The sequence below is a fragment of the Enterobacter cloacae complex sp. 277I4 genome, assembly GCF_050031465.1.
GTDB classification, from domain to species: domain Bacteria; phylum Pseudomonadota; class Gammaproteobacteria; order Enterobacterales; family Enterobacteriaceae; genus Enterobacter; species Enterobacter cloacae.
This window is the reverse complement of sequence record NZ_JBLGWC010000001.1, coordinates 4,454,883-4,912,017: the sequence shown is the minus strand read 5'-3', so window position 1 is coordinate 4,912,017 and position 457,135 is coordinate 4,454,883. Positions and strand designations below refer to the sequence as shown.

436 protein-coding genes, 5 tRNA genes, 6 rRNA genes, 1 other RNA gene and 1 pseudogene (2 of these 449 only partly in view) are annotated in these 457,135 nt (G+C 55.4%); 265 read left to right on the top strand and 184 right to left on the bottom strand.

The genetic code is table 11. The annotated features are described in order from the left end of the window. The 3 genes from uvrD to corA all read left to right on the top strand — a co-directional run. A protein-coding gene (gene uvrD / locus ACQG19_RS23905; RefSeq protein ID WP_013099255.1) for a DNA helicase II crosses the window boundary here: on the top strand, positions 1-918 show its 3' end. 1,245 nt of this gene lie to the left of the window's left edge; the window shows 918 of its 2,163 coding nt (coding positions 1,246-2,163); its start codon lies off the left edge, out of view; the stop codon is at positions 916-918. Between the two features lie 149 nt (positions 919-1,067). Beyond that, on the top strand, positions 1,068-1,124 hold the full coding sequence (ysgD, locus tag ACQG19_RS23900) for a YsgD/CorL family protein (protein ID WP_212743980.1): 57 nt from the start codon (positions 1,068-1,070) through the stop codon (positions 1,122-1,124). Positions 1,125-1,275: 151 nt separating this feature from the next. Then, positions 1,276-2,226 (top strand): magnesium/cobalt transporter CorA, encoded by a 951-nt coding sequence (gene corA / locus ACQG19_RS23895; RefSeq protein WP_008501540.1) that lies wholly within the window; start codon positions 1,276-1,278, stop codon positions 2,224-2,226. A 62-nt stretch (positions 2,227-2,288) separates the two neighbouring features. Here the strand turns inward: corA and rarD are convergent, their stop codons facing one another. Continuing rightward, positions 2,289-3,185 carry an EamA family transporter RarD gene (rarD, locus tag ACQG19_RS23890; protein ID WP_246932786.1) on the bottom strand — a complete coding sequence of 299 codons (897 nt, stop codon included), beginning with the start codon at positions 3,183-3,185 and terminating at the stop codon, positions 2,289-2,291. A 51-nt stretch (positions 3,186-3,236) separates the two neighbouring features. Further along, positions 3,237-3,704 (bottom strand): acyl-CoA thioesterase YigI, encoded by a 468-nt coding sequence (yigI, locus tag ACQG19_RS23885; protein ID WP_013099253.1) that lies wholly within the window; start codon positions 3,702-3,704, stop codon positions 3,237-3,239. A gap of 162 nt (positions 3,705-3,866) precedes the next feature. Here yigI and pldA point away from each other — a divergent pair, with 162 nt between their 5' ends. The 3 genes from pldA (at position 3,867) to rhtC (ending at position 7,338) form a co-directional block, all read left to right on the top strand. After that, positions 3,867-4,736 (top strand): phospholipase A, encoded by an 870-nt coding sequence (pldA, locus tag ACQG19_RS23880; RefSeq protein WP_013099252.1) that lies wholly within the window; start codon positions 3,867-3,869, stop codon positions 4,734-4,736. A 90-nt stretch (positions 4,737-4,826) separates the two neighbouring features. Then, positions 4,827-6,656 carry an ATP-dependent DNA helicase RecQ gene (recQ, locus tag ACQG19_RS23875; protein ID WP_029883130.1) on the top strand — a complete coding sequence of 610 codons (1,830 nt, stop codon included), beginning with the start codon at positions 4,827-4,829 and terminating at the stop codon, positions 6,654-6,656. Positions 6,657-6,717: 61 nt separating this feature from the next. Beyond that, positions 6,718-7,338, top strand: coding sequence for a threonine export protein RhtC (gene rhtC / locus ACQG19_RS23870; RefSeq protein WP_014833703.1), 621 nt, complete (start codon positions 6,718-6,720; stop codon positions 7,336-7,338). Here the strand turns inward: rhtC and rhtB are convergent. Next, positions 7,335-7,955: a homoserine/homoserine lactone efflux protein gene (gene rhtB, locus ACQG19_RS23865; protein ID WP_013099249.1), complete on the bottom strand. Its 621-nt coding sequence runs from the start codon at positions 7,953-7,955 to the stop codon at positions 7,335-7,337. The two genes, rhtC and rhtB, sit on opposite strands and share 4 nt — an antisense overlap. A 111-nt stretch (positions 7,956-8,066) precedes the next feature. Between rhtB and pldB the strand changes: the two genes are divergently transcribed. The 3 genes from pldB (at position 8,067) to ACQG19_RS23850 (ending at position 10,867) form a co-directional block, all read left to right on the top strand. Continuing rightward, positions 8,067-9,059 (top strand): lysophospholipase L2, encoded by a 993-nt coding sequence (gene pldB, locus ACQG19_RS23860; protein ID WP_013099248.1) that lies wholly within the window; start codon positions 8,067-8,069, stop codon positions 9,057-9,059. A 25-nt stretch (positions 9,060-9,084) separates the two neighbouring features. Then, positions 9,085-9,885, top strand: a complete 801-nt coding sequence (yigL, locus tag ACQG19_RS23855; RefSeq protein ID WP_013099247.1) for a sugar/pyridoxal phosphate phosphatase YigL — start codon at positions 9,085-9,087, stop codon at positions 9,883-9,885. A gap of 82 nt (positions 9,886-9,967) precedes the next feature. Next, positions 9,968-10,867, top strand: a complete 900-nt coding sequence (locus ACQG19_RS23850) for a carboxylate/amino acid/amine transporter (RefSeq protein ID WP_023621553.1) — start codon at positions 9,968-9,970, stop codon at positions 10,865-10,867. Here the strand turns inward: ACQG19_RS23850 and metR are convergent. Continuing rightward, positions 10,755-11,708 (bottom strand): HTH-type transcriptional regulator MetR, encoded by a 954-nt coding sequence (gene metR, locus ACQG19_RS23845; RefSeq protein WP_013099245.1) that lies wholly within the window; start codon positions 11,706-11,708, stop codon positions 10,755-10,757. The genes ACQG19_RS23850 and metR overlap by 113 nt on opposite strands. A gap of 115 nt (positions 11,709-11,823) precedes the next feature. On the opposite strand from metR, the gene metE reads away from it, so the two are divergent. Beyond that, a complete protein-coding gene (metE, locus tag ACQG19_RS23840) occupies positions 11,824-14,085 on the top strand; it encodes a 5-methyltetrahydropteroyltriglutamate--homocysteine S-methyltransferase (protein WP_246932784.1) in 2,262 nt (753 codons plus the stop codon). Between the two features lie 59 nt (positions 14,086-14,144). Here the strand turns inward: metE and ACQG19_RS23835 are convergent, their stop codons facing one another. Further along, complete coding sequence (locus ACQG19_RS23835) at positions 14,145-14,951, bottom strand: dienelactone hydrolase family protein (protein ID WP_013099243.1); 807 nt, start codon at positions 14,949-14,951, stop codon at positions 14,145-14,147. 255 nt (positions 14,952-15,206) lie between these two features. Here ACQG19_RS23835 and udp point away from each other — a divergent pair, with 255 nt between their 5' ends. From udp to tatD, 9 genes are all read left to right on the top strand, one after another. Then, a complete protein-coding gene (gene udp / locus ACQG19_RS23830; RefSeq protein ID WP_003860792.1) occupies positions 15,207-15,968 on the top strand; it encodes a uridine phosphorylase in 762 nt (253 codons plus the stop codon). Between the two features lie 138 nt (positions 15,969-16,106). Next, a complete protein-coding gene (gene rmuC, locus ACQG19_RS23825; protein ID WP_246932782.1) occupies positions 16,107-17,564 on the top strand; it encodes a DNA recombination protein RmuC in 1,458 nt (485 codons plus the stop codon). Positions 17,565-17,630: 66 nt separating this feature from the next. Then, positions 17,631-18,386, top strand: coding sequence for a bifunctional demethylmenaquinone methyltransferase/2-methoxy-6-polyprenyl-1,4-benzoquinol methylase UbiE (gene ubiE, locus ACQG19_RS23820; RefSeq protein WP_013099241.1), 756 nt, complete (start codon positions 17,631-17,633; stop codon positions 18,384-18,386). 13 nt (positions 18,387-18,399) lie between these two features. Next, on the top strand, positions 18,400-19,005 hold the full coding sequence (gene ubiJ, locus ACQG19_RS23815) for a ubiquinone biosynthesis protein UbiJ (RefSeq protein WP_013099240.1): 606 nt from the start codon (positions 18,400-18,402) through the stop codon (positions 19,003-19,005). Next, on the top strand, positions 19,002-20,642 hold the full coding sequence (ubiB, locus tag ACQG19_RS23810) for a ubiquinone biosynthesis regulatory protein kinase UbiB (protein WP_013099239.1): 1,641 nt from the start codon (positions 19,002-19,004) through the stop codon (positions 20,640-20,642). Before ubiJ ends, ubiB begins: the two co-directional genes overlap by 4 nt. Before the next feature lie 76 nt (positions 20,643-20,718). Beyond that, a complete protein-coding gene (gene tatA / locus ACQG19_RS23805; RefSeq protein ID WP_013099238.1) occupies positions 20,719-20,973 on the top strand; it encodes a Sec-independent protein translocase subunit TatA in 255 nt (84 codons plus the stop codon). Positions 20,974-20,976: 3 nt separating this feature from the next. Further along, positions 20,977-21,519, top strand: a complete 543-nt coding sequence (tatB, locus tag ACQG19_RS23800) for a Sec-independent protein translocase protein TatB (RefSeq protein WP_023621768.1) — start codon at positions 20,977-20,979, stop codon at positions 21,517-21,519. 2 nt (positions 21,520-21,521) lie between these two features. After that, positions 21,522-22,292, top strand: coding sequence for a Sec-independent protein translocase subunit TatC (gene tatC, locus ACQG19_RS23795; protein WP_013099236.1), 771 nt, complete (start codon positions 21,522-21,524; stop codon positions 22,290-22,292). Between the two features lie 41 nt (positions 22,293-22,333). Then, complete coding sequence (tatD, locus tag ACQG19_RS23790; protein WP_246932780.1) at positions 22,334-23,116, top strand: 3'-5' ssDNA/RNA exonuclease TatD; 783 nt, start codon at positions 22,334-22,336, stop codon at positions 23,114-23,116. On the opposite strand, the gene rfaH is transcribed toward tatD, so the two are convergent. Next, a complete protein-coding gene (gene rfaH / locus ACQG19_RS23785; protein WP_013099234.1) occupies positions 23,113-23,604 on the bottom strand; it encodes a transcription/translation regulatory transformer protein RfaH in 492 nt (163 codons plus the stop codon). The two genes, tatD and rfaH, sit on opposite strands and share 4 nt — an antisense overlap. 173 nt (positions 23,605-23,777) lie before the next feature. Between rfaH and ubiD the strand changes: the two genes are divergently transcribed. Further along, a complete protein-coding gene (ubiD, locus tag ACQG19_RS23780; protein ID WP_246932789.1) occupies positions 23,778-25,280 on the top strand; it encodes a 4-hydroxy-3-polyprenylbenzoate decarboxylase in 1,503 nt (500 codons plus the stop codon). Between the two features lie 30 nt (positions 25,281-25,310). Next, complete coding sequence (gene fre / locus ACQG19_RS23775) at positions 25,311-26,012, top strand: NAD(P)H-flavin reductase (RefSeq protein WP_013099232.1); 702 nt, start codon at positions 25,311-25,313, stop codon at positions 26,010-26,012. A gap of 161 nt (positions 26,013-26,173) precedes the next feature. On the opposite strand, the gene fadA is transcribed toward fre, so the two are convergent. Then, a complete protein-coding gene (gene fadA / locus ACQG19_RS23770; protein ID WP_020688730.1) occupies positions 26,174-27,337 on the bottom strand; it encodes an acetyl-CoA C-acyltransferase FadA in 1,164 nt (387 codons plus the stop codon). A 9-nt stretch (positions 27,338-27,346) separates the two neighbouring features. Beyond that, positions 27,347-29,536 carry a fatty acid oxidation complex subunit alpha FadB gene (gene fadB, locus ACQG19_RS23765; protein WP_013099230.1) on the bottom strand — a complete coding sequence of 730 codons (2,190 nt, stop codon included), beginning with the start codon at positions 29,534-29,536 and terminating at the stop codon, positions 27,347-27,349. A 190-nt stretch (positions 29,537-29,726) separates the two neighbouring features. Between fadB and pepQ the strand changes: the two genes are divergently transcribed. From pepQ to birA, 11 genes are all read left to right on the top strand, one after another. Further along, positions 29,727-31,058 (top strand): Xaa-Pro dipeptidase, encoded by a 1,332-nt coding sequence (pepQ, locus tag ACQG19_RS23760; RefSeq protein WP_013099229.1) that lies wholly within the window; start codon positions 29,727-29,729, stop codon positions 31,056-31,058. Next, on the top strand, positions 31,058-31,672 hold the full coding sequence (locus ACQG19_RS23755; RefSeq protein ID WP_013099228.1) for an IMPACT family protein: 615 nt from the start codon (positions 31,058-31,060) through the stop codon (positions 31,670-31,672). The genes pepQ and ACQG19_RS23755 overlap by 1 nt, the downstream gene beginning before the upstream one ends. 40 nt (positions 31,673-31,712) lie before the next feature. Further along, entirely contained in the window at positions 31,713-33,164 is a 1,452-nt protein-coding gene (gene trkH / locus ACQG19_RS23750; RefSeq protein WP_013099227.1) for a Trk system potassium transporter TrkH, read from the top strand. Positions 33,165-33,174: 10 nt separating this feature from the next. Further along, complete coding sequence (gene hemG, locus ACQG19_RS23745) at positions 33,175-33,720, top strand: menaquinone-dependent protoporphyrinogen IX dehydrogenase (RefSeq protein ID WP_013099226.1); 546 nt, start codon at positions 33,175-33,177, stop codon at positions 33,718-33,720. Positions 33,721-34,075: 355 nt separating this feature from the next. Next, positions 34,076-35,615: ribosomal RNA gene (locus tag ACQG19_RS23740) — 16S ribosomal RNA — on the top strand. A gap of 69 nt (positions 35,616-35,684) precedes the next feature. After that, positions 35,685-35,761 (top strand) — tRNA-Ile (locus tag ACQG19_RS23735). Between the two features lie 107 nt (positions 35,762-35,868). Continuing rightward, positions 35,869-35,944: transfer RNA gene (locus tag ACQG19_RS23730), tRNA-Ala, on the top strand. A gap of 171 nt (positions 35,945-36,115) precedes the next feature. Continuing rightward, positions 36,116-39,018, top strand: a 23S ribosomal RNA gene (locus ACQG19_RS23725). A gap of 187 nt (positions 39,019-39,205) precedes the next feature. Continuing rightward, positions 39,206-39,321: ribosomal RNA gene (gene rrf, locus ACQG19_RS23720) — 5S ribosomal RNA — on the top strand. Together the 16S, 23S and 5S rRNA genes with 2 tRNA genes alongside form the textbook arrangement of a ribosomal RNA operon. Positions 39,322-39,447: 126 nt before the next feature. Further along, positions 39,448-40,476, top strand: a complete 1,029-nt coding sequence (murB, locus tag ACQG19_RS23715) for a UDP-N-acetylmuramate dehydrogenase (protein ID WP_108453731.1) — start codon at positions 39,448-39,450, stop codon at positions 40,474-40,476. Further along, a complete protein-coding gene (birA, locus tag ACQG19_RS23710) occupies positions 40,473-41,435 on the top strand; it encodes a bifunctional biotin--[acetyl-CoA-carboxylase] ligase/biotin operon repressor BirA (RefSeq protein ID WP_013099224.1) in 963 nt (320 codons plus the stop codon). The genes murB and birA overlap by 4 nt, the downstream gene beginning before the upstream one ends. 101 nt (positions 41,436-41,536) lie before the next feature. Here the strand turns inward: birA and bcsG are convergent, their stop codons facing one another. Genes bcsG through bcsE form a run of 3 tightly spaced genes read right to left on the bottom strand, consistent with a single transcriptional unit; the run spans position 41,537 to position 44,962 of the window. Continuing rightward, positions 41,537-43,216 carry a cellulose biosynthesis protein BcsG gene (bcsG, locus tag ACQG19_RS23705; RefSeq protein WP_013099223.1) on the bottom strand — a complete coding sequence of 560 codons (1,680 nt, stop codon included), beginning with the start codon at positions 43,214-43,216 and terminating at the stop codon, positions 41,537-41,539. After that, entirely contained in the window at positions 43,209-43,406 is a 198-nt protein-coding gene (gene bcsF, locus ACQG19_RS23700; protein ID WP_028027931.1) for a cellulose biosynthesis protein BcsF, read from the bottom strand. The genes bcsG and bcsF overlap by 8 nt, the downstream gene beginning before the upstream one ends. Beyond that, the gene (gene bcsE, locus ACQG19_RS23695) at positions 43,400-44,962 is read right to left on the bottom strand and encodes a cellulose biosynthesis c-di-GMP-binding protein BcsE (protein ID WP_038983944.1); all 1,563 of its coding nucleotides are present in this window, start codon (positions 44,960-44,962) and stop codon (positions 43,400-43,402) included. Before bcsE ends, bcsF begins: the two co-directional genes overlap by 7 nt. Before the next feature lie 173 nt (positions 44,963-45,135). Between bcsE and bcsR the strand changes: the two genes are divergently transcribed. The 9 genes from bcsR (at position 45,136) to ACQG19_RS23650 (ending at position 61,000) form a co-directional block, all read left to right on the top strand. Further along, entirely contained in the window at positions 45,136-45,324 is a 189-nt protein-coding gene (gene bcsR, locus ACQG19_RS23690) for a cellulose biosynthesis protein BcsR (RefSeq protein WP_013099220.1), read from the top strand. Positions 45,325-45,335: 11 nt separating this feature from the next. After that, positions 45,336-46,088: a cellulose biosynthesis protein BcsQ gene (bcsQ, locus tag ACQG19_RS23685; RefSeq protein ID WP_013099219.1), complete on the top strand. Its 753-nt coding sequence runs from the start codon at positions 45,336-45,338 to the stop codon at positions 46,086-46,088. Further along, positions 46,085-48,700 carry a UDP-forming cellulose synthase catalytic subunit gene (bcsA, locus tag ACQG19_RS23680; RefSeq protein ID WP_029883686.1) on the top strand — a complete coding sequence of 872 codons (2,616 nt, stop codon included), beginning with the start codon at positions 46,085-46,087 and terminating at the stop codon, positions 48,698-48,700. Before bcsQ ends, bcsA begins: the two co-directional genes overlap by 4 nt. A 10-nt stretch (positions 48,701-48,710) precedes the next feature. Then, on the top strand, positions 48,711-51,134 hold the full coding sequence (gene bcsB, locus ACQG19_RS23675) for a cellulose biosynthesis cyclic di-GMP-binding regulatory protein BcsB (protein WP_048972551.1): 2,424 nt from the start codon (positions 48,711-48,713) through the stop codon (positions 51,132-51,134). 6 nt (positions 51,135-51,140) lie between these two features. Further along, positions 51,141-52,244, top strand: a complete 1,104-nt coding sequence (gene bcsZ, locus ACQG19_RS23670; RefSeq protein ID WP_038420784.1) for a cellulose synthase complex periplasmic endoglucanase BcsZ — start codon at positions 51,141-51,143, stop codon at positions 52,242-52,244. Beyond that, positions 52,226-55,708, top strand: coding sequence for a cellulose synthase complex outer membrane protein BcsC (gene bcsC / locus ACQG19_RS23665; protein WP_246932308.1), 3,483 nt, complete (start codon positions 52,226-52,228; stop codon positions 55,706-55,708). Before bcsZ ends, bcsC begins: the two co-directional genes overlap by 19 nt. A 119-nt stretch (positions 55,709-55,827) precedes the next feature. Continuing rightward, positions 55,828-57,834 (top strand): biofilm formation regulator HmsP, encoded by a 2,007-nt coding sequence (gene hmsP, locus ACQG19_RS23660; protein WP_048972547.1) that lies wholly within the window; start codon positions 55,828-55,830, stop codon positions 57,832-57,834. Between the two features lie 159 nt (positions 57,835-57,993). Beyond that, entirely contained in the window at positions 57,994-59,280 is a 1,287-nt protein-coding gene (locus ACQG19_RS23655) for a dicarboxylate/amino acid:cation symporter (RefSeq protein ID WP_013099213.1), read from the top strand. Positions 59,281-59,506: 226 nt separating this feature from the next. Further along, complete coding sequence (locus ACQG19_RS23650; protein WP_013099212.1) at positions 59,507-61,000, top strand: M16 family metallopeptidase; 1,494 nt, start codon at positions 59,507-59,509, stop codon at positions 60,998-61,000. 62 nt (positions 61,001-61,062) lie between these two features. Here the strand turns inward: ACQG19_RS23650 and ACQG19_RS23645 are convergent, their stop codons facing one another. Next, positions 61,063-61,992 (bottom strand): sugar kinase, encoded by a 930-nt coding sequence (locus tag ACQG19_RS23645; protein WP_013099211.1) that lies wholly within the window; start codon positions 61,990-61,992, stop codon positions 61,063-61,065. A gap of 229 nt (positions 61,993-62,221) precedes the next feature. On the opposite strand from ACQG19_RS23645, the gene pdeH reads away from it, so the two are divergent. Continuing rightward, positions 62,222-62,995, top strand: coding sequence for a cyclic-guanylate-specific phosphodiesterase (gene pdeH / locus ACQG19_RS23640; RefSeq protein ID WP_194500948.1), 774 nt, complete (start codon positions 62,222-62,224; stop codon positions 62,993-62,995). Positions 62,996-63,061: 66 nt separating this feature from the next. Further along, positions 63,062-65,104 (top strand): AsmA family protein, encoded by a 2,043-nt coding sequence (locus ACQG19_RS23635; protein ID WP_058679116.1) that lies wholly within the window; start codon positions 63,062-63,064, stop codon positions 65,102-65,104. Between the two features lie 93 nt (positions 65,105-65,197). Here the strand turns inward: ACQG19_RS23635 and ACQG19_RS23630 are convergent, their stop codons facing one another. The 3 genes from ACQG19_RS23630 to ACQG19_RS23620 form a co-directional block, all read right to left on the bottom strand. Further along, entirely contained in the window at positions 65,198-66,520 is a 1,323-nt protein-coding gene (locus tag ACQG19_RS23630; protein ID WP_013099207.1) for an MFS transporter, read from the bottom strand. Between the two features lie 263 nt (positions 66,521-66,783). Continuing rightward, positions 66,784-67,809 (bottom strand): inner membrane protein YhjD, encoded by a 1,026-nt coding sequence (gene yhjD, locus ACQG19_RS23625; RefSeq protein ID WP_013099206.1) that lies wholly within the window; start codon positions 67,807-67,809, stop codon positions 66,784-66,786. A gap of 50 nt (positions 67,810-67,859) precedes the next feature. After that, complete coding sequence (locus tag ACQG19_RS23620; RefSeq protein WP_020686106.1) at positions 67,860-68,759, bottom strand: LysR family transcriptional regulator; 900 nt, start codon at positions 68,757-68,759, stop codon at positions 67,860-67,862. A 119-nt stretch (positions 68,760-68,878) separates the two neighbouring features. Here ACQG19_RS23620 and ACQG19_RS23615 point away from each other — a divergent pair, with 119 nt between their 5' ends. Both ACQG19_RS23615 and ACQG19_RS23610 read left to right on the top strand, forming a co-directional pair. Next, positions 68,879-69,637 carry an SDR family NAD(P)-dependent oxidoreductase gene (locus ACQG19_RS23615; RefSeq protein ID WP_020686105.1) on the top strand — a complete coding sequence of 253 codons (759 nt, stop codon included), beginning with the start codon at positions 68,879-68,881 and terminating at the stop codon, positions 69,635-69,637. A gap of 173 nt (positions 69,638-69,810) precedes the next feature. Then, a complete protein-coding gene (locus tag ACQG19_RS23610; RefSeq protein ID WP_038420781.1) occupies positions 69,811-70,413 on the top strand; it encodes a helix-turn-helix transcriptional regulator in 603 nt (200 codons plus the stop codon). On the opposite strand, the gene ACQG19_RS23605 is transcribed toward ACQG19_RS23610, so the two are convergent. Both ACQG19_RS23605 and ACQG19_RS23600 read right to left on the bottom strand, forming a co-directional pair. After that, on the bottom strand, positions 70,392-70,718 hold the full coding sequence (locus tag ACQG19_RS23605; RefSeq protein WP_013099202.1) for a lysozyme: 327 nt from the start codon (positions 70,716-70,718) through the stop codon (positions 70,392-70,394). The genes ACQG19_RS23610 and ACQG19_RS23605 overlap by 22 nt on opposite strands. A 71-nt stretch (positions 70,719-70,789) precedes the next feature. Continuing rightward, entirely contained in the window at positions 70,790-71,329 is a 540-nt protein-coding gene (locus ACQG19_RS23600) for a GNAT family N-acetyltransferase (protein WP_062935255.1), read from the bottom strand. 148 nt (positions 71,330-71,477) lie between these two features. Between ACQG19_RS23600 and ACQG19_RS23595 the strand changes: the two genes are divergently transcribed. Beyond that, positions 71,478-73,067: an STY4199 family HEPN domain-containing protein gene (locus ACQG19_RS23595; RefSeq protein ID WP_130626989.1), complete on the top strand. Its 1,590-nt coding sequence runs from the start codon at positions 71,478-71,480 to the stop codon at positions 73,065-73,067. 58 nt (positions 73,068-73,125) lie between these two features. On the opposite strand, the gene ACQG19_RS23590 is transcribed toward ACQG19_RS23595, so the two are convergent. The 3 genes from ACQG19_RS23590 to ACQG19_RS23580 form a co-directional block, all read right to left on the bottom strand. After that, a complete protein-coding gene (locus ACQG19_RS23590) occupies positions 73,126-74,775 on the bottom strand; it encodes an alpha,alpha-trehalase (RefSeq protein WP_013099199.1) in 1,650 nt (549 codons plus the stop codon). 183 nt (positions 74,776-74,958) lie between these two features. Next, positions 74,959-76,311: a glutathione-disulfide reductase gene (gene gorA, locus ACQG19_RS23585; protein ID WP_020687710.1), complete on the bottom strand. Its 1,353-nt coding sequence runs from the start codon at positions 76,309-76,311 to the stop codon at positions 74,959-74,961. Positions 76,312-76,382: 71 nt separating this feature from the next. Beyond that, positions 76,383-77,225, bottom strand: coding sequence for a 23S rRNA (adenine(2030)-N(6))-methyltransferase RlmJ (locus ACQG19_RS23580; protein WP_029883697.1), 843 nt, complete (start codon positions 77,223-77,225; stop codon positions 76,383-76,385). 213 nt (positions 77,226-77,438) lie between these two features. Here ACQG19_RS23580 and prlC point away from each other — a divergent pair, with 213 nt between their 5' ends. Both prlC and rsmJ read left to right on the top strand, forming a co-directional pair. Next, entirely contained in the window at positions 77,439-79,481 is a 2,043-nt protein-coding gene (prlC, locus tag ACQG19_RS23575) for an oligopeptidase A (protein WP_013099196.1), read from the top strand. 7 nt (positions 79,482-79,488) lie between these two features. Beyond that, positions 79,489-80,241, top strand: coding sequence for a 16S rRNA (guanine(1516)-N(2))-methyltransferase RsmJ (gene rsmJ / locus ACQG19_RS23570; protein ID WP_032644932.1), 753 nt, complete (start codon positions 79,489-79,491; stop codon positions 80,239-80,241). A 91-nt stretch (positions 80,242-80,332) separates the two neighbouring features. On the opposite strand, the gene uspA is transcribed toward rsmJ, so the two are convergent. Further along, positions 80,333-80,770, bottom strand: coding sequence for a universal stress protein UspA (gene uspA, locus ACQG19_RS23565; protein ID WP_003861223.1), 438 nt, complete (start codon positions 80,768-80,770; stop codon positions 80,333-80,335). A 282-nt stretch (positions 80,771-81,052) separates the two neighbouring features. Here uspA and uspB point away from each other — a divergent pair, with 282 nt between their 5' ends. Next, entirely contained in the window at positions 81,053-81,388 is a 336-nt protein-coding gene (uspB, locus tag ACQG19_RS23560) for a universal stress protein UspB (RefSeq protein WP_003861224.1), read from the top strand. A 54-nt stretch (positions 81,389-81,442) separates the two neighbouring features. On the opposite strand, the gene pitA is transcribed toward uspB, so the two are convergent. Next, entirely contained in the window at positions 81,443-82,942 is a 1,500-nt protein-coding gene (gene pitA / locus ACQG19_RS23555) for an inorganic phosphate transporter PitA (protein WP_013099193.1), read from the bottom strand. 228 nt (positions 82,943-83,170) lie between these two features. On the opposite strand from pitA, the gene ACQG19_RS23550 reads away from it, so the two are divergent. Continuing rightward, a complete protein-coding gene (locus tag ACQG19_RS23550) occupies positions 83,171-84,367 on the top strand; it encodes an NAD(P)/FAD-dependent oxidoreductase (RefSeq protein ID WP_246932310.1) in 1,197 nt (398 codons plus the stop codon). Positions 84,368-84,383: 16 nt separating this feature from the next. Here ACQG19_RS23550 and ACQG19_RS23545 read toward each other — a convergent pair whose 3' ends face one another. Both ACQG19_RS23545 and ACQG19_RS23540 read right to left on the bottom strand, forming a co-directional pair. Beyond that, positions 84,384-85,337, bottom strand: a complete 954-nt coding sequence (locus tag ACQG19_RS23545; RefSeq protein WP_246932313.1) for an NAD(P)-dependent oxidoreductase — start codon at positions 85,335-85,337, stop codon at positions 84,384-84,386. Then, the gene (locus tag ACQG19_RS23540) at positions 85,337-86,029 is read right to left on the bottom strand and encodes an RraA family protein (protein ID WP_013099185.1); all 693 of its coding nucleotides are present in this window, start codon (positions 86,027-86,029) and stop codon (positions 85,337-85,339) included. The genes ACQG19_RS23545 and ACQG19_RS23540 overlap by 1 nt, the downstream gene beginning before the upstream one ends. A 169-nt stretch (positions 86,030-86,198) precedes the next feature. On the opposite strand from ACQG19_RS23540, the gene ACQG19_RS23535 reads away from it, so the two are divergent. Continuing rightward, positions 86,199-86,936, top strand: coding sequence for an IclR family transcriptional regulator (locus ACQG19_RS23535; RefSeq protein WP_246932341.1), 738 nt, complete (start codon positions 86,199-86,201; stop codon positions 86,934-86,936). A gap of 35 nt (positions 86,937-86,971) precedes the next feature. Here ACQG19_RS23535 and ACQG19_RS23530 read toward each other — a convergent pair whose 3' ends face one another. After that, positions 86,972-88,306, bottom strand: a complete 1,335-nt coding sequence (locus ACQG19_RS23530; protein WP_044157757.1) for an MFS transporter — start codon at positions 88,304-88,306, stop codon at positions 86,972-86,974. 330 nt (positions 88,307-88,636) lie between these two features. Here ACQG19_RS23530 and ACQG19_RS23525 point away from each other — a divergent pair, with 330 nt between their 5' ends. Further along, positions 88,637-89,662, top strand: coding sequence for a TerC/Alx family metal homeostasis membrane protein (locus ACQG19_RS23525; protein WP_014833633.1), 1,026 nt, complete (start codon positions 88,637-88,639; stop codon positions 89,660-89,662). 60 nt (positions 89,663-89,722) lie between these two features. Here the strand turns inward: ACQG19_RS23525 and ACQG19_RS23520 are convergent, their stop codons facing one another. From ACQG19_RS23520 to ACQG19_RS23510, 3 genes are all read right to left on the bottom strand, one after another. Continuing rightward, positions 89,723-90,385: an HAD family hydrolase gene (locus ACQG19_RS23520; protein ID WP_013099181.1), complete on the bottom strand. Its 663-nt coding sequence runs from the start codon at positions 90,383-90,385 to the stop codon at positions 89,723-89,725. A 106-nt stretch (positions 90,386-90,491) separates the two neighbouring features. Further along, positions 90,492-91,286 carry an SDR family NAD(P)-dependent oxidoreductase gene (locus ACQG19_RS23515; protein ID WP_020687718.1) on the bottom strand — a complete coding sequence of 265 codons (795 nt, stop codon included), beginning with the start codon at positions 91,284-91,286 and terminating at the stop codon, positions 90,492-90,494. A gap of 32 nt (positions 91,287-91,318) precedes the next feature. Next, positions 91,319-92,200 (bottom strand): LysR family transcriptional regulator, encoded by an 882-nt coding sequence (locus ACQG19_RS23510; protein WP_045294878.1) that lies wholly within the window; start codon positions 92,198-92,200, stop codon positions 91,319-91,321. Positions 92,201-92,299: 99 nt separating this feature from the next. On the opposite strand from ACQG19_RS23510, the gene ACQG19_RS23505 reads away from it, so the two are divergent. The 8 genes from ACQG19_RS23505 to arnF all read left to right on the top strand — a co-directional run bounded on the left by ACQG19_RS23505 (position 92,300) and on the right by arnF (position 100,521). Next, positions 92,300-92,806 carry a phenolic acid decarboxylase gene (locus tag ACQG19_RS23505; protein WP_029883623.1) on the top strand — a complete coding sequence of 169 codons (507 nt, stop codon included), beginning with the start codon at positions 92,300-92,302 and terminating at the stop codon, positions 92,804-92,806. Positions 92,807-93,130: 324 nt separating this feature from the next. Next, positions 93,131-94,270 carry a UDP-4-amino-4-deoxy-L-arabinose aminotransferase gene (arnB, locus tag ACQG19_RS23500; protein ID WP_058650531.1) on the top strand — a complete coding sequence of 380 codons (1,140 nt, stop codon included), beginning with the start codon at positions 93,131-93,133 and terminating at the stop codon, positions 94,268-94,270. 1 nt (position 94,271) lies between these two features. Further along, a complete protein-coding gene (gene arnC, locus ACQG19_RS23495; protein ID WP_013099176.1) occupies positions 94,272-95,255 on the top strand; it encodes an undecaprenyl-phosphate 4-deoxy-4-formamido-L-arabinose transferase in 984 nt (327 codons plus the stop codon). Continuing rightward, on the top strand, positions 95,252-97,234 hold the full coding sequence (gene arnA, locus ACQG19_RS23490) for a bifunctional UDP-4-amino-4-deoxy-L-arabinose formyltransferase/UDP-glucuronic acid oxidase ArnA (protein WP_038420771.1): 1,983 nt from the start codon (positions 95,252-95,254) through the stop codon (positions 97,232-97,234). Before arnC ends, arnA begins: the two co-directional genes overlap by 4 nt. Beyond that, positions 97,231-98,133 (top strand): 4-deoxy-4-formamido-L-arabinose-phosphoundecaprenol deformylase, encoded by a 903-nt coding sequence (gene arnD / locus ACQG19_RS23485; protein ID WP_038420770.1) that lies wholly within the window; start codon positions 97,231-97,233, stop codon positions 98,131-98,133. The genes arnA and arnD overlap by 4 nt, the downstream gene beginning before the upstream one ends. Continuing rightward, positions 98,130-99,785, top strand: coding sequence for a lipid IV(A) 4-amino-4-deoxy-L-arabinosyltransferase (arnT, locus tag ACQG19_RS23480; protein WP_047351928.1), 1,656 nt, complete (start codon positions 98,130-98,132; stop codon positions 99,783-99,785). Before arnD ends, arnT begins: the two co-directional genes overlap by 4 nt. After that, a complete protein-coding gene (gene arnE, locus ACQG19_RS23475) occupies positions 99,782-100,120 on the top strand; it encodes a 4-amino-4-deoxy-L-arabinose-phosphoundecaprenol flippase subunit ArnE (protein ID WP_013099172.1) in 339 nt (112 codons plus the stop codon). The genes arnT and arnE overlap by 4 nt, the downstream gene beginning before the upstream one ends. After that, a complete protein-coding gene (gene arnF, locus ACQG19_RS23470; protein ID WP_013099171.1) occupies positions 100,117-100,521 on the top strand; it encodes a 4-amino-4-deoxy-L-arabinose-phosphoundecaprenol flippase subunit ArnF in 405 nt (134 codons plus the stop codon). Before arnE ends, arnF begins: the two co-directional genes overlap by 4 nt. Here the strand turns inward: arnF and acpT are convergent. From acpT to ACQG19_RS23380, 18 genes are all read right to left on the bottom strand, one after another. Then, positions 100,454-101,071 carry a 4'-phosphopantetheinyl transferase AcpT gene (gene acpT, locus ACQG19_RS23465; RefSeq protein WP_029883618.1) on the bottom strand — a complete coding sequence of 206 codons (618 nt, stop codon included), beginning with the start codon at positions 101,069-101,071 and terminating at the stop codon, positions 100,454-100,456. The genes arnF and acpT overlap by 68 nt on opposite strands. Positions 101,072-101,073: 2 nt before the next feature. Further along, positions 101,074-102,303, bottom strand: a complete 1,230-nt coding sequence (locus ACQG19_RS23460) for a beta-ketoacyl-ACP synthase (protein WP_020687725.1) — start codon at positions 102,301-102,303, stop codon at positions 101,074-101,076. Further along, a complete protein-coding gene (locus ACQG19_RS23455; protein ID WP_246932315.1) occupies positions 102,300-103,031 on the bottom strand; it encodes a 3-ketoacyl-ACP reductase FabG2 in 732 nt (243 codons plus the stop codon). The genes ACQG19_RS23460 and ACQG19_RS23455 overlap by 4 nt, the downstream gene beginning before the upstream one ends. Continuing rightward, on the bottom strand, positions 103,028-103,501 hold the full coding sequence (locus tag ACQG19_RS23450; protein ID WP_023620062.1) for a 3-hydroxy-fatty acyl-ACP dehydratase: 474 nt from the start codon (positions 103,499-103,501) through the stop codon (positions 103,028-103,030). The genes ACQG19_RS23455 and ACQG19_RS23450 overlap by 4 nt, the downstream gene beginning before the upstream one ends. Then, positions 103,498-104,667, bottom strand: a complete 1,170-nt coding sequence (locus ACQG19_RS23445; protein ID WP_047351931.1) for a beta-ketoacyl-[acyl-carrier-protein] synthase family protein — start codon at positions 104,665-104,667, stop codon at positions 103,498-103,500. Before ACQG19_RS23445 ends, ACQG19_RS23450 begins: the two co-directional genes overlap by 4 nt. A 1-nt stretch (position 104,668) precedes the next feature. After that, complete coding sequence (locus ACQG19_RS23440; protein ID WP_028027933.1) at positions 104,669-105,247, bottom strand: DUF3261 domain-containing protein; 579 nt, start codon at positions 105,245-105,247, stop codon at positions 104,669-104,671. Next, positions 105,247-107,568 (bottom strand): MMPL family transporter, encoded by a 2,322-nt coding sequence (locus ACQG19_RS23435; RefSeq protein WP_246932316.1) that lies wholly within the window; start codon positions 107,566-107,568, stop codon positions 105,247-105,249. Before ACQG19_RS23435 ends, ACQG19_RS23440 begins: the two co-directional genes overlap by 1 nt. After that, positions 107,537-108,142 (bottom strand): LolA family protein, encoded by a 606-nt coding sequence (locus ACQG19_RS23430; RefSeq protein ID WP_062935246.1) that lies wholly within the window; start codon positions 108,140-108,142, stop codon positions 107,537-107,539. Before ACQG19_RS23430 ends, ACQG19_RS23435 begins: the two co-directional genes overlap by 32 nt. After that, positions 108,139-108,561 (bottom strand): acyl-CoA thioesterase, encoded by a 423-nt coding sequence (locus tag ACQG19_RS23425; RefSeq protein ID WP_023620066.1) that lies wholly within the window; start codon positions 108,559-108,561, stop codon positions 108,139-108,141. The genes ACQG19_RS23430 and ACQG19_RS23425 overlap by 4 nt, the downstream gene beginning before the upstream one ends. Positions 108,562-108,564: 3 nt before the next feature. Then, positions 108,565-110,256 (bottom strand): glycosyltransferase family 2 protein, encoded by a 1,692-nt coding sequence (locus ACQG19_RS23420; RefSeq protein ID WP_246932318.1) that lies wholly within the window; start codon positions 110,254-110,256, stop codon positions 108,565-108,567. Then, positions 110,247-110,600, bottom strand: coding sequence for a hydroxymyristoyl-ACP dehydratase (locus ACQG19_RS23415; RefSeq protein WP_148790524.1), 354 nt, complete (start codon positions 110,598-110,600; stop codon positions 110,247-110,249). Before ACQG19_RS23415 ends, ACQG19_RS23420 begins: the two co-directional genes overlap by 10 nt. Then, positions 110,587-111,936, bottom strand: a complete 1,350-nt coding sequence (locus tag ACQG19_RS23410; protein ID WP_058678232.1) for an AMP-binding protein — start codon at positions 111,934-111,936, stop codon at positions 110,587-110,589. The genes ACQG19_RS23415 and ACQG19_RS23410 overlap by 14 nt, the downstream gene beginning before the upstream one ends. After that, positions 111,929-112,525, bottom strand: coding sequence for a hypothetical protein (locus ACQG19_RS23405; RefSeq protein WP_246932320.1), 597 nt, complete (start codon positions 112,523-112,525; stop codon positions 111,929-111,931). Before ACQG19_RS23405 ends, ACQG19_RS23410 begins: the two co-directional genes overlap by 8 nt. Then, entirely contained in the window at positions 112,497-112,748 is a 252-nt protein-coding gene (locus ACQG19_RS23400) for an acyl carrier protein (protein WP_020687737.1), read from the bottom strand. The genes ACQG19_RS23405 and ACQG19_RS23400 overlap by 29 nt, the downstream gene beginning before the upstream one ends. 12 nt (positions 112,749-112,760) lie before the next feature. Beyond that, positions 112,761-113,018 (bottom strand): phosphopantetheine-binding protein, encoded by a 258-nt coding sequence (locus ACQG19_RS23395; protein WP_010436544.1) that lies wholly within the window; start codon positions 113,016-113,018, stop codon positions 112,761-112,763. Continuing rightward, positions 112,999-113,814 carry a lysophospholipid acyltransferase family protein gene (locus ACQG19_RS23390; protein WP_013099156.1) on the bottom strand — a complete coding sequence of 272 codons (816 nt, stop codon included), beginning with the start codon at positions 113,812-113,814 and terminating at the stop codon, positions 112,999-113,001. Before ACQG19_RS23390 ends, ACQG19_RS23395 begins: the two co-directional genes overlap by 20 nt. After that, the gene (locus tag ACQG19_RS23385; RefSeq protein WP_047351937.1) at positions 113,811-114,533 is read right to left on the bottom strand and encodes a beta-ketoacyl synthase chain length factor; all 723 of its coding nucleotides are present in this window, start codon (positions 114,531-114,533) and stop codon (positions 113,811-113,813) included. The genes ACQG19_RS23390 and ACQG19_RS23385 overlap by 4 nt, the downstream gene beginning before the upstream one ends. 150 nt (positions 114,534-114,683) lie before the next feature. Beyond that, positions 114,684-115,733, bottom strand: a complete 1,050-nt coding sequence (locus tag ACQG19_RS23380) for an AI-2E family transporter (RefSeq protein ID WP_013099154.1) — start codon at positions 115,731-115,733, stop codon at positions 114,684-114,686. A gap of 109 nt (positions 115,734-115,842) precedes the next feature. Between ACQG19_RS23380 and ACQG19_RS23375 the strand changes: the two are divergent. After that, positions 115,843-117,095: pseudogene (locus ACQG19_RS23375) on the top strand (MFS transporter). Between the two features lie 4 nt (positions 117,096-117,099). On the opposite strand, the gene ACQG19_RS23370 reads toward ACQG19_RS23375, so the two are convergent. Beyond that, the gene (locus tag ACQG19_RS23370) at positions 117,100-117,657 is read right to left on the bottom strand and encodes a DcrB family lipoprotein (RefSeq protein WP_013099152.1); all 558 of its coding nucleotides are present in this window, start codon (positions 117,655-117,657) and stop codon (positions 117,100-117,102) included. Between the two features lie 72 nt (positions 117,658-117,729). Further along, positions 117,730-118,395 carry a 7-cyano-7-deazaguanine/7-aminomethyl-7-deazaguanine transporter gene (locus ACQG19_RS23365; RefSeq protein ID WP_013099151.1) on the bottom strand — a complete coding sequence of 222 codons (666 nt, stop codon included), beginning with the start codon at positions 118,393-118,395 and terminating at the stop codon, positions 117,730-117,732. A 167-nt stretch (positions 118,396-118,562) separates the two neighbouring features. On the opposite strand from ACQG19_RS23365, the gene tusA reads away from it, so the two are divergent. Next, a complete protein-coding gene (gene tusA, locus ACQG19_RS23360) occupies positions 118,563-118,805 on the top strand; it encodes a sulfurtransferase TusA (protein WP_014833603.1) in 243 nt (80 codons plus the stop codon). Positions 118,806-118,809: 4 nt separating this feature from the next. Here tusA and ACQG19_RS23355 read toward each other — a convergent pair whose 3' ends face one another. The 5 genes from ACQG19_RS23355 to ACQG19_RS23335 form a co-directional block, all read right to left on the bottom strand. Then, positions 118,810-120,096, bottom strand: coding sequence for a TRAP transporter large permease (locus ACQG19_RS23355; RefSeq protein WP_023621483.1), 1,287 nt, complete (start codon positions 120,094-120,096; stop codon positions 118,810-118,812). Between the two features lie 10 nt (positions 120,097-120,106). Next, positions 120,107-120,616, bottom strand: a complete 510-nt coding sequence (locus tag ACQG19_RS23350; protein ID WP_023621484.1) for a TRAP transporter small permease — start codon at positions 120,614-120,616, stop codon at positions 120,107-120,109. 11 nt (positions 120,617-120,627) lie between these two features. Beyond that, positions 120,628-121,599, bottom strand: coding sequence for a TRAP transporter substrate-binding protein (locus ACQG19_RS23345; RefSeq protein WP_246932323.1), 972 nt, complete (start codon positions 121,597-121,599; stop codon positions 120,628-120,630). Positions 121,600-121,795: 196 nt separating this feature from the next. Next, positions 121,796-123,970, bottom strand: a complete 2,175-nt coding sequence (zntA, locus tag ACQG19_RS23340; RefSeq protein ID WP_246932324.1) for a Zn(II)/Cd(II)/Pb(II) translocating P-type ATPase ZntA — start codon at positions 123,968-123,970, stop codon at positions 121,796-121,798. Between the two features lie 76 nt (positions 123,971-124,046). Continuing rightward, the gene (locus ACQG19_RS23335; protein WP_013099145.1) at positions 124,047-124,673 is read right to left on the bottom strand and encodes a lysoplasmalogenase; all 627 of its coding nucleotides are present in this window, start codon (positions 124,671-124,673) and stop codon (positions 124,047-124,049) included. Between the two features lie 129 nt (positions 124,674-124,802). Here ACQG19_RS23335 and ACQG19_RS23330 point away from each other — a divergent pair, with 129 nt between their 5' ends. Next, on the top strand, positions 124,803-125,159 hold the full coding sequence (locus ACQG19_RS23330; protein WP_029883607.1) for a DUF2500 domain-containing protein: 357 nt from the start codon (positions 124,803-124,805) through the stop codon (positions 125,157-125,159). A 54-nt stretch (positions 125,160-125,213) separates the two neighbouring features. On the opposite strand, the gene ACQG19_RS23325 is transcribed toward ACQG19_RS23330, so the two are convergent. Beyond that, entirely contained in the window at positions 125,214-125,495 is a 282-nt protein-coding gene (locus ACQG19_RS23325) for a DUF1145 family protein (RefSeq protein WP_013099143.1), read from the bottom strand. Continuing rightward, complete coding sequence (rsmD, locus tag ACQG19_RS23320; protein ID WP_029883606.1) at positions 125,479-126,081, bottom strand: 16S rRNA (guanine(966)-N(2))-methyltransferase; 603 nt, start codon at positions 126,079-126,081, stop codon at positions 125,479-125,481. The genes ACQG19_RS23325 and rsmD overlap by 17 nt, the downstream gene beginning before the upstream one ends. A 127-nt stretch (positions 126,082-126,208) precedes the next feature. Here rsmD and ftsY point away from each other — a divergent pair, with 127 nt between their 5' ends. From ftsY to livJ, 6 genes are all read left to right on the top strand, one after another. Beyond that, on the top strand, positions 126,209-127,666 hold the full coding sequence (gene ftsY / locus ACQG19_RS23315) for a signal recognition particle-docking protein FtsY (RefSeq protein ID WP_038985055.1): 1,458 nt from the start codon (positions 126,209-126,211) through the stop codon (positions 127,664-127,666). A 2-nt stretch (positions 127,667-127,668) separates the two neighbouring features. Beyond that, entirely contained in the window at positions 127,669-128,340 is a 672-nt protein-coding gene (gene ftsE, locus ACQG19_RS23310; RefSeq protein WP_013099140.1) for a cell division ATP-binding protein FtsE, read from the top strand. Beyond that, the gene (gene ftsX / locus ACQG19_RS23305; RefSeq protein WP_013099139.1) at positions 128,327-129,382 is read left to right on the top strand and encodes a permease-like cell division protein FtsX; all 1,056 of its coding nucleotides are present in this window, start codon (positions 128,327-128,329) and stop codon (positions 129,380-129,382) included. The genes ftsE and ftsX overlap by 14 nt, the downstream gene beginning before the upstream one ends. A 251-nt stretch (positions 129,383-129,633) precedes the next feature. Then, positions 129,634-130,491, top strand: coding sequence for an RNA polymerase sigma factor RpoH (gene rpoH / locus ACQG19_RS23300; RefSeq protein WP_008500093.1), 858 nt, complete (start codon positions 129,634-129,636; stop codon positions 130,489-130,491). A gap of 136 nt (positions 130,492-130,627) precedes the next feature. After that, positions 130,628-131,893, top strand: a complete 1,266-nt coding sequence (locus ACQG19_RS23295; RefSeq protein WP_128311233.1) for a 4-aminobutyrate--2-oxoglutarate transaminase — start codon at positions 130,628-130,630, stop codon at positions 131,891-131,893. Positions 131,894-132,089: 196 nt separating this feature from the next. Continuing rightward, a complete protein-coding gene (gene livJ / locus ACQG19_RS23290; RefSeq protein ID WP_246932326.1) occupies positions 132,090-133,190 on the top strand; it encodes a branched chain amino acid ABC transporter substrate-binding protein LivJ in 1,101 nt (366 codons plus the stop codon). A 91-nt stretch (positions 133,191-133,281) separates the two neighbouring features. Here the strand turns inward: livJ and panM are convergent, their stop codons facing one another. Beyond that, on the bottom strand, positions 133,282-133,665 hold the full coding sequence (gene panM, locus ACQG19_RS23285) for an aspartate 1-decarboxylase autocleavage activator PanM (protein WP_023621800.1): 384 nt from the start codon (positions 133,663-133,665) through the stop codon (positions 133,282-133,284). Positions 133,666-134,089: 424 nt separating this feature from the next. On the opposite strand from panM, the gene livK reads away from it, so the two are divergent. The 10 genes from livK (at position 134,090) to ugpQ (ending at position 144,133) form a co-directional block, all read left to right on the top strand. Then, positions 134,090-135,199 carry a high-affinity branched-chain amino acid ABC transporter substrate-binding protein LivK gene (gene livK, locus ACQG19_RS23280; protein ID WP_028028112.1) on the top strand — a complete coding sequence of 370 codons (1,110 nt, stop codon included), beginning with the start codon at positions 134,090-134,092 and terminating at the stop codon, positions 135,197-135,199. A gap of 46 nt (positions 135,200-135,245) precedes the next feature. Continuing rightward, positions 135,246-136,172 (top strand): high-affinity branched-chain amino acid ABC transporter permease LivH, encoded by a 927-nt coding sequence (livH, locus tag ACQG19_RS23275; RefSeq protein ID WP_013099131.1) that lies wholly within the window; start codon positions 135,246-135,248, stop codon positions 136,170-136,172. Then, positions 136,169-137,446, top strand: coding sequence for a branched chain amino acid ABC transporter permease LivM (gene livM / locus ACQG19_RS23270; RefSeq protein ID WP_014833590.1), 1,278 nt, complete (start codon positions 136,169-136,171; stop codon positions 137,444-137,446). The genes livH and livM overlap by 4 nt, the downstream gene beginning before the upstream one ends. Beyond that, positions 137,443-138,210 carry a high-affinity branched-chain amino acid ABC transporter ATP-binding protein LivG gene (livG, locus tag ACQG19_RS23265; protein WP_013099129.1) on the top strand — a complete coding sequence of 256 codons (768 nt, stop codon included), beginning with the start codon at positions 137,443-137,445 and terminating at the stop codon, positions 138,208-138,210. Before livM ends, livG begins: the two co-directional genes overlap by 4 nt. Position 138,211: 1 nt before the next feature. Continuing rightward, complete coding sequence (gene livF / locus ACQG19_RS23260; protein WP_013099128.1) at positions 138,212-138,925, top strand: high-affinity branched-chain amino acid ABC transporter ATP-binding protein LivF; 714 nt, start codon at positions 138,212-138,214, stop codon at positions 138,923-138,925. A 244-nt stretch (positions 138,926-139,169) separates the two neighbouring features. After that, complete coding sequence (ugpB, locus tag ACQG19_RS23255; RefSeq protein ID WP_048972511.1) at positions 139,170-140,486, top strand: sn-glycerol-3-phosphate ABC transporter substrate-binding protein UgpB; 1,317 nt, start codon at positions 139,170-139,172, stop codon at positions 140,484-140,486. Positions 140,487-140,588: 102 nt separating this feature from the next. Beyond that, positions 140,589-141,476, top strand: a complete 888-nt coding sequence (gene ugpA / locus ACQG19_RS23250) for a sn-glycerol-3-phosphate ABC transporter permease UgpA (RefSeq protein ID WP_013099126.1) — start codon at positions 140,589-140,591, stop codon at positions 141,474-141,476. After that, positions 141,473-142,318 (top strand): sn-glycerol-3-phosphate ABC transporter permease UgpE, encoded by an 846-nt coding sequence (gene ugpE / locus ACQG19_RS23245; protein ID WP_013099125.1) that lies wholly within the window; start codon positions 141,473-141,475, stop codon positions 142,316-142,318. The genes ugpA and ugpE overlap by 4 nt, the downstream gene beginning before the upstream one ends. A 1-nt stretch (position 142,319) precedes the next feature. Further along, entirely contained in the window at positions 142,320-143,390 is a 1,071-nt protein-coding gene (locus tag ACQG19_RS23240) for a sn-glycerol-3-phosphate import ATP-binding protein UgpC (protein WP_045900945.1), read from the top strand. Next, positions 143,387-144,133 (top strand): glycerophosphodiester phosphodiesterase, encoded by a 747-nt coding sequence (gene ugpQ, locus ACQG19_RS23235; protein ID WP_013099123.1) that lies wholly within the window; start codon positions 143,387-143,389, stop codon positions 144,131-144,133. The genes ACQG19_RS23240 and ugpQ overlap by 4 nt, the downstream gene beginning before the upstream one ends. Here ugpQ and ACQG19_RS23230 read toward each other — a convergent pair. Next, a complete protein-coding gene (locus ACQG19_RS23230; protein ID WP_013099122.1) occupies positions 144,117-144,494 on the bottom strand; it encodes a DUF2756 family protein in 378 nt (125 codons plus the stop codon). The genes ugpQ and ACQG19_RS23230 overlap by 17 nt on opposite strands. 122 nt (positions 144,495-144,616) lie before the next feature. Between ACQG19_RS23230 and ggt the strand changes: the two genes are divergently transcribed. After that, entirely contained in the window at positions 144,617-146,362 is a 1,746-nt protein-coding gene (gene ggt, locus ACQG19_RS23225) for a gamma-glutamyltransferase (protein ID WP_195759705.1), read from the top strand. A 54-nt stretch (positions 146,363-146,416) separates the two neighbouring features. On the opposite strand, the gene yhhY is transcribed toward ggt, so the two are convergent. Next, entirely contained in the window at positions 146,417-146,905 is a 489-nt protein-coding gene (gene yhhY / locus ACQG19_RS23220; protein WP_045900943.1) for an N-acetyltransferase, read from the bottom strand. A 310-nt stretch (positions 146,906-147,215) separates the two neighbouring features. On the opposite strand from yhhY, the gene ACQG19_RS23215 reads away from it, so the two are divergent. The 5 genes from ACQG19_RS23215 (at position 147,216) to gntU (ending at position 152,167) form a co-directional block, all read left to right on the top strand. Next, the gene (locus tag ACQG19_RS23215) at positions 147,216-148,253 is read left to right on the top strand and encodes an oxidoreductase (protein WP_246932328.1); all 1,038 of its coding nucleotides are present in this window, start codon (positions 147,216-147,218) and stop codon (positions 148,251-148,253) included. A 123-nt stretch (positions 148,254-148,376) separates the two neighbouring features. Continuing rightward, positions 148,377-149,072, top strand: a complete 696-nt coding sequence (locus ACQG19_RS23210; RefSeq protein WP_000639796.1) for a pirin family protein — start codon at positions 148,377-148,379, stop codon at positions 149,070-149,072. Positions 149,073-149,173: 101 nt separating this feature from the next. Continuing rightward, positions 149,174-150,169 carry a gluconate operon transcriptional repressor GntR gene (gene gntR, locus ACQG19_RS23205; RefSeq protein WP_014833579.1) on the top strand — a complete coding sequence of 332 codons (996 nt, stop codon included), beginning with the start codon at positions 149,174-149,176 and terminating at the stop codon, positions 150,167-150,169. Between the two features lie 126 nt (positions 150,170-150,295). Then, positions 150,296-150,823 carry a gluconokinase gene (gntK, locus tag ACQG19_RS23200; RefSeq protein ID WP_038420757.1) on the top strand — a complete coding sequence of 176 codons (528 nt, stop codon included), beginning with the start codon at positions 150,296-150,298 and terminating at the stop codon, positions 150,821-150,823. A gap of 3 nt (positions 150,824-150,826) precedes the next feature. Next, entirely contained in the window at positions 150,827-152,167 is a 1,341-nt protein-coding gene (gntU, locus tag ACQG19_RS23195) for a gluconate transporter (RefSeq protein WP_014833577.1), read from the top strand. Positions 152,168-152,320: 153 nt separating this feature from the next. Here gntU and ACQG19_RS23190 read toward each other — a convergent pair whose 3' ends face one another. Continuing rightward, positions 152,321-152,767, bottom strand: a complete 447-nt coding sequence (locus ACQG19_RS23190; protein ID WP_029883906.1) for a hypothetical protein — start codon at positions 152,765-152,767, stop codon at positions 152,321-152,323. A gap of 251 nt (positions 152,768-153,018) precedes the next feature. After that, complete coding sequence (gene yhgN / locus ACQG19_RS23185) at positions 153,019-153,612, bottom strand: NAAT family transporter YhgN (RefSeq protein WP_003861574.1); 594 nt, start codon at positions 153,610-153,612, stop codon at positions 153,019-153,021. 177 nt (positions 153,613-153,789) lie between these two features. On the opposite strand from yhgN, the gene asd reads away from it, so the two are divergent. From asd to glgP, 6 genes are all read left to right on the top strand, one after another. Further along, positions 153,790-154,893, top strand: coding sequence for an aspartate-semialdehyde dehydrogenase (gene asd, locus ACQG19_RS23180; RefSeq protein ID WP_029883894.1), 1,104 nt, complete (start codon positions 153,790-153,792; stop codon positions 154,891-154,893). Positions 154,894-155,132: 239 nt separating this feature from the next. Further along, complete coding sequence (glgB, locus tag ACQG19_RS23175; protein ID WP_222169116.1) at positions 155,133-157,319, top strand: 1,4-alpha-glucan branching enzyme; 2,187 nt, start codon at positions 155,133-155,135, stop codon at positions 157,317-157,319. Further along, positions 157,316-159,313, top strand: coding sequence for a glycogen debranching protein GlgX (gene glgX, locus ACQG19_RS23170; RefSeq protein WP_129252547.1), 1,998 nt, complete (start codon positions 157,316-157,318; stop codon positions 159,311-159,313). The genes glgB and glgX overlap by 4 nt, the downstream gene beginning before the upstream one ends. Next, a complete protein-coding gene (gene glgC / locus ACQG19_RS23165; RefSeq protein WP_013099110.1) occupies positions 159,306-160,601 on the top strand; it encodes a glucose-1-phosphate adenylyltransferase in 1,296 nt (431 codons plus the stop codon). The genes glgX and glgC overlap by 8 nt, the downstream gene beginning before the upstream one ends. Beyond that, the gene (glgA, locus tag ACQG19_RS23160) at positions 160,601-162,034 is read left to right on the top strand and encodes a glycogen synthase GlgA (protein WP_013099109.1); all 1,434 of its coding nucleotides are present in this window, start codon (positions 160,601-160,603) and stop codon (positions 162,032-162,034) included. The genes glgC and glgA overlap by 1 nt, the downstream gene beginning before the upstream one ends. An 18-nt stretch (positions 162,035-162,052) precedes the next feature. Continuing rightward, the gene (gene glgP / locus ACQG19_RS23155; protein WP_222169117.1) at positions 162,053-164,500 is read left to right on the top strand and encodes a glycogen phosphorylase; all 2,448 of its coding nucleotides are present in this window, start codon (positions 162,053-162,055) and stop codon (positions 164,498-164,500) included. Positions 164,501-164,586: 86 nt separating this feature from the next. On the opposite strand, the gene glpD is transcribed toward glgP, so the two are convergent. Then, positions 164,587-166,095, bottom strand: coding sequence for a glycerol-3-phosphate dehydrogenase (glpD, locus tag ACQG19_RS23150; protein ID WP_222169118.1), 1,509 nt, complete (start codon positions 166,093-166,095; stop codon positions 164,587-164,589). Between the two features lie 306 nt (positions 166,096-166,401). Here glpD and glpE point away from each other — a divergent pair, with 306 nt between their 5' ends. Genes glpE through ACQG19_RS23135 form a run of 3 tightly spaced genes read left to right on the top strand, consistent with a single transcriptional unit; the run spans position 166,402 to position 168,387 of the window. Continuing rightward, a complete protein-coding gene (glpE, locus tag ACQG19_RS23145; protein ID WP_014833569.1) occupies positions 166,402-166,734 on the top strand; it encodes a thiosulfate sulfurtransferase GlpE in 333 nt (110 codons plus the stop codon). A 47-nt stretch (positions 166,735-166,781) separates the two neighbouring features. Beyond that, entirely contained in the window at positions 166,782-167,612 is an 831-nt protein-coding gene (gene glpG, locus ACQG19_RS23140) for a rhomboid family intramembrane serine protease GlpG (RefSeq protein ID WP_246932330.1), read from the top strand. Between the two features lie 16 nt (positions 167,613-167,628). Next, positions 167,629-168,387: a DeoR/GlpR family transcriptional regulator gene (locus ACQG19_RS23135; RefSeq protein ID WP_013099103.1), complete on the top strand. Its 759-nt coding sequence runs from the start codon at positions 167,629-167,631 to the stop codon at positions 168,385-168,387. Between the two features lie 61 nt (positions 168,388-168,448). Here ACQG19_RS23135 and malT read toward each other — a convergent pair whose 3' ends face one another. Continuing rightward, positions 168,449-171,154, bottom strand: a complete 2,706-nt coding sequence (gene malT / locus ACQG19_RS23130; protein ID WP_222169119.1) for an HTH-type transcriptional regulator MalT — start codon at positions 171,152-171,154, stop codon at positions 168,449-168,451. Between the two features lie 584 nt (positions 171,155-171,738). On the opposite strand from malT, the gene malP reads away from it, so the two are divergent. Together malP and malQ are read left to right on the top strand one after the other, a co-directional pair. Continuing rightward, positions 171,739-174,132, top strand: a complete 2,394-nt coding sequence (malP, locus tag ACQG19_RS23125; protein WP_023619866.1) for a maltodextrin phosphorylase — start codon at positions 171,739-171,741, stop codon at positions 174,130-174,132. Between the two features lie 9 nt (positions 174,133-174,141). Continuing rightward, entirely contained in the window at positions 174,142-176,220 is a 2,079-nt protein-coding gene (gene malQ, locus ACQG19_RS23120) for a 4-alpha-glucanotransferase (RefSeq protein WP_023619865.1), read from the top strand. Positions 176,221-176,331: 111 nt separating this feature from the next. Here the strand turns inward: malQ and gntT are convergent, their stop codons facing one another. The 3 genes from gntT to gntX form a co-directional block, all read right to left on the bottom strand. After that, positions 176,332-177,648 (bottom strand): gluconate transporter, encoded by a 1,317-nt coding sequence (gene gntT / locus ACQG19_RS23115; protein WP_013099097.1) that lies wholly within the window; start codon positions 177,646-177,648, stop codon positions 176,332-176,334. Positions 177,649-178,037: 389 nt separating this feature from the next. Beyond that, a complete protein-coding gene (nfuA, locus tag ACQG19_RS23110) occupies positions 178,038-178,613 on the bottom strand; it encodes a Fe-S biogenesis protein NfuA (protein ID WP_013099096.1) in 576 nt (191 codons plus the stop codon). 61 nt (positions 178,614-178,674) lie between these two features. After that, complete coding sequence (gntX, locus tag ACQG19_RS23105; protein ID WP_058661001.1) at positions 178,675-179,358, bottom strand: DNA utilization protein GntX; 684 nt, start codon at positions 179,356-179,358, stop codon at positions 178,675-178,677. A 35-nt stretch (positions 179,359-179,393) separates the two neighbouring features. Between gntX and bioH the strand changes: the two genes are divergently transcribed. Then, positions 179,394-180,176: a pimeloyl-ACP methyl ester esterase BioH gene (gene bioH / locus ACQG19_RS23100; RefSeq protein ID WP_038420750.1), complete on the top strand. Its 783-nt coding sequence runs from the start codon at positions 179,394-179,396 to the stop codon at positions 180,174-180,176. Here the strand turns inward: bioH and feoC are convergent. The 5 genes from feoC to greB all read right to left on the bottom strand — a co-directional run bounded on the left by feoC (position 180,148) and on the right by greB (position 186,197). Further along, entirely contained in the window at positions 180,148-180,387 is a 240-nt protein-coding gene (gene feoC / locus ACQG19_RS23095) for a [Fe-S]-dependent transcriptional repressor FeoC (RefSeq protein ID WP_013099093.1), read from the bottom strand. The genes bioH and feoC overlap by 29 nt on opposite strands. A gap of 8 nt (positions 180,388-180,395) precedes the next feature. After that, positions 180,396-182,714: a Fe(2+) transporter permease subunit FeoB gene (gene feoB, locus ACQG19_RS23090; protein ID WP_013099092.1), complete on the bottom strand. Its 2,319-nt coding sequence runs from the start codon at positions 182,712-182,714 to the stop codon at positions 180,396-180,398. 30 nt (positions 182,715-182,744) lie between these two features. Then, a complete protein-coding gene (feoA, locus tag ACQG19_RS23085; protein ID WP_010436417.1) occupies positions 182,745-182,972 on the bottom strand; it encodes a ferrous iron transporter A in 228 nt (75 codons plus the stop codon). Positions 182,973-183,306: 334 nt separating this feature from the next. Next, complete coding sequence (locus ACQG19_RS23080; RefSeq protein ID WP_062856735.1) at positions 183,307-185,637, bottom strand: Tex family protein; 2,331 nt, start codon at positions 185,635-185,637, stop codon at positions 183,307-183,309. 86 nt (positions 185,638-185,723) lie between these two features. Beyond that, positions 185,724-186,197 (bottom strand): transcription elongation factor GreB, encoded by a 474-nt coding sequence (gene greB / locus ACQG19_RS23075; RefSeq protein ID WP_013099090.1) that lies wholly within the window; start codon positions 186,195-186,197, stop codon positions 185,724-185,726. A 232-nt stretch (positions 186,198-186,429) separates the two neighbouring features. Between greB and ompR the strand changes: the two genes are divergently transcribed. Both ompR and envZ read left to right on the top strand, forming a co-directional pair. Beyond that, positions 186,430-187,149, top strand: coding sequence for a two-component system response regulator OmpR (gene ompR / locus ACQG19_RS23070; protein ID WP_006177890.1), 720 nt, complete (start codon positions 186,430-186,432; stop codon positions 187,147-187,149). Beyond that, positions 187,146-188,492, top strand: a complete 1,347-nt coding sequence (gene envZ / locus ACQG19_RS23065; protein ID WP_029882169.1) for a two-component system sensor histidine kinase EnvZ — start codon at positions 187,146-187,148, stop codon at positions 188,490-188,492. The genes ompR and envZ overlap by 4 nt, the downstream gene beginning before the upstream one ends. A gap of 96 nt (positions 188,493-188,588) precedes the next feature. Here envZ and pckA read toward each other — a convergent pair whose 3' ends face one another. Then, positions 188,589-190,208: a phosphoenolpyruvate carboxykinase (ATP) gene (gene pckA / locus ACQG19_RS23060; protein WP_013099086.1), complete on the bottom strand. Its 1,620-nt coding sequence runs from the start codon at positions 190,206-190,208 to the stop codon at positions 188,589-188,591. A 335-nt stretch (positions 190,209-190,543) separates the two neighbouring features. Between pckA and ACQG19_RS23055 the strand changes: the two genes are divergently transcribed. Further along, positions 190,544-192,292, top strand: a complete 1,749-nt coding sequence (locus ACQG19_RS23055; RefSeq protein WP_222169121.1) for a DUF4153 domain-containing protein — start codon at positions 190,544-190,546, stop codon at positions 192,290-192,292. Positions 192,293-192,326: 34 nt separating this feature from the next. Here the strand turns inward: ACQG19_RS23055 and hslO are convergent, their stop codons facing one another. The 4 genes from hslO to ACQG19_RS23035 form a co-directional block, all read right to left on the bottom strand. Continuing rightward, a complete protein-coding gene (gene hslO, locus ACQG19_RS23050) occupies positions 192,327-193,205 on the bottom strand; it encodes an Hsp33 family molecular chaperone HslO (protein ID WP_013099084.1) in 879 nt (292 codons plus the stop codon). A gap of 24 nt (positions 193,206-193,229) precedes the next feature. Beyond that, on the bottom strand, positions 193,230-193,631 hold the full coding sequence (hslR, locus tag ACQG19_RS23045; RefSeq protein ID WP_013099083.1) for a ribosome-associated heat shock protein Hsp15: 402 nt from the start codon (positions 193,629-193,631) through the stop codon (positions 193,230-193,232). Continuing rightward, positions 193,628-194,311 carry a GMP/IMP nucleotidase gene (gene yrfG / locus ACQG19_RS23040; protein WP_013099082.1) on the bottom strand — a complete coding sequence of 228 codons (684 nt, stop codon included), beginning with the start codon at positions 194,309-194,311 and terminating at the stop codon, positions 193,628-193,630. The genes hslR and yrfG overlap by 4 nt, the downstream gene beginning before the upstream one ends. A gap of 62 nt (positions 194,312-194,373) precedes the next feature. Next, positions 194,374-196,512: an intracellular growth attenuator family protein gene (locus tag ACQG19_RS23035; RefSeq protein WP_013099081.1), complete on the bottom strand. Its 2,139-nt coding sequence runs from the start codon at positions 196,510-196,512 to the stop codon at positions 194,374-194,376. A gap of 325 nt (positions 196,513-196,837) precedes the next feature. Between ACQG19_RS23035 and nudE the strand changes: the two genes are divergently transcribed. Then, positions 196,838-197,398: an ADP compounds hydrolase NudE gene (nudE, locus tag ACQG19_RS23030; protein WP_029882167.1), complete on the top strand. Its 561-nt coding sequence runs from the start codon at positions 196,838-196,840 to the stop codon at positions 197,396-197,398. Positions 197,399-197,480: 82 nt separating this feature from the next. Here the strand turns inward: nudE and mrcA are convergent, their stop codons facing one another. Beyond that, positions 197,481-200,033 (bottom strand): peptidoglycan glycosyltransferase/peptidoglycan DD-transpeptidase MrcA, encoded by a 2,553-nt coding sequence (gene mrcA, locus ACQG19_RS23025; protein WP_013099079.1) that lies wholly within the window; start codon positions 200,031-200,033, stop codon positions 197,481-197,483. A gap of 120 nt (positions 200,034-200,153) precedes the next feature. On the opposite strand from mrcA, the gene ACQG19_RS23020 reads away from it, so the two are divergent. From ACQG19_RS23020 to trpS, 12 genes are all read left to right on the top strand, one after another. Beyond that, positions 200,154-200,930, top strand: a complete 777-nt coding sequence (locus ACQG19_RS23020) for a DNA utilization protein HofM (protein ID WP_246932332.1) — start codon at positions 200,154-200,156, stop codon at positions 200,928-200,930. Beyond that, complete coding sequence (locus ACQG19_RS23015) at positions 200,927-201,415, top strand: PilN domain-containing protein (RefSeq protein ID WP_222169124.1); 489 nt, start codon at positions 200,927-200,929, stop codon at positions 201,413-201,415. Before ACQG19_RS23020 ends, ACQG19_RS23015 begins: the two co-directional genes overlap by 4 nt. 3 nt (positions 201,416-201,418) lie before the next feature. After that, on the top strand, positions 201,419-201,880 hold the full coding sequence (locus tag ACQG19_RS23010; protein WP_114519300.1) for a HofO: 462 nt from the start codon (positions 201,419-201,421) through the stop codon (positions 201,878-201,880). After that, positions 201,870-202,262, top strand: a complete 393-nt coding sequence (locus ACQG19_RS23005) for a HofP DNA utilization family protein (RefSeq protein WP_246932334.1) — start codon at positions 201,870-201,872, stop codon at positions 202,260-202,262. The genes ACQG19_RS23010 and ACQG19_RS23005 overlap by 11 nt, the downstream gene beginning before the upstream one ends. Further along, positions 202,177-203,412, top strand: coding sequence for a DNA uptake porin HofQ (gene hofQ / locus ACQG19_RS23000; protein WP_246932336.1), 1,236 nt, complete (start codon positions 202,177-202,179; stop codon positions 203,410-203,412). The genes ACQG19_RS23005 and hofQ overlap by 86 nt, the downstream gene beginning before the upstream one ends. 286 nt (positions 203,413-203,698) lie before the next feature. Further along, on the top strand, positions 203,699-204,220 hold the full coding sequence (aroK, locus tag ACQG19_RS22995) for a shikimate kinase AroK (protein WP_003861630.1): 522 nt from the start codon (positions 203,699-203,701) through the stop codon (positions 204,218-204,220). 57 nt (positions 204,221-204,277) lie between these two features. Beyond that, positions 204,278-205,366, top strand: coding sequence for a 3-dehydroquinate synthase (gene aroB, locus ACQG19_RS22990; protein WP_029882162.1), 1,089 nt, complete (start codon positions 204,278-204,280; stop codon positions 205,364-205,366). A 92-nt stretch (positions 205,367-205,458) separates the two neighbouring features. After that, on the top strand, positions 205,459-206,760 hold the full coding sequence (gene damX, locus ACQG19_RS22985) for a cell division protein DamX (protein WP_058684106.1): 1,302 nt from the start codon (positions 205,459-205,461) through the stop codon (positions 206,758-206,760). A 67-nt stretch (positions 206,761-206,827) separates the two neighbouring features. Then, on the top strand, positions 206,828-207,640 hold the full coding sequence (gene dam, locus ACQG19_RS22980) for an adenine-specific DNA-methyltransferase (protein WP_013099069.1): 813 nt from the start codon (positions 206,828-206,830) through the stop codon (positions 207,638-207,640). A gap of 41 nt (positions 207,641-207,681) precedes the next feature. Continuing rightward, entirely contained in the window at positions 207,682-208,359 is a 678-nt protein-coding gene (gene rpe / locus ACQG19_RS22975; protein ID WP_008503032.1) for a ribulose-phosphate 3-epimerase, read from the top strand. Beyond that, the gene (gene gph / locus ACQG19_RS22970; protein ID WP_029882160.1) at positions 208,352-209,113 is read left to right on the top strand and encodes a phosphoglycolate phosphatase; all 762 of its coding nucleotides are present in this window, start codon (positions 208,352-208,354) and stop codon (positions 209,111-209,113) included. Before rpe ends, gph begins: the two co-directional genes overlap by 8 nt. Continuing rightward, positions 209,106-210,110, top strand: a complete 1,005-nt coding sequence (gene trpS, locus ACQG19_RS22965; protein ID WP_020687783.1) for a tryptophan--tRNA ligase — start codon at positions 209,106-209,108, stop codon at positions 210,108-210,110. The genes gph and trpS overlap by 8 nt, the downstream gene beginning before the upstream one ends. Before the next feature lie 145 nt (positions 210,111-210,255). On the opposite strand, the gene ACQG19_RS22960 is transcribed toward trpS, so the two are convergent. The 4 genes from ACQG19_RS22960 to nirB form a co-directional block, all read right to left on the bottom strand. Further along, positions 210,256-210,426 (bottom strand): YhfL family protein, encoded by a 171-nt coding sequence (locus tag ACQG19_RS22960; RefSeq protein ID WP_008503029.1) that lies wholly within the window; start codon positions 210,424-210,426, stop codon positions 210,256-210,258. Positions 210,427-210,571: 145 nt separating this feature from the next. Then, on the bottom strand, positions 210,572-211,945 hold the full coding sequence (gene cysG / locus ACQG19_RS22955; protein ID WP_013099066.1) for a siroheme synthase CysG: 1,374 nt from the start codon (positions 211,943-211,945) through the stop codon (positions 210,572-210,574). A gap of 135 nt (positions 211,946-212,080) precedes the next feature. Continuing rightward, positions 212,081-212,407 carry a nitrite reductase small subunit NirD gene (nirD, locus tag ACQG19_RS22950; RefSeq protein ID WP_013099065.1) on the bottom strand — a complete coding sequence of 109 codons (327 nt, stop codon included), beginning with the start codon at positions 212,405-212,407 and terminating at the stop codon, positions 212,081-212,083. Next, complete coding sequence (gene nirB, locus ACQG19_RS22945) at positions 212,404-214,947, bottom strand: nitrite reductase large subunit NirB (RefSeq protein WP_102752325.1); 2,544 nt, start codon at positions 214,945-214,947, stop codon at positions 212,404-212,406. Before nirB ends, nirD begins: the two co-directional genes overlap by 4 nt. A 241-nt stretch (positions 214,948-215,188) precedes the next feature. On the opposite strand from nirB, the gene ACQG19_RS22940 reads away from it, so the two are divergent. Next, positions 215,189-216,511, top strand: a complete 1,323-nt coding sequence (locus ACQG19_RS22940) for a cytosine deaminase (protein ID WP_246932338.1) — start codon at positions 215,189-215,191, stop codon at positions 216,509-216,511. On the opposite strand, the gene tsgA is transcribed toward ACQG19_RS22940, so the two are convergent. Then, positions 216,508-217,692: an MFS transporter TsgA gene (gene tsgA, locus ACQG19_RS22935; RefSeq protein ID WP_013099062.1), complete on the bottom strand. Its 1,185-nt coding sequence runs from the start codon at positions 217,690-217,692 to the stop codon at positions 216,508-216,510. The two genes, ACQG19_RS22940 and tsgA, sit on opposite strands and share 4 nt — an antisense overlap. Before the next feature lie 278 nt (positions 217,693-217,970). Here tsgA and ppiA point away from each other — a divergent pair, with 278 nt between their 5' ends. The 4 genes from ppiA to argD all read left to right on the top strand — a co-directional run bounded on the left by ppiA (position 217,971) and on the right by argD (position 221,134). Beyond that, positions 217,971-218,543, top strand: coding sequence for a peptidylprolyl isomerase A (ppiA, locus tag ACQG19_RS22930; RefSeq protein ID WP_013099061.1), 573 nt, complete (start codon positions 217,971-217,973; stop codon positions 218,541-218,543). A gap of 105 nt (positions 218,544-218,648) precedes the next feature. Then, positions 218,649-219,233 (top strand): putative adenosine monophosphate-protein transferase Fic, encoded by a 585-nt coding sequence (locus tag ACQG19_RS22925; RefSeq protein WP_013099060.1) that lies wholly within the window; start codon positions 218,649-218,651, stop codon positions 219,231-219,233. Between the two features lie 30 nt (positions 219,234-219,263). Continuing rightward, positions 219,264-219,827: an aminodeoxychorismate synthase component 2 gene (gene pabA / locus ACQG19_RS22920; RefSeq protein WP_038981460.1), complete on the top strand. Its 564-nt coding sequence runs from the start codon at positions 219,264-219,266 to the stop codon at positions 219,825-219,827. A gap of 86 nt (positions 219,828-219,913) precedes the next feature. Continuing rightward, a complete protein-coding gene (argD, locus tag ACQG19_RS22915) occupies positions 219,914-221,134 on the top strand; it encodes a bifunctional acetylornithine/succinyldiaminopimelate transaminase (protein ID WP_014833535.1) in 1,221 nt (406 codons plus the stop codon). Here the strand turns inward: argD and ACQG19_RS22910 are convergent. Both ACQG19_RS22910 and crp read right to left on the bottom strand, forming a co-directional pair. Next, entirely contained in the window at positions 221,131-223,218 is a 2,088-nt protein-coding gene (locus ACQG19_RS22910; protein WP_246932343.1) for a YccS/YhfK family putative transporter, read from the bottom strand. The two genes, argD and ACQG19_RS22910, sit on opposite strands and share 4 nt — an antisense overlap. A gap of 57 nt (positions 223,219-223,275) precedes the next feature. Then, positions 223,276-223,908 (bottom strand): cAMP-activated global transcriptional regulator CRP, encoded by a 633-nt coding sequence (crp, locus tag ACQG19_RS22905; RefSeq protein ID WP_000242758.1) that lies wholly within the window; start codon positions 223,906-223,908, stop codon positions 223,276-223,278. A 310-nt stretch (positions 223,909-224,218) separates the two neighbouring features. On the opposite strand from crp, the gene ACQG19_RS22900 reads away from it, so the two are divergent. Beyond that, complete coding sequence (locus tag ACQG19_RS22900; protein ID WP_028027906.1) at positions 224,219-224,623, top strand: OsmC family protein; 405 nt, start codon at positions 224,219-224,221, stop codon at positions 224,621-224,623. A 66-nt stretch (positions 224,624-224,689) separates the two neighbouring features. Here the strand turns inward: ACQG19_RS22900 and ACQG19_RS22895 are convergent, their stop codons facing one another. Genes ACQG19_RS22895 through ACQG19_RS22885 form a run of 3 tightly spaced genes read right to left on the bottom strand, consistent with a single transcriptional unit; the run spans position 224,690 to position 226,827 of the window. Next, positions 224,690-225,559 carry a phosphoribulokinase gene (locus ACQG19_RS22895; protein ID WP_013099054.1) on the bottom strand — a complete coding sequence of 290 codons (870 nt, stop codon included), beginning with the start codon at positions 225,557-225,559 and terminating at the stop codon, positions 224,690-224,692. Between the two features lie 30 nt (positions 225,560-225,589). After that, the gene (locus ACQG19_RS22890) at positions 225,590-225,808 is read right to left on the bottom strand and encodes a YheU family protein (protein ID WP_013099053.1); all 219 of its coding nucleotides are present in this window, start codon (positions 225,806-225,808) and stop codon (positions 225,590-225,592) included. Further along, a complete protein-coding gene (locus tag ACQG19_RS22885) occupies positions 225,805-226,827 on the bottom strand; it encodes a hydrolase (protein ID WP_013099052.1) in 1,023 nt (340 codons plus the stop codon). Before ACQG19_RS22885 ends, ACQG19_RS22890 begins: the two co-directional genes overlap by 4 nt. A gap of 228 nt (positions 226,828-227,055) precedes the next feature. Between ACQG19_RS22885 and mdcA the strand changes: the two genes are divergently transcribed. From mdcA to mdcH, 8 genes are all read left to right on the top strand, one after another. Further along, positions 227,056-228,711: a malonate decarboxylase subunit alpha gene (mdcA, locus tag ACQG19_RS22880; protein ID WP_013099050.1), complete on the top strand. Its 1,656-nt coding sequence runs from the start codon at positions 227,056-227,058 to the stop codon at positions 228,709-228,711. Next, entirely contained in the window at positions 228,711-229,568 is an 858-nt protein-coding gene (locus ACQG19_RS22875) for a triphosphoribosyl-dephospho-CoA synthase (RefSeq protein WP_013099049.1), read from the top strand. Before mdcA ends, ACQG19_RS22875 begins: the two co-directional genes overlap by 1 nt. A gap of 9 nt (positions 229,569-229,577) precedes the next feature. Beyond that, on the top strand, positions 229,578-229,877 hold the full coding sequence (mdcC, locus tag ACQG19_RS22870; protein WP_029882152.1) for a malonate decarboxylase acyl carrier protein: 300 nt from the start codon (positions 229,578-229,580) through the stop codon (positions 229,875-229,877). Further along, a complete protein-coding gene (locus ACQG19_RS22865; protein ID WP_023619828.1) occupies positions 229,870-230,703 on the top strand; it encodes a biotin-independent malonate decarboxylase subunit beta in 834 nt (277 codons plus the stop codon). Before mdcC ends, ACQG19_RS22865 begins: the two co-directional genes overlap by 8 nt. Continuing rightward, on the top strand, positions 230,703-231,503 hold the full coding sequence (mdcE, locus tag ACQG19_RS22860; protein ID WP_029882150.1) for a biotin-independent malonate decarboxylase subunit gamma: 801 nt from the start codon (positions 230,703-230,705) through the stop codon (positions 231,501-231,503). The genes ACQG19_RS22865 and mdcE overlap by 1 nt, the downstream gene beginning before the upstream one ends. A 123-nt stretch (positions 231,504-231,626) precedes the next feature. Further along, the gene (locus ACQG19_RS22855) at positions 231,627-232,586 is read left to right on the top strand and encodes an AEC family transporter (protein ID WP_029882149.1); all 960 of its coding nucleotides are present in this window, start codon (positions 231,627-231,629) and stop codon (positions 232,584-232,586) included. A gap of 2 nt (positions 232,587-232,588) precedes the next feature. Then, positions 232,589-233,206: a malonate decarboxylase holo-ACP synthase gene (locus ACQG19_RS22850; protein WP_222169129.1), complete on the top strand. Its 618-nt coding sequence runs from the start codon at positions 232,589-232,591 to the stop codon at positions 233,204-233,206. Further along, entirely contained in the window at positions 233,206-234,102 is an 897-nt protein-coding gene (gene mdcH / locus ACQG19_RS22845) for a malonate decarboxylase subunit epsilon (RefSeq protein WP_426725986.1), read from the top strand. The genes ACQG19_RS22850 and mdcH overlap by 1 nt, the downstream gene beginning before the upstream one ends. Positions 234,103-234,164: 62 nt before the next feature. On the opposite strand, the gene ACQG19_RS22840 is transcribed toward mdcH, so the two are convergent. Together ACQG19_RS22840 and ACQG19_RS22835 are read right to left on the bottom strand one after the other, a co-directional pair. Further along, the gene (locus ACQG19_RS22840) at positions 234,165-235,097 is read right to left on the bottom strand and encodes a LysR family transcriptional regulator (protein ID WP_013099042.1); all 933 of its coding nucleotides are present in this window, start codon (positions 235,095-235,097) and stop codon (positions 234,165-234,167) included. 15 nt (positions 235,098-235,112) lie between these two features. After that, positions 235,113-237,017 (bottom strand): ABC transporter ATP-binding protein, encoded by a 1,905-nt coding sequence (locus ACQG19_RS22835; RefSeq protein ID WP_013099041.1) that lies wholly within the window; start codon positions 237,015-237,017, stop codon positions 235,113-235,115. A gap of 138 nt (positions 237,018-237,155) precedes the next feature. Between ACQG19_RS22835 and kefG the strand changes: the two genes are divergently transcribed. The 4 genes from kefG (at position 237,156) to slyD (ending at position 240,405) form a co-directional block, all read left to right on the top strand. Further along, positions 237,156-237,707, top strand: a complete 552-nt coding sequence (gene kefG / locus ACQG19_RS22830; protein ID WP_013099040.1) for a glutathione-regulated potassium-efflux system ancillary protein KefG — start codon at positions 237,156-237,158, stop codon at positions 237,705-237,707. Then, on the top strand, positions 237,707-239,512 hold the full coding sequence (gene kefB, locus ACQG19_RS22825) for a glutathione-regulated potassium-efflux system protein KefB (RefSeq protein WP_020690480.1): 1,806 nt from the start codon (positions 237,707-237,709) through the stop codon (positions 239,510-239,512). Before kefG ends, kefB begins: the two co-directional genes overlap by 1 nt. A 13-nt stretch (positions 239,513-239,525) precedes the next feature. Then, a complete protein-coding gene (locus ACQG19_RS22820; protein WP_246932340.1) occupies positions 239,526-239,726 on the top strand; it encodes a YheV family putative zinc ribbon protein in 201 nt (66 codons plus the stop codon). Between the two features lie 94 nt (positions 239,727-239,820). Next, a complete protein-coding gene (slyD, locus tag ACQG19_RS22815; protein WP_013099037.1) occupies positions 239,821-240,405 on the top strand; it encodes a peptidylprolyl isomerase in 585 nt (194 codons plus the stop codon). A gap of 51 nt (positions 240,406-240,456) precedes the next feature. On the opposite strand, the gene ACQG19_RS22810 is transcribed toward slyD, so the two are convergent. Beyond that, positions 240,457-240,675, bottom strand: coding sequence for a protein SlyX (locus tag ACQG19_RS22810; protein ID WP_003861693.1), 219 nt, complete (start codon positions 240,673-240,675; stop codon positions 240,457-240,459). Positions 240,676-240,913: 238 nt separating this feature from the next. Here ACQG19_RS22810 and fkpA point away from each other — a divergent pair, with 238 nt between their 5' ends. The 11 genes from fkpA (at position 240,914) to bfr (ending at position 249,118) form a co-directional block, all read left to right on the top strand. Continuing rightward, positions 240,914-241,735 (top strand): FKBP-type peptidyl-prolyl cis-trans isomerase, encoded by an 822-nt coding sequence (gene fkpA, locus ACQG19_RS22805; RefSeq protein ID WP_013099036.1) that lies wholly within the window; start codon positions 240,914-240,916, stop codon positions 241,733-241,735. Between the two features lie 166 nt (positions 241,736-241,901). Continuing rightward, the gene (locus tag ACQG19_RS22800; RefSeq protein WP_003861697.1) at positions 241,902-242,624 is read left to right on the top strand and encodes a helix-turn-helix transcriptional regulator; all 723 of its coding nucleotides are present in this window, start codon (positions 241,902-241,904) and stop codon (positions 242,622-242,624) included. After that, the gene (tusD, locus tag ACQG19_RS22795; protein ID WP_048972832.1) at positions 242,624-243,010 is read left to right on the top strand and encodes a sulfurtransferase complex subunit TusD; all 387 of its coding nucleotides are present in this window, start codon (positions 242,624-242,626) and stop codon (positions 243,008-243,010) included. The genes ACQG19_RS22800 and tusD overlap by 1 nt, the downstream gene beginning before the upstream one ends. Beyond that, complete coding sequence (gene tusC / locus ACQG19_RS22790; protein ID WP_222169131.1) at positions 243,010-243,369, top strand: sulfurtransferase complex subunit TusC; 360 nt, start codon at positions 243,010-243,012, stop codon at positions 243,367-243,369. The genes tusD and tusC overlap by 1 nt, the downstream gene beginning before the upstream one ends. A 7-nt stretch (positions 243,370-243,376) precedes the next feature. Then, complete coding sequence (gene tusB / locus ACQG19_RS22785; RefSeq protein WP_013099033.1) at positions 243,377-243,664, top strand: sulfurtransferase complex subunit TusB; 288 nt, start codon at positions 243,377-243,379, stop codon at positions 243,662-243,664. A 124-nt stretch (positions 243,665-243,788) separates the two neighbouring features. After that, complete coding sequence (gene rpsL / locus ACQG19_RS22780; protein WP_000246815.1) at positions 243,789-244,163, top strand: 30S ribosomal protein S12; 375 nt, start codon at positions 243,789-243,791, stop codon at positions 244,161-244,163. A 96-nt stretch (positions 244,164-244,259) separates the two neighbouring features. After that, positions 244,260-244,730, top strand: coding sequence for a 30S ribosomal protein S7 (gene rpsG / locus ACQG19_RS22775; RefSeq protein WP_003861706.1), 471 nt, complete (start codon positions 244,260-244,262; stop codon positions 244,728-244,730). Positions 244,731-244,826: 96 nt separating this feature from the next. Continuing rightward, on the top strand, positions 244,827-246,941 hold the full coding sequence (gene fusA / locus ACQG19_RS22770; RefSeq protein WP_029882142.1) for an elongation factor G: 2,115 nt from the start codon (positions 244,827-244,829) through the stop codon (positions 246,939-246,941). 69 nt (positions 246,942-247,010) lie between these two features. Then, entirely contained in the window at positions 247,011-248,195 is a 1,185-nt protein-coding gene (tuf, locus tag ACQG19_RS22765; RefSeq protein ID WP_023620081.1) for an elongation factor Tu, read from the top strand. A 179-nt stretch (positions 248,196-248,374) separates the two neighbouring features. Beyond that, positions 248,375-248,569, top strand: coding sequence for a bacterioferritin-associated ferredoxin (gene bfd / locus ACQG19_RS22760; RefSeq protein ID WP_008503493.1), 195 nt, complete (start codon positions 248,375-248,377; stop codon positions 248,567-248,569). A gap of 72 nt (positions 248,570-248,641) precedes the next feature. Beyond that, positions 248,642-249,118, top strand: a complete 477-nt coding sequence (gene bfr, locus ACQG19_RS22755; RefSeq protein ID WP_013099029.1) for a bacterioferritin — start codon at positions 248,642-248,644, stop codon at positions 249,116-249,118. Here the strand turns inward: bfr and ACQG19_RS22750 are convergent. Beyond that, positions 249,102-249,575 (bottom strand): prepilin peptidase, encoded by a 474-nt coding sequence (locus tag ACQG19_RS22750; RefSeq protein ID WP_057072483.1) that lies wholly within the window; start codon positions 249,573-249,575, stop codon positions 249,102-249,104. The genes bfr and ACQG19_RS22750 overlap by 17 nt on opposite strands. A gap of 381 nt (positions 249,576-249,956) precedes the next feature. On the opposite strand from ACQG19_RS22750, the gene rpsJ reads away from it, so the two are divergent. The 31 genes from rpsJ to ACQG19_RS22595 all read left to right on the top strand — a co-directional run bounded on the left by rpsJ (position 249,957) and on the right by ACQG19_RS22595 (position 264,792). Then, entirely contained in the window at positions 249,957-250,268 is a 312-nt protein-coding gene (gene rpsJ, locus ACQG19_RS22745) for a 30S ribosomal protein S10 (RefSeq protein ID WP_001181005.1), read from the top strand. 32 nt (positions 250,269-250,300) lie between these two features. Next, positions 250,301-250,930 carry a 50S ribosomal protein L3 gene (gene rplC, locus ACQG19_RS22740; RefSeq protein ID WP_003863274.1) on the top strand — a complete coding sequence of 210 codons (630 nt, stop codon included), beginning with the start codon at positions 250,301-250,303 and terminating at the stop codon, positions 250,928-250,930. Positions 250,931-250,940: 10 nt separating this feature from the next. Next, positions 250,941-251,546 carry a 50S ribosomal protein L4 gene (gene rplD, locus ACQG19_RS22735; protein WP_000424395.1) on the top strand — a complete coding sequence of 202 codons (606 nt, stop codon included), beginning with the start codon at positions 250,941-250,943 and terminating at the stop codon, positions 251,544-251,546. Then, positions 251,543-251,845, top strand: coding sequence for a 50S ribosomal protein L23 (gene rplW, locus ACQG19_RS22730; protein WP_000617546.1), 303 nt, complete (start codon positions 251,543-251,545; stop codon positions 251,843-251,845). The genes rplD and rplW overlap by 4 nt, the downstream gene beginning before the upstream one ends. Positions 251,846-251,862: 17 nt before the next feature. Further along, positions 251,863-252,684 carry a 50S ribosomal protein L2 gene (rplB, locus tag ACQG19_RS22725; RefSeq protein ID WP_000301859.1) on the top strand — a complete coding sequence of 274 codons (822 nt, stop codon included), beginning with the start codon at positions 251,863-251,865 and terminating at the stop codon, positions 252,682-252,684. Positions 252,685-252,700: 16 nt separating this feature from the next. Next, positions 252,701-252,979, top strand: a complete 279-nt coding sequence (gene rpsS / locus ACQG19_RS22720) for a 30S ribosomal protein S19 (RefSeq protein ID WP_001138117.1) — start codon at positions 252,701-252,703, stop codon at positions 252,977-252,979. A gap of 14 nt (positions 252,980-252,993) precedes the next feature. After that, positions 252,994-253,326 (top strand): 50S ribosomal protein L22, encoded by a 333-nt coding sequence (gene rplV, locus ACQG19_RS22715; RefSeq protein ID WP_002919773.1) that lies wholly within the window; start codon positions 252,994-252,996, stop codon positions 253,324-253,326. Between the two features lie 17 nt (positions 253,327-253,343). After that, a complete protein-coding gene (gene rpsC, locus ACQG19_RS22710) occupies positions 253,344-254,045 on the top strand; it encodes a 30S ribosomal protein S3 (protein WP_000529945.1) in 702 nt (233 codons plus the stop codon). A 12-nt stretch (positions 254,046-254,057) separates the two neighbouring features. Next, positions 254,058-254,468: a 50S ribosomal protein L16 gene (gene rplP, locus ACQG19_RS22705; RefSeq protein WP_002919759.1), complete on the top strand. Its 411-nt coding sequence runs from the start codon at positions 254,058-254,060 to the stop codon at positions 254,466-254,468. Then, a complete protein-coding gene (gene rpmC / locus ACQG19_RS22700) occupies positions 254,468-254,659 on the top strand; it encodes a 50S ribosomal protein L29 (protein WP_013099027.1) in 192 nt (63 codons plus the stop codon). Before rplP ends, rpmC begins: the two co-directional genes overlap by 1 nt. Further along, complete coding sequence (gene rpsQ / locus ACQG19_RS22695) at positions 254,659-254,913, top strand: 30S ribosomal protein S17 (RefSeq protein WP_008503489.1); 255 nt, start codon at positions 254,659-254,661, stop codon at positions 254,911-254,913. Before rpmC ends, rpsQ begins: the two co-directional genes overlap by 1 nt. 166 nt (positions 254,914-255,079) lie before the next feature. Continuing rightward, on the top strand, positions 255,080-255,451 hold the full coding sequence (gene rplN / locus ACQG19_RS22690) for a 50S ribosomal protein L14 (RefSeq protein ID WP_002919748.1): 372 nt from the start codon (positions 255,080-255,082) through the stop codon (positions 255,449-255,451). A gap of 10 nt (positions 255,452-255,461) precedes the next feature. Beyond that, on the top strand, positions 255,462-255,776 hold the full coding sequence (rplX, locus tag ACQG19_RS22685; protein ID WP_000729185.1) for a 50S ribosomal protein L24: 315 nt from the start codon (positions 255,462-255,464) through the stop codon (positions 255,774-255,776). Between the two features lie 14 nt (positions 255,777-255,790). Beyond that, entirely contained in the window at positions 255,791-256,330 is a 540-nt protein-coding gene (rplE, locus tag ACQG19_RS22680; RefSeq protein WP_001096202.1) for a 50S ribosomal protein L5, read from the top strand. Positions 256,331-256,344: 14 nt separating this feature from the next. After that, complete coding sequence (gene rpsN / locus ACQG19_RS22675) at positions 256,345-256,650, top strand: 30S ribosomal protein S14 (RefSeq protein WP_013099026.1); 306 nt, start codon at positions 256,345-256,347, stop codon at positions 256,648-256,650. A 33-nt stretch (positions 256,651-256,683) separates the two neighbouring features. Further along, the gene (gene rpsH / locus ACQG19_RS22670; RefSeq protein WP_013099025.1) at positions 256,684-257,076 is read left to right on the top strand and encodes a 30S ribosomal protein S8; all 393 of its coding nucleotides are present in this window, start codon (positions 256,684-256,686) and stop codon (positions 257,074-257,076) included. Positions 257,077-257,088: 12 nt separating this feature from the next. Further along, complete coding sequence (gene rplF, locus ACQG19_RS22665; RefSeq protein WP_013099024.1) at positions 257,089-257,622, top strand: 50S ribosomal protein L6; 534 nt, start codon at positions 257,089-257,091, stop codon at positions 257,620-257,622. Between the two features lie 9 nt (positions 257,623-257,631). Then, positions 257,632-257,985 (top strand): 50S ribosomal protein L18, encoded by a 354-nt coding sequence (gene rplR, locus ACQG19_RS22660; protein ID WP_013099023.1) that lies wholly within the window; start codon positions 257,632-257,634, stop codon positions 257,983-257,985. A gap of 14 nt (positions 257,986-257,999) precedes the next feature. Continuing rightward, the gene (gene rpsE, locus ACQG19_RS22655; RefSeq protein ID WP_003863299.1) at positions 258,000-258,500 is read left to right on the top strand and encodes a 30S ribosomal protein S5; all 501 of its coding nucleotides are present in this window, start codon (positions 258,000-258,002) and stop codon (positions 258,498-258,500) included. Between the two features lie 6 nt (positions 258,501-258,506). After that, positions 258,507-258,686 (top strand): 50S ribosomal protein L30, encoded by a 180-nt coding sequence (gene rpmD / locus ACQG19_RS22650; RefSeq protein ID WP_003863301.1) that lies wholly within the window; start codon positions 258,507-258,509, stop codon positions 258,684-258,686. A gap of 3 nt (positions 258,687-258,689) precedes the next feature. Further along, positions 258,690-259,124 carry a 50S ribosomal protein L15 gene (rplO, locus tag ACQG19_RS22645; RefSeq protein ID WP_013099022.1) on the top strand — a complete coding sequence of 145 codons (435 nt, stop codon included), beginning with the start codon at positions 258,690-258,692 and terminating at the stop codon, positions 259,122-259,124. Positions 259,125-259,131: 7 nt separating this feature from the next. Further along, positions 259,132-260,463, top strand: a complete 1,332-nt coding sequence (gene secY / locus ACQG19_RS22640; RefSeq protein ID WP_003863305.1) for a preprotein translocase subunit SecY — start codon at positions 259,132-259,134, stop codon at positions 260,461-260,463. 31 nt (positions 260,464-260,494) lie between these two features. After that, a complete protein-coding gene (gene rpmJ / locus ACQG19_RS22635; protein WP_000868187.1) occupies positions 260,495-260,611 on the top strand; it encodes a 50S ribosomal protein L36 in 117 nt (38 codons plus the stop codon). A 146-nt stretch (positions 260,612-260,757) separates the two neighbouring features. After that, entirely contained in the window at positions 260,758-261,114 is a 357-nt protein-coding gene (gene rpsM / locus ACQG19_RS22630) for a 30S ribosomal protein S13 (RefSeq protein WP_013099021.1), read from the top strand. Between the two features lie 16 nt (positions 261,115-261,130). After that, a complete protein-coding gene (gene rpsK, locus ACQG19_RS22625; protein WP_003031137.1) occupies positions 261,131-261,520 on the top strand; it encodes a 30S ribosomal protein S11 in 390 nt (129 codons plus the stop codon). Positions 261,521-261,552: 32 nt separating this feature from the next. After that, on the top strand, positions 261,553-262,173 hold the full coding sequence (gene rpsD, locus ACQG19_RS22620) for a 30S ribosomal protein S4 (RefSeq protein ID WP_003863314.1): 621 nt from the start codon (positions 261,553-261,555) through the stop codon (positions 262,171-262,173). Between the two features lie 25 nt (positions 262,174-262,198). After that, positions 262,199-263,188: a DNA-directed RNA polymerase subunit alpha gene (locus ACQG19_RS22615; RefSeq protein WP_002919219.1), complete on the top strand. Its 990-nt coding sequence runs from the start codon at positions 262,199-262,201 to the stop codon at positions 263,186-263,188. A 40-nt stretch (positions 263,189-263,228) separates the two neighbouring features. Next, on the top strand, positions 263,229-263,615 hold the full coding sequence (rplQ, locus tag ACQG19_RS22610; RefSeq protein ID WP_001216372.1) for a 50S ribosomal protein L17: 387 nt from the start codon (positions 263,229-263,231) through the stop codon (positions 263,613-263,615). A gap of 107 nt (positions 263,616-263,722) precedes the next feature. Beyond that, on the top strand, positions 263,723-264,091 hold the full coding sequence (locus ACQG19_RS22605; protein WP_038420729.1) for a DUF1992 domain-containing protein: 369 nt from the start codon (positions 263,723-263,725) through the stop codon (positions 264,089-264,091). Between the two features lie 2 nt (positions 264,092-264,093). After that, positions 264,094-264,519, top strand: coding sequence for a Zn(2+)-responsive transcriptional regulator (gene zntR, locus ACQG19_RS22600; RefSeq protein ID WP_013099019.1), 426 nt, complete (start codon positions 264,094-264,096; stop codon positions 264,517-264,519). Positions 264,520-264,576: 57 nt separating this feature from the next. Beyond that, entirely contained in the window at positions 264,577-264,792 is a 216-nt protein-coding gene (locus ACQG19_RS22595; RefSeq protein ID WP_013099018.1) for an alternative ribosome-rescue factor A, read from the top strand. Here the strand turns inward: ACQG19_RS22595 and mscL are convergent. The 5 genes from mscL to def all read right to left on the bottom strand — a co-directional run bounded on the left by mscL (position 264,789) and on the right by def (position 269,565). Beyond that, positions 264,789-265,199 carry a large-conductance mechanosensitive channel protein MscL gene (gene mscL, locus ACQG19_RS22590; protein ID WP_013099017.1) on the bottom strand — a complete coding sequence of 137 codons (411 nt, stop codon included), beginning with the start codon at positions 265,197-265,199 and terminating at the stop codon, positions 264,789-264,791. The genes ACQG19_RS22595 and mscL overlap by 4 nt on opposite strands. Before the next feature lie 145 nt (positions 265,200-265,344). Further along, on the bottom strand, positions 265,345-266,721 hold the full coding sequence (gene trkA, locus ACQG19_RS22585) for a Trk system potassium transporter TrkA (RefSeq protein WP_013099016.1): 1,377 nt from the start codon (positions 266,719-266,721) through the stop codon (positions 265,345-265,347). A 22-nt stretch (positions 266,722-266,743) separates the two neighbouring features. Continuing rightward, positions 266,744-268,030 (bottom strand): 16S rRNA (cytosine(967)-C(5))-methyltransferase RsmB, encoded by a 1,287-nt coding sequence (rsmB, locus tag ACQG19_RS22580; RefSeq protein WP_246932976.1) that lies wholly within the window; start codon positions 268,028-268,030, stop codon positions 266,744-266,746. A 52-nt stretch (positions 268,031-268,082) separates the two neighbouring features. Beyond that, on the bottom strand, positions 268,083-269,030 hold the full coding sequence (fmt, locus tag ACQG19_RS22575) for a methionyl-tRNA formyltransferase (protein WP_246932974.1): 948 nt from the start codon (positions 269,028-269,030) through the stop codon (positions 268,083-268,085). Positions 269,031-269,055: 25 nt separating this feature from the next. Further along, on the bottom strand, positions 269,056-269,565 hold the full coding sequence (gene def, locus ACQG19_RS22570) for a peptide deformylase (RefSeq protein WP_222169279.1): 510 nt from the start codon (positions 269,563-269,565) through the stop codon (positions 269,056-269,058). A gap of 128 nt (positions 269,566-269,693) precedes the next feature. On the opposite strand from def, the gene dprA reads away from it, so the two are divergent. Genes dprA through ACQG19_RS22540 form a run of 6 tightly spaced genes read left to right on the top strand, consistent with a single transcriptional unit; the run spans position 269,694 to position 273,477 of the window. Beyond that, the gene (gene dprA / locus ACQG19_RS22565; RefSeq protein WP_038986040.1) at positions 269,694-270,818 is read left to right on the top strand and encodes a DNA-protecting protein DprA; all 1,125 of its coding nucleotides are present in this window, start codon (positions 269,694-269,696) and stop codon (positions 270,816-270,818) included. Beyond that, complete coding sequence (gene smg / locus ACQG19_RS22560; RefSeq protein ID WP_013099011.1) at positions 270,790-271,263, top strand: DUF494 family protein Smg; 474 nt, start codon at positions 270,790-270,792, stop codon at positions 271,261-271,263. Before dprA ends, smg begins: the two co-directional genes overlap by 29 nt. Before the next feature lie 26 nt (positions 271,264-271,289). Further along, positions 271,290-271,844 carry a DNA topoisomerase family protein gene (locus tag ACQG19_RS22555; RefSeq protein ID WP_222169280.1) on the top strand — a complete coding sequence of 185 codons (555 nt, stop codon included), beginning with the start codon at positions 271,290-271,292 and terminating at the stop codon, positions 271,842-271,844. Next, on the top strand, positions 271,837-272,409 hold the full coding sequence (gene tsaC, locus ACQG19_RS22550; RefSeq protein WP_097536356.1) for an L-threonylcarbamoyladenylate synthase type 1 TsaC: 573 nt from the start codon (positions 271,837-271,839) through the stop codon (positions 272,407-272,409). The genes ACQG19_RS22555 and tsaC overlap by 8 nt, the downstream gene beginning before the upstream one ends. Before the next feature lie 4 nt (positions 272,410-272,413). Continuing rightward, on the top strand, positions 272,414-273,232 hold the full coding sequence (gene aroE, locus ACQG19_RS22545; RefSeq protein WP_222169281.1) for a shikimate dehydrogenase: 819 nt from the start codon (positions 272,414-272,416) through the stop codon (positions 273,230-273,232). Continuing rightward, the gene (locus tag ACQG19_RS22540; RefSeq protein ID WP_038420723.1) at positions 273,229-273,477 is read left to right on the top strand and encodes a DUF1488 domain-containing protein; all 249 of its coding nucleotides are present in this window, start codon (positions 273,229-273,231) and stop codon (positions 273,475-273,477) included. Before aroE ends, ACQG19_RS22540 begins: the two co-directional genes overlap by 4 nt. Here the strand turns inward: ACQG19_RS22540 and ACQG19_RS22535 are convergent. Then, positions 273,453-274,007: a gamma carbonic anhydrase family protein gene (locus tag ACQG19_RS22535; RefSeq protein ID WP_061772527.1), complete on the bottom strand. Its 555-nt coding sequence runs from the start codon at positions 274,005-274,007 to the stop codon at positions 273,453-273,455. The two genes, ACQG19_RS22540 and ACQG19_RS22535, sit on opposite strands and share 25 nt — an antisense overlap. A 474-nt stretch (positions 274,008-274,481) precedes the next feature. Between ACQG19_RS22535 and ACQG19_RS22530 the strand changes: the two genes are divergently transcribed. The 4 genes from ACQG19_RS22530 (at position 274,482) to rrf (ACQG19_RS22515) (ending at position 279,571) form a co-directional block, all read left to right on the top strand. After that, positions 274,482-276,021: ribosomal RNA gene (locus tag ACQG19_RS22530) — 16S ribosomal RNA — on the top strand. 84 nt (positions 276,022-276,105) lie between these two features. Continuing rightward, a tRNA-Glu gene (locus ACQG19_RS22525) sits at positions 276,106-276,181 on the top strand. Positions 276,182-276,364: 183 nt separating this feature from the next. Then, positions 276,365-279,268: ribosomal RNA gene (locus ACQG19_RS22520) — 23S ribosomal RNA — on the top strand. Between the two features lie 187 nt (positions 279,269-279,455). Next, a 5S ribosomal RNA gene (gene rrf / locus ACQG19_RS22515) occupies positions 279,456-279,571 on the top strand. Positions 279,572-279,677: 106 nt separating this feature from the next. Here rrf (ACQG19_RS22515) and ACQG19_RS22510 read toward each other — a convergent pair. From ACQG19_RS22510 to ACQG19_RS22480, 7 genes are all read right to left on the bottom strand, one after another. Continuing rightward, positions 279,678-280,436: an amino acid ABC transporter ATP-binding protein gene (locus ACQG19_RS22510; protein WP_013099005.1), complete on the bottom strand. Its 759-nt coding sequence runs from the start codon at positions 280,434-280,436 to the stop codon at positions 279,678-279,680. A 7-nt stretch (positions 280,437-280,443) separates the two neighbouring features. After that, positions 280,444-281,547, bottom strand: a complete 1,104-nt coding sequence (locus ACQG19_RS22505) for an amino acid ABC transporter permease (RefSeq protein ID WP_155023023.1) — start codon at positions 281,545-281,547, stop codon at positions 280,444-280,446. A 9-nt stretch (positions 281,548-281,556) separates the two neighbouring features. Continuing rightward, the gene (locus tag ACQG19_RS22500; RefSeq protein WP_013099003.1) at positions 281,557-282,738 is read right to left on the bottom strand and encodes an amino acid ABC transporter permease; all 1,182 of its coding nucleotides are present in this window, start codon (positions 282,736-282,738) and stop codon (positions 281,557-281,559) included. Between the two features lie 67 nt (positions 282,739-282,805). Further along, the gene (locus ACQG19_RS22495; protein WP_013099002.1) at positions 282,806-283,831 is read right to left on the bottom strand and encodes an amino acid ABC transporter substrate-binding protein; all 1,026 of its coding nucleotides are present in this window, start codon (positions 283,829-283,831) and stop codon (positions 282,806-282,808) included. Between the two features lie 471 nt (positions 283,832-284,302). Then, positions 284,303-284,524, bottom strand: coding sequence for a lipoprotein (locus ACQG19_RS22490; protein WP_013099001.1), 222 nt, complete (start codon positions 284,522-284,524; stop codon positions 284,303-284,305). Positions 284,525-284,817: 293 nt separating this feature from the next. After that, positions 284,818-287,931, bottom strand: coding sequence for an efflux RND transporter permease subunit (locus ACQG19_RS22485; protein WP_045293528.1), 3,114 nt, complete (start codon positions 287,929-287,931; stop codon positions 284,818-284,820). A gap of 11 nt (positions 287,932-287,942) precedes the next feature. Then, entirely contained in the window at positions 287,943-289,082 is a 1,140-nt protein-coding gene (locus ACQG19_RS22480) for an efflux RND transporter periplasmic adaptor subunit (RefSeq protein ID WP_129327544.1), read from the bottom strand. Positions 289,083-289,468: 386 nt separating this feature from the next. Here ACQG19_RS22480 and envR point away from each other — a divergent pair, with 386 nt between their 5' ends. Next, on the top strand, positions 289,469-290,188 hold the full coding sequence (gene envR, locus ACQG19_RS22475) for an acrEF/envCD operon transcriptional regulator (RefSeq protein ID WP_129327543.1): 720 nt from the start codon (positions 289,469-289,471) through the stop codon (positions 290,186-290,188). Here the strand turns inward: envR and ACQG19_RS22470 are convergent. The 13 genes from ACQG19_RS22470 to ACQG19_RS22410 form a co-directional block, all read right to left on the bottom strand. Then, positions 290,104-292,185 carry a putative bifunctional diguanylate cyclase/phosphodiesterase gene (locus ACQG19_RS22470; RefSeq protein WP_047023144.1) on the bottom strand — a complete coding sequence of 694 codons (2,082 nt, stop codon included), beginning with the start codon at positions 292,183-292,185 and terminating at the stop codon, positions 290,104-290,106. The genes envR and ACQG19_RS22470 overlap by 85 nt on opposite strands. Positions 292,186-292,324: 139 nt before the next feature. After that, a complete protein-coding gene (locus ACQG19_RS22465; protein WP_013098997.1) occupies positions 292,325-292,489 on the bottom strand; it encodes a DUF2556 family protein in 165 nt (54 codons plus the stop codon). A 180-nt stretch (positions 292,490-292,669) separates the two neighbouring features. Continuing rightward, a complete protein-coding gene (fis, locus tag ACQG19_RS22460; RefSeq protein WP_000462905.1) occupies positions 292,670-292,966 on the bottom strand; it encodes a DNA-binding transcriptional regulator Fis in 297 nt (98 codons plus the stop codon). A gap of 23 nt (positions 292,967-292,989) precedes the next feature. Further along, complete coding sequence (gene dusB / locus ACQG19_RS22455; RefSeq protein ID WP_013098996.1) at positions 292,990-293,955, bottom strand: tRNA dihydrouridine synthase DusB; 966 nt, start codon at positions 293,953-293,955, stop codon at positions 292,990-292,992. Between the two features lie 329 nt (positions 293,956-294,284). Beyond that, positions 294,285-295,166 carry a 50S ribosomal protein L11 methyltransferase gene (gene prmA, locus ACQG19_RS22450; RefSeq protein WP_014833498.1) on the bottom strand — a complete coding sequence of 294 codons (882 nt, stop codon included), beginning with the start codon at positions 295,164-295,166 and terminating at the stop codon, positions 294,285-294,287. An 11-nt stretch (positions 295,167-295,177) separates the two neighbouring features. Further along, a complete protein-coding gene (gene panF / locus ACQG19_RS22445) occupies positions 295,178-296,629 on the bottom strand; it encodes a sodium/pantothenate symporter (RefSeq protein WP_020687390.1) in 1,452 nt (483 codons plus the stop codon). Further along, a complete protein-coding gene (locus ACQG19_RS22440) occupies positions 296,619-296,861 on the bottom strand; it encodes a YhdT family protein (RefSeq protein WP_013098993.1) in 243 nt (80 codons plus the stop codon). The genes panF and ACQG19_RS22440 overlap by 11 nt, the downstream gene beginning before the upstream one ends. 108 nt (positions 296,862-296,969) lie before the next feature. Further along, positions 296,970-298,319, bottom strand: coding sequence for an acetyl-CoA carboxylase biotin carboxylase subunit (gene accC / locus ACQG19_RS22435; RefSeq protein WP_003860388.1), 1,350 nt, complete (start codon positions 298,317-298,319; stop codon positions 296,970-296,972). Between the two features lie 10 nt (positions 298,320-298,329). Beyond that, a complete protein-coding gene (gene accB / locus ACQG19_RS22430; RefSeq protein WP_013098992.1) occupies positions 298,330-298,794 on the bottom strand; it encodes an acetyl-CoA carboxylase biotin carboxyl carrier protein in 465 nt (154 codons plus the stop codon). A 21-nt stretch (positions 298,795-298,815) separates the two neighbouring features. Continuing rightward, positions 298,816-299,268, bottom strand: coding sequence for a type II 3-dehydroquinate dehydratase (gene aroQ / locus ACQG19_RS22425; protein WP_013098991.1), 453 nt, complete (start codon positions 299,266-299,268; stop codon positions 298,816-298,818). 233 nt (positions 299,269-299,501) lie between these two features. Further along, complete coding sequence (msrQ, locus tag ACQG19_RS22420) at positions 299,502-300,101, bottom strand: protein-methionine-sulfoxide reductase heme-binding subunit MsrQ (RefSeq protein ID WP_246932432.1); 600 nt, start codon at positions 300,099-300,101, stop codon at positions 299,502-299,504. Continuing rightward, positions 300,102-301,103, bottom strand: coding sequence for a protein-methionine-sulfoxide reductase catalytic subunit MsrP (gene msrP / locus ACQG19_RS22415; RefSeq protein ID WP_040021899.1), 1,002 nt, complete (start codon positions 301,101-301,103; stop codon positions 300,102-300,104). It lies immediately after the preceding gene. Between the two features lie 77 nt (positions 301,104-301,180). Continuing rightward, on the bottom strand, positions 301,181-302,155 hold the full coding sequence (locus tag ACQG19_RS22410; protein WP_062729657.1) for an MDR family oxidoreductase: 975 nt from the start codon (positions 302,153-302,155) through the stop codon (positions 301,181-301,183). Positions 302,156-302,336: 181 nt separating this feature from the next. On the opposite strand from ACQG19_RS22410, the gene csrD reads away from it, so the two are divergent. From csrD to tldD, 8 genes are all read left to right on the top strand, one after another. Continuing rightward, a complete protein-coding gene (csrD, locus tag ACQG19_RS22405; protein WP_013098987.1) occupies positions 302,337-304,277 on the top strand; it encodes an RNase E specificity factor CsrD in 1,941 nt (646 codons plus the stop codon). A gap of 282 nt (positions 304,278-304,559) precedes the next feature. After that, a complete protein-coding gene (gene mreB / locus ACQG19_RS22400) occupies positions 304,560-305,603 on the top strand; it encodes a rod shape-determining protein MreB (protein ID WP_000913396.1) in 1,044 nt (347 codons plus the stop codon). A gap of 61 nt (positions 305,604-305,664) precedes the next feature. Then, complete coding sequence (mreC, locus tag ACQG19_RS22395) at positions 305,665-306,669, top strand: rod shape-determining protein MreC (RefSeq protein ID WP_013098986.1); 1,005 nt, start codon at positions 305,665-305,667, stop codon at positions 306,667-306,669. Beyond that, complete coding sequence (gene mreD, locus ACQG19_RS22390; RefSeq protein ID WP_013098985.1) at positions 306,669-307,157, top strand: rod shape-determining protein MreD; 489 nt, start codon at positions 306,669-306,671, stop codon at positions 307,155-307,157. The genes mreC and mreD overlap by 1 nt, the downstream gene beginning before the upstream one ends. Positions 307,158-307,166: 9 nt before the next feature. Further along, complete coding sequence (locus ACQG19_RS22385; protein ID WP_222169058.1) at positions 307,167-307,760, top strand: Maf family protein; 594 nt, start codon at positions 307,167-307,169, stop codon at positions 307,758-307,760. Beyond that, complete coding sequence (gene rng, locus ACQG19_RS22380; protein WP_014833490.1) at positions 307,750-309,219, top strand: ribonuclease G; 1,470 nt, start codon at positions 307,750-307,752, stop codon at positions 309,217-309,219. The genes ACQG19_RS22385 and rng overlap by 11 nt, the downstream gene beginning before the upstream one ends. A 41-nt stretch (positions 309,220-309,260) precedes the next feature. Beyond that, a complete protein-coding gene (gene yhdP, locus ACQG19_RS22375; protein ID WP_161657234.1) occupies positions 309,261-313,061 on the top strand; it encodes an AsmA2 domain-containing protein YhdP in 3,801 nt (1,266 codons plus the stop codon). Between the two features lie 84 nt (positions 313,062-313,145). After that, positions 313,146-314,591 carry a metalloprotease TldD gene (gene tldD / locus ACQG19_RS22370; RefSeq protein ID WP_040021906.1) on the top strand — a complete coding sequence of 482 codons (1,446 nt, stop codon included), beginning with the start codon at positions 313,146-313,148 and terminating at the stop codon, positions 314,589-314,591. A 49-nt stretch (positions 314,592-314,640) separates the two neighbouring features. Here tldD and aaeR read toward each other — a convergent pair whose 3' ends face one another. After that, complete coding sequence (aaeR, locus tag ACQG19_RS22365) at positions 314,641-315,567, bottom strand: HTH-type transcriptional activator AaeR (RefSeq protein ID WP_013098979.1); 927 nt, start codon at positions 315,565-315,567, stop codon at positions 314,641-314,643. A 178-nt stretch (positions 315,568-315,745) separates the two neighbouring features. On the opposite strand from aaeR, the gene aaeX reads away from it, so the two are divergent. The 5 genes from aaeX (at position 315,746) to ACQG19_RS22340 (ending at position 320,723) form a co-directional block, all read left to right on the top strand. Beyond that, positions 315,746-315,949, top strand: a complete 204-nt coding sequence (gene aaeX / locus ACQG19_RS22360) for a p-hydroxybenzoic acid efflux pump operon protein AaeX (protein WP_003860416.1) — start codon at positions 315,746-315,748, stop codon at positions 315,947-315,949. A 7-nt stretch (positions 315,950-315,956) separates the two neighbouring features. Further along, positions 315,957-316,889: a p-hydroxybenzoic acid efflux pump subunit AaeA gene (aaeA, locus tag ACQG19_RS22355; protein WP_013098978.1), complete on the top strand. Its 933-nt coding sequence runs from the start codon at positions 315,957-315,959 to the stop codon at positions 316,887-316,889. Positions 316,890-316,894: 5 nt separating this feature from the next. Beyond that, positions 316,895-318,862, top strand: coding sequence for a p-hydroxybenzoic acid efflux pump subunit AaeB (gene aaeB / locus ACQG19_RS22350; RefSeq protein ID WP_013098977.1), 1,968 nt, complete (start codon positions 316,895-316,897; stop codon positions 318,860-318,862). 88 nt (positions 318,863-318,950) lie between these two features. Then, positions 318,951-320,405: an NAD-dependent succinate-semialdehyde dehydrogenase gene (locus tag ACQG19_RS22345; protein ID WP_023620890.1), complete on the top strand. Its 1,455-nt coding sequence runs from the start codon at positions 318,951-318,953 to the stop codon at positions 320,403-320,405. Positions 320,406-320,450: 45 nt separating this feature from the next. After that, the gene (locus tag ACQG19_RS22340) at positions 320,451-320,723 is read left to right on the top strand and encodes a barstar family protein (protein WP_013098975.1); all 273 of its coding nucleotides are present in this window, start codon (positions 320,451-320,453) and stop codon (positions 320,721-320,723) included. Between the two features lie 67 nt (positions 320,724-320,790). Here the strand turns inward: ACQG19_RS22340 and yhcN (ACQG19_RS22335) are convergent, their stop codons facing one another. From yhcN (ACQG19_RS22335) to argR, 3 genes are all read right to left on the bottom strand, one after another. Next, the gene (gene yhcN, locus ACQG19_RS22335) at positions 320,791-321,057 is read right to left on the bottom strand and encodes a peroxide/acid stress response protein YhcN (protein ID WP_013098974.1); all 267 of its coding nucleotides are present in this window, start codon (positions 321,055-321,057) and stop codon (positions 320,791-320,793) included. Positions 321,058-321,166: 109 nt separating this feature from the next. Continuing rightward, positions 321,167-321,430 (bottom strand): peroxide/acid stress response protein YhcN, encoded by a 264-nt coding sequence (yhcN, locus tag ACQG19_RS22330; RefSeq protein ID WP_013098973.1) that lies wholly within the window; start codon positions 321,428-321,430, stop codon positions 321,167-321,169. Between the two features lie 375 nt (positions 321,431-321,805). Further along, on the bottom strand, positions 321,806-322,276 hold the full coding sequence (gene argR / locus ACQG19_RS22325; protein WP_013098972.1) for a transcriptional regulator ArgR: 471 nt from the start codon (positions 322,274-322,276) through the stop codon (positions 321,806-321,808). 397 nt (positions 322,277-322,673) lie between these two features. Between argR and mdh the strand changes: the two genes are divergently transcribed. After that, a complete protein-coding gene (gene mdh, locus ACQG19_RS22320) occupies positions 322,674-323,612 on the top strand; it encodes a malate dehydrogenase (protein ID WP_013098971.1) in 939 nt (312 codons plus the stop codon). 50 nt (positions 323,613-323,662) lie between these two features. On the opposite strand, the gene degS is transcribed toward mdh, so the two are convergent. The 3 genes from degS to zapG form a co-directional block, all read right to left on the bottom strand. Further along, on the bottom strand, positions 323,663-324,730 hold the full coding sequence (gene degS / locus ACQG19_RS22315; protein ID WP_013098970.1) for an outer membrane-stress sensor serine endopeptidase DegS: 1,068 nt from the start codon (positions 324,728-324,730) through the stop codon (positions 323,663-323,665). 93 nt (positions 324,731-324,823) lie between these two features. Beyond that, positions 324,824-326,191 carry a serine endoprotease DegQ gene (degQ, locus tag ACQG19_RS22310; RefSeq protein ID WP_013098969.1) on the bottom strand — a complete coding sequence of 456 codons (1,368 nt, stop codon included), beginning with the start codon at positions 326,189-326,191 and terminating at the stop codon, positions 324,824-324,826. 172 nt (positions 326,192-326,363) lie between these two features. Further along, complete coding sequence (zapG, locus tag ACQG19_RS22305) at positions 326,364-326,762, bottom strand: Z-ring associated protein ZapG (protein WP_008502832.1); 399 nt, start codon at positions 326,760-326,762, stop codon at positions 326,364-326,366. Positions 326,763-326,951: 189 nt separating this feature from the next. On the opposite strand from zapG, the gene zapE reads away from it, so the two are divergent. The 9 genes from zapE (at position 326,952) to ACQG19_RS22260 (ending at position 335,544) form a co-directional block, all read left to right on the top strand. Next, complete coding sequence (gene zapE / locus ACQG19_RS22300) at positions 326,952-328,076, top strand: cell division protein ZapE (RefSeq protein ID WP_095908339.1); 1,125 nt, start codon at positions 326,952-326,954, stop codon at positions 328,074-328,076. A gap of 289 nt (positions 328,077-328,365) precedes the next feature. After that, positions 328,366-328,794 carry a 50S ribosomal protein L13 gene (gene rplM, locus ACQG19_RS22295; protein WP_013098967.1) on the top strand — a complete coding sequence of 143 codons (429 nt, stop codon included), beginning with the start codon at positions 328,366-328,368 and terminating at the stop codon, positions 328,792-328,794. Between the two features lie 15 nt (positions 328,795-328,809). Further along, positions 328,810-329,202 carry a 30S ribosomal protein S9 gene (gene rpsI, locus ACQG19_RS22290; protein ID WP_000829818.1) on the top strand — a complete coding sequence of 131 codons (393 nt, stop codon included), beginning with the start codon at positions 328,810-328,812 and terminating at the stop codon, positions 329,200-329,202. Between the two features lie 308 nt (positions 329,203-329,510). Then, a complete protein-coding gene (gene sspA, locus ACQG19_RS22285) occupies positions 329,511-330,149 on the top strand; it encodes a stringent starvation protein SspA (protein ID WP_013098965.1) in 639 nt (212 codons plus the stop codon). Positions 330,150-330,154: 5 nt separating this feature from the next. After that, the gene (sspB, locus tag ACQG19_RS22280; protein WP_013098964.1) at positions 330,155-330,652 is read left to right on the top strand and encodes a ClpXP protease specificity-enhancing factor; all 498 of its coding nucleotides are present in this window, start codon (positions 330,155-330,157) and stop codon (positions 330,650-330,652) included. A 421-nt stretch (positions 330,653-331,073) separates the two neighbouring features. Further along, positions 331,074-331,745: a DUF1120 domain-containing protein gene (locus ACQG19_RS22275; protein WP_038983653.1), complete on the top strand. Its 672-nt coding sequence runs from the start codon at positions 331,074-331,076 to the stop codon at positions 331,743-331,745. Positions 331,746-331,855: 110 nt separating this feature from the next. Beyond that, on the top strand, positions 331,856-332,563 hold the full coding sequence (locus ACQG19_RS22270) for a fimbria/pilus chaperone family protein (protein WP_038420707.1): 708 nt from the start codon (positions 331,856-331,858) through the stop codon (positions 332,561-332,563). Positions 332,564-332,569: 6 nt separating this feature from the next. Continuing rightward, positions 332,570-334,996 (top strand): fimbrial biogenesis outer membrane usher protein, encoded by a 2,427-nt coding sequence (locus ACQG19_RS22265; RefSeq protein ID WP_058679449.1) that lies wholly within the window; start codon positions 332,570-332,572, stop codon positions 334,994-334,996. Continuing rightward, positions 334,993-335,544, top strand: coding sequence for a membrane protein (locus tag ACQG19_RS22260; protein WP_013098960.1), 552 nt, complete (start codon positions 334,993-334,995; stop codon positions 335,542-335,544). Before ACQG19_RS22265 ends, ACQG19_RS22260 begins: the two co-directional genes overlap by 4 nt. A 30-nt stretch (positions 335,545-335,574) precedes the next feature. Here the strand turns inward: ACQG19_RS22260 and gltD are convergent, their stop codons facing one another. Further along, on the bottom strand, positions 335,575-336,993 hold the full coding sequence (gene gltD, locus ACQG19_RS22255) for a glutamate synthase subunit GltD (protein WP_045293557.1): 1,419 nt from the start codon (positions 336,991-336,993) through the stop codon (positions 335,575-335,577). 9 nt (positions 336,994-337,002) lie between these two features. Then, positions 337,003-341,463, bottom strand: coding sequence for a glutamate synthase large subunit (gltB, locus tag ACQG19_RS22250; protein ID WP_013098958.1), 4,461 nt, complete (start codon positions 341,461-341,463; stop codon positions 337,003-337,005). A gap of 681 nt (positions 341,464-342,144) precedes the next feature. Here gltB and ACQG19_RS22245 point away from each other — a divergent pair. Next, the gene (locus ACQG19_RS22245; protein ID WP_095908469.1) at positions 342,145-343,086 is read left to right on the top strand and encodes a TIGR01212 family radical SAM protein; all 942 of its coding nucleotides are present in this window, start codon (positions 342,145-342,147) and stop codon (positions 343,084-343,086) included. On the opposite strand, the gene ACQG19_RS22240 is transcribed toward ACQG19_RS22245, so the two are convergent. After that, on the bottom strand, positions 343,066-344,568 hold the full coding sequence (locus ACQG19_RS22240) for a helicase HerA-like C-terminal domain-containing protein (protein WP_013098956.1): 1,503 nt from the start codon (positions 344,566-344,568) through the stop codon (positions 343,066-343,068). The two genes, ACQG19_RS22245 and ACQG19_RS22240, sit on opposite strands and share 21 nt — an antisense overlap. Before the next feature lie 137 nt (positions 344,569-344,705). Here ACQG19_RS22240 and ACQG19_RS22235 point away from each other — a divergent pair, with 137 nt between their 5' ends. Continuing rightward, positions 344,706-346,352, top strand: a complete 1,647-nt coding sequence (locus ACQG19_RS22235; RefSeq protein WP_246932434.1) for a dihydroxyacetone kinase subunit DhaK — start codon at positions 344,706-344,708, stop codon at positions 346,350-346,352. Positions 346,353-346,410: 58 nt separating this feature from the next. On the opposite strand, the gene ahr is transcribed toward ACQG19_RS22235, so the two are convergent. The 5 genes from ahr to pepA form a co-directional block, all read right to left on the bottom strand. After that, a complete protein-coding gene (ahr, locus tag ACQG19_RS22230) occupies positions 346,411-347,430 on the bottom strand; it encodes an NADPH-dependent aldehyde reductase Ahr (protein WP_013098954.1) in 1,020 nt (339 codons plus the stop codon). An 83-nt stretch (positions 347,431-347,513) separates the two neighbouring features. Further along, on the bottom strand, positions 347,514-348,017 hold the full coding sequence (locus ACQG19_RS22225) for a GNAT family N-acetyltransferase (RefSeq protein WP_023619941.1): 504 nt from the start codon (positions 348,015-348,017) through the stop codon (positions 347,514-347,516). Between the two features lie 123 nt (positions 348,018-348,140). Continuing rightward, the gene (locus ACQG19_RS22220) at positions 348,141-350,996 is read right to left on the bottom strand and encodes a valine--tRNA ligase (protein ID WP_246932435.1); all 2,856 of its coding nucleotides are present in this window, start codon (positions 350,994-350,996) and stop codon (positions 348,141-348,143) included. Then, positions 350,996-351,439: a DNA polymerase III subunit chi gene (gene holC, locus ACQG19_RS22215; RefSeq protein WP_246932437.1), complete on the bottom strand. Its 444-nt coding sequence runs from the start codon at positions 351,437-351,439 to the stop codon at positions 350,996-350,998. The genes ACQG19_RS22220 and holC overlap by 1 nt, the downstream gene beginning before the upstream one ends. An 86-nt stretch (positions 351,440-351,525) precedes the next feature. Then, positions 351,526-353,037: a leucyl aminopeptidase gene (gene pepA / locus ACQG19_RS22210; RefSeq protein ID WP_013098951.1), complete on the bottom strand. Its 1,512-nt coding sequence runs from the start codon at positions 353,035-353,037 to the stop codon at positions 351,526-351,528. Positions 353,038-353,303: 266 nt separating this feature from the next. Between pepA and lptF the strand changes: the two genes are divergently transcribed. From lptF to mtgA, 5 genes are all read left to right on the top strand, one after another. Further along, positions 353,304-354,404 carry an LPS export ABC transporter permease LptF gene (gene lptF, locus ACQG19_RS22205; RefSeq protein ID WP_029883394.1) on the top strand — a complete coding sequence of 367 codons (1,101 nt, stop codon included), beginning with the start codon at positions 353,304-353,306 and terminating at the stop codon, positions 354,402-354,404. Beyond that, the gene (lptG, locus tag ACQG19_RS22200; protein ID WP_013098949.1) at positions 354,404-355,486 is read left to right on the top strand and encodes an LPS export ABC transporter permease LptG; all 1,083 of its coding nucleotides are present in this window, start codon (positions 354,404-354,406) and stop codon (positions 355,484-355,486) included. Before lptF ends, lptG begins: the two co-directional genes overlap by 1 nt. 135 nt (positions 355,487-355,621) lie before the next feature. After that, positions 355,622-357,955: an aerobic respiration two-component sensor histidine kinase ArcB gene (arcB, locus tag ACQG19_RS22195; RefSeq protein WP_013098948.1), complete on the top strand. Its 2,334-nt coding sequence runs from the start codon at positions 355,622-355,624 to the stop codon at positions 357,953-357,955. Positions 357,956-358,186: 231 nt separating this feature from the next. Next, positions 358,187-358,840, top strand: coding sequence for an isoprenoid biosynthesis glyoxalase ElbB (gene elbB / locus ACQG19_RS22190; RefSeq protein ID WP_013098947.1), 654 nt, complete (start codon positions 358,187-358,189; stop codon positions 358,838-358,840). Further along, on the top strand, positions 358,837-359,562 hold the full coding sequence (mtgA, locus tag ACQG19_RS22185) for a monofunctional biosynthetic peptidoglycan transglycosylase (protein WP_020687356.1): 726 nt from the start codon (positions 358,837-358,839) through the stop codon (positions 359,560-359,562). The genes elbB and mtgA overlap by 4 nt, the downstream gene beginning before the upstream one ends. Before the next feature lie 39 nt (positions 359,563-359,601). Here mtgA and npr read toward each other — a convergent pair whose 3' ends face one another. The 11 genes from npr to ACQG19_RS22130 all read right to left on the bottom strand — a co-directional run bounded on the left by npr (position 359,602) and on the right by ACQG19_RS22130 (position 367,521). Beyond that, positions 359,602-359,874, bottom strand: a complete 273-nt coding sequence (gene npr / locus ACQG19_RS22180) for a PTS phosphocarrier protein NPr (protein ID WP_003861872.1) — start codon at positions 359,872-359,874, stop codon at positions 359,602-359,604. Continuing rightward, the gene (gene rapZ, locus ACQG19_RS22175; protein WP_013098945.1) at positions 359,871-360,725 is read right to left on the bottom strand and encodes an RNase adapter RapZ; all 855 of its coding nucleotides are present in this window, start codon (positions 360,723-360,725) and stop codon (positions 359,871-359,873) included. Before rapZ ends, npr begins: the two co-directional genes overlap by 4 nt. Before the next feature lie 45 nt (positions 360,726-360,770). Beyond that, positions 360,771-361,262 carry a PTS IIA-like nitrogen regulatory protein PtsN gene (gene ptsN, locus ACQG19_RS22170; protein ID WP_013098944.1) on the bottom strand — a complete coding sequence of 164 codons (492 nt, stop codon included), beginning with the start codon at positions 361,260-361,262 and terminating at the stop codon, positions 360,771-360,773. A gap of 82 nt (positions 361,263-361,344) precedes the next feature. Further along, the gene (gene hpf / locus ACQG19_RS22165; RefSeq protein ID WP_013098943.1) at positions 361,345-361,632 is read right to left on the bottom strand and encodes a ribosome hibernation promoting factor; all 288 of its coding nucleotides are present in this window, start codon (positions 361,630-361,632) and stop codon (positions 361,345-361,347) included. Positions 361,633-361,654: 22 nt separating this feature from the next. Beyond that, positions 361,655-363,088 carry an RNA polymerase factor sigma-54 gene (gene rpoN / locus ACQG19_RS22160; protein ID WP_013098942.1) on the bottom strand — a complete coding sequence of 478 codons (1,434 nt, stop codon included), beginning with the start codon at positions 363,086-363,088 and terminating at the stop codon, positions 361,655-361,657. Positions 363,089-363,135: 47 nt separating this feature from the next. Continuing rightward, a complete protein-coding gene (gene lptB / locus ACQG19_RS22155; RefSeq protein ID WP_013098941.1) occupies positions 363,136-363,861 on the bottom strand; it encodes an LPS export ABC transporter ATP-binding protein in 726 nt (241 codons plus the stop codon). Positions 363,862-363,867: 6 nt separating this feature from the next. Continuing rightward, complete coding sequence (gene lptA / locus ACQG19_RS22150; protein WP_013098940.1) at positions 363,868-364,422, bottom strand: lipopolysaccharide ABC transporter substrate-binding protein LptA; 555 nt, start codon at positions 364,420-364,422, stop codon at positions 363,868-363,870. Beyond that, positions 364,391-364,966: an LPS export ABC transporter periplasmic protein LptC gene (gene lptC, locus ACQG19_RS22145; protein WP_013098939.1), complete on the bottom strand. Its 576-nt coding sequence runs from the start codon at positions 364,964-364,966 to the stop codon at positions 364,391-364,393. The genes lptA and lptC overlap by 32 nt, the downstream gene beginning before the upstream one ends. Then, on the bottom strand, positions 364,963-365,529 hold the full coding sequence (kdsC, locus tag ACQG19_RS22140) for a 3-deoxy-manno-octulosonate-8-phosphatase KdsC (RefSeq protein ID WP_029883391.1): 567 nt from the start codon (positions 365,527-365,529) through the stop codon (positions 364,963-364,965). The genes lptC and kdsC overlap by 4 nt, the downstream gene beginning before the upstream one ends. A gap of 14 nt (positions 365,530-365,543) precedes the next feature. Continuing rightward, positions 365,544-366,530 (bottom strand): arabinose-5-phosphate isomerase KdsD, encoded by a 987-nt coding sequence (gene kdsD, locus ACQG19_RS22135; RefSeq protein ID WP_029883390.1) that lies wholly within the window; start codon positions 366,528-366,530, stop codon positions 365,544-365,546. A gap of 13 nt (positions 366,531-366,543) precedes the next feature. Beyond that, the gene (locus tag ACQG19_RS22130; protein WP_102752146.1) at positions 366,544-367,521 is read right to left on the bottom strand and encodes a calcium/sodium antiporter; all 978 of its coding nucleotides are present in this window, start codon (positions 367,519-367,521) and stop codon (positions 366,544-366,546) included. Positions 367,522-367,749: 228 nt separating this feature from the next. Between ACQG19_RS22130 and mlaF the strand changes: the two genes are divergently transcribed. The 7 genes from mlaF (at position 367,750) to murA (ending at position 372,543) form a co-directional block, all read left to right on the top strand. Continuing rightward, complete coding sequence (gene mlaF, locus ACQG19_RS22125) at positions 367,750-368,562, top strand: phospholipid ABC transporter ATP-binding protein MlaF (protein ID WP_020687352.1); 813 nt, start codon at positions 367,750-367,752, stop codon at positions 368,560-368,562. A gap of 7 nt (positions 368,563-368,569) precedes the next feature. Then, positions 368,570-369,352 (top strand): lipid asymmetry maintenance ABC transporter permease subunit MlaE, encoded by a 783-nt coding sequence (gene mlaE, locus ACQG19_RS22120; RefSeq protein ID WP_010436044.1) that lies wholly within the window; start codon positions 368,570-368,572, stop codon positions 369,350-369,352. Between the two features lie 4 nt (positions 369,353-369,356). Beyond that, positions 369,357-369,905: an outer membrane lipid asymmetry maintenance protein MlaD gene (gene mlaD, locus ACQG19_RS22115; protein WP_102752167.1), complete on the top strand. Its 549-nt coding sequence runs from the start codon at positions 369,357-369,359 to the stop codon at positions 369,903-369,905. Positions 369,906-369,923: 18 nt separating this feature from the next. Then, positions 369,924-370,559 (top strand): phospholipid-binding protein MlaC, encoded by a 636-nt coding sequence (mlaC, locus tag ACQG19_RS22110; RefSeq protein WP_013098933.1) that lies wholly within the window; start codon positions 369,924-369,926, stop codon positions 370,557-370,559. Further along, complete coding sequence (mlaB, locus tag ACQG19_RS22105) at positions 370,559-370,852, top strand: lipid asymmetry maintenance protein MlaB (RefSeq protein ID WP_246932439.1); 294 nt, start codon at positions 370,559-370,561, stop codon at positions 370,850-370,852. The genes mlaC and mlaB overlap by 1 nt, the downstream gene beginning before the upstream one ends. 126 nt (positions 370,853-370,978) lie before the next feature. Beyond that, the gene (ibaG, locus tag ACQG19_RS22100) at positions 370,979-371,233 is read left to right on the top strand and encodes a BolA family iron metabolism protein IbaG (protein WP_008501458.1); all 255 of its coding nucleotides are present in this window, start codon (positions 370,979-370,981) and stop codon (positions 371,231-371,233) included. A 50-nt stretch (positions 371,234-371,283) separates the two neighbouring features. Further along, positions 371,284-372,543 carry a UDP-N-acetylglucosamine 1-carboxyvinyltransferase gene (gene murA, locus ACQG19_RS22095; protein WP_013098931.1) on the top strand — a complete coding sequence of 420 codons (1,260 nt, stop codon included), beginning with the start codon at positions 371,284-371,286 and terminating at the stop codon, positions 372,541-372,543. 63 nt (positions 372,544-372,606) lie between these two features. Here murA and sfsB read toward each other — a convergent pair whose 3' ends face one another. Beyond that, positions 372,607-372,894, bottom strand: coding sequence for a DNA-binding transcriptional regulator SfsB (gene sfsB / locus ACQG19_RS22090; protein WP_038983629.1), 288 nt, complete (start codon positions 372,892-372,894; stop codon positions 372,607-372,609). 228 nt (positions 372,895-373,122) lie between these two features. Then, positions 373,123-374,094: an octaprenyl diphosphate synthase gene (ispB, locus tag ACQG19_RS22085; RefSeq protein WP_102752148.1), complete on the bottom strand. Its 972-nt coding sequence runs from the start codon at positions 374,092-374,094 to the stop codon at positions 373,123-373,125. Positions 374,095-374,351: 257 nt separating this feature from the next. Between ispB and rplU the strand changes: the two genes are divergently transcribed. The 4 genes from rplU to cgtA all read left to right on the top strand — a co-directional run bounded on the left by rplU (position 374,352) and on the right by cgtA (position 377,180). Next, positions 374,352-374,663 carry a 50S ribosomal protein L21 gene (gene rplU / locus ACQG19_RS22080; RefSeq protein ID WP_003025032.1) on the top strand — a complete coding sequence of 104 codons (312 nt, stop codon included), beginning with the start codon at positions 374,352-374,354 and terminating at the stop codon, positions 374,661-374,663. 19 nt (positions 374,664-374,682) lie between these two features. Next, complete coding sequence (gene rpmA, locus ACQG19_RS22075; RefSeq protein ID WP_004385076.1) at positions 374,683-374,940, top strand: 50S ribosomal protein L27; 258 nt, start codon at positions 374,683-374,685, stop codon at positions 374,938-374,940. Between the two features lie 96 nt (positions 374,941-375,036). After that, complete coding sequence (locus tag ACQG19_RS22070) at positions 375,037-376,011, top strand: DMT family transporter (protein ID WP_013098928.1); 975 nt, start codon at positions 375,037-375,039, stop codon at positions 376,009-376,011. Next, complete coding sequence (gene cgtA / locus ACQG19_RS22065; protein ID WP_013098927.1) at positions 376,008-377,180, top strand: Obg family GTPase CgtA; 1,173 nt, start codon at positions 376,008-376,010, stop codon at positions 377,178-377,180. The genes ACQG19_RS22070 and cgtA overlap by 4 nt, the downstream gene beginning before the upstream one ends. Before the next feature lie 39 nt (positions 377,181-377,219). Here the strand turns inward: cgtA and pmrB are convergent, their stop codons facing one another. The 3 genes from pmrB to dacB are packed head-to-tail and all read right to left on the bottom strand — an operon-like array spanning position 377,220 to position 380,358. Next, entirely contained in the window at positions 377,220-378,263 is a 1,044-nt protein-coding gene (gene pmrB, locus ACQG19_RS22060) for a two-component system sensor histidine kinase PmrB (RefSeq protein WP_102752149.1), read from the bottom strand. Beyond that, positions 378,260-378,922, bottom strand: a complete 663-nt coding sequence (gene pmrA, locus ACQG19_RS22055) for a two-component system response regulator PmrA (RefSeq protein WP_013098925.1) — start codon at positions 378,920-378,922, stop codon at positions 378,260-378,262. Before pmrA ends, pmrB begins: the two co-directional genes overlap by 4 nt. 2 nt (positions 378,923-378,924) lie before the next feature. After that, positions 378,925-380,358, bottom strand: coding sequence for a serine-type D-Ala-D-Ala carboxypeptidase (dacB, locus tag ACQG19_RS22050; RefSeq protein WP_023622305.1), 1,434 nt, complete (start codon positions 380,356-380,358; stop codon positions 378,925-378,927). Positions 380,359-380,585: 227 nt separating this feature from the next. Here dacB and greA point away from each other — a divergent pair, with 227 nt between their 5' ends. Beyond that, complete coding sequence (gene greA / locus ACQG19_RS22045; protein ID WP_013098923.1) at positions 380,586-381,062, top strand: transcription elongation factor GreA; 477 nt, start codon at positions 380,586-380,588, stop codon at positions 381,060-381,062. A 151-nt stretch (positions 381,063-381,213) separates the two neighbouring features. Here the strand turns inward: greA and yhbY are convergent, their stop codons facing one another. Beyond that, on the bottom strand, positions 381,214-381,507 hold the full coding sequence (yhbY, locus tag ACQG19_RS22040; protein WP_014833438.1) for a ribosome assembly RNA-binding protein YhbY: 294 nt from the start codon (positions 381,505-381,507) through the stop codon (positions 381,214-381,216). Between the two features lie 127 nt (positions 381,508-381,634). Here yhbY and rlmE point away from each other — a divergent pair, with 127 nt between their 5' ends. The 6 genes from rlmE (at position 381,635) to ACQG19_RS22010 (ending at position 387,227) form a co-directional block, all read left to right on the top strand. Continuing rightward, a complete protein-coding gene (gene rlmE / locus ACQG19_RS22035) occupies positions 381,635-382,261 on the top strand; it encodes a 23S rRNA (uridine(2552)-2'-O)-methyltransferase RlmE (protein WP_003861812.1) in 627 nt (208 codons plus the stop codon). Positions 382,262-382,363: 102 nt separating this feature from the next. Continuing rightward, complete coding sequence (ftsH, locus tag ACQG19_RS22030; protein WP_013098921.1) at positions 382,364-384,298, top strand: ATP-dependent zinc metalloprotease FtsH; 1,935 nt, start codon at positions 382,364-382,366, stop codon at positions 384,296-384,298. Positions 384,299-384,396: 98 nt separating this feature from the next. After that, a complete protein-coding gene (gene folP, locus ACQG19_RS22025; protein WP_020687345.1) occupies positions 384,397-385,245 on the top strand; it encodes a dihydropteroate synthase in 849 nt (282 codons plus the stop codon). After that, a complete protein-coding gene (glmM, locus tag ACQG19_RS22020) occupies positions 385,238-386,575 on the top strand; it encodes a phosphoglucosamine mutase (RefSeq protein WP_013098919.1) in 1,338 nt (445 codons plus the stop codon). Before folP ends, glmM begins: the two co-directional genes overlap by 8 nt. 223 nt (positions 386,576-386,798) lie before the next feature. Then, complete coding sequence (secG, locus tag ACQG19_RS22015) at positions 386,799-387,131, top strand: preprotein translocase subunit SecG (RefSeq protein ID WP_003861803.1); 333 nt, start codon at positions 386,799-386,801, stop codon at positions 387,129-387,131. 9 nt (positions 387,132-387,140) lie between these two features. Continuing rightward, positions 387,141-387,227, top strand: a tRNA-Leu gene (locus ACQG19_RS22010). A gap of 182 nt (positions 387,228-387,409) precedes the next feature. On the opposite strand, the gene argG is transcribed toward ACQG19_RS22010, so the two are convergent. Next, complete coding sequence (gene argG / locus ACQG19_RS22005; protein ID WP_102752150.1) at positions 387,410-388,756, bottom strand: argininosuccinate synthase; 1,347 nt, start codon at positions 388,754-388,756, stop codon at positions 387,410-387,412. Between the two features lie 286 nt (positions 388,757-389,042). Between argG and ACQG19_RS22000 the strand changes: the two genes are divergently transcribed. The 12 genes from ACQG19_RS22000 to mtr all read left to right on the top strand — a co-directional run bounded on the left by ACQG19_RS22000 (position 389,043) and on the right by mtr (position 402,745). After that, positions 389,043-389,119, top strand: a tRNA-Met gene (locus tag ACQG19_RS22000). Positions 389,120-389,326: 207 nt separating this feature from the next. Then, on the top strand, positions 389,327-389,779 hold the full coding sequence (gene rimP, locus ACQG19_RS21995) for a ribosome maturation factor RimP (RefSeq protein ID WP_014833432.1): 453 nt from the start codon (positions 389,327-389,329) through the stop codon (positions 389,777-389,779). Between the two features lie 28 nt (positions 389,780-389,807). Next, positions 389,808-391,310 (top strand): transcription termination factor NusA, encoded by a 1,503-nt coding sequence (gene nusA, locus ACQG19_RS21990; protein ID WP_013098917.1) that lies wholly within the window; start codon positions 389,808-389,810, stop codon positions 391,308-391,310. Between the two features lie 24 nt (positions 391,311-391,334). After that, positions 391,335-394,025 carry a translation initiation factor IF-2 gene (gene infB / locus ACQG19_RS21985; protein ID WP_013098916.1) on the top strand — a complete coding sequence of 897 codons (2,691 nt, stop codon included), beginning with the start codon at positions 391,335-391,337 and terminating at the stop codon, positions 394,023-394,025. A gap of 102 nt (positions 394,026-394,127) precedes the next feature. After that, the gene (rbfA, locus tag ACQG19_RS21980) at positions 394,128-394,532 is read left to right on the top strand and encodes a 30S ribosome-binding factor RbfA (protein ID WP_003024988.1); all 405 of its coding nucleotides are present in this window, start codon (positions 394,128-394,130) and stop codon (positions 394,530-394,532) included. Continuing rightward, positions 394,532-395,482 (top strand): tRNA pseudouridine(55) synthase TruB, encoded by a 951-nt coding sequence (gene truB / locus ACQG19_RS21975; protein ID WP_013098915.1) that lies wholly within the window; start codon positions 394,532-394,534, stop codon positions 395,480-395,482. The genes rbfA and truB overlap by 1 nt, the downstream gene beginning before the upstream one ends. A 156-nt stretch (positions 395,483-395,638) precedes the next feature. Further along, positions 395,639-395,908 (top strand): 30S ribosomal protein S15, encoded by a 270-nt coding sequence (rpsO, locus tag ACQG19_RS21970; protein ID WP_013098914.1) that lies wholly within the window; start codon positions 395,639-395,641, stop codon positions 395,906-395,908. Positions 395,909-396,150: 242 nt separating this feature from the next. Then, positions 396,151-398,289 (top strand): polyribonucleotide nucleotidyltransferase, encoded by a 2,139-nt coding sequence (pnp, locus tag ACQG19_RS21965; RefSeq protein ID WP_013098913.1) that lies wholly within the window; start codon positions 396,151-396,153, stop codon positions 398,287-398,289. Between the two features lie 108 nt (positions 398,290-398,397). Next, the gene (nlpI, locus tag ACQG19_RS21960; RefSeq protein ID WP_013098912.1) at positions 398,398-399,282 is read left to right on the top strand and encodes a lipoprotein NlpI; all 885 of its coding nucleotides are present in this window, start codon (positions 398,398-398,400) and stop codon (positions 399,280-399,282) included. Positions 399,283-399,390: 108 nt separating this feature from the next. Beyond that, on the top strand, positions 399,391-399,471 hold the full coding sequence (gene yrbN, locus ACQG19_RS21955; RefSeq protein WP_097533792.1) for a protein YrbN: 81 nt from the start codon (positions 399,391-399,393) through the stop codon (positions 399,469-399,471). Beyond that, complete coding sequence (locus ACQG19_RS21950; RefSeq protein WP_013098911.1) at positions 399,464-401,359, top strand: DEAD/DEAH family ATP-dependent RNA helicase; 1,896 nt, start codon at positions 399,464-399,466, stop codon at positions 401,357-401,359. The genes yrbN and ACQG19_RS21950 overlap by 8 nt, the downstream gene beginning before the upstream one ends. Positions 401,360-401,500: 141 nt before the next feature. Then, entirely contained in the window at positions 401,501-402,745 is a 1,245-nt protein-coding gene (mtr, locus tag ACQG19_RS21945; protein WP_013098910.1) for a tryptophan permease, read from the top strand. Between the two features lie 85 nt (positions 402,746-402,830). Here mtr and ACQG19_RS21940 read toward each other — a convergent pair whose 3' ends face one another. The 3 genes from ACQG19_RS21940 to ubiU form a co-directional block, all read right to left on the bottom strand. Then, the gene (locus tag ACQG19_RS21940) at positions 402,831-403,838 is read right to left on the bottom strand and encodes a luciferase-like monooxygenase (protein WP_058661935.1); all 1,008 of its coding nucleotides are present in this window, start codon (positions 403,836-403,838) and stop codon (positions 402,831-402,833) included. Positions 403,839-403,915: 77 nt separating this feature from the next. Further along, positions 403,916-404,794 carry a U32 family peptidase gene (locus ACQG19_RS21935; RefSeq protein WP_038983605.1) on the bottom strand — a complete coding sequence of 293 codons (879 nt, stop codon included), beginning with the start codon at positions 404,792-404,794 and terminating at the stop codon, positions 403,916-403,918. Positions 404,795-404,801: 7 nt separating this feature from the next. Continuing rightward, complete coding sequence (gene ubiU, locus ACQG19_RS21930; protein WP_020687338.1) at positions 404,802-405,797, bottom strand: ubiquinone anaerobic biosynthesis protein UbiU; 996 nt, start codon at positions 405,795-405,797, stop codon at positions 404,802-404,804. 211 nt (positions 405,798-406,008) lie between these two features. Here ubiU and ubiT point away from each other — a divergent pair, with 211 nt between their 5' ends. Both ubiT and ACQG19_RS21920 read left to right on the top strand, forming a co-directional pair. Then, positions 406,009-406,533 (top strand): ubiquinone anaerobic biosynthesis accessory factor UbiT, encoded by a 525-nt coding sequence (gene ubiT, locus ACQG19_RS21925; RefSeq protein WP_102752168.1) that lies wholly within the window; start codon positions 406,009-406,011, stop codon positions 406,531-406,533. Continuing rightward, positions 406,527-407,030 carry a GNAT family N-acetyltransferase gene (locus ACQG19_RS21920; protein WP_020687336.1) on the top strand — a complete coding sequence of 168 codons (504 nt, stop codon included), beginning with the start codon at positions 406,527-406,529 and terminating at the stop codon, positions 407,028-407,030. The genes ubiT and ACQG19_RS21920 overlap by 7 nt, the downstream gene beginning before the upstream one ends. Here the strand turns inward: ACQG19_RS21920 and ACQG19_RS21915 are convergent. Then, positions 407,017-407,346: a GIY-YIG nuclease family protein gene (locus ACQG19_RS21915; RefSeq protein WP_020687335.1), complete on the bottom strand. Its 330-nt coding sequence runs from the start codon at positions 407,344-407,346 to the stop codon at positions 407,017-407,019. The genes ACQG19_RS21920 and ACQG19_RS21915 overlap by 14 nt on opposite strands. Before the next feature lie 14 nt (positions 407,347-407,360). Between ACQG19_RS21915 and ACQG19_RS21910 the strand changes: the two genes are divergently transcribed. Beyond that, positions 407,361-407,795 (top strand): YhbP family protein, encoded by a 435-nt coding sequence (locus ACQG19_RS21910; RefSeq protein WP_013098903.1) that lies wholly within the window; start codon positions 407,361-407,363, stop codon positions 407,793-407,795. Here the strand turns inward: ACQG19_RS21910 and ACQG19_RS21905 are convergent. After that, positions 407,775-408,293 carry a type 1 glutamine amidotransferase domain-containing protein gene (locus ACQG19_RS21905; protein WP_013098902.1) on the bottom strand — a complete coding sequence of 173 codons (519 nt, stop codon included), beginning with the start codon at positions 408,291-408,293 and terminating at the stop codon, positions 407,775-407,777. The two genes, ACQG19_RS21910 and ACQG19_RS21905, sit on opposite strands and share 21 nt — an antisense overlap. Positions 408,294-408,421: 128 nt before the next feature. Between ACQG19_RS21905 and ACQG19_RS21900 the strand changes: the two genes are divergently transcribed. Both ACQG19_RS21900 and ACQG19_RS21895 read left to right on the top strand, forming a co-directional pair. Continuing rightward, a complete protein-coding gene (locus ACQG19_RS21900) occupies positions 408,422-409,066 on the top strand; it encodes an NAD(P)H-binding protein (protein ID WP_013098901.1) in 645 nt (214 codons plus the stop codon). Positions 409,067-409,106: 40 nt separating this feature from the next. After that, complete coding sequence (locus tag ACQG19_RS21895; protein ID WP_102752152.1) at positions 409,107-410,144, top strand: permease; 1,038 nt, start codon at positions 409,107-409,109, stop codon at positions 410,142-410,144. Between the two features lie 49 nt (positions 410,145-410,193). Here ACQG19_RS21895 and dolP read toward each other — a convergent pair whose 3' ends face one another. From dolP to ACQG19_RS21875, 4 genes are read right to left on the bottom strand one after another with little or no spacing between them, the layout of a single operon-like run. Beyond that, a complete protein-coding gene (gene dolP, locus ACQG19_RS21890; protein ID WP_038420691.1) occupies positions 410,194-410,769 on the bottom strand; it encodes a division/outer membrane stress-associated lipid-binding lipoprotein in 576 nt (191 codons plus the stop codon). Between the two features lie 9 nt (positions 410,770-410,778). Next, positions 410,779-411,369, bottom strand: a complete 591-nt coding sequence (diaA, locus tag ACQG19_RS21885; protein ID WP_003861754.1) for a DnaA initiator-associating protein DiaA — start codon at positions 411,367-411,369, stop codon at positions 410,779-410,781. 21 nt (positions 411,370-411,390) lie between these two features. After that, complete coding sequence (locus tag ACQG19_RS21880) at positions 411,391-411,786, bottom strand: YraN family protein (protein WP_013098898.1); 396 nt, start codon at positions 411,784-411,786, stop codon at positions 411,391-411,393. Beyond that, complete coding sequence (locus ACQG19_RS21875) at positions 411,744-413,891, bottom strand: penicillin-binding protein activator (RefSeq protein ID WP_038420689.1); 2,148 nt, start codon at positions 413,889-413,891, stop codon at positions 411,744-411,746. The genes ACQG19_RS21880 and ACQG19_RS21875 overlap by 43 nt, the downstream gene beginning before the upstream one ends. 62 nt (positions 413,892-413,953) lie before the next feature. On the opposite strand from ACQG19_RS21875, the gene rsmI reads away from it, so the two are divergent. Then, positions 413,954-414,817: a 16S rRNA (cytidine(1402)-2'-O)-methyltransferase gene (gene rsmI / locus ACQG19_RS21870; RefSeq protein WP_013098896.1), complete on the top strand. Its 864-nt coding sequence runs from the start codon at positions 413,954-413,956 to the stop codon at positions 414,815-414,817. Positions 414,818-414,870: 53 nt separating this feature from the next. On the opposite strand, the gene ACQG19_RS21865 is transcribed toward rsmI, so the two are convergent. From ACQG19_RS21865 to kbaZ, 9 genes are all read right to left on the bottom strand, one after another. Further along, a complete protein-coding gene (locus ACQG19_RS21865) occupies positions 414,871-416,760 on the bottom strand; it encodes an enterotoxin (RefSeq protein WP_246932446.1) in 1,890 nt (629 codons plus the stop codon). 20 nt (positions 416,761-416,780) lie between these two features. After that, positions 416,781-417,653 (bottom strand): tagatose-bisphosphate aldolase subunit KbaY, encoded by an 873-nt coding sequence (kbaY, locus tag ACQG19_RS21860; RefSeq protein ID WP_214453204.1) that lies wholly within the window; start codon positions 417,651-417,653, stop codon positions 416,781-416,783. Positions 417,654-417,665: 12 nt separating this feature from the next. Next, positions 417,666-418,814, bottom strand: coding sequence for an SIS domain-containing protein (locus tag ACQG19_RS21855; RefSeq protein ID WP_045293584.1), 1,149 nt, complete (start codon positions 418,812-418,814; stop codon positions 417,666-417,668). Between the two features lie 246 nt (positions 418,815-419,060). Next, positions 419,061-420,194, bottom strand: coding sequence for an N-acetylglucosamine-6-phosphate deacetylase (nagA, locus tag ACQG19_RS21850; protein WP_222169054.1), 1,134 nt, complete (start codon positions 420,192-420,194; stop codon positions 419,061-419,063). Continuing rightward, positions 420,191-420,625, bottom strand: a complete 435-nt coding sequence (gene agaF / locus ACQG19_RS21845) for a PTS galactosamine/N-acetylgalactosamine transporter subunit IIA (RefSeq protein WP_029883376.1) — start codon at positions 420,623-420,625, stop codon at positions 420,191-420,193. The genes nagA and agaF overlap by 4 nt, the downstream gene beginning before the upstream one ends. A 16-nt stretch (positions 420,626-420,641) precedes the next feature. After that, entirely contained in the window at positions 420,642-421,520 is an 879-nt protein-coding gene (gene agaE / locus ACQG19_RS21840; RefSeq protein ID WP_058680262.1) for a PTS N-acetylgalactosamine transporter subunit IID, read from the bottom strand. Beyond that, positions 421,510-422,289, bottom strand: coding sequence for a PTS N-acetylgalactosamine transporter subunit IIC (agaW, locus tag ACQG19_RS21835; RefSeq protein WP_038983591.1), 780 nt, complete (start codon positions 422,287-422,289; stop codon positions 421,510-421,512). The genes agaE and agaW overlap by 11 nt, the downstream gene beginning before the upstream one ends. 10 nt (positions 422,290-422,299) lie before the next feature. Next, positions 422,300-422,773 carry a PTS N-acetylgalactosamine transporter subunit IIB gene (gene agaV / locus ACQG19_RS21830; protein ID WP_013098888.1) on the bottom strand — a complete coding sequence of 158 codons (474 nt, stop codon included), beginning with the start codon at positions 422,771-422,773 and terminating at the stop codon, positions 422,300-422,302. A gap of 19 nt (positions 422,774-422,792) precedes the next feature. Next, positions 422,793-424,100, bottom strand: coding sequence for a tagatose-bisphosphate aldolase subunit KbaZ (kbaZ, locus tag ACQG19_RS21825; protein WP_246932448.1), 1,308 nt, complete (start codon positions 424,098-424,100; stop codon positions 422,793-422,795). A 239-nt stretch (positions 424,101-424,339) separates the two neighbouring features. Here kbaZ and ACQG19_RS21820 point away from each other — a divergent pair, with 239 nt between their 5' ends. Next, the gene (locus ACQG19_RS21820) at positions 424,340-425,149 is read left to right on the top strand and encodes a DeoR family transcriptional regulator (protein ID WP_013098886.1); all 810 of its coding nucleotides are present in this window, start codon (positions 424,340-424,342) and stop codon (positions 425,147-425,149) included. 54 nt (positions 425,150-425,203) lie between these two features. Here the strand turns inward: ACQG19_RS21820 and garD are convergent, their stop codons facing one another. Next, positions 425,204-426,775 (bottom strand): galactarate dehydratase, encoded by a 1,572-nt coding sequence (gene garD / locus ACQG19_RS21815; protein ID WP_095440076.1) that lies wholly within the window; start codon positions 426,773-426,775, stop codon positions 425,204-425,206. 352 nt (positions 426,776-427,127) lie between these two features. Here garD and garL point away from each other — a divergent pair, with 352 nt between their 5' ends. The 10 genes from garL (at position 427,128) to ACQG19_RS21765 (ending at position 439,891) form a co-directional block, all read left to right on the top strand. Then, positions 427,128-427,898: a 2-dehydro-3-deoxyglucarate aldolase gene (gene garL, locus ACQG19_RS21810; protein ID WP_013098883.1), complete on the top strand. Its 771-nt coding sequence runs from the start codon at positions 427,128-427,130 to the stop codon at positions 427,896-427,898. A 21-nt stretch (positions 427,899-427,919) separates the two neighbouring features. Then, positions 427,920-428,810, top strand: a complete 891-nt coding sequence (garR, locus tag ACQG19_RS21805; RefSeq protein ID WP_013098882.1) for a 2-hydroxy-3-oxopropionate reductase — start codon at positions 427,920-427,922, stop codon at positions 428,808-428,810. A gap of 59 nt (positions 428,811-428,869) precedes the next feature. Beyond that, positions 428,870-429,248, top strand: an RNA gene (gene rnpB, locus ACQG19_RS21800) — RNase P RNA component class A. A 797-nt stretch (positions 429,249-430,045) separates the two neighbouring features. Then, positions 430,046-430,966, top strand: coding sequence for a transcriptional regulator TdcA (gene tdcA / locus ACQG19_RS21795; RefSeq protein ID WP_038983586.1), 921 nt, complete (start codon positions 430,046-430,048; stop codon positions 430,964-430,966). A 119-nt stretch (positions 430,967-431,085) separates the two neighbouring features. Next, a complete protein-coding gene (gene tdcB / locus ACQG19_RS21790) occupies positions 431,086-432,075 on the top strand; it encodes a bifunctional threonine ammonia-lyase/L-serine ammonia-lyase TdcB (protein WP_038983796.1) in 990 nt (329 codons plus the stop codon). A 9-nt stretch (positions 432,076-432,084) separates the two neighbouring features. Next, positions 432,085-433,416, top strand: a complete 1,332-nt coding sequence (gene tdcC, locus ACQG19_RS21785) for a threonine/serine transporter TdcC (protein ID WP_013098878.1) — start codon at positions 432,085-432,087, stop codon at positions 433,414-433,416. Positions 433,417-433,446: 30 nt separating this feature from the next. Beyond that, complete coding sequence (gene tdcD / locus ACQG19_RS21780) at positions 433,447-434,655, top strand: propionate kinase (protein ID WP_102752156.1); 1,209 nt, start codon at positions 433,447-433,449, stop codon at positions 434,653-434,655. Positions 434,656-434,670: 15 nt separating this feature from the next. Then, positions 434,671-436,965 carry a formate C-acetyltransferase gene (gene pflB, locus ACQG19_RS21775; protein ID WP_058661943.1) on the top strand — a complete coding sequence of 765 codons (2,295 nt, stop codon included), beginning with the start codon at positions 434,671-434,673 and terminating at the stop codon, positions 436,963-436,965. 271 nt (positions 436,966-437,236) lie between these two features. Then, the gene (locus tag ACQG19_RS21770) at positions 437,237-438,568 is read left to right on the top strand and encodes an amino acid permease (RefSeq protein WP_246932441.1); all 1,332 of its coding nucleotides are present in this window, start codon (positions 437,237-437,239) and stop codon (positions 438,566-438,568) included. Between the two features lie 21 nt (positions 438,569-438,589). Next, positions 438,590-439,891, top strand: coding sequence for a serine dehydratase subunit alpha family protein (locus tag ACQG19_RS21765; RefSeq protein ID WP_013098874.1), 1,302 nt, complete (start codon positions 438,590-438,592; stop codon positions 439,889-439,891). A gap of 62 nt (positions 439,892-439,953) precedes the next feature. Here the strand turns inward: ACQG19_RS21765 and ACQG19_RS21760 are convergent, their stop codons facing one another. Beyond that, entirely contained in the window at positions 439,954-440,655 is a 702-nt protein-coding gene (locus ACQG19_RS21760; protein WP_013098873.1) for a pirin family protein, read from the bottom strand. A 104-nt stretch (positions 440,656-440,759) separates the two neighbouring features. On the opposite strand from ACQG19_RS21760, the gene ACQG19_RS21755 reads away from it, so the two are divergent. Next, complete coding sequence (locus tag ACQG19_RS21755) at positions 440,760-441,662, top strand: LysR family transcriptional regulator (RefSeq protein ID WP_014885334.1); 903 nt, start codon at positions 440,760-440,762, stop codon at positions 441,660-441,662. A 41-nt stretch (positions 441,663-441,703) separates the two neighbouring features. Here the strand turns inward: ACQG19_RS21755 and ACQG19_RS21750 are convergent, their stop codons facing one another. From ACQG19_RS21750 to ACQG19_RS21700, 11 genes are all read right to left on the bottom strand, one after another. Next, positions 441,704-442,069, bottom strand: a complete 366-nt coding sequence (locus tag ACQG19_RS21750; protein ID WP_013098871.1) for a DUF805 domain-containing protein — start codon at positions 442,067-442,069, stop codon at positions 441,704-441,706. A gap of 105 nt (positions 442,070-442,174) precedes the next feature. Continuing rightward, the gene (locus ACQG19_RS21745) at positions 442,175-443,161 is read right to left on the bottom strand and encodes a glutathione S-transferase family protein (protein WP_040021974.1); all 987 of its coding nucleotides are present in this window, start codon (positions 443,159-443,161) and stop codon (positions 442,175-442,177) included. Positions 443,162-443,233: 72 nt separating this feature from the next. Continuing rightward, entirely contained in the window at positions 443,234-443,626 is a 393-nt protein-coding gene (locus tag ACQG19_RS21740) for a DoxX family protein (RefSeq protein ID WP_013098869.1), read from the bottom strand. A gap of 253 nt (positions 443,627-443,879) precedes the next feature. Continuing rightward, the gene (locus tag ACQG19_RS21735; protein ID WP_246932442.1) at positions 443,880-444,176 is read right to left on the bottom strand and encodes a YqjK-like family protein; all 297 of its coding nucleotides are present in this window, start codon (positions 444,174-444,176) and stop codon (positions 443,880-443,882) included. Continuing rightward, complete coding sequence (locus ACQG19_RS21730; protein ID WP_013098867.1) at positions 444,173-444,571, bottom strand: phage holin family protein; 399 nt, start codon at positions 444,569-444,571, stop codon at positions 444,173-444,175. The genes ACQG19_RS21735 and ACQG19_RS21730 overlap by 4 nt, the downstream gene beginning before the upstream one ends. Position 444,572: 1 nt before the next feature. Further along, positions 444,573-444,878, bottom strand: coding sequence for a DUF883 family protein (locus ACQG19_RS21725; protein ID WP_013098866.1), 306 nt, complete (start codon positions 444,876-444,878; stop codon positions 444,573-444,575). Positions 444,879-444,907: 29 nt separating this feature from the next. After that, the gene (locus ACQG19_RS21720; RefSeq protein ID WP_020689388.1) at positions 444,908-445,276 is read right to left on the bottom strand and encodes a DUF1090 domain-containing protein; all 369 of its coding nucleotides are present in this window, start codon (positions 445,274-445,276) and stop codon (positions 444,908-444,910) included. Positions 445,277-445,418: 142 nt separating this feature from the next. Further along, a complete protein-coding gene (gene mzrA / locus ACQG19_RS21715; protein WP_020689389.1) occupies positions 445,419-445,802 on the bottom strand; it encodes an EnvZ/OmpR regulon moderator MzrA in 384 nt (127 codons plus the stop codon). Positions 445,803-445,804: 2 nt separating this feature from the next. Further along, on the bottom strand, positions 445,805-446,467 hold the full coding sequence (gene yqjA / locus ACQG19_RS21710; protein WP_013098863.1) for a DedA family general envelope maintenance protein YqjA: 663 nt from the start codon (positions 446,465-446,467) through the stop codon (positions 445,805-445,807). Positions 446,468-446,810: 343 nt separating this feature from the next. Beyond that, entirely contained in the window at positions 446,811-447,587 is a 777-nt protein-coding gene (exuR, locus tag ACQG19_RS21705; RefSeq protein WP_013098862.1) for a transcriptional regulator ExuR, read from the bottom strand. Between the two features lie 141 nt (positions 447,588-447,728). Continuing rightward, entirely contained in the window at positions 447,729-449,027 is a 1,299-nt protein-coding gene (locus tag ACQG19_RS21700; protein ID WP_013098861.1) for an MFS transporter, read from the bottom strand. Between the two features lie 473 nt (positions 449,028-449,500). Between ACQG19_RS21700 and uxaC the strand changes: the two genes are divergently transcribed. Next, entirely contained in the window at positions 449,501-450,913 is a 1,413-nt protein-coding gene (uxaC, locus tag ACQG19_RS21695) for a glucuronate isomerase (protein ID WP_013098860.1), read from the top strand. A gap of 17 nt (positions 450,914-450,930) precedes the next feature. Continuing rightward, positions 450,931-452,418, top strand: coding sequence for a UxaA family hydrolase (locus tag ACQG19_RS21690; RefSeq protein WP_013098859.1), 1,488 nt, complete (start codon positions 450,931-450,933; stop codon positions 452,416-452,418). Positions 452,419-452,511: 93 nt separating this feature from the next. On the opposite strand, the gene sstT is transcribed toward ACQG19_RS21690, so the two are convergent. From sstT to ACQG19_RS21670, 4 genes are all read right to left on the bottom strand, one after another. Next, entirely contained in the window at positions 452,512-453,753 is a 1,242-nt protein-coding gene (gene sstT, locus ACQG19_RS21685) for a serine/threonine transporter SstT (RefSeq protein WP_013098858.1), read from the bottom strand. Between the two features lie 210 nt (positions 453,754-453,963). Further along, positions 453,964-454,929: a TerC family protein gene (locus ACQG19_RS21680; RefSeq protein ID WP_013098857.1), complete on the bottom strand. Its 966-nt coding sequence runs from the start codon at positions 454,927-454,929 to the stop codon at positions 453,964-453,966. Between the two features lie 251 nt (positions 454,930-455,180). After that, positions 455,181-456,179: a Gfo/Idh/MocA family protein gene (locus tag ACQG19_RS21675; RefSeq protein ID WP_013098856.1), complete on the bottom strand. Its 999-nt coding sequence runs from the start codon at positions 456,177-456,179 to the stop codon at positions 455,181-455,183. Positions 456,180-456,249: 70 nt separating this feature from the next. Continuing rightward, the gene (locus ACQG19_RS21670; protein ID WP_013098855.1) at positions 456,250-456,753 is read right to left on the bottom strand and encodes a YgjP-like metallopeptidase domain-containing protein; all 504 of its coding nucleotides are present in this window, start codon (positions 456,751-456,753) and stop codon (positions 456,250-456,252) included. 85 nt (positions 456,754-456,838) lie between these two features. Here ACQG19_RS21670 and rlmG point away from each other — a divergent pair, with 85 nt between their 5' ends. Next, positions 456,839-457,135, top strand: the start of a protein-coding gene (gene rlmG / locus ACQG19_RS21665) for a 23S rRNA (guanine(1835)-N(2))-methyltransferase RlmG (RefSeq protein ID WP_013098854.1). Its footprint extends 840 nt past the window's final position; 297 of the gene's 1,137 nt are visible here — the first part of the coding sequence; it begins with the start codon at positions 456,839-456,841; its stop codon lies beyond the right edge, outside the window.

Sequence of the window (457,135 nt, the reverse complement as noted above, 5' to 3'; positions counted from 1 at the left end):
CGCGGCATTGGTGACCGAACGCTGGACGTGGTGCGTCAGGCCTCGCGCGATCGTCAGCTTACGCTCTGGCAGGCGTGCCGCGAGCTGTTGCAGGAAAAAGCCCTCGCCGGGCGCGCCGCCAGCGCGCTGCAGCGCTTCCTGGAATTAATTGACGCGCTGGCGCAGGAAACCGCCGACATGCCGCTACACGTGCAGACTGACCGGGTGATCAAAGACTCGGGCCTGCGCACCATGTACGAGCAGGAAAAAGGCGAGAAGGGCCAGACCCGTATTGAGAACTTAGAGGAACTGGTGACGGCAACGCGCCAGTTCAGCTACAACGAAGAAGACGAAGACCTGATGCCGCTGCAGGCGTTCCTTTCTCACGCCGCGCTGGAAGCGGGCGAAGGGCAGGCGGATACCTGGCAGGATGCGGTTCAACTGATGACCCTGCACTCTGCCAAAGGCCTCGAATTCCCGCAGGTGTTTATCGTCGGCATGGAAGAGGGCATGTTCCCGAGCCAGATGTCGCTGGATGAAGGCGGGCGTCTGGAAGAGGAACGCCGTCTGGCTTACGTAGGCGTGACGCGAGCGATGCAGAAGCTGACGCTGACCTACGCTGAAACCCGCCGTTTGTACGGTAAAGAGGTCTATCACCGTCCGTCGCGCTTTATCGGCGAATTGCCGGAAGAGTGTGTCGAAGAAGTTCGTCTGCGTGCCAGTATCAGCCGCCCGGTCAGCCATCAGCGGATGGGCTCGCCGATTGCGGAAACCGACACTGGCTACAAGCTGGGCCAGCGCGTGCGCCATTCGAAGTTTGGCGAAGGCACCATCGTCAATCTGGAAGGCAGCGGCGAGCACAGTCGCCTGCAGGTGGCGTTCCAGGGGCAGGGGATCAAATGGCTGGTGGCCGCGTATGCCAAGCTGGAAGCAGTGTAACTTTCAGAAAAATATCATTATTTTGTAATAATCTGCTAGCCTTATACGTTGAAGGTCAATTAATGCCCTTCAGCGTTTCGTTGCGTGTTGACGCCACAGTTGCTGCTGGCGTAACATGCGCGCACGATTACGCTAAGAGGACATTCGCCTTGGACACACCCAGTAGATACTGGCTCAATTCCCTGTCATCCAGGAACAACTCCTAAGGCTATCTCCTCTTGCTGATGGCCTTAGTGGTTGTCAGCGACCTGCATTATTCCCGTCGCGCTGAGTCAGGCTGTTTAATGGTCTGAAACCCAATTTGTTTCTGTGTGCCCACCGAACTGTCCGATATTTTTTGCATTGGGAGTCCCGGTCATGTTGAGCGCATTTCAACTCGAAAATAACCGACTGACTCGGCTTGAAGCCGAAGAGTCACAGCCCCTCATTGATGCCGTATGGGTGGATCTGGTCGAGCCGGACGACGATGAACGCCTGCGCGTACAATCTGAGTTGGGGCAGAGTCTGGCCACTCGCCCGGAACTGGAAGACATCGAAGCATCCGCACGTTTTTTTGAAGACGAAGACGGCCTGCACATTCACTCCTTCTTCTTCTTTGAAGATGCCGAAGACCACGCGGGGAACTCCACCGTGGCATTTACCATTCGCGACGGTCGCCTGTTTACCCTGCGCGAGCGCGAACTGCCGGCGTTTCGTCTCTATCGCATGCGCGCCCGCAGCCAGGCGATGGTGGACGGCAATGCTTACGAATTGCTGCTCGATCTGTTCGAAACCAAAATTGAGCAACTGGCGGATGAGATTGAAAACATCTACAGCGATCTGGAAAAACTGAGCCGCGTCATCATGGAAGGCCATCAGGGCGATGAATACGACGAAGCGCTCTCCACGCTGGCGGAGCTGGAAGATATCGGCTGGAAGGTGCGTCTGTGTCTGATGGATACCCAGCGCGCGCTGAACTTCCTGGTGCGCAAGGCGCGTCTGCCGGGCGGCCAGCTGGAACAGGCGCGTGAGATCCTGCGCGATATCGAATCCCTGCTGCCGCACAACGAATCACTGTTCCAGAAGGTCAACTTCCTGATGCAGGCGGCGATGGGCTTTATCAACATCGAGCAGAACCGCATTATCAAGATCTTCTCGGTGGTATCCGTGGTGTTCCTGCCGCCGACGCTGGTGGCATCCAGCTATGGGATGAACTTTGAGTTTATGCCAGAGCTGAAGTGGAGCTTCGGCTATCCGGGGGCGATTATCTTTATGATCCTCGCCGGGCTGGCGCCGTATCTCTATTTCAAGCGTCGCAACTGGCTGTAAAAATCTGGCGGGTGGTACCCGCCCTACGATCGAATTCCCTCTCCCAAAGGGAGAGGGGAAAATCACAGCCCTTTACGCACCCGGCGCTGGGTATAAATCGCATCAGCGACAAAAATCGCCAGCGCCACCCAGATAAACGCGAACGTCACCATCTTATCCGCACCCGGCACTTCGCCGTAAAACACCACCGCCAGCAGGAACATCAGCGTCGGGCCGATGTACTGGAAAAAGCCCAGCGTGGACAGACGCAGGCGCGTTGCCGCACCGGTAAAGCAGAGCAGTGGGATAGTCGTCACCACGCCTGCGGCCATCAGCATTACATTCAGGGACCACGGGTTGCTGCCCATGTGGCTGGTCGGGCTGTCGGCAATGCCGAAGAGATAGATAGCGGCCACCGGCAACAGCCACAGGGTTTCAAACAGCATGCCGGTTTGCGCTTCCACGGCAATCTTCTTACGCACCAGCCCGTAGAACGCGAAGCTGAATGCCAGCCCCAGTGCAATAACAGGCAGTGAACCAAAGGTCCATAGCTGAACCAGCACGCCGCATAAGGCGAGGATCACCGCCAGCCACTGCATCCGGCGGAAGCGTTCGCCGAGGAAAATCATCCCCAGCACAATATTCACCAGCGGGTTAATAAAGTAGCCCAGACTCGCTTCGAGCATGTGATGGTTATTAACCGCCCAGATAAACAGCAGCCAGTTTCCGCCAATCAGTACTGCCGAGAGTGCCAGCAGGAAGATCTTCTTCGGGGTTTGTAGCAGCGTTTTGACGCCAGACCACTGACGGCTAACGCTCATCAGCGCGATCATGAAGAAGAAGGACCAGATGACGCGGTGAGTGAGGATCTCATCAGCCGGTACGTAAGCGATAAATTTAAAGTAGGCGGGTGCGACACCCCAAATAAAATAAGCGGCAAGGGCGAGTAACACGCCCTGCCGCGTCTGTTTAGCATCCATCGGGAAAATCCGTGACAAAAAAGTGAATTAACTTTACCCGATTTTTCAGCTTCAACCCACCATATAAGTGGCGGTTGCGCTGGCGATATAAAGTTGTTCTTCGTTATGCAGTTCAACACGCGCCACGGCAACCTTATTACCCGCACGGAGCAGGCTGCTGCTGCAGGTGAAGCGGTTTCCGCGCCCGGGACGCAGATAATCGACGCGTAAATCGATGGTACCCATGCGGGATAAGCGCTGACGCAGCTCGTCTTCGTTGATGGTGTCATGGCGGGTCAGGGTGCTGCCAACACATACCAGCCCTGCAGCCACGTCCAGCGCGGAGGCAATCACTCCGCCATGTAAAATGCTCTGTGCCCAGTTGCCTACCATCATCGGCTGGTTGTTAAAACTGAGCTGGGCAAAGTCTTTTTCGTAACGCTCCAGTTCCAGTCCCAGCGCGCGGTTAAACGGCATATGGTAAACAAAAATCTCGCCCACGAGTTTTAACGCTTCTTCGGCGGTTAGCATGGCTGACATGAGACATCACATCCTTAATGTTAATAAAATGTTGATTTTATGCCCGGACAGGCAAGAATGCCACTTTCAGAAACGAGGATGCAGCAGTTGCTGCAGAAGTCTGTAGAATGTGCGCCATATAACGATTCAGATCATTTAACATTTTGCAGGAGAACACCACCGATGCGGACGTATCTGGCAGGGTTACTGGCAGCGGTTGCGCTGCCCCTCACAGCCTATGCGCAGGAAGCGACAGTCAAAGAGGTGCATGATACGCCAGCAGTTCGCGGTAGCATTATCGCTAACCTGCTGCAGGAGCATGATAATCCCTTCACGCTCTACCCGTACGACACCAACTATGTGCTCTATACCTGGACCAGCGATCTCAACAAAGAGGCGATTCGCTCCTATGACTGGGCTGAGAATGCGCGCAAAGATGAGGTGAAATATCAGCTCAGCCTCGCATTTCCGTTCTGGCGCGGCATTCTGGGGCCGAATTCGGTTCTCGGTGCGTCTTATACCCAGAAATCCTGGTGGCAGCTTTCCAACAGCGGTGAATCTTCACCGTTCCGTGAAACCAACTATGAGCCACAGCTGTTCCTGGGGTTCGCCACGGATTATGAGTTTGCAGGCTGGACATTGCGTGACGTTGAAGTGGGCTTCAACCATGACTCCAACGGCCGTTCCGATCCAACCTCACGTAGCTGGAACCGCGCCTATACGCGCCTGATGGCGCAAAACGGTAATATGATGGTGGAAGTGAAGCCGTGGTACGTGGTGGGCAGCACCGATGACAACCCGGATATCACCAAATATATGGGCTACTATCAGCTCAGGATTGGCTATCAGCTGGGTGATGCGGTGCTGAGCGCCAGGGGCCAGTACAACTGGAACACCGGTTACGGCGGCGCAGAAGTGGGCTTAAGCTACCCGATGACCAAACACGTGCGTATTTATACGCAGGTCTACAGCGGTTACGGCGAGTCGCTCATCGATTACAACTTCAATCAGACCCGCGTGGGTGTCGGCGTGATGCTGAACGATATTTTCTAAGACGCTCGAATGTTTTTGCGTTAAACGTTGAAGTTTCTCTCTCAGGCGCTGAAAATAGCGCCTGTTTCATTTCTGGCATATGGGGTTAACGTGGCGCAGGCGGAAGTATTGAATCAGGAGTCGCTGGCTAAACAGGTTTTGCATGAAACCTTTGGCTACCAGCAGTTCCGTCCTGGCCAGGAAACCATCATTGAAACCGTGCTGGAAGGCCGTGATTGCCTGGTGGTAATGCCGACCGGTGGCGGTAAATCGCTCTGCTATCAGGTGCCCGCGCTGGTACTTAATGGCCTGACGGTCGTGGTATCGCCGCTGATTTCTCTGATGAAAGACCAGGTTGACCAGCTGCTCGCCAACGGCGTGGCGGCGGCCTGTCTTAACTCCACGCAAACCCGCGAGCAGCAGCAAGAGGTGATGGCCGGTTGCCGTACCGGACAGGTTCGCTTGCTGTATATCGCACCAGAACGATTGATGCTGGATAACTTCCTCGACCATCTGGCGCACTGGAATCCCGTTCTGCTGGCCGTTGATGAAGCGCACTGTATCTCGCAGTGGGGTCACGATTTCCGCCCGGAATATGCGGCACTTGGTCAGCTGCGTCAGCGCTTCCCTGAACTGCCGTTTATGGCGCTGACCGCCACGGCAGATGACACCACGCGGCTGGATATCGTCCGCCTGCTGGGGCTGAACGACCCGCTGATCCAGGTCAGCAGCTTCGACCGCCCGAACATCCGCTATATGCTGATGGAAAAATTCAAGCCGCTGGATCAGCTTCTGCGCTATGTGCAGGAGCAGCGCGGCAAGTCAGGCATCATCTACTGCAACAGCCGCGCGAAGGTGGAAGACACCGCTGCGCGTCTGCAAAACCGCGGCTTTAGCGCGGCGGCCTATCATGCCGGGTTAGAAAACCACATCCGCGCCGACGTGCAGGAAAAATTCCAGCGTGATGACCTGCAGATTGTGGTGGCGACGGTGGCGTTCGGCATGGGCATTAACAAGCCCAACGTCCGCTTTGTGGTGCACTTCGACATTCCGCGAAATATCGAATCCTACTACCAGGAAACCGGCCGCGCCGGCCGTGATGGTCTGCCTGCGGAAGCGATGCTGTTTTACGATCCGGCCGATATGGCGTGGCTGCGCCGCTGCCTTGAAGAGAAACCTCAGGGACAGCTGCAGGATATCGAGCGTCACAAACTCAACGCCATGGGCGCGTTTGCGGAAGCGCAGACCTGCCGTCGTCTGGTGCTGCTCAACTACTTTGGTGAAGGGCGTCAGGAGCCGTGCGGCAACTGCGATATCTGTCTCGACCCGCCAAAGCAGTACGATGGCCTGATGGACGCGCGTAAGGCGCTTTCGACCATATACCGTGTTAATCAGCGCTTCGGGATGGGCTACGTGGTGGAAGTGCTGCGCGGCGCCAATAACCAGCGTATCCGCGACATGGGCCACGATAAGCTGCCTGTCTACGGTATTGGCAAAGACCAGAGCCACGAGCATTGGGTCAGCATTATTCGTCAGTTGATTCACCTCGGTTTTGCCACACAGAACATCGCCCAGCACTCCGCGCTTCAGCTCACCGAAGCCGCGCGCCCGGTGCTGCGTGGGGATGTTGAACTCAAGCTTGCCGTGCCGCGCGTAGTGGCCCTGAAACCGCGGGTGATGCAGAAATCCTACGGCGGCAACTACGACCGCAAGCTGTTTGCCAAACTGCGCAAGCTGCGTAAAGCGATTGCCGATGAAGAGAACATTCCGCCATATGTGGTCTTCAACGACGCGACGCTGATCGAGATGGCCGAGCAGATGCCGCTCAGCGCCAGCGAAATGCTGAGCGTCAACGGCGTGGGCACGCGCAAGCTGGAGCGCTTTGGTAAAGAATTCATGGCGCTCATCCGTTCACATGTCGATGGTGATGATGAGGAGTAGTCAGCCGCGCAAAAAAGTGCCAGGATGATGACTCACTGAATTATTTCCCCGCGAGCGAATTATGTTAATGCTATTTCTTACCGTGGCGTTGGTGCACATTGTTGCGCTGATGAGCCCGGGCCCTGACTTTTTCTTCGTGTCACAAACCGCCGTCAGCCGCTCCCGCAAAGAAGCAATGATGGGCGTGTTGGGTATTACTATGGGGGTTATGGTCTGGGCGGCCGTGGCGCTGCTTGGCCTGAACCTGATCCTGGCGAAGATGGCGTGGCTGCATAACATCATCATGGTTGGTGGCGGTCTGTACCTGTGCTGGATGGGCTACCAGATGCTGCGCGGAGCGCTGAAGAAAGAAGAGAAAAAACCGCAAGAGCCAAAAGTTGAGCTGGCAACGGGCGGCCGTAGCTTTGTGAAAGGGCTGCTGACCAACCTGGCGAACCCGAAAGCGATTATCTATTTCGGTTCCGTCTTCTCTCTGTTCGTGGGCGACAGCGTGGGGGCGGGTGCACGCTGGGGCATCTTCCTGCTGATTGTGGTTGAGACGTTTGCGTGGTTCACCGTTGTTGCCAGCCTGTTTGCCTTACCGGCGATGCGCCGTGGCTATCAGCGCATCGCGAAGTGGATTGACGGCTTCGCCGGCGCTCTGTTCGCCGGCTTTGGTATTCACCTTATTATCTCTCGCTAAGCATGACGCGCTGACGCAAGCAGCGCGCCAACCAGCATAAACAGCGAACCAAACACTTTGTTCAGGGCCTTCATTTGCTTAGGCCCTTTAATCCATGCTGCAATTCGCTGCGCCAGCGTCGCGTAGCCAATCATCACAATAATATCGACAACAATGGTGGTCACGCCCAGGACTACGTACTGCATGACCTGCGGCTGATGCGGGACGATAAACTGTGGGAACAGGGCAGCCAGAAAAACGATGCTTTTTGGGTTGGTCAGATTCACAAACACCGCCCGCTTAAACAGGCGACCGCGCGTTTGCGTCCGGGCAAGAGTGTTGAGGTCAATTGAGCCTGCTGCGCGCCATTGCTGAATGCCGAGCCAAATCAGATACGCCGCACCGGCCCATTTCAGCACTTCAAAGGCCAGCACCGAGCGGGAGAAGAGCGTCCCTAAACCCACGCCCACCAGCACAATGTGAATCCCCAGTCCGGTTTGCAAACCGGCAATGGATGCTGCCGCCCCGCGATAACCGTGGTTAATGGAGGTTGTCATGGTATTAATTGCCCCCGAACCCGGTGACAGGCTGAGGATGATGGATGTCAGCAGGTAAGCGAACCACCACTCGAAGGTCATTTGAAACTCCCGAATCGTCTGTTTTTATGCCACAATACGCTATTGTTGAGTCATTTTGTGACCAGTTACGAAAAAAACGATATTCCCTGAATGACGGGGGGTGGAAACCCGATGTTGCAGCAGAAAAAGGACTGGGAAACACGAGAAAACGCATTTGCTGCTTTCTCCATGGGGCCGCTGACCGATTTCTGGCGTCAGCGTGAGGAAGATGAGTTTACGGGCGTCGGGAATATCCCGGTACGCTTTGTTCGTTTCCGTGATGAAAAAAATGACCGGGTGATTGTGGTCTGCCCCGGGCGTATCGAAAGCTACATCAAATATGCCGAGCTGGCGTACGACCTGTTCCATCTGGGTTTTGACGTGTTAATTATCGATCATCGCGGGCAGGGGCTTTCTGGTCGAATGTTGCCGGATACCCATCGTGGCCACGTAGATAACTTCAGCGATTATGTCGACGATCTTGCCGCCTTCTGGCAGCAGGAAGTGCAGCCTGGCCCGTGGCGTAAGCGCTATATTCTTGCGCACTCCATGGGCGGCGCGATCTCTACGCTCTTTTTGCAGCGCTACGATCACCAGTGCGATGCCATTGCGCTGACCGCGCCGATGTATGGCATTGTGATACGTTTTCCGGACTGGATGGTGCGCCATCTTCTCGACTGGGCTGAGGGCCATCAGCGCATTCGTGAAGGCTACGCCATCGGAACAGGGCGCTGGCGGGCTTTGCCGTTTGCCCTCAACGTCTTAACCCATAGCCGTCAGCGTTATCGCCGCAACCTGCGCTTCTATGCCGATGAGCCTCGCTTGCGCGTTGGCGGCCCCACCTGGCACTGGGTGCGGGAGGGGATACATGCCGGGGAGCAGGTTCTGGCGGGCGTTGGTGATGATGACACGCCGACACTCCTGATTCAGGCTGAAGAAGAGCGTGTGGTGGATAACCGCATGCATGACCGTTTCTGTGAACTGCGCGCTGCCGCCGGTCACCCTTGTGAAGGGGGTAAACCGCTGGTCATCAACGGCGCGTACCATGAGATCCTTTTTGAAAAGGACGCTATGCGCTCAGTCGCGCTTAACGCCATCGTCGAGTTTTTCGACCGGCATAACTGATTTTCTATTGAGGTTAAATTTTCCTATGTACCAGGTTGTTGCATCTGATTTAGATGGCACGCTGCTTTCCCCCGACCACACCCTGTCGCCGTACGCGAAAGAGACCTTAAAGCTGCTGACTGCCCGTGGCGTGCACTTTGTGTTTGCCACCGGGCGCCACCACGTGGATGTGGGGCAGATCCGCGATAATCTTGAGATTAAATCGTACATGATCACCTCCAACGGTGCGCGTGTTCACGACACCGATGGCAATCTGATCTTTACCCACAACCTGGATCGCGATATTGCCGCCGATCTGTTCGGTGTGGTGCACAATAATCCGGCTATCGTCACGAACGTTTACCGCGACGATGACTGGTTCATGAACCGCCACCGTCCGGAAGAGATGCGCTTCTTCAAAGAAGCGGTGTTTAACTACTCCCTGTATGAGCCAGGTCTGCTCGAGCCGGAAGGGATCAGCAAAGTTTTCTTTACCTGCGAAAGTCACGAAGAACTGCTGCCGCTGGAGCAGGCGATCAACGCCCGCTGGGGCGATCGCGTCAACGTAAGCTTCTCAACGCTGACCTGCCTGGAAGTGATGGCGGGTGGCGTTTCCAAGGGGCACGCTCTGGAAGCGGTGGCCAAACGCATGGGCTTTGAGCTGAAAGACTGTATCGCCTTTGGTGATGGCATGAACGATGCTGAGATGCTCTCGATGGCGGGTAAAGGCTGCATCATGCAGAACGCGCACCAGCGCCTGAAAGACCTGCACCCGGAGCTGGAAGTGATCGGCACCAACGCAGACAATGCGGTACCAAAATATCTGCGCAAGCTGTTCCTTGAATAATCTTCATTTGGTTGTTTATTGCTCAGTTGTCAACTAAAGAGTTCGCTACAATGCCTCTCCTTCTTTCTGAGAGACAAGCATTGTGGCGCTACTCATTATCACCACTATCCTGTGGGCCTTCTCCTTTAGCCTGATTGGCGAATACCTTGCCGGATCGGTCGACAGCTATTTCTCGGTGCTGATGCGCGTGGGGCTGGCGGCGCTGGTGTTCCTGCCCTTTTTGCGTACGCGCGGACAATCCCTGCAAACCGTTTTGCTGTATATGCTGGTGGGGGCGATGCAGCTCGGCATCATGTATCTGTTTAGCTTTCGGGCGTATATCTACTTGTCCGTCTCGGAGTTCCTGCTCTTTACGGTGCTGACGCCGCTCTATATCACGCTGATTTACGACCTGCTCAGCAGGCGTCGTCTGCGTTGGGGCTATCTGTTGAGCGCAGCGCTGGCGGTGATTGGCGCGGCGATTATTCGCTACGATAAAGTGAGCGATCACTTCTGGACCGGCCTGATGTTCGTGCAGTTAGCAAACATCAGCTTCGCTATTGGTATGGTGGGCTACAAGCGCCTGATGGAAACCCGCCCGATGCCGCAGCACAACGCGTTTGCCTGGTTCTATATGGGGGCGGCGGTGGTCGCGGTCGCAGCCTGGTTTATGCTGGGTAACCCGCAAAAATTACCTACCACTACCGTGCAGTGGGGCATTCTGGTCTGGCTGGGCGTGGTGGCCTCGGGGCTGGGGTACTTCATGTGGAACTATGGCGCAACTCAGGTAGACGCCGGTACGCTGGGCATCATGAACAACGTGCACGTGCCCGCGGGGCTACTGGTAAACCTTGCTATCTGGCAGCAACAGCCCCACTGGCCGAGTTTCCTTATTGGGGGAGCGGTGATCCTGGCTTCGCTGTGGGTACATCGCCGTTGGGTCGCTCCGCGCTCCGCACAAACGGAAGATGGTCGCACGCGTGGTTCCGCGTTGAGCGAATAAACGCTTCCGTGATCGGCTGACGCTGCTCGCCATCGCGCACGGCGGCGTACAGCCGGCTCCACAGTCCTTCTCCCAGGGTTTTGGTGACCACCAGGCCCTGGCGTTCAAAACTCTCTACCACCCAGTGCGGCAGCGCCGCGATGCCCATTCTGGCGGCAACCATCTGAATCAACAGCAACGTATTATCCACGCTTTTCAGTTGTGGGCTGATGCCAGCCGGCTGCAGGAAATGGCGCCAGATATCCAGGCGACTGCGCTGCACCGGGTATATCAGCAGCGTTTCAGTCGCCAGGTCTTCCGGGGTGATACGCGTCTTGCTGGCCAGCGGATGATCCGGTGCCAGCACCAGACGCACCTCATAATCGAACATTGGCGAATAATGCAGGCCGCTACGCGGCAGAATGTCTGACGTCATCACCAGATCCAGCTCGCCCTGCTGGAGTGACGGCTGCGGGTCAAACGTCACGCCGGAGGTAAAGTCCATTTCTACCTGCGGCCACTTCTGGCGGAAGTTCTCAAGCGCGGGGGTCAGCCACTGAATACAGCTGTGGCACTCAATGGCGATACGCAATTTAGTTTGCTGCGGCTCATTGCAGGACTGAAGCGCGCTGGCAATTTGCGGCAGCACCTGATTTGCCAGCTGCAGGAGGATCTCGCCCTGGGGGGTAAAGCGCAGCGGCTGGCTCTTACGCACAAAAAGACGAAAGCCGAGACGTTGTTCCAGATCGCTGAACTGGTGAGAAAGGGCGGACTGAGTCTGGTGCAGTGAGGCCGCCGCCGCCGCGAGAGAACCGCAGTTTCGCAACGCTTGTAGCGTTTTCAGGTGTTTTATCTCGATCATGAAAGTCCTTCACTTCGCCATGAACATTTTGCGCTTGAGGAATATACAGTACCTGCCAATTATAGATGTGTAAACATCTGGACGTCTAAATAACGAATTTCACAAGGGGCATGACATGACAATCCGCAATCACACTCTCGGTTTCCCTCGCGTTGGCCTTCGTCGCGAGCTAAAAAAAGCACAAGAAAGCTACTGGGCAGGAAACACCACGCGTGAAGAGCTGCTGGCAGTGGGCCGCGAACTGCGTGCCCGCCACTGGGAGCAGCAAAAACTGGCGGGCGTAGACCTGCTGCCGGTGGGCGATTTCGCCTGGTACGACCATGTTCTGACGACCAGCCTGCTGCTTGGCAATGTCCCGGCTCGTCATCAGAACAACGATGGATCGGTAGATATCGACACGCTGTTCCGCATCGGCCGTGGCCGTGCGCCAACCGGTGAGCCAGCGGCAGCGGCGGAAATGACCAAGTGGTTTAACACCAACTATCACTATATGGTGCCGGAGTTTGTTAAAGGTCAGCAGTTCAAACTGACCTGGACCCAGTTGCTGGATGAAGTGGACGAAGCGCTGGCACTGGGGCACCAGGTGAAACCGGTGCTGCTGGGGCCAGTGACCTACCTGTGGTTAGGGAAAGTCAAAGGCGAGCCGTTCGATCGTCTGAGCCTGCTGAAGGATATCCTGCCGGTCTACAAACAGGTGCTGATTGAGCTGGGCAAACGCGGTATTCAGTGGGTGCAAATCGACGAACCGGCGCTGGTGCTCGAGCTGCCGCAAGCGTGGCTCGATGCCTTCAAACCGGCTTACGATGCACTGACCGGGCAGGTAAAGCTGCTGCTTACCACCTACTTTGAAGGTGTGACGCCGAACCTCGGCACCATCACCAAATTGCCAGTGCAGGGCCTGCACGTTGACCTGGTGCATGGAAAAGATGATGTTGCAGAACTGCACAAGCGCCTGCCAGCGGAGTGGCTGCTCTCTGCCGGGCTGGTAAACGGTCGTAACGTCTGGCGCGCCGATTTGACAGAAAAATATGCTCAGATTAAAGACATCGTCGGCAAACGTGAGCTATGGGTGGCCTCTTCGTGTTCACTGCTGCACAGCCCTATCGATCTCAGCGTTGAAACCCGCCTGGATGCGGAAGTGAAAAGCTGGTTTGCCTTTGCCTTGCAGAAATGTGAAGAGCTGACTCTGCTGCGTGACGCCCTGAACAGCGGCCACACGGCGGCGATTACCGAATGGAGCGCTCCGATTCAGGCCCGTCGTCATTCGTCTCGCGTTCACAACCCGGCGGTGGAAAAACGTCTGGCGGCTATCACCGCGCAGGACAGCCAGCGTCAAAGCCCGTATGAAGTGCGTGCAGAAGCCCAGCGCGCCCGTTTCAACTTGCCTGCGTGGCCAACCACCACCATCGGTTCCTTCCCGCAAACTACCGAGATCCGCGGCCTGCGCCTGGACTTCAAAAAGGGCAACCTTGATGCGGCCAACTACCGCACCGGCATCGCGGAACATATCAAACAGGCGATTGTGGAGCAGGAGCGCTTAGGCCTGGACGTGCTGGTTCACGGGGAGGCAGAGCGTAACGACATGGTGGAGTACTTCGGTGAACATCTGGACGGTTTCGTCTTTACCCAAAACGGCTGGGTACAGAGCTATGGTTCCCGCTGTGTAAAACCACCGGTGGTGATCGGTGACGTCAGCCGTCCGCACCCGATCACCGTCGAATGGGCTAAATATGCCCAGTCCCTGACCGACAAGCCGGTAAAAGGCATGTTGACCGGTCCGGTGACCATTCTTTGCTGGTCCTTCCCGCGTGAGGACGTGACCCGTGAAACCATCGCGAAGCAAATTGCGCTGGCGCTGCGCGATGAAGTGGCGGATCTGGAAGCGGCGGGGATTGGCATCATCCAGATTGACGAACCGGCCCTGCGCGAGGGATTACCGCTGCGTCGCAGCGACTGGGACGCCTACCTGCAGTGGGGTGTGGAAGCGTTCCGCATCAATGCCGCAGTGGCGAAGGACGACACGCAGATCCACACCCACATGTGTTACTGCGAATTTAACGACATCATGGATTCCATCGCCGCACTGGATGCCGACGTGATCACCATCGAGACCTCGCGTTCAGATATGGAACTGCTGGAGTCATTCGAAGAGTTCGATTATCCGAACGAAATTGGGCCGGGCGTATATGACATTCACTCCCCGAACGTGCCGAGCGTGGAGTGGATCGAAGCCCTGCTGAAGAAAGCCGCCCAGCGCATTCCGGCAGAGCGCCTGTGGGTGAACCCGGACTGCGGTCTGAAAACCCGCGGCTGGCCGGAAACCCGCGCGGCGCTGGCGAATATGGTGAAAGCGGCGCAGAATTTGCGTCAGGGTTAAGACAGAGTTGATCCCATTATGTAGCCCGGTAAGGCATCGCCGCCACCGGGCTTTTATGTTTACGCTTTCTTGCCGCCGTACTGGCTAAACCACGCCAGCATCCGCTGCCAGCCATCTTTGGCTGATTCCGCGTGATAGCTCGGGCGATAATCGGCATTAAACGCGTGTCCGGCATCCGGGTACACGACAATGTCGGCCTTCGCATTCGCCGCGCGTAGCGCATGGCGCATGGTCTCTACCGTATCGAGTGGAATACCCGTGTCCTGACCACCGTACAGTCCCAGCACCGGGGCATTTAAGTCTGTGGCGATATCAACCGGATGTTTTGGCGAGTTCAGCGTTTTTTCGCCCACCAGTTTACCGTACCAGGCCACAGCAGCTTTCAGCTGCGGATTGTGCGCGGCATACAGCCAGCTAATGCGTCCGCCCCAGCAGAACCCCGTTATCATCAGTCGATGCGCATCACCGCCGTTACGCGCCGCCCAGTTGGCAACATGATCCAGATCGGCCAGCACCTGTGCATCCGGCACTTTACTGACCAGGTTGCTCAAAAGCGTTGGGATATCGCTGTAGTCGTTCGGATCGCCCTGACGGAAATAGAGCTCTGGCGCAACGGCCAGGTAACCTTCCAGCGCCAGTCGGCGGCAGAGGTCGCGAATATGTTCATGAACGCCGAAAATTTCCTGAACCACAATCACGATCGGCAGCGGACCGTCTGCCGATGCTGGTCGCGCGTGGTAAGCAGGCATATTTTCCCCCTGCGAGGGAATGGAGGTCTCTCCCGCCGTAATGGCGTCTTCAGGCGTTGAGACGATGGTTGAGGCATGCGGAGCCGCAGCAGGTGCAAAACCGGTTTTTTCAGTCATGGCATTCTCCGTACCAATGAGTTAGCGCAAAGGTAAATATAGACACCAGGTTAACAACCCACAGTGCCTTAAACGGTCTATCTTTTGTGCAGCACACCACGATATAACTTGTTAATGTGATGTAAATCACTTTTTTATGGAAATCTACTGCAATCATTTTCATTCATGGTGAGATGTGTCACGAAATTATGCGTATCGCTTCTGTAAAGTACCGTTTTACTTCTTCTGACTAACCGACCCACAGAGGAGTCACCTATGTCTAAGTCTGATGTTTTTCATCTCGGCCTCACCAAAAACGATTTACAAGGGGCTACGCTTGCGATCGTCCCGGGCGATCCTGAGCGTGTGGAAAAGATCGCCGCGCTGATGGATAAGCCGGTTAAGCTGGCAGCCCATCGTGAATTCACCACCTGGCGTGCAGAGCTGGATGGTAAGGCCGTGATTGTGTGCTCTACCGGTATCGGTGGCCCATCTACCTCCATTGCCGTTGAAGAACTGGCGCAGCTGGGCATCCGGACGTTCCTGCGTATCGGGACGACTGGTGCGATCCAGCCGCATATCAACGTGGGTGATGTATTGGTGACTACCGCGTCCGTGCGTCTGGACGGGGCGAGTCTGCACTTTGCACCAATGGAATTCCCGGCGGTTGCCGATTTTGAATGTACGACGGCGCTGGTTGAAGCAGCGAAATCCGTTGGCGCAACCACGCACGTGGGCGTAACCGCCTCGTCGGATACCTTCTACCCGGGTCAGGAGCGTTACGACACCTTCTCTGGCCGTGTGGTGAGCCGTTTTAAAGGCTCTATGGAAGAGTGGCAGTCTATGGGCGTGATGAACTATGAAATGGAATCCGCAACGCTGCTGACCATGTGCGCAAGCCAGGGTCTGCGTGCCGGTATGGTGGCGGGGGTAATCGTCAACCGTACCCAGCAGGAAATCCCGAACGCCGAAACCATGAAACAAACCGAAAGTCATGCGGTAAAAATCGTGGTTGAAGCGGCCCGTCGTCTGATCTAATCCTCTCTTCTGACATCAAAGGCCGACACGTTCGGCCTTTATTTTTTGCGTAGCGCCTAGCAGGAAAACCCTTTCAAACTGGACGTTTATACAGCACAATCTTATTTTGTGCGGTAATACGTTGATGCAGGGGGCATTGTGGATCTCTCAATCCTGATTTACGCGGTGATTGCGCTCGCGGGCGTGGCGATAGGCTGGCTGATTTCCAGCTATCAGCACGCGCAGCAAAAGGCCGATCAGCTGGCAGAGCGTGAAGAGATAGTCGCCGAGTTAAGCGCGACAAAACAGCAACTTGCGCTGAGTGAACACTGGCGAGACGAGTGCGAGTTACTCAACAACGAACTGCGCAATCTGCGTGATATCAACACCTCACTGGAAGCCGATCTCCGTGAAGTCACGACCCGCCTGGAATCCACTCAACTGCATGCGGAAGACAAAATCCGCCAGATGATGAACAGCGAGCAGCGCCTCAGCGAACAGTTTGAGAATCTCGCGAACCGCATTTTTGAGCACAGCAACCGCCGCGTTGACGAACAAAACCGCCAGAGTCTGAACAGTCTCCTGACGCCTCTGCGTGAGCAACTGGACGGTTTCCGTCGTCAGGTGCAGGACAGCTTTGGTCAGGAGGCCCGCGAGCGGTACACCCTGGCACACGAAATTCGTAATCTGCAGCAGTTGAATGCACAAATGGCGCAGGAAGCGGTCAACCTAACCCGCGCCCTGAAAGGGGATAACAAAACGCAGGGTAACTGGGGTGAAGTCGTCCTCACGCGGGTGCTGGAAGCCTCTGGACTGCGCGAAGGGTATGAATACGAAACCCAGGTCAGCATAGAAAACGATGCCCGCTCGCGAATGCAGCCAGATGTCATCGTGCGTCTGCCGCAGGGTAAAGATGTGGTGATTGATGCCAAAATGACGCTGGTGGCCTATGAGCGTTACTTCAACGCGGAGGATGACTACACCCGCGAATCGGCGTTGCAGGAGCACATTGCCTCCGTGCGGAACCATATTCGTCTGCTGGGCAGAAAAGACTATCAGCAGTTGCCGGGTTTGCGCTCGCTTGACTATGTTCTGATGTTTATCCCGGTAGAGCCTGCTTTTCTGCTGGCACTCGACAGACAGCCGGAACTGATAACTGAAGCGCTGAAAAACAACATTATGCTGGTCAGCCCCACCACGCTGCTGGTGGCGTTACGCACCATTGCCAACCTGTGGCGCTATGAACATCAGAGCCGCAACGCGCAGCAGATTGCCGATCGCGCCAGCAAGCTGTACGACAAAATGCGCCTATTTGTGGATGATATGTCCTCGGTCGGGCAAAGCCTGGACCGCGCGCAGGACAACTACCGCCAGGCGATGAAAAAACTCGCCTCCGGGCGGGGTAATCTGCTGGCGCAAGCCGAAGCCTTCCGCGGCCTGGGGGTGGAGGTTAAACGCGAGATTAATCCGGAACTGGTTGAGCAAGCCACGGCACAGGACGAAGAGTTTCGCCTGCGCGAAGGCGCTGATGGACAAAAGAGAGACAGTGAAGACAACGAGTTAGCGGCAGAGTTATCGCCAGACCCGCATCTGGCGCGTTTCTTACGTGGTGGTTGAAACGTAGGGCAAACGCGCCCAATCTGTTACACTTCACGAACATTTTACTGATAAGCAGGCTCTGAGATGGTTGACGATTCACAAGACACAACGCACTTTGGCTTTCAGACTGTCGCCAAAGCGCAGAAAGCTGACATGGTGGCCCACGTATTTCATTCCGTGGCGGCGAAGTACGATGTGATGAATGACTTGATGTCATTCGGCATTCATCGCTTGTGGAAGCGCTTCACCATCGACTGTAGCGGTGTGCGTCGTGGACAAACGGTACTGGACCTTGCCGGCGGCACGGGCGATTTGACCGCGAAATTCTCCCGTCTGGTGGGTGAAACCGGGCGTGTTGTTCTGGCTGATATTAACGACTCCATGCTGAAAATGGGGCGTGAGAAGCTGCGTAACATCGGCGTGGTGGGGAATGTGGAATATGTGCAGGCAAACGCCGAGGCGCTGCCGTTCCCGGACAATACCTTTGACTGCATCACTATCTCTTTTGGCCTGCGTAACGTCACCGATAAAGAAAAAGCGCTGCGCTCAATGTATCGCGTGCTGAAGCCGGGCGGACGTCTGCTGGTGCTTGAGTTCTCCAAACCGATTATCGAGCCACTGAGCAAAGCCTACGACGCCTATTCATTCCATGTTCTGCCGCGTATTGGCGAACTGGTGGCAAACGACGCAGAAAGCTACCGCTATCTGGCGGAATCCATTCGCATGCACCCGGATCAGGACACCCTGAAGGCCATGATGCAGGATGCGGCGTTTGAAAACGTTGAGTATTTCAACATGACGGCGGGTGTCGTCGCACTGCATCGCGGTTATAAGTTCTGAGTGGAGGTGTCCTGTGCCCTTTAAACCCTTAGTCACCGCAGGCATCGAGAATGTACTGAATGCCTTTCTCTATCGTGCGCCAGCGCTAAAAGCCGCGCGGCAGCGACTTAACGGGAAGGTATTGCGGATCGTTTTAAAAGAGTTCTCGACGCCGCTTGTGCTGGTCTTCAGCGAACGCCAGCTTGATGTTCTGGGGGAGTGGGAAGGAGACGCCGACTGCTCTGTCATCACGCGCATGAGCGTGCTGCCAAAACTGCGTGACCGCCAGCAACTGACGGCGCTGATCCGAAGCGGTGAGCTGGAAGTGGAAGGCGACATTCAGGTTGTACAAAATTTCGTTGCGCTCAGCGATCTGGCCGAGTTCGACCCGGCGGAACTGCTTGCCCCATTTATTGGCGACATTGCAGCGGAAGGGATCGGCAAAGCCCTGCATGGTGGTACCGCCTTCCTGCGTAAAAGCCTGCAACGTCAGCAGCGTTATGCGGCAGAGGTGCTGACCGAAGAGTGGCGTATGGCCCCCGGACAGCTGGAAGTAGCCTGGTTCGCGGAAGAGACTGCGGCTGTTGAACGTGCGGTTGATGCGTTAACCAAACGGCTGGAAAAACTGGAGGGCAAATGACGCCTGGTGAAATTCGGCGCCTCTATTTTATCGTCCACACCTTTTTGAGTTACGGGCTCGACGAGCTTATCCCCAAAATGCGTATCACGCTGCCGCTTCGTATCTGGCGGCGGATGTTGTTCTGGATGCCTAATCGCCACAAAGGACAGCCACTGGGTGAACGCCTGCGTCTGGCGCTACAGGAGCTGGGCCCGGTATGGATTAAGTTCGGCCAAATGCTCTCGACCCGTCGCGATCTTTTCCCGCCCCAGATTGCCGATCAGCTGGCACTGCTGCAGGATCGCGTGGCCCCGTTTGACGGCGTGCGCGCGAAAAAACAGATCGAAGAGGCGATGGGCAATATTCCTGTTGAGACCTGGTTCGACGATTTCGACATTCAGCCGCTGGCTTCTGCCTCCATTGCCCAGGTGCATACCGCGCGTCTGAAAGAGAATGGCAAAGAAGTCGTTATCAAAGTTATCCGCCCGGATATTCTGCCGATCATCAAAGCGGACATGAAGCTTATCTATCGTCTGGCGCGCTGGGTTCCGCGTCTGCTCCCTGACGGACGCCGCCTGCGCCCGCTGGAAGTGGTACGGGAATATGAAAAAACGCTGATCGATGAACTAAACCTGCTGCGCGAATCGGCAAACGCCATTCAGCTACGGCGCAATTTTGAAAACAGCCCGATGCTGTATGTTCCTGAAGTCTATTCTGACTACTGCAGCCAGAACATGATGGTCATGGAACGTATTTACGGTATTCCCGTCTCGGATGTCGTGGCCCTGGAGAAACAGGGAACGAACATGAAGCTGCTGGCCGAACGTGGCGTACAGGTCTTCTTTACTCAGGTCTTCCGCGACAGCTTTTTCCACGCAGACATGCATCCGGGCAATATCTTTGTGAGCTATGAGCATCCGGACGACCCGCAATATATCGGCATTGATTGCGGTATTGTCGGCTCGCTCAATAAAGAAGATAAGCGTTATCTGGCGGAGAATTTTATCGCCTTCTTTAATCGTGACTACCGTAAAGTGGCTGAACTGCACGTTGACTCAGGTTGGGTTCCGCCGGACACCAATGTCGAAGAGTTTGAGTTTGCCATCCGTACCGTCTGTGAACCGATTTTTGAAAAACCGCTAGCAGAAATCTCGTTCGGTCACGTGTTGCTGAATCTGTTTAACACCGCTCGCCGCTTCAATATGGAAGTGCAGCCACAGCTTGTTTTACTTCAGAAAACATTACTTTACGTTGAAGGTGTAGGTCGACAGCTCTATCCTCAGTTAGACTTGTGGAAGACCGCGAAACCGTTCCTGGAATCCTGGATTAAGGATCAGGTTGGCATTCCGGCTCTGGTGCGGGCTTTCAAAGAGAAAGCCCCGTTCTGGGTTGAAAAAATGCCGGAACTTCCTGAACTGGTGTATGACAGTTTGCGTCAGAGCAAGAACCTTCAGCTCAGCATGGATAAAATCGCCCACGAGCTTCAGTCGAACCGCGTACGCCAGGGCCAGTCTCGCTATCTGTTTGGCATTGGCGCAACCCTGCTGCTCAGTGGTACGTTGTTGTTAATCAACCGTCCGGACTGGCAGATGATGCCCGCCTGGCTAATGGTTGCCGGAATAGTGGTCTGGTTCGTTGGCTGGAGAAAGACGCGCTGAAGAGGCATCGCTATCACCAGGTCGCATACGTATAATGCGGTCTGACTAATTAATCATCTATCTCTGAGGAATATGTATGGGTGGTATCAGTATCTGGCAATTAGTCATTATTGCCGTCATCGTCGTGCTGCTGTTTGGCACCAAAAAGCTCGGTTCTATCGGTTCCGATCTGGGCGCGTCTATCAAAGGCTTCAAGAAAGCAATGAGCGATGATGAGAGCAAGCAGGATAAAACCAGCCAGGACGCTGACTTTACTGCTAAATCCATCTCCGACAAGCAAGAAGATGCCAAAAAGGAAGACGCTAAACGCCACGATAAAGAGCAGGTGTAAGTCGTGTTCGACATTGGTTTTAGTGAGCTGCTGCTGGTCTTTGTGATTGGCCTCATCGTGCTGGGGCCACAGCGTTTACCCGTTGCAGTAAAAACGGTTGTGGGGTGGGTGCGTGCGCTTCGTTCGCTGGCATCCACCGTACAGAACGAGCTGGCGCAGGAACTTAAGCTGCAGGAGTTTCAGGAAAGCCTGAAAAAGGTTGAGAAGGCGAGCATGGATAACCTGACGCCGGAACTGAAAGCCTCCATGGATGAACTGCGCGAAGCGGCAGAATCCATGAAGCGCTCGTACAGCGTTAACGATCCTGAAAAAGCTAGCGATGAAGCGAACACCATCCATAACCCGGTGGTGAAAAATAGTGAAGCGCAGCGCGAGGGCGTAACGCCTGCCAGCGCGGAGCATCAGGCCACCGCGCCTGAACATACGCCGCAGGAACCTGAACTGAAAAAACAGGCGCAGCCGGAAGACCCTGTGGTCAACGCGGCTGAAGCAAAGCCCGCCGCGCCTGTTACCGAATCATCCCCCTCGTCGAGTGATAAAGCGTAAACATGGCAGTAGATGATACTCAACCGCTCATTACGCACCTCATTGAGCTGCGTAAGCGCCTGTTAAACTGCATTATTGCGGTTTTCGTTATTTTCTTATGCCTGGTTTATTTCGCCAACGACATCTACCAGGTTGTCTCCGCGCCGCTGATAAAGCAGATGCCGCTGGGCGCAACGATGATCGCGACGGACGTTGCTTCGCCGTTCTTTACGCCCATTAAGCTCACGTTCTGGGTATCGTTGATCGCTTCTGCACCCATCCTGCTGTATCAGATCTGGGCGTTTGTGGCGCCCGCTCTGTATAAGCATGAACGCAAACTGGTGATCCCACTGCTGGTCTCCAGCTCGCTGTTGTTCTATATCGGCATGGCGTTTGCCTATTTCGTGGTCTTCCCGCTGGCCTTTGGCTTCCTGACGCATACCGCGCCGGAAGGGGTACAGGTGTCGACCGATATTGCCAGCTACCTCAGCTTTGTGATGGCGCTGTTTATGGCATTCGGCGTGGCGTTCGAAGTGCCGGTTGCGATTGTGCTGCTTTGCTGGGTGGGTGTAACCACACCAGAAGACCTGCGTAAAAAGCGTCCGTATATTCTGGTCGGCGCATTTGTGGTCGGCATGCTGCTGACGCCGCCCGATGTCTTCTCGCAAACGCTGCTGGCCATACCGATGTACTGTCTGTTTGAGGTAGGCGTCTTCTTCTCACGTTTCTATGTGGGGAAAGGGCGTCGATCAGAGGACGAAGACGACGTCTCTGAAAAGAGCACTGAAGAGTAAAACCAGTCGCCCGTCAGGGCGGTTGTCATATGGGGAATTGCATGTTTGATATTGGACTTAACCTGACCAGTTCACAGTTTGCCAAAGATCGCGACGACGTCGTGGCGCGCGCGTTTGCCGCTGGCGTAAAAGGATTGTTGCTGACAGGCACCAACCTGCATGAAAGCGAGCAGGCGCAACAGCTGTCCCAACGCTACGACCGTTGCTGGTCTACCGCGGGCGTGCATCCTCATGACAGCAGCCAGTGGACGTCGGAGAGCGCTCAAATCATTCACAGGCTGGCGAAAAACCCCGAAGTGGTGGCTATCGGGGAATGTGGGCTCGATTTCAACCGCAATTTTTCCACCCCTGCCGAGCAGGAAAAAGCGTTTACGGCGCAACTTGCCCTGGCGGCCGAACTTGAAATGCCGGTGTTTATGCACTGTCGCGACGCGCATGAGCGCTTCCTCGCGCTGCTGGATCCCTGGCTGGATAAACTGCCAGGCGCGGTGCTGCACTGTTTTACCGGTTCACGTCAGGAGGCGCTGGACTGTCTGGATCGTGGGCTTTATTTGGGGATTACCGGCTGGGTGTGCGATGAGCGCCGCGGGCTGGAGCTTCGCGAACTGTTGCCGGTGATCCCGGCCGACCGGTTGCTCCTCGAAACCGACGCGCCTTATTTATTGCCGCGTGATATCAAACCAAAACCGGCATCGCGACGTAACGAACCGGCATGGCTGGGGCATATTGTCACGAGCGTGGCGCAGTGGCGCGGAGAGGATCCGCACGGGTTATCTGCGCAGACGGATGACAACGTGCGTCGCCTGTTTGGCATTGATTTTTAAACTTTGCGGAAGTCGGTGTTTTTCACGCTTTGTAGCACCTGCTTATTAAGCAGATTGAGCAATAACATGGAGCGTGCTTCACCGTCCGGCTCGGCGAAAATCGCCTGCAGGCCTTCGAAGGCACCTTCGGTGATGACGACACTGTCTCCCGCGTACGGGGTTTCCGGGTCGGTAATATCTTCAGGTTGTTGATAAACCGAAAGCTGATGGATCACCGTCGACGGCACCGTTGCCGGGTGCGCACCAAAACGAACAAAATGGCTGACGCCGCGCGTGGCGCTGATGGTGGTGGTGTGGATCACTTCCGGGTCGAATTCCACGAACAAATAGTTCGGAAATAGCGGCTCACTGACGGTTGTGCGCTTCCCGCGCTGCATTTTTTCAAGCGTGATCACGGGTGTCAGGCAATTTACAGACTGACGTTCTAAATGTTCCTGCGCGCGCTGAAGTTGCCCGCGTTTGCAATACAGTAAATACCAGGCCTGCATAATCACTCTTTCCCTTAGTTTCGGGCGCAAGCATATCAAAACCCTGGCGGGATCGCTAAGTTGATTATAATGGCCGAAAAGGGAACAGGATGCAGAAGTTCACGCTAATTTAACAAAATTACAGCATCACGCAGGCTTACGCCGTATAATGAAGCGCTTACAGAGAGGCCATGATTAACTGCATGAAATACCACGATCTCCGCGACTTCCTGACGCTGCTGGAAAAGCAGGGCGAACTCAAACGCATTACGCTTCCTGTCGATCCTTATCTGGAAATGACAGAAATCGCTGACCGCACCCTGCGTGCCGGTGGCCCGGCGCTTCTGTTTGAAAAACCGAAGGGTTATTCAATGCCGGTGCTGTGCAACCTGTTTGGAACTCCTCGCCGTGTGGCGTTGGGCATGGGCCAGGAGGACGTCACGGCGTTACGTGAAGTGGGTAAACTGCTGGCGTTTCTGAAAGAGCCGGAGCCACCGAAAGGCTTCCGCGATCTGTTCGATAAGCTGCCGCAGTTTAAGCAGGTGTTGAACATGCCAACCAAACGTCTGCGTGGCGCGCCGTGCCAGCAGAAAGTGCTGGAAGGGGATGCGGTAGATCTGACCAACATCCCGATCATGCAGTGCTGGCCTGAAGATGCCGCGCCACTCATTACGTGGGGGCTCACCGTCACACGCGGGCCGCATAAAGAGCGTCAAAATCTGGGTATTTACCGCCAGCAGCTGATTGGCAAGAATAAGCTCATCATGCGCTGGCTGTCGCATCGCGGCGGCGCGCTGGATTTCCAGGAGTGGTGCGCTGCACACCCGGGCGAGCGTTTTCCGGTCTCAGTTGCGTTAGGGGCCGACCCCGCCACCATTCTGGGCGCGGTAACGCCAGTGCCGGATACACTCTCTGAATATGCCTTTGCAGGACTGCTGCGTGGCACCAAAACGGAAGTCGTGAAGTGTATCTCTAACGACCTCGAAGTGCCCGCGAGTGCAGAGATTGTCCTGGAAGGTTACATTGAACAGGGCGAGCTGGCACCCGAAGGCCCGTACGGTGACCACACGGGCTATTATAACGAAGTGGATAACTTCCCGGTGTTTACCGTCACGCACATTACCCAGCGTGAAGATGCGATTTATCACTCCACCTATACCGGACGTCCACCGGATGAACCTGCAGTACTGGGCGTGGCGCTGAATGAGGTGTTTGTGCCGATCCTGCAAAAGCAGTTCCCGGAAATTGTTGATTTCTATCTGCCGCCGGAAGGATGCTCGTATCGCCTGGCGGTGGTCACAATGAAGAAGCAGTATCCTGGTCACGCTAAACGCGTGATGATGGGCGTATGGTCTTTCCTGCGCCAGTTTATGTATACCAAATTTGTGATTGTCTGCGATGATGACGTTAACGCCCGCGACTGGAATGATGTTATCTGGGCCATTACCACGCGAATGGATCCGGCGCGCGATACGGTGTTAGTGGAAAACACGCCGATAGATTATCTGGATTTTGCCTCGCCGGTCTCCGGTCTTGGCTCAAAAATGGGACTGGATGCCACAAATAAATGGCCTGGCGAAACCGACCGTGAATGGGGTCGCCCGATCAAGAAAGATCCTGCTGTGACCGCGCGAATTGACGCGATCTGGGACGAACTGGCCATAATGAATAACGGTAAACCGCAGGCTGACCGTTAAGCCCTATAGACTTCCCGACAGAGAGAGCGAATGACAACCTTAAGCTGTAAAGTGACCTCGGTAGATGCTATCACCGACACCGTATATCGCGTCCGTTTAGTGCCTGAAGCGGCATTCTCTTTCCGTGCTGGTCAGTACCTGATGGTCGTGATGGATGAACGTGATAAGCGTCCTTTCTCTATGGCCTCAACGCCAGCGGAGCAGGAATTTATTGAGCTTCATATTGGTGCGTCAGAGCTTAACCTGTATGCAATGGCCGTCATGGACCGCATTCTTAAAGAGCGCGAGATCGTGGTGGATATTCCCCACGGTGATGCATGGCTGCGTGACGATGAAGACCGTCCGCTGATCCTGATTGCAGGTGGTACAGGCTTCTCCTACGTGCGCTCTATTCTGTTGACGGCCCTGGCGCGTAACCCGAACCGTGATATCACTATCTACTGGGGTGGCCGCGAAGAGAAACATCTCTACGATCTCTCTGAGCTTGAAGCGCTGAGCGTTAACCATCCCAACCTGCGTGTTGAACCGGTGGTTGAGCAGCCGGAAGAGGGCTGGCGTGGGCGTAGCGGCACAGTGTTGACGGCGGTACTGCAGGATCATGGCACGCTGGCAGGGCACGATATCTATATCGCTGGCCGCTTTGAGATGGCGAAAATTGCCCGTGACCTGTTCTGTAACGAACGTGATGCGCGTGAAGATCGTCTGTTTGGCGATGCTTTTGCGTTTATCTAAATAAAAAACCCGCCCCTGACAGGCGGGAAGAACGGCAACTAAACTGTCTCTCTTCGCAAATGGCGTCACTTGCGGCGAGGTACCTCTCGTAGGCCGGGAAAGCGCAGCGCCTCCCGGCAAAAGCCCGATGGCGCGATGCTTATCGGGCCTACGTTATAGCCTTACACTCTCTCAAACACCGTCGCGATACCCTGACCCAGGCCAATACACATCGTTGCCAGACCAAACTGCGCGTCTTTGCGTTCCATCAGGTTAATCAGCGTTGTGCTGATACGCGCCCCGGAGCAGCCCAGCGGGTGACCGAGGGCGATCGCGCCGCCGTTGAGGTTAATTTTCTCGTCGATCTGCTCCATCAGCCCCAGATCTTTAATGCACGGCAGGATCTGCGCGGCGAAGGCTTCGTTCATTTCGAACACGTCGATATCACTGGTGGTCAATCCCGCTTTCTTCAGCGCCAGCTTCGAGGCCGGAACCGGGCCGTAACCCATGATAGAAGGATCGCAGCCTACCACCGCCATTGAGCGCACCCGGGCGCGAGGCGTTAACCCCAGCTCGCGGGCGCGGCTTTCGCTCATTACCAGCATCGCGGCCGCTCCGTCAGACAGCGCCGACGAGGTACCTGCCGTGACCGTACCGGTGACCGGGTCAAACGCCGGGCGCAGGGTGGATAGCGCTTCAACGGTGGTTTCCGGGCGGATCACTTCGTCGTAGCTGAACTGCTTCAGAACGCCATCTGCATCATGGCCGCCGGTCGGGATGATCTCATTCTTAAACGCGCCGGATTGCGTGGCGGCCCATGCACGAGCATGAGAACGCGCGGCGAAGGTATCCTGCATTTCACGGCTAATTCCGTGCAGGCGGGACAGCATTTCAGCGGTCAGGCCCATCATTCCTGCGGCTTTCGCCACGTTACGGCTCATGCCCGGGTGGAAATCGACCCCGTGGCTCATTGGCACATGGCCCATGTGCTCCACGCCGCCGACCAGGCAGGCCTGCGCGTCACCGGTCATGATCATACGCGCCGCATCATGCAGTGCCTGCATTGAGGAGCCGCACAGACGGTTGACGGTAACTGCCGGCACCGAATGTGGGATCTCCGCCAGCAGCGAAGCATTGCGGGCGATGTTGAAGCCCTGCTCAAGCGTCTGTTGCACACAGCCCCAGTAGATATCGTCGAGCGCAGCCGGGTCCAGCGCCGGATTACGCGCCAGCAGGCTACGCATCAGGTGCGCTGAGAGATCCTCTGCACGCACGTTACGGAATGCGCCGCCTTTTGAACGGCCCATCGGGGTGCGAATCGCATCAACAATGACAACCTTTTCCATTGTGACTCCTTAAGCCGTTTTCAGCTCGCCAACCGGACGGGCTGGCTCAACTGCTGGGTAATAGGATTCGTTATGGCGCGCTTTATTACGCAGCCCTTCCGGCACGTCATACAGCGGGCCGAGGTGCTGATACTGCTGCACCATATCGAGATAGCGGGCGCTGCCGAGCGTATCCAGCCAGCGGAACGCGCCGCCGTGGAACGGAGGGAAGCCCAGGCCATAGACCAGCGCCATATCGGCTTCTGCCGGACTGGCGATAATGCCTTCTTCCAGGCAACGCACCACTTCGTTGATCATCGGAATCATCATCCGGGCGATGATTTCATCGTCCGTGAAGTCACGTTTTGGCTGGCTAACCCCGGCCAGCAGGCTATCCACCGCCGGATCTTCTTCTTTCTTCGGTTTGCCTTTGCTGTCTTCTTTATAGCGCCAGAAGCCCAGACCGTTTTTCTGCCCAAAGCGGTTGGCGTCAAACAGGGCGTCAATCGCATCGCGATAATCTTTCTGCATGCGCTGTGGGAAGCCTGCCGCCATAACCGCTTGCGCGTGATGCGCGGTATCAATGCCAACCACATCCAGCAGATACGCCGGCCCCATCGGCCAGCCGAACTGTTTTTCCATCACTTTGTCGACTTTGCGGAAGTCCGCGCCGTCGCGCAGCAGCTGGCTGAAACCAGCGAAGTAAGGGAACAGTACGCGGTTGACGAAGAAGCCCGGGCAGTCGTTGACCACAATCGGGGTTTTGCCCATCTTACTGGCCCACGCCACCACTTTTGCGATAGTGTCGTCAGAGGTTTTTTCGCCGCGGATCACTTCGACCAGTGGCATGCGATGCACCGGGTTGAAGAAATGCATTCCGCAGAAGTTTTCCGGGCGCTTCAGGACGCTTGCCAGCTCGCTAATCGGAATCGTCGAGGTGTTAGAGGCCAGTACGGTCTCCGGACGCACTTTCTCTTCCGTTTCGGCCAGCACCGCTTTCTTCACTTTCGGGTTCTCTACCACGGCCTCAACCACCACATCGACGCGGTCAAAACCGGTGTATTCCAGTACGGGCTGGATAGTAGAGATCACGCCTGAGAGTTTCAGACCGTCAATTTTGCCGCGTTCCAGCTGTTTATTGAGCAGCTTGGCCGCTTCGGTCATCCCCAGCGTCAGGGATTTCTCGCTGATGTCTTTCATCACCACCGGCACGCCCTTCCAGGCGGACTGGTAAGCGATGCCGCCGCCCATAATGCCAGCGCCAAGTACCGCCGCATGTTTTGGCGTCTCAACGTTTTTCGTCAGCTGTTTTGCTTTGCCTTTCACGAACTGATCGTTGAGGAAGATACCCACCAGCGCGCGGGCTTCATTGGTATGTGCCAGCGGGACAAAGCTCTGGTTTTCGAGTTTCAGGGCTTCGTCACGGCCAAAGCGGGCTGCGGCTTCGATAGTTTTCACCGCCGTGATCGGCGCCGGGTAGTGTTTACCCGCTGTCTGCATCACCATGCCCTTGGCGATGGTGAAACTCATGGCTGCTTCAATCTTGCTGAGCTTTAACGGCTCCAGTTTCGGCTGGCGTTTGGCCTTCCAGTCGAGATCGCCGTTAATGGCCTGACGCAGAATGGCGAGGGAGCCTTCAATCAGTTTTTCTGGCTTCACGACGCCATCAACCAGGCCGATTTTTTGCGCCTGCTCTGCGCCAACATCTTTACCTGCGGCAATAATTTCCAGCGCGCTGTCGGCACCCAGCATGCGCGGCATACGTACGGAGCCGCCAAAGCCCGGCATAATGCCCAGTTTGGTTTCCGGCAGGCCGATGCGCAGATCCGGCGTGGCGAGGCGGTAGTCGGTGGCCAGCACGCATTCACAGCCGCCGCCCAGCGCGTAGCCGTTAACGGCGGAAAGGGTCGGGACAGGCAGATCTTCCAGACGATTAAAGACGCTGTTGGCAAAGTGCAGCCACTGGCTCAGCTGTTCTTCAGGCACCAGGAACAGTGAAAGAAATTCGGTGATATCGGCACCAACAATAAAGGCCGCTTTGTTCGAGCGCAGCAGCAGCCCCTTTAAATCAGTTTGTTTTTCAAGTACATCCAGCGCCTGGCCAAGACTGGCCACCGTCGCGGTATCAAGCTTGTTGACTGAGCCGGGGGCATCGAACACCAGTTCGGCAATGCCATCTTCCAGCCAGTTGAGGTACAGGGTGTCGCCTTTGTAGAGCATGTCAGTCTCCTGAATCCAGCAAGTGGATCTGGTCATACCAGATGAGTCGGAGTGTGGGATTTATGTTAATAAAATGCAAATTACTCATTAAGAAATTGCTGCATTGATCACGGTCGGTGGAAATCACGCAGCCGGAGACAGGTGTGCTAAGATGCGAGGACTTGAGGTCAAAAAAACGAAAGGAAGAATGATGGACTCACTGGCTTCGCTTTATAAAAATCATATCGTTACCCTACAGGAACGTACCCGTGATGTACTTGCCCGCTTTAAGCTGGATGCGCTGTTAATCCACTCCGGCGAGCTGATGAATACCTTCCTGGATGACCATGCGTATCCGTTTAAGGTTAACCCGCAGTTTAAAGCCTGGGTGCCGGTAACACAGGTGCCAAATTGCTGGTTGCTGGTGGATGGCGTGAACAAGCCGAAACTGTGGTTCTATCTGCCTGTGGATTACTGGCACAACGTTGAGCCGCTGCCGACCAGCTTCTGGACAGAAGAAGTGGACGTCATGGCTTTACCAAAAGCCGACGGTATTGGCAGCCAGTTGCCTGCCGCGCGTGGCAATATTGCCTACATTGGCCCGGTCCCGGAGCGTGCGCTGGGTCTGGATATCCCGGCAGACAAACTCAACCCGAAAGGGGTGCTGGATTTCCTGCACTATTACCGCGCGTATAAAACCGACTACGAACTTTACTGCATGCGTGAAGCGCAAAAAACGGCGGTGAATGGTCACCGTGCAGCGCATGAAGCCTTCCAGTCCGGTATGAGCGAGTTCGATATCAATCAGGCGTACCTCACCGCGACCGGTCACCGTGACACCGATGTGCCTTACAGCAACATCGTCGCTCTGAATGAGCATGCCTCTGTGCTGCATTACACCAAACTGGATCACCATGTGCCGTCTGAGATGCGCAGCTTCCTGCTGGACGCAGGCGCAGAGTACAACGGCTACGCGGCTGACCTGACCCGTACCTGGGCGGCCAATGCGGATACCGATTTTGCGCATCTGATTAAAGACGTTAACGATGAGCAACTGGCGCTTATCAGCACCATGAAAGCCGGAACCAGCTATGTGGATTACCATATCCAGTTCCATCAGCGCATTGCTAAACTGCTGCGTAAACACCAGATCGTGAAAGACATGAGCGAAGAGGCGATGGTCGAAAACGATCTGACCGGACCCTTTATGCCGCACGGTATCGGCCACCCGCTGGGTCTGCAGGTTCATGATGTTGCGGGCTTTATGCAGGATGATACCGGCACGCACCTCGCCGCGCCGTCTAAATATCCTTACCTGCGCTGCACGCGTATCCTTGAGCCGCGCATGGTGCTGACCATCGAGCCGGGTATCTACTTTATCGAATCGCTGTTAGCGCCATGGCGCGAAGGTCAGTTCAGCAAGCACTTCAACTGGGAAAAAATTGACGCGCTGAAGCCGTTTGGCGGTATTCGTATCGAAGATAACGTCGTGATTCATGAGAACGGTATCGAGAATATGACGCGAGACCTGAAGCTGGCCTGATGGAAAGCTGGCTGATACCGGCTGAGCCGGTCACCTTTGTTGAAGAAATCAAGAAAAGCCGCTTTATTACGCTGCTGGCACATACCGATGGCGTAGAGGCGGCAAAGGCGTTTGTTGAGTCTGTCCGCGCTGCGCATCCCGACGCCCGTCACCACTGCGTGGCGTGGGTCGCCGGGCCGCCAGACGATTCGCAGCAGCTGGGTTTTTCTGATGACGGTGAACCGGCGGGTACTGCCGGTAAACCTATGCTTTCCCAGCTCATGGGCAGTGGCGTGGGTGAAATCACCGCCGTGGTTGTTCGCTACTACGGCGGCATTTTATTAGGTACCGGTGGGCTGGTGAAAGCGTATGGCGGGGGCGTACAGCAGGCGCTTAATATGTTGGTCACCACCCGCAAAACGCCACTCACCGAATATACTTTGTTGTGCGACTACGCCCAGCTATCGGGTGTCGAAGCGCTGCTTAAACAGTTTAACGGTGTGATTGCACACAGTGATTACCAGGCAATGGTGCAATTGCGCGTGGCGCTTCCTCAGGCTGAACAGGCTGCTTTTTCGGCAAAACTGGCGGATTTTAGTCGCGGTTCGTTGCAATTGCTGCCGATTGAAGAATAATCCCCACCTCACTTTTTGAATACCAAAGGAAGCGGCAGAGATGCATTTTCGTGCCATAACCCGAATCGTTGGACTGCTGGTCATACTTTTTTCCGGGACAATGATTCTCCCAGGACTGGTGGCGCTTATCTACCGGGACGGCGCGGGGCGGGCATTTACCCAGACCTTCTTTGTTGCGCTGGCGATTGGCTCGCTGCTGTGGTGGCCAAACCGTCGTCAGAAAGGTGAGCTGAAATCACGTGAAGGGTTTCTGATTGTGGTGCTGTTCTGGACGGTGCTGGGAAGCGTCGGTTCGCTGCCCTTTATCTTCTCTGAACAGCCCAATCTGAGCATCACGGATGCCTTTTTTGAATCCTTCTCCGGCTTAACGACTACCGGCGCGACTACGCTGGTTGGGCTGGATTCGTTACCCCACGCCATTCTCTTTTATCGCCAGATGCTGCAATGGTTCGGTGGTATGGGGATCATTGTTCTGGCGGTGGCCATCCTTCCTATCCTGGGCGTCGGGGGCATGCAGCTATACAGGGCAGAAATGCCAGGGCCACTGAAAGATAACAAGATGCGCCCGCGTATTGCCGAGACGGCGAAGACCCTGTGGCTGATTTATGTTTTACTGACTGTTGCCTGTGCGCTGGCGCTGTGGTTTGCCGGTATGCCCGCGTTCGATGCCATCGGGCACAGCTTCGCGACAATCGCCATCGGCGGATTCTCTACCCACGATGCCAGTGTGGGCTACTTTGATAGTCCAACGATCAACACCATTATTGCTATTTTCCTGCTGATCTCCGGCTGTAACTACGGTCTACACTTCTCATTACTCAGCGGACGTAGCCTGAAGGTGTACTGGCGCGACCCGGAGTTCCGTATGTTTATTGGCGTCCAGCTCACGCTGGTGGTCATCTGTACGCTGGTGCTCTGGTTCCATGATGTCTATAACTCGGCATTGACCACGCTAAACCAGGCGTTCTTCCAGGTGGTGTCGATGGCGACAACCGCAGGTTTTACCACGGACAGCATTGCGCGCTGGCCGCTGTTCCTGCCTGTGCTGCTGCTGTGCTCGGCATTTATTGGTGGTTGCGCAGGGTCGACGGGCGGTGGCCTGAAGGTGATTCGTATTCTGCTGCTCTTCAAGCAGGGGAACCGTGAATTAAAACGCCTGGTTCACCCGAATGCAGTCTATAGCATCAAGCTGGGCAACCGTGCCCTGCCGGAACGTATTCTCGAAGCGGTGTGGGGATTCTTCTCGGCGTATGCCCTGGTCTTTATCGTCAGTATGCTGGCAATCATCGCGACGGGGGTGGATGATTTCTCTGCCTTTGCGTCCGTTGTGGCAACACTTAATAACCTCGGACCTGGCCTGGGGGTCGTGGCGGATAACTTTGCCAGTATGAACCCGGTCGCGAAATGGATCCTAATCGCCAATATGCTGTTTGGGCGACTTGAGGTCTTTACGCTGCTGGTGCTGTTCACCCCAACATTCTGGCGCGAGTAAGGAGTCGTCGGTGAAAACACTTATTCTATTCTCTACGCGAGACGGGCAAACGCGCGAGATTGCCTCTTATCTGGCTTCTGAACTACAAGAGCTGGGCATTTACTCTGATGTGGTGAACCTGAACCGTACGGAGCAAATCGCCTGGCAGGATTACGACCGCGTAGTGATTGGGGCGTCTATCCGTTACGGGCATTTCCATCCTGCGCTGGATCGCTTTGTGAAAAAGCATACGGCAGCGCTCAATAAGCTGCCCGGGGCGTTCTACTCGGTCAATCTGGTGGCCCGCAAACCTGAAAAGCGTACACCGCAGACCAACAGCTACACGCGCAAGTTTTTGCTGAATTCGCCGTGGCAGCCAGACCTGTGTGCCGTCTTTGCAGGGGCGCTGCGTTATCCCCGCTATCGCTGGTATGACCGCTTTATGATTCGGCTGATTATGAAAATGACCGGCGGTGAAACCGATACGCGTAAAGAAGTGGTTTATACCGACTGGACGCAGGTGAGCAGTTTTGCCCGGGAAATCGCGCATTTATCACCCGAATCGCGGCGTATCTAAGCGTGGAGTTTGAAAAGTGAGCGAACGAAAAGTTTTTTGTATTTTGTGCTTGTCACTTCAGAATAACTCCCTATAATGCGCCTCCACTGACACGGAACAACGGCACACACGCCGCCGGGTCAGCAGAGAAAAGCAAATTAAACGCTTGACTCTGAAGCGGGAAAGCGTAATATGCACACCCCGCGCCGCAGCGAAAACGAAGCGGCACTGCTCTTTAACAATTTATCAGACAATCTGTGTGGGCACTCAAAGTGACATGGATTCTTAACGTCGCAAGACGAAAAATGAATACCAAGTCTCAACGAGTGAACACGTAATTCATTACGAAGTTTAATTCATTGAGCATCAAACTTTTAAATTGAAGAGTTTGATCATGGCTCAGATTGAACGCTGGCGGCAGGCCTAACACATGCAAGTCGAACGGTAGCACAGAGAGCTTGCTCTCGGGTGACGAGTGGCGGACGGGTGAGTAATGTCTGGGAAACTGCCTGATGGAGGGGGATAACTACTGGAAACGGTAGCTAATACCGCATAACGTCGCAAGACCAAAGAGGGGGACCTTCGGGCCTCTTGCCATCAGATGTGCCCAGATGGGATTAGCTAGTAGGTGGGGTAACGGCTCACCTAGGCGACGATCCCTAGCTGGTCTGAGAGGATGACCAGCCACACTGGAACTGAGACACGGTCCAGACTCCTACGGGAGGCAGCAGTGGGGAATATTGCACAATGGGCGCAAGCCTGATGCAGCCATGCCGCGTGTATGAAGAAGGCCTTCGGGTTGTAAAGTACTTTCAGCGGGGAGGAAGGTGTTGTGGTTAATAACCACAGCAATTGACGTTACCCGCAGAAGAAGCACCGGCTAACTCCGTGCCAGCAGCCGCGGTAATACGGAGGGTGCAAGCGTTAATCGGAATTACTGGGCGTAAAGCGCACGCAGGCGGTCTGTCAAGTCGGATGTGAAATCCCCGGGCTCAACCTGGGAACTGCATTCGAAACTGGCAGGCTGGAGTCTTGTAGAGGGGGGTAGAATTCCAGGTGTAGCGGTGAAATGCGTAGAGATCTGGAGGAATACCGGTGGCGAAGGCGGCCCCCTGGACAAAGACTGACGCTCAGGTGCGAAAGCGTGGGGAGCAAACAGGATTAGATACCCTGGTAGTCCACGCCGTAAACGATGTCGATTTGGAGGTTGTGCCCTTGAGGCGTGGCTTCCGGAGCTAACGCGTTAAATCGACCGCCTGGGGAGTACGGCCGCAAGGTTAAAACTCAAATGAATTGACGGGGGCCCGCACAAGCGGTGGAGCATGTGGTTTAATTCGATGCAACGCGAAGAACCTTACCTGGTCTTGACATCCACAGAACTTTCCAGAGATGGATTGGTGCCTTCGGGAACTGTGAGACAGGTGCTGCATGGCTGTCGTCAGCTCGTGTTGTGAAATGTTGGGTTAAGTCCCGCAACGAGCGCAACCCTTATCCTTTGTTGCCAGCGGTTAGGCCGGGAACTCAAAGGAGACTGCCAGTGATAAACTGGAGGAAGGTGGGGATGACGTCAAGTCATCATGGCCCTTACGACCAGGGCTACACACGTGCTACAATGGCGCATACAAAGAGAAGCGACCTCGCGAGAGCAAGCGGACCTCATAAAGTGCGTCGTAGTCCGGATTGGAGTCTGCAACTCGACTCCATGAAGTCGGAATCGCTAGTAATCGTAGATCAGAATGCTACGGTGAATACGTTCCCGGGCCTTGTACACACCGCCCGTCACACCATGGGAGTGGGTTGCAAAAGAAGTAGGTAGCTTAACCTTCGGGAGGGCGCTTACCACTTTGTGATTCATGACTGGGGTGAAGTCGTAACAAGGTAACCGTAGGGGAACCTGCGGTTGGATCACCTCCTTACCTTAAAGAACCTGCCTTTGCAGTGCTCACACAGATTGTCTGATGAAAAACAGCAGTAAAAACCTCTACAGGCTTGTAGCTCAGGTGGTTAGAGCGCACCCCTGATAAGGGTGAGGTCGGTGGTTCAAGTCCACTCAGGCCTACCAAATTTTCCCTGATACTGCGTTGCGGCAACGCTCACATACTGATGTATGCGTCGCGTTACCACGCCTTGTCTCAGGAAAAATTACCGGTACAGAGGTTTGCAAACGATGGGGCTATAGCTCAGCTGGGAGAGCGCCTGCTTTGCACGCAGGAGGTCTGCGGTTCGATCCCGCATAGCTCCACCATCTTTTACTGCGAACACAAGAAAACTTCAGAGTGAACCTGAAAAGGTGCACTGCGAAGTTTTGCTCTTTAAAAATCTGGATCAAGCTGAAAATTGAAACGACACATCTTTAATGGTGTGTTCGAGTCTCTCAAATTTTCGCAATCAGAAGTGAAACATCTTCGGGTTGTGAGGTTAAGCGACTAAGCGTACACGGTGGATGCCCTGGCAGTCAGAGGCGATGAAGGACGTGCTAATCTGCGAAAAGCGCCGGCGAGGTGATATGAACCCTTGACCCGGCGATGTCCGAATGGGGAAACCCAGTGTGATTCGTCACACTATCGTTAACTGAATACATAGGTTAACGAGGCGAACCGGGGGAACTGAAACATCTAAGTACCCCGAGGAAAAGAAATCAACCGAGATTCCCCCAGTAGCGGCGAGCGAACGGGGAGCAGCCCAGAGTCTGAATCAGCTTGTGTGTTAGTGGAAGCGTCTGGAAAGTCGCACGGTACAGGGTGAAAGTCCCGTACACGAAAACACACAGGCTGTGAACTCGAAGAGTAGGGCGGGACACGTGGTATCCTGTCTGAATATGGGGGGACCATCCTCCAAGGCTAAATACTCCTGACTGACCGATAGTGAACCAGTACCGTGAGGGAAAGGCGAAAAGAACCCCGGCGAGGGGAGTGAAAAAGAACCTGAAACCGTGTACGTACAAGCAGTGGGAGCACCTTCGGGTGTGACTGCGTACCTTTTGTATAATGGGTCAGCGACTTATATTCTGTAGCAAGGTTAACCGTATAGGGGAGCCGAAGGGAAACCGAGTCTTAACTGGGCGTTAAGTTGCAGGGTATAGACCCGAAACCCGGTGATCTAGCCATGGGCAGGTTGAAGGTTGGGTAACACTAACTGGAGGACCGAACCGACTAATGTTGAAAAATTAGCGGATGACCTGTGGCTGGGGGTGAAAGGCCAATCAAACCGGGAGATAGCTGGTTCTCCCCGAAAGCTATTTAGGTAGCGCCTCGTGAACTCATCTTCGGGGGTAGAGCACTGTTTCGGCTAGGGGGCCATCCCGGCTTACCAACCCGATGCAAACTACGAATACCGAAGAATGTTATCACGGGAGACACACGGCGGGTGCTAACGTCCGTCGTGAAGAGGGAAACAACCCAGACCGCCAGCTAAGGTCCCAAAGTCATGGTTAAGTGGGAAACGATGTGGGAAGGCCCAGACAGCCAGGATGTTGGCTTAGAAGCAGCCATCATTTAAAGAAAGCGTAATAGCTCACTGGTCGAGTCGGCCTGCGCGGAAGATGTAACGGGGCTAAACCATGCACCGAAGCTGCGGCAGCGACACTCTGTGTTGTTGGGTAGGGGAGCGTTCTGTAAGCCGTTGAAGGTGGCCTGTGAGGGCTGCTGGAGGTATCAGAAGTGCGAATGCTGACATAAGTAACGATAAAGCGGGTGAAAAGCCCGCTCGCCGGAAGACCAAGGGTTCCTGTCCAACGTTAATCGGGGCAGGGTGAGTCGACCCCTAAGGCGAGGCCGAAAGGCGTAGTCGATGGGAAACAGGTTAATATTCCTGTACTTGGTGTTACTGCGAAGGGGGGACGGAGAAGGCTATGTTAGCCGGGCGACGGTTGTCCCGGTTTAAGCATGTAGGCGGAGGTTCCAGGTAAATCCGGTACCTTTTAACGCTGAGGTGTGATGACGAGGCACTACGGTGCTGAAGTAACAAATGCCCTGCTTCCAGGAAAAGCCTCTAAGCATCAGGTAACACGAAATCGTACCCCAAACCGACACAGGTGGTCAGGTAGAGAATACCAAGGCGCTTGAGAGAACTCGGGTGAAGGAACTAGGCAAAATGGTGCCGTAACTTCGGGAGAAGGCACGCTGATATGTAGGTGAAGCCCCTGCGGGTGGAGCTGAAATCAGTCGAAGATACCAGCTGGCTGCAACTGTTTATTAAAAACACAGCACTGTGCAAACACGAAAGTGGACGTATACGGTGTGACGCCTGCCCGGTGCCGGAAGGTTAATTGATGGGGTTAGCGGTAACGCGAAGCTCTTGATCGAAGCCCCGGTAAACGGCGGCCGTAACTATAACGGTCCTAAGGTAGCGAAATTCCTTGTCGGGTAAGTTCCGACCTGCACGAATGGCGTAATGATGGCCAGGCTGTCTCCACCCGAGACTCAGTGAAATTGAACTCGCTGTGAAGATGCAGTGTACCCGCGGCAAGACGGAAAGACCCCGTGAACCTTTACTATAGCTTGACACTGAACACTGGTCCTTGATGTGTAGGATAGGTGGGAGGCTTTGAAGCGTGGACGCCAGTCTGCGTGGAGCCATCCTTGAAATACCACCCTTTAATGGCTGGTGTTCTAACGTAGACCCGTTACCCGGGTTGCGGACAGTGTCTGGTGGGTAGTTTGACTGGGGCGGTCTCCTCCCAAAGAGTAACGGAGGAGCACGAAGGTTAGCTAATCCTGGTCGGACATCAGGAGGTTAGTGCAATGGCATAAGCTAGCTTGACTGCGAGAGTGACGGCTCGAGCAGGTGCGAAAGCAGGTCATAGTGATCCGGTGGTTCTGAATGGAAGGGCCATCGCTCAACGGATAAAAGGTACTCCGGGGATAACAGGCTGATACCGCCCAAGAGTTCATATCGACGGCGGTGTTTGGCACCTCGATGTCGGCTCATCACATCCTGGGGCTGAAGTAGGTCCCAAGGGTATGGCTGTTCGCCATTTAAAGTGGTACGCGAGCTGGGTTTAGAACGTCGTGAGACAGTTCGGTCCCTATCTGCCGTGGGCGCTGGAGAATTGAGGGGGGCTGCTCCTAGTACGAGAGGACCGGAGTGGACGCATCACTGGTGTTCGGGTTGTCATGCCAATGGCACTGCCCGGTAGCTAAATGCGGAAGAGATAAGTGCTGAAAGCATCTAAGCACGAAACTTGCCCCGAGATGAGTTCTCCCTGAGACTTAAAGTCTCCTGAAGGAACGTTGAAGACGACGACGTTGATAGGTCGGGTGTGTAAGCGCAGCGATGCGTTGAGCTAACCGATACTAATGAACCGTGAGGCTTAACCTTACAACGCCGAAGGTGTTTTGGCGAAGAGACAGAATTTCAGCTTTGATTCAGAGTCCGAAGGATTTTGCGCTGAGACAAGGCGGCAAGCGAAGGAAAGGAAGGAGCATACTGAGGTATGTGACTGACTTTACGAGAGCAGCCAACGCAGTATCAGCCCAAAAGACACAGGACAGAGCACAGGAATTTGCCTGGCGGCTTTAGCGCGGTGGTCCCACCTGACCCCATGCCGAACTCAGAAGTGAAACGCCGTAGCGCCGATGGTAGTGTGGGGTCTCCCCATGTGAGAGTAGGGAACTGCCAGGCATCAAACAAGTGAAGAGGCCATCCGAAAGGATGGCCTTTTTGCGTTTCTGCGTTGCACAAACTAATCCCCCACAACGTACTGCTTATACGGTAAACTACCTGCGTTTTTGCATCAGGATAGCGCCTATGAACCACTCCCTTAAGCCCTGGAATACCTTTGGTATTCAACGGAATGCTAATCACATTGTACGCGCCGATACGGCCCAGCAACTGCTGGATGCATGGCAACGCGCGACAGAAAACAACGAACCCGTACTGATTCTGGGCGAAGGCAGCAATGTCCTGTTTCTCGATGATTTTGCCGGGACGGTCATTATTAACCGCATCATGGGAATTGAGGTCGAAGAGTGCGCCGATAGCTGGCGTTTGCGCGTAGGTGCCGGCGAAAACTGGCATCAACTGGTGCAATATACCCTCGAAAAAGGGATGCCGGGACTGGAAAACCTGGCTCTCATCCCGGGCTGTGCGGGATCATCGCCCATTCAAAATATCGGTGCGTATGGCATCGAACTCAAACACGTGTGCGACTATGTCGACTGCATTGAGCTGGCGACCGGTACGGCTCAGCGTTTAACGGCAGAGCAGTGCCGTTTTGGCTACCGTGACAGCATCTTCAAACATGAATATCAGGATCGCTACGTCATTGTCGCTGTGGGCCTGCGTCTGTCCAAAACCTGGCAGCCGGTGCTGACCTATGGTGATTTAACGCGCCTCGATCCGGCAACCGTCACCCCTCGCGATGTGTTTGACTCGGTTTGCCATATGCGCATGACCAAACTGCCCGATCCCAAAGTAAACGGAAATGCCGGCAGTTTCTTCAAAAACCCGGTCATAAGCAGCGAAAACGCGAAAGTATTGCTGGCTAAATGGCCTACTGCCCCGCATTACCCGCAGGCGGATGGCAGCGTGAAGCTGGCCGCAGGGTGGCTTATCGATCAGTGCCAGTTAAAAGGTACTGCCGTGGGCGGCGCAGCGGTTCACCGTCAGCAGGCACTGGTGCTGATCAATCAACACGATGCGACCAGCGACGACGTAGTGCAACTGGCGCACCATGTGCGTCAGCAAGTGGGTGAGAAATTTAACGTCTGGCTGGAGCCGGAAGTCCGCTTCATTGGTCGTACGGGTGAAGTGAATGCTGTGGAGGCTATCGCGTGAAGGACAATACCATCCCGTTAACCCTGATTGGCATCCTTGCCGACGGTGAGTTTCATTCTGGCGAGCAATTAGGCGAGCAACTGGGCATGAGCCGTGCTGCCATTAATAAACATATTCAGACCCTCCGCGACTGGGGGGTTGATGTCTTCACCGTGCCCGGAAAAGGCTACAGCCTGCCGGAGCCTATTCAGCTCCTGAATGAAGAACTCATCCGCAGCCAGATAGGGCAGGGTAACGTGGCCGTATTGCCGGTCATCGATTCGACAAACCAGTACCTGCTGGAGCGGATAGGCGAGCTGGAATCAGGGGATGCCTGCGTTGCAGAGTACCAGCAGGCCGGGCGCGGCCGTCGCGGGCGTAAGTGGTTCTCGCCGTTTGGCGCAAACCTCTATCTTTCCATGTACTGGCGTCTTGAGCAGGGGCCTGCCGCCGCAGTGGGTCTGAGTCTGGTGATTGGTATCGTTATGGCGGAAGTTCTGCATGAACTTGGCGCGGATAAAGTACGGGTAAAATGGCCAAACGACCTTTACCTGAACGATCGTAAGCTTGCCGGCATCCTGGTCGAACTGACGGGAAAAACTGGCGATGCGGCGCAAATTGTCATTGGTGCCGGTCTCAATATGGTAATGCGAAATGTGCAAAGCGATGTGGTGAATCAGGCGTGGACCAACCTGCAGGAAGCGGGGATCACCATCGATCGCAACACGCTTGCCGTGCGTATGATTAAAGAGCTGCGTACCTCCTTGTCTCTCTTTGAACAGGAAGGGCTGGCATCGTTCCTGTCTCGCTGGGAAAAACTCGATAACTTTATCAACCGACCGGTGAAACTGCTGATTGGTGATAAGGAGATCTACGGTATCTCTCGCGGCATTGATGCACAGGGTGCCCTGCTCCTGGAGCAGGATGGCGTCATCAAGCCCTGGGTGGGCGGTGAGATCTCCCTGCGCAGCGCTGAATAAATGAGTATGCGCCCTACAGGATATTCCGCGAGCCTGAAAATGCTCGTCTGGCTCGCGGAACAATCATTCCCTCTCCCCGAGGGGAAGAGGGTCTGGAGAACTTACTGCGGATAAGGTACCCAGTCTCCGCCGTTCAGACGAACGTACGGTTTGTTCTGGTACTGAATGACAACCGCATTCGCATTCTCTGACACTTCCGCGGTTTGCGGCAGATTGCTGGTGAGCTGATCCCAGTTCACGCTATCTTCCACAAACAGCTTACCATCGACCGCGCGGGCCACGAGCTCAGAGATGGCCAGATAGCTGACTGGCTGAGTGATCTCAATCGGTGCGCCCTGATGCGGTGCCTTCATACCAAAGAATTTAATCCCGGCAGGCACGTTGGTAATGGACGGGCTGGGGATATCGCGCAGGCCGGACACCTGCATTCTGTCGCCTTTCAGCGCCCCACCGTGCTCCGGAACGACAACCACCATCACTTTACGGCCAGATTTTTCCAGCTCAGTGAAGAACGCATCCAGCTCATCAAAGAACTTCTGCGCACGCACTTTGTAATCCGCCGTTTTGCTCACGCCCGGGAAATGGTTACCGTCGTGAAGGGGCAGGGTGTTATAGAACGTGGCGCTGCGCGGATTGCTGTCTTTTTCAATGGTCTGCAGCCAGCGCTGTAGCACGGCGGTATCGTCATAGACTGGCGAGCCGTCGAAGCCCAGCAGCGTGACCGGCAGCCCGGTTTGATCCATCAGCGGTGCCTGCATACCCCCTTCTTCACGTACCTCTTTCAGGAAGTTACCAAACTGACCGTTATGCCCCAGCATCAGATGCTGCGTAAAGCCCAGTTTCGCCAGGTTATCGAACAGATAACACTGGTTGCCAGCGGGCTGATACAAATTCTTGTGCGATGGCTGGCCGCAGCTTGCTCGCAGCAGGCGGATGGCCGCCGGGCCGCTGTACGAGGTGGCAGAGTTAAAGTCTTTAAACTGGATATCGAAATGCGACCACAGCGGGTGCGACATTAAACCAGCCGCATCAACGTCAGCCCAGGAGAGGGAGCAGATGTTAATTACCAGCAGTTCAAACGGCTGAGCATCTGCCGGGAGTGCATCCGGGAATTTAGTCTGACGCTTATCTTCCGCGGTGTAGAAGCTGGAAAGCCAGGCATTCAGGTTGGTTGAGGTCGGCGGTGCGGTCTGCGCTGGAATATCGCCCACCACCGGCGTGTCGCCAGCCGTGGCAACGGTTGCTGCCGCGCTTCCTCCGGTGGTGGTCACCGTGCTGGTCGGTTGACCGGCAGGCCACAGGGAAAAACTTGGCCCAGCCAGCGTCAGAACGTTCAGCCAAATCATAATGGCAACGACAAACACCGTGACGCGGATCCACTGTGACAGAAACAGCCAGGCAACCAGCAGCACAAAGACCGCGCCAATCATCTGCCAGTTAATAAAGCGCTCGGTCAGGTCGAGGATATAGCTAGCGCTAAACCCGGCGACCTGCGAACCCTGACTCATGATGCTGTCCGGCCCCGGCAGCCAGGTATCATGCCAGAACAGCGCAAAACCCAGCGGGATGGCAACCCAGTGACGCAAGCGATGCAGCCTGATATTGGGCAGCGGCATCAGCAGGAAGGCCATAAACACCAGGTTCAGCAGAGGATGGAAGTTCAGATAGCCAGCCCACAGCAGACCAAACTTCACCAGAAAGTAGAAGTTCCAGCCGGAAAGGCCGCGCCAGTATTGCCACAGAGGCGATGGTGACGAAGCGGTATAAGTTGAGTTAGTCATGTTTTCGGTCTGCCTTGACGTGTGTTGCCCGTGTCAGTGTTCCGGCTGGTTTGACATAGCGAGGTTTGCCAAACGCCATTCTGGCCGTATCGCGAATACGGCGCAGTGAATGGCGTGCATAATAACCAAGCGGGAAAAAGATCAGCGCACAGAATACAACCAGTTGAATGATATCGCTGATATTCATGATGGTGCGTTCTCCCCATTCTCAGTTAATAAGCGAAGGGGTTCCGGAACCCGACGCCAGACATGGCCGTCATGCCGTGCATTGAGGATCGGTTTGACATCGCTCGTGACAGGTAGCGGTTTCACCCAGTTTTCAGGCGCGAGGGCACGCATCTGCACCAGCTCAGCGCTGATCAGATTGTCTTCGAACCAAATCATACGGTTTGAGAAAATATCCCCGGTAGGCAGCGGGAAGATATGGTTCAGTGCGGTATCGAGATCGTTCACCCGACAAAAAGACAAAAACAGTACCAGGCGGTTGTCGCCAATCGTCATGATGTCCCCGGTACGGTTCGGGCGGCATAAGGTGAGCGCCTGTTCCACGCGGATCCCCGGTACAGGTCGCAGGGCAACCATTACCCCTTTCCCGTCTGCAGGAAGCAGCGTGTTGTTCATCATGTTGCCAACGGCATCGCAGAAGGTATCCCATTTCTGATAACCACGCAGTTTCATCGGCTGCGTCATGGAAAGCAGCGTGGAAATATCTTCCGGTACGTGGCGGTTGAACTGCTGCCCCTGGACACTTTCGATAAGCGTCAGGCAGCGTGACAGAGGGGCATTCCACGGGATAACCATGTTTGCGCCACAGCCCAAAAGCAGACGCTCGTCCGTGGCACGCAGGCTGGTATTGTTTTCGCGTACCACAATTTTTAACGCGCTGCCGCGTTGACGACGTAAGGTATGAATTTGTCGTGCCAGCGTTTCAATCTGATTGTTCTGCATCAGCGAGAAAACAAGGGTTGCCGCCTGCGTCGTGCGGGCTTCATGAAAAAGCGCTTCATTGGACTCAAACAGGGACCAGTTTTCAGACAGCGCGGGCGCCCCCTCCAGTACCGCAATATGGCTCAGGATCCGTTTTTCATCGCTGCGCGGTTGCACCACGGTTTCTTCTTGCTGGGCAAGGTGCCACTCGCCGTCAATATGTTTAAGCGTAAGCTGCTGTCTGGCGCTCACGCCTTTTTCATTACACCAGAATGCAATATCGTAGAGATAGCTGCCCGCCTGGTCGCGCAGACTCGCCAGGCCGAATAGCGAGCGATACTCCGCCATTAAAAGTGAGAACAGCTTGTCGTTATTACTGCCGGGATTGATTATCAATAGCGTGCAATTTTGAAATTTTGCCCATTTATTGATTTTTTCCAGCCACTGCAGCAGTTTCTCCGTCGGGATATTTTGCAGGGCGTTATGTGAACATTTAAGAATCAATAAAAAGCGGTCTGGATTGATGGAACACTGAATGTCGCGGGACAAATAGTATAGACTATCTGCTTCCGACGGCATGGAAAACAAGCGTACAGTCTGTGGACCGCGGTCTCGCTCAAGCGTAATAATTTGCTTCGGGTCTTCGCCCATACTAATGACAGCGACCCGGGAGTCCTTACCCTGCGCGGCAATTGTCTGGTTTACCAGACTGATAGCATCTTCATTACGATCCGAATTAACCCACCAGACTCCTCCGACTGGCATGTGGCGCAATTCGTCCCATAATGACTGGATGCCAATAGAAAATATGGAGTCCACGGTGTCCCTCTTTTCGTCTAATTTATCTGTATATCAGTTTACTAGCGAAAGCGTAGAAATAAACCTAACATTGAAATTAAAGAGCATCAGATTTAGCATGTAAATGAAATTTCACAGGGCAGGAAGCCTCGCGACTTCAGAGAGTAAAATGATACTCAAAGGGATGGAAAAAAATGGATAATAACGAACCCGGAACCCCAGTCGATTCGACCTTGGGTTACACATTCCAAAACGATTTTCTGGCGCTGACGCAGGCCTTTTCTTTACCTGAAATAGATTACACCGATATTTCCCAGCGGGAACAGTTGGCTGCGGCTATTAAACGTTGGCCGTTATTAGCTGAATTTACCCAACAACAATAAGGGAGCCATTGATGGCCATACTCGGATTACAGGGCGTCCGTGGTGGAGTGGGTACAACATCCGTTACCGCGGCGCTGGCGTGGTCATTACAGCTTTTAGGTGAATCGGTGCTGGTGATTGATGCCTGCGCCGATAATTTGCTGCGTATGTCATTTAACGTCGACTTTACCCGTACAGAGGGTTGGGCCCGCGCGTTGCTTGATGATAAAGACTGGCGTGATGCGGGTCTGCGTTACACCTCTCAGCTCGATCTCCTGCCGTTTGGTCAACTGACCACGACAGAGCGTGAGAATGAAGCCGCCTACCAGCGTTTATTTTCGCAATTCACACTCGCGCTGCAGAGCCTCAAAGAAAAAGGCCATTATCAGTGGATCCTGCTGGATCTGCCGCACGGTGCCGGCACGCTGACCCGACAGCTGATTGCCCAGTGCGACCACGTGCTCTCCATTGTGAACGTCGATGCTAATTGCCATATCCGTCTACATCAGCAGGGATTGCCCCAGAATAGCCATATCCTGATTAACGATTTACGCATTGGCAGCCAGATCCAGGACGATCTGTATCAGGTCTGGCTGCAAAGCCAGCGTCGTCTGCTGCCGATTGTGATCCATCGTGATGAGGGGATGGCGGAATGCCTCGCCTCCAAACAGCCACTTGGCGAGTATCGTAGCGATTCGCTGGCGGCAGAAGAGATCCTGACGCTGGCGAACTGGTGTCTGCTGCACTTCGCCCAAGAGGCGGATCCTGCCAGGGGTACGGTATGAGTCGACTCGCCAGCTGGTTACTCATCCCGCCGGTTAGTTCGCGTTTAAGCGACCATTACCGGCATTATCGCCGGCATGGTGCCTCGGCATTTAGCGCCGCGTTCGGCTGTTTCTGGATGATTCTGGCCTGGATGTTCATCCCCCTCGAGCACCCCCGCTGGCAGCGCATTCGTGCGCGACACAGTGAATTGTATCCGCACATTAATCCTGACCGTCCACGGCCGTTAGATCCGGCGCGGTACATCATTCAGGCCATCTGGCTGGTGGTTACGTCGCCGCGGCAGGAGAAAAAGACGCCGCACTGGCGCAGCTTCAGCCGGGTCCAGCTTTTACGCGAACGCTATCATCAGTGGCTGGACAGGCTGCCTGACCGCGTGGGCGATAAGACCAGCCATCTGGATAACCATAAAGAACTCGGGCATCTGCATCCGGGTTTACGGCGTTTTATTCTGGGCGTGATTGTTGTCTTCTCGCTCATTCTGGCGCTGGTCTGTATCACGCAACCCTTTAACCCGCTGGCGCAGTTCACTTTCCTGATCCTGCTGTGGGGCGTGGCGCTGCTGGTGCGGCGTATACCGGGGCGCTTCTCCGCCCTGATGCTGATTGTGTTATCACTGACCGTCTCCTGCCGCTATATCTGGTGGCGTTATACCTCAACGCTGAACTGGGATGACCCGGTCAGTCTGGTATGCGGTCTGGTGCTGCTGTTTGCTGAAACGTACGCCTGGATTGTGCTGGTGTTGGGCTATTTCCAGGTGATCTGGCCGCTCAACCGCCAGCCGGTTCCGCTGCCAAAAGATACGTCGCAGTGGCCGACTGTCGATCTCTTTGTGCCGACCTATAACGAAGATCTGAGCGTGGTGAAAAATACCATTTACGCCGCGCTGGGTATCGACTGGCCCAAAGATAAGCTCAAAATCTGGATCCTGGATGACGGCGGTCGGGCCGCGTTCCGTGAGTTCGCGCAAGAGGTGGGCGTTGAGTATATCGCCCGCACCTCTCACGAACATGCCAAAGCCGGGAACATCAACAACGCGCTGAAGTATGCGACAGGGGAGTTTGTCTCCATCTTTGACTGCGACCACGTGCCGACGCGCTCGTTCCTGCAGATGACGATGGGCTGGTTCCTGAAAGAGAAAGCGCTGGCGATGATGCAGACGCCGCACCATTTCTTCTCGCCGGATCCGTTTGAACGTAACCTCGGCCGTTTCCGTAAGACCCCGAACGAAGGCACGCTGTTCTATGGCCTGGTGCAGGACGGCAACGACATGTGGGATGCGACCTTCTTCTGCGGTTCCTGTGCGGTTATCCGCCGTAAACCACTGGATGAAATTGGCGGCATCGCGGTTGAAACGGTTACCGAAGATGCCCATACCTCGCTACGCCTGCACCGTCGCGGCTATACCTCGGCCTATATGCGTATCCCTCAGGCGGCCGGTCTGGCGACGGAATCCCTGTCGGCGCATATCGGCCAGCGTATTCGCTGGGCGCGCGGGATGGTACAGATTTTCCGTCTTGATAACCCGCTGTTGGGTAAAGGCCTCAAGCTGGCGCAACGTCTGTGCTACGTCAACGCCATGTTCCACTTCTTATCCGGTATTCCGCGGCTGATCTTCCTGACTGCGCCGCTGGCGTTCCTGCTTCTTCACGCCTATATCATCTACGCGCCCGCGCTGATGATTGCGCTGTTTGTTCTGCCGCACATGATCCACGCGAGCCTGACCAACTCGAAGATTCAGGGCAAGTATCGCCACTCATTCTGGAGTGAAATCTACGAAACGGTGCTGGCCTGGTACATCGCGCCGCCAACGATGGTGGCGCTGATTAACCCGCATAAAGGCAAGTTTAACGTCACCGCGAAGGGTGGCCTGGTGGAAGAGGAGTATGTCGACTGGGTGATCTCCCGTCCGTACATCTTCCTGGTGCTGCTGAACATTGTGGGGGTAATTGCCGGTATCTGGCGCTACTTCTACGGTCCGGAAAACGAAATCCTGACGGTGTTCGTCAGTATGGCATGGGTATTTTACAACCTGATTATCCTTGGCGGCGCAGTGGCGGTGTCAGTGGAAAGCAAGCAGGTACGTCGCGCGCATCGTGTTGAAATCAGCATGCCTGCGGCGATAGCCCGTGAAGATGGTCATCTCTTCTCCTGTACCGTTCATGACTTCTCCGACGGTGGTCTGGGTATCAAAATCAACGGACAGGCGAAGGTGCTGGAAGGGCAGAAGGTTAACCTGTTGCTTAAGCGTGGCCAGCAGGAGTATGTCTTCCCGACACAGGTTGTGCGTGTGGCAGGCAATGAAGTGGGTCTGCAGCTGATGCCGCTGACCAGGAAGCAACATATTGATTTTGTGCAGTGTACGTTTGCCCGCGCGGATACGTGGGCTCTCTGGCAGGACAGCTTCCCGGAAGATAAACCTCTGGAAAGCCTGCTGGATATTCTGAAGCTGGGGTTCCGTGGCTATCGTCACCTTGCAGAATTTGCCCCGTCGTCGGTGAAAATAATTTTCCGGTCACTTACTTCGCTGGTTTCCTGGGTCGTGTCGTTCATTCCTCGTCGTCCTGAGCGGGATGAGGCGAAGCAGGCGGACCCGGTTATGGCTCAACAATGATGATAACGCGATGAAAACAAAACTTTCCTGGTTATGTGCAGTGGCAATGGGGATGAGTACGCTCCCCGCAACAATGGCTAACGCAGCGCCTGATAACGCCGCGGCCACGCCTGCTCCAACGGTGCCTGTGGTGTCGCAAGCGACCGAACCGGTTGTCACCGCGGCGCCCGGTCAAACAGAAAATCTCGTTCCCAACCAGCCGACAGCGGGAAATACCCTGCCGGCCGACGCGCAGGTTGTGGGGCAGGTGATGCCGGGCGTTCCGGGGGCTAATGCGCCTGTTGTCACGGAGAATGCCCCGTCGCGGGACGTGAAGCTCACCTTTGCGCAGATTGCGCCGCCTCCGGGCAGCATGGTGCTGCGCGGCGTCAATCCTAAAGGCGGCGTTGAGTTTGGTATGCGCAGCGATGAGGTTGTGTCGAAGGCGGTGCTGAACCTGGAATATACCCCTTCTCCTTCGCTGCTGCCGACCCAGTCTCAGCTGAAGGTCTATCTGAATGACGAGCTGATGGACGTGCTGCCGGTCACCAAAGAGCAGTTGGGTAAGAAAACCCTGGCTCAGGTGCCGATCAACCCGCTGTTTATCACCGACTTTAACCGTATCCGTCTGGAATTCGTGGGCCATTACCGTGACGTGTGCGAAAACCCGGCCAGCAACACGCTGTGGATGGATGTCGGGCGTAACTCATCGCTGCAGATGACCTACCAGTCGCTGGCGCTGAAAAACGATCTCTCCGCGTTCCCGGTGCCGTTCTTCGATCCGCGTGATAATCGCCCGTTAAACCTGCCGATGGTCTTTGCGTCCTCACCGGACGTCACGGAGCAACTGGCAGCGACCATCGTGGCCTCCTGGTTCGGCTCCCGTTCCGGCTGGCGCGGGCAGAATTTCCCGGTTATGTATGACAAGATCCCTGACAGAAATGCCATCATCTTTGCGACCAACGCGAAGCGTCCTGCTTTCCTGCGTGAGCACCCGGACGTAAAAGCGCCGACCATTGAGATGATAAGCCACCCGGATAACCCGTATGTGAAACTGCTGGTGGTTTTCGGGCGTGATGAGAAAGACCTGGTGCAGGCGGCAAAAGCGATTGCACAGGGGAATATCCTGTTCCGCGGCAGTAGCGTGGTTGTCGATGAGGTCAAGCCGCTGTTGGCACGTAAACCTTATGACGCGCCAAACTGGGTACGTACCGACCGCGCCGTCACCTTCGGCGAGCTGAAAACCTATGAAGAGCAGCTGCAGTCGACAGGGATTGAGCCGTCTCCTGTCAGCCTGTCGCTGAACCTGCCGCCGGACCTGTATCTGCTGCGCACCACCGGTATCGATATGAACCTCAACTATCGTTACACCGCGCCGTCAACCAAAGACAGTTCGCGCATGGATATCAGCCTGAATAACCAGTTCCTTCAGTCGTTTAATCTGATGAATAATCAGGAAACGAACCGTCTGCTGCTGCGTTTGCCGGTACTGCAGGGGCTGCTGGATGGTAAAACCGATGTCTCCATCCCGGCGCTGAAGCTCGGGGCGGTAAACCAGCTGCGCTTTGATTTCCAGTACATGAATCCAATGCCGGGCGGTTCGGTGGACAACTGCATCACCTTCCAGCCGGTGCAGAACCACGTCGTGATTGGCGATGAATCGACCATCGACTTCTCGAAGTACTATCACTTCCTCGCCATGCCGGATCTGCGGGCGTTTGCTAACGCGGGCTTCCCGTTCAGCCGTATGGCGGACCTGTCTGAATCCATTGTTGTGATGCCAAAAGCGCCAAATGAAGGGCAGGTGACGACGCTGCTGGACACCATGGCGACCGTAGGCGCGCAAACGGGCCTGCCGGCGATTAACGTTACCCTGACGGATGATGGCGCTCAAATTCAGAACAAAGATGCGGACATCATGGTGATCGGTTCCATCCCGGATAAGCTGAAGGATGAGAAGCGTATCGATCTGCTGGTTCAGGCAGCCCAGTCCTGGGTTAACACGCCGCTGCGTCAGACCGAGTTCCCGAGCATCATGCCGGATATCAACGATCGTAAAGCCAGCGCGCAGACGGCTGTCACGTCTCAGGGGGCGATGGCGGCCGTGGTCGGCTTCCAGTCACCGTACAACGATCAGCGTAGCGTGATTGCCCTGCTCGCAGACAGCCCGCGTGGCTACGAACTGCTCAACAGTGCGATGAACGACAGCGGTAAACGTGCCGCGATGTTCGGCTCTGTGTCGGTGATACGTGAGTCGGGCGTGAACAGCCTGCGCGTAGGCGATGTGTACTATGTGGGGCATCTGCCATGGTTCGAACGTCTGTGGTATGCGCTCTCTAACCATCCGATTCTGCTCGCTATCCTGGCCGCCGTCAGCGTGGTGCTGCTGGCCTGGGTGCTGTGGCGTCTGCTGCGTATCATCAGCCGTCGTCGCCTGAATCCGGATCATGAGTAAGATGTGATGAAAGCCTTTCGCTGGTGTGTCATTGCGTTGATGCTGGCGGCGGCGCCTCTGCGCGCCGCCTGTACCTGGCCTGCCTGGGAGAAATTTAAACAGGATTACATCAGCGAAGGCGGGCGGGTCATTGATCCCAGCGACACGCGTAAAATCACTACCTCGGAAGGGCAAAGCTACGCGCTGTTCTTTGCCCTCGCTGCGAATGACCGTAAAGCGTTCGACAAGGTGCTGGCATGGACGCGGGATAACCTTGCCGGGGGGCATCTCGACGACACGCTCCCCGCCTGGTTATGGGGGCAAAAAGACAAAGACACCTGGGCGGTTATCGATACCAATTCCGCCTCGGATGCCGATATCTGGATCGCCTGGTCCCTGCTTGAAGCGGGGCGGTTATGGAAAGACGCTGACTATACCCGTACGGGCAAGACGCTACTCGAGCGCATCGCCCGCGAAGAAGTGGTGAAAGTACCTGGCCTCGGTCTGATGCTGCTGCCCGGTAAAGTTGGCTTTGTCGATGAGAACGCCTGGCGTTTTAATCCCAGCTATCTTCCTCCACAGCTCGCAAGCTACTTCACGCGTTTTGGCGCCCCGTGGACCACCCTGCGTGAGACCAATCTGCGCTTGCTGCTGGAGAGTGCGCCGAAAGGTTTTTCGCCGGACTGGGTGCAATACCAGAAAAACAAAGGCTGGCGGTTACAGCAGGAGCCGCCGCTGGTGGGGGGATATGACGCCATCCGCGTCTATCTCTGGGTGGGGATGATGAACGATAACGATCCTCAAAAAGCCCGGCTGCTGGCGCGCTTCAGGCCGATGGCCGCCACCACAACAAAACAGGGTGTACCACCGGAAAAAGTGAATGTGGTGAGTGGAGCACGCACGGGCAATGGCCCGGTCGGCTTCTCTGCCGCCATGCTGCCTTTTTTACAACAGCGTGATGCGCAGGCCGTCCAGCGCCAGCGCGTGGCTGACCACTTTCCTGATAATAATGCTTACTACAGTTATGTACTGACTCTCTTTGGACAAGGATGGGATCAGCATCGTTTTCGTTTCACCACAAAAGGTGAATTAATACCGGATTGGGGCCAGGAATGCGCAAGTTCACAGTAAATCTACTCAGTTTATCGCTTGGCCTGGCGCTGATGCCGCTGGCTCAGGCCGTCAACTCTCCGCAGCAGCAACAGCTGCTGGAACAGGTGCGCCTGGGGGAATCGACGCAGCGTGAAGATTTGGTGCGTCAGTCGCTCTATCGTCTTGAGCTGATCGACCCGAACAACCCTGACGTTATTGCGGCACGTTTTCGCTATCTGCTTCGTCAGGGCGACAACGCCGGCGCGCAAAAAGAGCTGGATAGACTGAAAGGGATCGCCCCCGGTTCCAGCGCGTACCAGTCCTCGCGCAATACGATGCTGCTTTCCACGCCGGATGGCCGCCAGCAGTTACAGCAGGCTCGCTTACTCGCCACGACAGGCCATACCCAGGAAGCGATTGCCGCCTATGACAAGCTGTTCGACGGCAACCCGCCGGGCGGCGACGTGGCAACAGAATACTGGAATGTGGTGGCGAAAGATCCCGCCCGCCGCAATGCGGCCATTAACCAGCTGAAAAAGATCAACAGCAGCAGCCCCGGCAATACGCAGCTGCAGTCGACGCTGGCCCAGCTGCTGTTCCAGACCGGGCGCCGTGATGAAGGCTTTGCGGTGCTGCAGGAGATGGCCAAATCCAGCAATGGCCGCAGCCAGGCGTCGGATATGTGGTATGCGCAGATCAAAGACCAGTCTGTCAGCAGTGCCAGCGTCTCCGCGCTGCAAAAGTACCTGAGCGTATTCAGTGACGGTGAGAACGTAACCGCAGCGCGTTCACAGCTTGAAGCGCAGCAAAAACAGCTCGCCGATCCAACTTTCCGTGCTAAAGCACAAGGCCTGGCGGCAGTGGATGCCGGACAGGGTGATAAGGCGGTGGCGGAACTGCAAAAGGCGGTCAGCGCAAACCATGCCGACAGCGAAGCCATTGGCGCGCTGGGCCAGGCATACTCCCAGAAAGGCGACCGTGCTCGCGCGGTGGCACAGTTTGAAAAGGCGATCGCCCTCGATCCGCAGAGCGATAACCGCGGCAAATGGGACAGCTTGCTGAAGGTGAACCGTTACTGGCTGCTGATCCAGCAGGGGGATGCGGCGCTGAAAGCGAATAACCCGGCACAGGCGGAGCGCTATTATCAGCAGGCGCGCACTATCGACAATAGCGACAGTTATGCGGTGCTGGGGCTGGGTGATGCCGCAGCGGCACGTAAAGATAACGACGCCGCCGAGCGCTATTATCGCCAGGCATTACGCATGGACAGCGGCAACAGTAACGCGGTCCGCGGACTGGCCAATATTTATCGCGCACAGTCACCGGAGAAAGCCTCGCAGTTTATCCAGTCGCTCTCCGCCAGCCAGCGTCGCAGCATTGATGATATTGAACGTAGCCTGACCAACGAACAGCTCTCCGCCCAGGCCGAGCAGTTGGAGAACCAGGGCAAATACGCCCAGGCCGCCGAGGTTCAGCGTCGTCGTCTGGCGCTCTCTCCAGGCGACGTATGGATCACCTATCGCCTGTCGCGCGATCTCTACAGCGCAGGCCAGCGCAGTCAGGCAGATACCCTGATGCGTCAGCTTGCCAGCCAGAAACCGACCGACCCGGATCAGGTGTATGCCAACGGGCTCTATCTTTCCGGTAACGACCAGGATCGTGCCGCGCTGGCCCATCTGGAGACGCTGCCGCGCAGCCAGTGGAACAGCAATATTCAGGAGCTTGCCGACCGCCTGCAAAGTAATCAGGTGCTCGAAACCGCCAATCGCCTGCGCGACAGTGGCAAAGAGCAGGAGGCGGAAAATCTTCTTCGTCAGCAACCTGCTTCTACCCGTATCGATTTAACCCTGGCGGACTGGGCGCAGCAGCGGGGCGATCTCAGTGCAGCAAAAACGGCATACAGCGGCGTGTTGCAGCGCGAGCCACAAAACGAAGATGCGATCCTCGGCCTGACCGAAATCTACAGTGCGCAGGGCGACAAAGACGCTGCGCGTGCCGAACTGGCGAAACTGCCTGCGACGCAAAATGGCCAGCCGTTGTCGCTCAACATGCAGCGCCGCATCGCGATGGCGCAGGCGGGGCTGGGTGATTCTGCTGCCGCAGAAAAGACGTTCAACAGCATCATTCCGCAGGCAAAATCACAGCCTGCGTCAATGGAAAACGCGCTGGTGCTGCGTGATGCGGCACGTTTTCAGACGCAAAATGGCCAGCCTCAGCAGGCGCTGGAAACCTATAAAGATGCCATGGTCTCCTCTGGTATAACCACCACCCGTCCGGCAGACAATGACACCTTTACACGCCTGACGCGTAACGACGAAAAAGATGACTGGCTGAAGCGCGGCGTGCGTAGCGATGCCGGTGATTTGTATCGCCAGCAGGATGTTAACGTTACGCTGCAGCACGACTACTGGGGATCCAGCGGTACCGGCGGCTACTCCGACCTGAAAGCCCACACCACCATGCTGCAGGTGGATGCGCCGCTCTCTGATGGACGGATGTTCTTCCGCAGCGATCTGGTCAATATGGATGCCGGTTCGTTTGCCACCAACAACGGCACCTACGATCCCAAATGGGGGACCTGTGCCGAAACGCCATGTCGTGGCAACACCAGTCAGACGTCAAACGGCGCAAGCGTGGCCGTGGGCTGGCAGAATAAAACCTGGGCATGGGATATCGGCACCACGCCAATGGGCTTTGACGTGGTGGATGTTGTCGGCGGGGTGAGCTATAGCAACGATCTCGGTCCTATCGGCTACACCATTAACGCCCACCGTCGCCCGATCTCCAGCTCTCTGCTGGCCTTTGCCGGGCAAAAAGACACCAATACCGGCACCACCTGGGGCGGCGTGCGCGCCACCGGCGGTGGCGTGAGCATCAGCTACGATAAAGGCGAGGCGAACGGCATCTGGTCAAGCCTGAATGCGGAATCGCTGACCGGGAAAAATGTAGAGGATAACTGGCGCGTCCGCTGGATGACCGGTTACTACTACAAGCTGATTAATAAAAACAACGAGCGCCTGACGGTCGGTGTCTCTAACATGCTCTGGCACTACGATAAAGATCTGAGCGGCTATACCCTGGGTCAGGGCGGCTATTATAGCCCGCAGGAATATGTCTCCTTTGCGCTGCCGGTCACCTGGCGTAAACGCACGGAGAACTGGTCCTGGGAGCTGGGCGGGTCTGTCTCATGGTCTCACTCCAAAACCAACGATGTGCTGCGCTATCCCCTTCAGGGACTCATTCCCGTCGATGAGCCAGGCCGCTACACCGACAGGGGGGCGATGGAAACCGGCAGCAGCTCCTCAGGCACCGGTTATACCGCGCGGGCCATTATCGAGCGCCGGGTCACGTCCAACTGGTTTGTGGGTCTTGGCGTGGATATTCAGGAAGCGAAAGACTATACCCCAAGCCATGCGCTGCTCTATGTACGCTACTCCGCCGCAGGCTGGCAGGGTGATATGGACTTACCGCCACAGCCGCTCATTCCCTACGCGGACTGGTAATCGGATTTTACTTAATCCATTTGTAAGTCTCTCTTAAAAGTGCGGCGATCGGGTATACTCAGGCGCGCCAGGTTTACACCCTGGTGCGCCCTGCGCTTCGAGTTCTGTGGAGAGTCATTTTGCGTGTCAGCCGTTCCTTAACGATCAAACAGATGGCGATGGTTTCTGCTGTCACCTTGCTGTTTGTACTGCTATTTTGCGTCATTTTGCTGTTTCATTCCGTACAGCAGAATCGCTATAACACGGCTTCGCAATTAGAAAGTATTGCCCGCTCGGTGCGTGGCCCGCTTTCGGCTTCTATTCTGAAAGGCGATATTCCCGAAGCGGAAACCATTTTAAAACGTATTCAGCCTGCGGGCGTCGTCAGCCGCGCAGACGTGGTGCTGCCGAACCAGTTCCAGGCGCTGCGGATGAGTTTTATCCCGGAACGTCCCGTCCCGATGATGGTGATGCGCCTGTTTGAACTGCCGGTACAAATTTCGCTTCCCATCTACTCGCTCGAACGCCCTGCGAATCCGCAGCCGCTGGCCTATCTTGTTCTGCAGGCGGACTCGTACCGCATGTATAAATTCGTCATGAGCTGGTTTATTACGTTAGTGACCACTTGCTTACTTATGACGCTGATACTGAGCGTGGCGCTGACCTGGTGCATTAACCGGCTGATTGTCCACCCGCTGCGGCGTATCGCCCGGGAGCTGAACGCGCTTTCTCCCCAGGAGCAGATGGGTCATCAGCTTGAGCTGCCCCGCCTGCATCATGACGATGAGATCGGCATGCTGGTGCGCAGCTATAACCTGAACCAGCAGCGCATTCAGCGTCAGCAGGATGAACTGAACAGTAGCGCCACCCGTTTCCCGGTGTCGGAGCTGCCTAATAAAGCGTTCCTGATGGCGATGCTGGAGCAGACCGTGGCGCGCCAGCAGACCACGGCGCTGATGGTCATCGCCTGTGAAACCCTGCAGGATACCGCTGGGGTGCTCAAGGAGAGCCAGCGTGAAATGCTGTTACTGACGCTGGTCGAAAAGGTTAAATCGGTGCTTGCTCCACGTATGGTGCTGACTCAGGTCAGCGGTTATGACCTGGTGGTGATTGCGAACGGCGTGAAAGAGCCGTGGCATGCGATCACGTTAGGTCAGCAAGTACTCACTGTCATTAATGAGCGGCTGCCCATTCAGGGTATTCAGCTTCGCCCCAGCGCCAGTATCGGGATTGCCATGTTCTATGGCGATCTGACCGCAGAGCAGCTCTATCGTCGCGCCTTCTCGGCGGCATTCACCGCCCGTCGCAAAGGGAAAAACCAGATCCAGTTCTTCGACCCGGATCAGATGGAAAAGGCGCAGCAGCGTCTGACGGAAGAGAGCGACATCCTCACCGCGCTGGATAACCACCAGTTTGCCCTCTGGCTCCAGCCGCAGGTCAATTTGCTGACGGGTGAAGTGGAAAGCGCGGAAGCGCTGTTGCGCGTGCAGCAGCCGGATGGCAGCTGGGAGCTGCCGGAAGGGTTAATCGAACGTATTGAGTCCTGTGGTCTGATGGTCACGGTGGGTTACTGGGTGCTTGAGGAGTCATGCCGCCAGCTTGCCGCCTGGCAGGAGCGTGGTGTCAACCTGCCGCTGTCGGTCAATCTCTCTGCCCTGCAGTTGATGCATCCCACTATGGTCTCGGAGATGCTGGAGCTCATCAATCGCTACCGGATCCAGCCGGATACGCTGATTCTGGAAGTGACGGAAAGCCGTCGTATTGACGACCCGAATGAGGCGGTCGCGATCCTCAAACCGCTGCGCAACGCCGGTATCCGCATCGCGCTGGATGATTTTGGCATGGGCTATGCCGGACTGCGTCAGCTTCAGCACATGAAAACGCTGCCGGTGGATGTCCTGAAAATCGACAAAGCGTTTGTCGATGGGCTGCCGGAAGACAGCAGCATGGTGAAGGCCATTATTCATATGGCGCGTAGCCTCAACCTGAATCTGATTGCTGAGGGTATCGAGACGGAAGCGCAGCGCCGCTGGCTGGCTGAAGCGGGTGTCGGGAAAGGCCAGGGCTTCCTGTTTGCCCGTGCCGTCCCGTCGGATGTCTTTGAACAACGGTACCTTTCCGGCGCTGGCAATAACGCAAAAGTGTAATTTTGTTGCTGGCTTGTGCGAGCCAGCTCAAAGTTCTTAACATTTGTGTTTCAAATTTGAACTGAGTTTATTTCTGTCCTGTTATGCGGGTGTTATTTTAGAGCCGCAGGTTAACCATAACCTTACAAAGCCTGTGGTTTTTCTTCCCAAGGACATTCTATGAAAACCTCACTCTTCAAAAGTCTTTATTTCCAGGTCCTGACAGCCATCGCAATCGGTATTTTACTGGGTCACTACTACCCGGAACTGGGTGCGCAAATGAAACCGCTTGGCGACGCGTTCGTTAAGCTCATTAAAATGGTCATCGCCCCGGTGATCTTCTGTACGGTGGTGACCGGTATCGCTGGCATGGAAAGCATGAAGGCGGTAGGGCGTACCGGTGCAGTGGCGCTGCTTTATTTCGAAGTGGTCAGCACCCTGGCACTGATTATCGGTCTGATCATTGTTAACGTGGTGCAGCCTGGCGCTGGCATGAACGTCGACCCGTCGACGCTGGATGCCAAAGCGGTGGCGGTTTACGCTGAGCAGGCGAAAGATCAGGGCGTGGTCGCCTTCCTGCTGGACGTCATTCCCGGCAGTGTGATCGGGGCGTTTGCCAGCGGAAACATTCTGCAGGTGCTGCTGTTCGCCGTCATGTTTGGTTTTGCCCTGCATCGTCTGGGCAGCAAAGGCCAGCTGATCTTTAACGTCATTGAAAGCTTCTCGCAGGTCATCTTTGGCATCATCAATATGATCATGCGCCTGGCGCCGATTGGTGCCTTCGGGGCAATGGCGTTCACCATCGGTAAATACGGCGTCGGCACGCTGGTACAGCTCGGCCAGCTGATTATCTGCTTCTATATCACCTGTATTCTGTTTGTGGTGGTGGTGCTGGGTTCGATTGCCCGCGCGGCTGGTTTCAGCATCTTCAAATTTATCCGCTATATCCGCGAAGAGCTGCTGATTGTGCTGGGAACCTCCTCCTCTGAGTCGGCGCTGCCGCGCATGCTCGATAAGATGGAGAAGCTGGGTTGTCGTAAATCGGTGGTGGGGCTGGTGATCCCGACAGGGTACTCCTTTAACCTCGACGGTACCTCGATATACCTGACCATGGCGGCAGTGTTTATTGCACAGGCAACCAACAGCCATATGGATATCTTCCATCAGATCACCCTGCTGGTGGTGCTGCTGCTCTCGTCGAAAGGGGCTGCGGGCGTAACGGGCAGTGGCTTTATCGTGCTGGCGGCGACCATTTCCGCTGTGGGACATCTGCCGGTGGCCGGTCTGGCGTTGATTCTCGGTATTGACCGCTTTATGTCTGAAGCGCGTGCGTTAACCAACCTGGTGGGTAACGGCGTGGCTACGGTTGTGGTGGCAAAATGGGTTAAAGAGCTGGATCACAAAAAGCTCGACGATACGCTGAATAATCGCTCTTCTGATAGCAAAAACCCGGGTTTATCCTCCTGATTTTCCGCTAAATTCCCGCATTCCCTTGTCGGAATGCGGGCTCCTGCGCATAATGACTGTTCGTACCTGTCATAATTCGACAAGATTTTTTTTGGGTATATTGCACTTCTCACCGTGACGTTTTGCCGAACGCGCGGTCTAATCGACGTGTTTTCATCGTCATCTTTTAGAGTGAAGCGCGTCGCGAGACACTCTTTTTAACCAGGAATGTTGATCAGGGGTTCACATGCAGGGCACAAAAATTCGACTCTTAACCGGCGGTTTGCTGATGATGGCAGCAGCCAGTTATGTGCAGGCAGATGCGCTCCAGCCAGACCCGGCATGGCAACAAGGGACCCTGGCGAATGGTTTTCAGTGGCAGGTGTTAGCCACGCCGCAGCGTCCCAGCGATCGTATTGAGATCCGTCTGTCTGTGAATACCGGCTCCCTCACCGAAAGCACCCAGCAGACCGGCTTTAGCCATTTTATTCCCCGACTGGCGCTCACCCAGAGCGGCAGTTTACAGGCTGTTCAGGTGCGTTCGCTCTGGCAGCAGGGCATTGACCCGAAGCGCCCATTGCCGCCGGCTGTCGTCTCGTATGACTACACCATGTTTAACCTGAGCCTGCCGAATAACCGTAACGATCTGCTCAAAGAAGCTCTTACGTATCTCTCCGATGCCACTGGCAATCTGGCGATCACGCCGGAAACCGTTAACTATGCGCTGAGCAACAGCGATATGGTGGCGACCTGGCCTGCGGATACCAAAGAGGGCTGGTGGCGTTATCGCCTGAAAGGCTCAGCGCTGCTTGGGCACGATCCGGCAGAGCCGCTGAAACAGCCGGTCGATGCCGAACAGGTAAAATCGTTCTATCAGAAATGGTACACCCCGGACGCGATGACGCTGATCGTGGTCGGGAATGTGGATAGCCGCGCGGTGGTTGAGCAGATCAACAAAGCCTTCGGCGAGCTGAAAGGCAAGCGTGAAACGCCTGCTCCTGTCCCGACGCTCTCCCCGCTGCGGACAGAGCCAGTCAGCATCTCCACTGATGCCGTGCGTCAGGACCGGCTCTCCATGATGTGGGATACCGCCTGGCAGCCTATCCGAGAATCCGCGGCGCTGCTGCGCTACTGGCGTGCGGATCTGACGCGTGAGGCGTTGTTCTGGCACGTTCAGCAGAGCCTCAGTAAGAACAGCGTGAAGAACATTGCGCTGGGCTTCGACTGCCGGGTGCTGTTCCAGCGCGCCCAGTGCGCCATTAATATCGAATCGCCTGGCGATAAGCTGAATGCCAATCTGGGCGTGGTGGCGAAAGAGCTGGCAAAAGTGCGCAAAGAGGGCCTGTCTGAAGAAGAGTTCAACGCGCTGGTCGCGCAGAAAAAGCTTGAACTGCAGAAGCTGTTTGCGACCTATGCCCGCGCCGATACGGATATCCTGATCAGCCAGCGTATTCGCTCCTTGCAGAATCAGGTGGTGGACATCGCGCCGGAACAGTACCAGAAGCTCCGTCAGGACTTCCTGAATGGGCTGACCGTCGATATGTTAAATCAGGATTTACGTCAGCAGCTGTCGCAGGATATGGGATTAGTCCTTCTGCAGCCGAAAGGCGAGCCGGAATACAACATGAAGGAGCTGCAGGCGACATGGGATTCAATCATGACCGCCGCGCCGCAACCTACGCAGGCGGCAACGTCTGATGATCTGCATCAGGACGCGACGGATATTCCACAGGGGCAGTAATCTAAAAAATTCCCTCTCCCGGTGGGAGAGGGTCAGGGTGAGAGCATCAGCCCGCACCTTATTTAAGCAGGCATCGCCTCACGCGGAATAATCGCCCCGCGATACTGAATCACCGTGCTGGCCGTCAGGTGCCCGCGCTGTGCAGCCGCTTCAGGCGTGCCGCCCGTCAGGCGCACCGCCAGATAGCCCGCGCTGAAGGAATCACCCGCCGCCGTAGTATCCACCACTTTGTCCTTCGCCAGTTTCACCGCCGGGACGTCAATCACCGCCTCACCTGCTACGGCCACCAGGCACGATGCCGCGCCGCGCTTAATCACCACTTCGCTCACGCCAGCAGCCTGGGTGCGCGCAATAACCTCATCAACAGGCTTCTCGCCCCACAGGGCATCTTCGTCGTCGAGCGTCAGGAACGCGATGTCGGTGCACTGCAGCATCTGCTGGTAAACCTGCTGCGTCTCTTCACGACTGGCCCACAGGCGCGGACGGTAGTTGTTATCAAAAATGACCTTCCCGCCATTGGCGCGGCATTCGCGCAGCAGCGACAGCAGCTTTTCACGACTGGTCGGGCTTAAGATGGCGAGGCTAATCCCGCTCAGATAGAGATAATCAAACGTCGCCAGCGTTTCGCAAATGGCGGCTGCGTCGTCGCTTTCCAGCCAGTATTTGGCCGCAGCTTCGTTTCGCCAGTAGTAGAAGGTGCGCTCGCCGGTATCATCGGTTTCAATGTAGTACAAACCCGGCAGGCGGTTTTCCATGCGCTGAATCAGCGAGGTATCAATGTGTTCGCTCTGCCAGGCGTCCAGCATTTGCTGGCTGAAACTGTCCGTACCCAGTGCGGTGACGTAGTTCACGGTGAGGGCCTCCGGCGGCACCTGACGGGCAATATACACGGAGGTGTTTAAGGTATCGCCACCAAAACCGCGGCTAACGTCCGCGCCTTTTTGTGACAGCTCAATCATGCATTCGCCAATAACGGCAATTTTTTTGGACATAATCATGAACCTGAACAGAGTATTTAAAAGCAGTGTGCGCTGTGTGAATTATCAGGTCAACTATATTAAAACATCGTTCCATTATTTTTTTTGAACCAGCGCGTGTTCCTGTTCATTTCTGTCATCTTAATTTCATTTTCCCGGTGAATTGAACATAAAGTTCTCAATTATCGCGCCGATAACCCAGTGACGAGTCCAGAAAGGCCATCCCAACAACAGGACATCTGAAATGAAGTCAGAGCAGGTTATCCAGCGGCTGAGCACTACGCCTGAGGCAAGTATTGAGAACTTGCAGGAGCATCGCTACTGGCTGCAATGTGAGCGTATGTATACCTACCAGCCGATCTATCGTACCGACGGTCGACTGATGGCGATTGAAATATTGACGGTCGTTACACACCCCTCTAACCCTTCACAGCGTATCGCGCCGGACCGCTATTTTGCCGAAGTCGCCGTGCGCCAGCGCCTGGACGTGCTGGAAGAGCAGTTGCGCATGCTAGAAACGAAAAAGGCCTTTTTCGAACAGCACGATATTCTGGCCTCGGTCAACGTGGATGGCCCAACCCTGCTGGCGCTGCGCCAGAACGCAAAGTTGCAGGAGCTTATCGCCACCCTGCCGTGGATGCGCTTTGAACTGGTGGAGCATGTCCGCCTGCCGCAGGAATCCTCCTTTGCCTCGATGTGTGAATTTGGCCCCCTGTGGCTGGATGACTTTGGCACCGGCATGGCGAACTTCTCCGCCCTCAGCGAAGTGCGTTACGACTACATCAAAGTGGCCCGCGATCTGTTCATTATGTTGCGCCAGACCCCGGAAGGGCGGAATCTGTTTACGCTGTTATTACAGCTGATGAACCGCTATTGCAAAGGCGTCATTGTGGAAGGTGTGGAAACGCTGGAAGAGTGGCGCGATGTGCAAAACTCACCCGCCGCCGCCGCGCAAGGCTATTACCTCTCACGTCCGGTGCCCATGGATACCCTCGACGGTGTGATAACCAACCTCTGAACCGCCCGTTTCCCTTTGTCTGGACTATAGTTTTACAGGACAGGTCATCAGGAAAAGGGGATCAAAATGACTAAAACAACCAGGGTAATCTCCTGGACAGCAGGGATTTTCTTGTTGTTGATCGTGGTCGCTATCATCATTATTGCGACATTCGACTGGAACCGTCTTAAGCCGACCATCAACCAGAAAGTCTCAACTGAACTGAACCGCCCCTTCGCGATACGCGGTGATTTGGGCGTGGTCTGGGAGCGTCAGAAAGAAGAGACCGGCTGGCGAAGCTGGATCCCCTGGCCGCACGTTCACGCCGACGACATCGTTCTGGGCAATCCGCCGGATATTCCTGCCGTCACCATGGTGCATCTTCCGCGGGTTGAAGCCACGCTGGCGCCGTTAGCGCTTCTGACAAAAACCGTCTACCTGCCGTGGATCAAGCTTCAGCAGCCCGATGCACGCCTGATCCGTCTCTCGGAAAAAAACAATAACTGGACCTTTAACCTCGCCAGTAGCGGCGAGAAAGATCCCAATGCCCAGCCCTCTTCGTGGTCATTCCGTCTCGATAACATTCTGTTCGATCGCGGGCGGATCGCCATCGACGATAAAGTCAGCAAGGCCGACGTGGAGATCCTGGTCGATCCGCTGGGTAAGCCGCTGCCGTTCAGTGAAGTGACCGGCACCAAAGCGAAAGGGGATAACGCCAGCGCGGGCGATTACGTTTTCGGCCTGCGGGCCACCGGGCGCTACAACGGACAGCCACTGACCGGCACCGGTAAAATTGGCGGCATGCTGGCGCTGCGAAGCGCAGGTACCCCGTTCCCGGTGCAGGCGGACTTCCGCTCCGGCAACACGCGAGTCGCCTTTACCGGCACGGTCAACGATCCAATGAACATGGGCGGGGTTGATTTGCAGCTCAAGTTTGCCGGAGATTCGCTGGGAGAGCTCTACGAACTCACCGGCGTGCTGCTGCCGGATACGCCGCCGTTTGAGACGGACGGGCATCTGGTGGCCAAACTCGATACGGAAAAATCGTCTGTCTTTGACTATCGGGATTTCAACGGCCGTATCGGCGACAGCGATATCCACGGTACGCTGACCTACACCACTGGCAAACCGCGTCCGAAACTGGAAGGGGATGTGGAGTCCCGCCAGCTGAGGCTTGCCGATCTGGGCCCTCTGATCGGCGTTGATTCCGGCAAAGGCACGAAGTCGAAAGAGGTCAAAAAAGACCTTCAGCCCGCGGGGAAAGTGCTGCCCTACGATCGCTTTGAAACCGACAAGTGGGATGTAATGGATGCGGATGTGCGCTTCAAAGGGCGAAAAATCGAGCACGGCAGCACGCTGCCGATCAGCAACCTCTCAACCCATATTCTGCTTAAAAATGCCGACCTGCGTCTGCAGCCGCTGAAGTTTGGCATGGCGGGCGGAACCATCTCCTCGAACATTCATCTTGAAGGCGATAAAAAGCCGATGCAGGGTCGGGCTGATATACAGGCGCGCAGGCTTAAGCTGAAAGAGCTGATGCCCAACGTGGAGCTGATGCAGAAGACCCTCGGTGAAATGAACGGTGACGCGGACATTCGCGGGGTGGGGAACTCCGTGGCGGCGCTGCTCGGGAGCAGTAACGGCAACCTCAAGCTACTGATGAACGACGGGCTGGTGAGCCGCAACCTGATGGAAATCCTGGGGCTGAACGTCGGGAACTACATCATCGGGCAGATCTTTGGTGATGATGAGGTGCGGGTGAACTGCGCGGCGGCGAATCTGGATCTGGTTAACGGCGTGGCGCGGCCGCAGATTTTTGCCTTCGACACGGAAAACGCGGTAATCAACGTGACCGGAACCGCCAGCATGGCCTCTGAGCAGCTTGATTTAACCATCGACCCGGAAAGCAAAGGGATCCGTATCATCACCCTGCGCTCGCCGCTCTACGTGCGCGGCACCTTCAAAAATCCGCAGGCGGGGGTAAAACCCGGGCCGCTGATTGCACGCGGTGCGGTGGCGGCAGCGCTCGCGACGCTGGTCACGCCAGCCGCGGCGCTGCTGGCGTTGATTTCGCCATCAGAAGGGGAAGCCAATCAGTGCCGGACGATTTTGTCGCAGATGAAGAGGTAAGGTGCGGTCTGTATTTGCCGGGTGGCGGCTACGCCTTACCCGGCCTACGATTCAAATGTAGGCCGGGTAAGCGCAGCGCCACCCGGCATTAGCTTAAAGCGCCTGATGCTTAGTCTCGTGCGTCAGCAGCAGCGCAATCAGCGTCAGTGCCGCCATGGCCGCCAGATACACGCCCACGTAGAACAGGCCATAATTTGCCTGCAGCCAGGTGGCGATGTACGGCGCAACGGACGCTCCCAGAATAGACGAGACGTTATAGGAGAACGACGCGCCGGTATAACGCACTTCCGTCGGGAACAGCTCCGGCAGCAGCGCGCCCATCGGGCCGAAGGTTAATCCCATCAGGCTCAGACCAATCAGCAGATACGCCATCACCAGCGCCGGGCTGCCCGAGCCTAACAGCGGCGGGAAGACAAACAGAGCGAACAGAATGATAAGCGTCGTGATGGTGATCATGCTGGAGCGACGGCCAAATTTATCCGCCAGCAGGCCGGCAATCGGCACCATGACGCCAAACCCAATCACCGCCATCATCAGCATCCACAGCACTTCGTTACGCGGCAGACCCAGCCCAACCGGCGCGGCAGCGGTGCTGAACGTCATGGAGTAGACGGTCATGATATAGAACAGCGTATAGGTAGCCAGCATGATAAAGGTGCCCAGCACGGTCACGCGGACATGTTTGGTCAGCAGCGTGCCCAGCGGCACTTTTACCTGTTTTTTTGCCGCCGCCACTTTCGCGAACACCGGCGTTTCGTGCAGAGAAACGCGAACATACAGACCAATCAGCACCAGCACGGCCGAGAAGACGAACGGAATACGCCAGCCCCAGCTCATGAACTGTTCATCGGTCAGCAACCAGGAGAGCAGCAGGAAGGTGCCGTTCGCAAAGAAGAAGCCAATCGGTGCGCCAAGCTGCGGGAAGGAGCCATACAGCGCCCGTTTACGCGCCGGGGCGTTCTCGGTCGCCAGCAGTGCCGCGCCGCCCCATTCACCGCCCAGACCCAGACCCTGACCAAAACGCGCCAGCGCCAGCAGCACCGGTGCCAGAATGCCAATGGTCTCGTAGGTGGGCAGAAGGCCGATGGCGACGGTAGAAATACCCATCGTCAGCAACGAGGCCACAAGCGTCACTTTACGCCCGATGCGATCGCCAAAATGACCAAACAGCGCAGAGCCAATCGGACGCGCGACGAAGGCGATAGCAAAGGTTGCCAGAGACTGTAGCGTGGCCGCCGTCGGGTCGCCCTGCGGGAAGAAAATATGCGGGAAGACGATGACCGCCGCGGTGGCGTAAATGTAAAAGTCGAAGAACTCGATGGCGGTGCCAATCAGCGAGGCGACGACAACTTTATTGCGTGAGTTGACCGGAACGTTTTCGCTCCCGGAATCGAGTGTTGTGGCGGTTGCTTGCATAATATTTTCTTATTTTATGTCGGACGAAAGGCCATATTACGCACAGCAAAAGCGACATTTCAATCTGTAACAAAGCCGCGAACCGGTGATAAAAGCAACAAAAAGCGGATAATGTTCAGACCAGCCAAAACACTTCCATGAAATGCTTCACAGAATTTAAATATCAGTTGATAAAACTGGTTTTCAGTTAAATAAAAGTTACGGACTGGATATATATGCTGAAATGATGAATCGGGCTGAAACTTTCAGCCCGAAAGGGGGAATTAGCGGTGGGTTTTCCCCGGCATGCGCGTGTCGCCTTTGTATTCGGCGGTGGCAATCCACGCCGCGCAGAACAGCGTCAGGCGGGCGAAGAAGTAGAAGAACGCCATCAGCCCCAGAACGGAGCCAAACGCGGCGCCAGAAGGGGATTTCACCAGTGACGGCAGGGTATAAGTCATCACGATCTTAATCACCTCAAAGCCTATTGCCGCGAGCAGTGTTCCGCGGATCAGCGCTTTTTTGCGCGGACGATGACGCGGCAAGCGCCAGAAGATCCAGAAGAACAGCAGGTAGTTGGCGAAAATGGAAATCGCCAGCCCAATGCCGCGCCACGCAGGCTTGAGCCAGTCGATGTAATCAAGATACAGCGCGGAGATAATCATCTGCTGCGCGGAACCGGCGACCGAGGTGATGGAGAGCGTGACGACCAGCGCCACCAGCAGACCAATCAGCGAAACAAAATCGCGGAAATACTTAACCCAAATTTTCTCCTGATCCTGAGGCTTACGCTCCCATACCTCGCGCGACTGGGCGCGAATGGCCTCACGCAGGTTACCCATCCAGTTCACACCGGAATAGAGCGCAATCAGCAAACCGACAATACCCACCGTGGTGCGCTGCTGCACGGCAGTATTGATGGTGCTTTTTAGCGTGGTGGCGAGGGTCGGGTCACTGACGTTATTCAGGATCTTATTAAAAATATCCTGCAGCAGCGTCGGGTGAGACGCGAGCACAAAACCGGCTGCCGCGAACGAGACCATCAGGATCGGGATCATCGACAAAAAGGAAAAATAGGTAATCGCTGCACCAAACTGATTCCCCATCCGGTCGTTGAAACGTTCCGCGGCGCGTATCAGGTGCGCAATCATGGGGATCTGCTGAACTCTCTCCGCCAGCGTAGTGACCGTCCCCAGCGCTTTGCTGGCTTTGCCGGGTGTGCTGGGCTCTTCGGGCCCGGTCTCCATCTTCTTGATGGGATCATAATCTAATTGTTGAGTCGGTCGTTGCGGGTTATTTTCCGGCGTCACGCGTTTTTTCCTTTTCGTTGAGCTGGATGTCATTGAATTATAGCTTGCGACTAATCCACGTAAGCTTTTGTGATTTCCGTAAGCCACTCCATAAACAGGTGTACCCGGCGGGAAAGGTTACGGCGGTGGGGGTAAATCAGGGAAACCGGCATGGGTTCAGCCCGGTATTGCGGCAGAACTTCAATCAGCTTTTTCGTGCGCAGAGAATCACGAACGCCCACGCGGGGAACCTGGATAATACCCAGCCCGGCGATGCAGGCGGCATGGTACGTCTCGGTACTGTTGACCGTTAAGACGCCGCCCGTTTTAACCCACTGGGTCGCACTACCGTTATAAAACTCAAAGCCCTGCGGGCGCGTGCCCAGCATCGCGGCGTAGTGGATTACCGCATGTGAGGCCAAATCGTCCAGCGTTTCCGGATAACCAAACCGCGTCAGATAATCCGGGCTGGCGCAGTTGATAACCGTAAGCTTGCCCAGCGGGCGGGCGATAAGCCCGGAATCTTTCAGGGTGCCGACGCGCACCACGCAGTCAAACCCCTCGCGGATCACATCCACCAGACGATCGCTGCTGCTGAGCTCCAGTTCAATACCCGGATACTGCTGCAAAAACGCAGGCAGTTTGGGGATGACTAAATTTCGTGCAACCCCCACCGGCATATCGACGCGTAGCCGCCCGCTGATACTGGAGGGATCGTGCTGGAACATACCGTCCAGTTCATCAAGGTTCGCCAGCAGATCTTTTGCCCGTTCGTAATAGACCATGCCGTCCTGCGTGAGGCTGACGCGGCGCGTGGTGCGGTGCAGCAGCTGGGTGCCCAGGCGGTTTTCCAGCGCCTGAATCTGCCGCGACACGCTGCCTCTTGGCAGGGTCAACGTCTCCGCTGCGCGGGAAAAACTCTCCAGCTCCGCGACCCGAACAAACAACTGCATTGCGTTAATTTTATCCATCGGTAGCGCTCATTGTTGTTGTAAATGAAACAGTGAAGCGTTCTGTCACATCTTTATTGATCTTCTATCAGCTAATAAGCTCTTTCTCAATCTCCCTGACAACCGAAATGAGGTTTCTTATGACTGAACGTATCGCTTTAGTGACCGGTGGTAGCCGTGGTTTGGGTAAAAACGCGGCCCTGAAGCTGGCAGCAGAGGGAACAGGTATTGTCCTGACTTATCATCACAATCAGCAGGATGCGCTGGATGTTGTGCAAGAAATTCAGGGAAAAGGGGTAAACGCGGCGGCATTACAGCTTAACGTCGGAGATATCACCCATTTCGAACATTTTGCTCAACAGTTGCAGGAAACTCTCCGAACCGTCTGGCAGCGTGATACCTTTGATTATTTATTGAACAATGCCGGAACGGGTTTATACGCCCCCTATACCGAGACGACAGAAGCGCAGTTCGATGAGGTAATGAATGTACATTTAAAAGGGCCGTTTTTCCTGACCCAGCGCCTGCTGCCGTTGCTGAAAGATGGCGGACGGATCCTCAACGTCTCCAGCGGGCTGGCGCGTTTTACACAGCCAGGCTCCGCGACCTATGCGGCCATGAAAGGGGCGATGGAAGTACTGACCCGCTATCAGGCCAAAGAGCTGGGCGCACGCGGGATCTCCGTCAATATCATCGCGCCGGGGGCAATTGAGACCGATTTTGGCGGCGGACGCGTACGAGATGACGCGCAGCTTAATCAGTTGCTTGCGTCGCAAACCGCGCTGGGGCGTGTTGGCCTGCCGGATGATATTGGTGATGCCATCGCCGCGCTGCTCAGCGACAAACTGGGCTGGATGAATGCGCAACGTATTGAAGTGTCTGGTGGGATGTTCCTGTAATACGCCTCCTTAAGGGGACGGAACCTCTTAAGGAAATCCTTAAAAGAGATGTGTCCAGATACGGGCAGATATAAAGAACGGCGATGAATTTGTAACCTCTCCGTTCATTGAGTTTTTTCTCAAATAACGCCTCTATACAATCCCCCCTCGCTATTCTCAGAGGGAGAAAAACGATGCGAGTAATCATGTTTGACAGGCAGTCGATATTTATTCATGGAGCGATAAACAGTTTGCAGACGTTAATTCCTGAAATAAATATGACAGGAACCCGTCAGGCAGATGAATTATGGGCGCAGTTGTCCGCGTCGCCATCCGCTATCGTCATGATTGACGGCGCATTAATTCAGAATGAGGGCATCAGCTTTCTGAAAGACATTATCACGCGTTTCCCTGCGATACGTGTCGTGATGGTGCTGACGAAAAAAGAGACCCGATGGGCTGAACAGATGTTTCAGCGCAACGTGAAGGCGATTATTCCCCGCAATGCCAGTCCCGAGCGGTTTGCCGCAGTGCTGGATTCGGTCTCCCGGGGGATGGTCTGTTTTCCCGGCGAATGGCTTGCGCAGCAGGCGTCACACCAGGCGTTGTTATCCTTAAGCGAGCGCCAGCGTGAAGTGCTCAAGTTACTGGCCGCCGGGGAGTCGAATAAAGAGATTGGCCGCACGCTCAATATCAGTGCGGCAACGGTAAAGGCCCATCTGGAGTCACTTTTCCGGCGGCTGGATGTGAAAAATCGCACGCAGGCGGCAATGTGCTATACCCGGCTCACCGCCTGAGCGATGGCGTTTATTGGACACGGTGTGTCACTAAAACTGAACATTAACAACACCAGCGCATCGTGCTGGTGTTGCGTTAATGGCTGGGCGATATTTTCCTGAATTAACGTCTCATAAATCTGAATATCGTTATCTAACAAGCGCTCTGCTTCAGCAACGGTAATAAGACCATGGAACTTCTCCCATTGCTGAATAACGTGACCATACCCAATAACCTCAGTACCGTGCTCATCACGGTATTTTTCCAGAGACAGCCCTTGCTGTTTTTTAATTAATTCAACGGCAGCAGAAGATAGCTTCAACATGGTATTTTCCTCTTTCAGACACTACTGTAGAGGAAATACGGCACGAGACATATCCGCCAAATGGCCGTTGCTCAGCTGATATTTTCCAGATAGTCGCGCTGTAATAAACCGAATAGCCAGTCATTATGCCAGCGGCCGCCAAGGTAATAGCTCTCACGCAGCTCACCCTCCAGCCGGAAGCGGGCTTTTTCCAGCAGACACCGGGAGGCGATATTCCCTGCCGTGACGGTGGCGGTGAGGCGGCGGATCCCCCCCTGGTGGAAGGCATAATCACAGAGTGCCTGCAGGGATTCAAAGCCGTAGCCTTTTCCCTGGGCCGCGGGGGCGAAAAGGAAACCGACTTCGGCGCAATCCGCTTCGTGGTGTTTGTAGCCGGTCACCCCCAGCGGAGTCTGGCTGGCGTTATCGCGAACCACGAGGCAGAGCCAGTGCATGCAGCCGGGCGTCCATGGCGTCAGTCGGGAGTCGAAGGCCTCACGAATGTCCGCCACAGTGCGATCCTGCGCGACAAAGCGCATCACATCCGGGTCTTGCTGTAGCGCCAGAAAAAAGGGCCAGTCATCTTCCTGTAACGGCGAGCAGATAAGACGCGAGGTGGTTAGCTGAGGCATTCAGATTCTCCTGAAACAATATAAATGATTTTAGGACTGTCACTTTATTTCAACAGAAAGTCAGGTATGGTTAAGCGCGTATAAATAAAAAGAAAAACGGCCGTTCCGGGCCCCTTTTGGATGTCTTCGTGGTCTTTTAAGGAAAACAATGACGCTCAGCACATCACACCATAACCGCGAACAGTTTGAACACTGTCTGGCGGTCATTCGTCAGGCCTCTGTGGAAATATTGCTTCTCCTGAATGTACATGTTTCTGAGGGAAAAGATCCACGCTGGTTTCTGGAGCAGCTGGATAGCGCCCGTTTAGGCCTGGGCGGATGGGGGGCCGTGGCGAAGAAGCTCAACCTGAACGATGCCGAGATGTCAGAATTTACCCTGCAACTGCGCCTGTTGCAGCAGCGCGTACCGCAGTATGAAAGCGGGCAGGATGTCAGTGAAAATCAGCTTATTGCGGCAATGCGGTTTGTCACCGCGCTGGAACATCTTCGTCTGCAACAGCCTCTTCTCACCTACAGTACCGAGCTGGCGCCGGGCAGCGATCTTGAACAGCAGCAGGCGCACAAGCAGGTGCGTGCAATTGAACTGATGATTAAAGGGCTTATCCAGCAGGCGTGGCCCGATCAGGTCCGTCTGAACAACCACCTGAAGACCCTGTTTAACGCTGACCGCGTGCGGCGCTGGCTGAAGCTTGGCGACATCAACGATGTGCTAAGCGGCATGATGTTCAGCGAGCTGGCCCAGATGCTGGTGGATAAAAAAGAGTACAGCCGCTACTACGCGTCGCTGTTCAGCGATCCGTCCATGCTGACGCTGCTGGTGGAGCCGCGCAAAACGCTGCAAACCTTCCTTGATGACATCCGCCAGATCCGCAACAGCCTTACCGTTCAGAAAGCGTTAACCTCGGCGCAAATCCAGCTACTCGACAACTACTACACCCAAATCACCCGGCCCGTTCAGCGTGCGTTTGAAGAGGGGCGAACCCGCGTCAACCCGGCCGGGATAATGGCGGTGGATGCCAGCGAACTGCACGCTTTCTGGGAAAAAGCACAGAAAAGGGATCGGGTCACCGGCGGGGATTTATTTGAGGTACGTGACACCATAGAAAAACCGACCCAGCGCGCCCCGCGCACGCCAGAACAACGCGAGCAGCTCATCTCCGGCGTGTTATGGGGCGCAGTGGGCGTGATGGTCATTGCGATTGTTGTGGGAGGATTCTGGCTGGTGACCAGCAGCGCGCCAGCAGAGACTGCAGTGGCCGCCACCGAAACGCCTGCGCCGCAGGAGATGCGGGAAACGCCCTCCTCGCGGGAGACGCTGACGCGCATGGGCATTACCTGGGACGAGAATAATTTCCGCTCGGCCATCAACCGCAACGACACCCGCATTGCGCAGCTCTTTTTGCAGGGTGGAATGGACTGGAAGCTGTCATGGACCGAAGAGGCGATGTCATCCAACCATGACGACGTGCTGGAGCTGATGTTGCGCTACCGACAGCACATGGTGGAAGAGAAGCCGTGCCGCCGGTTTATCAATACGCTCACCCATGCCATGGCGAATGGCGAATCGCTGACATCCCTGCGTAAACAGTACCTTAAAGCGTTTTGCACCGTCCCGGCCGTGGTGAAACGCCAGCAGCACGATTTGGATATGGCGACGCGCCGCGCCGAGTCACAGCCGAATGCCAGCACGAAAAAATGGCAGGCTATTCAGTCTGCCATTTATGAGGTGATCCGCTGATCGTAACGCCCTCTCCCGGTGGGAGAGGGCGGGGTGAGGGCACCAGACCGCACCCCACTCAAGGCTCCCCATACAACCCAATCAACCGCCGCACCACGCCATTCGTCCAGCCAAAGCCATCCTGCAATGGATACTCACCGCCGCCCCCTTCGCGTGGGGTACTGCTGGCGATGTGATACTTCTCAATCAGCTTATGGTGAGTCTTATAAAAATGATTCACCGTATGCAGCCAGCTCCAGGCGATTTCATCGCCCAGCGAGTCGTTGCCGTACTGCTTGAAGCCCTGAATGGCCATCCACTGCAGCGGCGCCCAGCCATTGGGTTTATCCCACTGCTCGCCGGTTTCGTACTCGGTCGCCAGGATACCGCCCGGGGTGAGCAGACGTGATTTAACCGCATCAGACAAGCGTTCTGCCTGCTCATGGGTCGCCATTCCGACATACAGCGGCACAATGCTCGCCGCAGAGAACAACGCCATATTTTCCCGACGCCAGTCGTAATCGCGGTAGCAGCCATTCTCTTCATCCCACAGGTAGCGGTTCACCGCTGCCCGGCGATCGCTGGCTTTCTGGCGGAACAGGTCAGCCGTCTCCTTATCTCCTTTCGACGCCGAGATATTGGCGATAGCGCTTTCCAGCTTGAACAGGAAGGCGTTCAGGTCGATAGGGATAAACTGAGTGGTGCGAATGCTGGCCAGTCGGCCCGGTTCGCGCAGCCAGCGGGAGGAGTAATCCCAGCCGGAGGCCGCCCCTGCACGCAGATCGCGATACACCTCATTGGGTGGTCGACCGGAATGGCGGGCCGTCTCCACGTCCTCAATCCACGATTCGTCGCGCGGAGTGTCACGGTCATCCCAGTAGCGGTTCAGCAATGAGCCATCCGGCATACGCACCGCGCTGCGATAGGCCTGATTCAGCAGTAGCGACTCCGCGCCGTCCATCCAGAAGGCGTGCTCCATTTTGAGGTGCTCAAGGTAGCGCTTCGCACCGCGCACCCCGTCCTCTTCAAACAGCTCCACCATCAGGGCAAAGACCGGCGGCTGGGAGCGGCTGAGGTAGTAGGTTCGGTTGCCGTTCGGGATATGGCCGTAACGCTCGATCAGCCACGCGAAGTTATCCGCCATGCACTTCAGCAGATCGTTACGGCCGCTCTCGGCCAGCCCCAGCATCGAGAAGTAGGAATCCCAGTAGTAGGTCTCGCTGAATCGTCCGCCGGGGACGATATAGGCCTGCGGCAGAGCTAGCAGGGAAGACCAGGGAATATGATCCTGCGGCTCGCGCGTCAGCACGGGCCACAGGCTGTCGATATGCTCTTTAAGCGACAGCCCCGGGTCGGACACATACTCCGTGCTATAGGTCTCGGGCAGCCAGAAGTGATTCTCCACGAACTGGCGCAGGTCGAAATCCCGGTGGCGTCGCACCTTACGATAGCGGATCAAAATATCCAGCGGATCCATCTTCGGCGCGCAGTCGGGAAAGGTTTTGCTATCCGCAAACAGCCTTGTTGACTGCACATGTTCGAACAGCTCAAGGTAACGGTCAGCGGGGGTCAGGGCATCGGAGGCGGGTAGCCCCTCGATCATTTCTGGCTCCGGCTCCGCCTCAATCATCTCATCCAGTTTCAACTCGCAGGGATCGGTCTCGTAGCGCAGCTCTTCTGCGATCTCGAACGCGATGTTCTCGTTAGCCTGTAGTTTCTGGTTGAACATAATGATAAGGACCTCCGGTTAGGTGTTCTTGAAGACAGGTTTATCCGGGCGTCTTATAAGCGTAGACATTCGCTTCGGTAGATGGGGAGGAATATGTGCGGTAGATCACTCTTTTCGGAGCATTCGTTTTGCAACGATTTGTGAATGTAAAAAAGAATGCCCCTCAGTGGAGGGGCATCAGGACTAGCGCATGGTCACAAACTCTTCGGCCGCCGTTGGGTGGATCGCCACGGTATTATCGAAGTCTTTCTTCGTCGCGCCCATCTTCAGCGCCACTGCAAAGCCCTGCAGGATCTCATCCATGCCAAAGCCAATGCCGTGGATACCGACAATCTTCTCTTCCGGGCCCACGCAGACCAGCTTCATGCGGCACGGCTGACGGTGCGAGGTGACGGCGGTATACATTGCGGTAAACGCAGATTTATACACTTTCACCTGATCGTCGCCATACTGCTCGCGCGCCTGCGGCTCGGTTAAACCGACGGTGCCGATAGGCGGGTGGCTGAAGACCACGGTCGGGATGTTGCTGTAATCCAGGTGCTCGTCCGGCTTGTTGTTGAACAGACGTTCGGAAAGGCGACGCCCCGCCGCAACGGCCACCGGGGTCAGTTCAACGGCACCGGTGTTATCGCCCACCGCGTAAATGCCCGGTACGCTGGTGTTCTGGAATTTATCGACGACGATATAGCCTTTTTCATCGGTTTTCACGCCGGTTACGGCCAGGTTGAAGTTGTCATTCGCCGGTTCACGGCCAATCGCCCAGATCAGGCAGTCGACGGTCTGGCTGCGGCCATCTTCCAGCTCCAGGGTCAGGCTGCCGTCTGCATTTTTAATCACCGCTTTTGGCACGGCGTTGGTATGCAGGGTTGGACCTTCGGTGTTCATCACTTCTACTAAGGTGTCGACGATCAGCGGATCAAAGCTGCGCAGCGGCGCATGTTTACGCACGAACAGGTGCGCTTCAGCGCCCAGACCGTTAATCACACCGGCCAGCTCGACCGCGATGTAACCCGCGCCCACCACCGCAACGCGCTCTGGCAGGGCTGGCAGCTCGAAGAAACCGTCGGAGTCGATGCCGTATTCGGCACCCGGGATGTTCGGGTGACTCGGACGGCCGCCGGTAGCGATCAGGATATGATCGGCAGTGATCGTCTCCCCGTTCACTTCGATCGTTTTCGCGTCCACAAAGCGGGCGAAGCCGTGGATCACATCTACGTTGTTCTTACCCAGCACGTTATCGTACGAGGTGTGAATGCGGTCGATGTAGGCCGTACGGCTGGCGATCAGCTTCTCCCAGTCGAAGTGGTTGATCGTGGTGTCAAAGCCGTAATCCGGGCCATACATATGGATGGCTTCACGGATTTGCGCCGCATGCCACATCACCTTTTTCGGTACACAACCCACGTTGACGCAGGTGCCGCCCAGCGCTTTGGCTTCAATCAGCGCACACTTCTGGCCATACATGGCCGCACGGTTGATGGAGGCGATGCCGCCGCTACCGCCGCCGATTGCGATGTAGTCATAATGCTTAGTCATAGCTTTTATCCTTAATCGTGAATTGCCGCGATTGTATACCTGAAATCAATAGTTTCCACCGATGGCTGCGATTACTCTGGCACGATCCAGCTGACGGTGGCGTGACCTGTCCCGGCAGGTACCAGCGTTTTATGCAGCCATGGCAGAACGTTGTTCATCTGCGCTTCGAGCTTCCATGGCGGGTTAATGACAATCATGCCGGAGGCGGTCATGCCGCGCTGGTCGCTGTCCGGACGGACGGCCAGTTCAATCTGCAGGATTTTGCGGATGCCGGTCGCTTCCAGGTCTTTGATCATGCGCTTGATCTGCGCGCGCAGGACCACCGGATACCACAGGGCGTAGGTGCCGGTCGCAAAACGTTTGTAACCTTCGTTAATGCCGGTGACCACCGCCTGATAGTCGGTTTTGATTTCGTATGGCGGGTCTATCAGCACCAGGCCGCGACGGGAGACCGGCGGCAGTTTGGCTTTCAGCTGCAGGTAGCCATCGGCTTTGTCCACGCGGGCGCGGCTGTCTTTCTGGAACTCAGAACGCAGCAGCGGGAAATCGCTTGGGTGCAGCTCGGTCAACTGCAGGCTGTCCTGCTCACGCAGCAGCTGACGGGCAATCAATGGCGAGCCCGGATAGTAGCGCAACTGGCCGTTGCGGTTGAAATGATTCACCACACCAATGTACGGTTCCAGTTCGGCAGGCAGATCGTCCTGCTGCCAGATACGGGCGATCCCTTCCAGATATTCACCGGTACGCTCGGCGTGTTCACCGCTCAGCTGATAGCGGCCCGCGCCCGCGTGGGTGTCCAGATAAAGAAACGGCTTCTCTTTCTCTTTGAGTGATTCGATGATCAGGCTCTGAACGGTGTGTTTGAGGACGTCGGCGTGGTTGCCTGCGTGAAAGCTGTGGCGATAACTGAGCATGGATGAATGTGTTCCGGGTAGTCAACGTAGGCCCGATAAGCGTAGCGCCATCGGGCAAAAATAGAGCGTATCGCCACAGTATACAGAAAAGTTTCCACGGCCGCGAAAGCGCAACGCCCGGCATTGAAATCCTCTACACTTAACCCCATTACTGAACCATATGCACAGCGCCGGATGCGCGCTTCATTCATCAAATTCAACAGGACAGCGTTTATGACCAATCCATTACTGACGCCTTTTTCGTTGCCACCGTTTTCTAAAATCCTCCCTGAGCATGTGGTTCCAGCCGTTACGCAAGCGCTGGACAACTGCCGCGCGGCGGTAGAAAGCGTGGTCGCGCAGGGCGGGCCGTACACCTGGGAAAATCTGTGTCAGCCGCTGGCCGAAGTGGATGACGTGCTGGGGCGTATCTTCTCCCCGGTAAGCCACCTCAACTCGGTAAAAAACAGCCCGGAGCTGCGTGAAGCCTACGAACAAACCCTGCCGCTGCTCTCCGAGTACAGCACCTGGGTCGGCCAGCACGAAGGGCTCTACAAGGCGTATCGCGATCTGCGCGACGGCGACCACTATGCCGAACTGAACACCGCGCAGAAAAAATCCGTCGATAACGCCCTGCGTGATTTCGAGCTTTCCGGGATTGGCCTGCCAAAAGAGAAGCAGGTTCGCTACGGCGAAATCGCGGCGCGCCTGTCTGAGCTGGGTAACCAGTACAGCAACAACGTGCTCGACGCCACCATGGGCTGGACGAAGCTGATTACCGACGAAGCAGAGCTGGCGGGTATGCCGGAAAGTGCACTGGCGGCGGCAAAAGCCCAGGCCGAAGCGAAAGAGCAGGAAGGTTTCCTGTTAACGCTGGATATCCCAAGCTATCTGCCGGTGATGACCTACTGCGACAACCAGGCATTGCGTGAAGAGATGTACCGCGCCTACAGCACCCGCGCCTCCGATCAGGGGCCGAATGCCGGTAAGTGGGATAACAGCCCGGTGATGGCGGAAATCCTCGCCCTGCGTCACGAGCTGGCACAGCTGCTGGGCTTTGACAGCTACGCGGACAAATCCCTCGCCACCAAAATGGCCGAGAACCCGCAGCAGGTGCTCGATTTCCTGACCGATCTGGCGAAACGCGCCCGTCCTCAGGGTGAAAAAGAGCTGGCCCAGCTGCGCGCCTTCGCCAAAGCGGAGTTCGGCGTGGATGAGCTGCAGCCGTGGGACATCGCGTATTACAGCGAAAAACAGAAGCAGCACCTCTACAGCATCAGCGACGAGCAGCTGCGCCCGTACTTCCCGGAAAACAAAGCCGTTAACGGCCTGTTCGAAGTGGTGAAACGCATCTACGGCATCACCGCCAAAGAGCGTACTGATATCGACGTCTGGCATCCGGACGTGCGCTTCTTCGAGCTGTATGACGAGAAAAACGAACTGCGCGGCAGCTTCTACCTCGATCTCTACGCGCGTGAGAACAAGCGCGGCGGGGCGTGGATGGATGACTGCGTTGGCCAGATGCGTAAAGCCGACGGTTCCCTGCAAAAGCCTGTCGCTTACCTGACCTGTAACTTCAACCGCCCGGTCAACGGCAAGCCGGCGCTGTTCACCCACGACGAAGTGATCACCCTGTTCCATGAGTTCGGTCACGGTCTGCACCATATGCTGACCCGCATCGAAACTGCAGGCGTGGCCGGTATTAGCGGTGTGCCGTGGGATGCGGTCGAGCTGCCGAGCCAGTTTATGGAAAACTGGTGCTGGGAGCCGGACGCGCTGGCGTTTATCTCCGGCCACTACGAGACCGGCGAACCGCTGCCGAAAGAACTGCTGGATAAAATGCTGGCAGCCAAGAACTACCAGGCGGCAATGTTTATTCTGCGCCAGCTGGAGTTCGGCCTGTTCGACTTCCGCCTGCACGCCGAGTTTAGCCCGGAGCAGGGGGCAAAAATCCTCGAAACCCTCGCTGAGATTAAAAAGCAGGTCGCCGTTATTCCAGGGCCAACCTGGGGTCGCTTCCCGCACGCGTTCAGCCACATCTTCGCGGGCGGCTATGCGGCAGGTTATTACAGCTACCTGTGGGCCGATGTCCTGGCGGCGGATGCTTTCTCTCGCTTTGAAGAAGAGGGGATTTTCAACCGTGAAACCGGTCAGTCGTTCCTCGATAACATCCTGACCCGCGGCGGCTCAGAAGAGCCGATGGAGCTGTTCAAACGCTTCCGTGGCCGCGAGCCGCAGCTGGATGCGATGCTTGAGCATTACGGGATCAAAGGCTGATTTCTACGTGAAGATCTGCTTAGTGGATGAAACAGGCGCCGGAGACGGCGCCTTATCTGTTCTGGCCGCCCGCTGGGGGCTGGAGCACGATGAAGAAAACCTGATGGCGCTGGTGATGACGCCAGAGCATCTCGAATTACGTAAACGCGACGAACCGAAACTCGGCGGGATTTTTGTCGATTTTGTCGGGGGCGCGATGGCGCACCGGCGCAAGTTTGGCGGCGGACGCGGTGAGGCTGTTGCAAAAGCCGTCGGCATCAAAGGGAGCTATCTTCCGGATGTGGTGGATGCCACGGCGGGGCTGGGGCGCGATGCGTTTGTGCTGGCGTCTGTCGGCTGCCGCGTGCGGATGCTGGAGCGCAACCCGGTGGTGGCCGCGTTGTTGGATGACGGCCTGACTCGTGGTTACGCGGACCCGGAAATCGGCCCGTGGTTGCAGGAACGTTTACAGCTGATCCACGCCTCCAGCCTGACGGCGTTGACCGATATCACCCCGCGCCCGCAGGTGGTCTATCTCGATCCGATGTTCCCGCATAAGCAGAAAAGCGCGCTGGTGAAAAAAGAGATGCGGGTGTTTCAGTCGCTGGTGGGGCCAGATCTGGATGCGGACGGCCTGCTTGAGCCTGCCCGTCAGCTTGCAACGAAGCGGGTGGTGGTGAAGCGCCCGGACTACGCGCCGCCGCTGGCGGACGTTGCGACGACCAACGCGGTGACCACCAAAGGGCACCGGTTTGATATTTATTCGGGTACGCCGGAATAAAAAAGCCGGGTGGCGGCTTCGCCTTACCCGGCCTAGGTTCAGTGCCATTTGTAGGCCCGGTAAGCGTTAGCGCCACCGGGCTTTTTTGCACTTACTCGTCTTCTTCGTCACGCAGCGGAACAATCAGCATATCCACGTGAACGGTATTGATCAGCTGACGCGCTGAGGACATCAGCTTGCTCCAGAAGTCCTGGTGATGACCGCAAACCACCAGGTCCATATCGTATTTCTTAATCGCATCGACCAGCACCTGGCCCAGATCGCCGCTACCGCTTAAGGTTTCAGTGATCGGGTAACCTGCGTTGGTGGACAGCTCGCTCAGGGCGTGGTGTGTCTCTTCGGAGATGCGTTTTTGCATATCGCCGAGATTCACGTCGATCAGACCGGTATAAAGGTCGGAGTAATTCACATCAACGTGAATCAGCGAAACTTTCGCGTTGTAAGGGCGTGCCATGGATACTGCTTTATCAACCAGCACTTTGCTCTCCGGGGAGAGGTCTACCGCGATGAGAATGTGTTTGTAAGCCATAGTGTTACTCCTTCCTTAAGTTATCGATGACTAAACAGAAAGCCGTCGTCTGATGCTTTCATTACGGCCCAGTTAAACATATTTTTCAAGCTTTGGTGTTGATAACGATTAACCTTGTGGCAAAAAAATTAACGGATCTCCTACACTATTTAATGAACCGTTCGGATATTAAAACGCGAACCGGATCGACTTTTGGTCATTCTTTCACTGAACTGTCTGTCAGGGCATTGGGGTGCGGTAGCTCAGAAGCCTTGCTTCGTGGGCGGACGCCGGGGAGGATGTATGATTAGCACCGTCGCATTGTTTTGGGCGTTATGCGTAGTTTGCATAGTGAATATGGCGCGCTACTTCTCATCGTTACGTGCGCTGTTAGTGGTACTTCGTGGTTGCGATCCGTTGCTTTATCAGTATGTGGACGGTGGAGGGTTCTTCACCTCGCATGGACAGCCCAGCAAACAGATGCGCCTGGTCGGGTATATCTACTACCAGCGCTACCGGGATCATCACGATGAAGAGTTTATCCGCCGCTGCGAGCGCCTGCGTCGCCAGTTCATTTTGACCAGCGCCCTGTGTGGCCTGGTCGTCGTCAGTATGATTGCCTTAATGATTTGGCACTGAGTATAAAAAAAGCGGGTCAGTTTCCTGACCCGCTTTTTTGTCGCCTTCAGCCAATTAAATCAGCTTCAGCGCAATCCAGTACAACCCACCCGAGAGCAGGATAGACGCCGGAAGCGTAAACACCCAGGCCATCAGAATGTTGGTCACGGTTTTGCGTTGCAGACCGCCGCCATCAACAATCATGGTACCTGCCACGGACGAAGAGAGTACGTGGGTGGTGGAGACCGGCATACCGGTGTAGCTTGCCAGACCGATAGAGACCGCCGCCGTCATCTGCGCGGACATGCCCTGCGCATAGGTCATGCCTTTCTTACCAATCTTCTCGCCGATGGTGGTTGCCACACGACGCCAGCCAATCATCGTACCGATACCCAGTGCCAGCGCGACAGCCATGATGATCCAGATTGGCGCGTACTCAATGGTGTTGAGCATATCGCTTTTCAGTTTCTTCAGCAGACGCTTGTCGTCAGCATTTACGTCTGGCAACTTCGCGACTTTGTCGGTCACGTCAGAGATGCAGAGCATAATGCGACGCAGCTGACCACGCTGTTCAACGGCCAGTTTGTCGTAGCTTTCGATATCGCCCAGCATGCCTTTCGCACGTTCCAGCGCGTTAATCGCGTTTGCCGGGTGGCAGTGGAACTCGCCCGGCGCGGTGGTCGCACCCGCTTCAGGAGACGGGATCAGCTGGTCAACGCCGGTCGCTTTTTTCAGCAGTTCAGGGTGCTGCTGGAAATAGGTTTCAACGTTATTGACCGCATCACGGGTACGGGTGATTTCATAACCGGAGGCATTCATGTTAACCACGAAGCCCGCCGGTGCAACGCCAATCAGAACCAGCATCACCAGACCGATGCCTTTCTGCCCGTCGTTCGCGCCGTGAGAGAAGGCCACGCCGATGGCGGAAATGATCAGGGCGATACGCGTCCAGAATGGTGGCTTTTTCTTGCCGTCTTTCTTCTCACGCTCTGCTGGCGTCAGGTGGATACGCGCACGTTTTTTCGTGTTGCTCCAGTAGCGACGCAGGATGAAAATCAATCCACCCGCAACCACCAGACCGACGATAGGGGAGATGATCAGAGAACCGAAAATACCCAGTACTTTAGGCAGGTTAAGCGCATCAACAACCGAGGTACCGGTCATCAGGGCGTTGGTTAACCCGATACCGATAATGGCGCCGATGAGGGTGTGAGAACTGGATGCAGGCAGGCCGAAATACCAGGTACCGAGGTTCCAGATAATTGCAGCAAGCAGCATTGAGAACACCATAGCGAGGCCATGGCCAGAACTTACGTTAAGCAGCAGATCCGTTGGCAGCATATGCACAATGGCATACGCAACGCTCAGTCCGCCCAGAAGGACACCAAAAAAGTTAAATACCGCCGCCATAACGACCGCCAGTTGCGATCGCATTGCGCGAGTGTAGATAACCGTTGCTACTGCGTTTGCAGTGTCGTGGAAGCCGTTGATCGCTTCGTAAAACAGTACAAAAACCAGAGCAAGCAATAATAAAAGCCCGGTATGTAAATCCAGGCCGGCAAACAAATGTAGCATAGGACGTTACGCCATTTTGAGGACATGAACGCGGCGCATTATCCAGGACAAATGCGCGGCGGGCAAAGTGAAATATAGACTTTTTTTGACATACCACCTGATTTGGGAAAAGTGCCTGAAAGGATATTCTTTAAATTTCAATGAAATGGCTTTGTAATATCTTTTTACGCTGGTGTGACCACAGAGGAAACTTTACAATCCGCGGCAGTGAACAAAGAGGGTTTTGACGTGGAAAGGTTTGATGCCGTGGTAATTGGCGCCGGTGCGGCGGGTATGTTTTGTGCGGCGATGGCCGGACAGGCGGGTCGTCGCGTGCTGCTGCTGGATAACGGTAAAAAGCCTGGGCGCAAAATCCTGATGTCTGGCGGCGGGCGCTGCAACTTTACGAACCTGTATGTCGAACCTGCGGCCTATCTGAGCCAGAACCGCCATTTTTGTAAATCTGCGCTGGCGCGTTATACCCAGTGGGATTTTATCGATCTTGTGGGTAAGCACGGTATCGCGTGGCATGAGAAGACGTTGGGGCAGCTGTTCTGCGACGACTCCGCGCAGCAGATTGTCGATATGCTGGTGGCCGAGTGCGAGAAGGGCGGCGTGGTAATGCGCCTGCGTACGGAGGTGCTGGACGTATCCCGCGACGAGCAGGGCTATACGCTGCAGCTCAACGGCGAAAGCGTCAGCGCCGATAACCTGGTCATTGCCAGCGGCGGTCTGTCGATGCCGGGGCTGGGCGCCTCGCCGTTCGGCTACAAAATTGCCGAGCAGTTTGGCCTGAAGGTGCTGCCAACGCGTGCGGGACTGGTTCCTTTTACTCTGCACAAACCGCTTCGGGAACAGCTTCAGACGTTGTCTGGCGTTTCTGTTCCTTCCGTTATTACCGCCGAAGACGGAACGGTGTTCCGCGAAAACTTGCTCTTTACCCACCGCGGCCTCTCCGGCCCGGCGGTGCTGCAAATCTCCAGCTACTGGCAGCCGGGCGAGTTCGTCACGGTTAACCTGCTGCCGGAGTGCGATCTGGATGCGTTCCTCAATGAACAGCGTGCGGCGCACCCGAATCAGAGCCTGAAAAATACCCTCGCGATGCAGTTGCCGAAGCGTCTGGTAGAGTGTTTGCAGGGGTTAGGGCAGATCCCGGATGTTTCCCTTAAGCAGCTTAACAGCCGCGAGCAGGAGACGCTGGTAGAGACCCTGACAAACTGGCGCGTGCAGCCCAACGGCACCGAAGGCTACCGCACGGCGGAGGTCACGCTGGGCGGTGTCGACACGAATGAGCTCTCCTCGCGCACGATGGAGGCACGCAACGTGCCGGGCCTCTACTTCATCGGTGAAGTGATGGATGTGACCGGCTGGCTCGGCGGGTATAACTTCCAGTGGGCGTGGGCCAGTGCCTGGGCGTGTGCGCAGGCGCTGGCAGAGAAGCCCTGAGGGAGTTCATTTTGGATTAGCGGCTCGCGGTAAGCGTTGTTTCTTCAGCTTCACTTACAACGTCTACAATATTGCTGGCCGCCACGGTGCCCATTTTGATATACGATGCTGCGCTGACGCCGCCAATATGCGGAGAGATAATGACGTTCTCGACCCCCTGCCAGAGGTGCGGAGCGGCCAGTGGTTCGCTGGTAAAGCTGTCCAGCCCCGCGCTGTGCAAGGTTCGATTCTCTAGCGCCGCGAGCAATGACCGATCGTCAATCAAGCCGCCGCGTGCCGTATTCACCAGAATAGCGTTTGGCTTAACGTATGCGAGCGTTTTCGTATTGATCATGCCCCGATTATTGTCGGTGAGCGGACAATGCAAAGAAATCACATCGGAACGGGAAAGTAGGTCGGTCAGAGTATCAGTACGCTCGCATATGGAAGGCATTGATTGAGCATAGGGATCGTAAGCAAGAACCCGCATACCAAAGACGTGACCGATCTGTGCTACCCGTGAGCCAATAGCCCCCAGCCCGATCAGTCCCAGCGTGAGTCCTTCCAGTTCGATGGATTTATGCGTGGCTTTATCCCAGTGCCCCTGGCGCAGTCGCGTATCCAGCGACACCACCGATTTGGCGCAGGCGAGAATTAATGCCCAGGTGTGTTCAGCCACCGCCGCCGCGTTAGCTCCCGGTGCAGAGCGGACGACGATATTACGCTCAGCCGCTGCCGCCTGGTCTATCACATCGATCCCGCTTCCGTGCTTGGAAATAACCTGCAGGGCTGGTGCTGCATCCATGATTTTCGCGCTAATCTTGCCGTAACGTACCAGTATTGCCACCGGATTATGCTGTTCACACAGTGTAATCAGCTCATCCTCCGTGGGCTGACGACCCGCAAACACCACCTCAAAGTCGTGCAATATCGCCATGGCCTGCTCTGCCAGGTCGCTCCCGGTTACCAGGACTACCTTCTTATTTGCCATTACAGCGTCTCCCCGTCTGCCAGCATGCCCGCCTTACGCAGCGCGTCATTGAGCCAGTGTGGGCGTAAATCGCCCTCACGGATAGCAGCAAGACGTTTGGTCTCCATCTCCAGCTTCCCTTTTGCCAGACTGATAATCTGCTTAACTTCCTCGCGTGGGATCACCACCACGCCGTCGATATCGGCCACTACCAAATCTCCGGCATGCACTGTCGCCCCGGCAACGGAAATGGGATGGTTCACCCGGCCAGAAATGGACTTTGTCGGGCCGCAGGGATTCAGACCAGCAGAGAAAACGGGATAGTTACCCTTGCTCAGTGTGTCGGCGTCACGTACCGCTCCGTCGATAATGATCCCTGCAATACCGCTCGCCTGAGCCTGGGTGGCCATGATTTCACCCAGTAGCGCGCAGCTCAGATCGCCTTTTCCATCGACAACCAGGACATCGCCGGGCTGGGCAACGGCCATCGCGGCATGAATGGCCAGATTATCCCCCGGACGCACCTCAACGGTAACAGCCGGACCCGCAACGGACATGTGCGATGCCAACGGTTTGATTCGTCCATGCAGCGTACCGCGGCGCCCGGCGACATCCGCCAGTATGGCTGCCTGATATTCGGCGGCCTGGCGTACCTCTTCAGCCGATACGCGTTCGAACTGGCGGTTTATCAATGATTTTTCAGAAACGGACATGACTCTCTCCATATTGTTTTACTGTGTACAATGCAGGTGTACAATACAAAACAACTATAGCGGTGTTGCTTTCCTTTTAGCCAGACCTGAGAAGGGGTTTGTGATGTAAACACGAAGTGACTCACAAAATTTGAGGTACACTCTCTGCCGGGCTGAAAAGGAGATAATGATGGGGAATGAAGGCGTTGTAGCGGTTGAGAAGGCGCTGGCTTTACTGGATTGCTTCCGTCCTGGCGATGAAAGCCTGACGTTAACCGCCCTGGCGCAGCTATCGGGTTACCACAAAACCACGGTTTACCGCTTAATGAACTCTCTTGAACGGATGAACTATGTCGTCAGACATGATGACGGCAATTATGCGCTTGGTCCTCGTCTGCTTTATCTCGGTAAGCTTTATGAACAGTCTTTCCATCTTTCCCGGGTGGTGCAGCCTGAATTACAGGCCTTATCCCTGGCTTCCCAGGAGAGCGCCAGCTGGTATGTATTAGAAGGCGGACAACGTCTGTGCCTGTTTCGGGCAGAAGCCTCACATGGGCTCCGACACAGCAATCTCCCCGGCACTCAGTTCCCGCTGGATGATTCTGCTATCAGTAAGGTTCTACGCCATTGGGGCCTCAATGAGCCCCTGCCGGGCGGTGAGCCTGCGCTTCCGCTCTACACGGCAGGTGCCCGCGATCCCCATACCGCGGCGTTTGCGATGCCCGTCTTCGGCGTTCATGACAAACTGATTGCGGCGCTGGCATTGACCGGCCCCATCTCGCGACTGACGGAAGATCGCAGGGATCAAGGTATTCGTCAGTTGATGCACGACACCGCCAGCCGCCTGTCACAGAAAATGGGGGCCAGCAAGCCCTTCTGTCAGCAGTTCTACGGGGAAACGAGCGATACAGCGGAAGAAAACGGTTAACGAAAAGCGGGACACGCGTCCCGCTTTTGTCATCACTAATGCGTGACCTGTTTTTCGTGTAGCTGAGCGTTACGGGCCTGTCGTCCCATAATGAGAACTGCGATACCTCCCGCCACACACAGCGTGGCCAGCGGAAGCATAGCCAGCGTGTAGCTGCCCGTCCGCTCATTGATAATACCGTATGCATTGACCATGACCGCGCCGCCGATCAGGTTAGCAATAGCGCCAATCGCAGCCAGCCCTGCAGCCGCTGAAGTACTGCTCATCCAACTGGATGCCAGCGCCCAGAAAGGCCCTTTCATGGAATACGCACCTATCAACATGATGCTGAGGATCACGATAGTCGCCGGCAGCGACACGCTCACAAATGCAGCGAACACGCCTGCGGCAATCATGAACAGTGTCAGTGCGGTGTGCCAGCGGCGCTCATTGGTACGATCCGAGTTTCGCCCCCAAATAATCATGAGAACGGATGCCAGACCGTAAGGGATAGCGTTGAGCAGGCCTGTTTCCAGGTTATCGAGGTGGAAGGATTTAAGCAGTTGAGGAGACCAGACGCTGATGGTGGTGCCTGCAGACGATGCGCCCGCGTAAATGAGTGCCATCAGCCAGATTTGGCGATGCTTCAAAAGCTGCCACGTCGTTTGATGTCCAATGTTCTTTTGCTGATTACGCTCGCTCTCCAGCGTGCTTTCCAGCCATTTTTTCTGCTCACTGCTGAGCCAGTTTGCCTGATGAGGACGATCGCGAAGAATAAACCAGGCGGCAATGCCCAGCAGCACGGCGGGTAAGCCTTCAATAATAAACAGCAGATGCCAGCCGCGAAGACCCAACCAGCCATCCATTGACAGAATCAGCCCGGAGAGTGGGGAGCCGATGAAGTTGGCGAGCGGGATGGCAACCATAAATGACGCAATAATGCGTGCGCGGTAGCGGGAAGGGATCCACCAGGTCAGATAAAGCACGACGCCCGGGAAAAAGCCCGCTTCAGCAGCGCCGAGCAGAAAACGTACGATATAGAGCGACGTAGTGTTCTGAACCAATGACATACACATTGAAACGACGCCCCAGCTGATCATAATGCGCGGGATCCACAGTCGTGCGCCGACTTTTTGCATCGCCAGATTGCTTGGAACTTCAAACAAAAAATAGGCCACAAAGTAGAGACTGCTGGCGAAACCAAATGCCGCTTTGCTAAGACCGAGATCCTCATTCATCTGCAGCGATGCCATGCCGATGTTCCCGCGATCGATAATGGAGATCAGATAGCTGACGATGAGAAACGGGAGGATACGCCAGATCACCTTCCGCATCGTCTCCTTTTCTATCCCCTCACTGGTGGTAGCGCCATAACGCGTTTGTTCTGTCATTGTGTCCTCGCAGGGTCTGTTCTTGGTTTTATCAGGTACAACTCAGTTTTATTTAACAAAACCACTATAGCGACGTTGCGTTATTTTTATCCAGTGAATGGAAGGTTTAAATTATGTAAATAAGAGGTGACTCACATATCAGGCGCGTTACGCAAAGCGCCTAAACGGCAGATGCGTCACCCCACGTTGTGAGGTAAAGTACACGCCTTGCGCAGCCACAGAGCTGCGGTTTGAAGGGGGGAACCGTTGTAAAACCGTTCCATCTTTTTCTCTGCTGGCATATGCCAGTCTGCATGGTTTTTGTGTTTTGCCTCTACAAAAGGGTTGTGTATGTCTGCTGCTCATCTCGGTTTCCCGACGGAAACCGTTGTTGTCTTTGTGGTGATGGCTGTCGGGGCGATGTTTATCGACCTCTTCATGCACCGTCACGATAAGCCTGTCTCGCTGAAAAGTGCCGCAATGTGGTCCGTTTTCTGGTTCTCGATGGCGATGGCGTTTGCCGGGTTCCTGTATGTTCACCACGGTGCCGAGATGGCGAGCCTGTTCCTCACCGGCTACGCGCTGGAAGAGGTGCTCTCGGTCGATAACCTGTTTGTGATGATGGCGATTTTTGCCTGGTTCGGCGTGCCGGATAAGTACCGTCACCGCGTACTCTACTGGGGTGTGCTGGGGGCGATTGTCTTCCGCGGTATCTTCGTGGCCATTGGGACCAGCCTGCTGAGTCTGGGGCCGTACGTGGAGGTTATTTTTGCGCTGGTCGTTGGCTGGACGGCGGTGATGATGCTCAGGCGCAACGAAGAGAGCGACGAGGTTGAAGATTACTCCGGTCACCTGGCCTATCGGCTGGTGAAACGCTTCTATCCTGTCTGGCCGAAAATCAGCAGCCACGCCTTTATTCTGACCCAGAAAGAGGTCGATGCGGAGCTGGAAAAACCAGAAAACCAGGACGTAATGGTTGGGCGCGTCAAAAAAGCGAAACGTTACGCGACGCCATTATTACTATGCGTGGCGGTCGTGGAGCTGTCTGATGTGATGTTCGCGTTTGACTCCGTACCGGCCATTATCGCCGTCAGCCGCGAGCCGCTGATTATCTACAGCGCCATGATGTTTGCCATCCTCGGCCTGCGTACGCTCTATTTCGTACTGGAAGCGCTGAAGCAGTATCTGGTTCACCTGGAGAAGGCGGTGGTCCTGCTGCTGTTCTTCGTGGCGTTCAAGCTCGGGTTGAATGCAACAGATCACTTCTGGCATCACGGCTACAGCATTGGCGCGACGACCAGTCTGTTCGTGGTATTAGGCGTGCTGGCGCTGGGGATAATTGCGAGCGTGATGTTCCCGGGGAAACGTGAGGCCTGATGCAACGCTCTTCTCCCTCTCCCTGTGGGAGAGGGCCGGGGTGAGGGCACCAGACCGCACCTAACCCTTAATCGGTGAGTTGCGGCGCTTGCGCGGTGGGTGGAAGTGCCGCCAGTGTGGATCCTGCGCTGCGGCCAGCAGTTCGTGGTCGCCACGGGTATCCCCCCAGGCGCGCAGGTGGTACTCGTTCAGATTGCCATACACCTTTTCCAGTCTGGCGACTTTCTGGGCGCAGCGGCAGTTGTTGCCGGTAATGCGCCCGGTCAGCTTACCGTCTTTCACTTCCAGTTGTGTGCCAATCAGCTTGATGCCAAGCTTGTCAGCCCACGGCTGGAGCACCAGTGCCGGAGAGGCGGAACAGATGGTCACTTCCGCGCCAGAGTTCACCTCCGCCGCCACCGCCAGCACCCCCTCGGGGCGCATCAGCTTGTTCCAGTATTTTTCGCAAAACGCTTCCGCCTGCTGACGTAACCAGTGTTCATCCACCCCCGTCAGGAACGTTTTGATCAGCACCTCTTTTAGCTCATCACGCGTTAGCTTGCGGCGTACGCAGTGGAGCGTCGGCAATGCCATACGCACCAGTCGTCCCGCGAAGTAACGTTTCCCGAAGGCAAAACGCAGGAAAGGGATGAAGCTATCGTGGTGTGTTAACGTTCCATCAAAGTCGAAGACAGAGAGCACGTTAGATTTGGCCACGGTCTCGTCGGCAATCATATTGGTCATAAATACGTCTTAGCTGAAATACACATTCTGCTCGTTAGTTTACCTGCTTTGGCGCCACAGTCCTTAAACCTCACGCTTTTTTTCTCATTCTTGCGGCCTGAGCCACTCAGATAATGTCATCCACCACGCCACCGTCGACGCGCAACGCCGCGCCAGACGTGGCGGAGGCCTGCGCTGAGCAGACATAGACCACCATATTGGCGACCTCTTCAACCGTGGCCGCTCGCTGGATCACCGAGCTGGGGCGGTTGGCCATCACAAACTCTTTTGCCAGCTGTTCCAGCGACTTACCGGTCTTCTCGATCTCGTCTTTCATCATCTCTGCGAATCCGTCAGACATCGTCGGCCCCGGCAATACGCTGTTGACCGTCACGCCGCTACCCGCCACGAACTTCGCCAGTCCGCGTGCCAGCGAGAGCTGTGCCGTTTTGGTCACGCCGTAGTGGATCATGTCCGCCGGGATATTGCAGGCCGACTCGGAGGAGATAAATACCACGCGGCCCCAGCCTTTCTTCACCATGCCGGGAAGCAGTGCGCGGGAGAGACGCACGCCGGACATTACGTTGGTCTGCCAGTAACGTTCCCAGGTGTCATCGTCGGTGGCATAGAAATCCTGCGGCCCGTAAATCCCGGCATTGTTGACCAGAATGTCCACGTTATTCGCCACCTTCAGCAGCGACTCGACCCCTTCCGGCGTGCTGAGATCGGCTATCGCGGCACGCACCTGCACGCCCGGCACTACCTGCTGCAGCTGCTGAATACCTTTATTCACCGACTCGGTACTGCGGCCATTGACGATCACTTCCGCACCGCTTTCTGCCAGCCCTCTGGCAATGGCGAAGCCAATTCCACCCGTTGAGGCGGTGACCAGCGCCACTTTCCCCGTAAAATCGATTTTCATCATCTGCTCCTTATCGTTTTAACGTTCGGACCTTAAAGCGTAGCAGGTGACGATGACGGCTCCTGGCTAAAAAGGCGCAATAGCGTCTCAACCTGTTCGTCCAGCGGGCTAAGCGAGCGCTTCACAATCAGGTGCAGCGGCGTGGCTCGCCGCACGCCATGGCTGAGCGGCAGCATCTTCAGTACCCCTTGTTCCAGCTGAGTCTGAATGCGCTCCTCCGGCAGCCAGCCGTAACCCACCTGCGACATCACCGCCTCAATGGCCGCGTCAATGGTGGAAAAGGTCCACGAACCACTGGCGGAGTGCGCCGCGGTCTGGTTGTCCGCAATTTTAATCAGCGGCCACGGGCGGAGCATGTCGTCGTTCAGCGGCGCGTCGAGCTGAAAGAGCGGATGCTGATGATGGGCCACGGCAACAAAGTCGATATTCATCAGCCATTCGCCAAGCCCGGTCATATCCTGGCGGCGGGTTAAGACCATCACATCGGCTTCATCATTGATGGCATCGGCGCGGGTATTTTCCAGCACTTCGGTGAGACGGACCTGAGTCTGCGGATACTGCTGCTGGAACTGACGCAGGATGGCGAACAGACGACGGCGGGGAAAGATATTGTCCACCACCAGATCCAGCCGCGTGCGCATTCCGTTACGCAGGGTAAGCGCGCGTGTCTCAACGTACGCGAAGGCTTTCAGCAGCGGTTTGACCTGGTTGAGCAGCAGTTCCCCGGCAGGGGTCAACACTGCCCGACGGCCTTCCTGCACCAGAAGCGCCACCCCCAGCCGTTCCTGCAGTAGCGCCAGGTTATAGCTGACGGAAGACTGGCTGCGGTGCGTCTCTTCCGCGGCTCTGGCAAAACTGCCCGCATCCACCACCTTCTCCAGCAAGGACCATTGTTCGAGCGTCGTCTTGTGCATTATCAATCTAAAATTTGGATGAATTTGATTCAAACATAGCGTTATTCATTCATTTTTTGAAGGGGTAGGATCGTCTCATCAAAACAAAGGAGACATTATATGAGCACCTTCGACAAACACGACTTAAGCGGCTTCATCGGCAAACATCTGGTTTATACCTACGATAATGGCTGGAACTACGAGATTTATATCAAAAATGAAAATACCATCGACTACCGTATTCACAGCGGCCTGGTGGGGAATCGTTGGGTAAAAGATCAGCAGGTGTATGTTGTTCGCGTAGGTGAGAGTATTTATAAAATTTCCTGGACTGAACCCACCGGCACCGACGTTAGCCTGATTGTGAACCTTGGGGACAAACTGTTCCATGGCACTATCTTCTTCCCGCGTTGGGTCATGAACAACCCGGAAAAAACCGTCTGCTTCCAGAACGATCACATTCCACTGATGAACAGCTATCGCGATGCAGGTCCGGCCTATCCAACAGAAGTGATTGATGAATTTGCCACCATTACCTTCGTGCGCGACTGTGGGGCCAACGATGACAGCGTAATTGCGTGTGCGGCCAGTGAATTGCCCGCTGACTTCCCAAATAATTTAAAATAAGCGCGACAATTAACTAAAAAGAAAAGTTCCCGGTTATTTCTGTTTTTAAAGAAATAACCGGGATTTTTTTTGTTTGTTGAGCTTTGGTTTAAACGTTACATTTTGAAAAAATTGAGTGCTGTCACAAAATAAATAATTCATAATTTTATAACTTAATGTTTTTAAAGATATTTATATTCATGTGAAAACATTTTAATTCCCTCTCTTAATTTTTCCCTAAGAAATGAGCGCTACCTTGATATGAGTTTATGAACCGTTGAAATAAACGGTCCGCTAATTGGTTAATATCAAAAGCATGCCATTCTTATTGCAAGGAAATTAATGATGAGTGATTTTTTGCCTTTTTCCCGCCCCTCAATGGGTAATGAGGAAATCGCGGCGTTGCAGGAGGTATTAACCTCTGGCTGGATCACGACCGGGCCGAAAAATCAGGCGCTTGAAGAGGCATTTTGTCAGCTGACCGGGAATCACCACGCCATTGCCGTCAGTTCGGCAACGGCCGGGATGCACGTCACCCTGATGGCGCTGGGTATTGGCCCTGGCGATGACGTCATCACCCCCTCCCTGACCTGGGTCTCCACGCTGAATATGATCGTTCTGTTGGGGGCAAACCCGGTGATGATCGATGTGGACAAAGATACCCTGATGGTCACCCCGGACGCGGTAGACGCCGCGATTACGCCGCGTACCAAAGCGATTATCCCGGTGCATTACGCCGGTGCGCCGTGTGATATCGATGCTATCCGCGCGGTGGGGGAGCGTCACGGTATTCCGGTGATCGAAGACGCGGCACACGCCGCGGGCACGTACTACAAAGACCGCCACGTGGGCTGGCAGGGCACGGCAATTTTCTCCTTCCACGCCATTAAAAACATGACCTGCGCCGAGGGCGGTCTGGTGGTGACGGATGACGAACAGCTGGCACAAAAAATCCGCAGCCTGAAATTCCACGGTCTGGGCGTCGATGCCTATGACCGCCAGACCCACGGCCGCGCGCCGCAGGCCGAAGTGATCGCGCCCGGATTTAAATACAACCTCGCGGATATCAACGCCGCGCTGGCGCTGGTGCAGTTGGGCAAACTGAAACAGGCCAATAAACGCCGTCAGGACATCGCCGAACGCTACCTGCGCGAGTTGGCCGACACGCCGTTCCAGCCGCTCACTATTCCATCATGGCCGCATGTGCACGCCTGGCACCTGTTTATTATTCGCGTGGATGAAGCCCGTTGCGGGATCTCCCGCGATAACCTGATGGCGGCCCTGAAGGAGAAGGGCATCGGCACTGGCCTGCATTTCCGCGCGGCACACACCCAAAAATACTACCGCGAGCGTTTTCCTGATGTATCGCTCCCGCATTCTGAATGGAACAGCGCGCGTATTTGTTCTCTCCCACTTTTCCCGGACATGACTCATGACGACACAACCCGCGTCATTACCGCGCTCCATCAGCTTGCAGGACATTGATATGTTCAGTGCGCCGCCTGTACAAAAAGTTTCTGTGGTGATCCCCGTTTATAACGAGCAGGAGAGCCTGCCCGAACTGATCCGCCGCACCACCGCCGCCTGCGAGACGCTGGGCAAAGCCTACGAAATCCTGCTGGTGGATGACGGCAGCAGCGATAACTCCGCCCTGATGTTGACCGAGGCCGCGCAGGCCGAAGGCAGCCATATCGTCGCGGTGCTGCTTAACCGCAACTATGGCCAGCATTCGGCCATTATGGCCGGGTTCAGCCACGTGACGGGGGATTTGGTCATCACGCTGGATGCCGATCTGCAAAACCCGCCGGAGGAGATCCCCCGGCTGGTCGCCAAAGCCGACGAAGGGTACGACGTGGTGGGTACGGTACGGCAGAATCGTCAGGATAGCCTGTTCCGCAAGCTGGCTTCCCGCACCATCAACCGCCTGATCCAGCGCACCACCGGCAAAGCGATGGGCGATTACGGCTGCATGCTGCGCGCCTATCGCCGCCATATTGTCGACGCCATGCTGCACTGCCATGAACGCAGCACCTTCATTCCGATTCTGGCGAATACCTTTGCCCGTAAGGCGACGGAGATCCCGGTGCTGCACGCCGAGCGTGAGCACGGGGAGTCGAAGTACAGCTTTATGCGTCTTATCAACCTGATGTACGACCTCATCACCTGCCTGACCACCACGCCGCTACGCCTGCTGAGCGTCTTCGGCAGCATTATCGCGCTGGCCGGGTTTACGCTTTCCGTTTTGCTGGTCGTCCTGCGTCTGGTCTTTGGCCCCCAGTGGGCGGCGGAAGGGGTATTCATGCTCTTTGCCGTGCTGTTCATGTTCATTGGCGCCCAGTTTGTCGGGATGGGCCTGCTCGGTGAGTACATTGGCCGTATCTATAACGATGTTCGCGCACGTCCGCGCTACTTTATTCAACGTGTTGTCCGCCAGGAACACAAAGTCTCTCAAGAGGAAAAACACCCATGAAAGCTGTTGTCTTTGCCTATCACGATATGGGGTGCGCGGGCCTGCTTGCCCTGCTTGAAGCGGGTTATGATATCGCTGCCATCTTCACGCATCCGGACGCCGCAGGCGAGAATAACTTCTTTGGCTCCGTGGCGCGTATCGCCGCCGAGCACGGCATTCCGGTCTACGCGCCGGACGATATCAACCACCCGCTGTGGGTGGATCGCATTCGCGACACCGCCCCGGATGTCATCTTCTCGTTCTACTACCGCAACCTGATTTGCGACGATATTTTACGTCTGGCGACGAAAGGGGCATTTAACCTTCACGGCTCATTGCTGCCCGCCTACCGTGGCCGCGCGCCGCTGAACTGGGTGCTGGTGAATGGCGAAACTGAAACCGGCGTGACCCTGCACCGCATGGTGCACCGCGCGGATGCGGGCGCCATCATTGCGCAGCAGCGTGTTGCCATTGATGCGGATGAGACGGCGCTGCAGCTTCATCAGAAACTCTGCTCGGTGGCACAAAGCCTGCTGCGCGATGCACTGCCGACCATCCTGAACGGCACCTTCAGCGAGACCGCTCAGGACGAGAGCAAGGCGAGTTGTTTTGGCCGCCGCACGCCGGAAGACGGCCGTCTGGACTGGAACAAGCCCGCCCGCCAGTTGCACAACCTGGTGCGCGCAGTGACCGACCCCTGGCCGGGGGCGTATAGCTTTGCCGGCGTCAGCAAATTCATCGTCTGGAAATCCCGCGTGCGCGACGATGTCCCGGCCGCGAAACCGGGCACTATCGTCTCTGTCTCTCCGCTGATTGTCAGCTGCGGCGAGCAGGCGCTGGAGATCGTGACCGGTCAGACCGACAACGGCGTTTATGTGCAGGGCGCGCAGCTGGCGCAGTCTCTGGGGCTGGTTCCCGGCGCCTTGATCACCAGCGCCCCGGTGGTGGCAATTAAGCGCCGCACCCGCGTGCTGATCCTCGGCGTAAACGGTTTTATTGGTAACCACCTGACCGAGCGTCTGCTGAAAGACGATAACTACGAAATTTATGGCCTCGACATTGGCTCCGATGCCATCAGCCGTTTCCTTGACTGCCCGCGCTTCCATTTCGTGGAAGGGGATATCAGCATCCACTCCGAGTGGATCGAGTACCACATCAAAAAATGCGACGTGGTGCTGCCGCTGGTCGCCATTGCCACGCCGATTGAGTACACCCGCAATCCGCTGCGCGTATTCGAGCTGGACTTTGAAGAGAACCTGAAGATTATCCGCGACTGCGTGAAATACGATAAGCGCATCATCTTCCCGTCCACCTCCGAAGTGTACGGCATGTGTACTGATAAAAACTTCGATGAAGATACCTCTAATCTGGTGGTCGGGCCGATCAACAAGCAGCGCTGGATTTACTCCGTCTCTAAACAGCTGCTGGACCGCGTAATTTGGGCCTACGGCGAGAAAGAAGGGCTGCGCTTTACCCTGTTCCGGCCGTTCAACTGGATGGGGCCACGTCTGGATAACCTGAACGCGGCGCGCATTGGTAGCTCCCGCGCCATTACCCAGCTGATCCTGAACCTGGTGGAAGGCTCGCCCATTAAGCTCATTGAAGGCGGTAAACAAAAACGCTGCTTCACCGACATCAGCGACGGCATCGAAGCCCTGTTCCGCATCATTGAAAACAAGGATGGCCGCTGCAACGGGGAGATCATCAACATCGGCAACCCGGATAACGAAGCGAGCATTCGTGAACTGGCCGAAATGCTGCTGGCAAGCTTCGAGCGCCATCCGCTGCGTAACCAGTTCCCGCCGTTTGCAGGATTCCGCGAAGTGGAAAGCAGCAGCTACTATGGCAAAGGCTACCAGGACGTTGAGCACCGCAAGCCGAGCATTCGCAATGCGAAGCGCTGCCTGAACTGGACGCCAACGGTGAAGATGGAGCAGACCATTGATGAGACGCTCGATTTCTTCCTGCGCACCGTGGAGCTGTCGGAACAGGCCTCATGAAAAAAGTCGGTTTACGCATTGATGTCGATACCTTCAGGGGAACGCGTGACGGCGTTCCCGGACTGCTGAGGCTGCTGAGCAAGCACGATGTGCGTGCCAGCATCTTCTTCAGCGTGGGGCCAGACAACATGGGACGTCATTTATGGCGTCTGGTTAAACCGGCATTTCTGTTCAAAATGCTGCGCTCGCGCGCAGCATCGCTCTACGGCTGGGATATTTTGCTGGCCGGTACCGCATGGCCCGGCAGGCGTATCGGCGCGGGTAACGAAGCCATCATCCGTGAAGCGGCGCAGCACCATGAGGTCGGCCTGCATGCCTGGGATCACCATGCCTGGCAGGCCTGGGCGGGCGTCTGGGACATTCCTCGCCTGGCCCGGGAAATCGAGCGTGGTCTGCGGGAGCTGGAGGCCATTATCGGGCAGTCGGTGCGCTGCTCCGCCGTGGCCGGATGGCGTGCGGATCAACGCGTCGTGAAAGCCAAAGAGCCGTTCGCGTTTCGCTACAACAGCGATTGCCGGGGCAGCGGACCTTTTTTACCACAGCTCGGTGAAAACCGCGTTGGCACGGTGCAAATCCCGGTCACACTGCCCACCTGGGATGAAGTGGTGGGGCGCGAGGTGACCGCCGACGGCTTCAACCGCTACATTCTGGACCGTATACATCGCGACACCGGCACGCCGGTCTACACCATCCACGCCGAGGTGGAAGGGATTGCGTATCAGCATGATTTCGATGCGCTGTTGACGCTGGCGGCGCAGGAGGGGATTCAGTTCTGCCCGTTGATCGACCTGCTGCCAGACGATCTCAGTACGCTGCCCGTCGGCAAAATTGTGCGAAGTGAAATGGCTGGCCGGGAAGGCTGGCTTGGCTATCAACAAACCGTGAGTCCGGTACCATGAAAGTCGCCCGTTATGGCTTAGGGCTTTTCGCCCTGTTTATTGTTTACTATCTCATTCCGGTTGATATCCGTCTGTTATGGCAGCCTGATGAAACGCGCTATGCGGAAATCAGCCGTGAAATGCTCGCCTCCGGCAACTGGATTGTGCCGCATTTTCTGGGGCTGCGTTACTTTGAAAAGCCGATTGCTGGCTACTGGGTCAACAGCCTCGGGCAACTGCTGTTTGGCCATACAAACTTTGCCGTGCGCGCCGGGGCCATCTTTTCCACCGGCTTGACGGCGCTACTGGTTATCTGGATGGCCTGGCAACTCTGGCGCGATAAACGCGTTGCCCTGTTCTCCGGCCTTATCTTCCTGACGCTGTTTCTGGTCTATGGCATTGGCACCTATGCCGTGCTCGACCCCATCATCTCCCTGTGGCTGGCGGCGGCGATGTGCAGTTTCTGGCTGGCCTCGCAGGCGCAGACCCTGGCTGGCAAAGCGGGGGGCTACATCGTGCTGGGGCTGGCCTGCGGTATGGGGGTGATGACCAAAGGCTTTCTCGCCCTGGCGGTGCCGGTCCTTGGCGTCCTGCCGTGGGTGATTGCCCAAAAGCGCTGGAAAGAGGTGCTGAGTTTTGGCGGGCTTGCGATCCTGAGCTGCGTGCTCATTGTCCTGCCCTGGGGGCTGGCGATTGCCCAGCGTGAACCCGATTTCTGGCGCTACTTCTTCTGGGTTGAACACATTCAGCGTTTTGCCCAGAGCGACGCCCAGCACAAAGCCCCGTTCTGGTATTACCTGCCATTCCTGGTCGCGGGCAGTTTGCCGTGGCTGGCGCTGTTGCCCGGTGCGCTGCGTCTGGGCTGGCGTGAAAAACATCCGGCAGGCGGCGGGCTTTATCTGCTCGGTTGGGTGGTGATGCCGCTTTTATTCTTCAGCATTGCCAAAGGCAAGCTGCCTACCTACATCCTGCCGTGTTTTGCCCCGCTGGCGATCCTGATGGCGCGCTATGCCTGCCTCGCTGCGGAAAAGGGGGCCAGCGTGTTACGCATCAATGCCGGGATCAACCTGGCGTTCGGTACCCTCGGTGTCATCGCGGCGTTAGTCGTGTCGCCGTGGGGGCTGGCTAAGCACCCGGTCTGGACATCGGTCGAGCTGTTTAAAGTCTTCTGCGCGGTGGTGGCCTTCCTCGTCTGGGCCGTGGTGGGCTGGTTTAGCTTCAGACGGAGCCAGCAGCGCTGGTGGCTGGCGGCGCTGTGCCCTGCCGGGCTGGCGTTGCTGATTGGTTTTGCCATTCCCAACCTGGTGGTGGACTCCAAACAGCCACAGTCGCTGGTGGATACCGTGCGCGACCCGCTCCAGCAGAGCCGGTTCGTGCTGGCCGATAACGTCGGCGTGGCGGCAGGGCTGGCGTGGGAGCTTAAGCGTAATGACATCATCATGTTTGGTCAGAGCGGTGAACTGCGTTACGGGCTGGATTATCCGGACGTGAAAGACCGCTTTATCACGAAAGATGACTTTGCGCAGTGGCTGGCGAGGCATCGCCAGCAGGGGAGCGTGTCGCTGGTGATCCTGCTGTCGAAGAACGACGATCTGAACCGGGATAACCTGCCAAAGCCGGACTACCTGTATATCCAGGGGCGGCTGGCTTACCTGCAGTATCTGCCGCAATGATGACCTGGCTGTGGCTGGTGCTGGCAAGCCTGCTGACCTGCGCGGGACAGCTCTGTCAGAAACAAGCGACCCGTCCGGCGAAAACCGGGCGGCGTGGCGCCCATATTGTGCTGTGGCTGGGGCTCGCCTTGCTGGCGCTGGGCTGCGGCATGCTGGTCTGGCTGGTGGTATTGCAGCGTCTTCCCGTCGGGGTCGCCTATCCCATGCTGAGCCTTAATTTTGTCTGGGTGACGCTGGCAGCGAAGGGGCTCTGGCATGAGAAGGTGGCCCGACATCACTGGCTGGGCGTAGGGTTGATTATGATCGGGATTGTTCTGCTGGGAGGAAGCCTGTGAAAGGGGCGTGCTGGGCGTTATGCAGCGTGGCGTTAGTCAGTGCCGCGCAGCTGCTGCTGCGCAGCGCCATGCAGGCGCTTCCGCCCGTCGGCGAGGCGCTGGCATTTTTCAGGGCTCTCTGGCATTTTTCGTCCGGTACCGGCGCGCTGCTGCTGGGGCTGATGGGCTATGTGGCCTCTATGGGCTGCTGGTATCTGGCGCTGCATCGCATGGCGCTCAGCAAAGCGTACGCCTTGCTGAGCCTCAGTTATATTCTGGTGTGGGGCGCGGCGATCCTGCTGCCCGGCTGGGGTGAGTCGTTCTCGTGGCAGGGGCTGGCGGGTGTCGGGTTGATTATGCTGGGCGTGCTGGTGATATTCCTGCCCCGGACATCTCGTGGTGAAAAATCGCCCCGGGGGTAAGGGTGAACGGAGTGGGCGTGCAGACGGCGAGACTCAGCGAGCCAAACTGAAGCTGGCTGACCGAGTGGGCCTCAGAGGTACTGTCGATGCTGACAATCTGCCAGGCGCTGCCGCCTCGTTGCTTCACAATCGCCTCTTTACGCGTCCAGATCCCCCAGAAAGCCGGGAGCTTCGCCTCCTGCGCTTCGCGTTCCAGCTCTGCATGTTCCGCCACGCTGAAAACCGCGTTCGCCAGTGCCTGCCAGTTTTCACGCGGGCGTATCACTTCGATATCGCAGCCTACTTCACCTTCATCGCTCACCAGCAGGGCAATGTCGTCCCCGCTGTGGCTCAGGTTAAACCAGAGCCGATGATCTTTCGCAAAGGCGGGTTTCCCCTGTTCACCGTACACAATGTCGGGCAGCGGAGACGGGGATAATGTCCGGGCGAGCAGCGTCCTGCCTGCCAGCCAGGAACGGTTTCGCGCACCCTGAGGTGCCATATCTGCGAGCGTTGACGCCAGCGGGTCCGCGCAAAGGGTGGAGATTTTTCCCAGTATAAACTGGTACATAGTTACGCCCAGCGTTTGATAATGATTGAGGTATTGATGCCGCCAAACGCGAAGTTATTGCTTTGCAGATACTCGCAGTCAATCTGACGGGCTTCCCCCATAATATAATCTAAAGCACCACATTGCTCATCCGGTTGTCTTAAATTGAGCGTCGGGGCAAACCAGCCTTCACGCATCATCTGCACGCTCATCCACGCTTCCAGCGCACCGCAGGCACCTAACGTATGGCCAAAATAGCTCTTCAGCGAGGAGAGGGGGACCCTGTCGCCAAAGATGGCCGCAGTGGCCTGGCTTTCGGCGATATCACCCCGATCGGTGGCGGTGCCGTGGGCGGAAATATACCCGATGTCCGTGGCGCCTAAACCGGCCATTGCCAGCGATTGCTCCATGCAAATCTGCATGGTTTCACGCTGCGGCTGGGTGATATGCGCTGCATCGCAGTTGGTGGCAAAGCCCACGATTTCGCCGTAGATGGTCGCCCCGCGTGCTTTGGCGTGCTCCAGTTCTTCCAGAATCAGCGTGCCTGCCCCTTCGCCGATGACCAGACCATCGCGCGCGGTATCGAAGGGCGACGGCGTGGTTTTCGGCGCGTCGTTGCGCTGGCTGGTGGCGAACAGCGTATCAAATACCGCCGCCTCTGAAGGACAAAGCTCCTCGGCGCCCCCGGCGACCATAACGGTCTGATAACCATGGCGAATGGCTTCCCAGGCGTAACCAATCGCCTGGCTGCCGGAAGTACAGGCACTCGACGTGGGAATGACGCGCCCCCGCAGACCAAAGAACAGGCCGGTATTGACCGCGGTGGTGTGCGGCATCATCTGCACATAGGTGGTGCCGGTGATGTTGTTGGTGTGTTTTTCCATCAGCATGGAGGCAAAGTCGCTTACCGGGCCCGTGCTGCCCGTGGACGACCCATAGGCGATGCCGGTTTGCCCCTGCGTCAGTACCGGGTCATCGATCAGGCCCGCCTGCTCAAGCGCCAGTTCGGTGGCGCGGGTGGAGAGCAGCGACACGCGGCCCATGGCGCGAATGCGCTTGCGGGTATAGTGTGCCGGAAGGGTGAAATCCTCGATGGGGGCGGCCAGCAGCGTTTGCAGACCGGCATACTCTTGCCACTCCGTCATGGTGCGCACGGCGTTTTCGTAGCCGAGCAGCCGCTGTGAAATGGTCGGCCAGTCCTCGCCAAAGGCGGTCACGCCTCCCATTCCCGTAATCACCACCCGACGCGTCATAACATCCCCCCGTTGATCGAGATCACCTGGCGTGTCACATAGCCTGCCCGGTCTGACATCAGATAACTCGCCAGACCGGCCACCTCGTCCGCCTGACCCATGCGCTGCATCGGGATCATGGACATGGCCTCTTTCAGCGCGGCCTCTTCCATCTCGATCATGCCGGTATCAATCAGCCCGGGCGCGATGCAGTTGACGGTAATTTTGCGTTTTGCCAGTTCAATGGCCAGCGCTTTGGTGGCGCCGATGATACCGGCCTTGGCGGCACTGTAGTTCACCTGTCCGCGGTTGCCCATCACGCCTGACACGGACGACAGGGTGATAATCCGCCCGCCCTTGCGGGTTGCGATCATCGGCATGATGCAGGGATGAATAACGTTATAAAAACTGTCGAGGTTGGTGTGGATGACGCTATCCCAGTCCTCGTGGCTGAGCGCCGGAAACGCGCCATCGCGGGTTATCCCGGCATTGCTGACCACGCCATACCATGCGCCAAAGGTGCTGATTTCCTGTTCCAGAACCTCGCGGCACTGCTCGCGGTTGCCCACGTCAAAGGTCAGTAAACGACCCGTTCCGCCAGCCTGAGCAATGGCCTCCAGCGTCTCATGCGCGCCATCAGCATCGCGATGGTAATGCACGCCTACGGTGAAACCGTCAGCGGCAAGCTGACAGGCGATGGCGCGGCCAATGCCTTTGCTGGCGCCCGTGACCAGTACGGAACGTGTCATGATGAAGCTCCCTGAGAGAAAAGTGAGGTTAATTCGTCCTCGCTGGGCTGGAACGTATTCACGCGGCCCGTGGCAAGGGGGGCGTTATCCGTCTGGATTGTGCATTCAAAGCTGCCAAAGCGTTCGTCCTGCATCAGGCGCTCAATGGTAATGGTTAACGTAGTGCCTGCAGCAAAGCGGCCCGTGCTGCACACCAGCTCGCGCGCGCCCAGCACCATGCCCAGCGGGCTGTGGGGCAGGCCTTTTTGCAGACGGTGCCATTCAGACCAGACGCCCACGGTCTGGGCCATCAGTTCCAGCGCAAACCAGCCCGGCAGATCGCCGTCAACGTTCAGGAACGGCGCAAGCACACCGTGCCCGTCGACCGTGACGCTGCACACCGCGCTGCTGTCGGTGACACGCTCAACGCGCTCCAGTAGCATCATCGGTGCGTCGTGAGGCAGGTAGTCGGCGGGGGATAAATAACTCATGACACTCTCCCCAGCAGAAGGCTGGCGTTGTTACCGCCAAAGGCGAATGAGTTCGATAAAATCACCGGTTTTGTCAGCGGCGCATGCTGATGCAGCAGGCCGCAGGGCGGCAGCGTGTCGTCCGGCGCGTAGCGGGAAAAATCCTGCGGCGGCAGCGGCAGGTCACGGGTCAGGATCAGCCAGCTTAATGCGGCTTCAGTGATCCCGGCCGCGCCAAGCGTATGGCCGGTGAGGTGTTTGGTGGAGCTGCACGGTACCCGGTCGCCAAAGAGGGCGTTAATCACGTGCGCCTCAATCCGATCGTTGAGGGGAGTGGCGGTGCCGTGCAAATTAATATAGCCCACGTCATCTGCCGTCATGCCTGCCTCCTTCAGCGCCTGGGTAATGGCGCGAATGGCGCCTTCTCCCTCGGGATGTGGGGCAGAGATATGGTACGCATCGCTCGATTCACCCGCCCCCAGCAGCGCAACCTGATCCGGTTCGCGCGTCAGCACCATGAGGGCCGCCGCTTCACCGATGGTGATCCCCCGGCGGTCTCGGCCAAACGGTTCGCACTGCGTGGGCGAGAGCGATTCAAGGCTGTTAAAACCATTGACCGGCATACGGCTTAAGCTGTCTGCCCCGCCTACAAGGGCGACGTCCACCAGTCCGGCCTCAATCAGACGCTGTCCGCTGATGATCGCCCTGGCGCTGGAGGAGCAGGCAGTCGAAATGGTATACGCCGGGCCATCCAGCTGCAGCCAGTTGGTGAGGAAGCGGGAGGGATCGCCCAGTTCCTGCTGCGGGTACTGCCATTGCGGGCTGCGTTCGCCGTTCAGGGAGAGGCGCACGTACTCATCGCCTTCATCCAGCCCTGAGGTGCTGGTGCCCAGCACCACCGCCACGCGGTCGCGGCCCACGCGGGCGATGGCTGCCTCAACGGCAGGCTGTATCTGTGCCAGCGCCGCCAGCAACAGCTGATTATTACGGCTGCGGTGTGCTGCCAGGCTATCCGGTATCGGCGGCAGCTCACCCTCAACGCCGCCCAGCATGGCATCAGGTAATCCTTGCAGCCATCCGGCGCGATGACGCATACCCGGCGCAATCCCGGCGTTCAGGTTGGCCGCGATCTCATCGGCCGAGTTGCCCAGCGCGTTGACCATGCCAACAGCGGAAATGTAAATCATCTCAGTCACCCAGATATTGAATGGTGATGTGGTATTTAAAGACGTGCTGCGCAATGCTGATCGGCTCGCGCTTACCGTTGCGTTGCAGGTAGACAATCTCGGTGACCAGCTTGCCGTCAGGGTTACGCAGTTCGCGTCGGGTGCCAGTATCCTTTAGCGTCCAGCCCTTCGGCAACTGCGGCTGCCAGGCGCTGAGCGGCCAGTGGCTGAGCATCACATCCGCCAGCACCTGGCTGGCGGGCGGTAGCTGGGGCATAACGACCGACTGCTCGGTATGGATCCCGGTGTTGTCATAGGTCGCGAGAAACAGGCGGATCCCCACCGACGAGAGCCCGGCAAGCGTCACTTTTTGCCCGTCAGCGTTCAGCAGAACCAGCAGCGACTGGGTCTGACCGTTAAACCGGCCGGTCAGCAGCTGCTGAGAACGGATGGCTGGCGTAATGCCCGGCGGTGGCAGCGTCACCTGCGTGCCCGGCTGAAGCCAGGCCAGCGGGCGAGTTTCTTCAGTATCGGTCGAATGGCTGCAGCCTGCCAGCAGCAGCGTCGCAGCCAGCGCGGCGGCGCGGTAAAAAGCGTTCATCATGGTTTTCTCTCGTTCCTGGCTGGCATCGCCAGCGGGGCCAGCAGGAAGGCGGTGAAAATACCGCTTACCAGCACAATTCCAAAGCTGCTGATGGCCTGCGTCGCGCTGAACACCAGCATGCCCAGCGTCAGCAGCGTGGTCATCATCGCCAGGGTGATAGCCAGCATCGACGTCAGCGGCGTGCCGCGCGGGTTGCTGAAAAACAGCGTGTAGTTGATGCCAATGCCGAGTACCAGCACCAGCGCCAGCAGTGAAAACAGATTGACGGAATGCCCGGCGACGGCCAGCGCCGCCAGCCCGCAGCTGAGCGACAGTACCGACGGCACCAGGCTGATAAGCCCCTGACGCCAGCCAAGTCGGATTATGGCGCCGCAGGCAATCGCCGCCAGCGCTACGCACAGTAGCCCCGTCAGCAGGGTGCGGTAGAGGGCAAACAGGCTGTCAAAACTGGCCTTACGATCGATCCAGACGACCCCTTCATGCTGTGCCGCCCGTTCACTCAGCGCCGCACTGTTTTTGACGCCGTCCACCGGGACGAGCACGCCGCTTTCGCCGCCCGGCAGGGTCAGCCAGAGCAGACGCCAGCCTTCGCTGGCCGGGCTGGTAAGCCAGGTGTCCACGCTGACAGGCATTGGCGTCAGATCCGGTGAGACGGTGTTCAGTCCGGCGCTGTGCAGCACGTTCATTACCGCAGGCGCAGCGTGGTGCAGCAGCGCCAGATCGCTTTTTTGACGCTTCATGGAGTTCAGCGGCAGGGTTCGCCAGCTTGCCAGCTCACCCGCTTTTTGCGCCTGCGCCAGCGCAGGGGTAAAGGCCTCCAGCCGCTCCAGCGTCTGCTGGGCTGACGTGCCGTAAACCACAAACCATTTCTGATCGACGCGCTGGCCGGTCAGGGCGGTAATGGTCTTCTCCTGCGCCAGAATCGTTTTCGGCAGCGCCTGCAGCTGGGCGATATCGTCGTCCACCTTCAGGGTGGCAATACCTGCGGCGGAAATGAGCGCCAGCGTGACGGGCAGGCCAACCGCGAGTGTTTTATTACGTCGCCAGGCGGCCAGCCAGCGCGACATCGCTTTGCTGGCCGGAACCGGGCGTACCGGCAATCCACGGCACAGCCAGGGGTGCCAGAATATCACCGTCAGGCACGAGGCGCTCAGCCCCACGGCGGCAAACAGCGCCATCTGGCGGATCCCGGGGAAGGGGGCCAGCATCATAATCAGGTACGCCACGACGGTCGTCAGAAGCGCCAGCAGCAGGGCATTACGCACTTTGTCCAGACTTTGCCACGGCGAGTTTTCGCCACCGTGCACCAGCCGTTCGGTCAGGTAGTAGAGGGTGTAATCGGCCGAAATACCGATGATGCTCATGCTCATCACCAGCGTCATCAGATGCAGCTCGCCAAAGAACAGCAGGGTGGCGACCGTGCCCGCCAGCGCGCCGATGGCAATGGAGATCGCGCACAGCAGCAGCGGACGCAGGGAGCGGAATGTCGCCACAATCAGCAGGAGTACGCCCAGAAGGGTGGCGACACCCAGCGTGGAGATATCCCGTTTGGCCTGCTGGCTGGCGTAATCGCTGTAAAACACCGTGCCGCGAGACAGCAGTTGCGCCTGTGGGTAATGCGTTTTCAGCGTCGCCTGCAGCGCGTTCAGGGTGGTCACCAGCCGGTGGGTTTGCTGCATATCAAAAGAGGAACCGGCCAGCTCGCCGTGCAGCAGATACCAGTAGTTTCCGGCGTCATCCTGCGTCACCAGCCAGCCGTCCATCAGCCGCAGCTTCTGGCCGTTTTGCGCCAGCGCGAGCTGCGCGCCGCGCATCAGCATCAGCGGATCGTTTTGCAGCTCCTTGCCGCTCACGCCGGAAAAGGCCGAGTAAAGCTGAGATAAAACCCACTGCGCTTGCGCTTCACCGCCGTTTTGCAGGCGGGCGCGGGTGGCGGGGTCAATCATCCCGTTGCGGTGCTGCCAGAAAAACTCGCCCCAGGCTTGTTGCCCGGTGGCGTCCATGGGCCCTTTGACCTCGCTCAGCGCTCCGCTGCGTTGCAGCAGCGTCAGCCACTGCTGCGCCACGCGCGGATCGGGTTTTTTGCCGGGGCTGACTAGCCAGACCAGCTGACGGTCGAGCCGCTGCATAAAGCCGTCGTTGAGCGCCGGAGGGATCGCCCCCAGCGTCTGTGTCGGTAACATGGCCAGCACGCTGCTGTTCAGGCGCGCGCCGGGCAGCAGCGACACCAGCAGGCCCAGCATAATCAGGCATCCCGCGGCCCAAAGCAGCGCCGGGCGCAGAGATTTACGGTGCGGCAAAGCGTTGGCGTTCGTCATCGGTCAGGCTGGCGGGTGTCAGTCGGTGACTGGAGAGGGTGATATCCGTACGGTCGCCCTGTTTGTCGTTAAGACGAATAGACTCCAGAAAGGCCGCACCGCCCAAATCGAGGGTGGCGAAAATGGTGTTCAGCGGCGTCGTGGTGGGCGTGAGCACCAGCGACCAGCGGCCCTCTCCCAGGTCTTGAAAATCGATGCGGAAATTCTCTTCCAGCACCTTGCGGTCGGCCTGGAACAACGCCCGCAGCAGGTGGTTGAACTGGAACATCTGCGGATTATTGTCGGCGGTAATGGTCTGCGGCGGCTGGCCGTTGATGGTCTGCACCATCCGTTTGTCATCCAGCAACAGCGTCATGGGGAACGGGGCTTTTTGATCCCACAGCAGGCCGCTGTCACGGGCGATCACCATCTCGCCCTGCGAACGCAGCGGCTGCGGCATGTCTTTGATCGTACGAACCTGCTCGAAGTGGGCGCGCACCACGGGCTGTTGCGTAAACCGCTGCTGCAGTTCATCCAGCGTCACGGCGCTGACCAGCGGGCTAAACATCAGTGCCAGCAAAGGCAACCATTTCATGGCGTGACTCCCATACGTTCAAACAAGATCCCCGGGCTGACAAAGCACATTTCGCGGGTGGCTTCGTCGACCGCCACCTGGATGGTGTAACCGGTGGTGGTGCGTTTACCGGTCTGCGCGTCGAAGATTTGATAGGCAATGCGCAGGCGGTTTTCATACTCTTCAATCTGCGCCCGGACCCGGATGCGTTGTTCAAAGGTCACCGCATCGCGGTATTTCACCCGCGTATCGACCACCGGCCAGACATAGCCGGAGGCTTTCATCTGGCGATAGCCGTAGTCGAACTGATTGAGCAGCGCTTCGCGGGCTATTTCAAAGTAGCGGAAATAGTTGCCGTGCCAGACCACGCCCATCATGTCGACGTCGTGGAACGGGACGGTGATTTCAACTTCCGTCGTAAAGCGGGGATCGGTCAGCACCCTTTACTCCTTCTCGCTGATTTCGGGCAGTTGCCAGAAATCGAAAAAATTAAACCAGTCGAGCGGTGACAGCAGGGCGTAATGTTCCAGCCGCTGCGCGTAGCGATCGACGGTATGTTGCAGCGCCTGCTGACGTTCACCGCGCGGCAGCAGCAGCGGGTCGGCGAACGGTTCGCAGTGCAGGGTCAGCGTCCCCTGCTGGCTGAGGGCAAAAATCAGCACCACCGGACAGCGCAGAATGGAGGCCAGGATAAACGGCCCCTGCGGGAACGGCGCGGGCTGGCCCATAAACGCGCTCCAGATCACGCGCCAGCTGCCGCCGCGCTGCGGCGTGACGGCGATACGATCGCCCACGATGGCCACCCATTCGCCGCGATCCAGCTTTTCTTTGATCAGGATAGCGGTCTCCGGGCCGATGTCAGTGACGGGCATCAGGTGAATGCCCGCCTGCGGAGCCATCTCTTCCATAATCTGCTTAAAGCGTTGGGCGTTATCGCTAAAGACCAGGGCGTTGATGGTTTTCCCCCCTTCACGCTGTGCCAGCGCCCGGCAGGCTTCCACGTCGCCAAGATGCGAGGCCAGCAGCAGTTTACCCTGTGGATCGTCCAGCCCCAGCGCCTCGCGGGCACCCGGTGCAAACACCAGATCGCGATGCAGCTTCATCTCGCCGCGCCAGCTGGCCACTTTGTTCAGCATGGCATGACCAAAACGCAGGAAGTGAAAAAAGCTGTTCAGCCGGGGGGGCGGTGGGATCTGTCGCTGTGCCATGACCTCTTTAACCCGCCTCAGCCATTGCCGCGACGCCTGACGCGCCGCACGGGCGGTAAGCCAGTAAACGGCGGTGACCGGCCACAGCAGGAGGGTGAAGGCCTTGCGCCCAAGCAGTTGCCAGACGCGTAACATCAGGCGCATACCCCATAGCCCTTTGACCTCCTGCTGTTGCGCCCAGTGCTGCGGGCGACGGCGCATCAGCAGGGAAGGGATGCGCGGCAGCATCCCCAGGAACAGACGGGTATGCATCAGCGAGATGCGCACGTTGTCTTTTAGCGCATCGAAGTGAGATACACCGTCTGCCGGGTAGGTGACGCGGGTGGGCAGAAAATAGCTGGGCGTGCCCTGCCAGTAGAGGCGGACCATCACTTCAGTATCAAAGTCCATGCGCTTGCCGAGCGGGGTACGTGCGGCAAGCTGCATCACCGGCGTGATCGGATAGACCCGAAAGCCGCACATGCTGTCTTTAAGCTGCAGGGACAACGTTTCAATCCAGACCCAGACGTGCGTTATCCAGCGTCCGTAAAGGCGCGAACGGGGTATGGAGTCATCGTAAACGGGTTGACCGGAAATCAGCGCCTCGGGGTGACGTTGCGCCAGCGCCAGAAAACGGGGGAGATCTTCAATAGCGTGCTGGCCGTCGGCATCCACCTGGATTGCATGAGTGAAGCCGCGCTCTGCGCAGGCTTTCAGCCCCGCCATTACCGCCGCGCCTTTGCCGCTGTTTTTCGCCAGACGCAGCAGCGTAACCTGCGGATGCTGCTCCGCTAACTGCGCCAGGATGTGGTGCGTGCTCTCTTCGCTGCCATCGTCAACCACCAGGCACGGGAGGTCAAACGGTGCCAGACGTGCGAGCACCGCGGCCATCATCGCACCGTGGTTGTAGCAGGGGATCAACACGCAGGGGCGGAACGTTACTGACATAGGCGAATCTTCCCGCTGCTGGCGGTATGGCGTTCACTGCCCGCATGGCGCTGGTAGCTGAAGCTGAGCATCTGACGGGCAGGGTGCCAGTCAAGGATCAGCGTCACCGTGTTGTCCGGCAACAGCGGGGCCGCAAACTTCACATTCTGAATGCTGTGAAAACGGTAGCCCGGTGCCATCAGGGTGGTAGCGTAATGCATCACCCAGTCGAGTTGTGCAACGCCAGGGAGCAGGGGCTGGACAGCAAAATGTCCCTTAAACCAGAGCTGGTCAGGATCAAGATAAAGCGTTATCTCCAGATGCTCCGGATGAGTCTGGTGGCGATCGATTTCATGAATCTTCATGAAATAACTCCTGTAGCTGTGCAGTCACACGCTTGTTCATACTGTTGACCGGGATTTCATCGACAATGCGCCAGTAGCGGGGCACGGCAACCGGTTCAAGGCAGGGGCGAAGGGCGCGACGCCACGCGGATTCCTGGGCATTTTTACCCCCGTTGTCTCTGTGCAAGCGCGCCGCGTCACTGAGTACCAGCAGCACGCCAATGGCCTGACGACCACGGCGAGTGACCGCCAGCGCGGCGGCGTCGCAGATGCCGTCCAGCGCCAGTAACCGCTGCTCAATCTCATCGAGCGAAATGCGTTTATCTTCAATTTTGACCACCCGGCCACGGCGTCCGATGATGTTGAACTGCCCGTCAGCCGCGAAATGCAGGATATCATCCAGCACGACTCCTTCAGCCTCGCGGATCAGTGGCGACGTCACCCGATCGCCGTGGAACGTCACGCCGGGAAACGGCTGCCAGAGCGTTGTCTCATCCAGACGGTGACGCCAGGCCATAACGCCCGTTTCGGTGCTGCCGTAAATTTCATCAGGCCAGACGTTCAGCCAGTCATGGCAAGGAATGATGTCGCGCCAGGGCAGTTCGCCCCCGGCTGAGAGCAGCAGGGCAACCGGAGGCGGCACAAGCGAGGTGTCGAGCCGCTTGAGGAATGCCGGGCTGCTGATAAAGAGGTACCGTTTGTCCTGCGGCAGCGCTGACAGCTGTTCTGCGTACTGCAGCAGGGAGGCATGCAGCGGCAGGCCAAGCGCCATGGGTAAGACAACACGAAACGTCAGGCCATACAGATGATGCAACACCACGGAGGCCACGACGTGACAGCCTGTCAGCCGTTCGCCAAACCGATCGGCGAGCAGACGGGCTTCCCGATCCAGGCCGATCACCGGCTTAATCACCCGCTGCGGCGTGCCGGTGGAGCCAGAGGTAAAGAGCTCGATAACGCGCGTCTCGTCAATGGCAGGCAAGGGGGAAAAGGGGGTGTTTGTCGGCGCAGTGGCGGTGACCAACCGCAGTCGCCCTGAAAACTCGAGCGTGGTGTCGCTCAGGACGCCGCTGAACATAGCCCGCTGTTCATTAAGCTGCGCCCCCCGGCTGTGCCCGGGGAGCACGGGGGTTTTACCCGCATGAAGCGTCGCCAGCAGGGCGACGATAAAAAGATAGCCGTTTTCAAAACAGAGCGCCCAGCGCTCGCCCTCTTCCTGACGCAGCGCGTCGACCAACTGCGTAACATCGTGGCGCAGATCGCCCAGCGTCCAGATACGATCGTCAAGCCAGGCGACAGGCGTCTCATCAGGACGCGGGGCGTTTAGCCACTGGCTCAGAGGAAGCGGTTTATCCATCGTTTTTTATTACCCGTTGTCGCACCAGCCATTCACCCGCCATTAACGTTCCCATCAGGATGTAGGAAAGCATCCCGTTCCACAGCGTCCACAGGCGCAGGTCGGCGTACAGCAAGGTAAACAGCGCGACTGCGCCATTGCCGATAAAAAAGCCGCACCAGACTTTCGTCACTTTACGTGTGTAACGAACCCCGGCAGGAGACAGGTGGGGCTCCCGTATCCGCGCCAGCCGTTCCACCATCGGCATGGATGTCCACAGCGAGCCCCCAAAGACCACCAGCATCACCAGATTAACGACCACCGGATAAAACAGCACCCACAGGTGAGCGTGGAAAAGGCTCGCCACGCACAGCACTGCCCCGGCCAGCGTCACGCTCAGGAAAACGTAGCGCAAGGGGCCGCGCTGCTGGCGCGTCTGCCAGACACGCAGCAGCAACACCAGCGCCATCAGGGGCAATATCCATTGCAAATGGTGGCTTGCAAGGCCATAGCCAATCAAAAACGGCCAGGCCAGCAGCATCAGGCCCGTCAGTATCGGGATGAGCGGAATGGCAGGCACGTCAGGCGTCGCGCTGGAGTTGTTCCACAACGTCGACGATGTCCTGAACGGTACGCACCGCTTTGAAGGTTTCAGGCTTAATTTTATGCCCCGTCTTCTTCTGCAGATTAACCACCATATCTACGGCATCAATGCTGTCGAGATCCAGGTCTTCGTAAAGCCGGGCCTGCGGCGTAATGAGCTCAGGATCGAGTTCAAAAAGTTTAATAAGAAGCGCAGAGACTTCCTGATAAAGGGTTTCTTGTTCTGTCATAGCGGGTCATTCTCAGGCGCGTTGTTGATGAATAAAAGCGGCGAGCGTGGCAACGGAATAGAAGTGCTGACGCATCTCGTCGCTCTCGGCAGAAAGCACTACGCCGTACTGATTTTTCACAGCCAGCCCCAGCTCCAGGGCATCAATAGAGTCCAGACCCAGTCCGTCACCAAACAGCGGAGCGTCGGTGTCGATATCCTCTGGGGTAAGTTCTTCCAGATTCAGCGTAGAGATAATGAGATTCTTAATTTCAAGATAGAGCGCTTGCATCTTTCATTCCTGACAAAGATTGAAGACCGGATGTTAATTGCTGCTGCATATGCCGGTTTAACTGCCTTGCCGCCAGCGCAGGTTCGTGCTGGCTCGCATCGTAAAAATCATGAATGTTGATGCGTTCGCGAACATCCACGGTAAAAATGGGTTTTTTGGGCGGCACATTGTACCAGCGACTCTGTTTATCCAGCATGCGTTCGCTACAGTGGATCACCACCACGCGCAGAGAGCTGTTGCAACGAACGGCAATATTCGCCGCTCCCCGCTGCAGGGTAATGGCTTCGCCCACGCGGGTGCGGGTGCCTTCCGGGAAAATCAGCAGGGTGTCGCCCTGCGCCAGACGCTGCTGGCTGGCACGAAGCAGCGTTTCTGCTTCGCTGTTGATCAGGTAATCGGCTGCACGGATCACGCCGCTGACAAAGGGGTTACGCAGCAGCGCGCTTTTCACCAGACAGTCGGTTTCGTTCATCACCGAGGCGAGGATCACATAGTCCAGCAGCGAAGGATGGTTGGCTATCACCAGGCAGCCGCGCTCGGCGCGCAGAACGTCCAGATTGTTAAAGCGGTAATCCAGCACGCCGGTTCCGCGAACGACCGCCAGGAACAGCCGAAAACTGGCGGAGATGCTGCGTCGCGCCAGTCGGCGGCGTGCCGTGCGATCGCGCTGAAAAATCAGCAGCAGGTTAAACCAGACCAGCGACAGCAGCAGCCCGCCAAGGCCAAACAGGGCGAAGCAAAACCCGGTCATCAGCATGCGCCATAACCGATCGAGGCGGGAGAGGATCTGGCTCATTGGCGCGTCCACTGCCACTGCAAACGCTCGCCTGCCAGGGCAAATTGCCGCGCGTCGCTCAGGTAATGTCGCAGGAACTGAAGGCTTTGCGGCAGCGCGGGCTCTTCCCCTGTGCTTTCGCGATGGGTTTCACAGCAGAGCGCGTCCCCGGCTTCAATCACCAGCGCAAGGGCGTAAGGCCAGACGGGCATCTGCGGCGGGAGCCCGGCGTGATAAAACGCGGGCAGGACGCCGTCAAAATCCACCAGCAAAACGCGGGAGTAGCCCGCGTGAAGCAGACTCAACACTTCGCACAAACTTTGCTGGAAGGTGTCCATCCCGGCGGAGACCGAGGATGAGACAATCGGCTGACCTGCAGTGATCGTAAGATTGCCGACCGCGGCGTTATGAACAGACATTGCAAAATCGGTGGGGGAGACGGGTTGCTCCGTCGCCAGCGCTTGCAGAATACGGTAGTTGCGTTCCAGCTCGCCATGGCGGCTGCTGTAGACCACGGCATCGATACGATGTTTGCGCAGCATCGCAAGACCAATATCCACCGCCAGTTTACTGCCCGAATTGAGGCGGCGGGCGGTCATCATCGGCAGATCGGTCAGTTTTGCAAGCGGCGCGGCGGGATCGATGGCGTCAGACTGGCGCGACCATGCCTGCCATGCGTCGGCATCGCTGAGTCCTGGCGCTCTGGCCTGCCAGTCGATAATGGTGAGGGTAAATTTCATCTACGCGCGTCCGCGATAAACCTGTTTCTGTGATTTTTACTTCGCAAGCGCGATGTTACAGCGTACATCGTACAGTGTTGTCGCAGGCTTGCGAATAACGTTTCTCCTAAAAATTTCCCGTAGCGTCATGTTCCGTCTCACCCCAGACGATTAACCGGGAAGCCGACTCTTGGGTCGGCCCGGCCCCAGCAGTATCGCCAGTTTGCTGCCGCCTTTGGTGGTCTCCATCCAGATTTTACAGACGCTGGTGAGCGGTACCGACAGCAGCATCCCAACCGGGCCCAGCAGCCATCCCCAAATCAGTAAGGATAAGAATACCACCAGCGTCGACATGCCCAGCCGGTGGCCCATCATCCGTGGTTCAAGAATATTCCCCAGCACCATATGCACCACGAGGAACAGCGCCCCCACCAGCATGCACTCATAAAAGCCATTAAACAGAAACGCCTGAATCATGGGCGGCACGGCGGAGAGTACCGCGCCAATGTTGGGCACGTAGTTCAGCAAAAACGCCAGCACTCCCCACATCAGCGCGAACTGCACGCCCATCAGCATCAGCCCCAGCCAGACAATCACGCCGGTCCAGACGCTCAACAGGGTTTTTAAGGCCAGATATTTGGAGACGCCCTTTAACGCGCGGTGTAAACCGGCGATGTGAATTTGCGGATTATTCAGCGCAAAGCGCAGCTTATAGGGCACGTGGCGCACTTCGAACAGCATAAACACCACCGTCATGACCAGCAGCAAAATGCTGGCCATAGCGCCGGACAGGCCGGTCATCAGCGTGGTGGCGTAGGTCATGATTTTTTCGGAATCCATCCGGCGCAACATCCGTTCCGGCGAAATATGCAGATTCAGAAACGGCATCATCTCCTGAAGCGCCACGATCTTGCGCGTCAGCTCTTTGTTGTATTGCGGCAGCATCGTGGAGAATTCGCTCAGCGAGGCGGCCAGCACGCCGAAAAGAGCGGTGAGGGCAATCAGCATCACGATAACCACAATGGTTATGGCCACCGGGCGGCTGATACCCCGGCGCAAAAACCAGGTCACCAGCGGGTTAAGCACAATGGCAAAAAAGAGCGCCAGCAGAAGCTGGACAATAATATCGGCGGCAGCATGGATACCGGCGAGGATCACCACCAGAGAGGCGAGTTTTAACAGGATGTGGAGTCCTGCTTTGTCGGGCGGGTTAGGGGTCATTCGTGTTCCTTAATGTGATTGCCCGTTAAGTGTAGTGCGCGGGTTTCGCTTCGTCTGGCACCGTTAATCTGAAAGTCGCTGCTGATTTTCTGCTGGCGTCGTGGTAATAGTGAAACACTGTTGCAAAAATCCAGGTAAAACCTCATGCCCGAACCCGCCGCCGAACCGGCATTAAGCGGATTACGCCTTAATCTGCGCATTGTCTCCGTTGTGATTTTTAACTTTGCCAGTTATCTGACGATTGGCCTGCCGCTGGCGGTGTTGCCGGGCTATGTGCATGACGTGATGGGGTTTAGCGCATTCTGGGCGGGGCTGGTGATTAGCCTGCAGTACTTCGCCACGCTGTTGAGCCGCCCGCATGCGGGTCGCTACGCGGATCTGTTCGGGCCGAAGAGCATTGTGATCACAGGATTATGCGGCTGTTTTCTCAGTGGCCTGAGTTACCTGCTGGCGGCAACGACCAGCCACTGGCCGTTGGTCAGCCTGGTGCTGCTGTGCCTGGGCCGGGTGATCCTCGGTATTGGGCAAAGCCTGGCAGGAACCGGCTCGACGCTGTGGGGCGTAGGCGTGGTCGGGGCACCGCACATTGGCCGGGTCATCTCCTGGAACGGCATTGTCACCTACGGGGCAATGGCGCTTGGCGCCCCGCTTGGGGTGATGTGCTATGCGTATGGCGGACTGTACGGGCTGGCGGGCACCATTATGGTGGTCGCGCTGGTGGCGATCCTGTTTGCCCTGCCGCGCCCGAAAGTGAAGGCCAGCAAAGGTAAACCGCTGCCGTTCCGGGCAGTGCTGGGGCGCGTCTGGCCGTATGGTATGGCACTGGCGCTGGCAACTACCGGCTTTGGGGTGATCGCCACCTTTATCACGCTGTTTTATGACGCCAAAGGCTGGGATGGGGCGGCCTTTGCGTTAACCCTGTTCAGCTGTGCGTTTGTGGGTGCCCGTTTGCTCTTCCCGAACGGTATTAACCGCCTGGGCGGGCTGAATGTGGCGATGATCTGCTTTGCGGTTGAGATTGTCGGGCTGCTGCTGACCGGTATAGCGACCGCGCCGTGGATGGCAAAAGTTGGCGTGTTCTTCGCCGGAGCCGGTTTTTCGCTGGTCTTCCCGGCGCTGGGTGTGGTGGCGGTGAAAGCCGTGCCGCCGCAGAATCAGGGGGCGGCGCTGGCAACCTACACGGTGTTTATGGATATGTCGTTGGGCATTACCGGGCCGCTGGCAGGGCTGGTCATGGCCTGGGCAGGCGTGCCGGTTATCTATCTTGCGGCTGCGGGTCTGGTGGTGATGGCCCTGATGCTCACGTGGCGGCTAAAAAAATGGCCCCCGATGCAGGCACCGGAGGCCACGTCATCATCCTGACGTGTTACTGAATCACGATGGTGTTGATGATATTTTCAGCGGCAGTCTGCGCTTTCTGCTGATCTTCCGCTGGCAGGGTGATCTGCAGGGTCAGCAGTTTGTTATCAACCTTACCCAGCACCACGGAAGAGTAAGCTGTCTGACCTTTTGCAGAGATAATGCTGTCCAGCTGCTGCAGCGTGTGGCCTTTCAGTTCGATGGACTTGTTCGTCACCACCTGCAGCTGCGGGTCGCGGCTGCGCTGCTGATCTTCCAGACGTTTGGACAGCACGGCCAGGTCTTCGCTGGTATCGTCGCCCACAATCACAATCACCGCTTTCTGCCCGGTTGCATCGGAATAGACGTGCATGTTGTTCGCCTGGGTACCCAGCTTACCGCTCTGGTCAGTCATATCCGCTGGCAGAGAGAAGCTGAGTTTACCGTCCAGCAGGTTCACCGGCTGACCGGTTGCGTTGCTCTCTGCAGACGCGCCCTGAGCAGGCGTTTTCGTGTCGCTGTTATCACAGGCTGCAAGGCCGACAACCAGCAGGCCAATCCCGACATATTTAACCAGATTGCGCATTGACTTCTTCCTTTCGATAAACGGCCATAACGGCTCATTTGTCCATCTTATCACAACTGATAAAGCGAACCCTTAACCAGCCTGCAATGCTGTGATTTCAGATTTATCTGCCAGTCTTTTCAGCAGCATATTCAGCAGCACGCCGTACATCGGCAGGAAGAAGACAATGCTGATAAGCACCTTGAAGCAGTAGTCCACCAGCGCAATTTCCATCCAGTGTTCGGCCATAAACGCATCCGGGCTGTGCCAGAAGGCAATGAAGAAGAAGGCCAGCGTATCGCTGACGTTGCCGAACAGCGTCGAGGCGGTGGGGGCCATCCACCAGCGGTGATTCTGACGCAGGCGGTTAAATACGTGCACGTCGAGGATCTGCCCCAGCGCATAGGCCATAAAGCTTGCCGTGGCGATTCGGGCAACAAACAGGTTGAAGTGGGTTAACGCCTCAAAGCCCTGCCAGCTTCCCATGTAAAACAGGGAGGAAATAACGTACGACACGAACAGCGCCGGCAGCATGACCGCAAAAATAATGCGGCGAGCCAGCGGTGCGCCAAAAATACGCACGGTCAGATCGGTGGCGAGAAAAATAAACGGGAAGCTGAACGCGCCCCAGGTGGTATGGAAACCAAAGATGGCGATCGGCAGCTGCACCAGATAGTTACTGGAGGTGATCACCAGCAGATGAAAAAGCGAAAGCCAGAACAACGCTTTTACGCGCTGCGATTCAGAAAACGGCGTCATATTGTGACCTTTTTATACGTTGGGGTGAGGGAACCCAATAAAAACCGCAGCATGATACTGCTTTGGCAGGACAATGCAATGGTTAGTTTTTGCGCAACCGTTAACCTGGTTTGCATTGCTGGCTACGGGGCGTAAACTACAGCCGTTTTTATCTGACCGAGAACACCATGACCGATCTGTTTTCCACTCCAGACCACACCCTTGATGCGCAGGGCCTCCGCTGCCCTGAGCCGGTAATGATGGTGCGCAAAACCGTGCGCAATATGCAAACCGGCGAAACGCTGCTGATCATCGCTGACGATCCGGCAACCACCCGCGATATCCCCGGTTTTTGTACCTTTATGGAGCATGAACTGGTGGCACAGCAGACCGAAGCGCTGCCGTACCGGTATTTAATCCGCAAGGGGTAACCCCCTACTGCATGCCTAACAATCCCGGCAGCCACAGCGAAATCGCCGGGATGTACGTTATCATTCCCAGCACCAGCAGCAGCATGCCGTAAAACGGTAGCATCGCGCGCACCACATGCTCGATTTTCTGCTTGCTTACCGCACTGGCCACAAACAGCACCGAACCCACTGGCGGCGTGATAAGCCCGATCCCCAGATTCACCATCATGATCATCCCGAAATGCACCGGGTCGATCCCAAGCGACTGGGTCACCGGCAACAGCACCGGCGTCAGGATCAGAATGATCGGCGCCATATCCATCAGGGTGCCAATCAGCAGCAGCATGATGTTGAGGTACATCAGGATCACGTACTTGTTATCCGAGAGCGAGGTGAAGAACGCCGTAATGCGCACAGGCAACTGCATGTAGGTCATCACCGCGCCAAACGCCGCCGCAAAGCCAATCAAGATCATCACGATAGTGACCGTTTTCACCGTCCGGCACATCAGCTTAGGCAGTTCGCTCCATGTGTAGTCGCGATAGATGAACATGGTGACAAAGAATGCCCACAGACAGGCGACCGCCGCGGATTCGGTGGCGGTGAATATCCCGGACATGATCCCGCCGAGGATAATTACCACCGTCATCAGCCCCCACAGAGCGTCCAGCAAAATCTTCAGTGCCTGTTTGAAGGGGATTTTTTCGCCTTTTGGATAGCCGCGCTTATGGGCAAAGCACAGGCACAGCGTCATCAGGCACAGTCCCAGCAGCAGCCCCGGCAGCACGCCTGCGATAAACAGCGTGGCAATGGAGACCGTACCGCCTGCGGCCAGCGAGTAGATCACCGAGTTGTGGCTGGGCGGGATTAAAATCGCCTGCACCGACCCGCTGGCGGTGACCGCCGCCGCATACTCGCGGGGATACCCCTTTCTCTCCATCTCCGGGATCATCACGCTGCCGATGGAGGCCGTATCCGCCACCGATGAACCGGAAATCGCGCCGAAAAAGGTGGAGGCCACAATATTCACCAGCGACAGCCCGCCGCGAATAAAACCGACAAAGACATACGCGAAATTCACCAGCCGTCGGGCGATGCCGCCTTCCGCCATGATCGCCCCCGCCAGGATGAAAAACGGGATCGCCAGCAGGGTAAATTTGTTAACCCCGCTGGTGATCTGGATCATCAGCGCTTCGAGCGGTAACTCGATCCACAACGCGCCCGCGACGGCGCTTAAGCCGACGGCAAACGCCACCGGCATACCCAGCGCCAGCAAAATGGCGAGGGTGAATAACAAAACGAATGCATCCATTGTTCACCCCTTAACTGTGGTTGCCGATCAGCACCACAGGACGGTTTTCCTGTGAGCCAAACAGCAGACGTTCAATGACAAACAGGATCAGCACCGCAGAACCAATCGGCAGCGGCAGATAACTCTCCCCTGACGTCAGGATCGGAAACTCGGCGACCGGCTGCTCCCAGAGCTCGACACACAGCCAGTAGCTGTACCAGAACATAATCAGCGAGGTCAGCAGCATCAGCAGATCCACCACGCGCGCACACGCTGTTTTCAGCATGTCTGGCAGTCGGTCGGTCAGCATGTTCACCGCGATGTGTGACCCGGCACGGTAGCTCACCGCCGCGCCGATAAACGTAAAGGTCACCATGCAGATGATGGCAATCGGCTCCGGCCAGGATTCACCACGATTCAGCACATAGCGCGAGAAGATGCCAATCGGGATCACCACCGTCATGACCAGCAGCGCGCATCCCGCTACGCCCATGGCGAGCAGATACAGCCGGTCCATCCACTTCAGGTAGAGTTCGGACATACGTTCTCCGTTTACTGAACGTCAGCAATGGCTTTCATCAGGTCCTGATGCTTTTCGCCATACTGCGCGCGCACCGGCTCTGTGGCTTTGATAAATACCGATTTGTCGATCTCGTGGAACTGCACGCCACCGGCTTTCATCTTCGCCAGCGCCTCGGCGTTATAGGCCTGCCACAGCTTGCGCTGTTCGAACTGCGCTTCGCGCGCCAGGGCCAGGATTTTCTGCTGTTCGTCTGCGCTGAGCTTGTCCCATTTCACTTTTGAGTAGAGCAGCATTTCCGGGGTAATGAAGTGGCCGCTGAGGGTATAGTTTTTGGCGATCGGCATATAGTTATGGGCGATGAAGGTCGGCGGATTATTCTCAGCGCCGTCGATTACGCCGGTCTGCATGCCGCTGTAGACCTCACTGACCCCCATTGCCACCGAGTTAGCCCCCATGTCTTTCAGTGTCGCCAGCGCCACCGGGCTTCCCTGAACGCGGATTTTTTTGCCTTTCAGATCCTCCGGTTTGACGATCGGCGTTTTGGTGATCAGGTTACGGGTGCCGGAATCCATCCAGCCGAGAAACACCAGCCGCGATTTGGGGTTGGCGGTCAGTTTGTCGCCAATCTGCTTGCCGATATCGCCGTCGATGACTTTGTGCATGTGGTCTTCATCGCGGAACACATAGGGCAGGGTAAAGACTTCGATATCGGGCAGGATCGCCGCCACCGGAGCCATGGAGACACGGATCATGTCGATCGCCCCCATCTGCGCCTGTTCAATCATCTGCTTTTCATCCCCGAGCACGCCGCCGGGAAAGACCTTGATCTCCAGCTTGCCGTCGGTTTGTTGTTTGAGTTTCTCCCCCATGTGCTGTACGGCTACCACGTTCGGGTAGCCTTCAGGATGCACATCGGCGGCTTTAATGGTTTGCGCAGAAACGGAGCAGGCAAAAGCAGACAGACACAGAGCGGCCAGTAACGGCTTGAGGGTCGTTTTCATCAAGTCAACTCCAGGGTAGTGAGGTAAGTGTTAAAACGGTGTTTTAGTTTTGTACGTTTAAAAATTACACTATGGCCTGGAAAACGGAGGTGAAGCGCCTCACAAAAGCGTGAATTTCTGAAACGCTGGTTTAGATTTTTGAGAAGGGAAGGCCGGGTTGCCGTTACGCTTTACCCGGCCAGGCGTGCATTGCGTGTTATTTGCGTCGCAGTAAGCGGAGCGCGTTGGCCGTCACCAGCACCGTCGCGCCGGTATCCGCCAGCACCGCCAGCCACAGGCCGGTGATGCCGAGCAGGGTGGTGATGAGGAAAATCCCTTTCAGCCCCAGGGCGATGCTGATGTTCTGGCGAATATTGGCGCGCGTGGCGCGTGCCAGGGAAATCATCTGCGCCAGCCCGGTCAGGCGGTTATGGGTGAGCGCGGCATCGGCGGTTTCCAGCGCCACGTCGGTACCGCTGCCCATGGCAATCCCGATGGTGGATGCTTTCATCGCTGGCGCATCGTTGATTCCGTCGCCGATCATCGCCAGCGGAGCATGGCTGTTCAGCTCCGTCACGGCACTGACCTTGTCCGCAGGCAGTAATCCGGCCTTAAAGTCCAGCCCCAGCTCTCCGGCAATCGCGGCGGCGGCACGCGGGTTATCGCCGGTGAGGATCACACCCTGGATGCCCAACTGATGGAGCGCCGCGACGGCCTCTTTCGCATCATCACGCAGGGTATCGCGCAGTGCCAGCATGCCTTTGGCGATGCCGTCCTGCATGACGGTTACGACAGTTTGTCCGGTCTGTTCTAACGCCTCAACCTCTGAGTTAGAAGACTTACCCGCCGCGACAATCAGCACCTTTTTACCGTCGATGTCGGCCTCAATCCCGGACCCGACCAGCGCCCGCTGCGCCGTTGCCGCCGGAATGGCCAGCCCGCGCGACTGCGCTTCACGCACAATCGCCTGCGCCAGCGGGTGAGTGGAACCCTGCTCTACGGCGGCGGCCAGCGTAAGCAGTTCATCTTCAACGATATCCTGCGGATACACGCCGGTGACCTGCGGCTTGCCGACGGTCAGGGTGCCGGTTTTATCGAACGCCACCTGCTGCACCTGGCTTAACTGTTCCAGCGCCGCGCCGCCTTTTATCAGGGCACCGCGACGTGCCGCTGCCGCCAGACCGGAGGTAATGGCCGCCGGGGTGGAGATCACCAGCGCACACGGACAGCCAATCAGCAGCAGGGTCAGACCTTTGTAAATCCAGCCTTCCCACGGCGCACCAAAGAACAGCGGCGGAACGATAGTGACCAGCAGGGCAACCAGCATGATGGCGGGGGTGTAAATCCGGCTGAAGCGGTCAATAAATCGCTCGACGGGGGCGCGACGCTCCTCGGCCTCTTCGATCAGCTTCAGGATACGGTCGATGGCGCTGTCACCGGGTTCGGAAAGTACCGTAAGCTGGACCAGACGGTCGACGCTGGTGGCGCCCGCAGGTACTTTTTCACCGGCCGTGCGTTCAACCGGAATCGACTCCCCGGTGAGGGCGCTTTCGTCGAAGCTCGCGGTGGCGGTGAGCAGGGTACCGTCCGCAGGCAGGCGCCCTCCGGCAGCGACTTCAATCACATCGCCTGGACGCAGCGCGTTAATGGCCACCGTCTGGCGTTCGTTTCCGGCTACTCGTGTGGCGGTTTCGGGCTTAAGCGCCATCAGGGCGCTGACCCCTTTACGCGCCCGGCTTGCCGCCCAGCCTTCAAGACGTTCGCCAATTAAGAACAGCAGCAGCACCATGGCCGCTTCCGCTGTGGCACCAATGAACAGCGCGCCGATAGCCGCCACGCTCATCAGCGTTTCGATGGCGAACCAGCTGCCGCTTTTCATCAGCCGCAGCGCCTGACGGGCAATGGGATACAACCCGACAAGCGTGGTGGCGATAAACGCCAGATTGCCAAACGGGTGGTTGATCTGCTCCAAACCCCAGCTCAGGGCCATCATCATCACGAGCGCGATAAGGGGCAGATTTTCTCGCAGCGGAGCGGTTTTTTCGGCGGGGGTCGTTTCGCTACGCAGGGAATAACCGGCCTGGCTGACCGCGGACACAACCTGCTCGCTAACGTCACTCTCGGCGCTGACCAGCAGTTTTTCGGTCGCAAAGCGCACCTGCACGTGGCTGACGCCGGGGATCTGTTTTACCGCATTTTCGACTTTGCGTGCGCAGGCCGCGCAATCCATGCCGTCAACCACCCAGCTGTAATGGTTTCCGCTTTCAGGCAGCGGCGGCGCGTTTTGCGTTTCGCATGCCCCGTCACAGCAGCAGTCATCTTTCGCTGGCACCGGGCTAAGCTTAAATGCTGAAAAGTGTGGGGCTTTTTTAGGTGTTTCTGGAGTCGACATGGCACTCTCCGGTAATGATAATTTTCTCATTAACCGCAGCATACACTCTGGAGTCGACTCCAGAGTCAAGGCTTATTTAGATATACAGCGAACGCACAATCAGGAAGTGCCCGGCAAAGTAACAGGCGGAGGCAATCGCGTTATCAGCCCGGAAACGACGGCGATAGTGGCTGCCCAGCCAGACGATATTGCCGATTAACAGCAACGCCGCGCCAAAGAAAGCGGACATCGCCTGTGAGGTTGGGCGGAAGAACCACAGTTCACCGGCCAGCCACACCATCACCAGCGTCATGGCAATAAACGTGCAGACGGGCAGACGCATCTCTTCCAGGCGTGACCAGATCACCGCGATCAACAGCGCGCCGATCACCAGCAGCACCAGCGGGAGCGGCCAGAAGAAGGATAGCGTCATCTGGCTGGCAAAGTAGATGGTGTAAAGCAGATGCGACAGGAAGAACGCCCCCACGGCATACAGCAGACGCTGACGCGGCAACAGGGTCAAGGCATCGCCAATCAGAGAAGCACACAGCCCGGCGAGGACCAGGTAGCTGATGGCGTTAAACATCGGCGCTTGCCAGGCAAGCAGCAGGAGCAGCAACAGCGTGACGGGTTTAAACAACCAGCGCTGCCAGGCCGGACCGCGGTATGACGCATCGACATAAAGCCATGCGGAAAAACAGACAGCGATAAATGACCAAAGCATATTAACTCCCTGTATCTGTTAAGGCTGAATAATCAGTTTCATCTTCAGTGTAGTGATGCGGGCAGGCGTTTGGCAATGCCGGGGGAGTCAGGGTATCCTGAATTCCGCATAATCTTATGGGATTGTTGAATGAGCAAGATGCCGCTGTTTTTCATTATCGTGGTGGCGATTATCGTCATTGCCGCCTCGTTCCGTTTTGTGCAGCAGCGCCGCGAGAAGGCGGATAACGACGCCGCGCCGTTGATGCAAAAGCGCGTGGTGGTGAGCAATAAACGTGAAAAACCCCTTAATGACCGGCGCTCGCGCCAGCAACAGGTTACCCCTGCGGGAACGACCATGCGCTATGAAGCGAGCTTTAAGCCGGAAACGGGCGGCCTGGAGATGACCTTCCGCCTGGAGGCGCAGCAGTACCATCAGCTGACGGTAGGTGAGAAAGGGATGCTGAGTTACAAAGGGTCGCGGTTTGAAGGGTTCAGGGCTGAATAATACGATCCCCTCTCCCAGTGGGAGAGGGTTAGGGTGAGGGCATCAGACCGCACCTTACTTCTTCACCTGCGCCTTAAACTTCTTCATCCACACCAGCAGTTCAAACACGCCGAAAATAAACACGCGCAGCTGCTGCCAGCCGGTCATCTGCGGGCCGTCTTTTGGCAGGCCGTTTTTCAGCATCACCATCTGCAGGGCATGCATGAAGGTGGTAAAGATAAACGCCACGTTCACAAAGATATTCATCGGGCGCGGGAACGGATGCACCAGATTGAGCAGTAAAAACGCCCAGACGCACAGCATCAGCAAACGTCCCAGATTAATCAGTACTGGCATTGGATTCTCCTTGTGCCTGACGATGATACAGACGATAAGCGACCTGACCCGCCACTTTTTCGCGGTGTAAATCCCAGTGAACCGGCACTGGCGGTAGCCCGTTTTCCACTTCGCTTTCAACGTAAATCAGCGCGTCATCCGCCAGCCAGCCGTTGCTTTCCAGCAGGGATAACGTCTCTTCCAGCAGCCCCTTACGGAACGGCGGATCGACAAACACCACGTTGTGCGGCGTGCCTGGCTGCGCGAGGAAACTGAGCGTATTGGTGTTCACCACTTTGGCGTTGGTGGCTTTCAGCGTCGCCAGATTTTGCTGCAGCGTCTGCGCGACGCCGCGCTCCATTTCCAGCAGCGTGGCGCTGGCGGCGTAGCGCGAGAGGGCTTCCAGCCCTAATGCGCCGCTGCCCGCAAAGCAGTCGAGGCAGTGGGCGTCTACCATTGACGGGGCCAGCCAGTTAAACAGCGTTTCACGCACGCGGTCGGTGGTTGGGCGTAAACCGGGGCTGTCCGGCACCGGGAGTTTCCGGCCTCGCCACTGGCCACCGATAATACGAATTTGACCGGCTGGGGCGCGGTTGGGTTTCTTCATCTCAGGAAAGCTCTGTTAACAATTGGCCTGCGATTGCGGGCGGTGATGTCAATTAAGTAAAGTGTTAGACTATTTCATCATTTTTTTAGCTTCCATGTATATAGCGCCGCGAGGAGTGTAGTCGCAGATGGCAAAACAAAAAAAACGTGGCTTCTTTTCCTGGCTGGGTTTCGGTGAAAAAGAGCAAGAAACAGAACAGAAAACCGAAGAACAACAAGCCGTTGAAGAGCAGTCTCAGCCTGAAACGCCTGTAGAAACCGCCGCGGTTGTCGAAGCGGAAGAGCATGCGCACAGCAAAGAAGAGACTGAAGCCTTTGCTGAAGAGGTGGTTGAGGTCACCGAACAGGTTCAGGAGAGCGAAAAGCCAGAACCTGTTGTTGAAGCGGTTACTGAAGCGCCGCAGGCCGTTATCGAACATGAAGAGTTGCCGCTGCCGGAAGAGGTAAAAGCGGAGGACGTTTCCCCTGAAGAGTGGCAGGCCGAAGCGGAAACCGTGGAAATTGTCGACGCGGTGGAAGAAGAAGCGGCACATGAGCCGGCGCTGACCGACGAAGAGCTGGAAGCCCAGGCGCTGGCCGCTCAGGCGGCTGAAGAAGCGGTTATCGTCGTGCCCGTGGAAGAGCAGGCCGAAGAGGAGATCGTTCAGGAGCAGGAAAAACCGACCAAAGAAGGTTTCTTTGCCCGCCTGAAACGCAGCCTGTTAAAAACCAAAGAAAATTTAGGTTCCGGATTTATCAGTCTGTTCCGCGGCAAAAAGATCGACGACGATCTGTTTGAAGAGCTGGAAGAGCAGTTGCTGATTGCGGACGTTGGGGTGGAAACCACCCGTAAGATCATCGCCAACCTGACCGAAGGGGCGAGCCGCAAACAGTTGCGCGACGCCGAAGCGCTGTACGGCCTGCTGAAAGACGAGATGGGTGAAATTCTCGCAAAAGTTGACGAACCGCTTAATATTGAAGGCAAAACGCCATTTGTTATTCTGATGGTTGGCGTTAACGGTGTCGGGAAGACCACCACCATCGGCAAACTGGCGCGTCAGTTCGAGCAGCAGGGTAAATCGGTGATGCTGGCGGCGGGTGATACCTTCCGCGCGGCGGCGGTTGAACAGCTGCAGGTGTGGGGTCAGCGCAACAACATTCCGGTGATTGCGCAGCACACCGGTGCGGATTCCGCGTCCGTGATCTTTGACGCCATCCAGGCGGCGAAGTCGCGAAATGTGGATGTCCTGATTGCCGATACCGCAGGGCGTTTGCAGAACAAATCGCACCTGATGGAAGAGTTGAAGAAAATCGTCCGCGTCATGAAGAAGCTGGACGAAGACGCACCGCATGAAATTATGCTGACCATCGATGCCAGCACCGGACAGAACGCCGTCAGCCAGGCGAAGCTGTTCCATGAAGCGGTAGGACTGACCGGGATCACGCTGACCAAACTGGACGGCACCGCGAAAGGCGGGGTGATCTTCTCCGTGGCCGATCAGTTCGGCATTCCTATTCGTTACATCGGTGTGGGCGAGCGTATTGAGGATTTGCGTCCGTTTAAGGCGGACGACTTTATTGAGGCATTATTTGCCCGAGAGGACTAACAATGATTCGCTTTGAACACGTCAGCAAGGCCTATCTCGGTGGGAGACAAGCGCTGCAGGGGGTGACCTTCCACCTGCAGCCAGGCGAGATGGCATTCCTGACCGGCCATTCCGGCGCGGGGAAAAGTACCCTGCTCAAGCTTATCTGTGGGATTGAACGGCCAAGCGCCGGGAAAATCTGGTTCAGCGGCCATGAGATTAGCCGTCTTAAGAACCGCGAAGTGCCGTTCCTGCGTCGCCAGATCGGGATGATTTTCCAGGATCACCACCTGCTGATGGATCGCACCGTTTTCGATAACGTGGCGATCCCGCTGATTATTGCCGGTGCCAGCTATGATGATATCCGCCGTCGCGTCTCTGCGGCGCTGGATAAGGTCGGGCTGCTGGACAAAGCGAAGAACTTCCCGATCCAGCTCTCCGGCGGTGAACAGCAGCGTGTGGGCATTGCCCGTGCGGTGGTGAACAAGCCTGCGGTACTGCTGGCGGATGAACCGACCGGTAACCTGGACGACGCCCTTTCTGAAGGGATTTTGCGTCTGTTTGAGGAATTCAACCGCGTTGGGGTGACGGTATTGATGGCGACGCACGACATTGGGCTCATTTCCCGCCGTTCGTACCGCATGCTGACCCTGAGCGACGGGCATTTGCACGGAGGCCACGGTGAACAAGCGTGATGCAATGAACCAGATTCGGCAGTTCGGGAACCGGTTTGACCGTTTCCGTAAGCCGCAGGGTGGCGGTGACGGTAACCGTAATGCGCCGAAGCGGGCGAAAGCCGCGCCGAAGCCAAACTCCCGCAAAACCAACGTGTTCAATGAACAGGTACGCTACGCCTTCCACGGCGCGTTGCAGGATCTGAAAAGTAAACCGCTGGCGACGTTCCTGACGGTGATGGTTATCGCCATTTCGCTGACGCTGCCAAGCGTCTGCTATATGGTCTATAAGAACGTGAATCAGGCGGCGTCGCAGTATTATCCGTCTCCGCAGATCACGGTCTATCTGGACAAAGCGCTCGACGATAACGCCGCGGCGCAGGTGGTGGGGCAAATCCAGGCCGAGAAGGGCGTGGAGAAGGTGAACTACCTTTCCCGCGAAGAAGCGCTGGGTGAGTTCCGTAACTGGTCAGGCTTTGGCGGCGCGCTGGATATGCTCGAAGAGAACCCGCTGCCGGCCGTGGCGGTGGTGATCCCAAAGCTCGACTTCCAGGGAACGGATTCGCTTAATACGCTGCGCGACCGCATCTCTACCATTAAAGGCATTGATGAAGTGCGCATGGACGACAGCTGGTTTGCGCGTCTTGCCGCACTGACCGGGCTGGTGGGGCGCGTGTCGGCGATGATTGGCGTGCTGATGGTGGCGGCGGTGTTCCTCGTCATCGGTAACAGCGTGCGCCTGAGCATTTTCGCCCGCCGCGATACCATCAACGTGCAAAAGCTGATTGGTGCGACGGATGGCTTCATCCTGCGTCCGTTCCTTTACGGCGGCGCATTGCTCGGTTTTTCCGGCGCATTTCTTTCACTGATATTGTCAGAAATTTTGGTGATGCGGCTCTCCTCCGCCGTGACCGAGGTGGCGCAGGTCTTCGGAACTAAGTTTGATATCAGTGGCTTAGGGTTCGATGAGTGCCTTCTTCTGCTGCTCGTCTGCTCCATGATTGGCTGGGTGGCAGCATGGTTGGCGACGGTTCAACATTTACGCCACTTTACTCCCGACTAAGAAAAGCGTGATATAATCTTTCCCTGCACCGAGATGTTCGCTCTGCAGGGAAAGCGTCCCTGTTGTCTCTTCCCCTGTTATCATCTCCATGTCACATTTTGTGCGTAATTTATTCACCGTTGCACCTGGAACTTGTGGATAAAATCACTGTCTGATAAAAGAGTGAATGCTAATCTCGTTGCTCAAACGCTTTGGCATGGTTGTTGCCTGATGGGGACAACCTGGACCAGAAGAAACATTGAGAGGAATGAATGACCAAAGAAATGCAAACTTTAGCTTTAGCCCCTGTTGGTAACCTGGAATCGTATATCCGGGCTGCGAACACTTGGCCGATGTTAACGGCCGAGGAAGAAAAGGAGCTTGCTGAAAAGCTGCATTACCAGGGCGATCTGGAAGCAGCGAAAAAGCTGATCCTGTCTCACCTGCGCTTTGTTGTTCACATTGCTCGTAATTATGCGGGCTATGGCCTGCCGCAGGCGGACTTGATTCAGGAAGGTAACATCGGCCTGATGAAGGCTGTACGTCGCTTTAACCCGGAAGTGGGTGTACGACTGGTCTCCTTCGCTGTGCACTGGATCAAAGCAGAGATTCACGAATACGTGCTGCGCAACTGGCGTATCGTGAAAGTCGCCACGACAAAAGCGCAACGCAAACTCTTCTTCAACCTGCGTAAAACCAAGCAGCGTCTGGGCTGGTTCAATCAGGATGAAGTAGAAATGGTGGCGCGCGAGCTGGGTGTTTCCAGCAAAGATGTGCGTGAGATGGAATCCCGTATGGCCGCGCAGGACATGACTTTTGACATGTCTTCCGATGACGATGCGTCCGACAGCCAGCCAATGGCGCCGGTACTGTATCTGCAGGATAAGACCTCTAACTTTGCTGACGGCATTGAAGAGGACAACTGGGAAGATCAGGCCGCGAACAAGCTGAGCTATGCGATGGAAGGCCTTGACGAGCGTAGCCAGGATATTATCCGTGCCCGCTGGCTGGACGAAGACAACAAGTCCACGCTGCAGGAGCTGGCCGACCGCTACGGCGTGTCCGCTGAACGTGTGCGTCAGCTTGAAAAAAACGCCATGAAAAAACTTCGCGCCGCGATTGAAGCGTAATTTCCGCGAAGTATGACGAGAGCCCCTGGATGCGAATCCGGGGGTTTTGTTTTTTTAGCGCCCGCTCTGGCGAATTTCTCCCCCCTGGCAAACACTTACTGATGCGCTAAGCAGGCGACTTTCTCAGGGGGGCAGGGTGAAAAATAACGAACTGAACGACCGGCGTTTACAGGCGACGCCGCGCGGCATCGGCGTGATGTGTAACTTCTATGCCGATAAAGCTGAAAACGCCACGGTGTGGGACGTCGAGGGCAACGAGTATATCGACTTTGCCGCCGGAATAGCGGTGCTGAACACCGGGCATCGCCATCCAAAAATCATTTCCGCCATTGAAAAACAACTTCATGCCTTCACCCACACGGCGTACCAGATTGTGCCGTACGAAGGCTATGTGTCGCTTGCCGAGCGAATCAACGCGCGTGTGCCGATTGACGGCCCGGCCAAAACCGCCTTCTTCTCAACGGGGGCAGAAGCCGTCGAAAACGCGGTAAAAATTGCCCGCGCATACACCAGACGCCCTGGCCTGATCGCCTTTGGCGGTGCTTTTCATGGACGCACCTCGATGACCATGGCGCTGACGGGGAAAGTTGCCCCTTACAAGCTGGGTTTCGGGCCGTTTCCTGGCTCGGTATATCACGCCCAATACCCCAATGAACTGCACGGTGTCAGTACGGCGGAGGCATTAAAAAGCCTGGAGCGTATCTTCAAAGCGGACATTGCCCCGGACCAGGTCGCGGCCATTATTCTTGAACCGGTTCAAGGTGAGGGCGGTTTCAACATTGCACCGGCGGATTTCATGCAGGCCTTGCGCGCCCTGTGCGATACCCACGGTATTTTGCTGATCGCCGATGAGGTGCAAAGCGGTTTTGCGCGTACCGGAAAACTGTTCTCAATGGAACACCACTGCGTGAAGCCGGATCTGATCACCATGGCGAAAAGCCTGGCGGGTGGCATGCCGCTCTCGGCGGTGTCGGGCCGCGCCGAGGTGATGGACGCGCCTGCGCCTGGCGGACTGGGCGGTACCTATGCCGGTAACCCACTGGCGATCGCCGCCGCACATGCCGTGCTGGACGTGATTGATGAAGACGATCTTTGCACGCGCTCAGCACACCTGGGCCATCATCTGGTGGAAGTACTGAACAAAGCGAAGGAACACTGTCCGTATATCGCGGATATCCGCGCACAAGGCTCAATGGTGGCGGTGGAGTTTAACGATCCGCAATCCGGGCTGCCGTCACCGGAATTCACCCGTCAGGTTCAGGAGCGAGCCCTGCAGGAAGGCCTTCTGCTTCTGAGTTGCGGCGTGTACGGTAACGTCATCCGTTTCCTCTATCCGCTCACAATCCCTGAAGTGCAGTTCCGTAAAGCGCTGGACATTATTTCTGTGTCGCTGACTCGTTAAAGCCAGAAGCCCGGTGAAATTCCTGCCGGGCTTATCATATATTCATTTCAAATTTGCTATTCCAAAATCATAAAAATGGGGTATGTTTTAGCAGAGTATGCTGAAAAAGCGCGACTGGTATACCTATAACTGAAATAAAGCGCTACACAACAACATCACAACAATCGTAATAACCATAATAATGGGGAATCTCAGGATGAACATGAAGGGTAAAGCGTTACTGGCAGGATGTATCGCGTTGGCATTCAGCACCATGGCGCAGGCCGATATTAAAGTGGCCGTGGTGGGCGCGATGTCCGGTCCGGTAGCACAGTATGGCGACCAGGAGTTTACGGGCGCAGAGCAGGCGGTTGCCGACATTAATGCGAAGGGCGGTATCAAAGGCGAAAAACTGCAGATCGTAAAATATGATGATGCCTGTGACCCGAAACAAGCGGTTGCCGTGGCGAACAAAGTGGTGAACGACGGCATCAAATACGTTATCGGTCACCTGTGCTCCTCTTCCACCCAGCCTGCGTCTGATATCTACGAAGACGAAGGCATCCTGATGATCACCCCGGCGGCAACGGCACCGGAGCTGACGTCGCGCGGCTATAAGCTGATCCTGCGCACCACCGGTCTGGACTCCGATCAGGGCCCAACTGCCGCCAAATACATTGTCGAAAAAGTGAAGCCGAAGCGTATCGCGATCGTTCATGACAAACAGCAGTACGGTGAAGGTCTGGCGCGCTCCGTGCAGGACAACCTGAAGAAAGCGAATGCTGACGTCGTGTTCTTTGATGGTATCACCGCCGGTGAGAAAGACTTCTCTACCCTGGTGGCGCGTCTGAAGAAAGAGAATATCGACTTCGTTTACTACGGTGGCTACCACCCGGAAATGGGGCAGATCCTGCGTCAGGCTCGTGCAGCGGGTCTGAAAACCCAGTTCATGGGGCCGGAAGGGGTGGCGAACGTTTCCCTGTCTAACATTGCCGGTGAGTCTGCGGAAGGCCTGCTGGTGACCAAGCCGAAGAACTACGACCAGGTCCCTGCGAACAAACCGATTGTAGATGCCATTAAGGCGAAGAAACAGGATCCAAGCGGCGCGTTCGTCTGGACAACCTACGCAGCACTGCAGTCTCTGCAGGCGGGTCTGAACCAGTCAGCCGATCCGGCTGAGATTGCCACCTGGCTGAAAGCGAACTCTGTTGATACCGTGATGGGGCCGCTCTCCTGGGATGGGAAGGGCGATCTGAAGGGCTTCGAGTTCGGCGTGTTTGACTGGCATGCCAACGGTACTGCTACTGACGCCAAATAAAAGCAAAAAGGCAACGTAAGTTGCCTTTTTTAATGTTTGCCCCCTCTCCCCGTGGGAGAGGGCTGGGGTGAGGGCATCAGACCGCACAAATCTAGCGCTTCTCCCACCCATTTTTCTGCGCCGTAAACCCTAACGCCTGCATAAACGCCGCCATCACGCTACGGTCCTCCACGCCTACGTCGGCCATCCACCAGGAGGTAATGCTCGGGTTTTCACGGATCACTTCTTCAATCAGGTACTGTCCTACGCCGCGACGACGGGTGACGTCGCGCACGCGCAGAGAGTCCAGCGCCCCTTCCGTGCCGCTCAGCGTCACGCGCACAGCAGCCAGCAGACGCTCGTTGAAGCGCGCGGCATAAATACGGTGGGTTTCGTCAACGCTCAGCGACGAAGGGGAATATTCCGGCCAGATCTTGCCCAGGTCGATATGATCCTGGTCGCTAAAGGTCACCAGACGAACGATAGTCAGTTTCATTAGCTGCTTGTCCAAATCAAATTGAGTAGAGGCAGTGTACTCAATTTATTCGCTCAGCGGCTTCCTCTTTTTATTCCCCGTTACCAGGTGATTAGTTTTTTGCCAGGGCGAAGTGCAGTTTGAAAACACATGGATCGAAAAATAAGCAGAATTTTAACCTGAATGGCAGTGATTTATTCGGCGCTTTGTGCCGTTATTTTATGCTGCAAACTGCACTTTTATTTGTTTATCTCTGCCTGATTTCAGAATATTATCTTTGCTTAATCGCCTGAAAAATAGAGATTTTAGTCTGGTTTTTGATAAAAACCTGCGCTAAACCATTAAAGGCACTGGTAAAAATAGCGTTGTGCATTAAAAGTACAGAATGCTTTTTAACCATAATAAAACAAAATATATACACGACATCACGAATGGGGATTCAGAGATGAAAAGGAACGCGAAGACGTTAATCGCGGGCATGGTTGCATTGTCTCTCTCGCATGCAGCCATGGCGGAAGAGATTAAAGTTGCGGTGGTCGGTGCCATGTCCGGGCCTGTTGCCCAGTGGGGTGACATGGAGTTCAACGGCGCACGTCAGGCAATTAAAGACATCAACGCCAAAGGTGGCATCAAAGGCGACAAGCTGGTGGGCGTGGAATACGACGACGCCTGCGATCCAAAACAGGCCGTCGCGGTGGCGAACAAAATCGTGAACGATGGCATCCAGTATGTGATCGGCCATCTGTGCTCATCGTCCACTCAGCCTGCGTCTGATATCTACGAAGACGAAGGTATTCTGATGATTACCCCAGGTGCCACCAACCCGGAGCTGACCCAGCGCGGCTACCAGCACATTATGCGTACCGCCGGTCTGGACTCCTCCCAGGGGCCAACCGCGGCGAAATACATTCTCGAGACGGTTAAACCGCAGCGCATTGCCATTATTCATGACAAACAGCAGTACGGCGAAGGCCTGGCGCGTTCCGTTCAGGACGGGCTGAAAAAAGGCGGCGCAAATATCGTCTTCTTCGACGGGATTACCGCGGGTGAGAAAGATTTCTCTGCGCTGATCGCCCGTCTGCAAAAAGAGAATATCGACTTCGTTTACTACGGTGGTTATTACCCGGAAATGGGCCAGATGCTGCGCCAGGCGCGCTCGGTCGGTCTGAAAACCCAGTTCATGGGGCCAGAAGGTGTGGGTAACGCCTCCCTGTCTAACATCGCCGGGGATGCCGCTGAAGGCATGCTGGTGACGATGCCAAAACGCTATGACCAGGATCCGGCGAACAAGGCTATCGTGGATGCGCTCAAGGCGCAGAAGAAAGATCCAAGTGGTCCATACGTATGGATCACCTACGCCGCCGTGCAGTCACTGGCCACCGCGCTGGACCGTACTGGCAGCAAAGAACCGCTGGATCTGGTGAAAGATTTAAAAGCACACGGGGCGAACACCGTGATTGGGCCGCTGAACTGGGATGAGAAAGGCGATCTGAAGGGATTTGAATTTGGTGTCTTTAAGTGGCACGCCGACGGTTCGTCTTCGGCCGCCAAATAATTATCCCGCCGCCCGGACCGCCGGGCGGGTATAAAAAGGTTTGCATATGTCCGAGCAGTTTCTCTATTTCCTGCAGCAGATGTTTAACGGCGTCACGCTGGGAAGCACCTACGCGCTGATTGCCATCGGCTATACGATGGTGTACGGCATTATCGGCATGATCAACTTCGCCCACGGCGAGGTGTACATGATCGGTAGCTACGTCTCCTTTATGATTATCGCCGCCCTGATGATGATGGGTATCGACAGCAGCTGGCTGCTGGTCGCCGCCGGGTTTGTCGGCGCGATTGTGATTGCCAGCGCCTACGGCTGGAGCATCGAGCGGGTGGCCTACCGGCCGGTACGCAGCTCCAAGCGCCTGATTGCCCTGATCTCCGCGATTGGGATGTCTATCTTCCTGCAAAACTACGTCAGCCTGACCGAAGGCTCGCGCGATGTGGCGCTGCCAAGCCTGTTCAACGGCCAGTGGATTGTCGGCGCCAGCGAAAACTTCTCTGCCTCTATCACCACCATGCAACTGGTGATCTGGGTGGTGACCTTTATTGCGATGCTCGCCCTGACGCTCTTCATCCGCTACTCGCGCATGGGACGCGCCTGCCGCGCCTGCGCGGAAGATTTGAAGATGGCAAGCCTGCTCGGGATCAACACTGACCGCGTGATTGCGCTCACTTTTGTGATCGGCGCGGCGATGGCGGCCGTCGCAGGCGTCCTGCTCGGCCAGTTCTACGGCGTAATTAATCCGTACATCGGCTTTATGGCCGGGATGAAAGCCTTTACCGCGGCGGTACTGGGCGGTATCGGCAGTATTCCTGGCGCGATGATTGGCGGCCTGATTCTGGGCGTGGCAGAAGCGCTCTCCTCAGCGTATCTGAGTACCGAGTATAAAGACGTGGTGTCGTTTGCCCTGCTGATTCTGGTTCTGCTGGTGATGCCTACCGGTATTCTGGGTCGTCCGGAGGTAGAGAAAGTATGAAACCGATGCATTTTGCAATGGCGCTGCTCTCTGCCGCCATGTTCTTCGTGCTGGCGGGCGTCTTTATGGGCGTTCAGTTAGAGCTGAACGGCACAAAGCTTGTGGTGGACACCGCCGCAGACATTCGCTGGCAGTGGGTCTTTATCGGCACCGCCGTGGTGTTCCTGTTCCAGCTGCTGCGTCCGCTGTTCCAGAAAACGCTGAAAGGCGTCTCAGGACCGAAGTTTGTCCTGCCGGCTATCGACGGCTCCACCGTTAAGCAGAAGCTGTTCCTCGTGGCGCTGCTGGTGGCTGCGGTGGCGTGGCCGTTCGTGGTCTCGCGCGGCACGGTAGATATCGCCACCCTGACCATGATCTACGTTATTCTGGGTCTGGGCCTGAACGTGGTGGTGGGGCTCTCTGGCCTGCTGGTACTGGGCTACGGCGGTTTCTACGCCATTGGCGCGTATACCTTTGCGCTACTGAACCACTATTACGGTCTCGGCTTCTGGACGTGCCTGCCGCTGGCGGGGCTGGTCTCTGCCGCTGCAGGTTTCCTGCTTGGCTTCCCGGTGCTGCGCCTGCGCGGTGACTACCTGGCGATTGTGACCTTAGGCTTCGGCGAAATCGTCCGTATCCTGCTGCTCAACAATACCGAGGTGACCGGCGGCCCGAACGGGATTAGCCAAATCCCGAAACCAACCTTCTTTGGTCTGGAGTTCAGCCGTACCGCCCGTGAAGGCGGCTGGGATACCTTCAGCAACTTCTTTGGCGTGAAGTACGATCCGTCCGACCGCGTCATCTGGCTCTACATGGTGGCGCTGCTGCTGGTGGTCATCACGCTGTTCGTGATTAACCGCCTGCTGCGTATGCCGCTGGGCCGCGCGTGGGAAGCGCTGCGTGAAGATGAAATCGCCTGCCGCTCCCTGGGCCTCAACCCGACCCGCATTAAGCTGACTGCGTTCACCATCAGCGCCGCGTTCGCCGGTTTTGCCGGCACGCTGTTTGCCGCACGTCAGGGCTTTGTCAGCCCGGAATCGTTCACCTTTGCCGAATCCGCCTTTGTGCTGGCGATTGTGGTACTCGGCGGGATGGGTTCGCAGTTTGCTGTTATCCTCGCCGCCATTCTGCTGGTGGTTTCACGCGAGCTGATGCGTGACTTTAACGAATACAGCATGCTGATGCTGGGTGGTTTGATGGTGCTGATGATGATCTGGCGTCCGCAGGGTCTGCTGCCGATGACTCGTCCACAGCTAAAGCTGAAGAACGGGCAAGCAAAAGGAGAGCAGGCATGAGTCAGCCATTATTATCCGTTAACGGTCTGATGATGCGTTTTGGCGGCCTGCTGGCGGTCAACAATGTGAATCTGGATCTGCACAAGAAAGAGATCGTCTCCCTGATTGGCCCGAACGGTGCGGGAAAAACCACGGTCTTTAACTGCCTGACCGGTTTCTACAAGCCGACGGGCGGCACCATCATGCTGCGCGACCAGCATCTGGAAGGGCTGCCGGGCCAGCAGATTGCCCGTATGGGCGTGGTGCGTACTTTCCAGCACGTGCGTCTGTTCCGCGAGATGACGGTGATTGAGAACCTGCTGGTGGCACAGCATCAGCAGCTGAAAACCGGTCTGTTCTCCGGCCTGCTGAAGACGCCAGCCTTCCGCCGTGCGCAGAGCGAAGCGCTGGATCGTGCGGCAACATGGCTTGACCGTATCGGTCTGCTGCCGCATGCCAACCGCCAGGCAAGTAACCTTGCGTACGGTGACCAGCGTCGCCTTGAGATTGTGCGCTGCATGGTAACGCAGCCGGAAATCCTGATGCTCGATGAACCCGCTGCGGGCCTCAACCCGAAAGAGACCAAAGAGCTGGACGAGCTGATTGCTGAGCTTCGCGATCATCACGACACCACTATCCTGCTGATTGAGCACGATATGAAGCTGGTAATGGGGATCTCTGACCGTATCTACGTGGTGAACCAGGGAACGCCGCTGGCAAACGGCACGCCGGATGAAATCCGCAACAACCCGGACGTGATCCGCGCATACCTGGGTGAGGCATAAGATGGAAAAAGCGATGTTAACGTTTGACAAGGTAAGTGCCCACTACGGCAAGATCCAGGCGCTGCACGACGTCAGCCTGCATATCAATCAGGGCGAAATCGTCACCCTGATTGGGGCTAACGGCGCGGGCAAAACCACGCTGCTTGGTACCCTGTGCGGCGACCCGCGCGCCACCAGCGGGCGGATTGTGTTTGATGGCAAAGACATCACCGACTGGCAGACCGCCAGAATCATGCGTGAAGCGGTGGCGATAGTCCCTGAAGGGCGTCGCGTCTTCTCGCGCATGACGGTGGAAGAGAACCTGGCGATGGGCGGCTTCTTCGCTGACCGCGACCAGTATCAGTCCCGTATCAAGTGGGTGTACGAACTCTTCCCGCGCCTGTGGGAGCGTCGTATTCAGCGTGCGGGGACCATGTCCGGCGGTGAGCAGCAGATGCTGGCGATCGGCCGCGCCCTGATGAGCCAGCCGCGCCTGCTGCTGCTGGATGAACCGTCGCTGGGTCTTGCGCCAATTATCATTCAGCAGATCTTCGACACCATTGAACAGCTGCGTAAAGAGGGGATGACCATCTTCCTCGTCGAGCAGAACGCCAACCAGGCGCTGAAGCTCGCCGATCGCGGTTACGTGCTGGAGAACGGCCACGTGGTGCTTGAGGATACCGGCGATGCGCTGCTGGCGAATGAAGCGGTGCGGAGTGCGTATTTAGGCGGCTGAGCCGTCTGTATTGCCCGGTGGCGCTTACGCTTACCGGGCCTACGGGATCGAGTAGGCCGGGTAAGGCGAAGCCGCCACCCGGCTTTTTCACATATACCCCTTCACACAACCATCATCCCGCTGACCTTTTGTTGTCACTTATCTGTAAACAAACAGTTATTTTTCTGTCATTCGAGCATGTCATGTTACCTCGCGAGCATAAAACGCGTGATATCGCGCATCCGGCACAATAAGAGAGATGACAATGACATCGTTACGACACACAGCTTTGGGTCTGGCACTGGGTCTGGCTTTTGCGACGAACGCAATGGCTGTGACGACCATTCCGTTCTGGCATTCCATGGAAGGGGAGTTGGGTAAAGAGGTTGACTCCCTGGCGCAGCGTTTCAACGACTCCCATCCGGATTACAAAATTGTGCCGGTGTACAAAGGTAACTACGAGCAGAGCCTGAGCGCGGGCATTGCCGCCTTCCGTACCGGTAATGCGCCTGCCATTTTGCAGGTATACGAAGTAGGCACAGCGACCATGATGGCCTCCAAAGCCATCAAACCGGTCTACGAAGTGTTCAAAGAGGCGGGGATCAACTTTGACGAATCCCAGTTTGTGCCGACCGTAGCGGGTTACTACACCGATTCTAAAACCGGCCATCTGCTGTCTCAGCCGTTTAACAGCTCGACGCCGGTGCTGTACTACAACAAAGACGCCTTTAAGAAAGCCGGTTTAGACCCGGAGCAGCCGCCAAAAACCTGGCAGGATCTGGCGGAGTACACCGCGAAGCTGAAAGCGGCGGGGATGAAGTGCGGCTACGCCAGCGGCTGGCAGGGCTGGATCCAGATTGAAAACTTCAGTGCCTGGCACGGCTTGCCGGTAGCCACCAAAAACAACGGTTTCGATGGCACCGACGCGGTACTGGAGTTCAACAAGCCAGAGCAGGTGAAGCACATCGCGCTGCTGGAAGAGTTGAACAAGAAGGGTGATTTCAGCTACTTCGGACGTAAAGACGAATCCACCGAGAAGTTCTACAACGGTGACTGCGCCATTACCACCGCCTCGTCCGGCTCGCTGGCGGATATCCGTCACTACGCCAAATTCAACTACGGCGTGGGCATGATGCCGTACGACGCAGACGTGAAAGGCGCGCCGCAGAACGCCATCATCGGCGGAGCAAGCCTGTGGGTGATGCAGGGTAAAGACGCCGGCACCTACAAAGGAGTGGCCGAGTTCCTCGACTTCCTGACGAAACCTGAAAACGCGGCCGAATGGCACCAGAAAACCGGCTACCTGCCGATCACCAAAGCTGCCTATGACCTGACCCGCGAGCAGGGCTTCTACAGCAAGAATCCGGGTGCGGATATCGCGACGCGTCAGATGCTGAACAAGCCGCCGTTGCCGTTCACCAAAGGCCTGCGTCTGGGCAACATGCCGCAGATCCGCACCATTGTCGACGAAGAGCTGGAAAGCGTCTGGACCGGCAAGAAAACGCCACAGCAGGCGCTGGATTCAGCGGTAGAGCGCGGAAATCAGCTGCTGCGCCGCTTTGAGCAGTCCACCAAATCGTAAAAAAATGCCCGGTGGCGCTGCGCTTACCGGGCCTACGACGTGCCATATGTAGGCCGGGTAAGGCGTAGCCGCCACCCGGCACTGTTCAGGAACCAAATCTCAATGTCATCATCCCGTCCGGTGTTTCGTTCCCGCTGGCTGCCGTATCTGCTGGTCGCGCCTCAGCTGGTCATCACCGTTATCTTCTTTATCTGGCCTGCGGGCGAAGCGCTCTGGTACTCGGTGCAAAGCGTTGATCCGTTTGGACTCTCCAGCCAGTTTGTTGGCCTGGACAACTTCACCGCGCTGTTCCACGACAGCTACTACCTGGATTCTTTCTGGACGACGATCAAATTCAGCGCGCTGGTCACCGTGAGCGGCCTTGTTGCCTCGCTGTTCTTCGCCGCGCTGGTGGATTACGTGGTGCGTGGCAGCCGTCTGTATCAGACCCTGATGCTGCTGCCCTACGCCGTAGCACCAGCGGTCGCCGCCGTGCTGTGGATCTTCCTGTTTAACCCCGGACGCGGGTTAATTACCCATTTTCTGGCGGAATTCGGATACGACTGGAACCACGCCCAGAACAGCGGCCAGGCGATGTTCCTGGTGGTGTTCGCCTCGGTGTGGAAGCAGATCAGCTACAACTTCCTGTTCTTCTTTGCCGCGCTACAGTCCATTCCGCGTTCGCTGGTGGAAGCCGCCGCCATTGACGGCGCAGGCCCGATCCGCCGCTTCTTCAGGCTGTCGCTGCCGCTGATTGCCCCGGTGAGTTTCTTCCTGCTGGTGGTGAACCTGGTGTATGCCTTTTTCGACACCTTCCCGGTCATCGACGCGGCAACCGCCGGTGGCCCGGTGCAGGCCACGACGACGCTGATTTATAAAATCTACCGCGAAGGGTTTGCCGGGCTGGATCTCTCGGCCTCCGCCGCGCAGTCCGTCGTGCTGATGTTCCTTGTCATCATCCTCACGGTGGTGCAGTTCCGCTATGTCGAAAGTAAGGTGCGCTACCAATGATTGAGAACCGTCGCGGGCTGACGATTTTCAGCCATACCATGCTGATTCTGGGGATTATCGTCATCCTCTTTCCGCTGTACGTGGCGTTTGTCGCCGCCACGCTGGACACCAAAGCGGTGTTCGACACGCCGATGACGCTGATCCCAGGCACGCATCTTTTTGAGAACATGAAAACCATCTGGACCCAGGGCGTGGGGGCCAACAGCGCGCCGTTCTGGCTGATGATGCTCAACAGCTTCATCATGGCGTTCGGCATTACGGTGGGCAAAATCACGGTGTCGATGCTCTCGGCCTTCGCCATCGTCTGGTTCCGCTTTCCGCTGCGTAACCTCTTCTTCTGGATGATTTTTATCACCCTGATGCTGCCGGTGGAGGTGCGTATCTTCCCGACGGTGGAAGTGATCGCCAACCTGAAGATGCTCGACAGCTACGCGGGCTTAACTCTGCCGCTGATGGCATCTGCGACCGCCACCTTCCTGTTCCGCCAGTTCTTTATGACGCTGCCGGACGAGCTGATTGAAGCCGCGCGCATTGACGGCGCCTCACCGATGCGCTTTTTCCGCGACATCGTGCTGCCGCTGTCGAAAACCAACCTCGCGGCGCTGTTTGTGATCACCTTTATCTACGGCTGGAACCAGTACCTGTGGCCGCTGCTGATTATTCAGGACGTCAACCTCGGCACCGCCGTGGCGGGCATCAAGGGCATGATCGCCACCGGCGAAGGCACCACCCTCTGGAACCAGGTGATGGCGGCGATGCTGCTCACCCTTATCCCCCCGGTCGTTATCGTTTTAGCCATGCAGCGTGCGTTTGTGCGTGGTTTAGTGGACAGTGAGAAATAAGATGGCAGGTTTAAAACTTCAGGCAGTGACCAAAAGCTGGGATGGCAAAACCCAGGTGATTCAGCCGCTCACCCTCGACGTGGCGGACGGGGAGTTCATCGTGATGGTCGGCCCGTCCGGTTGCGGCAAATCCACGCTGCTGCGCATGGTGGCCGGGCTTGAGCGCGTCTCCTCCGGCGATATCTGGATTGACCGCCAGCGCGTGACCGAGATGGAGCCCAAAGATCGCGGCATCGCGATGGTGTTCCAGAACTACGCCCTCTATCCGCACATGAGCGTGGAAGAGAATATGGCCTGGGGGCTGAAAATCCGCGGCATGGGCAAGGGGCATATCGAGGAGCGAGTGAAAGAGGCGGCGCGCATTCTGGAGCTGGATGGCCTGCTTAAGCGCCGTCCGCGCGAGCTCTCCGGCGGCCAGCGCCAGCGCGTGGCGATGGGGCGTGCCATCGTGCGCGATCCGGCGGTGTTCCTGTTCGATGAACCGCTCTCTAACCTCGACGCCAAGCTGCGCGTGCAGATGCGTCTGGAACTGCAGCAACTGCATCGCCGTCTTAAAACCACCTCCCTGTACGTGACGCACGATCAGGTCGAAGCCATGACCCTTGCCCAGCGGGTGATGGTGATGAACAAAGGCGTTGCCGAGCAGATTGGCACGCCGGTGGAGGTGTACGAAAAACCGGCCAGCCGCTTTGTGGCGAGCTTTATCGGCAGCCCGGCAATGAACCTGCTGGAAGGGCGGATCAGCAGCGCGGGCGCCCACTTTGAGCTGGAAAGCGGGATGGCATTGCCCATCAACTGGTACTATCGTGGCTACGCAGGGCGTAAGATGACGCTCGGTATTCGCCCGGAGCATATTGGTTTAACCTCTCAGGCGGACGGCGGCGTGCCGTTGGTGATGGACACGCTGGAGATGTTGGGTGCAGATAACCTGGCGCATGGACGCTGGGGCAAGCAAAAAATGGTGGTGCGTCTGCCGCATCAGGAACGCCCGAAAGCAGGCAGCACGCTGTGGCTGCATCTGCCGGAAAATCACCTGCACTTATTTGACGGTGAAACAGGACAACGAGTATGAGCAACTGGCCTTATCCCCACATCGTCGCCCACCGTGGCGGCGGTAAACTGGCGCCGGAAAATACCCTGGCGGCAATTGATGTTGGCGCACGCTACGGCCACACGATGATTGAGTTCGACGCCAAGCTGTCGAAAGACGGCGAAATTTTCCTGCTGCATGATGACAATCTCGAACGCACCAGCAACGGCTGGGGCGTGGCGGGGGAACTGCCGTGGCGCGATCTGCTGAAGGTGGATGCCGGAAGCTGGTTCAGCGGCGAGTACAAAGGCGAACCGTTGCCGCTGCTGGCGGAAGTGGCCGACCGTTGTCGTCAACACGGGATGATGGCCAACATCGAAATCAAACCGACGACCGGTACCGGGCCGCTCACGGGCAACGTGATTGCGCTGGCCGCGCGCGAGCTGTGGGAAGGCATGACACCACCGCTGCTGTCGTCATTTGAAATTGATGCCCTTGAAGCGGCACAGGCTGCGGTACCGGAGCTGCCGCGCGGGCTGCTGCTGGACGAGTGGCGCGAGGACTGGCGTGAGCTGACCACCCGCTTAGCGTGCGTGTCGATCCATCTCAATCATAAGCTGCTGGATGAGGCGAGGGTTAAGATGCTGAAAGCGGCAGGGCTGCATATTCTGGTGTATACCGTCAACAAACCCCAGCGTGCGGCTGAGCTGCTGCGCTGGGGTGTGGACAGCATCTGTACCGATGCGATTGACCTGATCGGTCCGGACTTTAGTTCTGCGGATTAAGCATACTGCCATTCGACTGCGACGGCAGCATATGCTGCTGTCCGCTGCCTGACGAACTCATCCCTCCCAGCATCCCGCCGTTTTTATTCGGCAGCGGTTGCTCGCGCATCTGCCCCTGCTGCACGCGCTGGGTGTTAGTGTTCATCTGATTTTGCAGGCTCTGCTGCTGCATTCGGGTCTGCGTGTTCAACTGCTGGTTCAGCATCCCTTTTTGCTGTTGCTGCTGACTCATCATCTCCGTCTGCATACGCTGCTGGCTCGGAATGACATAGCCCGGCTGGTTAGGGTTATTCATCGTATTGAGTGGCTGTGCAAGTGCGGCAAACGGGAGCAACGCCGTAAGGATCAGGAAGCGTTTCATGATCTTCTCCTTCTTTGAGGTTTCTCTTAAGTTTACCCCGAATTCACCATGACGATGATTTTTTAGGAGTTGTGAACCAGGCTTAAGCGGGGAATATGGCTCCCTTCACCTGGAGAACAATAATGATGAAACCAACCCTTTTGCGCTGGGTCGCCATCGCTGCGCTGATGGCAGGCGGTACATTTAGCGTGGCGGCTAACCCGCCTGCGGCTCCTCCGGTCTCTTATGGCGTGGAGGAAGATGTGTTTCATCCCGTGCGGGCCACGCACGGGATGGTGGCCTCGGTGGATGCGCTGGCAACTAAAGTGGGCGTCGATATTCTCAAACAGGGCGGTAATGCGGTGGATGCCGCGGTGGCGGTCGGCTATGCGCTGGCGGTAACGCACCCGCAGGCGGGGAATCTGGGCGGCGGCGGCTTTATGATGCTGCGCACCAAAGACGGGAAGACGACGGCTATCGACTTCCGCGAAATGGCGCCAGCTCAGGCCTCCCGCGATATGTTCCTTGACGATCAGGGCAATCCGGACAGTAAAAAATCGCTGACCTCGCACCTTGCGTCCGGCACGCCGGGCACCGTCGCAGGCTTTTCGCTGGCGCTGGAAAAATACGGCACGATGCCGCTGAACAAAGTGGTCCAGCCTGCCATTAAGCTGGCACGCGACGGCTTTGTAGTGAATGACGCCCTGGCCGATGACCTTAAAACCTACGGCAGCGAAGTCATTCCGAACCATGAAAACAGTAAGGCGATCTTCTGGAAAGACGGAGAGCCGCTGAAGAAGGGCGATAAGCTGGTGCAGAAGAACCTTGCCAAAAGCCTGGAGCTGATTGCGGAGCATGGCCCGGACGCCTTCTACAAAGGGGCGATTGCCGACCAGATTGCCGAAGAGATGCAAAAGAACGGCGGGCTCATCACCAAAGCGGATCTGGCGGAGTATAAGGCAATGGAGCGCGAGCCAATTAGCGGCACCTACCGTGGCTATGAGGTCTTCTCCATGCCGCCGCCGTCCTCCGGCGGGATCCACATCGTGCAGATCCTCAATATTCTGGAAAACTTCGATATGCACAAGTTTGGCTTCGGCAGTGCCGATGCCATGCAGGTGATGGCCGAGGCGGAAAAACGCGCCTATGCCGACCGCTCGGAATACCTTGGCGACCCGGACTTTGTGAAGGTGCCGTGGCAGGCGCTGACCAACAAAGCGTATGCCAAATCCATTGCCGATCAGATCGACATCAATAAGGCTAAGCCGTCGAGCGAGATCCGCCCCGGCAAGCTGGCACCGTATGAAAGTAACCAGACCACCCACTTCTCGGTGGTGGATAAAGACGGTAACGCGGTGGCGGTGACCTATACGCTCAATACCACCTTTGGAACCGGTATTGTGGCGGGCAACAGCGGCATTCTGCTGAACAACGAGATGGATGACTTCTCTGCCAAACCGGGCGTACCGAACGTCTACGGGCTGGTCGGTGGGGATGCCAACGCGGTGGGGCCGAAGAAACGTCCGCTGTCGTCGATGTCACCAACCATTGTGGTGAAAGACGGCAAAACCTGGCTGGTAACCGGCAGCCCCGGTGGCAGCCGGATTATCACCACCGTGCTGCAGATGGTGGTGAACAGTATCGATTTTGGTATGAACGTGGCGGAGGCGACCAACGCCCCACGCTTCCATCACCAGTGGCTGCCGGATGAACTGCGCGTCGAGAAGGGCTTTAGCCCGGACACCCTCAAACTGCTGGAGCAGCGCGGACAGAAGGTAGCGGTGAAAGAGGCGATGGGCAGCACCCAGAGCATTATGGTGGGGCCGGACGGGGCGCTGTTTGGCGCGTCAGACCCGCGGTCGGTGGATGATTTAACGGCGGGGTATTAATCTGTTGTCTAATTCCCTCTCCCGGTGGGAGAGGGTTAGGGCGAGGGCAACAAACTACTTCATTCGCGCCATATAATACGCATCCACATACTCGCCGTTGCGCAGGGCGAATTTTCTGCCGGTGCCTTCGATTTCAAAGCCAAACTTCCGGTACAGCGCCAGTGCGGAAGGGTTATCGGCAAAAACCGTTAACTCGATACGTTCGATGCGCAGCCAGTTATCGCACAGGTTGATCATCTCGCGCATGAGCACGCTCCCGACGCCGCGCCCTTGAGCGTGCGCCGCAACGCTGATACCGAACGTGGCCACATGGCTGCGTCGCGGGCTGGTTTCCACCTGAAGCATCAGATCGCCAACGATTTGCTCATCAATGCAGGCGACCAGCCGTCTTTGCCCGGGTTTTACAATAAGACGTTCTTGCCAGTACTCAAGGGAAGGATGAGGTAGCTGTAGCGTGTCGTGATAAACCCCTGGATGCATATAGTTCTGGCGTAAGGCTTCGGCATCTCCCGGTTCCGCATGGCGTATCACTATCTCACTCATTCCTTATTCCTCAGTCAGTTAAACATCCTTTCCAACATCAGTGACTTTGAAATTTGAGTCAACCGCTATTTTTTGCAAAAAGTATTGGACAAGTGCGAATGAGAATGATTATTATTGCTATGCATTCAGGAAGACCACTACGGGAACCTGAAAGCACGACATTGCTCACATTGCTTCCAGTATTACTTTAGCCAGCTTTTAGCTGGCTTTTTTTTTGCCCGTTTTCACCCTCTCCCCGTGGGAGAGTGCTGGGGTGAGGGCAAAACATGCGCTATGGTAAAACCCAGTAACCTTCCAAAAGGACTGAGCTATGACCTTACATTGCGCATTTATTGGATTTGGTAAAAGTACGACCCGCTATCACCTTCCGTATGTTCTCAACCGTAAAGACAGCTGGCATGTGGCGCATATCTACCGCCGTAGCGCGAAGCCGGAAGAGCAGTCCCCGCAGTATTCCCATATTCATTTCACCAGCGATCTCAATGAAGTCCTGGGCGATCCGCAGGTTAAACTGGTCATCGTCTGTACCCATGCCGACAGCCATTTCGACTATGCGAAACGCGCGCTCGAGGCGGGTAAAAACGTGCTGGTAGAAAAACCCTTCACCCCGACCATCGCTGAAGCGAAAACCCTCTTCGCACTGGCGAAAAGCAAAGGGCTGACCGTCACGCCGTATCAGAACCGTCGCTTCGACAGCTGCTTCCTGACGGCGAAAAAGGCGATTGAGAGCGGCAAGCTTGGCGACATCGTCGAAATGGAAAGCCATTTTGACTATTACCGCCCGGTGGCGGAGACCAAACCCGGCCTGCCGCAGGACGGTTCCTTCTACGGTCTTGGCGTCCATACCATGGACCAAATCATCTCCCTGTTTGGCCGCCCGGACCACGTGGCGTATGACATTCGCAGCCTGCGTAATAAAGCCAACCCGGACGATACTTTTGAAGCGCAGCTGTTCTACGGGGACCTGAAAGCCATCGTTAAAACCAGCCATCTGGTGAAAATCGACTACCCGAAATTTATCGTTCACGGCACGAAAGGTTCGTTTATCAAGTACGGTATCGATCAGCAGGAGACCAGCCTGAAGGCCAATATCATGCCGGGTGAAGCGGGCTTTGCGGCGGATGATTCGGTTGGCGTACTGGAGTATGTGAACGCAGAAGGTGTGACGGTCAGAGAAGAGCTGACGCCTGAAACCGGCGACTATGCTCGCGTCTACGACGCGCTGCATGCAACCCTGACCCGCGGCGTGGCGAATTACGTCAAGGAATCTGACGTTCTGACCAACCTCGAAATCCTCGAACGGGCCTTCGAACAGGCTTCTCCTGCCACGGTAACCCTTGCGAAATAAGCAAAAATGGCTCCTCTACACTTGTTCATAATTTTTGAACAGAGGAGTCAATTTTCACCCTCTATGATCCCAGGCTGTTTGCGTCCACACTTACTTCATCGAAACGAACTGAGGGTGAAAACAATGATCTACTTACGCAAAGCAAACGAACGTGGTCACGCGAATCATGGCTGGCTGGACTCATGGCATTCATTCTCGTTTGCCGACTACTACGACCCGAACTTCATGGGCTTCTCTGCACTGCGCGTGATTAACGATGACGTGATTGATGCAGGCCAGGGCTTCGGTACCCACCCGCATAAAGACATGGAAATCCTGACCTATGTGCTGGAAGGGGCGGTTGAGCACCAGGACAGCATGGGTAACAAAGAGCAGGTTCCGGCGGGCGAGTTCCAGATCATGAGCGCGGGTACCGGTGTTCGTCACTCGGAGTACAACCCGAGCAAAACGGAAAAACTGCACCTGTATCAAATCTGGATCATTCCAGAAGAAACCGGCATCACGCCGCGCTACGAGCAGCGCCGCTTCGACGCCAAACAGGGCAAACAGCTGGTGCTCTCCCCGGATGCGCGTGAAGGTTCGCTGAAAGTGCATCAGGATATGGAACTGTACCGCTGGGCGCTGGCAAAAGACGAACAGTCTGTACACCAGATCGCCGCGAACCGCCGCGTCTGGATCCAGGTGGTGAAAGGTGAAGTGTCCATCAACGGCACCAAAGCGACAACGGCGGATGGTCTGGCCATCTGGGATGAGCAAGCGCTCTCCGTGCATGCCGACAGCGAAAGTGAAATTCTGCTGTTTGATCTGCCACCGGTGTAATAAATCATAAATAAATGCCCATCCTTCCCTTTGACAGGGGAAGGATGGGCTTTGTCCGTGATAAACTGAGCAAATCTCTCTCTTCAAGATTTCTCAGGACGATGAAAAAGAAACGCCCCGTACTTCAGGATGTCGCCGATCGTGTTGGTGTGACCAAAATGACGGTCAGCCGTTTTTTACGTAACCCGGAACAGGTTTCCGTAGCGTTGCGTGGCAAGATTGCCGCTGCTCTCGATGAACTGGGTTATATCCCCAACCGCGCACCCGATATTCTTTCTAATGCCACCAGTCGTGCGGTGGGCGTCCTCCTGCCTTCTTTAACTAACCAGGTCTTTGCCGAAGTGTTGCGCGGTATTGAAAGCGTCACGGATGCGTTTGGTTACCAGACCATGCTGGCACACTACGGCTACAAACCGGAACTGGAAGAAGAACGTCTTGAATCGATGCTTTCCTGGAACATCGATGGCCTGATTTTAACTGAACGTACTCACACCCCCCGTACACTGAAGATGATTGAAGTGGCCGGGATCCCGGTGGTGGAACTGATGGACAGCCAGTCGCCGTGCCTTGATATTGCCGTGGGTTTTGACAACTTCGAAGCGGCGCGGCAGATGACGGCGGCGATCATCGCGCGCGGTCATCGTCATATCGCCTACCTGGGTGCGCGTCTTGATGAACGTACTATCATCAAACAGAAGGGATACGAGCAGGCGATGCTTGACGCAAATTTAACCCCGTACAGCGTGATGGTGGAGCAGTCCTCTTCCTATACGTCGGGTATTGAGCTGATGCGGCAGGCACGGCGCGAGTATCCACAACTGGACGGTATTTTCTGTACCAACGATGACCTTGCGGTCGGTGCAGCGTTCGAATGCCAGCGTCTGGGGCTGAAGATCCCCGATGATATGGCGATAGCCGGTTTCCACGGCCATGACATCGGCCAGGTGATGGAGCCGCGTCTGGCGAGCGTCCTGACACCGCGTGAACGCATGGGTCGCATTGGCGCAGAACGCCTGCTGGCGCGCATTCGCGGTGAAGCGGTTACGCCAAAAATGTTAGATTTAGGTTTCACCTTGTCACCGGGTGGATCTATTTAATCCGACAAATTTGAAGTAGCTCACACTTATTCACATCGCGCACGTTTGGATATTGCTTCTCTTTTGCCCCGGCAGGACAATGTTACCGATAACTGTTACCCGTAACAATTGACTGAGGGACACCCTTTGAGCACGACTAATCATGATCACCACGTTTACGTCCTGATGGGCGTTTCCGGTAGCGGTAAATCTGCCGTGGCAAGCGAAGTGGCGCATCAACTTAATGCGGCGTTTCTTGATGGCGACTTCCTCCATCCGCGCAGCAACATCATGAAGATGGCCTCCGGCGAGCCGCTGAACGACGACGACCGTAAACCGTGGTTACAGGCGCTGAACGATGCCGCGTTTGCCATGCAGCGCACCAATAAAGTTTCCCTGATCGTCTGCTCTGCGCTGAAAAAAACCTACCGCGATCTGCTGCGTGACGGCAACCCGAACCTCTCTTTCATCTACCTGAAAGGCGATTTCGACGTCATCGAAAGCCGTCTCAAGGCGCGCAAAGGCCACTTCTTCAAAACCCAGATGCTGGTCACACAGTTCGAAGCGCTGCAGGAACCAGGTGAAGATGAAAAAGACGTCTTAGTGGTTGATATCGATCAGTCACTGGAGGGTGTTGTTGCCAGCACCATCGAGGTCATCAATAAAAGGCAGTAAGTTTTGAGTACATTAACGCTAGTTTTGACAGCAGTGGGTTCGGTATTGCTGCTGCTGTTTTTAGTGATGAAAGCGCGTATGCATGCTTTTGTTGCTTTGATGGTGGTTTCTATTGGTGCAGGTCTCTTTTCCGGTATGCCGCTCGACAAGATCGCTGCGACGATGGAAAAAGGGATGGGGGGCACACTGGGCTTCCTGGCTATTGTGGTCGCGCTGGGCGCGATGTTTGGCAAGATCCTGCATGAGACAGGCGCGGTCGACCAGATTGCCGTCAAGATGCTGAAATCGTTTGGTCACAGTCGTGCACACTATGCGATTGGCCTGGCCGGTCTGATCTGCGCGCTGCCGTTGTTCTTTGAAGTGGCCGTGGTGCTGCTGATTAGCGTGGCGTTCTCCATGGCGCGCCATACTGGTACTAACCTTGTGAAGCTGGTTATTCCGCTGTTTGCGGGCGTGGCGGCAGCCGCGGCGTTTCTCCTGCCGGGGCCTGCGCCGATGCTGCTGGCTTCCCAGATGCACGCCGACTTTGGCTGGATGATCCTGATTGGCCTGTGCGCGGCAATCCCGGGAATGATTATCGCCGGTCCGCTGTGGGGCAACTTCATCAGCCGCTACGTTGAACTGCATATTCCTGATGATATTACCGAGCCGCACCTGGGCGAAGGTAAAATGCCCTCCTTCGGCTTCAGCCTGTCTCTGATCCTGCTGCCGCTGGTGCTGGTGGGTCTGAAAACCATTGCCGCGCGCTTTGTACCGGTGGGCTCTACCGCGTACGAATGGTTCGAATTTATCGGTCACCCGTTCACGGCAATTCTGGTGGCGTGTCTGGTGGCGATTTATGGCCTGGCGATGCGTCAGGGGATGCCGAAAGACCGCGTGATGGAAATCTGCGGTGCTGCGCTGCAGCCAGCGGGCATTATCCTGCTGGTGATCGGTGCGGGTGGCGTGTTCAAGCAGGTGCTGGTGGATTCAGGCGTCGGTCCGGCGCTGGGTGAAGCGCTGACCGGAATGGGACTGCCCATCGCGGTCACCTGCTTTGTGCTGGCGGCGGCGGTGCGTATCATTCAGGGCTCCGCGACCGTTGCCTGTTTAACGGCTGTTGGCCTGGTGATGCCGGTGATTGAACAGCTGAACTACTCCGGTGCGCAGATGGCGGCGCTGTCTATCTGTATCGCGGGTGGTTCGATTGTGGTGTCGCACGTGAACGATGCGGGCTTCTGGCTGTTCGGTAAATTTACCGGTGCGACCGAAGCGCAAACCCTGAAAACCTGGACGCTGATGGAAACTATCCTCGGCACTACGGGTGCGATTGTCGGGATGATTGCGTTTACGCTGCTGAGCTAACCCCGGTTTTCTCCCTCTCCCTGTGGGAGAGGGTTGGGGTGAGGGCATCAGGCCGCAGAGATCTTATTTTGTCGGGTGGCGGCTTCGCCTTACCCGACCTACAAAAAACTCAGTTTCCGTAGGCCGGGTAAGCGCAAGCGCCACCCGGCTTTTTTACAGCAGCACTGTGCCTTCCGTTGTGCGCAGCCAGCGCGGCGCTTTTAGCGTATCGCTGTAAAATCGCACCAACTCCTGCAACAGATCTCCCGCCACTCTCTCATCGCTTTCTGACAGCGAATGCGCTAAGAGCATTTGCGTTAACAGCTGGCAATATCGCCCTAACTGATCAACTTCCGGTTCGAATACCGGCACGTCCAACGGCAGGTCATCCACCGTCAGGCTGGCTTTTAAATATTCTGGTACAGGTTCAAGCAGCGTGGGCTGAAGCAGGGTGAGGCAGGCGGAAAGTCGTCCACACAGCGCCATCTTCTGGGTTGGATCGTCACATTCAACCAGCACGTCGACAAACCGCGCGCAGTTGTCTGCCTGCTCGGTGAAGTCGGTTGTGTGATCGAACGGTGTGGTGAATAAGGAGTGAGAAAAGCTAAGGGTAGTAGTCATAAGACCGCCTCTGATGCGTAATGTATATCCACCACTGGAGAGGCTAATCCCGACGCCTGATTTTGCAGGCGCGGCAAGAAGATACTGCTTTGAAGATCGGGTGGCAAGAGAGGCTCTGGAAGGCGGCTCGCAAAACGAAATATTATTTTTGAGGAGTGCGGCCTGTTGCCCTCACCCCGGCCCTCTCCCACGGGGAGAGGGAGCAACCACTAAAAACGGCAATCTAAGATTGCCGTTTTGCATTTACCTTGCTATCCCTTCATCCACGCACGTATCCCGTCCAGGAACATCTGCGTCGCCATCATCACCAGAATCAGCCCCATCAAGCGTTCCAGCGCATTGACCCCTTTCTCGCCCAGCAGGCGCAGGAACAGCGACGATTGCAGCAGAATGATGAACGTTCCGCCCCAGGCAATCAGCAAAGCAATCACCAGATGGCTCATCTGGTTGGGATACTGATGCGACAGTAGCATCAATGTGGCCAGAATGGTCGGCCCGGCGACCAGCGGGATCGCCAGCGGTACGATAAACGGCTCTTCACCCGCAGGCAGGCCGCTGCTGCTGCCTTCTGCGCTCGGGAAAATCATCTTAATGGCAATCAGGAACAGAATAATTCCGCCGGAAATGGAGACCGTTTCGGCACGCAGATTCAGGAAAGCGAGAATTTTTTCGCCGGCAAACAGGAAGATAAACATCACCAGCAGGGCGATGAGCAGCTCGCGGATCATGATCGCCCGGCGGCGCTTGGGTTCGGTGTGCTTCAGCACCGACATGAAAATCGGCAGGTTTCCCAGTGGATCCATTATCAGGATCAATAAAACCGCCGCAGAAATGATTTCACTCATGTAAATTAGCCCTGAATTTCTCTATGGTTATTAGGATGATTAGCTCTTTTTCTGATTGCCGGGCAATCATCGATTAATTTCGCTTGCGACTTTGGCAGCATTTTGTAATGTGAAGCATATCCCAGTTCAATACTGGCTTGCACAAACAGCACACACCCTCTGCAGGAAACAAATGCTATGAAAAACGTTGGTTTTATCGGCTGGCGCGGTATGGTCGGCTCTGTACTCATGCAACGCATGGTTGAAGAGCGCGATTTCGACGCTATCCGCCCGGTCTTCTTCTCCACTTCCCAGCTCGGCCAGGCTGCACCGTCCTTTGGTGGTACCACAGGGACGTTGCAGGATGCTTACGATCTGGAAGCGCTGAAGGCACTCGACATTATTGTGACCTGCCAGGGCGGCGATTATACCAACGAAATCTATCCAAAGCTGCGTGAAAGCGGCTGGCAGGGCTACTGGATTGACGCGGCCTCTTCGCTGCGTATGAAAGACGATGCCATCATTATCCTCGACCCGGTGAACCAGGGCGTGATCACCGATGGCCTGAACAACGGCGTGAAAACCTTTGTCGGCGGTAACTGCACCGTCAGCCTGATGCTGATGTCCCTCGGTGGCCTGTTCGCGCAGGACCTGGTGGAGTGGGTCTCCGTGGCGACCTACCAGGCCGCATCCGGCGGCGGTGCGCGTCACATGCGTGAACTGCTGACCCAGATGGGCCAACTGCACCAGAGCGTTGCGACCGAGCTGGCAAATCCGGCGTCCGCGATCCTCGATATCGAGCGTAAAGTCACCGAGCTGACCCGCAGCGGCGAACTGCCGGTCGATAACTTTGGCGTACCGCTGGCCGGTGGCCTGATCCCGTGGATCGACAAACAGCTGGATAACGGCCAGACCCGTGAAGAGTGGAAGGGGCAGGCGGAGACCAACAAAATCCTCGCTACCGCGAACACCATTCCGGTTGATGGCCTGTGCGTGCGTATCGGCGCGCTGCGCTGCCACAGCCAGGCCTTCACCATTAAACTGAAAAAAGATGTGTCTATTCCGACCGTGGAAGAGCTGCTTGCCGCACACAACCCGTGGGCGAAAGTGGTGCCAAACGATCGCGATATCACCATGCGCGAACTGACGCCTGCGGCCGTTACCGGCACGCTGACCACGCCGGTTGGCCGTCTGCGTAAGCTGAACATGGGGCCAGAGTACCTCTCCGCGTTCACCGTGGGTGACCAGCTGCTGTGGGGTGCCGCAGAGCCGCTGCGCCGCATGCTGCGCCAGCTGGCGTAATAATTTGTTAACTACCGGGGGTGATTTTCACCCCCTTTTTTTGCGTACTACATGGAGTAAAACGCAGATGTCTTATTTTTTATCAGGAGGAACCTCGTCGTTGGCTATGCTTTAAGGAAGATTTATTTCTCACCTGAGGGTAGGGCGGAGCAGAGAGGATGAGCTGCACCGTTTAGGTCACATTAAAAGTCGTCCCGGAGCGAATAAAAAGGGCGACATAAAAAAACAGGATGAATACCATGTCCGATCGTATTTCGAGAGACGTGATTAATGCGCTTATTGCGGGTCATTTTGCCGACCCCTTTTCTGTGCTAGGGATGCACCGTACAGAGGCCGGGCTGGAAGTTCGCGCGCTGTTACCGGATGCTACAGAAGTGTGGGTCATCGAACCCAAAACCGGCCGCAAGGTGGGTAATCTGGAATGCCTCGACTCACGTGGCTTCTTCTCGGGCGTCATGCCCCGTCGTAAAAACCCCTTTCGTTATCAGCTTGCCGTCATCTGGCACGGTCAGCAAAACCTGATTGACGATCCCTATAGCTTTGGCCCGCTCTTAAAAGAGATGGATGCCTGGCTGCTGTCCGAAGGCACCCATCTGCGGCCTTATGAAACGCTGGGTGCCCATGCGGATACCATGGATGGTATTACCGGCACGCGGTTTGCCGTGTGGGCGCCAAACGCCCAGCGCGTCTCCGTCGTCGGGCAGTTCAACTACTGGGACGGTCGTCGTCACCCCATGCGCCTGCGTCGGGAAACCGGCATCTGGGAGCTGTTCATCCCCGGCGCGCATAACGGTCAGCTCTATAAATTTGAGATGATCGATGCCAACGGCAAGCTGCGCATTAAAGCTGACCCGTACGCCTTTGAAGCGGAGCTGCGCCCGAATACTGCCTCGCTTATTTGCGGCCTGCCGGAGAAGGTGGTCCAGACGGAAGAGCGCAAGCAGGCTAACCGCTTCGACGCGCCAATCTCCGTTTATGAGGTGCATCTCGGCTCCTGGCGTCGCCACACCGATGACAATTTCTGGCTGAGCTATCGTGAGCTGGCTGACCAGCTGGTACCGTACGCCAAATGGATGGGCTTTACCCATCTGGAGCTGCTGCCGGTTAACGAGCACCCGTTCGACGGAAGCTGGGGCTATCAGCCCACCGGGTTATACGCACCGACGCGCCGCTTTGGCACGCGCGACGACTTCCGCTATTTCGTTGATGCCGCACACGCCGCCGGGCTGAACGTCATTCTTGACTGGGTGCCGGGCCACTTCCCGTCGGATGATTTTGCGCTGGCCGAGTTCGACGGCACAAAACTGTACGAGCACAGCGACCCGCGCGAAGGCTATCACCAGGACTGGAATACGCTGATCTACAACTACGGTCGTCGTGAAGTCGCGAACTACCTGGTCGGGAACGCGCTTTACTGGATCGAGCGTTTCGGCATTGATGCCCTGCGCGTGGATGCGGTGGCGTCGATGATCTATCGCGACTATAGCCGCAAAGAGGGCGAGTGGATCCCGAACGAGTATGGCGGTCGCGAGAACCTGGAAGCAATTGAGTTTCTGCGCAACACCAACCGCATTATTGGCGAGCAGGTTGAGGGCGCGGTGACGATGGCGGAAGAGTCCACCGACTTCCCGGGCGTTTCCCGTCCGTCGTCAATGGGTGGCCTGGGCTTCTGGTACAAGTGGAACCTGGGCTGGATGCACGACACGCTCGATTACATGAAGCTCGACCCGGTTTATCGTCAGTATCATCACGATAAGCTTACCTTCGGGCTGCTCTACAACTACACCGAAAACTTCATGCTGCCGCTGTCGCACGATGAAGTGGTGCACGGTAAAAAATCCATTCTCGACCGCATGCCGGGCGACGCGTGGCAGAAGTTTGCCAACCTGCGCGCCTACTACGGCTGGATGTTCGCCTTCCCGGGCAAAAAACTGCTGTTTATGGGCAACGAGTTCGCCCAGGGGCGCGAGTGGAACCACGATACCAGCCTCGACTGGCATCTGCTGGAGGGCGCTGACAACTGGCACCACGGCGTGCAGCGGCTGGTCCGCGATCTGAACCTGACCTACCGCCACCATAAAGCACTGCACGAGCTGGACTTCGATCCGTACGGTTTTGAGTGGCTGGTGGTGGACGACCATGAGCGCTCGGTATTTGTCTTTGTGCGCCGGGATAAAGCGGGCAACGAGATTATCGTTGCCAGCAACTTTACGCCGGTTCCACGTCATCATTACCGCTTTGGCATTAATCAGGCCGGTAAATGGCGCGAAATCCTCAACACCGATTCCATGCATTACCACGGCAGTAACGCTGGTAACGGCGGACTGGTCCAGAGCGATGCCATCGAAAGCCACGGGCGCCCCAACTCCCTGAGCCTGACGCTGCCACCGCTCGGTACCATCTGGCTGGTGCGGGAGGGCGAATGACGCAGCTTACGGCAGGTAAACCCGAACCGCTCGGGGCGAGCTTTGACGGAAAGGGTGTGAATTTCACCCTCTTTTCTGCTCACGCGGAGCGGGTGGAACTCTGTGTGTTTGACGGGGAAGGTAACGAGCATCGTTACGATTTACCGGCGCGCACCGGGGATACCTGGCATGGCTACCTGGCCGGTGGGCGGCCAGGGATGCACTACGGTTTTCGCGTTCACGGTCCCTGGGCGCCTGCTCAGGGGCACTGGTTTAACCCGGCAAAGCTGCTGATTGACCCCTGCGCCCATCGCGTGGAAGGCGAGTTTAAAGACGACCCGATTTTCCACGTCGGCTACGGGGAACCCGACCACCGCGACAGCGCCCACGTGGCCCCAAAAAGCGTGGTGGTGGGCGATCGCTACGACTGGGAAGACGATGCCCCGCCGGGCACGCCGTGGGGCAACACCGTGATTTACGAGGCCCATGTAAAAGGGCTGACCTATCTCCATCCGTCTATTCCCAAAGAGATGCGCGGCACCTATAAGGCGCTCGGCCATCCGACCATGATCGCCTATCTGAAACATCTCGGGATCACCGCGCTGGAGTTGTTGCCCATCGCCCATTTCGCCAGCGAGCCTCGCCTGCAGCGACTGGGGCTGAGCAACTACTGGGGCTACAACCCGCTGGCGATGTTTGCGCTCGACCCCCGCTACGCCGTCCACCCGGACAAGGCGCGGGACGAGTTTCGTGATGCGGTGAAAGCGCTTCATGCGGCCGGTATCGAAGTGATTCTGGACGTGGTGCTGAACCACAGCGCGGAAAGCGATCTCGACGGTCCGACGCTCTCCATGCGCGGAATTGATAACCGTAGCTATTATTGGATCAGAGAGGATGGTGATTACCACAACTGGACCGGTTGCGGTAACACGCTCAACCTCAGCCATCCGGCGGTGACGCATTTTGCGTATGAATGCCTGAAATATTGGGTGGAAACGTTCCACGTCGACGGTTTTCGTTTTGACCTGGCGCCGGTGATGGGCCGCACGCCGGGGTTCAGCCAGCAGGCGCCGCTGTTTGAGGCGATCAAAAACTGCCCGGTGCTCTCGCGGGTGAAGCTGATTGCCGAGCCGTGGGACATTGGTGAAGGCGGCTACCAGGTGGGGAACTTCCCGCCGCTGTTTGCCGAATGGAACGACCACTATCGCGATGCCGTACGCCGCTTCTGGCTGGAGAGAAGCCTGTCGCTGGGGGAGTTCGCCAGACGCTTTGCCGCTTCCAGCGATCTGTTTAAACGTGATGGCAAACGACCGTCTGCTACCGTCAACCTGGTGACCGCGCATGATGGTTTTACGCTCCGGGACTGCGTTTGTTTCAATCAGAAACACAATGAGGCAAATGGCGAGGAGAATCGCGATGGCACTAACAATAACCATAGCTTTAATCATGGTATAGAAGGGTTAGGCGGAAGTCTGGATGTTATTGAGCGGCGACGCGCCAGCGTGCATGCGCTGCTGACGACGCTTTTGTTGTCGCAGGGCACGCCGATGCTGCTGGCAGGGGATGAACATGGCCACAGCCAGCACGGTAACAACAACGCCTATTGCCAGGACAACACCTTAACCTGGCTCGACTGGGGAGAAGCGAACAGCGGCCTGATCCACTTTACCGCGGCGCTGATCCACCTTCGTCAGCAGATCCCCGCGCTCACCGCCAACCGCTGGTGGGAGGAGGGCGACGGCAACGTTCGCTGGCTGAATAAAGACGCGCAACCGTTAAGCGCGCAAGAGTGGCAACACGGCGTACCGCGCCTGCAGATCCTGCTTTCGGATCGCTGGCTGGTTACGCTGAACGCGACGGATGACGTCGCTGAGATTGTTTTACCTGACGGGGAATGGCGCGCCGTTCCCCCCTTTGCCGGAGCGGATAATCCGGTAGTAATGGCTGTCTGGCACGGGCCTGCGCACGGAGTGTGCGTATTCCAAGATGATAAAAAAGGAGTTAGTCATGGTTAGATTAGAGAAGAACGATCCCTTAATGTTGGCACGCCAGCTCCCCTTAAAAACGGTTGCCCTGATCCTCGCTGGCGGGCGCGGAACCCGTCTTAAAGATTTGACCATCAAGCGCGCCAAGCCGGCTGTTCACTTTGGTGGTAAGTTCCGAATTATCGATTTTGCACTGTCCAACTGCCTGAACTCAGGTATTCGCCGCATTGGCGTCATTACGCAGTATCAGTCGCACACCCTGGTGCAGCATATTCAGCGCGGCTGGTCATTCTTCAGCGAAGAGATGAATGAGTTTGTCGATCTCCTGCCTGCCCAGCAGCGTGTTCACGGTGAAAACTGGTACCGCGGCACCGCTGATGCGGTGACCCAGAACCTCGATATTATTCGCCGCTACAACGCGGAGTACATCGTGATCCTCGCCGGGGATCACATCTACAAGCAAGACTACTCCCACATGCTCATCGACCACGTCGAGAAAGGGGCGCGCTGCACCGTGGCGTGTCTGCCGGTGCCCGTTGCCGAGGCGACGGCGTTTGGCGTGATGCACGTGGACGCGGACGATAAAATTATCGACTTCGTTGAAAAACCGGCCAACCCACCAACCATGCCGGGAGATGACACCAAATCGCTCGCCAGCATGGGGATCTATGTCTTTGATGCAGATTACCTTTATGAGCTGCTGGAAGAAGACGACAAAGACGAACACTCCAGCCACGACTTCGGTAAAGACATCATTCCGAAAATTACCAAAGCTGGCATGGCCTATGCACATCCTTTCCCGCTGTCCTGCGTGCAGTCAGATCCGAATGCGGAACCTTACTGGCGCGATGTGGGAACCCTGGAAGCGTACTGGAAAGCCAACCTCGATCTGGCCTCCGTCACGCCTGAGCTGGATATGTACGACCAGAACTGGCCGATCCGTACCCATATGGAATCCCTGCCGCCAGCGAAATTCGTTCAGGACCGCTCCGGCAGCCACGGCATGACGCTGAACTCGCTGGTCTCTGGCGGGTGCATTATCTCCGGCTCGGTGGTGGTGCAGTCGGTGCTGTTCCCGCGCGTGCGTATAAACTCATTCTGTAATATCGATTCGGCGGTGCTGCTGCCGGATGTCTGGGTCGGGCGTTCGTGTCGTCTGCGTCGCTGCGTGATCGACCGTGCCTGCGTCATTCCTGAAGGAATGGTGATTGGTGAAAACGCGGAAGAAGATGCACGTCGCTTCTACCGTTCTGAAGAGGGGATCGTGTTAGTCACACGGGAAATGTTGCGGAAGCTGCAGATCAAACAGGAGCGATGATGCAGGTTTTACACGTATGTTCTGAGATGTTCCCGTTGTTAAAAACGGGCGGCCTGGCGGATGTTCTTGGTGCATTACCCGCGGCGCAAATCGCTGGCGGAGTAGATACCCGAGTCCTGCTGCCTGCCTTCCCGGATATCCGGCGCGGCATTCCCGATGCAAAGGTGGTGACGCGCCGTGACACCTTCGCCGGACGCATCACCCTGCTGTATGGACATTACAATGGCGTGGGCATCTACCTGATCGACGCGCCGCACTTATATGACCGACCAGGTAGCCCGTATCACGATACGAACCTGTTTGCCTATACCGACAACGTGCTGCGTTTTGCGCTGCTCGGCTGGGTTGGGGCTGAAATGGCGGTAGGGCTGGATCCGTTCTGGCGCCCGGACATTGTGCACGCACACGACTGGCACGCGGGGCTCGCTCCGGCATATCTGGCGGCGCGCGGCCATCCGGCAAAATCGGTCTTTACGGTGCATAACCTGGCGTATCAGGGCATGTACTACGCCCATCACATGAATGACATCGATCTGCCATGGTCGTTCTATAACATGCACGGGCTGGAGTTTAACGGGCAGATCTCGTTCCTGAAGGCCGGGCTTTACTATGCCGACCACATCACGGCCGTGAGCCCGACCTACGCCCGTGAAATTACGCAGCCGGAGTTCGGCTACGGCCTGGAAGGGTTGCTCCGTCAGCGCCATCGTGAAGGGCGTTTGTCGGGGATCCTTAACGGCGTCGATGAACAGATCTGGAACCCGGAGACCGACCTGCTGCTCGCGGCCCGCTATGGCCGTGATTCCGTGGAAGACAAAGCGGAAAACAAACGCCAGTTACAAATTGCGATGGGGCTGAAGGTCAACGACAAAGTGCCGCTGTTTGCGGTGGTGAGCCGTCTGACCAGCCAGAAAGGGCTGGACCTGGTGCTGGAGGCCCTGCCGGGTCTGCTGGAGCAGGGCGGACAGCTGGCGCTGCTCGGCGCGGGCGACCCGGTATTGCAGGAAGGATTCCTGGCGGCAGCGGCGGAACACCCGGGGCAGGTGGGCGTGCAGATTGGCTATCACGAAGCGTTCTCGCACCGGATCATGGGCGGCGCGGACGTCATTCTGGTGCCGAGCCGTTTCGAACCTTGCGGCCTGACGCAGCTCTACGGCCTGAAGTACGGCACCCTGCCGCTGGTGCGACGCACGGGCGGGCTGGCGGATACGGTATCTGACAGCTCACTGGAAAACCTGGCGGACGGTATCGCCAGCGGGTTTGTCTTTGAGGACAGTAATGCCTGGTCGCTGCTTCGGGCGATTCGGCGTGCTTTCGTCTTGTGGTCCCGTCCGTCGCTGTGGCGTTACGTCCAACGTCAGGCGATGTCCATGGACTTTAGCTGGCACGTTGCGGCGCAGTCATACCGCGATCTCTATCAACGCTTGATGTAACGAGGCGAAGTTACTGATATGAACGCTCCTTTTAGCTACTCTTCCCCCACGCTCAGCGTTGAGGCGTTGAAGCACTCTATCGCCTATAAGCTGATGTTTACCATCGGGAAAGATCCGGTCATCGCCAACAAACACGAGTGGCTCAACGCCACCCTGTTTGCGGTGCGTGACCGCATGGTTGAACGCTGGCTGCGCTCCAACCGCGCCCAGCTGTCGCAGGAAACACGTCAGGTTTACTACCTGTCGATGGAATTTTTGATTGGCCGCACCCTCTCTAACGCGCTGTTATCGCTCGGTATTTACGATGACGTTAAAACCGCGCTGGAAGAGATGGGGCTGGACTTAGAAGAGCTGATTGACGAAGAGAACGACCCGGGGCTCGGTAACGGTGGCCTGGGGCGACTTGCCGCCTGCTTCCTCGACTCGCTGGCGACGCTGGCCCTGCCGGGGCGTGGCTACGGCATTCGCTACGACTACGGGATGTTCAAGCAGAACATTGTGGACGGACGTCAGAAAGAGTCCCCGGACTACTGGCTGGAATACGGTAACCCGTGGGAGTTTAAACGTCACAATACGCGCTATAAGGTGCGGTTTGGCGGACGTATTCAGCAGGAAGGGAAAAAGTCCCGCTGGGTGGAAACCGAAGAGATCCTCGCTGTCGCCTATGACCAGATCATTCCCGGTTATGACACCGATGCGACCAATACGCTGCGTCTGTGGAACGCGCAGGCCAGTAGCGAGATTAACCTGGGTAAATTTAACCAGGGCGACTACTTCGCGGCGGTGGAAGATAAAAACCACTCCGAGAACGTCTCCCGCGTGCTCTACCCGGACGACTCGACCTATTCCGGGCGCGAGCTGCGCCTGCGTCAGGAGTATTTCCTCGTCTCCGCGACGATTCAGGATATCCTCAGCCGTCACTATCAGCTGCACAAGACCTACGCCAATCTGGCGGAAAAAACCGCCATTCACCTCAACGATACCCATCCGGTGCTGTCGATCCCGGAGCTGATGCGTCTGCTTATCGACGAGCATAAGTTCAGCTGGGACGACGCGTTTGAGGTGACCTGTCAGGTCTTCTCTTACACTAACCACACGCTGATGAGCGAAGCGCTGGAAACCTGGCCGGTGGATATGCTCGGCAAAATTTTGCCGCGCCACCTGCAGATCATCTTTGAAATTAATGACTACTTCCTCAAGACGCTGCAGGAGCAGTATCCGAACGATACCGGCCTGCTGAGCCGCGCTTCTATCATTGATGAATCGAACGGTCGTCGCGTACGCATGGCCTGGCTGGCGGTGGTCATCAGCCACAAGGTGAACGGGGTTTCAGAGCTGCACTCGAACCTGATGGTCCAGTCGCTGTTTGCGGACTTTGCGAAGATCTTCCCGACGCGTTTCTGCAACGTGACCAATGGCGTCACGCCGCGTCGCTGGCTGGCGCTGGCAAACCAGCCGCTTTCTGAGGTGCTGGATGAGCACATTGGCCGCACCTGGCGAACCGATCTCAGCCAGCTGAGCGAGCTTGAACAGCACATTGATTTTCCGGCGGTGAACAAAGCCGTACGAGAAGCCAAGCTGCTGAACAAGAAACGTCTGTCAGTCTGGCTGGCGTTGCATCTGAACGTGGTGGCGAACCCGAAAGCGCTGTTCGACGTACAGATCAAGCGTATTCATGAGTACAAGCGCCAGCTGATGAACGTGCTGCATGTGATCACCCACTATAACCGCATCAAGGCCGATCCGACGGCGGAGTGGGTGCCGCGTGTGAAGATCTTTGCCGGTAAGGCGGCGTCCGCTTACTACATGGCGAAGCACATCATTCACCTCATCAATGATGTGGCGAAGGTGGTCAACAACGATCCGGATATCGGCGACAAGCTGAAGGTGGTCTTTGTTCCTAACTACAGCGTCAGCCTGGCGCAGCTGATCATTCCGGCGGCCGATCTCTCTGAGCAGATCTCCACCGCCGGGACGGAAGCGTCCGGCACCAGTAACATGAAGTTTGCCCTTAACGGCGCGCTGACCATCGGCACGCTGGACGGGGCCAATGTCGAAATGCTGGAGCACGTGGGGGCGGAAAATATCTTTATCTTCGGGAATACCACGGAAGAGGTGGAGGCGCTGCGCAAGAAAGGCTACTCGCCGCGTGAGTATTACGAAGAGGATGAGGAGCTACGTCAGGTGCTGACGCAAATCGCCACCGGGGTGTTTAGCCCAGACGAGCCAGGGCGCTATCGGGACCTGGTGGATTCGCTGATTAACTTTGGCGACCACTATCAGGTGCTGGCGGATTACCGCAGCTACGTGGATTGCCAGGACAAGGTGGACGAGCTTTATCGTCAGCAGGAGAAGTGGACCTGCGTCGCGATGCATAACATCGCCAATATGGGGTATTTCTCGTCCGACAGGACCATTAAGGAGTATGCCGAGAATATCTGGCATATTGATCCGGTGCGGTTGTAAAAAGAAAGCCCGGTGGCGCTGCGCTTACCGGGCCTACGGGATCGAGTAGGCCGGGTAAGGCGGAGCCGCCACCCGGCTTTTTTACATCACGACGCCAACGACAGCTCACGCTTCCCCGCATGCTGCAGCAACCACTGCGCCACACGCGACTGCTGTTCGGCATTCAGCCACATACCCTCTTTGGTACGACGCCAGATGGCATCATCCAGACGGCGAACCCACTCATGTTCCACCAGATAGCGCAGTTCGGCTTCGTACAGCTCGTGACCAAAATGTTCGCCCAGGTCGGCAATCTCTTTCGCGTCACTCAGGATCAATTCCGTGTTGCTGCCGTAGGTACGGGCATAGTGGCGCGCCATGCCTTCCGTGATGAATGGATAGCGACGACGCAGCTTCGCGGCGTAATCATCGCGGTTGTCGCCGATATCACCGCCAGGCAGTACCGCGCCTTTGGTCCATGCCGGGCCAATGCCTTTGTAGTACGGCGCCAGTTTTTCCAGCGCGTGCTCGGCCAGCTTACGGTAGGTGGTGAGCTTGCCGCCAAACACGGAGAGCAGCGGTGCCTGACCCTCCACGTCGTGAATATCGAGCGTATAGTCACGGGTAATCGCCTGCGGTGAGTCAGATTCGTCATCGCACAGCGGACGCACGCCGGAGTAAGTCCAGACCACGTCATCGCGGGACAGCTGTTTCTTGAAGTGCGCGTTATACACCTTCAGCAGGTAGTTCACTTCGCTCTCGTCGATCTCGACGTTTTTCGGATCGCCTTTGTACTCCACGTCGGTGGTGCCGATGATGGAGAATTCGTCCATCCACGGGATCACAAACACAATGCGCTTGTCTTCGTTCTGCAGAATGTAGGCCTGCTTCTGGGTGTGCACGCGTGGTACCACAATGTGGCTGCCTTTGATCAGGCGGATACCGTACGGAGATGGCAGATGCATCCCCTCGTCGAAGAACTGTTTCACCCATGGGCCAGTGGCGTTCACCAGACCGCGCGCTTTCCAGCTGAACTTCTCGCCGGTATCCACGTCTTCCGCTTCGACGATCCACAGGCCGTTTTCACGGCGCGCAGCGGTGGCGCGGGTGCGGGTTTTCACTTCGCCGCCTTTCTTCTCAACCATCTGTGCGTTAGCCAGCACCAGACGCGCATCGTCCACCCAGCAGTCGGAATATTCGAAACCGCGCACGATTTCAGGCTTAAGGACCGATTCTGAGCCAAAACGCAAACCGTTTGAACCCGGCAGGCTGGTGCGTTTACCCAGATGATCGTACATAAACAGACCGATTCGAATCATCCACGCCGGACGCAGATGCGGGCGATGGGGCAGGCGGAAGCGCATCGGGATGGCCAGGTGCGGTGCCATCTTCAGCAGCACTTCACGTTCGGCCAGCGCTTCACTGACCAGACGGAATTCATAGTGTTCCAGGTAGCGCAGGCCACCGTGAATCAGTTTGGAGCTGGCGGACGACGTCGCGCAGGCGAGGTCGTTAGCTTCCAGCATCAGTACGGATAATCCGCGTCCTGCGGCGTCTGCCGCAATACCGGCACCGTTGATGCCACCGCCTATCACAATCAGATCTTTGGTTTCCATAACACCCTCACGCACTTTCGTTAAAGCTCAGAAATGTTCGATATCGCTCATAATAGCAAAGGAACGCGCTTTTGGTAACATCAAAAAAACAATTTAGAGTGATATGGATAACATAATGGCGTTTGCCCGCCGCCAGGACGTACACTACGGGGTAAAATAGTGCGACTAACTTTTCTCCGTCACCCCTCACCCTAACCCTCTCCCCGGAGGGGCGAGGGAATGGTTTGCTCCCTCTCCCTTTCAGGGAGAGGGCTGGGGTGAGGGTCAGCAAGCCGCATAAAATCTGAATAATCGAAAGAGAACACCATGGATCAGTTTGAATGTATTAACGTAGAAGAAGCCCACCAGAAGATGCACCAGGGAACGGCGGTGCTGGTGGATATCCGCGATCCGCAGAGTTTTGCGATGGGCCACACCCCGGGTGCGTTCCACCTCACCAACGATACGCTGGGCGCGTTTATGCGCGATAACGACTTCGATACGCCGGTGATGGTGATGTGCTATCACGGCAACAGCAGCAAAGGTGCGGCGCAGTACCTTATTCAGCAGGGCTATGATGCGGTCTACAGCGTCGACGGCGGTTTCGATGCCTGGCATCGTCATTTCCCGGCAGAAGTGGAATACGCTTTTGAGCGCTGATCCCGCTATACTGTCCCCTTTTGTGTGGAAATAAGCGACCGCCACCCATGTTGATGATCACCTCTTTTACCAATCCGCGCGTCGCCCAGGCGTTTGTCGACTATATGGCAACCCAGGGCATCATCCTGACCGTTCAGCAGCACACGAAAACCGATATCTGGCTGGCGGATGAAAGCCAGGCCGATCGCGTGAATGCTGAACTGGCCCGCTTTCTTGAAAATCCCGGCGACCCCCGCTATCTGGCCGCGAGCTGGCAGTCGGGGCAGACGGGGAGCGGACTGCACTATCGGCGCTTCCCCTTCCTTGCCACCATTCGCGAGCGCGCAGGTCCGTTTACGCTGCTACTGATGGCGGCCTGCATTATCGTCTTCATCATTATGAACGTGGTGGGCGACCAGAGCGTGATGATCGCGCTTGCGTGGCCGTACGACCCGTCTCTCGATTTTGACGTCTGGCGCTATTTCACCCACGCGCTGATGCACTTCTCGGTGATGCATATTCTCTTTAACCTGCTGTGGTGGTGGTATCTCGGTGGCGCGGTGGAGAAGCGTCTGGGCAGCGGCAAGCTGATTGTTATCACCCTTATCAGCGCCCTGCTGAGCGGCTATGTGCAGCATAAATTCAGCGGCCCGTGGTTCGGTGGTTTATCCGGCGTGGTGTATGCCCTGATGGGCTATGTCTGGCTCAGAGGCGAGCGCTACCCCGAAAGTGGCATCTATCTGCAGCGCGGATTGATAACCTTTGCGTTAATATGGCTAATTGCCGGATGGTTTGATCTGTTTGGTATGTCTATCGCCAATGGTGCACACGTCACCGGGCTTGCCGTCGGGCTGGCAATGGCGTTTGCCGACACGCTCCATGCGCGAAAACGAACATAATTCCCAGGGATATTTCATGAAACAAACACAACGTCATGACGCCATTATCGAACTGGTAAAAAAACAGGGATACGTCAGCACCGAAGAGCTGGTGGAACAGTTTGCCGTCAGCCCACAAACCATCCGCCGCGACCTGAACGATCTTGCCGATCAAAACCGTATTTTGCGCCATCACGGCGGGGCGGCGCTGCCGTCCAGTTCGGTTAACACCTCGTGGCATGACCGCAAAGCCACGCAGACGGCAGAGAAAGAGCGCATTGCCCGTAAAGTGGCGAGCCAAATCCCCAACGGGGCGACGCTGTTTATTGATATCGGCACCACGCCTGAAGCGGTCGCCCATGCGCTGCTGGATCACGAAAACCTGCGCATCGTGACCAACAACCTGAACGTGGCCAATACCCTGATGCAGAAAGATGATTTCCGCATCATCCTCGCCGGGGGCGAACTGCGCAGCCGCGACGGCGGCATCATTGGTGAAGCGACGCTCGATTTTATCTCTCAGTTCCGTCTCGACTTCGGCATTCTGGGGATCAGCGGCATCGACAGCGACGGCTCACTGCTGGAGTTTGATTATCACGAGGTGCGCACCAAGCGCGCGATCATTGAAAACTCACGTCACGTGATGCTGGTGGTGGACCACTCCAAATTTGGCCGTAACGCGATGGTCAACATGGGCAGCATCAGCATGGTAAATGCGGTTTATACCGATGTGATGCCACCGGCGGGCGTGATGCAGGTGATTAAAGATAATAATGTGCAGTTAGAGTTATGTTGAGACGCCTTTCTCCCTCTCCCTGTGGGAGAGGGCCGGGGTGAGGGCATCAGCCCGCACAAACCTACACCCCATACCCCATCATCTTCAACAACTGCTGCGCATGCTGCACCGCATCCTGACGGTGCGCCACGCCCAGCTTCTGATACAGATTGCGGATATGCGTTTTGATGGTGGTTGCCGCCACCGCCAGCTCACCGGCAATCTGCTCATTGCTGTAGCCTGAATAGATAAGCCCCAGCACCTGCCATTCGCGCTGCGTCAGCGGGCTGGTGCGAATAAGTTCAGGCACTTCCGGATGGTTCAGCAGGCGTTCAACGAAGTTCTCGTCGAAGTGGGCGAACTTGTGGCGATGGTGCTGGTTAATCTCGCGCAGGATGCGCTGGGCACGGTGCTGATCCAGCTCCGGCAGCGTGTTGAGCTGAATAAGCTGACGCAGCTGTTGAGCCATCACTTCGCCCTCAATCACAAAGTGACTGATAAACCCGGTACGGTTCGCCAGCTGCAACGCCTCCAGCAGCACGCGCTGGGCATCATTTTTACGCCCGGCCTGCCAGTAGAGCTGGTTAAGCAGCAGCAGGTTACGGTTGAGATCGCTCATCAGACGCAGGCTGCGGGCGTTCTCGTTCAGCTCTTCCAGCACAATCTCAGCCGGCTCAAACTCACCGAGCAGGATCTGCGCGCGGGCAATGTTTCGCCACTGACTTTGCAGGAAGTGGTTATTTGCAAATTCAGGTTTTGGCGTCTGGCGCAGCCAGTTGGCGGCGGATTTCTTATCACCCGTCATCTGCCAGTAAATCACCCGCACCTTATCGGCGTTCGAAACCCAGTCGCTGTGATACTGACCATTGCCGAGCAGGTTCTCCAGACGGTTCAGGTGGTTGCGGGCATTATCCAGATCCCCGCGCGCCAGCGAGCATTGCACCAGCAGGGCCAGGCACTGCAGTTGCTGCTGCGGCTGGAAGCCGGAAAGCACCTCTACGCCCTGACGGGCACAGCTCTCTGCTTCATCCAGGCGCGACCACGCCCACAGAAGCTGGGCGCGAATACGCAACAGGAACTCGTGCATTGGCAGCTGTTCAAGATGCTGTTCGCGAATCAGCTGGAACGCCTTTTCCTGATTCTCCCAGGCCGCCTGCAGGAATCCCTGAGCAAATAAAATTTCGCTTTGCTGGATCAGGCTCCACAGCGCGTAATGCCAGACATCATGACGGCGGGCCATCTGTTCGGTTTGTTGCATCAGCGACAGGGAGCGCGTCAGCTCACCCTTACAGTGCAGCACCTCGCCGTGTACCGACGTCACCACAATGCGGCTGTAGAAATTGGCCAGCGGCAGCTCATCCAGCGCGACCATTGCCAGCCGCTCTGCTTCTTCCGGATCGCCATCGTTGATTGCTACCTGGGCCCGCAAGGCGTTAAATTCGCCGTGCAGGGTGGTATCCATATCGCTTTCCATCTCCTGCTCGGCACGCGCCAGCAGGGTATTCACTTCGCTGTAGCGGTGCTGGCTCTGCATCAGCCAGGCCTGCAGCAGCACCAGACGCGGGTTCTCCAGCAGGCTCTCCCACGGCAGCGCTTTCAGCGACTCTTCCAGCAGCGTCAGTTCGCTGTGGTTAAACAACCCCCACGCGTGGTTGAGGAGGATATCGCGCAGCATACCGGCATCACCTGCGGCGAGCGCATGATGGATAGCCTCGCTCGGGAAGCCTTGCGCCATCCAGCTCTCAGCGGCAGCCCGGTGGATGTCCGGCAATTCAGTCGCCAGCTCCCACTGGCAACGCTGGCGCAGGAAACTGCCAAACAGCGGGTGATAGCTGAACCATTCACCGGGATCGTCCATCCGCGTCAGGAACAACCCCTGGCGTTCAATCTCTTCAAGCTGCAGCTGACCGTTTTCGCAGCCGGTGACGCGCACTATCAGCGCGTCGTTCATGGAACGCAGCAGGGAGCTCTTCAGCAGGAAATGGCGGGTCGAAGGATCGACGCTGTTCAGCACCTCATCCACCAGGTAATCAGAAAGATGGCTGGCGTTGATCCCCGCCAGGCGACGCGCGGACTGATGCGTCGGGCTGTTGTTTTGCCGGGCGGAGAGGGCAATCAGCTGCAGCGCTGTCGCCCAACCGGCGACATCGTCGCACAGGCGGCTGCTTTCAGCGGCCTCAATCGGTGAGTTCAGGCGGCAGTCAAAGAACTGTTTGGCTTCCTGATGGGTAAAGGCCAGCTGTTGGCTACCCACTTCCAGCAGTTGATCGCGCACGCGCAGGTTGGCAATGCCCAACTGCGGCAGGTTACGCGACAGCACCACCAGGGTCAGGTTTTCCGGCTGATGGCGCAGGAAGAAGCGCATGGACTCATGGATCACCGGGTTAGTGATCAGATGATAATCATCAATGACCACGTAAAGCGGGCGGTGCCACTCAGCCAGTTCAATAAACAGCTGAGAGAAAAGGGAGGACAGGCTGGCGTACTGGCGCTTTTGCACCATCACTTCGCTGGCCACGCAGTGCCCGTTGGTGGCCTGCTGAATGGCGGCAATCAGATAGCTGGCAAAACGTTCTTGCTGGTTATCGCCCTCATCAAGGGAGTACCAGCCAAGATCGCTTTTACCTGCGGCCCATTGCGAAATGAGCGTTGTTTTTCCATAACCTGCAGGGCTCGTAACCAGCGCCAGTCGGAAATTATGCGCGCCGGAAAGTTTAGCCAACAGACGCTCGCGGACCACTGTATGGTCAAGACGAACCGGGCGACTTAATTTAGACGGAATCAACATAGGTTTCACTTCACTGTGGGGAACGAGAGAATTTATTTTTTTTGCGCTTCGTAATTAATAGATATAAGGTCGGCCAGAAAGAGAACTATTGCAAGTTATGTCTGGTTTTGGTGGCTCTGAATTTGCACTCTGTCACAAAACATTCAGAGAGATGATGGAACTTTCTGGAAAGGGCTGTGATGCCGCGTCAATGCTGGCTTGTATGGCTGTGCTGCGGCTGCGCTGAAACTGGTTTCAGAAAGGTATAGTGACGTCAAATTTAATAAACGCGGGGTAAAGTTTAGTGAAATTAATAATCTTCTTCGTCTGACCCGGTTGCAGAAATATTATTCTACGTAAGTAATCATTTCAGCGCGTTTTAATTTCACCCGAAACTGCATTTCATTTTCCTGACACGCTTCCCGGTTATCTTTTTATCTTCCTGACACACTCCGACTATGCTCTCAGAGTGGCCTCGATCACACTTTTATGCTCATCCCCGCTACTCCTCCCTGCCTAATCCCCTGCGGGAGGAGGAAGAGGAGAAATGAGCCAGGCACACTAGCGCCAACTTGTGTTTTCTTTCTAAAGGATGCCGATCCCCTATGTCACAGCCTACCTTCAACAAAGCTCAATTCCAGGCTGCCCTGACGCGTCAGTGGCAGCGTTTTGGCCTTCATGCTGCAAACGAGATGACGCCTCACCAGTGGTGGCAGGCGGTGAGCGGTGCGCTCGCAGAGCAGCTGGATGCTCAACCTCTGGCAAAACCGGTAAAAGGTCAGCGCCACGTCAACTATATCTCGATGGAATTCCTGATCGGTCGTCTGACCGGCAACAACCTGCTGAACCTCGGCTGGTATCAGGAGGTTGGGGATGTGCTGAAAGAACATGACATTAACCTGACCGACCTGCTGGAAGAAGAGATTGACCCGGCGCTGGGCAACGGTGGTCTGGGACGTCTGGCGGCCTGTTTCCTCGATTCGATGGCAACGGTTGGGCAGTCGGCCATTGGTTACGGCCTGAACTATCAATACGGTCTGTTCCGTCAGTCATTTGCAGACGGGCATCAGATGGAAGCGCCGGACGACTGGCACCGTAACACCTACCCGTGGTTCCGCCACAACGCGCAGCTGGATGTGCAGGTGAACATTGGCGGCAAAGTATCAAAACAGGGTCTCTGGGAACCGGCATTTACGTTTATCGGCGAAGCCTGGGACCTGCCGGTGCTGGGTTACCGTAACGGCGTGGCGCAACCGCTGCGTCTGTGGCAGGCGAAGCATGCGCATCCGTTTAACCTGACCAAATTCAATGACGGCGATTTCCTGCGTGCTGAACAGCAGGGCATCGACGCCGAGAAGCTGACCAAAGTGCTCTACCCGAACGACAACCATCTGGCGGGCAAGAAACTGCGTCTGATGCAGCAGTACTTCCAGTGCGCCTGCTCCGTGGCGGATATTCTGCGTCGTCACCACCTGGCGGGCCGCAAGCTGGCACAGCTGCCTGACTTTGAAGTGATTCAACTTAACGACACTCACCCGACCATCGCTATTCCTGAACTGCTGCGTGTGCTGATCGACGAGCACCAGCTGAGCTGGGATGATGCCTGGGCGATCACCAGCCGCACCTTTGCTTACACCAACCACACCCTGATGCCAGAAGCGCTGGAGTGCTGGGACGAGAAGCTGGTGAAAACGCTGCTGCCGCGCCATATGCAGATCATCAACAAGATTAACGACCAGTTTAAAACGCTGGTGGATAAAACCTGGCCGGGCAACAAAGCGGTCTGGGCGAAGCTGGCCGTGGTGCATGACAAACAGGTGCGCATGGCAAATATGTGCGTGGTGAGCGGCTTTGCAGTGAACGGTGTGGCGGCGCTACACTCGGATCTGGTGGTGAAAGACCTGTTCCCGGAATATCACCAGCTGTGGCCGACCAAATTCCATAACGTGACCAACGGCATCACGCCGCGTCGCTGGATCAAGCAGTGCAACCCGCTGCTGGCCGGTCTGCTGGACAAAACGCTGAAGAAAGAGTGGGCCAACGATCTGGACCAGCTGATCAACCTGGAAAAATACGCGGACGACGCGAAGTTCCGCGAACAGTACCGCGCCATCAAGCGGGATAACAAAGTGCGTCTGGCGGCGTTTGTGAAAGCGCGTACCGGTATCGAGATTAACCCGAACGCCATTTTCGACATCCAGATTAAGCGTCTGCACGAATATAAACGTCAGCACCTGAACCTGCTGCATATCCTCGCGCTGTACAAAGAGATCCGCGAGAATCCGCAGGCTGACCGTGTGCCGCGCGTGTTCCTGTTCGGCGCGAAAGCGGCACCGGGCTACTACCTGGCGAAAAACATTATCCTCGCCATCAATAAAGTGGCGGAGGCTATCAACAACGATCCGAAAGTGGGCGACAAGCTGAAAGTGGTGTTCCTGCCGGACTACTGCGTCTCTGCCGCAGAGATGCTGATCCCGGCGGCGGATATCTCCGAGCAGATCTCGACCGCGGGTAAAGAAGCGTCCGGTACTGGCAACATGAAGCTGGCGCTGAACGGCGCGCTGACTGTTGGTACGCTAGACGGTGCGAACGTAGAGATTGCCGAGAAGGTTGGAGAAGAGAACATCTTTATCTTTGGTCATACCGTTGAAGAAGTGAAAGCCCTCAAGGCCAAAGGCTACGATCCGGTGAAATGGCGTAAGAAGGACAAAGTGCTGGATGCGGTGCTGAAAGAGCTGGAAAGCGGTAAATACAGCGATGGCGATAAGCACGCGTTTGACCAGATGCTGCACAGCATGGACAAACACGGTGGCGACCCGTATCTGGTGATGGCGGACTTCACGGCCTACGTGGAAGCGCAAAAACAGGTCGACGTGTTGTACCGTGACCAGGAAGCGTGGACCCGGGCGTGCATTCTGAACACCGCCCGCTGCGGAATGTTCAGCTCTGACCGTTCAATCCGGGATTATCAGACTCGTATCTGGCAGGCAAAACGCTAAGGAAGCGCGATGGAGAGTAAACGTCTGGACAGTGCCGCGCAGGCGGCGGGGATCAGCCTCAGTTACATTAATGCTCACGGCAAACCACAGTCTATTGGCGCCGACACCAAAAGACGTTTGCTGGATGCCATGCACAAAACCGACGCGAAAGCGTCGGCCACGCCGGTACCGAACGTTAAAGTCTTCACCGCGGGCAAAAAGATGTCGCTGGCGGTGGAAGGACGCGGCGAGTTTACCTGGCTGCTGACCACCGAAGAGGGACATCAGCACAAGGGCCACGCCACCGGCGGCAAAGCACTCACCCTTCCGGCGAAGCTGCCGGAGGGTTACCACACCCTAACGCTCACCCAGGACGAGCTGCGCTTTCACTGCCGGTTGATCGTGGCGCCAAAACGTTGTTATGAGCCGCAGGCGTTGCTCGAAGGCAAAAAGCTGTGGGGTGCCTGCGTGCAACTCTACACCCTGCGCTCTGACAGCAACTGGGGCATCGGCGATTTTGGTGACCTGAAAAAGATGCTGGCATCGGTGGGGGAGCGCGGTGGTGCGTTTATCGGCCTCAACCCGATCCACGCCCTCTATCCGGCTAACCCGGAGAGTGCCAGCCCGTACAGCCCGTCGTCCCGTCGCTGGCTGAACGTGATTTACATCGACGTGAATGCGTTAGACGATTTCAAAAACAGCCCGGAAGCGCAGGCGTGGTGGGCACTTAGCACCACTCAGCAGGCGCTGAAGCAGGCGCGCGAAGCAGACTGGGTGGACTATTCCACCGTGACGGCGCTGAAGATGGCTGCCCTGCGTCTGGCGTGGAAAGGCTTTTCTCAGCGAGATGACGAGGAGATGGCCGCCTTCCGTCAGTTTGTGGCGCAGGAGGGCGAGAGCCTCTACTGGCAGGCGGCGTTCGATGCGCTGCATGCGTATCAGGTGAAAGAGGACGAAATGCGCTGGGGCTGGCCGGTCTGGCCGGAGGCGTATCAATCCGTCGACACGCCTGAAGTCAAAGCGTTCTGTAAAAAATACGCCGATGAAGTGGACTTCTACCTGTGGCTGCAGTGGCTGGCGTACAGCCAGTTTGCCGACTGCTGGCAGGTGAGCCAGGGCTATAAGATGCCGATAGGTCTGTATCGCGACCTGGCCGTTGGCGTGGCAGAAGGCGGGGCGGAAACCTGGTGTGACCGTGAGCTGTACTGCCTGAAGGCCTCCGTAGGCGCACCACCGGATATTCTGGGCCCGCTCGGCCAGAACTGGGGCCTGCCGCCGATGGATCCGCACGTGATGGCGGCGCGTGCCTACGAGCCGTTTATCGATCTGCTGCGCGCCAACATGCAGAACTGCGGCGCGCTGCGTATCGACCACGTGATGTCGGTGCTGCGCCTGTGGTGGATCCCCTACGGTGAGACGGCCGATCACGGGGCGTATGTTCAGTATCCGGTTGACGATCTGCTGTCGATCCTGGCGCTGGAAAGCAAGCGCCATCAGTGCATGGTGATCGGCGAAGATCTCGGTACCGTGCCGGTAGAAATCGTCAGTAAGCTTCGCGACAGCGGCGTTTACTCCTATAAAGTGCTCTATTTTGAAAACGACCATGAGAAAACCTTCCGCGCGCCGCAAGCGTACCCTGAACAGTCAATGGCAGTCGCGACGACGCATGACCTTCCTACGCTTCGTGGCTATTGGGAAAGCGGCGATCTGACGCTCGGTAAAACCCTGGGTCTCTATCCGGATGAAGATGTCCTTCGCGGCCTGTATCAGGATCGCGAGCTGGCGAAGCAGGGTCTGCTGGATGCACTGCATAAGCACGGCTGTCTGCCGAAACGCGCCGGGCATAAAGCGTCGCTGATGTCGATGACGCCGACGCTCAACCGCGGATTGCAGCGCTACATCGCCGACAGCAACAGCGCCCTGCTGGGCCTGCAGCCGGAAGACTGGATTGATATGGCGGAGCCGGTGAACATCCCGGGCACCAGCTATCAGTACAAGAACTGGCGCCGCAAGTTATCCACCACGCTTGAGACGATGTTTGCCGATGACGGGGTGAACAGGCTGATTAAGGATTTGGATAAGCGGCGAAAAGCAGTCGCGAAGAAGTGATAAAAAAACCCGCCAGTGGCAGGTTTTTTATTGCCCGGTGGCGCTACGCTTACCGGGCCTACATGGAGCGAGTAGGTCGGGTAAGGCGAAGCCGCCACCCGACTTATGGCATCAGACCACCATATTCAACAGCAGCACCCCGACCAGACCGCACACCGAAATAATGGTTTCCAGCGCGGACCAGGACTTGATGGTTTCACCGATAGTCAGGTTGAAGTACTCCTTGAACAGCCAGAAGCCCGGGTCGTTCACGTGTGAGAAAATCACGCTACCGGAACCGACGGCAATAACCATCAGCTCAGGGCTGACGCCCGTGGTGGCAATCAGTGGCGCAACGATACCGCCCGCGGTGATTGCCGCAACGGTTGCAGAACCCAGCGCGATACGCAGAACTGCGGCGATAGACCAGGCCATCAGAAGCGGCGACACGTTGGTTTCATGCATCATGGCCGCGATGTATTTATCCACACCGCTATCGACCAGAACCTGCTTGAACGCACCGCCACCGCCGATGATCAACAGCATCATGGCAATGATTTTGATGGAAGAGGTCAGCGTGTCGTTGATCTGATCCATGGAACGACCGCGGTTCAGGCCGAAGGTGAACATCGCGATCAACACCGCAATCAGCGTGGCCATCACCGGGTCGCCGAGGAACTCAGCAACGGACAGGAACGCGTGACCTTTCGGCAGAACCATCTCTGCCACGGCGCGCATCGCCATCAGGATCACCGGGACCAGAGAGGTCCAGACGCTGACGCCAAAGCCAGGCATTTCTTCTTCGGTGAAGGTTTTCGCGCTGTACAGACCTTCCGGAATCGGCTTATCAATGCCTTTCAGGAAGCGGGCATAAACAGGGCCTGCCAGAATCACGGTTGGGATGGCCAGAATCGTACCGAACAGCAGGGTTTTACCCATATCGGCGTGGAAAATGGTGGCGATAGCGGTTGGGCCCGGGTGCGGTGGCAGGAAGCCGTGCGTCACGGACAGCGCTGCTGCCATTGGCACACCGACATACAGCAGCGGAATGCTCGCCGCCGCCGCAATGGTGAAGACCAGCGGCAGCATCAGCACGAAGCCCACTTCATAGAACAGTGCGAAACCGACGGTAAAACCGGTTAACACAACTGCCCACTGGATGTTCTTCTTACCAAATTTGTCGATAAGCGTGGTGGCGATACGCTGTGCGCCACCGCAGTCCGCCAGCATTTTGCCGAGCATGGCGCCAAAGCCCATGATCAACGCCAGGCTGCCGAGCGTGCCGCCGACACCCGCTTTAATGGAGCTAATAACTTTGACCAGCGGCATCCCTTGCATCAGACCGACTGCAAGTGCCACCAGAACCAGAGCGATAAACCCGTTCATTTTGAAACGGATCATCAAGAGCAGTAATAACACAACACCGATAGCAACGATGACTAATGGCATGATTTACCTGGCCTTTGAATTGTTATGGGTAACGTCATTGTTTCAACGACACGTTCCGGTTGTCCCAACTGGGAACAGAGTGGTTAACGGCACTAATACTGATACCTTGGAAACTATTTAGTTTAGTCGGCTGTTATGAGTGTGTTTAGTGCCCATGAGAATGATACGGGTAACATGATGTGATTGAGAATCACCCTGGAGGGCAAAATTTAAATTATGAGACGCAGGTCAACATATGGAGGTAAACGCAAAACGGTAACCGCAAGGTTACCGTTTTTAATGTTTTCACCCTCTCCCGTGGGAGAGGGGCGGGGTGAGGGCATCAGACCGCACTATTTTTGTAGGCCCGGTAAGCGCAGCGCCACCGGGCAATACAGACGGGCAATGAATCAGTAGTAAGAGTGCTCGCCGCGCTGGTGTTCGGTCAGGTCACGCACGCCTTTCAGTTCCGGGAACTCGTTCAGCAGCTGCTTCTCGATCCCTTCTTTCAGGGTCACATCGACCATGGAGCAACCGTTACAGCCGCCGCCAAACTGCAAAATTGCGTAGCCTTCGTCGGTGATTTCCATCAGGGAAACGCGACCACCGTGACCGGCCAGCTGCGGGTTGATCTGGGATTGCAGCAGATACTCTACGCGCTCCATCAGCGGGGCATCGTCAGATACTTTACGCATTTTGGCGTTTGGCGCTTTCAGCGTCAGCTGCGAGCCCAGCTGGTCGGTGACGAAGTCGATCTCCGCATCTTCAAGATACGGCGCGCTCAGCTCATCAACATATGCCGTGAGCTGGTCAAATTTAAGGGCAGTGTCAGTTGCTTCCACCGCGTCTGGCGGACAATAGGAGACACCACATTCTGCATTCGGAGTGCCTGGATTGATCACAAACACGCGGATCTGCGTCCCTTCTTCCTGATTTGCCAGCAGTTTGGCAAAGTGCGCTTGTGCAGAATCGGAAATACGGATCATAGCTTTGGCCTAATAGTTGACTAAATTACCTGGGTATAATCATACGCCCATTGGAGAAGGGCTACAAGGTACGGCACAGACACCATACCTGAACCGACGCGGCGCCGCTTTGCAAAAGCAGTCGGGAAAGTTCAGCAACGGTACTGCCTGTGGTGACGACATCATCCACAATCGCGATATGGAGCCCTTTGACGGCGAATTCAAGGCGAAAGGCGTTTTTGAGGTTCCTTTTGCGAAGCCGGGCGCTCAGCTGATGCTGAATGGCAGTGGCATGGCGGCGCGTCAGCGCAGCGGCTGGGTACTGACAGCCGAGCCACCGGGCGAGCGGGCGACAGAGCAGGTCGCTCTGGTTGTAGCCGCGTCGCCAGTGACGGCGCCGGTATAAGGGCACATTCAGCACCATATCCACTTTCGGCAGCGCGCGCGTGCGCCGTGCCTGCAACACCGCCAGCAATAACAGGCGGGCGAGAGGGCGAGCCAGCGCAATCTGGCCGGAAAACTTCAGCGCGTGGATAAGCCTGCTTAACGGTGGAACGTAATCATCGACCGCCACCAGGGCGCTCCACGGTGGTGGCTTTTTCAGGCAGCGACCGCAGGGAAACTGTGGACTGTACGCCGGTAAACCGCACTGCGGGCAGGTCGTGATGCTGCTTGCCAGCGAACGCGTGCAGACGGAACAGACTCCCCACGCGCTCAGCGCAAGTGGCATTCGACATAGCCAGCACAAGCCGGGCACTGTTAGCATAGACAACCTCCATGTAAAAAAGAGAACAGTAACTGATGAAGACGCTGTGGTGGCAGACCGTAGGGACGGGAAATCGCCATCTTGTGCTGCTGCACGGATGGGGACTGAATGCGGAAGTATGGCATTGCGTAAATGAGGAACTTGCCTCGCATTTCACGCTGCATCTGGTGGATTTACCCGGTTTTGGCCGCAGCCGCGGCTATGGGGCGATGTCGCTTGACGAAATGGCGCAGCAGGTTCTGGCCGCCGCACCGCAACAGGCCATCTGGCTCGGCTGGAGTCTGGGCGGGCTGGTGGCAAGTGAGGTTGCATTAACAAACCCTGAACGCGTGCAGGCGCTGGTAACGGTGGCCTCGTCGCCGAACTTCAGTGCGCAGGAGGAGTGGCCGGGTATTAAGCCGGACGTACTGAGCAACTTCCAGCGGCAGTTGAGCGAAGATTACCAGCGAACGGTAGAACGCTTCCTGGCCCTGCAGACGATGGGGACGGAGAGCGCCCGTAAGGATGCTCGTCTGCTGAAGCAGACCGTGCTGTCGCTGCCGATGCCGGATGTGGAGGTGCTGAACGGGGGGCTCGAGTTACTGAAAACGGTCGACCTGCGTGAGCCGCTGACCGCGCTGGCGGTGCCGCACCTGCGCATTTATGGTTATCTGGATGGGCTGGTTCCACGCAAAGTGGTACCACTGCTGGATGAACTGTGGCCAGAGAGTCAATCGCTGACAATCGCCAAAGCGGCCCATGCGCCGTTTATCTCGCATCCTGCCGAATTTTGTTCAGCGTTGATCGCCTTCAGTCACGAAGTGCCCACCACTCCCTGAGACAGGCTTTCCCTTCCGGGCAATGTTTACAACTGCCGGACAGACAACCGTCCGGCTCTTCCTGAATACGTATGGCTTTCCCCATCGCTTCCAGTCTTTCCAGCATGGCATCGATCATCGGCTGCGGCGTATGCAGGCTGAGGCTCAGCTGTTTTGCCTCCATACGCCCCTGCAACGCCAGTAAATCACGAACCTGAATCAACGATGCCATGGCTCCCCCTAGTGACAGTCGCCCGCCGGGCTGTTGCAGCAGGTCGCGGCGGTTTTACGGTTTGCCAGCAGGTTAATATCGACGCGGCTGCGTGCCCGGCGTAGCAGACCGAGAACGAGCACGTTAAACAGCACAACCGCCAGGATGCAGACCAGGCTGTAGCGCGGATGCTGGCTGAAGTTAACGGTCTGGTAAAAGAGCGTCGCCAGCGAGTAGGCGATGTTTAAGCCCCACAGGATGGAGAACCCCATCCAGCCGCGGCTGGACTCACGGGCTATCGCCCCCATCACCGAGATGCACGGAATATAGAGCAGGACAAAGATGAGGTAGCTGTAGGCCGCTGACGCGCTGCCAAATTTCTCGCTCATCACGCCCATGGCACCGGTGGCCATTTCGCCGTCGCCTTTGCTGGCTTCAATCGGGTTCGCCAGTACGCTCAGGCTGAAAGTGTCTTTCAGGCTCTGCCAGGTCTCTTCCACCGCGCCGAGCAGTTCATCACCGAGGTGGAACGCCGCCGGGTTAAACTCTTCTTCCTGGATATTCTCAGCGGTGTAAAGCGTGTTCAGGGTGCCGACCACCACCTCTTTTGCCATCGCGCCGGTGAACAGGCCAACGGTCGCCTGCCAGTTGTCTTCATGCACGCCAATCGGTTTAAACACCGGGGTAATGATGCGGCTCACGGAGGCGAGGGCGGAGTCGTTGATGTTATCCGCCGCCTGCCCGCTCAGGGTGAAACTGTTCAGCGCGCTCAGGAAGATGCTGACGATGACAATCACTTTACCGGCGCGCAGCACAAAACCTTTCAGGCGCTGCCAGGTCTGGATCGCCAGGCTTTTCAGATGCGGCACGTGATACACCGGCAGTTCCATCACAAACGGCGACGCTTCCCCGCGCATGATGGTGTGTTTAAGCATGAGCCCGGTCAGGATCGCCATCACGATGCCCAGCACATACAGCGAGAAGACCGCCAGTGCCCCTTCCTGACCAAAGAAGGCCGCGGCAAAGACCGCAAAGATAGCCAGTCGCGCCCCGCAGGACATAAATGGCGCCATCATGATGGTCATCAGACGTTCGCGGGGTGCATCAAGCGTGCGCGCACCCATTACCGACGGGACGTTACAGCCGAAGCCGACAATCAGCGGGACGAAGGATTTACCCGGCAGACCCAGGGCCTGCATCAGACGATCCATCACGAAAGCCGCACGCGCCATGTAACCGGAGTCCTCAAGGAACGAGAGGAACAGGTACATCATGCCGATTTGCGGTACCAGCGGCAGAACGGTGTTGATACCACCACCGATCCCCTGGGCGAGGAAAATGGTCAGCCATTCCGGGAAGTGCAGGGTGTAGCCCAGCCACTGAATACCGTGGACAAATATCGCCACAGAACCAGCATCGAAAATAGGCTGTAGCGCGCCACCGATGTTAATGGCGAGCAGGAACATCAGGTACATGACCAGTAAAAAGATCGGCAAACCGAGGAAGCGGTTAAGCACAATCTTGTCCACGGCGGCCGTAAAGCGGCTTGGCTCGGCCGTCAGGGCATTACTGACCACGTCGCAAATGGCGGCGATGGCCTGATAGCGCGCGTCGGCGATATGCAGGGCCGGGTCATCGAGCTCATCGCTCAGACGCGCCAGCGCCACGTCCAGTTTGTCTGCGGCATGGCCCGCATAGGCGCGGCTGTAGATATCGCCTTCCAGCATCTGCAGGCCGAGCCACAGGCGCTGTCTGGCGGGCATGCTGTTGTCCATCTCCTGCGCCAGCAGACCGGCTTCGCGCAGAAGCGGTTGCGCATAGTGCACCAGCTCAACGTCGGCGTTGCCCGCGTGGCGGTCAATGGCCAGCTTCAGTGCGTCAATTCCGCGGGCACGGGTAGAAACCAGCGGCACTACCGGGCAGCCCAGACGCGCGGAGAGGGCGTCGACGTCGATACGCAGCTTTTGTTTCTCTGCGATGTCGAGCATGTTGAGCGCCACAATGCAGGGGATCCCCAGCTCGAGCAGCTGCAGCGTCAGATAGAGGTTACGCTCCAGGTTAGATGCATCGACCACGTTGATTAACAGGTCCGCATCGCCACTCAGAATATAGTGACAGGCAATCTGCTCATCGAGCGAGGTTTGTGACGAAATGGTGGTTAAGGAGTAGGTGCCGGGCAGATCCACCAGGGTGACTTGATTGTCTGTCGTGGTGAACTGGCCTTCTTTACGTTCAACCGTTACGCCCGCCCAGTTACCCACACGCTGGCGTGCACCGGTGAGCTGGTTAAATAACGTTGTCTTGCCGGAATTAGGATTGCCAATTAAGCCAATAGTTAATTTTTTCATTGTTTTCGACTCACTGAAACCGCTGGCTTGTTATTGTGATAAGGCTTCGACTTCAATTAATGCGAGGTCTTTTTTACGCAGTACCAGATTCACGCGCCGGGTTTCGATATGAACGGGATCACCTAACGGGGCCACGCGCACTACCTGGAATGACGAGCCGGGGAGCATGCCCAGCGACAGCAGCTTTTGCCGATAGGCCGGGCTAATTTCGCGGGTAAAACCGGTAATTTTCCATGCACTGTCTGGAGTGAATTGCATAATGCCTGATTCCACGGAAGGTTAAATTATCTACTATGGGATGATAATGAGAATAGTTTTTATCAGCAATATGAAAACTGTGACGGAATGTTGTTAAGCGTATTAATTTACGGCCTGTTTGACCTTGCTCAATATTTGCTGAATTACGGGGCAGGGAATAATAAATGTATTTGTTAACGGAGTGATAAATGGTGGTTTAAATATGGATATGCAATCGGTTTCATCTCTTGCTATATAATTTGTCCCCTCCCCCCGGCCCTCTCCCACAGGGAGAGGGTGTTCAAGTTCCCTCTCCCCTTTGGGGAGAGGGTTAGGGTGAGGGGCATTTACAACCTTAGCGTTTCTTACCCATCGCGGCCGCCAGCGCATCCATCATTGCGCTGTTACCCGCTGGCTGCGCATCACGCCCGCGCGGCTTCGCGCCTTTAGCGGCAGGGCGCTGCTGCTCACGGCCACCGCCGTTACTGCCGCGGCGCGCGTTGGTTTCACCTGGCTGCTCGTCCAGACGCATGGTCAGCGCGATTCGCTTGCGCTGCAGGTCCACTTCCAGCACTTTCACCTTCACGATATCGCCCGCTTTGACCACCGTATGTGGATCTTCAACGAACTTATCGGCGAGCGATGAGATATGCACCAGACCATCCTGATGCACGCCGATATCGACAAAAGCGCCAAAGTTAGTGACGTTGGTGACGGCGCCTTCCAGCACCATGCCCGGCAGCAGGTCGTTCATGGTCTCGATACCGTCGGCAAAGGTCGCGGTTTTGAACTCAGGACGCGGATCGCGGCCCGGTTTTTCCAGCTCTTTGATGATGTCGGTCACGGTCGGCACGCCGAACTGCTCGTCGGTGAAATCGACCGCTTTCAGGTTGCGCAGCGCGTTGCTGTCGCCCATCAGGTCTTTGAGTGCCTGCTGGGTCGCTGCCAGTATGCGCTCAACCACCGGGTAGGCTTCCGGGTGAACGGTTGACGCATCCAGCGGGTTATCGCCGTGGTTGATGCGCAGGAAGCCCGCACACTGCTCAAACGCTTTCGGCCCCAGACGGCTTACCTTCAGCAACTGCTGGCGGTTCTGGAACTGACCGTTCTCATCACGCCAGGCAACGATGTTCTGCGCCATCATGCGGGTTAAGCCTGCCACGCGGGTCAGCAGAGGAACGGAGGCGGTGTTCAGGTCCACGCCCACGGCGTTTACGCAATCTTCCACCACCGCATCCAGCTTACGCGCCAGCTGCGTCTGGCTCACGTCGTGCTGATACTGGCCCACACCGATGGATTTCGGGTCGATCTTCACCAGTTCCGCCAGCGGATCCTGCAGACGACGGGCGATAGAGACCGCACCGCGCAGGGAGACGTCCAGGTCCGGGAACTCCTGGGCCGCCAGCTCTGACGCAGAATAGACGGACGCCCCGGCCTCGCTGACGATCACTTTCTGCGCCGTCACTTTCGGGAACTGTTTCTGCACGTCGAGGTAGAAACGTTCGGTTTCGCGGGAGGCCGTACCGTTGCCGATAGCCACCAGCTCAACGTTATATTTCTCGCACAGCGCGGCCACCACTACAGCGGCCTTCGCCGCCTGACCGGTATGCGGGTAAATGGTGTCGGTTGCCACCAGCTTGCCGGTGCCGTCAACCACCGCCACTTTTACGCCGGTACGCAGACCCGGATCGAGACCCATGGTCGCACGCAGACCAGCAGGTGCGGCCATCAGCAGATCATGCAGGTTACGGGCAAAAACGTTGATTGCTTCGTCTTCCGCACGCTCGCGCACGGTGCCCATCAGTTCGGTTTCGAGGTGCATCAGCACCTTAATGCGCCACGTCCAGCTCACCACGCCTTTACGCCAGCTGTCTGCCGGGGCGTTATTCAGGCGCAGGCCGAGGTGATCGGTGATGATCTGCTCGCAGTGGCTCTCTTTTGGCGGCTCATCAAACTGCGGGTCGGCGTTGAGAGAGAGCTGCAGCACGCCTTCATTACGGCCGCGGAACATGGCCAGCGCACGGTGAGAAGGCACGGTTGAAATCGGTTCGTGGTGATCGAAGTAGTCGCGGAATTTCGCGCCTTCCTCTTCTTTGCCTGCCACCACGGTAGAGACGATGTGGGCGTTCTTCCACAGATAATCACGCACACGGGAGAGCAGGGCGGCATCCTCGGAGAAGCGCTCCATCAGAATGTAGCGTGCGCCATCAAGGGCCGCTTTGGTGTCTGCCACGCCTTTGTCAGCGTCGATAAATTTGGCCGCTTCGGTTTCCGGGTCGTGTGACGGTTCGTTCCACAGCAGCTCGGCCAGCGGCTCCAGACCTGCTTCAATTGCAATCTGCCCGCGCGTACGGCGCTTCGGTTTATAGGGCAGATAAAGGTCTTCGAGTTCAGTTTTGCTCAGGGTGCCGTTAATGGCCTTTTCCAGATCGCTGGTCAGTTTGCCCTGTTCGCCGATGGATTTGAGGATTGCCTGACGGCGGTCTTCCAGTTCACGGAGGTAGCCCAGACGGGTCTCCAGGTTACGCAGCTGCGTGTCATCCAGACCGCCGGTGACTTCCTTACGATAACGTGCAATAAACGGCACGGTGTTCCCTTCATCAAGCAGGCGAACGGCAGCTTCTACCTGTTCGGCTCTGGCCTGAAGTTCACCCGCAATAATGCGGCAGAGCGAATCTTTCATCATGGCTTTATCATCTTGTGGGTCAAAAATCAGGGGATAGTTATACGGGCTGACACGGTAAAATGCCAGCCGTGGAGGGCGCTCTCGGACTATTTTACGTAGGTGATCTCATTGACGTACCAGCTCGCTTCTCCGGCAGGCGTCTGGACGACGGCTAAATCACCCACCTCCTTTTTCAGCAGCGCGCGGGCCATCGGCGAGTCGATGGAGATGTAATCCTTACGGCCAAAAATTTCGTCGTACCCGACAATGCGAAAGCGCAGGGTATTGCCATCATCATTCTCGATCTCAACCCACGCGCCGAAGAAGACTTTGCCCTCCTGCTGCGGTGAATAATCGACAATTTTAAGATTCTCGAGACATTTGGTCAGATAGCGTACCCGACGGTCGATCTCACGCAGCCGCTTTTTGTTGTACTGGTAGTCAGCATTTTCGCTGCGGTCGCCCAGGCTTGCCGCCCAGGTGACTTTTTTGGTCACTTCCGGACGCTCTTCGCGCCACAGGTAATCCATCTCTTTTTTGAGTTTTTCGTACCCTTCGCGGGTGATCAGGGGCGTTTTCATACTGTGACCTTCAGACTCGACTTCATTGCAAACATTGCGCACATTACGTATCACGTAGTCTATCAGACAGCGTTAATAATCATTTATGTGATGAATTGTGCAGATAAGCTGCTGTTAAATATGCTTTGTAACAATTTCGACTAGAATTTATACCAGAATTCGCTGGTCGAACCCGTGCACTTTTTTAGAATACGCTGTTATTAGACTATCCGAACCTTTGGGAGTACACACAATGCAAGAGAACTACAAAATTCTGGTCGTAGATGACGACATGCGCCTGCGTGCGCTGCTGGAACGTTATCTGACCGAGCAGGGCTTCCAGGTTCGTAGCGTCGCGAACGCTGAGCAGATGGACCGCCTGCTGACCCGTGAATCCTTCCATCTGATGGTCCTCGACCTGATGCTGCCGGGCGAAGACGGGCTCTCTATCTGCCGCCGTCTGCGCAGCCAGAGCAACCCCATGCCAATCATTATGGTGACGGCGAAAGGGGAAGAGGTTGACCGTATCGTGGGCCTCGAAATTGGCGCTGACGACTACATTCCTAAACCGTTTAACCCGCGTGAACTGCTGGCGCGTATTCGTGCCGTGCTGCGCCGTCAGGCGAACGAACTGCCAGGCGCACCGTCGCAGGAAGAAGCGGTGATTGCGTTCGGGAAGTTCAAGCTGAACCTCGGTACGCGTGAGATGTTCCGTGAAGACGAGCCAATGCCGCTCACCAGCGGTGAGTTCGCGGTACTGAAAGCGCTGGTCAGCCACCCGCGTGAGCCGCTCTCCCGTGACAAGCTGATGAACCTGGCGCGCGGCCGTGAATACTCGGCAATGGAACGTTCCATCGACGTGCAGATCTCTCGTCTGCGCCGCATGGTGGAAGAAGATCCGGCGCATCCTCGTTATATTCAGACCGTATGGGGTCTGGGCTACGTGTTCGTCCCGGACGGCGCTAAAGCATGAGGCGAATGCGCTTCTCACCGCGAAGCTCGTTTGCCCGTACCCTGCTTTTGATTGTCACCTTGCTGTTTGTCAGCCTGGTGACAACCTACCTGGTGGTGCTGAACTTTGCGATCCTGCCGAGCCTTCAGCAGTTTAATAAGGTCCTGGCGTACGAAGTGCGTATGCTGATGACCGATAAACTGCAGCTGGAGGACGGCACGCAGTTAGTGGTTCCTCCGGCGTTTCGCCGTGAAATCTACCGTGAACTGGGCATTTCGCTCTACTCGAATGAAGCGGCGGAAGACGCGGGTCTGCGCTGGGCGCAGCACTATGAATTCCTCAGCCAGCAGATGGCGCAGCAGCTGGGGGGCCCGACGGAGGTGCGTGTTGAGGTCAACAAAAGCTCGCCGGTCGTCTGGCTGAAAACCTGGCTGTCACCCAATATCTGGGTGCGCGTTCCGCTGACCGAAATCCACCAGGGCGACTTCTCGCCGCTGTTCCGCTACACCCTTGCCATCATGCTGTTAGCGATAGGCGGCGCGTGGCTGTTTATCCGTATACAGAACCGACCGCTGGTCGACCTGGAACACGCTGCGCTCCAGGTCGGTAAAGGGATCATTCCGCCGCCGCTGCGTGAATATGGCGCATCGGAGGTGCGTTCGGTGACGCGCGCGTTTAATCATATGGCGGCTGGCGTCAAACAGCTGGCTGATGACCGTACGCTGCTGATGGCGGGCGTCAGCCATGATCTGCGTACGCCACTCACGCGTATCCGACTGGCGACGGAGATGATGGGCGAAGAGGACGGTTATCTCGCCGAGTCCATCAACAAGGATATCGAAGAGTGTAACGCCATCATTGAGCAGTTTATTGACTACCTGCGTACCGGGCAGGAGATGCCGATGGAGATGGCTGACCTGAACGCGGTGCTGGGCGAAGTGGTGGCGGCTGAAAGCGGCTACGAGCGTGAGATTGATACCGACCTTCAGGCCGGTGAAATTCAGGTTCGTATGCACCCGCTCTCCATCAAGCGCGCGGTGGCAAATATGGTGGTGAATGCGGCCCGCTACGGTAATGGCTGGATTAAAGTCAGCAGCGGATCGGAACTCAACCGCGCCTGGTTCCAGGTGGAAGATGACGGTCCGGGTATCAAGCCCGAGCAGCGTAAGCATCTGTTCCAGCCGTTTGTGCGCGGCGACAGCGCGCGCAGCACCAGCGGAACCGGTTTAGGCCTGGCGATTGTGCAGCGTATTGTTGATAACCATAACGGGTTGCTGGAGATTGGTACCAGCGAGCGGGGTGGGTTGAGCATTCGCGCCTGGTTGCCGGTGCCGGTGACGCGGGGGCAAGTGAAAGAGGGGTAATCGGGGTGCGGCCTGATGCCCTCACCCCGGCCCTCTCCCACGGGGAGAGGGAGAAACCATTAAAAAAGGCAACTTTCGTTGCCTTTTTGCTTTTACCTACAGCTTCGGTCCCGCACTCACCAGCGCTTCACCCGCCGGGGTATCGGTATACTTCTCGAAGTTCTCAATAAACAGCTTCGCCAGCGTTTCCGCTTTCTCACGCCACTGTTCCGGGGATCCATAGGTGTTACGCGGGTCAAGGATATGCGTATCCACGCCCGGCAGCGCCGTTGGAATAGCCAGATCAAACATCGGCAGGGTGAAGGTTTCAGCGTTATCCAGAGAACCATCCAGAATGGCGTCAATAATGGCGCGGGTATCTTTGATGGAGATACGCTTGCCGGTACCGTTCCAGCCGGTGTTAACCAGGTACGCCTGCGCCCCGGAGGCCTGCATGCGTTTTACCAGCACTTCTGCGTACTGCGTCGGGTGCAGCGACAGGAAGGCCGCGCCGAAGCAGGCGGAGAACGTTGGGGTTGGCTCCGTCACGCCGCGCTCGGTGCCCGCCAGTTTGGCGGTAAAACCGGAGAGGAAGTGATACTGCGTCTGGCTGGCGGTCAGGCGGGAAACCGGCGGCAGCACGCCGAACGCATCCGCCGTCAGGAAAATCACCTTCGTCGCATGACCCGCTTTCGACACCGGCTTCACAATGTTGTCGATGTGGTAGATCGGGTAGGAAACGCGGGTGTTTTCGGTTTTGGATGCGTCGTCGAAGTCGATAGAGCCGTCGGCACGTACGGTGACGTTTTCCAGCAGCGCATCGCGGCGGATGGCATGGAAGATATCCGGCTCAGCTTCTTCAGACAGACGAATGGTCTTCGCGTAGCAACCGCCTTCGAAGTTAAACACGCCGTCGTCATCCCAGCCGTGCTCGTCATCCCCAATCAGACGACGTTTTGGATCGGTAGACAGGGTGGTTTTACCGGTGCCGGACAGGCCGAAGAACACCGCCACATCCCCTTTTTCACCGACGTTCGCTGAGCAGTGCATAGAGGCGATACCGCGAAGCGGCAGCAGGTAGTTCATGACCGAGAACATGCCTTTCTTCATCTCGCCGCCGTACCAGGTACCGCCAATCAGCTGGATACGCTCGGTCAGGTTAAAGGCGATAAAGTTCTCGGAGTTCAGGCCCTGCTCTTGCCACTGTGGGTTGGTGCATTTGGCACCGTTCATCACGATGAAATCGGGTTTGAACGTCTGCAGCTCTTCGTCGGTTGGACGAATAAACATGTTTTTCACGAAATGCGCCTGCCAGGCCACTTCGGTGATAAAACGCACGGAAAGACGGGTGTCGGCGTTAGCGCCGCAGAAAGCGTCGACAATGAACAGACGCTTGCCGGAAAGTTGCTGGGTGACGAGCCCTTTCAGATGCTGCCAGGTTTCCGGGGAGAGCGGTTTGTTATCGTTCTTCCCTTTGCCCTTGTCAGCCCACCACAGCGTATCGCGGGTGGTTTCGTCTCGGACGATATACTTATCTTTCGGCGAACGACCGGTAAAGATACCGGTATCGACGGCGATAGCACCAAGGTTAGTCAACACACCTCGCTCGTATCCTTCCAGTGCTGGATTGAGCTCTTCCTGATACAGCGTATCGTAATCGGGGTTGTAGACGACTTCCTGGACGTCGTGAATACCATAAGCCTTGAGATCTTGCGGGGTTAAACCAGTAACACGCATATCACTGCTCCTTAGCCAATATGTACTGCCTGAAATTGTAGGGTTTTTCTGAGGTTGTTAACCGCGACGGGGCTCATAGATTTACGTATCTGGTCAAAACCCTTACTAACGGAAAACGCTGCGACTCCAGTCACAGGGCAGGCGGATTATCGCAGGAATCGCTTTTTTGTTGGGGAAAATGTTCCGAAAAGGTTAATGGCTGGTGATTTTATCGGAAAGAATGTGAATGTAATCGCATACACGTAAGAAAATTACGTAAGGGTTACAGTATGAAAACGATTCATGTCGTCCGCGGATTGATGAAACAATACGCTTTTCTGAAAAAGGGATGAGAGATGGAAAACAGTGAAACGTTATCCTCTTCAACGCGCCTGGCCATCGTGCTGGTGGGCGCTTTACAGGGGCTGATTTGCTACGGGATCAGCGAGTACATCGCGTATGCGAAATTGCCATCCGATACGGTGTGGTCTTTGTGCGTGATGCCTGCAACGGTGGCGATGACCGCCACTGTCGCGCTTTCCGTGACGTCATTCAGAAAACCGTTACTCTGGCTGGCGCTCGCGATCGTTGGCGCTGTTGTCGCCGGTATGGGCGCCTGGCTTAAGTGGAGCGTGTCCGGGCTTGAACACTGGGAAATTAAAGAGGTCGTGCTTGTCTGGGGCTTTCATCTTCTGTTGATGATGCTATTGATGTTGCCATGGCTGCAAAGGCGTCTGTCGCCTGCGACGACGGCCTCGTTCTACAGTGATTTTTACGATAAGCACTGGCACAACGCGCTGACTATACTCACTATTTTTATCTCCAACGGCCTCTTCTGGCTGGTGCTTTTCCTCTGGGCTGAACTCTTCAAACTCATTGGCATTCAGTTTTTTGATCGCCTTTTCTTCCAGTCTGACTGGTTTATTTCAGTGGCGATTGGCGTGGTTTCTGCCAGTGTCGCCGTGCTGGCGCGTATGCAGGTGCGCTTGATGCGCGCATTACAAAACCTGCTTACCCTGATCGCCACCGGCCTGTTGCCTCTGATGGCGGCCTTAGCCCTGCTGTTTATTGGCGCATTGCCCGTGATGGGCTTTGAGGCCATTTCCGCACGGATATCCGCGGCGGGCCTGCTGACCGCCTTAGCGCTACTGCTCCTTTTTCTGGTGACGATTGTCTGGCATCCGCAGCGTCAGACGCTACCTTACTATGCGCTTCTCAACGGGATGGTTCGTCTCGCCATCGCTATCGTTCCCGCCTATCCGGTGTTAGCAGGGTGGGCGTTATGGCTGCGCATTTCGCAATATGGCTGGTCGCCGGAGCGTCTGTATGGCGTGCTCATTACGCTGGTAGCGCTGGTCTGGGCGGTAGGATTTTGCATAAGCGTTGTCTTCTGTCGCCGCCAGGCACAAAAGCTGCAGGCGTCTGTTATCCCGCTAACGGGGTCACTTGCGCTTATTCTCCTGATCTTGATTCATACGCCGGTGCTTGATCCGTGGCGTATCAGCGTTGAAAGCCATATGGCGCGCTACCACGACGGACGCATCAACGCGGATCAGGTCAGCCTGTATATGCTCAGCAACAGCGGGCGTAAGGGACGCGAAGCCATGCAGACGCTGCAATACGATCGGCAGTTTATGGCTGAGCCAAAGCGCCAGCGTGAGCTGTACGGCCTTCTCAGCGGAAACCGGGACGGAGCAGGGAAGATGACAGCCGGGATGCTTGAGAAGCAGTTCACACTCGCACCGGGTACGTCTCGCCCCGACAAGGGGTTATGGCAGGCGATGCTGAATAACCAGTACCGATTTGATTCCTGCAGCCGCGAGCGGAAAACCTGTTTACTGATGTCGCTGGATCTGAACGGCGACGGCAAGCCTGAAGCGGTGATTTATCAGTTTAGCGACCGCACGATTGTGGTGTACACGCAAACCGGTACCGGCTGGAAGCTGGCAGGCGATACCTGGAAAATGCCTGATGGTTTATCACGGGAAGAGCTGGAACGCGCAGTGCAGCAGGGGAAGGTGAAATCCGTTGTGAAGCCGTGGGCAGATATTGAGATCTTCGGTGAACGCGTAGAGATAAACTACGATAATGCGCTGGTGCGTTAACAAAACGGCTCCTTGTGGAGCCGTTGCTTTATGATCAGTGAACCTGCGGATCCGCCGGAGAGGCGTTGTTGCGGATTTCAGCGATATCCATCGAGTTGAACACATAGTGCGTACCGCAGTAGTCACAGTGCATATCGATTTCACCGTCTTCAGCCATAATGCTGTCGATCTCTTCATCCGGCAGGGTTTTCAGTGCGCCAGCGCAGCGTTCACGTGAACAGGTACACTTAAACTCCACGGCTTGTGGATCGTAAACCGTCACCTCTTCTTCATGATACAGGCGCCACAGCACATCGGTCGCCGACAGGTTGAACAGCTCTTCCGCCTTGATGGTTTCGGTCAGCGTCGCCAGGTGCTCAAAATCATTGGTCTGCGCATCCTGTGCGGGCAGAACCTGCAGCAGCATACCGCCTGCAGCGGGTTGCCCGTCTACTTCACCGGTACGGATGAACAGGCGAGTTGGCAGCTGTTCTGAACGCATGAAGTAATCTTCCAGGCAAGCGGCCAGGGTATCGCCTTCCAGACCGACCACGCCCTGATAGCGTTCACCTTCTTCCGGGGAGATGGTGATCACCAGGTAGCCATTCCCCACCAGCGTTTTCAGGTCGGCATTTTCAGGAACGTCGCCCTGAACGCGCGCGACGCCGCGCATCTGCTGCTGATTGTTACCGTTGATCACGGCCAGCGACATCGGGCCATCACCCTGCAGCTGCACGGTGATATCACCGGCAAACTTCAGCGTGGCGGTCAGCAGGCTGGTGGCAACCAGCAGTTCGCCCAACAGGGTTTTCACCGGCAGCGGGTAGTTGTGGTTTTCCAGAATCTGTTTCCAGGTTTCGGATACGGTGACCAGCTCGCCACGCACGGCGAATTGTTCAAACAGATAGCGGTGTAATTGGTCGTGTTGGGCCATAATAGTCTCTCGTGCAGGTGAGGGTTACTCGGTCTCACCGTGTTTAAATTTCATCAGATCGCGGCGCTCTTTTTTATCCGGTCGCCGGTCCGGGTGGGGCATGGTCAGCGCATTCATTTTGCGCGCCAGCGCGGTCTTTTCGCGCTTTTCAATGCTCTCAGCCGTCTCTTCATAAAGCTGTACGGCTTCAGATGCGGGCCGTCGTTGTTCGGTAATGGCTTTAATCACCACCGTTCGTTCATCGTTGCCCTGACGCAGCGTTAAGGTGGCATTCAGTTCAACCAGCTTACTCGGCTTGCTACGCTGGCCGTTGTAATGCACCTTTCCGCCGTCGATCATCTCGCGGGCAAGGGCGCGCGTTTTATAAAAACGGGCTGCCCACAGCCATTTATCCAGTCTTACCCCATCTGAGGGTTTTTCTTTCATGGCGTCTCCTTCACGGTCAGTGAGGGGATCATCTGACGATAGTCACCCAGCCCCGGATGCCGCAGATAGCTTTTGTCCGCCAGGCCGGAGTCAGGATTGGTCACGCCCAGGCAGTAGCGAATGCCAAACGCCGCAGCGGAATCCAGAATGGGCTCGCTGTCATCAATGAACAGCGTGCGTTCCGGCTGTAAACCGGTCTCTTCCTTCACCGCATGCCACAACCGCTGATCCTCTTTCGGATAACCAAATGTGTGGGTGGAAAGTAATAAATCAAGGTGTGACGCAAGACCCGTATGTTCCAGCTTCACGGCCAGATTATGTGGATGGGCGTTGGTCAGCAAAATACGGCGCTTGCCGCTTGCTTTCAGCGCATCCAGGAAGGGCACGGTGTCCTCACGCAGTACGGCGCGCGGGCCCTGGGCGGTGGTCATGGCACAAATATCCAAACCGAGTCGTTCGCTCCAGTAGTCCAGACAGTACCAGTTTAGCGTATGTTGCACCGCGCTATATTGCGAACGAATGAATTCCTGCGCTTCTGCCGGGGAGATACCCTGCTGTTCGCCATAGGTCTCCGGGACCAGCTTTTGCCAGAAGTAATTATCGAAGGCGAGATCGAGCAGCGTGCCGTCCATATCCAGCAGGACGGTATCAACCTCCTGCCAGGCGATATCAAGATGCATAGGGGAACTCCAGCCAGAAGAAACGTGCGCGACAGGGTAGCACAACTTGTCGCGCAGCGATGTTATCCGATCAGGCTCTCAGAGGAGGGGACCAGCTTAGGATTAAGGCAATTTTCGTAGTATTGCTGGATCTCAGCAAGCCGGGTGCGCGAACGCTGGTAACGGCGCAGGGCCATAATGCCGTTCCAGAAAATAGACACCAGCATGGCGATCATCAGCAGTGATGTACCGATATAACGCCATAAACCCGCGCTGTCAGGCATCCGGTGCAGGCCGATATGGCGCGTACCGTTGGCATCGGTAAAGATACTGGTCACAATCCCTTCGGCACTGAATGGCGTTTGCATCAGCATCTGCGCCAGACGCTGGAACTGCCCCCATTGTTCCTGAGCCGGGTAGTCGTACAGGGCAATCTGCGGATAAGGCTGATCGACCAGGTCGCTGCCTTCATCGCTGACAATCACAAAACCGCCAGGCGCCGGGCTATTCAGCGCCTGGGCCGCACGGGTGGTTTCACGCATCACAAACGGCGCGGTAGAGGTCGCCACCAGGTTATCCAGCGATTCGGCACTCACCGGGCGCAGTAGCACGTTCACCCCGTCCAGACGACCCGCTTCGGCGCGCTTCACCAGCGAGTCCCAGTCTTTGCTGTTACCCAGGTTCACGAGCGCATTTTTAAGGCGAACGCACTCATCCTGTGCTGAACATAAATCCTGCGTTTTCAATACGATTTCGCCAAAGTCATCCAGCAGTACCATCCCGGATTTCTGAATGGCAGAACGCAGGGCAGGGCTGACGCGTGAATCATCATCGGTTTTCGGGTGCAGCTGGCGGTTGAGCGTCTGGGTGAGCGCAGTGGCTTTATTGACGACATCCGATTCTGGCAGCGGCAACGGCGGCGCATCGTTCCAGACGATTTGCGAGCAGTCGAACGGCATGAACGGCGAGTTCTGACGGGTATTCCAGGCCCCTGGGGTGTGGATGTTACACATTCCGGTACCCTTCAGACGGAGCGTATCACCCACCCGCACGCCAGCGTCATCCAGCTGCTTAACGCTGGTGGCCTCTACGGTTTGTGCCCCTTTGATCCACGACAGGGTGAATTTGATGGGCATATCCAGCGGCACGAACAGCAGCAACAGAGCAAAGACCAGCGCCGCGCCCCCGGCGATAACCGTACTGCGTAGCCAGTGCTGAAGCGGGAAGTTTTTCACTTCATCGTGCAGGGAGAGGAAGCGCCCCTGACGCACAACATGGCGGTCAAGGTAGATATCAATATCGGTTTTATGCCCCAAATCCTGTGCAATCCATGGCTGCCAGTGGCGCGGATAGATAAGGTCAATAATCCCGAGGGAGATATTGTTGATATGTTCCTGATCGTTCTCACCGAACAGGCCCCAGCGCTTAGGGGTGCCGCGCAGGCAGTGAATTTCACGCAAAGAGGTTTTGGCTGGAGGCGCAAACAGCCCCCACAGCCCGGCGGCCAACAGCAGCAGCGCACCGCCCGCGAGCCACGGGACAAACACATCCGGCGTCAGCAGACAGAAGAAAAAGAGCAGGAAGGCGGCCACAATCAGGACCGCCTCGCGAATGCCATCCGGACGACTCAGGGCGTGCTCTTCATGAGTCTCCTGACGAATGTTCAGCAGTTCAATTTGCTCGGTCTCTTCACCGCGAATGGAGGCCTGCTTTGAACTCGCGCGTTCCAGCGCAAAGCGCGGTGCTTCATGAATGTATTCATTCAGCGTATGGCCGTTCAGGGAGATGACCAGCGGCAGCGAATCGGTATGGATAAGCTCAACGCTGTTTTCGTCATTAATGTACTGCTCCCAGGAGGGAGGCAGATGCACTTCAACGGAGTCGAGGTAGTAACGCCATTTATTGGGATCGTCAGTCGTGATGCCATAACGGGTGATGGAGCGCGTCACGCAGAGCACGGTGTCGCTTTGTGCGTTCAGATTGAGGGTGACCGGCGCAGCCGTAGCCCCCGTTGGCCCGGGCGTTAACTGGGAACGGTTGAGGGTTTCGAGATAGTTCTCAACAGCATCGCGCTCTTCTTGCGTGAGTTTACGCGTTGTGGCACCGGCAAAGGCCGTTAAAAAGGGCAGCCTGAAACGACGCTGTACGCGACGCCTGTATACCCACCCTGCAACTAAAGCGCCGGCCAGCATAGCAGCGAGAACGATCAAAATGGTGCTCATGCTTTCCCCATCTTACTTTATCTTCTTACAGGTGTAGTCAGTGCACCTTTAACAATGAATGAGAGTCTGTGGTTGGCTATCGGCAAGCATGGAGTCGAACTTGAGCATTCTGCAGCGCATCCCAGTGACCGATGATGATAGCAAAGCCTGTCATGGCGCGATATCAGCAAATTCCTGGAAACATTTCAACCTCTTGACATTTGTTTTGATTTGAGGATTGATTCCTGTCAGGTTGCACAAATGTAAATAAAGAACAATTGACATTGCCGAAACCGTGCGGCGTATCGCACAATAAAGTCAGTTCACACTTCAAAGACCCGTCAAGATGAGCAAACCACTACAAAAACCCACCATTCTGAGTGTTGAAACTGTCGCGAAATCCCGGCTGTTTAATGTCGAAAGTGTGGACCTGGAGTTCAGCAACGGCGTGCGTCGCGTTTATGAACGTATGCGCCCCTCATCGCGTGAAGCGGTGATGATCATCCCCATTGTTGATGACCATCTGATTTTGATCCGCGAGTATGCAGTGGGCACGGAATCTTATGAACTGGGTTTCTCGAAAGGGCTTATTGATCCGGGTGAAACGGTCTTTGAAGCAGCAAACCGCGAGCTGAAAGAAGAGGTTGGGTTTGGCGCGAAAGAGCTATCGTTCCTGAAAAAACTGAGCATGGCTCCCTCCTATTTTTCCAGCAAAATGAACATTGTGGTGGCTGAAGATCTATACCCTGAATCGCTGGAAGGTGATGAGCCGGAGCCGCTGCCCCAGGTTCGCTGGCCACTGGCGCACCTGATGGATTTGCTGGAAGATCCTGACTTCAATGAGGCGCGTAACGTGAGCGCGCTGTTCCTGGTGCGGGAATGGCTGAAGGGGCAGGGGCGGCTGTAGTGGCCTGATGCCCCAACCCTCTCCCACGGGAGAGGGAGCAAACACAAAAACGGCAACCCGAGGTTGCCGTTTTGCTTTGTTGTCAGAACAGCTCGTGCGTCTCGCCGTTATCAATAATCTCTGTACCCACCTCATGCACCGCCTGCGTGGTTGGCTGCGTACCTTCGATGAAATACTCCTCACGGCTATTGCCACCGTTGGCTAACTGCCCGGTGCTGCGGTCGATATTGACCGTGACCACGCCCGGCGGTGGCGTCAGCGGCTGCTCCGGCACGCCCTCAAGAACGGATTTCATATAGGCATCCCAGGCTGGTTGCGCACTTTTGGCCCCACCTTCGTAGCCGGAAATCTGATCTTTGATCGCGCCAGACGCCGTGGTGCGGCCTAAATCGCGGCGGTGATCGTCAAAGCCGATCCAGACCGAAGTCACCACGCCCGGACCGTAGCCGGAGAACCAGGCATCTTTCGAGCTGTTGGTGGTCCCGGTTTTACCGCCGATATCGTGGCGCTGTAAATCACGCCCGGCACGCCAGCCGGTACCCTGCCAGCCCGGTTCACCGAAGATGTTGGTATTCAACGCGCTCTTGATCAGGAATGACAGCGGGGTGTTGATCACATGCGGGGCATACTCCTGCGCACCGCTCTGCGCCACCAGCGCCTGGTTTGCCTGTTCCAGCTGTGGCTGCGGCACCACGCCGTTCGGCTGCTCCTGCGACACGGCGACATCTTCCATGTCCTTGTTTTCAAGCACGTCAGACTTCGGCGTATTGCCGTAAATCACCGGAATATCGCACTCCGCACAGGCAATTTTCGGTTTCGCTTCGAACAGCACACCACCCTGGTCGTTTTCGATTTTACTGATGAAGTACGGGTCGATCAGGAAGCCGCCGTTGGCCATGACCGAATACCCCCGCGCCACCTGCAGCGGCGTGAACGATGCCGAGCCTAACGCCAGCGATTCGGTGCGCACGATGTTCTGTGCCGGGAAGCCAAAACGTTGCAGATATTCTGCCGCGTAATCGACGCCCATTGCACGCATTGCACGCACCATCACCACGTTTTTCGACTGACCCAGCCCCTGACGAAGGCGAATAGGACCTGCGTATTCCGCCGGCGAGTTCTTCGGCTGCCAGTCGGAACCGGCACCGGCATCCCAGCGAGAGATCGGCACGTCATTGAGGATACTGGCAAGCGTTAAGCCTTTATCCATCGCCGCCGTGTAGAGGAACGGTTTGATATTCGAACCGACCTGACGCAGCGCCTGCGTCGCGCGGTTGAATTTGCTCTGGTTGAAATCAAACCCACCCACCAGCGCCAGCACGGCACCGTTTTGCGGGTTAATGGAGACCAGCGCGGAGTTGACGTCTGGCACCTGCGCCAGCCACCAGGCATCGCCCACCTGACGCACCCAGATTTGTTGTCCGGTTTGTACGACATCGGTCACTTTGCGTGGCGTTGGTCCCTGTAAGGTGTCAGAGCGGTACGGACGCGCCCAGCGGATCCCGTCCATGCGCAAGGAGACTGAGGTGCCATCCGCAAGCGTTGCAACGGCTTCCTGAGGCGTGGCCTGCGTCACCACCGCAGGCAGCAGCGGGCCGTAGGTAGGCAGCGCTTTCAGCGTACTGGTGATTTTTTTACTGTCCCAGGCGCTTTCTCCCACCTTCCACAGCACGTTGGACGGGCCGCGATAGCCGTGACGCATATCGTAGTCCATCACGTTATTTCTCACCGCATCCTGTGCTGCCTGCTGCCCTTTACGGGTAACCGTGGTGTATACGCGATAACCATCTTCATAGGCCTTATCCCCATAACGGCTGACCATTTCCTGGCGAACCATTTCGGTCAGATACGGGGCAGAGAAGGCGATTTCCGGCGCATGGTAGTTAGCGTCGATGACATCGTTGCGTGCCTGCTCATATTCACTCTGGCTGATGTAGCCTTCGCTCAGCATACGTGACAGAACGACATTGCGACGTGCGGTGGCGCGATCGAGCGAGTAGAGCGGGTTAAACGTGGACGGGGCTTTAGGCAGGCCGGCAATGGTCGCCATTTCGCTTAAGGTCAGTTGCTCCACGGGCTTGCCGAAGTACACCTGTGCCGCAGCACCCACGCCATAGGCGCGATAACCGAGATAGATCTTGTTGAGGTAAAGCTCAAGGATTTCGTCTTTACTCAGCAACTGCTCAATGCGGATCGCGAGGAACACCTCTTTTATCTTACGGATCAGCGTCTTTTCAGGGCTGAGGAAAAAGTTACGCGCCAGCTGCTGCGTAATGGTACTTGCCCCCTGAGAGGCATGCCCGGAGAACAGCGCAACGCTTGCGGCACGGAAAATCCCCACCGGGTCAACGCCGTGGTGCTCGTAAAAACGGCTGTCCTCTGTGGCGATGAAGGCCTTCACCATCACAGGGGGAATTTGGTTTAAGGTCAGCGGGATACGGCGTTTTTCGCCGTACTGCGCCATCAGCTCGCCGTCGGCGCTGTAAACCTGCATTGGGATCTGGAGCCGCACATCACGAAGCGTAGCGACATCAGGTAGCTGCGGCTCAATATATTTGTACAAACCATAAATCGAGCCTGCTCCCAGCAGAATGCAACACACTGCAAGGATTAATAAATACTTTACGAACTTCACCGGAGATTTCCCATCTGGTTTCACTTGGGCAGTTTCTAAACAATCGCGCGGTAGTATAAAGGCAAGCCTGATTCATTGATATAGCCGTCACGGTGACGGGCGATAAGGAGATCGTGAAGCATGGCTTTCAAAACATGGCAAACGGGCGTTCATATTCAACAAGATAGGGTGCTGATTGTCGCGCTGGTTCGTGAGCGTCTCAACTGGTGTCTGCGCCGCTGGTGGGCGATACCGCTGACGGAAGGCATCATCCTCGACGGGAAAATTTGTCAGCCAGAACAATTGTTTGACGCATTACGCGGCTGGCGACGTACGTTGCCGCATCAGCACCGGGTGTTTCTCTCATTTCCGGCGGCGCGTACCCTGCAAAGATCGTTGCCCCGCCCGGCTATCGCCCTGCGCGACAGCGAACAGCTCTCCTGGCTAGGGGCTGCGCTCTCGCATGAGCTGGAGATGTCCCCTGATGCGCTGTGCTTCGATTACGCACAGGACACGTTCAGCAACACATTTCATGTCACCGCTGCGCAAAACAAAGAGGTTGAAACACTACTGACGCTCGCGAAAACGCTGCATTTACGGCTGGTGACGATTACCCCGGATGCCAGCGCGCTGGCAAATTTTCTTCCTGCGGTGGTACCGGCGCAGTGTGTCGCGTGGCGAGACGAACATCAGTGGTTGTGGGCAATGCGCCACCAGTGGGGGCGCCGCTTCGCTACCGAGGCCAAAAGCGTGGCTGAACTGGCGGCACTGCTGGCTCTCGCGCCGGACGATATCGCGCTGTTTGATAGCCAGCGCGACCCGTGGGAGCTCCTCTCTCGCTGTCAGCCCCCGCTGCCGGAGTGCGGTGCCGATTATGCCGTCGCGCTGGCGCTGGCCATGAGCGAGGTGCCTGAATGAGCATGACCAATCTTCTTCCGTGGCGACAGCAACGACGCGCGCGCCGCGTGCGGTTCTGGGGAGGGCTGTCTGCGACCACCTGTATTCTGACGCTGGCAACGGTCTTCAGTCTGAGCATGCACGCCCACCTGAAACTGCACGCCCTGCAGGCTGAACTGGCGGGCATGCAGACCGTGCAGCGCGCGTTGTCTTCTCGTCTACCTCTTGCCACACCCGCTCCCTCGCGCCAGCCACAGCGTATGGCATGGCACCCGGTGCTGGCGTCACTCTCCGATGCCATTCCGGCGCAGGCATGGTTCACTGAGCTTCGTTACCAACCGCCCTCTTTGATGATTAACGGCTATGCCTCAGCACTGCCCGCCCTGTCGGCAATGGGTGATGCTCTGCGACAAATAGCGGGTTTTACCCCAGGGTCAGCAGGGGAGATACGGCAGGATAATCACGGGCGCTGGATGTTCACTTTTCAGCTCACAGGCCAGGGGTAACGTGTGAACAGAATATTTGAACGCTGGTGTGAGAGCCGTCGCCGGTACCGGCTCCTGTGCGGTGGGCTGGGCGTTGCCTTGTTGTGGGGAACCGCATGGGGCCTGTTCCTGAGGCCGCTTAATTCACAGCTTGCTGCGCTTCAGAAGCAAATGGCCGACGCCGTACAGCGCCATGCGACGCTCTGGCCTGTCGCCAGCAACGCGCCGCGCCGGACACCTGAGCCTGACGCACGCCCGGTGGTGCGCTTTTCCCCGCTGGATTTTCAGGCTGATGGCGCAACGCTGGTGCACTGGAAACCCCTTCCGGGCGGTGGAGAGCTGGCGCTGGATGCCGAGTGGCCAGCAATCCTGACGGCTTTCGCCCGGCTGGCGCAGCAAGATGTCCGGATTGCCGCCTTTACGCTTGCGCCTCAGGGCGCGGCGTTACGTCTGCGAGTGCAACTGGAGCTAGACCATGCGAAATAGCCTGCGCTACCTGCTGGTTTGCTCAGTGCTGTTACTCACCGGGATGCGCGATCCGTTTCGTCCGCCTGACGATCCCTGTGCCGTTGGCGAGCTGACGCAGTGGCACTATCGCGGCATGGTCGGCGGGGTTGCCCTGTTGCAGGACGGGAAACAGCGCTGGTATCGCCTGCACTTAGAGGAACGTTTACCGGCGGGCTGGCGGGTCAGCGCAATGAATGAGACGCAACTCGTCATAAACCTGGGTGAAACCTGTGAGCCAGCGCAATGGACATGGCAACGAGAAGGAACGAAAAAATATGAATTTAAGGATAACGCTGCTGTTACTGACGATCGTCACTCCGCTGGCCGCCGCACCGAAGCCGGTCACGCTGGTGGTGGATGACGTTCCTGTGGTTCAGGTCCTGCAGGCGCTGGTGGCGCAGGAGAATCGTAATCTGGTGGTGTCACCCGACGTAAGCGGCACATTATCGCTCAGTCTGACGCATGTTCCGTGGCGACAGGCATTACAGACGGTGATCGCCAGCGCAGGGCTGGTTCTGCGCGAGGAGGGCGGCATTTTCTATGTCCATACGGCGGCCTGGCAGCGCGAACAGCAGGAGCGTAAAGCACAGGACCGGGCCCGCAGGCAGCTTGAGGCTCCGCTGCTCTCGCAAAGCATTTCGTTTTCATACGCTGATGCCGGGGAGCTGCAAAACGCAGCGGAAAAACTGCTCAGTCCGAAGGGCAGTCTTTCTCTTGATAAACGCACCAACCGGCTGCTGGTCAGGGATAATAAAGCCGTACTGGAAACGCTACAGCGCTGGGCAACACAGATGGATATTCCCGTCGAGCAGGTCGAACTGGCGGCGCATATCGTCACCATCAACGAAAAAAGTCTGCGGGAGCTGGGGGTGAAATGGAATCTTGCCGAGGCCACTGAAGCGGGCAAGGTTGGGCAAATGACAACCCTTGGCAGTGATTTGTCCGTGGCCAGCGCCACCAGCCATGTGGGGTTTAACATCGGGCGTATTAACGGCAGGCTGCTGGATCTGGAGCTGTCAGCACTGGAGCAAAAACAGCAGGTCGATATCATCGCCAGCCCACGACTGCTGGCCTCACATATGCAGCCAGCCAGTATCAAACAGGGCAGTGAGATCCCATACCAGGTCTCCAGCGGGGAGAGTGGGGCTACCTCTGTGGAGTTCAAAGAGGCGGTATTAGGTATGGAGGTCACCCCAGTGGTGCTACCGGGCGGGCGCGTGCGCCTGAAATTACATATCAGTGAAAATATGCCGGGGCAGGTGTTGCAACAGGTTGATGGCGAAACGCTGGCTATCGACAAACAAGAAATAGAGACTCAGGTGGAGGTAAAAAGTGGAGAAACGCTGGCGCTGGGCGGTATTTTCTCGCAAAAGAATAAAACCGGAAGTGATAGCGTACCCGGGCTCAGTAAAATCCCCTGGCTTGGGCAGCTTTTTCGTCATGACGGTAAAGACAACGAACGGCGTGAATTAGTGGTGTTTATAACACCACGTCTGGTGGCTATTCACTGACGGGTAACGATCCCCGCAATGATTTTGCATTCAGTTTGTTGCAGATGTTTGACGTGGGGCATGAATTAGCATACAAGGAGTACCGATTTGAGTTGGACTGACGTCTTGTTGTCTTATGCGTCTGGTGCGGTGATTTAATCAGTTGCCAAACAAGCCGGAGTATTGAGATAATTTTTAGTCTGACTCTCGCTCTATTGCATATGAGGTTTCAGTTCATGTCCTGCTACGCCGGGTGTCTGCGAAGCGGGGATTACCATTAACGAATAGTCTTAGTAGTACCGAAAAAATGGCAGAGAAACGCAATATCTTTCTGGTTGGGCCTATGGGTGCCGGCAAAAGCACTATTGGGCGTCAGTTAGCTCAACAACTCAATATGGAATTTTACGATTCTGATCAAGAGATTGAGAAACGAACCGGAGCTGATGTGGGCTGGGTCTTCGATGTAGAAGGCGAAGAAGGTTTCCGTGACCGAGAAGAAAAAGTGATCAACGAACTCACGGAAAAACAGGGCATCGTGCTGGCGACCGGCGGCGGTTCTGTAAAATCTCGCGAAACCCGCAACCGTCTCTCCGCCCGTGGCGTAGTGGTCTATCTTGAGACGACCATTGAAAAACAGCTGGCACGTACGCAGCGCGATAAAAAGCGCCCGCTGCTGCAGGTTGAAACGCCACCACGCGAAGTTCTGGAAGCGTTGGCCGATGAACGCAATCCTCTGTACGAAGAGATTGCTGATGTGACCATTCGTACTGATGATCAGAGCGCTAAAGTGGTTGCAAACCAGATTATTCATATGCTGGAAAGCAACTGATTCTGGCTTTATATACACTCGCCTGCGGGTAAAAGCATTAAAGGTGGATGTCGCGTCATGGAGAGGATTACAGTTACTCTCGGGGAACGTAGTTACCCTATCACCATCGCGGCTGGTTTGTTTAACGACCCAGCTTCCTTTTTACCACTGAAAGCGGGTGATCAGGCGATGCTGGTCACCAATGAGACGCTGGCTCCGCTTTATCTTGACCGCGTTCGCCACCTGCTTGAGCAGGCGGGCGTGAAGGTCGACAGTGTAATTCTGCCCGATGGCGAGCAGTATAAAAGCCTGACGGTACTGGATACCGTCTTTACCGCATTGCTGCAAAAACCCCATGGTCGCGATACGACACTGCTTGCTCTCGGCGGCGGTGTTGTGGGCGATCTGACGGGCTTTGCGGCAGCAAGCTATCAACGTGGTGTCCGTTTTATTCAGATTCCGACCACCTTACTGTCTCAGGTCGACTCTTCCGTTGGCGGCAAAACCGCGGTCAACCATCCGCTCGGCAAAAACATGATTGGCGCGTTCTACCAGCCTGCTTCGGTGGTGGTGGATCTCGACTGTCTGAAAACCCTGCCAGCACGCGAACTGGCCTCTGGCCTGGCTGAAGTGATCAAATACGGCATTATTCTCGACGGCGAGTTCTTTAACTGGCTGGAAGAGAATATGGATGCGCTGCTGCGCCTGGATGAGGCTAAACTGGCATACTGCATTCGCCGTTGTTGTGAGCTGAAAGCAGAAGTTGTTGCAGCAGACGAGCGTGAAACGGGCTTACGTGCTTTACTGAATCTTGGGCATACGTTTGGCCACGCGATTGAAGCCGAAATGGGTTACGGAAACTGGCTCCACGGTGAAGCTGTCGCTGCTGGCATGGTGATGGCTGCCCGTACCTCCGAACGTCTGGGTCAGTTCAAACCGGAAGAGACGGCACGTATCATCGCACTGCTGGAACGTGCTGGCTTGCCGGTAACCGGGCCGCAGGAGATGTCGGCGCAAGCGTATTTACCCCACATGATGCGCGATAAAAAAGTATTGGCAGGTGAGATGCGTCTTGTACTCCCGCTTGCAATAGGGAAGAGTGAAGTGCGCGGCGGAGTGCCGCACGATGTCGTTCTTGGCGCTATCGCTGATTGTCAGCAGGCGTAACAACTAGAAAGGTCAGGCCACTGTTACCGGTGGTCGTTTAGCTTCAGGCGAAATGCAAAGTCGTAGGCATAAGCCTTTGAGTGGGGTGTTAAATGGATGAATTCAAACCAGAAGACGAGCTGAAACCCGATCCCAGCGATCGTCGTACTGGTCGTTCTCGTCAATCTTCAGAACGTGATAACGAGCCGCAGATCAACTTTGACGATGTTGATCTGGATGCAGACGATCGTCGCCCTTCACGTAGCCGCAATGCGCGTGATGAGCGAGAAGAAGAGGATTATGAGTCCGAAGAAGATTCAATGGACGAAGAGCCAGTAGAGCGTCGCCCGCGTAAACGTAAAAAAGCGGCCGCGCAGAAACCGGCCTCCCGCCAGTACATCATGATGGGACTGGGCGTTCTGGTGCTTGTGCTGCTGATTGTCGGCATTGGCTCCGCGCTGAAAGCGCCTTCCACGAATTCTGGCGAGCAAACGGCTTCCACTGAGAAGAGCATCAACCTCTCCGGTAACGATGCGGCAGATCAGGCAAATGGTGCACAGCCAGCGCCGGGGACCACCTCCGCAGAGCAGACCGCCAGTAACACAACGACGCCGCAGGATGTTTCCCTGCCGCCAGTCTCTTCTACCCCCGCTCAGAATCAGGCACCTGCCACGCCAGAAGGCCAGCAGCGTGTAGAAGTTCAGGGCGATCTGAACAACGCGCTGATGCAGCCGCAAAACCAGCAGCAGGTGGATAACGTCGTGGTGAACTCTACGCTGCCAACTGAACCTGCAACCGTTGCGCCTGTTCGCGGTGGCAACGCTCAGCCACAAACCGCAGCAACGGAAAGCAAGCCGCGTCAGACTCAGACTGCACCACGTCAGGAACGTAAGCAGGCGGTCATTGAACCTAAGCGTGAAACCAAACCTCAGGCTGTGGTAAAAGCACCAGAAGTCAAAGCAACCCCGGTGCAGCCGAAACGGACTGAAACCGCTGCGGCAAGCGAGCCTGCAAAAGCGCCAGTGACGCAGACTGCACCGAAAGCCACGGCGACCACCACTGCACCTGCGGCGACAACGGCTCCAACTGCAACCGCCACTGCATCGGCTGGCACAACCGGTAAAACGACGGGTAACGTCGGTTCACTGAAATCTGCGCCATCCAGTAACTACACGCTGCAGCTGAGCAGTTCGTCCAACTATGACAACCTCAACGGTTGGGCGAAGAAATCGAATCTGAAAAACTACGTGGTTTATCAGACGACCCGTAACGGGCAGCCGTGGTATGTGCTGGTGAGCGGTGTGTATGCTTCTAAAGATGAAGCGAAACGTGCCGTGGCGACACTGCCAGCAGACGTTCAGGCGAAAAACCCGTGGGCGAAGCCCATTCATCAGGTTCAGGCCGATCTTAAGTAATGTTTAAAGCGCAGGATGCTGTCGGAGCTTTCTCCACAGCCGGAGAAGGTGTAATCAGTTAGTCAGCATGAAAAAAAATCGCGCTTTTCTGAAATGGGCAGGGGGGAAATACCCCCTGCTTGATGATATCAAAAAGCACCTGCCTAAAGGCGAGTGTCTTATCGAGCCCTTTGTGGGCGCAGGATCGGTGTTCCTGAACACCGATTTTTCTCGTTATATCCTGGCGGATATCAACAGCGATCTCATCAGCCTCTATAACATCGTCAAACTGCGTACCGATGAGTATGTGGAAGAGGCGCGCAAGCTGTTTACGCCCGAGAACAATCACCCGGATGTTTACTACCAGCTGCGCACTGAGTTTAACCAGAGCCAGGATCCGTTCCGTCGGGCGCTGTTGTTCCTCTATCTCAACCGCCATGGTTACAACGGCCTGTGCCGGTATAATCTGCGTGGGGAATTCAACGTGCCGTTTGGCCGCTATAAGCGCCCTTACTTCCCGCAGGATGAGCTGTATCACTTTGCTGAAAAAGCGCAGAATGCAGAATTCCACTGCCTCTCATATGAAGAGTGTATGGAACTGGCGGGCGTAGACTCGGTGGTTTACTGCGATCCGCCTTACGCCCCGCTGTCTGCGACGGCGAATTTTACCGCCTATCACACCAACAGCTTCAGTCCGGCCGAGCAGGCCCGTCTGGCGGAGATGGCGGAAAAGCTGGTCAGCAAAAGAATTCCGGTGTTAATTTCGAATCACGATACCCCTGATACGCGCGAATGGTACAAAGCCGCGAAGCATTTTCAGGTCAAAGTGCGGCGTAGCATTAGCAGCAACGGCGGCACACGTAAAAAGGTGGACGAACTCCTGGCTCTTTATCGCCCCTGAGCCGTTTTGCCCGCCGGTAAACACATTTCAAGGAGATGCGGATGAAACAGTTTTTGATTGCTCCCTCAATTCTGTCGGCCGATTTTGCCCGCCTGGGTGAGGACACTGCTAACGCGCTCGCCGCGGGTGCGGATGTCGTCCATTTCGACGTTATGGATAACCACTACGTTCCTAATCTGACCATTGGCCCCATGGTGCTCAAGGCGCTGCGTAACTACGGTATTACCGCGCCCATTGACGTCCATCTGATGGTGAAACCGGTTGATCGCATCGTGCCTGATTTTGCCGCGGCGGGCGCCAGTATCATTACTTTCCACCCGGAAGCGTCTGAACACGTTGACCGCACGCTGCAGCTGATTAAAGAAAACGGCTGTAAAGCGGGCCTGGTCTTTAACCCGGCAACGCCGCTGAGCTATCTCGACTATGTGATGGATAAGCTGGACGTTATCTTGCTGATGTCCGTTAACCCGGGCTTTGGCGGGCAGTCATTCATTCCTCACACGCTTGATAAACTGCGTGAAGTGCGCCGTCGTATTGATGAGTCCGGCTATGACATCCGTCTGGAAGTGGATGGTGGCGTGAAGGTGAATAACATTGGTGAAATTGCGGCTGCGGGCGCGGATATGTTCGTTGCAGGTTCGGCAATTTTCGACCAACCGGATTACAAAAAAGTTATAGATGAAATGCGCCGCGAGCTGGCGAAGGTAAGTCATGGATAAATTGCAGGCAACCCGGGGTATTGCATTTGACCTCGATGGCACGCTGGTTGACAGCGCGCCGGGCTTAACGAGCGCCGTCGACCAGGCGCTGTATGCCCTTGAACTGCCCGTCGCGGGCGAAGATCGCGTTGTGACGTGGATTGGTAATGGCGCAGATGTCCTGATGGAGCGCGCCCTGACGTGGGCTCGGCAGGAGCGTGCGTCACAACGTTCCGCACAGGGCAAACCGAGCGTTGATCACGCGGATATCCCCCAGGAAGAACAGCTGCGAATTCTGCGCAAACTGTTTGACCGTTTCTACGCAGAAACCGTTGAAGAAGGCAGCTTCCTGTTCCCGGACGTGAAGGAAACGCTGAGCGCGCTGCATGCGAAAGGCATTCCGCTGGGGCTGGTTACCAACAAGCCGACGCCGTTTGTTGCGCCATTGCTGGACGCGCTGGATATCGCGAAATACTTCACCGTGATTGTGGGCGGTGATGACGTACAGAATAAAAAGCCGCACCCGGAACCGCTGTTGCTGGTGGCAGGAAAATTATCCTTAACACCTGCTGAGCTGCTCTTTGTCGGTGATTCACGCAATGATATTCTGGCTGCCAGAGCGGCGGGTTGTCCCTCCGTGGGGTTAACTTATGGCTACAACTACGGTGAGGCCATTACCCTGAGTGAGCCGGACGTCGTGTTCGATCGCTTCAAAGATTTGTTGCCCGCACTCGGGCTTTCATACAGTGAACATCAGGAATTGAAAAATGACTAAGCCCATCGTTTTTAGTGGCGCCCAGCCGTCAGGTGAATTGACCATTGGTAACTACATGGGTGCGTTACGTCAGTGGGTTAGCATGCAGGATGACTACCATTGCATTTACTGCATTGTGGATCTGCATGCTATTACCGCCCGTCAGGATCCTGAGAAGCTGCGTAAAGCCACGCTGGACACCCTGGCGCTCTATCTGGCCTGCGGGATCGATCCTGAAAAGAGCACCATCTTCGTTCAGTCTCACGTGCCGGAGCATGCACAGCTTGGCTGGGCGCTGAACTGCTACACCTACTTTGGTGAACTGAGCCGCATGACGCAGTTCAAGGATAAATCCGCGCGCTATTCCGAGAACATTAACGCCGGTCTGTTTGACTATCCGGTGCTGATGGCGGCTGACATTCTACTGTATCAGACTAACCAGGTACCGGTGGGTGAAGACCAGAAGCAACATCTTGAACTGAGCCGTGATATCGCCCAGCGCTTTAACGCCCTGTATGGCGAAGTGTTCAAAGTGCCAGAGCCATTTATTCCAAAATCCGGTGCACGCGTGATGTCGCTGCTGGAGCCGACCAAAAAGATGTCCAAGTCTGACGATAACCGAAACAACGTTATCGGCCTGCTGGAAGATCCGAAATCGGTGGTTAAAAAGCTCAAGCGTGCCGTGACCGACTCCGACGAGCCGCCTGTTGTGCGCTACGATGTACAGAACAAAGCGGGGGTCTCCAACCTGCTGGATATCCTCTCCGGTGTGACCGGCCAGAGCATTCCTGAGCTGGAGCAGCACTTTGAAGGCAAGATGTACGGCCACCTGAAAGGCGAAGTGGCGGATGCCGTTTCCGGTATGCTGACCGAGCTGCAGGAGCGTTATCACCGCTACCGTAACGATGAAGCCTTCCTGCAGAAGGTGATGAAAGAGGGCGCTGAAAAAGCCAGCGCGCGCGCGTCAGAAACCCTGAAAGCGGTGTACGAAGCGATTGGGTTTGTTGCGAAGCCGTAGGTAAAAGCAAAACGGTAACGGCGTTACCGTTTTTAGGGTTTGTACCCTCTCCCTGTGGGAGAGGGCCAGGGTGAGGGCATCACGCCGCACTTTTCTAAACAAAAAAACCGGGGAATCCCCGGTTTTTTTATACCTGTAAAACAGCTTACTGCTGTGCCGCCGGGCCACAACCCCCGATGATCTTCGAAATGGAGATCGCCGGGTGCAGCAGGTAATCATAGCTGCAGTTATTTTTGGTGTTTTGCACGTGGCCGGTGCAGGCCGTCAGAGTCGATAACAGGCCTACCAGAACGGCAGCTTTAGCCAGTTTGAACATACGCATTCCTTGTCTTAAAAAAACTAAATTGGATGTAACACGAGGGAATAAATGGAAAAGTTCCATTTCGCGGGAGGTATGTTATCGACAGCAGTAACAGGGGAGTAGTCCGGTTAAGGACTACTCGAAGAGGGGAGAATATGCGCTAGTGATTTGAGAACCAGTTGAGTTTATCGCGCAGTTCAACCACGCGGCCGACTATTATCAGCGCCGGGCTTTCAACCTGCTGCGCCAGCTCACCCAGCTGTGTCAGCACGCCATTTACCACGCGCTGCTTAATGGAGGTGCCGTTTTCCACCAGCGCGACGGGCATATCCGCTTCCATGCCGTGTTCCAGTAATTTCGCCTGGATCGTAGCGGCCTGATTCAGCCCCATATAGAAGACCAGCGTCTGCTTTTCGGCGGCCAGGTTGTGCCAGTCCAGTTCGCTGCCGGTTTTCAGGTGCCCCGTTACCAGACGCACGCTCTGCGCGTAATCACGATGGGTCAATGGAATGCCGGAGTATGCCGAACAACCGGATGCCGCCGTAATGCCAGGCACCACGGAGAATGGAATACCTGCGTTGCACAGGGTTTCCAGTTCCTCGCCGCCGCGACCAAAGATAAACGGATCCCCGCCCTTCAGGCGCACCACACGTTTTCCTTTTTGCGCTTCCCGCAGCAGGATCTGGTTAATCTCTTCCTGCGGCACGCAGTGATAACCCGCACGTTTACCCACAAACACCCGGTCCGCATCGCGACGTACCAGATTCATGATCTCATCGGAGACCAGACGGTCATACACAACGGTATCGGCCTGCTGGATCTGCTGGAGTCCTTTCAGCGTCAGTAATCCCGCATCGCCGGGGCCTGCGCCTACCAGAACCACCTCGCCACGATGATCCAGCGGTTCAGAGAGTAACTGCTCGGTCGTCTCTTCAACCGCCTTCACATCCTGATTGGCCAGCGACTGGGCCAGCCGGTCATTGACGAAGAATTTTTCCCAGAAGCGACGGCGCTCGCCCACGGTCGCGAAGGTTTGCTTCACTCGTGAACGCAGTTGCCCTGCATAGTGGGCAATTTGCCCAAGATGTTGCGGCAGCAGTGCTTCCAGTTTTTCCCGCAGCAGGCGGGCGAGAACCGGCGAGCGGCCACCTGACGACACCGCAATCATCAGCGGTGAACGGTCGATTATCGACGGCATGATAAAGCTGGCTTCTTTCGGCGCATCCACCACGTTGCAGAAGATACGGCGCGCTTCGCAGGCATCGCTGACGCGCTGATTCACTTCATCGTCATCCGTCGCGGCAATAGTCAGCCAGCAGGTATCCAGCAGGGACTCGTTAAACTCCCCCTGATTCAGCGTGAGCATCCCTTCCTTCGCCCAGGCTTCAAACTGTGGTGCGAAGGCGAGGGCGTTAACCGTAAGACGGGCACCTGCCTCTAACAGCAAGCGGGCTTTGCGTTCAGCCACATCGCCGCCACCCACAAGCAGGCAGTCGCGATGGCGTAATTGACAGAAAATCGGCAGGTGGTCCACGACATTACCTCACAGCATTCATGGAGGGGGTAAGAATTGACGTCAGAATAACAGCAGGAATCGCCGGAAACATACGGTTTTTCCTGCCGTTACCCATAAGGGGTCATAAGCCTTTCCTATAGGAAAGGCGGGGGGTTAGGCTTTTAACTGCACCTGGCCGTCCTTCACGCGAACGTCGTAGTGCTTCACCGAGTAGCTTTCATCTTCCATGCACAGTCCGTCGCTTAAACGGAAACGCTGTTTTTTCAGCGGACTGGCGACCCATAGTTCACCCTGATGCTCGGCAATCAGCCCGCGGGAGAGGACGCTGGCCTCAAAAAACGGGTCGATATTGCTGATGGCAAAAACCTGTTCGTCGTGGCGAGGGCGGAAAATCGCGACCTGCTCGTTTCCCAGCAGCGCACAGACGCCGGTTGCCGGCAGAATGTCGTTAATGTTGCAGATGTTTACCCACTGGCTCATGCGTTTTCCTCCACCAGCGTCACCGGAATACGTTCATAAGGTGTCGCCGGACGATGCTGTTCGCGCTCTGCTACTACCTGCACGTTCGGGTCGCGCTGGGTGCTGTTGATGAAGTGTTTGAAGCGTGTCTGTGCCGCTGGCGTGTTGACGGTTTCCGTCCACTCGCAAATCACCGCCGCGCGCAGGCGCGCCATCTCCGCTTCCAGATGTTCGTTCAGCCCCAGCTTGTCGTCGATGATGACCGACTTCAGGTAGTCGATGCCACCCTCCAGATTATCCAGCCAGGAAGCGGTACGGGTCAGTTTGTCGGCGGTACGGATGTAGAACATCATGAAGCGGTCGAGATACTGAATCAGCGTGTCGTGATCAAGATCGGCCGCCAGCAGATCAGCGTGGCGTGGTTTCATCCCGCCGTTACCGCAGACGTACAGGTTCCAGCCTTTCTCGGTGGCGATGATCCCCACGTCTTTCCCCTGCGCTTCGGCACATTCACGCGTACAGCCGGAGACGCCGAACTTCATTTTGTGCGGGGTACGGATGCCTTTGTAGCGGTTTTCCAGCTCGACGCCGAAGCCCACGCTGTCGCCCACGCCGTAGCGGCACCAGGTGCTGCCTACGCAGGTTTTCGCCATGCGCAGCGCTTTGGCATACGCGTGACCGGTTTCGAAGCCCGCCTCAATCAGCTGACGCCAGATCTCCGGCAGGTCATCTTTCTGTGCACCAAACAGGCCGATACGCTGGGAACCGGTGATTTTGGTGTAGAGGTTAAATTCACGCGCGATACGGCCCACGGCCACCAGCCCTTCCGGGGTGATTTCACCGCCCGCAGAGCGTGGGATAACGGAGTAAGTCCCGTCTTTCTGGATATTTGCCAGGAAGTTGTCGTTGGTGTCCTGCAGCGGCGTATGTTCTGGTTTGAGGATGTACTCATTCCAGCAAGAGGCCAGCAGGGAGCCGATGGTCGGTTTACACACTTCGCAGCCATAGCCCTGGCCGTGCTTGGCCAGCAGTTCGTCGAAGGATTTAATGCCTTCCACGCGGATCAGGTGATACAGCTCCTGGCGAGAGTACGTGAAGTGCTCGCACAGGTTGTTGTTCACTTCGATGCCCTGTTTCGCCAGTTCGGCGTTAAGCACCTGTGTGACCAGAGGGATACAGCCGCCGCAGCCGGTTCCGGCTTTGGTTTCCGCTTTCAGCGCCGCAACGGTGTGACAGCCTTTGTTGATGGCGGAGATCAACATGCCTTTGGTGACGTCGAAGCAGGAGCAGATCTGCGCGCTGTCCGGCAGTTTATCGACGCCGATAGACGGCTTGCCGCTGGAAGCGTGCGCCGGGAGGATCAGCGCGTCCGGATTCTCCGGCAGTTCGATGGCGTTCAGCACCAGTTGCAGCAGGTTGCCGTAGTCGCTGGTGTCGCCCACCAGCACCGCACCGAGCAGGGTTTTGTTGTCCTGGCTGACGATCAGGCGTTTATAGATCTCTTTGCTCTCGTCGAGATAAACGTAGCTGCGCGCGCCCGGCGTGCGGCCATGCGCATCGCCGATGCCGCCCACGTCCACGCCCAGCAGCTTCAGCTTGGCGCTCAAGTCCGCGCCTTCGAAGGCGTTTTCGTTTCCGAGGATATGGTCAACGGCGACCTGCGCCATTTTGTAGCCCGGCGCCACCAGACCGTACACGCGGTTATTCCAGCTGGCACATTCGCCGATAGCATAGATATCCGGGTCCGAGGTCTGGCAGGTATCGTTCACCATGATCCCGCCGCGCTGGGCGACCGCCAGACCGCACTGGGTGGCCAGCTTGTCGCGTGGACGAATACCGGTGGAGAAGACGATAAAGTCAACTTCGAGCTCGCTGCCGTCGGCAAAGCGCATGGTTTTACGCGCTTCGGTGCCTTCCTGCACAATCTCTTTGGTGTTTTTGCTGGTGTGGACTTTCACGCCCATGCTTTCAATCTTACGGCGCAGCTGATCGCCACCCATGTGGTCCAGCTGTTCGGCCATCAGCATCGGGGCAAATTCGATGACGTGCGTTTCAACGCCGAGGTTTTTCAACGCTCCGGCTGCTTCCAGACCCAGCAGGCCGCCCCCGACCACCGCGCCGCGTTTACTGCGACGTGCGCAGGATTCGATGGCGTTGAGATCTTCAATGGTACGGTAAACGAAGCAATCCTGTGTTTCCGAACCTTTGATAGGTGGGATCCACGGATATGAGCCAGTCGCCATGATCAGCTTGTCGTAAAAAACCGTACGGCCAGCGCTGGAGTGGATCACTTTCTCCTGACGGTTGATGGTGATAGCGCGTTCGCCCACCAGCACTTTTACGCCATGCTTCTCATAGAAACCTTCACGCACCAGAGAGAGCTCTTCGGCGGTATGATGGGAGAAGTAGGAAGACAAGTGCACACGGTCGTACGCCTTGCGGGGTTCTTCACAGAACACGGTAATATCGAACTGCTCAGCGCTGGCTTTATCGAGAAGATCCTCAATAAAGCGGTGGCCGACCATGCCGTTACCGATGATAGCGAGTCTGACTTTGCTCATTTTTGCCTCGATTTCTTTTCTATTACTGCCTACCTTAACGATTCAGCAGGGGCACTTATTGATGCAAATCAAATACGCCTTCGCCTACTCCCTAGGTGGTAGATGTATGATTTGTCAGGATTTTTCTAAGTTATGGAAATCGCTGGCTTTTCGTTGTCGTCGATTTTATGTACAAAAAGAGTGGCTATTTTTGGAAAAACAGGTACTCCTTAATTTCAGCCGCGTTTTTCAGGGGAAAGGTATGTCTACAACACCGCTTTGGCTTGTGCAGAATGTTCGTTTACCGGATCGCGAAGGGCTGTGGCAGATCGCCATCGAGAACGGTCGGTTTGGTGCTATCACGCCCATGGACGAGACCCACAGCGAAAGCTATGAGGTCTTGAATGCCCGCGGCGGACTTGCCATTCCACCGTTTATTGAGCCACATATTCACCTGGATACCACGCAGACGGCGGGCGAGCCACACTGGAACCAGTCCGGCACGCTGTTTGAAGGGATTGAACGCTGGGCGGAGCGTAAGGCGCTGCTCAGCCATGAAAATGTCAAAGCGCGCGCATGGAAAACGCTGAAGTGGCAAATTGCCAACGGGATCCAGTTTGTCCGCACCCACGTGGATGTCTCCGACCCGACGCTTACCGCCCTGAAGGCGATGCTGGAGGTTAAACAGGAGGTCGCCCCGTGGGTGACGCTGCAAATCGTGGCATTCCCGCAGGAAGGCATTCTCTCTTACCCGAACGGCGCGGCGCTGCTGGAAGAGGCATTAACGCTGGGCGCGGATGTGGTGGGTGCCATCCCGCACTTCGAATTCACCCGGGAATACGGCGTGCAGTCACTGCATATCGCCTTTGACCTGGCGAAGAAATACGACCGTCCGCTGGATATTCATTGTGATGAAATCGACGATGAGCAGTCCCGCTTTGTGGAGACGGTCGCCACGCTGGCCTATGAAGCTGGCATTGGCGCGCGGGTCACGGCCAGCCACACCACCGCCATGCATTCCTACAACGGCGCGTATACCTCGCGGCTGTTCCGCCTGCTGAAGATGTCGGGCATTAACTTTGTGGCGAATCCGCTGGTGAATATCCACCTGCAGGGGCGTTTTGACGACTATCCGAAGCGTCGGGGCATTACCCGCGTGAAGGAGCTACAGGCGGCGGGCATTAACGTCTGCTTTGGTCATGATGATGTGTTTGATCCATGGTATCCGCTCGGTACCGGCAATATGCTGCAGGTGCTGCATATGGGGCTGCACGTCTGCCAGATGATGGGCTACCCGCAAATTGACAGCGGCCTGAACCTGATCACCCATAACAGCGCCCGCACCTTTGGCCTGAGCGATTACGGTATTGAGACGGGGAACCCGGCGAACCTGGTGATTTTGCCTGCAGAGAGTGGGTTTGAGGCGGTACGCTGTCAGGTGCCGGTGCGCTGGTCCATTCGGCAGGGGCGGATTATTGCTACCACGCAGCTGGCGCAGACCTGGATCCAGATGGATAGCGGGGGAGAAGAGATAAGTTTTGCCAGAAACAGCCCTCTGCGTAGCGCAGAGGGGCGCAGGGATTAGTGCGACGCCGCTGCAGCGTTATGCTGGCGGTGGCGGGTTACAAAGCCCAGGATGAAGCACATGATGAACACCACGGCGTACAGGCCGTTAGCGGTGTGCAGCGCCGCCAGCGGACCGCTGTGGGCGACGATCGGGCCCGTCACCACAAAGGTCAGCATGGTGCCGATGGTGCCGCAGGTCAGGACGAAGTTCACCAGCTTCGGCGAGGCCACTTTGGTCTGCAGGGAGCCCAGGGTGATGATCGACGTATAAATGGCGCTGGAGAAGAAGCCCAGGGTCAGAATGAACCACGGCATGTGGTCCGGGGAACCGTTGATGAACAGATACATCAGCACGGTAGCCAGGCCTGCCAGCACGGTCAGGATGCGCTGCAGATCGAAGAAGCGCAGGATGAAGCTAAACGCCCACATGCCAAACATGTAAGACATCCAGAAATCGCTCACCAGTTTACCCGCGTCGTTCAGGCTCATGCCCAGACCTTTGGCGTATTCCGGCACCCAGGAGATAAAGCCCAGTTGACCCAGGATGTAGCACAGTGCGGCAATGGAGAGGAACAGTACGCCGATACCCCATTTCTCTTTCGCCACAGGCTCTGCCGTGGTCTGTGCTTTTTTACCCAGAACCGGGAATTCGCAGCCGAAGGTCAGGATGAAGATGGCCACGTAAACCAGGCCGATACAGGCGTAGACCCAGTACCACTCAATGCTGCGCGCCAGCAGAACGGCCGCGACCATCGGGAAAATCATCCCGGCCATGCTGAAGAAGGAGTCGGTAAACAGCAGGCGCGCGCCGCGCTGACGGCCTTCATACATATGGGTAATCAGGAAGGTACCAATCGACATGGTGATCCCGCTGACCAGACCGAGCACGAACATGGCGGCGGAGAACAGGGCGATGCTGTGGCTCAGCATCAGACCCGCCACGGCGGCGACCATCAGCACAAAACCAAAACGCAGCTGCGTTTTCAGCGGAACAATTTCCATCAGCCAGGCATTCAGGAAAATGGAGATCAGGATCCCCGCGTTGAGGAAGGTGAAGGTGTTACTCATGCTGGAAACGGGCAGCTGGAAGTAGTCTGCGATATTTCCCATCACCATCCCGGTGACGATCACCAACGCGCCGGTCAGGGCGTAGGAGAAGAAGCTGATCCATGTGAGCTTGATACGATTGCTGTTAGTCATGTCTGGCCTGTTCAGGAAAAGAAAAGCGCCGGATAGGCGCTGAGAGCGGGCAGATTTTAGTCGCGAAAGTGATCCATTCATATCTTTTAAAGAAAATATGAGCTTCATTGCAGGTTTTTATGTGATCGCGATCACATAAAATTGCGTCGTAACCAATCGTTTGCGCGGTAACAACTGTTTCAATTTCGTAAAATTAGGTAAAAGGCTGGTCTCCGTTCATACTGCTCTTTAGAATCAAGCCATTCGCTTTTTATACTGCGCTTTGTTAAGGAATTCTCATGCTCAAATCAACACTGGCGGCTGTCGCAGCTGTGTTTGCTCTTTCTGCCGTTTCCCCGGCTGCGCTGGCAGCAAAAGGGGACCCTCATGTTCTGCTGACCACCTCCGCAGGGAATATTGAGCTGGAACTGAATAGCCAGAAAGCCCCGGTTTCTGTGAAAAACTTCCTCGACTACGTAAACAGCGGCTTTTACAACAACACCACCTTCCACCGCGTGATCCCAGGCTTTATGGTGCAAGGCGGCGGTTTCAACGAGCAGATGCAGCAGAAACAGCCGAATCCACCGATCAAAAACGAAGCGGACAACGGCCTGCTGAACACCCGTGGCACCATCGCCATGGCGCGTACGGCGGATAAAGACAGCGCTACCAGCCAGTTCTTTATCAACGTGGCGGATAACGCCTTCCTCGACCACGGCCAGCGTGACTTCGGCTATGCGGTGTTTGGTAAAGTGGTAAAAGGGATGGACGTGGCGGACAAGATTTCTCAGGTACAGACCCACGACGTTGGGCCATACCAGAATGTACCATCCAAACCGGTCGTGATCCTCTCAGCAAAAGTACTGCCGTAATCCTCTTTGACACGGGCGCGTCTCGCCCGTGTTGTTAGCCCTCCCTGCGAAAGCGCGTTTTGCTGCTTATACTTTGGCAAACGGACATATTCAGGGAGGCGTTAAGTGAAAAAACTCACCGATAAGCAAAAATCCCGTCTCTGGGAGCAGCAGCGTAACGTCAATTTTCAGGCCAGTTGTCTCCTTGAAAAGGGTCATGGTCCTTCAGATCCCCAGATTGAGACGCTGGAACTTGGGCCTTCAGCGCCTGGGTTGCCCCATCTGTGCCTTATTCACCGCCATCTGTATCGCAGAGAGATGAAACGGGCAGGTGAATACCGTACGGACGATATTTTCAAAGGGGACATTCCTTTTTGCCATTTCGAATACATTGAGAAGATGGGCAATGAATTGATGTCGGCACTGGAAAGCGACCGGTACCTGGTGGGTCTTCAGAAAGAGGAGTTTATCGAGCGGATAAGCCATTACTATTGTGAAATCAATATGCTGCATCCTTTTGCCAGCGGTAATGGCATTGCGCAGCGTGTTTTCTTTGAACAGCTGGCGATCCATGCGGGTTACCTGCTGGACTGGCGCGATATCGATCCTGAGCAGTGGGTCGCGGCTAACCAGAGCGGCGCAACGGGAGATTTGTCCGCCCTGAACGCTATCTTTGCCAAAGTAGTGAGCGAAGCGCGGGAATCTGAGTAGAATAGGGCGGCATTTTTTTCGGGAGCCGCCATGATTCTGCTGATTGATAACTACGATTCCTTCACCTGGAACCTTTACCAGTATTTTTGTGAACTGGGTGCAGAGGTGGTTGTCCGCCGTAACGACGACATTAGCCTGACCGAGATTGACGCGCTGGCCCCAAAGAAAATCGTTATCTCGCCGGGGCCGTGTACCCCATCGGAATCGGGAATCTCTCTGGATGTGATCCGCTACTACGCCGGCAGGCTGCCGATTCTTGGCGTCTGCCTTGGCCATCAGGCCATCGGGCAGGTGTTTGGCGCCACCATCGTCCGTGCTGCCAGGGTGATGCACGGTAAAACCTCCCCGGTTACCCACACCGGCACGGGCGTGTTTAGCGGGTTAAATAACCCGTTAACCGTCACGCGCTACCATTCTCTGGTGATTGACCCGCCGACGCTGCCCGACTGCTTTGAGGTGACCGCCTGGAGCGAGACGCAGGAGATCATGGGCATTCGCCATCGTGAATGGGATCTCGAAGGGGTGCAGTTCCACCCGGAGAGTATTCTCAGCGAACAGGGGCACCAGCTGCTGGCTAATTTCCTCAATCGCTGAATATCTGTTGCCTTGCTGTGATTTTTTATGCATATTTTGTGATTATATTTTCACAATCAATGTGACATAAAATGGATGGTCATGACATGGCAACTGAACAATCTGCAATTACCCGCGCGACATTCGATGAAGTCATTCTGCCGATTTATGCACCGGCCGAGTTTATCCCGGTAAAGGGAAAAGGCAGCCGCGTCTGGGATCAGCAGGGGAAAGAGTACGTGGATTTCGCCGGGGGGATTGCGGTGACGGCGCTGGGGCATTGCCATCCTGCACTGGTCGAGGCACTGAAAACCCAGGGCGAAACCCTGTGGCACACCAGCAACGTCTTTACCAACGAACCGGCGTTGCGCCTGGGGCGCAAGATCATTGACGCGACTTTCGCCGAGCGCGTGCTGTTTATGAACTCCGGGACCGAAGCCAACGAAACCGCCTTCAAGCTGGCGCGCTACTACGCTTCCACACGCCACAGCCCATACAAAACCAAAATCATCGCTTTCCATAACGCTTTCCACGGTCGTTCACTGTTTACCGTTTCCGTTGGCGGCCAGCCGAAGTATTCCGACGGCTTTGGTCCGAAACCCGCCGATATCATTCATGTGCCGTTTAACGATCTGCATGCGGTGAAAGCGGTGATGGATGACCATACCTGCGCGGTCGTGGTTGAGCCGATTCAGGGTGAAGGCGGCGTGACGGCGGCAACGCCGGAATTCCTCAAAGGGCTGCGCGCGCTGTGCGATCAGCATCAGGCGCTGCTGGTGTTTGATGAAGTCCAGAGCGGGATGGGGCGTACCGGCTCCCTGTTCGCCTATATGCACTACGGCGTGACGCCGGATATTCTGACCAGCGCCAAAGCGCTCGGCGGCGGCTTCCCGGTCAGCGCGGTGCTCACCACCCAGGAGATCGCCTCCGCGTTCCACGTCGGCTCACACGGCTCCACCTACGGCGGAAACCCGCTGGCCTGCGCCATCGCCGGTGCGGCGTTTGATATCATCAATACGCCGGAGGTATTAAGCGGCGTTCAGGCGAAGCGCGAGCTGTTCGTGAAACATCTGCAGCAGATCGACGAAACGTACGACGTCTTCAGCGAGATCCGTGGCATGGGACTGCTGATTGGCGCTGAGCTGAAGCCGCAGTACAAAGGCCGCGCACGCGATTTCCTGCACGCCGCTGCTCACGAAGGGGTGATGGTGCTCAACGCCGGCCCGGACGTGATGCGCTTTGCGCCGTCGCTGGTGGTCGAAGAGAACGATATTGAAGATGGATTGACCCGCTTTGCCGCGGCGGTCGCGAAGATCGTTAAAGGCTAATACTCGGTTCGTTTTAACCGCCGCGTTAACCAGATGCCATGATGCGGACGCTGACGCCATGCCACCGACGAAATGGTGTGCATGGTGTTCAGATGCCCCAGAATGCGCTGCAGATGCTGCTCCAGGGTGCTCATTGGCCCGTGGGTGAGCGTTTCCGGCGCTTCCAGAATGTTCGAATCCCCCGATTTACCCGGCGCGTCATACTCCAGACGCTGCTGACACCGCTGCAGGGCAATCTCACACGACTGCAAATAGCGCTGCGCCAGGTCTGGCGTTAGCATGGTATGTTCACGCGCCAGCGTGGTCATCGCGTTGATATGTTCGACGATGAACTGGCTGTGCGTCACCCAGAGCTTCATATCCGCCAGATAGTGCGAGTTAAAGCCGGGCTCCTGCATCGCCTGATTCAGCGAGTTGAACAGGGCGTTATGTGCCTGGTTGACCTTCATCCGCTGATACGCCAGCGGGGAGGGCTGCGGATCGTCGCTCAGGATCAGGCGGATAGCCTGCTGGTCGGCCTCCAGCGCGTCGTGGGCGTTCTGCCTGAGCAGGCCGCTTTGCCATTGTGGCCACAGCCAGACCATACCACCAAAGGCAATCAGACAGCCAATCAGGGTATCGATAAGCCTGGCGACAATAAACTGTTCGCCATTGAGCGTAAGCAACTGCAGGGTGTATACCGCCGTGACCGTAAAGCCCACCATCGCCCAGCCGTAGTTTTTGCGGATGATCAGGTAGCTCACCAGGGTAATCAATAGCATGCCTGCCAGCGTATAGCCTTCCGGCACGTGGAAGTGCAGCGTTACGCCCGCGATAATCAACCCCGCCATGGTTCCGCCCGCCCGGTGCAGAATACGCACCCGCGTGGCGCCGTAGCCATTCTGGGTGACAAACAGTACCGTCATTAATATCCAGTAGGGTTTGGGCAGATGCAGCGCCATGCCCATCAGGCTGGCGATGCTCAGCATCACGCTAATCCGGGCGGCGTTGCGCAGGGCGGAAGATTTAAACGAGAGATAGCTTTTAAGCGCAGGCAGTAGCGGCAGGCGCTTTTGCTTATCCGCCATCAGATCGCGGGGATAGAGCGGGCGCTGGGTACGCAGGACACGGGCAATACGGCTGAAGTGCCAGGCGGCAAACTGGCCTACCGGGTTATCCTCGTGCTGGCGGGCGATTTTCTCCAGTGCGCCGAGCTGCTTGTCCATGTTAAAGCGGGTGGGGTAGCGGTGATAAAGAATGTCGTCGGCCAGTACCCGCAGGCGTGCGGACACGGTCTGCGCGTTCCAGCGGATCACCGCTTCGGCATGGCTGCGCTCCACCAGCTTTTGCACCTCCTTCGGGTGGTGCAGGCTCACGGAGATATGCTCCTGCAGATCCAGCCCCACCTGGAAGGTACGCAGCAGCCGTTTATATTCGTGGTTCTTGTTGGCGGCCAGCATATGTAGTTGCTGGTAGCACTGGCTTATCAGATCCACCACCTTCTGCTGGCGCGTCAGCAGCGGCGGTAGCGATTTTTCCGGGTCGGTATGCTGGGTCAGCAGCGTATATTTGGCTTCGCAGTACTCCGCAAGCTGGACATAGAGCAGGCTCAGGGATTCACGCAGCGGTTGTTCCCGCCACAGCCAGAACCAGAACCAGTTAAACAGGCCATACCATAGCGTACCGAGGGCGTAGATCAGCAGCGGCTCCCACACCGGCATATTACCTGCGAGACTCAGGGTAAAGATGGCCGCGATGAGTGAGGCGGGCAGTAAACGCGCGTGCAGCGAACTGATTTCGGCGGTCACCCCCAGCGTCATCGCCAGCACGCTCAGGATCAGCGGCAGCGGAATATCGCGGGCCAGCAAAAGCTGCACGGCCAGGCTACACCCGGCAAACAGCGAACCGCCGATAATCAGACGTTTGAAAAAACGCTTATGCGGGGTGTCGAGACCGGCAATGTTGCAGCAGGCGGGAACCAGTGAAAACAGCAGCCCCTGCTGAAGATGCCCAAGGATCAGGCCCACGGCCACAGGAAGGCACAACACCAGCGTTTGTCGCAGTGCATAGTTAACTTCCGGGTGATAAATCAGCCTGCGCCACATGGGGAGTAGAGACAAAAACGGCGTGACACCTTGCGATGGCACGCCGTTTTATCGGGATTAACGGGTTCCGTAAACCACGATGGTTTTACCGTGGGCGGAGATCAGGTTCTGATCTTCCAGCATTTTCAGGATACGGCCCACTGTTTCACGGGAGCAACCGACGATCTGACCAATTTCCTGGCGGGTAATTTTAATTTGCATGCCGTCAGGGTGGGTCATAGCGTCTGGCTGTTTCGCCAGGTTCAGCAGGGTCTGCGCGATACGGCCGGTCACGTCCAGGAAGGCGAGGTTACCCACTTTCTCTGATGTCACCTGCAGACGGCGAGCCATCTGCGAAGAAAGACGCATCAGGATGTCAGGGTTAACCTGAATCAACTGACGGAATTTCTTGTAGGAAATTTCAGCCACTTCACATGCTGTCTTTGCACGAACCCAGGCGCTACGTTCCTGGCCTTCTTCAAACAGGCCCAGTTCACCGATAAAATCGCCCTGGTTCAGATAAGAAAGGATCATCTCTTTCCCTTCTTCATCTTTGATCAGCACTGCCACCGAGCCTTTGACGATGTAATACAACGTTTCCGCTTTTTCACCCTGGTGAATCAGCGTGCTCTTCGATGGGTACTTATGAATGTGGCAATGAGACAAGAACCATTCGAGAGTCGGGTCTGTTTGCGGTTTGCCAAGCACCATGCGCTGTTATCCTCTGTTATAAGCTGTCACCAGAGTCATAAGATGCATCCGGACTCTGGGGTTGCAATCGAATTCTTACCCATACCTGGGAAGTCGGCTGTCGTAACGTTTCGCAGCCAGTAAAGTTTGATGTCCTCTGCATACATGTGTAACGTCAATGTATTACTGTAGCATCCAGAGTGTTTTAGCATAGCTTTCGCCGCGTGTCTCCTGGTGTCTCGCTTCAGCATGACGCAGGTCGCCTTCCATTGCGAGAAATGTAACGCACGCGTAATCTGTCACCAAAAATGCAACGTTGGAGCTAATGAATATGCAAGCGCGCGTGAAATGGGTAGAAGGTTTAACGTTCCTGGGCGAGTCCTCGTCGGGACACCAGATTTTGATGGACGGTAACTCCGGCGATAAAGCACCCAGCCCAATGGAGATGGTGCTGATGGCGGCAGGGGGATGCAGCGCGATTGACGTGGTGTCGATTCTGCAAAAGGGCCGTCATGATGTGACCGACTGTGAAGTCAAGCTCACGTCAGAACGTCGCGAAGAGGCGCCACGCCTGTTCACGCACATTAACCTGCATTTTGTTGTCACCGGGAAAGCGCTGAAAGATGCTGCCGTCTCACGCGCGGTGGATCTGTCTGCGGAGAAATACTGTTCTGTGGCGTTAATGCTGGAGAAAGCGGTAAAAATTACCCATTCGTATGAAGTGATCGAGGCGTGATTGATGGGGCATCGTGCGTGTTGATGCCCTCACTCTAACCCTCTCCCACCGGGAGAGGGAATATGATTATGCGATCTGCTTCCCTTCCATCAACCGCTGCACCAGCGGCGTCATGATCAGCTCCATCGCCAGCCCCATTTTTCCGCCGGGCACCACTAACGTATTCATGTGAGAAATAAACGAGCCCTGCAGCATCGCCAGCAGCCAGGGGTAATCGATGCCGTCGAGATTGCGGAAATGGATCACCACAAAGCTCTCATCCAGCGACGGGATACTTTTGGCCGCGAACGGGTTGGAGGTGTCCACCGTCGGCACACGCTGGAAGTTGATGTGGGTGCGGGAAAACTGTGGTGTCAGATAATTGATGTAATCTTCCATTGAGCGCACAACCGAATCCATCACCGCCTCGCGCGAATGGCCGCGCTCGCTGATGTCTCGCGTCAGCTTCTGGATCCACTCCAGGTTAACGATTGGCACCACGCCGACCAGCAGATCCACATGTCGCGCCACGTCATGATGCGGCGTCACCACGCCGCCGTGCAATCCTTCGTAAAACAGCACGTCGGTAGGTTCCGGCAGCGGCTGCCAGGGGGTAAAGGTGCCCGGGACCTGATTCCAGGGAACGGCTTCGTCGTAGGTGTGCAGATATTTGCGGGACTGGCCTTTGCCGCTTAGGCCGTACTCCTGAAACGTTTGCTCCAGCAGGCCGAAGTCATTGGCCTCCGGGCCGAAGTAGCTGATGTGTTTGCCCAAATCACGCGCTTTGCGGATGGCCATATCCATCTCCGGGCGCGTATAGCGGTGAAAGCTGTCGCCTTCGACCTCCGCCGCGCGGAGATTCAACTGGGCGAAAATCTTGCGAAACGCGAGGCTGGTGGTAGTGGTTCCCGCACCACTCGACCCCGTAACGGCAATAACCGGATGTCTGGCAGACATAGCAACTCCCTGACTGGAAAGGTTGAAAGATCAGCCGTGAAACGCGTTGCGGGGCATGATATTGACCGTCTCATGCAGTTCAGACCACACCAGCACCACGTCGCCGCTTTTAAGCTGGCGTTTAACATCGTTGACCTTTTGCTCAAGCGAGCGTTCATGTTCACCATAATCGGTGCCTTCACGCAAGACAAAGCTTTCAATCAGATTATCGAGCGTTTCGGGCGCCAGATCCTGCCAGGGGATAATCATGTTGCACCGTCCAGGTAAGGGGTTAACCAGTCAGGAATGCGCGTCTCCAGCCACATTTTCGGGCGACGCAGCGTTCCGCCGACAAACCCCACGTGGCCGCCGTGCTCGGTCAGCTGATAGTGAACGTTGTCGGGCAGAAATTCCTGTGCAGGGATGGAGTGATGATCCATAAACGGGTCATCTTTCGCGTGAATGATCAGCGTCGGCTGAGTGATCTTGCTGAGCAGCGGCATGGCGCTGCACTGACGATAGTAGTCAATGGCATCGGCGAACCCATGAATTTTGGCGGTGATCAGGTCGTCGAACTCACGAATGCGGCGGACCTTTTTCAACTGACGCAGGCTCACCGGCAGGGTATCCGGATAGGCCTTCAGCTTGCGCGCCGCATTGGCTTTCAGCAGGTTGAGCAGATAGCGCTGATAGACCCGGGAAAAGCCTTTCTCCATGTGGTAGCTGCACTGTTCCAGCATGAAGGGGGCAGAGACAATCACCGCGGCATTCAGCGGTACCGCGTCTCCCTCTTTAGCCAGCAGACAGGCCAGCATATTTCCGCCGAGCGAATAGCCCACCGCCGCCGTCGGCACGGTGCCGAAATTATCCCGCAGCCAGTGCAAAAACCAGGTGCCATCTTCGGTTTCGCCGGAGTGATAGATGCGTTTCTGACGATTCGGCTCGCCGCTGCATCCCCGAAAATGCATCACCACGCCCAGCCAGCCGCGCGCTTTTGCCGCCTGGATTAACCCATGGGCATACGGGCTGTGCAGGCTGCCTTCCAGACCATGAAACACCACCAGGCGGGGTTTATGGCGCGCCTGTTCGGGATCTTCGCTCCAGGCGAGATCCAGAAAATCACCGTCCGGCAAATCCAGCCGCTGCCAGTGCGGAGTGAACTGCACCTTGCGGCGGATCAGGCGCGGCAGCATGGTCTGCAGGTGGCAGTTGGCCACGCCGCGCATGGGCACGAAATCAGTGCTGTCTTCGGCGGTGAGGTCGAAGTCTGAGGGAATGATTTGGGTCATAAGGGCGATGCTGATTCTTGTCAGAAATTTACTATACCTTCCGAATTGTACCCCGTTTAGCCTGGTTTTCCGAAGCATGAACTGATCCCGATCACAAATATTTACCTTGATTATTACTCTCAGGCTAATGATTCCACTCTACGCTTAATTGATGCCTTTTCCGCCAGGGTGCAGACTTTACTCAGCGTTAAGCAAATCAAAATGATGTGCTGAATCAGGAGGTTAATAATGTTATCTGGGCAAATACCCACCCGGCAATGGAACACCCGACGCAGCGAAAAAGCGCGTCGTCTGGCCTCCGTACCGGTGCAGGGCAAGGTTCTGCCAACCGGCGACCTTGTCGCCATGCTGGAAAAGCTGATCGCGCCAGGCGATAAGGTTGTTCTGGAAGGCAACAACCAGAAGCAGGCGGATTTTCTTTCCCGCTCGCTGGCCGAAGTAAACCCACAAATTGTGCATGACCTGCACATGATCATGCCTAGCGTTGGCCGCAGTGAACATCTGGATATCTTTGAGAAGGGCATTGCCCGTAAGCTGGACTTCTCCTTCTCCGGCACACAGAGCCTGCGCATCTCCCAGCTGCTGGAGGATGGTCAACTCGAAATCGGTGCTATTCATACCTATATCGAACTGTATTCACGTCTCTACGTCGACCTTTCACCAAACGTGGCGCTGATCGCCGGGTTTAAAGCAGACCGCAAAGGCAATCTCTACACCGGAGCAAGTACCGAAGATACCCCGGCGCTGGTGGAGGCCGCCGCGTTCCACGATGGCATCGTCATCGCACAGGTTAACGAGCTGGTGGACGACGAATGCGACCTGCCGCGCGTTGATATCCCAGGCTCCTGGATTGACTACGTGGTGGTGGCCGACAAGCCATTCTTTATCGAACCGCTGTTTACCCGCGACCCGCGCCTGATCAAACAGGAACATATCCTGATGGCGATGATGGCCATCAAAGGCATCTACGCTGAACATCAGGTGCAGTCTCTGAACCACGGGATCGGTTTTAACACCGCGGCAATTGAGCTGCTGCTGCCCACTTACGGTGAACAGCTCGGCCTGAAGGGCAAAATCTGTAAACACTGGACGCTGAACCCGCATCCGACGCTGATCCCGGCAATTGAAAGCGGCTGGGTGGAGAGCGTGCACTGCTTCGGCGGCGAACTGGGGATGGAAGAGTACATCCGCGCCCGTCCGGACGTGTTCTTCACCGGTGCTGACGGCTCCATGCGCTCCAACCGCGCCTTCTGCCAGCTGGCGGGCCAGTACGCGGTGGATATGTTTATCGGCTCAACCCTGCAGGTGGATGGTTACGCCAACTCCTCAACGGTGACCCGCGGTCGTCTCTCCGGCTTCGGCGGCGCGCCGAACATGGGCCATGATCCACACGGCCGTCGCCACGCCACTCCGGCCTGGCTGAACATGATCACCGAACCCGACCCGATGCAACGCGGTAAAAAACTGGTCGTGCAGATGGTGGAAACCTTCCAGGCGGGCGTGAAGCCCACCTTCGTGGAAAAACTGGACGCCGTTGACGTGGCGAAAGCCTCCGGCATGCCGCTGGCACCGGTGATGATTTACGGCGATGACGTCACCCACGTGCTGACGGAAGAGGGGATTGCCTACCTCTACCGGGCAAAAGATCTGGAAGAGCGTCGCGCCATGGTCGCGGCCGTGGCGGGTATCACCGATATCGGTCTGGGCGTGGATGCCAGACGCGTGGCGGAACTGCGCCAGAGCGGCAAGGTCGTGTACCCGGAAGACATGGGGATTCGCCGTACCGATGCCACTCGCTCTCTGCTGGCGGCGGGCAGCGTGGCTGACCTCGTTGAGTGGTCCGGCGGTCTCTACAACCCACCTGCGAAATTCCGGAGCTGGTAATGACACTTCTGCCCCAGATTCAGGTTGAAGGCGGTGCCGAATGGCTGGCGCGAACCGCCACGCAGTGTCTGATTGACGAAGCACGCTTAAGCCCGAAACCCGGTCTGGTGGACAGTCGGGGGAACGGCGCGCACCACGATTTATCGCTTGCGCTGATGGAGCGCTCCGCGCACAGCCTGACCTCCACGTTTCAGGCGCTGGCGCAGCAGAGCTGGCAGCGTCCGGCGGATATTGCCCTACGGCAAACCGTTGGCCGCCTTGGCCGTGAAGGCGAACGGCAGATGATGATCGCCACCGACGGCGTGAATACGCACCGTGGCGCAATCTGGGCGCTGGGACTGCTGGTGAGCGCGGTGGCGATGCTGGGCGGCGATGCCCGCGCGCAAACCGTCGCTAACACCGCCGCACAGCTGGCGAAACTCCCGGACGACGCGGCACCGAAGGTGTTCAGTAAGGGGTTACGCGCCACGCACCGCTACCGCGTACCTGGCGCGCGGGAAGAGGCTCAGCAGGCGTTTCCGCACATCATGCAGCGCGCGCTGCCGCAGCTTCGCCTGAGCCGCCTCAACGGCAGCAGCGAAACAAACGCCAGACTCGACGCGTTGATGGCAATCATGACCTCGCTCACCGATACCTGCGTGCTGTCGCGCGCCGGAATGGAGGGGCTGGACGCCATGCAGAACGGCGCCCGGGCGGTACTGAACGCCGGAGGATGCGCAACGCTCGCGGGGCAGCAGGCGCTGGCGCGGTTAGATCGCCAGATGCTGACGCTCAATGCCTCACCGGGCGGTGCCGCCGACCTGCTTGCCGCCACGCTGTTTCTTGACCGTGTCGAAACGCCCTATTCAAAGCATTAAGAGGATGTTATGGAAAAAATCACATTGACCATGCCAGCCAGCCGCACGTTAAGCGGCCGGGCGCTGGCAGGGGTAGTTGGATCCGGGGATATGGAGGTGCTGTTCACCGCCGAACCGGGCCAGACCTTAACCATTGATATCACCACCTCCGTCGACAACAGCCGTGGGCGCTGGGAGGCGTTATTCAGCCGCCTGGAGACCGTCAGCAGTCTGCCCGCAGGCAAACTGACCATCCACGACTTTGGCGCGACGCCGGGCGTGGCGCGCATTCGTATCGAACAGGTTTTTGAAGGGGTGAGCCATGCGTGATGACAGCAGCTTTATCGAATTAAAAGCGCGCCAGCGTGCGCAGGCGTTGCTCGACGAGGGCAGCTACCGCGAACTGCTGGATCCGTTTGCAGGCATTATCTCTCCGTGGTTGGGGCCACAGGGCATTGTGCCTCAGGCCGATGATGGCATGGTGGTCGCGAAAGGGACTATCAACGGCCAGCCTGCGGTCGTCGTGGCGATTGAAGGCGCGTTCCAGGGCGGCAGCATGGGCGAGGTCTCCGGCGCGAAAATGGCAGCAGCGCTGGAGCTGGCGGCGGAAGATAACCGCAACGGCATTCCGACTCAGGCGGTGCTGTGCCTCGAAACCGGCGGCGTACGCCTGCAGGAAGCCAACCTCGGCCTGGCGGCGATTGCCGATATCCACGCGGCGATTGTTGACCTGCGTCGCTACACGCCCGTTATCGGGATTGTGGCCGGAACCGTGGGCTGCTTCGGCGGGATGTCCATCGCCGCAGCGCTTTGCAGCTACCTGATTGTGACCCGCGAAGCGCGTCTGGGGTTAAACGGCCCGCAGGTTATTGAGCAGGAAGCGGGCATTGAAGAGTACGACTCCCGCGACCGTCCGTTTATCTGGAGCATGACCGGCGGTGAGGTTCGCTATCAGAGCGGGCTGGTGGACGCGCTGGTCGGCGACGGGGTGAATGCGGTGAAAGCCGCGATGGACGAGGCCATCGCCAAAGGCGTCCCGGCAAAACATCGCACCGATAACTACGACGATTACCTGAACCGCCTGATGAATTTCGACACCCGCAAGCAGGCCGATGCCGAACAGATTAACGCGCTTTTTGCCCGGGAGGTGAAATGATGAGTAACGCAATGAGCCGTGGCGAACGCTGGCTGGAAACCCTCGTCCCGAACGCCAAACGTATTGAGGGGCTGTGCCCGTCCGTGCAGGCGGCAGACGGCGAGCTGAACGGTGAAACGGTGCGTTTTATCGCCGTAGTGCCGGATGCCAACAACCACTTCCCGCGCGCGGCGAAAGGGGAAGTCGGCCTGCTTGAAGGCTGGACGCTGGCGAAAGTGGTCAGCGAAACCGTCGCGGCAGATGCTGATAAAGCCGTTAAACGCCCGATTGTGGCGGTGATCGACGTCCCAAGCCAGGCTTATGGCCGTCGCGAAGAGGCGTTTGGTATCCACCAGGCGCTGGCAGGCGCTGCGGCCGCCTACGCCAACGCGCGCCTGGCGGGTCATGCGGTGATTGGCCTGATTGTGGGTAAAGCCATGTCCGGCGCGTTTCTGGCGCATGGCTACCAGGCCAACCGCCTGATTGCCTTTAACGATAAAGGCGTGCTCATCCATGCCATGGGGAAAGCGTCTGCCGCGCGGATCACCCTGCGCAGCGTGGAGGCGCTGGAAAAACTGGCCGCCACTATTCCACCTATGGCGTATGACATCAGCAACTACGCCACGCTGGGGCTGCTCTCGAGCCTGCTGGATATCAGTAACCCGGATGCCCCATCCGATAGCGACCTGACGCTGGTGAAAACCACCCTGCAACAGGCCATCAGTGACGCTCGTCAGGATCCGACGCTGAAAAGCCGTCTGGGTGCTGACAATCGCCGCAGTTCGGCGCTCGTACGCGAACGTATGCGCGCCAGCTGGTAAGTAAAAAGAGACCTGCCAGATGCACAACCTCACGGGCGTATCCGTTACGCCCGTGCGGGAAGCTGCATCCTGAAAATAATAATCATCGCGCCAGTGCTACTTCTTTTTAATCACAGGTGATTTATGACTTACGTAATTGTTCATGCTCTCGCACCGATTTTCGTCATCATGCTGCTGGGATTCTGGGCCGGTAAGGCAAAGATGGTCGATAACAAAAATGTTTCCCTGCTCAATATCTTCGTCATGGATTTTGCGCTGCCTGCCGCGCTGTTCAGCGCGACCGTGCAAACCCCGTGGACCGGTATCGTGGCGCAGTCGCCGCTGATCCTGGTACTGACTCTGGCGATGTGGATCACCTACGCAGCCATCTATTTCCTTGCCACGAAGGTCTTTAAAAAATCCCCTCAGGATGCGGCCGTGCTGACGCTCACCGTCGCGCTGCCAAACTATGCGGCGCTTGGTCTGCCGATTCTGGGCAGCGTGCTGGGTGAAGGATCTACCACGTCTCTGTCTGTGGCGGTCTCTATTGCCTGCGGGTCCGTGCTGATGACGCCGTTCTGTCTGCTGATCCTGGAGCGGGAAAAAGCGCGCGCTGAGGGCAATACCTCCGGCTCAACCCTCTCTATGCTGCCGGTGCTGATGTGGCGATCCATTAAAAAACCGATCGTGATGGGGCCTCTGCTGGGTGTGATTTTATCCGCCATCGGCATCAAAATGCCGGAACTGGTCCTCTCTGCAATTAAACCGTTGGGGCTGTCTGCCACCGCTGCGGCGCTGTTCCTGACTGGGGTGATCCTCTCTGCCCGTAAGCTGCAGATCAACACCATGGTGATCACTTCCACCATCGCCAAGCTGCTTATCCAGCCAGCCATTGCCTGGGGTATCGTTTTAATCTTCGGTCTGCACGGCTCCGTGGCGATCACCGCCATTCTGATGATTGCACTGTCTGCGGGCTTCTTCGGGGTCGTGTTTGGTAACCGCTTTGGCGTGCAGTCACCGGATGCAGAAGCGGTACTGCTGTTAAGCTCAGTCCTGTGTATCCTGTCGCTGCCGCTGTTTATCTCGCTGACTTCAGGAATGTAATCATGACCACAACATTACGCCCCCACGACCTCATCTGGCTTACCTCGCGCGACGCGCTGGAAGGTATTACTGAAACCTGGGTGGATGCCGCCTGGCATACCGGCTTGCCGGTGGTGGTGCGGCGTGATGTTGATAACGATGGCCGAATCCCCGTTGGCGTGCGCGGACTGCGCCGCGACCAGCGGGCGGCTGGATGGGTGAAGCCCGGGAATGTGTTACGCGTGATGTCACCTGAAGAGCTGTGCGTCACCGCCGATCTGCTGCGTTCGCCGTTTGTCACCCAGCCACCGGTTCAGGTGGCGTTACAGCTTGCGCAGCAGTCGTGGCCGTGGACGTGGGGCATAACCGGCAGCACCGGCTATGCGCTGGCGACCGGCATTCCGGTGATCCATGCCGACAGCGATCTTGATCTGCTGATCCGCGCCCCGCAGCCGATATCACCCGACGCGTTTACCGCCTGGCAGTCGCAGTTGAGTGGTGCGCTGTGCCGGGCTGATACCCAGGTGGATACGCCAGAGGGCGGATTCGCGCTGGCGGAGTGGCTGCGCGATGGCAAAACGCTGCTGAAAACCCGCCGTGGGCCACGCCTGGTGGTTGACCCATGGCGCAGGGAGGAGTGATGAAAATACTGTTTACCTTTCCGGGGCAGGGTACGCAGCATGAAGGTATGCTGCAAAACCTGCCGGGAACGGAACTGGCTCAGGCGCGTGAGGTGCTGGGTGCCGAAGTTGATACGCTGGACAGTGCCGCTTCGTTAACCCATACCCGTGCGGTTCAGCTTTCTCTGCTCATTGCTGGCGTGTCCTGGCCGCGCGAGCTGGAGCGACGTGACGTGTCGCCTGACATCGTCAGCGGTTTATCGATTGGCGCTTATCCCGCGGCGGTAGTGGCAGGGGCGCTGGAATTTTCGGACGCGCTTAAGCTGGTGGCGCTGCGTGGCGACCTGATGGAGCAGGCCTGGCCCCACGGCTACGGCCTGACGGCCATCATGGGCTTAACCCTGCCGCAGGTGGAACAGCTTATCGAGGGTAGCGGAACGTATATTGCTAACCTGAATGCCGAAACGCAGATCGTCATTGCCGGATCCGATGAAGGGATGGCGCAGGTGGCAAAACGCGCCCTGGAAAAGGGGGCGAGCAAAGTGCAAAGGCTGGCAGTCAGCGTGCCATCCCATTGTGAACTGCTGGCGGAGCCGGCACAAAAGCTGGCGGCGGCGTTTGAGTCCGTCACGCTGGCTCGTCCACGCTGTGCGTACCTGAGCGGCAGCACCGGGCGCGTGCTCTGGCAGCCGGAAAAGATCGCGGACGATCTGGCGATGAACATGGCGCGTACGGTGCGCTGGCAGGAGGCGATGATTTCCGCTAACGAACGCGAAGCCCGGCTGGCGATCGAGATGCCGCCCGGTGGCGTCCTGACCTGCCTGACACGTCAGGCGGCGTGGGAAGGGGAGACCATATCACTCGAGCGCAGCGGTGTGGATGTGGCGGTGCATCTGGCAGGAAGGCTTCGTGCGTGAATTTTTAGCCCGGTGGCGGCTACGCCTTACCGGGCCTACGGGTTCGGTTGCCTTGTTTTGTATCACACACTTTCCTGCAGGCTGCGCGCATACATCCGCCCTTCGGCGGCTAATGCCCGCAGGCTCGGGTCCTGCTCGCGGTTGCGGGCGAACACAATCGCGATAAGCTGCTGCATCTGGTACGGTTCTGCCAGCTTCAGTAGCTGCACCGAATTTTCGTAGACCTTCTTCATCCTGCCCGGCATCAGCGTAAAGCCGACGCCCGCCTGAACCAGGCTAAGCATTGAGAAAATGTCATTCACGCGGGTGACGATTTCCGGTTCAAATCCGGCGATATGAAATGCTTCCTGGAACCCCGCATAGGTGGCAAACCCTTCTGCCAGCGAGACAAATTTCTGATCTTTGTAATCGCGTAAATCCGCCAGCCCGCTGGTATTCAGCGTGGCAGAGGCAGGCGCGGCCAGGAAAATGTCATCATGAAACAGGGGGAGGACTTCAAGGCTGTTGCGGTCGATATTGCTTTCGGAAATCGAGATGAGGATCGCGTCCAGCGTACCGTCGTCAAGCATATGCAGCAACGTATCGTTAGAGCCCATCGTCAGATCCATCTCCAGATCCGGGCGACGCAGCTTCATGCCCATGATCAGGCGCGGCACGGTTTCCAGCGTCAGCGAGTAGAGCGTGCCGACGCGCAACCGTCCCTGACCAATACCGGCGACTTTACGGGACTCTTCCAGCCCGCGCTCCATCACCTGCATAACCTCCTGACAATACTCCAGCAGCGTCCAGGCGGACGGAAGGGCAATCAGGTTACGTCCCTTATGGGTAAAGAGCGGACAGCGGACGTTCTCTTCCAGAGTATGCAGTGCACGATGCACGCTGACGCCGCTCAGACCCAGCGTTTCGGCAGTACGCGCGATATTGCCCTTCTCCATAAACGTCATGAAGATGCTGAGCTTACGGAATGTAATGTCGCTCGTGATATCGAAACCCATAACCCTCCCGACGAGTCAGTCAGCCTGCAGCATCGCTTCCAGCTGTTCCTGGGCATCCAGCCATGCCATTTCGCACTCTTCGAGGCTGGATTTGGTCTTCGCCTGGGTTTGCAGACAGTCGGTCAGCTCCGCTTTACGGCTCTGGTCATACAGTTCGCTGTCGCCCAGCTTCTCTTCAACGGCGGCAAGCGTGGCGTTGAGCTTTTCCATCTCTTTTTCGAGACGGGCAATCTCTTTACGCAGTGGTTGAGTCTGAGTACGCAGTTCAGCTTCACGACGCTTCTGATCTTTACGCGCCTGCGCGCTGTTGGCGTTCTCTTTCGCCGACTCTTCCGGCTGGTTCTCTTGCTTCTGCACGTCCGTCAGCCACTGCTGATAGTCTTCCAGGTCGCCGTCAAACGGCTCGACTTTACCGTCGTGCACCAGATAGAGATCGTCCGTGGTGGAGCGGATCAGGTGACGATCGTGCGAGACCACAACCAGCGCGCCCTCAAACTCAATCAGCGCTTCGGTCAACGCCTGACGCATGTCGAGGTCGAGGTGGTTGGTCGGTTCATCGAGCAGCAGCAGGTTCGGGCGCTGCCAGACGATCAGCGCCAGCACCAGACGCGCTTTTTCGCCGCCGGAGAAACGCTCTGTGTTTTCAGTGACCTTATCACCCTGGAAGCCAAAGCCGCCGAGGTAGTCGCGCAGCTTCTGCTCCATCTCCTGCGGTGCCAGACGCGCCAGATGCTGGATAGGGGACTCGTCCGCGCGTAAAAATTCCAGCTGATGCTGGGCGAAGTAGCCAAGCTTGATGCCTTTCGCCAGACCGATTTCGCCGCTTACCGGGTTAAGCTCGCCCGCCAGCAGTTTGATGAGCGTTGACTTACCGGCACCGTTACGCCCCAGAAGACCAATGCGCGAACCCGGCACCAGGTTGAGTTTGATGGAGTCGAGGATGATGCGATCGCCGTATCCGGCGCTCACTTTTTCCATCTTCAGCAGCGGGTTTGGCAGGCTCTCCGGCTCGCGGAAGCTGAAGTGGAACGGGTTATCCACGTGCGCCGGGGCAATCATCTCCATGCGTTCCAGCATCTTGATGCGGCTCTGGGCCTGCTTGGCCTTTGAGGCTTTGGCCTTGAAACGGTCAACAAAACTCTGCAGATGCGCCACGCGCTGCTGCTGACTTTCGTACATCGCCTGCTGTTGAGCGAGGCGCGTTGCGCGCTGGCGTTCAAAAGAGCTGTAGTTACCGGTGTACTCGAACATATTTTGCTGTTCGATATGAATGATTTTATCCACCACCGGATCGAGGAAGTCGCGGTCGTGGGAGATCAGAATCAGAGTGCCCTGATAGCTCTTGAGCCACTTCTCCAGCCAAATGACCGCATCGAGATCGAGGTGGTTGGTCGGTTCATCGAGCAACAGCAAATCGGAGCGGCAGATCAGCGCCTGCGCCAGGTTAAGACGCATACGCCAGCCACCGGAGAAGTCGCTGACGGGACGTTCAAGCTGTTCGTTGCTGAACCCCAGGCCGTGGAGCAGGCTGGAAGCGCGGGAGCGAATGGTCCACGCGTCGATGGCGTCCAGCTTGCCGTGGACGGTGGCGATGGCGTGGCCATCGTTGCGCTCGTTGGCGGCGTTCAGTTCCGCTTCCAGCTTACGGTATTCACGATCGCCATCAATAACATAGTCGAGCGCCGGCTCACTCAGGGCGGGCGTCTCCTGGTTTACCCAGGCGAGCTGCCAGTTTCCCGGATAAGTAAAGTTACCGCCATCCGCGCTAATCTCGTTTTTCAGCAGCGCCAGCAGGGTGGATTTACCGCAGCCATTTTTGCCGACCAGACCCACTTTTTGACCTGGATTAATGGTGGCGGTGGCGTTATCCAGCAGGACGCGCACGCCGCGGCGAATTTGTAACGAGGAGAAAACAATCATAGAAGCGCCGTATGTTCCGACTATGTTAATTTGTCATTATGATAATGTAAGGTGTGGGCCATTTTCCGCACCGGGCCGCCATGGTAGCCCAAAACAACGACGATACACAAAAACAGAAACAGAACCGGGAGGGGAGTGATGTCTCAGACAGCAAAAGTGCTGCTGCTGTATGCCCATCCGGAATCTCAGGACTCGGTGGCAAACCGCGTCCTGCTTAAGCCGGCTACTCAGCTCAGTAACGTGACGGTGCACGATCTCTACGCGCACTACCCTGATTTCTTTATCGATATTCCGTACGAGCAGGAATTGCTGCGTCAGCATGATGTGATTGTGTTCCAGCATCCGCTCTATACCTATAGCTGTCCGGCCCTGCTGAAAGAGTGGCTGGATCGGGTGCTGAGCCGGGGGTTTTCCAGCGGGGTGGGGGGCAACCAACTGGCGGGAAAGTACTGGCGTAGTGTGATTACCACCGGTGAGCCGGAGAGCGCCTACCGCTACGATGGCCTTAACCGTTATCCGATGAGCGATATCCTGCGACCGTTTGAACTGACGGCGGCGATGTGCCGAATGCACTGGATGAGCCCGATTATTGTCTACTGGGCACGGCGTCAGGATCCGAAGGAGCTGGCGAGCCACGCCAGAGCGTACGGAGAATGGCTGGCATCACCGATTCCGGCAGGAGGGCGTTAATGGAAGGATCGAATTTACTCCTCGCCGGGGTGCTGTTTTTGTTTGCCGCGGTGGTGGCTGTACCGTTGGCCGCACGGCTCGGTATTGGCGCGGTACTCGGGTATCTGCTGGCGGGGATCGCGATTGGCCCCTGGGGGCTGGGATTCATCAGCGATGTCGATGAAATTCTCCATTTCTCCGAGCTGGGTGTGGTCTTCCTGATGTTCATCATTGGCCTGGAGCTGAATCCGTCAAAGCTGTGGCAGCTCCGGCGCTCTATCTTTGGCGTTGGCGCGGCGCAGGTGCTGTTCAGCGCGGCCATTCTGGCCGGATTGCTGATGCTCACTGACTTTTCGTGGCAGGCGGCGACCATTGGCGGTATTGGCCTTGCCATGTCCTCAACGGCGATGGCATTGCAGCTGATGCGGGATAAGGGCATGAACCGCAGTGAGTCGGGGCAACTGGGGTTTTCGGTGCTGCTGTTTCAGGATTTAGCGGTGATCCCGGCGTTAGCGCTGGTGCCGCTGTTGGCCGGGCCGGGTGACGATCACTTTGACTGGGCAAAAGTCTCCATGAAGGTGCTGGCTTTTGCGGGCATGCTAATTGGGGGACGTTTTCTGCTGCGGCCGGTGTTCCGCTTCATCGCCGCGTCAGGCGTGCGCGAGGTGTTTACCGCCGCAACGCTGCTGCTGGTATTAGGCTCTGCGCTGTTTATGGACGCGCTGGGGCTGTCGATGGCGCTGGGTACGTTTATCGCCGGGGTGCTGCTCGCCGAGAGCGAATACCGCCACGAACTGGAAATTGCGATCGAACCCTTTAAAGGGCTGCTGTTAGGGCTGTTCTTTATTTCGGTGGGCATGGCGCTCAATCTCGGTGTGCTCTATACCCATCTGCTGTGGGTTATTGTGAGCGTGGCTGTGCTGGTGGCGGTGAAAACGCTGGTGCTGTATGTCCTGGCGCGTATATCCGGGCTGCGCAGTTCGGAACGTATGCAGTTTGCCAGCGTGCTAAGCCAGGGGGGAGAGTTCGCGTTTGTGCTGTTCTCTACGGCATCGTCCCAGAAACTGTTCAAAGACGATCAGATGGCGCTTCTGCTGGTGACGGTCACGCTGTCGATGATGACCACGCCGCTGCTGATGAAGCTGGTGGATAAACTGCTGTCGCGCCGCTTAAACCCGGCTGACGATGAAGATGAAGCCCCGTGGGTGGAAGACGATAAGCCGCAAGTGATTGTGGTGGGGTTTGGCCGCTTCGGGCAGGTGATTGGTCGTCTGCTGATGGCGAACAAAATGCGCATCACGGTGCTCGAGCGGGATATCAGCGCGGTCAACCTGATGCGCAAATATGGTTACAAGGTTTACTACGGCGATGCGACGCAGCTCGAACTGCTGCGATCCGCAGGTGCGGAGGCGGCGGAGTCGATCGTCATAACCTGTAACGATCCGGAAGATACGATGAAGCTGGTCGAACTCTGCCAGCAGCATTTCCCGCATCTGCATATTCTGGCGCGTGCGCGGGGACGTGTTGAAGCGCACGAACTGTTGCAGGCGGGTGTGAAACACTTCTCGCGTGAGACGTTTTCCAGTGCGCTGGAGCTGGGGCGCAAGGCGTTGATTTCGCTGGGTATGCACCCGCATCAGGCGCAGCGGGCCCAGATGCACTTCCGACGGCTGGATATGCGAATGCTGCGCGAGCTGATGCCCGTACACACGGATACGGCGCAGATTTCCCGCGTGCGGGAAGCGCGTCGCGAGCTGGAGGAGATTTTCCAGCGTGAGATGCAGCAGGAACGACGCCAGCTGGACGGCTGGGACGAATTTGAATAAAGGGTAACCAAATATGGCTGTACGTAAACGCTTTATTGCGGGCGCAAAGTGCCCTTCCTGCCAGGCGCAAGATACTCTGGCAATGTGGCGTGAAAATAATATTGATTTTGTTGAGTGTGTTAAGTGCGGCCACCAGATGCGTGAGGCCGACAAAGAAGCACGCGATCATGTACGCAAAGAAGAGCAAGTGATCGGCATTTTTCATCCGGACTAGCGATATGCCCTGAGTTTTTTTAAGCTAAAGGGTACACGGGTGCAGATTTCCGCTACAATCTGCGCCAGCAATTTTCCCACGCTCAGGAGATATCATGAAAGTAGCAAAAGACCTGGTGGTCAGCCTGGCCTATCAGGTACGTACAGAAGACGGTGTGTTGGTTGATGAGTCTCCGGTGAGTGCGCCGCTGGACTACCTGCATGGTCACGGTTCCCTGATTTCCGGCCTGGAAAACGCGCTGGAAGGTCATGAAGTTGGCGATAAATTTGACGTTGCTGTAGGCGCGAACGACGCATACGGCCAGTATGACGACAACCTGGTTCAGCGCGTTCCTAAAGACGTGTTCATGGGCGTTGACGAACTGCAGGTTGGCATGCGCTTCCTGGCGGAAACTGACCAGGGCCCGGTTCCGGTTGAAATTACTGAAGTTGAAGACGACCACGTTGTGGTTGATGGCAACCACATGCTGGCTGGCCAGAACCTGAAGTTCAACGTAGAAGTTGTCGCTATCCGTGAAGCAACCGAAGAAGAGCTGGCTCATGGCCACGTTCACGGTGCGCACGGTCATGACCATGACCACGATCACGGCCATGACGGCTGCTGCGGTGGCCACGGCCACGACCATGGTCACGACCACGGTAAAGGTGGTTGCGGTAACGGCGGCTGTGGCTGCCACTAATTCCGTATAACGGAAAATAAAAAAGCGGGATTATCCCGCTTTTTTTTCGCCTCAATAGTGAGGTGGTGGCGTCTCTTCAGACTGTGAGGCGATGTTTGACGGCTGCGTAGCCTTCAGCTTTTCCGTCAGCAGGCGCATATGATCCCGCAGTTTCGCCATTTCGAGTTCATGCGCGGTCACGGTCTGGTTAAGCTCTTCGATGGTGATGTCCTGAAAAGCCAGGCGGCTTTCCAGTTCAGCCAGTCTCGCTTCAATCGTTGTGTCCTTCATCATTCACCTCGTCTGTTTCTGATTCGCCATAATGGGCCAGCGGCGGCGAAGTTTAACTGAGTTTGTTCCTTAGTGCAGTATCCATCCCTTTGGCAAGAAACTTATTTAAACAAAAATAGTCTTAAAAGTGGCGAGAATCGGGAGAGTCTGTCTGTAGATTTCTTCCACAACGTTTTATAGTACGTAGCTCATTTACGTTTAATGCTGGGGTGAGAGTCCCCAGGCCCTGGAGATATGGATGAAATCACTGTTTAAAGTAACGCTGCTGGCGACGACGATGGCTGTTGCGCTGAACGCGCCGCTGTCCTTCGCTGCTGATACTGCTGCGAAGCCTGCTGCAACTGCAGACAGCAAAGCGGCGTTCAAAAATGACGACCAGAAATCTGCCTACGCACTGGGCGCATCTCTGGGTCGTTACATGGAAAATTCTCTGAAAGAACAAGAGAAACTGGGCATCAAACTGGACAAAGCTCAGCTGATCGCGGGTGTTCAGGATGCGTTTGCTGATAAGAGCAAACTGTCTGACCAGGAAATTGAACAGACTCTGCAGGCGTTCGAAGCGCGTGTGAAAGGTGCCGCTCAGACGAAGATGGAAGCGGACGCGAAAGACAACGAAGCGAAAGGCAAAGCCTACCGCGATACCTTTGCTAAAGAGAAGGGCGTAAAAACCTCTTCTACCGGTCTGGTATACAAAGTTGAGAAAGAAGGTACCGGTGATGCACCGAAAGACAGCGATACTGTCGTGGTGAACTACAAAGGTACGCTGATCGACGGTAAAGAGTTCGATAACTCCTACACCCGCGGTGAGCCGCTCTCCTTCCGTCTGGATGGTGTGATCCCAGGCTGGACTGAAGGTCTGAAAAACATCAAGAAAGGCGGTAAGATCAAGCTGGTTATCCCACCGGATCTGGCCTATGGCAAAACCGGCGTTCCGGGTATCCCTGCCAACTCTACGCTGGTGTTTGACGTAGAGCTGCTGGATATCAAACCGGCACCGAAAGCCGATGCGAAACCAGAAGCGCAGGCAGATCAAAAAGCTGCCGCAGACGCGAAGAAGTAATGTAATGAAAACCGCCGCCTTTAAGGCGGCGGTTTTTTTTATTGTGGGGCAGATATAATTAACACTGGAAAGTGCCAGGTACGCTGTATTAATTTAGTTGTCCGTGTAGATAATGAGCCTGCCCTGAAAACCTAACGACAGGCTCCTGAAAAGGAGTGTTTTTTTCATGTCCAGGTCGCTTTTAACCAACGAAACCAGTGAACTTGATTTGCTGGATCAACGTCCTTTCGACCAGACCGACTTCGATATTCTGAAATCCTACGAAGCGGTGGTGGACGGGTTAGCGATGCTCATTGGGTCCCACTGCGAAATCGTATTGCACTCCCTGCAAGATCTGAAGTGTTCCGCCATCCGCATTGCTAATGGTGAGCATACTGGCCGTAAAATTGGTTCGCCAATTACCGACCTTGCATTGCGTATGCTGCATGACATGACCGGCGCGGACAGCAGCGTCTCCAAATGCTATTTCACTCGCGCCAAAAGCGGCGTGCTGATGAAATCAGAAACCATTGCTATTCGAAATCGCGAGCATCGTGTGATCGGACTGCTGTGCATCAACATGAACCTTGATGTGCCATTCTCGCAAATCATGAGCACCTTTATTCCGCCTGAAACGCCAGACGTGGGCTCTTCTGTTAACTTTGCCTCTTCAGTTGAGGATCTCGTCACGCAGACGCTGGAGTTCACGATTGAAGAGGTGAATGCCGATCGCAACGTATCGAACAACGCCAAGAACCGTCAGATCGTGCTGAATCTCTATGAAAAAGGCATTTTTGATATCAAAGACGCCATCAATCAGGTGGCTGACCGCCTGAACATTTCCAAACATACGGTCTACCTCTATATTCGCCAGTTCAAAAGCGGTGATTTCCTGGGGCAAGATAAGTAATGCGTTTTGCGTTAATGGTGACAGGCCCGGCGTATGGCACTCAGCAGGCCAGCAGCGCGCTGCAATTTGCCCAAGCGCTGCTAAAAGCCGGACACGAACTGGTGAGCGTCTTCTTCTATCGGGAAGGGGTTTATAACGCGAACCAGTTTACGTCGCCGGCCAGCGATGAGTTTGATCTGGTGCGCGCCTGGCAGGCGTTAAATGAGACGCAGGGTGTTGAATTGCATATCTGCGTGGCAGCGGCCCTGCGTCGCGGTGTCGCTGATACAACCGAAGCCGCGCGTCTTGGTTTAGCCGGTTCCAACCTGCAGCCCGGATTTACGCTAAGTGGTCTGGGCGCGCTGGCGCAGGCTGCGCTCACCTGTGACCGAGTGGTGCAATTCTGATGAAACGCGTAGCGTTTGTTTTTACCACTGCCCCGCACGGTAGCGCATCGGGCCGAGAAGGGCTGGATGCGCTGCTCGCGACATCTGCATTGACCGAGGAGATCGGCGTCTTCTTTTTAGGGGACGGGGTGATTCAGCTGCTGGCGGGCCAGCAACCGCAGGCGATTTTGATGCGGGACTACATCGCCACCTTTAAAGTGCTGCCGCTGTACGACATTGAAACCTTCTATGTGTGCGCCGACTCGCTGGCCGCTCGCGGATTAGATGAGAAGACGCCTTTTGTTCTGGATGTCACGTGCCTGTCTTCTGCTGCGCTGCGCGAACAACTCTCTCACTACGACACTGTTCTGACTTTCTGAGGCTGCCATGCTCCATACCCTGAGCCGCTCACCGTGGCAATGTGATATCGACACGCTACTGAGCATGCTGCGCGAAGGTGATGACCTGCTGCTGATTCAGGATGGCGTACTTGCTGCGCTGGAAGGCAGCCGTTTCGTTGAAATCCTCACGAATGCCCCCATAACTGTCTCTGCGCTAAAGGACGATCTGGATGCGCGGGGTCTTTCTGGTCAAATTTCAGCCAAAATTGACGTGGTTGGCTATACTGATTTCGTCAATCTTACTGTGACGCACGCCAGTCAAATGAACTGGTGATTTGAGATCGCTGTATATTTCTTGACACCTTTTCGACGTAGCCCTAAAATTTCGCGTCCTCATATTGTATGAGGTCGTTTTATTACGTGTTTACGAAGCAAAAGCTAAAACCAGGAGCTATTTAATGGCAACAGTTAACCAGCTGGTACGCAAACCACGTGCACGCAAAGTTGCAAAGAGCAACGTGCCTGCGCTGGAAGCATGCCCGCAGAAACGTGGTGTATGTACTCGTGTGTATACCACCACTCCTAAAAAACCAAACTCCGCACTGCGTAAAGTATGCCGTGTGCGTTTGACTAACGGTTTCGAAGTGACTTCCTACATCGGTGGTGAAGGTCACAACCTGCAGGAGCACTCCGTGATCCTGATCCGTGGCGGTCGTGTTAAAGACCTTCCGGGTGTTCGTTACCACACCGTTCGTGGTGCGCTGGACTGCTCAGGTGTTAAAGACCGTAAGCAGGCTCGCTCCAAGTACGGCGTGAAGCGTCCTAAGGCTTAATGGTTCTCCGTTAAGTAAGGCCAAACTGATTTATCTTAATGTCAAACTAAACTCGTAGAGTTTTGGACAATCCTGAATTAACAACGGAGTATTCCCATGCCACGTCGTCGCGTCATTGGTCAGCGTAAAATTCTTCCAGATCCGAAATTCGGATCAGAACTGCTGGCAAAATTTGTAAATATCCTGATGGTAGATGGTAAAAAATCTACTGCAGAAGCAATCGTATACAGCGCGCTGGAGACCCTGGCTCAGCGTTCTGGTAAAAATGAACTGGAAGCTTTCGAAGTCGCTCTCGACAACGTTCGCCCAACTGTAGAAGTTAAGTCCCGCCGCGTTGGTGGTTCTACTTATCAGGTTCCAGTTGAAGTTCGTCCGGTTCGTCGTAATGCCCTGGCAATGCGTTGGATCGTTGAAGCTGCTCGTAAACGCGGTGATAAATCCATGGCTCTGCGTCTGGCGAACGAACTTTCTGATGCTGCAGAAAACAAAGGTACTGCAGTTAAGAAACGTGAAGACGTTCACCGTATGGCAGAAGCCAACAAGGCGTTCGCACACTACCGTTGGTAATCCCTTCGGAGTATTAGTCACCAGGCGGGCGCTTCAGAGAAGCTGCCCGCTCTGGGTTACTTAACTGAACGCCTAAAGAAACAAACGAGGAATCAAATGGCTCGTACAACACCCATCGCACGCTACCGTAACATCGGTATCAGTGCGCACATCGACGCCGGTAAGACCACTACTACCGAACGTATTCTGTTCTACACCGGTGTAAACCATAAAATCGGTGAAGTTCATGACGGCGCAGCCACCATGGACTGGATGGAACAGGAGCAGGAGCGTGGTATTACTATCACCTCCGCAGCGACTACTGCATTCTGGTCAGGTATGGCTAAGCAGTACGAACCGCATCGCGTAAACATCATCGACACCCCAGGGCACGTTGACTTCACCATCGAAGTAGAACGTTCCATGCGTGTTCTTGACGGCGCGGTAATGGTTTATTGCGCAGTTGGTGGTGTTCAGCCACAGTCTGAAACCGTATGGCGTCAGGCGAACAAATATAAAGTTCCACGCATCGCGTTCGTTAACAAAATGGACCGTATGGGTGCTAACTTCCTGAAAGTTGTTGGTCAGATCAAAACCCGTCTGGGCGCGAACCCTGTTCCGCTGCAGCTGGCAATTGGTGCTGAAGAAGGCTTCACCGGCGTTATCGACCTGGTGAAAATGAAAGCCATCAACTGGAACGATGCAGACCAGGGCGTTACCTTCGAATACGAAGATATCCCGGCTGAGATGCAGGACCTGGCTGACGAATGGCACCAGAACCTGATCGAATCCGCTGCTGAAGCTTCTGAAGAGCTGATGGAGAAATACCTGGGTGGTGAAGAACTGTCTGAAGAAGAGATCAAAAAAGCTCTGCGTCAGCGTGTTCTGAACAACGAAATCATCCTGGTAACCTGTGGTTCTGCGTTCAAGAACAAAGGTGTTCAGGCGATGCTGGATGCGGTAGTTGACTACCTGCCATCCCCGGTTGACGTTCCTGCGATCAACGGCATCCTGGACGACGGTAAAGATACTCCGGCTGAGCGTCACGCAAGCGACGACGAGCCGTTCTCTGCACTGGCGTTCAAAATTGCTACCGACCCATTCGTGGGTAACCTGACCTTCTTCCGCGTTTACTCTGGTGTGGTTAACTCCGGTGACACCATCCTGAACTCCGTGAAAGCGGCGCGTGAACGTTTTGGCCGTATCGTACAGATGCACGCTAACAAACGTGAAGAGATCAAAGAAGTTCGTGCGGGCGACATCGCTGCAGCTATCGGTCTGAAAGACGTGACCACCGGTGACACCCTGTGTGACCCGGATCACCCGATCATTCTGGAGCGTATGGAATTCCCTGAGCCGGTAATCTCCATCGCGGTTGAACCAAAAACCAAAGCTGACCAGGAAAAAATGGGTCTGGCTCTGGGCCGTCTGGCGAAAGAAGACCCATCATTCCGCGTATGGACTGATGAAGAATCTAACCAGACCATCATCGCAGGTATGGGTGAACTGCACCTGGACATCATCGTTGACCGTATGAAGCGCGAGTTCAACGTTGAAGCGAACGTGGGTAAACCTCAGGTTGCTTACCGCGAAGCGATTCGCGCGAAAGTTACCGATATCGAAGGTAAACACGCTAAGCAGTCTGGTGGTCGCGGTCAGTACGGTCACGTTGTGATCGACATGTACCCACTGGAGCCGGGCTCTAACCCGAAAGGTTACGAGTTCATCAACGACATCAAAGGTGGTGTAATTCCTGGCGAATACATCCCTGCCGTTGATAAAGGCATCCAGGAACAGCTGAAAGCGGGCCCTCTGGCTGGCTATCCGGTTGTTGACATGGGTATCCGTCTGCACTTCGGTTCTTACCACGACGTTGACTCCTCTGAACTGGCGTTTAAACTGGCTGCGTCTATTGCCTTTAAAGAAGGCTTTAAGAAAGCAAAACCAGTTCTGCTTGAGCCAATCATGAAGGTTGAAGTAGAAACTCCTGAAGAGAACACCGGTGACGTTATCGGTGACTTGAGCCGTCGTCGCGGTATGCTGCGCGGTCAGGAATCCGAAGTAACTGGCGTTAAGATCCACGCTGAAGTTCCGCTGTCTGAAATGTTCGGATATGCAACTCAGCTGCGTTCTCTGACCAAAGGTCGTGCATCATACACCATGGAATTCCTGAAGTATGATGATGCGCCTAACAACGTTGCTCAGGCCGTTATTGAAGCCCGTGGTAAGTAATCCACAGGATTAAAACCTAAGTCCCGTGCTCTCTCCTGAGGGGAGAGCACTATAGTAAGGAATATAGCCGTGTCTAAAGAAAAATTTGAACGTACAAAACCGCACGTCAACGTTGGTACTATCGGCCACGTTGACCATGGTAAAACTACCCTGACTGCTGCAATCACTACCGTTCTGGCTAAAACCTACGGTGGTTCTGCTCGTGCATTCGACCAGATCGATAACGCACCAGAAGAAAAAGCTCGTGGTATCACCATCAACACCTCTCACGTTGAATATGACACCCCGACTCGCCACTACGCACACGTAGACTGCCCAGGCCACGCCGACTATGTTAAAAACATGATCACCGGTGCTGCGCAGATGGACGGCGCGATCCTGGTAGTAGCTGCGACTGACGGCCCAATGCCTCAGACTCGTGAGCACATCCTGCTGGGTCGTCAGGTAGGCGTTCCTTACATCATCGTGTTCCTGAACAAATGCGACATGGTTGATGACGAAGAGCTGCTGGAACTGGTAGAGATGGAAGTTCGTGAACTGCTGTCTCAGTACGATTTCCCAGGCGACGATACTCCAATCGTTCGTGGTTCTGCTCTGAAAGCGCTGGAAGGCGAAGCAGAGTGGGAAGAGAAAATCATCGAACTGGCTGGCTACCTGGATTCTTACATCCCAGAACCAGAGCGTGCGATTGACAAGCCATTCCTGCTGCCAATCGAAGACGTATTCTCCATCTCCGGTCGTGGTACCGTTGTTACCGGTCGTGTAGAGCGCGGTATCATCAAAGTGGGTGAAGAAGTTGAAATCGTTGGTATCAAAGAGACTGCGAAGTCTACCTGTACTGGCGTTGAAATGTTCCGCAAACTGCTGGACGAAGGCCGTGCTGGTGAGAACGTTGGTGTTCTGCTGCGTGGTATCAAACGTGAAGAAATCGAACGTGGTCAGGTTCTGGCGAAGCCAGGCTCAATCAAGCCACACACCAAGTTCGAATCTGAAGTGTACATCCTGTCCAAAGACGAAGGCGGCCGTCATACTCCGTTCTTCAAAGGCTACCGTCCACAGTTCTACTTCCGTACAACTGACGTGACCGGTACCATCGAACTGCCAGAAGGCGTAGAGATGGTAATGCCAGGTGACAACATCAAGATGGTTGTGACTCTGATCCACCCAATCGCGATGGACGACGGTCTGCGTTTCGCAATCCGTGAAGGCGGCCGTACCGTTGGCGCGGGCGTTGTTGCTAAAGTTCTGGGCTAATTAATTATCCCCGAATAAAAAAAGGACGCTTCGGCGTCCTTTTTTGTTTTATTAGCGTGTGTATTTGTCACAAATTTTCGCATTTTTTGTTTGCTCCCGCCCCGTATACTGGCGTTTGTGCTATTGTAATCATAACCATTCTCACTTACACTTTGCGCATATTTTGAACGGGAGTCTTTATGTACGTTTGTTTATGTAATGGTGTGAGTGACAAAAAAATACGTCAGGCCGTTCGCCAGTTTCAGCCACAGTCCTTCCAGCAACTTCGCAAGTTTGTTCCAGTGGGAAATCAATGCGGTAAATGCGTACGCGCAGCGCGTGAAATCATGCAGGATGAACTGATGCAGATCCCGGAATACAAAGAGATCGCGTAAGCGCCCATCTTTTTTTTGACATCCCTGTAGCCCGATCTACGCTTCAATGAGTGGAAGCGGAGGGACTATATAATGAAAGGTGATGTTAAAATCATAAGTTATCTCAATAAATTATTGGGAAATGAGCTTGTCGCAATCAATCAGTATTTTCTCCATGCGAGAATGTTTAAAAACTGGGGCCTCATGCGCCTCAACGACGTTGAGTATCACGAATCCATCGATGAGATGAAACATGCCGATAAATATATCGAGCGTATTTTATTTCTCGAAGGCATCCCCAACCTGCAGGACCTCGGTAAACTCGGCATCGGTGAAGATGTTGAAGAGATGCTGCGATCCGATCTCAGACTTGAACTTGAAGGCGCAAAAGACCTTCGCGAAGCTATTGCCTACGCAGACAGCGTCCATGACTACGTTAGCCGCGATATGATGATCCAGATTCTGGCCGATGAAGAAGGGCATATCGACTGGCTGGAAACCGAGCTGGATCTCATTGGCAAAATTGGCCTGCAAAACTATCTCCAGTCGCAGATTAAAGTGGAAGATTAACCAGCGTCTGCCAACCTACACATAAACCCGCTGCCGCCAGAAATGGCCCAAAAGGCAGTGGGTTTTTTAATGTCCGTCTGGCAGGGTTGAACAACGAAGTCATAAGAAGGTAGAGCAGCGCCAATAGTGCGGCAACCAGTGCCAGTTCGGGCAACACGCACCAACCATGCCATGCACCGAGCGCTGAAAGATACTTCACATCGCCATAGCCCATCCCTTCACGGCGAAATATTAGCCGATAACCCCAGTAGATCATGGCAAAGCCGACATACCCTGCCATCGCCCCGACCACTGCGCCAGGCAGAAAATCAGGGTGAAGACAGAGTTGATAGAGCAAACCAGCCCATAACAGGGGACAGAGATATTTATCAGGGAGAATGCCTGAGCGAATATCTTCACGCACCAGTAAACATGAGAGAACAAAATAGATGAGCAGGAAGGGGAGGAGAGTAAGCATGAACGAAACCTCAAGGTGAATTTCAGCGCATACTCTCCACACCACGAATGCCTGGCAATAGCCAAAAAATGTAATTGCGTAGTGGTTTCATAAGAACAGAAGAAAGGGGACGGATTGCAGAAAACAGTGCGAGGCCTTACGCAAGGTACACCTTTAGCGCTTAAATTCTAAACGGCACTTGCGTCTTGCCCAGATTTACGTATAATGCGCGGGCTTGTCGTAATTGACGGCGGGTTCAATCTGAACCGGAGTGACTCATTTTGTTACTCAACAATGCTCCCAATTGGGGAGCTACGTAAGAACGGTTACACTCTCCCATCAATCGTAATGGGTTTGAGGAGTAATCATTTTCGTTTATAAAATAATTGGAGCTCTGGTCTCATGCAGAACCAAAGAATCCGTATCCGCCTTAAAGCGTTTGATCATCGTCTGATCGATCAATCAACCGCGGAAATCGTCGAGACTGCTAAGCGCACTGGTGCGCAAGTCCGTGGTCCGATCCCGCTGCCGACCCGCAAAGAGCGCTTCACCGTTCTGATCTCCCCGCACGTTAACAAAGACGCGCGTGATCAGTACGAAATCCGCACTCACAAGCGTCTGGTTGACATCGTTGAGCCAACTGAGAAAACCGTTGATGCTCTGATGCGTCTGGATCTGGCTGCCGGTGTAGACGTGCAGATCAGCCTGGGTTAATCAGGTCATCGAGCGATTGAGAGGTTGAAACAATGATTGGTTTAGTCGGTAAAAAAGTGGGTATGACCCGCATCTTCACTGAAGATGGCGTTTCTATCCCAGTAACCGTAATCGAAGTTGAAGCAAACCGCGTTACTCAGGTTAAAGATCTGGCTAACGATGGCTACCGCGCTATTCAGGTTACCACTGGTGCTAAAAAAGCTAACCGTGTAACCAAACCAGAAGCGGGTCACTTCGCTAAAGCTGGCGTTGAAGCTGGCCGTGGTCTGTGGGAATTCCGTCTTGCTGAAGGCGAAGAGTTCACCGTAGGTCAGGACATTAGCGTTGAGCTGTTTGCTGACGTTAAAAAAGTTGACGTAACCGGTACCTCTAAAGGTAAAGGTTTTGCTGGTACCGTTAAGCGCTGGAACTTCCGTACCCAGGACGCTACTCACGGTAACTCCTTGTCTCACCGCGTTCCGGGTTCTATCGGTCAGAACCAGACTCCGGGCAAAGTGTTCAAAGGCAAGAAAATGGCAGGTCAGCTGGGCAACGAACGTGTAACTGTTCAGAGCCTGGACGTAGTACGTGTTGACGCTGAGCGCAACCTGCTGCTGGTTAAAGGTGCGGTCCCGGGTGCAACCGGTAGCGACCTGATCGTTAAACCAGCTGTGAAGGCGTAAGGGGATAGCAATGGAATTAGTATTGAAAGACGCGCAGAGCGCGCTGACTGTTTCCGAAACTACCTTCGGTCGTGATTTCAACGAAGCGCTGGTTCACCAGGTTGTTGTTGCTTATGCAGCTGGTGCTCGTCAGGGTACTCGTGCTCAGAAGACTCGTGCTGAAGTAACTGGTTCTGGCAAAAAGCCATGGCGCCAGAAAGGTACCGGCCGTGCGCGTTCAGGTTCTATCAAGAGCCCGATCTGGCGTTCAGGTGGCGTGACCTTCGCTGCGCGTCCACAGGACCACAGTCAAAAAGTTAACAAAAAGATGTACCGCGGCGCGCTGAAAAGCATCCTGTCCGAGCTGGTACGTCAGGATCGTCTGATCGTTGTCGAGAAGTTCTCTGTAGAAGCGCCTAAAACTAAGCTGCTGGCACAGAAACTGAAAGACATGGCTCTGGAAGATGTGCTGATCATCACCGGTGAGCTGGACGAGAACCTGTTCCTGGCCGCGCGCAACCTGCACAAGGTTGACGTACGCGACGCGACTGGTATCGACCCGGTTAGCCTGATCGCCTTCGACAAAGTCGTAATGACTGCTGATGCTGTTAAGCAAGTTGAGGAGATGCTGGCATGATTCGTGAAGAACGTCTGCTGAAGGTGCTGCGCGCACCGCACGTTTCTGAAAAAGCGTCTACTGCGATGGAAAAAACAAACACCATCGTTCTCAAAGTTGCTAAAGACGCGACCAAAGCAGAGATCAAAGCTGCTGTGCAGAAACTGTTTGAAGTCGAAGTCGAAGTCGTTAACACCCTGGTAGTTAAAGGGAAAGTTAAACGTCACGGACAGCGTATCGGTCGTCGTAGCGACTGGAAAAAAGCTTACGTCACCCTGAAAGAAGGCCAGAACCTGGACTTCGTTGGCGGCGCTGAGTAAGTCGGAGGAGTAATACAATGGCAGTTGTTAAATGTAAACCGACATCTCCGGGTCGTCGCCACGTAGTTAAAGTGGTTAACCCTGAGCTGCACAAGGGCAAACCTTTTGCTCCGTTGCTGGAAAAAAACAGCAAATCCGGTGGTCGTAACAACAATGGCCGTATCACCACTCGTCACATCGGTGGTGGCCACAAGCAGGCTTATCGTATTGTTGACTTCAAACGCAACAAAGACGGTATCCCAGCAGTTGTTGAGCGTCTTGAGTACGATCCGAACCGTTCCGCGAACATCGCGCTGGTTCTGTACAAAGACGGCGAACGCCGTTACATCCTGGCCCCTAAAGGCCTGAAAGCTGGCGACCAGATTCAGTCTGGCGTTGATGCTGCAATCAAAGCAGGCAACACCCTGCCGATGCGCAATATCCCGGTTGGTTCTACCGTTCATAACGTAGAAATGAAACCAGGTAAAGGCGGTCAGCTGGCGCGTTCCGCGGGTACTTACGTTCAGATCGTTGCGCGTGACGGTGCTTATGTCACCCTGCGTCTGCGTTCTGGTGAAATGCGTAAAGTCGAAGCAGACTGCCGCGCTACTCTGGGCGAAGTTGGCAATGCTGAGCATATGCTGCGCGTTCTGGGTAAAGCTGGTGCTGCACGCTGGCGTGGTGTTCGTCCTACCGTTCGCGGTACTGCGATGAACCCAGTAGACCACCCACATGGTGGTGGTGAAGGTCGTAACTTTGGTAAGCACCCGGTAACTCCGTGGGGCGTTCAGACCAAAGGTAAGAAGACCCGCAGCAACAAGCGTACTGATAAATTTATCGTACGTCGCCGTAGCAAATAATTTTAGAGGATAAGCCATGCCACGTTCTCTCAAGAAAGGTCCTTTTATTGACCTGCACTTGCTGAAGAAGGTAGAGAAAGCGGTGGAAAGCGGAGACAAGAAGCCCCTGCGCACTTGGTCCCGTCGTTCAACGATCTTTCCTAACATGATCGGTTTGACCATCGCTGTCCATAATGGTCGTCAGCACGTTCCAGTCTTTGTTACCGACGAAATGGTTGGTCACAAACTGGGTGAATTCGCACCGACTCGTACTTATCGCGGCCACGCTGCTGATAAAAAAGCGAAGAAGAAATAAGGTAGGAGGAAGAGATGGAAACTTTAGCTCAACATCGCCATGCTCGTTCTTCTGCACAGAAGGTTCGCCTTGTTGCTGACCTGATTCGCGGTAAGAAAGTGTCGCAGGCCCTGGACATCCTGACCTATACCAACAAGAAAGCTGCGGTATTGGTCAAGAAAGTACTGGAATCTGCCATTGCTAACGCTGAACACAACGATGGCGCTGACATCGACGATCTGAAAGTCGCGAAAATTTTCGTAGATGAAGGCCCAAGCATGAAGCGCATTATGCCGCGTGCGAAAGGTCGTGCAGATCGCATCCTGAAGCGCACCAGCCACATTACTGTGGTTGTGTCCGATCGCTGAGACTCTGGAGACTAGCAATGGGTCAGAAAGTACATCCTAATGGTATTCGCCTGGGTATTGTAAAACCATGGAACTCTACCTGGTTTGCGAACACCAAAGAATTCGCTGACAACCTGGACAGCGATTTTAAAGTACGTCAGTACCTGACGAAGGAACTGGCTAAAGCGTCTGTATCTCGTATCGTTATCGAGCGTCCAGCTAAGAGCATCCGTGTGACTATTCACACTGCTCGCCCTGGCATCGTTATCGGTAAGAAAGGCGAAGACGTAGAAAAACTGCGCAAGGTCGTAGCGGATATCGCTGGCGTTCCTGCACAGATCAATATCGCTGAAGTTCGTAAGCCTGAACTGGACGCTAAATTGGTTGCTGACAGCATCACTTCTCAGCTGGAACGTCGTGTTATGTTCCGTCGTGCTATGAAGCGTGCTGTACAGAACGCAATGCGTCTGGGCGCTAAAGGTATCAAAGTTGAAGTTAGCGGCCGTCTGGGCGGCGCGGAAATCGCACGTACCGAATGGTACCGTGAAGGTCGCGTACCGCTGCACACTCTGCGTGCTGACATCGACTACAACACCTCTGAAGCGCACACCACTTACGGTGTAATCGGCGTTAAGGTATGGATCTTCAAAGGTGAGATCCTGGGTGGTATGGCTGCTGTTGAACAACCGGAAAAACCGGCTGCTCAACCTAAAAAGCAGCAGCGTAAAGGCCGTAAATAAGGAGCGTCGCTGATGTTACAACCAAAGCGTACAAAATTCCGTAAAGTGCACAAAGGCCGCAACCGTGGTCTGGCGCAGGGTACGGATGTTAGCTTCGGCACTTTCGGTCTGAAAGCTGTTGGCCGTGGTCGTCTGACTGCACGTCAGATCGAAGCAGCACGTCGTGCAATGACCCGTGCAGTTAAGCGTCAAGGTAAGATCTGGATCCGTGTATTCCCGGACAAACCGATCACCGAGAAGCCGCTGGAAGTTCGTATGGGTAAAGGTAAAGGTAACGTGGAGTACTGGGTTGCCTTGATCCAACCGGGCAAAGTCCTGTATGAAATGGACGGTGTTCCGGAAGAGCTGGCCCGTGAAGCCTTCGGCCTGGCAGCAGCGAAACTGCCTATCAAAACCACCTTTGTAACTAAGACGGTGATGTAATGAAAGCAAAAGAGCTGCGTGAAAAGAGCGTTGAAGAGCTGAACGCTGAGCTGCTGAACCTGCTGCGCGAGCAGTTCAACCTGCGTATGCAGGCTGCAAGTGGCCAGCTGCAACAGACCCACCTGCTGAAGCAAGTGCGTCGCAATGTTGCACGCGTTAAGACTTTACTGACTGAGAAGGCGGGTGCGTAATGACCGATAAAATCCGTACTCTGCAAGGTCGTGTTGTTAGCGACAAAATGGAGAAATCCATCGTTGTTGCTATCGAACGCATTGTGAAACACCCGATCTACGGTAAATTCATCAAGCGTACGACCAAACTGCACGTACATGACGAGAACAACGAATGTGGTATCGGCGACAAGGTTGAAATCCGTGAATGCCGTCCACTGTCCAAGACTAAGTCCTGGACGCTGGTTCGCGTTGTAGAGAAAGCGGTTCTGTAATACAGTACCCGTTCTCGATACGAATAAACGGCTCAGCGATGAGCCGTTTATTTTTTCTACCCATATTGCAGAAGCGGTGTTATAATGCCGCGCCCTCGATATGGGGCTTTTTAACGGCTCTGATTTTAGAGTCTCAGGTAGTAGTTGACATTAGCGGAGCACTAAAATGATCCAAGAACAGACTATGCTGAACGTCGCCGACAACTCCGGTGCACGTCGCGTAATGTGTATCAAGGTTCTGGGTGGCTCGCACCGTCGCTACGCAGGCGTAGGCGACATCATCAAGATCACCATCAAAGAAGCAATTCCACGTGGTAAGGTCAAAAAAGGTGATGTGCTGAAAGCGGTAGTGGTGCGCACCAAGAAGGGTGTTCGTCGCCCTGACGGTTCTGTCATTCGCTTCGATGGTAATGCATGCGTTATTTTGAACAATAACAGCGAGCAGCCAATCGGCACGCGTATCTTTGGGCCGGTAACTCGTGAACTTCGTACTGAGAAGTTCATGAAAATTATCTCTCTGGCACCAGAAGTACTCTAAGGAGCGAATCATGGCAGCGAAAATCCGTCGTGATGACGAAGTTATCGTGTTAACCGGTAAAGATAAAGGTAAACGCGGTAAAGTAAAAAATGTCCTGTCTTCCGGCAAGGTCATTGTTGAAGGTATCAACCTGGTTAAAAAACATCAGAAGCCGGTTCCGGCCCTGAACCAACCAGGCGGCATCGTTGAAAAAGAAGCTGCTATTCAGGTTTCTAACGTTGCAATCTTCAATGCGGCAACCGGCAAGGCTGACCGTGTAGGCTTTAGATTCGAAGACGGCAAAAAAGTCCGTTTCTTCAAGTCTAACAGCGAAACTATCAAGTAATTTGGAGTAGTACGATGGCGAAACTGCATGATTACTACAAAGACGAAGTAGTTAAGAAACTCATGACTGAGTTTAACTACAATTCTGTCATGCAAGTCCCTCGGGTCGAGAAGATCACCCTGAACATGGGTGTTGGTGAAGCGATCGCTGACAAGAAACTGCTGGATAACGCAGCAGCTGACCTGACAGCAATCTCCGGTCAAAAACCGCTGATCACCAAAGCACGCAAATCAGTTGCAGGCTTCAAAATCCGTCAGGGCTATCCGATCGGCTGTAAAGTAACTCTGCGTGGCGAACGCATGTGGGAGTTCTTTGAGCGCCTGATCACTATTGCTGTACCTCGTATCCGTGACTTCCGTGGCCTGTCCGCTAAGTCATTCGACGGTCGTGGTAACTACAGCATGGGTGTCCGTGAGCAGATCATCTTCCCAGAAATCGACTACGATAAAGTCGACCGCGTGCGTGGTTTGGATATTACCATTACCACTACTGCGAAATCTGACGAAGAAGGCCGTGCTCTGCTGGCTGCCTTTGACTTCCCGTTCCGCAAGTAAGGTAGGGTTACTGAATGGCTAAGCAATCAATGAAAGCACGCGAAGTAAAACGCGTAGCTTTAGCTGATAAATTCTTCGCTAAACGCGCTGAACTGAAAGCGATCATCTCTGATGTGAACGCTTCCGACGAAGATCGTTGGAACGCAGTTCTCAAGCTGCAAACTCTGCCGCGTGATTCCAGCCCGTCTCGTCAGCGTAACCGCTGCCGTCAAACAGGTCGTCCACATGGTTATGTGGGCAAGTTCGGGTTGAGCCGTATTAAGCTGCGTGAAGCCGCCATGCGCGGTGAAGTGCCAGGCTTGAAAAAGGCTAGCTGGTAATTGTCACCAATTGAATCACGGGAGTAAAGACAGATGAGCATGCAAGATCCGATCGCGGATATGCTGACCCGTATCCGTAACGGTCAGGCCGCGAATAAAGCTGCGGTCACCATGCCTTCCTCCAAGCTGAAAGTGGCAATCGCCAACGTGCTGAAGGACGAAGGTTTTATTGAAGATTTTAAAGTTGAAGGCGACACCAAGCCGGAACTGGAAGTGACTCTTAAGTACTTCCAGGGTAAAGCTGTTGTAGAAAGCATTCAGCGTGTCAGCCGCCCAGGTCTGCGCATCTATAAGAAAAAAGATGAGCTGCCAAAAGTTATGGCCGGTCTGGGTATCGCAGTTGTTTCTACCTCTAAAGGTGTTATGACTGATCGTGCAGCGCGCCAGGCTGGTCTTGGCGGCGAAATTATCTGCTACGTAGCCTAATCGGAGGAAAAAATGTCTCGTGTTGCTAAAGCACCGGTCGTTGTTCCTGCCGGCGTTGATGTAAAAATCAACGGTCAGGTTATTACGATCAAAGGTAAAAACGGCGAGCTGACTCGTACTCTCAACGATGCTGTTGAAGTTAAACATGCAGATAATGCTCTGACCTTCGGTCCGCGTGATGGTTACGCAGACGGCTGGGCTCAGGCTGGTACCGCGCGTGCCCTGCTGAACTCAATGGTTATCGGTGTTACCGAAGGCTTCACTAAGAAGCTGCAGCTGGTTGGTGTAGGTTATCGTGCAGCGATCAAAGGGAATGCAGTAGGCCTGTCTCTGGGCTTCTCTCACCCTGTTGAGCATCCGCTGCCGGCCGGTATCACTGCAGAATGTCCAACTCAGACTGAGATCGTGCTGAAAGGCGCTGATAAACAGCTGATTGGCCAGGTTGCAGCAGATCTGCGCGCCTACCGTCGTCCTGAGCCTTATAAAGGCAAGGGTGTTCGTTACGCCGACGAAGTCGTGCGTACCAAAGAGGCTAAGAAGAAGTAAGGTAACACTATGGATAAGAAATCTGCTCGTATCCGTCGTGCGACCCGCGCACGCCGCAAGCTCAAAGAGCTGGGTGCAACTCGCCTGGTGGTACATCGTACCCCGCGTCACATTTACGCACAGGTAATTGCACCGAACGGTTCTGAAGTTCTGGTAGCTGCTTCTACTGTAGAAAAAGCTATCGCAGAACAATTGAAGTACACCGGTAACAAAGACGCTGCTGCAGCTGTAGGTAAAGCTGTTGCTGAACGCGCTCTGGAAAAAGGCATCAGCAATGTATCCTTTGACCGTTCCGGGTTCCAATATCATGGTCGTGTCCAGGCACTGGCAGATGCTGCCCGTGAAGCTGGCCTTCAGTTCTAAGGTAGAGGTGTAAGATGGCTCACATCGAAAAACAAGCTGGCGAACTGCAGGAAAAGCTGATCGCGGTAAACCGCGTATCTAAAACCGTTAAAGGTGGTCGTATTTTCTCCTTCACAGCTCTGACTGTAGTTGGTGATGGTAACGGTCGCGTTGGTTTTGGTTACGGTAAAGCGCGTGAAGTTCCAGCAGCGATCCAGAAAGCGATGGAAAAAGCCCGTCGCAATATGATTAACGTCGCGCTGAACAACGGCACCCTGCAGCACCCAGTTAAAGGTGTTCACACGGGTTCTCGTGTATTCATGCAGCCAGCTTCAGAAGGTACCGGTATCATCGCCGGTGGTGCAATGCGCGCCGTTCTGGAAGTTGCTGGGGTTCATAACGTTCTGGCTAAAGCATACGGTTCCACCAACCCGATCAACGTGGTTCGTGCAACTATTGATGGCCTGGAAAATATGAATTCTCCAGAAATGGTCGCTGCCAAGCGTGGTAAATCCGTTGAAGAAATTCTGGGGTAATTGACCATGGCAAAGACTATTAAAATCACTCAAACCCGCAGTGCAATCGGTCGTCTGCCGAAACACAAGGCAACGCTGCTTGGCCTGGGTCTGCGTCGTATTGGTCATACCGTTGAGCGCGAGGATACTCCTGCTGTTCGCGGTATGGTCAACGCGGTTTACTTCATGGTTAAAGTTGAGGAGTAAGAGATGCGTTTAAATACTCTGTCTCCGGCCGAAGGCTCTAAAAAGGCGGGTAAACGCCTGGGTCGTGGTATCGGTTCTGGCCTCGGCAAAACCGGTGGTCGTGGTCACAAAGGTCAGAACTCTCGTTCTGGCGGTGGCGTACGTCGCGGTTTCGAGGGTGGCCAGATGCCACTGTACCGTCGTCTGCCGAAGTTCGGCTTCACTTCTCGCAAAGCAGCGATCACAGCGGAAGTCCGTCTGTCTGACCTGGCGAAAGTTGAAGGCGGCGTTGTAGACCTGAACACGCTGAAAGCAGCTAACATTATCGGTATCCAGATCGAGTTCGCGAAAGTGATCCTGGCTGGTGAAGTTTCTACTCCGGTAACTGTTCGTGGCCTGCGTGTTACTAAAGGTGCTCGTGCTGCTATCGAAGCTGCTGGCGGTAAAATTGAGGAATAAGTAGCAGATGGCTAAGCAACCGGGATTAGATTTTCAAAGTGCCAAAGGTGGATTTGGTGAGCTGAAACGCAGACTGCTGTTTGTAATCGGCGCGCTGATTGTGTTCCGTATTGGCTCTTTTATTCCGATCCCTGGTATCGATGCCGCTGTACTTGCCAAACTGCTTGAGCAACAGCGAGGCACCATCATTGAAATGTTTAACATGTTCTCTGGTGGTGCTCTCAGCCGTGCTTCTATCTTCGCGCTGGGTATTATGCCGTATATTTCGGCATCCATTATTATCCAGCTGCTGACGGTCGTTCATCCGGCCCTGGCAGAACTGAAGAAAGAAGGGGAGTCTGGACGTCGTAAGATTAGTCAGTACACCCGCTACGGTACTCTGGTGCTGGCAATATTCCAGTCGATCGGTATTGCTACCGGTCTTCCGAATATGCCTGGTATGCAGGGCCTGGTCTTAAACCCAGGCTTTGCATTCTATTTCACCGCTGTTGTTAGTCTGGTCACAGGGACAATGTTCCTGATGTGGCTCGGCGAACAGATTACTGAACGTGGTATCGGTAACGGTATCTCAATCATTATCTTCGCCGGTATTGTTGCGGGTCTCCCGCCAGCCATCGCCCATACTATCGAGCAAGCGCGTCAAGGCGACCTGCACTTCCTCCTGTTGCTGTTGGTTGCAGTATTAGTATTTGCAGTGACGTTCTTTGTTGTCTTCGTTGAACGTGGTCAACGCCGCATTGTGGTGAACTACGCGAAACGTCAGCAGGGTCGTCGTGTCTATGCTGCACAGAGCACACATTTGCCGCTGAAAGTGAATATGGCAGGGGTAATCCCGGCGATCTTCGCTTCCAGTATTATTCTGTTCCCGGCAACCATCGCTTCATGGTTCGGGGGCGGTACTGGTTGGAACTGGCTGACAACAATTTCGCTGTATTTGCAGCCTGGGCAACCACTTTATGTGTTACTCTATGCGTCTGCGATCATCTTCTTCTGTTTCTTCTACACGGCGTTGGTCTTCAACCCGCGTGAAACAGCAGATAACCTGAAGAAGTCCGGTGCATTTGTACCAGGAATTCGTCCGGGAGAGCAAACGGCGAAGTATATCGATAAAGTAATGACTCGCCTGACTTTGGTTGGTGCGCTTTATATTACTTTTATCTGCCTGATCCCGGAGTTCATGCGTGATGCAATGAAAGTACCGTTCTACTTCGGTGGGACCTCACTGCTTATCGTTGTTGTCGTGATTATGGACTTTATGGCTCAAGTGCAAACTCTGATGATGTCCAGTCAGTATGAGTCTGCATTGAAGAAGGCGAACCTGAAAGGCTACGGCCGCTAATTGGTCGCCTGAGAAGTTACGGAGAGTAAAAATGAAAGTTCGTGCTTCCGTCAAGAAATTATGCCGTAACTGCAAAATCGTTAAGCGTGATGGTGTCATCCGTGTGATTTGCAGTGCCGAGCCGAAGCATAAACAGCGCCAAGGCTGATTATTTCGCATATTTTTCTTGCAAAGTTGGGTTGAGCTGGCTAGATTAGCCAGCCAATCTTTTGTATGTCTGTACGTTTCCATTTGAGTATCCTGAAAACGGGCTTTTCAGCATGGTGCGTACATATTAAATAGTAGGAGTGCATAGTGGCCCGTATAGCAGGCATTAACATTCCTGATCAGAAACATGCTGTGATCGCATTAACTTCGATCTACGGCATCGGCAAGACCCGTTCTAAAGCCATCCTGGCTGCAGCGGGTATCGCTGAAGATGTTAAGATCAGTGAGCTGTCTGAAGGACAAATCGACACGCTGCGTGACGAAGTTGCCAAATTTGTCGTTGAAGGTGATCTGCGCCGTGAAATCAGCATGAGCATCAAGCGCCTGATGGATCTTGGTTGCTATCGCGGTTTGCGTCATCGTCGTGGTCTGCCAGTGCGCGGTCAGCGTACTAAGACCAACGCACGTACCCGTAAGGGTCCGCGCAAACCGATCAAGAAATAATCGGGGTGATTGAATAATGGCAAAGGCACCAATTCGTGCACGTAAACGTGTAAGAAAACAAGTCTCTGACGGCGTGGCTCATATCCATGCTTCTTTCAACAACACCATCGTTACTATTACTGATCGTCAGGGTAACGCATTGGGTTGGGCAACAGCCGGTGGTTCCGGTTTCCGTGGTTCTCGCAAATCCACTCCGTTTGCAGCTCAGGTTGCAGCAGAGCGTTGCGCAGAAGCCGTAAAAGAATACGGCATCAAGAATCTGGAAGTTATGGTTAAAGGTCCGGGTCCGGGTCGTGAATCTACTGTTCGCGCTCTGAACGCCGCTGGTTTCCGCATCACTAATATTACTGATGTGACTCCGATCCCTCATAACGGTTGTCGTCCGCCGAAAAAACGTCGCGTATAACGCTCGTTTTTTAGGTTAGTTGGAGATAGAAAATGGCAAGATATTTGGGTCCTAAGCTCAAGCTGAGCCGTCGTGAGGGCACCGACTTATTCCTTAAGTCTGGCGTTCGCGCGATCGATACCAAGTGTAAAATTGAACAAGCTCCTGGCCAGCACGGTGCGCGTAAACCGCGTCTGTCTGACTATGGTGTGCAGTTGCGTGAAAAGCAAAAAGTTCGCCGTATCTACGGTGTGCTGGAGCGTCAGTTCCGTAACTACTATAAAGAAGCAGCACGTCTGAAAGGCAACACAGGTGAAAACCTGCTGGCTCTGCTGGAAGGTCGTCTGGACAACGTTGTATACCGTATGGGCTTCGGCGCTACTCGTGCTGAATCACGCCAGCTGGTTAGCCACAAAGCAATCATGGTAAACGGTCGTGTTGTTAACATCGCTTCTTATCAGGTTAAAGCGAATGACGTTGTTAGCATTCGTGAGAAAGCGAAAAAGCAATCTCGCGTGAAAGCCGCTCTGGAGCTGGCTGAGCAGCGTGAAAAGCCAACCTGGCTGGAAGTTGATGCTGGCAAGATGGAAGGTACGTTCAAGCGTCAGCCAGAACGTTCTGATCTGTCTGCGGACATTAACGAACACCTGATCGTCGAGCTTTACTCCAAGTAAAGCTTAGTACCAAAGAGAGGACACAATGCAGGGTTCTGTGACAGAGTTTCTAAAACCGCGCCTGGTAGATATCGAGCAAGTGAGTTCGACGCACGCCAAGGTGACCCTTGAGCCTTTAGAGCGTGGCTTTGGCCATACTCTGGGTAACGCACTGCGCCGTATTCTGCTCTCATCGATGCCGGGTTGCGCGGTGACCGAGGTTGAGATTGATGGTGTACTTCATGAGTACAGCACCAAAGAAGGCGTTCAGGAAGATATCCTTGAAATCCTGCTCAACCTGAAAGGGCTGGCGGTGAGAGTTCAGGGTAAAGATGAAGTTATTCTTACTCTGAATAAATCTGGCATTGGCCCTGTGACTGCAGCCGACATCACCCACGACGGTGATGTTGAAATCGTCAAGCCGCAGCACGTGATCTGCCACCTGACCGATGAGAACGCAGCTATTAGCATGCGTATCAAAGTTCAGCGCGGTCGTGGTTATGTGCCGGCTTCTGCCCGAATTCATTCGGAAGAAGATGAGCGCCCAATCGGCCGTCTGCTGGTCGACGCATGCTACAGCCCTGTAGAGCGTATTGCCTACAATGTTGAAGCAGCGCGTGTAGAACAGCGTACCGACCTGGACAAGCTGGTCATCGAAATGGAAACCAATGGCACAATCGATCCTGAAGAGGCGATTCGTCGTGCGGCAACCATCCTGGCAGAACAACTGGAAGCTTTCGTTGACTTACGTGATGTACGTCAGCCGGAAGTGAAAGAAGAGAAACCAGAATTCGATCCGATCCTGCTGCGCCCTGTTGACGATCTCGAATTGACTGTCCGCTCTGCTAACTGCCTCAAGGCAGAAGCTATCCACTATATCGGTGATCTGGTACAGCGTACCGAGGTTGAGTTGCTGAAAACGCCGAACCTGGGTAAAAAATCTCTTACTGAGATTAAAGACGTGCTGGCTTCACGTGGTCTGTCTCTGGGCATGCGCCTGGAAAACTGGCCACCAGCAAGCATTGCTGACGAGTAACCGGATCACAGGTTAAGGTTTTACTGAGAAGGATAAGGTCATGCGCCATCGTAAGAGTGGTCGTCAACTGAACCGCAACAGCAGCCATCGCCAGGCTATGTTCCGCAACATGGCAGGTTCACTGGTTCGTCATGAAATCATCAAGACGACCCTGCCTAAAGCGAAAGAGCTGCGTCGTGTAGTTGAGCCGCTGATTACTCTTGCCAAGACTGACAGCGTTGCTAATCGTCGTCTGGCATTCGCCCGTACTCGTGATAACGAGATCGTGGCAAAACTGTTTAACGAGCTGGGCCCGCGTTTCGCGAGCCGTGCCGGTGGTTACACTCGCATTCTGAAGTGTGGCTTCCGCGCAGGCGACAACGCTCCGATGGCTTACATCGAGCTGGTTGATCGTTCTGAGTCGAAAGCAGAAGCTGCTGCAGAGTAATCTGCAGTAACGTAAAAAAACCCGCTCCGGCGGGTTTTTTTATATCCGCACTATCCCCACTTCTCTACAATATCTGTATTAATTTTGTTCATCCCCTGGAGTTTATGATGTGGTTGCTCGACCAGTGGGCAGAACGCCATATTCGCGATGCCCAAACTAAAGGCGAATTCGATAACCTGTCCGGTAGCGGTGAACCGCTAGTACTGGAAGATGATTCGCATATACCCCCTGAACTACGGGCTGGATATCGCTTACTGAAAAATGCGGGGTGTCTGCCTCCCGAGCTTGAACAGCGCAAAGAGGCGATTGAGCTTGCTGACCTGCTAAAAGGGATACGGAAAGACGATCCCCGGCATGGAGAACTAAGCCGGCGGTTGGCTCTGGTTGAACTCAAGCTACGACAGGCAGGAATTGCGACTGACTTTCTGCATGGCGAGTATAGTGAAAGACTGCTGCAGAAAATAAACGAGGAATAGCCATGTATCGTATCGGTGAACTTGCAAAGCTTGCTAACGTGACGCCGGATACCATCCGTTACTATGAAAAACAGCAGATGATTGATCACGAGGTGCGAACCGAAGGTGGGTTCCGGCTCTATACCGACAACGATCTGCAACGGCTGCGGTTTATTCGTTATGCGCGGCAACTGGGATTCACGCTGGATTCGATCCGTGAGTTATTGTCGATCCGTATCGATCCGGCACACCACACCTGCCAGGAATCGAAAAGCATTGTCCAGGCCAGGCTGGATGAAGTTGAAGCGCGTATTCAGGAACTGCAAACCATGCAGCGCTCTTTGCAAAGGTTGAATGATGCGTGCTGTGGTACGGCTCACAGCAGTGTCTATTGTTCTATTCTGGAGGCCCTTGAACAAGGGGCAAGTGGAGAAACCCGGGGTTGTTGATTTTTTATCAGTCCGGGTCTAGACTCCCCTCGACATTAATCATGCTCAGGAGAAATTATGAGTCACTATCAACATACGAAGGGACAAATTAAAGATAATGCCATTGAGGCTTTGCTTCACGACCCGCTTTTTCGACAGCGAGTTGAAAAGAACAAAAAAGGGAAGGGAAGTTATCTGCGTAAAAACAAACATGCAAAACGGGGTAACTGGGAGGCCAGTGGCAAGCAAGCGAATCGCTTATTTACCACTGGCCTTCCTGCTTTTAGCTGTTAAACGCGGTTATTCTGCTCTTTTAACAGATCGCGAATTTCAGTCAGTAATACTTCTTCTTTCGTAGGCGCGGGCGCTGCAGCAGGCTCTTCTTTTTTACGGTTGAGCTTGTTGATAAGCTTGATGGCCATAAAAATGGCAAACGCGACGATCACGAAATCAAATACGTTCTGAATAAACACGCCATAGTGCATCACCACTGCCGGGATATCCCCCTGTGCTTCCCGAAGCGTGAAGGCGAATTGTTTGAAATCAATGCCTCCAATTAATAGCCCTAAAGGTGGCATGATGATATCAGCCACTAAAGATGAAACGATCTTGCCGAACGCTGCACCAATAATGACACCCACTGCCAAATCCACCACATTTCCGCGCATCGCAAATTCGCGAAATTCTTTAACAAAACTCATTATGTTCTCCTTGTGCCAGCTGACGACTATAAGTTTAACAAATGATTAGCTAATTGCCATTGGGGATAAATAAACGTTATGAAAATAAAAGGCACAGGAATCAGAAGGATAATACTCAGGTGCTCTATCGCGAGCACCTGAATCATTACAGGAAGAATGGACTTGGCTGGAATAAACGTTCGACGTCGGTAATAAATTTTTTATCGGTCAGGAACATAATAACGTGATCGCCTTGTTCAATACGCAAATTATCATTGGCAATCATGACATCATTCCCGCGTACTACGGCGCCGATAATTGTGCCGGGTGGCAGCTTAATTTCATCGATGGCGCGTCCTACCACGCGCGATGTGGTTTCATCACCGTGAGCGACAGCTTCAATGGCTTCAGCGACGCCGCGACGCAGTGAGGACACACCAACAATGTCTGCTTTACGAACGTGGCTCAACAGTGCGGAAATCGTTGCCTGCTGCGGTGAAATCGCAATATCAATTACGCTCCCCTGCACCAGGTCAACATAGGCACGACGCTGAATAAGTACCATGACCTTTTTTGCTCCCATGCGCTTGGCGAGCATGGCGGACATAATATTTGCTTCATCGTCGTTGGTGACGGCAATAAACAGATCAACTTGATCGATATGCTCTTCTGCCAGTAATTCCTGATCTGATGCATCGCCATAAAACACGATCGTGTTTTGTAGTTTTTCAGCAAGTTCAGAGGCGCGCTGTTGATCGCGCTCGATCAACTTCACGCTATAGTCTTTTTCCAGACGGCGAGCGAGACCTGCGCCGATATTACCCCCGCCGACCAGCATGATGCGTTTATAGGGCTTTTCGAGGCGCTGAAGTTCACTCATAACGGCACGAATATGTTGAGAGGCAGCAATGAAGAAAACTTCATCTCCTGCTTCGACAATGGTCGAGCCCTGAGGTCGAATCGGTCTGTCGTGACGGAAAATGGCTGCGACGCGGGTATCGATATGCGGCATATGTTCGCGCATCGTAGACAGCGCGTTTCCGATCAACGGACCGCCATAATAGGCCTTAACGACGGCCAGACTCACTTTCCCTTCTGCAAAGTTCACGACCTGCAGTGCACCGGGATATTCGATCAGGCGATAAATATTATCGATAACCAGCTGTTCTGGTGCGATAAGGTGGTCGATTGGTACCGCTTCTGAGTTAAAGAGTTTTTCCGCATCGCGGACATAATCCGGGGAGCGGATACGGGCGATTCGGTTAGGCGTGTTGAAAAGCGAATAGGCCACCTGACAAGCGACCATATTGGTCTCATCCGAGCTGGTCACGGCCACTAACATATCGGCATCGTCAGCACCGGCTTCACGGAGGACACGTGGATGCGAACCGTGCCCCTGCACAACGCGAAGGTCAAATTTATCCTGCAGAACGCGCAGTCGATCGCCGTTGGTATCGACGATCGTAATGTCGTTGTTTTCACCTACAAGGTTTTCCGCCAGCGTCCCGCCGACCTGTCCTGCGCCCAGAATGATAATCTTCATATCTCGTGACCTGTTCTCAACATCACTCTTTGATTAGCTTAGCGTAAAAGAAGCCATCACCCTCTTCAGCGCCGGGCAGGTTCTGCTGGCCCGGGTGCTCCGGTGTCCCCGTATCGCGCAGCGTAGCGCCAGGAGTGCGTTTAAGGAAGGCTGAAATTTGCTGGCTATTCTCCTCCGGAAGAATGGAACAGGTGGCATAGACCAGCGTTCCGCCAGGCTTCAGGTGTGGCCAGATAGCGTCAAGGATCTCGGATTGCAGCTGCGCAAGTTCCTTTATATCACGGTCGCGACGCAGCCACTTAATGTCCGGGTGACGACGAATAACGCCGGTTGCCGAGCAGGGAGCGTCCAGCAAAATGCGGTCGAATTGAGTCTCGCCGCACCATTCTGCGGGCTTACGTCCGTCGCCTTGCTTGACCTGCGCCTTCATACCTAAACGCTTAAGGTTGTCGTAGACACGCGAAAGTCGCTGCTCATCAATATCCACAGCCATTACGCTGGCCTGCGGTGCGACTTCCAGAATATGCGTTGTTTTGCCCCCAGGCGCGGCACACAGGTCGAGGATCTGTTCGCCATTTTTGGGGTCGAGCCATGTCATACAGCCCTGAGCAGAGGCATCCTGAACGGTTACCCAGCCTTCATCGAATCCGGGTAAGGCATGCACCGGCACAGGGGAGGCTAAACGCACGGCATCAGGATAAGCATCATGCGCGAATCCACTCATTCCGGCTTCTTCCAGCAAGGCCAGCCATGCATCGCGGGTATGATGATTACGGTTAACGCGTAACCACATCGGCGGACGTTGATTATTTGCGTCAGCAATATCCTGCCACCGCTGCGGATACGCTTTTTTGAGGCGATTCAGAAGCCAGTCAGGATGAAGGAAACGGGTTTCACTTTTTGCAAATTCTGCCAGAAGTTCTTCCTGTTGACGCTGGAACTGACGCAGTACGCCGTTGATCAGCCCTTTGAGCTGGGGACGTTTAATCGCGACAGCACCTTCTACCGTCTCAGCCAACGCAGCATGAGGTGGGATGCGGGTATGAAGAAGCTGATAGAAGCCAACCATAATCAAATAATGGACGGTACGCTGCTTACCGGTCATTGGGCGCGACATCAGCTTATTAATCAGCCATTCAAGCTGAGAAAGGGTGCGCAGGACGCCAAAACAGAGCTCCTGAATCAGAGCTTTGTCTTTGTCGGACACTTTTTGCTGCAGTGGAGGTAGGACATTACTCAGTGATTGACCCTGCTCGACAACCTGCTCAACGGCCTGTGCCGCCAGACTGCGTAGATTTTGTTTTTTCATAACCGTAAAAATAAAAATGCCCGGAAACACCGGGCCTTAAGAATAAATTTGCTCAGGCAAGGCGAGAGCCAGGGATAAACCATTCGCGACGGGAATTTAACAGATCCTGAGCACTCATTGCCTTTTTACCCGCGGGCTGCAGTGATTCCAGATTCAGGATCCCTTCCGAGGTTGCCACCTGGATACCATTTTTGCTGGCTTCGATAATTGTACCCGGCTCAGCAGACGTATTGCCTTCAATGACGGATGCTTTCCAGACTTTAACAGGTTGCTCATCGATCACCATCCAGCTCATTGGCCACGGATTAAAGGCGCGAATGCAACGCTCAAGCTGTGCGGCGGAGAGGGACCAGTCGACCCGCGCCTCTTCTTTGCTGAGTTTTTCGGCGTAGGTCACCAGAGTCTCATCCTGAACTTCAGGGGTAGCCGTATTATCAGCAAGCTGCTGCAAGGTTTTGATGAGTCCTTGTGGACCCAGGTCCGCCAGTTTGTCATACAGCGTGGCACTGGTGTCGTCGGCGGTAATTGGACAGGCCAGTTTATACAGCATGTCGCCGGTGTCTAAACCTACATCCATCTTCATGATGGTGACGCCAGTTTCAGCATCACCCGCCCACAACGAGCGTTGGATCGGTGCCGCGCCACGCCAGCGTGGAAGCAACGAACCATGTACGTTGACACACCCCAAACGAGGCATATCAAGCACGGCTTTTGGCAGAATTAAGCCGTAAGCCACCACCACCATGACATCAGCATTGAGATCGGCAACAAGTTGCTGATTTTCCTGAGGTCGTAAGGATTCGGGCTGGTAAACGGGTAACCTATGTTCTTCTGCCAGCACTTTCACCGGGCTGGGCATGAGCTTTTTACCACGGCCTGCCGGGCGATCCGGTTGGGTAAACACGCCAACAACCTGGTGGCCAGAAGATAACAGCGCGTCAAGATGACGCGCTGCAAAATCAGGGGTACCCGCGAAGATAATACGTAGTGTTTTAGACACGATGATCCTTGTATCCGGGGGGATGTTATGCGCGGGAGCGCAAACGATCCAGTTTTTCTACTTTCTGACGAATACGCTGCTGCTTCAATGGTGAGAGGTAATCGATAAACAGTTTACCGACCAGGTGATCCATCTCATGCTGAATACAAATCGCCAGCAGATCGTCTGCTTCCAGTTCGAACGGGTTGCCTTCACGATCCAGGGCGCGAATTTTCACTTTTTCGGCACGTGGAACTAAAGCACGCTGTTCAGGAATGGACAGACAACCTTCCTCAATACCTGTTTCACCGCTCTTTTCCAACAGCTCAGGATTGATCAGCACCAGACGGCCATCGCGATTCTCAGAAACGTCGATCACGATAATACGCTTGTGAATGTCCACCTGAGTTGCCGCAAGGCCAATGCCTTCTTCGGCGTACATGGTATCGAACATATCATCAACGATACGCTGAATTTCTGCATTCACTTCTTTGACCGGTTTAGCGACGATGCGAAGGCGCTCGTCCGGAATATGTAACACTTGCAAAACTGCCATAAATTTCCAGAGTCGTGTTCAGGAGTTGATAAGAATACTATCTCTATTCTAGACAAATCCCCCATCGATTGACAGCATCCGTGACCAATCGCAATGATTGCAGAGGCTGCTTATGGCAGGGAAAAGGGATGACGTCGACGGAGATATGGTTACGGCTAATCCACACAGGCTCTCTGTGTGGTGATCAGATGCTCGCAGCGGCAGCGCGACTACTTATGCAGACAAGGATTGATGATGCCGTTGTCAGAGATGCCGGGCTGTCAACAAAACAGGCTCAACAGTTCTTTGCGCTTGATGAAAATGAACTGCAACGAAATCTGGCGTGGCTTGAACAGCCGGAGAACCATCTGCTGACGGCGGATGATCCTCGTTATCCCCCTTTACTTCGCACGATCCCTGACTACCCCGGCGCATTGTTTATTAAAGGCAATCCTGAAGCCCTTATTACCGTTCAACTGGCGGTTGTGGGTAGCCGCGCGCCATCCTGGTACGGTGAGCGATGGGGGAAAATCCTGTGCGAACAACTTTCACAAAGTGGTTTCACGATCACCAGTGGGCTGGCCTGCGGTATTGACGGCGTCGCTCACCACGCCGCGCTGTCTGTAAAAGGGCGAAGTGTCGCGGTGCTTGGAAACGGGCTGTTTAGCATTTATCCCCGTCGGCATCAGGCTCTGGCTGCACGGCTTATCGAATCAGAGGGGGCTATTGTGTCAGAGTTCCCGCTGTCAGCGCCGCCCTGGCCGGCAAATTTTCCACGTCGTAACCGAATCATCAGCGGTCTGAGTCTGGGCGTGCTGGTGGTGGAGGCCGCTTTAAGAAGCGGCTCACTCGTCACGGCACGGTATGCGCTAGAACAGGGGCGAGAAGTCTTTGCCTTACCTGGCCCGATAGGTAACCCGGGGTGTGAGGGCCCCCACTGGCTCATCAAGCAGGGGGCAACGCCTGTGACGAGCGTCGAGGACATCCTTGAAAATTTGCAATATGGCTTGCACTGGTTAACAGATGAACCCGAAAAGCGACATTTTTCATCAGATCAGGAGAAGGTGGCATTGCCATTTCCCAGCCTCCTGGCTAACGTAGGAGATGAGGTAACACCTGTTGACGTTGTCGCTGAACGTGCCGGCCAACCTGTGCCAGTAACGGTAGCACAGCTACTCGAACTGGAGTTAGCAGGGTGGATCGCAGCTGTACCCGGCGGCTATGTCCGATTGAGGAGGGCAAGCCATGTTCGACGTACTGATGTATTTGTTTGAGACTTACATCCATAACGAAGCAGAAATGCGAGTGGATCAGGACAAATTGACACAGGATCTTACCGATGCGGGGTTTGAACGGGAAGATATTTATAATGCGTTGATGTGGCTGGAAAAACTGGCTGATTATCAGGAAGGCCTTGCCGAACCGATGCAGCTTGCTTCTGACCCATTGTCTGTGCGCATTTATACCGCTGAAGAGTGTGAAAGGCTGGACGCCAGCTGCCGGGGATTCATCTTATTCCTTGAGCAGATTCAGGTGCTAAACCTCGAAACAAGAGAAATGGTGATAGAGCGTGTTATGGCGCTGGATACGGCAGAGTTCGAACTGGATGACCTCAAGTGGGTGATCCTGATGGTTCTGTTTAATATTCCAGGCTGTGAAAATGCCTATCAGCAAATGGAAGAATTACTCTTTGAAGTGAATGAAGGTATGCTGCACTAATTCAATGTGCAGCACCAAGAGTTGTTATGGCCAAATCAGCACTGTTCACGGTGCATAAAAACGAGCCCTGCCCACAGTGCGGGGCTGAACTTGTCATTCGGTCCGGGAAACACGGTCCGTTTCTCGGTTGTTCACACTATCCGGAATGTGATTATGTTCGTCCCCTGAAAAGCCAGGCGGACGGACATATCGTTAAAATTCTGGAGGGGCAGCTTTGCCCGAAGTGTGGAGGCGAACTGGCGTTACGGCAGGGCCGTTTTGGTATGTTCATTGGTTGCAGTCGCTATCCTGAATGTGAACATACGGAACAAATTGATAAGCCAGATGAAACGGCAATCGCCTGCCCCCAGTGCCAGCGCGGACAACTGGTACAGCGTCGTTCTCGTTTTGGTAAAATCTTCCATTCCTGCGATCGTTATCCTGAATGCCAGTTCGTTATCAATTTCAAACCGGTAGCGGGTACCTGCCCTCATTGCGATTATCCGTTACTTATAGAGAAGAAAACGGCGCAAGGTATGAAACGCTTTTGCGCCAGTAAACAATGTGGAAAGCCGGTTTCGGCGGATGAAATCAGTGAATAATAACCTGCCAACAGGATCCATTGCGCACGCAGTGGAGGTCCTGAAAAATGAAGAAGTCATCGCCTATCCAACAGAAGCTGTCTTTGGGGTCGGTTGCGATCCTGACAGCGAGACAGCTGTGAATCGCTTACTTACGCTAAAACAGAGACCTGTCGAAAAAGGATTGATTTTGATCGCTGCTAATTATGAGCAGCTTAAACCTTATATTGATGATTCCATGCTCACGCCAGCACAACGGGATACCATCTTTTCGGCGTGGCCAGGGCCGGTGACCTTTGTTTTCCCGGCGCAGCCAACTACGCCACGCTGGTTAACAGGGCGTTTCGATTCCCTCGCTGTCCGTGTCACCGATCATCCGCTGGTAGTAGAGCTATGTCTGGCGTTTGGTAAACCGCTGGTCTCAACCAGTGCCAACCTTACCGGGCTGCCTCCTTGCCGGAGCACCGAAGAGGTGCTGGCGCAGTTCGGGAATGACTTCCCGGTAGCCGTCGGTGAAACCGGAGGTCGTCTTAATCCGTCGGAAATCCGCGACGCCTTGACCGGCGAACGTTTTCGCCAGGGGTAATATGATGGAAACCTATGCCGTTTTTGGTAATCCGATCGCTCACAGCAAGTCGCCGTTGATCCATCAGCAGTTTGCTGAACAACTGCTGATTGATCATCCCTATGGTCGGGTGCTGGCACCAGTTGATGCCTTTGTTACCACCCTGAATGCTTTTTTTGACGCGGGTGGTAAAGGTGCCAATGTGACGGTGCCTTTTAAAGAAGAAGCCTTTGAACGTGCGGATGAATTAACTGAGCGCGCGTCTCTTGCGGGTGCCGTGAATACGCTTAAACGGCTGGAGGATGGTCGCCTTCTGGGTGACAACACTGACGGAATCGGCTTACTTAGCGATCTTGAAAGACTCTCATTTATCAAACCCGGGTTCCGGGTTCTGTTGATTGGTGCTGGTGGGGCATCGCGAGGCGTACTGTTACCGCTCCTTTCACTGGATTGTGCAGTGACCATTACCAATCGCACCTTTTCCCGGGCGGAAGCGTTGGCGGCGTTGTTTGCACATACTGGCAGCGTGAGCGCGGTGGCTCTTGATGATCTTATCCACCATGAATTTGATCTTATCATTAATGCCACGTCCAGCGGCATTGGCGGGGAAGTACCGGCGATCCCGTCCTCTTTGGTAAACAGCCACCTCTATTGCTACGACATGTTTTATCAGAAAGGGAAAACTCCCTTCCTCAGCTGGTGTGAACAACACGGCGCGAAACAGCTGGCTGATGGCCTGGGCATGCTGGTGGGGCAGGCTGCGCATGCAGTTTTGCTCTGGCACGGTGTATTACCTGATGTCGAACCTGTCATTGAAAAGCTGAAACAGGAACTTACGGCGTGAACCAGGCGATTCACTTTCCCGACAGAGAACAGTGGGATGAGAGTAAGCAAGCAGTCTGTTTCCCGGTGCTCGTGCATGGGATGCAACTGACATGTGCCATTAGCGGTGAAACGCTCAAGCGCCGCTTTGGTGGCTCAAATCCATTAGAGGTGTTCTGCGAAAATCGCTGGGATCTTGAAGAAGAAGCCAGCGATTTGATCCGCGATCAGCAGGAAGACGATCAGGGCTGGGTCTGGCTGTCCTGATCCAGATACTCATCTTTCCATTTCACGTAATTATTCGCTGAATATTTCAGACCTTCTCTTTCCGCTTCTGTTAAGGGGCGGATCTGCTTTACCGGGCTGCCTAAATAGAGATAGCCGCTTTCGAGCCGTTTATGTTGAGGGACAAGACTTCCGGCACCAATCATCACATCATCTTCTACGATGACACCATCCAGCAGGATCGATCCCATGCCAACCAGCACCCGGTTTCCGATAGTGCAGCCGTGAAGCATGACTTTATGGCCGACGGTAACATCTTCTCCTATAACAAGTGGATTGCCGTCCGGGTTATATGAGGATTTGTGGGTGACATGCAGCACGCTGCCATCCTGAATATTAGTGCGTGCGCCAATTGCCACATAGTTAACGTCTCCCCTGATCGCAACGAGCGGCCAGATGCTGACATCTTCGGCCATTCGGACATCGCCAATGACCACACTGCTGGCATCGATCATCACGCGATCGCCTTTTTGTGGAAACAGATCTTTATACGGACGTAGTACTGCAGACATATCTACCTCGACAGATGAGCGCTATACAGAAGACTTTGATCATATTTTTGGATCGAGGCAAGGCAAAATACGTCAATATTTAAGCAGATCGGGCGGGATTTCAGCGAAAAGCGCGGAAAATCATCAGTCAGAAAAAAAGATCTAAAAAATACTTGTGCTAAAAAATGGGATCCCTATAATGCGCCTCCATCGACACGGCGGATGTGAATCACTTCACAAACAACCCGGTCGGTTGAAGAGAAAAAATCCTGAAATTCAGGGTTGACTCTGAAAGAGGAAAGCGTAATATACGCCACCTCGCGACAGAGCGCTGAAGCGCGTCGCAACTGCTCTTTAACAATTTATCAGACAATCTGTGTGGGCACTCAAAGTGACATGGATTCTTAACGTCGCAAGACGAAAAATGAATACCAAGTCTCAACGAGTGAACACGTAATTCATTACGAAGTTTAATTCATTGAGCATCAAACTTTTAAATTGAAGAGTTTGATCATGGCTCAGATTGAACGCTGGCGGCAGGCCTAACACATGCAAGTCGAACGGTAGCACAGAGAGCTTGCTCTCGGGTGACGAGTGGCGGACGGGTGAGTAATGTCTGGGAAACTGCCTGATGGAGGGGGATAACTACTGGAAACGGTAGCTAATACCGCATAACGTCGCAAGACCAAAGAGGGGGACCTTCGGGCCTCTTGCCATCAGATGTGCCCAGATGGGATTAGCTAGTAGGTGGGGTAACGGCTCACCTAGGCGACGATCCCTAGCTGGTCTGAGAGGATGACCAGCCACACTGGAACTGAGACACGGTCCAGACTCCTACGGGAGGCAGCAGTGGGGAATATTGCACAATGGGCGCAAGCCTGATGCAGCCATGCCGCGTGTATGAAGAAGGCCTTCGGGTTGTAAAGTACTTTCAGCGGGGAGGAAGGTGTTGTGGTTAATAACCACAGCAATTGACGTTACCCGCAGAAGAAGCACCGGCTAACTCCGTGCCAGCAGCCGCGGTAATACGGAGGGTGCAAGCGTTAATCGGAATTACTGGGCGTAAAGCGCACGCAGGCGGTCTGTCAAGTCGGATGTGAAATCCCCGGGCTCAACCTGGGAACTGCATTCGAAACTGGCAGGCTGGAGTCTTGTAGAGGGGGGTAGAATTCCAGGTGTAGCGGTGAAATGCGTAGAGATCTGGAGGAATACCGGTGGCGAAGGCGGCCCCCTGGACAAAGACTGACGCTCAGGTGCGAAAGCGTGGGGAGCAAACAGGATTAGATACCCTGGTAGTCCACGCCGTAAACGATGTCGATTTGGAGGTTGTGCCCTTGAGGCGTGGCTTCCGGAGCTAACGCGTTAAATCGACCGCCTGGGGAGTACGGCCGCAAGGTTAAAACTCAAATGAATTGACGGGGGCCCGCACAAGCGGTGGAGCATGTGGTTTAATTCGATGCAACGCGAAGAACCTTACCTGGTCTTGACATCCACAGAACTTTCCAGAGATGGATTGGTGCCTTCGGGAACTGTGAGACAGGTGCTGCATGGCTGTCGTCAGCTCGTGTTGTGAAATGTTGGGTTAAGTCCCGCAACGAGCGCAACCCTTATCCTTTGTTGCCAGCGGTCCGGCCGGGAACTCAAAGGAGACTGCCAGTGATAAACTGGAGGAAGGTGGGGATGACGTCAAGTCATCATGGCCCTTACGACCAGGGCTACACACGTGCTACAATGGCGCATACAAAGAGAAGCGACCTCGCGAGAGCAAGCGGACCTCATAAAGTGCGTCGTAGTCCGGATTGGAGTCTGCAACTCGACTCCATGAAGTCGGAATCGCTAGTAATCGTAGATCAGAATGCTACGGTGAATACGTTCCCGGGCCTTGTACACACCGCCCGTCACACCATGGGAGTGGGTTGCAAAAGAAGTAGGTAGCTTAACCTTCGGGAGGGCGCTTACCACTTTGTGATTCATGACTGGGGTGAAGTCGTAACAAGGTAACCGTAGGGGAACCTGCGGTTGGATCACCTCCTTACCTTAAAGAACCTGCCTTTGCAGTGCTCACACAGATTGTCTGATGAAAAGTAAATAGCAAGGCGTCTTGCGATTGAGACTGTACGTCCCCTTCGTCTAGAGGCCCAGGACACCGCCCTTTCACGGCGGTAACAGGGGTTCGAATCCCCTAGGGGACGCCACTTGCTGGTTCGTGAGTGAAAGTCACCTGCCGTCATATCTCAAAACTGACTTGCGAGTCATGTTTGAGATATTTGCTCTTTAAAAATCTGGATCAAGCTGAAAATTGAAACGACACATCTTTAATGGTGTGTTCGAGTCTCTCAAATTTTCGCAATCAGAAGTGAAACATCTTCGGGTTGTGAGGTTAAGCGACTAAGCGTACACGGTGGATGCCCTGGCAGTCAGAGGCGATGAAGGACGTGCTAATCTGCGAAAAGCGCCGGCGAGGTGATATGAACCCTTGACCCGGCGATGTCCGAATGGGGAAACCCAGTGTGATTCGTCACACTATCGTTAACTGAATACATAGGTTAACGAGGCGAACCGGGGGAACTGAAACATCTAAGTACCCCGAGGAAAAGAAATCAACCGAGATTCCCCCAGTAGCGGCGAGCGAACGGGGAGCAGCCCAGAGTCTGAATCAGCTTGTGTGTTAGTGGAAGCGTCTGGAAAGTCGCACGGTACAGGGTGAAAGTCCCGTACACGAAAATGCACAGGCTGTGAACTCGAAGAGTAGGGCGGGACACGTGGTATCCTGTCTGAATATGGGGGGACCATCCTCCAAGGCTAAATACTCCTGACTGACCGATAGTGAACCAGTACCGTGAGGGAAAGGCGAAAAGAACCCCGGCGAGGGGAGTGAAAAAGAACCTGAAACCGTGTACGTACAAGCAGTGGGAGCACCTTCGTGGTGTGACTGCGTACCTTTTGTATAATGGGTCAGCGACTTATATTCTGTAGCAAGGTTAACCGTATAGGGGAGCCGAAGGGAAACCGAGTCTTAACTGGGCGTTAAGTTGCAGGGTATAGACCCGAAACCCGGTGATCTAGCCATGGGCAGGTTGAAGGTTGGGTAACACTAACTGGAGGACCGAACCGACTAATGTTGAAAAATTAGCGGATGACCTGTGGCTGGGGGTGAAAGGCCAATCAAACCGGGAGATAGCTGGTTCTCCCCGAAAGCTATTTAGGTAGCGCCTCGTGAACTCATCTTCGGGGGTAGAGCACTGTTTCGGCTAGGGGGCCATCCCGGCTTACCAACCCGATGCAAACTACGAATACCGAAGAATGTTATCACGGGAGACACACGGCGGGTGCTAACGTCCGTCGTGAAGAGGGAAACAACCCAGACCGCCAGCTAAGGTCCCAAAGTCATGGTTAAGTGGGAAACGATGTGGGAAGGCCCAGACAGCCAGGATGTTGGCTTAGAAGCAGCCATCATTTAAAGAAAGCGTAATAGCTCACTGGTCGAGTCGGCCTGCGCGGAAGATGTAACGGGGCTAAACCATGCACCGAAGCTGCGGCAGCGACACTATGTGTTGTTGGGTAGGGGAGCGTTCTGTAAGCCGTTGAAGGTGGCCTGTGAGGGTTGCTGGAGGTATCAGAAGTGCGAATGCTGACATAAGTAACGATAAAGCGGGTGAAAAGCCCGCTCGCCGGAAGACCAAGGGTTCCTGTCCAACGTTAATCGGGGCAGGGTGAGTCGACCCCTAAGGCGAGGCCGAAAGGCGTAGTCGATGGGAAACAGGTTAATATTCCTGTACTTGGTGTTACTGCGAAGGGGGGACGGAGAAGGCTATGTTAGCCGGGCGACGGTTGTCCCGGTTTAAGCATGTAGGCGGAGGTTCCAGGTAAATCCGGTACCTTTTAACGCTGAGGTGTGATGACGAGGCACTACGGTGCTGAAGTAACAAATGCCCTGCTTCCAGGAAAAGCCTCTAAGCATCAGGTAACACGAAATCGTACCCCAAACCGACACAGGTGGTCAGGTAGAGAATACCAAGGCGCTTGAGAGAACTCGGGTGAAGGAACTAGGCAAAATGGTGCCGTAACTTCGGGAGAAGGCACGCTGATATGTAGGTGAAGCCCCTGCGGGTGGAGCTGAAATCAGTCGAAGATACCAGCTGGCTGCAACTGTTTATTAAAAACACAGCACTGTGCAAACACGAAAGTGGACGTATACGGTGTGACGCCTGCCCGGTGCCGGAAGGTTAATTGATGGGGTTAGCGGTAACGCGAAGCTCTTGATCGAAGCCCCGGTAAACGGCGGCCGTAACTATAACGGTCCTAAGGTAGCGAAATTCCTTGTCGGGTAAGTTCCGACCTGCACGAATGGCGTAATGATGGCCAGGCTGTCTCCACCCGAGACTCAGTGAAATTGAACTCGCTGTGAAGATGCAGTGTACCCGCGGCAAGACGGAAAGACCCCGTGAACCTTTACTATAGCTTGACACTGAACACTGGTCCTTGATGTGTAGGATAGGTGGGAGGCTTTGAAGCGTGGACGCCAGTCTGCGTGGAGCCATCCTTGAAATACCACCCTTTAATGGCTGGTGTTCTAACGTAGACCCGTTACCCGGGTTGCGGACAGTGTCTGGTGGGTAGTTTGACTGGGGCGGTCTCCTCCCAAAGAGTAACGGAGGAGCACGAAGGTTAGCTAATCCTGGTCGGACATCAGGAGGTTAGTGCAATGGCATAAGCTAGCTTGACTGCGAGAGTGACGGCTCGAGCAGGTGCGAAAGCAGGTCATAGTGATCCGGTGGTTCTGAATGGAAGGGCCATCGCTCAACGGATAAAAGGTACTCCGGGGATAACAGGCTGATACCGCCCAAGAGTTCATATCGACGGCGGTGTTTGGCACCTCGATGTCGGCTCATCACATCCTGGGGCTGAAGTAGGTCCCAAGGGTATGGCTGTTCGCCATTTAAAGTGGTACGCGAGCTGGGTTTAGAACGTCGTGAGACAGTTCGGTCCCTATCTGCCGTGGGCGCTGGAGAATTGAGGGGGGCTGCTCCTAGTACGAGAGGACCGGAGTGGACGCATCACTGGTGTTCGGGTTGTCATGCCAATGGCACTGCCCGGTAGCTAAATGCGGAAGAGATAAGTGCTGAAAGCATCTAAGCACGAAACTTGCCCCGAGATGAGTTCTCCCTGAGACTTAAAGTCTCCTGAAGGAACGTTGAAGACGACGACGTTGATAGGTCGGGTGTGTAAGCGCAGCGATGCGTTGAGCTAACCGATACTAATGAACCGTGAGGCTTAACCTTACAACGCCGAAGGTGTTTTGGCGAAGAGACAGATTTTCAGCTTTGATTCAGAGTCCGAAGGATTTTGCGCTGAGACAAGGCGGCAAGCGAAGGAAAGGAAGGAGCATACTGAGGTATGTGACTGACTTTACGAGAGCAGCCAACGCAGTATCAGCCCAAAAGACACAGGACAGAGCACAGGAATTTGCCTGGCGGCTTTAGCGCGGTGGTCCCACCTGACCCCATGCCGAACTCAGAAGTGAAACGCCGTAGCGCCGATGGTAGTGTGGGGTCTCCCCATGTGAGAGTAGGGAACTGCCAGACATCAAACAAGTGAAAAGGCCATCCGAAAGGATGGCCTTTTTGCATTTCTACACGGCACACAGCGTAGGCCGGGTACGGCGAAGCCGCCACCCGGCATAACAAACGACTAGTGAATCACCTGTGACAGGAATGCTTGCGTGCGTTCTGACTTCGGATGCGCAAAGAACTCATCCGGTGGCGCCTGTTCAACAATCTCTCCGCGATCCATAAAGATCACCCGGTCAGCCACGGTCCTGGCGAACCCCATTTCATGTGTCACGCACAGCATAGTCATTCCGGATTGCGCCAGTCCAATCATGGTATCCAGAACTTCTTTCACCATTTCAGGATCCAGCGCTGAAGTTGGCTCATCAAAAAGCATAATTTTGGGCTTCATGCACAGTGAACGGGCGATAGCCACACGCTGCTGCTGGCCACCCGATATCTGGCCTGGAAATTTATTGGCGTGCTCAGCAATACGTACACGTTCCAGATAGTGCATCGCTAACGCTTCAGCTTCCTTTTTTGGCATTTTGCGCACCCAAATCGGCGCAAGCGTACAGTTCTGCAGCACCGTCAGATGGGGGAACAGGTTAAAGTGCTGAAACACCATCCCGACTTCCTGACGCACGCGTTCGATGTTGCGAATGTCTTCATTCAGTTCGATACCATCAACAACAATACGCCCCTGCTGATGCTCCTCAAGGTGATTGATGCAGCGAATGGTTGTCGATTTCCCGGACCCGGAAGGGCCGCAAAGGACAATGCGTTCGCCCTGCTTGACCTTAAGATTGATATCTTTCAGGACGTGAAATTGCCCGTACCATTTATTTACGTTTTCAAGCGTAATCATCGCGTCGGCGGGTGTCATAGTTATTTGGCTCATAATTTCCTCAGTGCGGTGTACGCCCGGTGTTAAAGCGCTTTTCCAGATGCTGGCTATAGCGCGACATGCTAAAACAAAAGATCCAGTAGATCAGAGCAGCAAAGACATATCCTTCGGTGGACATGCCAAGCCAGACAGGGTCAACCGTTGCCTGTTGCACGCTGCTAAAGAGATCGAACAATCCGATAATGATCACGAGGCTGGTATCTTTGAAGAGGGCGATGATCGTGTTCACCAGCCCGGGGATAACCAGCTTGAGTGCCTGCGGAAGTATCACCAGCCCCTGTGTTTTCCAGTAACCGAGCGCCAGTGATTCCGCAGCCTCATACTGCCCTTTAGGCAATGCCTGCAGACCGCCACGCACCACTTCCGCAACGTAGGCTGACTGGAACAGAATGACTCCTACCAGGGCACGGATCAGTTTGTCTATCGTCGTGCCTTCTGCCATAAACAATGGCAGCATGACCGAAGACATAAAAAGGACGGTAATAAGCGGTACACCGCGCCAGAACTCAATGAAAATAACCGAGAGCACACGGACAACGGGCATTTTTGAGCGACGGCCAAGCGCCAGTAAAATGCCCCACGGCAGTGCGCCAGCGATCCCAACAGAAGCAATAATCAGCGTCAGCGTTAAGCCGCCCCACTGTCGGGTTTCCACGCGTTCCAGCCCCAGGAAACCACCGTACAACAGCACCCACACAATAACCGGATACACCACCGCCCAGCAGGCAATGTACCGTCCGCGTTGCGGCAGCCTTTTCCAGAACATCACGGCGATGGAGAGCAGCCCAATAACCAGCGCCAGATTGATTCGCCAGCGTTGTTCGTGCGGATACAATCCATACATGAACTGACCAAAACGCTCGTGGATAAACACCCAGCAAGCGCCAGCTTTTGTACAATCTGCCCGGGTTGAACCGACCCAGTTAGCCTGCAAGAAAGCCCAGTTAATGAGTGGCGGGATCAACTCCCACATCAGCCACAGACAAATTATTGTCAGCAGACTGTTACCCCAGCTAGAGAACAGATTCTTACGCGCCCAGAGAATAAAACGCCCACCTGTCGGGTTGGCAGGACGCGAAGAGTGCGACAGTATCGCTTTTGTCATCATAGTTCCTTAGCGCTCGACCAGTGCGATACGGCGGTTATACAGGTTCATCAGCAACGAGATCGCCAGGCTGATAATCAGATAGACGGACATAGTGATGGCAATGGTTTCAATGGCCTGTCCTGTCTGGTTAAGCACGGTGCCGGCGAACAGTGACACCATATCCGGGTAGCCAATAGCGGCTGCCAGCGACGAGTTTTTGACAATATTAAGGTACTGGCTGGTCAGGGGCGGAATGATGACCCGTAACGCCTGTGGAATAATGACCTGTCGAAGCGTTACCGTATGAGGTAACCCCAGAGAGCGTGCTGCCTCGTGCTGTCCATGCGGGACTGCCTGGATCCCCGCCCGAATGATTTCGGCAATAAACGCGGAGGTATAAATGGAAAGGGCCAGTGTCAGGGCCGCCAGTTCAGGAATTAACACCATCCCGCCCTGGAAGTTAAAGCCCCGCAAATGTGGGACATCCCAGTGTAACGCGGCACCAAAAAGCCAGTGTGTCAGTAGCGGCAGACCGATAATCAAAAGCGCCGCAATTGGCCATGTCTTGCGAAGCTGCCCGGTTTTGATCTGATGTTTGCGGTTATAGCGAAATAGCCCGGCAGAGAGGGCGAGCGCGATGATAATCGCGGCGATAAAAGCATATATCCCTTCTGCGAGTTCAGGAGAAGGAATATAAAGCCCACGGTTGCTCAGAAAAAACAGATCGAAGGCATCGACAGCCTGACGTGGGCCCGGAAGGTTACGCAGCACGGCGAAATACCAGAAAAAAATCTGCAGCAGCGGCGGGATATTACGGAACGTCTCAATGTAAATGGTGGACAGCTTTCGCAGCAGCCAGTTATCTGACAGGCGAGCGAGGCCAATAAAAAAGCCCAGTATGGAGGCGAAAACAATACACAGCGCGGAGACCAGCAGTGTATTGAGTAAACCGACGAGGAACACGCGGCCGTAGGTATCGCCTTCCTGATAGTCAATAAGATGCTGAACAATGCCAAAACCCGCACTGCGATCCAGAAAAGCAAAGCCGGAGGTAATACCGCGATTATTCAGGTTGGTAACCGTGTTATGAATTAAATAAATGGCGATAAGAACAACCGCAAGAATGGCAATAATCTGGAATAGCCAGGCGCGGACCGCGGGATGAGAAAAGGATAACGATCCTTTTACGGGGGAGCGGCGATGGAACATAAAGAAACCTCGGTAACCATGACTCTGGAGTGGGCACTGCGTTCACAGTGCCCGTTACAGCAAAGACTTAACGTACTGGCGGTGCGTACTGAATACCGCCGTTATTCCAGAGATTGTTCTGGCCGCGTTTGATCTTCAGCGGGCTTTCCGATCCCACGTTGCGCTCAAAGATCTCAGCGTAGTTGCCCACCTGTTTAATGATGTGGTACGCCCACTTGTTATCCAGCTTCAGATCCTTGCCAAAATCGCCTTCTGTGCCCAGCAGGTGTGCCATATCCGGGGTAGACGGTTTGGCAGCTTTCTCATCGACGTTTTTCGAGCTGATGCCCATCTCTTCTGCATTTAACATGGCGAACAGGGTCCAGCGAACGATAGAGAACCAGTCTTCGTCGCCACGGCGAACGACGGGACCAAGGGGCTCTTTAGAGATGACTTCAGGCAGGACGATCCACTCTGCCGGGTTACTCAGCTTAATACGCAGCGCGTAGAGCTGTGACTGGTCAGACGCCAGCGTATCGCAACGGCCAGATTCCAGCGCTTTGGCTGATTCATCAGAGCGATCGAATGTCACCGGGGTGTACTTCATATTATTCGCTTTGAAATAATCGGCGACGTTAAGCTCGGTATCGGTACCGGCCTGAATACACACGGTCGCACCGTCCAGCTCTTTGGCGCTTTTCAGACCCGCTTTATTGTGGGTCAGGAAACCGATGCCGTCATAATAAGTGACACCTGTGAATGACATCCCCATGCCTGCATCACGGGAGGAGGTCCAGGTGGTATTACGGGAGAGCATGTCCACTTCGCCGGACTGCAGCGCGGTGAAACGTTCTTTGGCCGTCAGTGGGGTATATTTTACTTTGCTGTCATCACCGAAAACGGCAGCGGCGACGCCCCGGCAGACGTCAACATCGATACCGGTAAATTTGCCGTTAGCATCGGCATAAGAGAAGCCAGGCAAACCGTCGCTGATACCGCACTGAACAAAACCTTTCTTTTTCACGGCATCCAGCGTTGTGCCCGCATGGGCCTGACCTGCAACAGCAAACAACATACCCGCAGCGGCCAGGCTGGCTATCATCGTCTTTTTCATAATGCATCCTGTGTGGCTAAATTTATCGTTATTTAGGTGTTTTAAACACTTTTACCCATCTGTGGCGTTGGCCGACGTTTATATAGCAAACGTAATGCCAGGTTTCGCGCTCGATGAAATAAGCGATAAGTGAACGCTTAATGCTGAGTGTAGACAGGCTTAAATAAAAGGAGCGCCCCGAAACGGTGCGAAATTACAACCTGTGCCACAAATCGGAGCAAAACTTTTAAGGAGGGTCAGAGAAAAAGAAGAGATAGTTTCCGGAGTGAATATTGGCCGGGTATTCAATAATATGAATGGGTGAAAAATCATTAAAACTGAATACAAAATTTAAAAGGGGAAGTGAAAAAGAGGTGACAGGCTTCTGGCTAAAATTAATGGTGTGAATAAATACGGGTCTTTTACTGATTTGATATTACTGCACTCATTCAAAGCAAAAGCGCGGCCAGAGCCGCGCTTTCTGAACAGATGTTATCGGGTCAGGGCAACAATACCCAGCGTCAACCCCGCCACCGCGGCAGCACCACCAGCGATAGCACCTGCTGTTTCCCAGTTATCCTGAGTGGTACCTTTCATACAGGTATTGGTATGAACCAGTCGGCCCTGATCGTCGTATACCGGTACACATGGAGAGTCGTGCGCGCATCCAGCCAGCAGCGCAGCGAGTAGTGCAACGGAAATGAATCTTTTCATGATGTTACCTCAGTATTATTTCGCGTCCGCTATAAAGCCAGGAGGGCTATTAACGAACTGGAGGTTATTTTACCACCGGGATAAGCCCACGTTACACGAGGAATAATCTCAAATTATGTTGTTTGTAAACATCGTGGAGAAAAGTGTTTCGTCAGAACGAATTAATGGAGAAATTATGGAGTAACAACGTGGCGTTCTTACTTAATGCAAACTGACTCTTTTTAACACTGCGATCTTAATACACTGTTTATCTTAAAATAAAAAAGGCACCAGAGGTGCCTTTCAGGTATTCATTACTCTTTATGGCGCGTAAAGCGTCGCCGGACGACCACAAAGAAAACGGGCACGAAGAAGATAGCCAGAAGCGTTGCGGAAAGCATGCCCCCCATGACCCCTGTCCCGACCGCGTTTTGCGCACCGCTCCCGGCGCCATGGCTGATCACCAGCGGCATGACGCCAAGAATAAAGGCGAGCGAGGTCATCAGGATCGGTCGAAGGCGCATTCTCGATGCTTCCAGCGTGGCTTCAATGATGCCTTTACCCTCTTTTTCCATCAGATCTTTGGCAAACTCAACGATCAGAATGGCGTTTTTAGCCGACAAACCAATCGTTGTCAGTAAACCCACCTGGAAATAGACGTCATTGTTCAAGCCACGTAACGCTGCTGCAACCAGCGCCCCTATGACTCCCAGCGGAACCACCAGCATCACTGAGAAGGGAATGGACCAGCTTTCGTAAAGAGCAGCCAGACACAGGAACACCACTATCAGTGAAATAGCGTACAACGCAGGCGCCTGATTTCCGGAAAGTCGCTCCTGATAAGACATTCCTGTCCAGTCATACCCGATGCCGGAAGGCAGTTTTGCAGCAAGACTTTCCATCAGCGCCATGGCCTCACCGGTACTTTTACCGGGGGCGGACTCACCGATGATCTCCATGGATGGCATCCCGTTATAGCGCTCCAGGCGAGGTGAACCGTACACCCAGTGCGAGGTGCTAAAGGCGGAGAAAGGTACCATCTCACCATTTGCGCTGCGTACATACAGGTTGCTGATGTCACCAGGCAGCATACGGAAGCGCGCATCAGCCTGGACATAGACCTTTTTCACGCGTCCATGATCGATAAAGTCATTTACATAAGTTCCACCCAGGGCCGTCGAGATGGTCTGGTTGACGTCAGAAAGACTGATGCCCAGCGCCTGAGCCTTCTCCTGGTCGACATCCAGTTTAAACTGCGGGGTATCTTCCAGACCATTTGGCCGCACGCGCACCAGCATGTCAGGGTGCGCTTTCACCATTCCGAGCAGCTCATTCCGCGCCTGCGTCAGCGAGGTATGCCCCAGGTTTGCCTGATCAATCAGTTCGAAGTCGAAGCCCGTTGCGGTTCCCAGTTCGATAATCGCAGGCAGGTTAAACGGAAATACGAGCCCATCTTTTATCTGACTGAAGGCTTTTGTCGCGCGGCCAACAATCGCCTCAACGCTATTTTCCGCCCCCGGTCGTGCTTCCCAGGGCTTCAGGCTAATGAAGGCAATACCGGCGTTCTGGCCCTGGCCGCTAAAACTAAAGCCATTAACGGTAAAGACAGATTCAACATTGGCCTTCTCGTTTTTCAGATAATAGTTCTGGACCTGATCGAGGACCTGCTGCGTACGCGTCTGGGTCGCACCGGCCGGAAGTTGCACCATCGTCATAAATACCCCCTGGTCCTCTTCGGGCAGGAAGGAGGTGGGCAAGCGCAGGAACAGCACCGCCATACCACCCACAATGATGATGTACACCACCAGGTAGCGTCCGGTCTTGCGTAAAATGCCGCTTACGCTGTTGCTGTAGTGCTCCACGCTGCGGTCAAAAAGCGCATTAAACCAGCCAAAGAAACCGCCTTTCTTTTCGTGGTGATCGCCGGATACCGGTTTAAGCAGGGTTGCGCACAGCGCGGGGGTCAGGATCAGGGCGACCAATACGGAGAGCGCCATTGCCGAAACGATGGTCAGCGAAAACTGCCGATAGATGGCCCCGGTCGAGCCACCGAAAAATGCCATCGGGATAAAGACTGCCGACAGCACCATGGCTATACCCACCAGTGCGCCCTGAATCTGTTCCATCGACTTCTGCGTCGCCTCTTTCGGCGGCAGTTTGTCTTCTACCATCACGCGTTCGACGTTCTCAACGACCACGATGGCATCATCAACCAGCAAGCCTATTGCCAGTACCATCCCGAACATCGTCAGGGTATTGATGGAGAATCCGAACGCCGCCAGCACCGCGAAGGTACCCAGCAAAACAACCGGCACCGCGATAGTGGGGATAAGTGTCGCGCGCAGGTTTTGCAGGAACAGATACATCACCAGGAAGACGAGGATGATCGCTTCAAACAGGGTTTTTACCACTTCGTGAATAGAGATCTTCACAAACGGCGTGGTGTCGTACGGATAAACCACCTTCAGACCCTGTGGGAAGAATTGCTGCAGTTGCGCCAGCTTGCTCTTGATGGCCGCCGCCGTATCCAGCGCATTTGCACCGGTCGCCAGCTTAATCCCCAGGCCGGTTGCGGCCTGCCCGTTGATTTTGGTCACCATATTGTAGTTTTCACCGCCCAGTTCAATGCGTGCGACATCCTTCAGGTGCACCATCGAGCCGTCCTGGTTCACCTTCAGCGTCACGCGGCCAAACTCTTCCGGTGATTTCAGGCGGGTTTGCGCAATGATCGAGGCGTTCAATTGCTGGCCCGGCACGGACGGCGTTCCGCCTAGCTGGCCTGCCGCTATCTGGTCATTCTGGGTTTTCAGTTGATTAATAATGTCCAGCGGCGTCAGCTGGTATTTATTCATCGCGTTACTGTCGAGCCAGATGCGCATTGCATACTGGGCACCAAACAGCTGAACATCACCCACCCCTGTGGTTCGACTAATGGCATCTTTCACATTCGAGGCGACGTAGTCGGAAATGTCATCCTGCGAGAGGCTTTTATTGTCTGAAACAAAGCCAGCCACCAGCAGGAAGCTGCTGCTGGACTTCTCAACGCCGATCCCTTGTTGCTGCACTTCCTGCGGCAGCAGCGGCATGGCGAGCTGAAGTTTATTCTGAACCTGAACCTGGGCGATATCCGGGTCTGTACCAGACTCAAAGGTCAGGGTGATGGTGACATTACCTGCAGAATCGCTGGTGGATGACATATACATCAGGTTATCGATGCCGTTCATATTCTGTTCGATAACCTGCGTCACGGTATCCTGCACCGTCTGCGCATCTGCGCCAGGGTAGGTTGCGGTTATGGCAACCGCGGGTGGGGCGATAGTCGGATACTGCGCGACGGGCAGTTTGAGGATCGCCAGCCCACCTGCAATCATCAAAATGATGGCGAGTACCCAGGCGAAAACCGGCCTCTGGATAAAGAAATTAGCCATGACGTCGTTCCTTAACCGGCTGGAGTCGTAGAGGTATCGGGTGTGGCGACGACGGTAGCCCCAGGTTTGGCTTTTTGTAACCCACTGACAATCACGCGGTCACCGTTTTTCAGCCCCTCTGTGACCAGCCAGCGATCGCCAATGGCCTGAGAGGCAACGACGGTGCGTGACTCAACCTGGTTTTTGTCGTTAACAATCAGGACAGTTGCATCCCCACGCGGCGTGCGGGTGACGCCTTGCTGTGGGATCAGAATCGCATTCGGCTGCGTACCCTCATTAATGCGGGCGCGTACAAACATTCCCGGTAACAGCAGGTGTTGCGGATTCGGGAAAATCGCCCGCAGAGTGATGGAGCCAGTGCTTTCATCAACCGTCACATCAGAAAACTGCAGCGTGCCTTTTAGCGGATAGGGCTGACCATTCTCCATCAACAGCTCGACGGTGCTGGTGGTCTCCCCTTTTTGCAGGCTTGTCTGCTTCAGACGCATAAAATCATTGCTGGACTGGGTGACATCGACATACATCGGATCCAGTTGCTGTACCGTTGCCAGGGCGTTTGCCTGGCCGTTGGTGACGAGAGCTCCCTCGGTCACGCTGGATTTACCAATGCGACCATCGACGGGAGAGGTGACTTTGGTATAGGCAAGGTTGATGTGTGCGCTTTCAACTCCTGCTTTTGCAGCAACGACGCTGGCATCCGCCTGCTGAGCCGTTGCAACGGCCTGGTCGTACTCCTGCTTACTGACATACTGTGTGCCCACCAGCGGGAGATAACGTTTCACCGTCAGGTGCGCAATATTGGCTGTCGCCTGGGCTTTCGCCAGCTCTCCTTTTGCGCTGTCATACGCCGCCTGATAGCTGGCGGGATCGATCTGATAAAGTGACTGGCCAGCTTTGACATCGCTGCCTTCGGTGAAATTGCGACGCAGGATAATGCCGCTAACCTGAGGACGCACTTCCGCAACGCGAAACGCATCTGTTCTGCCCGGCAGCTCTGTTGTCACAGTGAGGGGGGCACTTTTGACAATGTGTACACTCACCTGAGGCGGCTGCGGTTGATGTTGCTGATTTTCCTGCCCATCGCATCCGGCAAGCAGTGCGGCGCAGACAATAAAACCGGTTAAGGGCAAGCGTCTGAAATGATTCGTCATTACTGTTCCTTTAAATACCCATTAACCGATATTTCCGTGGATCGGTGACAGGGCAGGGGACAAAAACAAAAAATGTAGCTGCGTATAATAATGAGGGTATTTAATGTTTTTTAATTTATAAGTGCGGATAAATGCGGCAGGAAAGAAAATCAGAAGAAGGCTTTGCGTTTACAGCAATATACTTTAACAAAAGTAATCAGGAGAGTGATGTTTCATAGAGGGCATTCATCTGTTTTGTGAATTTAATTATTGGTATGTATTTACCTCAGTTATAAATAAAGCGAATTGACTTTTTTTGTGCAGAATTCACCTTGTCTTTCATGAATACTTCCGATTACAAAACCCTACTAAACAGCTTAATTCTTGTGAGTAACGAGTAGTCGTCCATGGCGCGTAAAAAGAAAGCAGAGGCTCAACAAACCCGTCAACAGCTGATTGAAGCGGCTATCGGGCAGTTTGCGACACGTGGCGTAACCAACACAACGCTGACGGATATCGCCGATGCGGCAAAGGTGACGCGTGGGGCCGTCTATTGGCATTTCACCAGTAAAACAGAGATATTTAATGCTATCTGGGAACAGCAATTGCCGCTTCGCGATCTCATTCGCGACAGACTTTCTCTTTCCGAAAAAGATGATCCCTTGTTAATGCTTCGTGAGCAATTTATCACTGCGTTGCAATATATTGCGCATGAGCCTCGCCAGTGCGCGCTGTTACAGATTTTGTATCATAAGTGTGAATTTACCAGTGATATGGTTTCCGAGTATGAAATCAGGAAACGTATTGGTTTCAACAATGATTTTCTGCGTGCGACACTGGAGCGCTGTATTTCACGAAACATCATTTCTTCGCAGGTGAATGTGGATTTAACGTTGATAGTGTTCCACGGATTTTTTAGCGGAATAATTAAAAACTGGTTAATGAATAACGACAGCTTCAACCTCTATCAACAGGCACCTGCTCTGGTCGATAACATTCTGGCGACACTCCCGGTGATGGGCGTGTCGCCACGTGAGGAGGCTTACGACTCGGTGTCGGGCAAGATCTCTCCCTGCTCGCAAAGCGTTTCAATGGTCTGCGCGCTGACAGGTTTTCCTAACAAATAGCCCTGAAGGGTATTACAGCCCAGTTCCGTCAAAAAGGCTTGCTGTGCTTCGGTTTCCACCCCTTCAGCCACCACTTTCAAATTCAGCGTTTTCGCCAGGGCGACAATCGCGGAGACAATGGTCGCATCTTCGCTTTCTCCACTGAGCTCTTTTACAAACGCCCTGTCGATTTTCAATTCACAGGCGGGTAAGCGTTTAAGATACAGCAGGCTCGAGTAGCCGGTACCAAAGTCATCAATAGAGGCTTTTACGCCTGCATTCGTCAGCTCTGTCAGCACCCGCACGCTCTCATCCGGGTTACTCATCGCAGTGGTTTCCGTCACTTCAAGGATCAGCATTTCTGGCGGCACCTGGTGACGTGTCAGACAATCAAGCACCGTACTCACCAGCGAAGGTTGTTCAAACTGAAGTGTCGACAGGTTCACCGCCATTGACCAGTTTTGATGCCCTTTAAGGTGCCATTCCCGCAACTGGCGGCAGGCTTCGTTGATAACCCAGTTGCCAATAGGAATGATCTGTCCCGTTTTTTCCGCCAGCGGCAGGAACAGGTCTGGCGTCAGCAATCCCAGCTTCGGGTGTTGCCAGCGCAGGAGTGCCTCAAACCCGAGTACGGGGCCTGCCGGTGCGTGGAATTTGGGCTGATAATGCAGCTGTAGCTCATTACGATCGATGGCCAGCCATAGATCGTTCATCAGCTGCAGATGGGTTTGCGCCAGCGTGTTCATGGAGGGCTGGAAAAAGTGATAACCGTTACGGCCCATATGCTTGGTGTGGTACATCGCCGCATCGGCGTTAAACATCAGCTCGCGATCGGTTTTGCCATCGTGAGGATAAAGCGCAATGCCAATACTGAGGGTCACCACCAGTTCATACGGATCCACATTGAATGGACTATCGATAGTGCGCACCAGGGCATTAGCAAGGGAGGCTGCATCGTCCGGCCCCCCAACTTCTGCCAGCAGAACAAATTCATCACCGCCAATACGTGCAAGGGTGTACTGGCCTTTCAGGGGGAGCAGCAGGCGTTGCGTAACGGCAACCAGCAGTTTATCGCCGACATCATGCCCGTAGGCGTCATTGACGGTTTTAAAGCCGTCGAGATCCATAAACATCAATGCGAAATGCGTGCCTTCACGATCTGCTTTGTTGATGGCCTGATCGAGTCGATCTTCCAGCAGGATACGATTGGGCAGGCGCGTCAGCGTATCCTGTAACGCCAGCTGGGCCAGCTCCCGGTTTGCTTCCGCCAGAGACGAGGCGAGGAGAGAGGTGCGCGCCTGCAGGCGCGCATCCAGCATCGACACCAGCAGTGTGATACCAAGGATGGCGAGTGCGACAACGCTCACCAGCACGGCCAGCCAGCTGCCGTTAATCCCCTCATGGTGAGCCATGGTCGACACTGGAAACTGTGCGGCTTTCATCCCCGCATAATGCATTCCGGCAATCGCAATCCCCATCGTGATTGCGGCACCCATGCGCATCAGCGCGACCTGAGCGGCCTCATGACGCAGGCGGAACGTCAGCCACAGTGCGGCGAGCGACGCAGCAAGCGCAATAGCGACTGATATCGCCACCCATGTTTTATCCCAGATAATACCGGGCGTAACCTCCAGGGCCGCCATGCCGGTGTAATGCATGGCCACAATACCGGTTCCCATGACTAGTGCACCGGGCAGCAGACGGCGCAAACGCAGCTGCTCGCAGCTGACAAGCCACAGCGCAAACAAGGATGAACCCACGGCGATAACCATCGATAACCCCGTCAGGGTGGCGTTGTAGCTCATGCTCATGGAGAGATCCATCGCCAGCATGCCGATAAAATGCATCGCCCATACGCCAATACCCATTGCAACACCGCCACCGGCCAGCCAGATGCGCGCTGCCACGCCCTGACTTCCCGCCACACGCGCGGCCATATTCAGCGCGGTATAGGCAGCAAGGATAGCGACAACAAAGGAGAGGACGACAAGGATATGGTTGTATTGGCTAACCAGCATGATCGGTTCAACTCGAGTGTGAGGTTACGCAAGGGCGGTGGTGAAGGGCGAGACATTATCATCGTAAGGTAATGACTCAAAGGGATTTAAATCCCCGTTTTTATTAAGTGATTTCGGGGTTTTTGACGACGTTGGCGGCTCAGTCCAGCTCTGAACAATTGACGAGTTTAAGCGGGTTCACGGAATCCATATTGCGACACTTATCGGTTTCGGTGCTCATCAGTTCAATCCACTGCATCAGCAGCGCATCAAAGAGAAAAACTGAGACAGCAAAGACAACCAGCCACCAGTATTTACGAATCATTATGACATTCCGGAAGAAGAGAGCCAGTAAGGTGGTGGAAATATACACGAAAAGCGGCGGTTGAAAAGTGGGGAAAGCGAAGGTTTACAAAGCGTTGACGGTGGCAGATGTGGAGCAATAAAAAAGGCGCATCCCCATGCCAGGTAGCGCCTTTTTAAACAAGCATTTCGCTAACCGAAATTAGTTCATGCCGTATTTTTTCAGTTTCTTACGCAGAGTACCACGGTTGATACCCATCATCAGCGCAGCGCGGGTTTGGTTACCGCGGGTGTATTGCATCACCATGTCCAACAGTGGCTGTTCAACTTCAGCCAGTACCAGCTCATACAGGTCATTAACATCCTGACCATTCAGTTGAGCAAAATAGTTCTTCAGTGCCTGTTTAACCGAGTCACGCAGGGGTTTTTGAGTTACCTGATCCTGAGAGTTAACGGTAGAAACGGTCAGTACGTCAGAATTTACGCGTTGTTCGAACATAGTTCTGTCAGCTCTTTATTTCATTACGCAAGATTTTCGAAGTATGCCTCCAACGCCTCCAGCTGTTCGCTGGCATCCTCTATGGCGTTGAATGTGCGCCGAAACTGGTCATTTGGAGCGTGCTCCTGGAGATACCAGGAGACGTGTTTACGCGCAATTCGGTACCCTTTTGCCTGGCCGTAGTGGTCATGCAGTTCCCGAACATGCGAACAAAGCAAGCGCTTAACCTCTGCCAGAGGCAGCGGGGCAAGCAGCTCCCCAGTGTCCAGATAATGCTGGATTTCCCGAAAGATCCAGGGTCTTCCCTGAGCTGCACGTCCTATCATCAGAGCATCAGCTCCCGTATAGTCGAGCACAGCTCTGGCTTTAAGCGGGTCAGTAATGTCGCCATTCGCGATAATCGGAATGGAAACTTTCTGCTTAACTGCCCGAATGCTGTCGTATTCAGCTTCACCGTTGAACAAACAGGCGCGAGTGCGTCCATGAATGGTCAGGGCCTGAATGCCACAGTCTTCGGCCAGTTGGGCAATCTCTACACAGTTACGGTGTTCCGGCGACCAACCCGTGCGAATCTTCAACGTAACAGGAACGTCCACTGCGCTGACAACCGCCGTCAGGATTGACTTCACCTGGTCGGGGTATTGCAGAAGGGCTGAACCTGCAAGCTTGCGATTCACTTTTTTGGCCGGGCAACCCATGTTGATATCAATAATCTGGGCGCCACTTTCCACGTTAATCCGCGCGGCATCTGCCATCTCTTCAGGCACACTTCCGGCGATTTGCACGGTGCGAATACCTGGTTCATCAATGTGCACCATCCGAAGGCGGGATTTATCGCTTTCCCAGACCTGCGGGTTAGACGACATCATCTCGGAAACGGTTAAACCGGCTCCCATCTCATAACACAGCGTCCTGAACGGCCGGTCGGTAATACCTGCCATTGGGGCTGCGATCAGGCGATTTCTGAGCTGGTGGTGTCCGATGCGCATGAGTTAAGAAATGACCATACTGTGACTGCAAGGCGGCGTATATTACGCATTTTTTGCACGAGATGAAAGGCCAAACTTTGAACAATCCACTGTTGTAGATCAAGGAATCGCCACCCAGTCACAATGATAAAAATTATTTTTTATTTAAATCATTATGTTATGTATTAAAGGCGATTTTATGACCGCTTACAATTTCCCGTAACTTCTCATCATTTCTCAAAAAATGAATCCGTTGAGCGGGATATTCTGCTGTTTTTAGCAGCAGATTCTCCCGCTTCTATGCGATCTGCGTCGCATTTTAGAACATCATCTCAGTACGAAAAATGTTCTTATTTTTTACGGCCCGTGATGCGGCACCACTCTTCTTTTTCCACCACCGGATCGAGGGTGAAGAGATCGGCGTAGGCTTCGCAAACGCTGTCAGCCTGGCTTGCCAGGATCCCGGACAGCCCCAGCAGACCGCCCTCAACGGGCAGCACGCTGATTAACGGTGCAAGCTCGCGTAATGGGCCCGCCAGGATGTTAGCGACCACCACATCGGCTTTCATGGCCTCTGGCTGCGCGTCCGGGAGATACAGCTCAAGGCGATCGGAAACGCCGTTACGCTCGGCGTTATCACGACTGGCCTGAATAGCCTGCGGATCGATATCGATCCCGATGGCTTTTGCGGCGCCCAGCTTCAGTGCGGCAATGGCGAGGATCCCGGATCCACAGCCGAAGTCGATCACGGTTTTCCCTTCCAGATCCAGACCATCCAGCCACTGCAGACACAGTGAGGTGGTCGGATGGGTGCCGGTACCGAATGCCAGACCCGGGTCGAGCATCACGTTGACCGCGTTTTCATCGGGAACTTCGCGCCAGCTTGGGCAGATCCACAGACGCTTGCCAAACTGCATGGGGTGGAAGTTATCCATCCACTCGCGTTCCCAGTCTTTGTCTTCCAGTTGTTCGATTTTGTGCGCAAAACCCGCGCCCAGCAGAGGATGATGTTCCAGAATCGCGACCACTTCTTTCATGTCGGTTTCGGCATCAAACAGGCCAATCACGTCGGTATCGCCCCACAGGCGCGTTTCGCCCGGCAGCGGCTCAAAGACTGGCGTGTCATGCGTGTCCTGGAAGGTGATAGAGACCGAGCCGGCCTCCATCAGCGCATCGCTCAGCTCTTCGGCGTGAGCGCCGGTTGTGTTCAGTTTTAGTTGGATCCACGGCATGGCAAAACTCTTTATTTATCAGTAGACATCATAGCGGGTTGTGGGACGGGTTGACCGAAACGGTTCCCCACCACAAACGCCAGTAAACTTAACAGTAACGAAGGCACAATTGGATGGAAGCCCAGGTACTGGATCTTAAAGGTGGCGAGCACGGCGTACACGACACCGCCAACAATCATGCCGCTTAGCGCGCCCGCAGCATTCGCGCGTTCCCAGTACAGGCCAAGCACCAGCGGCCACAGGAAAACAGCTTCAAGGCCGCCAAACGCAAGCAGGTTCAGCCAGATGATCATCTCCGGTGGACGCCAGGCGGCCAGCAGCAGCAGCGCCCCTAATAACAGCGTGATCACCGCAGACATCCGCTTTAAGCGTCGTTCGTTTTTCAACTGCTCGGGACGCAAATTCAGATAGAGATCTTTGATAATCGTAGCGGAACTTTGCAGCAACTGAGCGTTGATCGTCGACATAATGGCGGCCATCGGTGCGGCAAGGAAAATCCCGGCAGCAAAGGGGGGGAGGACTTTAACCATCAGGGTAGGGATCACCAGGTCGGGCACGGTAAGATCTGGGATCACCGCACGACCTAATGCACCCGCCAGATGCATTCCCAGCATCAGTATCGCCACCACAATGGTCCCGATAATAATGCCGCGATGGACCGCTTTACTGTCCTTATAGGAGATACACCGTACAGCGGTATGCGGCAGTCCAATGACGCCGAAGCAGACCAGCACCCAGAAGGAGGTCATAAAGGTGGGTGAAAGAATGTCATCTGCGCCCTCTGGAGTGACCAGTTTCGGGTCAATCGCTTCCAGGGTTTCAACAGCATGGCTCAGGCCGCCTGCCGCATGGACAATCCCCACCAGCAGCACAATGGTTCCGATGAGCATCACCATGCCCTGCAGGGTGTCGTTCAGTACGCTGGCGCGGAATCCACCAAACGCCGTATAAAGCGCGATACTGATCCCAAAGATAAGCAGGCCAGTCTCGTAAGGGATCCCTGCTGCGGTTTCAAGCAGACGTGCACCGCCAATAAACTGCACCGTCATCGCACCCACAAAGGCGACCAGCAGGCTTAGACTTGCCAGCCATACCAGTAAACGGCTGCGGTAGCGGGCAAACAGCATGTCGTTCAGCGTCACGGCATTATAGCGACGCGCCAGAATAGCGAACTTCTTGCCGAGTATACCCAGCGAAAGCCAGATAGCCGGGAGCTGGATCATCGCCAGCAGCACCCAGCCTAACCCATATTTATAGGCTGCCCCGGGACCGCCAATAAATGAGCTGGCGCTGATATAGGTGGCGGTGAGCGTCATCGCTAACACAATGCCGCCCATTGAACGGCTGCCGAGGAAATATTCGTTCAGGAAGGTGCCGGTTGCCCTTTTGCGCATGGCATACACGGACACGCCAAACACGACCAACAAATACGCGATAAGCGGCAGAATGACTTCAAGCTGCATCGTCGTCCTCCAGCGGGATATCGCGATAAATGAATTTCACCATTGCCCAGCACAGCAGGATAAAAATCAGCGGTACCAGCAGACAGGCCATTTCAAACCAGTGAGGCAGGCCGGTGATGCCAATTGCAGAATCAGGTAAGTAAGCGGTTACCAACCATGCGGCAAGATAGAGAAGGGTCAGCCACAGCGCCCAGCGCGCTTCTTTATGGGCCTGAACAAAACGTTTGTCCATTTTTTGTCCCTTGTGGATGAAGAAAGCGGGGATTGTACATGATGGGCCTTGACGATCCCCAGAAATAAAAAAGGCCGGTTAAACCGGCCTTTTAGCATAGATGCTTTCTTACTTCTCGTTGAGACCGAGTTTTTTCTCCAGATAGTGGATGTTCGTCCCACCATTCTGGAAGTGCTCGTCGCTCATGATGCGCATCTGCAGATCAACGTTGGTTTTGATACCGTCGATGATTAGCTCCTGCAGGGCGTTCTTCATGCGGGCAATCGCCACGTCACGGTTTTCGCCGTAGCAGATAAGCTTACCGATCATTGAGTCATAGTACGGCGGTACGGTGTAACCGGCGTAGATATGAGACTCCCAACGCACGCCAAAGCCACCCGGCGCGTGGAAACGCGTGATTTTACCCGGGCTTGGCAGGAAGGTATTCGGGTCTTCGGCGTTGATACGGCACTCGACCGCATGGCCTTTGACCACTACTTCTTCCTGTTTGATGGACAGAGGCTGGCCGGCAGCGATACGCAGCTGCTCTTTGATCAGGTCAACGCCGGTGATCATTTCGGTAACCGGGTGTTCAACCTGAATACGGGTGTTCATCTCAATGAAGTAGAACTCACCGTTTTCGAACAGGAATTCGAAGGTACCCGCCCCGCGATAGCCAATGTCGACACACGCTTTGGCACAACGCTCGCCGATGTAGCGACGCAGTTCCGGGGTAATGCCCGGTGCTGGTGCTTCTTCGACCACTTTCTGGTGACGACGCTGCATGGAGCAGTCACGTTCTGCCAGATAGATAGCGTTACCCTGACCGTCAGCCAGCACCTGAATTTCGATGTGGCGTGGGTTTTCCAGGTATTTTTCCATGTACACCATGTCATTGCTGAAAGCTGCTTTCGCTTCCGCTTTGGTCATGGAGATGGACTGTGCCAGTTCAGCGTCGCTGCGCACTACGCGCATACCGCGACCGCCGCCGCCGCCGGACGCCTTGATGATCACCGGGTAGCCAATGCGTTTAGCATGTGCACGGTTTGCATCCATGTCGTCAGTCAGCGGGCCGTCAGAACCTGGAACGGTTGGAACACCGGCTTTTTTCATCGCGGTGATTGCAGACACTTTGTCACCCATCAGGCGGATGGTGTCAGCTTTCGGGCCGATGAAGATAAAGCCAGAGCGTTCAACCTGCTCAGCAAAGTTGGCGTTCTCGGAGAGGAAGCCATAACCCGGGTGAATTGCCACCGCGCCAGTGATTTCAGCGGCGCTGATGATTGCCGGGATGTTCAGATAGCTTTTTACGGACGGAGCCGGGCCGATACAGACCGTCTCATCCGCCAGCAATACGTGTTTTAAATCGCGGTCCGCGCTTGAGTGCACAGCGACAGTCTTGATGCCCAGTTCTTTACAGGCACGAAGAATACGCAGTGCGATCTCGCCGCGGTTGGCGATAACAATTTTATCCAGCATGTTCGCCTCGTTACTCGATGACGACCAGCGGCTCGTCAAATTCTACCGGCTGACCACTTTCGACCAGAATCGCCTTCACAGTACCTGATTTGTCTGCTTCGATCTGGTTCATCATTTTCATGGCTTCAACGATACACAGGGTATCGCCTACGTTGACTTTCTGACCCACTTCGATGAACGCCTTCGCGTCCGGGCTCGGGGTGCGGTAGAAAGTACCAACCATTGGGGAACGTACGATGTGACCACTGATTTCTGCTGCAGCGGCAGGTGCGGCTTCAGTTGCGGCTGGTGCAACGGCTGCAGAGAGCGCAGGCTGCTGCACTGGCGCAGCATAAGCTTGCTGCATTACCGGGAAGCTAGCGGCTGGGGCTGCACGGCTGATGCGTACAGACTCTTCGCCTTCAGAAATTTCCAGTTCGGAGATGCCTGATTCTTCAACCAGCTCGATCAGTTTTTTAATCTTACGAATATCCATGAGTGGGTTCCGTACTCTTGTTTAGTGTGATTGTGACAGGCGTTTTACCGCTGTCTGTAAAGCGTATGAATAACCGTCTGCGCCCAGTCCGCAGATAACGCCAGCGGCGATATCCGACAGATACGAATGGTGGCGGAACGGCTCTCGGGCGTGCACGTTGCTGAGGTGGATCTCGATAAACGGGATACTCACCGCCAGCAGTGCGTCGCGGATAGCAACACTGGTGTGCGTAAACGCGGCCGGATTGATCAGGATATAGTCCACAGTGTCTTTAGCCTGATGAATACGGTCGATGAGTGCGTACTCCGCGTTTGACTGAAAATGATCCAAATCCACATTCAATGACGCTGCTTCCGTGCCCAAACGGTTAACAATTTCACTCAATGTCAGCGTGCCGTACTTCTCTGGCTCACGGGTGCCGAGCATGTTCAGGTTCGGTCCGTTTAAAACTAAGATTCGGAATTTTTCTGCCATTGTGTCGCTATCTCCTGCGAATCTCGGGTAAAAACCAAAATATACCTTTGAAACGCGAAAGTCACCTGATGACTTTCCTAAAATGCATTCAGGAAAACCAAAGTCGCACATTATAACGATTTCGTAGCATTTGGCAGCTAAATACTGGTCTTATCAGGGAAGATTATCAACCGCTATCCGAAAAAGAATGGCGGTTGATAAGTAATCTGCGGGAAAACGCACAGTTTCGCGAACTATCGTAACCACTGGCGGAACTTCTTGTAACGCCATGCTAAAAGCGCCAAAGCCAGCAGCGCGTAGAGGATGGGTTGAGGCGAGAGGATCTTCACGGACCACAGATAATGGATGGGTGCGAGGATCGCGACAAGATAGACGAAGTTGTGCAGCAACTGCCAGCGCTTACCCAGTTTTCGCTGCACATATTGCGTAGATGTCAGCGCTAATGCCAGCAACACCAGCCAACTGACAATGCCCAGCGTCAGATAAGGACGCGTGACCAGTTCGCGGCCCAGCAGTGCCAGGTTGTTAATCCCCAGTTCCAGCAGCGCGTAGCTGGTCAGGTGCAACGTGGCCCAGGCAAAACACCATAGCCCTAAAAGCCGACGTGTGCGTATCAATAATGGCTGTTTAGCGTAGCGCGCCAGCGGCGAAACCAGCAAGGTCGCCAGTAAAAATTTCAGAGCCATCCGACCGGTAAAGTGCTGGATATCTTTAGCCGGATCGGCACTAAAGAGCCCCTGGCTGGCGGCCCAGAACAACCAGATAAAAGGGAGCAACCCGGCTAAATGCAGCAGCACTTTCAGCCAGGTTACCTGTTTTGCCGTTAAACGCACTCAGAAGTTCTCCCGTAAATTGAGGCCACGGTAGAGCGACGCCACTTCATCCGCATAGCCGTTAAAAAGCAGCGTGGGCTGACGCTTCACATCCAGCGCCCCGCCGGAACCGATAAACCGTTCCGTCGCCTGCGACCAGCGTGGGTGATCGACATGCGGGTTCACGTTGGCGAAGAAACCGTATTCGTCCGGCGCGGCGAGATTCCATGTTGTGGGCGGACGCTCACGGGTGAGCTTAATACTGACGATCGATTTAATGCCCTTGAAGCCATATTTCCACGGTACCGTTAGCCGGATGGGGGCGCCGTTCTGCGGCGGGAGCGCTTTACCGTAAACGCCGACGGTCAGAAGGGTAAGAGGATGCATGGCTTCGTCAAGGCGTAATCCTTCTACATAAGGATATGCAAGCCCACCGCCGATGAACCGGTCCTTCTGGCCTGGCATCTCGTCCGGGGCGTAACGCGTCTGGAATGCGACATATTTCGCATTGCTGGTGGGTTCAACCATTGCCAGCAGCTTATGCAGCGGAAAACCTACCCACGGTACCACCATCGACCAGGCTTCCACGCAGCGCATACGATAAATGCGTTCCTCTAACGGGAAACGGGTGGTGAGATCGTGGTGATCCAGCGTTAAGGGTTTTGCCACTTCGCCGTCAATTTTCAACGTCCACGGATCGGTTTTCATGCTGCCTGCATTGGCCGCAGGATCGGCTTTATCAAGCCCAAATTCGTAGAAGTTGTTATAACCGGTGACCTTATCTTCTGGCGTGAGCGTCAGTTTGTTTTGCCACTCGGCAGGTTTCGTAAAGGTGAGCGGGGCACCTGAAGGGGCTTTTGGCCGATCGTTGCCTTTAAACCAGTCGAGCAAATCAGCGTGAGCCGCAGGTGTGAGCGTCAACGCGGTGGCACTGATGCCAAGCATTTTCAGGATCTGGCGGCGCTGTAACATAAAGACAGATTCGGACGTTACGTCGGCTTCCGTCAGTTTTCGGGTTTTCATGGCATCCTCCGTCATGCGTTTTTCTAAGCATGACGGAGGAGAAGGATTAGCGCGAATATGTCACGAAAATTTGAAGATTAGGCAATTTTTACCAGCGCGCGGCCATGAAACTGATTATCCATGATCTTACCGGCATATTCCGGCGCCTGGCTGAGGGCGATTTCGGTTGCACTCTGCGTGAAGAAGGACTCAGGCAGGTCGCGTACCAGACGCTCCCAGGCTTCTGCACGACGGGCCGCCGGAGTCATGACGGAATCCACACCCTGCAGGCGCACGTTACGCAGGATAAAGGGCATAACGGTGGTTGGCAGCGCAAAACCGCCCGCCAGACCGCAGGCCGCCACGCAGCCACCGTAGTTCATCTGCGCCAGCACTTTTGCCAGCACGTTATTTCCGACGGTATCCACCGCTCCGGCCCAGATCTGTTTTTCCAGCGGACGGGTTTCGGCAAATTCGTCGCGGCCAAGAATGCGGCTGGCACCAAGCTGACGCAGGTAGTCATGGGTGCTTTCACGGCCTGAGACCGCGGCGACCTGATACCCCAGTTTGTGCAGTAAAGCCACCGCCGTGCTGCCAACGCCACCGCTGGCCCCGGTCACGACTATCTCGCCTGACTCAGGGCGGATACCGGCATCTTCAAGGGCCATGACGCACAGCATGGCGGTAAAGCCTGCGGTACCGATAATCATCGCTTTGCGGCCATCCAGCCCAGCAGGCACGGGCACCAGCCACTCGCCTTTCACCCGCGCCTGCGTTGCCAGCCCGCCCCAGTGATTTTCGCCGACACCCCAGCCGGTGAGCAGCACCTGCTGGCCGGCATGAAACCGCGGATCTTCGCTGGAATGAACGTGGCCTGCAAAATCAATCCCCGGCACCATCGGGAAATTTCGGATGATTTTACCTTTGCCGGTGATGGCCAGGGCATCCTTGTAATTCAGACTGGACCAGTCGATGTCGACGGTGACGTCGCCTTCGGGCAGACGGCTCTCATCAAGGGCTTGCACCGAGGCAACTGTATTGCCGTCCTGCTGTTCTAAGATCAAAGCCTGCATACAGGATCCTCACTATTCTGATGATTGGAAAATGCGTTCTGAAGACTATACTCGCTCAATGAAACGCTATGCCGATTTAACGCAATAAATTGCCAGATACACCAGGTTTGGTAGTATGGCGCATTTGAAATGCAAGTTAGCGCTTACTCGCTACCCATCAACCCACGGAGTAATCTCAAGGATGCGATTAACGACGAAGTTCTCAGCTTTTATCACGTTGCTGACGGGGTTAACCATTTTTGTCACGCTCCTTGGCTGCTCCCTGAGCTTTTATAACGCCATTCAGGACAAGCTGGTCAACCGGGTTGAGTCTGTTGCGTCAGTTATTGATACGCGTCTGATTACCACTCCGCTACCGGAACTCTCCCGCGAGCTGGATGAATTGATGGTACCGGTTGATATTGTGCAGGTCGACATTACGCAGGGAAAGCATCCGGTATTAAGCCATCAGCGTCAGGGGAGCTATCGGCCTGCGGGCGTCGTGAGCCAGTATCGGGAAGTGAATGTCCATTCCCTTAAAAATCCGGGGATGACGATACGCCTGGTCTACCTCGATCCCATGGCCAGCTATTTCCGCTCGATGATGACCACCGCGCCACTCACCGTTGCCGTCGCCTTTATTGTCCTGCTGATTTTTCTTGCGGTTCGCTGGCTACGCCGTCAGCTCTCCGGTCAGGAGCTGCTGGAAAACCGCTCCGTGCGAATACTCAACGGGGAGCGCGGCCCGCAGGTGCGGGGGTCGGTCTATGAGTGGCCGTCCAGCACCAGCAGCGCGCTGGACACGCTGCTTTCCGAAATTCAGTTCGCCAGCGATCAGCGCAGCCGCATGGATACGCTGATCCGTTCCTATGCCGCGCAGGATAACAAAACCGGTCTGAATAACCGCCTGTTCTTTGATAATCAACTGGCCACGCTGCTGGACGACCCGGAAAAAGTGGGAACGCACGGGGTCGTCATGATGGTTCGTCTGCCGGATTTCGATCTCCTGCGCGATACCTGGGGACGCCGCGTGGCGGAAGAGAACCTCTTTACGCTCATCAACTTGCTGTCGACTTTTATTATGCGCTATCCCGGCGCGCTGCTGGCGCGCTATCACCGCAGCGACTTTGCGGTGTTGTTACCCCATCGCACACTTAAGGAATCAGAGAGCATCGCCAGCCAGTTGCTGAAGGCGGTGGATGCGCTGCCGCAGAGCAAAATGCTCGACCGGGATGATATGGTGCATATGGGGATCTGCGCCTGGCGCGGCGGGCAGTCAACTGAACAGGTGATGGAGCATGCGGAAGCGGCAACCCGTAACGCAGTGCTGCAAGGGGCGAACGGTTGGGCGGTATATGACGATTCCCTGCCTGAGAAAGGGCGTGGCAATGTGCGCTGGCGTACCCTGATTGAACAAATGTTGAGCCGCGGTGGCCCCCGCCTTTATCAAAAACCAGCGGTGATGAAAAACGGCCATGTTCACCACCGTGAATTAATGTGTCGCATTTTCGACGGCACGGAAGAGGTTATTTCGGCGGAATATCTGCCGATGGTCCTGCAATTTGGACTCTCCGAAGAGTATGACCGTCAGCAAATTAGCCGACTGATTCCGTTTTTATCTTTTTGGCCTGAAGAAAGTCTGGCATTACAGGTGACCGTCGAGTCGTTAATTCGCCCGCGTTTTCAACGCTGGCTGCGCGATACATTAATGCAATGCGAAAAATCGCAACGCAAACACATTATTTTTGAACTTGCAGAGGCGGATGTTGGTCAACACATCAGCCGGTTACGTCCGGTGGTACGTTTGATCAATGCGCTGGGTGCGCGTGTGGCGGTGACACAGGCGGGCCTGACGCTGGTCAGTACCAGCTGGATCAAGGAGCTGGATGTGGAATTATTAAAGCTACATCCGGGGCTGGTCAGGAATATTGAAAAGCGCACGGAAAACCAGCTGCTGGTGCAGAGTCTGGTGGAAGCGTGTAAGGGAACGCGAACACAAGTATTTGCCACGGGCGTGCGCTCCAGAGGCGAATGGCAGATGTTGACAGAGCGTGGTGTGATGGGTGGTCAGGGGGATTTTTTTGCCGCCTCTCAGCCGCTTGACACCAATGTGAAAAAATATTTGCAAAGATACTCTGTTTGACCTGCCGTTTACGCTGTTTTCACGTAGAATATCGCGCCTGTAGCTTTGAGTATGACGAGCAAAAAGCCAGTGAACGACCTTTAGCGGGTTACAAATGAAAGTGAGGAACGCTACTGTGTACTCAGCCCTGAGGGAGTCAGGGGATGAATTTGTAACAGAAGGAAACGTACTGCACAAATTTTCACCGCAGCAGGTGATTTTTGCGCCTTGTCGCTGCTGCGTGTGGTTGGTAAAGTAAGCGGATTTTGTTTTCCGCCCCAGCTTTCAGGATTATCCCTTAGTATGTTGAAAAAATTTCGTGGCATGTTTTCCAATGACCTGTCCATTGACCTGGGTACCGCGAATACCCTTATTTATGTAAAAGGACAAGGCATCGTATTGAATGAGCCTTCTGTTGTGGCCATTCGTCAGGATCGTGCCGGCTCGCCGAAAAGCGTAGCCGCAGTGGGTCATGACGCGAAGCAGATGCTGGGTCGTACCCCAGGTAACATCGCCGCGATCCGCCCAATGAAAGACGGCGTTATCGCTGACTTCTTCGTGACTGAAAAAATGCTTCAGCACTTCATCAAGCAGGTTCACAGCAACAGCTTCATGCGTCCAAGCCCACGTGTGCTGGTTTGTGTGCCGGTCGGTGCGACCCAGGTAGAACGTCGCGCAATTCGCGAATCTGCTCAGGGTGCGGGCGCGCGTGAAGTGTTCCTGATTGAAGAGCCAATGGCTGCGGCTATCGGTGCAGGCCTGCCTGTTTCTGAAGCTACCGGTTCGATGGTGGTTGATATCGGTGGTGGTACCACTGAGGTGGCCGTTATCTCCCTGAACGGCGTGGTTTACTCCTCTTCCGTGCGTATCGGTGGTGACCGTTTCGACGAAGCGATCATTAACTACGTGCGCCGTAACTATGGCTCCCTGATCGGTGAAGCGACCGCTGAGCGCATCAAGCACGAGATCGGTTCTGCTTATCCGGGTGATGAAGTTCGCGAAATCGAAGTGCGCGGCCGTAACCTGGCGGAAGGTGTGCCACGCGGCTTTACCCTGAACTCCAACGAAATTCTGGAAGCGCTGCAAGAGCCGCTGACCGGTATCGTGAGCGCGGTGATGGTTGCGCTGGAACAGTGCCCGCCTGAACTGGCGTCCGATATCTCTGAGCGCGGTATGGTTCTGACCGGTGGTGGTGCGCTGCTGCGTAACCTCGACCGCCTGTTAATGGAAGAGACAGGTATTCCTGTCGTAGTTGCAGAAGATCCACTGACTTGCGTCGCCCGTGGTGGTGGCAAGGCGCTGGAAATGATCGACATGCACGGCGGCGACTTGTTCAGCGAAGAGTAGTCATGGTGAAAGGGTAGCGAATCGCTACCCTTTCTCTCTGACACGAGAATACGCATAGCCTATGAAGCCAATTTTTAGCCGTGGCCCCTCGCTACAGTTTCGCCTGATCCTGGCGGTTCTGGTTGCGCTTGGTGTCATTATTGCCGATAGCCGCCTCGGTACGTTCAGCCAGATCAGAACGTACATGGATACCGCCGTCAGTCCTTTCTACTTTATATCCAATGGTCCCCGTGAACTGCTCGACTCCGTTTCTCAAACGCTGTCCTCACGTGACCAACTCGAACTTGAAAACCGGGCATTGCGCCAGGAACTGCTGCTGAAAAACAGCGAACTGCTGATGTTAGGGCAATACAAGCAGGAAAATGCGCGTCTGCGTGAGCTGCTTGGATCGCCGCTGCGTCAGGATGAGCAGAAGATGGTGACGCAGGTGATCTCCACCGTAAACGATCCTTACAGCGATCAGGTGGTGATCGACAAAGGTAGCGTGAATGGTGTGTATGAAGGTCAGCCTGTTATCAGTGATAAAGGTGTGGTGGGCCAGGTGGTCGCCGTCGCCAAACTGACCAGCCGTGTACTGCTGATCTGTGATGCCACCCATGCGCTGCCTATTCAGGTTCTGCGTAACGATATTCGCGTCATTGCGGCGGGTAACGGCTGCACGGACGATCTTCAGCTGGAGCACCTGCCAGCCAACACGGATATCCGTGTGGGCGACGTGCTGGTCACCTCCGGTCTGGGTGGACGTTTCCCTGAAGGGTATCCGGTTGCGGTTGTCTCTTCTGTGAAGCTTGATACGCAGCGTGCCTACACCGTGATTCAGGCGCGTCCAACGGCGGGTTTACAGCGTCTTCGCTACCTGCTGCTGCTGTGGGGAGCCGACCGTAACGGTGCCAACCCAATGACGCCTGAAGAGGTGCATCGCGTTGCCAATGAGCGCCTGATGCAGATGATGCCGCAGGTTCTTCCTGCTCCGGATGCGATGGGGCCACCTGCGCCAGTACCCGCGCCGGCGACCGGGATAACGGATGCGCCGCCACCGCCTAAACTCTCATCCGGAGGGCAGTAGTGGCCAGTTATCGTAGCCAGGGACGCTGGGTTATCTGGCTCTCGTTTCTCATCGCGCTGTTGCTGCAGATAATGCCCTGGCCGGACGACATTCTTGTTTACCGGCCAAACTGGGTATTGCTCATTTTGCTCTACTGGATCCTTGCCCTGCCGCACCGCGTAAATGTTGGCACAGGCTTTGTAATGGGTGCCATACTGGATCTCATTAGTGGCTCAACGCTGGGTGTTCGTGCGTTATCCATGAGCATCATTGCATATCTCGTTGCACTCAAATTCCAGCTCTTTCGTAACCTCGCGCTCTGGCAACAGGCGCTGGTCGTGATGTTGTTGTCGCTTGCCGCGGATATCGTTGTTTTCTGGGCAGAGTTTTTAGTGATCAACGTCTCTTTCCGACCCGAAGTATTCTGGAGTAGTGTAGTCAACGGTGTGCTCTGGCCGTGGCTGTTCCTGCTGATGCGTAAGGTTCGCCAGCAGTTTGCTGTGCAGTAAAAGGTTTCTATGACGTCTATCTATCTTGCCTCCGGTTCTCCACGTCGTCAGGAGTTGCTCACGCAGTTGGGCATCGCTTTTGAACGTATCGTTACCGGCATCGAAGAAAAACGTGCTGAGGGCGAAAGTGCTCAGCAGTATGTTTCTCGCCTGGCGCGTGAGAAAGCGCAGGCTGGCGTTGCGTGCGTGCCACGCGACCTGCCGGTACTGGGGGCGGATACCATCGTTATCCTTAACGGTGAAGTGCTTGAGAAACCGCGAGACGCTGAGCATGCAGCACATATGCTGCACAAAATGTCCGGGCATACGCATCAGGTGATGACCGCGGTGGCGCTGGCGGACAGCAAGCACGTGCTGGATTGTCTGGTGGTGACGGATGTGACCTTCAGAGTACTGACCAACGACGAGATCGCCGCGTATATTGCCAGCGGTGAACCGATGGATAAAGCAGGTGCATACGGTATTCAAGGGCTGGGTGGCTGTTTTGTCAGGAAGATAAATGGCAGCTATCACGCCGTAGTCGGCTTACCGCTGGTGGAAACGTATGAGTTGCTGAGCAATTTTAACTCACTGCGTGAGGGAAGGGATAATTATGACGGCTGAATTGTTGGTAAACGTAACGCCATCGGAAACCCGTGTGGCCTACATTGATGGTGGCATTCTTCAGGAAATTCATATTGAGCGTGAAGCGCGACGCGGAATAGTAGGCAATATCTACAAAGGTCGTGTCAGCCGCGTACTGCCGGGTATGCAGGCGGCTTTTGTAGATATTGGACTGGATAAGGCGGCATTTTTACATGCCTCCGATATCATGCCGCATACCGAGTGTGTCGCAGGCGAAGAGCAAAAGCAGTTTGCCGTACGCGACATTTCGGAGCTGGTACGTCAGGGGCAGGATCTGATGGTGCAGGTGGTGAAAGACCCCCTTGGCACCAAAGGCGCCCGTCTGACAACCGACATCACATTACCTTCCCGTTACCTGGTCTTTATGCCCGGCGCGTCGCACGTGGGGGTTTCCCAGCGTATTGAAAGTGAAAGCGAGCGCGAGCGCCTTAAGAAAGTGGTCAGCGCCTACTGCGACGAACAGGGCGGATTTATCATCCGAACCGCCGCCGAAGGGGTTAGCGAAGAGGATCTGGCATCCGATGCGGCTTACCTGAAGCGCGTCTGGACCAAGGTGATGGAGCGTAAAAAACGCAACCAGACCCGCTATCAGCTGTACGGTGAGCTGGCGCTTGCCCAGCGCGTGCTGCGTGATTTTGCTGATGCTCAGCTCGACCGAATCCGCGTGGACTCGCGCCTCACCTACGAAGCGCTGCTCGAATTTACCGCTGAGTACATTCCGGAAATGCCTGGCCTGCTGGAACATTACACCGGGCGTCAGCCAATCTTCGATCTCTATGATGTCGAAAATGAGATCCAGCGTGCGCTGGAGCGCAAGGTTGAACTGAAGTCCGGCGGTTATCTGATCATCGATCAGACCGAAGCAATGACCACCGTGGACATCAACACCGGTGCGTTTGTCGGTCATCGCAACCTGGATGACACTATCTTCAATACCAACATTGAAGCGACACAGGCCATTGCGCGCCAGCTTCGTCTGCGCAACCTGGGTGGCATTATCATCATCGACTTTATCGATATGAACAATGAAGACCATCGCCGTCGTGTGCTGCACTCGCTTGAGCAGGCGCTGAGTAAAGATCGCGTGAAAACCAGCATTAACGGCTTCTCACAGCTGGGGCTGGTGGAAATGACGCGTAAACGGACCCGTGAAAGTGTGGAACATGTGCTGTGTAACGAGTGTCCAACCTGCCACGGACGCGGCACCGTAAAGACGGTGGAGACCGTCTGCTATGAGATCATGCGTGAAATTGTCCGCGTTCATCATGCCTACGACTCCGATCGTTTTCTGGTCTATGCTTCCCCTGCGGTGGCTGAAGCGCTGAAAGGTGAAGAGTCGCACGCGCTGGCGGAAGTGGAAATCTTTGTCGGCAAACAGGTAAAAGTACAAATTGAGCCGCTCTATAACCAGGAGCAATTTGACGTCGTCATGATGTAAGACGCAGTTCGCTGCGTGAAAAAGCTGACAAGGAGAGATGCGTGAGGCGATTGCCGGGGATTTTACTGCTTACAGGGGCAACGCTTGTCGTGATTGTCGCGCTGCTCGTGAGCGGGCTGCGCCTCGTTTTACCGCATCTGGACAGCTGGCGTCCGCAGGTGCTGGCGAAGATCGAATCCGCCACCGGTGTGCCGGTTGACGTAAGCCAGGTCAGCGCCAGCTGGCAAAACTTTGGCCCGACGCTGGATGCCCGGGACATCAGTGCCAGCCTGAAAGATGGCGGCTATCTGAAAATCAAACGCGTGACCCTGGCACTGGATGTCTGGCAAAGCCTGCTGCACATGCGCTGGCAGTTCCGCGATCTCACCTTTTATCAGCTTCAGTTTTTGACCAACACGCCGCTCTCCGGCGGGGATAACACGCAGAGCCTTGAAGCCAACCGCCTGAGCGATCTCTTCCTGCGTCAGTTCGATCATTTCGATCTGCGCGACAGCGAAGTAAGCTTTATAACCCTTTCCGGCCAGCGCGCCGAACTGAAGATCCCGCAACTGACCTGGCTTAACGGCAAAGAGCGTCACCGTGCCGAGGGGCAGGTGAACCTCTCCAGCCTGAACGGCCAGCACGGGGTCATGCAGGTCCGTATGGATCTGCGTGACGACGACGGCTTGCTCAACAACGGCAAGGTGTGGCTGCAGGCTGACGACGTGGATGTGAAGCCGTGGCTCGGCGACTGGCTGCAGCAAAACATGCAGCTGGAAACGGCCCGTTTTAGCCTGGAAGGCTGGATGACCCTGACGAAAGGCGTTTTCGCCAGCGGCGATATCAGGCTGAAGCAGGGCGGTGCAAGCTGGCAAGGCGAAAGCAAGCAGCATCAACTCTCTGTAGATAACCTCACCGCACATGTGACGAAAGAGAAAGGGGGCTGGCAGTTTGCCATCCCGGATACGCGCATCACCATGGACGGCAAACCCTGGCCGCGCGGCGCGCTGACGCTGGCATGGATGCCTGAGCAGGATGTCGGCGGCACGAATAATAAGCGTAGCGATGAGCTGCGTATCCGCGCCACGCATCTCAATTTGGCGGCCATTGAAGGGCTGCGCTCCATGGCAGCGAAGCTCTCTCCGGATTTGGGTGACGTTTGGCTGGCAACGCAGCCAAGTGGGGAAATTGACGCCCTCGCGCTGGATATCCCGCTGCAGGCAACCGAGAAAACCCGCTTCCAGGCGACGTGGAAAGATCTGGCCTGGAAACAGTGGAAACTGCTGCCGGGGGCTGAGAACTTCAGCGGCAAGCTGGAGGGCAGCGTTGAGAACGGCAGGCTGACCGTTGAGATGCATGACGCCAAAATGCCTTATGAAACGGTCTTCAGGGCACCGCTGGAAATTGAAAAAGGCAACGCGGTGCTTAACTGGCTGCGCAATGATAAGGGCTTCCAGCTTGATGGCCGCCATATCGATGTGAAAGCCAAAGCGGTTCATGCCCGCGGGGATTTCCGCTATTTAAAGCCTGAAGGTGAAGAGCCGTGGCTGGGTATTCTGGCGGGGATCAGCACCAGCGACGGTTCTCAGGCCTGGCGTTACTTCCCGGAAAACCTGATGGGTAAAGCGCTCGTGGACTACCTGAGCGGGGCGATCCAGGGCGGTCAGGCGGATAACGCCACCCTGGCCTATGGCGGTAATCCGCATCTTTTCCCATACAAACATAACGAAGGTCAGTTCCAGGTGCTGGTGCCGTTGCACAACGCTACCTTTGCGTTCCAGCCGGGTTGGCCTGCACTGAAAAACCTCGATATCGAGCTTAATTTTCTCAATGACGGGTTGTGGATGAAGTCAGACAGCGTCGCGCTGGGCGGCGTGACGGCCACCAACCTGACGGCAAATATCCCCGATTACTCAAAAGAGAAACTGCTGATTGATGCCGATATCAACGGGCCGGGCAAGGCGGTCGGTCCCTATTTTGAAGAGACGCCGCTGAAAGCTTCGCTGGCTGCCACGCTTGAGCAACTCCAGCTTGATGGCGATGTGAATGCTCGCTTACATCTGGATATCCCGCTGGACGGCGAAATGACCACCGCCAAAGGTGACGTCCGCCTGAACAACAACAGCCTGTATATCAAACCGCTGGAAAGTACGCTGAAGAACCTCAGCGGACAGTTCAGCTTTGTGAACGGCAACCTGAAGAGTGAGCCGCTCACAGCCAACTGGTTCAATCAGCCCGTCAACATCGACTTCTCGACCACCGAGGGGGAGAAGGCCTACCAGGTGGCTGTCAATCTGGACGGTAACTGGCAACCCTCGCGGATGGATGTACTGCCGAAACCCATTCAGGAGTCGGTTGATGGTGCAGCCGCCTGGAAGGGGAAGGTGGATATTGAACTGCCCTACCACGCCGGTACGAAGTATAAGGTCGACCTTACTGGCGATCTGAAAAATCTCAGCAGCCAGTTGCCTGCACCGCTGGATAAACAGGCCGGACAGGCGCTGCCCGTGAAGCTTAACGTCGTGGGCAACCTGAACAGCTTCGAGTTAACCGGCAGCGCGGGTGGCACGAATCATTTCAACAGCCGCTGGCTGCTCAACCGTAAGCTGACGCTGGACAAAGCCATCTGGACGACGGACAGCCGAACCACGCCTCCGCTCCCGGATCACCAGGGCATTGAGCTGAATCTCCCGCCGATGGATGGCGCGCAGTGGCTGGCGCTGTTCCAGAAAGGTGTCGGGCAAAACGTGGATGAGGCGGCGCAGTTCCCGCAAACCGTCACCGTGCGCACACCGTCGCTCACGCTGGGTGGGCAACAGTGGAACAACCTGAGTATCGTCTCTCAGCCCACGGCTAACGGCTCGAAAGTAGAGGCTCAGGGCAGGGAGATCAACGCCACCCTGACCATGCGCGATAACGCCCCGTGGCAGGCGGCAATCCGCTATCTCTACTACAACCCGGCAACGGCGGGCGGGAAAGATCAATCGACTCCGGCATCGCCGTTGAGTAACACTTCCCGCGTGGACTTCAGCGGCTGGCCGGATCTGCAACTGCGCTGTGCTGAGTGCTGGCTGTGGGGACAAAAATATGGCCGCATTGACGGTGACTTCGCGATTCAGGGCAACACGCTGAGCCTCACGGGTGGGCTGGTGGATACCGGCTTTGGTCGTCTGACGGCCGCGGGCGAGTGGGTGAATAACCCAGGCGAACAGCGCACCTCGCTGAAAGGCGACATTAAGGGTAACAAACTGGATGCAGCAGCCAATTTCTTTGGTATCAGCACGCCGCTGCGCGGCTCGTCATTTGACGTCGATTACGATCTTCACTGGCGTGACGCGCCGTGGAAGCCGGATGAAGCCTCGCTTAACGGCATACTGAAAACCCGCTTCGGAAAAGGTGAAATTGCCGATGTGAGCACGGGACGCGCCGGGCAGATCCTGCGTCTCCTGAGCTTTGATGCACTGCTGCGTAAGCTGCGTTTTGATTTCAGCGATACCTTCAGTGAAGGGTTCTACTACGATTCCATCCGCAGTACGGCATGGATCAAGGACGGCGTTATGCATACGGACGACACGCTGGTGGACGGCCTGGAAGCGGATATCGCCATGAAGGGCTCGGTTAACCTTGTACGTCGCGAGCTGGATATGGAAGCCGTGGTGGCACCAGAAATCTCCGCGAGCGTGGGAGTGGCAGCTGCCTTTGTGGTGAACCCGATTGTTGGTGCTGCGGTGTTTGCCGCCAGTAAAGTGCTGGGGCCGCTGTGGAGCAAAGTCTCTATTCTGCGCTACCGCATCACCGGTCCGGTGGATAAACCGCAGATTAATGAAGTGCTGCGCCAGCCGCGCAAAGATGCACAGCAATGATTTGACGTGGGCAGGTAATTGCCTCACTCTCAATAAATACGATCTTTATACCGCCACAGGCGGCAACGAACGAGTAGCAATACGATGAGTCTGAACCTGGTAAGTGAACATTTGTTCGCAGCGAACGGCCTGAGCCATCAGGACCTGTTCTCCATTCTTGGTCAACTGACCGAACGCCGTCTCGACTACGGCGATCTCTATTTCCAGTCGAGCTATCACGAATCCTGGGTTTTAGAAGACAGCATCATCAAAGATGGTTCTTACAACATTGACCAGGGCGTTGGCGTGCGCGCCATCAGCGGCGAGAAAACCGGTTTTGCCTATGCGGACCAGATAAGCCTGGCTGCGCTGGAGCAGAGCGCGCAGGCGGCACGTACCATCGTGCGTGACGCTGGCGATGGCCGTGTTAAAACGCTGGGTGAGGTGCAGCATTCTGCGCTCTATACCAGCATCGACCCGCTGCAGAGCATGAGCCGTGAAGAGAAGCTGGATATCCTGCGCCGCGTGGACAAAGTGGCGCGAGCTGCCGATAAACGCGTGCAGGAAGTGTCTGCCAGCCTGAGCGGTGTCTATGAACTGATTCTGGTCGCGGCGACGGACGGCACCCTGGCGGCGGATGTCCGTCCGCTGGTGCGTCTCTCCATCAGCGTGCAGGTGGAAGAGGACGGCAAGCGCGAGCGTGGCTCAAGCGGCGGCGGTGGTCGTTTTGGTTATGACTGGTTCCTGGGTGATGTCGACGGTGAAGCCCGTGCGGACGCGTGGGCAAAAGAAGCCGTGCGTATGGCGATGGTCAATCTTTCTGCCGTGGCGGCACCTGCGGGGACATTCCCGGTGGTACTGGGCGCTGGCTGGCCGGGCGTGCTGCTGCATGAAGCCGTGGGGCATGGTCTGGAAGGGGACTTTAACCGCCGCGGCACCTCCGTATTTAGCGGTCAGATAGGGCAGCTTGTCTCCTCTGAACTGTGCACGGTGGTGGATGACGGTACCATGGTTGATCGCCGTGGCTCTATCTCCATCGATGATGAAGGTACGCCGGGTCAGTACAACGTGCTGATCGAAAACGGTGTGCTGAAAGGCTATATGCAGGACAAACTGAACGCGCGCCTGATGGGCGTGGCGCCAACGGGTAACGGCCGTCGTGAATCTTATGCACATCTGCCGATGCCGCGTATGACCAACACCTACATGCTGCCAGGCCAGTCCACACCGCAGGAGATCATTGAGTCTGTTGATTACGGGATCTTCGCGCCAAACTTTGGCGGTGGTCAGGTGGATATCACCTCCGGTAAATTCGTCTTCTCTACGTCAGAAGCGTATCTGATCGAAAAAGGCAAAGTGACCAAAGCGGTGAAAGGCGCGACGCTGATTGGTTCCGGTATCGAAGCCATGCAGCAGATCTCCATGGTCGGTAACGATCTCAAGCTGGACAACGGCGTGGGCGTCTGCGGTAAAGAGGGCCAGAGCCTGCCAGTGGGCGTGGGCCAGCCGACACTGAAGGTCGATAACCTCACGGTGGGCGGCACGGCGTAATTTTCTCCCCTCACCCTAACCCTCTCCCCAACGGGGAGGGGGGAAATACCTACTCTTTCCTTCTTCCCCGCATGCCCTGAAACAGTTCCGCAACCTCCACAAAATACTCGGTCAGATAGTTAATGCACACCTGCACCTTAAGCGGCAGTTTGTCTTTTTCGGTATACAGGGCATACACCGGACGCGGATCGGACTGGTAGCGAGGGAACAGGATCTCCAGCACTCCGCTGTTGATCTCATTGATCACCCACATTAACGGGACGTAAGCGATCCCGGCGCCCGCCACCAGCCAGCGCGAGATGGTCATCGGGTCGTTGGTGACAAACCGTCCTTCCGGCAGCAGTCGGGTAGAAATGCCTTCCGGGGCAATCAGTTCAAACTCATTATCGGGGCGGACGCTGTACTCCAGCCAGGAGTGGTTGGCGAGATCGGCTGGTTTCTCCGGCACGCCGTACTGCGCCAGATAGCTCTTCGAGGCACAGACCACCATCGGCATACTCCCGAGTCGACGGGAGAAGAGGCTGGAGTCCTGCAGCGCGCCAACCCGGATCACCACATCCAGCCCGTCTGCGATCAGGTCCGGGGCGGGAATACCGGTAACCAGATTCACGGTTAATCCCGGATATTCTTTCAGCATCTCTGCGGTCATGGCGGCGAGAACATTTTGTGCCATAGTTGAAGAACAGCCAATCCGCAGTGTCCCGATGGGCGTGTTGTTAAAGGCATAGAGCTGCTCGTGAACATCCTGCACTTCATGCATCATGCGGCGACAGCCCTGATAGTAAATTTTACCCGCCTCCGTCAGACCAATACTGCGGGTGCTGCGGTTGAGCAGCTTCACCTGCAGTTCATCTTCCAGTTTTGACACCGTCTGACTGATGGAGGATACGCTCATCTGCAACTGCCGGGCAGCAGCAGTAAATGAGCCAAGTTCAACCACTTTGGCGAAGACCGACATGCGTTTTAAACGTTCCATTGTTCACTCTGGCTTAAAAGTGATTTAGATCACATATTATAGATAACAGCATAACAGTTACGTTAATATATTATTAATTACATAACGGCTGCGCCATTCTCGCCCGGCGTTTCTTGCTCTTCCGCGGTGGCGTGCGCTAAAAATTCTGAAGCCTGCACTCTCTCTTATCAAGGTCAACATGAGTCTGTTTCCCGTTATCGTGGTGTTCGGTCTGTCGTTCCCACCGATATTTTTCGAGCTTCTTTTATCACTGGCGATCTTCTGGCTGGTGCGCAAGGTGCTGGTTCCTACCGGGATCTACGATTTCGTCTGGCACCCTGCATTGTTCAATACCGCGCTGTATTGCTGCCTGTTCTACCTGATATCGCGCATGTTTGTCTGAGGTTGATGTGAAAACGCTAACAAGAAAAATCTCCCGCACCGCCATCACCATGGCGCTGGTTATCCTCGCGTTCATCGCTATTTTTCGCGCCTGGGTCTATTACACCGAATCACCGTGGACGCGTGACGCGCGTTTTAGCGCCGATGTTGTGGCGATCGCCCCCGACGTGGCCGGTCTTATCACGGCGGTTAACGTCCACGATAACCAGCTGGTGAAGAAAGACCAGGTGCTGTTCACCATTGACCAGCCGCGTTACCAGAAAGCACTGGAAGAAGCGGAAGCGGATGTCGCCTATTACCAGGCGCTGGCTGCGGAGAAACGCCGCGAGGCGGGCCGCCGTAACCAGCTGGGGGTTCAGGCGATGTCCCGGGAAGAGATCGATCAGTCTAACAACGTGCTGCAAACCGTGCTGCATCAGCTGGCAAAGGCGCAGGCGACGCGCGACCTGGCGAAGCTCGATCTGGAGCGTACCGTGATCCGCGCACCTGCCGATGGCTGGGTCACCAACCTGAATGTCTATGCCGGGGAGTTTATCACCCGCGGTTCAACCGCCGTGGCGCTGGTGAAACAAAACTCATTCTATGTGCTTGCCTATATGGAAGAGACCAAACTGGAAGGCGTTCGTCCGGGCTACCGCGCAGAGATCACGCCGCTTGGCAGCAACCGCGTCTTTAAAGGTACCGTAGATAGCGTTGCGGCTGGCGTCACCAACTCCAGCAGCTCCAATGATGCGAAAGGGATGGCGACGGTTGATTCCAACCTGGAATGGGTGCGCCTGGCCCAGCGTGTGCCGGTACGTATTCATCTGGACGAACAGCAGGGCAACCTGTGGCCTGCGGGCACAACCGCGACGGTGGTGATCACCGGTGAGAAAGACCGGGACGCCAGCCAGGACTCTATTTTCCGTAAAATCGCCCATCGTCTGCGCGAGTTTGGTTAATCGCTATGGGGATCTTTACTATCGCCAGCCAGCACATTCGCTTCGCCGTGAAGCTGGCGAGTGCCATTGTGCTGGCGCTGTTTGTCGGCTTTCACTTCCAGCTGGAAACCCCCCGCTGGGCGGTGTTAACGGCGGCGATTGTCGCGGCTGGCCCGGCATTCGCGGCAGGTGGGGAGCCTTATTCCGGGGCGATCCGCTATCGCGGGATGCTGCGTATCATCGGGACGTTTATCGGCTGTATCGCCGCGCTCACTATTATCATTCTGATGATCCGCACGCCACTGTTGATGGTATTGGTGTGCTGTATCTGGGCGGGCTTCTGCACCTGGCTCTCCTCTCTGGTGAAGGTCGAAAACTCTTACGCCTGGGGGCTGGCGGGTTATACCGCACTGATTATTGTCATCACCATTCAAACCGAACCGCTGCTCGCGCCGCAGTTTGCCGTGGAACGCTGCAGTGAGATCGTGATTGGTATCGTCTGCGCAATTGTTGCTGACCTGCTTTTCTCCCCTCGCTCCATCAAACAGGAGGTGGATCGCGAACTGGATGCGCTGATCGTCTCCCAGTATCAGCTGATGCAGCTCTGCATCAAGCACGGTGACAGCGAAGAGGTGGACAAAGCCTGGAGTGGACTGGTTCGCCGCACGCAGGCGCTGGAAGGGATGCGCAGTAACCTTAATATGGAGTCCTCGCGCTGGGCGCGCGCCAACCGTCGTCTTAAAGCGATCAATACCGTCTCCTTAACGCTGATTACCCAGGCGTGCGAAACCTATCTTATTCAGAACACCCGCCCGGAATCGGTTACCGATACCTTCCGCGAACTGTTTGCCGAGCCGGTGGAAACGGTGCAGGACGTACATAAGCAGCTCAAACGCATGCGGCGGGTCATTGCCTGGACCGGAGAGCGCGACACACCGGTGACCATTTATACGTGGGTTGGCGCCGCGACGCGCTACCTGCTGCTGAAACGGGGCGTGATCGGCAATACGAAAATCAGCGCGGCGGAAGAGGAAGTCCTGCAGGGCGAAGTGGTGATCAAGGCGGAGTCGGCCGAGCGCCACCACGCGATGGTCAACTTCTGGCGTACCACGCTTGCCTGTATGCTCGGCACGCTGTTCTGGCTGTGGACTGGCTGGACCTCCGGCAGCGGCGCGATGGTCATGATTGCCGTCGTCACGGCGCTGGCAATGCGTCTGCCCAACCCGCGTATGGTCGCTATCGATTTCCTGTACGGCACGATTGCCGCGTTACCGCTTGGCGCGCTCTATTTCCTGGTGATCCTCCCGTCCACGCAGCAGAGCATGTTGCTGCTCTGTATCAGTCTTGCGGTGATGGCATTCTTTATCGGGATAGAAGTGCAGAAGCGCCGTCTGGGATCGCTCGGTGCCCTCGCCAGTACTATTAACATTCTGGTGCTGGATAACCCCATGACGTTCCATTTCAGCCAGTTCCTCGACAGCGCCCTGGGTCAGCTGGTGGGCTGTTTCCTGGCGATGATGGTGATTTTGCTGGTGCGCGACAATTCCCAGGCGCGAACAGGTCGCGTGCTGTTGAACCAGTTCGTTTCGGCGGCGGTCTCCTCCATGACCACCAACACTGCGCGCCGTAAAGAGAACCATCTGCCTGCGCTCTATCAGCAGCTGTTTTTACTGTTGAATAAGTTCCCTGGCGACATTGCCCGCTTTCGTCTGGCGTTAACCATGATCATTGCGCATCAGCGTCTGCGTAACGCACCGGTGCCCATCAACGACGATCTGTCGGCATTCCACCGCCAGTTGCGCCGTACCGCGGACCATGTGCTTTCCGCCTCCAGTGATGACAAACGACGCCGTTACTTTAAGCAGTTGCTGGAAGAGCTGGATGTCTACCAGGAGAAGCTCAGGGTCTGGGAAGCGCCTCCTCAGGTGACCGAGCCGGTAGCGCGGCTGGTGTTTATGCTGCACCGCTACCAGAATGTCCTGACGGATAACTGACTGAAGTAAAAAACCGACGCTAAAAGCGTCGGTTTTTTTGTGGCTATACTTATTTCTGCAGGCTCTTACATTCAGAAAGGGAGGACACATGACTACCCAGGCGCTTCAGGACCACATTCTTTTTCAGACCGGTTATCTGGTTAACGGCATATGGAAAACGCTGGACACGACGTTTGATGTGTTGAACCCGGCCACCGGTGATGTTATCGCCAAAGTGGCGAAAGCCGGTAAAGCAGAAACCGAAGAGGCGATTGCCGCCGCCGCGAAAGCCTTCCCGGCCTGGCGGGCCAAAACCGCGAAAGAGCGCTCGACCATTCTCTATCGCTGGTATGAACTGATTATCGAGAATAAAAGCTGGCTTGGTCGGTTAATGACCACCGAACAGGGCAAACCCCTGAAAGAAGCTGAAGGCGAGGTGGAGTACGCCGCCAGTTTTATTCAGTGGTTTGCCGAAGAGGCCAAGCGCGCTAACGGTGAAATTATTCCACCGATCAAACCGGGCTCCCGCATTCTGGCTACCCGTGAGCCTGTGGGGGTGGTGGCGGCAATTACGCCGTGGAACTTCCCGATGGCGATGCTCACCCGTAAGCTTGGTCCGGCGCTGGCCGCGGGGTGTACCGGGGTCATCAAACCGGCAAACAACACCCCGCTCAGCGCGTTTGCGCTGCTCACGCTGGCGAAACAGGCCGGTGTGCCGGATGGCGTCCTCAACGCCGTGGCCGGTAATACGCATGAGATCAGCGACGCGATTATGGCGAGTCACGAGGTGCGGAAAATCTCGTTTACTGGCTCCACTTCCGTCGGCAAAACGCTGGTGCGTAACGCCGCGGACACCATGAAAAAAGTTTCGATGGAGCTGGGGGGGAATGCCCCGTATATCGTGTTTGAAGATGCGGACATCGATGCTGCCGTCAAAGGGGCGATCGCCAACAAATTCCGTAATGCCGGACAGGTCTGCGTCAGCGTTAACCGCTTCTATATTCAGGAAACCGTCTACGACAAGTTTGTGAACAAACTGGCCGATGCGGTGAACGCGCTGAAGGTGGGAAATGGTCTGGAAGACGGTGTGGTCGTAGGCCCGCTGATTGAACCCTCCGCGGTGAACAAAGTGCGCGAGCATGTGGAAGACGCTGTTGCCCGGGGGGCGACTGTCCTGGCGGGCGGTAAACCACATCCGCTTGGGGGCAATTTCTGGATGCCCACCGTGCTTGGCGACTGTCATGAAGGCATGAAACTGGCGGAAGAAGAGACGTTTGGTCCCGTTGCCGCCTGCTTCCGTTTCACTTCTGAAGATGAAGTCATCCAGCGCGCCAACAACACGCCTTATGGTCTGGCGGCTTACTTTTATACTCAGAATCTGTCGCGCGTTTTCCGCGTCTCGCAGGCAATCGAAAGCGGGATGATTGGGATTAATGAGTGCGCCGTTTCCACGGAGCTTGGACCTTTTGGTGGGGTAAAAGAGTCTGGCCTGGGTCGAGAAGGGTCCGTGCTGGGGCTGGAAGAGTATCTGGAAGTCAAAACCCTGCATATCGGGGGATTATAATAGACAGGGCGGCATCTGCCGCTCGCCTGGACTGGGTGGCTGGCAATGAAAACCTATACCTTTGATTTTGACGAGATCGACAGTCAGGAAGACTTCTATCGTGAATTTATCCGGGCGTTTGATCTGGAACGGGAAAGCGTCACGAATCTGGATATGCTGTGGGATGTGGTGACCGGCAGTCAGCTGCCGTTACCGCTGGAGATAGAGTTTATTCATCTGCCCGATAAGCTGCGCAGACGATTTGGGGCGCTGATTTTATTGTTTGATGAAGCAGAAGAAGAGCTGGAAGGGCAGTTGCGTTTCAACGCGCGCCATTGATTACGCGAAAAAAAGCCCCTGACCAGCGAGGCCAGGGGCAAGTCGTATGATGAGATACGACGAGGGTTTATTTATACAGTTCTGCCGTAGCGTGCCAGTGGTCACCCTGATTCAGTTCGGTGACGCGGTAGCTGCTGGCGCCTGCTTTTTCAGCTTTTGCGGCCAGCTCCTGACGGATATCCATCGGAGAGCCGGTGACGGACGTTACGGAAACACTACCCATAGACTGCAGATTTTGCGCCTGCTCGGTATTCACCTGCTGGACGGCTGCGCTTGCGCCGAAAGAGAGAACCGATGCCAGACCGAGGGTTGCGATGATTAATTTGGTTTTCATAGTCTTTGCTCCTGAAGAGGTTTTTGCTCAACGGCGAGAAGGGTTGAACTGCTATTTTTATGCCTGGTGCCGTTGAGTGGAGATAGTCGTCTTCTGTTATTACTAAAACTTATTTATACAGCTCAGCGGTAGCGTGCCAGTGGTCACCGGAACGCGCTTCAATGATGCGATAGGATGATGCACCTTGTTCTTCCGCTTTTTTGTTCAGCATCTCATGCATGTCCATTGGAGACGTGCCGATTGCGCCGACAGAAACCGTACCGATAGCCTCACGGGATTGCGCCTGATCGGCATTAATGGAGTCTGCTGCGAAAGCACCGAATGACAGGACAGACAGGACGCTCAGCGCCGCTACAGTTGTTTTGATTTTCATGATTTTTACCTCGTCGAATTTTTTAGTGGGGTCTTTGTTTCGTGACCCTCATCACAAAATCAAGTATACACTAATAACGGTAAAAATTAATACCAGACTAATTGTTTCATGGGTGATTACGTGTTAAACAGCGCAATTTTTATAACCTAATGGCATAATGTTGGTTATTTTCTGTACACGTTTGCGTGTTATATCTAAGTAAATCATATGGATAAATGATTTTGATATTTTGTGCGATTCTTTGATTTATCATTCACTGGCTGAATGTTAATTAGTGGTAAAAAGCACTATTTGTTAAATTGAGGACAGGAGAAAACAGGGGAAAACGCAGCGGGGGCAGAATGAACCCCGTAGCGACGCTACGGGGAGAGAGGATTACAGCTCCTGTTCGAACAGAACCAGGATCGCCTCGTGGAGATCTTTCACCGAAAAGCCGTTGGCTGGCGTGGTAAAGATGGTGTCATCACCGGCGATGGTACCGAGAATCCCTTCCGTTTTACCCAGAGAGTCCAGCATGCGGGCAATCAGCTGTGCGGCGCCAGGGCTTGTGTGGATCACCACAACGGCATCGTTGTGGTCGATATCCAGAACCAGGTTCTTCAGCGGGCTGGAGGTTGTCGGCACGCCAAGTTCAGCTGGCAGGCAATAGACCATCTCCATTTTGGCGTTACGGGTACGCACCGCGCCAAATTTGGTCAACATACGGGATACTTTCGACTGGTTGATATTGTCGAAGCCTTGTTCCTGCAGCGCCTGAACAATTTCTCCCTGAGAACTGAATTTCTCTTCTTTGAGTAGCGCTTTAAACGCCTTTACTAATTCTTCTTGCTTAGACGAGCTTCGCATAAGTCACCCGGAATATGACGATAGAAACAACATTATTATGCATGTGGATGAATTTTTATGCAAATTATCTACCAGGCAGTAGCCTGAAATAATGTTATGAAAGGGAGTAATATTATCAGATTTCGTTATCGGAAAACATGCCTGGGTCACGCCACGCAAATAAGCTTAAAAGTAAATTAAATGTTATCAAAATGATGTTGTTTTGGTGGCGTGGCAGGGTGTATTGTAACCACCTCTTAATTCGTTGCCGTCTGTTGTCAGAGAGTCTTCTGGGAAGAGAGAAAGTCGCGTGACCTCAAATTCTTTAGCTACGAAAATTGTAATTAATTACCTGCTGAATTAAGGTCGCCGCAACGGATTTACAGATACTTAAGTTAACCATAATAAGGAGTTTAGGATGAAAGTCGCAGTCCTCGGCGCTGCTGGTGGTATCGGCCAGGCGCTTGCCCTACTACTGAAAACCCAACTGCCTTCAGGCTCAGAACTCTCCCTGTACGACATTGCTCCGGTAACCCCAGGTGTGGCGGTTGACCTGAGCCACATCCCGACCGCCGTTAACATCAAAGGCTTCTCCGGCGAAGACGCGCGTCCTGCGCTGCAGGGTGCTGACGTTGTGCTGATCTCCGCTGGTGTGGCGCGTAAGCCAGGTATGGATCGTTCCGACCTGTTCAACGTCAACGCAGGCATCGTGAAAAACCTGGTGCAGCAGATCGCTGAAGTGTGTCCGAAAGCGTGCATCGGTATCATCACTAACCCGGTGAACACCACGGTCGCTATTGCGGCAGAAGTACTGAAGAAAGCAGGCGTTTACGACAAGAACAAACTGTTCGGCGTGACCACGCTGGATATCATCCGTTCTAACACCTTCGTGGCTGAGCTGAAAGGCAAGCAGCCTACGGAAGTTGAAGTGCCGGTCATCGGTGGTCACTCTGGTGTGACAATTCTGCCTCTGCTGTCGCAGATCCCAGGCGTGAGCTTCACCGAGCAGGAAGTGGTTGACCTGACCAAACGTATCCAGAACGCAGGCACCGAAGTGGTGGAAGCGAAGGCGGGTGGCGGTTCTGCAACGCTGTCTATGGGCCAGGCGGCTGCACGTTTCGGTCTGTCACTGGTTCGCGCGCTGCAGGGCGAGAAGGGCGTGGTTGAATGCGCTTATGTTGAAGGCGATGGCGAACACGCGCGCTTCTTCTCCCAGCCGCTGCTGCTCGGTAAAAATGGTATCGAAGAGCGTAAGCCAATTGGCACGCTGAGCGCGTTTGAACAAAACGCGATGGAAGGCATGCTGGACACGCTGAAGAAAGATATCACGCTGGGCGAAGAGTTCGTTAACAAGTGATCTTGTCCCGGTAAAAAAAACGGAGCGCTACGCTCCGTTTTTTATGCCCGTCAGTTGGTGGCCGGGTATTCCTGAATGGTCACATGCAGCGTCAGTTTCTTATCGTTGCGCATGACTTCAACCGGGATGATGGAACCCGGGCGAATTTCTGCCACCTGGTCCATCGTCTCAAGCGCAGAGACCGCCGGTGTGCCGTTGACCGACAGAATGACATCATTAACCTGAATGCCCGCATTGGCAGCCGGTCCACCAGGCGCCACTTCGTTAACCACAATCCCCTGAATCTGATCGATCCCGCCACCCTGCGTATGCATAGGAGCAATTTCGCGACCACCAATCCCGATGTAACCGCGGATCACGCGACCGTCCCGGATCAGCTTGTCCATAATTTTGGTTGCCAGCTGGAACGGAATGGCAAAGCCGATCCCTTCCGGCGTCTCGCCATCGTTGCTTTTATCGAAGGAGAGGGTGTTGATACCCATAAGCTCGCCCAGCGAGTTGACCAGCGCACCGCCGGAGTTCCCGTGGTTGATGGAGGCATCGGTTTGCAGGAAGTTCTGCCGTCCCGATGGGTTCAGACCGATGCGACCCGTGGCGCTGATGATCCCCTGGGTGATGGTCTGCCCCAGGTTGTATGGGTTACCGATAGCCAGAACCACATCGCCAATGTGCGGAGTGCGTTTACGGTTGATCGGAATCACGGGCAGCCCGCCGGTGGCGTTGATTTTCAGCACGGCCAGATCGGTCAGGCTGTCAGAGCCGACAAGTAAGGCCTCAAACACGCGGCCATCCTGAAGTGCGACGATGATCTGGTCAGCATCGTTGATCACGTGCTTGTTGGTAATGATGTATCCGCGATCGTCCATAATCACGCCGGAGCCGAGGGTACGGATCTCCAGCTGGTTATGGGCTGAACTGTTAAGACCACGGTTGTAGACGTTCACCACTGCGGGTGCGGCACGGCGAACGGCCTGATTATAGGTGGCAGGCGTTTCATCCGCGCTGTCAAACTGGGGAGCCGACAGCTTGTTGAACTGGCGTAAAGACGGCATGGCCGCTAACAGCAGGCCCGCAACAATCAAACCGATGGCAATGGAACGAAAGAGCTTTAAAAGCATGATGCGCGTGTCGTTAAAAAAGGAACGGTTTGCAGCATAACATGAGTTATCCCGGACATCACACGCGGCGGTGATACCCGGGATAGCAAATGCTTAGCGCAACAGAATATAGATAGATTCGTTGCCGCGCATAATTTGCAGGGCAATGACCGTTGGTTTACTTTCCAGCACCTTGCGCAGCTCAGCGATAGACTGCACGCGGGTGCGATTCACGCCGATGATCACATCATCCTGATGCAATCCCGCCTGCGCGGCAGGGCTGCTCTTCTCTACGGTATCGATGCTGATGCCTTTGGTGCCGTCTTTAAGCTGCCCGTCGCTGAGGGTCGCGCCCTGCAGTGCAGGGGCGATAAGCTCCGCACTGGCGGAGGAAGAGGTGCTCTTGTCCAGCGTCACTTCCACATTCAGCGGTTTGCCGTCACGAATCAGGCCCAGCTTCACTTTGGCGCCCGGTTCGGTGGTGGCGATACGTGAGCGCAGCTCTGCAAAGCTGCTCAGCGGCTTATCATTCAGGCTGACGATCACATCACCTGATTTAATGCCCGCTTTTGCCGAGCCGGAATTGGGCAGCACTTCACTGACGAACGCACCGCGCTGCACGTTGATGTTGAACGCTTTTGCGATATCGGCGCTCATCTCCATCCCTTTGATGCCCAACAGGCCGCGTTTGACTTCACCAAACTGGATAAGCTGCTGTGCCAGCGTTTTGGCCATATTGCTGGGAATGGCAAACCCGATCCCGATGCTGCCGCCACCTGGCGCGAGGATTGCTGTGTTAATACCAATCAGCTCGCCGTTAAGGTTCAGCAGCGCCCCGCCGGAGTTCCCGCGGTTAATTGAGGCATCGGTCTGGATAAAGTTTTCCAGGCCTTCAAGATTCAGGCCGCTGCGCCCCAGCGCGGAAATGATCCCGGAGGTCGCCGTTTGTCCTAAACCAAAGGGGTTGCCCACGGCAACAGCAAAGTCGCCGACGCGCAGTTTGTCGGAGTCGGCGATGGCAATCTGGGTCAGATTACTTGGGTTTTGCACCTGCAACAGAGCGATGTCGCTCTGGTCATCGCCGCCGATCAATTTGGCATCAAATTCCCGACCATCATTCAGCTGCACGCTGATTTTATCGGCCTGGCTGATAACGTGGTTGTTGGTCAGAATATAGCCTTTGGCCGCATCAATGATGACGCCTGAGCCCAGCCCTTCAAAAGGCTGAGCCTGCTGGTCGGGCGACTCATCGCCAAAATATTTTTTCAGTTCTTCAGGTACGCGCTGGCTTTGCACGGCAGTGCCTTCTACCTGCACGCTGACTACCGCAGGCAACACTTTTTCCAGCATGGGTGCGAGGCTCGGAATCGCCGTCTGGCCCGGCACCTGCGAGGGAAGGGCGGCAAAGGCAGGGAAGGACGCCGAGAGAGATAACCCGACACTTAACGCTAACGCGCTCAACAGCTGGTTCTTTTTCTTCATCGATGCTGACTCTCGTAACCTGGAGTAAAGGAAAAAACGGGCCCAAAAACACGTTGATGTTATTGAATTTTAAACCGCTGAACAATGAGGTGTTTACCTAAATAATAGCTGGGGTCAGGAAGAAAGGACGGGCGCAATCGCTGCGCCCGTAAAATAATTTCAGGTTGTGTGATTAATCGCGCTTAACACCGCCGCGCAGCAGGCCGGACGCGCCATCAGAATAGTCGCGAGGCATCTGAACAGGGGCCTGATCGTTACCGGCCTCAGAGTCTGCCAGACGGTTGCGGAACGGGTTGGTTTCCGCGGTCATTTCCGGCAGCAGGCTGCTGGAGCTTTTTGCCATGTGCTGATACAGCTGGCGATAATCGGTCGCCATGTTGTCCAGCAGCTCAGCGCTACGGGCAAAGTGGCTGACCAGCTCTTCGCGGTACTCTTCCAGCTCGGCTTTGTTCTTTTCCAGTTCGTATTGCAGTGACTGCTGCTGACGCAATTTGCGATTACCGAAACGCATGGCCACAGCACCGATCACGATGCCGACGACTAAACCGATTAGCGCATATTCCCAGGTCATGAACTTCTCCCGTTGTCTTGTTGTTCCGTAGGGTGTTGGCTCGGCTCCTGCCTGTGCCTGATATTGCCACTATAACCGCTATTTCTGCAGAAGTGGAATCCTGACGTATCATCGCGTAGTGTAGAACGGCCTTTTTTTCATCAGTCACGCCTGCTGATGAGGTTTAATTGAAGGAATAACAACAAGATTATGCAAAACCTGTCCCCCGCATCGCGATATCAACTGGCCCTGGACGAGGGCTCACATCAGCCGGATGACGTTCAACGTGAAGCGGTTAACCGTCTGGATACCCTTTTCCATGAGCTTACGGCAAAACCTGCGGAATCAGGGCAGAGCGGTGGGCTGAAGGCGGCATTGAGCCGACTGCTCGGAAAAAAAGAGCCACAGGCTAACGCTCCGGCACGCGGTTTATATATGTGGGGCGGTGTCGGTCGCGGGAAAACCTGGTTGATGGATCTGTTTTATCAGAGCCTGCCGGGTGAGCGTAAACAACGCCTGCATTTCCACCGCTTTATGCTGCGGGTGCATGAAGAGTTAACGGCGCTGCAGGGCAAAAGCGATCCGCTGGATATTGTGGCTGACAGGTTTAAGGCCGAAACGGACGTCCTCTGTTTCGATGAGTTTTTTGTTTCGGATATCACCGATGCCATGCTGTTGGGCGGCCTGATGAAAGCGCTGTTTGCCCGCGGCATCACGCTGGTCGCCACCTCGAATATTCCGCCGGATGAGCTGTATCGTAACGGCCTCCAGCGGGCGCGTTTCCTGCCTGCCATTGATGCCATCAAACAGTATTGTGACATTATGAATGTTGATGCGGGCGTGGATTACCGTTTGCGCACGCTGACTCAGGCGCACCTGTGGCTCTCACCGCTGAATGCCGAGACCACCCGCCAGATGGATAAACTGTGGCTGGCGCTGGCGGGAGCAAAGCGCGAAAACGCCCCGACGCTGGAGATTAACCATCGTCCGTTGCCTACGCTCGGTGTTGAAAACCAAACGCTGGCGGTCTCTTTTGCGACGCTGTGCGTGGATGCCCGCAGTCAGCACGACTACATCGCCCTTTCGCGCCTGTTCCACACGGTGATGCTGCTGGATGTACCCGTCATGACACGGCTGATGGAAAGCGAAGCGCGACGCTTCATTGCGCTGGTGGACGAGTTTTACGAACGCCACGTCAAGCTGGTGGTGAGCGCCGAGGTGCCTTTATATGAGGTGTATCAGGGGGAACGTTTGAAGTTTGAGTTCCAGCGCTGCCTGTCGCGCCTGCAGGAGATGCAGAGCGAGGAGTATCTGAAGCTGGAGCATATGCCTTAAATGCTACCCTCTCCCCGTGGGAGAGGGGCTGGGGGTGAGGGCACCGGACCGCAAAAACTTGCCCCCCGAAAAACCCATTCCAAATCACATTTAAGGGTCGATCTTTGACCTCAACTTCTCTATAATCTTGCGACCCCACGTTACGAGAAGGTTTTTTTCCCGAAACTTTCTATGTGTCGGCATGAGCTATTCGAAGGGGTAGGTTTGCCGGACTTTGTCGTGTGAACCTCAACTGACTAAACGTTTGGGTGTTCACCAACGTGTAACTTATTATTTGGGTAAGCTTTTAATGAAAACTTTTACAGCTAAACCAGAAACCGTACAACGCGACTGGTATGTTGTTGACGCGACCGGTAAAACTCTGGGCCGTCTGGCTACTGAACTGGCTCGTCGCCTGCGCGGTAAGCACAAAGCGGAATACACTCCGCACGTTGATACTGGTGACTACATCATCGTTCTGAACGCAGAAAAAGTTGCTGTAACCGGCAACAAGCGCGAAGACAAAATGTACTACCACCACACTGGCCACATCGGTGGTATCAAAGAAGCGACCTTTGAAGAGATGATTGCTCGCCGTCCTGAGCGTGTGATTGAAATCGCGGTTAAAGGCATGCTGCCAAAAGGCCCGCTGGGTCGTGCTATGTTCCGTAAACTGAAAGTTTACGCAGGTAACGAGCACAACCACGCGGCACAGCAACCGCAAGTTCTTGACATCTAATCGGGATTATAGGCAATGGCTGAAAATCAATACTACGGCACTGGTCGCCGCAAAAGTTCCGCAGCTCGCGTGTTCATCAAACCGGGCAACGGTAAAATCGTAATCAACCAGCGTTCTCTGGAACAGTACTTCGGTCGCGAAACTGCCCGCATGGTAGTTCGCCAGCCGCTGGAACTGGTTGATATGGTAGAAAAACTGGATCTGTACATCACCGTTAAAGGTGGTGGTATCTCCGGTCAGGCAGGTGCGATCCGTCACGGTATCACCCGCGCTCTGATGGAGTACGACGAATCCCTGCGTTCTGAACTGCGTAAAGCTGGCTTCGTTACTCGTGACGCTCGTCAGGTTGAACGTAAGAAAGTGGGTCTGCGTAAAGCACGTCGTCGTCCACAGTTCTCCAAACGTTAATCATTTTCTGCTCACGCAGAACGATTGGCGAAAAACCCGCTTCGGCGGGTTTTTTTATGGGTAATGCTCAGGTTATCCACATTATCAATGCATATATCTCCTCTTTTTCCGCATTTCCAGAATCCCCTCACCACAAAGCCATCAAAATCTGGTAAACTATCATCCAATTTTCTGCCCAAATATCGGTGAATACTCGATTTTTGTTCGATTCTTGAACAATGTGTCTTCTCTGGGATGGGCGCTACATCATCTGGCTGGCCCCACCGGGCCGGTAGCAGTAAAAATTCTGAATATACCTGGAGGTTTTCATGGCTGTCGCTGCCAACAAACGTTCGGTAATGACGCTGTTTTCTGGTCCTACTGACATTTATAGCCATCAGGTTCGTATCGTGCTGGCCGAGAAGGGTGTCAGTTTTGAGATCGAGCATGTGGAAAAGGATAACCCACCTCAGGATCTGATCGATCTCAACCCGAGCCAAAGTGTACCAACGCTGGTGGATCGCGAGCTGACCCTGTGGGAATCCCGTATCATTATGGAATACCTGGATGAGCGTTTCCCGCATCCACCGCTGATGCCTGTTTACCCTGTTGCGCGTGGCGAAAGCCGCCTGTACATGCAGCGTATCGAGAAAGACTGGTACACGCTGATGAACGTGATCGAAAACGGCTCTGCTTCAGAAGCAGACGCTGCACGTAAACAACTGCGTGAAGAGCTGCTGGCGATTGCCCCTGTGTTCGGCCAGAAACCGTTTTTCCTGAGCGATGAGTTCAGCCTGGTGGACTGCTACCTGGCACCGCTGCTGTGGCGCCTGCCGACACTTGGCGTTGAATTCAGCGGCCCGGGCGCAAAAGAGCTGAAAGGCTATATGACCCGCGTCTTTGAACGCGACTCCTTCCTGGCATCCTTAACTGAACCGGAACGTGAAATGCGTCTCGGCCGAGGCTAATGACTGTGGAAATGTCACAACTTTCACCACGCCGTCCGTATCTGCTGCGCGCCTTCTATGAATGGCTGCTGGATAACCAGCTCACGCCGCACCTGGTTGTGGATGTGACGTTGCCGGGCGTGCTGGTTCCGATGGAATACGCGCGTGACGGACAGATCGTTTTGAACATTGCCCCCCGTGCGGTGGGTAATCTTGAACTGGCGAACGACGAAGTGCGTTTTAACGCGCGTTTCGGCGGCGTACCACGTCAGGTTTCCGTGCCGCTGGCCGCGGTGCTGGCTATCTACGCGCGGGAAAACGGCGCGGGTACGATGTTCGAGCCGGAAGCGGCTTACGATGAAGACGTTGCCAGCCTGAATGAAGACGATGCAACCGGGGAGCGAGACAGCGACACGGTGATGTCGGTTATTGACGGCGACAAACCTGACCGCCAGGATGAAAACGATCCTGATGACGATCCGCCACCACGCGGCGGGCGTCCGGCTCTCAGAGTGGTAAAATAAGCGTCATCCATTATAAAATCCAGCCCTCCTCAGTCGGCTGGATTTTTTTTGTCGATGTAAAGATTAAGCGCCTGTTGAACGAATATTTTTTCTATGTATAGATTTGTACAAAATTAAGACAGTGCAATGCTTTATTCTATATGACAGAAATTTTGGAATACAAAGCCAGCGAAAATAAATCATCGCAAGCAATAATTATTCTGAATACAAATGGTCTAAAAAGAACTGGAAACCTCTGTTTTATAAACCCTGCCTATTGTTTGAGTAAATCTAAAAAGAAAAGTTAATAAACCTAAGTTGCATGTATTTATGATTTCTATATTATCGCACCATGCATTTTGCAAACGGAGGTAATAGCGACTATCAAGGATGAATTCAGTCGAATTTTATTTTCTTTAAATCATAAGTTATGGATTAACTCGTGAAAAAAATTCTATTGGCTACAGCATTATTCCTTTGCGTAAACTCTACGTTTGCCGCTGAAACCGCGATATTGAAAATTAAAGGGACGCTGACAGCCTCGGCCTGTACTCCTGAATTTAGCAATGGCGGCGTGGTGGACTATGGAAATATCCGCTTAGGTGAATTGTCCTCTACGGCGGTGAACCAGTTAGGGCAACGGAATATCGATCTCACCATTACCTGCACGGCAGCAACAAAAGTGGCCTGGAATATGATAGACGATCGCGCCGACTCTAACGCAGGATTAACCGTTTCTGCCGGTACATTTACGGGTGGGGCACAGAGTGCGACTAACCAGACCTATGGCGTTGGCAAAGCAGGCACGGTAAATATTGGCTCTTATGCCATGTTTATGAAGGTGAATAGCGTTACAGCAGACGGAAAATCTGTCGATCCAATATATCAGCAGAATGGCTCAACGACCTGGGCTAAGAGTACTGATGGTTCAAGCCAGGGTGAAAATAATCGTAATATTACCGTCGCATTAGCGGGAAGTATTGACCCGCTTGCTTTCCAGACTGCAACATTTCCGCTGGTAACGTCTCTGGCTATTCAGAATACCACAACGCTTGCCATTACCGATGATACCCGGCTGGATGGTCAGTTGACGATCAGCCTAAAGTATCTGTAATTCTTTCAAATTTAAAGTGAGTTAAATTTAATGCAGAGGGAACACCCTTTCTCTCAAAAATAAGCGCCATCAACACGGAATGTTAAGTAGTGCTTTCAAGGAATATACATATGACATGCTCTAAAAAGGTTTTATTTAAAACACTCGCTGCCGCAGCTTTATTCTCTGCACAGTTTGGCGTACATGCAGCCGGTATGGTGCCAGAAACCAGTCTGCTGGTGATTGATGAAGCGACCCACAGTGGCACCATCAACGTCAAAAATACCGATAGCCATCCGTCGCTACTGTACACCGACGTGGTGGATCTGCCGGATGATAAAGGCCTGAAACTTGTCACCACTCAGCCCGTGGTACGTCTCGAGCCCGGTCAGACTCAGCAATTGCGCTTCATCCTGCAAACCAGCAAACCGCTGGACGTTGAGCACTACAAGCGTGTGACCTTCGAAGGGATCCCGCCGAAGAGCGATGACAATAAAGTGAAAATTGGCATCAATATTCGTCAGGACCTGCCCGTACTGATTCGCCCTGCGAAGCTGGCCGTGGTAACCGATGCGTGGAAATTCCTCGAATGGACCGCGTCAGGCACGTCCGTCACGGTAAAAAACCCAAGCAAATATGTTGTGCGTCTGGCACAGAACGTGGTGCTGCAGCCTTCAGGCATCAGCGGATCGCTTGCCAAAACCTACATTTTACCCGGTGAAACCATGACGGTTTCTATGGGCAAATCCGTCAGTGGAAACACGAAAGTGAAGTTTTTCCCGGCCAGCCGCTATGGGGTCGAAGTGCCCAGCTTTATCTCGGATCTCAATAAAAAATAAAGGATTATGGCGGTGCGTAAAAAAAGCCAACTTGCACTTTTTGTGCGCGCTGTGATTTATAGCGCAATACCTCTGATGTTGCTTGATGCTCCCTCCCTCCACGCGAGGGAGGTGACGTTTGATACTGATATCCTGAAATCACGTGGTCTTGGGGCCGATCTAAACCGCTATTTTGCACAAGCGCCGCGCTTTTTACCGGGGACGCATTCCGTTTCTGTCAAAGTGAACGGTAACGATCGCGGAACAGCGGCCGTACGCTTCAGTGAAGACGGAACGATGTGCGTTGATAACGACTTCCTGGAATTTGCAGGTCTCATGCCGGTGCCCATAAAGGCGAATGAGACCTGCCATGATCTGCGTAGCGATTACGCTCAGGCGGTGATCAATCCCTTGCCAAACCAGGAAGCGGTCGAGCTTTATCTGCCAGCGGAAGCACTTAACAGCCTGAGCGCTGATGTCAAAAATTTCCAGCATGGCGGCACGGCAGGCATGCTTAATTACTCGCTCTTCAGCACCAAAAACGAATACAGCGGAAGTGACAGCAGCAGTAACCGTTACTCACAGGCAAGCCTGGAGGCGGGCTTCAACGCGATGGACTGGTCGCTACGCAGCCGCTATATCCTGACGGATGACAACGGCAACCGAAACGCAGAGAGTATTTATACCTACGCAGAGCATGTGTTTGTTCCTCAACGCCTGACCATGCAGGTGGGGGAAATTAACGCCATGTCAGATGTGTTAAGCGGCGTCCCGATTACCGGTGTGCAGTTAATGCCGACCAGTGGTCTGCAGAAAGACAGTTCGGGGGTGAGCGTATCCGGTATTGCCCGAACCTCGCAGGCGCGCGTTGAAGTGCGTCAAAACGGAAGACTCATTTTTAACACGTTAGTACCGGCGGGCCCGTTCACGCTGGATGACGTCCCGATGGTCCGTAACAACGTCGATCTTGACGTCACCGTTGTGGAGTCCGACGGTTCGACCAACCACTATATTGTTCCCGCCGCATCTGTAAAAGCCCGAAATCTTTCAAAACCAAACGGCCTGACCGTTTCGGCGGGCCAGGTGCGTGGTATAGACAGTGACTACAGCGATCCGCTGGTGTTCAACGTATCCGATGGCTGGCGAATTTTCCCCTGGATGAACCTGCTTGCCTCCGGCGTGGTAGCCGAAGATTATCAGGCCGCGGGGGCGCGCACAGAATTTATGGTTACCGATGGCTGGAACGTCTCAACCAGTATGGCCGCCAGCAACGCGCAATTTGGCGACAGTGATAACGGTATCAAAAACGAACTCCAGAGCGATTACTCGTTGACTGAGAATGTCGGCCTGTCTGCCAGCGTGGCGCATTACAGCGGTGATTACCGTGAACTCGCAGATGCCATGGATGATGATTATCAGGGCTATGACAACAGTTATTCGGCCAACGTACGTTGGTCCACAGAATTGGCCGGGGCATTTAGCGCGGGCCTGAGCTACAACCAGGCCGCAGGAGACGGCGAAGATTCCCGCTACTTGCTTCTGTCGTGGGGGAAAACCTTCAAATACGCTTCAATCAACGTGAACTGGCAAAGCGCAGTGGGCAGCACGGGTGACGACCAGGACGACGATCTGCTCTATATCAACCTCAGCATTCCGTTAGGCGGTTCGCAGAGCCTGAGTTCGTATATGCGTAAGCAGGGCGACAGCACCAGCTATGGTCTGGCGAACAGCGGGTCGCTGGGGGAGAACACCAACTACTATATTTCTGCCGATCGTGATGACGAATCACAGGAAAACAGCTTCAACGGCAACATCAACACTAATCTTCACTACACCCAGCTTAGCGTCGGGGGCGGTACCAGCGGCGATCATCAGCGTAACTACAATGCGACCCTGTCTGGCGGCATTGCGATGCACAAAGACGGTGTGACCTTCTCGCCGTATTCCATCAAGGACACGTTTGCCATCGCCAGACTCAGCGAACCGAAAGCGGGCGTTGAGATCACTACGCCGCAGGGCACCGTCTGGACCGACCGCTGGGGCCAGGCTGTCATTCCCGGCCTGACTGAATGGCGTAACTCACGTATCGAAGTGGATGCGAACAAGCTACCGCAGAGCATGACCCTGGCGAACGGGACCAAATATATTGCTGCTGCACATGGCTCGGTAAGCGAAGTGAGCTTTAAAGTATTGAACAGCCGCCGCGTGATGTTACGTATTAAGCAGGCCGACGGGAAGCCGCTGACGAAAGGTCTGTCGGTGGTGGATGATAAAAATAACTACGTGGTGACGGTGGTTGATGACGGACATGTCTTCCTGAACGATGCCGATCAGATTAGCGCGCTTTATGCCGTTGATGATGACAATAACCGTCTGTGCAAACTTGATTTTACGCTTCCTGAAAAGCACGACGAAGACGCGTTTTACGAAGAAGTTAACGGAGTATGTCGATGAACATTCAACGTCTGGCTGCGCTATTGCTGCTTGCTTTGCCGTGCCTTTCTTATGCTGACGATTGTCAGCTAACGCTCTCTCAGCCGGTTGTGGATTATCACCAGATGCGGCGTGACAGCATTGTCACCAGCCAGCAGAGCTGGAACAAAATGCCGGAAAAAGACATAAATGTCAGCGTCTATTGCCCGGAAAAACAGCAGATGGCGACGCTGTTACAGGGGGCTTCTGGTCAGAAAGGGCGTTTTCAGTTTGGTCAGAACGGCGGTGTGGCGATAAAGGTCAGCAACCTGACGCTGGATGGTAAAAGCTACAACGTAGGGAAAACAACGGATCAGGTGAATTTTACGCCGGATACTGATAACGGGTCATCGCTCTATATCCGCAATAACGAGGCTGTCGTGGCGGTTGAAAACGGCAGGGTACCCAGCGGCCAGCAGATGAACTTTACCGTCACCATTTTCCCGGTGCTCAATGACAGCGCGTTTAACCATATTTCGGATCAAACCGCGCTGGAGACCGATTTAACCTGGCAACTGCTTAAAAAATAAAAGTTGGCCCGGCAATCGCCGGGCCATTTTTTACACTTCCAGATAGTTCAGTATACCGTCTGCCGCCTTACGGCCTTCGGCAATTGCCGTCACCACCAGGTCAGAACCACGAACGATATCACCACCGGCGAAGATTTTCGGGTTGCTGGTCTGGAACGCATTGTCGCTGCCTTCTGGCGCGATAATACGACCCTGCGAATCCAGCTCAACGCTGTGCTTCGCCAGCCACTCCATGCTGTGAGGACGGAAACCGAACGCCATGACGACCGCGTCAGCCGGGATCACGTGCTCAGAACCAGCCACGATCTCCGCGCGACGACGGCCTTTGGCATCCGGGGCACCCATCTCGGTGCGCGCCATCTTCACGCCGCTCACTTTACCGTTGGCATTCACTTCAATACCCAGAGGCTGGATGTTGAACTGGAACTCCACGCCCTCTTCACGCGCGTTTTTCACTTCGCGTTTTGAGCCCGGCATGTTCTCTTCGTCACGACGGTAAGCACAGATTACGTGCGCCGCGTTCTGACGAATGGAGGTACGCACGCAGTCCATCGCGGTGTCACCACCGCCCAGCACCACCACGCGTTTGCCTTCCATGCTGACGTAAGGCTCGTCAGCCGTTTCGCCATATCCCATGATCTGTTTGGTGTTGGCAATCAGGAACGGCAGCGCGTCGTACACGCCTGGCGCGTCTTCGTTCTCGAGCCCGCCACGCATGGACTGATAGGTACCCACGCCCAGGAATACGGCGTCGTAATCCTTCAGCAGCTCGTCGAGCTGCACGTCGCGGCCCACTTCTACATTCAGTTTGAACTCAATGCCCATGCCGGTGAAGATTTCACGGCGACGGGTCATAACCTCTTTCTCCAGCTTGAAGGCCGGGATACCGAAGGTCAGCAGGCCGCCGATCTCCGGATGACGGTCAAAGACCACCGCCTTCACGCCGTTACGGGTCAGGACATCCGCACAGGCCAGGCCCGCCGGACCCGCGCCGATGATCGCCACGCGCTTATCGGTTTGCTTCACGCCGGTCATATCCGGACGCCAGCCCATCTCAAACGCTTTATCGTTGATGTAACGCTCAATGTTACCGATGGTCACCGCGCCAAACTCGTCGTTCAGCGTACAGGAGCCTTCACACAGACGGTCCTGCGGACACACGCGGCCGCACACTTCTGGCAGGGTGTTGGTCTGGTGAGAAAGCTCGGCGGCTTCAAAAATACGCCCTTCGTTGGCCAGCTTCAGCCAGTTAGGGATGTAGTTATGGACCGGACATTTCCACTCACAGTAAGGGTTACCGCAGGACAGGCAGCGGTCTGCCTGTGCTTTGGCCTGGCCTTCTGAAAACGGCTCATAGATTTCTACAAATTCAATTTTACGGATCTTCAGCGGTTTCTTTGGCGGATCAACACGCTGCAGGTCGATAAACTGGTATACGTTCTGGCTCATCTGAATTCCTTACTGCGCCTGCACACGCAGCTCTGCTGCGCTACGACTACGGTGACCCAACAGGGCTTTAACATCGCTGGACTTCGGTTTAACCAGCGCGAATTTCGCAGAGAACGCCGGCCAGTTCGCCAGGATCTCTTCGCCGCGCGAAGAACCGGTATGCTGCACGTGTTCGGTAATCAAACCGCGCAGGTGTTCTTCGTGGATCGCCAGCGTATCAACGTCCAGCACTTCCACCAGTTCTGGGTTCACGCGTTTGCGGAACTCACCATCTTCATCCAGGACGTATGCAAAACCGCCCGTCATACCTGCGCCAAAGTTCACGCCGGTTTTACCCAGCACGCAAACAATCCCGCCCGTCATGTATTCACAGCCGTTATCGCCAATGCCTTCCACCACGGTGATAGCACCGGAGTTACGCACCGCAAAACGCTCACCCGCACGGCCCGCGGCAAACAGACGGCCACCGGTCGCGCCGTAAAGGCAGGTGTTACCGATGATGCTGGCTTCGTGACTGCGGAAGGCAGAGCCCACCGGAGGACGCACCGCCAGCAGACCACCCGCCATGCCTTTACCGACGTAGTCGTTAGCATCGCCAGTCAGGTACAACTCAACGCCGCCAGCATTCCACACGCCGAAGCTCTGACCCGCCGTACCGCTGAAGTGCGCGGTGATCGGATCCGCTGCCAGCCCCTGATCGCCGTGCGTTTGCGCGATGTAACCAGAGAGCGACGCACCCACAGAGCGGTCGGTGTTGCGGATATCAAACCAGAACGTTTTACTCTGCTTCTCATCAACATATGGCTTCGCCTGCTGCAGCAGCTGCGCGTTCAGCACGCCATTGTCGAACGGCGGGTTGTTCTCGGTGCAGTAGACCGCCTTACCTGGATGCGGCTCGGCCGTTTCCAGCAGCTTGCCCAGATCCAGTTTCTGCTGTTTGGCAGTGAAACCGTCCAGCTCTTTCAGCAGGTCGGTACGGCCAATCAGATCCACCAGACGTTTTACACCCAGTTGCGCCATCAGCTCGCGGGTTTCACGGGCGATGAAGTCAAAGTAGTTTGTCACTTTGAACGGCAGGCCGTGATAGTGGTTCTTACGCAGCTTCTCGTCCTGGGTTGCAACGCCGGTCGCACAGTTGTTCAGGTGGCAAATACGCAGGTATTTACAGCCCAGCGCAACCATCGGGCCGGTACCAAAGCCGAAGCTTTCCGCACCCAGAATCGCCGCTTTGATGATGTCGAGGCCGGTTTTCAGGCCGCCGTCCACCTGCAGACGGATCTTATGACGCAGACCGTTTGCCACCAGCGCCTGTTGGGTTTCCACCAGGCCCAGCTCCCACGGACAACCCGCGTATTTCACGGAAGAGAGCGGGCTTGCACCAGTACCACCGTCATAACCGGCGATGGTGATGAGATCCGCATAGGCTTTCGCCACACCGGTCGCGATGGTGCCGACGCCCGGTTCGGAAACCAGCTTCACGGAGATCATCGCTTTCGGGTTTACCTGTTTCAGGTCGAAAATCAGCTGCGCCAGATCCTCGATAGAGTAGATATCGTGGTGCGGCGGCGGGGAGATCAGCGTCACGCCCGGTACCGAGTAACGCAGTTTGGCGATGTACGGGGTGACTTTATCACCCGGTAACTGACCGCCTTCGCCCGGTTTTGCCCCCTGAGCGACTTTAATCTGAATGACGTCGGCGTTGACCAGGTACGCTGGCGTGACGCCAAAGCGACCGGATGCCACCTGCTTGATGCGGGACACTTTGTTGGTGCCGTAGCGGGCAGGATCTTCACCGCCTTCACCGGAGTTAGAGTTACCGCCGATGCTGTTCATCGCTTCGGCCAGCGCCTCGTGGGCTTCCGGGCTTAATGCGCCGATGGACATCGCAGCGGTGTCAAAGCGTTTGAACAGCTCAGACGCAGGCTCTACGTCGTCGATGCTGACCGCTTCATCACCTGGGTTCAGCGCCAGCAGATCGCGCAGCGTGGCTGCCGGGCGGTTGTTCACCAGCTCAGCATACTGCTGATAATCGCTGTACTCGCCGCTCTGTACGGCCTGCTGCAGCGTGCGCACCACGTCCGGGTTGTAGGCGTGATACTCGCCACCGTGAACGTACTTCAGCAGACCACCTTGCTCCAGCGGCTTACGTGCCAGCCAGGCGCGCTTAGACAGGTTCACCAGATCCTGCTGGAAGTCGGCAAAACCGGCTCCACCGATGCGGCTGACCACGCCCTGGAAGCAGAGGTTTGCCACGTCGTTATGCAGGCCAACCGCTTCAAACAGCTTCGAGCAGCGGTAAGAGGCGATGGTCGAGATGCCCATTTTGGACATGATTTTGTAGAGACCTTTGTTGATGCCGTTACGGTAGTTCAGCATCACGGTACGATAATCTTTGTCGATCGCGCGGGTGTCCACCAGACGAGCCAGCGTTTCGTAGGCCAGGTATGGATAGATCGCCGTCGCACCAAAGCCTAACAGCACGGCAAAGTGGTGCGGATCGCGTGCGCTTGCGGTTTCAACAATGATGTTGGCGTCGCAGCGCAGGCTCTTATCGACCAGACGCGTCTGGATAGCCCCCACCGCCATTGGCGCAGGCACCGGCAGGCGGTTCTTCGCAATGTTACGGTCAGACAGCACCAGCAGAACGGTGCCGTTACGCACCATCTGTTCCGCTTTATCACACAGCGCGTTCACCGTCTCTTCGAGGGTCGCTTCGGTCACGTCGAAGGTAATATCGAGCGTGTCTGCACGGTAGTGATCCTCTTTCAGCGTGGTGAGCTGTTTGAAATCGGAATAAAGCAGGATCGGAGATTTAAAGGTCAGGCGGTGAGCCTGGCCTTCTGCCTCGCAGAAGACGTTCATCTCGCGACCAATGCTTGTTGCCAATGACATGACGTGGGCTTCACGCAGCGGGTCGATTGGCGGGTTGGTCACCTGTGCAAACTGTTGACGGAAGTAGTCATAAATTACACGTGGCTGACTGGAGAGCACGGCAAACGGGGTATCGTCACCCATGGAGCCGACAGCCTCCTGGCCGTTTTCACCAAGCACGCGGATGACGGAATCCAGCTCTTCCGCACTGTAGTTAAACTGCTTCTGGAAGCTTGCCAGCGTATCGTCGTCCAGCTCGCGGCTGCCCACTTCTTCGTCCGGCAGATCTTCGAACGGCACCAGACGGCGCACGTTTTTCTCCATCCACTCTTTATAGGGATGGCGGCTCTTCAGATCGTTGTCTGTTTCAGCGGAGTGCAGAATACGCCCACCGCGGGTATCGATAACCATCAGCTCGCCCGGCCCAACACGGCCTTTCTCAACCACTTCGTCAGGCTGGTAATCCCAGATACCGACTTCTGAGGCGCAGGTGATGAGCTTGTCTTTGGTGATGACGTAGCGCGCCGGACGCAGACCGTTACGGTCCAGGTTACAGGCGGCAAAACGACCGTCGGACATGACGATGCCCGCCGGGCCATCCCATGGCTCCATGTGCATGGAGTTAAAGTCAAAGAATGCACGCAGCTCCGGATCCATATCCGGATTGTTCTGCCAGGCCGGTGGCACGAGCAGACGCATGGCACGCACGATATCCATGCCGCCTGCCAGCAGCAGCTCCAGCATGTTATCCATGGAGCTGGAGTCAGAACCGGTTTCGTTAACGAACGGCGCAGCATCATGCAGGTCCGGGATCAGTGGGGTCTGGAACTTATAGGTACGGGCGCGCGCCCACTGGCGGTTACCGGTGATGGTGTTGATCTCGCCGTTGTGCGCCAGATAGCGGAACGGCTGTGCCAGTGGCCAGCGTGGAACGGTGTTGGTGGAGAAGCGCTGGTGGAACAGGCAAATGGCTGATTCCAGACGCAGGTCCGCCAGGTCCAGGTAGAAGCGCGGCAGGTCAGCCGGCATACACAGACCTTTATAGATGTTCACCAGGTTCGAGAGGCTACAGACATAGAACTCTTTGTCGTCCTGGAGACGTTTTTCAATGCGGCGGCGGGCAATAAACAGACGGCGTTCCATATCACGTGGACGCCAGCCCGCAGGCGCATTAACAAAAATCTGTTCAATACGAGGCAGCGAGGAGAGGGCGATTTCACCGAGCACCCCTTCGTTGGTTGGCACATCGCGCCAGCCGACAATAGAAAGGGTTTCACGCTGAAGTTCTTCTTCAACGATGCGGCGTGAGGCGGCAGCTTTTTCAGGATCCTGATTCAGGAACAGCATACCGACAGCGTAGTTTTTGGCTAAACGCCAGCCGCGCTCTTCCGCCACGATACGGAAGAAACGATCCGGTTTTTGCAGCAGCAGGCCGCAACCGTCGCCGGTTTTACCATCGGCAAGGATGGCACCACGGTGCTGCATACGGGCCAGTGCGTGAATAGCAGTACGCACTACCTTGTGGCTAGGTTCGCCTTCTATGTGGGCGATCAGGCCGAAACCACAGTTATCCTTCTCAAGGGATTTATCGTACAACATATCAGTGAACCTCCCCAGGCTCGTCGGGCTTCCCACTGAACCGTGGCGCACAGGCACAGAAAGAGCATGGCGACGGGGTTTGCGTTTCATACGCGGACCTCGCATTCGCCCTCTTTTCATCCTTTCGCGCAGGTAAACAAGTTTGAGGACTTGCTTCAGAGGGAATCTCAATTACTGCATAAATATGATGAGCAGGCCGCTCATCCAGAAAGCTTCCAGCGGATTTCCAACTTATCGGGAATTGGTACACAGGTCAAATGGCATTCTTATTTATACAAAAATGTGCTATAGAGAAGATAATGCATTGTATTTAAAAGATATTTAACTATTTTTACAACCACTAAGCGCCCTGCGAAGTCGCAGCGGAGTGTGATCTTACTCACTATATGAAAGCGGTATTATTGATGTAGCGTGCTGAATGCCGGTTTTTTTACAGGATAATAAACTGCTGTGCGGTTTAAACCCGCATAAAGTCACTGTTTTTCAGTGCTGGCGTTATAAATAAAAAAAACAATCAGAACATAAGGAAAAGTAATCACATTTGGTGTGAATGAAATTGCAGTAATCTTGAGTAGTTATTCAAATAGATAAAGGCCAGCCAGGGCGATTGATCCAGGTCATCGCCGATGGTGGCTAAAAATGGCAGGCTTGTCCCCTTTCTTCGGGACGGTCTATCAGATTATGCAGTTACAGAAATTAGTCAATATGTTTGGTGGGGATCTTTTGCAGCGCTACGGGCAAAAGGTTCACAAGCTGACGCTGCATGGCGGTTTTAGCTGCCCGAATCGCGATGGTACGCTCGGGCGCGGCGGCTGCACCTTCTGTAACGTGGCCTCCTTTGCGGACGAGGCGCAGCAGCATAAATCTATCGCGGAACAGCTCGCGCATCAGGCCCGTCTTGTGAACCGGGCAAAGCAGTATCTGGCCTATTTCCAGGCCTACACCAGCACATGGGCGGAAGTGCAGGTGCTGCGTTCGATGTATCAGCAGGCGGTCGCTCAGGCGAACATTGTCGGACTGTGTGTCGGTACGCGTCCGGACTGCGTGCCCGACGCGGTGCTGGATTTACTCAGCGAGTATAAAGAGCAGGGCTATGAGATCTGGCTGGAACTAGGCCTGCAAAGCGCGCATGACAAAACCCTGCACCGTATTAATCGCGGCCATGATTTTGCCTGCTATCAGCGCACCACCCGCCTGGCCCGCGAACGTGGCCTGAAAGTCTGCACGCATCTGATTGTCGGCCTGCCGGGAGAAGGGCAGCAGCATGGCCTGGAGACGCTGGAAAAAGTCGTTGAGACAGGCGTGGACGGGATCAAGCTGCACCCGCTGCATATTGTGCAGGGCAGCATTATGGCCAAAGCCTGGCAAGCCGGGCGGTTAAACGGCATCGCACTCGACGAGTATACGGTAACGGCAGGGGAGATGATCCGTCATACGCCGCCCGAAATTGTCTATCACCGTATCTCCGCCAGCGCCCGCCGTCCAACGCTTCTGGCACCGCTATGGTGTGAGAACCGCTGGACGGGGATGGTGGAGATTGACCGCTATCTGCATGAGCACGGTGTGCAGGGCTCGGCGCTGGGACGGCCGTGGGTCGCTCCGCTACCGGCGGCGACCGCCTAACAGACTCCCCAGCATGCCGCGCACTATCTGATTCGTGACCTGCCGCGCGGCGCTTTTCGCCATTGTCTGCACAACGCCATCGCGCTTGCCGCCGCGCGGCCCGGTACTGCCAAACAAAATGTCTTTCAGCCCACCCAGAATGCCGTCATCCACCGCGACTGACTGCCCCCTGGCGGGTGGGGCGTCCTGCGAGTCGGTGGTGGCCTGTACCCCTTTTTGCAGCATCTCGAAGGCAGATTCGCGATCCACTTCATCTTCGTATTTCCCGTAAACCGGGGAGTGGTTAATCAGTCCGTTGCGCTCATCGTCCGTTACCGGCCCCATTCGCGAGCAAGGGGCAATCACCATGGCGCGTTCCACAATGGACGGGCTGCCTTTGGCATCCAGGAAGGAGATCAGCGCCTCACCGGTACCCAGCGCCTGAATCGCCGCTTCGGTATCAAAGGCCGGGTTCGCGCGCATGGTTTGTGCGGCAGCTTTGACGGCTTTCTGATCTTTTGGCGTAAAGGCGCGCAGGGCGTGCTGGACGCGATTACCGAGCTGCCCCAGCACGTTATCGGGGATATCCGACGGGTTTTGCGAAACAAACCACACGCCGACGCCTTTGGAGCGGATCAGCCGGATAACCTGCTCGATCTTGTCGAGCAGCACCTGCGGCGCATCGTTGAACAGCAGGTGCGCTTCGTCGAAGAAGAACACCAGCTTCGGCTTCTCAAGGTCGCCCGCCTCCGGCAGCTGTTCGTAAAGTTCAGAGAGCATCCACAGCAGGCTGGCGGCGTAGAGTTTCGGCATCTGATAGAGCTTCTCTGAGCTCAGAATGTTGATGATGCCTTTGCCGTTGCTGTCAGTGCGCATCCAGTCTTTGATATCGAGCATCGGCTCGCCGAAGAAATGCTCTGCACCCTGTTGCTCCAGCGTCAGTAACCCGCGCTGAATGGCCCCCACGGAGGCACTGCTGATGTTGCCGTACTGGTTCTGGAAGGATTTAGCGTTATCGCCGATGTATTGGGTAATGGCGCGCAGATCTTTGAAATCGAGCAGCAGCAGCCCCTGATCGTCGGCAATACGGAAGATGATGTTCAACACCCCGGACTGGACATCGTTGAGATTCAGAAGACGGGCCAGCAGCAGCGGGCCAAGATCGGAGACGGTGGCACGTACCGGATGACCTTTCTCACCAAAGATATCCCAGACAACTACCGGGTTGTTGTGCGGCGTCCAGTCATTGACGCCGATATTTTTCAGACGCTCAAGGAGTTTTTCTGAGGGTGCCCCCTCCTGAGCCACACCGGTTAAATCGCCTTTTACATCGGCCATAAAGACCGGCACGCCAATCTCAGAGAGCGATTCGGCCAGCTTCTGCAGGGTAACGGTTTTCCCCGTCCCGGTGGCGCCGGTGATCAGGCCGTGACGGTTCGCCATCGCAGGCAGTAAAAACAGCTCTTTCTCCAGCGTCCTGGCAATTAACAATGGTGTACTCATGATACTCATCCTCTCTTAGTCCTGGGTGGAGTATAGGCAACCTGACGGCAAAATGGCGTTAAAAATTCCTTACTTTGCGGCGTATTACCCAGCGCGGACTATGCTTTTGCATACGGTTCACAACAAGTTGAGAATGTATGTCCAGATTCTTTTTTAATAATCGCAAACAACTGGTCAACGATGCTATTGAAGGCATTCTGATTTCTGCTCCGCACGGTAACCTCGTCAAGCTTGATGTTGATCCTGCCATTCGCATTGTGGCCCGCAGCGACTGGGACAAGAGCCGCGTGGCGGTGATCTCCGGTGGCGGTTCCGGCCACGAGCCTGCACACGCCGGGTTTGTCGGCAAAGGTATGTTGACGGCAGCAGTGTGCGGCGATCTGTTCGCCTCGCCGAGCGTGGATGCGGTGCTGAATGCCATTGTGGCGGTGACGGGTGACCGTGGCTGCCTGCTGATCGTTAAAAACTACACCGGTGACCGCCTGAATTTTGGTCTGGCGGCAGAAAAGGCGAAACGCTACGGCCTGAAGGTGGAGATGGTCATTGTGGCAGACGATATTGCGCTGCCGGACAACAAACAGCCGCGCGGCATTGCCGGTACGGCGCTGGTTCATAAGATCGCGGGTTATGCCGCAGAGCACGGAAAATCGCTGAGTGAAGTGTGTGATATTGCGCAACAGGCCTGCGATAACCTCTGGAGCCTGGGCGTTGCGATGCAAACGTGTAACCTGCCGGGAAGCGACGAGGAAGAAGGGCGCATTAAGCAAGGTCATGTCGAGCTGGGTCTGGGCATTCATGGTGAGCCGGGGGCTTCCGTCGTGGATACGCAGAACAGTAAAGCGATTATCGACACGCTGGTGACGCCGCTCAAGGCGAAGGCGGGTGACGGGCGCTTCGCAGTGTTGATCAATAACCTGGGGGGCGTATCAGCGCTTGAGATGGCTCTGCTCACCAAAGAGCTGGCCCACTCGGCACTGAAAGATAACCTGGCGTACCTGATTGGCCCGGCACCGCTGGTGAGCGCCCTGGATATGAAGGGCTTTTCGCTGACGCTGCTGAAGCTAAACGATCTGTTCGAAAAAGCCCTTCATGAAGAGGTTGAGACGCTGGGCTGGCAGAAGCCGGTGGCGTTTGCCCCGCTGCGTACCCAGGAGCATAGCGCGATCCATGACCGCGTGGAGTTTACCCCGTCCGCAAATCCGCAGGTGGGCGAATATGTCTCTGTGGTGACAAAGACGTTGATTCAGCTGGAAAACCGTCTGAACGCGCTGGATGCGAAAGTGGGGGATGGCGATACCGGATCCACCTTTGCGCAAGGGGCGCGGGAGATTGCGCAGCGTCTGGAGGAGAACAACCTTCCTCTTAACGACGTGTCGACATTACTTCTGCTGGTGGGCGAGCGGCTGGCAACGGTGATGGGCGGATCGAGTGGCGTATTAATGTCGATCTTTTTCACGGCAGCCGGACAAAAGCTGCATGACGGACAATCGCTTGCGTATGCATTGCTGAGCGGGCTGGCACAGATGAAGCAGTATGGCGGGGCCGATCTCGGCGATCGCACGCTGATCGATGCGCTACAGCCGGCGCTGGAGACGTTGCAGAAAAACGATCTTCAGGCGGCGGCGCAGGCGGCACAGCAGGGCGCAGAGGCAACGGCCAGAATGGGCAAAGCGGGCGCGGGACGTTCGTCGTATGTGAATAAAGAGAATCTGGATGGGGTAATGGATCCGGGAGCGGTTGCGGTGGCCGAGGTATTTAAGGCCATGGTAGAAGCAAAACGGTAACAACCGTTACCGTTTTTAGTGTTTGCGCCCTCTCCCTGTGGGAGAGGGGGGTGTAACATTAAAAATCTGCTTTCAACACCACACGGTAACGGGCTTTGCCGTCACGCACGTGCTGGATCGCTTCGTTGATTTTCGACATCGGATAGAGTTCGGTGGTTGGCGATACTTTCGTGCGCCCGGCGAACTTCATCAGTTTGCGCAACTCGAACGGCGTGCCGGTTGCAGAGCCGGACACGCTGCGATCCCCGCCGATCAGGGTAAACGCCGGAACCGGCAGCGGCTTCAGCACGGCACCCACCGTATGGAAGTTACCGCCGTAGGCCAGTGCTTCAAAGTACGGCTGCCAGTCGAGATCGACATTAACGGTGTTAATGATCAGATCGAATTGACCCGCCAGTGCTTTCAGCGCGTCTGGATCGCGGCTGTTCACCACTTTATCCGCCCCCATAGCCAGCACTTCTTGCTCTTTCGCCGGGTTAGAACTGAATGCCGTCACTTCGCAGCCCATCGCGTGCAGCAGTTTGATGGCAATATGACCGAGCCCCCCGATACCAATCACACCCACACGGCTGGTGGCGGTGATATGGTGCATCAGCAGCGGTTTAAAGACGGTAATGCCGCCGCACAGCAGCGGGCCTGCGGATTCGATATCAATGCTGTCCGGCAGCGGAATGACCCACTGCCAGTCGGCGCGCAGTTTATCGGCAAAACCGCCCTTGTTGAGGATGGTTGGAACGGCGCCTTCAAGGCAGTTGATCTGGTTGCCGCTGATACAGGCGTCGCAATGACCGCAGCTGCGTGCCGTCCAGCCAATACCCACGCGCTGGCCCACTTTCAGGCCTTTGTCCTGCGCAGCGCTGCCGAGCGCCACGACGCGGCCAATCACTTCGTGTCCGGCGACCAGTGGATAGCTTGAAAAGCCCCATTCGTTGTCGATCATGGAGAGATCCGAGTGGCAGATCCCGCAGTAATCAACCTGTACTTCGACGTCTTCCGCTTTTAGTTCGCCCGCATCGTACTCGTACAGTTCAAGTTCTGCACCCGCCTGCGGTGCGGCGTAGCTTTTTATCTTCGACATCGTGTTTCCCCCGTTATGGTGTGAACTGAGAGTGTAGAGCATTCAGTTAACCACCGCTTAACAGAAGAGGGCAGCAAAAGTATTTACAGCGTTTTCAGCATCCTGACTTCGCAATCGACGTGGCCGGTGCAGCCCAGCGGTGCATCAATATGCTCAAAGCCCAGATGTTCATACAGGCCGATGGCCTCTTTGAGGAAGGCGGTTGTTTCGAGGTAACAGCGTGTAAAACCCTGATTGCGGGCATAGTCGAGTGCGACCAGCGCCAGTTTCTTCGCCAGGCCTTGTCCGCGAACAGATGGCAGGAAATACATTTTCTGCAGCTCGCAGATATCCGGCTCGCTGCAGCTGAGCGGAGCAACGCCGCCTCCGCCCACCACCTGGCCATTCTGCTCAATAACCCAGTAGGCATGGCCCGGCTGGCTGTAAAGCTGGAACAGCTCGTCCAGATTTGGATCAGCAACCGTATAGCCTTTATCAGCCGTCAGGCCATATTCGGCAGAAACCGTACGGATAACGGCGGCGATAGCCGGGTTGTCCTGCACAGCGATCCGACGCATCGTCGTCGCGACGGGGGTAATCACGCTCATAGCATTACTCATTACAAAAATTGACACACAACTGCTGTTAATAGCACCGCAGAAAGGGGAGTGCAAGCGAGGAGTTTTCAGGAAGAATCCCCCTTACGCCCTGAAGCGTAAGGGGTAAAAGCATTACAGGGCCGCAATCACCGCCTGCTGCTCAATCAGCTTGGTCTTCGCATCGGCGAAAGCAACCAGGCGTTCACGCTCTTTGGCGATGACCGCTTCCGGCGCGCGGGCGACAAAGCCTTCGTTCGCCAGTTTGCTTTCGATTTTGCCAATTTCCACGTCGACTTTCGCCACTTCTTTCACCAGACGTGCCAGCTCTGCGTCTTTGTCGACGAGACCCGCCATTGGGATCAGCAGCTCAGCGCCGTCGATGATTTTCGTCACGGAGACCGGACCTTTGTCATCGGCTGGCAGCACGGTGATGCTTTCCAGACGCGCCATGGTTTTCAGGAAGGTATTGTTCTCGGTGACACGACGAACAGCCGCGTCGCTGCAACCGCGCAGGAGCAGCTCCAGCGGTTTGCCCGGGGCGATGTTCATTTCTGCACGGATGTTACGTACAGCGACGATCGCCTGCTTCAGCCACTCGGTATCCGCTGAGGCAGCTTCATCCACTTTAGCGGCATCGAATTCCGGGAACGGCTGCAGCATGATGGTGTCGGCGTTGATGCCCGCGATCGCTTTCACACGCTGCCAGATGGTTTCGGTGATAAATGGAATGATCGGGTGCGCCAGACGCAGCAGGCCTTCCAGCACAGTGATCAGCGTGTTACGCGTGCCGCGCAGTTCTGCCTCCGTTCCGCCGTTCATGACCGGCTTCGCCAGCTCCAGGTACCAGTCACAGAACTGGTTCCAGGTGAATTCGTACAGAATGCCCGCCGCGATGTCGAAGCGGTAGCTGTCCAGCGCCTCGCGGAACGCTTTCACCGTCTGGTTGAATTCCGCCAGGATCCAGCGGTCGGCCAGAGAGAGGATCATCTCGCCGCCGTTGAAGCCGCAATCCTGATCTTCGGTGTTCATCAGCACGAAACGGCTGGCGTTCCACAGTTTGTTACAGAAGTTACGGTAACCTTCCAGACGCTTCATGTCCCAGTTGATGTCGCGACCGGTAGAGGCCAGCGCCGCCAGGGTGAAACGCAGGGCGTCGGTACCGTGAGATTCAATCCCGTTCGGGAACTGTTTCTCGGTGCGCTTGCGGATCTTCTCTGCCAGCTGTGGCTGCATCATGTTACCGGTGCGTTTTTCCAGCAGCTCTTCCAGGGAGATCCCGTCCACCATATCCAGCGGGTCAATGACGTTGCCCTTGGATTTGGACATCTTCTGGCCTTCATCGTCACGGATAAGACCGGTCATATAGACGGTATGGAACGGAACCTGCGGCTTGCCGTTTTCATCTTTAATGAAGTGCATGGTCATCATGATCATGCGGGCAATCCAGAAGAAGATGATATCGAAGCCGGAGACCATCACGCTGGTTGGGTGGAACTGACGCAGCGCGTCGGTGTTCTCTGGCCAGCCGAGGGTGGAGAAGGTCCACAGCGCGGAGGAGAACCAGGTATCCAGCACGTCTTCGTCCTGACGCAGGGCAACGTCTGCGCTCAGGTTGTTTTCCTGACGCACTTCATCTTCGCTGCGGCCAACGTATACGTTGCCTTCGTTGTCGTACCATGCCGGGATACGGTGACCCCACCACAGCTGACGGGAGATACACCAGTCCTGGATATCGCGCATCCAGGAGAAGTACATGTTTTCGTACTGCTTCGGCACGAACTGAATGCTGCCGTTTTCAACCGCTTCAACAGCCGGTTTTGCCAGCACGTCGGCACGCACATACCACTGGTCGGTCAGCATTGGCTCGATAACCACGCCACCACGGTCGCCGTACGGCACGGTCAGATCGTGAGGTTTAATCTCTTCCAGCAGGCCGAGTGCGTCAACGGCAGCCACAATCGCTTTACGCGCGGCAAAGCGTTCCAGCTTCTGGAACTCCGCCGGAATGTCGCTTGAGTAAACGTCGGATTCGTTGCCTTTGGTGTCATACACTTCTGCGCTTTCACGGATGTCACCGTCGAAGGTCAGAATGTTGATCATCGGCAGGGCGTGACGACGACCCACTTCGTAGTCGTTGAAGTCGTGCGCCGGGGTGATTTTCACGCAGCCGGTGCCTTTTTCCATGTCGGCGTGTTCGTCGCCCACTATCGGAATGCGGCGGTTCACCAGCGGCAGCACCACGAATTTGCCAATCAGATCTTTATAACGCGGATCTTCCGGGTTAACGGCAACGCCGGTATCGCCCAGCAGGGTTTCCGGACGGGTGGTTGCCACCACTAAGTAATCTTTACCGTCTGCGGTTTTCGCGCCGTCGGCCAGCGGATAGCGGATGTGCCACATGGAGCCTTTAGACTCGCGGTTTTCCACTTCCAGGTCAGAGATCGCGGTGCGCAGTTTCGGGTCCCAGTTAACCAGGCGTTTGCCACGGTAAATCAGGTCTTCTTTGTACAGACGGACGAACACTTCTTTTACGGCGTTGGAAAGGCCTTCGTCCATGGTGAAACGCTCGCGCTCCCAGTCTACGGAGTTACCGAGACGGCGCATCTGACGGGTAATGGTGCCGCCAGATTCTGCTTTCCACTGCCAGATTTTATCGATAAAGGCGTCGCGACCGTAATCGTGACGGGTTTTACCCTCTTCAGCGGCAATCTTACGCTCAACCACCATCTGGGTCGCGATACCCGCGTGGTCAGTCCCCGCCTGCCACAGGGTGTTTTTGCCCTGCATGCGCTGGTAGCGGATCATGGTATCCATGATGGTCTGCTGGAAGGCATGACCCATATGCAAACTGCCGGTGACGTTCGGCGGCGGGATCATGATGCAGAAGGACTCTTTGCTTTCATCGCCGTTAGGCTTGAAATAGCCCTGCTGTTCCCAGTGCTCGTAAAGCGGCTGTTCGATATCGCGTGGGTTATATGTCTTTTCCATTATTTCCAGGTTGCCGTATTCAGGTTAAAACCAGCCAGGCGGTACGCTTTGTAGCGTTCGCGCGCCAGTTGTTTCAAGGATTCTTCGTAAGGGACAAAGTCTACCACTTCTGTGAAAGCGGTGGCAAAATCTGCAAAATCTATCCGCAGGCTAATCAGAATATCGCGCGCGCTGCTGTTGCGCTTTTGCGGCCAGGCTATCTCGACCGGTGCGCCGCCGCGCGGCCCTTCGCCAGACAGGTTATGCGGTACAAAACTCTCCGGCGGGCGCGCCCACAGCGCTTCGTCAAGACGAATCGCCTGCTGTTCATCTTCACAGGCAATCAGAACCCGTTTACCTGCGCGCCAACGTTCTGCGGCAATTTCACACACCAGATGTTCTACGGCGCTGAGGCCATCCTGATGGGTGTCATTGTCCAGAAGGTAGAACGTTGCATTCTTCATATATGGGGCTTCTTGTGCTCACTTTAAATGCTTAAGCCGGGTGGCGGCTTCGCCTTACCCGGCCTACGGTTTACTGCCGTTTTGACTTACTCGTCGCCATTAAATCCGGCGCGGTTTAGCAGGAACTGCGACAGCAACGCAACCGGACGACCGGTCGCGCCTTTGGCTTTTCCGGAGCGCCATGCGGTGCCGGCAATATCCAGGTGCGCCCAGTTGTACTTGCGGGTGAAGCGTGCCAGGAAGCAGCCCGCGGTGATGGCACCACCAGGACGGCCGCCGATGTTCGCCATGTCCGCAAAGTTAGACTCCAGCTGCTCCTGGTATTCGTCACCCAGTGGCAGACGCCATGCGCGGTCGCCGGCTTGTTCGGACGCGCCGATAAGTTCGTGTGCCAGCGGATTGTGGTTCGACATCAGGCCGGTGATGTGGTGGCCCAGCGCGATCACGCAGGCACCGGTCAGGGTGGCCACGTCGATCACCACGTCAGGTTCGAAGCGTTCAACGTAGGTTAATACGTCGCACAGCACCAGACGGCCCTCGGCATCGGTGTTCAGCACCTCAACGGTCTGGCCGGACATGGTGGTCAGGACATCACCCGGACGATAAGCGCGTCCACCCGGCATGTTTTCGCAGCCCGCCAGCACGCCGATAACGTTAATCGGTAACTGAAGTTCAGCCACCATACGCATCACGCCATACACCGCCGCTGCACCACACATGTCGTACTTCATCTCATCCATGCCTTCAGAAGGCTTGATGGAGATACCACCGGAATCGAAGGTCAGGCCTTTGCCGACCAGCACAACAGGACGCGCGTCTTCTGACGGATTGCCCTTGTATTCGATAACCGACATCAGGGATTCGTTCTGCGAGCCGTTGCCCACCGCCAGGTAAGAGTGCATACCCAGCTCTTTCATCTGCTGTTCGCCGATAACGCGGGTGATGACATTCTTGCTGTAGGAGTCAGCCAGCTGGCGCGCCTGTGAGGCCAGATAGGCGGCGTTACAGATATTAGGCGGCATGTTGCCCAGATCTTTTGCGGCTTTAATCCCGGCGGCAATCGCCAGACCGTGCTGGATGGCGCGCTCGCCGCTGGTGAGTTCGCGACGGGTTGGCACGTTAAAGACCATTTTACGCAGCGGACGGCGCGGCTCGCTTTTATTGGTCTTGAGCTGATCGAAGCTGTACAGGCTCTCTTTTGCGGTTTCGACAGCCTGGCGCACTTTCCAGTAGGTGTTACGACCTTTGACGTGCAGTTCGGTCAGAAAGCAAACGGCTTCCATTGAGCCGGTGTCATTCAGGGTATTAATTGTTTTCTGAATCACCTGCTTATACTGACGTTCATCCAGCTCGCGCTCTTTACCGCAGCCAATCAGCAGAATACGTTCGGACAGCACGTTCGGAACATGGTGCAGTAACAGCGTCTGCCCAGGTTTGCCTTCCAGTTCGCCACGGCGCAGCAGGGCGCTAATGTAGCCGTCACTGATTTTATCGAGTTGCTCGGCGATCGGGGAGAGTCGGCGTGGTTCAAAGACGCCCACAACGATGCAGGCACTCCGCTGTTTCTCCGGGCTACCGCTTTTTACACTGAACTCCATGCACTACGCTCCTGAATCTTAAAGACAACAGCGGCTGCTACGGATAGAATTGAAACCTTTCGTAACTCAAGTCCGCTGTTGTGGTGACTTCGTGTTAATCTTACGTTATTACGGTTTCGACACGTCAGAAAAAGTCCTGAAGCGTGAATCCGCCGGGTGTTTTAATCTTAGCGATGATTTCGACGACTCAAGAGAATAAATGACGTTTAAGCCATGAAACAAGCGATTTTCCAGCAAAGAGACGGGTTTTTACGGGCGTATTTAAAGTGATAATCATAAGATATCTGGTGCGGGAGACGCTCAAAAGCCAACTGGCGATCCTCTTCATCCTGCTGCTGATTTTTTTCTGTCAGAAGCTGGTCAAGATCCTCGGTGCGGCCGTTGACGGCGAAATTCCAACGAATCTGGTGCTTTCCCTGCTTGGTTTAGGGATCCCGGAAATGGCGCAGCTTATTCTGCCGCTAAGTCTTTTCCTCGGTCTGCTCATGACGCTCGGTAAGCTTTATACCGAGAGTGAAATCACGGTGATGCATGCCTGTGGTTTGAGCAAGGCTGTTCTGGTGAAAGCCGCCATGATACTGGCGCTGTTCACGGGTATCGTCGCCGCGGTGAATGTGATGTGGGCGGGCCCAATGTCCTCTCGTCATCAGGATGAAGTGCTGGCTGAAGCAAAAGCGAACCCCGGTATGGCGGCATTAGCGCAGGGGCAGTTCCAGCAGGCGACCGACGGAAACTCAGTGCTGTTTATTGAGAGCGTCGATGGCAGTAAATTCAACGACGTCTTCCTGGCGCAACTGCGGACCAAAGGAAACGCCCGTCCATCGGTGGTGGTGGCAGACTCCGGTCAGCTTGCGCAGCGCAAAGATGGTTCCCAGGTCGTGACGCTGAATAAAGGCACCCGCTTTGAAGGCACCGCGATGCTTCGTGACTTCCGTATTACGGATTTCCAGAACTATCAGGCCATTATTGGTCATCAGGCGGTGGCGCTCGATCCAACGGATACCGAGCAAATGGATATGCGTACGCTGTGGAACACTGATACTGACAGAGCGCGTGCGGAGTTCCACTGGCGTATTACGCTCGTCTTCACCGTGTTTATGATGGCATTAATTGTCGTGCCGCTGAGCGTGGTGAACCCGCGTCAGGGGCGCGTGCTCTCGATGCTGCCGGCGATGCTGCTGTACCTGATCTACTTCCTGCTGCAAACCTCGATTCGTTCTAACGGCGCGAAGGGTAAGCTGGACCCGATGGTCTGGACGTGGTTCGTCAACAGCCTGTACATCTTACTGGCGCTGGGATTAAACCTGTGGGATACGGTGCCAGTGCGCCGCATACGTGCCCGATTTTCGCGTAAAGGAGCCATCTAATGCAGGCGTTTGGCGTTCTTGATCGCTATATCGGTAAAACCATTTTCACCACCATCATGATGACGTTGTTCATGCTGGTGTCGCTCTCCGGCATTATTAAATTTGTCGATCAGCTGAAAAAAGCCGGGCAAGGGAGCTACGACGCGCTGGGTGCAGGGATGTATACCCTGCTCAGCGTGCCAAAAGATGTGCAGATCTTCTTCCCGATGGCGGCCCTGCTGGGTGCGCTGCTGGGGCTTGGGATGCTGGCACAGCGCAGCGAACTGGTTGTGATGCAGGCATCGGGCTTTACCCGTTTGCAGGTGGCGCTGTCGGTCATGAAAACCGCGATCCCACTGGTGCTGTTGACCATGGCGATTGGCGAGTGGGTGGCACCGCAGGGCGAACAGATGGCGCGTAACTATCGTGCCCAGGCGATGTACGGCGGTTCACTGCTTTCAACACAGCAAGGGTTATGGGCGAAAGATGGCCAGAACTTCGTCTATATCGAACGCGTGAAAGGGGATGATGAGCTGGGCGGCGTGAGTATTTACGCCTTCAATGATGAGCGTCGTTTACAGTCTGTACGTCACGCATCGTCAGCGAAGTTTGACCCCGAACACAAGCAGTGGCGGTTATCCCAGGTTGACGAGTCTGACCTGACGAACCCGAAACAAATCACCGGCTCTCAGACGGTGTCCGGGACGTGGAAAACCAACCTCACGCCGGACAAACTCGGGGTGGTGGCGCTGGATCCGGACGCGCTCTCCATCAGCGGGTTGCACAACTACGTCAAATACCTGAAGTCGAGCGGGCAGGATGCCGGACGCTATCAGCTCAATATGTGGAGCAAAATCTTCCAGCCGATGTCCGTGGCGGTGATGATGCTGATGGCCCTGTCGTTTATCTTTGGCCCGCTGCGTAGCGTGCCGATGGGTGTTCGTGTGGTCACCGGGATCAGCTTCGGCTTTGTATTCTACGTCCTCGATCAGATCTTTGGCCCGCTGACGCTGGTTTACGGCATTCCGCCAATTATTGGTGCGCTGCTGCCGAGCGCCAGCTTCCTGCTGATCAGCCTCTGGCTGCTGCTGAAACGCTCCTGATTCTCCTCTCCTCGCTTCCGGTTAGCCGGAAGCGAGGCTAATCTCCTGTTTCACCCCGCACTTTTTCTCACAACCTTCAACGTCCCGCCGCGAATTTGAGTATTATTGAGCGATAAAGTCGTGAAGGGATCCTCTATGAAGCAAATTCGAATGCTTGCCCAGTACTACGTCGACCTGATGATGAAGCTCGGGCTGGTGCGTTTCTCCATGCTGCTGGCGCTGGCGCTGGTTGTTCTGGCCATTGTCGTGCAAATGGCCGTGACCATGGTGTTGCATGGTCAGGTCGAGAGTATCGACGTCATCCGCTCTATCTTCTTCGGTTTGCTGATCACCCCCTGGGCGGTCTATTTTCTTTCCGTCGTCGTTGAACAGCTGGAGGAGTCCCGTCAGCGCCTGTCAAAACTGGTTGATAAGCTGGAAGAGATGCGCGAGCGCGATTTAAAGCTCAACGTCCAGCTGAAAGACAACATTGCCCAGCTTAACCAGGAGATTTCAGATCGTGAGAAGGCGGAAGCCGAGCGTCAGGCGACGCTTGAGCAGCTGAAAATCGAAATGAAAGAGCGTGAGGTGACGCAGATCCAGCTTGAGCAGCAATCCTCTTTCCTGCGTTCATTCCTTGATGCTTCTCCGGATCTGGTTTTCTACCGTAACGAAGACAAAGAGTTCTCCGGCTGTAACCGGGCGATGGAGCTGCTGACCGGCAAAAGCGAAAAGCAGCTGATCCACCTGAAACCCCAGGATGTATACTCCGAAGAGGCGGCTGCCAAGGTCATGGAGACGGACGAAAAAGTCTTCCGCCACAATGTCTCGCTGACCTATGAACAGTGGCTGGATTACCCGGACGGGCGTAAAGCCTGCTTTGAGATCCGTAAAGTGCCGTACTACGACCGCGTCGGGAAACGCCACGGCCTGATGGGCTTTGGCCGCGATATCACCGAGCGTAAGCGTTATCAGGATGCCCTTGAGCGCGCCAGCCGCGATAAGACGACTTTCATCTCCACCATCAGCCATGAACTGCGTACCCCGTTGAACGGCATCGTCGGCTTAAGCCGTATTCTGCTGGACACCGACCTGACGGCGGAGCAGGAAAAATACCTTAAAACGATCCATGTCTCGGCGGTCACGCTGGGGAATATCTTCAACGATATTATCGACATGGATAAGATGGAGCGCCGTAAAGTCCAGCTTGATAACCAGCCGGTTGATTTCACCAGCTTCCTTGCCGATCTGGAAAACCTGTCCGGCCTGCAGGCGCAGCAGAAGGGGCTGAGCTTTGTCATGGAGCCAACCCTGCCGCTGCCGCACAAAGTGGTCACGGACGGCACGCGTCTGCGCCAAATCCTCTGGAACCTGATCAGTAACGCGGTGAAATTTACCCAGCAGGGGCAGGTGGCGGTGCGTATCCGCTATGACGAAGGCGACATGCTGCACTTTGAGGTGGAAGACTCGGGCATTGGCATTCCGCAGGAAGAGCAGGACAAAATCTTTGCCATGTATTATCAGGTGAAGGACAGCAACGGTGGTAAGCCTGCTACCGGCACGGGCATTGGCCTTGCGGTATCGAAACGGCTCGCGAAGAGCATGGGCGGTGATATCACCGTGGCCAGCCAGGCGGGCAAAGGCTCGACCTTTACGCTGACGGTGCATGCCCCGGCGGTGGCAGAAGAGGTTGAGGATACCTTTGAACAAGACGATATGCCGCTCCCGGCGCTGCATGTTCTGCTGGTCGAAGACATCGAGCTGAACGTGATTGTGGCGCGCTCGGTGCTGGAAAAACTGGGTAACAGCGTGGACGTGGCGATGACCGGTAAAGCCGCGCTGGAGATGTTTAAACCGGGCGAATATGACCTCGTCCTGCTGGATATTCAACTGCCGGACATGACCGGGCTGGATATCTCCCGTGCGCTGACAACGCAGTATGCCGCCGATGAACTGCCGCCGCTGGTCGCGCTGACGGCCAACGTCCTGAAAGATAAAAAAGAGTACCTCGATGCCGGTATGGATGATGTGCTCAGCAAGCCGCTGGCGGTGCCTGCTCTGACCGCCATGATCAAGAAGTTCTGGGATACCCATGATGAAGAGGAGAGCACCATGACGTCTGTTGATAGCGCGAAGGCCCAAACGATTCTGGATACTGCGATGCTGGAGCAGTACATCGACCTGGTTGGCCCAAAACTGATTACCGATGGTCTGGCCGTGTTCGAAAAAATGATGCCTGGCTACCTGAGCGTGCTGGAGTCCAACCTGACCGCACGCGATCAGAAAGGCATTGTGGAAGAAGGACATAAGATCAAAGGTGCTGCAGGCTCTGTCGGGTTACGCCACTTACAGCAGTTGGGACAACAGATTCAGTCACCTGATTTACCGGCATGGGAAGATAACGTGGGTGATTGGGTCGAGGAGATGAAACAAGAGTGGCAGAACGATGTGGCGGTGCTCAAAGCCTGGGTGGATGCCAGAAAAAAATGACCCCGGCTTAACCGGGGTGCGCGAATACTGCGCCAACACCAGGGAAATCGTGGCTGCGCCTGATTTTTCGTGTTGTTTTCGCATGGGCGCCGCCTGAAAATTTAGGCCGCACGCAGATAAGATAGCAAATCTTAAATGGTTTGTTACATGAATCAGTGAAATGTGTGAAGCATAGCGTTTTAATCAAAATTAATTATGTGCTTCAGCAAGTTGCAAAGAAGGAACGTCAGGATGAAAAAGGTTGGTGTCGTACTGAGCGGATGCGGTGTTTACGATGGTTCAGAAATTCATGAAGCCGTCATCACGCTGCTGGCCCTGGCAAGGCAGGGGGCGGAAGCGATCTGTTTCGCGCCAGACAAAAAGCAGGCAGATGTGATTAATCATCTGACCGGAGAGGCCATGGCGGAAACCCGTAACGTACTGATTGAAGCGGCGCGTATTGCGCGTGGCGATGTCCACCCCCTTATTCAGGCGGACGCCGCTGAGCTCGATGCGTTAATCGTGCCGGGCGGGTTTGGGGCGGCCAAAAATCTCAGTACCTTTGCTTCAGAAGGGGCGGCGTGTCAGATCGATCCCCATTTAAAAGTGCTGTCGCAAGCAATGCATGCGGCAGGTAAACCGCAGGGCTTTATCTGTATCGCGCCGGCAATGCTGCCTAAAATTTTTGATTTCCCGCTGCGGCTGACAATCGGCACCGATATTGATACCGCAGAAATCATCGAGGAGATGGGCGGCGAGCACGTACCTTGTCCGGTGGATGACATTGTGGTGGATGAAGACAACAAGGTCGTTACCACACCTGCCTGGATGCTGGCGCAGAATATTGCCGAGGCCGCTGCAGGCATCGAAAAACTGGTGGCCAGAGTGCTGGTGTTGACTGAATGAGTCGTAAATTCGGCGCAGGCGCGTGGGTGAAACGCGCCCTGTTGCGCATCGTTCTCGTGCTCGCGGTATTCTGGGGGGGCGGACTCGCCTTATTCAGCATTATGCCGGTCCCGTTTTCGGCCGTGATGGTCGAGCGTCAGCTTGGGGCATGGCTCAGTGGTGATTTCAGCTATGTGGCCCACTCGGACTGGGTAAGTATGGATGAGATCTCACCGTTTATGGGGCTGGCGGTCATTGCGGCAGAGGATCAGAAATTCCCGGAACACTGGGGGTTTGACGTGGCGGCAATCGAGAAAGCGCTGGCGCACAATGAACGCCACGAAAACCGCGTCCGTGGGGCATCGACATTATCGCAGCAAACCGCAAAGAATTTGTTCCTGTGGGACGGTCGCAGCTGGGTACGAAAAGGGCTGGAAGCGGGGTTGACGCTGGGGATGGAAACGGTCTGGAGCAAAAAACGCATTCTGACCGTCTATCTCAATATTGCTGAGTTTGGCGATGGTGTGTTTGGTGTGGAGGCCGCCGCGCAGCGCTATTTCAATAAACCGGCCAGCCGACTGAGTATGTCCGAAGCAGCGCTCCTGGCTGCCGTCTTGCCTAATCCCATCCGCTTTAAGGCCAGTGCCCCGTCCGGGTACGTGCGAAGCCGTCAGGCGTGGATCATGCGCCAGATGCGTCAGTTAGGCGGGGAAGGGTTTATGCAGCGCAATAAATTAATGTAGGGCGGGTAAGCGCAGCGCCACCCGCCAGCGGGGCTGAAATTAATCCTCGTCAAACCCGGCGTTAAACAGCGCAATCACCGCCGCCAGCGCTTCCTCTTCCTGTGGGCCAGTGGCTTCGACTTCAATCTGGCGACCTTTGGCGGAGTCCAGCATCAGCAGCGCAATGACGCTGTTTGCTTCCGCTTCGGTCCCTTCATCATTTCGCAGCAGAACTTCCGCATCGAAACCCTGCATCAGTTCAAACAGCTTCATTGCCGGGCGTGCGTGCATGCCCAGCTTATTGGTGATCTCAACGGTTTGTTTTACGGTCATGTTTTACGTTTTTCCAGCGTGCGATGACGGGACTGAACGTTCTTTCCGCGTGAACGGAAATAGTCGGCCAGCTGTTCGGCGATATAGACCGAACGATGTTTACCGCCGGTACAGCCAATCGCCACCGTCAGATAGCTACGATTGTTTGTCTCCAGCATAGGTAACCATAGCTCAAGGTAGCTTCGCGTCTGGTAGATAAAATTGTGAACTTCTGTGTGCCTGTCGAGGAACGCCGCGACGGGTTTATCCAGCCCGGTCATTGGACGCAGTTTCGGATCCCAGTGCGGGTTTGGCAGGAAGCGCACGTCGAAAACATAATCCGCATCGATAGGAATGCCGTGCTTAAAGCCGAATGACTCAAACACCATTGTCAGTTCACGCTCGCGTTTGCCCAGTAAACGGGTACGCAGCATTTCTGCCAGCTCGTGAACGGACATTTCGGAGGTGTCGACAATCAAATCGGCACGTGAGCGCAGGGGCTCCAGCAGGTCGCTCTCTTCGTCGATTGCGCTCTCCAGAGAGAGGTTCTTGCTGGAAAGCGGGTGCAAACGACGGGTATCGCTGTAGCGACGGATCAGCGTGTTGCGGTCCGCATCAAGGAACAGCAACTGAGGTGAAAACGTGTCCGGCAGGTTGCTCATCGCCTGTTCAAAGATTTCTGGCGATTCAGGCATGTTACGGACGTCGATGCTGACGGCGGCAGAGATTTGTCTGTCTGCAAGGGTGCGTGCCAGCTCGGGCAGCAGTACCACCGGCAGGTTATCTACGCAGTAAAAACCCATGTCTTCCAGCGCGCGCAGGGCGACGGATTTCCCCGACCCTGAACGGCCACTGACAATCATCAGCACCATGTTCCGTTTCTCCTCAGGACAACAGATGTGAAGGCCATCTCCTGGTTATGCCTCATCCTGACTGCCTTCTGCTTCAGTGATAATTTCATAAAGCTCTTCATCACTTTGCGCTGAGCGCAGTCGACGGCAGATGGTTTTATCGGCCAGGCGTTTAGCGACCAGTGAAAGCGTATGCAGATGGGTTTTCGTCTGATCGGCAGGAACCAGCAGCGCGAAGAGGAGATCAACGGGCTGGTTATCGATGGCATCAAAGGCAATAGGCGTTTCCAGTTGCACAAACACACCGACGGCACGCAGGGTGTCCTCTTCCAGTTTGCCATGCGGGATCGCAATGCCGTTGCCGATACCGGTACTGCCCATTTTTTCACGGGTCAGGATGGCTTCGAATACGACCTGCGGTGGCAGGCCCAGCTGTTTTGCGGCCAGTTCACTGATAATCTCCAGCGCACGTTTTTTGCTCTGGCAGTGAACGCCACTGCGGGTACATTCCTGGTTAAGGACATTGCTCAATTGAAGAGCGGAATCGTTGTTCATCATAATTTCACCTAAGCGCTAACTGTACAAATGGCCTGTTGTGCTCCACAACAGGCCTTCCTGCACCCGTTAACTGCCCGGACAATTAGTGTTGTTTCAGTTTATCTTTATGTTTATTGAGCTGTCTTGCAAGCTTATCAATCAAGCCGTCGATAGCAGCGTACATGTCTTGCCCTTCCGCACTGGCGTGGAGTTCGCCCCCATTGACATGCAGGGTTGCATCCGAGATATGAGTCACTTTCTCCACTTTCAACACAATATAGACCTGATTGATCCTTTCGAAATACTGCTCGAGTTTTGCGAATTTCGTGTTTACAAAGTCGCGTAAAGCTTCAGTAATTTCGACGTTTTGTCCAGTGATGTTGAGCTGCATAGTGTCTTCCTTATCGGTTGTGTCAGACCAGCTGTTTACGCTGGTTAGACGGCGGAATGGATAAAGACTCTCGATACTTCGCAACAGTACGACGTGCCACCATAATACCCTGGTCGGACAGCATGGTGGTTAACTTACTGTCGCTCAGTGGCTTCGCGGGGTTCTCCGCGGCGATCAACTTCTTCACCAGTGCACGAATCGCCGTTGACGAGGCTTCGCCACCGCCTTCGGTATTCACATGGCTGGAGAAGAAATACTTAAGCTCAAATATACCGCGAGGACTGTGCAGATACTTCTGCGTGGTCACGCGGGAAATCGTTGATTCATGCATCTCGACGGCCTGGGCGATATCCGCCAGCACCATCGGTTTCATATACTCTTCGCCCTGCTCAAAGAAAGCCTGCTGTTGTTCGACGATACAGCGGCTCACCCGCAACAGCGTATCATTGCGGCTCTCCAGGCTTTTGATTAGCCAACGCGCTTCCTGCAGATTGCTACGAATATACTGGTTGTCGGCGTCGTTACGCGCGCTGGTGCACATGGAGGCATATTGCTGATTGATTTGCAGGCGAGGAATGCTGTCTGAATTGAGTTCAACGACCCAGCGGCCGTTGTGTTTTCTGACCAGCACGTCAGGTATGACGTATTCAGGCTCACTGGTCTGGATCGACTGGCCGGGGCGAGGATCGAGCGACTGAATCAGGTTAACCGCCTCTTTCAGCACCTCTTCTTTCAGACGCGTAACGCGCATCAGGGTACGGAAATCATGGTTAGCCAGCAGATCCAGATGATCGCTGATGATTAAGCGGGCTTCATCGATCCAGGGCGTCTCTTTGCTGAACTGCGAAAGCTGGATCAGCAGACAGTCGCGCAGGTCTTTCGCTGCTACGCCCACCGGGTCGAAACGCTGAATGCGCTTCAGAACGGCTTCTATCTCTTCAAGTTCAATCTCGTCATCGCCCATGCTTTCCAGAATATCGTCCAGCGTGACGGTCAGATAGCCGGTGTCGTCAACGGCATCGACAATCGATGTAGCAATCGCGCGATCGGTATCGGAGAAAGGGGTCAGCTCCACCTGCCACATCAGGTAATCCTGTAGTGACTGGGTGGTTTCACCCTGATAGACCGGTAGCTCATCGTCCTGGTAGTCTGCACGCGTGCCGGAAGGGGTTCCGGCGGTGTAGATTTCATCCCAGCTGGCATCCAACGGAAGCTCGTCCGGCATCTCTTTTTGTTCGAGTGCATCGGCGGTATCGAGGGCTTCCGTGTCCTGTGATTGCTGAGTGTCTACCTCGTCATGAAGATCGGCTTGCTCCAGCAGCGGATTGCTGTCCAGCGCTTGCTGGAGCTCCTGCTGGAGTTCTAATGTGGACAGTTGCAACAGGCGAATCGCCTGCTGTAACTGCGGCGTCATCGCCAGTTGTTGGCTGAGCCTTAATTGCAAACCTTGCTTCATGTTCAGAGCATTTTTCTCCGGTTCGGCGTTACTTTACCTCTACCCTATCAGAGTCTGAAGTCTTCCCCAAGATAGACGCGCTTAACATGATCATCTTCGAGGATCTGCTGTGGCGTGCCGTGGGCGATCAGGTTGCCCTGGCTCACGATATACGCACGTTCACATACGGCCAGTGTTTCACGGACGTTGTGGTCAGTAATCAACACGCCAAGACCGCTGTCGCGCAGATGCTCAATAATACGTTTAATGTCGATAACGGAGATGGGGTCAACGCCTGCAAATGGTTCATCCAGCAGGATGAACTTCGGGTTTGCTGCCAACGCGCGTGCAATTTCAACACGGCGGCGTTCCCCCCCGGACAGCGCCTGACCGAGGCTATCGCGCAGGTGCTCAATGTGAAACTCTTCCATCAGCTCGTTGGCGCGATCCTGACGCTGTTCGCTGGTCAGGTCGTCACGAATTTGCAGAACGGCCATCAGGTTATCGAAGACGCTCAGGCGACGGAAAATGGAGGCTTCCTGCGGCAGGTAGCCAATACCACGGCGTGCGCGCGCATGCAGTGGCAGAAGGCTGATGTCTTCATCATCAATGATGATGTTACCGGCATCGCGTGGGACAATACCCACGACCATGTAGAAGGTCGTGGTTTTACCTGCACCGTTTGGACCAAGCAGGCCTACAATTTCGCCGGAGTTGACGGTCAGACTGACATCTTCCACGACACGGCGGCCCTTATAGGCCTTCGCGAGATTTTTTGCAGTTAATGTTGCCATAACGAATTAGTTACTCTTCTTCTGTGCCGGAGCCTGGCCCTTGCCTTTGTCCTGCAGCTGAGACGGCACTAACACGGTGGTGACGCGTTTGCCTTTCTCGCTGGAGGCCTGCATTTTTTGCTCTTTCACCAGATAGGTGATCTTATCGCCGGTGATATTGCTATCGAGCTGTTCCAGATAGGCGTTACCGGTAAGGATGACCAGATCTTTCGCCAGTTCATAATGCATGTGGCTGGCATGGCCCTTCACTGGCTTGCCGTTGTCCTGCATCTGGTAGAACGTGGCTGGGTTGCCGTAGCCATCAATGATCTCTTTGCCCTGTTCGCCACCTGGACGGGTAACGACCACCTTATCGGCGTTAATCTTGATGGTGCCCTGGGTCATGACCACGTTGCCGGTAAAGGTAACGACATTACCCTGCATATCAAGAGACTGCGTATCGGACTCGATATGGATCGGCTGTTCGGTATCGCCAGTAACAGCAAGCGCGGGAAGACTGGCCGCCAGCATCGCGCTGGCGATAATTACTTTAAGGCTGAGTTTGTTTGTTTTGAATTTCATAGGAGGTTCTAACCTTTTCAATCAGCTCGGCGTTTTTGCTGCGTAAGTTCCCGCGCATTCTTAAACCGCTGGAATTAAATGTTGTGCCGTACAGAGTGACCAGATCCTGCGACGTCACATCCTGAGTAACCAGGTTGATCTGGGCATTATCTGTCGTAATTTTGCGCAGTTGTGAGTCAGCGGTCAGGGCGTTGACTTCAACATGGCCATAAAGATAAAGCATACGGTCATTCGTCAGTTTTGCCCGGTCGGACTTAATCGACCACGTCGGCACTTTGTCCTTATCAAACGTCGTCATGACCGGCTGGGTAAACCACGAAATACCGTCATCTGAAAAATATTCAACGTGCTGGGCAATCAGGCGATAGTTCAGCGCACCTTCCGGGCTATAGACTACGGTATCACTGTGATCGCTTTTATAGGTTGGATCGTTATTGTTGATCACTTCCGTTTGCGTATCGTCACGATCGGCAAGGTTCACGCCAATCAGTATCAGTGCGACAAGCGAAAGCAGAATGATAACCCAACGTCTGGTTTTACTCATATCGATTGCCCTTTGGCCTCATCAAGCTTGCCCTGCGCCAGCAGAAGCAGATCGCAGACTTCACGTACGGCACCACGGCCACCGTTGATGTGGGTAACATAATCAGCCCGCGGGATCAGCAGCGGATGCGCATCCGCAACCGCGACACTCAGGCCAATCTCAGCCATTACCGGCCAGTCAATCAGGTCGTCCCCGACATAGGCCACATGTTCTGGCGCGATAGACAGTTTACCCAGTAAATCATTGAAAGCAGCCATCTTATCGGACTGTCCCTGATACAGATGGGTAATGCCCAACGTTTCACAGCGATCTTCTACCAGTTTAGCTTTTCGCCCGGTGATGATGGCAACCTCGATACCCGATGTGAGCGCACAACGAATACCGTAGCCATCGCGAACGTTGAACGCTTTCAGCTCTTCACCATTATTGCCCATGTAAATCAGGCCATCGGACAGTACGCCGTCCACATCCAGAATCAGCAGGCGAATGTTTTCTGCCTTTGCCATCACGTGGGCACTGACCGGACCATAACAGGTTGCAAGGGATGCACCCGCATTACTCATTGTCTTATCCTTCATTACACTACGCCTGCGCGCAGCAGATCATGCATATGTACCACACCCAGCAATTGGTCGCCATCGGCAACCATCACTGAGGTGATATGTCGGGACTGCATCAGGTTCAGTACATCCACCGCCAGCGTGCCCGGGCGAACGCGAATCCCGCCGGGCGTCATCACATCGACAATACCCAGCGTGCGAACATCCACGCCCATGTCGAACACGCGACGCAGGTCACCGTCGGTGAAAATCCCTTCGATCTTCATCAGATCGTCACACACCACCGTCATGCCCAGGTTTTTACGGGTGATTTCCAGCAGCGCATCACGCAGGGAGGCCTCTTTACTGACGTGAGGGATTTCATCGCCAGTATGCATAATATCGTTAACCCGCAGCAGCAGTTTCCGACCCAGCGCACCGCCAGGATGGGAAAGCGCGAAATCTTCAGGGGTAAAACCGCGGGCTTCAAGGAGCGCAACGGCAAGCGCGTCGCCCATCACCAGCGCCGCGGTGGTGCTGGATGTTGGCGCGAGACCCAGTGGGCAGGCCTCTTTCGGCACTTTTACGCACAGGTGAATATCCGCCGCACGTGCCATGCTGCTTTCCGGGCGGCTGGTCATGCAAATGAGCGGGACCTGCAGTCGCTTCAGAACCGGTATCAGTGCCAGGATCTCGTTGGACTCCCCGGAGTTTGACAGCGCAATGACGACATCCTGCGGCGTCACCATGCCCAGATCGCCGTGTGCCGCTTCTCCTGGATGTACAAAGAAGGAGGAGGTGCCGGTGCTGGCGAAAGTGGCCGCCATTTTGCGGCCAATGTGGCCGGACTTGCCCATCCCCATTACCACGACTTTACCGGCACAGTAGAACATCTTCTCACAGGCCAGACTAAAATCCTGATTAATGTACTGATCTAACTGCGCCAGACCTTCACGTTCAATCTCCAGAACGTCTTTGCCTGCTTTCTGAAAGTCAAAACCCGGCTGCAATTCTATTTGCGACATAATGCGTTTCCGTTTACCCAGAGAGAAGAGGCGAAAGCCAGTACAGCATCGCCATCCATACGATAAATCCACCCGTCAGCAGCGCGCCTGCGCCTTTGCCGATCTGTCGTTGCCGCCGCCAGCAGAGCAGGGCAAAGATAACGCTTACCAGCAACATCACCCCGTAATCACGTGAGAAGGCCAGCGGGTTAAACGGCCCGGGCGTTATCAGGGCTGGCAGGCCCATGACGATGGCAATATTGAAGATGTTCGAGCCGATAATATTGCCGATGGCGATGTCATCTTCACCTTTACGTGCCCCGGCAATGGCCGTGGCCAGCTCCGGCAGGCTGGTGCCGATGGCGATCACGGTCAGGCCAATGGTCAGTTCGCTCATGGCGAAATAATTCGCCAGTACCGTCGCGTTATCCACGACCATCCGTGTTGCCATGGGCATAATGATCAACGCGACACCCAGCCAGAGCAGTGCAACAGGCAGCGTACCTTCACGCGGTAGCTCGGCGACCTGCTCACGTGTCAGGCTGTCCTGACCCTGTTTTTCCGCCAGGCGGGCAATGTTAACACTATAGAGCAGCCAGATGACCGCCAGCGCCAGCAAGAAAATGCCGTCACTGTAGCTCAGAGCGCCATCGTAAAATACGCATCCTGCCAACAGGCTTACGATCAACATTAGCGGCAATTCCCGGCGCAGAACATCAGAATGCACGCGAAATGGATGGAGCAGCGCGGCCAGGCCCAGAATAAGCAGAATATTGACGATGTTAGAGCCAATCGCGGTGCCAACAGCAAGGTCTATCTGACCATGCAGCGATGCCGTCACAGAGACGATGATTTCAGGCAGGGAGGTTCCAACACTGACCACGGTCATCCCGATGACAACAGGGGGGACGCCAGTGAGGCGGCACAGGATCGATGCAGCAAACACCAAACGGTCAGCACTGTAGACCACCAAAAGTAAACCAATTATTAACAGTGCTGTTGCTAAAAGCATCAAAAGTCCTTTCTTCAGGTATACTCGCCGGTCCACCGCGCGGGAATTGTTAGCGCTGCATACAGCCTAAGACGTAACGAATTCCTAATTTTGACTTTATGCGCCGGAAAAGTAAAACAAATGCCAGCTTTCGCTAACCTCTACGGCTAATATTCTGTAAAAATGTGGGGTTTAGGGCTGATTTAAGCTTCACGCTTCGCATGAAGCAGGGTAAGAAAGGAACCGTAAATGAGCCAAACGATGGCGAATTTAGTCGATGTCCGTGGGGTGAGCTTTTCTCGCGGCAACAGATTGATATTTGATGATATTTCGTTGACCGTGCCGCGTGGCAAAATCACAGCCATCATGGGACCGTCCGGGATCGGTAAAACGACCCTGCTGCGACTTATCGGTGGGCAGATCCCACCCGATAGCGGTGAAATCCTCTTCGACGGCGAAAACGTACCGGAGATGTCGCGGTCGCGCCTGTATACTGTGCGCAAGCGGATGAGCATGCTCTTTCAGTCGGGGGCCTTGTTCACCGACATGAACGTCTTTGATAATGTCGCCTATCCGCTGCGCGAGCATACGCAGCTTCCGCCAGAGCTGCTGAAAAGCACGGTAATGATGAAGCTGGAGGCGGTAGGGCTGCGTGGCGCCGCAAAGCTGATGCCGTCAGAGCTGTCTGGTGGCATGGCGCGTCGCGCCGCGCTGGCGAGAGCCATTGCGCTGGAACCCGATTTAATCATGTTCGACGAACCGTTTGTCGGACAGGATCCAATTACGATGGGCGTGCTGGTGAAGCTCATCTCTGAATTGAACAGCGCGCTCGGCGTCACCTGCATTGTGGTGTCTCACGATGTGCCGGAAGTGTTGAGTATTGCCGACTATGCCTACATTGTGGCAGACAAAAGGATCGTCGCGCACGGCAGCGCCCAGGCGTTGCAGGAAAACTGCGATCCGCGAGTACGGCAGTTCCTCGACGGTATTGCGGATGGGCCTGTGCCGTTCCGCTACCCTGCGGGCGACTATCGTGACGATTTATTGGGAATAGGGAGTTAAGCCACTCATGCTGTTAAATGCGTTGGCCGCTCTTGGACACCGTGGCATAAAAACCATCAGGACGTTCGGGCGCGCCGGATTGATGTTGTTCAACGCGCTGGTCGGCAAGCCGGAGTTCCGCAAGCACGCGCCTTTACTGGTACGGCAACTCTATAACGTCGGCGTGCTGTCGATGCTCATCATCATTGTGTCCGGTCTGTTTATCGGCATGGTGCTGGGGCTGCAGGGCTACCTTGTTCTGACGACCTACAGCGCGGAAACCAGCCTCGGCATGCTGGTGGCGCTTTCGCTGCTGCGTGAACTGGGGCCGGTGGTTGCGGCACTGCTGTTTGCCGGACGCGCGGGGTCGGCACTCACCGCAGAGATTGGTCTGATGCGTGCCACCGAGCAGCTTTCCAGTATGGAAATGATGGCGGTCGATCCGTTGCGGCGTGTTATCTCACCCCGTTTCTGGGCAGGGGTTATCTCCTTACCGTTGCTGACTATCCTGTTTGTGGCCGTCGGTATCTGGGGCGGTTCGCTGGTGGGCGTTCACTGGAAAGGGATTGATGCCGGTTTCTTCTGGTCAGCCATGCAGGACGCCATCGATCTGCGAATGGATCTGGTTAACTGTTTGATTAAAAGCGTGGTATTTGCCATTACGGTCACCTGGATTGCGTTATTTAATGGTTACGATGCCATCCCGACGTCGGCGGGCATTAGCCGTGCAACTACACGTACTGTCGTACATTCGTCGCTGGCCGTATTGGGTCTGGATTTTGTGCTCACCGCACTGATGTTTGGGAATTGAGTTCATGCAAACGAGAAAAAATGAAATTTGGGTCGGCGTGTTCCTGTTGCTGGCACTGCTTGCCGCACTGTTTATCTGCCTGAGAGCGGCGGATATCAACTCAGTGCGTACCGAACCGACTTATCGCATCTATGCCACTTTCGATAATATCGGAGGGCTGAAGGCGCGCTCTCCTGTGCGTATTGGCGGTGTGGTTATTGGCCGTGTGGCTGACATTACGCTTGATGAAAAAACCTATCTGCCGCGCGTGGCGATGGATATTGAAGAGCGTTACAACCATATCCCGGATACCAGCTCGCTTTCTATCCGCACCTCCGGCCTGCTGGGCGAACAATATCTGGCACTGAACGTGGGCTTTGAAGATCCTGAGCTTGGAACGACTATCCTTAAAGACGGTAGCGTCATCCAGGATACCAAGTCCGCGATGGTGCTGGAGGACATGATTGGTCAGTTCCTTTACAACAGTAAGGGAGATGATAAAAAGTCCGATGCTGCCCCTGCGCAGACTGAAGATCATACCAACGTCGCACCGACACCTGGCACGACGAATTAATATCAGGAGAAGTCATTCATGTTTAAACGACTGTTAATGGTTGCCATGCTGGTTATTGCCCCTCTCACGGCTGCACACGCCGCGGATCAGAGCAACCCGTACAAACTGATGGACGAAGCCGCGAAGAAAACCTTCGATCGTCTTAAAAACGAACAGCCTAAAATTCGTTCTAATCCTGATTATCTGCGTGACGTGGTCGATCAGGAGCTGCTGCCGTATGTGCAGATCAAATATGCCGGTGCGCTGGTGCTGGGGCGTTATTACAAAGACGCTACCCCTGCGCAGCGTGAAGCCTACTTTGCTGCCTTCCGTGAATACCTGAAACAGGCTTACGGCCAGGCGCTGGCGATGTACCACGGCCAGACCTACCAGATTGCACCGGAACAGCCGCTGGGTGATGCCACCATTGTGCCTATTCGCGTCACGATCATCGATCCTAACGGTCGTCCACCGGTTCGCCTGGATTTCCAGTGGCGTAAAAACAGCCAGACCGGTAACTGGCAGGCGTATGACATGATCGCCGAAGGGGTGAGCATGATCACGACTAAACAGAATGAGTGGAGCGACCTGCTGCGTACTAAAGGCATTGATGGCCTGACCGCCCAGCTGCAGTCTATCTCTCGCCAGAAAATCACCCTGGATGAGAAGAAGTAATGTCGCAGCAACTGAGCTGGTCGCGTGAGGGCGAAACATTAAAGCTGTCCGGTGAACTCGATCAGGATCTGCTCAACCCGTTATGGGATAAACGCCATGACGCCATGCAGGGCGTTACGCTGATCGATTTGAGCGGCGTCATGCGGGTGGATACGGCTGGGGTGGCGCTACTTGCCCACCTCATTGCCGTGGGGAAAAAGCAGGGGGCAACTGTGACGCTTCACGGGGCCAGCGATAATGTCGTCACCCTGGCGCAGCTCTACAATCTTCCTCAGGACGTACTGCCGCATTAATATTTTCAGTGCGTTACTTCTGAAAGCCCTGACAGTTTCATCGTCGGGGCTTTTTGCTTGTTTAAGACGACGCCACTTTGCTCTAAGATGTTGGGCTTGTTTTCACTATCAGATGATTAAGAACCCATGGAAAATCATGAAATCCAGACAGTGCTGATGAATGCACTCTCCCTTCAGGAAGCCCACGTCACAGGCGATGGCAGTCACTTCCAGGTTATTGCTGTGGGTGAGATGTTCGACGGTATGAGCCGTGTGAAGAAACAGCAGGCTGTGTACGCGCCGCTGATGGAATATATTGCGGATAACCGCATCCACGCCCTGTCGATTAAAGCGTTCACCCCGCAAGAGTGGGCACGCGATCGCAAACTAAACGGTTTTTGAGCTGAGGGCGATGCGCCCGCAGCACGGTTGAATTTATAAGAGAGCACACCATGGATAAATTTCGTGTACAGGGGCCGACGCGCCTCCAGGGCGAAGTCACAATTTCTGGCGCGAAAAACGCCGCGCTGCCGATCCTCTTTGCTGCGCTGCTCGCGGAAGAGCCGGTAGAAATTCAGAACGTACCGAAGCTGAAAGATATCGACACCACCATGAAGCTGCTCACCCAGTTGGGGACGAAAGTCGAGCGTAATGGCTCCGTCTGGATCGATGCCAGCAACGTGAACAACTTCTCAGCACCGTACGACCTGGTGAAAACCATGCGTGCATCCATCTGGGCGCTTGGCCCGCTGGTAGCGCGTTTTGGTCAGGGACAGGTGTCACTGCCTGGTGGTTGCGCCATTGGCGCGCGTCCTGTTGACCTGCATATCTTCGGTCTGGAGAAGCTGGGCGCGGAGATCAAACTGGAAGAAGGTTACGTTAAAGCGTCCGTAAATGGCCGCCTGAAAGGCGCGCACATTGTCATGGACAAAGTGAGCGTTGGCGCAACCGTCACCATTATGTCCGCGGCAACGCTGGCAGAAGGTACCACCATTATCGAAAACGCCGCGCGCGAGCCGGAAATTGTGGATACCGCCAACTTCCTCGTGGCGCTGGGTGCAAAAATCTCTGGCCAGGGTACCGATCGCATCACCATTGAAGGCGTTGAGCGTCTGGGTGGCGGTGTGTATCGCGTTCTGCCAGACCGTATTGAAACCGGGACTTTCCTGGTGGCTGCGGCCATTTCTGGCGGCAAGATTGTTTGCCGTAATGCGCAGCCTGACACCCTGGATGCGGTGCTGGCGAAGCTGCGTGAAGCGGGTGCGGATATCGAAACCGGTGAAGACTGGATCAGCCTTGATATGCACGGTAAACGTCCAAAAGCGGTAACCGTTCGCACGGCGCCGCATCCGGCATTCCCGACCGATATGCAGGCTCAGTTCACGCTGCTGAACCTGGTGGCGGAAGGTACCGGTGTGATCACCGAGACTATCTTCGAGAACCGCTTCATGCACGTACCGGAGCTGATCCGTATGGGCGCACATGCAGAGATCGAAAGTAACACGGTGATTTGCCACGGTGTTGAGAAGCTCTCCGGTGCGCAGGTTATGGCAACCGATCTGCGTGCGTCTGCGAGCCTGGTATTAGCGGGTTGTATCGCGGAAGGAACGACGGTTGTGGATCGTATCTACCACATCGATCGTGGTTACGAGCGTATTGAAGACAAACTGCGCGCGCTGGGTGCCAATATCGAGCGTGTGAAGGGCGAGTAATCGTTCCGGCAGCCCCCTGCCAGAGATGGCCGGGGGGGTGCTGTTCCTGTCAAAAAAAGCGCGTCAGACCGGTTGCTCTTTCCTGGTTTTTTTCTGGCGAATCATGCGTGTTCTGTCAATAAACTCATGGGTAATGGGATCGTGGTAACGCGAGGGCCAAATGACCCACGGGTGCGTCTCCAGCGCCGAAGCAATAATCAATTCACCCTTTGGCCAGGGGCGAGTCAGGGCATTTGCCAGCGTTGATGAGCTCAATCCATTGCGACGTGATTCAGCGGCGAGCGATGTTCCTTTTTTGCGCAGCGCAGCAATAATATCTGCTGAGTGCCAGTCGATAAATTTCATATCCATAAAGCTGTCCTTGTGTTCGTAATCACCCACGTCATTTCTACCGAAACGACGGGGTTACTATACTCATTTTGAACACAGGCTCTAAAAAGTTCGCGTTACTTGAAGGAATATTCAGAATAAGACATGGCTTTATTCATGCGGTCTGTAAGCCGATGATTTTACGCGAATATGGAATTTATAAGAACTTATTGAAATCTCCCCGCGAAGGCCGCGGGGAGAAGCGAGACGTTAACGATCGCGCTGTACGGCGATGTGGGCAAGGCCGATTAACGCATCGCGCCATGGGCTGTCTGGAATGACCTGCAGTGCCGCGATGGCTTTATCCGCCTCTTCTTCAGCGCGCTGACGCGTCCACTCCAGCGAGCCACAGATGGCCATTGTTTCCAGTACCGGTTCCAGGAGATGGCGACCATTTCCCTGTTCAATCGCTTCACGGATCATTTTCGCCTGGTCAGCGGATCCGTTGTGCATGGCATGGAGCAGCGGCAGGGTCGGTTTACCTTCGTTGAGGTCATCGCCGACGTTTTTGCCGAGCGTTTCGCCATCAGCACTGTAGTCCAGCAAATCGTCAATCAGCTGGAATGCGGTCCCCAGATAACGGCCGTAGTCCTGCAGCCCTTTTTCCTGCGCAGCGGTACAGCCAGCCAAAATGCCGGAACATTGCGCCGCGGCTTCAAACAGGCGCGCGGTTTTGCTGTAGATTACGCGCATGTAATTTTCTTCGGTGATGTCAGGATCGTTGACGTTCATCAGCTGCAGCACTTCGCCTTCCGCGATCACGTTAACGGCTTCAGACATCACTTCCAGCACTTTCAGAGAGCCGAGGCTGGTCATCATCTGGAAGGCACGGGTATAGATAAAATCACCGACCAGAACGCTGGCTGCGTTGCCGAAGGCGGCGTTTGCCGTGGCTTTGCCACGACGCATGTCTGATTCATCCACAACATCATCATGCAGAAGCGTCGCAGTGTGAATAAATTCGATCAGTGCTGCGATAGTGACATGAGCCATTCCCTGATAACCCACGGCTCTGGCGGCCAGTATGGCAATCATCGGGCGAATACGTTTACCGCCGCCGCTGACGATGTAATAGCCCAACTGATTGATTAGCTGAACATCAGAGTTGAGTTGTTCCAGGATTGCTGCATTCACACCCGCCATATCTTGCGCGGTTAACTCGTTGATTTTTTCTAAATTCATCGCAAAAGCCGGGCTTTTTATCCTGTTTATCCCATCTTTGATGGGGTAACGAAGGGTTTCGGTTTATCAATAGTATTGCTGATTGTACTGAAAAAACGGCTCAGATAAACGCTACCGTACGTGTTGTGTTTTTTTTCTTCATGTATTGATGGTAGCACTTGTCAAAGGCTCGCGTTTTGCGTAATATTCGCGCCCTATTGTGAATATTTATAGCGCACTCTGATTCATACGAGGATGTGCGCGGAAGCGGAGTTTATATGTACGCGGTTTTCCAAAGTGGTGGTAAACAACACCGAGTAAGCGAAGGTCAGACCGTTCGCCTGGAAAAGCTGGACATCGCAACTGGCGAATCTGTTGAGTTCGCAGAAGTTCTGATGATCGCAAACGGTGAAGAAGTCAAAATCGGCGTTCCTTTCGTTGATGGCGGCGTTATCAAAGCTGAAGTTGTTGCTCACGGTCGTGGCGAGAAAGTTAAAATCGTTAAGTTTCGTCGTCGTAAACACTACCGTAAGCAGCAGGGCCACCGTCAGTGGTTCACTGATGTGAAAATTACTGGCATCAGCGCCTAAGACCTGAGGAGAGATTTAAATGGCACATAAAAAGGCTGGCGGCTCCACACGTAACGGTCGCGATTCAGAAGCTAAACGCCTGGGCGTTAAGCGTTTCGGTGGCGAATCCGTTCTGGCGGGTAGCATCATCGTTCGTCAACGTGGTACCAAATTCCACGCTGGCAACAACGTAGGTTGCGGTCGTGACCACACTCTGTTTGCTAAAGCAGACGGTAAAGTGAAATTTGAAGTTAAAGGCCCGAACAACCGTAAATACATCAGCATCGTTGCTGAGTAAGGTTTTCTCGGTCCGGTAACGGATTAAAGCCCCGCAACCTGTTGCGGGGCTTTTTACATTGGAAACCCGGTAATTTTTTCTGTAGGGAAAACGGGCATGAAGCAGCAGGCCGGCATTGGAATTCTTTTGGCGCTCACAACCGCAATGTGCTGGGGTGCGCTGCCAATTGCAATGAAGCAGGTACTGGAAGTGATGGAACCGCCTACGGTGGTGTTTTATCGCTTTCTGATGGCAAGTATCGGCCTGGGGGCCATCCTTGCTGTTAAAGGCAAGCTTCCGCCCCTGCGTCTCTTCCGTAAACCGCGCTGGCTGGTATTACTGGCTATCGCGACGGGGGGACTGTTTGGTAACTTCATTCTGTTCAGTTCTTCCCTGCAATATCTTAGCCCGACGGCGTCGCAAGTGATTGGTCAACTTTCACCGGTCGGCATGATGGTTGCCAGCGTCGTTATCCTCAAGGAGAAGATGCGCGGTACGCAGATCGTCGGGGCGAGCATGCTGCTATGTGGCCTGGTAATGTTCTTCAATACCAGCCTGATAGAGATTTTTACCCGCCTGACCGATTACACCTGGGGTGTAATCTTCGGTGTGGGGGCAGCAACGGTTTGGGTGAGCTATGGCGTCGCGCAAAAGGTGTTATTGCGTCGTCTTGCCTCACAGCAGATCCTCTTTTTGCTGTACACTTTGTGTACAATAGCATTATTGCCGTTAGCGAAGCCGGGGGTGATCACCCAGCTTAGCGACTGGCAGCTGGCGTGCCTCATATTTTGTGGGCTGAATACGCTGGTCGGTTATGGCGCGCTGGCCGAAGCAATGGCGCGCTGGCAGGCAGCACAGGTGAGCGCATTGATTACGCTCACTCCGCTGTTTACGCTGTTATTTTCAGATTTGTTATCAATGGCCTGGCCCGATGTCTTCGTCAGACCGATGCTCAACCTGTTGGGCTATCTCGGTGCGTTTGTCGTGGTTGCGGGCGCGATGTATTCCGCCATTGGTCATCGTCTCTGGGGGCGTTGGCGCAAAAATGAAGCGGTCCCCGCTCAGGCGAATGATTTACGGAGAGTAAAATGAAGTTTGTTGATGAAGCGACGATCCTGGTCGTGGCAGGTGATGGCGGCAACGGTTGCGTAAGCTTCCGCCGTGAAAAATATATTCCTCGTGGTGGCCCTGACGGCGGCGACGGCGGCGACGGCGGTGACGTATGGCTGGAGGCGGATGAGAACCTCAACACGCTGATCGACTACCGTTTCGAAAAATCTTTCCGCGCTGAGCGTGGCCAGAACGGCCAGAGCCGTGACTGTACCGGTAAACGTGGTAAAGACGTCACCATTAAGGTACCGGTGGGTACGCGTGTGATCGATCAGGGTACCGGTGAGACCATGGGCGATATGACCAAACACGGTCAGCGTCTGATGGTTGCAAAAGGGGGGTGGCACGGTCTGGGCAACAGCCGTTTCAAATCTTCCGTCAACCGTACGCCGCGTCAGAAAACAATGGGTACGCCGGGCGATAAGCGCGACCTGCAGCTGGAGCTGATGCTGCTGGCCGATGTGGGGATGCTGGGAATGCCAAACGCTGGTAAATCCACGTTTATTCGCGCCGTCTCTGCCGCTAAGCCAAAAGTGGCGGACTATCCGTTTACCACGCTGGTGCCAAGCCTGGGCGTTGTCCGTATGGATAACGAGAAGAGCTTTGTGGTTGCCGATATCCCGGGTCTGATTGAAGGCGCAGCGGAAGGTGCCGGTCTGGGTATCCGCTTCCTGAAACACCTTGAGCGCTGCCGTGTACTGTTGCACCTTATCGATATCGATCCGATCGACGGGTCCGATCCGGTAGAAAATGCCCGTATCATCGTCGGCGAGCTGGAGAAATACAGCGAGAAACTGGCGAACAAACCGCGCTGGCTGGTCTTTAACAAGATTGACCTGATGGATAAAGCCGAAGCGGAAGCAAAAGCGAAAGCCATTGCTGAAGCGATGGGGTGGGAAGATAAATACTACCTGATCTCTGCGGCAAGCCAGGTTGGCGTGAAAGATCTCTGCTGGGATGTGATGACCTTTATCATCGAGAACCCGGTTGTTCAGGCGGAAGAAGCGAAGCAGCCTGAAAAAGTCGAATTCATGTGGGATGACTACCACCGTCAACAGCTTGAAGAGCTGGAAGCAGAAGAGGAAGACGACTGGGACGACGACTGGGATGAAGACGACGAAGAAGGCGTCGAGTTCATCTACAAGCACTAATGACCCGATAAGGCCCCTGTTGATACAGGGGCTTTTTTTTTATTCTAACGTTGAAGGCAGCCAGCAACTGGCAATGAGTCCGCCTTCTGCGGCATTCTCCAGCGTCAGCGTTCCGTGGTGAAGCTGCACAATGCGTTGCACAATGCTCAGACCCAGGCCACTGCCACCGTAGCGCTGATCGAGACGACGGAACGGCTCGGTAATCGACTGCCGGTGTGCTTCATCAATACCGGGACCCTGATCGATAACACTGACCCGCGTACCGCCGTCCTGTGCGGTCAATGTCACTGTGATGGTGGTCCCTGCGGGGCTGTAGCGCCCGGCATTCTCCAGCAGGTTACGCAGCATGAGTCGCAGAAGCACCGCGTCCCCCTGCACCGTTAGCGGACTTTTGGCCGGCCATATCACCGTATGTTCTTTGGCTTCATGCTCAAGGCCAAGCGGGGTGATGATATTGTCTGTCCAGTTTACCGTCTCGTAGTGGCCGCTCGCCATTGCCTGCCCGGCCCGCGCCAGCATCAGCAGCTGTTCAATGGTATGCATGAGTTGATCGATACGGCTGATTAATGCTGAAGCCTGTGGCGAACCTGATTGTGCCATCAGTTCCAGATGCAACCTGATCCCGGCGAGTGGGGTTCGCAGTTCATGCGCGGCATCGGCGGTAAAGAGCCTTTCCTGTTGTATGGTGTGATCAAGCCTGGCGAGCAATTGGTTCAGAGAGGTTGTGACGGCGCCAATCTCTTCCATGTCTGAATACATGGGCAGCGGAGTGAGGTTGTCCGCCGAACGATTCGCCAGACTGGCCCGCAGTTGATTCAGCGGGCGAGTTATCCAGGTGACTGCCCAGAAGGAGAAGAGCAGGGTAAAACCGACCATCACCAGGGAAGGGACCAGCAGCGAGGCAATCGCTTCGCGGATCTCTTTTTCGACATGGTTGTTACGTGCCTTTGCAGACAGCGTTTCATTGACCAGAAAGCCAATCTGTTCGCGGCTTTCATGCCACAGCCAAATCACGCTTATCAACTGGAAAAATAACAGTATCACCGCCAGCAAAACCATTAATCGCCGACGCATACTGTTCATTTCTGTCTCTCCAGACGATAACCCACGCCACGAACGGTTTTTATCCGGTCTTTGCCAAGTTTGCGTCGCAAATTGTGAATGTGGACTTCAAGGGTATTTGATCCCGGATCGTCCTGCCAGGAGTAGATATCCTGCTGGAGGGTTTCACGGTGTACCGTCTGCCCGCTACGCATGATCAGACGCGTAAGCAGGGCGAACTCTTTCGGTGTGACCTCAACAGGCAGAGACTGGCACAGCACCTGCTGAGTTTGCAGATTCAGGGTAATATCACCGTCGGTCAGTAAGTTATCACTGTGCCCCTGATAGCGGCGAATTAACGCACGCACGCGCGCCTGTAGCTCTGCCAGGGCAAACGGCTTCACCAGATAATCATCCGCGCCGGAATCCAGGCCGTTGATACGATCTTCGATGGCATCGCGCGCCGTCAGGATCAACACCGGGTTGTCGACACCGCGACGCCGCCACTGGCTTAACAACGTGGCCCCGTCTTTATCCGGGAGGCCCAGATCGAGGATCACCAGACTATATTCACCGCTCTGGATCAGGGCATCCGCCTCTGCCGCCGTGGCGGCGCAGTCGAGGGCATAGCCTTCATTGGACAGCGCCAGCGCCAGCCCTTCCTGTAATAACAGATCGTCTTCAACTATAAGTAGTTTCATCGCTAGTTATTCTGGTAGATGTCCTTATAAAGCCTGCTTTCGAAGCGCACCAGCGGGATACGGCGATTGCGCTGGTCGGCCGGTTCGACGGCATAGCCGGAAAGATACTGCACGAATGCCAGACGCTGCCCGCTGGCGGTGGTGATGAAGCCTGCAAGGTTGTAAACACCCTGCAGTGAACCTGTTTTGGCTGATACCTTACCGTCCACACCGGCAGCGTGAAGACCGGCCCGGTACTGAAGTGAACCGTCATGCCCGGCAAGTGGCAGCATCGAAATAAAGTTTAGCTCAGTGTCATGTTGTGCAATGTACTGAAGCACTTGCATCATGGTTGCCGGGGAGATCAAATTGTGACGTGATAACCCGGAACCATCGACAGCGATGGTGTTGCCCAGATCGATCCCCGCCTGCTGACGAAGGATCTGACGCACAGCGTCGGAACCCGCACGCCAGGTTCCCGGAACGCCAAAACGCGCGTGACCAATCATGCGGAACACGGTGTCGGCGATCATATTGTCAGACTTCTTCAGCATGATCCTTAGCAAATCGTGCAACGGTGCAGACTGTTTGCTGGCGATAACCGTGCCGGGTTGATTAACCTGCGTCTGGCGGAGCAGGGTACCGGTATAGGTGATCCCAGCCTGTTTCAGTTCGTCCTTGAGAATTGCGCCCGCGTAGCTTGCACCATCCTGGATGGCGAAGGCCAGCGGGAGGGGATCGGCGCGTTGCGTCAGGCACCCGGTAAGCGTGAAGCGGTTAAGGTCGCCGGGCACCACATCCAGTTCGCAATATTGCGCATCCGGGGAGCCTTTTGCCAGCGTTCGGACCTGGCTAAACATGGTGACCGGGTAGTAAGACGCCACGCGAATAAACGCTAAATCGTCCGGTTTTGGCGCGCTGTAAAGCGAAATCGAGAAGCAGTTACGATCAACAATCGCTGCCGATGGCGGTGCGCTAAAGCACTGCGTCATGTCGTTCCACGGCCAGCCCGGCGCTTTATCGTGGCTGGCAAAGATGGAGGTGTCGATCAACACGTTACCATCGATCTTCTGCACGCCAGATTTTTTCAGCACCGCCACCATGTTGCGGATATCCTGACGTTTGAAGGTGGGGTCACCGCCAAAACGGGCAATAAGATCGCCTTTCAGCTCACCGTCTTTAACCTCTCCCCTGGTCTCAAGAGTCGTGGTAAAACGGAAGTCAGGACCAAGCTGAAGCAGGGCAGCGAGCGCAGTGATCACCTTCTGAGTACTGGCAGGCAGCGCCATTTGTTGACTGTGGTAGTCAATCTCAGGTGCCTGCGCGCCGACCTTCTGCACCATCAGAGCAAGGTTGGCCCCGGCAGGGAGCTGATTAATGTATTCATCAACATTCGCGGCCTGAACGCTGAACGTTATACTGGTAGTCAATCCGATGATAAATCTGGAAAATCGCATAATCTCGCGCTAACAACCCGAAAACAAACCGTCATACTACGGTGCATGGCACTGCAAAGTAAACGATGACCCATAGTGAACTTCGCGGTAAAATACGTATCAAATTGAAAATTGCTGCTGACCTGGGGCGTTGCTCCCGGGTCGGTTTTCTTTTTGCTTCTGGCCCGCTCATGAGGGCCGGGGCAGGGAACACTGCTCCCAACAGGAATGTTTAAGAGGTATAACAAATGCAAGCTATTCCGATGACCTTACGTGGTGCCGAAAAACTGCGCGAAGAGCTGGATTTCCTGAAATCTGTTCGTCGCCCTGAAATCATCGCCGCTATCGCGGAAGCGCGTGAGCATGGCGACCTGAAAGAGAACGCTGAATACCACGCGGCGCGTGAGCAGCAGGGTTTCTGTGAAGGGCGTATTAAAGATATCGAAGCTAAGCTGTCCAATGCGCAGGTTATCGATATCACCAAAATGCCAAACAATGGGCGTGTGATCTTTGGTTCAACCGTTAGCGTGCTGAACCTGGACACTGACGAAGAGCAGACTTACCGCATCGTGGGTGACGATGAAGCAGACTTCAAACAGAACCTGATTTCAGTGAACTCACCGATTGCTCGCGGCCTGATTGGCAAAGAGCAGGACGATGTCGTGACCATCCGTACCCCGGGTGGCGAAGTGGAATACGAAATTATTAAGGTTGAGTACCTGTAATTCGCCTCTCCACGAAGATGTTGATACATTGTAAAGAAAGGAAAAAGGCCGCATAGCGGCCTTTTATCAACTCAAGGAGCATGGCATTTTGCTCACCTGCTGACAGAAATCCCTCGTTTTACACAGAAAATGTGTTTAATTCAGGATATCCTTAGCGTGGCAGCGAGATTTTACGCTCTTTAGTTGGGCGATAGAGCACCAGCGTTTTACCGATGACCTGCACGTTACAGGCACCGGTTTCGCGCACGATGGCTTCCACGATCAAGTTCTTCGTGTCTCTGTCTTCAGAGGCAATTTTCACCTTGATCAGCTCGTGGTGTTCCAGCGCTTGTTCAATCTCGGCAAGCACCCCTTCGGTCAAACCATTGTTGCCAAGCATGACTACAGGCTTGAGCGGATGTGCCAGACCTTTAAGGTGCTGTTTTTGTTTAGTACTCAGATTCATCGTATATTTTTGCTTACGTTGGGATTGAAAACGGTTCATTCTACCGCCATCTCCCTTATATCGCCAAATAGCTGCGTAGAAATTTACGTCACAGGCAAGCAACGATGAACCAGGACGGAAATGTTAAATGACAGGTAAAAAGCGTTCTGCCAGCTCCAGCCGCTGGCTTCAGGAACACTTTAGCGATAAATATGTTCAACAGGCACAGAAAAAGGGGTTGCGTTCCCGTGCCTGGTTTAAACTTGATGAAATACAGCAAAGTGACAAACTTTTTAAGCCGGGGATGACGGTGGTTGACCTCGGTGCGGCACCTGGCGGATGGTCGCAGTATGCGGTAACGCAGATTGGCGGCACGGGCCGCATCATCGCATGCGATCTTTTACCAATGGATCCCATCGTTGGTGTCGACTTCCTTCAGGGCGACTTTCGTGATGAATTAGTGCTGAAAGCGTTACTTGATCGTGTTGGTGACAGTAAGGTCCAGGTTGTCATGTCGGATATGGCACCAAATATGTGTGGAACACCGGCGGTGGATATCCCCCGCGCCATGTATCTGGTGGAGCTAGCGTTAGAAATGTGTCGTGATGTACTAGCGCCTGGTGGTAGTTTTGTTGTGAAGGTGTTTCAGGGCGAAGGTTTCGAGGAGTATCTTAAGGAAATTCGCTCCCTGTTTGCGAAGGTTAAAGTTCGTAAGCCGGACTCTTCCCGGGCCCGTTCCCGTGAAGTGTATATTGTAGCGACCGGGCGAAAATGATAACCGGTAGATTTCAGACGAAAGTTTGAATGACACTGGATATAGAGTATCCTGACGCTGTTTTTAACACAGTTGTAATATGAGGTTAATCCCTTGAGTGACATGGCGAAAAACCTAATACTCTGGCTGGTCATTGCCGTTGTGCTGATGTCAGTATTCCAGAGCTTTGGGCCCAGCGAGTCGAATGGCCGCAAGGTGGATTATTCTACCTTCCTGCAGGAGGTCAATCAGGACCAGGTTCGCGAAGCGCGTATCAACGGACGTGAGATCAACGTTACCAAGAAAGATAGTAACCGTTACACGACTTACATCCCGGTGAACGATCCTAAGCTGCTTGATAACCTTCTGACTAAAAACGTCAAGGTGGTAGGTGAGCCGCCAGAAGAACCGAGCCTGCTGGCTTCTATCTTCATCTCCTGGTTCCCGATGCTGCTTCTTATCGGCGTCTGGATCTTCTTTATGCGCCAGATGCAGGGCGGCGGTGGCAAAGGTGCCATGTCGTTCGGTAAGAGCAAGGCGCGTATGTTGACGGAAGATCAGATCAAAACCACGTTTGCAGACGTCGCCGGTTGTGACGAAGCAAAAGAAGAGGTGGGTGAACTGGTTGAATACCTGCGCGAGCCGAGCCGTTTCCAGAAGCTGGGCGGTAAGATCCCGAAAGGCGTCCTGATGGTCGGCCCTCCGGGTACCGGTAAGACCCTGCTGGCGAAAGCCATCGCGGGTGAAGCGAAGGTACCGTTCTTTACTATTTCAGGTTCTGACTTCGTAGAAATGTTCGTGGGTGTCGGTGCATCTCGTGTGCGTGACATGTTCGAGCAGGCTAAAAAGGCAGCACCGTGCATTATCTTCATCGATGAAATCGACGCCGTAGGCCGCCAGCGTGGCGCTGGTCTGGGCGGTGGTCACGATGAACGTGAGCAGACCCTGAACCAGATGCTGGTTGAGATGGACGGCTTCGAAGGTAACGAGGGTATTATCGTTATCGCGGCAACTAACCGTCCGGACGTTCTTGACCCTGCGCTGCTGCGTCCAGGCCGTTTCGACCGTCAGGTTGTGGTCGGTCTGCCGGATGTTCGTGGTCGTGAACAGATTCTGAAAGTGCACATGCGTCGCGTACCGCTGGCGCCAGATATCGACGCGGCAATCATTGCGCGCGGTACTCCGGGCTTCTCCGGTGCGGACCTGGCTAACCTGGTCAACGAAGCTGCACTGTTTGCCGCTCGCGGTAACAAACGTGTAGTGTCGATGGTGGAATTCGAAAAAGCGAAAGACAAAATCATGATGGGTGCAGAACGTCGCTCCATGGTGATGACGGAAGCGCAAAAAGAGTCCACAGCATACCACGAAGCGGGCCACGCGATTATCGGTCGCCTGGTGCCGGAACACGATCCGGTGCATAAAGTGACGATCATTCCGCGCGGTCGTGCGCTGGGTGTAACCTTCTTCCTGCCTGAAGGCGACGCGATCAGCGCCAGCCGTCAGAAGCTGGAAAGCCAGATTTCAACCCTGTACGGCGGTCGTCTGGCGGAAGAGATTATCTACGGTCCGGAACATGTTTCTACCGGTGCGTCCAACGATATTAAAGTGGCGACAAACCTGGCGCGTAACATGGTGACTCAGTGGGGCTTCTCCGACAAACTCGGTCCACTGCTCTATGCAGAGGAAGAGGGCGAAGTATTCCTGGGCCGTTCTGTGGCGAAAGCGAAACATATGTCTGATGAAACGGCTCGTATCATCGACCAGGAAGTGAAAGCGCTGATTGAACGTAACTACGGTCGCGCACGTCAGATCCTGAACGACAATATGGACATCCTGCATTCGATGAAAGATGCGCTCATGAAATATGAGACTATCGATGCTCCGCAGATTGACGACCTGATGGCTCGCCGCGAAGTGCGTCCGCCAGCAGGCTGGGAAGACCCAGGCGCTTCCAACAATTCTGACAACAATGGCACCCCGCGTGCGCCGCGTCCGGTTGATGAACCGCGTACGCCGAACCCGGGTAACACCATGTCAGAACAGTTGGGCGACAAGTAAGTCACTGCTGTTGGCGAGTGTGTCTGTACCTCAAACCCTGGAGCTTGCTCCGGGGTTTTTCTTTTCTGTTTAACCACATTAATACCAGGGATTTAGCCATGAAACTTTTCGCCCAGGACTCGCATCTCGATCTCTCACATCCGCATGTGATGGGTATCCTGAATGTTACCCCTGACTCCTTCTCAGATGGCGGTACGCATAACACGCTTATTGAGGCGGTTAAGCACGCCAATCTGATGATCAACGCGGGGGCAACCATCATTGACGTTGGCGGTGAGTCGACGCGTCCGGGGGCGGCAGAGGTTTCAGTGGAGGAAGAGCTGGCGCGTGTGGTCCCGGTGGTTGAAGCCATCGCACAACGTTTTGAGGTGTGGATATCCGTGGACACGTCTAAGCCAGAGGTGATTCGTGAAGTGGCGCGAGTGGGTGCTCACATCATCAATGATATCCGCTCTCTGACCGAGCCGGGGGCGATTGAAGCGGCTGCGGAAACCGGGCTGCCGGTTTGTCTGATGCATATGCAGGGAAAACCGAAAACGATGCAGGATGCGCCTAAGTATGAGGATGTCTTTGCAGATGTGAATCGCTTCTTTATTGAGCATATTGCACGCTGTGAGCGTGCAGGTATCGCAAAAGAGAAATTGCTGCTCGACCCGGGGTTCGGTTTCGGTAAAAATCTCTCCCACAATTATGCGTTGCTTGCGCGCCTGTCAGAGTTTCATCATTTCGGCCTGCCGTTGCTGGTTGGCATGTCGAGAAAGTCGATGATTGGGCAGTTGCTGAATGTCGGGCCGAGTGAGCGCCTGAGCGGCAGTCTGGCCTGCGCGGTGATTGCAGCAATGCAAGGCGCGCATATTATCCGTGTCCATGATGTTAAAGAAACAGTAGAAGCCATGCGTGTGGTGGAAGCCACACTGGCAGCGAAGGAAAAGAAACGCTATGAGTAATCGTAAATATTTTGGTACCGATGGTATCCGTGGGCGCGTAGGCGATGCTCCAATCACCCCTGATTTTGTGCTTAAGCTTGGTTGGGCTGCTGGCAAGGTTCTGGCGCGTCATGGCTCGCGTAAGATCATCATTGGCAAAGACACCCGCATTTCCGGCTATATGCTGGAGTCCGCACTGGAAGCCGGTCTCGCCGCTGCCGGGCTTTCAGCATCCTTTACTGGCCCAATGCCAACACCTGCTGTCGCCTATCTGACGCGTACCTTCCGCGCGGAAGCCGGCATCGTGATTTCAGCCTCACATAACCCGTTCTATGATAACGGTATCAAGTTCTTCTCCATTGATGGCACCAAGCTGCCGGATGATGTGGAAGAGGCGATCGAAGCCGAAATGGAAAAAGAGATCACCTGTGTTGATTCCGCTGAGCTGGGCAAAGCAAACCGTATTGTCGATGCGGCTGGCCGTTACATTGAATTCTGCAAAGGCACCTTCCCGAACGAGCTAAGCCTGGCTCACCTCAAAATTGTGGTGGACTGTGCAAACGGTGCGACGTATCACATTGCGCCGAATGTTTTCCGCGAGCTGGGGGCGAAGGTGATCACCATTGGCTGTGAGCCTGATGGTCTGAACATTAACGAACAGGTTGGTGCGACGGACGTTCGTGCCCTGCAGGCACGCGTGCTGGCAGAAAAAGCGGACCTGGGTATTGCCCTGGACGGCGACGGCGACCGTGTGATCATGGTTGACCACGAAGGGAACAAGGTCGATGGCGACCAGATCCTCTACATTATTGCGCGTGAAGGTCTGCGTCAGGGACAGCTGCGCGGCGGTGCGGTTGGCACGCTGATGAGCAACATGGGTCTGGAGCTGGCATTGAAACAGCTGGGGATCCCGTTTGTTCGAGCGAAGGTGGGTGACCGCTACGTGCTGGAAAAACTGCAGGAGAAAGGCTGGCGCATTGGCGCTGAAAACTCCGGCCATGTGATCCTGCTCGACAAAACCACCACCGGTGACGGCATTGTGGCAGCGCTTCAGGTTGTTGCCGCGATGGCACGTAACCATATGAGCCTGCACGATCTGTGCAGCGGCATGAAAATGTTCCCGCAGATCCTTGTGAACGTGCGCTTCACCGCAGGCAAAGGCGATCCGCTGGAAAATGATAACGTCAAAGCGGTGATGGCAGACGTTGAAGCTGCGCTTGGCAACCGTGGGCGTGTCCTGCTGCGTAAGTCAGGTACTGAACCGCTGATCCGCGTGATGGTGGAAGGCGAAGACGAAGCGCAGGTGACTGAATTTGCGCACCGTATTGCAGATGCTGTAAAAGCTGCATAACTTTTCACAATAAGTGTTTAAAAAGGCGGCGCTTGCCGCCTTAGTTTTAAGCATTTTGTGGCTTTTTGCTGTTTTTTTCTGCAGTTGATACAATGCGTCAAAATTGCCCTTGCGAAGGTCATTCGCTTTGGTTAGTATTCACACCCGCTTCAGTGGGAAACAAAAATCCTGCTAATTGGTCGAAGCATTGGTATGCGGCAAATCCGCAAGGAACAGGTTGATTATGTACGAAGCTCTTTTAGTTATTTTCCTTATTGTAGCCATCGCTCTCGTAGCGCTGATTATGCTGCAGCAAGGTAAAGGTGCTGATATGGGAGCCTCCTTCGGAGCAGGCGCTTCCGGTACGCTGTTCGGTTCAAGTGGTTCTGCGAACTTCATGACCCGTACCACAGCGATTCTGGCTACGCTGTTCTTCATCATCAGCCTTGTGCTTGGCAATATCAACAGCAACAAGACCAGCAAAGGAAGCGAGTGGGAAAACCTGAGCGCGCCAGCGAAAACTGAGCAGACTCAGCCAGCTGCACCGGCTAAGCCAACCAGCGATATCCCGCAGTAAGTATTCCGTACCGAGGTGGTGGAATTGGTAGACACGCTACCTTGAGGTGGTAGTGCCCTAACGGGCTTGTGGGTTCGAGTCCCATCCTCGGTACCAATATTCCAGAAAAAAGACGTCGAAAGACGTCTTTTTTTTCGTCTGTATTCTGTGGATCTGATCTTTTGTAGGGCGGGTAAGCGCAGCGCCACCCGCCATTGCCCGGTGGCGCTGCGCTTACCGGGCCTACGAAGGCTATAAAAAAGGCGCCTGTTGGGCGCCTTTTGGATGTCTTCTCTCGATTACTTCTTATCGCTGTGCTCCAGGTTTTCAACCTGCGGCAGGCCGTTACCGGAACTGGCTGACAGCAGGCCATTCTCAACGTAGTTGAACAGCTTCTCACGGGTATCAGTGATATCCAGATTACGCATGGTCAGTTGACCGATACGGTCATCAGGCGAGAATACGGATTCACCTTTTTCCATGGTCAGACGTTCTGCTTTGTAGGTCAGGTTGTCAGACACAGTGTTCAGAATGGAGTAGTCATTCCCGCGACGCAGTTCCAGAGTGACTTCGCCAGTGATAGCGCTTGCCACCCAACGCTGCAGGGCATCACGCAGCATCAGTGCCTGTGGATCGAACCAGCGGCCCTGATACAGCAGTCTACCCAACTGACGGCCATGGGAGTGATACTGCTCGATGGTATCTTCGTTGTGAATGCCGGTCAGCAGACGCTCATAGGCAATATGCAGCAGCGCCATCCCCGGGGCTTCATAGATGCCACGGCTTTTCGCTTCGATGATACGGTTTTCGATCTGATCGCTCATACCCAGGCCGTGACGACCGCCGATGCGGTTCGCTTCCAGCATCAGTTCCACATCATCAGAGAAGGTCTTGCCGTTCAGAGCAACCGGGTGGCCACGCTCGAAACGCACGGTCACTTCTTCTGCCGGGATTTTGACGCTTTCATCCCAGAATTTCACGCCCATGATTGGGTTAACGATTTTCACGCTGGAGTTCAGGAACTCCAGATCTTTTGCTTCGTGCGTTGCGCCCAGCATGTTGGAGTCAGTGGAGTAGGCTTTTTCGACGGACATTTTATAGTCGAAGCCGCAGGCGATCATAAATTCAGACATTTCATGACGGCCGCCCAGCTCATCGATAAAATCGGTGTCCAGCCACGGTTTGTAAATCTGCAGCTCGGCGTTGGTCAGCAGGCCATAACGATAGAAACGTTCAATATCGTTACCTTTATAAGTACTGCCGTCACCCCAGATGTTCACGCCATCTTCTTTCATGGCGGCAACCAGCATGGTGCCGGTCACGGCACGGCCCAGTGGGGTGGTGTTGAAATAGGTCAGACCGCCGGTGGTATTATGGAACGCGCCACACTGGATAGCGGCAATACCTTCGGCGACCAGCTGCTTACGACAATCAATCAGACGTGCGTTCTCTGCGCCATACTCTTTAGCACGACGAGGAATGGCATCATAGTCGTCCTCATCCGGCTGACCCAGGTTCGCAGTATATGCATACGGAACCGCTCCCTTTTGGCGCATCCACAGCAGTGCAGCGCTGGTATCCAGGCCGCCTGAAAAAGCGATGCCAATACGTTGTCCTACCGGAAGATGCTTGAGAATCGTCGTCATAAAATAAAACCCTGCGTGATTGACTGATTAGAGACCGCTTTCGCTCTCGATGCATGTTTATGCAAAATAAGTGAGTATTCATTTAATCATCTTTTGTCGATGACCGGAAGAGACTCGTGCGTTTTTTGTAAAAATTTCCCTCCGTATTCCCTGGCGGAAACTGAGTTGACAGATGGGGCTCACTATCAATATACTAAACGCCGGTTTTACGTCCCGTCTTCGGTACCAAATCCCAGCATTATTTGCAAATTCTGTCCAAAACGCGTAGAATTTGCCACGTTTCAGGCGCGGGGTGGAGCAGCCTGGTAGCTCGTCGGGCTCATAACCCGAAGGTCGTCGGTTCAAATCCGGCCCCCGCAACCACTTTCCCATAAAGTCATTTTTCAAATATACTGTGAAGACTCAGAGCCTTCGTAGCTGGATTTGAAAAAATTCTTTCGGAGAGTGCTCCAGGCCACAGTTGTGGCTATAGGGTTCAGTTATCTAAAGCCCCGATTTATCGGGGTTTTTTGTTATCTGACTACAGAATAACTGGGCTTTACGCCCTTTTTTTATGTCTTGGGGGTGGGCTTGTCCACATTAGAGCAAAAATTAACAGAGATGATTACTGCACCGGTCGAAGCACTGGGCTACGAACTGGTCGGCATCGAATTCGTTCGCGGCCGCACATCGACGCTGCGCATCTATATTGATAGTGAAGATGGCATCAATGTTGATGATTGTGCTGATGTTAGCCACCAGGTGAGTGCGGTTCTTGATGTTGAAGACCCAATTACCGTTGCGTACAACCTGGAAGTTTCCTCACCTGGCCTCGATCGCCCGATGTTCACGGCCGAGCACTATGTGCGCTTTACCGGTGAAGAAGTGGCTCTCGTTCTGCGTATGGCCGTACAGAACCGCCGTAAATGGCAGGGAATTATCAAAGCCGTTGATGGTGAAATGATCACGGTAACAGTCGAAGGCAAAGATGAAGTGTTCGCGCTGAGTAATATCCAGAAGGCGAACCTGGTTCCCCACTTTTAACAGTCTGGATTGAGGTGAAAAGCCCGCGATGAACAAAGAAATTTTGGCTGTTGTTGAAGCCGTCTCCAACGAGAAATCACTGCCGCGTGAAAAGATTTTCGAAGCGCTGGAAAGTGCACTGGCTACAGCAACCAAGAAAAAATACGAACAAGAGATCGATGTTCGCGTAGAAATCGATCGTAAAAGCGGTGACTTCGATACATTCCGTCGTTGGGTAATCGTTGAAGAAGTGACCCAGCCAACTAAAGAGATCACCCTGGAAGCAGCGCGTTTTGAAGACGAAAGCCTGAACGTTGGTGACTATGTTGAAGATCAGATTGAATCTGTGACCTTCGACCGTATCACCACCCAGACCGCAAAACAGGTTATCGTGCAGAAAGTTCGCGAAGCCGAGCGTGCGCTGGTTGTCGATCAGTTCCGCGATCAGGAAGGCGAAATCATCACTGGCGTGGTGAAGAAAGTGAACCGCGACAACATCTCTCTGGAGATCAAATCCGAAGGGATGCCGGGCAACGCTGAAGCTGTGATTCTCCGTGAAGACATGCTGCCGCGTGAAAACTTCCGCCCTGGCGACCGTATCCGTGGTGTGCTGTATGCCGTTCGCCCTGAAGCGCGTGGTGCACAGCTGTTCGTGACCCGTTCTAAACCAGAAATGCTGGTTGAACTGTTCCGTATCGAAGTGCCGGAAATCGGCGAAGAAGTTATCGAAATTAAAGCGGCGGCTCGCGATCCGGGCTCCCGTGCGAAAATTGCGGTGAAAACCAACGACAAGCGTATCGACCCGGTCGGTGCTTGCGTCGGTATGCGTGGTGCGCGTGTTCAGGCGGTCTCTACCGAGCTGGGCGGCGAACGTATCGATATCGTTCTGTGGGATGACAACCCGGCGCAGTTCGTGATCAACGCAATGGCTCCGGCGGATGTGGCGTCTATCGTTGTTGACGAAGACAAACACACCATGGATATCGCTGTTGAAGCGGGTAACCTGGCGCAGGCAATCGGCCGTAACGGTCAGAACGTACGCCTGGCGTCACAGCTGAGCGGCTGGGAACTCAACGTGATGACCGTTGATGACCTGCAGGCCAAGCATCAGGCTGAAGCCCATGCGGCGATCGATACCTTCACGAAATACCTGGACATTGACGAAGAGTTCGCCACGGTTCTGGTAGAAGAAGGTTTCTCTACGCTGGAAGAACTGGCCTATGTGCCAATGAAAGAGCTGCTGGAAATTGACGGTCTGGATGAACCAACCGTTGAAGCCCTGCGTGAACGCGCTAAAAACGCACTGACCACCCTGGCACTGGCTCAGGAAGAAAGCCTTGGCGATAAAAAGCCGGCTGATGACCTGCTGAATCTGGAAGGTCTTGATCGTGCGATTGCGTTCAAGCTGGCTGCCCGTGGTGTTTGTACGCTGGAAGATCTCGCTGAGCAAGGCGTTGATGACCTGGCTGATATCGAAGGTTTAACCGACGAGAAAGCCGGCGAACTCATCATGGCCGCACGTAATATTTGCTGGTTCGGCGACGAAGCGTAATAAACTGTAGCAGGAAGGAACAGCATGACTGATGTAACTGTAAAATCTCTGGCTGCTGAGATTCAGACCTCCGTGGACCGCCTGGTACAGCAATTTGCTGATGCAGGGATCCCGAAGACCGCTGATGACTCAGTGACGGCAAACGAAAAACAAACCTTGTTAGCGCACCTCAACCGTGAACACGGCTCTGCGCCTGACAAGCTGACGCTGCAGCGCAAAACGCGCAGCACGTTGAATATTCCAGGTACCGGTGGCAAAAGTAAATCGGTACAAATTGAAGTCCGCAAGACGCGCACCTTTGTAAAACGTGATCCGCAAGAGGCAGAGCGCCTTGCCGCGGAAGAGCAGGCACAGCGTGAAGCGGAAGAACAAGCTCAGCGTGAGGCAGAAGCAACTGCCAAACGTGAGGCAGAATTAAAAGCTGAACGTGAGGCCGCAGAAAAAGCGAAACGCGACGCAAGTGAAAAAGTGAAGCGTGAAGCTGCGGAAAAAGACAAAGTGAGCAATCAACAGACAGACGAAATGACCAAAACCGCCCAGGCTGAAAAAGCCCGTCGTGAAAATGAAGCTGCCGAACTGAAGCGTAAAGCCGAAGAAGAAGCACGCCGCAAGCTTGAAGAAGAAGCGCGTCGTGTGGCTGAAGAAGCGCGCCGTATGGCAGAAGAAAACGAGAAGAACGGTATTGATACCGCTGAGCAGTCTGAAGATACCAGCGACTATCACGTGACCACTTCTCAGCACGCGCGTCAGGCTGAAGATGATAACGACCGTGAAGTAGAAGGCGGCCGCGGCCGTGGTCGCAATGCGAAAGCAGCGCGTCCGGCGAAAAAAGGCAACAAACACGCCGAGTCTAAAGCTGACCGTGAAGAAGCGCGTGCAGCCGTGCGTGGCGGTAAAGGCGGCAAACAGCGTAAAGGTTCTTCCCTGCAGCAGGGCTTCCAGAAGCCTGCTCAGGCCGTTAACCGTGACGTTGTGATCGGCGAAACCATCACCGTTGGCGATCTGGCGAACAAAATGGCGGTTAAAGGCTCTCAGGTCATCAAAGCGATGATGAAACTGGGCGCAATGGCGACCATCAACCAGGTGATCGACCAGGAAACCGCACAGCTGGTTGCCGAAGAGATGGGACACAAAGTTATCCTGCGTCGTGAAAACGAGCTGGAAGAAGCAGTAATGAGCGACCGTGATACCGGTGCTGCGGCAGAACCGCGTGCGCCAGTTGTGACCATCATGGGTCACGTTGACCACGGTAAAACCTCTCTGCTCGACTACATTCGTTCTACGAAAGTAGCCTCCGGTGAAGCGGGTGGTATTACCCAGCACATCGGTGCATATCACGTAGAAACCGACAACGGTATGATCACCTTCCTGGATACCCCAGGCCACGCCGCGTTTACCTCAATGCGTGCTCGTGGTGCTCAGGCGACAGATATCGTTGTTCTGGTTGTTGCTGCAGACGATGGCGTCATGCCACAGACCATCGAAGCTATCCAGCACGCGAAAGCGGCGGGTGTGCCGGTTGTGGTTGCAGTGAACAAGATCGATAAGCCAGAAGCGGATCCAGATCGTGTTAAAAACGAACTGTCCCAGTACGGCATCCTGCCAGAAGAGTGGGGCGGTGAAAGCCAGTTCGTACACGTATCTGCGAAAGCAGGTACTGGTATCGACGAGCTGCTGGACGCGATCCTGCTGCAGGCTGAAGTTCTGGAGCTGAAAGCGATCCGTAACGGTATGGCGAGCGGCGCGGTTATCGAATCCTTCCTGGATAAAGGCCGTGGCCCGGTGGCTACCGTTCTGGTTCGCGAAGGTACACTGCATAAAGGCGATATCGTCCTGTGTGGTTTCGAATACGGTCGTGTTCGTGCGATGCGTAACGAACTGGGTCAGGAAGTGCTGGAAGCAGGTCCGTCCATTCCAGTGGAAATCCTCGGTCTGTCCGGTGTGCCGGCTGCCGGTGACGAAGTGACCGTTGTGCGTGACGAGAAGAAAGCGCGTGAAGTTGCACTGTACCGTCAGGGCAAATTCCGTGAAGTTAAACTGGCTCGTCAGCAGAAATCTAAACTCGAGAACATGTTCGCGAACATGGCTGAAGGCGAAGTTCACGAAGTGAACGTCGTACTGAAAGCTGACGTTCAGGGTTCTGTGGAAGCGATCTCCGACTCCTTGCTGAAACTGTCTACTGACGAAGTTAAAGTGAAGATCATCGGTTCTGGCGTAGGTGGTATCACCGAAACCGACGCAACCCTGGCGGCTGCCTCTAACGCCATTCTGGTTGGCTTCAACGTGCGTGCTGACGCGTCTGCTCGCCGCGTGATCGAAGCAGAAAGCCTGGATCTGCGTTACTACTCCGTCATCTATAACCTGATCGACGAAGTGAAAGCAGCGATGAGCGGTATGCTGTCTCCAGAGCTGAAACAGCAGATCATCGGTCTGGCCGAAGTGCGCGATGTGTTCAAATCACCGAAATTCGGTGCGATCGCGGGCTGTATGGTTACCGAGGGTACCATCAAGCGTCACAACCCAATCCGCGTACTGCGTGACAACGTGGTTATCTACGAAGGCGAGCTGGAATCCCTGCGCCGCTTCAAAGATGACGTTAACGAAGTCCGTAACGGCATGGAATGTGGTATCGGCGTGAAGAACTACAACGACGTTCGCGTTGGCGATATGATCGAAGTGTTCGAAATCATCGAGATCCAACGCAGCATCGACTAATCCTGTTGGGATAGGTCCATATGTCGGCCGGGATCGCCTCGTGCCACCCGGCAATAATTTTAAAAAGGGGCTTTAGCCCCTTTTTTGTCTGGAGAATTTATTATGGCGAAAGAATTTGGTCGCCCGCAGCGCGTAGCGCAGGAAATGCAGAAAGAGATCGCGCTCATTCTGCAACGCGAAATTAAAGATCCGCGTGTGGGCATGATGACCACCGTGTCCGGCGTGGAGATGTCCCGTGACCTCGCGTATGCCAAAGTGTTCGTGACGTTCCTGAACGATCAGGACGAAGCAGCAGTGAAAAATGGCATTAAAGCGCTGCAGGAAGCCTCTGGTTTCATCCGCTCGCTGCTTGGCAAAGCGATGCGCTTGCGTATCGTGCCTGAGCTGACCTTCTTCTACGACAACTCCCTGGTCGAAGGTATGCGTATGTCCAACCTGGTGACCAGCGTGGTGAAACATGACGACGAACGTCGTGTTAACCCGGCGGACGACAGCAAGGAGGACTGATGAGTCGTCCTCGTCGTCGTGGTCGCGACGTGCATGGTGTGCTGCTGCTGGATAAACCCCAGGGCGCATCCAGCAACGACGTGCTGCAAAAAGTGAAGCGTATTTATAATGCCAACCGTGCGGGCCATACAGGCGCGCTGGACCCCCTGGCGACGGGCATGCTGCCCATCTGCCTGGGGGAGGCAACAAAGTTTTCTCAGTACCTGCTGGATTCCGATAAGCGTTATCGCGTTATCGCCAGGCTGGGCCAGCGCACGGACACCTCCGATGCCGATGGTCAGGTGGTGGAAGAGCGTCCTGTGACGTTTAGCGCAGAGCAATTGGATGCGGCGCTGGAGAGCTTCCGTGGCGATACGCTGCAGGTGCCGTCGATGTATTCGGCACTGAAATATCAGGGTAAAAAGCTCTACGAATATGCGCGCCAGGGTATTGAAGTGCCGCGTGAAGCCCGCCCGATCACCGTGTATGAACTGCTCTTTATTCGCCACGAGGGTGACGAACTGGAGCTGGAAGTGCACTGTTCGAAAGGCACCTATATTCGCACCATTATCGACGACCTGGGCGAGAAGCTGGGCTGCGGTGCGCATGTTATCTACCTGCGTCGCCTGGCCGTCAGCAAATATCCGGTTGAGCGGATGGTGACCCTTGAGCATCTGCACGCGCTGGTTGAACAGGCGCAAGCGCAGGGTGTTGCCGCGGCAGATTTGCTTGACCCGCTGCTGATGCCGATGGATAGCCCGGCGGCCGACTTCCCGGTTGTTAATCTTCCTTTAACATCGTCCGTTTACTTTAAGAACGGAAACCCGGTTCGGACCACGAATGCACCGCTGGAAGGCCTGGTACGCGTGACCGAAGGGGATGACGGTAAGTTTATCGGCATGGGTGAAATGGACGGTGAAGGACGCGTTGCGCCCCGCCGTCTGGTGGTGGAATACCCGGTCGAAGGCTGACGGCGATATCAGCTCACCTTGCGGTAAACCGGTGAGGCGAGTAGAATATCGCGGCTTAACGTCCGGCAAATTGTTTAACAATTTTGTGGGGCGTATACGGGGATCGCTGAATTAGAGATCGGCATCCTTACATTCTTTATACTTTGGAGTTTGAAAATGTCTCTAAGCGTTGAAGCTAAAGCTAAAATCGTTTCTGAGTTTGGTCGTGGTACTAACGACAGCGGTTCTACCGAAGTTCAGGTTGCACTGCTGACTGCACAGATTAACCACCTGCAGGGTCACTTTGCAGAGCACAAAAAAGATCACCACAGCCGTCGTGGTCTGCTGCGTATGGTTTCTCAGCGTCGTAAACTGCTCGACTACCTGAAACGTAAAGATGTTGCACGTTACTCCGCGCTGATCGAGCGTCTGGGTCTGCGTCGCTAAGTCTTGCGAGTTTCAGAAAAGGGGGCCTGATGGCCCCTTTTTTCAACCGGACCGCAGCAATTCACTGGAAACTATTGTATTGTTGCTATAAATGATCTTCCTTGCAGAGGTTCGCGCGGCTAATGAGAGGCTTCACCCATGGGGGTGTTGGTTGTCATTAGTCGCGAGGATGCGAAGAAGGTCGGGTTAAATCGTCAGCACACCGGTGGTGTGCTGTCAAACATTTAAGAAAGGACAGAATTTTGCTGAATCCGATCGTTCGTAAATTCCAGTATGGTCAGCATACCGTCACGCTGGAAACCGGCATGATGGCACGTCAGGCTACTGCTGCCGTTATGGTAAGCATGGATGACACCGCGGTATTCGTGACCGTTGTTGGCCAGAAAAAAGCTAAACCAGGTCAGGACTTCTTCCCACTGACCGTTAACTACCAGGAGCGTACTTACGCTGCCGGTAAAATCCCGGGTGGCTTCTTCCGTCGTGAAGGCCGCCCAAGCGAAGGCGAAACCCTGATCGCGCGTCTGATTGACCGCCCGGTTCGTCCGCTGTTCCCGGAAGGCTTCGTAAACGAAGTGCAGGTTATCGCGACCGTGGTTTCCGTTAACCCACAGGTTAACCCGGATATCGTTGCGATGATCGGTGCCTCCGCTGCGCTGTCTCTGTCCGGTATTCCATTCAATGGTCCTATCGGTGCCGCGCGCGTTGGTTACATCAACGACCAGTACGTGCTGAACCCGACTCAGGAAGAGCTGAAAGAAAGTAAGCTGGACCTGGTTGTTGCCGGTACGGAAGCCGCCGTTCTGATGGTTGAGTCTGAAGCAGAGCTGCTGAGCGAAGACCAGATGCTGGGCGCTGTGGTCTTCGGCCACGACCAACAGCAGGTTGTTATCCAGAACATCAACGAGCTGGTGAAAGAAGCCGGTAAACCACGTTGGGACTGGCAGCCTGAAGCCGCTAACGACGCGCTGAACGCACGCGTTGCTGCACTGGCTGAAGCGCGTCTGAGCGATGCGTACCGTATCACCGACAAGCAGGAGCGTTATGCTCAGGTTGACGTGATCAAAGACGAAACCATCGCCACGCTGGTTGCTGAAGACGAAACGCTGGACGCTAACGAGCTGAGCGAAATTTTGCACGCAATCGAGAAAAACGTTGTTCGTAGCCGCGTACTGGCTGGCGAGCCGCGTATCGATGGCCGTGAAAAAGACATGATCCGTGGTCTGGACGTGCGTACTGGCGTACTGCCACGTACTCACGGTTCTGCGCTGTTCACCCGTGGCGAAACGCAGGCGCTGGTTACCGCGACCCTGGGTACTGCACGTGACGCACAGATCATCGACGAGCTGATGGGCGAGCGCACTGACAGCTTCCTGTTCCACTATAACTTCCCTCCGTACTCCGTAGGGGAAACCGGTATGGTGGGTTCGCCTAAGCGTCGTGAAATTGGTCACGGTCGTCTGGCGAAGCGCGGCGTGCTGGCAGTGATGCCAGACGCAGACAAATTCCCGTACACCGTTCGTGTGGTTTCTGAAATCACCGAATCCAACGGTTCTTCTTCCATGGCTTCCGTGTGTGGTGCCTCTCTGGCGCTGATGGATGCAGGCGTGCCAATCAAAGCCGCCGTTGCGGGTATCGCAATGGGTCTGGTGAAAGAGGGCGACAACTTTGTTGTTCTGTCTGACATTCTGGGCGACGAAGACCACCTGGGCGATATGGACTTCAAAGTGGCGGGTTCCCGCGACGGTATCTCTGCACTGCAGATGGATATCAAAATTGAAGGCATCACCAAAGAGATCATGCAGGTTGCTCTGAACCAGGCAAAAGGTGCGCGTCTGCACATCCTGGGCGTGATGGAACAGGCTATCAACGCGCCACGCGGTGATATCTCCGAATTCGCTCCGCGTATTCACACCATCAAGATCAATCCAGACAAGATCAAAGATGTTATCGGTAAGGGCGGTTCCGTGATCCGTGCGCTAACCGAAGAGACCGGCACCACCATTGAAATCGAAGATGACGGTACGGTGAAGATCGCAGCGACCGACGGCGAAAAAGCGAAATTCGCGATTCGTCGCATCGAAGAAATCACTGCAGAAATCGAAGTGGGCCGTATCTACAATGGTAAAGTGACCCGTATCGTTGACTTTGGCGCGTTCGTTGCCATCGGTGGCGGTAAAGAAGGTCTGGTACACATCTCTCAAATCGCTGACAAGCGCGTTGAGAAAGTGACCGATTACCTGCAGATGGGTCAGGAAGTACCGGTTAAAGTTCTGGAAGTTGACCGCCAGGGCCGTATCCGTCTGAGCATTAAAGAAGCAACCGAGCAGTCTCAGCCAGCTGCTGCGCCAGAAGCACCGGCAGCAGAACAGCAAGGCGAGTAAGGTTGCCATTTGCCCTCCGCATCGCGGAGGGCCATTATCAGGCAGGACGCCTTGTTAAGCCGCCGGGGGACAGGACGTTCATCCAATAGTTGTCTTCGGGAGTGGGAAATGAAGCCTTTTTTGCGCTGGTGTTTCGTTGCGACAGCTTTAACGCTGGCAGGATGCAGCAACTCTGCCTGGCGTAAGAGCGAAGTCCTCGCAGTGCCATTGCAACCGACTTTGCAGCAGGAAGTGATTCTGGCACGCATGGAACAAATTCTTGCCAGTCGGGCTTTAACCGATGACGAACGCGCACAGCTTTTATATGAGCGCGGAGTGTTGTATGATAGTCTCGGTCTGAGGGCATTAGCGCGAAATGATTTCTCACAAGCGCTGGCTATCCGACCTGATATGCCTGAAGTATTCAATTACTTAGGCATTTATTTAACGCAGGCAGGCAATTTTGATGCTGCCTATGAAGCGTTTGATTCTGTACTTGAGCTTGATCCAACTTACAACTACGCGCACTTGAATCGCGGTATCGCATTGTATTACGGCGGTCGTGATAAGTTAGCGCAAGATGATCTGCTGGCGTTTTATCAAGACGATCCTAATGATCCTTTCCGTAGCCTGTGGCTTTACATTGTTGAGCAGAAGCTCGATGAGAAGCAGGCAAAAGAGGCACTGAAACAGCGCTTCGACAAATCGGACAAGGAACAGTGGGGATGGAACATTGTCGAGTTCTACCTGGGCAACATTAGCGAAGCAACGCTGATGGAACGCCTCAAGGCGGACGCAACGGATAACACCTCGCTCGCTGAGCATCTCAGTGAAACCAACTTCTATTTAGGTAAGTACTACCTAAGTCTGGGGGATAAGGACAGCGCTACGGCACTGTTCAAATTAGCGGTTGCTAACAACGTACACAACTTCGTTGAGCACCGTTATGCATTGTTGGAATTATCGCTCTTGGGCCAGGAGCAAGATGACCTGGCAGAATCGGACCAGCAATAGCTGACGACATAAACATCAGCCCGTAATCTTTTTGATTGCCATCACCTTCACTGGTGAGGGCGTTGTTGTTCGTCAATACACCTAATTTGAGCCGGTTCACACTTTTCAATGAAAATTGCAGATCATTTTCACGATGAGCTAAGTAGACTGGCCGCCATTGACATTGAGGCACTCGTACTACATGGCTGAATTCGAAACCACTTTTGCAGATCTGGGCCTGAAGGCTCCTATCCTTGAAGCTCTTAACGATCTCGGTTACGAAAAACCATCTCCGATCCAGGCAGAATGTATCCCACATCTGCTCTCTGGTCGTGACGTGCTGGGCATGGCCCAGACTGGTAGCGGCAAAACCGCAGCATTCTCGCTGCCGCTGCTGAACAACATTGATCCGGACCTGCGTGCACCGCAGATCCTCGTCCTGGCTCCAACCCGTGAACTGGCGGTTCAGGTTGCGGAAGCGATGACGGAATTCTCTAAACACATGCGCGGCGTAAACGTGGTAGCCCTGTACGGCGGCCAGCGTTATGACGTGCAGTTACGCGCCCTGCGCCAGGGCCCACAGATTGTTGTCGGTACGCCGGGCCGTCTGCTGGATCACCTGAAGCGCGGTACACTGGATCTCTCTAAACTGAGCGGTCTGGTACTGGATGAAGCAGACGAAATGCTGCGTATGGGCTTCATCGAAGACGTAGAAACCATCATGGCGCAGATCCCGGAAGGTCACCAGACCGCTCTGTTCTCTGCCACCATGCCAGAAGCAATCCGTCGCATTACCCGCCGCTTCATGAAAGAGCCGCAGGAAGTGCGCATTCAGTCCAGCGTTACCACTCGCCCGGACATCAGCCAGAGCTACTGGTCTGTGTACGGCATGCGCAAAAACGAAGCGCTGGTGCGTTTCCTGGAAGCGGAAGATTTTGATGCGGCGATTATCTTCGTTCGTACCAAAAACGCGACCCTGGAAGTGGCTGAAGCCCTGGAGCGTAACGGCTACAACAGCGCAGCGCTGAATGGCGACATGAACCAGGCTCTGCGTGAGCAGACGCTGGAGCGTCTGAAAGACGGTCGTCTGGATATCCTGATTGCAACCGACGTGGCAGCACGTGGTCTGGACGTTGAGCGTATCAGCCTGGTTGTAAACTACGACATCCCAATGGACTCTGAGTCTTACGTTCACCGTATCGGCCGTACCGGTCGTGCAGGTCGTGCGGGTCGTGCCCTGCTGTTCGTTGAGAACCGCGAGCGTCGTCTGCTGCGTAACATTGAACGCACCATGAAGCTGACCATTCCGGAAGCGGAGCTGCCAAACGCAGAACTGCTGGGCAAACGCCGTCTGGAAAAATTCGCCGCGAAAGTCCAGCAGCAGCTGGAAAGCAGCGATCTGGATCAGTACCGTGCGCTGCTGGCGCAGATTCAGCCAACCGCTGAAGGCGAAGAGCTGGATATCGAAACGCTGGCTGCAGCACTGCTGAAGATGGCACAGGGCGAACGTACCCTGATCGTGCCACCAGATGCACCGATGCGTCCTCGTCGTGAGTTCCGCGATCGTGACGATCGCTTCGAACGCCGTGGTGACCGTAACGATCGTGGCCCACGTGGTGACCGTTCAGAGCGTGGTGGCGAAGACCGTCCACGTCGTGAACGTCGTGACGCTGGCGAAATGGAACTGTACCGCATTGAAGTGGGCCGTGATGATGGTGTTGAAGTTCGTCATATCGTTGGCGCGATCGCGAACGAAGGCGACATCAGCAGCCGTTACATCGGTAACATCAAGCTGTTCGCATCTCACTCCACCATCGAGCTGCCAAAAGGCATGCCGGGCGAAGTACTGCAGCACTTTACTCGCACCCGCATCCTGAACAAGCCGATGAACATGCAGCTGCTGGGCGATGCACAGCCACGTCCTGACCGTGGCGGCGAACGTCGTGGCGGTGGTCGCGGTTTCGGTGGCGAGCGTCGTGAAGGCGGTCGCAGCGAAGGCCGCGGTGGTGAAGGTCGTCGTTTCTCCGGTGAACGCCGTGATAGCCGTGGCCCACGTCGTGAAGAAGGCACCAGCCGTCGTCGTTTCGGTGACGCGTAAGCCTTTCGTTTCTGACGTAAAGTAATATATACAGCCCCGATAAAGACTATCGGGGCTTTTTTTATTCCCTTTGTACTCTTGTACTGGTACAGTGCAGCACATTAAAATGCAAACCACATTTTTGACTGGAGATATGGCTGTATGGCGACACTAACCACCACCCAAACGTCACCTTCGCTGCTTGGCGGCGTGGTGATCATCGGCGGAACCATTATTGGTGCCGGGATGTTCTCCCTGCCAGTGGTCATGTCCGGTGCGTGGTTCTTCTGGTCGCTGGCTGCGCTGGTCTTCACCTGGTTCTGTATGCTCCATTCAGGGCTGATGATCCTTGAAGCCAACCTGAACTACCGCATTGGCTCCAGCTTCGACACCATCACGAAAGATCTGCTGGGTAAAGGCTGGAACCTGGTGAACGGCCTTTCCATCGCGTTTGTGCTCTACATCCTGACCTACGCGTACATCTCGGCAAGCGGCTCGATTCTGCATCACACCTTTTCGGAGATGTCGCTGCACGTTCCGGCGCGTCTGGCCGGGTTGTGCTTTGCGCTGGGTGTCGCGTTTATCGTCTGGATGAGTACCAAAGCGGTGAGCCGGATGACGGCCATCGTTCTGGGCGCAAAGGTCATCACTTTCTTTCTGACCTTCGGTAGCCTGCTGGGGCACGTTACCCCGTCAACACTGTTTAACGTGGCTGAAACCAATACGTCGTACACGCCGTATCTGCTGATGACCCTGCCGTTCTGTCTGGCGTCGTTTGGCTACCACGGCAACGTACCGAGCCTGATGAAGTACTACGGCAAAGACCCGCGGACAATCGTCAAGTGCCTGGTTTACGGTACGCTGCTGGCGCTGGGGCTGTATGTGATTTGGCTGCTGGGGACGATGGGCAACATCCCGCGTCCTGAGTTTATCGGCATTGCGCAGAAGGGCGGGAATATAGATGTGCTGGTGCAGGCGCTGAGCGGTGTACTGAACAGCCGCAGTCTGGATCTGCTGCTGGTGGTATTCTCCAACTTTGCGGTTGCGAGCTCTTTCCTCGGCGTGACGCTCGGCCTGTTTGACTATCTGGCGGACCTGTTTGGCTTTGATGACTCCGCTATGGGGCGCTTCAAAACCGCACTGCTGACCTTCCTGCCACCGATGGTGGGCGGCCTGCTGTGGCCGAACGGCTTCCTGTACGCCATTGGTTATGCCGGTCTGGCGGCTACCATCTGGGCGGCAATTGTGCCGGCGCTTCTGGCGCGTAAATCCCGTCAGCGCTTCGGTAGCCCGAAATTCCGCGTCTGGGGCGGTAAACCGATGATTGCACTGATTCTGGTGTTTGGTGTTGGTAACGCGCTGGTCCACGTGCTGTCGAGCTTTAATCTGTTGCCGGTATATCAGTAAGTTTTTGTGCCGGATGGCGGCTACGCCTTATCCGGCCTACGCGATCCCGTAGGCCCGGTAAGCGAAGCGCCACCGGGCAAAAAAACTACCCCACCAACTCCTCTTTCACCTGCATCGCCAGCTCAAACGAGTGCAAACGCGCCTGATGATCGAAAATCTGGCCGTTAACCATAATCTCATCAGCCTGCGTTTCGCGCAGCACCGCCTCAAGCCCGTGACGCACCTTCGCTTTATCTCCCACCAGCGACATGCTCAGCGCCTGTTGAACACCATACTGCTCGGAAGCTGACCACAGCTGATGCATATTCTCCACCGGCGGTGGAAGCTGGCCGGTCTCACCGCGACGCAGCTTCACAAACGCCTGCTGCATAGAGGTAAACAGGAATTCCGCATCGCGATTGCTGTCGGCGGCAATGATATTGATACACACCATCGCGTACGGTTTCTCCAGCCTTTCAGAAGGTTTGAAGTTCGTGCGGTAGAGATGCAGCGCCTGATGCAGCATATCCGGTGCGAAGTGGGAGGCGAACGCGAAGGGCAGCCCCAGCTGTGCAGCAAGCTGCGCGCTATAAAGACTTGAGCCTAACAGCCATACCGGGATCTTCTCGCCATAGCCCGGCACCGGGCGCACGTGCGGGTTCGGGTCACGCGCATCGAACCAGCCCACCAGTTCAGCCACATCACGCGGGAAATTGTCGATGTCACCGCTCATATGGCGACGCAGGGCGCGCATGGTGGGCTGGTCGCTGCCCGGCGCACGGCCAAGGCCTAAATCAATACGGCCCGGGTAGAGGGTATTCAGCGTACCAAACTGCTCGGCGATCACCAGAGGAGCATGGTTTGGCAGCATCACGCCACCGGATCCCAGGTGCAGGGTAGTGGTGTTCGCGGCCAGATAGCCAATCAGCACCGAGGTGGCAGCGCTGGCGATGCCGACCATGTTGTGATGTTCCGCCAGCCAGTAACGGTGATAGCCACGCTTTTCGGCCAGTTGAGCCAGATCGAGAGAGTGCGAAAAGGCTTCTCTTGCCGAGGAGCCTTGTGGGATCGGCGCCAGATCCAGCACCGAAAACGGAAGGGTTTTGTCAGTCATAACAGCTCACTTTGTCGACGGTCAATCTTTAATACTGCATTAAATAATGATAACCGTTGTTAACAAAGTGAGCCTTTTCAGGCCTGCAGCTCCAGTCCGGCCAGCCGCTTCCAGTAGCCGTTACAGTCACTGTTTGCCGTCAGCGGCAGCGGCGATGCGCCGTTTTCATTGGCGCGAAAAGCATCCAGCATGGCAAACACGCTGGTGTCCAGCGGGGACAGACGCACCATGTCCACCAGTCCGTCCATCGACGCCAGCTCGTTACCAAGGTTATACACATAACCACTCATGGTCTGAATGCCGTTCAGGACAAACACCTGCTGATTCTCCTGCGACAGCATGCTGCGCCCGTTCGGGTACTTGATGCAGCAGGTTTCGCACTCGTCTTTCGGGCGATCTTCAGAGCGGGCAGTGAAGCAGCGGGCAGAGTACGCCAGCGGCAGATGGCCATAGCTCAACACTTCCACTTCAAACTGGTTGCGAATACCCAGCTCGTCACACTGGTTCAGGAGGTTTACCAGCCAGTCACGCGACAGCTCTACCGGCATGCACCAGCGCGTCATCCCCTGTTTCAGCAGCAGGCGCAGGGTCACGGCGTTATAGCAGTTCAATGCATGGCCCGCGACAAACGGCAGCTTGCGTTCGGCGCACATATTCACCACGCCCAGATCGCTGGCCTCCAGCAGAAACTCGCCGTTCTCCACGTAGCGCTTCAACTCACCCAGTTCAGATGAGGCTTGTACCAGCGCCAGCGTAGAGAGCACCACCTGTTTGCCGCTCCCGGCCAGGCTTTTCGCCATCTCCAGCCAGTCGCCTGCTTTGGTGGCACGGCGCTTGCTGCATACCGCTTCGCCAAGGTAAATCACATCGGCGCTGCTCGTCGCGGCCTGTTGATAAAAATCTTCCAGCGTCTCTTTTGGCCAGTAGTAGAGCACCGGTCCTAATGAATATTTCATGGTTATCTCACTGCCATTTACGGTGATACGCGCCAAGCGTGGTTTGGGTGCCTTCAGACATTGCGCCGAGCGTCTCCATCCAGGCCGATTGCGGGGCGTAGTTCTGCGGATCTGCCATGCAGCGGTCAATGGCCTGACGCCAGACTTTCGCCACCTGACTGACGTAGGCCGGGCTGCGCTGGCGACCTTCAATCTTCACCGAGGCAATATTAGCGGCCAGCAGTTCCGGCAGCAGTTCCAGTGTGTTGAGGCTGGTGGGTTCTTCCAGCGCGTGATAACGCTCACCGTCAACCAGATAGCGGCCTTTGCACAGCGTCGGGTAGCCAGCGTTTTCACCGTCCTGATAGCGGTCAATCAGTACCTCATTCAGGCGAGATTCCAGCCCCTGTGGGGTTTGCTGCCAGCGAACAAAGCGGGCAGGCGAGCAGGCGCCAACGGTATTAGGGGATTCACCGGTCAAATACGAGGAGAGATAGCAGCGGCCTTCAGCCATGATGCACAGGCTACCAAAGGCAAAAACTTCCAGCGGCACTGGCGTGACGCGTGCGAGTTGCTTAACCTGATGAATAGAGAGCACGCGCGGTAAAACCACCCGGGCCACGTCAAAGTTTTGATGATAAAAACGTATCGCCTCTTCGTTGGTGGCAGAGGCCTGAACAGAGACATGGCGCTCAATATGAGGATAGCGTTCTGCCGCATACTCTAGCATGGCGAGGTCGGCCAGAATCAGCGCATCGGCACCCAGCTGTGCTGCCATATCCACCGCGCGCTGCCAGCGGGCATAGCCATCAGGATGGGCAAAGGTATTGATGGCAATATGCAATTTGCGGCGGTGCTGATGTACGAAGTTAACGGCTTCCTGAAGCTTTTTCTCCGTAAAGTTGAGGCCAGCAAAATGGCGGGCGTTAGTATCATCTTTCAGCCCGATATAGACCGCATCGGCCCCATTTTCGATGGCCGCCTTAAGCGCCGGAAGGTTTCCGGCAGGGCAGAGCAGCTCCATAATTTATCCTGATGTCGTCGAGAGCAAAAATGTTAACGAGCTGGGATTTTAATTAACCCATACGCGACAATTTTTGATTTAAGGCAGCTAATGGCGTATTGATGGCACCAATAATGAGGTACACCGGACGACGGTTTGTTGATTTACGCCGCTATGTTCTCCTCCGGATATGGCAAAATACCCGGACTATCGCTATCAGGGAGTAAAGCTCGTGCTGGATAAACTGCGTTCACGTCTCGTACAATTTGGTCCATCAATGCTGAGCGTGCCGGTAAAACTGGCGCCGTTCGCGCTTAAACGTCAGGTGCTGGAGCAGATCCTGAGCTGGCAGTTCCGCCAGGCGCTGCAGGAAGGCGAACTGGCGTTCCTGGAAGGCCGCTGGTTAAGCATTGAAGTGCGTGATATCGGTCTGCGCTGGTTTACCTCCGTCGAGAATGACCAGCTGATTGTGCGCCAGTCCGCCGACGCGGATGTGAGCTTTAGCGCCGACGCCTGCGATCTGCTGATGATCGCCGCGCGTAAGCAGGATCCGGATACCCTCTTTTTCCAGCGCCGTCTGGTCATTGAAGGCGATACGGAACTGGGTCTGTACGTCAAAAATTTAATGGATGCCATTGAGCTGGAGCAGATGCCAAAAGCGCTGCGCGTGATGTTAATGCAAATGGCAGATTTCGTTGAGGCCGGGCTGAAAACCCCGCCTGACAGTAAACACACTTCAGTAGGTGAGCCATGCTGATTCGAGTCGAAATTGGGATTGATGCACCGGGTATCGATGCGTTGTTACGCCGCTCTTTTGCGAGCGACGCAGAAGCCCAACTGGTCCACGATCTCCGCGAAGACGGCCTGATCACGCTGGGGCTGGTTGCCACCGATGACGAAGGTCAGGTGGTGGGCTATGTTGCCTTCAGCCCGGTAACCGTTCAGGGTGAAGAATTACAGTGGGTAGGAATGGCGCCGCTGGCGGTAGATGAACACTATCGTGGACAAGGGCTGGCACGTCAGCTGGTGTATGAAGGGCTGGACTCGCTCAATGAGTTTGGCTATGCCGCGGTGGTGACGCTGGGCGATCCTGCTTTCTATGGTCGCCTGGGCTTCGAGCCGGCGGCGCAGTACGATCTCCGCTGTCGCTGGCCGGGCACCGAAACTGCCTTCCAGGTGCACCGTCTGGCGGATGACGCGCTCAACGGCGTAAATGGCCTCGTGGAGTATCACGACCATTTTAATCGCTTCTAATCAGGCTTTCACACAGCGCCTCAAACGATCCGTCTCCGGTGACGAGGCGCTCTTTCTGGCGCTTCGTCAACTGCTTAATGCGGTATTCCACTCTTAACGCCAGCGATCTGTCACCCACGGGGGCAGAAAAGGCGAGCGTCAATTCTCCTTTCCCCCGCAGCGCTTTTGCCCCTTTTCCCGTTTGATGCTGAAGAAAACGCCGCGCCACATCGGTCGTGATCCCGGTGTAGAGAGCGTTATCTGCGGTACGGACAAGATAGAGAAACCAGCACACGGTAAACAGATTCAGTATGTTAAGGTGAACGCACCATAGCATGAGAGAGAACGAAAATGGAAACTCTGGCTGCCATTAACCGCTGGCTGGCGAAACAGCATGTTGTCACCTGGTGCGTGTATGACGACGGTGAAATGTGGTGCGCGAATGCGTTTTACTATTATGACCCTGAGCGCGTTGCGTTTTATGTGATGAGCGAAGATAAAACGCGCCATGCGCAGATGACCGGTCAGCAGGCGAAGGTGGCAGGGACAGTTAACGGTCAGCCTAAAACGGTGGCACTGATCCGTGGGGTACAGTTTAAAGGGGAGATCCGTCGTCTGGACGGTGAAGAGAGCGACGCGCGCCGTAAGCACTACACGCGCCGCTTTCCGGTAGCCGCCGCCTTAAAAGCCCCGGTGTGGGAAATCCGCCTTGATGAGCTGAAATTTACCGACAACACGCTGGGCTTTGGCAAAAAGCTGCACTGGCTACGCGCCGAGCAGGCGTAGCGCTTCGCGGTTGAACGCCGGCAGATCGTCCGGGGTTCGGCTGGTGATCAGCTGGTCTTTGTCGTTGACCACCTCCTGATCGTAAAACTCGGCCCCCGCGTTTTTCAGATCGACAACGATAGGTTTCACGGCAGTGAGTTTACGCCCGCGCACCACATCCGCGCTGATAAGCAGTTGCGGACCGTGGCAGATAGCAAAGACCGGTTTTCCGGTGGAGACAAAATCGCGGGTGAACGTTACGAAGCGCTCGTCGCCGCGCAGGGAATCCGGTGAATGACCGCCGGGTAACAGCAGGGCATCAAAATCAGACGGGCTGACGTTATCGATGGTCTCATCGATGGTCACGCTGGCCTCGCCCTTATGGCCTTTCACCGTTTTTCCCGCCTCTTTCTCAATGGTGATGACCTCATGTCCCGCCTTGCGGAACGCCTCAGCAGGTGAGGTGAATTCTGAATCTTCAAACTCGTCGGTAATCAGGACTGCGATTTTTTTACCCATGCTTCCTCCGTTGTTTTCGCTTCAGACTGTTTTTTTCCCGTTTGTGGTAAATACTTACCGGTAACAGACTTCTAAGTGTGGTTGACCATGCTGAGTTCGCAAACGGACTATTCTGTAAAGGGGATGAAATGAGTCAGGTACTGATTACGGGGGCAACCGGGCTGGTGGGCGATCATCTGCTGCGGCTGCTGATCCAGGATCGCAGGGTGAACTACATTGCGGCCCCGACACGTCGACCGCTGGCGGACATTTCTGGCGTCTTTAATCCTCACGATCCACAGCTGACCGACGCACTGGCGCAGGTGCAGGATCCCATCGATATCGCCTTTTGCTGCCTCGGGACAACGCGGCGTGAGGCGGGCAGTAAAGAGGCGTTTGTTCATGCTGACTATACGCTGGTGGTCGATACGGCGCTAACGGCGAAAAAGCTGGGTGCCACCCATTTTGTGGTGGTCAGCTCGCTGGGCGCCAGCGCCCGTTCGCCGTTCTTTTACAGCAAGGTGAAGGGCGAGATGGAAGAGGCCCTGATTGCCCAGAAGTGGGAGCGGTTGACAATAGTCCGTCCCTCCATGCTGCTGGGGCATCGCGACGAGCGTCGTTTTAACGAGTCGATGTTTGCCCCGTTGTTCCGCATTCTCCCCGGTAACTGGAAATCCATCGAGGCGCGCGACGTGGCGCGTGCGATGTTAAAAGAGGGGCTGTCACCATCGCAGGAGGGGGTGAATATCATCCCTTCGGCGAAACTGCGTGAAATCGCGCAGGGCGAGGCGTAAACTCCCCCGGCTAATTAAATAACACTCTCCGGGGAATGCTATGACTGGTCAGTCTTCATCTCAGGCGGCAACACCTGTCCAATGGTGGAAGCCCGCGCTCTTCTTTCTCGTGGTCATTATAGGCCTCTGGTATGTGAAATGGCAGCCGTACTACGGTAAAGCCTTCACTGCCGCCGAAACGCACAGCATCGGTAAATCTATTCTCGCTCAGGCTGATTCCAGCCCGCTTCGCGCGGCGTGGGATTATGCCATGGTCTATTTCCTTGCCGTCTGGAAAGCCGCCGTATTAGGCGTCATTCTGGGCTCGTTGATTCAGGTGCTTATCCCGCGTCACTGGCTGGTGAAAACCCTGGGGCAGCCACGCTTTCAGGGCACCCTGCTGGGGACCATTTTCTCCCTGCCGGGCATGATGTGTTCGTGCTGTGCCGCGCCTGTTGCTGCCGGTATGCGCCGTCAGCGAGTCTCTATGGGCGGTGCGCTGGCGTTCTGGATGGGCAACCCGCTGTTAAACCCGGCAACGCTGGTGTTTATGGGCTTTGTGCTGGGTTGGCATTTCGCCTTTATCCGTCTGGTGGCCGGTCTGCTGACGGTGCTGGTGGTGGCAACGCTGGTGCAGAAATGGGTGAAAGATAACGCCGTTGAACCGGCCGCCATTGAGCTTGATGTCAGCGAGCCACAGGGAAGCTTCTTTGCGCGCTGGGGGAATGCACTGTGGCAGCTTTTCTGGAGCACCATTCCTGTGTATATCCTGGCGGTGCTGGTGCTCGGGGCCGCACGCGTCTGGCTATTCCCGCATGCCGACGGCGCCATCGACAATACCCTGATGTGGGTCATTGCGATGGCCATTGCCGGTTGTCTGTTTGTGATCCCAACGGCGGCTGAAATTCCGATTGTGCAGACCATGATGTTGGCTGGCATGGGCACCGCACCGGCACTGGCGTTGCTCATTACCTTGCCTGCCATCAGCCTGCCGTCGCTTATCATGCTGCGTAAGTCATTCCCGGCGAAAGCGCTGTGGCTCACCGCAGGGCTGGTGGCGTTGAGTGGCGTGATTGTGGGGAGTATTGCGCTTCTGTGAAAAAAGCCCGGTGGCGCGAGCACGCACCGGGCTTACAGTCAGGTGGGAATTACTTAATGTAGGTAAATGCGGTGGTGACGTGTTTCACGCCGCTCACCCGGCTGGCAATATCGGCCGCCGCTTTCCCTTCACGGTCGGTAACCAGACCCAGCAGGAACACTTCGCCGTTTTCGGTCGTCACTTTCACGTTGGATGATTTCACCTGGTCTGAACCCAGCAGCTGGGAACGGACTTTGGTGGTGATCCACGTATCATTGGAGGCGGTACCAAGGCTGATTGGCTGCCCCTGACGGACTTCGTTGAAGACTTCCGCAGTGCCCTCTACGCCCATCGCGATCTGTTTTGCGCGGCTGGAGAGGTCAGTATTTGGCGCCTGGCCTGTCAGCAGCACTTTGCCCTGGTAAGCCGTCACGTTGATGCGCGCTTCTTTCTTAATTTGCTCGTCTTTCGACAGCGCACTGTTGACGCGCAGCTCCAGCGTGCCGTCATCTACCTGGGTGCCAACGGTGCGCGGATCGGTCGCTGCTTTGGTGCCGACGGCTGCGGTACCCACGACAGCCGCAGCGATACATCCCTGCAGCAGTAATGCAGACATAAGGACTGCGAGGGTCGATAAAGCCTTCATGAGAACTCCTTAATCATCCTGGTGAGGGAAAAGCGTGTTATCGATCAAATCACATAAGCAGTTCACCGTGAGCATATGCATCTCCTGAATGCGTGCGCTACGGTGAGACGGAATGCGGATTTCCACATCCTGCGGCCCCAGCAGGCCCGCCAGTTCGCCCCCGTCATAGCCAGTTAAGGCAACGATAGTCATATCGCGAGTAACGGCGGCTTCGACGGCTTTGACAATGTCACGGCTATTGCCGCGCGTGGAGATGGCCAGCAGCACATCGCCCGCATGGCCCAGGGCACGCACCTGCTTAGCGTAAATCTCGTCATGCAGACGATCGTTAGCAATCGCTGTTAAGACCACATTATCGGTATTAAGTGCAATGGCAGGTAAACTGGGGCGTTCTGTTTCAAAACGATTGATCATACTGGCAGCAAAATGCTGTGCGTTGGCAGCGGACGTGCCATTGCCACAACAGAGGATTTTGTTGCCATTGAGCAGGGACTGCACCAGCGTCATGGCGGCGCGAGAGATTGCGTCAGGGAGGGCTTCTGCCGCGGCAATCTGAGTCTGAATGCTTTCTGTGAAGCACACTTTAATTCTTTCGAGCACGTTATCCCTTTTAAATCTTAATTATGCGTCTTCGCCAAAAGCGTTTTTCAGCCATTCGATCTCGTTTCCGGTGAAGGCTAACACATCGAACCGGCAATCCACAGTATCAAAACTCCCATTATGGCGGGCAAGCCACAAGTGGGCAGTCTGTAATAATTTATGTTGTTTGGCGGGTGTCACGCTGGCGGCAGCACCGCCAAAACGGGAAGACTGTCGGTAGCGTACTTCCACAAACACAATGACCTGACCCTCTTTCATGATCAGATCGATTTCGCCGCCACGTCCGCGAACGTTAGCGGCGATAAAGCGCAGTCCCTTGCCCTCAAGCCAGCGACGCGCTTTTAATTCCCAGGCGTCGCCGGTCTCTTTACGGCTTAACTGGCCGGGACGATTTGTCCCTGCTGGTATTTGAGCCATGATAACTTCCTGTTAATCACGCAATCCTGAGTGGCCGTCAGATCGCCGGTATTGCCGTTTAGCTCAAAGCCCGGCACCTGACGCATTTGGGTAAAGTGGTTCGCCAGCGTCCAGGCATCGACGCCCATCGCGTACAGACGCGCCAGTGAGTAGTCGTTACGGACTGCGCTCAGCGCCTGCTGCATCAGGGCCGGATTGCTGCCCGCCAGCATCGGAATTTCGCTGTATTGCAGGCCGTCCATCTCCAGGCGGAAATCCGGGCCTGCGGTGCCTTGTGCGCTGCGAGAGCTGGCGTAGAGCGTGGCGCCGCTCTGGCTGCCGTTACGCATGGCGATCATCGGCTTGATGAAGGCAATCTCTTGTGGCGTAGCGACGATATAGGCCGCATCCACTTTACCGCCACCGCTAATCTGCGCATCGGTAGGTGGGGCAGGGATGGTCAGACCGCCAATCGTCACGCTCTGCTGCTGTGGCAGGCTTGCACTCACCGGGCTGCCGTTAAGCGCAATACCCGCGCCGCCGTTAACGCCCGCGCGCAGTTCAGAGACGGAGCCGAATTTCTGCTGCAGCACGATGCCGCCGCCCAGCTTCTGCCACTCTTCGGCAAAGGCGTTGGCGACGCGATCGCCCAGCGTACTGCGAGGGATCAGCAGCAGCGGAGACTGTTTCCCTTGCTCGTGAATATGACGCGCCGCATCGCGGGCTTCATCTTCCGGAGAGAGGGCGAAATAGCAGATATTGGCGCGGTTCTGAACCTGTTCAGGCTGGTTGAGCGCCAGCACGTTCAGCGCAGTGTTGCTCTTCATCAACTCTTCAACGTTGTTTTTCAGCAGCGGACCCACAACGATGCTGGCACCGTCCTGTTGCACCTGCGCCAGAACCTGATCGAGCGGTTGAGAACTGGTGTCGTAGATTTTCAGCTCAGCGCCCGGGTTAGCGCTGGTGGTGGCTACGGCCTGTGGCTGGGCGGCAGGTTGTGCTACGGGCTCAGTGGTCTGCGGTTGAGGTTGCTCCGCTGTCGCAGGCTCCGTCGCCGGTGCGGATTGTGTCTCTACCGGAGTCGCAGGCGCGGGTGCTGCGGCCGCTGGTGTGGTCGGTGCCGTCACCGGGTTCTGCATCGTCCCCTGCGGCGGCGTTTGTGCTGTGGTCAGGTCGCTGGTTTCCGCGGCGGAAGGGCTGACAACGTCGTTCACGTTTGCCGCCTGAGCTGCCTGCGCCGGAACTGCACTGCCGGTCACTGGCGTGGTACCGTTTTTCGCCGCTTCAAAACCTTGTTGAATGGTGCGGCCAAATACCGCCGCCTGGCCGTTCAACGGCAGAAGCAGGGCGATTTTGCTGGTGGAGGCAGGCTTAAAGTTCTGCACGTTCACCAGCTGTGTCGGCAGCATTTTCGCGCCCGGGTTTTGTGGGTAGCGCGTTTGCCAGTCGGTAATACCGGCTTTCAGCATGTTTGGATCGCTGCGGTTGTTAAACCACATCTGTTGCAGATCAAGCCACCCCTGCAACACGTTTTCATCAGCATTGATGACCAGCGCCTGCGCCTGTTCCTGGGTCATTGAGGCGAGCGCCTGCCAGGTGGCATCAATATTTTTCTGCTTGTCCGCACCGCCGAGCAGCGGCTCCTGGGCGATCAGCGCCCGCAGCAGCGTCAGGGAAGGGCGTCCCTGCTCAGCGGTAATCCCCGCCTGCCAGAAACGGGCCTGCTGATTTTTATCCAGTGCGCTTACGTCGATGTCGCCAAGGATCTTTTTCGCGGCGGCATAATCTTTCAGCGCGACTTTCAGCTCGGCAGAGAGCAGGCTCTGCTCAAGACGCTGGGCATCGTTAAGCTCGTGCGGAAGCTGGTTGAACAGTTCGGCGGCCTGCTGGGTTTTGCCCTCTTTCAGCAGTGCACGAATGGCGAGTAATTGCCAGTTGATCCTGGTATCATTTGAGCTTTGCGACATTTGTTGCAGATAAAAGCCAGAATCAGCCTGAGCGGATCCCTGCAGATGGGCCGTGCTCTGGTCAGGTGCCTGGGTGCCACAGCCTGCAAAGATCAGGGCTGCCAGCAGAAGCGGCACGCTGCGCGTGGCTTTTTTTCGAAGAAACGTTAACGGTACCATACTGTATCCAGTGATTTTTTTTACGCAATGCTCAATATTAAATCGGCAATACGGACGAAACAATGAAACAACACGAAACGGCAGAGAATTCTCAAGGCCAGCTTTATATTGTACCTACTCCTATCGGGAATTTGTCTGATATTACCCAACGTGCGCTGACCGTATTGCAAGCTGTTGATTTAATTGCCGCTGAAGATACCCGGCATACCGGTTTATTGCTGCAACACTTTGCGATTAACGCTCGTCTCTTCGCCCTGCACGATCATAATGAGCAGCAAAAAGCAGAAACGCTGGTGGCGAAGCTCAAAGAGGGGCAGAACATTGCGCTCGTCTCTGACGCCGGTACGCCACTGATTAACGATCCGGGCTACCATCTGGTGCGTACCTGCCGTGAAGCCGGGATCCGGGTGGTCCCTCTGCCAGGACCGTGTGCTGCGATTGCTGCGTTGAGCGCAGCGGGCCTGCCATCCGATCGTTTCTGCTATGAAGGTTTCCTGCCCGCCAAATCCAAAGGCCGCCGTGACGTGTTAAAAGAGCTGGAAGCTGAACCGCGTACGCTGATTTTCTACGAATCCACGCATCGCCTGCTGGAAAGCCTGGAAGATATGGTGACCGTCTGGGGAGAGAGCCGCTACGTGGTGCTGGCGCGCGAGCTGACCAAAACCTGGGAAACCATTCACGGCGCGCCGGTCGGCGAACTGCTGGCGTGGGTAAAAGAGGACGAAAACCGTCGCAAGGGTGAGATGGTGCTGATTGTCGAAGGGCATAAAGCGGAGGAGGACGCACTGCCTGCCGATGCGCTGCGTACTCTGGCACTGCTACAGGCTGAATTGCCGCTTAAGAAAGCGGCAGCACTGGCGGCAGAAATCCACGGCGTGAAGAAGAATGCGCTCTATAAATATGCGCTGGAGCAGCAGGGGGAGTAAGCCCCTGCGTGCTTATTTTGCCGGGTGACGGCTGCGCCTTACCCGGCCTACGATTAGTGAACAGGCATCGCCTCAAACACCAGCGTTTCCAGCGGTTTGAGGGTAATCACCACCGCGTTTTTATACTCTGCCGGTATCGTGGCGTTACTGCCATAGACCGTTTTCAGGCTAAACGGCGTCGCGTCTCCGGTCGGGATTTCGAAATCTTTCGTCAAATCCAGATAATAGCTTTGCGGTTTATCCGACGGGTTTCGTAATCCAAAAATGGCTTTGTCTTTATTCCACGACGCCCAGCCGTAGATCTCAAGCGCCGTTGGGTCTCCGCCAATCCAGTGGGTATCCACCAGCACACTGGCGTTATCCCGGGACCATTTGGCAGCCTGCGCCAGGGTATCCCACTTCGCCTTGTTGAGCATTGAAGGGGTGATATACAGCTCCTGCAACTGGGTGCCGGTGGCGAAGTAGCTCCAGACCTGGTCAGCAAAATCGCTGTCCGTTTGCACCTTCTCCAGACCGTAATACGCATTCTCCGCGCTGACGATCCCGTGATACATCAGGGAGTTCAGCGGGAATAGCGGACCTTTACGCACAATAGAGCGATACGTCTCCGCATCGCGATAGGTCATCCACTGCTGCACCGGTGTGCCGGGGCCGTACAGGTTGATGTCGTCTCCCTGACGCCAGATGGAATCGGCGTAGAACAGCCAGGATGGGCTGGCATTGGTACCGGTCGTCAGGTTAATAAACAGATTCGGATTGGCGCTGCGCATGTTATGCAGCAGTGCGATAGAGGCGTCAAAATCCGAGGCGAACGGGCTGCCCTTAATATGCGAATTGGCATTACCCATCCCGTCGAGCTTGAACGAGGTAATGTGCTCGTTTTTGATAAGCTTAACGATCTGCTCATTAAAGTTCTTAAAATAGTTCGGGCCTGACAGCGCCAGCTTCCCGTCTACTGTTTCGAAACCGTACTCTTTTGCATGCGAGACGCGCGTATCGCGCGGTTTGTTATATCCGCCCCATGGCGAGAGCCACAGGCCAACAGAGCTGTGCAGGCTGTCTGCTTTCTCCCGTACCTTGCCAAAACCTTTGCTGAAAGCCGGGCCGAACAGCCAGCGCCCGGTCAGGTCATCCCAACCATCGTCAAGCAGGAAAGCATCCAGCGCGACACCCCGCCCGGCAATAAACTCCTTGTTCCATTCGTCCATCCGCCCCAGCACATCCTGCTCGGAGTACGGGGTAAAGAAGCCGATATCCATCCAACTGTTGTAGTGTAAGTAAGGTTTATACGGACGCGGACGCACGACATCGATAAACTGGTTTACGCTACGGCGCAGTTGGCTGGTCTCCGGGAAGGTACCGAAGTAGGTGGTGTAGCTGACCGGGGTTGCCGGCTGAATGGGGGTTTTCAGCTCCACATTGAGGTTGGTCGTCGCTTCATAGGCGTACGTGTTAATGATGGGTTTATCCGGCAGGATAAAGAACGAGTCTGCGATAATCGGCGAGCTGTTAATTGCCCCATCTACGTAAGGTGCCTGAGCCTGCTTTTTGGTCGGGAAGAAGGTGATTTTCGCCACATCCCGTGGCTGCCCGACGGCGGCGATGGTGTAGTCGATGCTGGCGTATTTGCCCTTCACCAGGTTCAACTTCACCGTCACGTTAAAGTCAGGATGGGTGAAGTCGACGACAATTCCACTGTCCTGTTTTTCGACATCTTTGACCTTAAAATCCGCCGTGTGAATTTTAGTCTCGTCCGGCAGCGTCAGAAAGAACAGCTCCTGCGGCGTCAGCGGATGATTAGCCCTGGTGTCCTTCACCACGACCGTCGAGTTCGCGTCATCAAATGACAGGGCAATGTTGTCGTTATTAAGGGAGTAATTCGCTGCTATCGCGCTATGGGAAACACACAGGGCAAGCATGGATAGGGTGAGGATTTTTTTCATCAGGGTAAGATCCTTTTTCATCAGGCTTCTGCCGGAAGCAGCAAGCGGTTTGCCGAGCCACACACGGTAATTTTGCTTCTGACCACCTCTTTCATGGCATCCATTCCGACCCGCATATAAAAACGCGGATCGTTACCCTGCGGGTTTTCAGCAAACCAGGCTTTCACTGCGTCAGAGAAGGCGATTTTCAGCTCGGTCGCCACGTTGACTTTGCACACACCCAGCGCGATGGTGCGACGTACATCCTCATCCGGCACATCGCTCGCGCCATGCAGCACCAGCGGCACGGTGACCACTTCGCGGATCTCGGCCAGGCGCTGAAAGTCAATTTTAGGGCGTTTGGTATACAGGCCATGTGCGGTGCCGATGGCGACGGCGAGGCTATCCACGCCGGTCAGTTCGACAAAGCGTTTCGCTTCCTGCGGGTCGGTGAGAAATGCACTCTCCTCGTCGACGCTCATGTCATCTTCCACGCCGCCCAGACGGCCCAGCTCAGCCTCGACGCTACAGTCGTTGAGGTGGCAGAAATCGACTACCGATTTCACCAGCTTCACGTTTTGTTCAAACGGATAGTGGCTGCCGTCGATCATCGCGCTACGCACGCCAGCGTTAACCTTGCGACGAATATCGTCGAGGGATTCGTGATGATCGAGATGCAGCGCCAGCGGCATGTCGTAAGTTAATGAATATGCGCTGCACAGGGCGTAGATCTCTTCCAGGGCAATATGTTTGAACGTGCCCGGCGTGCCTGCGAGGATCACTGGCGATCGCATCTCGCTACACACTTCGAGGATCGCCTGGATCGTCTCTGCGTTGTGGATGTTAAACGCCGGCACGGCGTAGCCTTTTGCCTGTGCGTCCTGCAGAAGATATTTCGTTGAGATAATGCTCATGATGCGATCCTCTTAAGCCTGCCACGGGTGAATAACAACGCCCTGTACCACGCGGTTGACCGTGCCGCTGGCGGATGGCGTATCGGGTGTATTGCCCACGCTGAGGGACTGGGACAGCGCAAAGACCTGGGCGTACATCAGGAAGCAGAACGCCTGTTCCATATCAATAAACGGGCGTGAAGGCGGCAGCAGGATGTGCGGGCCCGCTTCAATCACCGGATCGTTTTCAGCGGCGATGGCGACAACGCGCAGGGCCTGGCGATCGCGACGCAATTCGGCCAGAAGATCCAGATCGTACTGACGCGTATACGGATGGCTGGAGATAAACACCACCACCAGCGTTTCGTTATCTACCAGCGACTTAGGCCCGTGACGGAACCCCGTTGGGGAATCGTAGAATGCCGCCAGCTTGCCCGCGGTCAGTTCCAGTACCTTCAGCGCCGATTCGCGTGCCGCCCCCTGCAGGCCACCGCTTCCCAGGTAGACGATCCGTTTCCAGGGCTCGTTACCAAATACGCCATGGCGGAAATCACCAAGTGAGGTGAGGATCGCCTGACAGCGATCGGCCACGTCGCGGAAGGTGTTGCTGTTGATCGTCTCTGGCGCGAATACGGCCAGGCAGCTTGCCATCATGGTGGTGATACTGCTGGTCATCGCGAAACCGCGATCGTGCGTTTCGGCAGGCATCAGCAGGGCACAGGCGTTATCACTGTCGATAGCGCTCTGATACAGGTTTCCCGCCTCGTTACAGGTGATCGACAGGTGGTAGCACTCCGGCACGAACTGATTGGCCAGCTCAACGGCGGCGACGCTCTCAGGGCTGTTACCGGAACGGGCAAATGAGATCAGCAGCAGCGGATGTGCAGGGCTGAAGTAATCCATCGGGTTTGTGACCAGATCGGTTGTCGGAACGGCGCAGATGTTTTTCCCGGTGTGGCTCGCAAGCCATGGCGCAATAATATCGCCTATAAACGCGGACGTGCCCGCGCCGGTCAGTACGATCCGCAGATCGTGCTTACGCAGCAGTGGCGTCAGGAAACTGTCAATCGAGGAGCGCAAATTATCGATGTTGTGGAGCGAGCGGATCCAGCTGGCAGGCTGCTGGCGGATCTCTTCTTCGGTCCAGGTGCCGGTGGTGGCGGTGGGGGTGATCTGTGGCATAACTCAATCCTTAGTCGTGTGAATTCCACATCAGACGCTGGCAAATGTGTCGCTATCTTTCGTTTCGTTTCACTTGTTCACTTAAGCAGTTAAATAAAATCTATAGAAAAGAAATCGAAAGTTCAATGAAAGAAAAGAAATAAAACGAAAAGTGTGATCGCGAAAGGAAAGGGTAAACTTAAGGAAAGGAAAAGAAAGGCCTTACGGTTTGGCGCCATAAAGCCAAAAGGAGACACAATAAAAGGGCTAAAGGGGGAGAGCCTGGCCCTGAATCCAGATCTGCTGAAGGTGTAAACCATCATCCAGCGCAATAATATTGGCGCGTTTCCCTGGCGCTAAGGAGCCAAGCTGATGATCAATGCCCAGCAGGCGGGCAGGATGCAGCGAAGCCATATGAATAGCCTCTTCTGCTGTCACACCCGCATGTTCCACCATATGCCTGACGGCGGCATCCAGCGACAGCGTGCTTCCCGCCAGCCCGCCGGAGACGGTTTTCACTACGCCGTGGTGCATTGTGACCTCTTCGCCACAGAGCATATACCGCCCGTCCGGCATACCTGCCGCCTGCATGGCATCGGTAATCAGCACCACGCGGTCCTTCGCACAGCAGCTACATATACGCATGGCGCCCGGATGAACATGATGACCGTCGGCAATAAGTTCCAGCCACGCCCGTTTGTCCGTCAGCCCGGCACCGACCATACCCGGCGCTCTGTGATGCAGCCCCGTCATACCGTTAAAGCAGTGCACCAGTCCGTCTGCACCGGCGTCAAAGGCGGCGAGGGTTTGCTCGTACGTGGCGCCACTGTGGCCCAGCATCACACGGATACCCCGCTGCTTCAGGTGGCGAATGGCCTGTAGCGCGCCGGGCTTTTCCGGTGCCAGTGCCACCACCTTCAGCGTGTTGTGCGATACCGCAATCAACGCGTCCAGCTCGGCGATATCCAGTTCACGAAACAGTTCAGGCGGATGCGCCCCTTTGTTCTGCGGCGTAAAGTACGGGCCCTCCAGATAGCTGCCCAGAATCTGCGCGCCAGGGCCGCCTGACTGACAGCGTCGGGCGATCCGCGTGAGTGCGCCGTGAATCGCCTCCATCGGCGCGGTGACCGTCGTGGGCAAAAATGCCCCGACGCCTTCACGTGCTTTATGAAGAGCCAAAACGTCCAGCGCATCGGGGGCGTCATCCATCACATCCACACCCATGCCACCATGAACGTGAATATCGATGTACGCCGGACAAAGCTGCCCGGCATCGCGAGCGTTAACCCCCGCAGGGACAGGTTCAATCGCCGTGATAACGCCGTTCTCGATACGAAGCTGGTGGTCATCCAGCCAGCCCTGTTCGGTCAGTACCCGCCGCGCGCGCAGTAGCTGACTCATATCCCTTCCTCAGCGGGAGCTTCCTCGCGACAGCGGCCAAGCTCATCTACCAGGCTCGTCAGACCACGGTGACCACACTCCAGCGCCTGCCGACGAAACGCTTCGCTGCTCAGACCCTCACGTTCGAGCACCATCTCCAGCAGCAATTGCAGGTTGGTGCCGGTGATCACTTCGCTGCCCGGTCTTTTCATAGCGAGCGTAGAAGCAACGCGAAACGGCGTCCCGCCCAGCAGATCGGTAAGGAACACAATATCGTGCCGGGCATCGAGCTCGCTCACCGCCTGCTCAAGCTCCGCTGTCAGCCGCGCGGTGGTGGAGGTTTCCGGAAAATCGATGGCGATAAACTGCGGCTGCTCGCCGAGGATTTGCTTCATAGCCTGCTCAAGCCCGCTGGCAAATCCACCGTGACCCGTCAAAATAATGCCTAACATCGCAACCTCTTTGTTTTTACAGGAAGTGACAGAATTTACCGACAACACCCAGCACCACGGTGATACCAATCAGCCGCAGCGGGCTCCAGCCACGACGCACTAACCAGAACATGGTCAGGGTGTAGACCAGCGGCAGAAACGCAGGCATCAGCTTATCGATAACGTCAGCCTGCAGTTTAACGACCGCATCCCCGGCTTTGATTTCGAGTGTGGTATTGAGACGAACATAGGTTGCCACCAGCGCACCGATTACCGTCATCCCGACGATGGAAGCCGCATGGCCGACCTTTTTAGTATTGGCTTTGATCAACGGAATGGCTGCGACACCCATCCGGTAAGCGTAATGCGCCAGGCCAAAACGCAGGCCGAGATGCACCACGTTAAACAGCACGATAAACACCACCGCACCCAGAATCGAACCTTGCAGCGCCAGGCTGGCGCCGATACCGCCGCAGATAGGCAACAGGGTCAGCCAGAACATGGCGTCACCAATGCCGCCAAGCGGCGCACCGACGGCAATTTTGGTGCTCTGGATGCTGTTTACATCCTGTTTGGAGCGTTCCATCGCCAGAATAATGCCAATAACAAAGGTCACCAGGAACGGGTGGGTATTAAAGAACCCCATGTGACCTTTCATGGCGCGTGCCAGATCGCGCTTGTTGGTATGGATCTTTTTCAACGCAGGCAGTAACCCGTAAAGCCAGCCGGAGGCCTGCATACGTTCATAGTTGAATGAGGCCTGCAGCAGCATAGAACGCCAGGCGACGCGGTTGATGTCCTTTTTGGTCAGTTCGGCACCGATGCTCTGGTCTTCGTAGAAGTTTTCATTGACGCCGGTCAGCAGCGTCTCTTCGCTTTCAGACACGCCCGGTAATGTTGTGTGATTAGATGCCATCTTCGAATTCCTCTTTCTGGGCTGCAGGCGCCGCCGGTTCAGGTGATTTACGCATCAGGTCTATCAAAGCCATGGCCAGCGCGGCAGCGGCAATCGCCAGAACCGGAAGCTTGAGCCAGGCCGCAGCGACAAAACCGATAATGAAGTAGGGGATGTAGACGTTTTTCATCATTATTTTGAGCAGCACGGCAAAGCCAATGGCAGGCATGATGCCGCCCGCGACGCCAAGGCCATCAATCAGGCGCTCCGGCAGCACATCAATGGCGGTTTTCGCGTGCTCCGCACCAAAGTAAATGGGCAGAAATGCGCACAAGAAATAGAAGAGGCCAAGTGCCAGCAGAGCCAGATAGTTAACCCGTTCAATGCCGTTGGTATCTGCATTAGCCGCCATGCGATCGCAGCGGGACATCACGCCGGACATTACCGAGAAGAGGAAGGTAATTCCCATCTGTACCGCGACGGCAAACGGCACGGCGACCCCGACGGCGACATCCGGTTTCACGCCTGTGGTGATGGCAAACGTGGTCCCGACGATGGTGCCGATAATGACGTTTGGCGGCTGTGCGCCCGCGAGCGGTGCCAGACCCATCCAGACCAGCTCTAACGTCCCGCCGGTTAAAATCCCGGTGTGCAGATCGCCAAGGATCAGGCCAACCAGCGGCCCGAGTACGACCGGACGGTGCATGTGTGTTAAGCCATTAAACATATCCAGACCCGCGATAAAGGCGAGAAGCCCCAGCGCGAAAGCCTGCAACAGACTGATTTCCATTGTGAATCCCTCAAAGCAGTTTAAAGAGATCCAAAGCAGTCTCTGTTGGAACGCCCTGAACGAAGCATTCCACCCCGGCCGCTTTCAGGCCGTTGAAGGCGGCGATATCGTCCGCGTCTACAGATACCGTTTTGGCAATTTGTTGTTTGCCACTGGCGTAGTGCATGTTTCCTACGTTGATACGGGTGATGGGCACGCCCCCCTCAACCAGCTTCAGAAAATCAGCGGGAGATTTACAGACCAGCAGAATTTTCTGGCGGTCAGCGGCGCGATGAATGTTGTCGATCACTTTTTGCAAAGACCAGAAACGCACGGCGATCCCCTCCGCGAGCACCATTTCCATCAGGTTCTGTTGAACCGGATCCTCTGCCACCTCGTCATTCGCGACCAGTACCAGGTTCGCCCCCGCGAACCCCACCCATTGCACGCCCACCTGACCGTGGATCAGACGTTCATCAATTCGGCATAAGACAATGTTTGGCATAGCTTTTTCCTCTTTTTAATTATGCATGCTGAGTCGTTACGCCTTCGCAGGCGGCGTGGTACTGCTGAAGTATGTCCTGAATGTGGTTGATGATGAGTTCTCGCGGCGTTGACTTGAGAGCCCCCTCGCGAACTTTGCTGTACTGCAACGGCAAATACTGGCTAATCAGCGGCAACGGTAGCGGTTCGTCCGCCAGGTTACGCACCAAACGTTCAAAGGCATCGTCAATCTGGCTGTCCGGCCAGTAGTAGCGTACGCGGTCAGAGTAGCTGTAGCCACGCGCCAGGCGGCGTGCGTTGCTGTCGCCATGGTAGTGGCTTTGCCAGTATTCCGGCCGATCGAGCATCACGGTTTCCAGCACGTGACGCAGGCCCGAGCTGGCTTTCGCTGGCAGCAGCTCTTCTTCTATGGCAGCCAGCGCAAAGAGTGCCTCACGCAGAGCGAAGGTAAGGGCCGGGCCGACTTTTAAAATGGCGAAGTGGTCCTTTACCAGCTGGCGAAGCGCCTGTGGCGTCTGGTAGTCGGTAGAGTGCGCTTCAAAAACCAGCGTATCGTAGGCTTCAACCATGGTGCTCAGGGCATGGGCTTTTTGCGGCTGGTAGTCACAGACGTGCGCATGGTCGAACTCCACGCCAGGCTGAACCACCAGGCCAATAATGCGTGGCCAGATGTCACCTAACCCTTCCTTTTCAAACGCATGACGATGCGCCTCAAGCGTCGCGCGAGCCGCGTCCGGCGTGGTGACTTCAAGCTCGGTAAGCGTTTCGTGCGCGCCACCCGGCACGGGGACTTCAGTGCCAATGACATAGACCAGATCGGATTCACCAGACTGTTCACGGCAGGTCTGTTCGGCGACTTTCGCCAGACGTGCCGCGCGTTCGGCGACGATCGCGTCGGTCAAAGGAACCGGATCATCCTCGCAGGACATACTGCAGTCGAGGTGGATCTTTTTGAACCCGGCTGCGACATAGCTTTTAATAAGATCGTCAGCATTGGACATCGCTTCCTGCGCGGGCAGGTGTTGCCAGCGGTTTGGCCCTAAGTGGTCGCCGCCGAGGATCATCTGCGACGCGGGGAAGCCAAGAGAGTCCGCCAGCTTGCGGACGAACCCGTAAAAGTCGGCGGGCGTCATGCCGGTGTAACCGCCAAACTGATCGACCTGGTTTGAGGTGGCTTCAATCAGCAGCGGCGTTTGTTGCGAATGGGCGTAACGAATTGCAGCTTCAAGTACTAATGGATGTGCGGAACAGACGGCATAAATCCCGTTTGTATTCCCCCGTTTATGTTGTTCCACCATATCAGTCAGATGTTTCACTTTCCTCTCCATTTCGGATGGTGATGGCATTCATCTTTCGTTTTGTTTCATTTGATACTGCATTATGGTGGTATAAAAATAAAACGAAAGATAATAGTTTTCCGATCTGTTTCACAAAAGAAACGCAATGAAAGGTTTCAGCGTCGGGAAGGGGAGGGTAAGAACGGCATATGGGGCTTGCATTCCCCTAAAAGAAAGGCCTTAATAGGCAAAACGAAATGAAACGAAAGTTTATTTATAAAGGATCGCGTATGAGCAGCACTGATTCCTCCGCGGAAAAGCGCATCACCGGCACCAGTGAAAGGCGAGAGCAGATCATTCAGCGGTTGCGGGCGCAGGGAAGCGTACAGGTTAACGATCTTTCCCATTTATACGGCGTGTCGACGGTCACGATCCGCAACGATCTGGCTTTTCTGGAGAAGCAAGGTATCGCCGTTCGCGCCTATGGTGGCGCGTTGATTTGCGAAGGCAATGTGCCGGGCGTTGAACCCTCCGTTGAAGATAAAAGCTCGCTGAATACTGCCGTGAAGCGCAGCATCGCGAAAGTTGCCGCAGAACTGGTAAAGCCAGGGCATCGCATCATTCTGGATTCGGGTACCACAACGTTTGAAATTGCCCGAATGCTGCGCCAGCACACGGATGTGATTGCCATGACCAATGGCATGAACGTCGCGAACGCTTTGCTGGAAGCGGAAGGAGTGGAACTGCTGATGACAGGCGGGCATCTGCGCCGTCAGTCGCAATCCTTCTATGGCGACCAGGCGGAGCAGTCATTGCAGAATTATCACTTCGATCTTTTGTTCCTGGGCGTTGACGCCATCGATCTCGATCGCGGTGTGAGCACGCACAACGAAGACGAGGCGCGCCTCAACCGCCGGATGTGCGAAGTGGCAGAGCGTATTATTGTCGTGACCGACTCCAGCAAATTTAACCGCTCGAGCCTGCATAAAATCATTGATACACAACGGATTGATATGATTATTGTCGACGAAGGCATCCCGGCGGAGAGCCTGGATGGGTTGCGTAAAAGCGGGATCGATGTGGTGTTGGTGAAAGGGTAGTTTCTCCCCTCACCCTAACCCTCTCCCCTGTGGAGAGGGCAGGGTGAGGGGCTATCACGTCACCGGTGCCGGGTTAAACACCGCCAGCTGATTGTGCAGCCCCCACTGGTCCGAGAAGGTTTTCTTCCTGCCGCTCGCCACATCCAGAATAAAGTGGAACAGCTTCCAGCCTACCTCTTCTATGCTCTCTTCCCCGGTGGCGATGGTGCCTGCGTTAATGTCCATTAAGTCATACCAGCGGTTAGCCAGCTCAGTGCGGGTGGCCATTTTAATCACAGGCACCGCCATCAGGCCGTACGGCGTACCGCGTCCGGTGGTAAAGACCTGCACCGTAATGCCGGAAGCCACCTGCTGGGTGCCGCAAACAAAGTCACTGGCCGGGGTTGCCGCGTAGATCAAACCGCGTTTCGTTGGGCGCTGGCCCGGCGAGAGGACTTCTACAATGGCACTTTGACCGGATTTGGCGATAGAGCCGAGCGCTTTTTCCACCACGTTCGCCAGGCCCCCTTTTTTGTTCCCCGGAGAGGGGTTGGCGCTGCGGTCGGTTTTTCCCATATCGAGGTAATTATCGTACCAGGCCATCTCTTCGAGCAGGCGTTTGCCCACCTCTTCGTTGATGGCGCGTGGCGTGAGTAGATGGATGGCATCTCGCACTTCTGTCACTTCAGAGAACATCACCGTGGCCCCGCAGCGAACAAACAGGTCGGAGGCATAACCCACCGCCGGGTTGGCGGTCACGCCGGAAAACGCATCGCTGCCGCCACATTGTGTACCAACCACCAGCTCGGAAGCCGGGCAGGTCTCACGTTGACGCGTATTGAGTTTAGCCAGATGACGCTCTGCAACCTCAAGGATATCGTCAACCATCGAACGGAAACCAACGTGGTGTTCGTCCTGCAGACGTACAATGCTGGCCTCATCGGCCGGAATGGCTTTTACATCCTCGGTGCCCTGCAGCAGGCGCTCAGGCTGTAGCTTTTCACAACCCAGGCCTATCACCATCACTTCGCCACCAAAGTTCGGGTTCAGGGCGATATTGTGAATAGTTCGGATTGGCACCACGGCCGCAGGGGCATTGATCGCCACGCCGCAGCCGTAAAGGTGATTCAGCCCCACCACGCCATCAACGTTCGGGTACTTTGGCAGCAGATCGCGCTCAATGAGTTTCACCACGTAATCCACCACGCCTGCCACACAGTGAACGCTGGTGGTAATGCCGAGCAGATTCTTGGTTCCAACGCTGCCGTCTGCGTTGCGATAGCCTTCAAAGGTGTACCCTTCCAGCGGTGGCAGCGGCTCCGGGACACGGGTCGCCAGCGGCAGGGTGTTCAACGGTGGGGCTTCTGGCAGCTCGACCAGAGACTCATCAATCCAGCTGCCTTGCGGAATGGCACGGACGGCATAGCCAATGACTTCACCATAACGCACGATTTCACCCTGGGCCGGGATATCCACCAGCGCCACTTTATGCCCCTGCGGAATATGTTCAATCAGCTCCAGGCCATCCGGGAAGCGGGTTCCGGCTTTTAAGCCATTGTCGTTCACAATAATTGCCACATTATCCGTGTCGTGAACTTTTATATAGAACGCCGTCGGCAACGCTTGTCGAATTTCAATGTCGGCCATTGTTCAATATTCTCCAGCAAAGAATCTGATAATTAATACAGCCAATTTTCTTATGGCAAAAATAAAAACGCAGCTTGCGAAAATAGAGCATGTCAGGAGACAGAGCGTGAGAATGTGATCGCGATCGCTCCCGAACCAGTAATGGCTGATTCTGTGCATCAGCGCCCAGTGGTTTGTGCATATGCTCAAAATATTATTGAAACAGAGCGTAACACTTGAGCATTAAAACAATGTGCTGCCGGAAAGCGGCGATTATACTGAATGACGATTTTATCACGCCGAAATAGAGAATAAATATAACGCTGGTAATAAGTATACTGACCAGGGCTGCGGAATTAAAAAGGTAAATACGATGAATAACGCTATCTTCCCAAATAAATTTAAAGCGGCGCTTGCGGCGCACCAGATTCAAATTGGATGCTGGTCCGCACTGGCAAACCCAATCAGCACCGAAGTGCTGGGTCTGGCGGGGTTCGACTGGCTGGTGCTTGATGGCGAGCATGCGCCGAACGATATCAGCACCTTTATTCCGCAGCTGATGGCGCTCAAAGGCAGCCAGAGCGCGCCGGTGGTCCGCGTCCCCACGAACGAGCCGGTGATCATCAAGCGCCTGCTGGATATCGGCTTCTACAACTTCCTGATCCCGTTTGTCGAAACGCAGGAGGAGGCGGCACAGGCCGTGGCGTCAACACGCTATCCGCCGGAAGGGATCCGCGGCGTCTCCGTTTCGCATCGCGCCAACATGTTTGGCACCGTACCGGACTACTTTGCGCAGTCCAACAGCAACATCACCATTCTGGTACAGATTGAGAGTCAGCAGGGTGTCGATAACGTGGATGCCATCGCCGCCACCGAGGGCGTGGACGGTATTTTTGTCGGCCCAAGCGATCTGGCGGCCGCATTTGGGCACCTGGGCAATGCGGGTCACCCGGATGTGCAGCGCGCCATCCAGCACATCTTTGCCCGCGCCAAAGCGCACGGCAAACCGTGTGGCATTCTGGCGCCGGTTGAAGCAGACGCACGCCGCTATCTGGAGTGGGGCGCGACCTTCGTTGCCGTCGGCAGCGACCTCGGCGTATTCCGTTCTGCGACGCAGAAATTAGCGGACGCTTTTAAAAAATAACCATCTTGAGGAAAACAGATTATGACGCTGAAAGTGGGTTTTATTGGCCTCGGCATTATGGGCAAACCAATGAGTAAAAACCTCATCAAAGCAGGATACTCCCTGGTGGTTTCAGACCATAATTCGCAGGCCGTGGCCGAAGTGATGGCGGCTGGCGCAGAAACCGCCACCACAGCCAAAGCCATTGCCGAGCAGTGCGATGTCATTATCACCATGCTGCCAAACTCTCCCCATGTAAAAGAGGTCGCGCTGGGTGAGAACGGCATTATCGACGGCGCGAAGCCGGGCCTTGTGTTGATCGACATGAGCTCCATCGCACCGCTGGCCAGCCGGGAAATCAGCGAGGCGTTGAAAGCGAAAGGCGTCGAGATGCTCGATGCCCCGGTGAGCGGCGGTGAACCGAAAGCCATCGACGGCACGTTGTCGGTCATGGTCGGCGGCGATAAGGCGATTTTCGACAAATACTACGATCTGATGAAAGCGATGGCCGGTTCCGTGGTGCACACCGGGGAGATTGGCGCGGGTAACGTAACCAAGCTGGCAAACCAGGTGATTGTGGCGCTGAATATTGCCGCCATGTCGGAGGCGCTCACTCTGGCCACCAAAGCGGGCGTCAACCCGGATCTGGTTTACCAGGCGATCCGCGGTGGGCTGGCGGGTAGCACGGTGCTGGACGCTAAAGCGCCGATGGTGATGGATCGTAACTTCAAACCCGGTTTCCGTATCGACCTGCACATTAAAGATCTGGCTAACGCGCTGGACACTTCTCACGGCGTAGGGGCCCAACTGCCGCTGACCGCCGCCGTCATGGAGATGATGCAGGCGCTACGTGCCGATGGCCTGGGCACCGCTGACCACAGTGCCATTGCGTGCTACTACGAAAAACTGGCGAAGGTGGAAGTCTCCCGTTAATTTCGGCTTCCCTACAACCAAGGGTGACAGCGGCGTGCAAACCCACTATACTGCGCGCCGAAGCTGACCAGACAGTCGCCGCTTCGTCGTCGTCCACCTTCGGGTGGAGACGGGCGGAGGGGAGGAAAGTCCGGGCTCCATAGGGCAGGGTGCCAGGTAACGCCTGGGGGGGAAACCCACGACCAGTGCAACAGAGAGCAAACCGCCGATGGCCCACGCAAGTGGGATCAGGTAAGGGTGAAAGGGTGCGGTAAGAGCGCACCGCGCGGCTGGTAACAGTCCGTGGCACGGTAAACTCCACCCGGAGCAAGGCCAAATAGGGGTTCACATGGTACGGCCCGTACTGAACCCGGGTAGGCTGCTTGAGCCAGTGAGCGATTGCTGGCCTAGATGAATGACTGTCCACGACAGAACCCGGCTTATCGGTCAGCTTCAACTTCTTAGAAAACCCCGCTTCGGCGGGGTTTTTGCTATCTGCGCTAAAAGAGATGAATGACTGTCCACTCCGCTTTCTATGAAAGAACGCGGCTCATCGGTCAGCTTCAACTTCTTAGAGAACCCCGCTTCGGCGGGGTTTTTGCTTAATGGGGCATGTACGCAGGTTAAGCGCAGCGCCACCCGGCCCCTCCCCAAACGACACCAATTCTCATATTTGCGACATTAAGCACATTTCACTATTTTCTTCATTCATTGCCGCTCTGCTGTCTAATCCTGATCGCTATCACAAAATTTACCGCTAAAAAATCCTGAATTCTGAGTATGATTAATTTGTTATGAATGTTAACTGGATGATCCCGAATGTTTTCTTATTTGATATGTATATTTTGAAATTAAAAACATTCACCCTAAAAATGTGTGATGTATTCCACTCTTTCCCGAACCTCTGTCAAATTACGCCCGTAAATTTCGAAAAACTGAAAGAATGTTTCACATGAATAATGGTTATTTATTGTTCTTTAATTGCCTGAAAGATAGTCTTTATTGATTTTTTAAACGCAGCGAAATTTATCCGGGTTATCGCCATAAAATAAATTTATTACCGCCATTTTTGTTGATCAATATCAGCGTGATAGCGTATTTGATTGGTTGTATTTTATTGATTTAAAAGGTTTTTAATGGGGTTGGGTAGTTCCTGGTAAGGGTGCGAAAAGACAAATTGTGAGTAACAGCACATACCCCCTGAAACAATATTGAGTAGAATCCACCCCGTCATAGGGAAATAAGCGCAGAATATTATGAACACTATTATTCTACCGAAAACACAGCACCTCGTGGTATTTCAGGAAGTCATTAAAAGTGGCTCCATAGGTTCTGCAGCAAGACAACTGGGTCTGACGCAACCCGCCGTCAGCAAAATTATCAGTGATATCGAATCTTACTTCGGTGTGGAAGTGATGGTGCGTAAAAACACGGGCGTAAAACTGACGGCGGCGGGCCAGGTTCTGCTCTCGTACTCAGAGTCGATCACCCGTGAGATGAAAAACATGGTGAGCGAGATTAACAGCCTCAGTTTCAGCACCGTCATGGACGTCTCGTTTGGTTATCCCTCACTGATTGGCTTCACGTTCCTCTCTGAAATGATCAAAAAATTCAAGGAAGTGTTCCCGAAAGCGCGGGTCTCCATGTATGAAGCGCAGCTCTCTTCTTTCCTTCCCGCCATTCGTGACGGGCGGCTGGACTTTGCCATCGGCACGCTGAGTGATGAAATGCTGCTGCAGGATCTGCATGTCGAACCGCTGTTCGAGTCTGAATTTGTGCTGGTGGCCAGCAAATCACGAACGTGCACCGCCCCGACGACACTGGCATCGCTCACCCATGAGCAGTGGGTGATGCCGCAAACCGACATGGGCTACTACAAAGAACTTCTGACCACCCTGCAAGACAACCACATCAGTATTGAAAACATCGTCCAGACCGATTCCGTCGTCACCATTTATAACCTTGTCCTCAATGCCGACTACCTGACGGTGATCCCCCGCGACATGATTGCGCCGTTCGGTTCAGACCAGTTTATTGTGCTGCCAGTGGAAGATGAATTACCGGTGGCACGCTATGCCGCCGTGTGGTCAAAAAATTACAGAATTAAAAAATCAGCGTCAGTGTTAGTTGAGCTGGCGAAACAATATGCGTCACTGACCAGTGAACGACGACGATGAATAATTAATTTCCAAATAAGTACTGCCTATTTTTTGAAAAACACCCCAGAGCTTATTTTAGCTGTGCTCTGATACCCTGACTTTGCCCGAAAAGAATGAATTATTATAACGAGGATATTATGCATATTACCTACGATCTCCCGGTAACCATTGAAGATATTCAGGACGCCAGAAAACGACTGGCAGGAAAGATATATAAAACCGGCATGCCGCGCTCGAATTATCTCAGCGAACGCTGTAAGGGTGAAATCTTTCTGAAGTTTGAAAATATGCAGCGTACCGGCTCCTTCAAAATTCGCGGCGCGTTCAATAAATTAAGCTCGCTGACCGATGCTGAAAGACGTAAAGGGGTTGTGGCCTGCTCTGCGGGAAACCATGCGCAGGGCGTCTCCCTTTCCTGTGCCATGCTCGGCATCGACGGCAAAGTGGTGATGCCGATGGGCGCGCCAAAATCCAAAGTTGCCGCCACGCGTGACTACTCGGCGGAAGTGGTGCTGCACGGCGAGAACTTCAACGACACGATCGCCAAAGTGAGCGAAATCGTTGAGATGGAAGGGCGTATTTTTATCCCGCCTTATGATGACCCAAAAGTGATCGCCGGCCAGGGCACGATCGGCCTCGAAATTCTCGAAGATTTATACGATGTGGATAACGTCATTGTGCCGATCGGTGGTGGCGGGTTAATTGCTGGCATCGCAACGGCAATAAAATCGATTAACCCGACCATTAATATTATCGGCGTACAGTCTGAAAACGTTCACGGCATGGCGGCGTCGTATCAGGCAGGTGAAATTATTAACCATCGGGTTACCGGCACATTAGCAGACGGCTGCGACGTTTCTCGTCCGGGTAAATTAACCTTCGAAATTGTTCGTGAATTAGTCGACGACATTGTGCTGGTCAGCGAAGACGATATTCGTAACAGTATGATTGCGTTAATTCAGCGAAACAAAGTGGTGACCGAAGGGGCGGGGGCGCTGGCCTGCGCGGCGTTATTGAGCGGCAAGCTCGACCATTATATTCAGGGGCGCAAAACCGTCTGCATTATTTCCGGCGGCAATATCGATCTCTCTCGTGTTTCCCAAATTACCGGCTTCGTTGACGCATAAGGATGACCTATGAGCAACACTGAAAGCATTATCGTTGGCCAGACAAAAACGTCCTCCTGGCGTAAGTCAGACACCACCTGGACGCTGGGATTGTTTGGTACCGCCATTGGCGCAGGCGTGCTGTTCTTCCCTATACGTGCAGGTTTCGGCGGCTTGATCCCTATCCTGCTGATGCTGCTTCTCGCGTTCCCGATTGCGTTCTACTGCCACCGCGCGCTGGCGCGTCTGTGCCTGTCCGGTAGCAACGTTTCCGGCAATATCACCGAAACGGTGGAGGAGCATTTTGGTAAAACAGGCGGAGTGGTCATCACGTTCCTCTACTTCTTCGCCATTTGCCCGCTACTGTGGATTTACGGCGTCACCATTACCAACACCTTTATGACCTTCTGGGAAAACCAGCTCCAGATGCCGGCGCTAAACCGCGGCGTGGTGGCGCTGTTCCTGCTGCTGCTGATGGCCTTTGTGATCTGGTTCGGTAAAGACCTGATGGTGAAGGTCATGAGCTATCTGGTATTCCCGTTTATCGCCAGTCTGGTGCTGATTTCCCTGTCGCTGATCCCTTACTGGAACTCGGCGGTGATCGACCAGGTTAACCTGAGCGATATCGCCTTCACCGGCCATGACGGCATTCTGGTGACGGTGTGGCTGGGGATCTCCATCATGGTCTTCTCCTTTAACTTCTCGCCGATTGTCTCCTCGTTTGTGGTCTCCAAGCGCGAAGAGTACGAACCGGAGTTCGGTAAAGACTTCACCGAGCAGAAATGCTCCAGAATCATCGGCCGCGCCAGCCTGCTGATGGTCGCCGTGGTGATGTTCTTCGCCTTTAGCTGCCTGTTTACGCTCTCTCCGCAGAACATGGCTGATGCCAAAGCGCAGAACATTCCGGTGCTCTCTTATCTGGCGAACCATTTTGCGTCGATGTCAGGCACCAAATCGACGTTTGCGACGGTGCTGGAATACGGCGCCTCTATCATCGCGCTGGTCGCAATCTTCAAATCTTTCTTCGGCCACTATCTGGGCACGCTGGAAGGGCTGAACGGCCTGATCCTGAAGTTCGGGTACAAGGGCGATAAGAAGAAGGTCTCGGTGGGCAAACTGAACACCATCAGCATGGTCTTCATCATGGGCTCCACCTGGGTTGTCGCGTATGCCAACCCGAACATTCTGGACCTTATTGAGGCCATGGGAGCACCCATCATCGCTTCTCTGCTGTGTCTGTTGCCGATGTATGCCATCCGCAAAGCCCCGGCAATGGCGAAGTATAAGGGCAGACCCGAGAACATCTTCGTCACCGTTGTCGGCCTGCTGACCATTCTGAACATCGTTTACAAACTGTTCTAAATCAATGCTCAGGAAGAGCGGAGTCACACCATGATTGAGTTTCCGGTTGTACTGGTTATTAACTGCGGTTCGTCCTCTGTTAAGTTTTCAGTGCTCGATGCCAGCAGCTGCGATCCCCTGATGACGGGCATTGCCGACGGTATCAATACTGAAAAAGCCTTTATTTCCGTGAACGGGGGTGAGCCAGCCACACTGGCTCACCATGACTACGAAGGGGCGCTGGCTGCCATCGCCCTGGAGCTGGAGAAGCGTGACCTGATGAGCAGCGTGGCCTTAATTGGCCACCGCATTGCCCACGGCGGTGAACGCTTCAGCGAGTCTACCCTTATCACGGAGCAGGTTATCAATGAGATCCGCCAGGTTTCTTCTCTGGCACCACTGCACAACTACGCCAACTTAAGCGGTGTGGAAGCGGCGGAACGCCTGTTCCCGAACGTTCAGCAGGTGGCGGTGTTTGACACCAGTTTCCATCAGACGTTGCCGCCGCAGGCGTATCTGTACGGGTTGCCGTACCGCTACTTTGAGGAGCTGGGCGTGCGGCGCTATGGTTTTCACGGCACTTCCCACCGCTACGTTGCCGGGCAGGCGCATACGCTTCTCGGGCTTTCGCCGGACGACAGCGGGTTAGTGATTGCCCACCTGGGTAATGGCGCGTCGATTTGCGCGGTTCGTAATGGCAAAAGCGTTGATACCTCGATGGGGATGACGCCGCTGGAAGGGCTGATGATGGGCACGCGCTGTGGCGACGTGGATTTTGGCGCGATGGCGTGGATTGCCCAGCAAACCGGCCAGTCGTTCGAGGATCTGGAGCGTGTGGTTAACAAAGAATCTGGCTTGCTGGGGATCTCCGGGATTTCCGCCGATCTCAGGACGCTGGAAAAAGCCTGGCGCGAGGGAAATCCGCGGGCGCAGCTGGCGATAAAAACCTTTGTGCACCGCATTGCACGGCATATCGCCGGACACGCGGCGTCGCTGCATCGCCTGGACGGGGTGGTGTTTACCGGAGGGATTGGCGAGAACTCTACGCTCATCCGCAGGCTGGTAGCAGAACATCTCAAGGTCTTTGGCCTCATCCTCGACGAGACCCGCAACGCCCTGCCTGGCAGCGCGGGTGAACGCATCATCAGCGCCGATACGTCCCGCGTGGCGTGTGCGGTGATCCCTACCAATGAAGAAAAAATGATCGCGCTGGACGCCCTCCGTCTTGGGAAGGTTACCCCGGCTGCGGCTTACGCCTGACAGAGCGAGAATCTCATGAAAGTAACGATTGATACGCGCGTTGCGCCCTACAGCGACGCATGGGCCGGGTTTCGCGGTGAAGAATGGAAAGACGCCGTTAACGTGCGCGATTTTATTCAGCATAACTACACCCCTTATGAAGGCGACGAAACTTTCCTCGCGCAGGCGACGCCAGCAACGACGGCGCTGTGGCAAAAGGTGATGGTGGGGATTCGCCAGGAAAATGCCACCCACGCCCCGGTGGATTTCGATACCAACATCGCCACCACCATTACCGCTCACGGACCGGGCTATATCGACCGTGAGCTGGAGACCATCGTCGGCCTGCAAACCGATAAGCCGCTCAAGCGCGCCCTGCATCCGTATGGTGGGATCAACATGATCCGCAGTTCGTTCGAAGCCTACGGCCGCGAGATGGATCCGCAGTTCGAATACCTGTTTACCGACCTGCGTAAAACCCATAACCAGGGCGTGTTTGACGTCTACTCGCCGGAGATGATGCGTTGCCGTAAATCGGGTGTACTGACCGGGCTGCCGGACGGCTACGGACGCGGGCGCATCATCGGCGACTACCGCCGCGTGGCGCTGTACGGCATCAGCTATCTGGTGCGTGAGCGTGAACTGCAGTTCGCGGATCTGCAGCCGAGACTGGAACGCGGCGAGGATCTGGAGGCGACGATCCGCCTGCGCGAAGAGCTGGCGGAGCATAAGCGTGCGCTGCTGCAGATCCAGCAGATGGCGGCGAACTACGGCTTTGATATCTCGCGTCCGGCGATGAACGCGCAGGAAGCGGTGCAGTGGCTGTACTTTGCCTACCTGGCCGCGGTGAAATCCCAGAACGGTGGGGCGATGTCGCTGGGGCGCACCGCGTCATTCCTCGATATCTACATTGAGCGCGACATGCAGGCCGGGCGGCTGAATGAAGTTCAGGCACAGGAGCTGATCGACCACTTCATCATGAAGATCCGCATGGTGCGCTTCCTGCGTACGCCGGAGTTCGACACGCTCTTCTCTGGCGATCCGATTTGGGCGACAGAGGTGATTGGCGGGATGGGGCTGGACGGCCGCACGCTGGTGACCAAAAACAGCTTCCGCTACCTGCACACGCTGCACACCATGGGGCCTGCGCCAGAGCCAAACCTGACGATCCTGTGGTCTGAACAACTGCCGATCGCGTTCAAGAAATACGCCGCGCAGGTCTCGATTGTCACCTCGTCGCTGCAGTATGAGAACGACGATCTGATGCGTGCCGACTTCAACAGCGACGACTACGCTATTGCCTGCTGCGTCAGCCCGATGGTGATCGGCAAGCAGATGCAGTTCTTTGGTGCCCGCGCCAACCTGGCGAAAACGTTGCTGTATGCGATCAACGGCGGGGTGGATGAGAAGCTGAAGATCCAGGTCGGGCCGAAAACCGCGCCGCTGCTGGACGAGGTGCTGGACTACGACACCGTGATGGCGAGCCTGGATCACTTTATGGACTGGCTGGCGGTACAGTACATCAGCGCGCTGAATCTCATTCACTACATGCATGATAAGTACAGCTACGAAGCCTCGCTGATGGCGCTGCACGATCGGGACGTCTACCGCACCATGGCCTGCGGTATCGCCGGACTGTCGGTGGCCGCCGATTCCCTGTCGGCCATTAAATATGCGACGGTGAAACCGGTGCGCGACCATACCGGTCTGGCGGTCGATTTTGTCATTGAAGGGGATTATCCGCAGTACGGTAACAACGACGATCGCGTGGACAGCATCGCCTGTGACCTGGTGGAGCGCTTTATGAAGAAAATTCAGGCGTTACCAACCTATCGTAACGCGGTGCCGACCCAGTCGATCCTGACCATCACCTCGAACGTGGTGTACGGCCAGAAGACCGGCAACACGCCAGACGGACGCCGGGGCGGCACGCCGTTTGCGCCGGGTGCCAACCCAATGCACGGACGTGACAGAAAAGGGGCAGTGGCGTCGTTAACCTCGGTTGCCAAGCTGCCGTTCACCTACGCCAAGGACGGGATCTCTTACACCTTCTCCATCGTGCCGCAGGCGCTGGGCAAGGACGAGCTGGTGCGCAAAACCAACCTTGTGGGGCTGCTGGACGGGTACTTCCACCACGAAATAGCCATCGAGGGCGGGCAGCATCTGAACGTCAACGTCATGAACCGGGAAATGCTGCTGGATGCCATTGCGCACCCGGAAAATTACCCGAACCTGACGATCCGCGTTTCGGGGTATGCGGTGCGGTTTAATGCCCTGACCCGCGAGCAGCAGCAGGATGTGATTTCAAGGACGTTTACGCAGGCGATGTAATCCAGGCTAAGGCTGGGCCTCCCTTTGGGGAGGCTTTTAATTTCGTGAATGCCATCACGTTTAGAAAATATCTACCTTATTGAATATTTCAAAAGCAAATCTTCCTCCAGCATTAGAAAAGCCCTATTTATTTTGTGACTTTTTTCTCCCTCTCTCCGGCTATGATTTTCTCACACTAACTACAAGCACCTGCACTCTCTGACTCGCCATCGCTGGCGAACGGAAACCTATAAAAATTAATCAGTTACCCTACAAATTAAGCGAGTGCCTTATGGATACGGCTACAAACAGCAGTGTGATTGTGAATGATTCCCCCGCGGCAAGGCGGGCGGGAATGCGTGAGAGCGAATGGCGCGAGGCGATCAAGTTCGACAGTACCGATACGGGCTGGGTCATCATGAGTATCGGGATGGCCATCGGCGCGGGGATTGTTTTTCTCCCGGTGCAGGTCGGATTAATGGGGCTGTGGGTCTTTTTGCTCTCGTCCGTGATTGGATATCCGGCGATGTATTTATTCCAGCGCCTGTTTATTAATACGCTGGCGGAATCACCGGAATGCAAAGATTATCCGAGCGTCATTAGTGGATATCTCGGGAAAAACTGGGGCATCTTATTAGGCGCACTCTATTTTGTAATGCTGGTCATCTGGATGTTTGTCTATTCCACCGCCATTACCAACGACAGCGCCTCTTATTTGCAGACCTTTGGCGTTACCGAGGGGCTACTCTCAGAAAACCCGTTCTACGGGTTAGTGCTGATCTGTATTCTGGTGGCCATCTCTTCCCGCGGTGAAAAGCTGCTGTTTAAAGTCTCCAGCCTGATGGTGTTGACCAAGCTATTTGTGGTTGCCGCGCTGGGCTTGTCGATGATTGGCCTCTGGCATTTAGCCAACGTAGGCATGCTGCCGCCGATGGGGCTGCTGATTAAAAATGCCATCATTACGCTTCCCTTTACCTTAACCTCAATTCTGTTTATTCAGACCTTAAGCCCGATGGTGATCTCCTACCGTTCACGGGAAAAGTCCGTTGAGGTGGCGCGTCATAAAGCGCTACGGGCCATGAATATCGCCTTTGGCGTGCTGTTTGTGACGGTATTCTTCTACGCCGTCTCCTTCACGCTGGCGATGGGGCACGATGAAGCGGTCAAAGCCTATGAGCAGAACATCTCTGCCCTGGCGATTGCGGCGCAGTTTATCAGCGGAGAAGGTGCGGGCTGGGTCAAAATCGTCAGCGTGATCCTCAATATCTTTGCTGTTATGACGGCCTTCTTCGGCGTCTATCTTGGTTTTCGCGAGGCCACGCAGGGCATCGTGATGAACATCCTGCGTCGCAAAATGCCGGCAGAGAAAATCAATGAAAACACCGTCCAGCGTGGGATCATGCTGTTCGCCATCCTGCTGGCCTGGAGCGCGATTGTGTTAAACGTGCCGGTGCTGAGCTTCACGTCTATTTGCAGCCCCATCTTCGGCATGGTGGGCTGTCTGATCCCTGCATGGCTGGTCTACAAGGTACCCGCCCTGCATAAATATAAAGGCGTATCACTGGTGATTATCATCATTACCGGGCTGCTGCTTTGTGTTTCTCCTTTCCTCGCATTCTCCTGAGGAGCAATTAAGGTCGTAACGATGTCTGAGCAAACTAACCCTTTATGGAATCATTTTATTCGCGCGGTGCAGGAAGAGGTTAAACCTGCGTTGGGGTGCACTGAACCTATCTCTCTGGCGCTGGCCTGTGCGATAGCCGCTGAGCACCTGCCCGGTGAGGTAACGCGCATTGAAGCATGGGTATCGCCCAATCTGATGAAAAATGGGCTTGGCGTAACGGTACCCGGCACCGGCATGGTCGGGCTACCCATTGCGGCGGCGCTGGGAGCGACGGGCGGGAATGCCCGCGCCGGGCTGGAGGTGCTAAAAGGGGCGTCAGCCGATGCGCTGGAACGCGCCAAAGCCCTGCTCAATGCGGGTCAGGTCCAGGTGAAACTGCAGGTGCCGTGCGAGGAAATCCTCTATTCGCGCGCCTGTGTTTATGCCGGAGAGGCCTCGGCCATGGTGACCATCGCAGGCGGGCATACTCGCGTGGTGGAGGTGGTCTGTGAGGGCGAAACACGCTTCACCCGTGATGAACAGCCGGGAGAGGCGGGTGACGATCCGCTGGAGGTGTTCTCTCACACCACGCTGTCGGCGATCCTCACGTTCGTGGAGCAGGTTCCGTGTGAGGCGATCCGCTTTATTCTGCAGGCGGGGCAGCTTAACGATGCCCTTTCTCGTGAAGGGCTGAGCGGAAAATGGGGGCTGCATATTGGCGCGACGCTGAATAAGCAGCGCACGCGCGGATGGATGGCGAAGGATGTTGGCTCGGACATTGTTATCCGCACCAGCGCGGCTTCTGACGCCCGAATGGGCGGTGCTACGCTTCCGGCAATGAGCAATTCAGGGTCCGGCAATCAGGGGATCACCGCCACCATGCCGGTAGTGGTTGTGGCGGAGCACGTTCAGGCTGATGAGGAACGGCTGGCCAGAGCGCTGATGCTGTCCCATCTTTCGGCGATCTATATCCACGCCCAGCTTCCGCGCCTGTCGGCGCTGTGCGCTGCGACAACCGCAGCGATGGGAGCGGCAGCCGGCATGGCCTGGCTGATGGGGGGAAACTATCAAACGATCGCGATGGCCATCAGCAGCATGATCGGTGACGTCAGTGGGATGATTTGCGACGGCGCGTCAAACAGTTGTGCGATGAAAGTCTCAACCAGCGTCAGCAGTGCCTGGAAAGCGGTGATGATGGCGCTGGATGAGTCTGCCGTGACGGGCAATGAAGGGATTGTGGCGCACGATGTGGAACAGTCTATCTCGAACCTGTGCGCGTTAGCGTGCCGCTCAATGCAGGCAACGGACCGGCAGATTATTGAGATTATGGCGAGTAAGGTGTAGCGAGTTCAGGGGCTCGATCGGTTCCCTCTCCCTGTGGGAGAGGGTTAGGGTGAGGGCATTCTCTACACCGGCAAATCAATCAGCAGCGCACGCAGCGGCGTATCGGCCACCAGCGTAATATTCGCTTCATCACGAATAAATGCCCCGTCGCCGCAGGTGAGCGCCTCTTTCTCTTCCGTGTGCGTTACCGCATGCACCGTACCGTGAATCGATTGCAGATAGGCGCGCGGGCCATGAAGCTGAAAGCTCGCCTGTTCACCTTTCTTCAGTTCGATATGGTGCAACCACACCTGCTGACGCAGTTGCAGGCTGCCTTTGCTCCCGTCCGGAGAAGCGATCAGCTGTTGCTTTTCGCTCTGCAGATCGATTTTTTGCACCAACGGATTTTCCCGCTCAGGGCAGGCATCCAGCCACAGCTGCATGCGGGTCAGCGTTTTGTCTTTGCTGAGATTATGCTCGCTATAGCTAATGCCCGGCTGCGTGGAAATTAACAGCGCTTCGCCAGCCTTTGCCTGGACATGATTGCCCTCGCTATCGCGGTATTCTGCCTCGCCTTCCAGGATCAGGTTCAGGATATCGACTTTCGGATACGTACGCGGCTGGAAGGAGGCGCCCGGGGCGAGTACTTCCTGATTTAACACGCGCAGTGAAGCGTAACCGAGGAGTTTAGGGTCAAAGTAGTGTCCAAAGGAAAAGGTGTAGCGGGCCTGCAGCCAACCGAAATCGGCTTGTCCGCACTGTTTAGCTGTTCTTGTCGTAATCATAAACTTGACCTCTCTTTACACTAAAACAATGGTAAAGGTATGGACGCTTCATTGTTAGCCAGATATTCTGCCCGGTATGTTCAAATTTCCTGAATGAGAACGAGATGGCTAAAGAGAGAGCATTGACGCTTGAGGCGCTTCGCGTCATGGACGCGATTGACAGGCGTGGCAGCTTTGCCGCCGCGGCAGATGAACTGGGGCGCGTTCCGTCTGCGCTCAGCTATACCATGCAAAAGCTGGAGGAAGAGCTGGACGTGGTGCTCTTTGACCGTTCCGGTCATCGAACAAAATTCACGAACGTTGGACGGATGCTGCTGGAACGTGGCCGCGTACTGCTGGAAGCGGCGGATAAACTAACGACGGACGCCGAGGCGCTGGCACGCGGCTGGGAAACTCACCTGACGCTGGTCACTGAGGCTCTGGTGCCTACCGAGGCGTTATTCCCGCTGGTAGACAGGCTGGCAGACAAAGCGAACACGCAGCTTTCAATCATCACCGAGGTGCTGGCAGGCGCGTGGGAGCGTCTGGAGACGGGCAGGGCGGATATCGTGATTGCGCCGGATATGCACTTCCGTTCATCGTCTGAGATCAACTCCCGTAAACTCTACAGCGTGATGAACGTTTACGTCGCCGCGCCAAATCACCCGATTCACCAGGAGCCGGAGCCGCTTTCTGAAGTGACGCGCGTGAAGTACAGGGGCGTGGCGGTTGCGGATACCGCGCGCGAACGTCCGGTGCTAACGGTGCAGTTGCTGGATAAACAGCCGCGTCTGACGGTCACATCGCTGGAAGATAAGCGCCAGGCATTGCTGGCAGGATTGGGCGTAGCGACTATGCCGTATCCGTTTGTTGAAAAAGATATTGCTGAAGGGCGTCTGCGCGTTGTCAGCCCGGAGTACACCAGCGAAGTGGATATCATTATGGCGTGGCGTCGCGACAGCATGGGCGAAGCCAAATCGTGGTGTTTGCGAGAAATTCCAAAGCTCTTTGCGCATCACAACAAATAAAAGAGTAAGCCCGATGTGCCTAAGCGCCATCGGGCATAAATTTACGCGCCGATCTTCGGATCCGGACCAAAGCGGTTTTCACCCGGCGTCCCGCTCTGACAGTTGAAGATTAAAATCACAATCCATCCCACTACCGGGATTAACAGCAGCAGTAACCACCAGGCGGAACGATCCGTGTCGTGAAGCCGGCGGAACTGTACGGCCCAGGACGGCAGAAGAATAAAGATGGCATAAATCGATGTAAGGACGCCTTCCCCACTCGCCCACTCCCAGCCCAGAATTTTATCCACGATGCTCAGCACCAGAGCAAAAATGAAGTTCACCAGAATGAACATCCAGTACTCTTTGCGGCGCGCGCGGCCACCAAATCCAATGTAGTTGCGCAGTACGTTTAAATACCAATCCATTTCCTTGCCTCATTTATCAGTCAATCACTTGTTTTCTAAGCGATCGAGGTAAGGATAGATGGAGATTGTGAATTAAAAAAGGGCATCTCACGATGCCCTTAATATTTATCCAAAACGAACGTCGCGCCCGTGGGGTTCATTCAGATCCTGCCACGGCCCGATGGAGATAATACCCGTCGGGTTAATGGTTTTGTGGCTGCGGAAATAGTGGGTGCGGATATGGTCAAAATCGACCGTTTCGGCAATTCCCGGCATCTGGTAGATGTCGCGCAGGAAACCATACAGGTTCAGATAATCGCTGATGCGGTGTTTGTCACACTTAAAGTGGGTGACATAGACCGGATCAAAACGAACCAGCGTCGTCCACAGGCGGATATCCGCTTCCGTCAGACGATCGCCCGTCAGATAGCGGTGCTGGCCGAGGATCTGCTCCAGACGCTCAAGAGATTCAAAGACTTTTCCAACCGCTTCGTCGTAGGCTTCCTGGCTGGTGGCAAAACCGGCCTTGTAAACGCCGTTATTAACGTTGTCGTAAATCCAGCTGTTCAGCTCATCGATTTTGTCTCGCAGCTCAACCGGATAGTAATCCCCGGCGCGCGCGCCATGGGCGTCGAAGGCGGTGTTGAACATGCGGATGATCTCCGCAGATTCATTGCTGACAATCGTCTGGTTTTTCTTATCCCACAGAACCGGTACGGTGACGCGCCCGGTGTAGTGCGGGTCGGCGCGCAGATAAAGCTGGTAGAGGAAATCGTGATGATACAGTTCATCACCCGTCGCAGCAGGGAAATCATGGTCGAACGTCCAGCCGTTTTCCAGCATTAGCGGGTTCACCACCGACACCGGAATTAAGGATTCGAGGCCTTTCAGCTTGCGCACAATCAGCGTGCGGTGCGCCCACGGGCAGGCGAGGGAAACATAGAGGTGATAACGATCTTTCTCGGCCGCAAAGCCACCTTCGCCACTCGAGCCGGCAGCACCATCGGCGGTAAGCCAGTTACGGAAGGCCGAAACAGAGCGCTTGAAGCGTCCACCGGTGGATTTGGTGTCATACCAGACATCCTGCCAGACGCCGTCTACGAGTTGTCCCATTTTTTTCTCCTCCGTCAGATAGCAAAAGCGAGGAGAGGTCTCCTCGCTTTGTGTTTATTCAGTATAGCGTGCTTACCATTTCTTATTCAGAACGCGGTCGATGCTGTATGCGCCCGGGCCGGTGACAGCCAGCAGCAGGAAGCCACCCGCAATGGTCAGGTTTTTCATGAACATCAGGGAGTTCACGCCTTCAGCAAAGTTGCTGTGGAAGATGAACGCCGTCAGCAGGGTGAAGCCCGCAGTAAACAGCGCCGTGGTACGGGTCAGGAAGCCGAACAGTACCGCCAGGCCGCCGCCGAACTCAAGCAGAATGGTCAGTGGCAGCATGAAGCCCGGAACGCCCATGGCTTCCATATACTGCTGGGTACCCGCATAACCGGTGATTTTGCCCCAACCTGCAACGATGAACAGAATTGGCATCAGAATACGTGCTACCAGTACACCAACATCTTCTAATTTTTTCATTTTACTCTCCAGGAAACCACATCAGCGGCTGAACATTATTTGTCTGCAAATTCGGGTAGATACCGCGTCTTTGCTGTCGATGGAGAGCATCATAAACGTGACGGTTGGCGATTGTTAGCAAGGAAAACTGTCAATCTTTTTCAAAGATATTGAGTAAGGGCAGGTGCGCGCTGGTGCCCTCACCCCAACCCTCTCCCACAGGGAGAGGGCGTAAAAACAAAAAACGGTAACCAGGGTTACCGTTTTGCTTTTATCACCGAAGCTGCTGCTGGCGAATCGTGGCTTTCACCAGGCGCCAGGCGCTCCAGGCACCAAAGCCGCGTCGGGCCCAACGGATCAGCAGATTCGGATGACGGATCGTCCAGATTGCCATCACACTGCTGCCAACCAGAGCCCAGGAACGCAGGCTCAGGAAGGTGTTCCAGCCACGGTCAAACCGACGCGTCGCGTCAATCCAGTCGCGACGGCTGGCAGACAGATCCAGCCGTTGCTGCTGGATCTGACTTAACAGAAAGGCTTTTCGCTTTTCACGTTCGGCTTTATCGCTCACGGCTTGTCATCCTCCAGCAGAGCGCGATCGTTCGCCAGCTCCTGGCGCGTATGGCGCAGGAAAGTGGACTTACGCGCTTTGCGCATCGTCCAGATACCGCCAATCAGTGCTGCAACCAGCAAAACGACGGTGGTGGCAATCATCGCGTTGAGTCGATATTGCGGATCGATGGCCCAGATGATGAGTACCATCAGGCTCATCAGACCAAACGCGGCGAAGAGCATGGTCAGTCCAAGCATCAGCAGCATCTGGAAGAGGTTGGCTTTCTCCTCTTCCAGCTCTACCACTGCCAGCCGGACGCGCGTTTCGGCAATCCCGACCAGCGTCGTTAAGATACGCTGGCCGATGCCGAGGACGTTGTTAGCAGGCCCTTGTGCGTGACGAGGATCTTCCATATCAACGACGCGTCAGCAGTACGCCCAGTACCACACCGATTGCGGCACCAATACCGACACCCGTCCACGGATTATCGCGAACATATTCGTCAGCACGCGCTGCGGCTTCACGGGTCTGTTTTGCCAGCGCATCACCGGTTTCACCCAGGCGATAGCGGCTCTCTTTCAGCGCTTGCTCCGCTTTACTGCGCAGTTTGCTGACCTCTTCTTTTGACTTATCGGCGGAGGAGTTCAGCACCTCTTCAAGGGTGTCAGCCAGGGATTTCAGTTCAGCGCGCAGATGTTCAGACGTCGTATCTTTTGACATGATTTTCTCCTGTTGAGATTTCCGTTAACTCAATAATCGCGAGCTTCCAGCGCTTTCAGGTCGTCCTGCGCTTCTTTCAGCTTTCTCTCGCGCTTGGCAATTTTTTCCGCATCCCCTTTCTCTTTCGCTTCCTGCAGGTCGTGACGACGCTCGGCTATCTCGTCCTTCTGTTCAGCGATTTTTTTCTGGTGATCGGCACGCAGTTGGCTGTCTGAACAGTTCGCTTTCACTTCGCTCAGCGCTTTTTTCAGCCCCTCAACACGATGCTGATTGTTGTGCTTTTCGGCATAACCGATCTCACGCTGAATATCCTGCTCTTTCTCCTGACAGAGAGAAGTGGCGAAGGAGGCAGTGCTTAAAGATAAAAGGGCCAAAGCCAGAGTAATGCGGAATTTCATTATCGAAACCTTCCATTGTGTTGCGGCATAAGCCGCTATCCAGACTAAGCGGAGAACATTTGAGGGGTGCTCCGCGTACTTAAGCATAGTAAGTAAACGGGGGATTCACCAAAGTGAGTGAAAAGATTCGGAATCCTGGTAATTATCCAAATCGATGCGACGTATCGCGAATCAGCGACAGCCAGGCCGCTGGCCGGCTGTCATCGTCCTGCTGGGCAATGATGTATCCCTGCGGCAGCGTGCGGTCAAGCACCACTTTCGCGGCTGCGCTCTGCGCACGAGAGTCAAACTTGATCAGTAACACATCGTTTTGTGGGGTGATACTTTTAAAGCGGATCCCGTTGGCATCCAGATGGTGCCAGACAGAAAACCCATCCGGTACGCTGACACCCTGATTAACCGGGCGAATGGCCAGCGTAGATTCCTGATGCGAAAGCGCGCTCCAGACCAGAAGCATGGCGCTGATAAGCACCAGGGCGATCAGTGCGTACGCACAACGACGCAGGGAGAGCGCTGAGATAACCATGGTTAGCTCCTGGCTCCGTATTTTTTCTTCCACAGGACAACCAGCGAACCGATCAGGCCGAAGACCAGCAGGACGACAGGCAGCAGCATCAGGCATGACATCAGCTGATCTTCATACTTCATAAAGACCGGCGTTTTACCCAGCGCATAGCCCAGCGTGGTGAGGATCAGCACCCACAGCAGGCCGCTCATCCAGTTAAAGAACTGGAAGCGAGTGCTGCTGAGACCTGACAGACCCGCGATGGTCGGCAACAAAGTACGTACAAACGCAATAAAGCGGCCAATCAGCAGTGCGGAAAGGCCGTGCTTATGGAAAAGATGGTGCGCCCGCTGGTGATAATGCGCCGGAAGGTGCGAAAGCCAGTTCTGCACGATCCGCGTATTGCCAAGCCATCGTCCCTGGATGTAGCTCACCCAGCAGCCGAGGCTGGCGGCGACGGTCAGTAAAAAAATGGTTTGCGGAAACGCCATCGCCCCTTTGGCACACAGCACGCCGACGAGCACCAGCAAACTGTCGCCAGGCAAAAAGGCCGCAGGCAGCAGACCGTTCTCAAGGAACAGGATCATAAACAGGACAAAATAGAGCATGCCAATCATGGAAGGGTTGGCCAGCGTTTCGAAATCCTGAGCCCAGAGGGCATTCAGTAGTTGGGTCAAAAGTTCCATTCAGTGTTCCTGGAAATCGGTTAACGTCACGCCTGTTATCCGGGACAAACAGCACGGCGACATTGTTGTGATTTCATTATGGTCGCTCGCGGACACATTGCGGTGTGGCCAACACTGTTCCCTGTTAATTGGCTGGTTAGCAAGCACTAACTTACAAAATAAGGAATTGAATCCAATTGTAACAAAGCCCAACGTTCTGCGTCACAGAATTTGCAGGGTGTGATGATTTTGGCGTAAGCCCTGGAAGTGAGCGAGGGGATTTACAAAGGCTGACACTATATATGTTTTGCTTACCCATAAGCGCGGGAAGGCGCAGCGAAGCGCCTGCCAGCACGGAGGCAAACTATTTTGCCTGACTTGACGCGGTATCGAGGTGAACGACAGGATTATCCGCAAAAAGATAACGGTCGGCGTTAAATTCGAAGTCGTCACTGGTCTCATTGAACAGCATCTGCTTGGTGTTCTCGAGGTGCTGCCACATGGCCAGTTTCGCGGCGTGGGGATCTTTACGAATCAGCGCCTTGAGGATTTGGTCGTGATCGTCACACCAGTTATCCACCGTACGTGAATCGATATGATCGTGCAGTTTTTTCCAGTACGGGTTGTGAACGCGCTGAGTCCACATTTTTTCTACAATTGCGGCCAGCGCGGTATTTTGGGTTGCCAGTGCCACCTGAACGTGGAACTGCAGATCCCACTCCGAATCGCGGAAACATTTTTCCTTGCGGGCGTTCTCCTGGATCTCCATCAGTTTCATGATGTCCTGCTTGGTCACCTGGGTTGCCGCAAATTCCGCAATGTTGCTTTCAATGAGCTGGCGGGCCTGGAGCAGCTCAAACGGACCATAGCTGGCAAATTCCAGGCTTTCGTCCGCAACAGGAGAGTGTTTAGGCTGATTAGAAATCACATGAATGCCGGAACCTTTGCGAACCTCAACGTAACCTTCCACTTCCAGCATGATGATCGCTTCACGCACCACGGTGCGGCTCACGTTTTTTTCATCGGCTATGAAGCGCTCAGCGGGGAGTTTGTCACCGACAAGATAGACCCCTTGCTCGATGCGATCTTTCAGCTCGGCAGCAAGTTGTTGATATAAACGACGTGGTTCGGTGATTTCCATATGCGCTCCAGGCAGGGTACGGCGGATGATTTGTTATACCACTTTTGCATGCCACTCTCCAGATTTTGCCATTAAAAAAGCCGCCCGGAGGCGGCTGGTTTTATAGGTCGGGTAAGCGCAGCGCCACCCGGCACAGCAATGCTAACTCTGCGTCGCCGGTCCCCCGAGGGACTCTTTCGCCAGTTCGTCGGCAGATTTGCTTTTCAGCACCGTCCAGATAACGACTGCCCCCATCAGGTCGAAGATAGCCAGTACCGCAAACAGCGGGCTGAAACCGATGGTATCCGCCAGCGCACCCACCACCAGCGCAAACAGGGTACTTGCGGTCCAGGCGGCCATCCCGGTCAGGCCGTTGGCCGTTGCCACTTCGTTACGGCCGAACACGTCAGACGAGAGGGTAATCAGCGCACCGGATAACGACTGGTGTGCAAAACCACCGATGCACAGCAGGGCGATAGCCACGTACGGGCTGGTGAACAGGCCGATCATCCCCGGGCCAATCATCAGCAGCGCGCCCATGGTCACGACCATCTTACGGGAAACAATCAGGTTCACCCCAAACCAGCGCTGGAACAGTGGCGGCAGGTAACCACCCACGATACAGCCCAGGTCAGCGAACAGCATGGGCATCCAGGCGAACATGGCGATCTCTTTCAGGTTAAAGCCATAGACCTTAAACATGAACAGTGGGATCCAGGCGTTAAAGGTGCCCCAGGCCGGTTCAGCCAGGAAGCGTGGCAGCGCGATACCCCAGAACTGACGGGTCCCCAGGATCTGCCAGACGGACATTTTTTTGCCGTTGTTGGTCTGGTGCTGCGCTTCCTGACCGCCAATGATGTACTCGCGTTCTTCTTCAGACAGTTTTTTCTGGTCACGCGGGTGTTTATAGAACACCAGCCACGCCATGGCCCAGGCAAAGCTCAGTACGCCAGAGATAATAAACGCCATCTGCCAGCTGTGCATGACGATGGCCCACACCACCAGAGGAGGGGCAATCATCGCCCCGATGGACGAGCCGACGTTGAAGTAACCGACCGCAATAGAACGCTCTTTTGCCGGGAACCACTCAGAGCTGGCTTTCAGCCCTGCCGGGATCATCGCCGCTTCCGCCGCACCTACCGCGCCGCGTGCCAGCGCCAGGCCACCCCAGCTGCCTGCCAGCGCCGTTGCACCGCAGAACACCGCCCAGGCGATGGCGAAGAAGGCATAACCGATTTTGGTACCGAGAATGTCCAGCACATAGCCTGCAACAGGCTGCATGATGGTATAAGCCGCGGAGTAGGCGGCAATGATGTAGGAGTATTGCTGCGTGGAGATGTGCAGCTCTTCCATCAACGTGGGCGCGGCGGCTGCCACGGTGTTACGCGTGAGGTAGCCCAGCACGGTGCCGAGCGTCACCAGTGCGATCATATACCAACGTAACCCTTTAATTTTACGCATCTAAAACCTCATCGTTATGTTATTTCCGTGCCAGGGCACGGCAACCTCTCACCGGTTTGGGGGAGGGCTGTGTAACGGGAGGGGCGTAACCGGGAGAACGTCCCGGAACGGCCCGAACCTTGCCATAAATAAGCGTGCATAAGTCGGTTTCCGTACCGTTAAATCCGATGTCTGACACCGGTAATGCATTCCGTCGGCTGCGTGTTTGCGACGGCGAAAAGATAACTTGTCATACAACTTTAAAAGGTGAGTGACATCACAAATGTATGATTCTTTGTAGGGGCATTATCTGGCGCAGGCGAAGCCAGTTCTGACGCGGTCTGCAGAAGGGTTTACCTCATTCGGGGTAATTTTTTTGTCCGGGTTTATTGATCCAACTCACGAAAAAAACCTCAGGCTCTGGAAATTGGTGTGATAACTTTGCAGCATCTGAACATAAGCTTTCTGCCGCTCCCGTTACGAGGAAGACGATAATGACACCGTTTATGACCGACGATTTTCTGTTAGACACTGAATTTGCCCGCCGCCTGTATCACGACTACGCAAAAGACCAGCCCATTTTTGATTACCACTGCCATTTACCGCCGCAGCAGGTTGCCGACAATTACCGTTTTAAAAACCTGTATGACATCTGGCTGAAGGGCGATCACTATAAATGGCGCGCCATGCGCACCAACGGCGTCGCTGAACGCCTGTGTACCGGCGACGCAAGCGACCGCGAGAAATTTGATGCCTGGGCGGCTACCGTGCCGCAGACCATCGGTAACCCGCTCTATCACTGGACGCACCTCGAACTGCGCCGTCCGTTTGGCATTACCGGTAAGCTGCTTTCACCGGCTACGGCGGATGATATCTGGGAGCAGTGCAACGACTTGCTGGCACAGGATAACTTCTCCGCGCGCGGCATCATGAAGCAGATGAACGTGAAGATGGTGGGCACCACCGACGACCCGATCGACTCGCTTGAACATCACGCGGTCATTGCAAAAGACACCGCGTTTGATATCAAAGTGCTGCCAAGCTGGCGTCCGGATAAAGCCTTTAACATCGAACTCGACACCTTTAGCGACTATATGGCGAAGCTGGGCGAGGTTTCTGACACCGACATCCGTCGTTTTGCGGACCTGCAGAGTGCGCTGATCAAACGTCTGGATCACTTTGCGGCACACGGCTGTAAAGTCTCTGACCATGCGCTGGACGTGGTGCTGTTTGCAGAATCTAACGAAGCCGAGCTGGATAGCATTCTGGCGCGCCGTCTCTCCGGTGAAGCCCTGAGCGAGCATGAAGTCGCCCAGTTCAAAACTGCGGTACTGGTCTTCCTTGGCGCTGAATATGCCCGTCGCGGCTGGGTGCAGCAGTACCACATTGGCGCGCTGCGTAATAACAACCAGCGTCAGTTCAAACTGCTGGGCGCGGACGTGGGCTTTGACTCCATCAACGACCGTCCGCTGGCCGAAGCGCTCTCTAAACTGCTGAGCAAACAGAACGAGCAAAACCTGCTGCCCAAAACCATCCTCTACTGCCTGAACCCGCGCGATAACGAAGTGCTGGGCACCATGATCGGCAACTTCCAGGGGGAAGGGATGCCGGGCAAGATGCAGTTCGGCTCCGGCTGGTGGTTCAATGACCAGAAAGATGGCATGGAGCGTCAGATGACGCAACTGGCGCAGTTGGGTCTGTTAAGCCGCTTTGTCGGCATGCTGACCGACAGCCGCAGTTTCCTCTCCTACACCCGCCACGAATACTTCCGCCGCATTCTGTGCCAGATGATTGGCCGCTGGGTGCACGCGGGCGAAGCACCAGCGGATATCCAGCTGCTTGGCGAGATGGTGAGAAACATCTGCTTTAACAATGCGCGTGACTACTTCGCCATTGAACTGAACTAAGCCCGTTTGAGGTTGATATGCACTACATCAAAATCCATTCGCTGGATAACGTCGGCGTCGCGCTGGCAGATCTGACCGAAGGAACAGAGGTCACTTTCGGTAATCAATCGGTCACGTTGCGCCAGGCCATTGGACGTGGACATAAGTTTGCCCTGATCCCCATTATGAAAGGGGAGAACGTGGTGAAGTACGGTTTACCGATTGGCCATGCGCTGGCGGATATTGCGCCGGGTGAATACATTCATTCCCACAATACCCGCACCAATCTGAGCGATCTGGACGAGTACAGCTATCAACCTGATTTCCATGCGCAAGAGGAGCAGGCGGCGGATCGTGAGGTGCAGATCTACCGCCGCGCCAACGGTGAGGTAGGGATCCGCAACGAACTCTGGATCCTCCCGACAGTCGGTTGCGTGAACGGGATCGCGCGTCAAATCCAGACGCGTTTCCTGAAAGAGACTCACGATGCCGAAGGCATTGACGGCGTGCACCTGTTCAGCCACACCTACGGCTGTTCACAGCTGGGTGACGATCACATCAACACCCGTACCATGCTGCAAAACATGGTGCGTCATCCGAACGCGGGAGCGGTGCTGGTGATTGGCCTGGGCTGCGAGAACAACCAGGTGGATGCCTTCCGGGAGACGCTGGGCGAGTTTGACCCTGAGCGCGTGCACTTTATGGTGTGTCAGCATCAGGATGATGAAGTGGAAGCGGGCGTTGAGCAACTGCACCAGCTGTATGAGGCGATGCGCCACGATAAACGTGAGCCGGGCAAGCTGAGCGAGCTTAAGTTTGGGCTGGAGTGTGGTGGCTCGGACGGTCTTTCCGGCATCACCGCGAACCCAATGCTGGGCCGCTTCTCGGACTATGTGATCGCCAACGGGGGAACGACGGTGCTGACGGAAGTGCCGGAGATGTTCGGTGCCGAGCGTATCCTGATGAGCCACTGCCGTGATGAAGCGACGTTTGAGAAAACGGTCACCATGGTGAATGATTTCAAACAGTACTTCATCGCTCACAACCAGCCGATTTATGAGAACCCGTCGCCGGGTAACAAAGCGGGTGGGATCACCACGCTTGAAGAGAAGTCACTGGGTTGTACCCAGAAAGCGGGCGCCAGCCAGGTGGTGGATGTCCTGCGCTACGGCGAACGCCTGAAAACCCACGGACTGAACCTGCTGAGCGCCCCGGGGAACGATGCGGTTGCCACCAGCGCGCTGGCCGGTGCCGGCTGCCACATGGTGCTGTTCAGCACCGGCCGCGGTACGCCGTACGGCGGGTTTGTCCCGACGGTCAAAATTGCCACCAACAGTGAACTGGCGGCGAAGAAAAAGCACTGGATCGACTTTGATGCCGGTCAGCTCATTCACGGTAAAGCAATGCCTGAATTGCTGACGGAGTTTGTGGACAGTATTGTGGAATTTGCCAACGGCAAGCAGACCTGCAACGAGAAAAACGACTTCCGTGAGCTGGCGATCTTTAAGAGTGGGGTGACGTTGTAAGTAGGGTGCGGGCCGGTGCCCTCACCCTGACCCTCTCCCACGGGAGAGGGGACAAACACTAAAAACGGCAACCTCAGGGTTGCCGTTTTGCTGTTAACCTCGTAATGCGTTCTTCGCTAAACGCGCATCTTCCGCCTGACAGGCCGCAGCGGTGAACAGCACGTCGGTAGAAGAGTTCAGCGCCGTCTCACAGGAATCCTGCAGCACACCGATAATGAAGCCGACTGCGACCACCTGCATGGCAATTTCGTTCGGGATACCAAACATATTGCACGCCAGCGGGATCAACAGCAGAGAGCCGCCCGCCACGCCGGATGCGCCACAGGCACACAGCGAGGCCACCACGCTCAACAGCAGCGCCGTAGGCAGATCCACCGCGATACCCAGCGTATGCACTGCCGCCAGGGTCAGCACGGTGACGGTGATCGCCGCGCCCGCCATGTTCACGGTTGCACCCAGCGGGATAGACACGGAGTAAGTATCACGATCCAGATTCAGTTTTTCCGCCAGCGCCATGTTAACCGGAATGTTAGCTGCAGAGCTGCGGGTAAAGAAGGCGTACACGCCGCTTTCACGCAGGCAGGTCATTACCAGTGGATACGGGTTGCGGCGGATCTGCCAGAACACCAGCAGGGGGTTAACTACCAGCGCCACCAGCAGCATGCAGCCAACCAGGACGATCAGCAGCTGTGCGTAGCCCCACAGCGCGTCAAAACCGGTGGTTGCCAGCGTAGAGGAGACCAGACCAAAAATACCGATTGGGGCGAAGCGAATAACGATTTTCACCATGAAGGTCACGGCGTTCGAGACATCGTTAACCAGGTTTTTCGTGGTCTCATTACCATGACGCAGCGCGAAGCCCAGCCCAATTGCCCAGACCAGGATGCCAATGTAGTTTGCGTTCATCAGCGCCGTGATTGGGTTAGAGACCATGCTCATCAGCAGGCCACGCAGCACTTCCACAATCCCGGATGGCGGCGTGACATCACCGGCCGCGCTGGTTAGGTGCAGCGTAGACGGGAACAGGAAGCTAAATACCACGGCGGTTAAGGCAGCGGAGAAGGTGCCCAGAAGATACAGGAAGAGGATCGGCCGAATGTTGGTTTTTTGTCCGTGTTGGTGGTTGGCAATCGACGCCATGACCAGCATCAGAACCAGTACCGGTGCCACGGCTTTCAGTGCGCCAACGAAAAGGGTTCCAAGCAGCCCCGTGGCTTCTGCAGCAGGTTTTGACACCATAGCCAGCAGAATACCCAGTACCAACCCGACCAGAATTTGTTTTACAAGGCTGCCCTGCGCCAGGCGCGCGAACAGACCGCGTGATTGTGTGCTCATACGTTATTCCTGAGTGAAATTGCGTTCCATCCTGGCTGTGCTCTAAGGCACATTTATGTCCGGATGTAAGTATTTGTTTGCCTGGTTGAGTATCAGGGAAAGCGAGGAAAGGCGGAAGAGTAAAATGCTGGATTTTACGTGTTGCGTCATGTTTTTTAACTATTGATTAACGAAAGCGCCGGGTGGCGCTGCGCCACCCGGCAAAACGCACTACGCCTGCTGCTTTTTATCGTGCTGGCGGTTAACCCAGGTATTGATAATCAGCGTTACCAGCAGAATGCCAAACACCACGCCGAGCGAGATGGCAATCGGGATATGGTAGAAATCGACAATCAGCATCTTGATACCGATAAACACCAGGATCACCGACAGACCGTACTTCAGCATTGAGAAGCGCTCAGCCGCGCCTGCCAGCAGGAAATACATCGCACGCAGACCGAGAATAGCGAACAGGTTAGAGGTCAGCACAATGAACGGGTCGGTAGTGACGGCGAAGATAGCCGGGATACTGTCCACGGCGAAGATCACATCGCTCAGCTCCACCAGAATCAGCACCAGCAGCAGCGGGGTGGCGAACAGCAGGCCATTCTTGCGGACAAAGAAATGCTCGCTCTCGATTTTGTCCGTCATGCGCAGATGACCACGGATCCACTTCACCAGCGGCTTATCACCAATACCGGTTTCGTCTTCTTTCGCCAGCGCCATTTTAACCCCAGTGAACAGCAGGAACGCGCCAAAGACGTACAGCAGCCATTCGAACTGGGTTATCAGCCAGCTACCGGCGAAGATCATGATGGTACGCAGGACGATTGCCCCCAGCACGCCGTAAACCAGCACGCGACGCTGCAGGGCAGCAGGCACGGCAAAGTAGCTGAACAGCATCAGCCAGACGAAGACGTTATCAACCGCCAGCGCTTTTTCAATCAGATAACCGGTGAGGAAGGCGAGCGCCTGAGGATCAGCCACCGCACGGCCTTCGGTCGAGGCCAGATACCACCAGAAGGCGGCGCAGAAAAGGAGTGAGAGGGATACCCACACCAGCGACCAGACGGCGGCTTGCTTGACGCTCATACCGTGCTCGCCGCGACGGCCCTGCAAAAAGAGGTCGATTGCCAGCATGATGAGCACGACAACCGCGAATCCGCCCCACAACATTGGAGTGCCGACAGAATGCATACTATTTTCCTTACACATAAAAAACAAAAACGGCCATGGTCAGAAGACGATAGCCGTTAGCTTTTTATGCATAGACCTCGCCTTCCGGCAAGGTCTCACTTACAACCACGAAGGTTGCCCGGCGACCGGATGCGGTTTTGCACGCATCGTAATGACGATCCACCGGCAAGGAAGTTACTCCCCTTTGCTCGTAACAAAATATGTCAGACCATCAGTTTCGTCAATGGTCCTCAGTCATTCATTACACAGCTTTACGCGATAGCTTCAGTACTCACGCCGTCTGCCGGGAAAACCACGCCGGTCTGGCGACGGATTTCCGTTTGCAGCTTCGCCGTGGTGCGGCTTATCGCAAGCCCCGGGTGATTCACTTCGTTGTCTTCCACCAGACGGGCGAAGACCTCTGCCTCATAGAGCATAGTGTTAATATGCTGAGGCTGCGTCAGCTCCTGCGCTTTACCGCCGCGTGGCACAAAGCTCAGCTTCTGGCATTCGGAGATCTTCTCGATAACCAGCGATCCGTTTTCACCCTGAATTTCACTTGGCAGGACGGAGTCACTCACTTTGGAGTGCTGCAGCGTGACGCTGAAATCACCGTAATCCAGCACCACGACACCGTGTGCATCCACGCCGCTCTCCAGCAGGCTGGCAGTGGCCGTTACGCCGTGCGGCTCGCCCCACAGGGCAACCGCAGAGGCCAGGCAATAGAAACCGATGTCCATAATCGAGCCGTTGGAGAAGGCCGGATTAAAGGTGTTCGGGTTCTCGCCGTCCAGATAACGCTGGTAGCGCGACGAGTACTGACAGTAGTTAATAAAGGCTTTGCGCACTTTGCCCACCTTCGGCAAAGACTGCTGTAGCAGCAGGAAGTTCGGCAGGCTGGCGGTTTTGAACGCTTCGAACAGCACCACCTGGTTGTCGCGGGCGCACTGAATGGCGGCTTCCACTTCCTCGATATTCGAGGCCAACGGCTTCTCGCAAATGACATGTTTTTTGTGGCTGAGGAAGAGCCGGGTTTGCGGGAAGTGCAGGGCGTTCGGGCTGGCGATATAGACCGCGTCAATGGCGTCGCTTTGCGCCATCTCATCAAGCGAGGTGAACAGATGTTCAACCAGATAATCGTTCGCGAAGGCCTGCGCCTGTTCAAGGCTGCGGGAATAGACGGCGGTGAGCTTAAGTTTGCCGGTTTCGTGGGCGGCGTCGACGAACTGGCGCGTGATCCAGTTCGTACCAATGACTGCGAAACGTATCATAAACGTTTACGTACTCCATAGCGGGGAACCTTTAGCCACTGTAGCACGTGATTGTTGCAAAACCAGTGCGCTACTGCGCATTACTCTTTAACGATAAATGCGTAAGCCACAAACGGGTATCAAACTCCAGCTGATGGTACTGTGGCTCCATATGGCAGCACAGGGAATAGAACGCCTTGTCATGCTCTTTTTCCTTCAGGTGCGCCAGCTCGTGCACCACGATCATCCGCAGAAAGGCTTCCGGTGCGTTGCGAAAGACGGTGGCGACGCGGATCTCGGCTTTTGCTTTTAGCTTACCGCCCTGTACGCGTGAAATGGCCGTATGCAGGCCGAGCGCGTTTTTCAGCACGTGGATCTTGTTGTCGTACATCACTTTATTGATGGGGGGTGCACTCTTCAGATACCGGTTTTTGAGATCCTGCGTATACTGCCAGAGGGCCTTATCGGTCGCGACATCGTGCGTGCCGGGATAACGTTTTTCCAGCACCGCCCCCAGTTTTTGCTCGGCAATTAACGTGCGTACCTGGGAGAGCAAATGCTCCGGGTAGCCCTGGAGATAAGTCAGCTGGTTCATCAAAACCCCAAAATAAGTTGAAAACGGGTATACTCACGCACCCTTTTCAGGGATAACGCCGAAATTTTACCATTCAGGAGGGCCGATGAGCCACTTAGACAACGGTTTCCGTTCACTCAACCTTAAACGTTTCCCGGAGACGGACGACGTTAACCCGCTTCAGGCGTGGGAAGCGGCGGATGAATATCTGCTGCAACAGTTGGATGACACTGAAATTCGCGGCCCGGTTCTGATCCTGAATGATGCCTTCGGAGCGCTGGGCTGCGCCCTGGCGGCGCACACGCCTTACAGCATTGGCGATTCATACTTAAGCGAGCTGGCGACGCGTGAAAACCTGCGTCACAACGATCTCGATGAATCCAGCGTGAAGTTCCTCGACAGC

What these genes read in the sequence shown, in the direction of transcription:
- ACQG19_RS22555 (WP_222169280.1), top strand. Translation starts at nt 271,290, where the DNA reads ATGGCCAAATCAGCACTGTTCACGGTGCATAAAAACGAGCCCTGCCCA.
- ACQG19_RS23390 (WP_013099156.1), bottom strand. Translation starts at nt 113,814, where the DNA reads ATGAGCCAGATCCTCTCCCGCCTCGATCGGTTATGGCGCATGCTGATG.
- mlaC (WP_013098933.1), top strand. Translation starts at nt 369,924, where the DNA reads ATGTTTAAACGACTGTTAATGGTTGCCATGCTGGTTATTGCCCCTCTC.
- rfaH (WP_013099234.1), bottom strand. Translation starts at nt 23,604, where the DNA reads ATGCAGGCCTGGTATTTACTGTATTGCAAACGCGGGCAACTTCAGCGC.
- rplR (WP_013099023.1), top strand. Translation starts at nt 257,632, where the DNA reads ATGGATAAGAAATCTGCTCGTATCCGTCGTGCGACCCGCGCACGCCGC.
- ACQG19_RS21770 (WP_246932441.1), top strand. Translation starts at nt 437,237, where the DNA reads ATGGATACGGCTACAAACAGCAGTGTGATTGTGAATGATTCCCCCGCG.
- ACQG19_RS22960 (WP_008503029.1), bottom strand. Translation starts at nt 210,426, where the DNA reads ATGTTCAAACTGGCTAAAGCTGCCGTTCTGGTAGGCCTGTTATCGACT.
- mlaD (WP_102752167.1), top strand. Translation starts at nt 369,357, where the DNA reads ATGCAAACGAGAAAAAATGAAATTTGGGTCGGCGTGTTCCTGTTGCTG.
- hofQ (WP_246932336.1), top strand. Translation starts at nt 202,177, where the DNA reads ATGAATTTAAGGATAACGCTGCTGTTACTGACGATCGTCACTCCGCTG.
- arnC (WP_013099176.1), top strand. Translation starts at nt 94,272, where the DNA reads ATGTTCAGTGCGCCGCCTGTACAAAAAGTTTCTGTGGTGATCCCCGTT.
- ACQG19_RS22535 (WP_061772527.1), bottom strand. Translation starts at nt 274,007, where the DNA reads ATGTCTGCAGTACTACGTCCGTATAAAGATCTGTTTCCACAAAAAGGC.
- sspA (WP_013098965.1), top strand. Translation starts at nt 329,511, where the DNA reads ATGGCTGTCGCTGCCAACAAACGTTCGGTAATGACGCTGTTTTCTGGT.
- ACQG19_RS23645 (WP_013099211.1), bottom strand. Translation starts at nt 61,992, where the DNA reads ATGTCCAAAAAAATTGCCGTTATTGGCGAATGCATGATTGAGCTGTCA.
- yrfG (WP_013099082.1), bottom strand. Translation starts at nt 194,311, where the DNA reads ATGCATCTTGATATCGCCTGGCAGGAGGTTGATACCGTCCTGCTGGAT.
- ACQG19_RS21900 (WP_013098901.1), top strand. Translation starts at nt 408,422, where the DNA reads ATGAGTCAGGTACTGATTACGGGGGCAACCGGGCTGGTGGGCGATCAT.
- agaV (WP_013098888.1), bottom strand. Translation starts at nt 422,773, where the DNA reads ATGCCAAACATTGTCTTATGCCGAATTGATGAACGTCTGATCCACGGT.
- ftsE (WP_013099140.1), top strand. Translation starts at nt 127,669, where the DNA reads ATGATTCGCTTTGAACACGTCAGCAAGGCCTATCTCGGTGGGAGACAA.
- mtr (WP_013098910.1), top strand. Translation starts at nt 401,501, where the DNA reads ATGGCGACACTAACCACCACCCAAACGTCACCTTCGCTGCTTGGCGGC.
- livK (WP_028028112.1), top strand. Translation starts at nt 134,090, where the DNA reads ATGAAAAGGAACGCGAAGACGTTAATCGCGGGCATGGTTGCATTGTCT.
- gntX (WP_058661001.1), bottom strand. Translation starts at nt 179,358, where the DNA reads ATGCTAACAGTGCCCGGCTTGTGCTGGCTATGTCGAATGCCACTTGCG.
- ACQG19_RS23520 (WP_013099181.1), bottom strand. Translation starts at nt 90,385, where the DNA reads ATGACCAATATGATTGCCGACGAGACCGTGGCCAAATCTAACGTGCTC.
- bfd (WP_008503493.1), top strand. Translation starts at nt 248,375, where the DNA reads ATGTACGTTTGTTTATGTAATGGTGTGAGTGACAAAAAAATACGTCAG.
- nusA (WP_013098917.1), top strand. Translation starts at nt 389,808, where the DNA reads ATGAACAAAGAAATTTTGGCTGTTGTTGAAGCCGTCTCCAACGAGAAA.
- ACQG19_RS23190 (WP_029883906.1), bottom strand. Translation starts at nt 152,767, where the DNA reads ATGACTACTACCCTTAGCTTTTCTCACTCCTTATTCACCACACCGTTC.
- trkA (WP_013099016.1), bottom strand. Translation starts at nt 266,721, where the DNA reads ATGAAGATTATCATTCTGGGCGCAGGACAGGTCGGCGGGACGCTGGCG.
- msrP (WP_040021899.1), bottom strand. Translation starts at nt 301,103, where the DNA reads ATGAAAACCCGAAAACTGACGGAAGCCGACGTAACGTCCGAATCTGTC.
- ubiB (WP_013099239.1), top strand. Translation starts at nt 19,002, where the DNA reads ATGACGCCTGGTGAAATTCGGCGCCTCTATTTTATCGTCCACACCTTT.
- ACQG19_RS22480 (WP_129327544.1), bottom strand. Translation starts at nt 289,082, where the DNA reads ATGACGAATCATTTCAGACGCTTGCCCTTAACCGGTTTTATTGTCTGC.
- glpD (WP_222169118.1), bottom strand. Translation starts at nt 166,095, where the DNA reads ATGGAAACCAAAGATCTGATTGTGATAGGCGGTGGCATCAACGGTGCC.
- rplM (WP_013098967.1), top strand. Translation starts at nt 328,366, where the DNA reads ATGAAAACTTTTACAGCTAAACCAGAAACCGTACAACGCGACTGGTAT.
- yhhY (WP_045900943.1), bottom strand. Translation starts at nt 146,905, where the DNA reads ATGAGTGAGATAGTGATACGCCATGCGGAACCGGGAGATGCCGAAGCC.
- malQ (WP_023619865.1), top strand. Translation starts at nt 174,142, where the DNA reads ATGGAGAGTAAACGTCTGGACAGTGCCGCGCAGGCGGCGGGGATCAGC.
- ACQG19_RS21675 (WP_013098856.1), bottom strand. Translation starts at nt 456,179, where the DNA reads ATGATACGTTTCGCAGTCATTGGTACGAACTGGATCACGCGCCAGTTC.
- glgB (WP_222169116.1), top strand. Translation starts at nt 155,133, where the DNA reads ATGTCCGATCGTATTTCGAGAGACGTGATTAATGCGCTTATTGCGGGT.
- ACQG19_RS21935 (WP_038983605.1), bottom strand. Translation starts at nt 404,794, where the DNA reads ATGAAATATTCATTAGGACCGGTGCTCTACTACTGGCCAAAAGAGACG.
- pldB (WP_013099248.1), top strand. Translation starts at nt 8,067, where the DNA reads ATGTTGCAGCAGAAAAAGGACTGGGAAACACGAGAAAACGCATTTGCT.
- ACQG19_RS23630 (WP_013099207.1), bottom strand. Translation starts at nt 66,520, where the DNA reads ATGCAAGCAACCGCCACAACACTCGATTCCGGGAGCGAAAACGTTCCG.
- garD (WP_095440076.1), bottom strand. Translation starts at nt 426,775, where the DNA reads ATGGCCGACATTGAAATTCGACAAGCGTTGCCGACGGCGTTCTATATA.
- degS (WP_013098970.1), bottom strand. Translation starts at nt 324,730, where the DNA reads ATGCTTTTAAAGCTCTTTCGTTCCATTGCCATCGGTTTGATTGTTGCG.
- fkpA (WP_013099036.1), top strand. Translation starts at nt 240,914, where the DNA reads ATGAAATCACTGTTTAAAGTAACGCTGCTGGCGACGACGATGGCTGTT.
- prmA (WP_014833498.1), bottom strand. Translation starts at nt 295,166, where the DNA reads ATGCCGTGGATCCAACTAAAACTGAACACAACCGGCGCTCACGCCGAA.
- ACQG19_RS21765 (WP_013098874.1), top strand. Translation starts at nt 438,590, where the DNA reads ATGTCTGAGCAAACTAACCCTTTATGGAATCATTTTATTCGCGCGGTG.
- mscL (WP_013099017.1), bottom strand. Translation starts at nt 265,199, where the DNA reads ATGAGTTTTGTTAAAGAATTTCGCGAATTTGCGATGCGCGGAAATGTG.
- kbaY (WP_214453204.1), bottom strand. Translation starts at nt 417,653, where the DNA reads ATGAGCATTATCTCAACGAAATATCTTCTGCAGGACGCACAGGCAAAA.
- rpsS (WP_001138117.1), top strand. Translation starts at nt 252,701, where the DNA reads ATGCCACGTTCTCTCAAGAAAGGTCCTTTTATTGACCTGCACTTGCTG.
- ACQG19_RS22470 (WP_047023144.1), bottom strand. Translation starts at nt 292,185, where the DNA reads ATGCTGGTTAGCCAATACAACCATATCCTTGTCGTCCTCTCCTTTGTT.
- ugpQ (WP_013099123.1), top strand. Translation starts at nt 143,387, where the DNA reads ATGAGCAACTGGCCTTATCCCCACATCGTCGCCCACCGTGGCGGCGGT.
- ACQG19_RS22940 (WP_246932338.1), top strand. Translation starts at nt 215,189, where the DNA reads ATGTCTACAACACCGCTTTGGCTTGTGCAGAATGTTCGTTTACCGGAT.
- ACQG19_RS23545 (WP_246932313.1), bottom strand. Translation starts at nt 85,337, where the DNA reads ATGGCAAATAAGAAGGTAGTCCTGGTAACCGGGAGCGACCTGGCAGAG.
- ACQG19_RS23440 (WP_028027933.1), bottom strand. Translation starts at nt 105,247, where the DNA reads ATGAACGCTTTTTACCGCGCCGCCGCGCTGGCTGCGACGCTGCTGCTG.
- murB (WP_108453731.1), top strand. Translation starts at nt 39,448, where the DNA reads ATGAACCACTCCCTTAAGCCCTGGAATACCTTTGGTATTCAACGGAAT.
- ahr (WP_013098954.1), bottom strand. Translation starts at nt 347,430, where the DNA reads ATGTCGAAGATAAAAAGCTACGCCGCACCGCAGGCGGGTGCAGAACTT.
- zntR (WP_013099019.1), top strand. Translation starts at nt 264,094, where the DNA reads ATGTATCGTATCGGTGAACTTGCAAAGCTTGCTAACGTGACGCCGGAT.
- ACQG19_RS23015 (WP_222169124.1), top strand. Translation starts at nt 200,927, where the DNA reads ATGAGCATGACCAATCTTCTTCCGTGGCGACAGCAACGACGCGCGCGC.
- glgA (WP_013099109.1), top strand. Translation starts at nt 160,601, where the DNA reads ATGCAGGTTTTACACGTATGTTCTGAGATGTTCCCGTTGTTAAAAACG.
- holC (WP_246932437.1), bottom strand. Translation starts at nt 351,439, where the DNA reads ATGAAGAATGCAACGTTCTACCTTCTGGACAATGACACCCATCAGGAT.
- livM (WP_014833590.1), top strand. Translation starts at nt 136,169, where the DNA reads ATGAAACCGATGCATTTTGCAATGGCGCTGCTCTCTGCCGCCATGTTC.
- ACQG19_RS22750 (WP_057072483.1), bottom strand. Translation starts at nt 249,575, where the DNA reads ATGCTTACTCTCCTCCCCTTCCTGCTCATCTATTTTGTTCTCTCATGT.
- rbfA (WP_003024988.1), top strand. Translation starts at nt 394,128, where the DNA reads ATGGCGAAAGAATTTGGTCGCCCGCAGCGCGTAGCGCAGGAAATGCAG.
- ACQG19_RS22220 (WP_246932435.1), bottom strand. Translation starts at nt 350,996, where the DNA reads ATGGAAAAGACATATAACCCACGCGATATCGAACAGCCGCTTTACGAG.
- corA (WP_008501540.1), top strand. Translation starts at nt 1,276, where the DNA reads ATGTTGAGCGCATTTCAACTCGAAAATAACCGACTGACTCGGCTTGAA.
- ACQG19_RS21745 (WP_040021974.1), bottom strand. Translation starts at nt 443,161, where the DNA reads ATGGGACAACTCGTAGACGGCGTCTGGCAGGATGTCTGGTATGACACC.
- livH (WP_013099131.1), top strand. Translation starts at nt 135,246, where the DNA reads ATGTCCGAGCAGTTTCTCTATTTCCTGCAGCAGATGTTTAACGGCGTC.
- ACQG19_RS23650 (WP_013099212.1), top strand. Translation starts at nt 59,507, where the DNA reads ATGCAGGGCACAAAAATTCGACTCTTAACCGGCGGTTTGCTGATGATG.
- ACQG19_RS21820 (WP_013098886.1), top strand. Translation starts at nt 424,340, where the DNA reads ATGAGCAGCACTGATTCCTCCGCGGAAAAGCGCATCACCGGCACCAGT.
- slyD (WP_013099037.1), top strand. Translation starts at nt 239,821, where the DNA reads ATGAAAGTAGCAAAAGACCTGGTGGTCAGCCTGGCCTATCAGGTACGT.
- ACQG19_RS21895 (WP_102752152.1), top strand. Translation starts at nt 409,107, where the DNA reads ATGACTGGTCAGTCTTCATCTCAGGCGGCAACACCTGTCCAATGGTGG.
- rplX (WP_000729185.1), top strand. Translation starts at nt 255,462, where the DNA reads ATGGCAGCGAAAATCCGTCGTGATGACGAAGTTATCGTGTTAACCGGT.
- mlaF (WP_020687352.1), top strand. Translation starts at nt 367,750, where the DNA reads ATGAGCCAAACGATGGCGAATTTAGTCGATGTCCGTGGGGTGAGCTTT.
- smg (WP_013099011.1), top strand. Translation starts at nt 270,790, where the DNA reads ATGTTCGACGTACTGATGTATTTGTTTGAGACTTACATCCATAACGAA.
- ACQG19_RS22885 (WP_013099052.1), bottom strand. Translation starts at nt 226,827, where the DNA reads ATGACCCAAATCATTCCCTCAGACTTCGACCTCACCGCCGAAGACAGC.
- rplP (WP_002919759.1), top strand. Translation starts at nt 254,058, where the DNA reads ATGTTACAACCAAAGCGTACAAAATTCCGTAAAGTGCACAAAGGCCGC.
- agaE (WP_058680262.1), bottom strand. Translation starts at nt 421,520, where the DNA reads ATGGCATCTAATCACACAACATTACCGGGCGTGTCTGAAAGCGAAGAG.
- livJ (WP_246932326.1), top strand. Translation starts at nt 132,090, where the DNA reads ATGAACATGAAGGGTAAAGCGTTACTGGCAGGATGTATCGCGTTGGCA.
- malP (WP_023619866.1), top strand. Translation starts at nt 171,739, where the DNA reads ATGTCACAGCCTACCTTCAACAAAGCTCAATTCCAGGCTGCCCTGACG.
- ACQG19_RS23600 (WP_062935255.1), bottom strand. Translation starts at nt 71,329, where the DNA reads ATGCCTCAGCTAACCACCTCGCGTCTTATCTGCTCGCCGTTACAGGAA.
- ACQG19_RS21855 (WP_045293584.1), bottom strand. Translation starts at nt 418,814, where the DNA reads ATGCCACAGATCACCCCCACCGCCACCACCGGCACCTGGACCGAAGAA.
- def (WP_222169279.1), bottom strand. Translation starts at nt 269,565, where the DNA reads ATGGCAGTTTTGCAAGTGTTACATATTCCGGACGAGCGCCTTCGCATC.
- gorA (WP_020687710.1), bottom strand. Translation starts at nt 76,311, where the DNA reads ATGACTAAGCATTATGACTACATCGCAATCGGCGGCGGTAGCGGCGGC.
- yhcN (WP_013098973.1), bottom strand. Translation starts at nt 321,430, where the DNA reads ATGAAAATCAAAACAACTGTAGCGGCGCTGAGCGTCCTGTCTGTCCTG.
- ACQG19_RS23580 (WP_029883697.1), bottom strand. Translation starts at nt 77,225, where the DNA reads ATGCTCAGTTATCGCCACAGCTTTCACGCAGGCAACCACGCCGACGTC.
- rpsJ (WP_001181005.1), top strand. Translation starts at nt 249,957, where the DNA reads ATGCAGAACCAAAGAATCCGTATCCGCCTTAAAGCGTTTGATCATCGT.
- zapE (WP_095908339.1), top strand. Translation starts at nt 326,952, where the DNA reads ATGCAAAACCTGTCCCCCGCATCGCGATATCAACTGGCCCTGGACGAG.
- exuR (WP_013098862.1), bottom strand. Translation starts at nt 447,587, where the DNA reads ATGGAAATCACCGAACCACGTCGTTTATATCAACAACTTGCTGCCGAG.
- ACQG19_RS23395 (WP_010436544.1), bottom strand. Translation starts at nt 113,018, where the DNA reads ATGCAAGCGCTCTATCTTGAAATTAAGAATCTCATTATCTCTACGCTG.
- aaeB (WP_013098977.1), top strand. Translation starts at nt 316,895, where the DNA reads ATGGGGATCTTTACTATCGCCAGCCAGCACATTCGCTTCGCCGTGAAG.
- ACQG19_RS22855 (WP_029882149.1), top strand. Translation starts at nt 231,627, where the DNA reads ATGACTTACGTAATTGTTCATGCTCTCGCACCGATTTTCGTCATCATG.
- rapZ (WP_013098945.1), bottom strand. Translation starts at nt 360,725, where the DNA reads ATGGTGCTGATGATTGTCAGTGGCCGTTCAGGGTCGGGGAAATCCGTC.
- ACQG19_RS23590 (WP_013099199.1), bottom strand. Translation starts at nt 74,775, where the DNA reads ATGTTCAACCAGAAACTACAGGCTAACGAGAACATCGCGTTCGAGATC.
- ftsY (WP_038985055.1), top strand. Translation starts at nt 126,209, where the DNA reads ATGGCAAAACAAAAAAAACGTGGCTTCTTTTCCTGGCTGGGTTTCGGT.
- ACQG19_RS22070 (WP_013098928.1), top strand. Translation starts at nt 375,037, where the DNA reads ATGAAGCAGCAGGCCGGCATTGGAATTCTTTTGGCGCTCACAACCGCA.
- ACQG19_RS22810 (WP_003861693.1), bottom strand. Translation starts at nt 240,675, where the DNA reads ATGAAGGACACAACGATTGAAGCGAGACTGGCTGAACTGGAAAGCCGC.
- rpoN (WP_013098942.1), bottom strand. Translation starts at nt 363,088, where the DNA reads ATGAAGCAAGGTTTGCAATTAAGGCTCAGCCAACAACTGGCGATGACG.
- rpmJ (WP_000868187.1), top strand. Translation starts at nt 260,495, where the DNA reads ATGAAAGTTCGTGCTTCCGTCAAGAAATTATGCCGTAACTGCAAAATC.
- rpoH (WP_008500093.1), top strand. Translation starts at nt 129,634, where the DNA reads ATGACCAAAGAAATGCAAACTTTAGCTTTAGCCCCTGTTGGTAACCTG.
- ACQG19_RS23080 (WP_062856735.1), bottom strand. Translation starts at nt 185,637, where the DNA reads ATGATGAAAGATTCGCTCTGCCGCATTATTGCGGGTGAACTTCAGGCC.
- ACQG19_RS22260 (WP_013098960.1), top strand. Translation starts at nt 334,993, where the DNA reads ATGAACATTCAACGTCTGGCTGCGCTATTGCTGCTTGCTTTGCCGTGC.
- rpsH (WP_013099025.1), top strand. Translation starts at nt 256,684, where the DNA reads ATGAGCATGCAAGATCCGATCGCGGATATGCTGACCCGTATCCGTAAC.
- ACQG19_RS23335 (WP_013099145.1), bottom strand. Translation starts at nt 124,673, where the DNA reads ATGCTTTGGTCATTTATCGCTGTCTGTTTTTCCGCATGGCTTTATGTC.
- aroQ (WP_013098991.1), bottom strand. Translation starts at nt 299,268, where the DNA reads ATGGCAGAAAAATTCCGAATCTTAGTTTTAAACGGACCGAACCTGAAC.
- ACQG19_RS21865 (WP_246932446.1), bottom strand. Translation starts at nt 416,760, where the DNA reads ATGAAAAAAATCCTCACCCTATCCATGCTTGCCCTGTGTGTTTCCCAT.
- asd (WP_029883894.1), top strand. Translation starts at nt 153,790, where the DNA reads ATGAAAAACGTTGGTTTTATCGGCTGGCGCGGTATGGTCGGCTCTGTA.
- zntA (WP_246932324.1), bottom strand. Translation starts at nt 123,970, where the DNA reads ATGTCGACTCCAGAAACACCTAAAAAAGCCCCACACTTTTCAGCATTT.
- ACQG19_RS22605 (WP_038420729.1), top strand. Translation starts at nt 263,723, where the DNA reads ATGTGGTTGCTCGACCAGTGGGCAGAACGCCATATTCGCGATGCCCAA.
- yhcN (WP_013098974.1), bottom strand. Translation starts at nt 321,057, where the DNA reads ATGAAAACCAAATTAATCATCGCAACCCTCGGTCTGGCATCGGTTCTC.
- ACQG19_RS23455 (WP_246932315.1), bottom strand. Translation starts at nt 103,031, where the DNA reads ATGACACGTTCCGTACTGGTCACGGGCGCCAGCAAAGGCATTGGCCGC.
- nfuA (WP_013099096.1), bottom strand. Translation starts at nt 178,613, where the DNA reads ATGATCCGTATTTCCGATTCTGCACAAGCGCACTTTGCCAAACTGCTG.
- ACQG19_RS21910 (WP_013098903.1), top strand. Translation starts at nt 407,361, where the DNA reads ATGGAAACTCTGGCTGCCATTAACCGCTGGCTGGCGAAACAGCATGTT.
- ACQG19_RS22865 (WP_023619828.1), top strand. Translation starts at nt 229,870, where the DNA reads ATGCGTGATGACAGCAGCTTTATCGAATTAAAAGCGCGCCAGCGTGCG.
- ACQG19_RS23620 (WP_020686106.1), bottom strand. Translation starts at nt 68,759, where the DNA reads ATGGATAAAATTAACGCAATGCAGTTGTTTGTTCGGGTCGCGGAGCTG.
- fadA (WP_020688730.1), bottom strand. Translation starts at nt 27,337, where the DNA reads ATGGAAAAGGTTGTCATTGTTGATGCGATTCGCACCCCGATGGGCCGT.
- rpsO (WP_013098914.1), top strand. Translation starts at nt 395,639, where the DNA reads ATGTCTCTAAGCGTTGAAGCTAAAGCTAAAATCGTTTCTGAGTTTGGT.
- ACQG19_RS23230 (WP_013099122.1), bottom strand. Translation starts at nt 144,494, where the DNA reads ATGAAACGCTTCCTGATCCTTACGGCGTTGCTCCCGTTTGCCGCACTT.
- rplC (WP_003863274.1), top strand. Translation starts at nt 250,301, where the DNA reads ATGATTGGTTTAGTCGGTAAAAAAGTGGGTATGACCCGCATCTTCACT.
- greA (WP_013098923.1), top strand. Translation starts at nt 380,586, where the DNA reads ATGCAAGCTATTCCGATGACCTTACGTGGTGCCGAAAAACTGCGCGAA.
- tdcC (WP_013098878.1), top strand. Translation starts at nt 432,085, where the DNA reads ATGAGCAACACTGAAAGCATTATCGTTGGCCAGACAAAAACGTCCTCC.
- metR (WP_013099245.1), bottom strand. Translation starts at nt 11,708, where the DNA reads ATGATCGAGATAAAACACCTGAAAACGCTACAAGCGTTGCGAAACTGC.
- ACQG19_RS22820 (WP_246932340.1), top strand. Translation starts at nt 239,526, where the DNA reads ATGGCTGTACGTAAACGCTTTATTGCGGGCGCAAAGTGCCCTTCCTGC.
- aroB (WP_029882162.1), top strand. Translation starts at nt 204,278, where the DNA reads ATGGAGAGGATTACAGTTACTCTCGGGGAACGTAGTTACCCTATCACC.
- ACQG19_RS23135 (WP_013099103.1), top strand. Translation starts at nt 167,629, where the DNA reads ATGAAACAAACACAACGTCATGACGCCATTATCGAACTGGTAAAAAAA.
- ACQG19_RS22890 (WP_013099053.1), bottom strand. Translation starts at nt 225,808, where the DNA reads ATGATTATCCCCTGGCAGGATCTGGCGCCCGAAACGCTCGATAATCTG.
- ACQG19_RS22615 (WP_002919219.1), top strand. Translation starts at nt 262,199, where the DNA reads ATGCAGGGTTCTGTGACAGAGTTTCTAAAACCGCGCCTGGTAGATATC.
- arnD (WP_038420770.1), top strand. Translation starts at nt 97,231, where the DNA reads ATGAAAAAAGTCGGTTTACGCATTGATGTCGATACCTTCAGGGGAACG.
- elbB (WP_013098947.1), top strand. Translation starts at nt 358,187, where the DNA reads ATGAAAAAGGTTGGTGTCGTACTGAGCGGATGCGGTGTTTACGATGGT.
- kefG (WP_013099040.1), top strand. Translation starts at nt 237,156, where the DNA reads ATGTCTCAGACAGCAAAAGTGCTGCTGCTGTATGCCCATCCGGAATCT.
- folP (WP_020687345.1), top strand. Translation starts at nt 384,397, where the DNA reads ATGAAACTTTTCGCCCAGGACTCGCATCTCGATCTCTCACATCCGCAT.
- ACQG19_RS23215 (WP_246932328.1), top strand. Translation starts at nt 147,216, where the DNA reads ATGACCTTACATTGCGCATTTATTGGATTTGGTAAAAGTACGACCCGC.
- ACQG19_RS21915 (WP_020687335.1), bottom strand. Translation starts at nt 407,346, where the DNA reads ATGCTATGGTGCGTTCACCTTAACATACTGAATCTGTTTACCGTGTGC.
- mdcA (WP_013099050.1), top strand. Translation starts at nt 227,056, where the DNA reads ATGTTATCTGGGCAAATACCCACCCGGCAATGGAACACCCGACGCAGC.
- rpsD (WP_003863314.1), top strand. Translation starts at nt 261,553, where the DNA reads ATGGCAAGATATTTGGGTCCTAAGCTCAAGCTGAGCCGTCGTGAGGGC.
- dam (WP_013099069.1), top strand. Translation starts at nt 206,828, where the DNA reads ATGAAAAAAAATCGCGCTTTTCTGAAATGGGCAGGGGGGAAATACCCC.
- ACQG19_RS22840 (WP_013099042.1), bottom strand. Translation starts at nt 235,097, where the DNA reads ATGGGTTTCGATATCACGAGCGACATTACATTCCGTAAGCTCAGCATC.
- ACQG19_RS22595 (WP_013099018.1), top strand. Translation starts at nt 264,577, where the DNA reads ATGAGTCACTATCAACATACGAAGGGACAAATTAAAGATAATGCCATT.
- mdcE (WP_029882150.1), top strand. Translation starts at nt 230,703, where the DNA reads ATGAGTAACGCAATGAGCCGTGGCGAACGCTGGCTGGAAACCCTCGTC.
- uxaC (WP_013098860.1), top strand. Translation starts at nt 449,501, where the DNA reads ATGACACCGTTTATGACCGACGATTTTCTGTTAGACACTGAATTTGCC.
- ACQG19_RS21730 (WP_013098867.1), bottom strand. Translation starts at nt 444,571, where the DNA reads ATGGAAGATCCTCGTCACGCACAAGGGCCTGCTAACAACGTCCTCGGC.
- ACQG19_RS22245 (WP_095908469.1), top strand. Translation starts at nt 342,145, where the DNA reads ATGCAGTTACAGAAATTAGTCAATATGTTTGGTGGGGATCTTTTGCAG.
- lptA (WP_013098940.1), bottom strand. Translation starts at nt 364,422, where the DNA reads ATGAAATTCAAAACAAACAAACTCAGCCTTAAAGTAATTATCGCCAGC.
- mzrA (WP_020689389.1), bottom strand. Translation starts at nt 445,802, where the DNA reads ATGGTTATCTCAGCGCTCTCCCTGCGTCGTTGTGCGTACGCACTGATC.
- rsmI (WP_013098896.1), top strand. Translation starts at nt 413,954, where the DNA reads ATGAAACAACACGAAACGGCAGAGAATTCTCAAGGCCAGCTTTATATT.
- mlaE (WP_010436044.1), top strand. Translation starts at nt 368,570, where the DNA reads ATGCTGTTAAATGCGTTGGCCGCTCTTGGACACCGTGGCATAAAAACC.
- pmrA (WP_013098925.1), bottom strand. Translation starts at nt 378,922, where the DNA reads ATGAAACTACTTATAGTTGAAGACGATCTGTTATTACAGGAAGGGCTG.
- ACQG19_RS22910 (WP_246932343.1), bottom strand. Translation starts at nt 223,218, where the DNA reads ATGTGGCGCAGGCTGATTTATCACCCGGAAGTTAACTATGCACTGCGA.
- pmrB (WP_102752149.1), bottom strand. Translation starts at nt 378,263, where the DNA reads ATGAACAGTATGCGTCGGCGATTAATGGTTTTGCTGGCGGTGATACTG.
- ACQG19_RS23380 (WP_013099154.1), bottom strand. Translation starts at nt 115,733, where the DNA reads ATGACCCCTAACCCGCCCGACAAAGCAGGACTCCACATCCTGTTAAAA.
- ACQG19_RS21875 (WP_038420689.1), bottom strand. Translation starts at nt 413,891, where the DNA reads ATGGTACCGTTAACGTTTCTTCGAAAAAAAGCCACGCGCAGCGTGCCG.
- ACQG19_RS22875 (WP_013099049.1), top strand. Translation starts at nt 228,711, where the DNA reads ATGACACTTCTGCCCCAGATTCAGGTTGAAGGCGGTGCCGAATGGCTG.
- tldD (WP_040021906.1), top strand. Translation starts at nt 313,146, where the DNA reads ATGAGTCTGAACCTGGTAAGTGAACATTTGTTCGCAGCGAACGGCCTG.
- envR (WP_129327543.1), top strand. Translation starts at nt 289,469, where the DNA reads ATGGCGCGTAAAAAGAAAGCAGAGGCTCAACAAACCCGTCAACAGCTG.
- ACQG19_RS23410 (WP_058678232.1), bottom strand. Translation starts at nt 111,936, where the DNA reads ATGGATAAACCGCTTCCTCTGAGCCAGTGGCTAAACGCCCCGCGTCCT.
- rhtB (WP_013099249.1), bottom strand. Translation starts at nt 7,955, where the DNA reads ATGACCTTCGAGTGGTGGTTCGCTTACCTGCTGACATCCATCATCCTC.
- mreB (WP_000913396.1), top strand. Translation starts at nt 304,560, where the DNA reads ATGTTGAAAAAATTTCGTGGCATGTTTTCCAATGACCTGTCCATTGAC.
- ugpE (WP_013099125.1), top strand. Translation starts at nt 141,473, where the DNA reads ATGATTGAGAACCGTCGCGGGCTGACGATTTTCAGCCATACCATGCTG.
- lptG (WP_013098949.1), top strand. Translation starts at nt 354,404, where the DNA reads ATGCAGGCGTTTGGCGTTCTTGATCGCTATATCGGTAAAACCATTTTC.
- kbaZ (WP_246932448.1), bottom strand. Translation starts at nt 424,100, where the DNA reads ATGGAGAGGAAAGTGAAACATCTGACTGATATGGTGGAACAACATAAA.
- bcsR (WP_013099220.1), top strand. Translation starts at nt 45,136, where the DNA reads ATGGATAATAACGAACCCGGAACCCCAGTCGATTCGACCTTGGGTTAC.
- ACQG19_RS21750 (WP_013098871.1), bottom strand. Translation starts at nt 442,069, where the DNA reads ATGGATTGGTATTTAAACGTACTGCGCAACTACATTGGATTTGGTGGC.
- ACQG19_RS23005 (WP_246932334.1), top strand. Translation starts at nt 201,870, where the DNA reads ATGCGAAATAGCCTGCGCTACCTGCTGGTTTGCTCAGTGCTGTTACTC.
- ACQG19_RS23635 (WP_058679116.1), top strand. Translation starts at nt 63,062, where the DNA reads ATGACTAAAACAACCAGGGTAATCTCCTGGACAGCAGGGATTTTCTTG.
- ACQG19_RS22895 (WP_013099054.1), bottom strand. Translation starts at nt 225,559, where the DNA reads ATGTCTGCCAGACATCCGGTTATTGCCGTTACGGGGTCGAGTGGTGCG.
- nagA (WP_222169054.1), bottom strand. Translation starts at nt 420,194, where the DNA reads ATGAGTCAGCTACTGCGCGCGCGGCGGGTACTGACCGAACAGGGCTGG.
- ACQG19_RS23525 (WP_014833633.1), top strand. Translation starts at nt 88,637, where the DNA reads ATGTCTGCTGCTCATCTCGGTTTCCCGACGGAAACCGTTGTTGTCTTT.
- mdcH (WP_426725986.1), top strand. Translation starts at nt 233,206, where the DNA reads ATGAAAATACTGTTTACCTTTCCGGGGCAGGGTACGCAGCATGAAGGT.
- ACQG19_RS22440 (WP_013098993.1), bottom strand. Translation starts at nt 296,861, where the DNA reads ATGGACAAACGTTTTGTTCAGGCCCATAAAGAAGCGCGCTGGGCGCTG.
- nirD (WP_013099065.1), bottom strand. Translation starts at nt 212,407, where the DNA reads ATGAGCCAGTGGGTAAACATCTGCAACATTAACGACATTCTGCCGGCA.
- aaeR (WP_013098979.1), bottom strand. Translation starts at nt 315,567, where the DNA reads ATGGAACGTTTAAAACGCATGTCGGTCTTCGCCAAAGTGGTTGAACTT.
- ACQG19_RS21940 (WP_058661935.1), bottom strand. Translation starts at nt 403,838, where the DNA reads ATGACTGACAAAACCCTTCCGTTTTCGGTGCTGGATCTGGCGCCGATC.
- malT (WP_222169119.1), bottom strand. Translation starts at nt 171,154, where the DNA reads ATGTTGATTCCGTCTAAATTAAGTCGCCCGGTTCGTCTTGACCATACA.
- gntR (WP_014833579.1), top strand. Translation starts at nt 149,174, where the DNA reads ATGAAAAAGAAACGCCCCGTACTTCAGGATGTCGCCGATCGTGTTGGT.
- udp (WP_003860792.1), top strand. Translation starts at nt 15,207, where the DNA reads ATGTCTAAGTCTGATGTTTTTCATCTCGGCCTCACCAAAAACGATTTA.
- ftsH (WP_013098921.1), top strand. Translation starts at nt 382,364, where the DNA reads ATGGCGAAAAACCTAATACTCTGGCTGGTCATTGCCGTTGTGCTGATG.
- glpE (WP_014833569.1), top strand. Translation starts at nt 166,402, where the DNA reads ATGGATCAGTTTGAATGTATTAACGTAGAAGAAGCCCACCAGAAGATG.
- aroK (WP_003861630.1), top strand. Translation starts at nt 203,699, where the DNA reads ATGGCAGAGAAACGCAATATCTTTCTGGTTGGGCCTATGGGTGCCGGC.
- tusA (WP_014833603.1), top strand. Translation starts at nt 118,563, where the DNA reads ATGACCGATCTGTTTTCCACTCCAGACCACACCCTTGATGCGCAGGGC.
- arnB (WP_058650531.1), top strand. Translation starts at nt 93,131, where the DNA reads ATGAGTGATTTTTTGCCTTTTTCCCGCCCCTCAATGGGTAATGAGGAA.
- rpsC (WP_000529945.1), top strand. Translation starts at nt 253,344, where the DNA reads ATGGGTCAGAAAGTACATCCTAATGGTATTCGCCTGGGTATTGTAAAA.
- ACQG19_RS21950 (WP_013098911.1), top strand. Translation starts at nt 399,464, where the DNA reads ATGGCTGAATTCGAAACCACTTTTGCAGATCTGGGCCTGAAGGCTCCT.
- ACQG19_RS23210 (WP_000639796.1), top strand. Translation starts at nt 148,377, where the DNA reads ATGATCTACTTACGCAAAGCAAACGAACGTGGTCACGCGAATCATGGC.
- ACQG19_RS21760 (WP_013098873.1), bottom strand. Translation starts at nt 440,655, where the DNA reads ATGATTACGACAAGAACAGCTAAACAGTGCGGACAAGCCGATTTCGGT.
- sfsB (WP_038983629.1), bottom strand. Translation starts at nt 372,894, where the DNA reads ATGGATATGAAATTTATCGACTGGCACTCAGCAGATATTATTGCTGCG.
- pldA (WP_013099252.1), top strand. Translation starts at nt 3,867, where the DNA reads ATGCGGACGTATCTGGCAGGGTTACTGGCAGCGGTTGCGCTGCCCCTC.
- gltB (WP_013098958.1), bottom strand. Translation starts at nt 341,463, where the DNA reads ATGTTGTACGATAAATCCCTTGAGAAGGATAACTGTGGTTTCGGCCTG.
- panM (WP_023621800.1), bottom strand. Translation starts at nt 133,665, where the DNA reads ATGAAACTGACTATCGTTCGTCTGGTGACCTTTAGCGACCAGGATCAT.
- ACQG19_RS22500 (WP_013099003.1), bottom strand. Translation starts at nt 282,738, where the DNA reads ATGTTCCATCGCCGCTCCCCCGTAAAAGGATCGTTATCCTTTTCTCAT.
- ubiE (WP_013099241.1), top strand. Translation starts at nt 17,631, where the DNA reads ATGGTTGACGATTCACAAGACACAACGCACTTTGGCTTTCAGACTGTC.
- ACQG19_RS22900 (WP_028027906.1), top strand. Translation starts at nt 224,219, where the DNA reads ATGCAAGCGCGCGTGAAATGGGTAGAAGGTTTAACGTTCCTGGGCGAG.
- kdsD (WP_029883390.1), bottom strand. Translation starts at nt 366,530, where the DNA reads ATGTCGCAAATAGAATTGCAGCCGGGTTTTGACTTTCAGAAAGCAGGC.
- ACQG19_RS22490 (WP_013099001.1), bottom strand. Translation starts at nt 284,524, where the DNA reads ATGAAAAGATTCATTTCCGTTGCACTACTCGCTGCGCTGCTGGCTGGA.
- rplF (WP_013099024.1), top strand. Translation starts at nt 257,089, where the DNA reads ATGTCTCGTGTTGCTAAAGCACCGGTCGTTGTTCCTGCCGGCGTTGAT.
- damX (WP_058684106.1), top strand. Translation starts at nt 205,459, where the DNA reads ATGGATGAATTCAAACCAGAAGACGAGCTGAAACCCGATCCCAGCGAT.
- ibaG (WP_008501458.1), top strand. Translation starts at nt 370,979, where the DNA reads ATGGAAAATCATGAAATCCAGACAGTGCTGATGAATGCACTCTCCCTT.
- rpsG (WP_003861706.1), top strand. Translation starts at nt 244,260, where the DNA reads ATGCCACGTCGTCGCGTCATTGGTCAGCGTAAAATTCTTCCAGATCCG.
- dprA (WP_038986040.1), top strand. Translation starts at nt 269,694, where the DNA reads ATGACGTCGACGGAGATATGGTTACGGCTAATCCACACAGGCTCTCTG.
- kdsC (WP_029883391.1), bottom strand. Translation starts at nt 365,529, where the DNA reads ATGAGTAATGCGGGTGCATCCCTTGCAACCTGTTATGGTCCGGTCAGT.
- truB (WP_013098915.1), top strand. Translation starts at nt 394,532, where the DNA reads ATGAGTCGTCCTCGTCGTCGTGGTCGCGACGTGCATGGTGTGCTGCTG.
- rarD (WP_246932786.1), bottom strand. Translation starts at nt 3,185, where the DNA reads ATGGATGCTAAACAGACGCGGCAGGGCGTGTTACTCGCCCTTGCCGCT.
- tusB (WP_013099033.1), top strand. Translation starts at nt 243,377, where the DNA reads ATGCTCCATACCCTGAGCCGCTCACCGTGGCAATGTGATATCGACACG.
- ACQG19_RS22225 (WP_023619941.1), bottom strand. Translation starts at nt 348,017, where the DNA reads ATGAGCGTGATTACCCCCGTCGCGACGACGATGCGTCGGATCGCTGTG.
- yigL (WP_013099247.1), top strand. Translation starts at nt 9,085, where the DNA reads ATGTACCAGGTTGTTGCATCTGATTTAGATGGCACGCTGCTTTCCCCC.
- mdh (WP_013098971.1), top strand. Translation starts at nt 322,674, where the DNA reads ATGAAAGTCGCAGTCCTCGGCGCTGCTGGTGGTATCGGCCAGGCGCTT.
- bcsC (WP_246932308.1), top strand. Translation starts at nt 52,226, where the DNA reads ATGCGCAAGTTCACAGTAAATCTACTCAGTTTATCGCTTGGCCTGGCG.
- fusA (WP_029882142.1), top strand. Translation starts at nt 244,827, where the DNA reads ATGGCTCGTACAACACCCATCGCACGCTACCGTAACATCGGTATCAGT.
- cgtA (WP_013098927.1), top strand. Translation starts at nt 376,008, where the DNA reads ATGAAGTTTGTTGATGAAGCGACGATCCTGGTCGTGGCAGGTGATGGC.
- tusC (WP_222169131.1), top strand. Translation starts at nt 243,010, where the DNA reads ATGAAACGCGTAGCGTTTGTTTTTACCACTGCCCCGCACGGTAGCGCA.
- envZ (WP_029882169.1), top strand. Translation starts at nt 187,146, where the DNA reads ATGAGGCGAATGCGCTTCTCACCGCGAAGCTCGTTTGCCCGTACCCTG.
- rpmA (WP_004385076.1), top strand. Translation starts at nt 374,683, where the DNA reads ATGGCACATAAAAAGGCTGGCGGCTCCACACGTAACGGTCGCGATTCA.
- accB (WP_013098992.1), bottom strand. Translation starts at nt 298,794, where the DNA reads ATGGATATTCGTAAGATTAAAAAACTGATCGAGCTGGTTGAAGAATCA.
- ACQG19_RS23535 (WP_246932341.1), top strand. Translation starts at nt 86,199, where the DNA reads ATGGGGAATGAAGGCGTTGTAGCGGTTGAGAAGGCGCTGGCTTTACTG.
- ACQG19_RS21755 (WP_014885334.1), top strand. Translation starts at nt 440,760, where the DNA reads ATGGCTAAAGAGAGAGCATTGACGCTTGAGGCGCTTCGCGTCATGGAC.
- lptB (WP_013098941.1), bottom strand. Translation starts at nt 363,861, where the DNA reads ATGGCAACATTAACTGCAAAAAATCTCGCGAAGGCCTATAAGGGCCGC.
- pdeH (WP_194500948.1), top strand. Translation starts at nt 62,222, where the DNA reads ATGAAGTCAGAGCAGGTTATCCAGCGGCTGAGCACTACGCCTGAGGCA.
- livF (WP_013099128.1), top strand. Translation starts at nt 138,212, where the DNA reads ATGGAAAAAGCGATGTTAACGTTTGACAAGGTAAGTGCCCACTACGGC.
- acpT (WP_029883618.1), bottom strand. Translation starts at nt 101,071, where the DNA reads ATGTACCAGTTTATACTGGGAAAAATCTCCACCCTTTGCGCGGACCCG.
- pabA (WP_038981460.1), top strand. Translation starts at nt 219,264, where the DNA reads ATGATTCTGCTGATTGATAACTACGATTCCTTCACCTGGAACCTTTAC.
- rpsN (WP_013099026.1), top strand. Translation starts at nt 256,345, where the DNA reads ATGGCTAAGCAATCAATGAAAGCACGCGAAGTAAAACGCGTAGCTTTA.
- ACQG19_RS23595 (WP_130626989.1), top strand. Translation starts at nt 71,478, where the DNA reads ATGACGCTCAGCACATCACACCATAACCGCGAACAGTTTGAACACTGT.
- ACQG19_RS22340 (WP_013098975.1), top strand. Translation starts at nt 320,451, where the DNA reads ATGAAAACCTATACCTTTGATTTTGACGAGATCGACAGTCAGGAAGAC.
- ACQG19_RS23385 (WP_047351937.1), bottom strand. Translation starts at nt 114,533, where the DNA reads ATGAAATTTACCCTCACCATTATCGACTGGCAGGCCAGAGCGCCAGGA.
- nudE (WP_029882167.1), top strand. Translation starts at nt 196,838, where the DNA reads ATGAGCAAACCACTACAAAAACCCACCATTCTGAGTGTTGAAACTGTC.
- arnA (WP_038420771.1), top strand. Translation starts at nt 95,252, where the DNA reads ATGAAAGCTGTTGTCTTTGCCTATCACGATATGGGGTGCGCGGGCCTG.
- glgC (WP_013099110.1), top strand. Translation starts at nt 159,306, where the DNA reads ATGGTTAGATTAGAGAAGAACGATCCCTTAATGTTGGCACGCCAGCTC.
- ompR (WP_006177890.1), top strand. Translation starts at nt 186,430, where the DNA reads ATGCAAGAGAACTACAAAATTCTGGTCGTAGATGACGACATGCGCCTG.
- sstT (WP_013098858.1), bottom strand. Translation starts at nt 453,753, where the DNA reads ATGAGCACACAATCACGCGGTCTGTTCGCGCGCCTGGCGCAGGGCAGC.
- arnE (WP_013099172.1), top strand. Translation starts at nt 99,782, where the DNA reads ATGATGACCTGGCTGTGGCTGGTGCTGGCAAGCCTGCTGACCTGCGCG.
- trkH (WP_013099227.1), top strand. Translation starts at nt 31,713, where the DNA reads ATGCATTTTCGTGCCATAACCCGAATCGTTGGACTGCTGGTCATACTT.
- ugpA (WP_013099126.1), top strand. Translation starts at nt 140,589, where the DNA reads ATGTCATCATCCCGTCCGGTGTTTCGTTCCCGCTGGCTGCCGTATCTG.
- ACQG19_RS21905 (WP_013098902.1), bottom strand. Translation starts at nt 408,293, where the DNA reads ATGGGTAAAAAAATCGCAGTCCTGATTACCGACGAGTTTGAAGATTCA.
- ACQG19_RS23505 (WP_029883623.1), top strand. Translation starts at nt 92,300, where the DNA reads ATGAGCACCTTCGACAAACACGACTTAAGCGGCTTCATCGGCAAACAT.
- tusD (WP_048972832.1), top strand. Translation starts at nt 242,624, where the DNA reads ATGCGTTTTGCGTTAATGGTGACAGGCCCGGCGTATGGCACTCAGCAG.
- rplO (WP_013099022.1), top strand. Translation starts at nt 258,690, where the DNA reads ATGCGTTTAAATACTCTGTCTCCGGCCGAAGGCTCTAAAAAGGCGGGT.
- ACQG19_RS23400 (WP_020687737.1), bottom strand. Translation starts at nt 112,748, where the DNA reads ATGACAGAACAAGAAACCCTTTATCAGGAAGTCTCTGCGCTTCTTATT.
- dacB (WP_023622305.1), bottom strand. Translation starts at nt 380,358, where the DNA reads ATGCGATTTTCCAGATTTATCATCGGATTGACTACCAGTATAACGTTC.
- ACQG19_RS22485 (WP_045293528.1), bottom strand. Translation starts at nt 287,931, where the DNA reads ATGGCTAATTTCTTTATCCAGAGGCCGGTTTTCGCCTGGGTACTCGCC.
- fadB (WP_013099230.1), bottom strand. Translation starts at nt 29,536, where the DNA reads ATGCTCTACAAAGGCGACACCCTGTACCTCAACTGGCTGGAAGATGGC.
- ACQG19_RS23605 (WP_013099202.1), bottom strand. Translation starts at nt 70,718, where the DNA reads ATGTTGAAGCTATCTTCTGCTGCCGTTGAATTAATTAAAAAACAGCAA.
- nirB (WP_102752325.1), bottom strand. Translation starts at nt 214,947, where the DNA reads ATGAGCAAAGTCAGACTCGCTATCATCGGTAACGGCATGGTCGGCCAC.
- arcB (WP_013098948.1), top strand. Translation starts at nt 355,622, where the DNA reads ATGAAGCAAATTCGAATGCTTGCCCAGTACTACGTCGACCTGATGATG.
- accC (WP_003860388.1), bottom strand. Translation starts at nt 298,319, where the DNA reads ATGCTGGATAAAATTGTTATCGCCAACCGCGGCGAGATCGCACTGCGT.
- ACQG19_RS22495 (WP_013099002.1), bottom strand. Translation starts at nt 283,831, where the DNA reads ATGAAAAAGACGATGATAGCCAGCCTGGCCGCTGCGGGTATGTTGTTT.
- ACQG19_RS23655 (WP_013099213.1), top strand. Translation starts at nt 57,994, where the DNA reads ATGAAAACCTCACTCTTCAAAAGTCTTTATTTCCAGGTCCTGACAGCC.
- ACQG19_RS23020 (WP_246932332.1), top strand. Translation starts at nt 200,154, where the DNA reads ATGGCTTTCAAAACATGGCAAACGGGCGTTCATATTCAACAAGATAGG.
- ACQG19_RS22465 (WP_013098997.1), bottom strand. Translation starts at nt 292,489, where the DNA reads ATGATTCGTAAATACTGGTGGCTGGTTGTCTTTGCTGTCTCAGTTTTT.
- glmM (WP_013098919.1), top strand. Translation starts at nt 385,238, where the DNA reads ATGAGTAATCGTAAATATTTTGGTACCGATGGTATCCGTGGGCGCGTA.
- uspA (WP_003861223.1), bottom strand. Translation starts at nt 80,770, where the DNA reads ATGGCTTACAAACACATTCTCATCGCGGTAGACCTCTCCCCGGAGAGC.
- tdcB (WP_038983796.1), top strand. Translation starts at nt 431,086, where the DNA reads ATGCATATTACCTACGATCTCCCGGTAACCATTGAAGATATTCAGGAC.
- hslR (WP_013099083.1), bottom strand. Translation starts at nt 193,631, where the DNA reads ATGAAAGAAAAACCCTCAGATGGGGTAAGACTGGATAAATGGCTGTGG.
- ACQG19_RS21700 (WP_013098861.1), bottom strand. Translation starts at nt 449,027, where the DNA reads ATGCGTAAAATTAAAGGGTTACGTTGGTATATGATCGCACTGGTGACG.
- ACQG19_RS23755 (WP_013099228.1), top strand. Translation starts at nt 31,058, where the DNA reads ATGGAAAGCTGGCTGATACCGGCTGAGCCGGTCACCTTTGTTGAAGAA.
- ACQG19_RS21920 (WP_020687336.1), top strand. Translation starts at nt 406,527, where the DNA reads ATGCTGATTCGAGTCGAAATTGGGATTGATGCACCGGGTATCGATGCG.
- rpsI (WP_000829818.1), top strand. Translation starts at nt 328,810, where the DNA reads ATGGCTGAAAATCAATACTACGGCACTGGTCGCCGCAAAAGTTCCGCA.
- bfr (WP_013099029.1), top strand. Translation starts at nt 248,642, where the DNA reads ATGAAAGGTGATGTTAAAATCATAAGTTATCTCAATAAATTATTGGGA.
- fre (WP_013099232.1), top strand. Translation starts at nt 25,311, where the DNA reads ATGACAACCTTAAGCTGTAAAGTGACCTCGGTAGATGCTATCACCGAC.
- argR (WP_013098972.1), bottom strand. Translation starts at nt 322,276, where the DNA reads ATGCGAAGCTCGTCTAAGCAAGAAGAATTAGTAAAGGCGTTTAAAGCG.
- arnT (WP_047351928.1), top strand. Translation starts at nt 98,130, where the DNA reads ATGAAAGTCGCCCGTTATGGCTTAGGGCTTTTCGCCCTGTTTATTGTT.
- npr (WP_003861872.1), bottom strand. Translation starts at nt 359,874, where the DNA reads ATGACCGTAAAACAAACCGTTGAGATCACCAATAAGCTGGGCATGCAC.
- ACQG19_RS23055 (WP_222169121.1), top strand. Translation starts at nt 190,544, where the DNA reads ATGGAAAACAGTGAAACGTTATCCTCTTCAACGCGCCTGGCCATCGTG.
- mtgA (WP_020687356.1), top strand. Translation starts at nt 358,837, where the DNA reads ATGAGTCGTAAATTCGGCGCAGGCGCGTGGGTGAAACGCGCCCTGTTG.
- rpe (WP_008503032.1), top strand. Translation starts at nt 207,682, where the DNA reads ATGAAACAGTTTTTGATTGCTCCCTCAATTCTGTCGGCCGATTTTGCC.
- bcsA (WP_029883686.1), top strand. Translation starts at nt 46,085, where the DNA reads ATGAGTCGACTCGCCAGCTGGTTACTCATCCCGCCGGTTAGTTCGCGT.
- ACQG19_RS21880 (WP_013098898.1), bottom strand. Translation starts at nt 411,786, where the DNA reads ATGGCTCAAATACCAGCAGGGACAAATCGTCCCGGCCAGTTAAGCCGT.
- secG (WP_003861803.1), top strand. Translation starts at nt 386,799, where the DNA reads ATGTACGAAGCTCTTTTAGTTATTTTCCTTATTGTAGCCATCGCTCTC.
- ACQG19_RS21720 (WP_020689388.1), bottom strand. Translation starts at nt 445,276, where the DNA reads ATGAAATTCCGCATTACTCTGGCTTTGGCCCTTTTATCTTTAAGCACT.
- kefB (WP_020690480.1), top strand. Translation starts at nt 237,707, where the DNA reads ATGGAAGGATCGAATTTACTCCTCGCCGGGGTGCTGTTTTTGTTTGCC.
- bcsB (WP_048972551.1), top strand. Translation starts at nt 48,711, where the DNA reads ATGAAAACAAAACTTTCCTGGTTATGTGCAGTGGCAATGGGGATGAGT.
- rplQ (WP_001216372.1), top strand. Translation starts at nt 263,229, where the DNA reads ATGCGCCATCGTAAGAGTGGTCGTCAACTGAACCGCAACAGCAGCCAT.
- bioH (WP_038420750.1), top strand. Translation starts at nt 179,394, where the DNA reads ATGAAGACGCTGTGGTGGCAGACCGTAGGGACGGGAAATCGCCATCTT.
- ACQG19_RS23615 (WP_020686105.1), top strand. Translation starts at nt 68,879, where the DNA reads ATGACTGAACGTATCGCTTTAGTGACCGGTGGTAGCCGTGGTTTGGGT.
- yqjA (WP_013098863.1), bottom strand. Translation starts at nt 446,467, where the DNA reads ATGGAACTTTTGACCCAACTACTGAATGCCCTCTGGGCTCAGGATTTC.
- rpmD (WP_003863301.1), top strand. Translation starts at nt 258,507, where the DNA reads ATGGCAAAGACTATTAAAATCACTCAAACCCGCAGTGCAATCGGTCGT.
- ACQG19_RS23540 (WP_013099185.1), bottom strand. Translation starts at nt 86,029, where the DNA reads ATGTCCGTTTCTGAAAAATCATTGATAAACCGCCAGTTCGAACGCGTA.
- trpS (WP_020687783.1), top strand. Translation starts at nt 209,106, where the DNA reads ATGACTAAGCCCATCGTTTTTAGTGGCGCCCAGCCGTCAGGTGAATTG.
- pflB (WP_058661943.1), top strand. Translation starts at nt 434,671, where the DNA reads ATGAAAGTAACGATTGATACGCGCGTTGCGCCCTACAGCGACGCATGG.
- rplE (WP_001096202.1), top strand. Translation starts at nt 255,791, where the DNA reads ATGGCGAAACTGCATGATTACTACAAAGACGAAGTAGTTAAGAAACTC.
- rlmE (WP_003861812.1), top strand. Translation starts at nt 381,635, where the DNA reads ATGACAGGTAAAAAGCGTTCTGCCAGCTCCAGCCGCTGGCTTCAGGAA.
- ACQG19_RS22240 (WP_013098956.1), bottom strand. Translation starts at nt 344,568, where the DNA reads ATGAGTACACCATTGTTAATTGCCAGGACGCTGGAGAAAGAGCTGTTT.
- rpsK (WP_003031137.1), top strand. Translation starts at nt 261,131, where the DNA reads ATGGCAAAGGCACCAATTCGTGCACGTAAACGTGTAAGAAAACAAGTC.
- ACQG19_RS23510 (WP_045294878.1), bottom strand. Translation starts at nt 92,200, where the DNA reads ATGCACAAGACGACGCTCGAACAATGGTCCTTGCTGGAGAAGGTGGTG.
- rsmB (WP_246932976.1), bottom strand. Translation starts at nt 268,030, where the DNA reads ATGAAAAAACAAAATCTACGCAGTCTGGCGGCACAGGCCGTTGAGCAG.
- rsmD (WP_029883606.1), bottom strand. Translation starts at nt 126,081, where the DNA reads ATGAAGAAACCCAACCGCGCCCCAGCCGGTCAAATTCGTATTATCGGT.
- hpf (WP_013098943.1), bottom strand. Translation starts at nt 361,632, where the DNA reads ATGCAGCTCAACATCACTGGACAAAACGTCGAAATTACTGAAGCTTTA.
- bcsQ (WP_013099219.1), top strand. Translation starts at nt 45,336, where the DNA reads ATGGCCATACTCGGATTACAGGGCGTCCGTGGTGGAGTGGGTACAACA.
- yrbN (WP_097533792.1), top strand. Translation starts at nt 399,391, where the DNA reads ATGAAAATTGCAGATCATTTTCACGATGAGCTAAGTAGACTGGCCGCC.
- ptsN (WP_013098944.1), bottom strand. Translation starts at nt 361,262, where the DNA reads ATGATGAACAACGATTCCGCTCTTCAATTGAGCAATGTCCTTAACCAG.
- feoA (WP_010436417.1), bottom strand. Translation starts at nt 182,972, where the DNA reads ATGCAATTCACTCCAGACAGTGCATGGAAAATTACCGGTTTTACCCGC.
- ACQG19_RS23330 (WP_029883607.1), top strand. Translation starts at nt 124,803, where the DNA reads ATGAGCAAGATGCCGCTGTTTTTCATTATCGTGGTGGCGATTATCGTC.
- yigI (WP_013099253.1), bottom strand. Translation starts at nt 3,704, where the DNA reads ATGTCAGCCATGCTAACCGCCGAAGAAGCGTTAAAACTCGTGGGCGAG.
- ACQG19_RS22345 (WP_023620890.1), top strand. Translation starts at nt 318,951, where the DNA reads ATGACTACCCAGGCGCTTCAGGACCACATTCTTTTTCAGACCGGTTAT.
- feoB (WP_013099092.1), bottom strand. Translation starts at nt 182,714, where the DNA reads ATGAAAAAATTAACTATTGGCTTAATTGGCAATCCTAATTCCGGCAAG.
- agaF (WP_029883376.1), bottom strand. Translation starts at nt 420,625, where the DNA reads ATGTTAGGCATTATTTTGACGGGTCACGGTGGATTTGCCAGCGGGCTT.
- gltD (WP_045293557.1), bottom strand. Translation starts at nt 336,993, where the DNA reads ATGAGCCAGAACGTATACCAGTTTATCGACCTGCAGCGTGTTGATCCG.
- ACQG19_RS22265 (WP_058679449.1), top strand. Translation starts at nt 332,570, where the DNA reads ATGGCGGTGCGTAAAAAAAGCCAACTTGCACTTTTTGTGCGCGCTGTG.
- ACQG19_RS22835 (WP_013099041.1), bottom strand. Translation starts at nt 237,017, where the DNA reads ATGATTGTTTTCTCCTCGTTACAAATTCGCCGCGGCGTGCGCGTCCTG.
- aroE (WP_222169281.1), top strand. Translation starts at nt 272,414, where the DNA reads ATGGAAACCTATGCCGTTTTTGGTAATCCGATCGCTCACAGCAAGTCG.
- mreC (WP_013098986.1), top strand. Translation starts at nt 305,665, where the DNA reads ATGAAGCCAATTTTTAGCCGTGGCCCCTCGCTACAGTTTCGCCTGATC.
- csrD (WP_013098987.1), top strand. Translation starts at nt 302,337, where the DNA reads ATGCGATTAACGACGAAGTTCTCAGCTTTTATCACGTTGCTGACGGGG.
- tatC (WP_013099236.1), top strand. Translation starts at nt 21,522, where the DNA reads ATGGCAGTAGATGATACTCAACCGCTCATTACGCACCTCATTGAGCTG.
- lptC (WP_013098939.1), bottom strand. Translation starts at nt 364,966, where the DNA reads ATGAGTAAAACCAGACGTTGGGTTATCATTCTGCTTTCGCTTGTCGCA.
- ACQG19_RS21680 (WP_013098857.1), bottom strand. Translation starts at nt 454,929, where the DNA reads ATGCATTCTGTCGGCACTCCAATGTTGTGGGGCGGATTCGCGGTTGTC.
- ACQG19_RS23530 (WP_044157757.1), bottom strand. Translation starts at nt 88,306, where the DNA reads ATGACAGAACAAACGCGTTATGGCGCTACCACCAGTGAGGGGATAGAA.
- rplV (WP_002919773.1), top strand. Translation starts at nt 252,994, where the DNA reads ATGGAAACTTTAGCTCAACATCGCCATGCTCGTTCTTCTGCACAGAAG.
- ACQG19_RS23240 (WP_045900945.1), top strand. Translation starts at nt 142,320, where the DNA reads ATGGCAGGTTTAAAACTTCAGGCAGTGACCAAAAGCTGGGATGGCAAA.
- rpsE (WP_003863299.1), top strand. Translation starts at nt 258,000, where the DNA reads ATGGCTCACATCGAAAAACAAGCTGGCGAACTGCAGGAAAAGCTGATC.
- panF (WP_020687390.1), bottom strand. Translation starts at nt 296,629, where the DNA reads ATGCAGCTTGAAGTCATTCTGCCGCTTATCGCGTATTTGTTGGTCGTG.
- ACQG19_RS23355 (WP_023621483.1), bottom strand. Translation starts at nt 120,096, where the DNA reads ATGGATGCATTCGTTTTGTTATTCACCCTCGCCATTTTGCTGGCGCTG.
- ACQG19_RS22130 (WP_102752146.1), bottom strand. Translation starts at nt 367,521, where the DNA reads ATGCTTTTAGCAACAGCACTGTTAATAATTGGTTTACTTTTGGTGGTC.
- ACQG19_RS23370 (WP_013099152.1), bottom strand. Translation starts at nt 117,657, where the DNA reads ATGCGCAATCTGGTTAAATATGTCGGGATTGGCCTGCTGGTTGTCGGC.
- mdcC (WP_029882152.1), top strand. Translation starts at nt 229,578, where the DNA reads ATGGAAAAAATCACATTGACCATGCCAGCCAGCCGCACGTTAAGCGGC.
- gntT (WP_013099097.1), bottom strand. Translation starts at nt 177,648, where the DNA reads ATGCCATTAGTCATCGTTGCTATCGGTGTTGTGTTATTACTGCTCTTG.
- aaeX (WP_003860416.1), top strand. Translation starts at nt 315,746, where the DNA reads ATGAGTCTGTTTCCCGTTATCGTGGTGTTCGGTCTGTCGTTCCCACCG.
- mlaB (WP_246932439.1), top strand. Translation starts at nt 370,559, where the DNA reads ATGTCGCAGCAACTGAGCTGGTCGCGTGAGGGCGAAACATTAAAGCTG.
- argD (WP_014833535.1), top strand. Translation starts at nt 219,914, where the DNA reads ATGGCAACTGAACAATCTGCAATTACCCGCGCGACATTCGATGAAGTC.
- ACQG19_RS23435 (WP_246932316.1), bottom strand. Translation starts at nt 107,568, where the DNA reads ATGACGAACGCCAACGCTTTGCCGCACCGTAAATCTCTGCGCCCGGCG.
- ppiA (WP_013099061.1), top strand. Translation starts at nt 217,971, where the DNA reads ATGCTCAAATCAACACTGGCGGCTGTCGCAGCTGTGTTTGCTCTTTCT.
- rplD (WP_000424395.1), top strand. Translation starts at nt 250,941, where the DNA reads ATGGAATTAGTATTGAAAGACGCGCAGAGCGCGCTGACTGTTTCCGAA.
- zapG (WP_008502832.1), bottom strand. Translation starts at nt 326,762, where the DNA reads ATGACCTGGGAATATGCGCTAATCGGTTTAGTCGTCGGCATCGTGATC.
- ACQG19_RS22850 (WP_222169129.1), top strand. Translation starts at nt 232,589, where the DNA reads ATGACCACAACATTACGCCCCCACGACCTCATCTGGCTTACCTCGCGC.
- metE (WP_246932784.1), top strand. Translation starts at nt 11,824, where the DNA reads ATGACAATCCGCAATCACACTCTCGGTTTCCCTCGCGTTGGCCTTCGT.
- ggt (WP_195759705.1), top strand. Translation starts at nt 144,617, where the DNA reads ATGATGAAACCAACCCTTTTGCGCTGGGTCGCCATCGCTGCGCTGATG.
- fis (WP_000462905.1), bottom strand. Translation starts at nt 292,966, where the DNA reads ATGTTCGAACAACGCGTAAATTCTGACGTACTGACCGTTTCTACCGTT.
- hslO (WP_013099084.1), bottom strand. Translation starts at nt 193,205, where the DNA reads ATGGCCCAACACGACCAATTACACCGCTATCTGTTTGAACAATTCGCC.
- pepQ (WP_013099229.1), top strand. Translation starts at nt 29,727, where the DNA reads ATGGACTCACTGGCTTCGCTTTATAAAAATCATATCGTTACCCTACAG.
- rhtC (WP_014833703.1), top strand. Translation starts at nt 6,718, where the DNA reads ATGTTAATGCTATTTCTTACCGTGGCGTTGGTGCACATTGTTGCGCTG.
- murA (WP_013098931.1), top strand. Translation starts at nt 371,284, where the DNA reads ATGGATAAATTTCGTGTACAGGGGCCGACGCGCCTCCAGGGCGAAGTC.
- ispB (WP_102752148.1), bottom strand. Translation starts at nt 374,094, where the DNA reads ATGAATTTAGAAAAAATCAACGAGTTAACCGCGCAAGATATGGCGGGT.
- pckA (WP_013099086.1), bottom strand. Translation starts at nt 190,208, where the DNA reads ATGCGTGTTACTGGTTTAACCCCGCAAGATCTCAAGGCTTATGGTATT.
- ACQG19_RS22385 (WP_222169058.1), top strand. Translation starts at nt 307,167, where the DNA reads ATGACGTCTATCTATCTTGCCTCCGGTTCTCCACGTCGTCAGGAGTTG.
- infB (WP_013098916.1), top strand. Translation starts at nt 391,335, where the DNA reads ATGACTGATGTAACTGTAAAATCTCTGGCTGCTGAGATTCAGACCTCC.
- nlpI (WP_013098912.1), top strand. Translation starts at nt 398,398, where the DNA reads ATGAAGCCTTTTTTGCGCTGGTGTTTCGTTGCGACAGCTTTAACGCTG.
- secY (WP_003863305.1), top strand. Translation starts at nt 259,132, where the DNA reads ATGGCTAAGCAACCGGGATTAGATTTTCAAAGTGCCAAAGGTGGATTT.
- pepA (WP_013098951.1), bottom strand. Translation starts at nt 353,037, where the DNA reads ATGGAGTTCAGTGTAAAAAGCGGTAGCCCGGAGAAACAGCGGAGTGCC.
- ACQG19_RS23460 (WP_020687725.1), bottom strand. Translation starts at nt 102,303, where the DNA reads ATGACGCGTCGGGTGGTGATTACGGGAATGGGAGGCGTGACCGCCTTT.
- garR (WP_013098882.1), top strand. Translation starts at nt 427,920, where the DNA reads ATGACGCTGAAAGTGGGTTTTATTGGCCTCGGCATTATGGGCAAACCA.
- ACQG19_RS23430 (WP_062935246.1), bottom strand. Translation starts at nt 108,142, where the DNA reads ATGAAATGGTTGCCTTTGCTGGCACTGATGTTTAGCCCGCTGGTCAGC.
- tdcA (WP_038983586.1), top strand. Translation starts at nt 430,046, where the DNA reads ATGAACACTATTATTCTACCGAAAACACAGCACCTCGTGGTATTTCAG.
- greB (WP_013099090.1), bottom strand. Translation starts at nt 186,197, where the DNA reads ATGAAAACGCCCCTGATCACCCGCGAAGGGTACGAAAAACTCAAAAAA.
- tsgA (WP_013099062.1), bottom strand. Translation starts at nt 217,692, where the DNA reads ATGACTAACAGCAATCGTATCAAGCTCACATGGATCAGCTTCTTCTCC.
- glgX (WP_129252547.1), top strand. Translation starts at nt 157,316, where the DNA reads ATGACGCAGCTTACGGCAGGTAAACCCGAACCGCTCGGGGCGAGCTTT.
- ACQG19_RS22410 (WP_062729657.1), bottom strand. Translation starts at nt 302,155, where the DNA reads ATGCAGGCTTTGATCTTAGAACAGCAGGACGGCAATACAGTTGCCTCG.
- livG (WP_013099129.1), top strand. Translation starts at nt 137,443, where the DNA reads ATGAGTCAGCCATTATTATCCGTTAACGGTCTGATGATGCGTTTTGGC.
- tdcD (WP_102752156.1), top strand. Translation starts at nt 433,447, where the DNA reads ATGATTGAGTTTCCGGTTGTACTGGTTATTAACTGCGGTTCGTCCTCT.
- ACQG19_RS23445 (WP_047351931.1), bottom strand. Translation starts at nt 104,667, where the DNA reads ATGATTTACATTTCCGCTGTTGGCATGGTCAACGCGCTGGGCAACTCG.
- yhgN (WP_003861574.1), bottom strand. Translation starts at nt 153,612, where the DNA reads ATGAGTGAAATCATTTCTGCGGCGGTTTTATTGATCCTGATAATGGAT.
- pitA (WP_013099193.1), bottom strand. Translation starts at nt 82,942, where the DNA reads ATGCTACATTTGTTTGCCGGCCTGGATTTACATACCGGGCTTTTATTA.
- ACQG19_RS23350 (WP_023621484.1), bottom strand. Translation starts at nt 120,616, where the DNA reads ATGTCCGAACTCTACCTGAAGTGGATGGACCGGCTGTATCTGCTCGCC.
- bcsG (WP_013099223.1), bottom strand. Translation starts at nt 43,216, where the DNA reads ATGACTAACTCAACTTATACCGCTTCGTCACCATCGCCTCTGTGGCAA.
- ACQG19_RS21740 (WP_013098869.1), bottom strand. Translation starts at nt 443,626, where the DNA reads ATGAAAAAATTAGAAGATGTTGGTGTACTGGTAGCACGTATTCTGATG.
- crp (WP_000242758.1), bottom strand. Translation starts at nt 223,908, where the DNA reads ATGGTGCTTGGCAAACCGCAAACAGACCCGACTCTCGAATGGTTCTTG.
- prlC (WP_013099196.1), top strand. Translation starts at nt 77,439, where the DNA reads ATGACCAATCCATTACTGACGCCTTTTTCGTTGCCACCGTTTTCTAAA.
- tatA (WP_013099238.1), top strand. Translation starts at nt 20,719, where the DNA reads ATGGGTGGTATCAGTATCTGGCAATTAGTCATTATTGCCGTCATCGTC.
- ACQG19_RS23450 (WP_023620062.1), bottom strand. Translation starts at nt 103,501, where the DNA reads ATGAGTTATTTATCCCCCGCCGACTACCTGCCTCACGACGCACCGATG.
- rplW (WP_000617546.1), top strand. Translation starts at nt 251,543, where the DNA reads ATGATTCGTGAAGAACGTCTGCTGAAGGTGCTGCGCGCACCGCACGTT.
- agaW (WP_038983591.1), bottom strand. Translation starts at nt 422,289, where the DNA reads ATGGAAATCAGTCTGTTGCAGGCTTTCGCGCTGGGGCTTCTCGCCTTT.
- rpsL (WP_000246815.1), top strand. Translation starts at nt 243,789, where the DNA reads ATGGCAACAGTTAACCAGCTGGTACGCAAACCACGTGCACGCAAAGTT.
- ACQG19_RS22510 (WP_013099005.1), bottom strand. Translation starts at nt 280,436, where the DNA reads ATGAGCCAAATAACTATGACACCCGCCGACGCGATGATTACGCTTGAA.
- ugpB (WP_048972511.1), top strand. Translation starts at nt 139,170, where the DNA reads ATGACATCGTTACGACACACAGCTTTGGGTCTGGCACTGGGTCTGGCT.
- ubiU (WP_020687338.1), bottom strand. Translation starts at nt 405,797, where the DNA reads ATGGAGCTGCTCTGCCCTGCCGGAAACCTTCCGGCGCTTAAGGCGGCC.
- ACQG19_RS22235 (WP_246932434.1), top strand. Translation starts at nt 344,706, where the DNA reads ATGTCCAGATTCTTTTTTAATAATCGCAAACAACTGGTCAACGATGCT.
- dusB (WP_013098996.1), bottom strand. Translation starts at nt 293,955, where the DNA reads ATGCGCATCGGACACCACCAGCTCAGAAATCGCCTGATCGCAGCCCCA.
- bcsZ (WP_038420784.1), top strand. Translation starts at nt 51,141, where the DNA reads ATGAAAGCCTTTCGCTGGTGTGTCATTGCGTTGATGCTGGCGGCGGCG.
- argG (WP_102752150.1), bottom strand. Translation starts at nt 388,756, where the DNA reads ATGACGACGATTCTCAAGCATCTTCCGGTAGGACAACGTATTGGCATC.
- garL (WP_013098883.1), top strand. Translation starts at nt 427,128, where the DNA reads ATGAATAACGCTATCTTCCCAAATAAATTTAAAGCGGCGCTTGCGGCG.
- ACQG19_RS23035 (WP_013099081.1), bottom strand. Translation starts at nt 196,512, where the DNA reads ATGAGCACCATTTTGATCGTTCTCGCTGCTATGCTGGCCGGCGCTTTA.
- degQ (WP_013098969.1), bottom strand. Translation starts at nt 326,191, where the DNA reads ATGAAGAAAAAGAACCAGCTGTTGAGCGCGTTAGCGTTAAGTGTCGGG.
- feoC (WP_013099093.1), bottom strand. Translation starts at nt 180,387, where the DNA reads ATGGCATCGTTGATTCAGGTTCGTGATTTACTGGCGTTGCAGGGGCGT.
- ACQG19_RS21670 (WP_013098855.1), bottom strand. Translation starts at nt 456,753, where the DNA reads ATGAACCAGCTGACTTATCTCCAGGGCTACCCGGAGCATTTGCTCTCC.
- ACQG19_RS22800 (WP_003861697.1), top strand. Translation starts at nt 241,902, where the DNA reads ATGTCCAGGTCGCTTTTAACCAACGAAACCAGTGAACTTGATTTGCTG.
- rpsQ (WP_008503489.1), top strand. Translation starts at nt 254,659, where the DNA reads ATGACCGATAAAATCCGTACTCTGCAAGGTCGTGTTGTTAGCGACAAA.
- dolP (WP_038420691.1), bottom strand. Translation starts at nt 410,769, where the DNA reads ATGAAGGCTTTATCGACCCTCGCAGTCCTTATGTCTGCATTACTGCTG.
- ACQG19_RS23345 (WP_246932323.1), bottom strand. Translation starts at nt 121,599, where the DNA reads ATGAAAACGACCCTCAAGCCGTTACTGGCCGCTCTGTGTCTGTCTGCT.
- ACQG19_RS23365 (WP_013099151.1), bottom strand. Translation starts at nt 118,395, where the DNA reads ATGACGCCGTTTTCTGAATCGCAGCGCGTAAAAGCGTTGTTCTGGCTT.
- ACQG19_RS21690 (WP_013098859.1), top strand. Translation starts at nt 450,931, where the DNA reads ATGCACTACATCAAAATCCATTCGCTGGATAACGTCGGCGTCGCGCTG.
- rplU (WP_003025032.1), top strand. Translation starts at nt 374,352, where the DNA reads ATGTACGCGGTTTTCCAAAGTGGTGGTAAACAACACCGAGTAAGCGAA.
- rplN (WP_002919748.1), top strand. Translation starts at nt 255,080, where the DNA reads ATGATCCAAGAACAGACTATGCTGAACGTCGCCGACAACTCCGGTGCA.
- ACQG19_RS23610 (WP_038420781.1), top strand. Translation starts at nt 69,811, where the DNA reads ATGCGAGTAATCATGTTTGACAGGCAGTCGATATTTATTCATGGAGCG.
- ACQG19_RS23420 (WP_246932318.1), bottom strand. Translation starts at nt 110,256, where the DNA reads ATGTCAGTAACGTTCCGCCCCTGCGTGTTGATCCCCTGCTACAACCAC.
- gph (WP_029882160.1), top strand. Translation starts at nt 208,352, where the DNA reads ATGGATAAATTGCAGGCAACCCGGGGTATTGCATTTGACCTCGATGGC.
- ACQG19_RS23515 (WP_020687718.1), bottom strand. Translation starts at nt 91,286, where the DNA reads ATGAAAATCGATTTTACGGGGAAAGTGGCGCTGGTCACCGCCTCAACG.
- ACQG19_RS22505 (WP_155023023.1), bottom strand. Translation starts at nt 281,547, where the DNA reads ATGACAAAAGCGATACTGTCGCACTCTTCGCGTCCTGCCAACCCGACA.
- ACQG19_RS21725 (WP_013098866.1), bottom strand. Translation starts at nt 444,878, where the DNA reads ATGTCAAAAGATACGACGTCTGAACATCTGCGCGCTGAACTGAAATCC.
- rpmC (WP_013099027.1), top strand. Translation starts at nt 254,468, where the DNA reads ATGAAAGCAAAAGAGCTGCGTGAAAAGAGCGTTGAAGAGCTGAACGCT.
- yhbY (WP_014833438.1), bottom strand. Translation starts at nt 381,507, where the DNA reads ATGAATCTGAGTACTAAACAAAAACAGCACCTTAAAGGTCTGGCACAT.
- glpG (WP_246932330.1), top strand. Translation starts at nt 166,782, where the DNA reads ATGTTGATGATCACCTCTTTTACCAATCCGCGCGTCGCCCAGGCGTTT.
- tatD (WP_246932780.1), top strand. Translation starts at nt 22,334, where the DNA reads ATGTTTGATATTGGACTTAACCTGACCAGTTCACAGTTTGCCAAAGAT.
- ACQG19_RS22270 (WP_038420707.1), top strand. Translation starts at nt 331,856, where the DNA reads ATGACATGCTCTAAAAAGGTTTTATTTAAAACACTCGCTGCCGCAGCT.
- ACQG19_RS23415 (WP_148790524.1), bottom strand. Translation starts at nt 110,600, where the DNA reads ATGAAGATTCATGAAATCGATCGCCACCAGACTCATCCGGAGCATCTG.
- ACQG19_RS23325 (WP_013099143.1), bottom strand. Translation starts at nt 125,495, where the DNA reads ATGCCAGTACTGATTAATCTGGGACGTTTGCTGATGCTGTGCGTCTGG.
- uspB (WP_003861224.1), top strand. Translation starts at nt 81,053, where the DNA reads ATGATTAGCACCGTCGCATTGTTTTGGGCGTTATGCGTAGTTTGCATA.
- rplB (WP_000301859.1), top strand. Translation starts at nt 251,863, where the DNA reads ATGGCAGTTGTTAAATGTAAACCGACATCTCCGGGTCGTCGCCACGTA.
- ACQG19_RS23835 (WP_013099243.1), bottom strand. Translation starts at nt 14,951, where the DNA reads ATGACTGAAAAAACCGGTTTTGCACCTGCTGCGGCTCCGCATGCCTCA.
- rng (WP_014833490.1), top strand. Translation starts at nt 307,750, where the DNA reads ATGACGGCTGAATTGTTGGTAAACGTAACGCCATCGGAAACCCGTGTG.
- glgP (WP_222169117.1), top strand. Translation starts at nt 162,053, where the DNA reads ATGAACGCTCCTTTTAGCTACTCTTCCCCCACGCTCAGCGTTGAGGCG.